Raw genomic sequence first — 461,373 nt, forward strand, 5'->3', positions numbered from 1 at the left:
GGCTTGGAAAAAATCGGTATATTTAATTTTCAGCTTGATAAGCATGGTGTAAAAGAGGCTGATTTTTTAGTCCGGTTCAAAAAACCCATCGGAATGAAATTTATTGACTTCACTGAATTTATTGAAAGCTTACTGAACGTTGACGGAGAATTTCTTACTGAAGAAGGTCTTGAAAGCCTTAACGATGAAGCATTCAAAAACGGAATAAAAAATAAGGTGCATAATGTTTGAGAAAGATGATAAAATAATTGTAAAAAATATTATGGATTCATTTGATAACATATTCAGTGAAACTGAAAAAATTTCCTATGAAGAATTTAAATCCGATTCTGCAAAAGTCCGTACAGTACTTTCAGAAATAGAATCCATAGGTGATAATTGCAAAAACATTACGGGAGAATTCCGGCTCTCTAATGAAGAAGTGAACTGGAACTACATAATAAAAACTCGCAGAAGATTATCGCACAAAATAATTTCTGCTGTAAATACTGATGTCCTCTGGGCATTGATAAAAGAAGATTATCCGGGAATAAGAGATAACATTTCCAAATTATTAACCACATAAATTTTTGATAAGTATATTAAAGTCAGATGTACAGCTTGCCAATGTTACTACAATAAAATTAGGCGGCACGGCAAAATATTTTGCTCAGTTCAATAATGTTTATGAATTAAGACAGCTCCTGCAATTTGCAAAAAAGGAGAATCTGAAAATTCAGGTTATAGGCGGAGGAAGCAATATAATTTTTCCTGATGAAGGATTTAAAGGTCTTGTTTTAAAAAATCATATTAAAGAACTGAACTACGCCATTAATGAGCATGATGTTTTTTTAAAAGCCGGCGGCGGAAATAACTGGGATGAACTTGTTTCATTCTGTGTAAATGAAGGCGCGCAGGGAATTGAATGTCTCTCCGGAATTCCGGGCAGCGTTGGCGCTACTCCCATGCAGAATGTAGGAGCATACGGACAGGAGGTCGCAGATACAATTGTACATGTTCAGGCATTGCGTCTGGAAGATCTGGCAATAGTTAATTTTAACAGAGATGAATGCGGCTTTGGTTACAGGACAAGTATATTCAAACAGGAACAGAAAGATAAATACATTATTACTGAAGTTACTTTTATGCTAAGGCTGAACAAAGAACCTGAACTAAAATATAAAGAGCTTAAAGATGAAGTTGAAAAATTTTATGATTACAGTAACTTTTCAAACCGTGATAAATTAAAATTTGTAAGAGATAAGGTTATAGAAATAAGAAGAAGGAAATCTATGGTGATTGATGCGAATGATTCCAATTCAGTTTCATGCGGTTCTTTTTTTATGAATCCCGTTCTGAACGGAGAAGAATATAAAAAATTTGAAGAGACTTTATTTCACTTCCCTATTAAACCGAAAGTATTTCAGACGGACGGCAAATATAAAATACCTGCAGCATGGCTTATTGAGAATGCGGGATTTCACAAAGGTATGAACAGGAACGGCGCGGCAATTTCTGAAAATCATTCACTTGCTTTGGTGAACAGAGGATGTACATCTGCGCAGTTATTAGAATTAGCAAATGATATTCAAAACAAAGTTAAACAGTTCTTTGGAATTAATTTGGTAATGGAACCGGTTATTGTAATTAATAATTAGTAATGAGTAATTAATAACAACTTTTATCTTTTTGCTATCTCTGTGTAATTTTTTGCGCACTTTGCGGTGAAGTTTTGTGTGCTTTGCGTTAATTTAACTATTTTACCCTTTAGACTCGTTACAATTTATTAGAGTGAATATTTTTTTGAAATGTTGTATTTTTATTTATAGATAAGCTTGTGGCTAACACTCCTCACGAAAATACCAAAAGAGATATAAATTTATTAAGACGCGTTTCCGCCGGAGATGAGTCGGCAATCGGCGAACTTTACGATTTTTATAATAAGTATTTATACACAACAATTTACTTCATTTTAAAGAATGAAGCCGAAGCAGAAGATGTACTGCAGGAAGTCTTTTTCTTAATATGGGATAAAATAGATACTTACGATGAACGTCTGGGAAATCCAATTTCATGGATGACTCGTATCTCAAGGAACAAGGCTATAGATAAGCTGCGTGCAAAAAAACAAAATACTGATATCGATGAAACAAATGAGACTCTGATAATTGATATCAACGAGGACTATAAAAAAAGTAACCCTGAGTTTATTGCAGTTGCAGGGGAGGAACAAAAAGAAGTACTTGAAGCTATAAAAGAATTAGACGAGGTGCAGAGACAGTTAATAGAGTATGCCTATTACCAGGGCTTCTCTCATTCCGAACTCTCCGCGCACTTCAAAATTCCTTTAGGAACAGTTAAAACAAAGATCAGGTCAGCGATGATGTTTCTAAGAGAACGTTTAAAACATTTAAACTAAGATAAGGGTAGTATAATGCAAGATGACATAATATTAAATTCGATTGGCGCGCTTAGTGAACCTGAAAAGGAAAAACTAATCTCATCCCTCAGAGAAGCGGGATTTGAAGAAGTGTTTCTCACTTCCGACGTAAACAACATTGTTGAAAAAATAAATAATGCCATATTCAATAATCCAAGCAGATTGAAATCACCTTCTGCAGGATTAAAAGATAAAATTATGGCAAGAATAAAAACATCACCACGAAAAGACGAACATAAAGATTTTGATTTCAAGTTTGCAGATTCCAAAGATGACTGGTTTGACCACCCGGTATTAAATGCTGTTAAGGTGAAGGTTCTTTCTATCAACAGAGAAAACAATTATGCAATGTTGATGATGAAAGTCCCTGCGGGAAATGAATATCCCGAGCATCATCATTCAGCTCCGGAAGAATGTTTAATTCTTGAAGGCGATTTTCAGGCAGAGGGCAGAGTACTTGGTCCGGGTGATTTCCATCATGCAGAGCCCGATACGGACCATGGCAAACTTTATACACGCACGGGAGTGACTTTATTGTTGGTTGTAAATCCCGCAGATTACGGTCTATAGTTCTTTATTATAGTAAATACATAAAACAATTTTTGTTTTGGGGTGCCGGTAACTTATTCCTAAATTACCTGCTGAGATTACACCCACGAACCTGATCCGGTTAGTACCGGCGTAGGAATAACATTCTATTCAACGCTTATATCACTCATATTTTTTCAGGTTCATGAGAGGCATAAGCGTTTTTTATTTTATACAAATTATATAAACATGAAACACTTTTTAATCCTTTGTTCTTTATTTTTTATTTTTACAAAAATTTCTTTCGCGCAGGATGATATTCAGCAGCCGCCTCCATTTCAGGAAGCAGATTCATCTTATTATAAAACTCAGACCATCGAAGTCGATGCGTTGAAAGGCATTGAAAGAAAAACTCCCGTAGCTTTTCAGGATATCAAGCGGGAGGAAATAGAGCAGAAATACTGGATGCAGGACCTGCCTATGTTTCTTAACGGAAAGACAAGTCTTAACTCTTATTCCGAGTCAGGCGCATCAATCGGCTATTCGTATTTATCTCTTCGCGGATTTGATCAGCGAAGAGTTTCCATTCTCATTAACGGCACTCCGCAGAACGATGCAGAGGACCAGCAGGTTTACTGGGTTGACTTATCCGATATAACTTCCTCAGTCGAGAACATTCAGATTCAAAGAGGTATCGGAACTGCGCTTTACGGAACATCTTCAATTGGCGGCGTAATAAATATTCAGACAATAGATTACACCAGAAGAAATTTTCTGAACGTAAGCGTAGGCAGAGGTGATTACAATTCAAACCGATATTTATTTGAATATTCATCGGGTCTTGCGCAGAACAATATGGGCTTTTATGCTAAGTTTTCCAAAACAACGACTGACGGCTACAGAGACCAGTCATGGTCAGACCACTGGTCATACTTCATAGGAGCAACTAAGATTTTCAAGAACTCTACTTTGAAGATGAACGTCTATGGAAGTCCTATAAAAAATCATCTTGCTTATCTTGGAGTAACAAAGGATTATCTTGACGGCACTGTAACGGGAAACCAGTTAGTAGATAGAAGATATAATCCGCTTACCTACAACGATGAGACCGATAACTATCATCAGCCGCATTATGAATTAATTTACAACTGGCAGCCATCAAAGAATGTTTATATTTCCAACACTGTAAATTACATAAGAGGCGAAGGATATTTTGTAACTTCTTATCCTGCTATCTGGGGATATGATTTTACTTATTTCAGATTGAATCCGTTCTTCACCTCTGATACCACAACCTTCAATTCGTTATACTACCAGCATAACCCTGACGGAACATTCTATCATGACCCTGTGAATGGTTATGTTGTGGATAAGAGTGATATCGTAACAAAATTATTTGTAAATAATAATGACTACGGCTGGTTCCCGAAGGTGCAGATTACACATAAGAAGGGAACGCTGCTTATCGGAGGTGAAATGCGTATTCATAAATCGGAGCATTACGGAGAAATTGAATTTGCAAACGCGCTTCCGCAGAATACTCCGCCTAACTACCAATACTACTATTATAACGGGAAGAAAAGAAGTCTCTCCATCTATGCAAATGAAGTTTATGACTTTAATAATTTCATAACCGGAATGGTTGGTCTTCAATATGCAAACCATAGATATTCGCTTGATTACGATAAGTTCAAGCCATACACATTTGATGTGAACTATGATTTCTTTACTCCGAGAATAGGATTGAATGTTATCGGACCATATAATCTAAGATTTTTCGGGAACGTTTCTTACGCAAAGCGGGAGCCGAGACTGAAAGATATTTACGATGCAGAAAGCCCTTACTCAGTTCCGAATTTCAGAGTAGTTGATACCGTTACCAAAACTTATTCTGACCCGCTGGTAAAGCCGGAAGAGATGCTTGATTATGAGTTTGGCATTAACTTCAAAACTCCGGCAACCAATGCAAGCCTTAATTTTTATTTAATGGATTTTACCAATGAAATTGTGAACAACGGCCAGCTTGATAACGTGGGTCAGCCAATCAACGGCAACGCAGGAAAATCAATTCACAGAGGCATTGAATTCGAATACTCATTCATTCCGTTTTATTTATTTAAGGGATGGAGTAACCTTTCACTGGAGTATAACTTAACTCTCTCCGATAATTATTTTAAAGAATATACGGAAATTTTAGGAAGAGATTCACTCGGTAATATTCTTTACGGAAATGATTACTCGGGAAATAAAATTTTATTAAATCCTTCAGTGCTGGGAAATCTCTCTTTGAATTATAATGATAAAAATACTTTCAGCGCCTATGTTACAATGCAGCATGTCGGCAGGCAGTATTTAGATAATTCAGAGAATGAAAGAAAAAATCCTGCCGCAACACAGGTAGCAGGATATGTTGATAAAGTTATCGAGCCGTATATAGTTTTCAACGGCGGAATTTCCTATAACTTTATGAATCTTATTTCGGATAAGTCATTAAGAAAATCAATCAGAAATTTTGATGTGGAGTTAAAGGTAAATAATATTTTTGATAAGCTTTATACTCCGACAGGAAGCGTTGACGGATATGGAACTCCTTACTGGATACCCGCAGCAACAAGAAATTTTTATGCAAATGTGAAGATAGGGTTTTAGTAGTAGAAAGTAACAAGTAAAAAGTATAAAGTAGAAATTACAAAGAAACCTGCTTGATGAATTTCAGGCAGGTTTTTTTATTTCAGTTTATCAAACAACTTCTGTTTGTTTTCTTCAAGCACCAATACCTGAAGCAAGTCCCCTTCTTCTAAATGAGTGTTACCGTTCGGAATGAAAATATTTCCGTCGCGGGCAATGAATACTATAAGAGTATCATCGGGAAGATTTAATTGAACAAGAGATTTATTCACAATTTTTGAATTGAACGGCACTATATAATCTATCATAATTCGCTCTGACTCACGAGTTATATCAATCTCAACCGGCATCTTGGTTTTCCTTTTATCCATACGATAAACCTTCAGAAATTTCGCAACTGCCGGTATAGTCCATCCCTGAAGTAATGACGAGGTCAGCACAACGAAAAATACAATATTAAAAATGTTATAAGAATTATCAACTTTGCCCGTAACTGCAAACGTTGCTAAGATAATCGGTACTGCGCCTCGAAGTCCTACCCATGAAATTGCAAACTTATCTCTCTTATCGAATTTAGAAAACAGAAGCGAAACGAATACACTTACAGGTCGCGCTATGAAAATTAAAATCCCTGAAATAATTAATCCTATTCCTGCAACGTTCATTAATTCTTTGGGAAAAACTAAAAGTCCGAGAGTTAAAAACATGATTATCTGCGAGAGCCAGGCAAGTCCGTCAAAAAATCTGTGAGTTGATTTTTTTTGAATTACGTTGCTGTTGCCTATTATTATTCCTCCTATGTAAACTGCTAAAAATCCGCTACCGCCAATGAGAACAGTTACGCTATAGAGTAAAATCGAAATGCAGACAGAAAGCACAGGATAAAGACCTTCATAATTTAATTTCAGTCTGTTTGATAAAATTACCATTGCTTTAGCAATTACATAAGCTGCAATTCCTCCTATGATAAATTCTTTCAGCAGATGAAATATAACTGAAAGTATATTCAGCTCACCTGAAACAATTACCGTGGTAAAAGTAAGGGCGAGAAAAATTGCCATGGGGTCGTTGCAGCCTGATTCAAATTCCAACAGCGCATTCAGATTTCCTTTAAGCTTAATATTTTTTGAACGGAGAACAGAAAAAACTGCAGCAGCATCAGTGGCGGAAACAATCGCTCCGACAAGAAGCCCCTGATATAATTCAAATCCTAAAAAATAATGTATAGAAAATCCGACGATGAGAGTTGTGATAATTACTCCAAGAGTTGCCAGGGAGAACGAACTTTTTAAGACAGGTTTTATGTCGGAAAATTTTGTGTCAAGTCCCCCTGAAAAAAGAATGAAGACGAGTGCAAGCGTTCCTATATGCTGAGATAATTTATAATCTTCAAAATTTATTTTTCCAATTCCTTCAGAGCCTGCAAGCATACCGATAATAATAAATAATATTAGCTCAGGCAGCCCCAGCGTATTAGAGAATCTTGTAATGATTATGCTGATTACAATAAGTAAAGCTATGGCAAATAATATGAACTCAAATCCCGGCATAAGTAGTAAAATTTTTGAGAATTGGTTGAGGTTTTAAAAGATAAGTGGAAAAACTAATTCAATCAATGAAGAGGAAATTTTTGCCGGATAAGCCAGGTTATTACATAGATAAATTATTTTATTTACAGTATTTTCAATCTATAAAAACTAAAAAGGATAGAAATTATGAGAAAAGTTTTTCTTCTTTTATTTATATTATTTTATGGAATTACATTTTCACAAAACGATAAATCCGAAGCACAGAATAAATTTGCTGAAGCTATAAAATTAGTTGATGCGGGAAAGTACAGTGAAGGATTAAAACTCTTTGAAGAAGTTCAGAAGCTTGACCCTTCCAGCAGCGCTCCGCAGTATGAAATAGCGCTGATTTATTACAAACAAAAAAAATATGAAAAGGTTATAGAGTTACTGGAAAAAATTAAGAATAAATCCGATGCTGAAGACAGATATTTTTCATTACTTGGAAATGCATATGATCTGACAGACGACAGGGACAAGGCATTTGAAATATACGAAGCAGGTATTAAGAAATTCCCGAAGTCAGGTCCTCTGTATCTTGAACTTGGAGTGACAAATATGATGGAGAAGGAGTATGATAAAGCACTTCAATATTTTGAAAAAGGAATTGAAGTAGCGCCAATGCACCCTTCCAATTATTACTGGGCATCAATGCTTTGGTCTACAACTCCAAATTCAGTTTGGAGTCTGATTTACGGTGAAATTTTTCTGAATCTTGAAAGGAATTCAAACCGTACAGAGCAGATCAGCAAACTTATGTTTGAAGTTTATAAAAAGGGATATACTTTTGAAGGCAACAGCATCAAAACAAGTTTTGCCAGCGGTAATATATATGTCAGCAAAGATGAAATAGGCAAAAGCATGATTGATAAATTATTAACAACATATTCGGCGCTTTCCATATTTGATGCTGGAATGGCATTAGCTGCTGCAGGTGAAAAAAAGATAGATATAAATTCACTTAACAGAATCCGCAAAAAATTTTTAGACACATATTTTGAAAAAAAGGATAACGAAAAATTTCCGAATGTAGTTTTTGACTATCAGAAAAAAGTAAAAGAAGCAGGTTACCTGGATGAATACAATTACTGGATTTTACTTGATGGTGATAAAGCAAATGAATCGGAATGGCAAAGTAAAAATGAAGAAAGATGGGATTCCTTTCTAAAATGGTTTGATAAAAATTCAATAGAAATTAATGAATCAAATAAATTTGTAAGGACAAAAATTAATAAATGAAACTTATCACATTTTTATTACTTGTATTATCTTTGAATAAATGTTTTGGGCAGGGAGATACAATAGTTTTCAACACAGGAAAAATATTTTCAATCGCATATCTGGACAGAGATAAGAACGGAATTTCTCTGACTGAATACTCCAGTTATAACTCAGTATTTATTGATACTCTTTCAAAAAATTTTCTGACAATTGAAAGAAAATACAATGACCTTAACAATCCGCTAAGAAATACAAAAGTAGAAAAAATTCCTCTGAGAAATATTAAGTCTCTCGGATATGTAGTCGGAAACCACGGGCCGATAGGAGCACTTATCGGAGCAGGTTCAGGGGCAGTTGCAGGATTTATTATCACTGCGTTATCTATTAATTCAAACACCGGGGAAAATAATGACAAGACTAATCCGAAGGGAATTGGAATTGTTTCAGGGTTATTCTTCGGCACTTTTCTGGGATTCTGGATTGGAGTAAATAATGAACGTTATGAAGACTTTGACTTAATGAAATACAACAATGATATCGGAAAGAAATACAACGAAATTATAAAAATTATACAAACCGGAATAAAACATTATAAATTAGACTAAGTCTTTTCTTCTTATTTACATGTGTAAACTTTATTCAAAATCTTTATGAAATATTACATACTATTGTTCACAATTTTTTTGTTGAATACATCTAATGCTCAAACAGATACCGTAGTTTTAAACACACCGAAAGTATTTTCAATTTCATATTATGATTCCACCAAAAGTGCAGTTACATTTACTTCTTATTCAAGTTTTCAGGAAATTTACATCGATACACTTACAAAAAAGTTTTTAACTATTGAAAGAAAATTCACTGACTTAAGCAATCCGTTAGTGAGCAGAAAAATTGAAAGAGTCCCACTGCAAAACATAAAATCTTTAGGATACATTTCCGGCACTAATGCCAACAAAGGATTATTAATCGGTATAGGAACCGGAGCAATTGCGGGATTAATACTTGGTTCTATTGCACAATCACAGGATGAACTTTTTGATTCCAATGTAAGAAAATCGGTAGGTATCAGTACAATTATCGGAATAGTAAGCGGAGCAAGTCTGGGATATTTACTGGGAGGAATGTTTAATGATTACACAGAATATGACTTAGAAAGGTACAATAATAATCCCGAAAAGTGTTACACTGAAATACTCAAAATTGCCCGTGACGGAGTAAAAAATTTTAAAAGAGATTAAATTTATATGAAATATTTTTTTGTTTTCGCTGCATTAATTATTGCAAATTTTTGTCATTCCCAAAGTGATAATCCGGTTTTAAATAATGAAGAATATTCAAACATTACAGTTCAGAACTCAAATAAAAATGATTCTGCGCTTAGTGGGATAATTTCCCTGAATACTCCTGCAGTTTTTTCCATTACATTTTATGACGGGAATAAAAAGGCGCTAATATCATCGAATAAATACACTTCATATGATGGAATATATCTGGATAAAATAGAAGGTGGTTATCTGTCATTTAGAAAAAAATATCCGTATAAAGATCATCCGAATGCAATAACAACGAACAGAAGAATTGCTTTGAAAGATATTAAATCGCTCGGTTACTCAACAGACTCTAAGGAAACCTTTGGAGCGGTGCTTGGAGCAGGAATAGGGTTTGCCGCGGGAACAATAATCGGCATACTCTCAAAAACTGTCGACGATAAGCAACTTGATCCTAAATTTTCACCGGGTACAATCAGTTCTATTGCGCATCCCATTCTGGCATTTGGCGGAACAGGCTTATTGCTTGGATATTTTATCGGAGGAAAAATGAACGGATATGAATCCTTTGATTTGAGTAAGTTCAACGATGATAACGATAAGAAAATATCCGAGATAAACAGAATTGTAAAAGAAGGTCTGAATTACAAAAGAAAAAAGTAAAACTTTAGTTTATTGAAGATAATGAATAGTTTGATTACTCACTGGGCTAAGATTACCTGAGTAATTCATCTTAAATTATACGATTTTTTCACTTATTTCAGCTAAATATAAGCTATTTTTCAATATTTGTAAATCCTTTAATAACTATTATCTTTAAAGTTTTGTTTAATTGTTATATGTTTATAGGTTACATTTAGAAATTAAAGAATTTAATTGGATACATCAGGTTCTGAATCCGGAACTCTTGAAAAAGATTCACACGGAAATACCGACTCGGACTACCACAGTAGTAATTCATCCCACGGTAAAACCAACTTAAAATACTTACTCACATTAAGTCTCGGCGCATTAGGTGTCGTCTATGGAGATATAGGCACAAGCCCTCTTTATGCTCTGCGCGAGTGTTTCAGCGGACATTATGGTCTAGCTCCGAATCACGATAACGTGCTGGGAGTATTATCACTGATTTTCTGGTCGCTCATTATAGTAGTAACCGTAAAATATCTTGTAGTAATTCTGCGCGCAGATAACGACGGCGAAGGCGGCATACTTGCTTTAATGGCGCTGGTAAAACCATCAGGCAAAACCAAAGCCGGAATGATAATTGTTTCGTTCGGTATATTCGGCGCTGCATTATTATATGGTGATGGTGTTATCACTCCTGCCATTTCAGTTCTATCTGCTGTTGAGGGTTTGAACGTAGCTACACCTTTTTTTGAACCGTATATCATACCGCTGACTGTAATTATTTTATTCGGGCTTTTTGCTGTTCAGAAGAAAGGTACAGGCAGCGTAGGAAAAATGTTCGGTCCCGTAATGATGCTATGGTTCTTCGCTATTGCAATCTTAGGGATAAAGGAAGTCTTTACAAATTTAGAAGTATTGAAGTCAATAAATCCTTATTACGCTGTTATGTTTTTTTCACATAATGGATTCGCGGGATTTATTGTTCTCGGCTCAGTCTTCCTTGTTATGACGGGCGGTGAAGCGTTGTATGCCGATATGGGTCACTTCGGAAGAAAGCCGATACGTATGGCGTGGTTCACAGTTGTACTCCCCTGTTTGTTTTTAAATTACCTCGGTCAAGGTGCTTTAGTATTAGGTAATCCGCAGGCAGCTGAAAATCCTTTCTATCTGCTTGCACCGCAATGGGCATTATACCCTATGGTAATACTTGCAACGTTTGCTACTGTAATTGCATCGCAGGCATTGATATCGGGAGCGTTTTCGTTGACATTCCAGGCAGTTTTATTAGGATATCTACCAAGATTAAAAACCATTCATACTTCTGAACACGAAAGAGGACAGATTTATATTCCTCAACTTAACTGGGCATTATTCTTTGCAACAATTGCATTGGTATTTGCATTTAAAACATCAAGCAACCTTGCGGCAGCATACGGTATAGCGGTGACTACAACTATGGTAATCACAACCATACTTGCGTATTTTGTAATGACGAAGCTATGGAAATGGTCTCAGACTACGGCAATACTTGTAACATTATTTTTCTTCTCAATTGATATTTCATACTTCGGAGCAAACTTACTGAAGTTCTTCCACGGAGGATATGTACCTATTGCCATGGGAGCAGTGATTTACATAATGATGATGACATGGAACAGCGGAAGAAGAAGACTGATGGATAAGATACAGAAGGAAACAGAATCACTGCAGAATTTCATTGAGGAATTTATGAGCACACGTATGACTTTTATTCCGGGAGCAGCAGTTTATATGTCAAGCAATATCAACGGAGCACCTCCGCCATTGATATTAAATATCAAACACAATAAATTATTACACAAGCTTATAGTAATTTTAACTATAAAAATTTCCAAAGTCCCGCGTATAAAAGATGATGAGAGAATAACTGTCGAAGAACATGCAGAAGGATTTTATAAAGTAATTGCCAACTACGGATTTATGGAAGCGCCGGATATTAACAAAATAATTGAGTTCTTAAAACCGAAAGGTATAACACTTAATGTAGATAAAACTACATTCTTCTTAGGAAGAGAAACATTAATTGTAAATGATAAGCCCGGACTTACAAGATTGAAAAATAAATTGTTCGTCCTTATGTCTAACAATGCTCAGAGAGCAACTGAATTCTTTAAACTCCCTGTTAGCAGGGTTTATGAAGTCGGCTCACAAGTCGAGATATAATTTCTATAAATATTTTTAAACATCCATAGGTAAAAATGTCGTTTAGTAAAAGTGAGGGGGAAGCCCGGCTTACTTTATTTGAAGAATTCAAAGCTTCATTAAAAACAGTCGAGGCAGAAGAGATATTTGACTTAATAATTTTCCGTCCTATTTCATTTGTATTCGTAAAACTGATTTATAACACCAATATTACTCCTAATCATATTTCAATTGTAGCTATGATTATCGGAGTAATTGCAGGTCTTACTTTTTCGGGAGCAACTCACGTTTACTTTATGATTGCTTCACTGTTATATTTTACTTCCAATACATTAGATTGCGCTGACGGTCAGCTTGCAAGATTAAAAAAGAACGGTACGCTGCTCGGCAGAGCTATAGACGGCTTCATAGATTACGTAGTATCTACTACAATTTATATATGCCTTGGTGTTGCAGTTGCAAAAATTTCAGGCAGCGGCTGGTATGGATTTTTTCTTTGTGTAGGCGGCGGAGTATCAGCAGCAGTGCAGGCATTCTATTTTGATTTCTACAGAAATTCGTTTCTTCAATATGTGCATGGAATGTCTTCAGATGTAAACGATGAGATAAGAGAGTTTTCAGAGGAGAAAGATAAGCTTAAAAATGTAAAAGGCAGAGGAATTGAAAAGCTTTTGATAAACGCTTACTTGTTTTATTCGCGCAGGCAGTCAGCAGTTGTAAGAAGCAAAACTACATTTACGGTAACACCTGAGCAATATTACAAAGATAACAGGTTACTCTTAAGATTATGGAGCTGGCTGGGTTCAACAACTCACATGGTAATGCTTGCTGTTTTCTCAGTTATGAACAGAATAGACTTGTATCTTATTTTCAATATTACAATCTGCAATTTATTATTTATAATATTTTTAGTCATGCAAAAAAATGTTCTTAAGAAATACGAGGTGGTAAAATAATGCAGGCGATAATTTTAGCAGCAGGTCTTGCAAAAAGATTAAGACCATTAACCGATACTACTCCGAAATGTTTATTAGAGGTGAACGGAAAAAACCTGCTTCACCGTACAATGGAAAATGTAATTGCAAACGGTATTACTGAATTCGTTTTTGTTACAGGTTACAGAGAAGATATGATTAAAAATTCTCTGAAGGAAAATTTTTCAAACTGCAAAATTCAGTTTCTTTCAAATTTAGATTTTGAAAACAACAATAATTCTTACTCTCTCTGGATGACTAAGAATTTTATTACAAAAGATATTATTTTACTGGATAGCGACATTCTATTTGATAAAGGTATTATAAAAGAGCTGCTGGATTCGGAACATAAAAACTGCCTTGCCGTAAACTTTGAAACAGAGCTGGATGAAGAACAGATAAAAGTTGTATTGGATGGAGACAAAAAAATTCTCGAGATAAGCAAAGTAACTGATTTAAAAAAATCTGCAGGGGAATCAATCGGGATTGAAAGATTCTCATTGGATTTTATGCAGGAGCTTTACAAAGTTCTTGATAGAAAAATAATCAATGAGAGAAATGTAAACGAGTTTTATGAAAAATCGTTTGAAGAAGTGATTCAGGCAGGAAATAAGAGGAACAGTATATACGCAATTGATGTTTCACATTATAAATGCATGGAAATCGATACCGTTGAAGACTACGAACGGGCAAAAAACATGAACATTTAGGATATTATCACATTTTAAAATTATTAACATACAAAAGATAAATTGAGTAACTATTACAGAAGACCGAGTTTCTTTGGGGGGTTCGGAATGTTTCCGCCCGTGATAAAGATGCTGCTGATTTCAAACATCGCAATTTTTACTGTTCAGTTCTTATTGCAGGGAAATATAGAGTTCAGCAATATACTTGCAAAATATTTTTACCTGTGGCCAATTAACTCGCCATACTTTATGCCATGGCAGATTTTCACTTACATGTTTCTGCACGGAGGCTTCATGCATCTGTTCTTTAACATGTTTGCATTATGGATGTTCGGAATGGATATTGAAAATATGTGGGGAACTAAAAAATTTCTTATATATTATTTCCTTTGCGGAGTAGGCGCAGGTGTTGCAAACTTATTTATCGCTCCGCTATTCGGGCAGGCTGCTCCAACGATAGGAGCATCAGGCGCCATCTACGGAATTTTAGTTGCCTTCGGATTTTTATTCCCCGATAGACCTATATATTTATACTTCTTCGTTCCTGTCAAAGCAAAGTATCTTGTAATAATTTACATGGTAATTGAGTTTATCTCCGCAAGCAACAGCTTTAATTCAGGTGTTGCTCATATTGCTCACTTAGGCGGCGGTATAGTAGGCTTCATTTATTTGCTGATAACTTACAAACGTTTGGGTAATTTTAATTTATCGGGCAAACCTAAAAATCCTTTCGGAAATGTTCCGGGTTCAGGATTCAAAGAGCCGACAAGAATTACTCCGCTTTATCCTAACGGTTCGGAGAGAGTAAAAAAAGCTGACTATGTAGATTTACCTGAAACAGATTTTAAATCTGAATCAGACGAAAGATTTAAACAGGCGCAGGAAAGAGTTGATGCAGTTCTGGATAAACTAAGCCAGGGCGGATATCAAAGTTTAACTGAAGAAGAGAAAAGAATTTTATTTACTGAAAGCAAAAAATTAAGATAGACTTTTTAATTATTCTATGGAAGTTCTCACTGAAAATAAAAAATACTGTAACAGCTTAACAAAGTATTCACGACTGAAAACACGCGAAGTTTTTATCGGAGACGTTCCGCTTGGCGGAGATAATCCTATAAGGATTCAATCGATGACTACAACTGATACGATGGATACAATTGCAACTGTTGAGCAGTCCATTAGAATAATAGAAGCCGGGGGCGATTACGTTCGCATCACTGCGCCGAGTATGAACGAAGCGAAGAATCTTGAAAACATAAAAAAAGAATTAAGAGCACGCGGATATAAAGCGCCGCTTATTGCAGATATTCATTTCACTCCAAACGCAGCAGAGCTTGCTGCAAGAATTGTAGAGAAGGTAAGAGTAAATCCGGGCAACTACGCCGATAAGAAAAAATTTCAGATATACAATTACACTGATGATTTATATAATCAGGAACTGGACCGTATAAGAGAAAAGTTTACGCCTCTTGTAAAAATCTGTAAAGAGTACGGAACTGCAATGAGAATCGGAACGAACCACGGTTCGCTCTCAGATAGAATAATGAGCCGTTACGGTGATACTCCGTTAGGTATGGTTGAATCCGCTCTGGAATTTTTACGCATCTGCGAAGATAACAACTACCATCAGATAGTTCTTTCAATGAAGGCCAGCAATCCGCAGGTTATGATTCAAGCATACCGTTTACTGATTATTAAAATGCATGAAGAAGGAATGAATTATCCTCTTCATCTTGGTGTAACGGAAGCCGGTGACGGTCTTGATGGAAGAATAAAATCTTCTGTCGGAATAGGAACATTACTTGAAGATGGAATAGGCGATACAGTAAGAGTTTCATTGACAGAAGAACCTGAGTTTGAAATTCCTGTTTGCAAAGAGCTTGTTGAAAGATATGTGAACAGAGGAAACTCAAAAGAAATCAAGCCGATTGAAGATGAAACTGTCTTACCATACAATCCTTTAGATTATTCAAGAAGAAAAACATTTGCAGTTGAAAAAACCGGCGACCATCATGTTCCCGTTGTAATACTTTCTCCCAATGCAGATATGATTGAGAACCCGGCGTATCTTATAGATGCCGGTTATGAATACAATGCCGAACTTGATAAATGGAACATTGCTGACATCGCTCCCGATTATATTTACTTAGGTGAACACGATATAAAGTACGAGCTTCCCGGCACTCTTCATAAAATTTTTGATTATTCATTCTGGGAAACACAAAAAAATAAAGAGAATACGTTCCCGCTGTTCAATATGCACGAATTTTTAGAGGCGGAAAACAAATCTAAAAGAATAAATTTTTTATCTCTTACAACTGATGATATTTATTTTGGTAATCTGGATTTCTTAAAGAATGAAAAAAAATGTGTTATCATTCTCACAAGCAGTAATGAAAATTATTTAGCAGATATAAGACGTTCGTTTATTGAGTTGATGAACAAAGGAATTGAAGTCCCTGTTATTATTAAAAGAAATTATCAGAATATTTCCGAGGATAACTTAATGCTTTACTCGGCAACTGACTTCGGCGGATTATTAATCGACGGTTTCGGTGACGGCGTTTGGCTTGAAGGCAGCGCAAATATTGGAACACAGAACCAGACTTCATTCGGAATTCTCCAGGCAACCCGTACAAGAATTTCAAAAACTGAATATATCTCCTGCCCTTCATGCGGAAGAACTTTGTTTGACCTTCAGGAAACCACTGCGAAAATCAGAAGCAGAACGAATCATCTGAAAGATGTTAAGATTGCAATCATGGGATGCATTGTTAACGGTCCTGGTGAGATGGCAGATGCAGATTACGGTTACGTAGGTAGCGGAGTCGGAAAAATTACTTTATACAAAGGGAAGGAAGTTGTAAAGCGAAGTATCGATACGGATATAGCAGTTGATGAACTGATTGACCTTATAAAAGAAAACGGCGACTGGAAAGAAGTAGAAAATTGACCGTAGAAAATTAAAATCCCTTCTGTTAACTTCACATAAGTTCGAAATAAAAACTTCTCAATCTAATCCTCATGCCTACAAATAAAATAGAACATGATCTTTCGGGAACAGCTTTTGTTGTAAACGTCTCCCGCTCTGAAAAAGTAATGATAAGCAAAGATATTTACGCTCATCTATGGATTACTGATGCTGCAAGGAAATATTATGATGAGTTAAATGAAAATGTTTATAAGTTCGATGATTTATTTATAAGCTTAAGGCACAGATTTTTTTACGAGAAGCAAAAAGAATTTATAAAGACCCATAACAATCCTGCTATAATAAATATCGGTTCGGGATTTACAAATTATCCGTTTCTTCTGGAAGGGAAATTTGAATACATTGAAGTTGACCTCGAAAATATAATCTACTACAAAAAAGAACGTATACAGAAATTCATTCAGGAAGCTATAATTCCTTTCCGTGATGTTTATTATTATCCGATTGATTTGCGAAACGTCATCGACAGAGAATATTTACGCTCCAAACTTAACGGCGCAATAGCTTCTTCAAACCGCTCAATGATTATTATGGAGGGACTGACATTTTTCTTAGATGAAAATACTCTCGATTATTTATTTAAAACGCTCGGATCTATACAGAAGAAAGGCTCTGAAATTGTTTTTGATTTCTGGAAGCCCGATGCAATGACCTACCCGGTGCTTCAAAAATTGAAGTCATATCTTGAAAATAATTTCGGATATACTATGAAAGATTATTTTTTATTTGATAAGGATTATATAGAATCAAAAAGAGATTTTGTAATAAGTGAAATAATGCCTATTCAGGAAATCGAAAAGCACTATGCAGGAACTAACATATTTGAAAACAAAGAAAACGTAATACCTGCAAATTTATGTACATTGGTGAAATTATAATTTTTAGTAAATTTTTTAATGCCGGATAATCTTACTACAGTTTCGTTTCCCTATAAAATAATAAAGTTCAGCAAAAGTTTTTTAAAGCAGCTCAGTTTCAAAAATACATTCTCCGCACTTACTCACAGAAATTTCAAACTCTGGTTTTACGGTCAGACTATTTCATTGATCGGCACATGGATGCAGATCACTGCGCAGTCGTTTCTTATTTTTGAACTCACACATTCTTCTTCTTATCTCGGTTACGTAGGTTTTGCTTCAGGTATTCCATCATGGTTCTTTATGTTCTACGGCGGAGTAGTTGTTGACCGCGTTTCACGAAGAACGGTTCTTATCATAACGCAGGTTGCGTTAATGGTGCTTTCTATCATACTCGCTTACCTTACCTTCTCAGGCAATATTGAACCCTGGCATATTTTAGTTTTATCCTTATTAACGGGAGTAGCCGTAGCATTTGATGCACCGGCAAGACAAACTTTTATAAATGAGCTTGTTCACCGCGAACATCTCACAAATGCAATTGCGCTCAACGCAACAATGTTTAATACTGCTTCGGCAGTTGGTCCCGCTTTCTCAGGAGTTGCATACGCTCTTGTAGGTCCGGCATGGTGTTTTACAATCAATGCGGTTTCATTCATTGCAGTTATCATAGGATTATTTATGATCAAACTTGATGTAAAAAAAGCGGTTAAGAAAACGACTTCAGTTATTTCGGATCTGAAAGAAGGTTTGAGTTATATAAAATCTCATAAACTTATAAGGACTTTTATTTTCTTCTCTGCTGCAGTCAGCCTTCTGGGAGTTTCATTCACAACCCTAATTCCTGCATGGGCTGTAAAAATATTGGGCGGAGATTCTACCACTAATGGTATGCTGCAATCGGCACGTGGAGTAGGGGCTTTGCTCAGTGCTCTCGTTGTAGCATCGCTCGGCGCGTTTAATTTTCGCGGTAAACTTTATACTCTCGGTGCAATTTCGCTACCAATTTTTATAATCTTCTTCGCAATATTTCATTTCACATTTGCAGCTTACGTAACATTATTCATCGTCGGGGCAAGCACTGTGCTTGTATATAATCTGACAAATGCTTTTCTTCAATCACTTGTAACTGATGAGCTCAGAGGCAGAGTTCTTGCAGTTTATACATTTACATTTTTTGGATTAATGCCGCTTGGTTCACTTTTAATCGGGAACACTGCAGAGTGGATTGGTGAAACATTCGGAATCATTCTTTTCGCTCTCTTACTTCTTGCCTGCGCCATGTATATCTATCTAAGGGTACCAAAAATCAGAGCTTTATAAAGCAACAATTTCTTGATTTTATGCGTAAAATAAATTGATTATCTTACATATAACTGAAATTTTTATACCTCTAAGACAGTTATAATCCAAACAAAGAACAACCCCGTATTTAATACATGAAAAAACTATCGTCCCTTTTATTCATCGCGCTATTCTTGTGCGCGAAAAGTTATTCAGCTGTTCCCTTCAATGTTGAAATAGAACAGATCAGCATACCAAATTCTCCCAGCTTACATTCATTTGCATTTGCACAGTATAACGGCAAGTGGCTTTTCATCGGCGGAAGAACAAACGGGCTGCATGGATTCAGCAATACGCTCCCTGCATTTCCCAGAGCTTATGCTAACAGATACATTTACGTTGTTGACCCTAACACAAATCAGGTCTGGTCAAAAAATATTTATACCGATTTAAACATAGCAGTTGCCGACCCGCTTAAAACTCACAACATGGAATATTATCAGAACGGCCAGACGCTTGTAATGATTGGCGGAATGGGATTAGATTCTCTCAGAGATTCTACGGTAACGTTCACTACAATTACTGCTATCAATGTTCCGGGAATTATAAACGCAGTTGTGAATAATCAGAATATAAGTTCGTATGTTACTCAGATAAGCGATTCAAGAATGCAGGTATGCGGAGGCGAGCTTAGCATGATAGGCAATGATTATTATTTAGTAGGAGGACATAATTTTTCGGGACAGTACCGAAGCCCGGCGAACGGAGAATTTTTTCAGAAGTACACCAACCAATACAAGAAGTTCAATTTAAATATATCCGGTACAATTACAGTTTCAAACTATGTTGCTTATACTGATTCAGTAAATCTTCATAGAAGAGATATGAACTTAGTGCCGATGATAAATCCTGACGGCTCACAATCGTTATCATTATACGGAGGTGTGTTTAAGTATGAAAAAGACTTGCCGTATCAGAATCCCGTTTATATAAACAGTTCAAATTATTCTGTAGATAATTCTTTCAGTCAGAGATTTCAGCAGTACAGTTCTGCATTTTTGAATATGTACGACTCAGTAAAAAAAGATATGCACACTGTTTTCTTCGGCGGAACATCTCTTTATTACTGTGACGGAATTACAGGACAGGTTAAGATGGATACTCTGGTTCCTTTTATAAAGGATATTACATCTTTGTCAAAGCTTCAGAACGGAACAACTGTTGAAACAATTCTACCAATAAAATTTACTGAGTATCTCGGAACAAATGCAAAGTTTATTCCTGTGCAGAATATTCAAGAATACTCAAACGGAGTTGTGAAGCTTAATCAGTATGCAACAAGAACTCTTGTCGGGTATATGTTCGGAGGCATTAAAGTCCCGCTTGCAAATTATACATCGGGAACTGCCAGCGACAGGATTTTTAAAATTTATCTTACGTATTCACCGGTAGGAATAAATCAGATAAGCTCTGAAGTTCCATCAACGTTCAGCTTAAGTCAGAATTATCCGAATCCGTTCAATCCCACCACTTCAATTAAATTCAATGTCAGCAAGGCGGGATTTGTGAAAGTTATTATTTACAATTCACTCGGAAGAGAAGTTGAGCAGCTTGTGAATAATAATTTATCAGCAGGTAAGTATGAAGTAAACTGGAATGCATCAAACCAGACCAGCGGAGTATATTTTTATAAATTAGTATCAGAAAACTTCAGTGAAGTAAAAAAGATGATGCTGGTAAAGTAAATTTTCATAAATAACTTTGTAATAACAAACAGCCCGATGAATTAAAAACTCACCGGGCTTTTTTTGTAATCGAAAATTATTTTCTCTTTTAAAATCCTACACTATTCTCCGGAGGAAGATTTGTTTCCTGAGTTCCTTCCGATGGAAGCGAGTGCGGTACATTACATTTCTTCGGCAGAAACTTTTTCAGCACAAGCTCTTTATGTGAAGGGCATGAACCGTTATCAAGCATTCCGCTTACGGAGCATATACTAGCCTCCTCTACACCATCCGGCATCTGGAAGTATGCAACAGGAAAATCAAAACTGTCATCGGCATACAGGTACTTCATAAAGCGTCCCCATATAGGAGCAGCAGCTTTACCGCCCTGACCGTAACCGCCTCCGAACTTCACACGAGGATCATCAAAACCAAGCCATACACCTGCTAAGAACTGCGGAGTAAATCCGATGAACCATGCATCTGTATAATCGTTAGTCGTTCCTGTTTTACCTGCAGCAGGCCGCGAAAAATATGAACGTATGCTTGTTGCAGTTCCTTCATCAATAACACCTTCCATCATATCCTGCATTATGTATGCAACATCTTCACTTAAAACTTCTTTCGAATCAGGTTTTATTTCTTCTATGATGTTTCCGTTTCTATCGCAGATTTTTGTAATGGCAACAGGCTCAACCCATATCCCTTCGTTTGCAATTGTTCCGAATGCATTCGTCATTTCAAGCGGAGTCACTTCTCCCGCGCCAAGTACCAATGAAAGAACATTCGGTAATTCAGACCTTACACCCATATCATGGGCAAGCTGAATTACTTTATCAAGCGGAGCAATTTCCATAGCAGTCCTTACAGCAATAACGTTAATTGATTTTGCAATAGCATCTCTGAGCGAAACACTTCCGCCTGTACCGCCGCCTTTTGGCGACCATATCTTTCCACCGACGTTTACATTAACAGGGTCGTTGGAAATCATGTATCCCGGGCTGTAGCCGTTTTGAATCGCTTCAGTATAAACAAAAACTTTGAATGTTGAACCCGGCTGTCTTTTTATCTGGGTAACGTGGTTCAAACCGTATTTGAACTGATTGTTAGGATTAGAGCCAACCATAGCTTTTATTTCACCGCTCTTTGGATTCATACAAACAAATCCCAACTGAACAGTTGTCTCAATAGCTTTTACAGAATCTACAAAGCTAGTACTCTTTCGGAGCTTCTCGGCAATCTTATTTCTTTCAGCGTCAGTCTTTCCTTTTTTATATTCTTCCGATTGTTTTATCTGTCTTTCAACAGCGTCGTTCAATACATCTTTATTATTCTTCCAGTTCCAGTAACCGTTAAATTCCTTCTGGAAAGTTTTCAGCTGTTCAGTTGCAGCATCCATTGCATGCTTCTGGAATCTAGTATCGAGTGTCGTGTAAATCTGCAAGCCGTCTCTGTATAAATCATATCCGTATTTTTCTGCTTTCTGTTCCAGCTGTTGCCTCACCATTTCAGTAAACTGAGGAGCCGGGGAATTAAATGTAGCAAAGTTTTTTTGCAGTGTAACTCTTATCGGGTCATCGGAAACTGTTCTGTATATTTCAGCATTGATATATCCTGCCTCAAGCATAGAGTTCAGAACAATATTTCTTCTCTTCTTGGATTCTTCGGGATTATCAACAGGGTCATACTTAGTCGGATTTTTCAATACACCAACCAGTATTGCGCATTCATCAATTCCCAGATCTTTAGCGCTTTTATTAAAGTATGTCTGCGCAGCTGCCTCAACTCCGTATGCGCCTTTACCGAAATAAACTGTGTTTAAGTAATAAGCTAAAATTTCCTGCTTAGTATAAGTTCTTTCTATCTGAATCGAAGTCATTGCTTCGCGAAGCTTTCTGTTAATAGAAACTTCACGGCCGATATCAGGATATAAATTTCTTGCAAGCTGCTGTGTGATTGTACTTGCACCTTCCTTTGTTCTGAAAGCAATAATATTCTTTACCAGCGCTTTTATAGTTCTATCTAAATCAAATCCCCAGTGATCGAAAAATTTTCTGTCCTCAGTTGCAACCAAAGCATTTATCATATCCTTAGGGATATTTTCAATGGTAACTTTAGTTCTGTTCTTTAAGAAAAATTTGTCTATTAACTCTCCGTCAGCGGAATAAACTTTAGTTGCTTCTTCCAGCTTAGGATTTTCTAATTCGGCAAGTGAGGGAAGCCCCTGTGAAAGGTAAACAAGATATCCTGCAAAGCAGATTATTCCTATTAAAATAAAAACTACTGCCGTACCCAGTACGTTATTTGCTTTCCTGTTTTTCTTGGATACGTTTTTTCTGTATTCCTTATCGTTAAGATATTTATCGAGTTCTTCTTCTTTATATTTATCTTTTTTAGCCAACCGCTTTTATTGTCTCCTGTTTATACTTATTTTCTTTTTTGTTATAGTAACTTATCAGTTCTATTTTTTTATCTTTATAAACTACATATGTAAAATTGTCAATCCAGTCCCCTGTATTGATGTATGTGCCTGAATCATAATCTACTCTTAAAGGACGGTGCCTGTGCCCCATTATAACTACATCAAATCCCTCTTTTATTTTCATCTCGCCGAAATCCCTGAGTCCGTCGTGCTTCGTATAATCTTTTTGTCCCGTATGCATTCGTGAAGAGTGCGAGCTTTTTTTCGCAAGCCCCAGTCCCCAGTCAGGGTGTAGTTTTGCATACATGAACTGCGCAAATCTGTTGCGCATTATTTTTTTTAATATCTTGTAACCTGTATCTTTGTAAGCCATTCCGTCGCCGTGATGAATGAAGAATTTCTTCCCGTCAATCTCACGGATTATCTCATCGAATACAATATCTATATCAAACTCTTCTTTGAAGTACGTTCCTCTCCAGAAATCATGGTTGCCTGCAAGGTAATTTATTTTTATTCCTTCGGAAACAAGCTCAGATATTTTTGCAAACAGTCTGTAATATCCTTTCGGAACTACGTGCTTGTATTCCATCCAGTAATCGAACAGATCACCTACGATGAATAATTCCTTAGCATCTGCTTTAATATAATCGAGGAAATGTAAAAGAACGTTTTCCTTTAATACGTTATCGTCTTTAGGTCCATAACCTAAATGAACATCTGAAATAAAATAGTATGCATTTTTCATTTTATATAGATGTCCTGATTTCTTTTAAAAACTTTTATAACCTTACTGATATTTATTAACTTTTATTATTTTACTTTGATCTTCGCCGTAAAATTCTTTGTTCCGATTTTACAAACACCGTCAGCCGAGTTGCAATATCCGAATTTTACTTTTCCTTTGATAGTAATCGTCGTTCCGCTTGCTGCGCCTGAAGGCACTGTGAAATTATATTTCACTGAAGCAGGGCTTGATAAATAATCATCTGAACCGCCTGCATAATCCTGCAAGCTTCCGGCATCAACTCCGTCTGTAATAGTTACTTCAATTTCGGGATCTTTAGGAATTTTAACATGGTCCCCTGTCTTGAATTTCAAAGTCAGTACGCCGCTTTCACCGGGTGAAAATGATTTTTTGTTTGTAGTAGCTGATACACTCGGAGCTTCCACTGCCATTGCGGAGGAAAAGCCCATTAAGCAAAATGAAGCGAACACAAAAAGTGCTAATAATGATTTAATTTTGGTCATTTTTTAAAGAATTTTTGGTGAATTATAAAAATATGCATTTTAAAATTTTATACAAAGACAAATAAAATATGCTAATTTTTCAACGAATTAAAACCTTTTTTGTTCCGCTGAACTTATAGAAGACAGAGAGATTTGAAAATAAATGAGCAGAGTTTTTCACACCCTGCTCAATATTTTTTTAATATCGGGAAATAATATATCCGTTAAGGGATTTATGGGATTCAATCAATGCGTATGCATTATGATTGTGAATGCTTTCGAAATTTTCCGCTTCAACACTATACCAGGTAATGTGAGGCATTTCTTTTAACTTCAGTACAACGTTTCTTACTAGGTCTTCAACGAATACAGGATTTTCATAAGCTCTCTCCGTTACAAATTTTTCGTCTTCTCTTTTTAATAAAGAATATAATTCAGAGCTTGCGCTTTGCTCAACAAGAGTAATTATATCTTCTATCCATACCATATCATTGAACCTTACTGAAACAGTCACCTCACCTCTTTGATTATGCGCGCCGTGTATTGAAATACTTTTTGAGCACGGACATAATGTTGTTACAGGTACAATAACTGTAAGAACAAAATCTTTCTGCTCATTATTTCTTGCTGCGTGAAACTTAGCTCTGTAATCCAGCAATGACTCCTTCTGTGTTACAGGCGCTTTTTTTGTTCTGAAGAAAGGAAACTCCATTTCAATATGTGAAGCTGTTGCATTGAGTTTCTTCTGCATCTCTTCCAGTACTTTATCAACTGCATCTACATGCATTTCTCTTTCTTTGCATTGCAAAATTTCTACAAACCTGCTCATGTGAGTTCCTTTAAATTCTTTCGGCAGATCAACTGTCATAGAAATTGTTGCCACTGTGTGCTGTATTGAATTCTCTTTATCTTTTACTATTATTGGGTACTTTACGTTCTTTACACCGACTTTATCGATTGCAAGATTACGGGGGTCTTGTAAATTCTGGGTGTCCGGCAATACCGATTTACCTGGGGTAGATATCTCTGACAACTTTAATCCTTTTTAATTTTTTGGAGTTACGTATAATAACAACTGAATGTTTTAAAAAATTCTATTTTAAAATGATTTCGGGATAGTTTGTGCAGTCCATATTGAGGAAAAAAACCTCGTTTTTACCTGTTTTTTTATTTTGCAGAATATTACTCCAGATGTACTTCTTATCAGTTTCCGGAATATTCGATGACATCAGGTCTGATTCAGGCACAAAGTGAAATTTACCTTCGTGAAATTCAGGCGGAACATCGTTAATTCTTTTTTTGAACTCGAAAAGAAAAACCATAATGTTTCCGATGTGAGGAAATTCCTTTTCCGTCATTATTCCAATGAGCTTCCAGTCTTCATTTTTTGATTCAATGCCGCACTCTTCATGCGCTTCGCGGACGGCGCACTCTATGGGAGATTCTGCAAGATGAACATCTAATTTTCCGCCGGGAGGAGAGAATAAACCCTTATTAGGATTTTTAATACGTTCTAACAAAAGATAATCACCGTTATCATTTTTTATGTACAGCAGTGTTGCAAGTTTCATTTAATTGTTATCTGTTTATCTATTTATCGTCACTGAATCCGAAACGAAGTTTTACTTTTTTAAACTGCGGCTCTTTAGGTTTTTGTGTTTCTTCATGTGAATCTGTATTTCTTATCACAGGTTTTTCTCTGACCGGTTCTTTCGGATTCTCATCTCTTCTTTCTTTTGTTTCAGCAGCAAGAGTTTCTTCTTCATCAAAAGAAATTTTCTTTGGAGAAAATTTCACACCTTCTTTTGTTAAAGGATGGGGAGTTATTTGTTCTTCTTCAATTGTTAAGAAATTAAAATCTGAATCATACGAATCTATATAGGATAACGAATTGACCGAACCCGGTAAAAATGAATTATCTATCGGCTGCAGTACATCATCGCTTTCTTTTTTTACTACTCTGAACTCTTCTCCGAATTCGACTAATAATTCTTTCTGTGTCTCTTCAAGTCCACCGCTTACATAGGGATTATCAAATATTTCTTCGTTAATATTTTCGTGTCTCTTAAAATGTTTCTGCTTCTCGGCATACTCGTGGTAATTACCTGCTTTATAAATCTCATTGCTGATCTCTGATGCAGTCTTTAACGGATTGAAATCTAATTTTAATTCTACATTATAATCTTTTACTTCGAAGTTTCCGTTAATAATTACGTCAGATATATTTTCAGAATTTAAATTCTCAATTATATACTCTGAAATTTTTTCCGAATCAATTTCAGGGAATGCAGCAAAGGAATTAAATTTATTTAAATCGAAAAATACAAAATTGGCCAGCTTATTCTTTTCAATTGAGCCTGTGAGATTAGATATACCCTGCGCATAAGCACCGTTAAGAGAAATCATTTTCAAAAGAGGCTCATAGTTTCTGATGTTCTTTGAGCATAGGGAAGAAATTAACTTTATCTCTGAGAATACATTTTTCCCTGTGAATCCCGTACCAATGCTTACATTTAAATCTGAATAAATAAAATTTCTGAAATCAAAATTCCTCGGGTAAAAATTCACAATATCAGATGGAGAGAGCACAACGTTCGTAGATGTTGAATTTAAAACATCGAACTCATTCTTACTCAGATAAATAGGATTGGAAAGTATAGTTGACTGTGTTAAAAGATTATAATCTTTCAGCACATATATCAGAGATTTTCTGAATAAATCCTTTATCTCAGTTAAATCTTTTTCACTCTGATAAACTTCTAAAAACAATTTTACATCGGCTGAGTTAGTCAGGTTCTTCAGATTATTTACCAGATACATATTAATTTGCTCATCTCCTCTTACTCCCGAAAAACTTTTTGCATCTATGGGGGCATTTGCTGATTTGTTGTTTTCATAATCAACAAGATTCACCGTCATGTTTGAACCGTTCAACGCGTCATCTAACTGTTCGTGATTTATATCACCTGATGATTCAATTACATTTACCTCTCCTGCGCAAATCGATTTTAAATAATTGACCTTAAAAATATTTTTTCTTTTCGGAACGTTTTCAACGAGATACAAATACTTATCAATCGTCTGCAAAGCAGGATTTTCTTTTAAACTTTCAAACGTACACTTCTTAAAAAATAATTTATTAAGTGAAAATGTTGAGTAGCAATTGGAGTTTATAAATCCGGGCACAATAATTTTATTCTGCGCATCTATAAGCTTAGTCTGCGGATACCTGTCAATAAATTTCCCTATTTCAAATCTGTTATCAAAATCAATCTCAACAATCTTATTATTTTTTATAACAATCGTATGTATGCCTGCTCTTCCCTGCCTGTCAAGAGTCAGCACTATTCCGTTCTTAATTATTATAAAGCTATCCATACTGTAAAATTATAAATCTTCTATTGTAAAATCTTCATCAAGATAATTTTGCGCCTGTATAAGCTGGTTACCTTTCTGATTATATACTGCATATTCAAATCCTTTTCTCACACTGTATGCGCCGTACTCGCCTTTTACGTTCAACGCAACAAATCCCACCTGAAAAATGTGGTCGCGGTTTTTACTCGAAAGCAAATTCAACTTCACAACTCTTTCGCATGCAATTTTGCACGCTTCCATAGGAGAAATTCCTAATCGCATATACTCCACAATTAAAAAAGAACCGCATGCCCTTATACATTCTTCCCCTCTGCCTGTTGATGCTGCCCCGCCAACTTCGCCGTCAACATAAAGTCCGCTTCCGGGAATAGGACTATCACCGACTCTGCCATGTAATTTCCACGCCATACCTGAAGTTGTGCATGATGCCGATATATGTCCGTCTTTATCAATTGCAACCATTCCGATTGTATCATGATTGCCGTCTTCATTTATCGAATCAGCTTTTCTTTTCAGTATGGAAAAATCATCGGTATGAATTTCTTCTGCGTTTTCACCACCCGATGCCTTCCATTCGTTAAATCTTCTTAATGAATTTTCCGTCAGAAGATTTTCAGCCTCATAACCGTTTTTTAAGGCAAACTCAAATGCGCCGTCTCCGGCTAAAATTGTATGCTCAGTATCTTCTAGAACTTTTCTTGCCAGTGAGATCGGATTCTTAATATTCTCTACACAAATCACTGCGCCTATGCGCGCTTTCCAATCCATAATAGCAGCATCAAGAGTCACTCTTCCCGCTGCATCGGGCAATCCGCCATAGCCGACGCTCAAAACAGTCGGGTCGTTTTCAGAAACTTTTACTCCTTCTTCAACTGCATCGAGAGAATTTCCTCCGTTCTTTAAAACCTGATAAGCGGCATCATTCGCTGCTAATCCGTGTTTCCATGTTGATATTACAAGTGGCTTCAAATTAATAAACTTTGTTTTAACTTTTCTTATGAATTTTTTATATGCTTGGAAATCATTTCAAATGTTCTGTCATATCTGAACTGAACATTAAAATGTCCTCCGTTAAATTCTTCGTGGTAATGTTTAATTCCATTCTTTGTTAATCGCTGCGAGAAAATCCTTGCGCCGACATTCAATGCAAACTCATCCGATTTTCCGGCATCAATGAATATTAACTTTAATTTTTTCAAATTAGTTTTATACTTACCGACTAAATTCACAGGGTCGTGCTTCAGCCATTTCTTAAAAATATCCTGCCTCACTTCTCCCGTGGTTAAGTCCATTGGCAAATCAAAGTTATAGCCTTTCGTTTTCATGTTAGCAGGATTAGGAGAGTAACAGCTTGCCATGCCTATCGTATTAATAATATTATGAAATGATTTTGGCTTAGGCTGTTTAAAATTAATTTCATTCTTTATAAAATTCGCAACGCCTTTATCGCCCTTGCCGTAACGTTCAATATCATTTATAAAAAATCCGAATTCATTTTTGTAGCAATACTCAAAGTACGCATCACCCGCAGTTGTGCACATAAGCCCGAAGACATTGGGATTTCTCATTGCAAGAATCATTGCACCGTATCCTCCTGAAGATTTCCCGCAGATAGCTCTTGAATGAGCATGCGGAATTGTTCTGAAATTATTATCTATAAACGGAACGAGTTCTTTCGTTATGTAATCTTCATATCGACCGGTTGCAGTAGAGTTTATATACTGGCTTCCGCCGTACTTCGTAATGCAGTCAGGCATTACAACAATCATTTCCTTCATCTTTCCTTCTTTGATAAGACGGTCTAATCTCTGCTGAATATTTTCATTGAGGAAACTGAAGTTCACATTGCTGAAACCAGTACCTGTAAATCCTGCAATTAAAAATACAACGGGATATTTTTTATCTGAAGTTTCATAGGAAGGCGGGAAATAAATAGGAAACTCCCTTTCATAAGGGTCACCCAATGGATTACCTTTTAAAACTTTGCTGACGTGGGAGTATATGTATAACTGACCTTTACTGTTTTTCATTAAAGCAAAAGTAATGATAAAAATTGTTAAAAATAATTGAGTTATTACAGGATTTTTTAACCACAGATTACACAGAGTTTTTCACAGAGAACGCAGAGCAATACTAAAATTTATTTATATTAATTTTCTCTGTGACCTTTGTGAGCATAATCTAAGTTCTCAGTGGTTACTTTTATAAGAACTTCATGTCCTCTTTAACCGTGATTTTGATATTAGTCTTTTCGCCCGGGATAATTTTCACGGGATACCCTGCAAATTCTACAACCGCTGCCTCATCCGTTCCGACAAAATTTTTCGCTACTGCCTTTGCCAAAGAATTTTTTATTATATCGCATCTGAATACCTGCGGAGTCTGAACTGTCCACAAATTTTCCCTCGAAAGAGTTTTTTGAATGAACTGCTTTTCATCCGTTCGCTTTACCGTATCGCTTATTTTTATACCGGGTATAACTCCGCCTGATTTATGACATTCATCTATCAAACTCACAATCAGCTTCTTTGATAAAAACGGCCTCACTGCATCATGAACCATAATTATATCATTCTTTTCACATTCGATAACATTCAGCGCATTAAACACCGACGCCTGTCTTGTCTCGCCCCCTTCAACAATGCTTTTTACTTTAGTAAAATTATTTTTTGAAATAATTTTTTTCAGCTTATCAAAGTTATCAGCCTGAGCAGCAATATATATCTCATCAATAATTTTTAACGAATGAAACCGCTCAATGGTATGAGCAATGATTTCTTTGCCGTCAATTTTTAAAAATTGTTTTGGGATTTTTGAGCCGAAGCGGATGCCCGAACCCGATGCCGGAATGATTAGGATATGTTTCATTTCAAAAATGAAAATAAAAAGGCGAAGTCTTACAATAAAACTCCGCCCTTAAAAAAAATTATTATACGATTAACATTGCATCGCCGTAAGCATAAAATCTGTATTTCTCTTTTATCGCTCTCTTATATGCCTTCATAATAAAATCTCTTCCTGCAAATGAACATACAAGCATAAGTAATGTGCTCTGCGGAAGCTGGAAATTTGTAATAAGCTTATCAACAACTCTTAATGTGTGCGGCGGATGAATAAATTTATCTGTCCAGCCTTTTCCGTATCTGATAGTTTTAGTCGTAACAATGTTTGCTTCAAGAACTCTAGCAACAGATGTTCCGACTGCAATCAGTTTTCCTTTTTTGGAAACTGCATTATTAATTATATCGGCATTCTCTTTCGTGATTTCAAAATATTCCGAGTCCATTCTGTGCTTCGATAAATCTTCTACCTCTACTAATCTGAATGTACCAAGACCCACGTGCAAAGTAATATATGCAAGCTTAACACCTTTATCTTTTAGTTTCTTTAAAAGCTCAGGTGTAAAATGAAGACCTGATGCCGGCGCAGCAACTGAACCTACGTTCTTTGCAAACACTGTCTGGTAATCAGCTTTATCTTTTTCAGTCGGCTCTCTTTTTATGTACGGAGGCAGCGGAGTCTTGCCCAGCTTATCAATCACTTTAGAAAAATCTTCAGTAACATTAAATCTTACAATTCTTCCTCTGGAAGTTGTATTATCGATAACTTCACAATAAAGATTTTTATTGAAAAATATTCTGTTCCCTATTCTTACCTTTCTTGCAGGGTCAACAACAACGTCCCATATATTTTCTTCTGCATTCAATTGTCTTAATAAAAAAACTTCAATCTTCGCTCTTGTTTTTTCCTTTGTTCCGAACATTCTCGCAGGGAAAACCTTAGAGTCGTTCATAACAATCACGTCACCTTCGTTAACGTAATCAACAATGCTTTTGAATTTTGAAGTAAGGATTGATTCATCTTCTCTGTTCAATACCATCATCTTAGCCATATCGCGTGGAGCTTTAGGGGCTTTTGCTATCAGGTTCTTTGGAATGGGGTACTTAAATTGTGAAAGTTTCATTTTGTATAATATATTTTAAAATATAAACGTCTCTCATAGTTGTATGAAAGACGTTTTCGTTAATTTCTTTTTATAATTTATAAATTGTAAAACGCTTTTATTCCAGGATACTGTGCGCTATAGCCAAGCTCTTCTTCTATTCTGATAAGCTGGTTATACTTAGCAACTCTGTCAGTTCTTGAAAGTGAACCTGTCTTTATCTGTCCCGCATTTGTAGCAACAGCAAGATCTGCAATTGTAGTGTCTTCAGTTTCACCGCTTCTGTGAGAGATAACGGCAGTGTAATTATTTATCTTTGCCATTTCAATTGCATCAAGAGTTTCAGTGAGCGTTCCTATCTGATTTACTTTGATAAGAATTGAGTTTGCAATTCCCTTCTCAATTCCTTTTGAGAAAATTGAAGTGTTTGTTACGAATAAATCGTCACCGACTAACTGTACTTTTCCTTTTAATGCATCGGTTAATTCTTTCCATCCGTCCCAGTCATTTTCAGCCATACCGTCTTCGATAGAAATGATAGGATATTCCTTTACAAGTTTTGCATAAAGGTCTACCATCTGTGAAGATGATTTTGTCGGGATATGTGATTTGTAGAATTCATATTTTCCTTTACCTCTCCACATTTCAGAGGAAGCAACGTCCAGTCCTAAATAAAAATCTTTTCCTGCATTATATCCTGCTTTTGAAATTGCATCAAGAATAACTTCGATAGCTTCTTCATTTGATTTTAAATTCGGAGCAAAGCCGCCTTCATCACCGACTGACGTGCTTGCATTTTGTTTATGCAGAACATTTTTCAGACTGTGAAAAACTTCTACGCAGCTCATTAAAGCATCTGAGAAAGTTTTTGCGCCTGTAGGAATGATCATGAACTCCTGAAAATCAACAGTGTTATCAGCATGCTTTCCGCCGTTGATGATATTGCACATAGGTACAGGAAGCGTTTTTGCATTCGCGCCGCCAATGTATTTATAAAGTGGAATGTTTAAATGATTTGCGCTTGCATGTGCGGCTGCCATGGAAACTCCGAGCAGTGCATTTGCGCCGAGCTTTGATTTATTTTCTGTGCCGTCTAATTCAATTAATATCTTATCAAGTCCTGTCTGGTCTAATGAATCGTATCCTAATAAATTATTAGCGATAGTTGTGTTAACATTTTTTACAGCTTTCAAAACACCTTTACCTAAATATTTTTTCTTATCACCGTCGCGTAATTCAACTGCTTCTCTTTCCCCTGTAGATGCTCCGGATGGAACTGCGGCCCTCCCTAAGGTTCCGTCTTCTAACACTACATCAACTTCTAAAGTGGGGTTACCACGTGAATCTAAAATTTGTCTTGAGTGAATATCTAAAATTGCGGGCATTTGTAAATAGAATGGTTTGTTTTGGAAAATATTAAAAATAACCTAATAATCAAGGGAAATCAATTCATAAAGAATGGTATAAATTCGAGTTAAACACTGCAATTACAGCATTTAATAGAATTTGAATTGTTATTTTGCAGATAAATTTTGAGGGCGAAAACTTAGTAAATTCCGCCCTGTCCGCCGTCAGAATACGAGGCTGATTCCGACTTCGCGGCCGTCTCTTTTACCATTATCTGAACCGATGTCTTCTTAAAATTTTCATCTTCGTATTCAACGGGAATTGAAAGATTATCGGACATCATAACTGTTCTTCCCGGCTCAGTCGTGAACTTAGAATACACAAACTTAATTCTTCCGAACAAACTTTTCTTCAATACTCCAAGATTTAATGAATACATATACGAAACATTGTACGATGAAAATGCGCTGAGGCAGATATCCTGCTCATCTCTATTATCAATTACCAGCGTGAAGCATTTTTTCTTCATTATCATTATCACAAAAAAGACAAGAATAAGAACGACGAGCGTTATTAATCCGATAAGAACAAATAACCTCCACGGACCGTACTTCATCTTTATCTCAAGCGGAATAGTCGTAACAATTTTTTTATCTTTTAAAGAAGGTTGAAAAATTTCAGGAATAGATTGTAGCGCGAATAAATCCTTAAAGCTGTTAATATAATTCTGGTCAAGCGCAATATCAGTCTGCGTTACCTCAAGCACAAGATTTCCCCCTATGGAAAAATCCTCTTTGAAAATTGTATTGAACGAAAAAGTCGGAGTTATTTCCGGAAGATTAAAAATTAAATTAAATCCCGTTACTTCTCCCTCGGGCGAAACATTGCTTACCGTAGAAGGCGTTATCTGCTGCGTTCCCAAAGATTTCACCGAGTAATCCGATGACTTAAAATCATCCAGATGAACATTCAGGTTAGCGCTCTTTATTATATATGGATATAAATTTGATTTCAGAGATAAGTCGTTGAACGTCTCTCTGACTTTCTCCCCTTCTTCAAATCCGAATCCCCTTAACGTCTTTCCGTCAAAAAATAATTTCCCTTCGGTAATTCTTCCTGTTGCTACACGCGGCTGTAGAACTATCGTTCCTATATCCTGCGGCTTTAATGTAATTGCTTTTTGTTTGATGCCTACATCTCTTATCTGCTTATCGAAGACTTCAAAATGCAGCTGAGTAAAATTTTCTTTTGAGTAAACTATTGCATAGGCAACATATCCCAGCGAAGAGTAACCTGCCTCTGTAACTTTTTCAGGGATAGGATACAACATGATTTTTTTTATGTTAGCATCGCTTCGCAGTCTTTGATAAAATGCCAGTGTGTTCTGATAAGACGAGTCGCCGCTTCCGCTGTTATCGTTTATGTTATCGGTAATGAGCCAGATAATCCCCGTATTACCGTCAAGACTTGCAATTCCCTTATCAAGCGCTTCTATTAAATCCGTTGTTCCGAAGTCACCGTCCTTACCGCGCATAAGATTAAAATCTTTTATCACTGCATCAGCATTAAATCCCGCCGAAGGTCCGCTGAACAAAACTTTCGGTGATTCTATTTTTCTTGAAGCGTCGGATTTCGTGAATAACATAACCGAAGCATTATCTCCGGGCTTTAAGGAATTTTTAATCAGCGCTTTTGCAAAGAGCTTGAATGCGCTGTTTGATTCTCTGTAATAACCTGACATGCTTCCCGAGTTATCGAACATGAACACAAAATTTCCGCCGTCCTTTGCAGATGCAGTCAGTGCACATAAAGCAAATATTACTATAAAAAACTTTTTCATTTTATTCATTTATTAGATATGAATATTAAGATTATCATCGGCGTAAAGCTCGATGACTCCGTCCTTTGTAAGTACAATTAAATTATTAAAACTTATTATCACCGAAACTATATCATCGCATTCATCTCTGCCTGCCGAAGAAACAGTTCTGCTCTCCGCCTCCTGAAATCTGTTAAGATTATGTATCACAAATTTATTTTTCTTAACAATCACAACAAGATTTTCATTGCAGCATTCGACTTTATTTTCATACTCGTCATCGAACGAATATACCATCAATCCGTTATTCTTGTAGCATTTCCATCCGTCAATTGTTCCTATAAAAAGATTCTCACCGTATCCCGCAATCGAGTTAATATAATTTAACTTTATTCCACTGTATTTGTATGCGCTTTCTTTAGAGGATGAGCTAACGTAGAAAAGTTCCTGCAAATCTTTTGCAAAGTATAATTTGTAATTCTGAAAAAGAAAATGTGATGTTGAAAATCCCGGAGTATCAACTTTTATCTCTCTGAAATCCATTGTCATCAGGTCGCATATTAAAATCTTATCATCGTTGAGAATATATGCCATGCCTTCACCAATGCAGATGCTATCTGAGAGAAAATCATTGGAAACAAATTCAAACTCAGTAATCGAAAAATGATTTGCCGTATCTATGATTTTCAACAAAGCTTTTTTTGACTCTGGATTGTATTCAAGAAATAAAATTAAATACTTATAACGGTTCAGATTACTCCATATAAAAAAATCCCGCTCGCTGGAGTAAATGGCGTCATAAAAAACTTCGTTATCTGCGCCTCCTTCATCTTTAAACTCAAAAATATTTTTAACTGAGTTTACAAAAATTCTGTTATCAACAACTAATCCTGTCTTTTCAAAAACGTTTTCCTCAATGAATATTTTATTTTTTACTGAGAAGTCAAACCTGTCTAAAAAATAAACATTGCCTGATGTTGAAGATAAAATAAAATATTTATTGTTCTCTAAAACCGAGTTTAAAAAACTATCTTTTATTTCGAGATGATGTTTTCTTCTGAAGCTCTTATCAATTCCCTCGGGAAATTTTAATTCACTTTTGAAAAATCCGTTGAGGTTCGAGCTGCCTTTATAAAATGAGTTTACTTTGGAATCTAAAATATTTTTCCTGTTATTCTCTTCGTGATTAATTCTTGGTTCGATAGCTTGAATGGATATTTCATCGTTAATATCTATCTCAAGTCTGTCACTCTTCTCACTATCCTCGGGAAATTCTATTATAATTCTTTCAGGCATCTTTTAATTTTTAAAACGTGCTTTTTCGAGTCTGTCGTTTATTGCAATACCGATTCCTTCATCTTTCACTTTCGCAGCGAGTATCATTTCAAATCCTTTTTCGTCAAGTCTTCTTAAATCAGAAAACAAATGTTTCGCAGCTTCTTTCAGATCTGAATATTTATTCAAGTCCAGTATTCCGTAATTCTTCCCTTCAAATCTGTCCAGGTCACTTAAGTGTTCAACAATTACCAATGGAGTATGCGGGGCGTAGTGATTCAAAAGCATTCCCGGTGAATTTATTTTCTCAGATATTCTCTGTCCGGTTTTTCCAATCACACTTTCAATTTCTTCTTCGCTGATATACCCGTGTCTTAATACTATAGGTAACTCAGCTGACAAGTCTACAACAGTTGATTCTATTCCCACGTCAGAGCTTCCGCCCTCCAGAACATACTTCAGCTTTCCATCCATTTCTTTCACAACATCTTCTGCGCTGGTGGGAGAAATTCTTCCGAAACGGTTTGCAGATGGCGCGGCAATCGGGACCTTCACAATTTCCAGCAGTTCTCTGAATACTTTATGTGACGGAAATCTTACAGCAACAGTTTCATTTCCCGCAGTTACAATATCTGAAATTAGTTTTTTCTTTTTTAAAACGTATGTTATCGGTCCCGGAGAAAATTTTACATACAATTTCAAAAAACTCTCCGGAATTTCTTCAACAAATTCATCAAGATTATCTTTATTTAATAGATGCACTATTAACGGATTGAATCTCGGTCTTTCCTTCGCCTCAAAAATTTTTATTACTGCATCGGTATCAAGCGCATTTGCGCCGAGACCATAAACGGTTTCGGTTGGAATGCCTACAATATTCCCTTTGAGAATATCAGCAGCAACTAAATTTATATCAGTGATTATTTGAGTTCTTTTCTGAGTCATTTCAGATATAAAAATACCTTTATTGGGTAAATTTTGATAGTGATAAATTTTTTAAAAAAATATTTCCCTATTAGTAGATATAGGGTGAAACATTTTCCGATTAAAAAATATTTTTAGTATTTTAGTTGTGGTGTTTTCATTCGGAGATATAGTAAGGTTAAGTTGAAACTCGTAATTTGTAACTTCTAACTGACACAAGAATCCGACTTTTTCCCGACATTTTTGCAATTAACAATTAGTAATTAACAATGAACATAAAATCCGACTTTTTCCCGACTAATTCTAAAATTAATAATGAATAGTGAAAACTCGTAATTCGTAATTTGGAATTCGTAACTGAAAAAAAATCCGACTTTTATTCGACTATTTTCAGATTATAAAATTTTCAGTATTGTAAAAACAATAACAGTTGAATCAAAACCCGACAAAAATCCGACATTTTTTAAAATTTAAAGAACGCTCTATCTATATAAAGTCCGTATAAATCCCAAATAATGGGCTTAAAGTTAACCTAATTTATGATGAAATTTACCTATGGCAAAAGATACAGAAGAAAATAAAGTTCATACCTGCGCAGAAATAATTGATAACGTCACTTCAAAAGAGCCCGGAATTTTACGCTCAAAATTTGATTATGTAAATGACAAACTAACGCTTGATTACGATCCCGAAAAACTCCACAACAATGATGTAAAAAAAATTGCGCAGGACTTATCCGATAAGCTGGTCACACATTATCAGACCTGCAATCTGCACCTTAACGGACGTGCATGTGAAGCATGCGGTATTGCTCTTGAAAAAAAGGCGCTGGCTATTGAAGGTGTTAAAAAAGCGAATGCAAGTTTCCTTACAAAATCTTTTATAGTAACTTTTGATAATCAGATAATTTCTCCTGAAGAATTAATTGCAAATTTTAAACGTGAAGGTCTGCGTGTTGAAGCTGCACATAATGAAGAAGCAAAAGATGACCGCTCATTCTTTACAAGATTTTTAGATTCGCCGAGAGTCGAGCTTATATTTACCATCGTAACTTTCATCTCAATGATGACTGCGTTTATTCTTGATAAGTTCGGAGCCGATAAAACTATTTGCAACTCTATTTACTTAATTGCATATCTTGCCGGAGGAACGTACGGAGTCCGGGCCGGAATTCAGTCCGTTAAAGAGCTTACTATCAATGTAGATATTTTAATGATACTCGCTGCGCTTGGCGCTGCTTACATTGGCGCTCCGTTTGAAGGAGCAATGCTACTATTCTTATTCTCTCTTTCCAATATGCTTCAGGCTTATGCCATCGGTAGAACACGTAAGGCAATTGATTCTCTTATGAAGCTCCGTCCTAAAGAAGCGTTGGTAAGAATAAAGAACGAGACTAAGATTCTCCCCATTGAAAACATTATAATTAATGATATTGTAATAATGCGCCCCGGCGAAAGAGTTCCGCTTGACGGAGTTATTATAGAGGGACATTCTTCATTAGATGAATCTTCTTTAACAGGAGAATCATTTCCTGTCTCAAAAAAATTCGGCGATAAAGTATTTGCAGGAACGATAAATCAATCGGGCGGACTTGAAATAAAAGTCACACGCCTTGCAGAAGATTCCACCATTGCAAAAATTATAAAGATGGTTGAAGAGGCACAGAATCAGAAAGCAAAAACTCAGCGCTTCCTCGATAAAGCCGAGCAGTATTATGCAATGGGAGTTATATTATTCACACTCTTAATGATTTTTATTCCATACTTTGTTTTCCACGGGAACTTCGATACTGTGTTTTATAAAGCGATGACATTAATGGTAGTTGCATCGCCCTGCGCTTTGATTATCAGCACTCCCGCTTCAATTCTTTCCGCAATCGGCAACGGTGCAAAGAAAGGTATTCTATATAAAGGCGGGGCATACCTTGAGCAGACTGCCGATATAAAAGTTGTTGCCTTCGATAAAACAGGTACGCTTACTTTCGGCAAGCCTGAAGTTACTGATGTAAAAGTTATTCCGCTTCCTGTTTCTGAATATGTTATATGGAGCGGTGAAGAGAACGAACTGCTATCAATAGCAGCAGCAGTTGAATCAAAATCTGAACATCCTCTTGCGCAGGCAATTGTAAAATCCGCCATAGCAAGAAAGATAGAAATACCTGAAGTGAAAAATTTCCAGTCAGTAACAGGTAAAGGTGTTATTGCCGATTTGAAAGATAACTCTGTATGTGTAGGAAGCTTGAACTTCTTCGACGATTATGATACACATCATCTTGACTCCGCATATAAAGTTGTTGAGCAGCATCAGAACGAAGGAAAGACTTCTGTACTGGTAGCAGTTATCAATGGAAGGAAAGCATTTATCATAGGTATAATTGCTATAGCTGATGTTATAAGACCTGATGCAGCAGATGTAATAAAGGAATTAAGAAAGGTCGGTGTGCAGAGAATTATTATGCTTACAGGTGATAATAAAAGAGTTGCAAAAGCCATTGCTACAAATCTGGGACTCGATGACTTTTATGCTGAGCTTCTTCCAGAAGATAAAGTTAAGATTGTAAAGGAGAATAAAAAGTTCGGAGTGATTGCTATGGTTGGCGACGGCGTTAACGATGCTCCTGCACTCTCCACAGCCGATATCGGTATTGCTATGGGAGGCGGCGGAACTGACGTTGCACTGGAAACAGCCGACGTTGTTCTTATGTCGGACGACTTAACAAAAATCCCTTATGCTATTGCATTAAGCAGACAGGCAAAGAAAGTTGTATATCAGAATCTTATCTTCTCACTTGCTGTTATTATTGTGCTTATAATTTCCGTATTAGGAATTCAGCTTCCGCTTCCACTCGGAGTTGTTGGTCACGAAGGAAGCACAGTGTTGGTATGTTTGAACGGATTGAGGTTACTTAATTTCAGACGTAAATAGAACATTAATTTAAGTAAAGTTTATATATACTTGCAATATTTATTACGATTTCGTAATTTTTATTATCGTAATAAATTAAAAAATCAAAATATGAAAACTGAATATTTAACTCTGCTTTCAATGGCAAATTTTACATTGAGCAGAAATCTTGAAAACATAACAAACGAAGAAAGTCTTAACCGGATCGGAGAAAATGGAAATTGCATTAACTGGCTGGCAGGACATATTTTATCGGTAAGAGATGCAGTATTTTCGAATTTTGGAATGGTAAAATTTCTTTCTGAAGAAGAGTGTAAACGTTATGAAAGAGGTTCAGCACCAATAGATGCATCAGAGAATCCGGTCAGCTTTCAAAAAATTAAGGAGGGACTTGCAACTACTTATTCACGCTGGACAGATATAATTAAATCAAAAGATGAAGATTTTTTTGATACTCCAATTCCTGCCGAAGGCTTACCGCTTCCTATTCCTGAACCCACAATCGGTAAACTATTATTTATATTAGCATATCATGAAGGTTATCATACAGGACAAATCGGGCTTGCTCAAAGAGCAATGGGAAAGGAATTCAGCCTTAAATTATGAATCCGAAACCTTTTTTAGTTTTATCTCCGATTCACAGGTCTATTAGAGCAATAGACAGATATCTTTCACGGATTTTTCAACCGAAAGGTTTTTCTGTAAAAGAAGCCCACTTGCTGGGATATCTTTTGTATTATTCTCCTTGTACTGTGAACAATTTAATAAATGTACTTGGAGTAAAGAACTCCACACTTACATCAATGATTACCAGATTAGAAGATAAAGAACTGCTGAAAAGGAAAATAAATTCAGAGGATAAAAGAAGTTTTGAGATAATACTTACTGCAAAAGGAAAAAGAGTTTCTGCCGATTTTCATAAATACGTGAGAGAATTGGAAGAGAAAATCCTAAAAAAATTATCAAATGAAGATGTAAACAGCCTGAAAAAAATTGTTGTAGAAATAGAAGAAGTATGCAAATAAAAAATCCGTTCCGGTTTTTAAACCGAAACGGATTGTATAAATATAAAATTGAGTTTGTTGTTTACATCTCTGCCATTACATGTACTTCTTCAGTCATAACTTTCTGGCCATCCGGAGTGACTTTAACTTCCTGTGATACAGGCTTTATTCCTCTTACAATTAGTATAGCTGCAAGAGTAAATGCCACTGCTCCGAAGCCTACTAAATTGTAGTGCTGTATTTCTCCTGCAGGAGATTGAGTTATAACAAGTCCCGATAAGAACGATGCAACACCTGAACCAAGCTGAAGCGCAGATGAGTTAACACTCATAAAGCTTCCTCTGTGCTGAGGAGTTACTGCAGATGTTATCAATGCCATAGAAGGAACCATTCTGCCGCTGATAAAAACAAAGAACAATGTACTGAAAGTTAAAACCACCCATACCGGAGCATGAGGCATATTTGTCGTTGTAAGCAATGGTATGATTGATAGCAATGCCATGATTGTAAATATCTTCGGCTTGCCGTATTTATCTGCAAGTCTTCCGATTAAAGGAGATGTAAAAATTGTTGCCGCTCCCCCAAGCAAATACATGTACGTTAAGTTCGATTCAGGAAATCCTACGTTAGCAACTAAGTAAGGACTTATATAGGGAATCACAGAGAACTGACCTAGCACAAGAACAAACATAAACATCAATGCGCGGACCTGCATAGTGCTGCCGAAGACATTTTTCAAAACTTGTATAGGAGAAGGTTTTTCTTTAGTCAAATGTGATTTAACACTCGGAACAATTTTATAAATTATACCGCTAACTATTAATCCCATAAAACCTATGAAGAAAAACGGCATGTGCCATCCGGCCCAGTTAGCAAGAAATAATCCGAACGGTACTCCGAAAATAGAAGCGACAGAGAACGATGCCATAACAATACCCATTGCAGTAGCTCTTCTGAACTCGGGGATAACATCGCCGACGATTGACATAACAAGCGCGCCCATAACTCCGCCGAATAAGCCCGTTACAATTCTTGCTGTAACTAAAAGTTCGTAGCTGGGAGCTAATGCGCAAAGGATTGTTCCTATAGAAAAGCCAATGTAGTTATAGAAGAGCGCAGTCTTTCTATCGAACCTGTCGATAAAAAAAGCGCCGACTATTCCTGTAAATCCGGCAGCGAAAGTATATGATGAAACGATAATACCGAACTGTGAAGGATTTACTTCAAATATTCTCATAAGCTGAGGACCAAGCGGCATCATAATCATAAAATCCATTATGACAGTAAACTGTATTGTCGCCAGTGTGTACAGCAAAAGTTTTTCTTTTCGTAGTGTCATGTATTAAATAATTTATCCTGTTTATCCAATTATTATTTAATAGAAATAAAAATAGGAACAAAGTTTATAAAATAAAAACGTTACGATGCAGTTTGCTTCGTAACGGGGAATTTGAAAATATCTTAAAGAAATAACTAATACGATTTATTAATATTTCTCTTGATTAGTACAACCAAATAAAATCAAAAAACCTCCCCGACTCGTTCTGCATTTTTCGTGCGAGAAAAAATGAGGAGGTTTGAAAACACTGTTACTTTTCTTACGGAATAAAGTGAGAAAAGTTATATAAAATCAGGCTTATTTCAGCGCATGAATCATTACTTCATCAAAGAATTGTTTAAAGCTTCTCGCTTTATGACCTGTAACTGTTTCTACATCATCGTTAACAAAGTTACCCCAGTTATCAGCATATGCAATTGAGTATTGTTTCATAAGTCTTGCAGTGAAATCATCGGCTCCCATTCCTTTTAATGAATCGTATACTGCATCGGGAGTAACCTGTACATAATTGACCTGTTTACCTAAACCGTCTGAAATGATTTTTGCCATATCTGTGAATGTGATTGACTCCGGACCGGTGGGAGTATAGATCTTATTTTCATGGCCGCCGTTTACAAGAACTTCAGCATAGCTGTCAGCAAGATCGCGGACGTCAACAAGTCCTAATTTTCCGTCGCCCATTCCCCAGTACATGTTTCCCTGTTCTTTTATAGTCTGTATTGCAAAAAACAAATTCTGCATAAAGAAGTGCGGGCGGAAAATTGTGTATGTAAGTCCTGATGCTTTGATATCTTCATCTGTTGCAAAGTGTAATTTACCGTTTTCTGTCGGAGCATCTGCTGCTGCGCCAATTGCAGAGTTTCTTACAATGTGTTTTACACCTGCGTGTTTAGCTGCCTTAGTTATTGCAATCCCCTGCTTATCTGCATTTGGATTTGCAATTGTAAGAGAGAACACTGCATCCATTCCTTCGGCGGCTTTATTGAGCGCATCCTGATTTTCAAAATCACCCTGTACTAATTCAATACCTAAGTCTTTCAAATTAGATGCTTTCTCAGGATTTCTTACATATGCTCTTAAACTTACATCTGCTTTTTTAGCAAGGATACTTTGTATTGTTAATCCTGCAACTGAACCGGTTGCTCCGGTTATTAATATTTTTTTTGACATGATAATTCTAAATATTTTGTTAAAATGTGTTAGTAGTTATTCTATAATTAAGCTGCTTTGCAGTCTAAATTTTTACCTCTGGTGATTGTATTAGCAAACCATAAATATTCATCAAGAAATACTTCGGCGCCTTTTGCGACATCATCTTTTAATACATTGAACTCATTATCAAATGCTTCGTGCACAGATGAAACAAGAAATTTCTTCGGCATTGGATAGGAGCCGATTGCGAGTATCAGCTTTTGTATTTCGTGCGAAGCATTTATTCCCCCAAACTTGCCGCCTGAGGTTGTTACAACTCCGATTGGTTTACGGGTAATTTCCTGTGTGTAATAATCAAGAAAATTTTTCAATACACCTGACATTCCGCCATGATATTCCGGAGATACTAGTATAATTGCATCTGCAGAATCTAAAATTGCGGCTGCTTCTTTTACTGCAGCGGGAGGATTATCGGTTCTGCCTAATCTTTCCTGAAGAATCGGTATTTCATATTTAATTAAGTCTATTACGTTTACGCTTACATCTTTTCTTTCATTTAATTTCTTTTCAAGAAAGTATGCTGCTTTGTGAGACTGTCTTCCGGTCCTTACGGAACCAATTACTATTGCTATGTTTAACATTTATGTGCGAGATAAATTTTAATTTCTGTTTAATTTTTATTTAATTCACTTAGTAAATCATCAAGGTCTAATGGCTCTGTTACCATTACAATCGAACCGTCAGAATTGCGCGGCCATTGTTCTTCAGGTTTATCCCAGTATAATTCAACTCCGTTTTCATCAGGGTCATTTAAGTAGATTGCTTCAGATACTCCGTGGTCACTTGCGCCTCTTAACGGATAACCTGCCTGTATCAGTCTGTCTAAAATCACTGCAAGGTCTTTTCTTGTAGGATATAATATTGCAGTATGGTATAAGCCTGCAGCGATTACAGGAGCAGGACCCATTCCTTTACTGTGCCATGTGTTCAAACCGATGTGATGATGATATCCTCCTGCAGAAATAAAAGCAGCCTGGCTGCCGTACATAGTAACGAGTTCAAATCCCAGCAAATCACGATAGAACTTTAATGAGCGCTCAAGGTCTGAAACCTTCAAGTGCACGTGTCCTATTCTTGTTTGCGCAGGAACAACATATTTTTCTGTAAGTATTTCTATTTTATTTTCTAAAACCTTTTCCATAGTTGTATTCTTAAAATATAATTTTAAAAAATCCTTCCCAATAGCTAATCAGGTTTATAAGCCTGACTCTTAGAGTTTGTACTGAGAAGGATGAGAAGGGAAATCCGTATCGGCCGGACTTCCGTATTACCCCCGACACTTCTAAGTTGCAATTACTACCGGACATCTTTTGCTATTTAACCAATCTTTTCCAAACTTTAAAAATGCCCGGAGTAATTTTTCCTCTTGTGCTAACTTATATATATATTAATTCATAGGTACATCTATGATCAATATTTTTGAATCTTTTGTAAATTTGAATTCCGCTGTATCTGTATCTGTTATTCCCATCGAATCTCTTCTTTCAAGTTTTTCACCGTTAACTTCAGCTTCACCTTCGATAACAAAAATCCATAATCCGTTATTTTTCAGTTTTCTTTCATACTTTACCGTTGTGTCTTTATCAAAGTCACCTAAGTTAAAATACACATACTGATTCAGCCATAAAGAGCCGTTATCTTTTTCAGGAGATGCGACTACCTGAAATTTATTTTTTCTTCCCTCTGCCGGAAATGCTTTCTGGTCGTATCTCGGCTCAATATCTCTTTCACGCGGGAATACCCATATCTGCATTAAGTTTACTTCCTTCTCTTTTGAGTGATTAAACTCGGAATGATAAAGCCCCGAACCGGCTGACATTACCTGTACTTCACCCTGTGTAATTACACCGTGATGCCCTTCGCTGTCTTTATGTTCAAGCTCGCCTTCAATCGGGATTGTCACAATTTCCATGTTGTCATGCGGATGCATTCCGAATCCCATTCCCGGAGCAACGATATCATCGTTGAATACGCGGAGTAAACCGAAATGAACACGCTCGGGATTATAATATCCGGCAAAACTGAACGTATGTTTTGCATTTAACCATCCGTGGTCGGCGCTTCCTCTTTCGTTTGCTTTTACAATAATGTTTGCCATATAGTTATTTTTCCTTTTTGTTTACGCTGTTATATCGGCTTTACTTTTTATCTCTTCAACTGTATTTACAGAATTATTTAAAGATGAAAAAGCTGCCTGTTTTATTTTTTTCATAATTTCTAACTGAGTCGTGTTCGTTTTATCTTCTGCATACCAAAGCTGAACCTGTTTTTTCATTTCGTCAAAGCTTAATGCTTGGGTTTCTTTATTCTCGATTACCATAGCCTGGGCCGGTCTCGGTCTTGGTCCCCAGTGCCATTCTTCTTTAAAGTTTTTATTTAAAGAAATCAGAATCGGAATTGAACGTCCGCCGTTAGTTAAATATTTATCCATCAGCTCAAGGTTCTCATCTCTTAATACAATCAGTAATTCGATGTTACTGTTTAGCTCTGCAAGTCTTCCGATTATTGGAACTATCTGAGCTGCGTCGCCGCACCATGCTTCAGTTATAAGTATCCAGTATTTTTTTTCATCGATTGACTGTATTGCTTCCTTCACATCATTTTTTATTACCATTGTCTTATCAACTCTTGCCATTCTGAAGTAATTCAGCTTTGTATATTCAATCAGATTTTCACTTTGTGAAGGACCTGTTGTTCTTTGCTGCTCGACTAATTCTTCCGATAAGTTCTTATATTCTTCATAAGTATACCGGTTCTTAATCTTCGATATATCAATTATATTTTTCATTTTATCTTATGCTTCCTTTATATTTTTATAATTTAGATTCCTGCTGTTACATTAAACTTCATTGTGAAATTATCTTTAATCATCTTATCGCCTAAGCCTTCAAAAAATTTTCCTGAACCGTATTTTAAACCGAACTCTGTTCTGTCTATATCAAATGTTGATGTACCTGTAACTTTGCTGTCTGTAACTGTTAATGTTGCTGGAAATGTTATGCTTTTTGTAACGCCTCTTATTGTTAAGTTAGCTTTTACTGTGTAGTTCGGCTGACCTGCAGCTGCATTTTGTATTGGAGTTACTTCCGTGATTTCAAGCTTTGATGTCGGGAATTTTGCAACATCAAAAAAATCTTCTGACTTTAAATGATTTACTAATTTTGTGTTTGATTCTGCATCTGTTAAATCTGTATTTGCAATTGTAGCTAAGTCTATATCAACTGTTCCGCCAACAATCTTTCCGTCTTTAACATTAATGACACCTTGTTTTACTTTTACTGTACCGTCATGTTTACCGACAACTTTTTCAGCATGCCATAAAACTTCACTTGCTGCAGCATCGACTTTTAATTCTTTTGAGCCGGCAACATTTTGTTTTGATGTTTCTGTAGTTGTAGTTTTTTCACCTGTTTTGGTGTTCGATTCTGTTTTTCCGCATCCTGCTATTATGAATGCTATCAATGGTAATACTAAAAGTGAAAGTGCGAGATTTTTCATTTTGTTTATTATTTATTTTTTAATTTTTAAAAATTTTATAATTAATGTTTATTTATAATTGTCGGATGTTTAATGGTGAATCAAACCACTCCCGTTACTTCTTTATTGCTTACTTTTATAACATCATCAGTTATCTCTGCATCTGAATCTTTTTGTCTTAACTTATCCAGAATTTCATTAACCGCTTTCATTTCTTCATCTTCAAGTTTCTGAAGTCTTTCATCAAAATGAAGAATTTCTTTATCAAGCTCTTTAAGGAGTGCGAGTCCTTTATCAGTTATTAATATATCAACTGCGCGTCTGTCGTTCGGACATTCGCGTCTATCGACCAGGCCTTTTGCTTTTAACTTATCAACAAGTCTTGAAGCGTTAGAGCTTTTATCCAACATTCTTTCTGTGATGCTGTTTACAGTTGCGGGACATCCCTTCTGCCCTCTCAATATTCTAAGTACATTATATTGAGGAAGAGATAAATCATAATGCTTCAATGCCTGCGAAAACTTCAGGTTCAGCCAATTGGCAGTGAATATTATATTAATGATTGTCTTTTGCATTGGTGAACTGAACTCCTTCTGTTGTATTTCATCTTCTATTTTCATTCTTATTGTTCCTTTGAATGTTTAAACCAATGTTGTTTCTTAAAAGTTGCAGATACATTTAATGTATCTACATTTAATTTCTATACAAATATTGTAAAAGTATTTTATATTGTCAAGTCATCTGACTTAAATTACTAATTTAATAAATGATTAATTGGGTAGCTAAAATTTGAGTACTCAAAAGAATTGAAAATAAAGAAGGGCAAAAGCGGAAATTGTCATTATTATAAATGTTATAATTCCCAAGGTGTTAGAGAGTTTTGTGTTCGTATAATTCTTCATTACTTTTTTGTTGTTGCAGATGTGCAGGATTACACCAATCATAACCGGAGCTGAAACTCCGTACAAAATTGCTGTTAGTATCAATGCCTTTATCGGACTTATTCCTAAAAAATCCATCGATAAACCCAAAAGTAATGATACAATAATTGTAATATAAAATCCTTTGGCTTCATGAAATTTTTTATCAAGCCCCTGTTCCCATCCGAATGTCTCAGCAAGAATATAAGAAAGCGTGCCGGCTAAAACCGGGATTGCAAGAAATCCCGTACCTATTACTCCGACTGTAAAAATTACGTAAGCAAGCTTCCCCGCGATCGGTTCAAGCGCTTTTGCAGCCTGCTCAACAGTATCTATCTGAGTAATACCCGCGCTGAATAATACTGTACCTGTTGTAAGAATAATAAAAAACATTACAACATTAGATGATAACATTCCGAAGTCAACATCAAACTTCATATCGTTAATTACTTTCTTGTTCACAACTAAATACTTTCCTTTCTTCGCTCTGTCTTCAACTTCCATTGAAGCCTGCCAGAAGAAAAGATAAGGAGAAATAGTAGTACCAAGTATTGCAGTGAGTATACTGAAAAATTCTTTATTAAGATGAATGGTCGGAATCACCGTGCTCTTTAATACTGCAAGCCAGTCAGTGTTAACTAAGAACGGAACGATGATATATAAGAACAAAGTTATGCAAAGCCATTTTAAAATTGCCGCAAGCTTTCTGTACGGGAATTTTATAATGCAAAACAAAATCACAGCTGTAATAATAATACTGAATGCAAACGTCGGCACTTTTGGAAGTAATAAATTTGCAACTGCACCCATGCCCTGTATATCTGCGCCTATGTTCAACACAATTGCAGGAAAGCTGAACACCATCATTAAATATAGAATCGGCTTTGGGTAATGCTTCTTAAGAGTGCCTGTCAATCCTTCGTTTGTTACAATTCCTATCCGGGCGCACATTTCCTGTATCGCTGCCATTAGCGGGAAAGTTATCAATGCAGTCCAGAGAGTTGCAAGACCGAAGCCGGCTCCTGCCTGTGAATACGTTGCAATACCTGAAGGATCGTCGTCGCTTGCTCCTGTTATAAGTCCGGGACCAAGAACACTGAGAATTTTTTTCAATCCTTTAGGTTCATCTATATTTTTTTTATTTTTTTTAGCTCTTTTTTGCACAAACTAAATTACGTTATCTGTTACTAAGATGTAATAGAAAATATTTATTCAAACAAATCATAGTTTTCACTTTTGATTTTTGTGTAATCCAGTTTACCGTTCACAATATTTGCTGCGGATGTATATGGATGCTCCTGTAGTTTTTCAATACTCATTATATGCATAACTTCCCATCCTCTGACTTTCAAATAATCTGAAACCAATGAACGATGGCAGCTCCACCAAACTGCTTCGGCACACATATAAGTAGTAACTTTCTTTTCCGCAATTTTTTGCAGAGCATCAATAGCCGATTTAAACTCTTTTGTTTCCATATAATCTGCATAACCTCTGAAAGTTTCACTTCGCCATGCAATATTCTTAGAATCCGGATTTGCCTTCCTTCTTCCCCCAAGCTCCTTAAAATGAACGTACTCAATATTATTTTTTGTAAGCGATAACTCAAGATTTTCTTTGTTAAAATGAGGATAGCGGCGTGAACCGGGAAAACTTCTTATATCGGCAAGAATTTCTACATCAAATGACTTCAGCATTAATATAAATTCATCTATTGAATGAGTTGAGTGGCCAATTGTATATATACGTTTTTCCATCGGTTTTATAACGAAGAATTAAAAAAGTGAGTTCCTTATTGCTATAACAAAATCTTCATTTCTTCCGTATTCACATACATACAGAAAAATAACTTTCAATTCTTACCAAATGAAAATAGTTTTAACATTAATTTTAATATCGATTTCCATGAACAGCTTTTCACAGGAAGTAAAGAAAAATAATCCCAAGTTTTTCCAATTTTATAATTATGCTTTGCAGGGAGATATTCCTAAAGCGCTAAGTACAGCTGAACAATTCCCTGATTCCGAGTTATCTGATGAACAGATTAAAATAAAACAAAAATTCGTTAACCGGTTCAAAAACTTTAATGATGAATTTACTTATAATACAAAAGAGCAGTCAGTTTTAGATTTAATAGAAATATACCGAGGATACTGGAACGAAGTTTTGCTTAAACAAACTGAACCGGATACAGCAGAAAAAAAATTACAGAAAAAGGTTTCAGATTACCTCTATAAAAATTACTTTGCAAACCTTAATGAAGATAAACAAAAAGTTCATGATGACTTCACTGATTATCTTCAAAAATTTCTGATGGACCACGGTATAAAATCAGCCTTAGGCAAAACTGCAGGCATTTACGATTTACTCCTATGGGCAAAAGAAGATCACAACGATTACAAAGTAACTCTGCCCGAAGGGAATGTTACAGTTAAAGTCGTCTTTATGAACGACGTAGTTACAATGGGCTGGGAAGATTATGCAACGCTCGGCAGATACTATCCCGGCGGATGGGCAACCGATAAAGAACTATTCTGTGTCGGTTCTGCTTACGATACTACCTCCGAAAATTTTAAGGTAAGCTATCTTCAGCATGAGGGACAGCATTTTTCAGACTACAAAACTTTCCCTAAACTCACAGGACCCGATTTAGAGTACCGCGCAAAACTTGTTGAGCTTACCTATGCGAAAGAATCAATCTACAATCTTATAAATTTCTTTATTCATAATTCCAACAACGACAGGAGCAATCCGCATGCATTCGGAAATTTTTGTGTAGTAAGAGATATCTCCAATATACTTTTCGAAGGTAAAACCGAAAGTGATATTGAGAAATGGAAAACTATACCCGCAGAAAAAATTAACAAGATTGCAAAAGAGTTATTAATTACCAATACAAAATTAATGAAAGAAGCTGGAGCAAACACCGTAAGTGAGTTTATGAAATAACCTTTTACAAACTCTTTTCCATGCAAATGCTGTCAGTCATTCCTATATAAGGACCGTAGTTTTCTGTTAAAGTATAACCTGAATTTTGGTATAAACCGATTGCTTCTATCTGTGCAGTTCCTGTTTCTAAAATTGTTTTAGCATAACCGTTTTCCTTCGCCCAGTTTTCAAGCTCAGTTAATATCATTCTTGATATCCCCTTTCCTCTGTGTAAAGGAGCAACGTACATTCTTTTTACTTCAGCTGAAGTCTCATTAAATTTTTTAAAGCATCCGCAGGCGACTGCATTATCCGAATCATAAGCAATAACAACTGTCGGAAGACTTTCTATAATATTATGTTTATCATAATGTCCCTGATTAGAATAATTCATCTTCCACAAATCCTTATCCAGCTCAGCAATTAATTTTCTAAAGTCAGGATTATCACTTGCAGTTCTTACAACTTTTATCACGGCAAATATTTTTAATTGTGAATTGTATTTATTTCACGAGGTTCATTTTTTTTACCTCTGAAAATCCTTCTGTCTCTATTCTATAATAATAAACTCCAGACGGTAAGTTCGTTCCGTCAAAAGTAACTTCATAACTGCCGGTAGTCTGATTTTCATTCACAAGTTGTGATAATTCTTTACCCATAACGTCATAAACTTTTATTGAAACAAATCCTGCCGTTCTTAACTCATAATTTATCTTTGTAACAGGATTAAAAGGGTTCGGATAATTTTGTTTCAATGAAAATCTATCCGGGACTTCAGTTGAAGTTTGTGTTACCGGAGTCATTACAACTCCGTCAATAACACAACTAATTAATTCTGACGAAGCTCCATCATCAAGACAATAATAATATCCTCCGTATCCAATTCCTTCAATGAGAGTGTATGAAATAATTGCAGGATAATGTGTAACATTATTAAATCTAACCATTCTTTGGGAGCCAAAAATCATTTGGCTTTGAAGAGCTCCGTATATACCCTGCTTCGCGGGAATCTCAAAGCGGCAAGATTTAAAAGTACTGTTAGTTGACCCCAACAGGCTATCAATAAGATATTCAGTTTGATTTGATGTTCTGTAGCCGTACACATTCATTGTTGCCGAATCAATTCTCTGAAATTTCCAAAAAGTTATAAAAGTGGTATCGAAATAAGTATTGGAAAATTCAAAATATTTTTTTCCGTTTGGCATGACTGTTTCACCTGTTATCGTTATTTGAGATGTACCAGTATTTAACTCATAACATGCTAACATATATATTTTGTTCTTAAAAGTATAACTGTTCCCAACCTTCAAAGGATAATACTTTGCTGCTGTTGTATCCCAGGCAAAAACGGAACCTGGTACGAATTGTGAAACTACTAAAATCGCTAACAATATTAATATTGTTTTTCTCATAGCGGTAGTTTTATTTTCGGAAGTATATGAAAATTATAGGAAAATTTAATTTAAGTAAATGGATTTAGTGTATATAAACAAAATACTTCACAAATTTCCGCATATTTTAAGCCCTTCAAAATTGCTATTTTTGTACAACAAACAAAACTCACCTTGGAACAAATAGCAATCGATTATAAGACTTCAGAAATGAAGTTCGATAGAAAAAACTACGATAACGAAACACTTTTACAATTATATAAAGCAATCCTTCTGCCAAGACTTATAGAAGAAAAGATGCTCATCAATCTGCGCCTCGGAAAAATCAGCAAATGGTTTTCCGGCATCGGGCAGGAAGCAATTTCTGTCGGAGTAACAGAGGCGCTTGATAAAGATGAATACATACTACCCATGCACAGAAACCTCGGCGTATTCACTTCACGAGGTCTGCCTCTGGATAAACTATTCATGCAGCTTCAGGGAAAACCTGACGGCTTCTCAAATGCGCGCGAACGTTCCTTTCACTTCGGAACAAATGACTATCATATAGTCGGAATGATTTCGCATCTCGGACCGCAGCTTGGAATTGCAGATGGTATCGCTTTAGCATGCAAACTTAATAAAGAACAAAAAGTCACAATAGCATTCTCCGGTGACGGAGGTACAAGCGAAGGCGATTTTCATGAATCGCTTAACGTTGCAGCAGTCTGGAATCTCCCTGTGATTTTCATAGTAGAAAATAACGGCTACGGACTTTCAACTCCAACCAACGAACAATACAAATGCAAACAGATTGCCGATAAGGCAATCGGGTACGGAATGGAAGGCTATACAATTGACGGCAATAATATTTTAGAGGTCTATGATACAATCGTCAATTTAAAAAAATGTATAGCTGAAAATCCAAGACCTGTACTCCTTGAATGCATGACTTTCAGAATGCGCGGCCATGAAGAAGCATCTGGTGTAAAATACGTACCTAAAGAACTATTTGAAGAATGGGCAAAGAAAGACCCTGTGCTTAACTATGAAAACTATCTGATAGAAGACGGAGTTCTTTCAGATGAAATGATTGAAGAAATAAGAACGGACTTCAAACAAAAAATTGAAGAAGCTCTTGAAGCCACATTCGCAGCACCGAGCGTTGTTCCCGTTACTGAGAAAGAAATGGAAGACGTTTACGCTCCCCATATTTTTAAGCAGACCTTCCCTGTATCAGAAAAGAAATCCAATAAGCGTTTAGTCGATGCAATCTCCGACGGACTTCGTCAGGGAATGGAAACTCATAAAGAACTCGTTATCATGGGTCAGGACGTTGCCGAGTACGGCGGCGTATTTAAAGTTACGCAGGGTTTCGTTGAGCAGTTCGGACACGACCGCGTGCGCAACACTCCCCTGTGTGAATCTGCAATCATCGGAGCGGGACTCGGACTCTCAATCAAAAAATATAAGTCAGTTGTTGAAATGCAGTTCGCAGATTTTGTTACCTGCGGCTTTAACCAAATAATAAACAACCTTGCAAAGATACATTACCGCTGGGGACAAAATGCTGATGTAGTTATCCGTATGCCCTGCGGTGCTGGTGTGGGAGCGGGACCGTTCCACTCACAATCCAATGAAGCATGGTTCTTCCATACACCGGGACTGAAGGTGTATTATCCTTCGAATCCTTATGATGCAAAGGGAATGATACTCGCTGCTCTTGAAGATCCTAACCCTGTAATGTTCTTCGAACACAAAGCTCTTTACAGAAGCATCGAGCAGGAAATACCGGATGACTATTATACAGTTGATGTTACCAAAGCAAGACTTGTTCAGCCGGGCGATGACCTGACCGTTATCACATACGGCATGGGAGTTCACTGGGCAGATACCGTTATACGCAAGCATCCGAAAATCTCTGCTGAAGTTATTGACCTCAGAACACTTTTACCATGGGATAAGGAGACTGTCCTTGAATCAGTTAAGAAAACCGGCAAGTGTATCATCCTCCATGAAGATACAATCACGGGAGGCATAGGCGCAGAGATAGCTGCTTATATAACAGAGAACGCTTTTCAGAATCTCGACGCTCCCGTTATGAGATGCGGCAGCTTAGATACGCCTGTTCCATTTGCAAGAGAGCTTGAAGAGAACTTCTTCCAGAAAGATGCTTTTGAGGCTAAATTGAAGGCTTTATATGAATACTAATTTTAAAAACCCGATAAACTATTGATTTTTAAGGGGCAAAACTTACGCCCCCTCGTAAGATTTCGTGTAATTTACTGTTTTTTCAATTTGTTAATTTGGGTTGCTGTGTGAGAGTATTGAAAAAATAGATATTTAAGTGATTTTACCCTATTAGTGGTCTATTTTGCTTATAAACAGAAAGATCGCAAAGGTTATAAGCAAGTCCGCAAAAAAATCTGCTTATTAATTATCTCTCTTTTTATTTCACCAGCATCATTTTTTTTGTCGATACAAAATCATTACTTCTGAGTACATAAAAATAAATTCCGCTTGATAAATTTTTTCCGTCGAAGTAAGCTTCATATTTTCCCGCAGCCTGATATTCATTTACAATCTCTGCTATCTCCTTACCGTTAATATTAAAAATTTTCACGGATACATTTCCTGACTCCGGCAAGTCATAGGAAATTTTTGTGGAAGGATTGAAAGGATTCGGATAATTCTGATGCAGCAAATAGCTCCGTGGAATATCTGAACTGATTAGCGTTACACCAATCAGATTTGCTACAGGTCTTTTTATAAGTCCGGAGTTTCCTATCGATACATAAAGATAATCGGAATTATTCCCCATGGTTTTAACAGGCTTATTTGGACGAGCCGTATATAAAAGAATCCATATATTTCCGTTATCAACAGATGTATAAATATAATTTGATGAGCAGATAACAAGAATATTATTAATATTCAGAATTTTAAAGAAAGCTGAATTATTAATTGTCTGAAAAACCCGTACCCAATTAATATTATTTTTATCAGACCTGTAAATTCCGTCAACGGCTGCGGCAAAAAGATTGTTTCCCATTAATGTAACATCGTAAATTTTATGAGCGGCAAGTCCGTTGTTAATTGTATCGTAGATAAAATTCTCAGGATCAACAGGGTCAGGTTTAAATCTTAGAATGCCGTTTGAATCGGAGCATGCAAGAAATCCGGATTCATAATTATAAGTTGAATGGACGGGGCTTCCGACACTATAAAATTGAACATCAAAAGTATCCTGCGGATTAAATGTATAAAGTCCGGCACCTGAAAAGACAACATTGTTGCCTACAAATGAGAGGTTATATGTTTCAGCCTGAAGACTTATCCACGTTGGCCGCCCCCAGCTGACTCCGTTATTAGTTGAACGCAGGAAAGACTCTCCGTAATCTTTACCCATGTACAGAGTGGATGCATTTTTTCTTCCGATGCAATAAATTTGAGTATTGTAATAAATTGATTGCTGATAATAAAAAATATTCCATTGGTTATCAGAAGGATATGCTCTGTAGACCATAAGATTATTTGTTACGCCGAATATTTCGTTCTGTGAGAAACTTAAATTCTGAAGAGTTAAATTACGAATACCATTATTCCTATAAGTCCAATTAATTGATTGTAATGATGTATGCAATATTCCTTTATCAGTCGTTACATAAAGATTATTATCTTTAGAATAAACTGAAGCAGGTACAAATCCTGCTGAGGGAGTAAGAGATAATATTACTGTTAAGGGTCCTCCGTTGTTTGCCTGATAAACTCTATTTTTTGTACAGACAAATATGTTATTTGAATCGGAACAAATATATGACGGATAGCTTCCCGATAGAGATAAATCATAATATCTTAGTGCCAAGCTGTCTACGTGTATCCGGTAAACACCCAGATTGCATACAGTATAAACGTAATTATCTTTTATGATAATGGAAGTATAACTGTTTGTATTAGAAGGATAAGAAACCTGAATCCAGTTTAATCCGCTATTGGTAGATTTATAAAGATATTGGGAACCCAGCGCAAAAAAATAATTTCCATCAGAAGTTAAATTGTTCGCTAGATTGGAAATAAATGGCATTTCAGTCCATTGATTATTAATCAGCTGAAATATTCCATTCACTGTAATTGCTGTAAGTATATTATTTAAGAGAGTAATTTTTGTAACAAATGGAGGAAGAAATCCTGAGTTTAAGTTAGTCCAGCTGACACCATAATCTGTAGATTTAAATACACCTCCCCCATAGGTTCCGCAATAAATATTATTTAAATCGGTTTCAACTGATTTAATCTGTAAATTTGTGATTCCGTTGTTACATTCTTCCCAGTTTAAACCGTTATCAGAGGAACGGTAAGTTCCTGCACCGTATGTGCCTGCAAACAAATAATTACCATATTTGCAAACTGCATTTACAGGTCCCCCATAGAGCCCCTCTACATTACTAAACTGTGAGTATAGATTGGATGAAATTAAAATTAAAAATATTATTAAAAGCTTTTTCATTTTTAAAATTTTATTTTAAGAGCATCATTTTTTTTGTAACTGAATTTCCTTCTGTAATTAATGAATAAAAATATACTCCGCTTGCAAGTGCCGGCTCATTAAAATCATAGGAATACTCCCCTGCCTGAAGAAAGTTTTTGTAAAGTAATTTTATCAGCCTTCCGTTGATATCATATAAATTCAGAGTAACGTACTGTGATTTCGGCAAATCAAAAAATATTTTAGTAGAAGGATTGAACGGATTAGGATAATTCTGATGAAGACTAAATTCGGCAGGAACTTCAATACCTAACTGATTGACACCTATCGTATAATTATTATTATAAAAATCTTTAAGGTATTGTGAGAATTGCTTCAGCTTTGTGACTGAGTTTCTATTGTTTGCTCCTCTTGACATAAGCTGGGCAAGAATGATTGAATTAGTTTCTCCCTTATGAAAATTATAATCATCCTGACCGAAAGACAAGTAATACGAATATATATATGCTATGGGCAGAGCACTTCCTGTATCCAATCCGCCGCAGTTTGTAATTCTTCCGTTGTAACAAGTCCATCCTTCAACCGTTTCCGGATTTCCGGGAAAACAAACTTTAGTGGGTTTGGGAGGAAAGTAAGTCGGGTCTAAATGGTTTGAACCGTCTCTTTTAACTCCGCGGAACATATTATATGTGGCAGCGGGAGTATTAGGATCATAATCACATACTGTGGGATATTTAAAATAAACATTAAAATTATATTTCAAAGGAAAGTTTGACTGGTCAACCGGAGATTTTAATGTTAATAATCCATAAGCGGGAGGGTTGACACCGTATGAATTTCCCGAACCGGTCCCGTCATTATTATCTGCATTATATCCGTATCCTAATCTTAATGTAGTATCGGTTCCGCAGTAATCATCATGGGGCTCGCCTAAATCTAAATCAGTAAAATATGAGAAGTAACATTTATTCCAGTCAGAATCATTTTTGTTAATAACGTCCCATTTAAAGAACTGAGCATCCTGAGTTTGTGTATAAGGATAAGTCCATGCCGTTAAGTGTATTTCAGCATTCATTGGCAAAGTGCCGCCGGGCAGTCCTTCGCTGTTAGTATGATTTCCCGGAAAGGCATCTGTCATACAAATGAAAACCGTCTGCAAAGCATTTTTCACACCGGGTGTATCTATAAGAGGTTCATAAATTCCGTTATTGTTTACATCAATATATGGCGCGCCGTAAGGAACCATTCTTCCCCAGTTCATCCAGTCATAATTGGTAAATGCATTATCACCTTTGATAATTTTATAATGACGGAATGTAGAATCGGTTCTAGGTTTAGGATGACCCGCAGAATCAATTACATACCCGGGGCAGTATTCGCCGTTATAAGATGCGCAGGCAGTGCGGATATTTCCGTTAACTAAACCTGCAATAGAGAGTCCGCAGGTAAAATTTGCAAACTTGCCGGAGTTTAAGGGCCATTCAAAACCCGGGGTATTATTAACTCTCATATCCTGATCGAACACGCCTGTATTCCAAATCCAGCAACGGGCATTGGGTGACTCCAGAGATACTTGCTTTTTGATTACCTGTGAAAAAATCTGAGAGGAAAATACAGAGGAGATTAAAAGTATAAATAAAAAAGATTTCATATAGTTTAAATGTTTAACACAAACTACATGAAATTTAGTATGCAAAGCAAAGATTATTTTAGGCAAAAACTCAAAAAATAATCTATTGATAATTATAAACTTATAAACATATTAGAAATAAAAACTGAGCTAAGGGTTTTCATAAAATTTTTATAATTATTAATTATTCATCATTAATTATTAATTATTAATTGAATTAAGGCCAGCATTGTGTTCCGCTATTAGTATAAACTCCGGTTTTTATGATTCCCGTTTTAATAGCGTTGCAAAAATTTGCATTAGACAAAGTTGCGTAGCTCAAATTTGCATAACTCAAATTTGCATAACTCAAATTTGCATGATAAAAATACACATTTCTTAAATCTGCATAACTTAAATTTGCATAACTTAAATTTGCATATTGGAAATTAGTCTCAGGTTGTTTATTTGTCAATGTTACGTAAGTCAAATTGGCATAACTCAAATTTGCATGACTGAAAATTGTATTAAATAACGAAACACCTGTTAAATTTGCGCCTCTTATATTTGCATAACCAAACTTTGTAGAAAATAATTCTGCCAAACTCAAATTTGCAGTATCCAAATTAGCATAACTCAAATCTGCATAACTCAAATCTGCATAATGCAAATTAGCTTTTTTCAAATTTGCATAACTCAAATTTGCATAACTCAAATTGCATGATACGCATGAATTGGTTGTGAGCAAAGTATGTACAGCGTTGGTATCAACATCAACCTGTTGATTGCCGCCGCCTCTGTTGAACGTAGCGTTCCTATCCGGCTGAAAGAAAATATTCTGATGCGAATCCGAACCGCCGGTGTACTCAACAAGCGACCTTACTTTTATAATATAGTCTCCTGCAGGCAGAGTAACTGTTTGCGTATTATTTACAGGGTCTACTGAGGTTACAATATTTCCCGTCACTTTATCCTTAATGGTTAATGTAAAGCGGCACGAATCGCCCAGCTTTATCGTATGCTCAACAGTATTTGCTAGTCTTACACGGACTACATCTGTGCCTGATGAATCAGTATCGGGATGAAGCGGGTCAGCGGGTGAATTACGGTCTTCAAGATAAAGCATTACCACCGAGCCCGGCACTGCGTAAAAATTTGTATCGAGAAAATCTCGTTCTGTTAACGCAGGGTAGGTCTGGGGAGCAGTTCCAGTTCCCGTACTTGTAACTGAATTACTGCAGCCTGTAAAGGTAAAGGTATATGCTATTACCGCTATTACAACAAATGAAAATAAAACTGAGCTAAGGGGTTTCATGCTAATAAGGTTTAGTTATAAACTGCCTGAAAATTACAGGCGAATAAATTATAGATAATTTTATTATAAAAAAAAAATTAAAAAATGAGAGGGATTTTCAGGGCTGTGTCCTAATTTGAAATGGAACTCGTTACGAAGCTCCAGCTTCGTAACGTTTGTTTCCCAAACAAGGGTTTGGGAAACAGTAATAGATCAAATCAGGTCACTACTATTTTCAAGGCTGTTTTTCCTTTAATAAAAACGCTGTGCCCTTCTTTGGGGAGTTTCGTGATCATATTCCTTTACACGCAGCTCACCATCCCTCAACATCAGTAAATTATAGATTGGCAGTTTGATTTACAAAAAGAAAATTTTTAAAAATCCCGTTTTTAAAGGAGAATTTTCACTTTATAACATTAATAAACAATAATTTACTGCGAAATGGTCTATGGGATGAATTTTGCTTCGAAGGGGGTATTTTGGCTGAAGAAGAATGGGGCGGGAGTATACAATTAGCAGTCAACAACGACAGAAACTTATTTGTTGACTGCTATTTTAAATGATATCACGGCCAGCATTGTGTTTGGCTATTCGAAACTGCATGAGTAATAATCCATCCCGTTTTAATAGTGCTGCAGAAATTTGCATTTTTAACATTTGCATTACTCAAATCTGCATTACTCAAATTTGCTCCATACAAATTTGCATAACTCAAATTTGCATTACTCAAATTTGCATTACTCAAATTTGCATAACCTAAACCTGCAAAACTCAGATTTGCAGAAGTTAATTTTGCATTACTCAAATTTGCATAACTCAAATTTGCCTGAAAAAATTGTGCATTACTCAAAATTGAATTACTTAAATTTGCGGAATCCAAATTTGAACCAGAAAAATTTGTCCCTCCCAAAAATGAATTACTCAAATTTGCACCCGACAAATTTGTATAACTAAAATATGGACTAAGTGAATTAACTAAAATAGCATGACTTAAATTTGTACCATATAAATTTGCACCCGACAAACCTGCAGTAGTCAAATTTGTGTAACTAAAATTTGCATCAGTCAAATTTGCACCACTTAATGCTGCACCGGTCAAATTTGCATGACTAAAATCTGCACGACTAAAATTTGTATTAAAAAAAATACTTCCATTTAAAGTAGCATAATGATAAACTAAATCACTCAAATCACAGTAAGGACATGAATTGGTATGAAACAGTGTGCCAGTATCGTACGGATCATAATCCACCTGCTTAGTGCCCCCGCCTCTGCTTAGCGCACTATCCCTATCAGGCTGAATGAATACATTCTGGTGCCTTACTGAATCACCTGTAAACTCCATGAGTGACCTGAGCACTATTAAATAATCTCCTGCAGGTATAGTATCTCTTATAAAATTATTCACCGGATTTAACTGGAACACAATAGTCCTTGTAGCTTTATTAATAAGTGTTATTTTAAAGTGAGAGGAATCGCCTATTCTATATGTATGCACTGCAGTTTCGGTAAATCTGTAGGGAATAATATCTATTCCCAATGAATCTGTATCATGATGTGTCGGATCAATTGGTGCAGGAAGATGCTCAAGATGCACTAATACGACAGCCCGCGGGTCTGCAACAAGATTTGTATCGTCGGCAAATTCTGCTTCAGTTCTTGCCTGATGCCTTTCGGGAACCGTTCCCGTGCTTGTAACTGAATTACTGCATCCTGTAAATGTAACGGCATAAGCTATTACAACAATTACCGTAAAAGATATTAAAACTGAGCTAAGGGTTTTCATTTCTAATAGGGTTTAGAGGTTTAAAAATTGTACTCAACACCTTACAAGAATAACTTATGCAGAAAGTATAATAAAATTTTTAACGGCAGAGATAAAACATAACAGATAAATTAGGACTGATAGATTAGAAATGTAAAAAATCGGCAGGAACAAGTTTATCCTACTTGACAAGTGGTCGTATTAGTTAAGTTAGATGTTTAAAAAATGAAAAGATATAGTTAAAGGGTACGGTTTAATTCTCACAAATTTTTTGGCAAGTACGGCTACAAAAAGTGGATAATTTGAATTTTTAAATTAAGGTTTATTTTTCAAGTATTTCTATCCCGTCATAAAACATTTATTATCAACAACTTCATTTATTTTGTTACTATGGTATTCACATGATGTGAGGTATTTTTTAATATTTTATGTAAGCATAAACAAGCCTCCTTTTATATCTTACTCATGTAATTATTTATTAATACCCCGCATAAAATATCCCTAATGAAAAAGTTTTTAAAATCGATTTTTGCTGTATTAATTTTCTTATCTTTTACAATTCCTGTAAGTATTTATGCGCAGGCATATTTCCCTGTCAGAACAGATTTTGGAACGGGCGACGCTCCTTATGCTATTGCAACGGGAGATATAAATGGTGACGGTAAGCAGGATATGGTCTCTGCAAATTTTTCCGGAATATCCATTTCAGTTTTTCTGAATACAACAGCAACAGGCTCACTTACTCCGACATTTGCTGCCCGAACAGATTTTGAGATAGGCGGCAATTCAATGTACTTAACTCTTGCCGATATAAACGGCGACGGAAAGCCTGATATAATAATTGCAAACTCCACGACGAGTAATGTATCTGTGATGATAAATCTTACTGTGACGGGAAGCTCAACTCCGGCATTTACTACTATAGCAGATTTTACAACGGGCGGTAAGCCTGTTTCAGTCTGCGTTAAAGATTTTAACTTAGACGGAAAACCGGATATTGCAGCAGGAGATCAGGACTCTGCCGTATGTATATTTATAAATAACACAATCACTGGAGATACTACTGCATCATTCTCTGCTCACTTTGATTTTAGCGGAGGGCTCGCAGTTTTTTTTGCGGCATCGGCGGATTTTAACGGAGACGGCGTACCGGATATCGTTACCGTAGATGGAAATGATACTGCATCTGTATTTATAAACACAACCACACCGGGAGCATCAACTCCTGCATTTACTCCGCGCACAGCATTTGCCACCCGGGACTTGGCGTACGGTGTATCAACAGGCGATATAAATTTAGACGGCAAGCCGGATTTTGCAGTTGCCAATTACGATACGATGTCAGTCTTTCTGAATACAACAACTCTAGGTTCATTAACTCCGAGTTTTTCTTCACGCTTTGATTTCCCGGTTGAAGACGGAAGTCCTGCCGCTGTTTTAATTACGGATATTAATTGCGACGGAAAACCGGATGTACTTACTGCTAACATTCAGACAAATACTCTTTCAGTTTTTATTAATACAACTACACCGGGAAGTTCAGTTCCTGTTTTTCTTAGCCGTTCAGATTTTACTACTATGTCAGTCCCTCAAAATCTTGCAGTTGCAGATCTTAACGGAGACGGTAAACCCGATATGCTTGCAGCTAATACGGGCTCAGACTCAGTTTCTGTTTTTATAAACAGGACAGGTGTAGGTACTTCACCTGCATCTTTTACTTACACTGATTTTTCAATGCAGGCAGGCAGCTCGCCGAAATCAATTATCTTGCAGGATTTTAACGGTGACGGCAAGCCCGACCTTGCATCAGGAGATTATAATAATAAGTCAGTATCGGTATTTATGAACACAACTTCTCCGGGTTCAACAACACCGGCATATTCTGCTCCGCAGAATTTTTCAACAGGCACAGGAAATCCTCCTGCGCTTGCCTCGGGTGATTTTAACTTAGACGGAAAATATGATTTGGCAGTTATTAACTCAGAGCCGGGCGGCGGATACATTGCAATATTTTTAAACACAACTACACCGGGCGCTTCTTCAGCATCTTTTTCTACGCATACAGATTTTGCAATGGGAAACGGACCGAGAGTAGTTGAAATTGGCGATGTAAACGGAGACGGCAAGCCGGATTTAATTACAACTAACGGACTTGATAATATAGCATCAATATTTTTAAATACTACAACTCCGGGCGCATCTACTCCGAGTTTTTCAGCAAGAACAGACTTTGCAACAGGCAATGAGCCGCAGGAAATTTGCCTTGCGGATTTTAACGGAGACGGAAAAATTGATTTTGCTACATCAAACGGAATATCAAATAACGTATCTGTATTTTTTAATACAACAGCCCCAGGCGCATCGGTTCCGACTTTTTCAGGACCGACGAATTTTGCGGGTATGGGAATCTGCTGGGCAATTACATCTGCGGATTTTAACGGAGACGGTAAACCCGATATTGCAGTTACATCGGTTGATGCAGATTCAATTGCAGTGATGCTTAACTCTACAACACCTGGAGCATCTGCTCCGACATTTTATCCCCGTAAAAGATTTTCAACTGGAACGACTCCGTATAAAGTTGCTTCAGGCGATGTGAACGGAGACGGCAAACCCGACCTGATAACGGCTAACTGGAATTCAAATAATTTATCTGTACTTTTAAATTCAACTACGCCGGGCACAACTATACCGGGCTTTTTGCCAAGGAGTGATTTTTCGGACGGCTTAACGAGCAAGCCTCTGGATGTTTTCATAGATGATTTAAATCTTGACGGCAAGCCTGACTTTGCGGCAGCGAACTCGGCAACGGATAATATTTCAGTGTTTATCAACAGAGCGGATTTTCCTTTGCCTGTAGAGCTGGTTTCGTTTACATCTTCTACTGATGGACCAAATGTAAAACTAAAATGGAGCACGGCAGAAGAGTTGAACAATAAAGGATTTGATATAGAGAGAAATTCATTCGGAGAAGGCTGGAAGAAAATAGGATTTGTACAAGGACATGGAACGGTGAACATCACAACTGAATATTCATTTACTGATAATGGATTGAATAAAGGAACTTACAGTTACAGACTAAAACAAATTGATTACAACGGAAATTATAATTACTACGCGCTTGCAAATGAAGTAGTGATAGGTGTGCCTGCAAAATTTAGTCTTGAGCAGAATTATCCTAACCCTTTCAACCCCTCTACAATTATAAATTATCAGTTACCGGTTAACGGCTTTGTTACCTTAAAAATATTTGATATGAGCGGAAGAGAAGTGATGCAGCTTGTAAACAATGTACAGGATGTGGGATATTACTCAGTGCAGTTTAACGGAATGAATCTATCAAGCGGAATATATTTTTACAGACTTACTTCAGATAACTTTACCGCTGTTAAAAAAATGGTTTTAGTAAAATAATTGTATTGTAACATATCTTCTTTCGGGCTCTCCTCTTAATTTTTTTATTTTATATTAAGAGGAGATTTTTTATTTCTGCTCTCTTAGATTTGTCATTTCCCTGTTTCCGTTCTTATACCAGTACCAGCACTCGATTGACTTAGTCCCTTTAGGAGGAAAAGTCATTATTGCATTCCCTGCCGAATCAGTTGTTACAGGAGCATTAATTTTATTTATTAAATCAATCGGAAGTTCTGCATCATATATTTTGAACTTCAGCATGGTTAGATTTTTTTCTTTGTATTTATCTACGTAAGCAGTTACCAATGCTGAGGCAGTTGTCGTATCTAAAGATTTCATGTAGATAGAAAAATCCTGCGAGTTGTTTTCAAGATTGTATTCTTCCTTCAGAATTTTATTCTCCGGCATAGGCGGAGTTTTCTGCCCGCAGGAAGAGAGAGCAATTCCTAAGAGAATAAGAATTATAGTCGTATAAATTTTTTGCATAATATTTTATTGGCGACCACCCCCAACCCCCTCCTTGATAAGGAGGGGGAAGTATGGCAAGTTTTGTCTTTTATTTAATACTTAATACTCACTACTAAATTCTCAAAACCTTTTGCTCTCCGGCATAAGCGGCACAACATTCTTAAAAATTCCCTCTTCAAATTTTCTTTTATTGGCTTCACGGTTTTTCTTAAGCTGCTCATCCGTCGGAACTTCTATGTTTTTCAACGTTTTTAATGCTGCTTCCAGATGATTATCTTTATTCATTAAAGAAAATAATCTTGCCGCAAGTTCATCCTTTTTCATTTTGCTGCCTGCAATCCATTCATCAGGAAAAGTATGTACAATTTCTGTAATATCACCTTTGCTTAATGTCCTGAATTTTTCCAGAAGCATTTCTGCATTCACATCTTCAGTGTAAAAAATATTTCGTTTGAGAAGTTTTTGTATCTCTGGATTTTTGCAATATGAAATTCCGTCAAAAATTTCTTTTATTAAAAAACATGCGCCGAAATCGACTGCGTAAATATTATTCTTTGAGTTGAATACATTGGGATTATCTTTAGTTCTGTCAATATTCACAAAAAAGGAATCAAACAGAAAAATTAAATCTTTTACTTCCTTTTTAAAATCAGGATGAGGTTTTGAAGTATTATACAGCTGCGCATCAGGAAAATATTTGAAGGCTAGATTTGCACCGTAGCTGCGTTTTACTAACTCAGATATCTCAGGATGCTTGTAATTTATAACAGTTGAGTCATCAATAATTATTATCTCCGGCTTCAGTATTGGAAGACCTATTCTATTTCCGATAGATGTAACAATCCAGTCAGCGATAAGTGAGGTCAGTCCGTCACCGGCTGCTTTTACTTTTACAAAATAAGAATTTCCGTTTTCATCGGCGGCAATTATGGGTACTGATGAACCTTTGCGTATAACGTTTTCTATTCTTGCGGCTTTCAGCATTTATAATTGACCTCTGAAATATGCAATAAGATTTCGCAATAATATACCTATACCCATACCCATTACAAGAAGCGTAACAACGTGAATTGCTCTTATGTTCTCAGTTCCTGAAAGCCGGGAATAATTTATTAACGTTAAAAGAATTACAAATACCGGCAGTATAAACGATACGTAATTTTTTCTTTTTGTTTTAAGTGTGCTCATAGTGTTTTTATTCGGATTGCACTATAATAATATTGGAAAAAAATATTTTACGAGCAAGAGCGATATTAAGCTGAAAGATTCTTATTATACCGCTGCCATTTTTCTTTTCTGTCCTTCTATAATCTGTTCCTCTATTACCAGCTCTTCAGGAGTTGAGTTAATTTCCACTGTTTTATTCTCAAGAACCTTTTCTTCCTCTCTTCTTATTTTATCTTTACGCAGATAAGGCAGAAAGAAAAACAAAATTACAAGAGCTGCAATACCTTCCGCTAAAATTGTATTTGGAGTTCCTATATATTGCGAAACCGAACCTACTATCAGTGCACCTATAGGCTGCATTCCGAAAAATGCCATTACAAAATAACTCAATACACGTCCCCGCATTTCGGGAGCAACTCGTGTTTGTATCAGAGTGTTACTGATAGTTGTCTGCGACATCATTCCGAATCCTGTTATAGCTGCAAAAAGCAACGCTAGAGGAAGATTTGTCATGTGAGAAAAAATTATAAGTCCTGCCCCAAAGATGACGGTATTAGTAATAAGAATTTTCTTCAGGTTACTTCCTGATTTTTGCGAAGCAAGGTAGATTGCTCCGGATATTGCGCCCAGACCGATAAAGCTGTTTAAAAATCCGAATGTTGATGCGCTCCCTGCAAAAATTACTTTAGCATAAACGGGTAACAATGTTGTGAACGGAAGCACAAGCAGACTCATGAACGCAAGCATAAGTATTACTATTGCAATTGAGGGTGTTTGCTTTAAATATTTAAAACCTTCGTTAAGGTCACGTGATATTTTTTTAGGATGTTCCTTTGCAACATACTTTGGAAGTCTCATCATTAATAAAGACACTATCACTGCAACAAAGCTAAATGCGTTTATACCGAAACAGAAACTCTCTCCGAACTTTTCAAGAACGATACCTGCAACTGCGGGACCGAGTAACCTTGCAAGATTTACCATAGATGAATTCAATGCAAGTGCATTAGGCAAGTCCTGCTTTCGTTCTATCATTTCATACACAAGCGATTGTCTTGCAGGCACATCGAATGCATTTATAATTCCAAGTACTACACTTATTACAAGAATTAACCAGACTGATGAAGGGTCAACAATTATTAAAACTGTAAGCAGCACTGCCTGAATGAGCGATGCAATTTGTGTTGTGAGTAAAACTTTGTAGCGGTTGTAGCGGTCTGATACGACTCCGCCCCAGAGTGATAATGCAAACGACGGAAACTGTGTTGCGAAGGCTGTAAGCCCGAGCATAAATGTTGAATGTGTCTGTGAGAATATTACCCAGTAAACTGCCGTGCGCTGCATCCATGTTCCGATGAGTGAAATTGATTGCCCGGCAAAATATAATCTGTAGTTACGGCTCTGGAAAGCGCGGAATGTGTTTAAGTTTTTTAAAAAGTTCATAGCCCCTTAAATCCTTTTTATCCTTTCAATAAATTTCTTTTAATTTTCTACTAATTTTTGTAATACGTCAAGTGATTTAGCCAATATTTCTTTTTCTTCAGTTGTGATTTTTACGTTGATAGAATTAGCCAGCCATTCTTCCCGTTCCTTCTTAATCCTCTCAACAATTTCTTTGCCCGCTGAAGTAAGAGTAACCAGAGTCTTTCTTTTATCCTGCTTTGAATCCGTCTTATTGATATAGCCAAGATTCAAAAGCTTGTTTATAATTTGCGACATTGACTGCGAAGTAACCTTCTCAATTGCGGCAAGTTCAGAAGGCAGAACGATAGTATTCTGATAGATAATAAACAGCGTGGAGCGCTCAGTTAAAGAGAGCCCTTCCTTGTTGGAAGTCTCTCTTCTGAGGACTTTATTAAGGCGGGAAATTACCGTCCTTAACTCCGATGCTATTTTAATATCGTCTAAATTATTCATAAAACGTATTTTTTAATAAAGATAACTTGTAAGTTTACTTTACTAGTTTACATAAATACACCAACACATAAAATACCATAAAAAATCCCCATTCAGCTAAGAATGAGGATAATTATATGATAAATGATACGATTATATGATACTAAAGTTACTTTACTATTGCTAATTTCTTTGTTTGTGTGAAATCATCGGTTTTTAAGGTGTAATAATACACTCCGCTGGAAAGGTTTAGACCATTTAGCTTATAGGTATTGTATCCGGCTTCGGAATACCCGTTAAACAGGTTCATTACGAGCCTTCCGGAAATATCATAAAGCGAGAGCTGAACAATGCCAGCCTGAGAAAGCTCAAATGAAATTGTGGTAGAAGGATTGAAGGGGTTAGGGAAATTTTGATTCAATCTTGATGTTGAAGGAACTCCGATTACCACATCTGTATTCAATTCATAATATCTGTAGTTACCGTTGAAGTCAATCTGCTTCAGTCTGTATTTATAAGCTCCCGAGTTTAGATTTTTATCAGTAAAAGAATATTGTTGAGAGTTGCCTGTAGTTCCGTGTCCCTGAACGAATCCGATTTTCTCCCAGCTGCTTTTATTCTTTCTTTCAATATCGAATCCTGAATTATTCTCTTCTGTATTAGTTGCCCAGCTCAGCTTCACTTCATTTTTATATACGGAAGAAACAAAGCTCAATAAATTTACAGGCAGCACATACTGCTCCTTAATAAAATTACCCGTAGTCATTAAAAGCGTCAGCATCTTTAAGCTTGAGTTATAATAATTATAATGCGGCTCAAAGACAGACACATTTTCTTTATAAATGCTGTCGCAGAAATTTTGCATCGTGATATCTGTAGCAAGTGAAGCAACACTGAACGGACCTATAAATGAATTACTGTGATAGCTTCCCGAAGGAGTTCCTGTAATGCTATACTCGTCCGTAATATTTGCAGCACCCTGGCTTTGCGCAAACATAGAAATTCTTTTACAATATAGATAAGCAAACGGCTCTCCGTTCCAGATGTAATCCATCGCAATTCTCATAGGAGTCCGGCAGGCATCATAGTAATAAGTGAATCTGCAGCTGTAAGGCGGAGGACATGGCGGCATTGGGTCTCCGTTAGGAAGACACCAGTCGGGTACTAATCCTGTAACTGCATCAGCGCGGAAATTTAAAAAGGCATAACATGCATTTCGAACTAAAGTCCAGCCGGGATTTCCTGTTATATATTCAAAAGCTCTGTAGTAGGCAGGAGCGAAGTAAGAGCAATTAACTCTGTAAATCCCGCCAGGCTCATTACCTGATTTTATTAAATGATAAGTTGAATCAATTTCATACTGATAAATTTTATTCACCTGTGTGACGGCTTCAGCCAGATAATTAATTGAACCCGAGCTTCCCCATTGGGCATTTGCAAGAATAAGAGCGTAAGCGGCATCCTGGTCGGCATCAGTTGCTCCGCCCGTTCCGATTGTAAATCCATTTATTACTAAAGGTCCGCCGGTAGAATCAAGAATCCATATCATAAATCCGTCGCCGTCTTTATGCGCATCATAATAATGCCATAAGTCATCGAATAAAGCTTTATCGTTCATGTTCACGGAGATAAGCATTCCGTAAGCAATGCCTTCGGAAACGGTTGCGTTGAGTGTATCCCAGATAACTCTGCGATATCCTCCTGCGCCCTGCGAGGTTACATGTTTATTTTTCCAATTAGTGTATGCCGAATCGACATCAACGTGATTCCGATTGGAAGGCATAATACCATAATTGTAAGTTACATTTTGCGGGAAAGGAAAATTTTGTGAGAAGCATGTTCCAAATAATCCAAATATCGCCAATAAAAGCGTAATAATTTTCATTATAAATTGAGAAAGATTAAATTTTAAATTTATTTACAAATAAATATTGGGGTGTATTATTTTAATGATATCATTAAAATAACGTTTTTTTATATGGAATAGATTTTGGGAGTTGTACTTAATTACAGAAAAAGAGAATAATTAGTTCCAATGAAATTCAATCCCTTCCCTATGGGGAAGGGATTAGTTATACAAAATTATATAATTATTTTATTAAAATCATTTTTTTTGTCTCAGTATAATTCGCGGTTTCAAGCTTATAGAAATATACTCCGCCTGAAAGATTTGAAGCATTAAAGTTAACTGAATAACTTCCTGCGCTTAGGTTTTCATTTACTAATAATTCAACTTCTTTACCGAGTGAATTATAAACTTTCAGCTTTACAAAAGTATTAGAAGGCACATTAAAATTAATTACAGTCGAGGGATTAAATGGATTCGGGTAATTCTGTTCTAATGAAAAATCTTTAACAATCGTTTTCGTATTTTCAACTGAAGTTATTGTAACGGTTCCTCTCTTCAAAAATAAATCTGATTGTACATCTCCGTTTCTTGCAGCAGTGGGATCAAAAGTAATCGCAACTTCACCGTTGCCTTTTGCTGCAACTGATGATGAGCCTCTGCCAATATAACTGCCTGTGCTGTCTTCGAATACAAGGATAGGATTTACAAAAGTATTTCCTATGCCGTGAACAAGAAAGAATCCTTTAGGGGCAGGTGCAGTACTGTTCTGATATGTAACATACAATCTTCCGTTAGCATCTGTGCTTATGCCGCGCCAGTAAGCAGGGTTACCGAGTCCCGATGGAGTAATTGCAAGCGGAGCATCAAAAGGATTTCCTGTTCCCGCAGTTCTTCTTAGAACATAAAGTCTATGGTCACTTGCAAAACGATAAACAATATTTACAACATTTGTATTTGAAATAGTAATATCGGGATACTCACCGTTAGCAGAAATGCCGGTATTAATTTCCGTAAGTGTGCCGCTTTCATTGGTGAAATACTTTAATGCGCCGCCATTAATGTTTACATTTGTACAGAACACTATGTGGATTTTATTGTTGTTATCAACTGCGACTTCAATATCATTTTCACTTCCCGTGCTTCCTGCACCGAGTAATACCTCAGGTCCCAAAACTTTTGTAATAAAATTATAACTTCTGTAATAAGCATTGTTATTGCCCGTTGCATAAGTATAATATACGAAGTGTGCAGTACTGTCTTTACCAACTGCCATGAACGGAGTTGCTTTATTAACGTTGCTTGTTGTGATCCATGTTGTATCAATGAAAGTACCGTTGCGGTTATTTGCATAAATCAGTTGAAAGTTATTTGATGCATCTCTTCGTTCCCAACCTATATGGACAAAGTTCTGAGCATCGAATCCTACAACAGCATAGTTATCATCAACGGAGTTATTTGTAATCTGAGTTGTTACAATATTTCCGGAAACATTAGTGCGGTAGAAAATTTCACGGGTTGCGCTGTTAGTGCTCAGTGAGCGCGTGTTCACCATGTGAATTTTCCCATTCGCATCATAACGGACTATGTTTCGGTAATTGTAATAATTATCTTTAACAAGTGTATCTATAGGGAAGTTAAGATAAGACTGAGCGTTAAGGGAAACGAATGAGAATATAAAAAGAATTGAAATAAGAATTTTATACATAATATAATCGTCAATTTAATTATATAAAAATTCAGAAATCCCGGAAAAATAAAAATGCAAATTGATGGGAGAAGTAATTAAGTGAATTATAATCTTCTATCTCGATTAATTGTCTTCAATAAGATATTCAGAAGATATTATTTTAGTTGTAAGAATTTTTAACTTATCTAATGTATAATGACTTTGTTTTATTTTAACAATTTCGTCGCTCATTTCAAGCCTCTCAGATTCTTTTTCAACCAATATATATTTAACATCATCTGGAGAAAAAAGTAATTTTGATTCATTAATTCGCAAAGCTAACTTGTTTTCTTGCGATAACTTTTTCTTTTGGTAATCTTCTTCAGTATAAGACTCTATAAATTTGGGATCAGGTACGAATCTCCATTCTCTTTCATCATAAAATCTAACTTTGCGGTCTCTCCTTTTTAGAAATCCTTCATAAGGCTTGACATAATTTAAAAAATAATAATAATTTTCAGTAGCAACTTTTATTTTTTCTAACTCCTTTGCGTTTTTTACTAAATCGCCAAAAATATTAATCATAGTTCTAACTGAGTTAGATTGTTTGTGCATATAGATAACTGGAGTAATACCATTTTTCATCCCCCATTCTTTTGTTAATCCGATACCATAAAAACCATAATCATAAAGATGCTTTTTTATCTTATTCAGTGAAAGATCACAAAAAGAGACCATAGGTACATAAGTTTTCGTATTAAACTCAATTTCTGGATTTTTTTCTATTAAAGGTTCAAAATCCTCTTCACAGTAATAAGGACAAAAATTATTAGTTAAAATATCAATAACATTCTCCCTTTTACCAGTAAGATGAAAAAGTGTGTTAGAAATGAAAGAATCATAAGGATGTTCTTCTATCGTTTTCTTTAAATCTATTACTTCTATATTCATATCAGAATAATTTTTTTTACGACGAAAAATTATATCCCCTTGCAAACTCAATTCTCTTTTCAAGTGAAGGATGTGAGTGGAATAAAAATTCTATTATTTTATTCGGCTGCTTTTCGGCAAGGTTCTGGTCAGCAAGTTTTTCCATAGCAGAAATAAATGCGTCTTTATCTTTGGTGATTTCAAGCGCGTATGTATCGGCTTCCCACTCAAATTTGCGGGATAAAATATTTGTGATTGGTGAAGTAATAAGACTGTATAGGCTTAGCCATAGAAACAATAACGGCAGAGCCGCCAGCTGATACACTGATGTAAATCCGAACATTCCCATAGTAAGCGAATACAATTTGGCAGTAATAAATAAACCTAAAAATGTCAGAATAGTAGAAACAAATGTAAGCTTCAAAATATGCTTTCGTGTGTAGTGACCCATTTCGTGAGCGAATACAGTTTCTATTTCATTTTCATTGAAGTTTTCAAGAAGTGTATCACCAAGAATAATTCTTTTTGATTTTCCCATTCCCGTAAAAGCGGCGTTAGCTTTTTTTGTATTCTTGCTCATGTTGAAAGCAAAAATTCCGTTGATAGTAACACCGGCTTTTTTCGCAAGGTTAAGAATTCTATCCTTCACGGCTTCATTTTCAAGAGGAGTGAACTTGTAAAATAACGGCATTATCAGAGTAGGCGCTAATCTTCCCATGATAACTGAGAAAACAAAAAGGAAAATCCCAAGCACCAGCCACCAGTTATCTCCGAAATTTTTTAAGATGTAGTAGAATGCGCAAAGCAGAGGACCGCCGAGGACAACTCCGAGAAGCAAACCTTTGAGCGACTCCATAAAGTATCCACTGATGGTCTGGTTGGATAACTCATACTTATGCTCCATTATGTAACCGGAGTAAAAATCCAGCGGGAAGAATATAACAGAAATACCTCCGAACAATATTACAGCAAAAAGCAGCAAGGCAAGATACTCATTTGAAAAATAACTGTAAGAAATATTTTCAAGAGTTTTTGAAAATCCCGTTAATAAAACCAGAACTATTATTGCAAAAGAACCTATGCTTTGTGTAAGCGATAATATCTGTTTGGTCTTTGCATATTTTTTTGCCCGCTGCTCTTTGATTAGTGTATCCATAATTATAAATTAAAACTCATTTTAAAAAACAAAAATTGACAAAGCCATCCAGATAAACCAAAGTCCGAATACCAAACTATAAGATTGTCCCATAGAAATTTTTCCGACTTTCGAAAGTCCGATAGCAAATACTATATGTTCCCAGATAGCAAATACATCAAGTGATGTAGCGAGCTTGTACATTTTCTCTCCGACATTCTCTTCTTTTAATACTAAACCAAGACCGACAGAAACAAAGTGTCCCATTACAACTGAAAGTACCATAGCAAGGAGACCGCCGATTGAGCTGATAAGCAATCCAAGACCTACTACATTCATCGCGTCTCCGAATCCCGCAGGTGACTTGAATATTTTAAGACCAACAAAGTACAGAAGAGAAACCAGAATAAAAATTATAACAATGCCCAGGGTTGCGCCGACATATGCCATCAGCTTAAAGAAAATTCCGTTTGGGTCCATGAATTTTTCAGAAGCTTCAATTTGCTTCTGCGCCTCTTCCTGAGATAGTTTTCCGGCTTTCACCTGCTCATCCATCTTCTCGTGCATTTTCTTTTTTTGTTTATCCATCATATCTCCGAACAGCTGTTTATCTGTCTGTCCGATAAATGCTGATATGAGTCCAAGTACTATACAGATCAGGACCGGATAAAGCCAGTAATAAACATCTTTAGTTCTTCCTATTGCTTCATAGGTATTTCCGGGCTCCGTAAATACTCCAACCATTGCATCTGTTTTTGAGATTGGCTCTACTTCGGGAACCTGCATATCATTTTGATTTTGTAAATTTTCTTCTTCCATTAATTTTGAGAGTTAGATTGAATATATAAAATTACTAAATTTATTCGTAAAAGTTGGGTTAAATTTTATAGAGATTATGAGTCCTGATATAGTCCTGAACGTCCTTATCTACGAGATATTTTATTGATTTGTTCTGGCTCATATATTCACGAATCATTGAAGAAGAAATTTCAAGCATCGGAACCGAAAGATACTTTACTCTTGCCGAAAAATCAGGATGAACATCCTGTACATATAAGTTAGGGCGGTTTAAAATTACTACTTCAGATAATAGGAATAATTTATTGGGGTCTTTCCATTTAGGAAATTCAATCAGAGTATCTATTCCAAGTATAAGATATAACTTTACAAAATCGTTTTTATATTTTTCTTTTAGCTTTATAAGTGTATCAACCGTATAGGATTTTTCTTTCCGGTTTGATATTTCAATGTCACTTACTTCAAAGTGCTCGTCTTTTTCAAATGCAATCTTCGCCATGTTATAACGGTGCATGGGGTCAATAGTTTCAATATTGTTTTTTAATGCATGGTTGCCGGTTGGAATAAAAATAATTTTATCAAGGTGCATTTGTTCGCGCACATCATCTGCTAATATAGAGTGCGCAATATGGGGAGGATTGAATGAGCCGCCGAAAATTCCGTATCGTTTCATTTATTTAAATTTAATTTACTTATTGATGCAGTAACTTCTTCAATTGTTATTGTTTTCATGCATTCAAGTGTCCCTGTGTGGCAGCGGAATACACCATTCTGCCAGTACTTCGGATTATCTCTTTGCGCTGCTGTTACGGGATTATAGCACGGACTGCAATAAGGTTTCTTCCAGATCAAAATATGTTCCGCGCTGCTGTTTACCGAAGTAAGCGGCTTAACAAAATCTGCATCGGACGGACCGAAGATAGCAACGGTTGAAATCCCGAATGCTGCAGCAATGTGAAGAGGACCGGTATCTCCGCAGACGAATACATTACATATGGAAATCAAATCTATATCAATAGTTTTTTTGATAACGTTTGAAGTAAATTTGATATCAGGATTTATTTTTTCAGCTGAATCTCTTCCTTCAAAAACTATAACTAAATTATCGCTGCTTTCATTTGCGGAGTTATTAATTACTGTAACAAAATTATTAAAGTCCAAGCGTTTAATGTCCATATCCGTTCCGGGATTTATTCCGCCGAAAGGAAAAATTCCGATTATTTTTTTGTCCGAAGGAATCCCCTGCTCTTTTTTTATTTCTTCTTTTGTTTTAACTCTCTTAAGTGATGTCCCGTTATTTTTCATAGGTAAACCAAGCGGTTCCAACATGCTGATATTTTTATCGGTAGTGTGGGTGTATTTATCAAAATCAACGGAGTGTGTAAGATGCTTAGTTCCGTTAAATCCTAACCTAATTTTTATTCCGGAAAGCTTTGCAAAAAGTCCATAGAAATTGTTTCTGTGACCAAGCACAGCTAAATCATATTTATTATTTCTTAAAGCAAAAATAGTTTTTATAGTATTGAAAACTTTTTTCAGTCCCGATGATTCATAAGGTCCTTCATAATATATAACTTCATCTATGAATTTCAAATATGGTATTAACGGCTTCAGCCAGTTTGCTGCAAGAAGTGTGATTTTTGCACCGGGATAATTAGTTCTCAGGTTTTCTATTACGGGTGTAAAGAAAACCACATCACCCAGACAGCAGAGCTTTATAATTAAAATATTTTTTATTTCCTGCTTAGGCATTAACTGCATTCTCCTTCAGCTGATAATTCTGCTTATCCAAACTATATATCACAAGACAGATTATTAAATAATATTTGAAGTAAGGAGCGTAGTTGGATAACGACGAAACAATAAGAATACAAAGCAAAAAAATCAGGGATAAATATTTCTTTTGCCTGACAAAATAATTCAGAAGGAAAATAAGTAAAGATAAAAATATTATTGCTCCTATAATACCCTGCTCAGAAAGGAAAACAAGAAATATATTGTGCGGATTGTATTGAGATTTTTCCAGCGTATCAAATTTTGCCTTATCCATAGTTCTGCTAATGTAATCTATACTCTTATTAAAAAAAACTCCGGGACCTAAGCCAATTACTTTATTCTCCTGAAACGCCAGCCATGCACCGCGCCATATCATTGACCTTCCGTAAGTTGCTTCTTCCTCCATTGCTTCTTTACTGAAAAACTGCTGAATCCTTGCAATCGTCTGCGGAGTAGCAAGCTGCACTACGAAAAATACTATCACAATTTGCAGGATAGTTTTATAATTAACCTTCTTAAATATTATAAACAAAATTCCGCTCAATAAAATTATAATCTGCGCGCTTCTGGAGCTCAGCATTCCGAATGCAAACCCGGAGCAGAGAATAAATACCCATATTAATATTTTATTTTTAAACTTACTATAATTGAGAATTACTAATACCAGAGATACTGCTATTGAGAATGCAGTGAGATTTGTATCACTTGTAAGTCCCGAAGGACGTAAAATCATCTCCCCATTCATTTTAAAAAATGAGTGTTTTAATTCATTGTGTCCGAAGTGATCAATGAGAAATTGATTGAACTGCTGAATATAAAAATCAAGAATGCAGCTAACTGCCAGTAAAAAATTTATTACAAGAAATGATTTTAAAATGAAATTCCCAGCTTGATTGAACTGCTTCAAATGTTTAAGAGTAATAAGCAGACAAACAAAATATGACAGGTAATTAAAGAGAGTTTTAAATGCTTTTTCTTTTTCAGTGCTCATTACAGATGATAATAGAGCGGAGAGGAAAATAAGAATCACAAATAAAACGAATTTTTTATAAATCTTATCAAACGCATCTGAAAATTTATAATCAGTAATTAAAAAGAACACTCCAATATAGATAAGTAGAACAGTTTTAGGAGTCTCTATATTAATATGAAAGAAGCCGAAGTTAAGATTGGTGAAAAGCATAGTATCGCAAAGCGTACCCACGCACAAAAGTATAAACGAAATTTTAAACAGTAAATATTTTGTATCGTAATTCTTTATCATAAATTACTTAATCAGACTTAATTTTTGTTTTACAGCTTCCGCTAATATTTCAGGAGTAATTGCAGCAAGACAGGGACGGGTTTCACACCCGACATCAAAACAAGGACTGCACCAGATTTTTTTGTAAATCACCTCATGCTTATACTCACCCTGACTTTGGATTATTCTTAAGTTGTTATCCCATTCTTTTACTAAACTGTAATCAGAAAATTCGTACGGCTTCCATAACTCCACTGCACCTGGTCCGAATATGACAAACGAAGGAATGTATTGGGAAAGAAAATGTGTCTGTCCCCCGTCATATGAAAGCATCAGTTTTGATTTCTGCACATCGGGAATAATTTCAGTTAAGCTTTTATAAATTTTAAACTGAATGTTTTCGTTGCCTTTAAAATATTCGCGTTCTTTTTTGAAGCTTTCGGTCTCATATGCATCAGTAATTATTAGTTTATAATCTTTAAGCGAATTTATTATTTCAATTTCTTTTTCTATCTCAAATTTTCTTATAGCGCCGGTTCCTAAATGAATAAAGATATCATTACTCTTCTCAGTAACCGTTTCGTTTTTAAAATAAGGCAGTTCTGTGTTTCTTAATTTAAATTTCAATCCCAGTGAATCTTCCAGTAAAAACCGAATCTTCCTGCTCATGAAATCGTTATCGCGGGGAGAGACCCAGTTTGTTTTCATATAATACGTATATAGCCACGAAAGAAAAAACAATCTGCTTCCCGCTGTAAACTTAGAAACCATTCTTCCCATAATCGCAATCCTTCTTCTGCCGATTAAATCAATGACTGCATCATAATTCTCATTCTTTAGACCGTCAATAAATTTTTTGAACTCCTCATCAAAGAAACGGGGGAACAAAAAATGAAATACAAACTGTAATGCTTTACCTGCAACAGGTAATTTATAAATGGAAGATAAATTTCCTTCATCCCAGTTTGCGGGACTATACACAATTAACTTATCAATGAACGGCAATCCTTCGAACACAAATTTGTTTTTATCCGAACATATAAAATGAATTTGTAAATCGGGATAATTAAGTTTTAAATCTCTCAGCACAGGTAATGTACACACTGCATCGCCTATTCTATCGTTTCGAAAAAACAAAATTTTCTTCGGAACACCGTTAAATCGTTTCGGCGGCTTAACAGCATTAATAACTTTATCAATAAAATAAAAAAAGTCCGAGTTTTTAAATCTGATTAATTTTAATTTCAGCGGTATTTTATGCCGTCTCTCCAATGCGTGATTTGATTTCTTTGTTTATTAAAATAAAGCATGCTATAAAAATTACCCACTCGCAAATACCCACCGATAACGCGCTGCCTTCAGCCCCATACTTCGGCACAATTAAAATTCCCAGAACAATATTCAAAACTAAAGCAGCAGATAACACAACTGCGTATTTTGTATTTTTGTCCAATGCAATCAGTCCCTGAGTTAAAAGATAATTTGGGAAAATTGCGATAAGCGCGAAGGTCATGTATCGCAGCAAAATATATGATTCTGAATAATCCTTACCAAGAAATTTAAAAACATATTCACCTCCGAACCAGCAGAACAATGAAGCGAGGACTCCAAGCCCGAATAAAATCGGCAGCACTTTCCTGAAATTATTTTTAAACGAAACAATATTTTCTTTTGATAGCTTCGCAAATCCCGGAAAGAGCACTATCATTAGTATGCCGGGGATATTGGTAAACACTTCAATCAGTTTATATGATGCTCCGTAAACTCCCACAGCAGACACTCCGTGATAATTTTCAAGAATGATCTGCGTAACACGGAAATATATTATTGAGAACACTTCAACAAGCGCGAGAGTAACAATATCTCTTACATAATCTTTAAGTACAATTTTATTTTCTTCTGCATCGACATATTTATTTTTTTCTTTCAGATATATCGCCTGAATGATAAGATATGACGCAACCATGCTTAATCCGAAAGCAGCCAATGCATTTGAAGCAAAGTTTCCGTAATTAAGGAGGAGAAAACACACTCCGATAAAAATAATTTTCTGGATAATTAAAACAACCGCTTCAAAGTTCATCCGTCTTACCCCTCTGAAAAAAGAAAAATAAAGGTTCATAAGAGAGCTGAATGCAATCCCTATAAGCGCATAAATTATATTTATAAAATTGTCACTGTAAAGATTAAAGGAGAGCAGAACTATAACCGTTACAATTATAGCTGTGAATATACTTATGAAACGGATATTAAGCGCATATTTAAAGCTCGAATAAAATCCGCGGGCAATGTGTTTGGTAAGAATCATGTTTCCGCCGAGCTCAAAAAACACTCCGACTAAATATCCTATAGAAAGCGAAAAATCATATCTGCCGTACTCAGCGCTTCCCAAAGTGCGCGCAAGATAAAAAGTAAAAATAAAAACCATTGCGCGCGGAATTATCTGCGCAGTTGTGGTGTAAATTATATTTTTATAATTCTCTTTTATCAATTGATGGTCAGTAAGGAAACAACACAGATTTTAACGAATGTCTGTTCTGCGGATTGAATGTTAACAACAACAAAATATATTTTACAATTAAAGCTGATCTTAAAAAAAATCTTGTTACAAATGAATTGTGCGACTTATAATATCTTAATCTTGCTTTCAGATACACAGGCAGTTCGGATTCGTATAATCTTAAATCTACAAGCTTGCAGAACGGATAAAAATAATTAACAAACTTTTTTTGAAGTAGTCTTTTGCATAACTCAGCATCGTCATAGTATCCAAGCAGATATTCATTAAATCCACCTGCCTCAAGCAAATTTTTTTTATTAATGAACATAGCTTCGCTTGAAACTCTTCCCACTGAAGCTATATCATGGTATTTATTTTCAAGCTCAAGAGACTTATGTGTATTACCCTCAAATATTTTTTTATTTATGGCTGCTTCCTCAGTTTCTTCTGAAAGTCCGACTTCTTTCCAGAAATTTATTTTAAAATGGTTCTTATAATCGTAAAGCTTTAATGCAACGGCTCCGTAGTTTCTGTTCTTAAACTTTTCGAAAAAATAAGTGAAAGGATTCACTTTTATAACAACACCTGATTTAATAAAAAGCAGATTATCTGAACTTGTTTTTGAAACGGCAAAGTTTTTTACTTTTGCAAGATTGTCAGTATCCAAATAGTAAACTTTAAGCTTCGGTCTTGACTCGTCTTCTGTTTTTATTTTCGTGTTTACAATTATAATTTCATAATCAGTATCTGTGATTTTTTCCTCAATGGAAAGAACGGTTTCCTGCAGATACTTTACAGAATCCAGATTGTTTATAATAATAATTGATATCACATTCAAAGATAATTATTTTGGATGTAATAAAATCTGTATATAACGTAGACTGAAATGAGGTTAATTATAATTAGGATTACATAAATTGCATGCAGAATTTTTCTGCTTAAGATGCTTTTTTTAAACAGATGGAAAAAATTTGACAGCCCGCCAATAATGCAGACAGATATTAACGATAGTACAGGAAACAAAAATCTTCCCTGATGCTGAGAGTATGAAAGATTGTAGTAAACTATTCCTGCAAGGCAGATTATCAGCGAACAAATTATAAATAATTTTACCGGAGTAATTTTAGTAAGTAGGAATTTTTTGGAAATACCTATTACTCCTGCCGCCGACAATATAAAGTAGAATACATATATGAAGAATGGAACTGCAAGATTCATCCAGCCGAATACTCCGAAGAAAGAACCGAACAATCCGGGGACAAAAGGATATATAAAATAAAACGAGAAAATTGATTTCGGGTCATAGTGCATTGGTACAGTAATTTTTTCAACATCTGTGAGTAGCGTGTCATTATATAAATAATGATTTCTGAAATAAAACCAGCCTGCGACCAATACAGTAAAGATAAATAATGAAGCGCTAAGCTTTATAAATATTTCTTTGGTAATTTTCCCTATGTGAAATGCGTAAGCGGTGGAAATAATGACTGAAGGAATGAGGAAAAACAAAGTCTTCTTGCACAACAGACACAACGAAAACACCAGACTGAAAACAACTATTTTTTTAACTGAACTATCCTTCAAAAAAACTAAGAACAAATATATTGCTGCCGAAGCCAATAAATTTGAAAGGCTGTCATTCGTAATAGTTGAGGAAGAATAAATTACCTGAGGTATTGAAGCTGTAAAAAAAAGACAGAGATATGCTATTTTATAATCAGCGAAAAAAAGTTTTGCTATTTTATAAATGAAAAATAAATTTACAACTCCGAACAAAGTTGAAATTAGTCTGAGGAAATAAAATTTTGTTCTGCTTTCATTATCGGAAAACGGATTATTGTTCACATGGTTGAAAACAGGAACCAGACTTTCCGGTCCTCCAGCCGAGAAATGTTTTTTATTATAAACTAAAGAAAAATTTACAGGTGAGTTTCCCCATATAAGCTTTACCATTGAAGCGCTTATCACATAATACAAAGGGAACTGATGCCCTTCGATATTAACTTTTTCTTTTTCGCTTAACTGGTTAGGTAAGGAAGAGTTTTTTACTACGAAATTTATATATTCCAGATGATTAGGTTCATCATTTGCCTCGAATGGGGGAATAAGAAAAACAAAAACAATACTGAACACAGTAAAATATGCCAGTATATAATAGTAAGTTTTCTTCAAAGTTTACTGCTGCTGCTTTGAGTAATAATTTACCGAAGCATTATAGAACATCATTTGTATGTTATATCTCAGAAGCGCTACTTCTTTTTCGTAGTCGCTCTTTCTTAATCCTCTTGAATTTTTATACTGATCTTTTCTCACAGCAAGAGTTATTGCCGTCTTAACATAATCTCTTTGGTTTACCCCCTGCGGACACCAGCCGTATTTACTTCTTCTTGTTACAAATGGAAGATAATTCAGATGTTCTGCAGGTATGATTCCGTTCTGTGATTCTTCGTGAAGCTCTAATTTTATTTTTTTGCCTTCGTAGTAGACAGCAATCTGGAAGATTGCAAAGAAAGCAATGAAGTACATTATTAAAAATAAAAATCCTAAAATAGAAGTTGATTCAAAGCTGACTGTTAAATTCCATGTAAAGTGAATGAATACCGCTGAAAGAAAACCTAAAGGTATGACTAATAACTTAACAGGTACTGATTTGAATTTTGCGTAACCGATGAATGCTCCGAACGTTGCCTGAGATAAGCAGTGCAGCACTGCTGAGAAAAGAGTTCGGATAATTACTAAGTATAACCATGATTCAGGTGTGTTGCCGTAATTAACGAAATATAAAAAGTTTTCCGTCATTCCGAATCCGAGACCGATTGCTCCGCCGTAAACAACTCCATCCACAACTCCATCGAATCGTTTATTATACGACATCATAAAAAGAAAAATACCTTTGGTAAATTCCTCTACTAATGGAGCAGTAATAATTGCTCCCGATAAGTCCATTAACTGCGCAGGATTATCACTGCTGAATTCCTGAATTACCTGATTTAACGGTATTTGAAAAATCAGGCTGCCGATTATTCCCAGAAAGATTGCCCCAGTTGCGCCCCAGAAAAAATTCAGGAAGACAAGCCAGAACGGTTCGCGGTCATTACGGTCGAGCCACCATATTAAAATTAAATAAGTGAACATCGGAACAACTGCCGCAATTAAAGAAGCAAAAGCTAAAAACATTTAGTGGTTATTACTTTAAATGAAGGTTAAATATAATAAATGTATCTATCAAATAATCTCAAATTTTTTATCTGCAAGTTTCCCGCCGTTAATGATTATTGAAAGAGTGTGGCTTCCTTTGAAGTGTTTTCTTACAGTAAGGTCTTTGAATGAATGTGACTTTTTAAATTCGTACATCTTTCCTTTTTCATAAACATTTTCAGTTATCTTGAAAATCTTTTTGCTGTTCTTTCCTGAGGAAGTTATAAAATCTATTATATACTCTAATCTGATTTTTTGTTCCCTATCGGTTTTCATCTTAAAGCTGAATGTAATTTTTTCTCCGACTTTAATTTTATTCTTATCAAATTTTAAATCGGATATTTTAATTCCTTCTGCACCTGTAAATCCAAATAATTTTAATGCTTCTACATTTCCTTTTTTCAGAAGTCCGCGAAGTCCGTGCTTTATTATCCAATCGGTCTTCGGACTTTTACCGAACCATTTCTTTGCAGTTTCAAATGCAATATCAGGATTATCTTTTGATATATCGTTAAGATTATTAGCAACGCTTTTTCTTACGTATTCAGATTCATCATTTTTTAAAATCTCAAGGATTTTTAAAACTTCAGAAGGATTTTTTTTAAACTCGGGCAGCCCCATTGCCCACGGAAGTCTGGGACGGCTTCCTTCACTCGCTAATCTTCGCACATGATAATTTTTATGTTTTGCCCATTTCAACATCTGAGGCATTAGTTTTTTAGAGTACCTTATTATGAACAGACGGATGGCAAACTCACTGCTGCCATACTGCGTAAATAATTCTAATGCAGATATAGAAGTATCATAATCTTCAAGACCGTAAACTTCTACATAGTCAGGAAAAGTCATTGCAAGAAAACCTCTGGAATGAACTACGGCTTTTCTTAATATATCAACGGATTTTTTATAATCGGAGGGAAGAACAGCGTGGAGGCATACCGAAATATGCCTCATTCTCTGTTTTAATTCTTTGTTATCCCAGTCATTATCAAAAACAAGATTTAAAAATTTTGCTTTATCAAACTTCGGATAAATTTTTACAAATACATCAGCAAAGTTATTGAGATATTCTTTGCTGAACATATTCTTTAAAGGTTCTGCCATTAATCAGTTAAAATTTACTCTAATACTACAAGTAATTCGTTTTTATTAACAGATTTCTTTTCTTCCACATTAATTTTTTTGATCTTGCAGTCCCTGATTGCTTTTATTTCGTTTTCCATTTTCATTGCTTCGAGTACAAGTATAACATCACCTTTCTTTACTTCATCGCCTTCTTTTACATTCATTTTCAAAATAACTCCGGGCATTGGAGAGATAATATCGTTCTTCTGCTTCTTATCTTTCTTTCCGCCGGCGATTTTATCAACAAGTATATCAAGTTCATTCTTGCAGACCATTGTAATTTTATGCGAGTCTATATTAAAAGTAAACTCATTGTTCTCTCTTTCATCTTCATTCAGTTCGTATTCAACAATATAATTTTTATCGTTGATGCGGAGAAGCAGAATGCTTTTATCAAGTATTTTATATTCAAACGTATAATTCTTATCATTGAATAAAAATTCGTTATTGCCGTTAAGAATTATTCCGTTTGTATCAGTTTGACCTGTTATATTAGTTTGGTAGTTGCTCATAAAATTTTATCTAAAGTTATCGAATTTACGGATTGCCCACTTGCTCTCTGATGTGTTTTTCAGAATTGCTTTGTGATTTGAGTTTCCGTTTGTAGATTTCAAAATAGTTGATGCAAGCGATGCTGCAAGAATCATATCTTTTGTAGCAGCAGTATCTTTCATTTCTTTCATAAAGGTCTTTTCAATATATTGTGTGTGATATTTTCCTGACATAAATGCATCTGATTCAAGCAGGCTGAGTAAGAAACTGATATTGGTTTTTACTCCGGCAATTTTATATCCCTTCAAAGCTCTTTTCATTTTTGCAATTGCTGTAGGTCTGTCCGGTCCGTAAGAAATTAATTTTGAAATCATTGAATCATAATAAACAGAAATTTCATCGCCCTGCTCAATACCGCTGTCTTCACGGATTCCGTTTCCGCCTTCTTTTGACATGTAATTTATTTTTCCTATTGAAGGCATAAAATTATTATCAGCATCTTCAGCGTTTATTCTGCACTCGATGGCTGCTCCATGAAGTTTAATATCTTCCTGTCTGAAAGATAGTTTTTCACCGTAAGCGATTTTCAACTGCTCTTTTACAAGGTCAAGTCCTGTTCGCATTTCTGTTATAGGATGCTCTACCTGCAATCTTGTATTAACTTCTAAGAAGTAAAATTTATTATCTGAGTCAACAATAAATTCAACTGTTCCTGCATTTGTGTAACCCGATTCTATCACAAGTCTCTTTGCGCATTCACCCATTTCTGTTCTTAAAGCTTCATCCATTATAACAGACGGAGTTTCTTCAATAACTTTCTGATGTCTTCTCTGCATTGAGCATTCTCTTTCACCAAGATGAACTGCATTACCATGTTCATCAGCAAGAATCTGGAACTCAACGTGTCTCGGGTCAAGGACATATTTTTCTATAAATACGCTGTCATCACCGAATGAGGAGCGCGCTTCATTCTGCGCCATTCTCATAAATGATTCCAGATCTTTCGGGTCGTTTACTACTCTCATTCCTTTCCCGCCGCCGCCTGCTGATGCTTTTATCAGTACAGGGTAGCCGATCTTATCGGCAACTTCTTTTGCTTCTTCAACTGACTTCAAAGCATAGTGAGTTCCGGGTACTGTTGGTACGTTTGCTTTTACAGCAATATCTTTTGCGTTAGTTTTGCTTCCGAGGAAATCGATAGCATGTTCGGTTGGTCCTATGAATTTTATTCCGTTATCTGCGCATAGTTTTGCGAAGTATCCTCTTTCAGAAAGGAATCCGTATCCGGGATGAATTGCTTCTGCTCCCGATTTTTTTGCAATCTCAATTAATTTATCTGCAAGCAGATAGCTCTGCGCTGCAGGTGATGCGCCTATATGAAAGGCTTCGTCGGCTTTACGTGCGAATAAAGAATACTTATCGAAATCAGAATAAACAGCAACTGTTTTAATTCCCATTTCCCTGGCAGTGTTAATGACTCTTACAGCGATTTCACCTCTGTTGGCAATCAGTATTTTCTTGAACATGATAATTAAGTTTTAATTTCAAATTGATCCGAAAGGAATTGAACCCCCTTCCGGAGCCATTTCAAATTAATAATTATCTAATACACCATCACCTTTCTTTCCGTCATCTCTTCAATTGCATACTTCACACCTTCTCTTGCATTGCCTGATTGTTTTACTCCGCCATACGGCATTGAATCCATTCTGTAAGTTGAAACATCGTTAATTATTACACCGCCTGTTTCAATGTTCTCATAGGCATACATTGCATTGGCAAAGTTATTTGTAAATACGCCTGCCTGCAAGCCTAAGTCGGAATCATTTACTTCTTCCACTGCTGTTTTAAAATCTACAAACTCTTTTATTGTAATAAGAGGCGCAAAGACCTCTTTGCTGTTTACGTTTAAATTTTTATTTGCGCCTTCAATAATAGTCGGCTGAACTACTGCATTATCTCTCGTTCCGCCCGTTAAAACTTTCGCGCTGGTTTCCTTTGCTTCTTCAATCCACTTTTCAACTCTCTTAGCCTCGCCTTCATTTATCATGGGACCAATCATTGTATCTTCTTCAAAAGGATTTCCGTATTTCATTTTTGCTGTTTCTTCCAGCATTATTTTTTTGAACTCTTCGTACCTGTTTTTATGTACGAAAACTCTCTGCACAGAGATACAGCTCTGGCCTGCCTGAGCAAATCCGCCGACTGCAATTTTTTGCGCAGCAAGTTTTATATCGGCAGTTTCATCTACTATTACTCCTGCATTTCCGCCGAGCTCAAGTGAAAGCTTTTGCATGTAAGTATGTTTCTTCAGTCCCCATCCGACTATCGGGCTGCCTGTGAAAGAAATTAATTTTACTCTGTCGTCTCCTAAAAATTCTTCAATGTCACTACCTGATGATGTTACAACATTTACGGGGCAATAATCTAATCCCATCTCTTCGCTTGCTTCCTTTACAATTTTGCTAAGCTCAATTCCGCAGCATAAAGATGCGCTTGCAGGCTTTAGCAAAACAACATTGCCCGAGGCGAGTGCAGGCGATAATTTATGCGCGACTAAATTGATCGGGAAATTCCATGGAGTAATAGCTAAAATAATTCCTATAGGAAATCTTCGTACAATTCCTTTCTTGCCTTCCGAGCCTTTTAATAAATCCAGAGATAACGTTTCGCCTTCAATTCTTTTTGCTTCTTCGCTTCCTAACTGAAAAGTAAGTACAGCTCTCTCTACTTCTATACGTGAAAATTTTATAGGCTTGCCTGTCTCTAGTGTTATTAACTGAGCAAGCTCTTCTTTTTTATCTGAAACTTTTTGTGAAATTTTTGCTAGTAGGCCGGATTTAGTATAAGTTGGAGTTGATTTATATTTCGGATAAATCGATGAAAGGTAATTTAGGGACTGATTAACGTGTTCCTTGCTGCTCTTGAAAACTCTCTTTACAACTTTGTTTGTGAAAGGATTTTTTACTTCAACAATTTCGTCGGAATCAGTATATGAATTCTTTATCAGGAATCTTTCCGTCTCCATGTATTAAATTTAACAATATTTAAACCTTTTGGTAAGTTAGAAATTCATTCCAAAATTCCGGACGAATTTTTATGAGAAAAATTTCGTATCGAACTTATACACATAAGAAATCAATAATTTAAATCCTGTAAGAAAATATATGAATTTTAATTTTTTAAGGCAGACTTATTTGTATAGTTTTGATGCAATATAATTTTACAGATATGAAAACACTCATCTTACTAATTCTGGCTTTATTGATTTTGCCTATAAAATCATTTTCACAGGTTGATGTTACTGCAACGTCAGGAACAACAGCAGCCACTTATTCTAACTTATCTTCTGCGTTCGTTGCTATCAACAACGCAACTCATCAGGGCGATATAGTAATAACTATAAATGCTAACACCACTAACTTTGGGATAATTCTTAATGCTTCCGGAACAGGAGGTGCCAGCTATTCTTCGCTTAAAATAAGACCGGGAATATTGGGACCGATAAATGTTGATAACAATATCGGGGGTTCAACTTTTTTATTTAATGGTGTTGATAATATGACTATCGACGGTACTTTGCCCGGCGGATATGGTCCTTTAACTTTCAGAAGCATTCAAAACTCTTTTAACTCGGTTATGCTTTATTTATATAATGATGCGCAAAATGATACTGTAAGAAATTGCTTTATTCAGTCTAACTCCGGTTATTGCATTAGTATTGCAAGTCCTGCAACTTCAAGCGGAAATAAAAATATAGTAATTGCGGGAAACGATATAGGAAACGTTTCCGGCTCGGCATTTCCTCAGTACGGAATTTATTCTTCATTCACTTCAGACAACATAACAGTTTCAGAAAACCGGATTCACGATGTGCTACTTCAGAATAATATCTGCGGGGGAATTTATGTAGCCGGCGGGGGCTCAGCTTCAAACTGGAAAATAAAAAATAATAGTATCTATTATTCAGTTCCATTCTCTCCAATAGGGTCAACACAGATTTATGGAATTTTTACTCAGGGCATTTCTAACACGTGCGAAATAACAGGAAACATAATAGGCTATACCGATACAACAAAGACATCACCGGCGACAATTTCTTCATCTGCTAATACTACCTTCACAGGTATAACATCAGTTGCCACTCAAACCGGAACAATTATAAGGAACAATGTTATAGACGGCTTTGATTTTACTACAGGAATTTTTTCAAACTCAGTAACGGGTTCATGGTGCGGGATTAACTTTACTACATTTTATGATTCTTACATTGATTCAAACAGAATAGGAAAAACAAGCGGCGCATCAAGTGTAAAGATTACTCACAACTCAGGGACGGCATTCGCGACAGGAATGTACTTTTCCAACTTTGGCGGAAATGTATATGTAAGAAATAATACATTCGGTTCAATTGAGGTGTCAGGTTCATTGAACACAGTTGTTTCTAAATTTTATGCAATAAATATACAGTCGTCAAGTACTTTTAATATTCAAAATAATATCATAGGAGATTCGTCATCTATTGCATCTCCGAACTCTATTTCAGTCGGGACGTTAACAACAACTGTAAACAGTATTTTTTCAGGATTAAATATTGAGCAGGGTGTGTTTCCGCCAATGAATTTTAGAAACAATATAATCAGAAATTGCCGGGCAAGAACTAACAGCGATTCGGCTGTATGCTATGGAATGAAAACAAACGGAAATGCCGGAACATTCAGTGTAACCGATAACACCATAAAAGATCTTGAAGCTCGTTCATCTTCAACGGGAAGCTCAAAGGTTTACGGAATTTACTATCTTAGTTCGAATGGTACTCCCTGTGAATACAGAAGAAATCAGGTTAACAGCCTGAGCTCGGTATGCGGCACAGGAGCAAGAAGCGGAGCAATGGGAATGTTTATTTCAACTCCAAACTTCGGCATTACATGTGATTCAAATATTGTTCATGATATTAATACTAACAGCTGCGCTGCAGGAATTACAGGAGGTGCTGTAGGTATTTATGCTTATGCAAATTGCACAAACAACAAAATTTATAATATTATTAATACCAATGCCACTGTAAACAACGTTTATGCCGTCGGATTATTTGCAGGAGGAGCTGATAACAGAAGAAATCTTGTTTATGATATAAAGACACAAACCTCAAATATATCTACAATCGAAGGGATTCGATTTACCGGTAATTATCTTGTTTGCAATGTTGTTTCGCTCGGTAGCGGTATTACAACTGATCCTGCAATTAAAGCTATAAATGATTCTAGTTTTCAGGCAAAGATAATTGTTTATAATAGTATTTACATAGGGGGAACACAGTCATCCAATGTAACAAACACGGCGGGTTATTATATAAATTTCGCAACGAATACCCAGTTATATAATAATATTTTTTATAATGCGCGGGCAAGCACCGGAGCTACTAATTATTTTACAGGAAGACATTATGGAATAAAGACAAACTTCTCCGGATTTTCCTCTTTAATTATCAGCTATAATAACATCACATCATTAAATAACGGCGGTATGTTTATTGGAAGCAGCAATACAGAAATTGCCAATGTTTCAGATTTTAAATCTTATACTAGCGGTAATGGTGCATTTTGTTTTTCATCTGACCCGCAGTATAATAATCCCGGAAGCTCACCGCCCGATTTAACTCTGCCTATGAATAACAAACAATCAAATGGCGGCTCAAGGCTGAATGCTTTTTTCAATACTGATTTCAATGGAAACAGCAGAGCACTGCCAAGCACAAACAGACCCGATATGGGAGCATTTGAAGCTGACTATGGTGACCCAACAATAGATTTGCAGGAGCCGTATATTTATTACGGTCAGCTTTCACAGGACTTGGTTACAAATAATTCAAGAACACTTACAAATTTTGTATGGATATCCGATAATAAATCTCCTTCTAATACAAACACGCCAAGAGTTTATTTTAAAAGAAGCGATGACCCAAATGCAAATTTACCTGTTGCTACGAACTCATCTTCTGACCCAATGGGCTGGAGATATAATTCAGGTACAACATCAGATGCCGGCTCAGAAAGATATTATTCATTTGTTATTGATTACTCTATTATGAATCCCTCCTCGACATTAACAGGAGACGCAACCAATATTCAGTATTTTGTCTCAGCAGAAGATGAAGCGGGAAATTTTAACTCGAATGGTTACGGAGCATATCCGGGAACTCCGCTGGTAAATGTAACTTCGCAGCCTTCAGGGTATATCTATAATTATCAATTAAGATTAGGAATACAAGGTACATATTATATAAAAGCGGGAGGATTTCCATTGTACAATTCTTTTGCGGAGTTCAGCAATTATTACAGTAATGGGATAATTACAGGAGACATAACTTTAATTTTAGGAGGAGATATTTCCGGCAACGATCAAATTGGACTAACTGACGGCAGCGGAAATCAAAATCCAAATAATTACAAAGTAACAATAAGACCTGACGGCAATACTGTAAGAACAATGGAAAACAATGATAACGCATTTGTATCTTACAACATAAATATGTATAACATAAAAAACTTAACTATCGATGGAAGAAGCCCGAATACCGGAACAGGAAAATATTTAAGGTTTGTAAACAATGTAAGTTCAACAGATCAATCCAAAGCTATTGTTTACTATGCAACAAATGCTCACAAAAATACAATACGTAACTGTATTTTCGAAAGCAATGCTACATCAGACCCTGTAGTTTTATACAGCAGTTTCACAGGAACAACAGGATGCGACAGCAACACAATAAGTAACTGCGACTTCAAGCCGTCTAACGCAACATATCCCGGAAGATATCGCACCGGAATTTATTTTGCCAATACTTTCGGAAATGATTCAGGATGCACTGCAACTAAAATTGACAGCTGCGACTTTGTGGACTTTTCAAGTTTCTGTATAAGTATGGATAAGGCTGCTTCGAATCAGAACGTAACTATTTCACATAATAAATTTCATCAGTCGGCAAATTACGGAGCATCAATTTTCCCGCTGAGATTTCAGGCTTATGGCACAAATCTCATTTCTGATAATGAAATATACGATACATATACGAATCAAACCGTTTACGGTATGTACATTCTGGAAGCGCAGAACACTACTATCACCAGAAACAAAATTAATATAGCACCCAACAGCTCTACAAACGGGTTATACGGAATTTATTTGCTTAGCGCAGGAACGTTCAATAGTATGAACATAACTAACAATCAAATCCGGATTCAGCCGACAGGCGGAGACAATCAGCCAATAGTGGGAATAAATGACCAGGGCTCAACAACTACTGTAAACATATTATACAACACAGTTTATATAGGAGGTCAATCTACGGGAACGGCTAATACATATTGCGCTTTCAGAGAAAATCCTTTCTTTAATTCTTCAACATGGGTGTGCCAAAATAATATTTTCTACAATGATAGAACTGCCTTCTCAGGTTCAGGACTTCACTTTGCTATGGGAAATAAAAATCTGGATTACGGCTTATTTAGCAATTATAATTTCTTTGTCGGAAGAGGTCAGTTTGATGCCTGGATTTTTGAAAATGCCGGCTCATCCATTTCGTTTTATAACTGGAGACTGGCAAGTTTTGGAAGAGACGCAAATTCGATATCAAGAATTGCAAACACAATTAATCCATCAAACTTCTTTCAGGATGCATTCAATTGTGATTTGAGAATTAAATCAAACTATGCTGAGTCATACTATGTAAAAGGTATGGGTTATCCGGCAACAACACCAAGTGTTGCCACAGATTATAACGGTACTCCGCGTTCAACATCATTAACAACAGGCGCAACAACAATTGGCGCATTTGAAGTTGCTCCGGGTGTTGAGCCCAATCCAATAATAATCAGCGGGCCTTTTGATATAGGTCAGGAATATCCTATTTATGATAATGAGAGATATTACGGAACCATAAAATTTAATTCCGCTGTTCAGCCTTCCGGCTTAGCTTTATATTATTACGGCGGAACAAATCCCCCGAATGCATCAGGTTCTTATGGTAACAGTTATTTTAAAATTATTCCCTCAGGAACCAATGCAGGATTGGATTATGATCTGAAACTTGCCTTCGATGAAAGAGAGCTTAATAATATCACTGCGCCTGCATCATCTAACTTAGGACTTGCAAAGAGTGAGGATAACGGAACAACATGGACTTTCATTCAGGGAAGTATGTATGATAATAACGGAAATTTCACAGGAGCAATTGCTCACAACCAGACATCATTTTCATTGTTTACTTTTACAGGACTTGACAATGCTCTTCCTGTTGAACTTTCTGCTTTTAATTCATCTGTGAACAGAAATGATGTTACTTTGAAATGGACTACTACATCGGAAAGAAATTCTGCAAACTTTGAAATAGAAAGAAAATTATCATCCACTGAAAACTGGAGCAAAGTTGGTTCATTAAGCGGAGCAGGAAATTCCAATACACCGAAGAGTTATACGTTTGATGACAGAAGATTACAGATTGGAAAATATAAATACAGATTGAAACAGATTGACTACAACGGGACATTCAAATATTATGACTTGCACAATGAAATAGAGGTCGGTTTGCCAAAGGATTTCAGAATGAGTCAGAATTATCCTAATCCGTTTAACCCGACATCGAAGATTGATTACGAGCTGCCGTTCGATTCAAAAGTTGAAATCAGAATATATGATATGACGGGAAGAGAAATGAATGTATTGGTAAATCAGCAGCAGACAGCCGGTTATTATACAATTCAGTTTAACGGAGCAGGATTTGCAAGCGGCACTTACTTCTATAGAATTGCAGCGAAATCTACTTCAGGAAAAGACTTCAGTAAAACTTTAAAAATGGTATTAGTGAAATAAAAAATATTTGTAGTATCTGTAAAATGAATGCCCGGTACGTGTAATGCGTCCGGGCATTTTTTTTATATTATAATTTCTGCCCGGAAGTACAAATATTTTGAAATTGTTGTAAAGTGATTTATTTATATCTTCACCTATTAGCAGTAATGTATAAGATATAATAGACTAATTGAATTAATCTTTGTAAATTGATTGATGATTTTCTTCGCTCTTTGTTTTATAAATGCTTATGAATTTGTAAAAAATTCATATTTGATAAAACACGAAATTAAAGGAAAACTTACGAGGGGGCGTAAGTTTCACTGTATGAAAAATCAATATTTAAGTCTGGAGTTTTCACGGCAAATAAAATTAAGAAAGTGGTTTACATTTTTCTTTTAAAGCGATTAAACTAATTTTGTTAATTATGATTACAAATTCTTTAAAAAAGTTACTCACGGGTTTAATAGATTACGCAGGACTTTTTCCGCCGGCTTCTCTTCCACTGAATGAAGCATATAAGCAGTTCACAGGATATATAAATGAAAATGACGAATGGATTTTATCAAAGTTCATTTGTCCTGCTAAGCAGTTATCTGCGCTTGCGGAGTTAATAAAAAAAGATGAGACGAACAAAAAATCATTTTCCGTTTCAGTCCTTGGCAGAAGCGGAGCAAATGTTGAAGAGTTTATAAAAGGTTCAAGCGAAGATTTAAATCTCATAATAAATTTTTTAAAAGAGACAGAAAATAAATTTTCAACTGATGCATTTGAAGTGAGACTTCCGGAAGATATAGTACTAGAAAATAATCCTGACGCTATGTATGAAATACTGAATAGCGTCTCAGCAATCTTTAAAGAAAATTTAATTTTACCTGTAAAGAAATTCTTTGAGCTGCCTTTGAAAGGTGACTGGAAATCATCGGTAGATAATTTCGCATCAGTTTTAAAAAGACATAATGATTTTTTCGGACAGGATGATAAATTTCCACGAAGCGGATTTAAGCTCCGCACAGGAGGAATAGAGGCATCTGCTTTCCCTACTCCGGAACAAATCGCTTATGTTATAAACTCATGCTATGAAAATCAGCTGCCTTTGAAATTCACAGCCGGACTTCATCACCCGATAAGACATTATAATGAATCAGTTCAAACAAAAATGCATGGCTTCCTGAATGTGTTTGGCGCAGGAGTTTTATTGTATGGAAACGATTTATTAGAGCAGGATTTGATTAATATACTATCAGATGAAGTTGCTGATAATTTTAAATTCGATGAAGATTATTTCAGATGGAAAGAGTTTAAGTCGCCAATAAAAGTGATAGAGAATGCAAGAAGAAACTTTGTAATATCATACGGCTCCTGCTCCTTCGATGAACCGAGAGAAGATTTATTAAACCTTAACTTAATGTGATGAATTAAACGCAAAGAGCGCTAAGAATTCGCAAAGAGCGCTAAGTAATAATTTCAAATTTATATTATATGAGTGAAAATGAATTAAGTAATTTTATAATTGGTTTGGCAATTGAAGTACATAAAAACTTAGGTCCAGGATTATTGGAATCTGCATATGAAGAATGTTTGTTTTACGAAATTCTCAGCAACAAATTATTCGTTGAACGTCAAAAGGCTATGCCTTTAATCTATAAAGATATATTGCTTGATTGCGGATACAGAACTGATTTAATTGTTGAAAATAAAATTATTATCGAAGTTAAAGCTTGTGAATCTCTGATGCCAGTACATGGTTCACAACTTTTAACATATTTAAAATTGTCAAATTTAAAACTAGGATTATTAATTAATTTCAATGTTAAACTTTTAAAAGAAGGAATAAAAAGAGTTGTAAATAATGACGGTAAAGAATTATTGTAATTCTTTGCGTGCTTAGCGAAAGCTTTGCGCTCTTTGCGTTAAAAGGTACTCTGTGGTAAAAAATTAAATTCTAAAATATAATATGAAATCTTTTATAAAATACTCAGCCGATTCTCATTTTCCTATTCAAAATCTTCCTTACGGAGTTTTTAAGCCAAAGCCGGATGGCAATGCACGTATTGGAGTTGCCATAGGAAAATTTATACTTGACTTATCCGTCCTTGAGGACAGAGGACTTTTAAAAAATTCTTCAGGTGAAAAAAATCTCTTCAACAAAAGTTCATTAAATCTCTTCATGTCACAGGATAAAAAAGTATGGAAAGAAATCAGAACGCAACTTCAGAGTTTATTAAGTGAAGATAATGCAGCGTTAAGAGATGATTCTGAATTAAGACAGGAAGCTTTTATTGAAATGGAAGATGCAATCATGTGTCTGCCTGTTGAGATTGGTGACTACACCGATTTTTATTCTTCACGTGAGCATGCTACAAACGTCGGTATTATGTTCCGCGGAAAAGAAAACGCTCTAATGCCTAACTGGCTTCATCTGCCCGTTGCATATCATGGAAGAGCTAGTTCTATTATAATAAGCGGAACAGATATAGTCCGTCCAAAAGGACAAACAAAACCTGCTGATGCAGAAACCCCTGTCTTCGGCGCAAGTAAACTTATGGACTTCGAACTCGAGATGGGATTTTTCATAGGCAAAGGAAATAAACTCGGTAGTTCAATCTCAGTCGAAGAAGCTGAAGATCATATATTTGGAATGGTGATTGTTAACGACTGGAGCGCAAGGGATATTCAGGCATGGGAATATGTGCCGCTCGGTCCTTTCCTTGCGAAAAATTTTGCGACATCAATTTCACCCTGGGTTGTTACACTTGATGCGCTTGAGCCTTTCAGATGCGCAAGTCCCAAACCTGAATTTGAACCGCTGCCTTATCTGCAAAGCAAAGGCGATAAAACTTTTGATATTCAGCTTCATGTTTTTATTCAGAATGATAAACTTGAAGAGCCGTTTCAGGTATGTCACTCAAATTTTAAATATTTATACTGGAATATGCCGCAGCAATTAGCGCATCACACAGTTAACGGATGCAATTTACAGACGGGTGATTTGCTTGCATCGGGAACTATCAGCGGCGAGACAAAGGAATCCAGAGGGAGCATGCTTGAACTTACATGGCGCGGAGCGGAGCCTATAACTCTTTCAAACGGTGAGGAAAGAAAATTTATCAATGACGGCGATACTGTTATAATGAGCGCTTACTGTGAAGGTGACGGATACAGAGTCGGATTTGGTGAAGTGAGCGGAAAGATTTTACCTGCGAAGTAATTACACTAAAATAAAAATTGCATAAAAAATAAGTCCGAGAGTTGAAACTACTCTATGATAAACCCCGCCTTTTTTTCCAAGTGGAAGTATTGCCATAAAGAGAAGAGAAAACAGAATAAGCATTTTTCCAAACAAGGAAAGATTTACAAGAATTAAAATCAGAATAAGATTTATTATTATTGCAGCGAAAAGAATTTGATGTGTGATTTTTTTCATCGTGATTATTTTCAGATACAAAAGCCATCCTACTAAATAATTCACAACGTAAAAAAATAAAGCGGAGTATGTGAGAATTTTTTCCAATAAATAAAATTACCCTTCCCAAACTAAATTGAAAAGGGTAATTATAAGAATCAATAAAAATTAAAATTACATCTGGCCTTCATCAGCAGAAGGACCGTAAGAAGATGGAAGCGGAACATCAAGAAGTCTTAAATAAACTCCAAGCTGTGCTCTGTGATGAATTAAGTGGCTGAGAACAAATCCTCTCATTACTCCTATTCTCGGCATAGTCATATAAACAGTTTCGCCGTTCCTTAAAGTCCACATTCCCATAAGGTTTTCATCTGTTGCATTTGTTTCAAGAGTCCTTAAAGCTGCTGCCTGTTTTTCGTCATAAAATTTTACAAGCTCTTCAGTTGTCTTTGGTTCGAATGGTTTGTATTCCATTTTAGAGAAATCCAGAACGTCCTGATTAATTGTAGGACCTGTCCAGTCAGCTATTTCAGCTACATGTGATGCAAGTCTTCCAAGAGACATTGATTTTTCGTGTGGTTTCCATGAGAATTTATCTGCAGGTACACGCTCAAGCATTTTTCTTGTAGCGATACCCTCATGTTTCATTTCACCGATTATTGCTTCGTTTAATGCCATGATCTTTTTTTATGTTGGTTAATAAATGTGAGAGTTGAAAACAACTTAATTATTTTACCCATTATAATAAAGGGTATTTTTTAATTTGCAGAAATTTTCAAAGTTGAAACTGCATCATCGCCGACTTTAACATCAGTAAGCTCAAAACCTAAAGATTTATAAAGCTTTATCGCATTATGGTTATTAGGATTATGCAATATATCTAAAACTTTCACTCCCATGTTTTTCAATTTTTCAATCATAAGCTGCAAAGCATATTTACCATAACCTTTGCCTTGATAATTTTCATCTATCATAAATCTGTTAATATAATATATTTTATCATCGGGGTCTAATGCATGCGTGATGAAACCAATAATTTTATTATCGAGATAAATTCCAAACGGATTTATTTCCGGATATACATAACACATTGCAAGGCTGTTCTCATTTGAGCCGACAAACTTTTTCTGCTCTTCAGTTACTTTCAGCTTTATACATTCGCGCCAGTTATCTTTATCTATCGGACGCAGTGATATATTCATTTCCATTTGTTTCTGAAACTGAGTTCTTCGGGTGATTTTCTTTGCGATGACTTCCAGTCAATCGTCGGACGCTTCATGTTTTTATCTACATATCCCATTCTGAATATTGCCATCATTTCAAAGCTATCCGGAATTTCAAGCATGTCAACTATCTTTGCCCAGTTCTCAGGAATTTCTCCCGGAGTGGAAATAAACTGCATACCCATTCCAAGCGCAGTGGTGGAAAGCCAAAGATTTTGTATCACTGCTCCCATGGAAATTACGGAATAAAATCCGGAAAGTTCTTCTTTCTTATATTCATCTTTTGTGAGAGCAATTACAAAAAGTATTGGTGAGCCGGCTACGAGCTTCTCTTCGTCGTTTCCTAAAATTCTTGATACTCTGAATTTTGAAATTATTTTTCCGCCTGCTTCACTGAAGATTTGTTTTGCGAACGGTTTTAAGAAAGCCGGCATATGGTCTATATGAATTCCGTCGCTGGTCTTATCCACTTCTTCGTCATCGAAGCGGAAATACTTTCTGTACTGCTTCCAGAATCTTCCGTCATCCATAAGCTGCACCATAGAGTCACCGGCAATTTTTGCAATTTTAGCTATGGTGTTTTTATCATCAACAATAATAAATCTCCATGGCTGCGAATTAAAATGGCTTGGAGCATATGAAGCCATTTTAACGAGAGTGTTCAAGTCTTCTTCTGAAACTTCTTTATTTATAAATGCACTGTTAGCAGTTCTGCGGTTTAAAATTGCATCAAAAACTTCCATGGTTTTCAGGCGTTAAATATTATTCGTTAACCGGAATAATTTGTTCAAAAATGTTACAATGATATTTATCTACCAAAGTCATCCTGAATTCTTCTGATATCGTCTTCATTGGAAGGATTTGAAGGGTCAGTATGCACCCAGATTTCTGCAACAACACCCCAATCATCTTCGCCTACAAGTCTGTGACGTGTACCCTGAGGCAGCGTTACAACTTCATCCTTAATATAAGATTTCGGGTCTTCCGGTTGTTCATCGGTAGGACTTTGATAAACAGCTATTGGTCCCCGAACAACTCTCCATACTTCAGAGCGTCTCTCGTGAACCTGCCATGAAAGTCTTTTCCAGGGTTCAACAACTAGAATTTTAGGGCTGGCATTCATTGTGCGGGCATACTCAGGAAGTTCTACTCCCTGATAATATATATCCAGAAATTTAGGAAGGTCAGAATCGGCTATTCTGTAAAATCCGCCCCATGGTCTTTCGAAATCTTTATCGACTATTGTTAAACCTTTTTCTTCGAGTGATTGTGCTACTTCTTTAGCAATTTCTTCTTTTGTAAGCATTGAATTTTAATTATTCGTGAAAAAAAATATTTTGATTATTCATTTCAATAAATCTATTGTTTTCAAATCCTTTAACTATTTGACTAATATTTTTATTGAATAATTCTAAAAGTTTGATGTTTATAATATTTCCGGTTGTAATCCAAAGAAGCTTGTTAGGAGAGTTTTTTAACAGACAGGTTTCTACAAAGTCTTCATCTTTTGTGATTAAAATTCTGTCTTGAGTATCTGCAATCTTGCGAAGATAATTATCAGTTGTAAATTCTTTATCAGGTAAATCTTCAGTATGAATTACATCATGTCCTTCAGCCTGCAAATGTTTTTTTAAAAGAGGAGGCAGCTGAGCATCGATTAAAAATTTCATGAAGAAACTCTGTTAATGCTTTTAACTTTAGTAAGTCGCGAAGCATATGCCAATGAAGCCATTATATCCTCTTTATTTAAAGAAGGATAATCTTTAATTATTTCCTCGTTAGTCATTCCCGCTGAAAGCAAATCCAATATTAACTCAACCGTATATCGCATATTCCTAATAGTAGGTTTTCCATGACAAACTTCCGGATTAATTGTTATTCTGCTTAATAAATTCTCTTCCATAATGAACAAAATATATATTTTGCTGTTTATAAAAAACAGAGATAAAAATGAAATTTTAATTAAATTCCTGCTTAAAACTTTGTATATACTCTACAAGTTCAGCATCTAACTTTTCTATTGATTCACCTGTTATTTTTTCAAGCTGTTTAATTCCTGTATGGTCATCTGAATAATTGTCACGGAAAGATTTATAATACTCTTCAAATAATCCCTTCTCCTGAAGTAGCATAAATAAGTAACAGCCCTGAGCATAATAGAACGAAGTCCTTGTACCGTAGAACTCATCGTCATTTGTATTCATCAAGTGTCTTAATGAAGTATAATTATTATCGTTAAACGCTCTTCTTAAAGCCAGTATTCTCCAGTTAAAATTACCTATGAATCTTCCGTTATTAAAGATTGCTTTCTCATGCATTGCAGCAAAACCTTCATTGAACCACGAAGGAATATTCGGAAAGTCATTCTGAAGCATTGCATGGGTGGCTTCGTGGGAAGTGCTCCCCTTCCAGTTTACGTATCTTATAAGAATTACGTTCCTTGAAATTTTATAAAACCCGTATGGAGATAAGTCAGTTTCATCAACTCCGAATTCTTTGATTGAAAAATCCTTGTAGCTCTGCATATCTTTAAAAAGAAATATAGGAGTTACTTCGTCGGGGCGTGTTTCAATATAATTGTTAAGCATCACATCGACTGTATTTCTGATATCGCTATCGATTAACTGATAAGTAACTTTATCATCAAGATTTGAAAATATTATAAAGTAACGAAAACGTATCGCTCTAAAGTCCTTTCCGAGAATTTTTGAGTAATCCGAAAGTGCATCATCGTAATTAAGATTATCATAAACATCTTCAAGTTCGGCAAAATTGTAGTTATCGTACTCAAATTCAGTGACAGATGCTCCGTCATTGGTGACGGGTTTGTCATACTTGACATTATTTTTTATTCCGCAGCCGGCTAAAAATACAAAAAAGATGTAAATAAACGTTTTTTTCATTACTTTCTATTTGTGTTACTGTATATTATCAACAATATCCACGCCGTAAAAGTTAATCCAATTTTGATGTTAGAATAGTGCATTTAATCCCATATTCAATTTAGCTATTTTATATGACACTCATAATTCAAGAAAATAATCAGCAAGAAAATAATTAGATTAACTAAATAATATCATGTCACAAAAATTTCAGAACTTAATAAACGGAGTCTGGAAAGACTCAGTATCAGGCAATACATTTGAAAACAGAAATCCGGCAAACTGGAACGACGATTTAATCGGAATATTTCCATCTTCTTCAGCAGAAGATGTGAACGAAGCAGTTGCAGCTGCAAAAGAAGCTTTCAAAAAATGGAGACTCGTACCTGCTCCTAAAAGAGGAGATGTTTTAAAAATCGTAGGCGATATGATGCTTGAGCGCAAAGATGAGATTGCACACGAAATGACACGCGAAATGGGAAAGGTATTTGCCGAAACAAAAGGTGATGTACAGGAAGGTATCGATACAGCTTATTATGCAGCATCTGAAGGAAGAAGACTTTTCGGAATGAACGCACCGAGCGAGCTTCCTAACAAAATGAATTTAAGTTTCAGAGTGCCGATTGGCGTTGGCGGATTTATAACTCCGTGGAATTTCCCAATGGCAATCCCAACATGGAAAATGTTTCCTGCTTTAGTCTGCGGTAATACATGTGTATTCAAACCGGCAGAACTTACTCCGAAGACAGCAGCTATCCTTGTTGAAATTATCGATGCAGCTATGAGACAGGAGCTTGGTAAAGATTATATTCCCGGCGTTATAAATATCGTTCACGGAAAAGGAAGAATAGTAGGTGAAGCAATTACAAATCATCCTGATATAGACTTGATTTCTTTTACAGGTTCAACTGCAGTCGGAAAAAGAATCAACGAAGTTGCAGGAAAAGAACTTAAAAGAGTTTCGTTAGAACTTGGCGGAAAGAATGCGCAGATCGTAATGGCAGATGCCAATATGGACTTAGCAATCGAAGCTGTTCTATGGGGAGCATTCGGCACAACCGGTCAAAGATGCACAGCTACTTCAAGATTAATACTTCACAAAGATATTCACGATGAATTTGTAAAAAGATTAGTAGAGAAGGCATCAAAGCTTAGACTTGGTTACGGTAACGATAAAGGTGTTGATGTCGGTCCATGCGTAAGTGAATCACAGAGAGAAACTGTAAACAACTATGTAAAGATTGCAAGAGATGAAGATAAGGCAACATTAGCTCTTGGCGGTGATTATGCAAAAGAAGGTGACCTTGCAAAAGGCTGGTTCTATAAGCCAACAATATTTACAGGTGTTACACCCGAAATGAGAATTGCAAAAGAAGAGGTTTTCGGTCCTGTACTCGCAGTATTGAAATGCGACTCACTTGAAAATGCAATCGATATCTTAAACAACACTCAATACGGATTATCATCAAGCATATTCACAAATAATGTTAACGATGCATTTACTGCGGTAAGAGATATTCAGGCAGGTATAACTTACATCAACGGAGCTACAATCGGAGCAGAAGCACATATGCCTTTCGGCGGAGTTAAAGCTACCGGCAACGGACACCGTGAAGGCGGCTGGACGGTGTATGATTTCTATACAGAATGGAAGGCAGTTTATATCGATTACTCAGGAAAATTACAGAGAGCGCAGATAGATAATTATTAGTAGAAAGTATAAAGTAAAAAGTATAAAGACTAAGAGAGGCGGTGATGAACCGCCTTTTCTTTATTCAATAATTATTCATGAATTACTCATTAATAACCACTTAAACTTTTAGAGTTATAATACGTATTTTTTGACAATCAAACATTCTATGAAATCATACAAAATATTTTACCCTTTACTGGCGTTGTTCGTCTTTGCTTCAATTTCAATTGCATCAGCGCAGCAGGCAGATCCGCTGCAGGTTAACAGAGATTTTTCTGTAAAGCCCGGAGTTGATTTTTTCCATTACGCAAACGGCACATGGTTTAAAAATAATCCTATCCCTGCCTCTGAAACAACGAACGGTTTATGGAGCTTAATTACAGATACTATCAATGCACAGATAAAAAGAATATGCGAACTCTCAGCCGAGGATTCCGACGCGCCGAAGGGAAGCAACAAGCAAAAGATTGGTGATTTCTATTTCAGCGGAATGGATACTGTGACCATCGAAAAGCTCGGACTTGAACCGCTTAGAGCAGACATTAATAAAATAGAAGGTATAACTGATGTAAAAAGCCTTCTGAGTGTTATGGCTTATCTGAGGAAAATCTCAGTTGACCCCGGATTTTCATTTTACATAGGACAAGATGAAAAGAACAGCGAGAAATATGTTATTAACTTCGGACAGGGAGGACTCGGATTAGGCGAGAGAGAGTATTACGTTTCAACCGATGAAGCAAACATTAAAATCAAGAATGAATATGTAAAACATCTTACAGCTATGTTCAAGCTGATGGGCTATGATGACAACACTGCTGCAAGTAACGCTGCAACTGTTATGAAGATGGAAACGGAATTTGCCAACAACAGCAGAAAGATGGAAGACCTTCGCGACCCCGAACACAACTATAACAAAATGTCCGTTGATAAATTCAATCAGCTGACTCCTTCAGTTTCATGGGCAGAAGTAATAGGATATCTTGGAATTCCCAATGCAGATACAGTTAATGTCGGACAGCCTGAATTTTTCACAGGCTTTGAAAAATCACTGAAGAACTTTTCTATAGAAGACTGGAAGACATATCTTAAATGGAATCTCGTGAACTCATATGCTGATTACCTCAGCACACCTTTTGTAAATCAGAACTTTGATTTCTATTACAGAATACTTGAAGGCGTTCCGGAAATGAGACCAAGATGGAAAAGAATTGTTGACCAGACGAACGGCTCACTTGGAGAATTGATAGGTCAGGTTTATGTTGCCGAATACACTCCTGCAGGAACAAAGGAAAAACTGCTTGAGATCGGCAATAACATCAAAGCTGTTTACGGTGAAAGAATAAAGAAGCTTGACTGGATGAGCGAAGCAACGAAGAAGAAAGCTCTGAATAAACTGAGCAAGGTATTTATGAAAGTTGGTTACCCGGATAAATGGAGAGATATGAGCGCGCTGCAAATCGATAGAAGCTCCTATGCAAATAATGTAAAGCGAGTAATTGAATGGTACTATAACTACAGAATAAACAAGTACGGCAAACCGGTTGACAGAACTGAATGGGGTATGACTCCTCAGACTTACAACGCTTATTACAGTCCCACCAATAACGAGATATGCGTGCCTGCATGCAACATAATGGTACCCGGATTTGAGGGCAGACTTCCCGATGACGCTGTGCTTTACGGAATTATCGGCGGCTCGACATTCGGACATGAGATAACTCACGGCTTCGATGACCAGGGCAGCAAATACGACGAGTTCGGAAACTTAAATGAATGGTGGACTAAGGAAGACAGGGAGAAGTTCACACAGAAGACTAAGAAGATAGTAGAGCAGTTCAATCAGTACAAAGTAGAAGAGCTTCATGTAAACGGCGAGAACACTCAGGGTGAAAACATTGCCGATCTTGGCGGAGTTGTTATGGGCTTAGAGGCATTCCATAAGACCAAGCAGTATAAGGATAACGTTAAGATTGCAGGTCTCACACCAACGCAGAGATACTTCCTTGCCTATGCATACGCATGGATGGTGAATAAAAGAGTTGAGGCTCAGAGACGCCAGATAATGACTAACGAGCATGCGCCGGAACAGTTCAGAGTACTTGGACCTCTAAGCAACATGGTCGAGTTCTATGAAGCTTTCAATATTAAAGATGGGCAGCCGATGTGGAGAGATGAAGATGAAAGGGTAGTTATTTGGTGAAATAGATAACTGATATAACAAATAATTATTAATATACGGCCGGTGAGATATTTATTTCATCGGCTTTTTTATTTCCAAAAAAAAATTTTGAAATGATGGATTTTTGACGGATTTTGAAAAATAAGTATTGATTTTACAATGCAGGGAATTTTCACTTTTCGTCATTACTGAATTTTGGAACACGAATGAATATGATAATTATAATGTCACTGATAGTAACATTATTGTCACATTTTATTGTTGGTCAGTTAACTAGCAACGGCGGTTTAAATAAAGTCGGGAAATAGTCGGGTTTTATTTATAACCACCCCCTTAATCCCCCTCCTTTTCAAGGAGGGGGAAACCGTATCCTATTAATACAAGTTTTAAAAATCTTTAGAAAGATTGTCACATTATTGTAACATTTTGTTTTGGTCAGTTAACTAGCAACGGCGGTTTAAATAAAGTCGGGAAATAGTCGGGTTTTATTTATAACCACCCCCTTAATCCCCCTCCTTGAAAAGGAGGGGGGGAAACCATATCCTATTAATACAAGTTCTAAAAATCTTTAAAAAGATTGTCACATTATTGTTACATTTAATTTGTTGTTGGTCAGGTGACCAACATCGGGGGTAATATGTAATTTAAATTCATTGTCGCATTATTGTCACATTTTCATTTTAACTTATTATCCGTTTAAAACTGAGACCAATCCGGGCTGCAACAGATTAATATATATAAAACGAATTTATAAAAAAAGAATATCATCCCTATTAGTAGGAATAGAATAAATTAATCCGCTATGAAACTTCCACTCTATATTTAATTTCTATTTTCAAATTAAAATGAGTATTTTTACTTATACATACATTCCGGATTCGCCAAAGAAATTTTTAAAAATAATTTTAACTTACCCTAAGAATAAAAATTATGAAAAAAATTCTCCTTCTTTCCCTATCAGTTTTTTTCTTTTTAGTTACAATTTGTAATGCGCAGGTTAACTCCGTTCAGGTAACTCCCGGCGGAACATTTTACAACAGCATTACAGATGCTTATACTGCCATACTTGGAGGGGCTCCGATATCGCAGGCATATATAATTGAACTTCAGTCTATTTACGATGGAAGCACAGAAATTTTTCCAATCAATTTAACGGCAGTCAGCGGCACAAGCTCGGCCAATACAATTACTATAAGACCGGCATCGGGTGTATCAAGTCTTCTTGTGGCAAGCACGCAGGTCGGATTCGGCACAATAGATATGAACGGAGCAGATTATATTGTTATCGACGGTAGAGCAGGCGGAACGGGCAGTTCAAGAAATCTTACTATAAGAAATTCATCCAACTCTACAACTATAGGAACATCTGCCATTCGCCTTGCGAATGATGCAGAGAACAATGTAGTAAAATACTGTGTGCTGCAGGGACTGGGAAAAGATGCTAACAGCGGAACAGGTGTAGTTCAGTTCACGACTACTACAGGCACTAACGGAAATTCAGGAAACTATGTAACAAGAAATCTGATTCAGGATGACCCGACAAACGTAACGGATTTACCAAACTACTGTGTGGCTTCAAACGGCAATACAAGTACGGGCTCAGGATTGAACTCAAACAACTCAATCACCAATAACGAACTTACAAATTTTTTTAACAGAGGTGTTTCATTGTTCGGGCTTAACGGCAACGGATGGCATATTGACAGCAACTTTGTTTACAGAAACAGCTATACAAAAGTTCCGGGAGCAACTAACTGCTTATCGGTTCTTGTAGCTATTACAGGGTTCACAATAAATAATAATACAATTGCAGGACCGACTCCCGCAGACACATTTTACATGGGTGTAACAAATCTGCAATGGACGGGAATAGTATCAACAAACGGAGGCGCAGGATTTGTTTCAAATAATACTATCTCTAAAATCAGAATGATTTCTACAACTGCAGGAACGGGAATAAACGTCGGCGGTACAGGAGGAAATTATACTGTAAGCGGTAACACAATTACGGATATAGTACAGAGAAATACAGGGGAGTTCAGAGGTATAGTTTCAAATTCTCCGGCAGTCACAATCAGTAATAACACACTTTCCAATATTCAGTGTACAAATGCTACGGGAACGAACAATAATATACGGGGAATATTTCACTCAGGAGCTTCTACTACTGCAATTATAACTGACAACACGCTTAGCAATTTTATTACCTCGGGAATAAGCACTACGTTTAACTCCACGAACGCAAATCCGCTTAACGGAATATTTGTAGGCACGGCAGACTCCTGCGCTATTTACAATAACAGTGTAAGCGGACTGAGCATGACAAGCACCACTGCAATTAATACAGCTGCCTTTGGTATCGGCGCAACAGCATGCGCAAAGACTTTCATAGGCAATAACTACATTGCAGATATAAATAATCTTAATACAGGTGCAACATCAAGAACAGGAGGAATTTTAATTTTCAATGCATCATCAAGACAATGGATATGGAATAATTTAATAAGCCTCGGTTATAATACAAACAACTCATTAAATGTTTATGGAATTGTTCACTATAATACTGCTGCTCAAACGGGTCCTTTATATATTTACGATAACAGTGTTTATTTATCGGGGACTGCAAGCGGAACGGCGGCGAGTTATGCATTCCAGAGAGTGAGAGAAACTCCGATAGAATTAAAAGGAAATATTTTATCGAATATAAGAAGCGGAGGAACGGGGGGACAATTTGCGATATCGGTTATTAATTCAACCACTAACTGGACGGCAGGCAATATAAACAACAACGATATTTATTCTGCTAACTCTTCTACCATAGGGCAATGGCTGACAAATTCCTATGACTTCCCAAACTGGAAAACAAATTCCGGAGCTGATGCAAATTCTATTTCATCTGACCCGTTATATCACAGTATAATAAATTTGAGATTGCTGCCTAACTCGCCGTGCTACAATGCAGGAGTTCCGGTTTCATATGTTCCCGTTGATTATTATGGAACTACGAGGTCTTTAACCACTCCTACAATCGGCGCAGTAGAAATGACAAGCACTCAGTCACCCACAAGCCAGAATACAATAACGTCTCCTACTACAAGTACTGATAACGTAGTTTTATCATTGGCGGCAGCGGGAGGATTATCTGTTAATCCGGCTACATTATCACCTGCATCCGGCAGTCATTTTACAGGACAATATTATTCATCGGGAAGCACAGGAAATCACCCCGGCGCAACAAATATTTCCGGCTACTACTGGACTGTTTCCACAGATGCATCTTCATTCACCGGCTCGGTGAGATTTTATTTCAATAATATTCCTGCTAACGGAGTTTTGGTTCCGGGCACGCTTAAGTTATTAAAGCGAAACGGTCCCGGATTAGACTGGGCTGTATGGCCGACTACAACTAATACTGCTACTTATATAGAGGCAACGGGACTAACAGGATTTTCTGAGTTTGCACTGGGAGGCGATGTAGATAATCCGCTGCCTGTAGAGCTTACAAGTTTTTCAGCGGTTATAAATAACAGAGATGTAAATCTTAACTGGAAGACAACAACTGAAACCAATAACTCGGGATTTGATATTGAAAGAAAAACAATTGACGGCAGCTGGACGAAAATAGGTTTTGTTAATGGAAGTGGAAATTCAAATCATGAAAATTCTTATTCTTACTCAGACAGGAATCTGAGTAAAGGAAATTATAATTACAGACTTAAGCAGATAGATTTTAACGGAGCATACAAATATTATACTCTTGCGGGAAATGTAAGTGTTGGCGTTCCGGTAAAATTTGAGCTTTCGCAGAATTATCCAAATCCGTTCAACCCCGCTACTAAAATAAATTTCTCTTTGCCAAAGGATGCAAAAGTAACTTTGACTGTATTTGATATTTCCGGAAGGGAGATTGCAAGATTGCTTAACGATGAATTTAAGCAGGCAGATTTTTATACGGTGCAGTTCAACGGATTAAATCTGGCATCAGGTGTTTACTTTTATAAAATTGAGGCAGGAGAATTTATTCAGACAAAAAAAATGATGCTGGTAAAATAAAATTTGCTTTAAAACATTAATCGGATACGGGGCGAAAGCCCCGTTTTTATTTTTACAATATTGGGCTTAGTTGAATTTTCATCTTATTTGTTTTAATTTTAAGTGAACATAATTTTCACTGAAATGAATTCAAACCTGTCCTGGCCTGAGCTGGATTACAATGAGTGGTCAGAAACTCTCGAAACTCTTCATATGAAAATGCAGATAGCAGGTAAAATAAAACTTGCTCTGAATCCCTTTCTCAATCAGTGGTGGAACGTTGCGCTTTATATAAACACATCAGGAATAGGTACCGGTGTTATTCCGTACAAAGATGATTCGAAGGATATAATATTTGAAATCAATTTTGATTTTGTAAATCACCACGTCTGTGTCCGTTCCAGCGATACACGCACAAAAATAATTCCGCTGGAAAACTCAGTGGCGGAATTTTATTCTGAGCTTATGAAGGCGCTGAACGAACTTGGAATATCTGTAACGATTAGCACGCTTCCATGTGAAGTCCCCAATCCTGTGCATTGCAATGAAGATGAACGCAAGGCGCATGACAGGGATTATATAGAAAGATGGTGGAAGGTAATGATAAGCTCGCAGAAAGTTTTCGAAAAATTCAGAAGCGGATTTTGCGGTAAAAGCAGTCCGATTCATTTTTTCTGGGGCTCGTTTGACTTATCTGGAACGCGATTTAACGGAGGAAGATGCACGCCTCCTATGCCGGGCATAATAATGAAATACGCCGAGAACGAAGAGAACTTTGCATTTGGCTTCTGGCCCGGAAATAAAAATTATCCGATAGCCGCCTATTATTCTTATATGTATCCCTCCAATGAAAAAATACCCGGGCTAAAAATAAACGGACCCGGTTTTTATAGCAAAGAACTGGGGGAATTTATTCTTAACTATGAAGATGTTCGAAAATCTGATAACGCCGAAGAAACAATTACAGAGTTTTTAAATGAGACATACAATAAAACAACTGAAGCAAAGGGCTGGGACGTAAAATCGTTTGAAGGTCCGGTGCCGGAAAAGTAATTTTATTAATAACCACCCCCTGCCCCCTCCTTATTAAGGAGGGGGACAAACTGACATATTACACTAACACTAAGAAATTTAAAAAAATAAGGAGAATGAAATGAGTGCAGCTTGCGAACACATAAAAAATGCAAATGAAAACGTAAAACCAAGAACACCGGAAGGATGTGAAGAGTGTCTGAAGATGGGAGACGACTGGGTTCATTTACGGCTCTGTCTTGAGTGCGGGCATGTCGGCTGCTGTGATAACTCAAAGAACAAGCACGCTACAAAGCACTATCATGCAACACATCACCCTGTAATAAAATCATTTGAGCCCGGTGAGGACTGGAAGTGGTGTTATGTTGATGAAGTTTATTCGGAATAAAAATTGAATCAGCAAAAATAAAAACGGGACATATAGTCCCGTTCGAATTTGTAATCTGAATGATTTCACCTATGAAAATCACCGGATTACACACACCTTTTTGACTTACAACACAAATTCAATTACATTACGTTTTTAATGGGTTTGGTATTTTTTCCTTATGATATCTCATTTTTACATGAATTAAATTAAAGGAGAACATATGAGAACTAAAATGTTTTTTCCACTCGCTTTATTATTTTTATTTTTTTCATCTGCTATATATTCACAGCAAGGCTGGGGAAACAAATACAACAAAATTTACGATGTAAATACCGTTGAAACTGTTTCCGGCCAGGTTATAAGCATAGATAAAACTTCTCCCGATCAAAACGGAATTCACTTAGTACTGAAAGCTGATAATAATGAAATAACAGTGCATCTTGGACCGGGCTGGTATATTGAACAACAAAATGTTCAAATTAATGTAAATGATAATATTACTTTGACCGGCTCCAAAGTTACCTATGAGGGAAGTAAATTTATTATTGCAAAAGAAGTAAAAAAGGGAGACCTGATTTTAAAGCTGCGTGATGATAATGGAGCTCCTTTATGGGCAGGATGGAAAAACAAATAATATTGTTTTAACTGCTGATGAACAGGTTTTCCTTAAGCGGGAAACCTGTTTTTTTTTATATGTTTAATACAGAAAGGCTTAAATTCCGATAATCCCTTGCTATTTGACTTACAAAACATTCTTCTATAAATTAATTTGAAGTCAGGTTTGGGAAATATTTCTGTTCTTTATTTTTAATAAATAAGGAGAGTATGTCATGGATACCAAACCAATTGATGTAAAGAAAAAAGACTTAGCAGGACCCGGAATCGGAAACTACGATGAACTCAGAAACGTTCTGCCAAACAACTACAAATCACTTCTCACTCCAAGAGAAACACAGCTTGCAATCACTGAATTAAAAAGATTTATCGAAGACGGACTTTCAAAAGAGTTAAATCTTATGAAGGTTGAAGTGCCTTTAATCGTCGATGACGAAAGCGGCTTCAATGATAATCTGGATAGAGACGGTTCAAGAACTCCTATAGAGTTTCACATCAACAACGATTATAATAAAAATCCCGTAAATGCCCAGGTAGTACAGGCAGCAACTAAGTGGAAAAGATTTTCATTAAAAGAATTTGATATGCAGCCCGGCGAAGGTATCATTACCGATATGCGGGCGGTAAGAAAAGATTATTTCTTAGACCACGACCACAGCGCATACGTTGACCAGTGGGACTGGGAAAAAGTCATACGTCCGGAAGATAGAACTCTCGACTATCTGACCGACACAGTAAAGAAAATCTGGCGCGTAATAAAAGTAGCGGAAATGTACATTCAGGAAAAATTCCCGCAGCTGAAAACAGATAAGTATCCGAATCTTCCAGAAGATCTGGTATTCATCCATGCTGAGGACTTGCTTGAAATGTATCCTAACCTTCCAAGGAAACAAAGGGAAACAGCCATACTGCAAAAATATCCTGCAGTATTTATTTATGGAATCGGCTGGACGCTAAAAGACGGGTATCCCCATGAACTAAGAGCAGCAGACTACGATGACTGGGTAACTGAGACAGTATCGAAAGACGGAAGACCAATGCACGGACTTAACGGTGATATACTTGTTTGGAACCCTGTAACACAAAGAAGACATGAGTTATCTTCGATGGGTATAAGAGTAAATCCCGAAACATTAAAGCTTCAGCTTGAAATGACTGACCAGCTTGATTTCTTAAACTTCCCTTATCACAAAATGATAATGAACAATGAAATTCCATTGAGCATCGGCGGAGGAATAGGACAGTCAAGAACCGTAATGCATCTGCTAAAGAAAGCGCATTTAGGAGAAGTAAGCGTAACGGTATGGCCGAAGGTATTAAAAGATATCTGTAAAGAAAAAAATATTTTTGTACTCGAATAGAGAGCTCTATTGTAACATAACACAAAGCGTGATTAACGCGATCATCAAGGCGGCGACGAGCCGCCTTTTTTATTTTCAATCCTACTAAACTAATCCATTGGGATTAATTCCTAATTCAATCCAAAGATTAATTGTACTCTTACTGCAAATAGTATAAGTTTAATCAACCACAAGTCTCAATATGAAATTTCAACATTTTCATAAAACTTAACATTCTCGTTATGTCTAAGATATATGGAACTTACGCCAGAACCACTCTGCAAGATCTTTGGCACAGCAGAAAAGATTGTTCTCAATATCCGGATGCAGCAGATGCGGAATTTATGGTATCTACAAAACCTATTCCGGTAAATGAAATTTGCCCGGAATGTCTGGAACTGGATATAAAAACTGCGAAAATAGTTTCTTTAGATACATTAAATGAGAAACTGTCCAATTTTAAGTTATTTCTTTGATTATAATACAATTTTATGCCTGTCCTCGCTGTAAATATCCGCATTTTAAAGCCCTCGTTACAGAGCTCTTTTTATTTCTTTAAGAAAGAGCTCCTTTCTTTTCTATGAAAAATAAGCGGACATTACACTTACAACTCTCCGTAATTTTACTTACATTCTTATACTTACAGTTCCTTACGTATGGAATATGAAGTTGACCCCGGATGAATATTAAACAAATGAAGGATGTATTATGAAAGCAACAAAAAAAATTAATAAAACAAGTATTGTAATAATCGAAGACAACCGTCTGCTTCGCGAAGGAATTACAAGCTTAATAAACGAACAGCCCGAATTAAAAGTAGTCGGAGCGTTCAGCGAAAGAGAAAATGCCCTAACAAAAATATTTGAACTAAAACCTGATATAGTATTAATTGATTTAGGATTAAGAAGTCAGAACAGTCTGCGAGTTGTAAAATCTATCAAGCAGCGTTCGGAAAAAATAAAAATTATTGTGATGGACTTGATGCCGATAGAAAATGACATACTTGATTTTGTAAAAGCAGGCGCATCAGGGTTTATACTTAAAGATGCCAAAGTCCATGAGTTCATCAAAACAATAAATGCAGTTGCTGCCGGAGAAAAAATCCTGCCAACTCATATGACAGGTTCTCTTTTTAATCAGATAATAGACAGAGCTGTAAACGGAACGACAACTTCAGATTTAGAGCAGGCAGTAAAAATGACAAAACGCGAGCGCCAGGTAATTGAGCTTATTGCCGACGGACTTGCAAATAAAGAGATTGGCAAGCTGCTTAATTTATCTCCGTTTACAGTAAAAAGCCATGTGCATAATATTCTGGAAAAAATGGCACTGCACTCACGAGTACAGATTGCAACATATGCTCACACCAGTAAAGAGTTCAAAGAGACAAACCCCAAAGCCTCTGAAAATAATTCTTAGTCAATTTATAGTCTAAGCGGACTAATTCTTTTTCCAATCCAAAGGACTCTTGCTCAATAAAAACAATCTTCATAGTTTATAAGATATAATGATTTCCTGATTCAGGGATCTTTGACTTCTAGTTTTACAGATGAATTTTTGAAACACATAGGAGAGGTTTTAAAGTACAATGATTCTCCGTTGTGGTAAGCAGCGCAGATAAACAATTAACTGATACTATGTATATAGAAAAAAAAATACACGAATATGTAGAAGCAGGGGTTAATGGATTCATCCTGAAAGATTGCAAGATAGAGGATTTTATTAATGCCATTGCCTCAGTAGCTGCAGGTAAGGAAGTTATTCCATGCCAACGTGAGGAAATAAGAATATTTAAAACAAAACAAAGCACTGAAGTGACAGAAAATTCAGAAGAAATGAAACCGGTTAAACTGACTAAGCGCGAACGCCTGGTAATCGGACTGATAGCAAACGGAACAGATAATAAAGAAATCAAAAGGCTTCTTCATATATCAGCTTTTAAGCTGAAGAACCATGTTCACGATATTTTCAAAAAAGTTGCGCTGCACTCCGAGATGCAGAGTTAGTAAGATTTAACACTCACAAACTCTCCTTCACTTAAAATCAGCGTCTCAAGAGAAGACGGTTATTCCCCTTACTCTTTGCTGTGTGATTGCCGACCTTATAAAAGAAGGAACCTTACGAGTTAAATTGCGTTTGATGCAGATGGATTATCATCTGTATTACTATGTTTTAATTATAAGAAATAGATGTAAATGAATCAGATAACAAAAATAAACGTAATGATTATTGAAGATAACCGCCTGCTAAGGGAGGGAATAACTTCAATGATAAACGAACGCGCAGATATGAAAGTTGTAGGCTCATTCGGAGATACAGATAAATCACTTTCAAAAATAGAAGAGCTTAACCCTGATATAGTATTAATTGACCTTGGTCTCAGAAGCAGAAACAGTCTTCACGCAGTAAAACTCATCAGACACAAATCATCAGACGTAAAAATAATTGTAATGGACTTAATGCCAGTAGAAGATGACATCATCGACTATGTAAAGGCAGGCGCATCGGGATTTATACTTAAGGATGCAAAAGTCCGCGAGTTTCTAAAAACAATTCACGCAGTAGCAGCAGGCAAAAAAGTTCTGCCTCCTAATATGACTGATACACTTTTTAATCAGATTATTGAAAGAGCTATCAGTACAATTAAAAGTCCCACCCTTAAACATCTTATCAAAATGACTAAGCGCGAACGTCAGGTAGTTGAGCTTATTGCAGACGGTCTCTCAAATAAAGAAATAGGCAAAGCGCTTCACCTCTCCCCGTTCACAATCAAAAGCCACGTCCATAATATACTGGAAAAGATGGCGTTGCGCTCCCGGGTACAGATAGCCGCACACGCTCATAAAATTAAAGAGCATCATTAAATCTTTTAAAAAGTCTTTCAAAAAAACTTCCAGACAACTTTCGGAAATACAAATTAATTTTTTATAGTCCATTGGGTGTAGTTCCTTTTTCAGCCGTTTGCCCGATAGGTGTTCACATGTTAATTGCGTAGTTTATATGCGTAACCACTTTTGGTTACAAAACGAAAGGAATAACAAAATGTTTACAAAAATTTACAAAATCATGTTTGCCTTAATAATGTTAGCGATAATCACGTCTAATGTATCACAAGCACAAACAGTTAAAAAAACTATGATAGCGCAGTATCCTGCGTTCTCAATCGCACCTTTTGCAGGTGTCAGCTTTCCAATTGGAGACCTTGGTAATTATTATAAATCAAGTTTCAATGCAGGTATCGACTTTAATTTAAAAGTTAACAGAGAAGTATCATTCTTCTTAAACGTTGGATATTATGATATGCCGTCAAAACCTGATGTAGCCGCACCCGGTGCATCGTTTATAAGTATTACTGCAGGACCAAGATATGTTCTTTCAAGCGCTAATGTAAAAGCTAAGTTCTTTATGGAAGCCGGTTTAGGAGCTTATATTTTTGGTGTAAAAGAATACACAACAACTACAGCGCCTATAGTTACAACACCAAGCACTTCAACAGTTAACTTTGGTGTTAATACAGGTCCCGGAGTTATACTTCCTTTAAGTGATTCAATGGACTTAATGCTGAAAACAAAACTTCATTACGTTTTCAATAAAAACGGATCAAGCACATTCTTAAGTGCATTAATCGGGCTTGATTTCAAATTGTAATTCCAATCGATGAGATGTAAGATATATCGTCAACAAAAGGTCTCCTGTTCATTCGGGAGACCTTTTTTAAATTAAATATGTAAGTAAATATAGTATTATTTAAATATATGAAATATTGGCACATGTATTGCAAGAGAAGATTGTAACTTAGTAAATCCGGTTTCTATGTAATACATCTTTTAAATTAAGACCGAATGGTCTGCAATTGATCGTTGAACAACATACACTGAAGAGGCGCTAAAGTTGTGTTAATTTTTAACACTTCTAATTTATGATTTTCAAATAGAAAACAATGAATAGTAACTCTACAATCCTAAAGAAATTTACAAGCAGTATAGGGCTGCTTATGATTTTAGTTTTAACAGTAATTTTCACCATGCCCGTATCTGTTTTTTCACAGGAAGGTGTTGTCAGCAATGCAGTTAATAACCAGATAAACCCTGCATCAACTACAGATAGCAGCGGCGGTACAATTGTAACATGGCAGGATTATAGAAACGGTAAATACGAGATTTACGCTCAAAGAATTAATGCATCAGGACTTGCAGTATGGACACCAAACGGTGTACCAATTTGTTTACAGGATAGCAATTATAATCCTGCAATTACTTACGACGGTATAGGCGGAGCTATTATAACATGGCAGTCTTACAGAAACAGCGCTACTGCAGATATATATGCACAGCGCATTGACTCTAATGGAGTTGTACAATGGACTGCTAACGGAGTTGCTTTATGCGTTGTAGTATTCGACCAGAATACAATTACAATGGTTAACGATGACAACGGTGGAGCAATTTTAACATGGAGAGATTACAGAAGCAATATCGGTCTTGCCGATATTTATGCGCAGAGAGTAAGTCCTACAGGTGCAATGCTTTGGGTAGCAAATGGTGTAAGCATTTGTAATCAGGCAGCAGAGCAGGGCGCACCAAAACTAATCAGCGACGGCACAGGCGGAGCATTTATTACGTGGTCAGATAACAGAGCCGGAGATTACGATATTTATACACAAAGAATAAGCGCAGGCGGCGCGCCGCAATGGACTACTAACGGCGTAGCAACATGTACTTCAGCGTCAGACCAGTTAACTCCCTCAATTTGCAGCGATGGAGCAGCGGGTGTAATTATTACATGGTCAGATTTCAGAAGCACAACAGATTTTAATATTTACGCGCAAAGACAAGGACCTGCAGGAGGAATTGTATGGACAGTTGATGGTATTGTTATGAATAACAATGTTGCTTACGCTCAGACAGAACCGCAAATTATCAGTGATGAACTTGGCGGAGCAATAATAACATGGACAGATTACAGAACGGGAGTTCTTGCCGATATATATGCACAGCGTGTAAGCTCCACAGGAGCAGTTCAATGGACTGCAACCGGTGTGACTATTTGTACAGCAGCAAACGACCAGATAAAATCACAGCTTGTAAGTGATGGTAATCACGGCGCATACATAGCATGGGAAGACCATCGTAATGCAGGCAACTCAGATATCTACGTACAAAGAATAGCGTCCGATGCATCATTGAACTGGTCAGCAAATGGTGTTGCTGTTTGCGATGCAAATTATGACCAGTTAAATCCTTCTATTGTGAGCAACGGCAATAACGGAGCTTTAGTAGTATGGCAGGATTTCAGAGGCGGCAATGATTTCGATATAGTTACATACGGATTCAATACTGCGCTTCCGGTGGAACTTGCATCACTGACATCAATTGTAAACAACAGAGACGTAAATCTGAAATGGACAACAGTTTCAGAAATAAATAATTCAGGATTCGAAATTGAAAGGAAAAATTACTCAGCCACAAATGATAACTGGGTAAATGCAGGATTTGTTGCGGGAAATGGAACAGTAAACACTTTATCGGAGTATAACTTCCAGGACCAAAACTTACAGACCGGTAAATACAATTACAGATTAAAACAAATTGATTATAACGGTAACTATGAGTATCACAATCTAAGCAGTTTCGTTCAAATCGGAACTCCTTCCAAATTTAATCTCTCTCAGAATTATCCTAATCCGTTTAATCCTGTTACAAAGATAAATTTTGAAATACCCATTGATGCTATGGTTAATATAACCGTATTTGATATGGCAGGACGTGAAGTAAAAACACTTGTAAATGAAACTAAATCAGCAGGATTTTACACAGTGCAATTTGATGCTTCAGGAATTTCCAGCGGTTTATATTTCTATAGAATTATGACGGATGGCAATGATAAATTTATCATGACTAAAAAACTCATAGTGATAAAATAAGTACTGAAGGAAATTTTGTAACATGGTAATGCATAATTGAATTAATAACGGGTCTTCAATTAAATCAGGAAGACCTGTTATCTTTCTAAAATTGATTTGAAGTTTATTTTTCCCAAGCAATTTAAAGTTTAAAAATTCATAAAATGAAAACACATTTAACTAAATTGATTAATTTTGTAATTCGAGAGACAGGCTTATACAGTTTTATACTCGCAGCAATTCTAATAATACCTATTACAACTTTTTCACAGACAACAGGACCTGTAAGCACAGCATCAAATAACCAGATAAATCCTGCAATGGCAACTGACGGTGCCGGTGGTACTATAGTAGCTTTTCAGGATAAACACAACGGCAAATACGAAATTTATGCGCAAAGAATGAACGCATCAGGAAATCCTTTATGGACAACAAACGGAATTGCAATCTGCACGCAGGATAGTAATTACAATCCTATTGTAGTAAGCGATGGCGTAGGCGGCGCAATTATTTCATGGCAGTCTTACCGCGGAAGCGCAACAGCAGATATCTATGCACAAAAAATTAATTCTTCAGGCACGGTTCTCTGGGCATTAAACGGAGTTCCCGTATGCGCAGTAGTTTTTGACCAGAATACAATTTCAATGATTGAAGACGGAGTTGGCGGAGCAATTTTAACATGGCAGGACTACAGAAGCAATAACGGCTTTGCCGATATTTATGCGCAGAGAGTTAACAGCTTAGGAGCTATGCTCTGGGTAGCTAACGGTGTAAGCGTTTGTAATCAGGCAGCAGAACAAAACGGTCCCGCAGTTGTAAACGACGGCTTAGGCGGAGCTTTTATAACATGGGCAGATAACAGAGCCGGTAACTATGATATTTATACACAAAGAATAAGCGCAGGCGGCGCACCGCAATGGACAACTAACGGCGTTGCAACTTGTACTATGGCATCAGACCAGCGCAAGCCTGACCTTTGCACCGATGGCGCAGCAGGCGTAATAGTTACATGGTATGATTTCAGAAGCACAACAGATTATAATATTTATGCACAGAGAATGGGACCAGCAGGCGGTATTGTATGGGCAGTTGACGGAGTTGTAATGAACAACAATGTTGCATACGACCAGATAGACCCTATGATTGTCAGCGACGGTCTTGGCGGCGCAATCATTTCATGGAGCGATAAACGCACAGGTATAACATCAGATATTTATGCACAGAGAGTTAACTCAACAGGTGCAGTTCAATGGACTGCTACCGGAGTAATTATCTGCACAGCCTCTGGCGACCAGATAAAATCTCAGCTTGTAAGCGACGGTAACAACGGCGCATACATTGTATGGGAAGATCATCGCAACGCGGGTAACTCAGATATCTATGCACAGAGAATTGCATCCAATGCAGCATTGAACTGGGCAGCAACAGGATTTGAAATCTGCGCAGTCGGCAACGACCAGTTGAATCCAAGAATTGTCAGCAACGGAAATCAGGGAGCAATAGTTGTATGGCAGGATTTCAGAAGCGGCACAAACTTCGATGTTTACAATACAGGATTTAACACACAAGGTTTAGTCGGAATTCATAACGGCGGAATAACAAATCCGGTTAATTATACATTGGAGCAGAACTTTCCTAATCCGTTCAATCCTTCTACCAAAATAAATTACACACTTCCGCAAAGCAGTAATGTGAAGCTTAGTATTTACGATGCTCTGGGGCATGTAGTAAGTACGCTTGTTAATGAATCACAAAATGCAGGAAGTTATAATATTGAATGGAATGCAGCATCTTTTGCTACAGGTGTTTACTTCTACAAATTAGAAGCAGGCAGCTTTAGCTCAACAAAGCAAATGATATTAGTAAAGTAATCATCTGTAAGAAACATTCAGTATCTGACGGAGGTCTCCTCTCCGTCAGATTTTTTTTTACACAATTCTACATTAGCATCAAAACAGCATGCTAATCGTTTTTGGTTTCGGCAGCATGACTTGTTTTACAGGGGTTATGTCGCAACCATTATCGAAATTCTATTCACAGATCGCACTAAAACTTACAGAAAAAATTATGAAGATGTTAGAGAACAAAGTCGCATTGGTAACCGGCGCGGGCTCCGGTATTGGTAAAGCTATTGCATTATTGTATGCAGCACAGGGTGCAAAAGTTATTGTATCTGATATAAATGAAAAGTCGGGTAAAGAAGTTACAGAAGAAATTATTTCTAAAGAAGGAACGGCAGTTTTTTTCAACGCTGATACCTCAAATCCTAAAGACCAGGAAAATCTTGTAAAGGAAGCTATGAAGCAATTTGGCGCGTTGCATATTGCATGTAACAATGCTGGCATTGGCGGCGACTTACTCCCTACAGCAGATTATCCTATTGAAAGCTGGAATAAAATAATCGGAATTAATTTATCGGGAGTATTTTACGGAATGCATTTTCAAATCCCTGCTATGTTAGCAAGCGGAGGCGGAAGCATTGTAAATATCTCTTCCATATTGGGACAGGTGGGTACTAAAGGTCTTTCAGGATATGTATCTGCAAAGCACGGAGTGGTCGGGCTTACTAAGACGGCAGGTATTGAATATGCAGAGCAAAACATTCGTGTAAATGCAGTGGGACCCGGTTATATTGAGACTCCTTTGCTCACCGATACTCTCGATGAAAAAACAATTGCAGCATTAGCTGGCTTGCATCCTATGAACAGATTAGGAAATGCAGATGAAGTTGCAGAGTTAGTTTTATGGCTGAGTTGTTCAAAAGCATCATTTGTGACAGGTTCTTATTACGCGGTAGATGGGGGTTATCTGGCGCAGTAATTTGTGTAACAGTGATGTTTTCTCCTAAGGCGGTGATATGAACCGCCTTTTTTATTTTGTATAAATTGTAAACGGAATTTTCTATTTTTTGCAAACTAATATGGATAGAAAATTTAATCTGTTTGCAATCATCGGAAGCGCAAGCAGTAACTCCGCTAATCAAAGACTTGTTGAACGTTTTGCAGATTTAACAAAGGATGTTTTTGATGTAACGATTTTTAACGATTTAAAAACACTCCCTCATTTTGATCCCGAACTTTCATCCGAAAATCCCCCCGTCGAAATAGTAAAATTCAGAAACAGTATAGCAGAAGCTGACGGAATAATTATCTGCACTCCCGAATATGTTTTCAGTATTCCAAGCGGATTAAAAAATGCAATTGAGTGGTGTGTTGCCACAACGGTTTTTTCAGATAAACCCACAGGCATAATAACTGCATCTGCGCACGGAGCAAAAGGACATGAAGAGCTTAAACTCATTATGAAAACTATCATGGCGCAATTCAATGAAGATACAACTTTATTGATTCATGGGATAAAAGGAAAAATAAATGAGAGTGGTGAAATAACAGATGAAAAGACAAAAAATGATTTTGAAAAATTCATTGAAGCTTACAAGGTACTTATTCGCAACAAAATTTAATCTTAGCAGTAATTATAGAATAACTATGGACAACAAAATATTTGAAGACGTAGATAAGTATATTGAAGAACTTCTCATTCCGCAGGACGAGGCTTTATTAAAAGCAGAAGAATCTTTAGTAACAGAAAATATTCCTCAGATAAGTGTTTCACCCAATCAGGGCAAGCTTCTGCAAATCCTTGCAATGAGCTGTAATGCAAAAAGAATTTTGGAAGTTGGTACACTTGCAGGCTACAGCACAATCTGGCTGGCACGGGCATTACCTGATGACGGAAAGCTCATAACAATTGAGTTTGAACCGCATCATGCAGAAGTCGCAATGAAAAACATAACAAGAGCCGGACTTGAAGATAAAGTTGAAATAAGAAACGGTAAAGCAATGGAAGTTTTGCAAAATCTGATAGAAGAAAAAATTGAACCATTCGATTTTATTTTCATTGATGCTGATAAGCCGCCTTATACAGAATATTTTCAGTTAGCATTAAAGCTCTCACATAAAGGCACGATGATTATTGCAGATAACGTTATCCGCAATGGAGATATACTGAATGAAAACAGTGCGGATGAAAAAGTGTTGGGAGTGCAGAGGTTCAATAAATTTTTATCTGAGTGCAAAGAAGTTAATGTAACAATAATCCAGACCGTCGGAGTAAAAGAGTACGACGGAATGGCAATAGCGGTAGTGAAATAAAAAATAATACAAACATGTCTGGATTTCAAATAAAAACAAACGACGGAGTAACAATCCATTTTAAATATTACTCCGAAGCACCGGAAACATCAAAAGCATTTGATGCATCGCTGCCGTTCACAAAAACATTCTTTCATGCAAAAGTATCGGGAGAGGAAATCTGGACTGATAACGCACCAGAACTGGATATTATACAGGAGAATTCCTCTGTGTTTATTCATCCCGGCGAAGTTGTAATTGGTCCTTTAAATCCCTCACGTAACAAAGTTGTAAAGTGCATGGGAGTAATGTACGGAGAGGGTAAGCTGCTTGACTGCGGTAATATTTTTGCCAAGGTGTATGATGAAGATTTACCTAAACTTGTCAACTTGGGTCTTAAACATTGGAGAGAAGGATTTCAGGAATTGACTTTTGAAAAACTGAATTAATATTATGTATTATTACAGAGAAATGACTCTCTCAGACCATGAAAAATCCATTGAGCTTTGGAAACAAACTGAAGGCATGGGATTTTTGGAAAGCGATACGGAGGATGCATTAATAATGTACCTTGAAAGAAATCCAGGAATGAGTTTTGTTTGTTACTATAAAGACAATCTTATCGGAACAATTCTCGGCGGGCACGATGGAAGACGCGGATATATTTATCATCTTGCAGTCAATAAAAATTACAGAGGAAAATCAATCGGCAAAACGCTTACAAATCTTTCACTGGAAAAAATAAAGTCAGCAGGTATTAAGCGCTGTATCATAATGCTGAAATCGGATAATAAAGCTAATGGTGAGTTCTGGCTTAAAAGCGGATTTGAAAGAAGAGAAGATTTAAATATGTTTTCAAAAGATTTGTAAACATTTCCTGTCACAAGATTCATTTCGAAACATCTAACCTTATAAGACGTAAAATTAGCAACTCCCCTCTCTAAACATCCAATTTTATGAAAAAACTTATCCTATTTGTTGCATTATTTTTTTTATCAGTCTCACTTCGCGCGCAAACTGATTTTGTGAACGACAATATTTTATATCACAATCTATATCCTGCAGAGCTTGTTGAGTTTTTAAAAGCAAATCCTGATGCATTATTAATTGATGTGCGCAGTCCCGGGGAATTTGCTGATACCAGTTCTAAGCAAAGTCTTAACATAGGTCATCTTAAAGGAGCAATAAATATTAACATTGAAACTTTTGAAGACAGAGTTAATGAAATAAAAGATCATACCGATAAACCGGTAGTGCTGTACTGCTCACACAGCCAGCGCAGCCGGAGAGTCAGTAAATATTTATCTGAGCAGGGATTCAAAAAAATATATAATCTGAACGGCGGAATGTCTTTGATGAATCAGCTAAGCGAATCTGAATTTCCGGGTAAAAAAGATATGATAGTTTTTAATCCCCCTTTTAAAAATCTCTCTGTGGAAGAAGCAGGTAATTTAATTTCAGCGAACCGTGATATATTAATTATTGATTTGCGTCCCTCTACTCAATATGCAGGAAATGATACAAACACTTCATATAACCTTGGGAAAATAAAAGGAGCTATTAATATTCCTTACACTGAATTCAGCGATAATCTTTCACGGCTAGAACAATACAAAAACAATACAGTTTTAATTTATGATATCAACGGAGCAGGGAATGCCTCTGCTAATTTGTTAACGCAAAACGGATTTACAAAAGTCCATCATCTTATAGGAGGATTAGCTGCTTTTCACAGGGAAGGTAAATCTAACGCAAAGAAAATTTATCTTGAAAATCTTCCCACATATAATATTCTTAACGTTTACGAAACTCTTAACCTGATTAAATCAAAATCTGATTTAATAATCTTAGATGTCAGACCGGCTGATGATTTTAATAATAAGGCATCAATGAGCCACATGAACGTAGGGCGATTAAAACACTCACTGAATTTGCCTCCGGATAAATTCGCAAGTGAAGTCACGAAGACAGTAAAAGATAAAAAAGCAGCAATATTAATTTACGGAAGCGGCGATGACCCTGCAAGATGCGCAAAGCTTTTGAAAGAGCTTGGTTATGAAAATGTAAATTTGCTTTACGGGGGATTGTGGTCGATGGTATCAGTTTATGCAAATGTGAAAGGATACTCATTCATAAAAGACTACATGGAAAATTACGAAGGAATGTATTAACATTCTTTTTTTAAATTTTCATAAAAATCTATGTCTAAAAATCCTGAGATAAGTAAAGATGCTCACAGAAAAATTGGAATTGACGCATTCAATGGTACGTGGAAAATTATGGAAAAAGATAATCCGACCGAGGATGATATTTGTGAAGCAATAAGACTGGCGCATATCTCTACATGGCATTGGAAATTTGCCGGAACAGAACTAAATCAGCAAAGGGGCGAATGGATTTGCTCACGTGTGCATGCCCATTTTGGTTTCGGAAAAGAAGCGCTTTATTATGCAAAAAGATGTTACGACTTAACCATGAAACATGGCTTCACAGATTTTGATTTGGGCTATGGATATGAATGTATCGCAAGAGCATACATGGTTCTGAAAAAGAAAAAAGAAAAAGAGAAATATTTAAAGTTAGCAGAAGAATCAGCAGCTCAGATAAAAAAGAAAGAAGACAGAGACTGGTTCATGAAAGATTTAAGTACAATAAAATAAAAAAGGCGGTGATGAACCGCCTTTTGTTTACATTAAAATTATAAAATGTCATTCCAGATACTTTTATCTTTCAGCATTATTTCCCTGAGTAACGGTATAGGTGGCATTCCGTACTTCAACATCTCGTCATGAAATTTCATCAGTGAATAATTACTTCCCTCTTGTCTTGCATAGTCATCTCTTAATTTATATATCATAAGTTTTCCCAGTGTATAATTCAGATAGCCGGGGTCGTTTGTTCCGCGCATAGCTTCTGAACGCGACGGCTGTTTTTCGTAGTAGCAGTTATCCATAAAGAACTGTGTCCCTTCATCCACTGTCATTCCCTGCGTATGCATTTTTATTGAGACACAAAGTCGGCAATAACGGAGCAGCGATTCATCTAATTGCGCAAGATGATATTTTAATGCAGCCATATCACCTTTATCTTTTCCGAAGCCCTCTTCAATCATCATCTGCTCAGTATAATGCGCCCATCCCTCAGTGAATGCATAACTTCCGAAAATCTTCTGCAGCTTAGTCGCATCGCTTGCATTCAGATGCAGGAACTGAACGTAATGTCCGGGATATGCTTCATGAATTGAAACAACATCAGTTGTATAATAATTGAATGCCGTAAGCCACTCATCTTTTTGCTTATCACTCCAGTTACTTTCAACAGGAGTTACATAATAATATGCCTGAGTTGATTTCTCAAACGGTCCCGGAGTATCCATTGATGCAAAGCTTGTTGCACGCGCATACTGCGGAGTTTCTTTCACAAGTGCTTTCACATCGGATGGCATTGAGATTATTTTTTTATCTATAAGATATTGTCTGATTGCATCAAGGTTTTTCTTTGTATCGGGAATAAGATTTTCTGCCGTGGGATGCTCTACCTGAATTTCTTTAAATACATCTATAGCTTTTTTAGTGGGGTCAATTTTCTTTGCGACTTCTTCAAACTTCTGCTGCTCTTCTTTTAGTTTTTTTAATCCTATTTCTAAAATCTGCTCGGGTGTATATGAAACCATTTCTCCTGCCAGCATCTTCTGATACAACTCCTTTCCTATCGCATAATTATTATCTGCCTTAGGGAGTTTTTCTTTTTCAAGATAATCAGCATAGTCTTTTAATTCTTTTATTGCCCTGTCATTAGCATCGTTGAACTCTTTCATAAGAGCTTCGTTCTTTACATCTTTTAATGCGACTTTCAGATCGCTTCCGAGAAAATCTGCTGAACCTTTTGCTATTGAAATTGCAAGCTCAACATAGGGCTTAGGCAGAACCGGCTTAAGGTTTTGTCTTGCTGCTGCAAAAACATTGGGAGCATTTTTTTCTATCTTAATTATAGATTTTACTCTCTCTTCTATAGGAGCGAAGTCACGAGAGATGTAAATGTTCACGTCAACTGCCCCCGCATAAGTCATTGGGTTCTTTCTGAAAAACTCCCTGTCCTCTAAACCAAACAATTGCTTATTAACTTCATTCGATAAAAGCCTGTAGTTGAAATAATTTTTTTGATTTAAAGAGAAAGGATTGATAAGTTCAAGCTTTGACTTATAATTTTTCAGCCAGTCAATTTGCTTTATAAATCCCTGAAGAGAATAATCTGATGTCTTTCCGTCGTATTGGTGAAGACCGAGTCCAACAGCAGACTCAGGGTTTATCTCCAGATATTCATTTACAAAATTATCCGAGAGTGTTTCGAAGTCGGAATTGGCATCTGATACAGAGGGTAAAGATTGAAATCCCGTTGAGAAAAAAATCAGAACGAGAGCAAGAAATATGTAAAGTGATTTCATATCAATTTAATGGATGTGCATTAAATTAATTAATATGAATCTATTTACAAATAACTTTATTGATGACAATTATAATTTATAACTGTTCAGAACCTTCATATAGTTTGCGCGCTCAAATGCAGCAGGTTCCTTAACAGATTTCTGACTCATGCTTCCCTTCATCTGAGTAATCGAATCGTATTCTCTTTCCTGCATCCAGCTAATAATGTCGCTGAGAATTTCAGTGATGCGAACGGGTCCATGACGAAGTAAATCAGAACACACCATTGCAACATCACCGCCTGCCATCATAATTTTTATTACATCTTCTGCACTGTGTATTCCGCTTGTGGCAGCCATACTTGCATGAATCTTCCTATAGAGAATTGCAATCCATCTTAAGGGCATTCTCATTTCCCAGTTGCTTGAGAGCAGTAAGTGAGGAACAATTTCAAGATTTTCCAGATCGAAGTCAGGCTGATAAAATCTGTTGAACATTACAAGCGCATCTGCGCCTGCATCATCCAGCCTCTTTGCCATATTTGCAAAGGAAGAAAAGTAAGGACTTAATTTTATTGCCACAGGAATGTTCACGCTGTCTTTCACTGCTTTCAAAACGTTTACATACATATTTTCAACTTCGTATCCGGGTAAGTTTATATCGGTAGGAATGTAATATACATTTAATTCAATTGCATCTGCTCCTGCCTGCTCTATTAGCTTTGCATACTTAGTCCAGCCGCCGACACTGACTCCGTTGAGACTTCCTATAACAGGAATGTGAACGCTTTCTTTCATTCGTGTTATGTGCCTTAAATATTCATCAGGTCCAAGATTATAATCTTCCACATCGGGAAAATATGTTAAGGCTTCGGCGTAAGATTCAGTTCCGTGTGTTAAAAAATAATCAAGCTCGCCTGCATCGTGAGTGATTTGCTCTTCGAATAAAGAGTAACATACAATTGCAGAAGCGCCGGCGTCTTCAAGCTGCTTTACTGAGTCAAGATTTTTTGACAAGGGAGAAGCCGATGGAACTATAGGGTTTTTTAATTTTAAACCCATGTATTTTGTTGAAAGGTCCATAATTTTATATTAAACGAAGCCGCGCTTCGGGTTTCAAAATTTTAATTTAAAGTTTTTAAGTAAGCCAGCAAATCATTCCTATCTTTTTCTGACATCTTCCATACAACTCCTGTGCTTGCAGGTGAACCATCACTCTTTAATTCTTTATCTAAAAATCTGAAGAACAGTTCATCCGTATAAGGCACTTTATGCAAATTCGCATCCGATAAATCCTTGAACTTAATAGAACCAGTCGGTCCCATTCTTCTATGAGGTTTTCCTTCGGCAGATTCACCGTGGCAGTGCGCGCAAGAGTGCTGCATTCCGCTCATTTCAGATTTTTCCATATCCTGCAATACTTCTCCCGATAAGTTTTTTCCTGTCTTAAAAATCGTTTCGCCATTTTTCAAGTCCACATCACTTTTGTTTACATGAAACAGCGGAGTTAGAAATCCTGCAGATATTAAGAATAATATTTTAATCATAAAAATATTTGCTTTTTATTTTTTAGGTTCAGGCGCATGTTCTTTTTCAATCTTTTCGTATTGTTTCCATTTTTTATTAACTTCTTCCTGCGCAAGTTTTAATAAGTGCTTTGCATGTTCCGGATGAGATTTTGTGAGCATCTTGTAACGTGTTTCCCTGTAAGCATAATCTTCAAATTTTATTTTCGGAGGTTTGGAATCCAGCTTAAACGGATTTTCTCCTTCTTTCAATAAATCAGGATTGTATCTGAACAGCTGCCAGTAACCGCTATCAACTGCGCCCTTCTGGCTGTCTAATGCTTTCTCCATATTTATTCCGTGCGCTATACAATGGGAGTAAGCAATTATAAGTGATGGTCCGTCATAAGCTTCAGCTTCAAGGAACGCTTTAAGGGTCTGCAAGTCATTCGCTCCCATTGCAACACGCGCAACATAAACGTTGCCATAACTCATTGCAAGCAGTCCAAGATCTTTTTTAGGAGACGCTTTTCCGTTTGATGCAAATTTTGCAACTGCACCGATACCTGTTGACTTAGACATCTGTCCTCCTGTATTGGAGTAAACTTCAGTATCAAGCACAAGAAGATTTACATTTTTACCGGAGGCAAGAACGTGGTCAAGTCCGCCATAGCCGATATCATATGCCCATCCGTCCCCGCCGATAATCCAAACAGATTTTCTTACAAGATAATCAGCAACACTTAAAAGCATTTCGGAGTTATGTGATTTTATATTTTTTAACTTCTCTTTGAGCAGAGCAATTCTTTCTCTCTGTTTTGCAATATCGATCTCTTCTTTTTGCGGTGAGTGGAGAATTTCGCTTACAAAAACTTCTCCTAAATCATAGCTCATGGAAATCAAAAGTTCAGCTGCATAATCAAAATGTTTATCAATAGATAATCTCATACCAAGACCGAACTCAGCATTATCTTCAAACAAAGAATTATTCCATGCCGGACCTTTGCCATCGATATTAATTGTATAAGGAGTCGTTGGTAAATTTCCGCCATAAATAGAGGAGCATCCTGTAGCGTTTGCAATTATCATTCTATCACCAAAGAGCTGTGTTGCAAGTTTTATATAGGGAGTTTCACCGCAGCCCGAGCATGCTCCTGAAAATTCAAACAGGGGCTGCAAAATCTGGCTGTCTTTTATAGAGTGAATATTAAGTTTACTTCTGTCGTATTCGGGAAGCTCTTTGAAGAAATTCCAGTTAGCTCTTTCTTTTTCTCTTACAGGTAATTGAGGTATCATATTAAGAGCTTTAAGTCTTACTTCACTTTTATTTTTTACAGGACAAATTTCATAGCATAGTGTACATCCTGTGCAGTCTTCTGCAGCAACCTGAATTGTGTACAATGTATCTTCACCGAATTCTTTTCCTTTTGCCTTCATGTATTTAAATCCGGCAGGAGCAGTTTCCAAATATTTCTTATCGTAAGTTTTTATTCTTATAGTCGCATGGGGACAAATCATTGCGCACTTGCCGCATTGAATGCAGATACTCTCATCCCACTCAGGAACCTGCAATGCGATATTTCTTTTTTCCCACTGAGATGTTCCCGATGCAAATGTTCCGTCGATAGGCATTTCACTGACTGATACTTCATCGCCGTTTCCGGAAATCATTTTGGATAGAACATTCTTTACGTAGTTAGGAGCATCATTAGGAACTATAGGAGGAAGTTCAATATTACCGGTAGCTTTTGCAGGAACATCAACTTTAAATAAGTTCTCAAGAGTTTTATCAACGGCATTGAAATTTTTATTTACAATTTCATCGCCCTTTGCTCCGTATGTTTTTTGTATTGAGTATTTTATCTTTCCTATAGCTTCGTCGCTTGGCAGTACTCCCGATATTGCAAAGAAACATGTTTGCAGAATTGTATTCATGCGTGAACCCATTCCCGTTTCCTTAGCAACCTTATAAGCGTCTATAGCATAGAAATTAATTTTCTTTTCAATTATATCTTCCTGAACTAATCTCGGGAGCTTATCCCAAATTTCAGCTTTTCCATAGGGAGAGTTCAATAAAAATGTTCCGCCATCCACAATGTTTCTGAGCATATCAAATTTTTCAAGGAAGTTAAACTGATGACAGCCAATGAAATTTGATGAGCCGATTAAGTAAGATGATTTAATCGGATGAGGACCGAATCTTAAATGCGAGATTGTAGTCGAGCCTGACTTTTTTGAATCGTAAACAAAGTATCCCTGGCAATAGTTATCAGTTTCTTCTCCAATGATTTTAATTGTGTTTTTATTCGCTCCGACTGTACCATCTGCGCCAAGTCCGTAAAACATTGCGCGGAATACACTATCATTTTCCTTTAAGAAATTTTTATCGTACTTAAGACTTGTGAAAGTTACATCATCGTTTATTCCGATTGTAAAATGATTCTTTGGATTATCTTTTTTAAGCTCTTCATAAATTCCCATCACCATTGCAGGAGTGAATTCCTTCGATGAAAGTCCGTATCTTCCGCCGGTTACATGGGGAAATTTTTCAAACGGAGGATTATCTGAAGTCATTGCTTCGCTTATTGCAGCAACAATATCTTTATACATCGGTTCACCGTTTGAGCCGGGTTCTTTTGTTCTATCGAGAACTGCTATTTTCTTAACAGATTTAGGAAGCTTATCTATAAAATGTTTTATTGAGAAAGGTCTGAACAGGCGTACCTTTAACACTCCGATTTTTTCTTCGCCTGATTGTTTTAAATAATCAATTGTCTCTTCAACTGTTTCTGCGCCTGAGCCCATCATAATAATAATTCTCTCTGCATTCGGGTCTCCGTAGTAATCAAATAAATTATATCTTCTTCCTGTCAGTTCAAACAATTTATCCATGTACTTCTGAACAATACCCGGGCATTCATCATAATATTTATTAACGGTTTCTCTTCCCTGAAAATAAACATCAGGATTTTGAGCTGTTCCTCTTATAAAAGGATTATCCGGTGAAAGCGCGCGTTTGCGGTGTTCATAAATAAACTTCTCATCAATCATTTGCTTAATGACTTCTTCAGGTATTAATTCAATCTTGGCAACTTCATGCGATGTTCTGAATCCGTCGAAGAAATGTATGAACGGAATTCTTGATTCAAGCGTAGCTGCGTGGGCTATCAAAGCAGTATCCATAATTTCCTGTACTGAGTTTGAACATAGCATTGCAAATCCTGTTTGTCTTACTGCCATTACGTCACTGTGGTCTCCGAAGATTGAAAGTGCCTGTGCGGAAAGTGCTCTTGCGCTTACATGGAATACAGTTGAAGTAAGTTCACCTGCAATTTTATACATGTTTGGAATCATCAGTAATAATCCCTGTGATGCAGTGAAAGTTGTTGTAAGCGAACCGGTTTGTAATGCGCCGTGAACTGCGCCTGCAGCTCCGCCTTCGCTCTGCATTTCCTGAACTACGGGTACGCTGCCCCAGATATTGGGCTTGCGCAAGGAAGACCAGACGTCGGAAAGTTCACCCATTCCCGAAGAAGGTGTTATAGGATATATTGCGATAACTTCGTTTAATTTGTAAGCTATGTAAGCGGCAGCTTCATTGCCATCAATAGTTGAGAATTTGGAGGAATTCATTGAACAATAGTTAAAATTGAAGAAAGAACTTTAATTCGAGCACTCATTTTAATAAGAAATTTTAATTAAAATCAAATACCTTGTATTGTAAAAATGGTATATTTTTTTCAGATTTAATATGATTTAGGTCAGTTTTTATGCTAAAAATTCTTAATTGTTAATTGCCCCCCCTTAATTTATATTTGTTTTTCAAATTTTTTCAACCCCACTTTATTTCTTCATGAAGTTTTCAGATTTTAAGTATTCCCGCCCTGACCTTGATAATATCGGACGTGAAATACAAAGTGATTTAACAGAATTTAATAATGCCGAGTCAGCAGATATTCAGTGCCGCGTTATTGAAAAAATTAACGTTGTAAGAAAGAATTTTTCAACGATGTTTAACATAGCTTCGGTTAACTATTCTATCGATACAAACAACAAGTTTTACGAAGAAGAAAAAAAATTCTTCGATGACAACTCCCCTATCTTCTCAGGATATATTTCAAATTATTATAAAGCACTTGTTCATTCAAAATTCAAGGATGAACTTGAGAAAAAATTTGGCAAGCTTTTATTCGATGTTGCCGAGTGTTACATAAAAACTTACGACCCAGTCATCAACGATGACCTTGTAAGAGAAAATGAACTCTGCACAGAGTACAATAAGCTTATCGCCACTGCAAAAATTTTCTACGACGGCGAAGAAAGAAACATTGCCGGCATGGAACCGTTTATGCTTTCAACGGACAGAGCAAAACGCAAAGAAGCCAATGAAGCAAAATGGAAATACTATGCAGATAACGCTGAAGAGCTTGACAGAATTTTCGATGACTTAGTAAAAGTAAGACATAAAATCGCAACAAAGCTTGGTTTCAAAAATTTTGTAGAGCTCGGTTATTACAGAATGAGCCGTACAGATTACAATGCTGAAGACGTAAAAAAATTCAGAAGCTACGTTAAAAAATACGCAGTGCCGATTGCAGCAAAGCTGAAACAAAGACAGGCAAATCGCTTGGGACTTGAAACATTAGAGTACTTCGACGGCGCGCTGGATTTTAACTCGGGCAATGCTACTCCCAAAGGAACTCCCGAATGGATTTTAGAGAACGCAAAAAAAATGTATGAAGAACTCTCCAATGAAACGGGTGAGTTTTTCAACTTCATGGTTGATAACGAGCTGATGGACCTTGTTAACAAAAAAGGGAAAGAAGCCGGCGGATATTGTACCTTCATCGAAGATTACAAAGCGCCTTTTATCTTTTCTAACTTCAACGGAACATCGCATGATATTGTCGTTCTTACCCATGAAGCAGGCCATGCATTTCAGGCATATTGCAGCAGGAATTTTAACATCGTTGAGTATCACAATCCTACTATGGAAGCATGTGAAATCCACTCAATGAGTATGGAGCTTCTTACATGGCCGTGGATGCATTCATTCTTTAAAGAAGATACGGAGAAGTTCAAGTTTTCTGCTATCAACGGCTGCATGATTTTTATTCCTTACGGAACTGCCGTAGATGAGTTCCAGCATTACGTTTATGAAAATCCTGATGCTACTCCTGAAGAGCGCAAAGCCTGCTGGAGACACACTGAGAAAAAATATCTGCCATTACTTGACTACATTGATAACGACTATCTGGAGAATGGCGGAAGATGGCAGGCACAGAGACATATTTATGAAAGCCCTTTCTATTATATAGATTACTGCTTAGCACAAATAAGCGCTTTTGAATTCTGGAGAAAGTTCAACGAGAACCGCGATACTGCCATGGTTGATTACATCAAGCTTTGCAAAGAAGGCGGCAGCAGATCTTATACTGAGTTACTGAAAGTACCAAAGCTCGGCTCACCATTTGTTGAAGAGTGCTTTGAGCAGAACGTAAGTTATGTCGAACACTGGTTAGACAAAGTAGATGACATGGCGTTATAAATTTATCGGCGGCTTGAATTTTTTTGAGCCGCCAATTTTTTCCCTACTAATAGGTAAAAATTTCTTATGCAAATAGAACACGAATTTACCTGCCCTTACTGTTTTGAGAAAATCTCAATTCTTATAGACCCCACTGAAGATCCTCAGGCTTATGTAGAGGACTGCGAAGTCTGCTGCAATCCCATTGCCATCGCATGTGAAGTCAAAGACGGAGAAGTTATTGACTTTGAAGCGTTTCAAATCGATTAGTTGTCAGTTGCCGGTTATTAGTTGTCAAAAAAAAGTCGCATTATTGTCGCATTCCGGAACACTGATGTTTATGATTATTATGATGTCACTGATGAATAGTAAATTGTTATTCGCCTTGGCGAATCACATTCTTTAATTCCTTTCTGTTTTTAAACAATTCAACTTCTTAATATTTTTCTAAATTGATGAATTTTTGACGGATTCTTCTGCAAAATAAATTGCATCGAGTTGCAGGGGGCGCTCGCACGAACCGAAGGTTCGTTTGCTCAAACTAAAAAATTGAGGAACTCAATTTTTTAGTTTGAGCAAGTCCCGACTTCGTCGGGACGCGAGCGCCCCCGAATTGCTGCTTACAATATATCAATTTTTATTTTCCGTTCTGAAGTACTTTTACCTATTCCTGCTAATAGGGAAAATAATTTTTAATCGCTTGACACAATTTCCTGATAGAAATCATAAGGCTCTACTACATCTTCAAATCAGGAAAGTATCCAAATAAGTTAAGAATTATATTTATGCACTTAACCACCCCCTCAGTCCCCCTCCTTGTAAAGGAGGGGGAAGTAATGTACTTTTTGCATTAAATTTTTTTACCGTTATTATTATTTTCCGAATATGAAAAGAAATGTACGACCTTATAGAATCCTGCTTTACTACCTCTATACGAAGATCGAAAATTCAGAAGCATATGCAGAGCTTCATTTAAAATTCTGCAAATCCTTGGGAGTGCTTGGGCGAATTATAATTGCACACGAAGGTATTAACGGAACAATTTCAGGAACCATCGACCAGACTAACGCATACATTGCTGCAATGCGTATGGACCCGCGTTTTGAAAAAATGGAGTTCAAAATTGATGAAGCCGATGAACATGCTTTTAAAAAAATGTTTGTAAGACACAGAAGTGAAATCGTTACTATGAACCTTGATGAAGATATAGATCCCAATGAAATAAGCGGTAAGAAACTTAAACCGAAAGATTTTTATGAAGCATTACAAAGAGATGATGTTGTTATTGTGGACGGAAGAAATGATTACGAGTATGACTTAGGACACTTTCCCAATGCAATAAGACCTGAGGTAAGAGTCTTTAAAGAATTCCCGGATTGGATAAGAAAAAACCGCGAGATGTTCGAAGGCAAAAAAATCCTCGCCTACTGCACAGGCGGAATAAGATGCGAGAAGCTGACGGGATTATTTTTAAAAGAAGGATTTGAAGATGTAAATCATTTACACGGTGGAATAATAAACTACGGAAAAGATAAAGAAGTTAAAGGCAAAGGATGGCTTGGCAAATGCTACGTATTCGATGAAAGAATTTCAGTTGATATAAATTCAGCAGAGCCGCATCAGATCGTTTCAAAGTGTTATCACTGCGGCGAGCCATGTGAAAGATATGTAAACTGCGCTCAGCTTGAGTGCCATGCGCAATTTTTATGCTGCGAAGAGTGCGATGTAAAAACAAAACGCTCCTGCTGCGAAGAGCATAAAAATTCAGAGCGCAACGAGTATAACATAAAAGAACGTGAAGCCGCACTTTCGTGAGGCTTCACAATATATTTTTCTTTACTTTTTTATTTTAATAAGAACATTACCTGCAATTGAGTTTATCATAGGTGTCTTGCCTTTGAAGTAACCTCCCATGCTTTCCAGATTGAAGTTCAGTTTTATTTTATTGTTATCAATTATAAAGTTTCCTTTATCAGCCGGCAGCTTTTTATATAGATCTTCTGCTTTTAAACTGTCAATCAGCGGATTAAAGTTATACACAGATATCTCTGCTCCGTTAAGGTCGACCCGCATCATTGCAGGCTCTCTCAGTAGTGTAATTCCTATTTTGTTTGAATCTATTTTAATTACATAGGTGGAATCAGGTAGAAAATCTTTTTCTTCGTTTTGTCTGTAAACACTTAGAGGAGAATAATAATCGTAATCAGAAATTTTAGTCACTGTGCTTCTATCGAAATAATAATTGAAATAATTTTTCTTTTCAGAGTTATAGTTTTCCCTGAAGTAAGATTTATATTGCAGTCCCATTAGTTTCATTACATCTCCCGGTTGTGAATAAGAATTTTTACTGTTAATTGAATCCAGGCTGGAATCAAACCATTTTTGCAGGACATCAATTGATTTTCTTTCTGCAAAGAAATGAACTATTGAACTGATATTGCCCTCATCATTATCGCTTATGTTCTGATGAGCAGTTTTATCCATCGGCTTAATTTTTCCGTCAACTAATATTTTATTGTCTGTTAATAGTTTTTCAAGTCTGCTCATCTGGCTGCGCTGAGATACTGAGAAAGCTCCCCACGGACCGAATGATGTGATAAAGCAAAGCAGGCAGAGTGTTATAGGAATTAATTTTATATTTTTCTTTTTGCTGAACAAAAAATAAAGTGATATAAATGTAAGCCAGCATGCTAGCACAAATACGAAATATCTTTTTTCTGTAATTCCATATTCAAACAGCCTTGTTAATATTGCGATAAAAAGCAAAACTATTAAAGGAAGGAGTGCAATATAAAATGATTTTGAGAAAACCTTTATCCACTTGTTCTCTTCATAATTTCTTATAGGGTATATAAGAAGCAGCGAAAAAATTCCCGCTATTGAGAAACATAATATCAAATATGATACCCATCCCACAGGAAGATTCCACAGAATGATAATTTTTCCCATGTACAGATACAGTATCACAAGGTAAATTGTAACCAGCGGAAGCAGAACAAACTGTGTAAAGAGCTTTAATGCTTTTGGGTAAACTTCTTCCTGATAAAAATCATTTAAGTTTTCCGGAATGCCTGCAAGAAAGAACCATGTATTAAAAACACCGAGTATTAAAAAGAAAAGCTGAGCATAAATTTTTCCCTTAATGTGCATCTCGAAAAGCTCGTTAAAAGAAAGAATAGCAACTGATAGCCCTGCATATAAAACGCCAGAGAACAGAACCGATGTAAGTATTCGCAGGAAAAATAATTTATTGAACCTCCAGAATGCATCAATGTTCTGTTGATGTTCAACATCAGAATTCATGAATGCCGTGAAAGAAACCAGCAGATGAAAACCTAAAGCAAAAAGAAGAAATCTTGTAATTTCAATTAAGCCGAGGTCGGCAGGAAGTGTAAAATAATAAACAGCAAGCAAAATTATACCTGCTCCCTGAATGAGATAATTTTTTCCTGTTGGCAGCTTGAAAACTTCATTGCGTAATGTAAGTGAAAGCAGAAATGAAATTCCCAGTCCGCAGCACATAACTACATTGTATAAACGCTGATAGTCTCTTCCCGGCTCCGCTTCAATTTCTATAAGATACATCATAAGAATTGAACCGAGAATTGACACTAAAATTACAAATGGAAATCTTTGCAGTGTTTCCATTGCATCTTCATAAAGCAGGGTAAGGGAAGGAATTTTCATATCAGATGTTTATAATTTAATTTTAACGATACACAAAACTAAAATTTTAAAAAGCACTTTGTACTACAAAGTTACTTAAGATTAGAATAGATTGCAAGTGCTTTCTTATTTGGGTTCGTATGCTTCAAAATCAGTTTATTTATTATACACCGGAAAAGCAAAAATGTTGCCTACGGCTCACGCCAGTCATATTTTTTCAATAAGTCCCATATTTCCGTCAATTTAAGCCGGACTGCAAGTGTGTAAAGAATTGAGTAGGGAGCCGATACGGAATAAATGCTGTTCTTATTTCCTTCCTGAATTTTATCGCAGGTAGTTTTAAGCTGATATAAATACTTATTAATAAAGTCCGCTTTCTTTATAATGGGAAAATCTTCCTGCATCTTGAAAGCCAGTGTAATCGCATCGTAGAGGTTGAAATCTATTGCAAGATTTCTTGTCTTCATCATTCTGTGAAGCTTTCCTTTTATAACTTCAGCATATTGAATATCAATATCTCCCTTCTTCAAAAAAATTATTAATAAAAAAGTGATGTAAATATTACTTAATGTATTAGGTGAAATACTTTCCCTCATGCTTATAATAATATTACTCAGGACCTTCTGAAAATTATCAAGGATATCATTTTCCGGAGCAAGAAACTCAGGCATAGTATTTCTATCGTTTTCAAATCTCAGAATCTTTGCAAAGTGTTTTTCATTCTCAATCTGATAGTATGTAAGAAATACGAAAGCTTTATTTGAAGAGAGCACTGCATTTGCAAGTGCATGATTCATTAATGCATCGCTGCTTCTCGAATCAATGTCATATGACATAATATGAACATAATACTTTATAAGAAGAAATGTATGTGCGCTGTACGGAGCAATTCGTGAGCAGATTTCGTAATACTCTTTTATTTTGCTTTCTACTTCTACACGTTTGTTTTTATCGTCATTAAATTCCAGCAGCGCCAGATATGAATTAGCAACAGCCGCTTCAGATTCCCTTCCTTCTTTATCAGCCTTTTCAGCAATTTCATTGCAGATTATTCTTAGTTTTTCGTTGTTACTCAGCCGGAATTGAATCAGCGCAATTAAAAGCGGAATACCATATCTGTAAACCTCCAGATCAAACTCTTTTATAATTTCATATGCAGCATAAAGATTATTTAACGCAGATAAATAATTTTTATCACTGATTAATTTAAAAACATGCTTGTATGAACGCGTAAGAAACAGCCTTACATTTACGGTTGCTTCTTCAGCCTCTGAAATGGAATACTTATTTTTTGTTTTGTAAAGTTTTTCAAGTCTGTTATAAAATGCCAGGAATTGCGGATAATTTTTCTGTACATAATAATAATGCCCAAGGGTTTCAACACTTTCATATTCATATAGAAATACCTGCGCCGCTGTGAGATTATAATTTTTGGCAAACTCTTTCCTGTCTTTATCTATCTGCCCGATTATATTCAGATGGAAAGTCTTCATCTCCTTCTTCATTCCTATTGTATTCATTCTCTTCGCTTTGAGAAAATCAAATTCCAGGTCAGTTCCTTTAAAGTTTTCCCTTAGCTCCTTTTCAATTTTTTCCCAGTTGAATACATACTCCCGGAAATCAGCAAGCAGCCGTGACTTGAGCGTATCAAGCTCACCGCTTTTAATTCCAAGCTCTTTGCAGACGGCGGCTGAATTCCAGTAGTTTATTTTATCCGCATCAACGTATCCATAAATAATTTTAAGCAGCTTCACGTTCTTTTGTCCGGACGCATTCTTTCTGTTAAGAAGCTTATTGAGATATTCTTCCCGCTTTTGAGAATCAATTACGGAAAATTCGAGAAGGTAATTTAATGAAGCTTTATTCATCTAGAGTATAAGAATCTCAGATAAAAAATTTGTAAAATGGATGTATCCGGAAAAGTTATTCGAAAATAAACGATTTTTTATAGATTTTCTAATCCATTTAATTAAACCTCTATATTCGCTAATTTTAGCCATTAATTTAATTCAATCTCATTAGTAATGGAAAGAGTATACATAAACAAAATATCGGAACATGTAGATAAAGAAGTCACGATTAAAGGCTGGCTTTACAACATCCGTTCATCAGGAAAATTAATGTTTCCCGAGTTCAGAGACGGCTCAGGATTAATCCAGGGAGTTGTATCTAAAAAAGAAGTTTCAGAAAAGATCTGGGAAGACTTCGGCAAACTGACTCAGGAATCTTCCGTAATAGTCAAAGGTAAAGTAAGCAAGCATCCGAAAAAAGAAAATGTATATGAACTTCAGGTTACTGATCTTGAAATAGTTCAGATTGCAGAAGAATATCCTATCACTCCGAAGGAACATGGAATTGAATTCTTAATGGATAGACGTCACTTATGGCTGCGCTCACAAAGACAGGTTGCAATTATGAAGGTAAGAAATGAGATTGTCCAATCCATCAGAGATTATTTTTACAAAGAAGGTTTCGTTTTATTCGATACACCTATATTCACACCAAACGCAGTAGAAGGAACAAGCACATTGTTCTCAACCGATTACTTTGATTTAGGCAAAGCTTATTTATCGCAGTCGGGACAGCTTTACGCAGAGTCCGGCGCAATGGCACTAGGGAAAGTTTATACGTTCGGTCCTACTTTCAGAGCAGAGAACTCGATGACTAGAAGACATATTACTGAGTTCTGGATGATGGAACCTGAGATGGCTTACTATGATATAGATGACGATATGGATTTAATCGAAGACTTCCTTGAATACGTTGTGCAGAGAGTTATTAAAAACTGTAAGACTGAACTTGAAACTCTTGAAAGAGATGTAACTAAGCTTGAGAAAGTAAAAAAACCTTTCCCGCGCGTAACTTACGATGAGGCAATTGAAATTTTAAGAAAGAAAGATATTCCGCTTATAAGAAAAACAGCAAACGGCGAAGAGCAGATAAGACCTTTCCCATGGGGGGAGGACTTCGGGGCTCCGCATGAAGAAGCAATTGTTGAAGACTACGATAAACCTGTAATGGTTCACCGCTGGCCTGCAGAAGCAAAGGCATTTTATATGAAGCGTGACCCGAACGATCCGAAGATAGCTCTTGGAGTTGACGTACTTGCTCCCGAAGGATTCGGAGAAATTATCGGCGGCTCACAAAGAGAAGATAACCTCGATTTACTTGTTGAAAGAATTCATGAGCACAAACTTCCTATGGAAGTATTTGAGTGGTATCTGGATTTAAGAAGATTCGGAAGCGTTCCTCACTCAGGTTTCGGTATGGGACTTGAAAGAATGGTAAGCTGGATCTGCAATCTTGAACATATCCGTGAAGCAATTCCGTTTGCAAGAAGGCCGAACAGAATTCGTCCTTAAACTTTTATTTTAAATATGGCCGGCGATTATGCGTTTATATTGTTTATTATTGCATCTGTGCTGATAGGGCTGGCTGTTTATTATTATAAGGACGTTTATAAAAGAAGAGTTTTAACAAATCAGCTTCTTGGTGCAGATGCAGGTACCGGTAAAAAATACGAGTACAAGCATCTTCCCGAAAAATACACGAACTATGAACTGAAAGGTTATGTTAAGAAATATGAGTGGAAGCTGCAGGAAGTTTTTAACCGCGAGAATGACAGATACACTGAGAATAAGCATTACGATTATATAAAATTTTCTGCCGACCTGAATAAAAATCCCAACACGATTTTTATTCACAGGAAGACAAATATAATTTCTAAGCCCGAGCTTTTTAATCATATACAAAGTGTTTTCTTTGACGGCAAGATTTTAAATCCGGATGTTGATGCACAGGTAAAAGAAATGAACATAGTCCCCTGCGGAAGCACGGGAGATTTTATTAGAAATTTTTACGTCTTTGCAAAGAATAAAAACTCCGTAAAAAGAGTTTTAACCGAGTTAGTTGAAGATGCAATTGTTCATGATTTTAACTGGTGCAAAGAGAACTCATTTCAGGTAATGATTTTAAGAGATAAGCTTGTGATTAAAACTCATACTTCGATTAATTCAGGTGAAATAAAATCAATTATAAGATTAGGCGAGAAAATATTAGACTATATTTAGAATAACATGAATACAATTATCATAGACGGCAATAATCTTTTACATAAAATTCCTTCTTTTAAGAAGAGCTTCAGCGCAAGTCCCGATAACACGCGGCGTACATTAGTCGAAGCAGTTAAAGGAAGAGTAAAAATTAAAGCAAAGATAATTTTTGTTTTTGACGGTCACAGCGATGATAAAGTTCACAACGTAATTTACTCAGGCGCAAAAACGGCAGATGAAATTATAAGAAAGTTTATAGAAGAGAATTACAATAAGAATTCGATTAAAGTAGTAAGCTCCGATAACGAAATAACTGCGCTGGCAAAAGTCTGCGGATGCGAAGTGAGCAGCAGTGAAAAATTCTGGGAAGAGATAAATCATTCTTCCCCTACAAAAGGAAAAAATATCAACCAGTTATATATTTACGATAAAGCTGAAAAAGAAAAACCGAACGGAATGAGCAGGAAAGATTTTAACGAATACTTAAAACATTTCACATAGTCTTTTATTTTACCGGTAAAAATGACTTCAACAGAATTACTCCATCAGTACATTAAAAACGAAAATCTCCGTAAGCACTGCTATGCAGTAGATGCATGCATGAGATATTATGCAAAACAGCTTGGCGAAGATGAAAACAAATGGGGAGATGCAGGACTGCTCCATGATCTCGACTGGGAAATGTACCCTGATACACATCCGAATACTGCAGTACCAATCCTTGAAGAACACGGTTATGATAAAGAGTTTATAGATGCAGTTTTAGGGCATGCATACCCCGATAGAACTAATGTTCCCAGAGAAACTAACCTTGCAAAATATCTCTTTGCATGTGATGAGATAACAGGATTTGTAACTGCGTACTCATTAATGAAACCGGACGGAATGAATAGCGTAGAAGCAAAGAGCATCATTAAGAAGATGAAGGATAAAGCTTTTGCAAGAAACGTAAGCCGCGATGATATAAAGCTTGCCGCAGAAGAAATAGGTATTCCTCTTGAAGAGCATATTACAAATGTTATAAGTATTTTAAAAAGTGACAGCAGATTAAATTAATTACAATCTAACTAATGGAAGTAATTTCAACAAAGAATTTAAGAAAAGAGTATCAGGGTAGCGGATTTAGCAAAGATAAAATCACTGCTCTGAAAAATTTTTCTTTCAATGTTCAGGAAGGCGATATATTCGGTCTGCTTGGTCCCAACGGCGCAGGAAAGACAACGCTTGTAAAAGTCCTGCTCGGAATTGTTTACCCGACTGAAGGAGAAGTTTCCATCTTCGGCGAGAGCATTAAGAATGAAAAGTATAAAAAAAGAGTCGGTTACCTTCCCGAGAATCACAAGTTCCCGAATTATCTTACGGGCGAACAGGTTCTGCATTACTTCGGAATGTTAAGCGGACTTACAAAGTCTGAGGTGAAATCACGCAGCGATGAATATCTGAGAATAGTCGATATGGAAAAATGGAAGAAGACAAAGATAAAAAAATATTCAAAAGGAATGATGCAGCGCCTCGGCATTGCTCAGGCAATGATAAATGAACCCGATTTGATTTTCCTTGATGAACCTACTGACGGAGTTGATCCGATTGGAAGAAAAGAGATTAGAGATATATTAATCGGACTGAAAGAAAAAAGAAAAACTATTTTTCTTAACTCGCATTTATTAAGCGAAATTGAATTAGTCTGCAACAAAGTTGCTATTCTCAACAAAGGCGAGCTGATAAAAGAAGGCACCATTGATGAAATTACTTCAAGCGGCAATCAGCATACATTTGCCACTTCGGATTTATCAGATGCAGTAATAAATATTTTACTGAGCCAGCACTTTGCAACTCTTCACGGCAAAAATGAATTTTTAGTGAATTCAGATTCACCTGAAGTGCTCAATTCAATTATAGATATGCTAAGAAAGAACAATGTGAACATTTTAACCTTAACGAAAGAAAAGAATTCACTTGAAAATATGTTCATTAACTTAATCGGTCAGCAAAATTAAAAAAACAACTGTGATTTTTAAAACACTTATATCAGGAGTTCTCAGAGAAGCCATCGCAAAGAAAATTTTTCTCGGCTTCTTTATAATATCCACACTTATACTTCTCGGCTTTCTTGTATTTTTAAATACAGAGTCAGTCACGGGAGTAGCCGCAATGGCAGGTAACGATATCAATGAATTTGTAATCGGCTCGGAAACATTTATACTCAGTGTTTCTTACCTATTACTTATTACTTTCTGCCTTATCGGAGTTTCTTCTATTATTCCGTCGATGCTTGAAAAAGGAAACATTGATTTATTGTTATCCAAACCTGTATCAAGGTCAACAATCATTTTAGGCAAATTCACAGGCGGTTTGATTTTAATATTCGGAAGTCTTGTGTATCTTCTCGGAGGTGTATGGCTTATGGTTTCGCTGAAGTTCGGCTACTGGAACGCATCGTTCCTTTCATCAATCTTCATGCTTACATTTTCATTCGCAGTTATATACTCACTAGTTATTTTCATAGGTATAATTTCGCAAAGTTCGATACTTTCAATTTTAATAAATATATTTTTAATATTTTTAATCTGTCCCTTCTTAGCTTCACGTGAGACATTTTTATTTCAGTTCGTTACAAACAATGTCGGGCAGTTCATAATTAATTTCTTCTATTATATTTTGCCGAAGCCCGGAGATCTTCAGGTTATTACAGCAAATATAATAAAGAAGGAAAAGATAGAATCGTGGCAGCCAGTAGTAACTTCAGCTCTATTTCTGATAACTTTTTTATCTGCATCAATTTATCTTTTTAAAAAGAAAGATTATTAAAAAATATTAATGCTTTATCGTTTCTCTCATATAACAGTATTAATATGTTTAAGCTTATTATTCTTCTCGTGCTCAAATAATGCTCCGAAGATTGAGCAGCTTCCTCTATCCGTAAAAAATAATTTCAATCTGCTTCAGAAAGACCCGCAGTTTGTGCTTTATATAAATTTTAAAAGCATGAACAAAACTCCTTTCTGGAAGGCAAACGTTTCAGATTCCCTACTCAACGCCGAAAGAACTTTCGGAAGCTTACTGAATACTTTCAAAGTTGCAACCGGCGCATCTATTTCAGAAGGACTTGATGAACTGTATTATTCAAATTCATGGATGGGAGAGAATTCAATTGTACTTAAAGGAATTTTTGACAGAAAGAAACTTAACGATTACCTCGCTAACGATTCAAATTTTTCAAAAGCTGCTGCAAAAGACGGAACTCCCGTTTATATGAAAAATGATAACCGTCTTTATTTTTTCTTTAAAGATAATTTCTCAATCTGCGCAAGCAACTATATGACAATTATTGACGGAATGACTGCAGTGAAAGATACTTCAAAGACGGGATTGCTCGAAAATCCTGAAATGATATCTGCAATTGAAAAAATTTACAACAAGGAAAATTTGTGGATGATCTCCAAAGAGCAGATGTTCATCAGAGGAATATTTATGAATTTTCTTGAATCAAAAATTGAAGCTGATGGAAAGAATGAGCAGAAAGAAATTGATTCAAATAAAATCAGCATAGAAAATATTTACGATAAAATTTCTTCCGTATCTTTTTCTGCAAAGATGGAAAACGACCTGAATTTTTATATACAAACGGAGTTTAAAAACGGCGAGACTGCAAACTTCTTTAAGACTTATATAACGGGATTGCTTTCACTCTCAAAACTTGCTTCTACAGTAAAAGGGAATCAAAAATCACCTGCTGATAAAATTCTTGAATATACTAAAGTAGAGAATTACGATAATACAGTACTTATAATAATGAACATCAATAACTCCAACATCAACGACTTCCGCAAAGGCTCAATTATAAATAAGCCAAATTAATTTTAATAATTAAGACAATTTAATCGTTCTCTTTCAAAAACTTTTCTGCTAACAGTACATCTTCTTCACTTCCGATAAACAACGGAACTCTCTGATGCAGCGCCTGAGGAACAACCTCTAATATTCTTTCTTTGCCTGTAGATGCTCTGCCGCCTGCCTGCTCAACAATAAATGCAAGCGGATTCGCTTCATACATCAGTCTTAATTTTCCGTTCTTGTTTTTCTTATCGGCAGGATAAATAAAAATTCCGCCGTATAATAAATTACGATGGAAGTCTGCAACAAGCGAGCCGACGTATCTTGACGAGTAAGGTCTGTTAGTTTCTTTATCTTCTTCTTTCAGGTAATTTATATATTTTTTCATTCCTTCCGACCACTTGCAATAATTTCCTTCGTTAGTAGAATACGTTTTCGATTTTTTAGGAATCTGCATATTTTCATAGCTCAGTAAAAATTCACCGACTGTAGGGTCAAGCGTAAATCCATGCACCCCTTTACCTGCTGTATAAACTAAAAACGTACTTGAGCCGTAAACAACATATCCTGCCGCAACCTGTTCAGTGCCTCTTTGCAGGCAGTCAGCTTCCGTGCCGGGACCGCTTTCAGAAATTCTTTTATAGATTGAAAAAATTGTTCCTATGGAAATATTTGCTTCTATATTCGATGAGCCGTCAAGCGGATCGAAGTGACAAATATATTTATTGCTGATTGTGTTGTTCAGGATATATTTATCTTCAAGCGGGATAAACTCCTCTTCTTCCTCCGAACACACTGCACAGATATGCCCGCCTGCCTTCATTGTATTTGTCAGCATATCGTTTGCATACACATCAAGTTTTTTTACAGCTTCACCCTGAACATTTTCATCGCCTGTAAACCCAAGTATATCTATTAAGCCCGCCCTGTTTACTTCCAGTGAAATTATTTTACATGCTAATGCAATATCGGCAAGCAAATCGGAAAGTTGTCCTGTTGCATCAGGAATATTTCTTTCCTGGTCAATTATATGTCTGTAAAAGGTTTTGCTTATCATTTATAGAGGGAATTAATTTTTTAAATTTCTTTCTATGTAATCTATTAAAGTATGAATGACTTTAATGTGAATTTCCTGAACTCTGTCCGAATACTTCGATTGCGGCGAACGTATCTCAACATCGCAGACCGTTGCCATCTTACCCCCGTCTTTGCCTGTCAAGCCGACCACTTTCATTCCTCTTTCTCTAGCAGCATCAACTGCATTAAGGATATTTTTTGAGTTACCGCTAGTGCTAATGGCAAGCAATACATCACCTTCTCTTCCCAGACCTTCAACATATCGCGAAAAAATTCTGTCGAATCCGTAATCGTTACCAACACATGTTAAATGTGATGCATCCGATATTGAAACAGCGCCGATTGCTCTCCTGTCATCTCTGAATCTTCCAGTGAGCTCTTCCGCAAAGTGCATTGCATCGCACATTGAGCCGCCGTTACCGCACGAAATAATTTTTCCTCCTTTGTTCAAAGCATCAACCATTAAATCACCTGCCGATTTTATCTTTTCAAAATTAGCATCGTCTGAAAGAAATTTTTCCAGAACTTTCTGAGCTTCAATAAAATTTTCTTTTATTTGGTCCATGAAACTTTTAGTTTTTTTAACTTAATTTTTAAAACAACTTATCGAGCGCATCTTTTATCTTTTCCACTCCAATAATTTCAAAATCCTTCTTCGTATTATAACCTTTAAGATTACTCTTCGGAACAATAATTCTTTTGAAGCCCAGCTTTGCCGCTTCGTTAACTCTTTTATCTAAATATGAAATCGTCCTCACTTCACCCGATAATCCTATTTCTCCCAGAATAACTGTCTCAGAGTCTATCGGAATATCTTTATAACTCGAACATATACTCATTGCAACAGCTAAATCAATTGCCGTCTCATCTATCTTCACACCCCCTGCAATATTTAAAAACACGTCGGCTTTGTTTAAATGAAAGCCAAGTTTCTTCTCAAGCACCGCAAGCATAATGTTCAGTCTCTTGTAATCAAATCCCATCGAAGTCCTCTGCGGAATTCCATAACTCGTAGCTGATACCAGCGCCTGTACTTCAATCAAAATCGGACGGGTTCCTTCAATTGCAGAAGAGATACTGCAGCCCGATGCTCCGTAATTTCTTTGCGATAAAAAAACTTCACTGGGATTTTTAACTTCATTTAATCCCATTTCCGTCATTTCAAAAATACCTATTTCATTCGTTGAACCGAAACGGTTTTTTATCCCACGCAAAATTCTGTAAGCATGGGTTCGTTCTCCTTCAAACTGTAGCACAACGTCTACCATATGCTCAAGAATTTTCGGTCCGGCAATCATACCGTCTTTAGTAATGTGCCCGACTACAAATATAGGGATGTTTTTTGTTTTTGCAATATTAATAAGAAGGGCTGTAGATTCCCGCAGCTGCGATACCGTCCCCGGCGCGCTTTCAATATCGTTGCGGTGAACCGTCTGTATCGAATCAATTACAATCAGCTCAGGCTCTTCGCTGTCAATAACGGCTTGTATTATTTCAAGATTTGTCTCAGATAGAATATAAAAATTTTCCAGATGAAAATTCAGTCTGTCGCTTCGCATTTTTATCTGCAGTGCAGATTCTTCACCGCTCACATATAAAATTCTTTTGTCTTTTATCTTATCGGCAATCTGTAGCATCAGAGTTGACTTCCCTATACCGGGATCTCCACCTATGAGAATTACTGAGCCTCCGACAATTCCGCCTCCTAAAACTCTGTCAAGCTCTTCAATGCCTGTCTGAATTCTGTTCTCTCCAAAGGTCTCAATTTCCGTAATTAATTTTATGTTTGCGCTCTGGCTTTTAAGTTCAACTTTGCGCGCAAGTTTTTCCGTATGAGTATCAATAATTTCTTCGACAAGCGTGTTCCATAATCCGCACTCGGGGCATTTACCGCTCCAGCGGGGACTTGCATAGCCGCAGTTCTGACAGACGTATTTACTTTTTAATTTTGACAGGAGGATTTTATATTAATTGTTTATTGTGAGAAGTTCTTCTTTGGTGCCTTCGAAAGTTTTTTCTAGTTCTTTTATTAAATACATAAGGCCGGGTGTATCTACTTCTTTTATCTTCGTTTCAATTTGTCTGCACAGCTCGGCAATATCTCTTGCGCCAAGATTTAAGCTTGAGCCTTTAAGACTGTGTGTATCAAGGAACACTCTGTCAAAATTACTCTTTGCAGAATTTTCTCTTATACTATCTATTAATTCAACTGACTGGTCAATATATAATTTTACCATGTCATCAACAAACCCTTTATCTCCTATTTCTTTTAATCCGTTCACAACATCCATATCCAGAAAAGTTTTGCTGAAACGCATCTTGCGCATTTCTCTTTCAGCGCGTATTTCCTTACCCCACTTTATTAATGCTTTCTGTACTTCCTCTATGAGAATAGGTTTGCCTATGTAATCATTCATTCCTGCTTCAAGACATATTTCTCTATCGCCCTGCATAACGTTTGCTGTCATTGCAATAATTTTCGGGCGAAGTTCAAGTTTTCTGTTTTTTAAAATATGTTTGGTCGCTTCAAGCCCGTCCATCTCCGGCATTTGTATATCCATAAACACAATTTCATAATGCTGGCGGTTCAAGGCTTCAAGAACTTCCAGTCCGTTGCTTGCAACATCTGCTGAGTAACCCATCTGCTGCAGCAACCTAACTGCGAGCTTCTGGTTTATTAAATTATCTTCAGCTACTAAAATTTTCAGAGGGAGTTTTTCTGCAAGCTTTTTATCAAGCTTGTTTTCAGTCTGCTCTCTTCCGAATGAAATTGCAGAGTTAGTCAACACTTTTACAAGCACATTGAATAACTCGTTCTTTTTAATCGGCTTGGAAATATACTCGGCAAAAATATTGTTGGCAGGTTCTTTATACTCTTTTAAATTCCCAACAGATGTAAGCATAATCATAGGTAAAGCTTCGCGTCCCGAAATTTGTTTTATCTTCTGTCCCAGTTCAAGTCCGTCCATGTCGGGCATAAGCATATCAAGAATTGCGAGATCAAAAATTTTATCTGTCTTCAGTACTTCTAAAACCTCTGCGCCTGTTTCATAAGCTTCGGCAGCCATTCCCCATGACTTCGCCTGCTGTACAAGAATATTTCTGTTCGTTTTATTATCGTCAACAATTAGAATTTTCTTATTTCTGATTTCAGGAATATGTCCGCTCTGATATAATTTTGTTATCTGCTGCTTTGATGCCTGTACATTAATTGTAAAATGGAATGTTGCGCCTTTGCCGAACTCACTCTCTACCCATATTTCACCCTTCATCATTTCAACAAGCTTGCTGCTGATTGCAAGTCCTAAGCCTGTTCCGCCGTATCTGCGGGTTGTTGATGAATCTGCCTGGGAGAACGCTTCAAAAATTTTCTTCTTCTTTTCTTCGTGAATTCCGATTCCAGTGTCTTTCACAGAGAATGAAAGCAATAAATCATCACCGTCACGTTTAACTAAATCTACAGATGTAAACACTTCACCAAAATCTGTAAACTTAATTGCGTTAGAAACTAAGTTACCGAGAATTTGTCTTAAGCGTGTAACATCACCTACTATAATATGCGGGATTTGTGAGTCTATCTGATACAGTAAATCCAGTCTCTTTGCCAATGCGCGAGGCCCCATTAAATCATAAACATCTTCTACGCATGAGCTGAGCTCGAACGGCTGCTCTTCAAGTGTTAATCTTTCAGATTCTATTTTTGAGAAATCAAGAATGTCATTGATAATTGTAAGCAGATGGTCTCCGCTTAATCTTATAGTATCAGCAAACTCTCTCTGCTCTTCTGTTAACTCTGTTTCCATTAATAAACCTGACATACCTATTACTGCATTCATAGGTGTTCGGATTTCATGGCTCATCGTTGCAAGGAACTCTGCCTTTGTCTTCAAGGCATTCTCAGCTTCTTTGCGGGCATTAATAATTTCTTCTTCTGTTTTCTTTCTCTCAGATATGTCCGTCAATGTCCCAAGGAATCTGTAAGCTTTTCCCTTGTCATCTCTGAAGCATTTACCTTTTGACTCTACCCATATCCACTCACCGTTTTTATGTTTTATCCTGTGAAGATTTGTAAATACATCTGTCTTTCCGTCAATATGATCATGCAGAGCATTATATAATGTTTCTTTGTCATCAGGATGAACTGCGTCTTCCCAGAATTTTCTGAAATCCGGTATTTCTCCTTTTGTATATCCTATTATATCAAGAAATGCTTTTGAAAGGAATATATCATCTATATTTAAATCCCAGTCCCATATACCGTCTTTGATTGCAGTTATTGCTAAATTATATCTCTCCTGTGTTTTTCTGTATTCCTCTTCTTTTTTTCTGATATCTGTGACATCAATGCATAACTGATTGATGCACTGAACACCTCCGTTATCATTGTACTCTGCATAAAGAAATGTATCGAGCCATACAATTTGTCCGGATTTGTTTTTAATCCTGTAATCAACACGCAGATTGGTTTTATAATCTTCATCTTTCCATTTTCTATACTCTTCCAAAACCTTTTCTGCATCTTCGGGATAAATTATATCCCGGAGCTGTTCGGGACTAAGACTATCAAATTCTTCTCTGCTGTAACCTGTTTGACGAACAAATTCTTTATTTACGAACTCGTATTTATTGCTCTCAATATTAAAACGTGTAACTGCTATAGGCTGGTTTTCTGCAAGGTTGCGGTATTTATCTTCGCTCTTCTTTAATGCTTCTGCGAATATTTTATGCTCATTAATATCTTCAAAAGTAATAACTAATCCGTTTTCAATTTTACCTGCCCTTAATCTGAACCAGGTTGAGAATCCCTCGTGATTATAGAAGTGTTCGATATCCAGCGGTACTCCGGTCTCAGCAACTTTCACAAGTTTTTCAAAAATGCCGTCTTCTTTTATTCCGGGATATTCTTCACCAATTCTTTTACCAAGCAGTTCTTCTTTTGTGCGTCCGGACATTTTTTCAGTCGCGGAGTTTACGATGATCTTTTCAAAATCAACTATCTCCCCTTTTTTACCATAGACATATTTATAAACACCAATACCAATAGACAAGCTCTCAAGAAGAGCAGGTAGTATGGATTTAGCATCAATAATTTCTGTATTGTTGGAGTTTTTGGACATATAATTTTTGAGATACAGGTAAAGGCGGTCCTATCCGCCGTCATATCCTAGGGGAGAATAATGATATTATCCTATTAAATTAAATAAATATTATTTCACAAAACATTCATAATATAATCTATTGAGTTTTTCCATAGGAGCATTCATCTCTAATCTCTCTTCTAAGTTAGAAAAATCAATTTCGTCAAGCTTCTGCTCCTGGCATTCGCAGGAATAAACAAATTTTTCTTTGCCTGTTTCAGGGTCAACATTTCTCAGCAGACATCGCGCGCAGACCGCTTTCATCATACATTGCATAGGTGAATTAATATTTGCAACTGCTTCGTGTCCGTTAAGATATTCTTTTAAAAATGTTTTTCGCGCATCACGGATTCCCTGCATCATTTCAGGACTTCCTGCCGTAATAATTTTATTTATATGTTTCAGATCTTTATCGTTACTAACGTAATTTTTAATTCCTTCGATGATAGTGCCTTTGAAAAATGTATCTTGTTCTCTTGCAGGATTTATATCTCCTTCTTCCGAGCACCATATAACTTTATCGCTGGAGCTTTCTATTATTTCCCTGTCAAAAACCTCATCATTTTTTCTGTATCCTGCAAAGTACAAAACGTTATTATTTTGCTTTTTTAATTCCTGCGCAACTGAAAGCAGCACTGCATTACCTGAACCGCCTCCTGCAATAAGGACATTTTGTCCCGTGGAAATCTTAGGCGTATTACCTGTCGGTCCCATCAAGAAAACTTTTTCGCCTTCTTTTAAATTCTTAATGAGTGAGGTTGAAACTCCGCGCTCAATAACAACAAATTTAAGCAGACCGTTTTCTTTATCTGCGCTTACACCTGCAAGAGCAACACCTTCAAATGCTGTCGAGATTCCGTTCTTCTTTTCAGTCAGCACTTCATAGTTCTGTAATTTAAAGAACTGTCCCGCGCTAAATTTATCAGCGCCGGATTTGCTTTTTATAATAAGCTCAATTGTTCTGTCGTTCAGTCTCTTTACAGAATGAACTCTTGCAACAAATTTTTCATCAGTAATTTCAAAAAATTCTTTTGAAGTTTTAAACTTACCTTCTTCATTTTTTAAAATATCTACAACATCCCATGAGCCTTTCTTCGCAGATGCCATTGCCTTCACAACGCTTCCGACATACTTCGGATGAATATCTCCGTAGAAGGAAATGAACTTTCCGTTCTTATTGTATGATGTAAAGAAACCGTCTTCTTTAGTGCTTACTGCTTCCAGTGAATACTTACCGTCATCACCTTTTACAGGTTTGAACGTTTTGAAATACTGCCACTTGGCATCCATCTCAAAAGTCTCTGGATTTTCGAATTCATACATTGAGTTCGGCGATGTTCCCGCGGCTACCTGAACAGTCTTTGCAGGCATTTCAATAAACTCACCGCTGCTTCTGTATTTTATTTTTCCGTCCTCAGTTTTTTCTACTGTCTGTTTTTCAAAAATTACTTTCTCTGCCCTTCCGTATTTGTCTTTAACAATTTCAGTCGGAGATAAGTTTTCAACAAAATAAACTCCCTGCTCAAGCGCTTCTTTTATTTCTTCGTGGTTCAGTCTGTATGCCGGTGAATCCTGCATTCTCTTTCGATATACCAGTGAAACTCCGCCGAACTTTCTGACTAAATCTATATAATTTGTTTTTCTGTTCTCAACTTTTGCAAGCTCTTCTTCTGCTCTTACTTCTTTTCCGTGAGCAATAAAAGTTTTTATTATCTCTTTATCTTCCTCATTGAATGTGCTCCAGAAATAATCTTCACCCTTCTCTGCCGTTATCTTTTCGTATCTGTCTAAAACTCTTTTTACCTGAACAGGATAATATGCTGCCGTTTCCGTTGTAGTATCAATTGCAGTCAATCCCCCGCCGATAACTACTGCCGGAAGCTGAATCATCGTGCTTGTAAGATTATCATCCTTGCTTGCGCCTGATAACTGCAGTGACATTAAATAATCAGTCGACTTTCTTACACCTTTTGCAAGATTATTTTTCATATCAACTATCGTCGGCATTCCTGCTCCCGCTGCAATGGCAATGTGGTCAAATCCCATTTCCCATGCGTCATCAATTTTTATTGAGCTGCCGAATCTCACTCCGTCATATAATCTGAAATTATTTCTTCTCGCAAGATTTACATAAATCATCGATAAGAAATTTTTATCCCAGCGGACGGTAATACCGTACTCTGTAACTCCGCCGAAGCCTTGCATAATTCTCTTATCCAGCTCCTGCTCAATTTCTTTTGAAAAATCTTTTATTGCTTTCGGTTCACTTCTTTCATTCGTTAAAGGATTTATTCCTGTATATTCACCAAACAACGGCTCAATTTTCAACGCATCTGTTCCCGTTACACCAAATCCCGCATTTAATAAATGATGTGAAAGGGTGTAACCAGCAGGTCCCATACCGACAACCAATACATTTTTGCCATTGTATTCTTCAGCGTAAGGACGTTTTATATTAATAGGATTCCATCGTGTGAGAAGCGTGTAGATTTCAAATCCATATGGGAGATTTACTACATCTCTTAGCGTATTTGTCTCAACCTGAGGTATATTTACGGGTTCCTGTTTCTGGTAAATACATCCTTTCATACAGTCATTACAAATTCTATGCCCTGTTCCGGGACACATTGGGTTATCAATTGCTACAATTGCAAGCGCAGAGAGCGGTCTTCCACTTTTTCTGAGCAAATGCGCTTCGGAAATTTTTTCATTTAACGGGCAGCCCGTGAGTTCTATTCCAAGTGGATTAGCTTTTAAAGCGCCGAATCTGTCCGTTAGTCCTTTTGAGCATGAATCCTTTTCCCTGTCATGGCAATACATGCAATAATCAACCTGATTCAGAATCTGCCTTTCGCTCATTCTGTGGTCGTGAAGCTCAAATCCGTTTCTCTGTATAAAATGTTTTTCTTCGCCTTCAAGTTTTTCAGGAAAGTTTGGTTCGGGAGTTTCAGTGTGAACAAGATGGTCAAAGTCTAATTTCTCAGGCTCGAAGTATGAAACCCATTTTGCAGCGTCTTTATCATATTGACGTTTTGCAAAAACCCACTGCATAATTTTTTCCATAAGGAATTTAATATTATCGTATTCCTTTTCATCTTCAGTAATTCCGCTTGCTGTTTTTATTTCAGGGATTAACTTTGCCGCGCAGGCTTTATAATTATCGGGAATCTGGAAATTCTCGGGAGCGAATTTATCGCCTTCATAAAACCATCTGTAATTTTTTTCAAGCTCGGCAAGCTCGTTTACAAATCTTGCAGTGAATTTTTCTTCATCAACATCAAAATCTAATTTATCTGCAAAGCATAATTTTATTTTTGTTACAAAAGCATCCAGTTCCGGCCAGTTTATATTTTCAAGGTCGGCAGGTTTAAATCTTCTGAATACTTTTCTCTGAACAAATTCTTTTTTAAATAAAAATATATCTTCATTGTACTGTGCCTCATCAAGATATTTTGAAAGATGTTCCTGTACATTAAAAAGTTCTCCGAGGAAATCGGAAAGGTAAACGCTGGAATTCATTATTACTTCAGATGCCTGAATATAAGTATAGCCCTCGCCCAGGGAATCGCGGTATTTCTTAAATTCTTCAAATTTTTCAGAATTCGCGCTTTCAAAATACTTATAAAAATCCTCAGAGAGATTTCTGAGTTTTTCGCTGACAAACAAATCTGCAAATGTGTACCCGAATTTGGGGTTTAGAATATTTTCGTTCATGCGTAAAAATGATTATTACTAAATATAATTCTAATATTATTAAATAAGAATTTACTAATTTTTTGCACTTATTTTGCAGAGCGTCAATGCTTTAAAAAAGTATTTAATTATCCGAAATTTTTCGTTATACTCAATATTCAACTAAAAACACCAACTTTTTAAAACATTATGGAAAAGATTAAATATTCCGAAGTAAAGAATTTTATTGACGGAAAGTTCACTTCTAACGGGCAGGCAAGAATGGACGTACTTTCACCGATTGACGGTAAAGTTATCTCAAAAGTTCTCCTTTCAAAGAAAAATGATTTAGACGCAGCAGTAGAATCCGCTAAAAAAGCGTTTCCTGCCTGGTCAGCAACTCCTATAAAAGAAAGAGTACAGATTTTCTATCGCTACAGAACTCTGATGGAAAAGCACATGGACGAGCTTTCTTACATTACACACTTAGAAAACGGCAAAACAATAGACGAAGCAAGAGCTGAAGTTGAAAAAAGCATAGAACTTACAGAATTTGCATGTTCATTACCGCAGTTAATCGGCGGTGAAATTCTTGAAGTAAGCAAAGGTGTTGAGTGCAGAATTGACCACGCTCCTTTAGGCGTAGTTGCTTCCATCGCTCCTTTCAACTTCCCGCACATGGTTCCTCACTGGACAATTCCGAATGCGCTTGCCCTCGGAAACTGTATGATAATGAAACCATCTGAGCAGGTACCTATTACATCAAGCTACATTGCAGATATGCTTAAAGAAGCAGGACTTCCTGACGGAGTGTTCAATGTTGTAAACGGAGACAGAGATATAGTAGAAGCAATCTGCGACCATCCGGGAATTGCAGCAGTTTCGTTCGTCGGCTCAACAAAAGTTGCAAAGATTGTTTATATACGTTCAACAGGCACATTAAAAAGATGTGTTGCGCTTGGTGGAGCAAAGAACCACTTAATAGTATTACCTGATGCTAACGTTGCAATGACTGCATCAAACGTTGCTGCTTCAATGTCAGGCTGCGCAGGTCAGAGATGTATGGCTGCATCTGCAATGGTAGGCGTAGGACCGATTGACCACATTGTAGAAAAATTAGTAGAGGAATCAAAGAAAATCGTTCCGGGAAAAAATCTCGGTTCAGTTATTTCAAAAGAAGCAAAAGAAAGAATCGAAAGATATATCACTGAAGCAGAAAAGCTCGGCGCAAAAGTACTTGTTGACGGAAGAAATGCAACAGTGCCTGACCATGAAGGCGGATTTTATGTAGGACCTACGGTTATTGACTATGTAACTCCCGATATGGCAATTGCAAAAGAAGAAGTATTCGGACCTGTAATCGCAATTTTAAGAACAGATTCACTTGAAGAAGCAATTAAAATTGAAAACAGCTCGAACTACGGAAACGCAGCATCTGTATTCACACAAAACGGAAGTTTTGCAAGATACGTAATGGAACATGCATCTGCAGGAATGATTGGCGTAAACATCGGAGTTCCTGTTCCGCGTGAACCGTTCTCCTTCGGCGGTTGGAACGAATCGAAATTCGGAACAAGCGATATTACAGGTAAGAGCTCAATAGAATTCTGGACACAATTAAAGAAGACAAGCATTAAATGGAATGCTGAAGCGAAGACGAATTGGATGAGCTAAGCTTCGTTGATGGTTGTTCGTTTATTGTTATTCGAAATGATGCAATATTTTTTTGTTACGATTTAACTATTTAAAACCTAACTTTTTAACTTTTTGAAATGTATCAAATCACACAAAACAGAGATGAAGTAATAGATAATAGTCTTCTTTACACTCTGACTTCATGGTCGAAGCAAAAGGGACTAAAGCCAATGCCGATAAAAAGCGGCAAAGGTATTTTTATATACGATTACGACGGGAAAAGATATTTTGATTTCTCCTCGCAGCTTATCTGTATTAACATAGGGCACGGGCATCCGAAAGTTGCAGAGGCAGTTGCAAAGCAAATGAGCGAAATCAGTTACGTCTACCCCGGAATGGTAACGGCAGCAAGAGGTGACCTTGGAAAAAAACTAGCAGAGATAGCTCCCGGAGATATGAACAAAGCGTTCTTTACTCTCGGCGGAGCAGAAGCAATTGAAAATGCAATTAAGCTCGCACGTGTTTACACAGGCAGACATAAAATAGTTTCTTTTTATCAGTCATATCATGGAGCAACATATGCCTCTGCAACAGCAGGAGGCGACCCGAGAAAGCATGCAATAGATTCTCAGCAGCCGGGAAATTTTGTCCACGTTGAAAATCCTTACTTCTACAGATGTCCGTGGAACAGCAAGACTCCGGAAGAATGTTCGGAAATGGCAGCTGCTCACATGGAAAGAGTAATTCAATACGAAGGACCCCAGACAGTTGCTGCAATTTTAATGGAAGGCGAATCAGGTTCATCAGGATGCATAAAATATCCTGCCGGCTACTGGAAAAAAATTGAAGCGATTGCAAAAAGATACGGAATACTTTTGATCTGCGACGAAGTAATGAGCGGATTCGGACGCACGGGAAAATGGTTCGGTGTTGACCATCACGGAGTTGTACCTGACATCATGACAATGGCAAAAGGTCTTACATCAGCTTATCTCCCTATGGGAGGAGTAATGGTAAGAGACGAGATTGCTCATGCATTTGATGAGAAACCATTGCCGCTCGGACTTACATACTCGGCTCACGCAGTTACATGCGCTGCAGCAAATGCAGTAATAGATATTTATAAAGAAGAGAATTTAATTGAGAACGCTGCCAACATGGGAAAATACATGGATGAGCAGGTTGCAAAGTTAATGGATAAACATCCTTCAATCGGCGACTTCAGAAATACTGGTCTGCTTGGCTGTCTTGAATTAGTAAAGAACAGAGATACAAAAGAGCCTATGGCAAGATGGAACGCTCCGCCGAATGAAATGGAAGTAATGAATAAAGTTATGGCAAAAATTTCCGAGCTTGGTATGTACACAATGGGAAGATGGAACATGATTTTCATCGCTCCACCGCTTTGCATTACCAAAGAACAGATTGATGAAGGTCTTGATATAATTTCAAAAGCTTTAACAATAGCTGACGAACATTGTAGTTAATACAATAAAGAGAAAGTAACTCAGATAAATAAATTTAATCCTTAAACTAACTAAGAATCCATTGGATAGTGATTCACAGGATTTAGTTTTAAAGAACGATATTACATCTTCACCGCTTTACAGTGAAGACTTAGCCCCTGTCTCTCAATCCCACAGAACATGGGGCACATGGAACTACGCGGCGCTATGGATAAGCATGAGCTTATGCATTCCGACGTATATGCTTGCAAGCTCTTTAATAGAGGGCGGAATGAACTGGTGGCAGTCAATCTTAACGATTTTCATTGCCAATACAGTTGTGCTTATTCCCATGATATTGAACGGCAGAGCAGGCGCGAAATACGGAATACCGTTCCCTGTTTTTGTGCGCGCAAGCTTTGGTGTTAAGGGCGCAAACATTCCTGCAGTCCTTCGTGCAATTGTTGCGTGCGGATGGTTCGGCATACAGACATGGATAGGCGGATTTTCAATCTACCAGATGATTCATGTATGGTACCCCGGCATTGCAAATTTGCCGCATATTTTTCCTGCATGGATGGGACTCGAAACAGGTCCTGCAATAACGTTCTTACTTTTCTGGTTACTCAATATGTACGTTGTTTACCTTGGTGTAGACAGCATAAAAAAACTTTTAGTTTTCAAAGCGTTCTTTTTACCTGCAGCAGCAGTAGCTCTTTTGTTCTGGGCAATCAATGCAGGCAACGGACTTGGACCTATACTTGCAACTCCGTCTAAGTTTACTACAAGCGGCGAGTTCTGGAATTTCTTCTTCCCTGCCTTAACAGGCATGGTCGGATTCTGGGCAACACTTTCATTGAATATTCCTGACTTCACGCGATACGCAAAAAGCCAGAAGGCGCAGATTGTCGGACAGGCAATCGGCTTGCCGCCTTCAATGACTTTATTTGCTTTTATCGGAGTAGTGGTTACATCGGCAACAACGATTATTTACGGAACGACAATTTGGGACCCCGTCGTATTAGCAGGAAAATTTGAAAATAAATTAGTAGTAAGTATTGCAATGATTTGCGTTGCTATATCTACATTAGCTACTAACATTGCAGCAAATATTGTGAGTCCCGCAAATGATTTTGCACAGCTGGCTCCATCAAAAATTGATTTCAGAAAAGGCGGATACATTACGGGAGTTATCGGAATTTTAATTCTCCCATGGAAATTAATTGCAGACCCTAACGGATATATTTTTATGTGGCTCGTAGCTTATTCAAGTCTGCTTGGTCCTGTTGGCGGAATTATGATAATTGATTATTTCTTCGTTCGCAAACAAAGATTGCATCTGAATGAATTGTACGATGTTAAGGGAGAGTATTCCTACTCAGGCGGATATAACAAAGCTGCATTGATTGCTTTACTGCTGGGTATATTACCTAATGTTCCGGGATTTTTACTGAATGTAAATCTTGTCGGGAAAGATATGTTCCCTCTGTGGTTATCAAATTTATATCACTATGCGTGGTTCATAGGATTTGCAATATCAGGACTCTTGTATTATGTGTTTATGAAAAACCGTGTTCCTGCCGCTGACACACAAACACTTTAATTCACAAAAAATTTTCGTGAGTTGTTGTTAAGATTTTTGCGGCTGTTTATTTTTTAAAAATTGAAATAAAATATTATGTCAATACTCATTAAGAACGGAAGAGTTGTAACAGCTTCCGAAGATTACATTGCAGATGTTTTTATCGAAGGAGAAAAAATTTCTCGGATCGGAAAAAACCTCGACGTTAAAGCCGATGAAATAATTGATGCTTCGGGCAAGCTCGTTATTCCCGGCGGAATTGACCCTCATGTTCATTTAGATATGCCTTTCATGGGTACGTTCTCATCTGACAGCTATGAAACAGGAACCCGCGCAGCTTTGCACGGCGGAACGACAACTGTAATTGATTTCATTCTGCAGACACAGGGAAAATCATTGCAGTCAGCTTATGATGAATGGAGCGGCAGAGCTAACGGCACTACATACGGAGATTATTCTTTCCATATGGCAGTAACTGATTTCAACGAAGATACAAAAAAAGAGATCGCTCACTTTGTAAATGACTTAGGTATTACATCATTCAAAACATTCATGGCTTATAAAGGCGCATTGATGATTGATGACAGGCAGATGATTGGCCTGATGAATGAAGTCCGTGACCAAGGCGGAATGGTAACAGTTCACGCAACTAACGGAGACATGATTGACTTCTTAATTGCAAAACACAGAGCAGAAGGAAAGCTTGAACCGCTGTATCATTATCTTTCACAGCCGGAAGTTACTGAAGCAGAGGCATCGGGAAGATTTGCCGACATGGCAAGATATACAGGCGTTCCCGGATACATTGTTCACATGACTTGCGAAGGCGCGCTGAATGCAATAAGAAGAGAGATGACAAAAAATTACAGAGTTTATGCTGAGACATGTATTCAATATTTAATTCTGGATGCATCTTTATACGAAAAGAATTTCGAAGGAGCTAAGTGGGTTATGAGTCCGCCTTTGAGAGAGAAAAAAGACCAGGCAGCTTTATGGGGCGGAATAAATCAGGGAAGCATTCAAGTTGTTGCGACTGACCACTGTCCTTTTATGTGGGTGCAGAAGGAAATGGGCAAAGATGATTTCTCAAAAATCCCTAACGGTCATCCCGCAATTGAAAACAGAATGGAATTACTTTTCAGCGAAGGCGTGAACAAAGGAAAAATTTCTTTGAATAAATTTGTGGAGGTAAGCTCAACTAATGCAGCAAAGATATTCGGAATGTTCCCGCATAAAGGAACCATCGGAATCGGAGCAGATGCAGATATAGTAATTTTTGATCCTAACGAAGAGCACACACTTTCAGCAAAAACTCATCATATGAACGTTGACTACAGCGGTTACGAAGGATGGAAGTTAAAAGGAAAAGTGAAGCAGACAATTTTAAGAGGAACACTGGCAATTGATAACGGTGAAGTGAAGATAAAGAAGGGATACGGAAAGTTTATTAAGAGAAAGAAAGTTTCGAATTTAATATAATTTTTACAAATGGAACAGAAATTAAAAGACAAAATCTTAAAAGAAGTTAAAGAATCTGAGGATGAAGATTTATTAGTCACCTTGCAAAGTGTAATCGATACATTTAAAGATAAAGAAGAAATTTATGTATTAACTAAAGAACAAGAGGAAGCTATAGAGAAAAGTGAAAAAGATTTTGAGGAAGGCAGAGTAGTTCCTCACGAAGAGGTTGTAAAAAAAATTAAAAAGATGTTTGAGTGAAAATTATCTGGTCCTCTTCAGCTGAGAAAACTCTTGATGATATTTCTGTTTACTATTTAAACTCTTATGGTGTTAATTATGGGAAGAAATTAATCAATAGAATTATTGATGCAGTAGAAATAATAAAAGACAATGTTCAGATAGGTAAACGTACATCACGGGCTAATGTTAGATTTATCATCAGAGGAAATTACTCAATTTATTATAGAGTAAGTAAATCAGATATTTTAATACTCACTATCTGGGATAACAGAAGAAATCCAAAACAATTTAAAATTTAACCATATAATATATTATGCCAAGAATAATTAAATCCGGTCTAATTCAGATGTCATTGCCTATGACCGAAGGCGAAGGAAGCATTCATCAGATTGTTGATGCAATGGTAGCGAAACACGTTCCATACATTGAAGAAGCAGGTAAACAAGGCGTTCAGATATTATGCTTACAGGAAATTTTTAATACTCCGTACTTTTGTCCCGGGCAGGATAAAGCATGGTACGAATCCGCCGAACATATGCCGGGACCAACGGTCGAGCTTATGCAGCAGTATGCAAAAAAATATTCGATGGTAATTATAGTTCCAATCTACGAAAAAGAGCAGGCAGGATTTTTATACAACTCCGCTGCAGTTATTGATGCAGACGGAACTTACCTCGGTAAATACAGAAAAAATCATATTCCTCATACATCAGGTTTCTGGGAAAAATTCTTCTTCAAACCGGGTAATTTAGGATATCCTGTTTTCCAGACAAAGTATTGTAAAGTCGGTGTGTACATCTGCTATGACAGACATTTCCCGGAAGGCGCAAGAATCTTAGGTCTTAACGGTGCAGAGATTGTTTACAATCCTTCTGCAACTGTTGCAGGTTTATCACAATACTTATGGAAACTCGAACAGCCTGCACACGCAGCAGCTAACGGATACTTCATGGGATGTATTAACAGAGTCGGTGTAGAAAAACCATGGAACCTCGGTAAATTCTACGGCTCATCTTATTTCGTTGATCCGCGCGGACAAATATTTGCATGCGCATCTGAAGATAACGATGAATTATTAGTTGCAGAATTTGATTTAGACATGATTGAAGAAGTCCGCTCCACATGGCAGTTCTTCAGAGACAGAAGACCAGAAACATACGGTAAGATGACTGAACTTTGATAAGTATCGAGTAGAAGGTAGAAAGTATAAAGTATTTATTTTATGCATGACTATAAAAAGCTCAATGTCTGGAAAGAATCGATTGAGCTGATAACTGAAGTTTATAAAACAACAAGTGAATTTCCTTCTACTGAGAAATTTGGATTAATAAGTCAGATAAACCGTTGCGCTGTTTCGATTGCATCTAATATTGCGGAAGGAGCAGGAAGAAATACGGACGGAGAGTTCAGGCAGTTTTTAGGAACTTCTAAAGGCTCAAGTTACGAATTAGAAACTCAATTAATTGTTTCAAATAATTTAGGATATATTTCAATTGAAGAGTTAAACATTTTGATTGAAAAGTTAGAATATGATCAAAAGATGATACACAATTTAATTAAAAGCTTGAAGTAGTTACTTTATACTTTCTACTTTCTACTTAATACTAAATACTAACAAATGGCTGAATACACAACCCCTACAAACGAACAAGAGTTCGAAGCAAACTTTGCGCAGATAAAACCTTTAATGAATAAGACCGAGGCTTACTATGAAAGCTCGCGATGTCTTTTCTGCTACGATGCTCCATGCGTTGAAGCATGTCCCACACACATTGATATTCCTTTGTTCATAAGACAAATAAATACAAATAATATTACCGGGGCTGCAAGAACGATTTACGATTCAAATTATTTCGGCAATGCATGCGGAAAAGTCTGTCCCACTGAAGTTTTATGCGAAGGCGCCTGCGTATATAATCATCAGGATGTTAAGCCGATTGAAATCGGACGCTTGCAAAACTATGCAACATCACAGGCAATTGCAGATGATATAAAATTTTATACTCCTGCAAAAGCTAACGGAAAGAAAGCTGCCATTATCGGTTCAGGTCCTGCAGGAATTGCATGCGCATGTGAACTTAGAAAAGCAGGTGTGCACGTTGATATCTACGAAGCAAAATCTAATCCGACAGGATTAACAGTTAACGGTATTGCTCCATATAAAATTACCAACGACGAAGTTTTAGCGGAGCTTGCATATCTTCAGACTCAATTCGGATTTAACATTATTTATAATTCTCCCATTATGTCGAAGGATGATGTAGATAAACTTGAAAAAAATTACGATGCAATTTTTATAGGGGTAGGTAACGGCGCGACATCTTCACTCGGAATTCCCGGTGAAGATAAGGCAAACGTTCACGGCGCTGTTGAAATAATTGAGCATCTTAGAAAAGACCATTACAATGTTGCATTCGGAAAAAAAGTAATTGTTCTTGGCGGCGGTAATACTGCTATGGATGCTGCTTCTGAATCTGCACGCATGGGATGCCCCGATGTTACTCTTGCTTACAGACGTTCGAAAGAAGAGATGGGCGCTTATCATTTTGAATACGCTCTTGCAAAGGATGTCGGAGTAAAAGGTATGTTTAACGCTGCTCCTCTGGAAATTATCGGAAACGGAAAAGTTACTGCGGTTAAATTTATTAAAACAAAAACCGAAAACGGTAAAGTTGTAAATATTCCCGGAAGTGAATTTGTTCTTGAGTGCGATATGGTCATTATGGCCACAGGGCAAAAAGGACATGATTATCTCTTCGATAACATCTCTAACTTGGAAGTTAACGGAACAAAAGTTAAAGCAAACAACTATCAGACAACAAATCCGAAATATTTTGTCGGTGGTGACTGCCTTAACGGCGGAGCTGAAGTTGTAAACGCTGCTTATGACGGCAAGCATGCGGCTCTCGCTATGCTTGAGTTCCTAGTTGTCAGTTAACAGTTGTCAGAAAGAACTATGAAAAGTGATTACTATGAATTAGATGTTTGGAAAAAATGTAGAGAATTGGTTAACCAAGTTTATGAGTTAACTAAGAAATTCCCTAAAGAAGAGATTTATGGTCTGACGAATCAAATCAGAAGATGTGCAGTTTCAGTTCCTTCAAACATAGCTGAAGGCTGTGGAAGACAGCACACAAACGATTCGATACAATTTTTCTACATTGCAAGAGGTTCTTTGTATGAGCTTGAAACTCAGATATTTTTAAGTAAAGATCAAAATTATATCACTGAAGAAGATTTAAAGAAAATTATGGAATTAATTCTTGAATGCAAAAAACTCTTGAATGGATTTATAAAATATTATAAAAGTTTAAAATTTTAATTTTTAGATAATGGAAAAACAAAAACCGGCAACTGGCAACGGAAGACTGGCAACTAATTTTGCGGGAATAAAATCTCCCAACCCATTTTGGTTAGCATCGGCACCGCCGACAAACTCAGGCTACCAGATAATGAAAGCCTTCGATAAAGGATGGGGCGGAGCAGTATGGAAAACTCTGGGCGTACCTGTTGTTAACGTATCAAGCAGATACGGCTCGGTAAACTACCGCGATACCAGAATGATGGGCTTCAACAATATTGAGCTTATTTCAGACAGACCTTTATCAGATAACTTACGAGAAATAGAAGAAGTAAAAAAATATTTTCCGAACAATGCAGTGATAGCATCTCTGATGGTGGAGTCTCGCGAGCAGTGGCATCAGATTGTTAAAGATGTTGAAAACGCAGGTGCAGACGGAATCGAATTAAACTTCGGATGCCCTCACGGAATGTGCGAGCGAGGCATGGGCTCGGCTGTAGGTCAGGATCCAAAAATTCTTGAGCTTATCGTCGGATGGGTAATGGAAGTTGCAAAGATTCCTGTGATAGTAAAACTCACTCCGAATATTTCTCACATTGAAGATCCCGCACTTGCTGCAAAGGCAGGCGGTGGAAATGCCGTATCACTTATCAATACTATTCAAAGTATTGTTGGACTCGATATAGATAATTTCAATGCATACCCGAACGTTGACGGTAACAGCACTAACGGCGGCTACTGCGGACCTGCAGTGAAACCGATTGCATTAAACATGGTGAAGAACGTTGCAAAGATTCCGAACTTCAATCTTCCTATATCAGGAATCGGCGGAGTAGAGAACTGGAGAGATGCAGTTGAGTTTGTATTGCTCGGAGCAGGAACAGTTCAGGTCTGCACTGCAGTTATGCATTATGGTTTTGGAATTATCAGAGAAATCGTTTCGGGATTTGAACAGTACATGGTTGATAAAGGATTCAATACGGTCGATGAAATGATAGGCAGAGCGTTACCAAATGTAAAGACATGGGAAAATTTAAATCTCAAATACAAAATTGTTGCAGATATTGATAAGTCAAAATGTATCGGCTGCCAGCTTTGTTACATCGCCTGCGAAGACGGTGCGCATCAGGCAATAGGACTTGCAGACGACCTTGCCGACAGAAAGCCGCACATCATTGAAGAGAATTGCGTTGGATGTAATTTATGTTCGCTTGTATGTCCCGTAGAAAACTGTATTACAATGGTTCGCAAAGATAGCGGTAAAGAACATATCACATGGAAAGAAAGAACTGTTAACGATGATATTCCTACAACATTTGACGACCAAAGAGGCGGCGGCGTAGGACATTATATTCCCGAGCCGAAAGAGGCAATAGCATACAGACTAAAATAAACCAGACATCGAATGACATTTTGGGATGTAATAAAAAAAACACTTGAAAAAGTAGGACTTCCATTGACTCCTAAAGAAATTTGGGATAAAGCAAATGAATTGGGAACAATAGGAAGTTTTAAAACTTCAGGAAAGACCCCATGGGCTACAATAGGAGCTTATTGTTATACAGATATAATTAATAAAGGAGATAAATCACTCGTAATTCAAGTTAGTGAAAGACCTGCAAAGTTTTTTTTAAGAGATAAATTCACATCTTTAAAATTTGAACAACTTTCAAAAGAAATAGATTTACAAAAATCACCAGAAACAAAATTTAAAGAAAGAGACCTTCATCCTTTACTTGCAACCTTTGCATTTTCAGATACACATTTTAAAGCAAATCTGAAAACCATCTTCCACGAAAATTCTAAGAGAAAACAAAAGGGTGAGAATGAATGGTTACATCCAGATGTTGTTGGGGTTTATTTTCCCTCTAAGGATTTTAAACCTGAAACTCTTGAAATGCAAAAACACTTATCAATTAATGCTATAAAGATTTTTTCTTTTGAAGTAAAAGTAAATGTTAACTTTAATAATTTAAGAGAATATTATTTTCAAGCTGTTTCAAATTCAAGTTGGGCAAATGAAGGTTATTTAGTTGCATATAAAGTTGATGATGAGCCTTCACTCAGAGATGAATTAAGAAGATTAAACAATGCTTTTGGTATTGGGATTATTGAACTTAACGCAGAAAATGTAGCAGAATCGGAAATTATTTTTCCTGCAAAATTTAAAATTGAGTTAGATTGGAGTACAATTGATAGATTGGTCAGTGAAAATAAAAACTTTAAAAGCTTTTTAGAAATAATAAGTGCAGATAGAAGAGTAAAGCAAGTAGAAAGTGAATTTGATAAAGTTTTAGATTTTGAAGAAATAAAGAAGCATTTAAAAGAAAAGTCCATTCTAAAATAAAATATGACACACAAGGAAAATCTCTTCAATGTAATTGAGAAAGAGATTAGTGTAATAAAAACCCTCAGTTCAAAAGTTACTAAAAATATTCTTGACTATGCACCTATGGAAGGTATGCGTACAACTGAACAGGTTATGCGTTACCTTACATGGTGCGGTTCTTCCACCGTTACTTTTTTCCTCTTAGATGACCCTTCTAAAGCAAAAGAAAATTATCAGAAGTTTCAGGAAGATGCAAATTCTGTTACGCTTGAAAATTTTAAGGAAAGAATGGATGCGCAGCTTACAATTATAAAAGATTGCTTTGAAAAATTTACGGATGAAGACTTGCTTACTAAAGAAGTTTTATTGCCATGGAAAGAGCCGATGCTGTTCGGTCAGGCAATTATGGAAACGACTGTGAAATGGCTTACAGGTTACAAAATGCAGATGTATCTTTACATGAAACAAAACGGAATTAAACTGGATACCGGCGATTGCTGGATATATACCGAAGAAGAATAAATTAAGGAAAGTAAACTATGCTTGAACAATTATCAAAACTCGAGGACAGCGTAAGCTCATCCTCAATGGACAAAGAAAAAAAAGCTGAGATATTAGCTGAGATAGATGCGTTAAGACTGGAGTTTATTTCGTCGAATGAAATATCACATCCGTTCAGAAAAGCATTTAATAAACTAAGAAAAACTATTTTTGAATTTGAAAAGGACCATCCTTTTCTTGTAAAAAATATAAACGAAATTTCTTCCATGCTTTCAAACATGGGAATATAACTACCATTTCTTTTTGTTTGTCTTACTCCAGTCCTCAAAAATTTTGCCGGACTCTTCTCGAAGAACAACTTCTGATTTTATTTCTCTTTGCTCAAGTGGCTGGCAGACTAAGTCATAAGGTCTCATATCAACAACTCCCCACTGAGTCATATCTTCCTTCGTTGCTCCGAAATAAATATGTCTTATATTTGCAAAGAAGCACGCTGCAAAACACATCGGGCAGGGTTCACCGTTTGTGTATAGCTCACATCCTTCAAGCCAGTTAGTCCCGAGATTTTTACATGCATCTCTTATTGCATTTATCTCTCCATGCGCCGTTGCATCGTTGGTTGAATGTGAATTGTTATATCCTTTTCCGACAACAATTCCGTTTTTTACAACTACAGCTCCGAACGGATAATTACCTTCATTAACTGCAGTCTTAGCAAGCTCAATTGCCATCTTCATATAGCTCTCGTTCTCTTCAATTGAATTTTCTTTCGAATTCTCTTTAGTCTGCGCATTAATCTGAAATGAACATAGAAGAATAAACAAAAATATTAAAGCAGATGTTTTCATGGGAGATTTTTGTTTAATTTTTTAAATAAAGAATTTTGTTATCTCGTCAGATAACTTTTTCACATTCATTTTTTCAATCGGATGCTCTGTTTCAGAGAATATAAAAAGCTTTCCGTTTTTTAATTTGCCCGCTGCGTTTGCAGTCTCTTCAATAGTTACCATTGTATCTTTATCACCAACGCTGACTAATACATCATTCTCAATTTTTTCTAAAACATCATTTGTTAGCACCGGTTTCTTTCCGAGCTCAATCATCATATCTGCAGTTTTATTCAGAACAACTTTCCAGTCGCCTGGTGCATGTCTTTTCTCTAATGACTTTGCAAATGCAGGAATTTTCTCCTCAATCTTTGCCGGATTCAGCATCTTCGATTCCTTCACTGAACTTTCTTCATTCCAGTCAAATTTAGTAGCTGTTGTAAAAATTCTGTTCAATTTGTTTTTAAACTTACTTGCTATATACAAAGCAACATATCCGCCCATGCTGTAACCGAAGACATCCATATTATCTAAATTATTTTTCTCAAGAAATTTTATAACATCATCAGCGAAAAGTTCGATGGAAAACTTTTCCGGCATCGCTTCACCACCGTGTCCCGAAAAGTTCATTGAATAAATTTCAAATTTATCTTTTAACTCTTCTTTTAATTTATCAAACTGGCTCGCCGCACCGATTGCACCGTGCAACAATAAAAGCTTCTTCATTACTGTGCTGTATCTAATTTAAATTCAGAATTGAAATAAAATTTTATATCGGGATTTCTTTCAATCGTCAGCTTCAGCACCCACTCAGAATCAGCAAAGTAAACCAAATGCCCGTCCTTATCCTTTGCTATATTATTTTTATATTTTATAAACTCTGCTAATTTGCTTTCATCTTCTGCCATCATCCATAAAGCTTTGTAATAATTCAGATGCTCAAAGCGGCACGATGCACCGTATTCATTCAGCAATCTGTATTGTATTACATCAAACTGCAGTTCACCTACCGTCCCTACAATTTTTCTTCTGCCGTCATCCTGTGTGAACAGCTGCGCAACACCTTCTTCCGTCAGCTGCTGAATTCCTTTATCAAGCTGCTTGGATTTCATCGGGTCAGTATTTCTCAGTTCTTTAAATATTTCCGGTGAAAAACTCGGAATTCCTTTGAACATAAAATTTTCGCCCTCAGTCAGTGTATCTCCGATTTTAAAATTACCAGTATCATAAAGTCCCACTACGTCGCCGGGATATGCTTCGTCTACAATACTTTTCGCAGATGCCATGAATGAATACGGAGTAGAAAATCTCAGATCTTTATCCAATCTCACATGATGAAAAAATTTATTCCTCTCAAATTTCCCCGATGTAATTCTTAAAAATGCCAGTCTGTCTCTATGCCTCGGGTCAATGTTTGCATGTATCTTAAAAACAAATCCACTGAACTTCTGCTCGTCTGATTTTACTTCACGTACATCCGATTCTCTTCCCTTTGGTTCGGGAGAGATTGCTATAAATCCATCCAGCAATTCCTGCACTCCAAAATTATTCACAGCGCTGCCGAAAAACACGGGAGCTAAATGTCCCTCAAGATATTGCTGCTTATCAAACTCATGATACACACCTTCAATCATTTCAACATCGTGTCTTAGTCTCTCTGCATCGCTACCTAAATATGTATCAAGTTTTGGGTCATCAAGTCCCTTCATCTCAATTATATCTGTTTCTTTCTCTGTCTTATTCGGCTTGAATAAATTTAAATGATTCTGATATAAATCATATACTCCTTTGAAGAGTGAACCTTTTCCTATAGGAAAACTAAGAGGACGCACATGTATACTTAATTTATTTTCTACTTCATCAAGCAATTCAAACGGCTCTCTTCCTTCCCGGTCAAGCTTATTTATAAATACAATCACGGGAGTATTTCTCATTCGGCATACTTCCATAAGTTTCTCTGTCTGCTCTTCCACACCCTTCACGCTATCGATTACAATTATTACGCTGTCCACAGCAGTCAATGTTCTGTAAGTATCTTCGGCAAAGTCTTTGTGGCCGGGTGTATCAAGTAAATTTATTATCAGTCCTTTGTATTCAAACGTCATTACGGATGTAGCAACGGAGATACCTCTCTGCTTTTCGATTTCCATAAAGTCAGATGTTGCCGTCTTCTTAATCTTGTTTGACTTCACCGCTCCCGCTGTCTGAATCGCACCGCCAAATAAAAGCAGCTTTTCCGTAAGCGTAGTTTTACCCGCGTCCGGGTGAGATATGATTGCAAACGTCCTGCGTTTTTTTATTTCTTCTTTTAACTCTTCCTGTAAACCCATTTTATTTAAAACTTTTTAATATAAACAAAAACCCTGTCAGGCATACCCGACAGGGTAATTATAATTTACTTAATTTTATTTTCAGTTTTAATCCCAAAAACTTAGGAATGGACCTGACAGGTTCGAAGATCCTGTCAGGTCAAACATGTCTCATTTTCAAGGAAGAGTAATTATCAAAAAATAAAATGACCTGTCAGGATTAAAAACCTGACAGGTCTATATAATCTACTTTACGAAACTGAAGTTTAGTAACAGGAAGAAATTTATTTCTGCCCGTTCACTTTCTGCAGATACTTCATAATCAGAATTTCATAATCATCAGTATATCCTTCCTTCTGTAACTTCAATATATCTTCCTTCAATGCATTGTAAGAGTTCGGTCCCGAAAGAACAATTTCCGGAGGAGACTGTCTTACCATATTATTTCCCGGTTTTGATTCCCTCTTCGGTTCAAAATCTTTTTCTCTCTGTGAGAGCTGCGCATCAAGCATTCTTGAAACAATCCTGTTCTGCTTTTCAATTGTTTTATCTGTTACATTGTTCTGCTGCATATCTTTTACAACTTCCTGCATTTCCTTTTGCACCTGGTTCAAGTCGCCAAGAACTTTTTCTCCGCTTCTTTCCTGTTCTTTCTTCAGTTCCTCATTAAGCTGTTCCAGCGATTTGCCAATTTGCTCCTGCTCCATCTGCAGCCTTTGCATATCTGCTTTCTGCTGGTCGCTAAGTCCGTTTTCATCACCTTCACCTTCCTCCCCGTCCTTACCTTCTTTTCCATCTTTGCCGTTCTTGCCTTTTCCAAGCTTACCCATCTGTCCGTTTACTCCCTGCTGCTGCTGAATCATCTGCGCAAGCTGCTGCATAAGCTCGCCCATTCTTCCCTGTCCGCCTTTGCCGCTCTTGCCGTCTTTTCCGTCCTTGCCGTCTTTTCCCTGCTGTCCCATTTTTTTCATCATGTCGCCCATCATTTGTCCTGCTTTATCCAATGAATTTTTTGCATCGCCCTGGTCATTAGCTGCACCGTCCTTATTTTGCTGGCCAAGTTCCTGCCCCGCCTTATCCATTTTATTGAAAGCATTTCCAAGCTCTTTACCCATTTCAGGAGTTATCTGCACTCCTGCTTTTGATAAATTCATTACATCATTGATTGTCTTCGCCAAGTCATTCTGAAGGTTTCCCTGCTCTTTTTTATTTTTATCAAATTCCTGCTTCTGATTTTTTTCTAAATCCTCAGTTTTATCTTTCAGTTCCTTCTGTCTCTTGCTTAGTTCTTCCAGATCTTTTTTTATGTTAGCCATCTTCTCCATCATTTTTTTCTGCTGGCTTTGTGAGTCCATCATGCTCTGCAACGCATCCTGCATCTGCTCATTCATTTCATAGAGGTCCTGTGAAATTTCCTCCTGAGTATCTTCCGATGAATTTTTATCATTCTTCTGAAGTTGGTCGGAGGATTTATTCATCTTGTTCTCCAGCTGTTTCTTTTCCATCTGCTTGCGGATTTTATCCAGATCTTCCGCGCTCATTTCCTTTTGTTTCTTCAGCTCTTCAATTAATTTTTTCAGTTCTTCCTGAAATTCTTTTGTCTGTTCTTTAATATCCTTCTGCTTATCGGATAACTGATTTAGTTTATTCTGGTCATTCTTATCTGCGTTCTTTGTTTCATTTTTTAATTCGTCCTGCTTCTTTGTAATTTCATCCAGCTTTTGTGTAAGCTCGCCGAACTTCTGCATGTTCTCAATCTTCTTCATAAGGTCCATTACCTTTTCAAGATATTTTTTGAAAGCTTCTTCATCAAATTTAAAATTCTTAAGCGCGTCTTTCATCTCATCGGAATTATTTTTCTTCATCGCCTCCTGAAGTTTCTTCAGCATTTCCTGCAGCTCGGGAGTATTTATTTTATTGTACATCTTCTGAAGCTCCATGTACTGCTCCAGAGTCTTCTCCGAGAGTTCATTCTTCTTCTGCATTTCGTTTATTGACTGGTCAAGCTTCTGCTGAGTTTCATTAAGATTTTTTTGTAAATCGTTAAGCTTGTTTTCAAGCTCCTGCTTTTTGTTTTGTTCATTCAGTCCTAAATCTTCATTTCTCTGTGCATCTTTTTTCAGCTCCTGTAATTCTTTCTGTACGTCGTTTAAATTCTGCAGGGAATTATTTACATCAGTCTTTAATTCTTTATTTAACGCTTCAGTATTTTTTAAAGCATCGGATAAAGATTTATATGTGATGGTTCGTGTATCTGATTTTACTGAGTGTCCCGTGTTATCTGTCACTTCAAGAAAATACTCAAGAGTTTGTCCAGATGACATTCCCGGTAAATTCCATATGTATGGGATTTCCAGTGAACGTGCATTCAGATTTTGAATCGGAATATTTATAAAGCTGAAGTTACCCGCTGCCGAAGAAAGATTTCCGCCTGTGACTTTTTTGTATCCGAGTTTTAATGATGAAAAACCATAGTCATCTGAAATACGTGAGCGGATTAAAATATCTCTTTGACCTGTTAAAATAAAATTGGATTCATTCGGCTCTATAATTGTAATCGATGGCGGCTCATCGGGAATAACTTTTAGAGTGTATGATATTGCGTTTTTATTTACAGCGCCGTTTTTATCTTTAAGATAAAATTTGTATGTGCAGTTTGTATTAGCTGTAATAGTCCCTGAAGCATTATCATCGTTTACATTAAAGTTAATAAGCTTTCCTTCCAGAATAATTCCGGCTTCTGATAAAGGCTTATTTGATTTAATATCGAAATAAACACTGCTTCCCTGCATGCAAAAAATCTCGCCTTCGTTATCGTTTAAGATTTTCGGAGGAAGAGAGGTAAATGCAGGAGGAGTTATTGTAATTTTAAAATTCTTAACTAAAGGATTGTTGTTTGATTTAATTCTGAATTCATCTGAACGAACACCTTCGTACTCGGCATAATAAATAATATCGTTGTTAATATTTTCAAGGACTGTGTTGAAAGATTTATCTGCAGAGATTTTAATATCCTTCTTATCTGATAAAATTTCAGAGCCGTCCTTCGTGATTTCTTTTTTTACAAGGGTAATTTCGTTTATATCAACCGGCTTAGTCGAGCTTATTAAAACTTTTACATTTACATTTTCACCTTTTGAAACTTCAGTATTTCCGGGAGTTACAATGAATGCAATTCCTAAATCATTTAATAAAAAATTATAATTATAATTTACGAGACGGTTTATCGAGCCGAACATCGTCTGCGGAAAAATTGCAAGTGAAAGAGCCCATATAAAAATTGCCGATAAAAAAATTATGATTGGCTTCTTTAATGTTGTGAATGAAACGTAATTTGTAAAATCAATTCTTTCGGAAGTTGAATAAACTTCTTCTATGTTAGCTGAGATTAATTCATTTGAAAAATTTGTACCCTGATTGTTTTCAACAAGGAATAACGAATTCGATAATCTGTCTTTGACTTCCGGAAATTTCTCGCCGACTTTTTTTGAATAAGGAATAACATCAAGCGGCTTAACTAATCCGAGCTTATGAAAAATATAACTGACTGTGATGTAAATGAATGTAGTGACGGAGGTGGAAATAAATCCCCAGTAAAAAATTTTGCGGACTGTAATACCGAAATGAAAAACAGATTCTAAAATAACAATAAAAAATGCGAGTGATAAAAAGAAAATAGCAGAGTAAAGCATGCCTTTTGTGAAATTAAAAAGGAGCTCTTTGCTGTAAACTTTTTGAATTCGCTGCTCGAGGGAATTGACGATGCGTAAAACGGCTGATGACATATTTGTTATAACTATTTATAATTATAAATGTTTCAATTACGAGGTGCAATTGAAAATTTTGTGAGAGAGTTGGAAAAGTAGTGCTGCAATTTGAATGGATTGGGTATAAGAAATTTCAGGGTTTGGTGTATACATTGTACTTTCTAATTTATTTATAATTCTGCTCAATTTCCGTTCAAATATTTTACTGTTAAAATAAGCAGATAAAATCAACTTTACATAATCTGGAAATAAATATATTGTAAAACATTAATTTATTTTCTAGTTTTAAATTTTCGCGAAACTTTTGAAAAAAATTCATTTATAGGTTAAATTTAAGATTTAAATTGAGTATTTTTGAATCAATCTTAAAACAAAATTTCAAAATAATATATGTCTGCTGAAACAATGGCTCCGCCAAAAGGAGCAAAACTTTGGCTCATGGCTTCACGCGCCTATTCATTTCCGGCTTCTATAATTCCGGTTCTGTTTGGCTCAACCCTTGCGCTGATATTTGACCCTGCTATAAAATTCAACTGGGTAGTTTTTGCATTAGCGCTTGTAGGTTCTGTACTCGCTCAGGTTGGAGCAAATCTGATAAATGACATTTATGATTACAAAATCGGAATTGATAAAGAAGATAAGAAAAACGGAATTCCGCACGGCGGTTCAATGGTTCTTTCAATGAACTTCATGACCGTTGACCAGATGAAAATGGGCGCAACAGTTGCATTGGCTGTCGGCGCATTGATAGGATTTTATTTGTACCTGCTTGCCGGTCCATGGATAATTTATCTGACCGTGTTCGGTGTGCTTTCATCGGTAATTTACACTGCAACTCCCGCAGCATTCAAATATAAAGCGCTGGGTGATATTCAGGTGTTTGTTTCGTTCGGATGTGTGATTACATTGGGTGCTTACATGGTGCAGACTCATGAATTCTCATGGATGCCTGTACTTCTTTCATTGCCATTAGGATTTTTAATCGATGCAATTCTTCACACAAATAACATAAGAGATATTAGCTTTGACGGAAAATTCAAAGTTAAGACTCTGCCGCTTTTAATAGGTGAAAGCGCTTCAATCAAATTTTATTATTTTTTAATCTTCGGCGCATATGCACTGGTAGCTGTTTTTGTCGCTTTAAAACTTTTACCCTATACAGCATTGTTGTGTTTGATAACTCTTCCGATTGGCATAAAGCTTTGCAAAATGGCAAATCATTTTCCAAAGGATCCGCATGAAAGATATGAGTACGGTGTAAAACACATTATGATGACTGCAAAGTTAAATATGCAGTTCGGATTAGCAATGATAGTAGGAATTTTAGTTTATTATTTTTTCTTGATGAATAAGTAATACTAAAAAATATTTTGATATTAAAAGAAAAGCCGGTGCAAGCCGGCTTTTTAATTTAGTTTTAAATCTTTCGGGTTACGTCTAGTATCAAATATTGTTAAGATTTCAATAAGCACATCTGACTCCTTGTAAAAGAGTTTATACTTGTTGGATAAATAATAACGAATTTCTTTCCGCTTTGTTTTTTCCCTATATGATTAAAATCAGAAATAATCTTAGCAGCATGGGTAAATTCACTACCTAATTTTCTTGAGTAACGTTTATTGCCATTACACCTAAACCAATATTCTAATATTTCTCTTCTTTCTTTTTGAGCTTTAGATGACCAAATTACTTTTTTAGCCATTCCTGTTCTTGCTTTATAAGATCCTCGTTTGTAATATATCTTCCTTCTTCAATGTCTTTCAAACCCTCATTTATAGCTGCCTCTTCTTCTTCGGATAAAATATAAATTTCATCTTTATCTTTGACTAGCTGGTTTAATCCTTTAAGGTACTCGATATCTTCTATATTATTTATCGAGTTTATTAACTCTGCTTTTAAGCTTTGAATATCCATAATATAATTTTATTAAAATTACCAATATTATTTTAATCTTTTCAATCCATAATCTCGCGATAAATTTTCCATTTACCACCCGTTTCATTCCCCTTGAATAGCCGCAGCGTTTTTTGTCCGCTCTCTTCAAATTTATCCGATACATAGCTTTGTTTAAAAGTAACTTTCAAATCGTTCGATGAAGTGGAATCCCTGTGAATTTTAAAATCGGAAAAATTTAACTTTATATATTTATATTTATCAAATGTACTTTTGATATCTGAAATTCTCTCTGAATAATTTTTCGTCTTTCCGTCTTTGCCGTAGTATTCGTAATCAGCCTGCAAAAAAAATGTTTTGTATTTATTGATATCTTTATCTTCCCATGCTTCCTTCCATTCATCAACCATTGATTTTATCTGGTAATCATCTGAGTTGTAATAATCCGATATCCTTGAATAAGCAAAATAAATTGTAGTAACTAAAAACAGAAAAAGAAATATTATACTCGCTGAACGAAGTATAAAAGTGTTGCGTGATATTTTTTTCTTCTCTTCATATTTACGCTTGAACTCATCCTCAAAATTTTCATCATTTGAATTTTCTTCATCAAATTTCCCTTCAACTACATTGTATCCGCAGTACTTGCAATAGTTCGAGTTCTCCTCTATTTCCTTCCTGCAATTAGGACACTCAATTAACTTACTCTGATTAACAAGATTCTGAACTGCCGGCACTGTTAATCCGCCTACATCAATTCCATCTCTGCGTCTTTCTTCTTTTACTGTAGTTGGATTATTACCGCAGCCGTATGTCGTGCAACCGCCGTTCTCTTCATAACACTCCCTGTGATGCGGTGTGCCGCATAACGAGCATACGATTACATCAAGATCATCTTTTATCTTCGACTGGCAATACGGACATGTTTTATTTTTAAACGAATGCATTACTGTTTAAATACCTCTACACTATTAAACTGCAAATGAACTTCTTTCATTCCCTTTCTCAGCGTAATTATATCATTAGCAGGGATTTTCAATTCAGTTAATTTTTTGTTTTCTAATTTAACTATAAGCTCTGAATCAGAATTCAGCCTGTGAAAGCTTTTCATCTTTAAAATATTCTCATTATCTTTAATATCTTTTACTGAAAGCTGATTCATGTTTGCAAAAAATTCTTTTTCAGTATTATTCTTTTCATCATATAATGAATATACAACTTCATTGTTAAACTCTATTTCGAACTCCTCACTTTCAAAATATTTTTTCCCAAAACCTATTACATCATTCATAGTAGCTTCATCAAAAATTTTTTCAATTGATAAAATATTTTCAAACAAATAATGCGAAGGGCAATCAGGATTGGAATTATACTCAACTATATACGAGTCATTCGCCGCGCCGTTAAAAACAAATCCTTTTCCCAGCAGCAGATCCTTTTGTCCGTGCAGATATTTCACTGCTTCCTGCACCTGTATTCCTGCTATGATAGATGAAATCGTCGGCGTAGTCGGTATCTTTCCCTGATCAATTTCATCTACACCCAGCATCAGGCATGATTTTCTTTTATTGAGCAATTTATAATCCAGTTCCGTCATCGTGCATTCATAACAAATTTCAGTCGAAGGAATGAACATCCGCGCAACTCCGCTAAGCACTTCTATCGCTCCGTCTATCCATGGCTTATTAACTTTATAGCATGACTGGTTCACAAAAAGCCTCGCCTCCCTGTTATCAAGTCCGCATATAACAATATCCATCTCCTTAAAAACACCAAGCCCCAGATTAAAAATATTTCCTACGTAATATTTTATCTTCACATCGGGATTTATCTCCATCGCTCTCTTAGCAGCAACTTCTGCCTTCGGTTTACCTTCATCTTCCATCCGGAACAAGACACTTCGCGTGAGATTGCTCCGCTCAACATTATCCATATCGATAACGAAAATATTCCCCACGCCGAGCATCGTAAGATTTTTTATTATCTCATTTCCCAATGCTCCGCAACCGACAACCAGCACTTTTGCTTTTTTCAGCACGGACTGGTCCCACCACGATATCAGCTCAAGCCGTGAATATTTATTTTCGTTTATATCTTCTAAGTTCAGCATACAATATCTATCTAAAGAAAAAACCTGACCCTGCATGCAGCGGGATCAGGTTTGAATATTAATATCAGTCAAAAATCAGCCTGCCGTTATTTCAGGGTGCAGCCGCAGAACGTCGCCGTCTTTTACTCCGGCCTCTGCAAGCGTCTGATTTTCCGTCAGCTGTTTTCCGCTAGCCTTATGATGAAATTTATATGAGAGCGGCTCGCCGTCAGGTCCCGTTAAAGGCATCTTCATCTTCGGCAGAAGTGCTTCCATTATGCGCTTTATCTGTGCATCGTCAGGGAGCGTTGCTTCCTGCTGCTTGTTACCCGTTGCATCTATTATTGTTACGTTTATTCGTGCCATTTTTAAAAATACAGATTTTCTTTTGTATACTAAATATATTTAACTCTCCCTTTAGTTTTTGGTTCACGCGAGGTTTTAAACCATTGGAAAAACTTATACCGAAACTTACGCCCCCTCGTAAGTTTTGCTCTAACATCCTGATTTTTTAATAAAGCTGATTTTTAATTTCTTCTCCGTTATAAAAACAATTTTCTCCTATGAAAAAAATTAACATCTTTTAAAAATAAACAGAATATAATTTTAATCAAAGCAATCTGACCCTATTAATAGGTACATAAAAAAAATTTGTTCACTAATAGGTAATATTTTTAATATTATATTGCGCTTTCTCTTTTTGACCTGTAACTCTCACGGCATTTTCGGATATTCTCCCATGAATGAATTAAATGAACTGAACACAACTAACACCGATACTAAATGCGGAATCGTTACCATCTTCGGTAAGCCCAACGCCGGAAAATCTACCCTGACAAATAAGCTCCTTCGCTATGACTTATCAATCGTAAACCATAAAGCGCAGACAACGCGCAATAAAATTCTCGGAGTCCTCACTGAAGAAAACTACCAGATAATTTTCACCGATACACCCGGAATACTCGAGCCTAAGTACGAGCTGCAGCAATATATGCTGAAGGAAATATCCTTCTCACTTAAAGATGCCGACATCCTGCTCCACCTCATTGATATAAACCGTTTTAACATCAACGACCTTGAGACTATTCACAGCAATTACGGCAAGCAGATGGAAGGCAAGCCCAAGCTATTAGTCTTCAATAAAAATGATATTGTCCGCGATAACATGGGACCTGAAGTGATAAGGAGCCTCGAGAAATTCGGCTACGATGAAATTATTTTTATCTCTGCCTTAAAGGAAAAAAATATTGCCGATGTGAAAGATGCCATTGTAAAATATCTTCCTGCCGGACCGTTTTTGTATGAGTCGGATTATCTCACTGACCGACCCGAGAAATTTTTTGTCTCCGAAATTATCCGCGAGAAAATTTTATCTCTCTACTCCGATGAAATTCCCTACAGCACTTTTGTAAATGTAGTAGAGTTCAAAGAGCGCGATAACGGCAAGACGTACATCAACGCAGAAATTATAATCGAGCGCGAAACGCAGAAGATGATTATCATAGGAAGAAACGGCGACGGAATAAAGAAGCTCGGTCTGCAGTCACGGAAGGAAATAGAAAAGTTTTTAGAGCGACCCGTTTACCTTGAGCTCTTTGTGAAAATCCGCAAAGGCTGGCGCGATAGCGAAGGCTTTATTAAAGGGAATATGGAGTAGGTTTTCAGAACCCCCTCCTGCGAAGGAGGGGACAGGGGGAGGTTTTTTGCAAATTTATTTTAATATATCATAATAAAGAATCTGTCCTCCCCTTACTAAGGGGGAGTTAGAGGGGGTTTAATGTAAGCCATGTTTTCATATTCTGCATTAAACCACCCCTAACCCCTCCTTGGTAAGGAGGGGAACAACGCAAGTCGCAAAGGCTGGCGCGATAGCGAATGATTTATTAAAGGGAATATGGAGTAAATTTAATTACGGCTATTAAAATTCTCCTGTCTCTTAACAAGATAAACACCGGCTTTTCTTTCTCTCTTTAACTGGATTTCATCTTTGCTAAGATATCTGAAAGGACTGAAAACAAAAGTATATTTTAAAGCTATAATGAAGGCGCGGTGAAAATCACTTTTTGCTATATCGTTAATATACCTTCCGTCATCTGCAGATATAAGTATTAAAGGAGGAGTTTTCCCTCCGAACGGAGATGAGTGTTTTATAATATTATACATTTGATTAGCCGCAATAGAGAGGAAGCATAAAACAAATGCAATCAAATATGTAAAACTATTTCCCGTATAAATATACCAGAAAAACATTAAAAGACAAAATATAACAATCGCCGGAAAGAACATGTATTCAAGATTATAGCTTATTGACCTTCTATCATTGTTGTCGGCGAGCACATGTCCGAATACAATTTTCCTTTCATAATCAGTTTTATCTTCAGGATTATTTTCAATTATGTGCAGCAGATCAGTAAAATTTTTTGCGTCTTCCCAGTCATTCCTTCCCTTTCTGCAAAGCTGAGTTCCAGGTTTTATATGGAATTTTTTTAACTCGTTTGCATCATATGGCCCCGCAATTTCACCTTTCAGATGAATAAAATACTTTTTCATTTTTTTAAGCTACCTATACAAAATAAATTATTCAAGACTCGTATGAAGTTTACTATCTGTTAACAAAATTTTAAAATTAGAACTTAAGCAGGGTTATTCCCTCTTCCCTCATATTTAACAAGATATACCCGGGCAATTCTTTCAGGGAAGGTCTGGATTTTTTTAGGGTCGGTATAATCACCGAAATCAGGCAGGAAGGTATATTTAAGTGTAATGTTTAATGCGTGGTTAAAATCTTTTTTTGCAATTTCATGTATAAGCTTTCCGTCAACTGCAGAAATTAATTTAAGTTTTGAACTTTCCCCGCCATAGGCAGAGGAATATTTCATTATAGAATACATTGTGAATGAGGAATATAAAATTAAACCTGATAATAAAAATAGGTATAAATCAAAAACATCTTTTTTAGGTTCTAAGCGCAGAACAAAAAATAATGCAACAATCAAAATAGAAAATGGAAGGAACAATATTTTTCTTCTGAAATGACCTGATCTTCTATCGGAATAATTTGCGAGTTTGTATCCGAAAACCCTGTCCTTTTCATAATCAAACTTCTTTACAGGATTCTCTTCCAGGATGTGAAGCAGCTCAGGAAAATCTTCTGCGTTGTACCAGTCTGCAACTTCAGTCGTGCAGATTGGAGTTGTTGGTTTTATCCCTATATCCTTAAGTCCATAAACATCATAAGGACCCTGTTTTTTCCCGTCTTCCAGAAGAAAATATTTTTTCATTTCCCAAACTACGAATACAAAATAAATTATTCAAGACTTACAATAAGATGTAAATCATTGTTCTGCAAAAGCCGGAATTGTGTCAAGTGTATTATAAAAAAATCTCCCTATTAGTAGTAATGAGGTAAAATTTATTTTTTATTTAAACAGGAATTTTTAGATTGCAAGGAAACTTCAAATGGTGAATTGATGAATTGGTGAATTGGCGAAAAACAAAATGTTATTCGCCAAGGCGAATTACAATCTGAAATTTGAAATCTCAAATCTGAAATTGAGAAGAATCCGATTTTTTTCCGACTTTTTTCAAAAGTAAAAAAGTTAGGGATAAATAGTGTAGAATTATTCCACAGAATTCGTCAAAAACCCGACAAATTTTGAAAAAAAAATGAGGTGGATAGAAAATAAAAGAATTGAAAAATATCCCGCTAAAGACGGGACTGAGTTTCACTCAGAAACCCGACTTTTTTCCGACTATTTTCAAATAGTGAAATGGCGAGTGTGTATTAGAATGGTTCAGTACGATTCCCTCCCCTTACTAAGGGGAGGGGCAGGGAGGGGTTAATGGTTATTAGTAAACAAGGATTACTTGTAAACTCCTACCTCCCCCTATCCCCCTCCTTGGTAAGGAGGGGGACATAGCGGGTATTAACAAAACTTTTCGTAATCGACGGTAAGCTCTTCATCGGCGGCGATATCTCTCAATGCAAAGTACTCGTAATCTTCGTTGCAGTAAATATTGGGAGTATCGGAGTGATTTAAGTACCAGCCGATTGACATACGGTGAAAGCTTTTAGGACCTGAGTAGCCCTCATCACCCATGATGGAATACTTCTCTATAATTTTTTCAGGAAATTTGGAGTTGGGCACGTGCTCGAACGGAATGAAGTTATCATCTTCGGGTTCGAACAATTCAAGCGGTGTATCTTTTTTAATATCAATAACGGCAAAGACCCCTACGCCGTGTATAGTCGAAGGTCGTAATTCAAATACCATGAATGTAGTTTTGTTAAGGGGATAATTTATATAATTATAATTTTATTTTATAGATAATAGTATTCCCCCGTACAGAAAAAATCACCACTGAGTTTTGAAAGTGTAAGTCTTTGAATAAGATATTGCCTGATAGCTGTACTCGTTATTGAACTGCGTAGGCTTCACCATGTTATCCGGCGTAAAGTAAGGAATATATTTGGAGACGTTCCATGTGAAGTTGGCATCCTTAGGAATTCCGCCCTGAGAAATCCCGGGCATATACATTTCGCGTGCGTTGGTTACAACGTAAACGTTGCTCTCAGGATATATGCAGTGAAAGTTAACCACGTAAGTCCCCGCTCCGCTGCCTTCGGTGAAACTGAAGACGGTTTTATTGGTAACGCTTTTGAAATCATTGGATGGCGATGCGATTTCAGGAGGAGTTTCATAGTTAAGATTTACAACTGAGCCGGGATAAGTGTAAGTGTAATTTACGAAGCCGTCTCCTTTGCCGTTGAAGCACTCGGCTCGGACTTTAAGCTTAAAGCTAAGCGGAAGCATTGACGGAACATAGGTATCAGCAGAGATGTTTGTATAGCTCTCGGATATAATTTTAGTTTCTGAGTTTCTATCGTAGCCGAGAAAGTCAGCCCAGATTGTAAATCCTTTTGAAGCATAATTGGCAGCAGGAAGATAAACAGTCAGTGCAGAGGAATTAAAATCGTATGAGTTAAAACCGTTGATTTTTACATCCTGCGGGAAGTACTCGTTGTACAAAGTTACATTCCGCTGGGCAAATCTTGTATAGCTCGTTCCGTTTTTTTCGATGTAAATAATTGAGCCGTTAATGCTGCGCTCGCCTTCAGGCCATTTGACGGAGATTTGTTTTCGTCCTTCTCCTGAAGTGATTTCTTCTTCTTTGCAATAGTTAGTGTACTGAGATATAAATTTTATAATGCCGCGTGAAGATGGAGGAATGGAGTCGATAAGAATATTTACATAGGCAGTATTTGCATTTTTTCCGATAGGTCTTCCGAAGATAATGAGGTTCGGATTTGTGATACTCAGAGCATCGTATATGACTGTGATATTTGTCGAAGCATCAGTAACTGTTGCGCGGTAAGGCGCTTCAGCATCGGTAACTGTAAACTTTCCGTTCTTATCTGTTCTGGCAGTGGTTCCGCCGATTGTAACATTTATGCCTGAGACGGGGAAGTATTTTTCATCAATCACTCTTCCGGATACAGTCATTTTACCCGATGCAAAAATATTTGAACCCAAGCCAAAGAACAAAATACAAAATACTACAACGGAAAAGTTTTTAGTCATATAAAATTAAGTTTGATATTTACTTGTTATGTTTCAAGTCTGGTAATTTCATCGCGGAGCTCTGCTGCTCTTTCAAATTCCAGATCCTTTGCTGCGTTCACCATTTCTTTTCGCAGCTGGTCAATGAGTTCTTTACGCTGTTCTTTATTAATTTTATTCTGTACGGGGTCAGTTATAATGCTGAGCGAAGATTTTTTTCTTTCAGGGGCTTTCTTTCCTTTGCGTTCATCGTACTTGGTTTTATTATCTGCAACAATAGTTGCCGACATGATTTCCTCGTATGATTTTAAAATGGTAGTCGGTTCAATTCCGTGTTTCTCGTTATACTCGGTTTGTATTATTCTTCTTCGGGTCGTTTCTTTTATAACTTTGTCCATGGAGTCGGTGATTTTATCAGCGTACATTATCACAAGTCCGTTTGAGTTTCTTGCCGTTCTTCCTGCAGTCTGCATAAGCGATTTTTCCGAGCGGAGAAATCCTTCTTTATCTGCATCAAGAATTGCAACAAGGGAAACTTCGGGTAAATCCAAGCCCTCTCTGAGAAGGTTTACTCCGATGAGTGCATCGTATTCACCAAGGCGCAAACTTCTGAGCAAGGTTATTCTTTCAAGTGAATCAACTTCAGAGTGCATGTATTTTACACGTATACCTATACCGATTAAATAATCAGTAAGGTCTTCACTCATTCTTTTTGTAAGAGTGGTTACAAGCGTTCTTTCTTTTTTAGCTGCGCGGACCCTTATTTCGTTTATAAGGTCATCAATCTGATTTTTTACAGGGCGTACTTCAATCTGCGGATCAAGTAATCCCGTCGGTCTGATAATCTGTTCAACAACCACGCCTTCGCTCTTGGTTAATTCATAATCTCCGGGAGTAGCGCTTACGTAAATTGCCTGGTTGACCATTGATTCCCATTCGGCAAAAGTCATAGGTCTGTTATCCAGCGCTGAAGGAAGACGGAAGCCGTAATCGACAAGAGTTGTCTTTCGCATTCTGTCGCCGTTGTACATTCCTCCTATTTGAGGAATAGTAACGTGTGACTCATCGACAACAAGTAAAAAATCTTTAGGGAAGTAATCGAATAAGCAAGAAGGACGCGAGCCTGCAGGTCTGCCATCGAGATGACGTGAATAGTTTTCTATTCCATTGCAGTAGCCGATTTCCTGAATCATTTCGATATCGAAATTAGTACGCTGCTCTATACGCTGGGCTTCAATAAATTTTCCCTGCTGTTTGAAGAATTCTATCTGCTGTTCAAGCTCAGCTCTTATATTTACAATTGAGTTCTCAAGTTTTTCTTTATTGGTAACGAAGTACTTTGCAGGATATAAAACGCAGCTTTCATCAACGCCGATAACTTTGCCGTCAGCGCGGTTTATATATGAGATTTTTTCGATTCGGTCATCGAACATCTCGACACGGATTCCTGTTTCGTCTTCGTATGCGGCAATGATTTCTACAGTATCTCCGCGGACTCTGAATGTGCCGCGTTTGAAATCTATATCGTTGCGGACATAGTGAATATCAATTAAGTTAGATAGCAATTGTTTGCGAGTAATTTTCTGGCCTCTTTTAAGAACAATCATTTGCTCAGCATATTCTTCCGGAGCGCCGATACCGTAAATACATGATACCGATGAAACAACGATGACATCTTTTCTTCCTTCAAGAATGGAAGCAGTTGCTCTTAATCTGAGCCTGTCTATTTCCTCGTTGATGGATAAATCTTTTTGTATGTAAGTATCCGATGAAGGAATATAAGCTTCCGGCTGAAAGTAATCGTAGTATGATATAAAAAACTCTACGCGATTATTAGGAAAGAATTTTTTGAACTCTCCGTAAAGCTGCGCAGCAAGAGTTTTATTATGCGACATGACCAACACAGGCCTGCCGATATTCTGAATGACATTTGAGATTGAAAACGTTTTCCCGGAGCCCGTGACTCCCAGAAAAGTCTGATGCTTATCACCGCGTCTTACGCCTTCTGTTAATTCTTTAATTGCCTGAGGCTGGTCACCTTTCGGTTTATATGATGATTCTAACTGGTATTTCATTTAATGATGTATAAAAAGTTTAAAATATTACTTACAAATAGCTGTAATTTCAAGATAATCTGCTATCTTAACAAAACCTAATTTTTCGTAACAATGTATAGCTGTGGAGTTTTCCGAATGGACGTTTAATCCTATAACTTCAACATTTTTAAATAGTTCCTTGCACAAACATGCAGTTACTTTAGTCGCATAACCTTTGCCGCGGGAGTTTGGGTGAGTTGTAATGCTCCCAAGAGCAGCGACTTTATATTCCGGAGAGTAAACATGAATGCCTGCAACGGCTTCAATTTTACCCTCTTCACGAATGCCGTAGAACATTCCTGTTTCGAGCATGCGCTCGATGAAACTGTTTCCCGGATATGCATCTTCGTAAAAAGCATTAAGTTCTTCTTTGTTAACAATTGTAAACTGTTCAACATTCGTAATATCAATGTTATCAAGTTTTGAAGAATCAGTCAGACTCATTTTTAAATATTTCCCTTCATGATTTAATGTATAATTTTCTTCAAGAACATTTTCGATACCGGTTGAAATATGAAAATAGATTTTATCGGGAAGAATATCTGACATTTGAGAAATAGCTTTCTTTAAATTTTCTATATTGTTTTCATTGGAGAGTGCAATAACAACGTTGGGGTTTGCTTCCCTGTAAATCATAACGACGGATTTCAATTCATCGTTATCATAGTATCCATAGAACTCTGTATGCGGCCAGTAAAATTCATCAAGGTCGCCCAGCTGATAAATATTCAGTGCTGTATTTTTGCGGAAGAATTTCTCTAAGACTGTTTTATCTTTTATTAATTGGATGCTCATAGTTTTGATTTTTGAGAAGTGATGAATTGCTTTTGCACGGGGCGCCTCGTGCCGAATTTATCGGCACACATTCAAATAGATAAATTGAATTTTCAATTTATCTATTTGAATGCCTGAACCTCCGGTTCAGGAGGCGCCCCCACGTACAGCCGGTTGAAAATTATACTATTTCGGTAATTAGATTTATTTCTTTGAGGACGGAATTGATCTGATTTAGCTCTTCCATCTCACCGGATTTTACTACTGCTTTGCCTTTTGTGTGCGCAATGATTGCAATCTGTTCACACTGAATTATATCGTAACCCGTTGCCTTCTGCAGCTGCGTTATTACATCATCGTAAAAATGATTTGAATTGTACAGTATAAGTCTGCGCATTTCATCCGTATCATCAAAATGAATTTCTTTCTCTAATTCTTTTATTCCCATTACTAATGACATAACATCTTTTTTACTTTCTTGAAAACTGACATATCGCTTCACAGATATAATCCTGTTTATCGCGGGGACCCGTACTGCTTCCTCCAAAACCGTTCATTGCGATAAAGAATATCAAAAGTTCTGAATCTCTCGAGACAGCATATCCTGATAAAGTGCTTACTGAATTAATTGTACCTGTTTTAGCGTGAATATTTCCTTCGGCTTCTGTACCTATCATGCGCTTAGAAAGCGTTCCGTCTTTCCCTGCTATAGGAAGCGTTCGATAGAAGAAGTCAAATATCTTTTCATCGTCATACATGTACTTAAGCATTCTGATATATAGATCCGATGTGACTGCGTTATAACGTGTGAGACCTGAACCTTCAAGAATTTCAAATGAACTTCTTGAGTTTCCCATACCGACTAAAAAATCGTTAACTGCTTCCTGCCCTTTTTCCAGTGTACCCGGAGCGCCTTTATATTTAGCGCCAATAACTTTGAACATTGTTATTGCAGAATGATTGTCGCTGGTTTTGTTCATGTATGTCATCACATCGAAGATAGAGTGTGAAACATCAGTAATCTGTTTTGCTCCCGTGGGAGTAACACCTGCTACTATAATTCCGCCTAACTGAACATTACCAGACTGAAGCTCTGTCTGCAATAACGATGCAGCTGATGATGCAGGATTATAACCTCCCGAATTTTTATCAAGAGCTAAGGCATTTACATAAGGCCAGTACTGTTTCTTTGTATCGTTTGAGTAGTAATTTGCCAATCCGTAATAAGTATCGTCCAAAAATGATTCATCGTAAATAATATTACCTGTAATTGATGTTATATTTTTTGCTAAAATATTTTTTGCAAGATATCGTATATCGTTAGAATTTAAATCAGGGTCGCCATAACCTTTAATATATAAGTTTCCGTTTATAACTCCGTCAGCAATATTGTTGTCATCGGTATAAATTATGGTTTTAAATTCATAACCCGGTCCCAGATAATTTATCGCTGCTATAGAAGTCACTACTTTTGAAATAGATGCAGGAATCATTTTCTTTTGCGGATTGTACGAGTAAAGCACATCGTATTTATCTGCGCTTACAATCTGCACAGATACACTGTAGTTAACCGAGTTAACTATAGAATCAATTCTGCTTTGTAAAGCTTCAAGCTTGGTAACAGCATGAAGATTTGAAAAAACAAAAAAAAGAAAAACAAGGATGCTAAGCTTTCTTTTCATTTTTAAATTCATATATAAATTTATAAGCTTTATTAATTAAAATTATTGTTTCAGAGTGAACTAAAAAAGCGAAAGACTCTTCTAAGGTGCACCATTTATACGCTGAGATTTCCTCTCCGTCAACTTTTACGAAATCATTATTAACTTCTGCTATATAATAATAAACAGTTTTGTGAATCAGTTCCCCTTTGTGTCCCGAAAATTTATATCTATCTTCAAGTAAAATTTTATCAGAAATTAATTCGATATCATCTATTCCTGTCTCTTCTAAAAGTTCTCTTCGCGCTGTCTGAATTTCTGTTTCATGTTTATCCGGGTGCCCTTTCGGAAAAGCCCAGTGACCGCCGGAATGCCTTATCAATAAAAAATAAACCTGGTTATCTTTATAAAGAAAAACAATTATTCCGATGGATTTATCGTTAACAATTTTCGCGCTCACTTTTTCTTTTTTATTTGATTCCATCTTTCATCCATTTCTTCCAATGTAAGAGCATGAATATCCCTGCCTTCATCTATAAATCCTTTTTCCATTTCTCGGAATCTTGAAGAAAATTTTTCTATAGTTCTTCTTAAAGCATCTTCGGGATTCACATTTATAAATCTTGCATAGTTTACAATTGAAAACAACACATCTCCGAACTCATCTTCGATATCTTCATGCGGCTTCCCTGCTTCAATATTTTCTTTCAGCTCGTTTACTTCTTCAAGAATTTTATTATACACGGGTTCTTTCTCTTTCCAGTCGAAACCAATCTTCGATGCCTTCTCCTGCATTCTGTACGCTTTGAATAGTGCTGGAAGTTCTGCAGGAATTCCATCTATAACTGAATTCCTTCCTTCTTTCATCTTCAGCTTTTCCCAGTTTTGTTTTACCTGAGTACTATTAATATCGCTTTTTTCGCCAAATACATGCGGGTGGCGGTAAATAAGTTTTGCTGTTTCACCTTCCAGAACTTCTTTTAATGTAAAGTCACCTGTTTCCTCTCCCAGTATTGAGTGAAATATCACCTGAAGAATTAAATCACCAAGCTCTTTCTTTAATTCAAGTTTATCATTTTTATCGATGGCTTCAAGGACTTCATAGCTCTCTTCAAGAAGGCATCTTCTCAAAGACTGATGTGTCTGCTCTTTATCCCATGGACATTCTTTTCTCAATCTATAAACTACATCAACAAACTCTTTAAATTTTTCCAGAGTTTCTTTATCTGTTTTGTTGTAATCCTTTTTATCCTGTTCTGCCATAAGAACTAAAATAATTATTTTGAGTTAGTAAGTCAGTGCCATTCTTTAATTATTTACTCGTTTAATTTTAAAGTTAAAATAGTGATATTTGCATAACCCTATAAAACTGCAATGATAGAGACCAATATTAGCTCTTTAAATGAAAGAGAAGAAAAATTTGCTTACAGGATGTCAGAAAGAATTCTGGATGAGTTCAAAGAATTCTACGTCGAGTATTCGAAGGAAAGTGATAAAGCAGCAGTAATAATGGGCATAGAAAAACTGGATAACCTACTTTTTCAGATTCTGAATAAAATCCTTATCCCGAATCCCAGCCAGAAAGATGATTTATTCGATACCGATATGCCGCTTTCTACATTCAGCTCAAAAATAAATCTTTGTTACAGATTAGGAATAGTTGATAACCTTACAACAAAAAGTCTGAACCTGATGAAAAAAATTAAGTCTGACATGATAAATGAAAAAGCTAACGCAAGCTTAACTGCCGGCGCAGCAGCTGACAGAGTAAGAGAGTTACTTTCTAATTTAAATTACAATCAGGAATTGATAGAGTTTGTGCAGGTGTTTGAAGTTGACAGCGATGACCCCGGTGTGCGTTACAGACTCCTTTTAGTTTTCTTTATCACAAAGCTTACGATTATAAGAGATACAATCTCTCCTTTATATTATAAAGAACCGAAATTTAATTTATCGTATTAACCTTATTAAATGAGTGACGAAAAGATAAATTCTTCCAAAGCTCCTGAACCCGTAGGTTTATATCCGCATGCAAGAAGAGTCGGTAATTTATTGTTTCTCTCGGGAGTAGGTCCACGTGAAAGAGGCTCGAAGAAAATTCCCGGAGTTAAGCTTGACGAAAAAGGAAACATTACTTCATACGATATAGAAACTCAATGTCATTCTGTTTTTAAAAATGTAAGATATATACTTGAAGATGCGGGTTCTTCATGGGATAAATTAGTAGATGTAACAGTTTTTCTTACCAACATGAAGGACGACTTCGCTACCTATAATAAAATTTATGCTGAGTATTTCAAGGATAACCAGCCCTGCCGGACAACAATTGAAATAAAATCACTTCCTACTCCGATAGCAATCGAACTCAAATGCATTGCTGTTATTGATTAACAACCATTAATTTTCAAATTTTTCAGCTGACGAAACAAATTCTCTTGACATCCATTTATTTACTTACTAACTTTGTAATACAAAGTGCTTTTTAAAAACAAAAACGTTATGGTTATTAAAGAAGATAAAAAAGAAGAGCAGCTGAATAATCTGCAGGATATAAGAAAATTAATGGACCGCTCAAGCAGGTTCAGTGCATTATCCGGTATTTCCAGTATAACTGCCGGTATAATTGCAATCTTCGGATGTTTGTATGTTGCTTTTCAGCTTGACTTCCCGATTTACGCTCAGGCGCAAAATATAATGCACTGGAATAATACTCCGTCAGAAAAAATCACAATAAAATTTCTCATAACAACAGGATTTGCAGTTGCATTCCTATCCTTTTTTGCATTTTTGCTGTTCGCAAATCAGAAAGCAAAAAAATATAATATAAAGTTATTTAACAGCACGGGAAAAAAATTCATTTTCAATCATGTACTGTTTTTATTGTGCGGTGGATTGTTTGCAGCAATTCTTTTTTATTACAGCACTTATTTACTTATTGTCCCGGCTCTGCTGATATTTTATGGTCTTGCTCTGATAAACATCAGTAAATTTTCTTATGATACAATCAGAAATCTGGGTATCATTGAAATAATTTTAGGATTTATTCTTTGCCTTATTCCTGTATATTCTTTTTTATTTTTCTTCATAGGCTTCGGCGTCTTACATATAATTTATGGTTTGATACTGCACTTTAAATATGATAATCAGTCAGAATGAACAACATTATAAACGGTCTCGATAAATTACTTGAAAGTAGGGTGCGGCTAGGCGTAATGTCAATTCTTTCTGTCAATGAATCTATGGATTTTAACGCGTTAAAAGAAATGATGAATTTGACAGATGGAAATCTTGCCAGCCATGTTAACGCTCTTGAAAAGGAAAAGTATATTAAAGTAAAAAAAGGGTTCATAGGAAAGAAAACAAAAACTTCTTATTCTTTGACCGATAAAGGAAAAAAAGCTTTTGAGGAACACTTAAATGCTCTGGAAAAATTAATAAAAGAATCTTTCTAAATTTATTGAACTGTGAATCAAAAAGAATCCATAAAAGAATTAATGCAAATCCCAAGTGTTGGTGTTTCCATAGCAAATGATTTATACGGAATTGGAATAAAAAAAATTAAGGATTTAGAGAATAAAAATCCTCGAAGGCTTTACGAAAAGCTGAACAAAACAACCGGAGCTACTCACGATGTATGTGTTTTATACGCTTTCCGCTGCGCAGTCTATTTTGCATCAAATAAAAAACATGATAAAGAAAAGCTGAAATGGTGGAACTGGAAAAACCTAACTATCAATGAAAATAAAAATTATGAACATTAACTGGTTTAAAAAAGTTGGAATTATTTTTATTCCGACTTCAATCGTCGGAGTAATTTTATACCTTCTCACATTGGTTTTTTGTGCGACTGTTTTCACTGCCATTGACAGGCATTCTCACTCAAATTCAGATACATTATATGGGATATTTCCATTCTTTGTCTCTGCGTTCACAATTTTATACTGGATAGCAGCTAATACAAGCGGGAAGAAATCTGCACAGGAATAATTACTGAAATACTTTTGGTTTTATTTCAAAAATGTGATCATCTGCAACAGCAAACACTCTGTCGTTTTCGGCTGGTCTGATTTTATATGTCCCTGTAAAATCTCCGAAAGCAGGAAGTACTGCATATTTCTCAGTGAAGTAAAAACAATGGGCTTTTAATGAGCTTCCTCCTTTACCATAAAGATGGATACTGGGATGAATGTGCCCGCAAAGAACATACCCGTCATTTGATTTTTCCGGCTCATGCTTTAATACAAAGGGGGATAAGTCAAATGGTTCATCATAACATTTAATATCTAATTCTTCACACGGATCACCTGCATGATAATCATGGTTGCCCCTAATCAGATTCATTTCTATTTCCTTATGATTCTCTCTCCAATTAATAACAGCATCAAGAACACTGGGAGTTTTTCCCATACGTGAATGGAATAAATCTCCAAGAAAATAAATTTTCTCTGCCTTAGTTTTATTTAAAAGTGAAGTGATTTTTTTTAGATCTTCATTAAGTCCGCCGGCGGGGACAGGAATTCCCTGAATTCTGAAGGTTGAAGTTTTTCCGAAATGAGTATCAGATATAAATAAAATTCTTTCCTTCTCCCAGTATATTGCTTTCTCAGGAAAGAGTTCTAATTTTTCATCTGCAATTATTATGACCATGTTTCAGTTTAACTTCCTTAATTTAATTCTCTTTATCGTATTGCTCAATTAACTTTCTTATCCTGTCACTGAACTGCTCAGTCGACATTTTCTCTCTGAATATCTCTGCCAGCAGAGGGAAACATAAAGGAGTTGGCCGCTCGGGATTTGTAATTGTTATCTTACTTTTATTAAATCTTTTTAGTGTCTGCACTAATCTTGTTTGCTCCAGTTGATTTTCTAAAACTTCCCTGTGTGTCTGATGCAGCAATAAATTTTCAGGGTCGTACTTTGTGAATATATCATAAAATAATCCAGTCGATGCCTGGATCTGTCTTACTGATTTATTACTTCCAGGATAACCCTGAAATATTAATCCTGCAATTCTTGCAATTTGTCTGAACTGCCTTTTAGATAGCTCAGATGTATTCAGACTTTGCTGTATATCATCCAGTAAATTATCTGTTGAAAATAATCCGTTCTGAATTGCTTCTTCAATAGGAATTTCTTCACTGCTTAACAGCTCAAGTCCGTAATCACTTGAAGCCATAGAGAAAGTCATGGATTTAATTTTAGATATTCTATATCCGAATAAAGCATTAAATCCTTCGTTAACTAATTTACCCTCGAATGTATAAATGAAAACATGAAAGCCTTCTCTTGTTTTTATTTTTTCAATTAATATTTCATTGAATGCAGGCAGAGCAGAAAGTTCATCCTGAAATTCTAGTAATGATTGTACTGCCTGCATCTCACGTGATTTATAAATCCCGTGTTTTGCGCTTGTAATATTTTTTCTGATTCCTTCACTAAGCATTCCTGATAAAGGCAATCTTCCTCCGTCCCATCTTGGAACGATTCCGTTTTTCCGGTTGGACTTTTTTACATAGGCAGTCATATCTTTCGCCTTAATGAACTCCAATGACCTACCTGAAAAAACAAAAACATCACCGGGATTTAATCTGGATATAAAAGATTCTTCAATGCTTCCAAGCCTGCTTCCTCCCATGAACTGCACAATCATAGACGACTCACTTACAATTGTTCCTATGGACATTCTGTGTCTTTGTGCAATCCTTCTGTTTTCTACTATATATTTATCATCTTCCTTCACAACTTTATGAAATTCGGGATAAGCTTCAAGTGTTGAGCCACCTTTTGTTACAAAATCCAGCGCCCACAAAAATTCAGCTTCAGTTAAATTTCTATAAGAGTAAGTTGTTTTCACTTCCTTATAAACTTTATCAAGCTCATAACCGTCTCCCAGCGCAAGAGTTACTAAATGCTGCGAAAGTAAATCAAGCGGTTTTTCAATAGGAATTCTATCCTCCACTTTATTTTCCAGCGCTGCATCCCGAACAGCGGAAATTTCAATAAGCTCAAATGCATTTGTAGGCACGCAGGTAACTCTGCTTACTCCTCCCGGCTGGTGACCGCTTCTGCCTGCTCTTTGCAGTAAACGGGCAACTCCTTTTGGGCTGCCGACTTGGAGAACTCTTTCAACGGGAGAAAAGTCCACACCTAAATCTAATGAAGAAGTGCTTACTACGCATTTCATTTTTCCTTCACGCAGTTCATTCTCAACAAACTCACGTACTTCTCTACCTATAGAGCCGTGATGTAAGGCGATTCTTCCAGCCCAGTCAGGCCGTTCATTTAATATTGCCTGAAACCAAATTTCAGTCTGCGAACGAGTGTTGGTAAAAACAATTACACTTCTCCACTTATCAATTTCTTCAACAACTTTTGGAAGTAATTGTAATCCGATGTGGCCAGCCCATGGAAATCTTTCAATCTTATCGGGCATTATGGAATCGATAATTATTTCCTTACTTTGTATTCCCTCAACAATTTTTGTTTTTATATTTTTTTTGTTTCCAACTAAAACCTGAAGAGCTGTTTTTAAATTTCCTATTGTAGCTGATACTCCCCACACTTTCAATTTTTTATTCCACATTCTTAATCGCGCAAGTGCAAGCTCTGTCATTACTCCGCGCTTGGAAGAAAGAAGCTCGTGCCATTCATCAATTACAATACATCTTAAATCACTGAACATTTTTTTACTGTCTTTCTGAGAGATGAGTAACGTCAGACTTTCAGGGGTGGTAACTAAAACATCGGGCATGGATTTCATCTGCCTAGCCCTTTGCGTCGTTGTAGTATCACCTGTTCTTGATTCAATCGTCCAGTCAATTCCCATATCATTGATAGGCAGCTTAAGTGATTTCACAATATCATTTGCCAGCGCGCGCATAGGAGTAATCCATACGACTTTCAGCGAAGACTTTTTTGTTTTATTTTTTTTAGACTGGTCTTCGTTAAGATATTCTATAACTGAACCAAGGAAAGCGGAATATGTTTTTCCTGTGCCGGTTGCTGAGTGAATTAAACCTGAATATCCCTTAGAATATAAATCCCATACTTCTTCCTGAAATTCAAAAGATTTCCATCCTTTGAAAGTAAACCAAGATTGTATTTTTTCCTGTCCTGTGTTCAATAAAATTATAACTAAATAAAAAAGGTTTCCGGAAAAACCGGAAACCTTTCAATGTAATAAATTAAATTTTAACTTATAATTAACTGCGTAATTCTTTTCTTCTTCTGAAAATTGAAATTACGAATCCTAATACAAGCACTCCCGTGCCAATCCATAAAACATTTATGAACGGCTTAATGGATGCAGTAAGAACTAACGTTTCTTCCGTTACTCCGTCCTTTGATGGATTCTTTTTATCAACAACTGCAATCATAGCAACTGCTCCGTCTTTTCCCTGTGCATTCATCTTTGTAAAGTAGAATTCATAGTTATCGTTTCCTGTCATTGAAGCTGGAGTATATTCAGGATTGCCTTCTGTATATTTTATCTTCGGAGATACTGTTTCCGTGAATTTGCTGTCAGTGACTTTCAAAGTTGCGCCAATCATAAAATTACCCGATTGCATTTCTTTTCCGCCCTGCTCTATTCCGCCGAAATCAAAATCAACAAACTGGATTTTCATATCACCGACTTTTATTTCATCGCCTTTCTTCATTTCATGGATATCCTTTTCTGAGAATTGTGACGGTTGCTCAAGTCCCATTGGCGAAAGATATAAATCCTTCGTCGGGAAGTTCGCTATGTCAGGATTTTTCATTACTCCGTTTGAGAACTGACTGAAGTACATTATCGGCTGCATTGTCATTTCCTTGCCGTCTTTTTCAACTATAACATTAAAGTGATACTTCGTATCTGTTTTGTTGTTAGGATCCTCAAATGGTTCTGCACCTACGTATGTAAATGTATAACCGAGAGCTTGTTTCGGTTTATTCAGTTCCAAAGAAATATTTTCTTCTTTGCTGTATTTTGATGAACCGATTATTCCAAGAAATACCAATGCCAAACCAACGTGAGCGATGTAAGCTCCTGCCTGGCTTCTGGTCTTTCTTATTATATTTACTGCTATTTCTATATTAATAAAGAATGTGAATAATGCTGCTAAAGCAAATAATGCGATTAGGAAATCCTGAACACCGATGTAAACTAATCCTAATGTAACTGCTAACGCTAAAATCAATGGGAACATTAACCCTTTGAAGAATTGTTTTTCAGGAGTGTTCTTCCATTTCAATAATAAACTGATACCGTTTATGAATGCAATCATGATTGCAATCGGGAGGTTCATTTTATTATAAAATGCTCCGTCAACAGAACCCTTAGAAATAATCGGCCAGCTTGTTCCTGCCGTAATAACAAGGGCTGCTGCGCATAAAGTAATCGTTCCTAAGAATAAAGAAGACTCTCTTGATAAAAGTTTGTTAGGATGAAGATTGAGTGCTTTCAGTTCTTTTGTTCTGTAAATCAATGCAACGATTGCAATCAGAATAAAAAGTCCTATGAATGCAACCAGCGCTATGTAAACTTCATGTCCCGGGTCAACAAAAGAGTGAACTGAAGAATCACCAAGTATTCCGCTTCTCGTTAAGAAGGTAGAGTACAGAACAAGTAAAAACGAAAGTATGCAAAGAATTAAATTTGTTTTTTTATAACCGCCTGTTCTTTTCTGCGCAATCATTGTGTGAATGGCTGCAACAGTAACTAACCATGGAATGAAAGAAGAATTTTCTACTGGATCCCATGCCCAGTAACCGCCCCATCCAAGTACGCCATAAGCCCAGTAACCGCCCATCATAATTCCGAGTCCTAATACACCGCCTGAAAATAACAACCACGGCATTGAAAATCTTACCCAGTCATCGTATTTGTTTTTCATCAGTGTTGCAATTGCAAAGCAAAACGGAACTGCTAACGATGCAAAACCTATAAACAATGTAGGTGGATGAATTGACATCCAGAAATTTTGTAATAATGGATTTAAACCTTTTCCTTTATCAGGAATAAAACCGACTTCAACATCGCCCGGCCATTTATCCCAGACATAAAGGAACGGTGATTTTAAAATTAAAATCAATGCAAGGAAGGCAAGTATAAGAGCATACACTGACATCACCTGCGGCTCAAGCCTGTCACCTTTCGAAACGTAATTTAATAAGAACACTCCTAAAACTGCCGTCATGAAAGTCCAGAGCATAAAGCTGCCTTCCTGCCCTGCGTAGAATGTAGAGATTAACAGGGGAAGCTGGAGCTCGCTGTTACTGTGTTCCCATATATAAGCAAACTCATAGTGATGAGTCAGAATGAGGTACATCATGTAAATTGCTGCGGAGATTACACTGATTGTTGTAACGTGAAAAAACAATCTTCCGAACTTTAAATATTTTTCTTTTCCGAGATGAACGAGAAAAAACGTTATCACGGAGATAATAGATGCAAAAAATGCAGCGTATACTAGAATTTTTCCTGCCATAATAATATTAAATAAATTACAAATTAACGGATTTCATTCCTGCTTCAGAATACCTGGTGCCGGAAATGGAATCCATTATTGATTTGAGTGTACTGATTTCTTCCTGAGTGAGCTGGATGTTTATGGCTTCAATATTCTCAAGAAGGTTTTTAATTTTTGTTGTTCCCGGGATGGGGAAAATATCCACACCCTGATTTAACAGCCATGCAAGAGCAAGCTGTGACGCTTTTATTTTTCTTTCATGCGCCATTTCTTCAACTTTTTTTACAAGCTGAAGATTTTTATCGAAGTTTTCTCCCATGAAACGGGGATTAACTCTTCTAAAATCGTTTTCTTCTAAATCTTCGTATTTTTTTATTTGACCTGTTAAAAATCCTCTGCCTAAAGGACTGTAAGCAACCAAAGCAATTCCAAGTTCTCTCATTACAGGCAACGGACCACTTTCGATATCTGTACTCCATAATGAATACTCACTCTGAACTGCCGTTAAAGGATGAACTGAATTTGCTTTACGGATTGTATCGCCTGATGCCTCTGATAACCCTATATATCTTACTTTGCCTTCTTTAATAAGCTCTGACATTGCACCAACAGTATCTTCTATCGGAGTCTTTGGATCAACTCTATGAAGAGAGAAGAGGTCAATGCTCTCCCGACCTAATCTTTTTAAGCTGGCTTCGCACGCTTTCTTAACATATTCAGGACTTCCGTTTACACCGCCTCTTGTGCCGTCTTCCTTTAATTCAACTCCGAATTTAGTAGAAAGAACAACTTTATTCCATCTATCATGGAAAGCTTTTTGAAGAAGTTCTTCATTTTTTCCGATGCCGTACATATCTGCCGTATCAATAAAATTAACTCCGTGCTCAACTGCAGCATGTAAAGTTTTTATCGATTCGTTGTCATCCGCCTTGCCGTAAAATTCAGACATTCCCATTGCGCCTAAGCCAATCGGAAATACTTCTAAATCACTGTTACCTATTTTTCTTTTTATCATTTTATCTGCTGAATCAAATCAGTTCTTAACGTCAGTTCCTTTTGCTTCGTATTTAGAAGGACATTTTGTTAAAATATCTTTTGCGTGGAAGTAGCCGTCTTTTACTTTTCCTTTTACTACAACTGCTTCTGCAACTTCAAAGTTATTCGGCTTTGCGCCGTCAAAAACAACTTTCATTTCGTTAGCGTTATCATCTTTCATGAAGAAAGTAAACTGGTTTGTATTGGCATCGAATTTAGAATCTTTATCCTTTACCCACTGGCCTTTTACTTCAACTGTACGCTGGCGGCTTTGCGCCTCCTGGAAATTCACATATTCAATTTTACTATCCATGAAGGACATAAAACCCACGACAAGGAATACCAAAACAATGATAACTCCTACTATTATTCTTGCCTGCTTAGACATAATTTTTAAAATTTAATTTTTTAATGTATTTATATTAATCCGGTTCTTCTAATTTTTGAACTTTTTTATCGAGCTTCCACAAGTAGCTGAAAATTCCTATCCATATTATCAATACTACAAGCATCACCAGCACTCTGGAATTATCCAGTAAAAATTTTACAATTGAATCCATTAAACTGCTATTCTCCTTAACTTTTTAATTGTTAATTTTTCTATCCTGACTCTTAAATTATAAATCCATACGTACAACATTACAAATCCTATTGACGAAGTATAAAATATAACTCTCATAGAAGAGTTCATTTCGTTTTTTACTACGGGTCCGCCGCCTGGACTTTGTGAGTCATCTGCAGAGCCGGGATGTAATCCCGGAAATACTCTCGGCATAATGAAAATAAAGAACGGAACGGTTAAAAAAGCTATGATTAAATACACAGCGGAAAGTCTTGCCTTTTTTTCTTCTTCATCTATTGAAGAACGGAGAATTAAATATGCAGCGTAGATTAACATCAGTAATAATATTGACATCATGCGCGGCTCATCTATTTTAAAGAATGTGCCCCAGTCAACTCTTGCCCAGATAGTGCCTGTTACATATCCAAGTACACAAAAGACTAAACCTATTTCAGCGGCGCAATGGGCTTTAAGATCGAAGTCCATATTTTTCGTAGTCAGATACCTGATTGAAAAATACATAGACATTAAAAAAGCTACTGATGCAACCCAGCTCATAGGCACGTGAAAGAAAATGTTTCTTGCGCGCTCGCCCAATCCCGGGATAAAATCAATCGGTGCCATTATGCCTGCAATACAAACTCCGCTGATAATAAAAAATACTAATATTTTATAATAAGTTTTCAATTTCTGAATTATTGAGGAATAGGTAATCCCATTTGATTATAAATTTCTTCTATCTTGTCTTTATTTGCGATTGCTTCCTGATTTTTAGGATCAAGCGCTAAAACTTTTCTGTAATATTTTAATGCGGGACGATATTTTTCTTTTGGAGGAACGTTAGCTTCAAACATCATGTAATTTCCTGCAGAAAGATTTTTTTCTATTGCAGCTTTTTTGTTTGCATCGGATTTATCTTTTTCATATTTAGCATCGGCATCTTCAGCTTCTTTTTTTACTTTATCAACTGTCTGGTCTTTGCCCGATTCTGTTTGTCCGTCTGTTTTGTTTTTATCTCCTATAGGAGGATGGTTAGGCGGTAATTCACCTGAAGGAGGAATTTGATTTTGTCCCGATGGTGGTGTTTGAGTAGTAGGAGTTTTTTTCTCCTCCATTTTAGCGCATCCTGCGATTACAAATAGTATAAGAATTAGTAAAGAAAAATATTTTTTCATTATTATTTTTAGTGTGTTAATTTTTTAAATTTTGATTTTTTTTGCCTAGTCTTCCCAGATATATTTAAACAATATGAACGAAGTAATAGTTACAACAACGGTATAGGAAAAAAGGAATAAAAATTCCGAATATAACCTGCCTGTTTCTACTCCGGCTGCCGATAATTTCCCTGCTTCTATTAAACTCAGAAGCAATGGCAGCAGCACAGGAAAAGCAAGAACCGGATACAGCGTTCCTTTTGAATTTGCTTTGGAAATTATTGCTGCAATTATAGTAGATGCAGAAACTAAGCCGAGATTACCAAGAAAAAAAGTAATCGTAAAACCGGCAAAGTTTTTTATAACAATTCCCGTAGCTCCTATGAAAAAAACAAATATTACAACGTTTATTAAAAAAGATAAAGCAAAATTAAAGAACAACTTACCTGCGAGCACTTCCGGATGAGAAGTGGAGAGTTTTAAAGCAACGGATGTTTCTTTTTCTTCTTCCTTAATGAAAACCCGCGAGAGTCCGCTGGAAGCGCTGAAAAATACTACAATCCAGAACAATCCCGATAAAATTTCGTTATCGGTTTTTTCATCGCCTAATGAAAATTTTATTATGGCGATTGTAACTATTACAAACATCAGGAGCGAATTGAAAGCATATCGAGTTCTCAATTCAGACTTAAAATCTTTCCTGAATATCTCTACCGAACTTTTAAACAAAATGACCTTTTACTATAAAAATACTACTGTTTTTATTGAAATTAAAGCTATTAATAAGCTGCTATAAAGTGCTTTTTCCAGCACTTTATAGCGCTTTTTCACTTATTTTACAAATTCTTTTAATTTCTTCTTCTTTTCAGAAAGCATAGAACTTATCAAATCATAATTATGAACATAAATAGACGGATACGGATTAATCTGATTATAAACCTTCTTTGCCTCAGTAACTTCATGTTTCTGGTCCTCATTTAAATCCATTCCCTGAGCTTTGTTAATTAAAACATTAAGCTCGCTCTTCAGACTTGCTACATCTTTCTTCCAGTCATCCATCGCTTCATCCATTCCTGCATCGTGACATTTCAAGCAAATCTTTTTATCCGGTTTCACAACTTTGTCACTTGCTACGTGGCAGTCATTACAGCCTACGCCTGCAGCTTTCATTATATCAGGATGATTTTTGCCTGAATAACTTCCGTTGAATACCTGTCCCTGGAAGCTGTGACACGTTACGCATTTATCATTTGTCTTACTTTGCGAGTGGTGGCAATTATTACAGCTTTCTTTGCTTATTATTAATTCACCATGCTTCTGTTCATTCGAGTGACAGTTATTGCATGCAATTTTGTTTTTTGCAATGTGATCGTTGTGAGAAAAATTCATTCCGAATTTCTTTACAGAAATTTCCTGAATTCCTGAGTGGCAGTTATAACATTCATTCGGAACGTATTCTGTACCCGATTGGAAATTAGGCAGTCCCGCCGATGAACCTATAACAGTCAGTGACTTCTTCATCAGATTATATGCTGCAACCAATAGCTTATCTGCAAACGCAACATTATGAACGCTCTTACCAACTTCAACTATAGAAATATTATGTTTTGCTTCTTCAAGGACCTGTTCAGCTTCTTTCTGCTTCTCTGCTTTTGAATTCTTTACCTGCCGCTCGACTGTATTATAAATTACTTTAATGGTTTTCAGACGGCTGATAGAAGCAGCTTCCCATTGTTTGGTCAGCTTATCATATCCTGCTCCGTGACATTTTTCACAGGAAGAAGAACCGGCTTTTGAAGTACCTATCAATTTTTTATCAACTTCATGGAATACGTGACATCCCTTGCAGTTTATTCCGTTCATGAACATTGCGCTCGGAGTTTTCTCAGTTTCAAATCCTCCTTCACCTGTATATAATTTCACCTGTGAAGTATGGGCATTAGAGTGGCAGCTGTTACAATCAGCAGGAGCATTCGGATCCATCTTCTGAATCTTATGCGAAATCGCCGAGTGACAATTCGTGCATCGCATGCTGTGCTGCTTTATATGTGTATCGTGTATTAAAGTTAAATCATTATATTTCTCAAGCCGTTCAGTTTCAAAGTGACACTGGAAGCACCTCTCCTTTCCTACTTCACCGTTACCTGCAACTACGTTATTGTGACAGCTCTTACAATCAATCTCATTTTTTACAACAAGGGTATGATTATATCTGTAACTTGCCATCTGTTCGGGAGATTTATCCTTCCATGAGTGGCACGTGGTACAGTTTGAAAGCTTATCATATTTATGGCTGTCATCATCCGATTTTTTGAAGTGACAGTTATAACACGTTGTGGCAGTAACTTCAATGTGGCTTCCCTGTACAATTTGTCCGTGACAGCTTGTACATTTTAGAGATTTGCCTCTTCTTTGTTCCTGAAGATGATTTTTATGACTGAAATTTATTCCTTTAAAATTGTAAGTGGAATCTTTCAAAGCTTGTTTATCATGACATCCTGAACGCGCGCAAGTGTTATCGGGAATTTCTGCCCATGGTTTTCTCTTTTTATAAGACATCGAAACATAGTTCACAATCTGAACAAGCCCGTTCAGTTTACCTCTGACAGTACCGGAAATTCCCGGTTCAAAATGACACTCAACACAGTCAACTTTATTGTGAGCGGAAGTTCTCCAGCTCTGATAAAATGTTTCCATGTAGTGGCATGTAGGACAAAAAGCCGGCCGCGAAGTATATTCAGCAGCAGTTGCTGTAAGAATTAAGAATATCAGGATATATATAGCGCCGAATAAAAGAAATCTTTTAAAGCCTCTGACTTTTTTAAAGAAGTGCCTTCTTTTTTTAACGATAATTATATCATCATGTGATTCTTCGTTTCCGGTTTTTTCTTCAGTATCCATATATTACAATATAAAGGGGTTTAATGTTACTGTATAATTATTTTGCTTTGTTGTGTTTTATTTTATCCCAGTATGTTGCATAATCAAAGCCTTTGAATGTTGGGCTTTCTGCGTTGTGGCATTGTGTGCAGAATGCTTCTTTCTCTGTATGAATTATCAATCCGTTATCCATAGCTTTCTGTTTGTCTTTCATAATAGAAATTGATTTATATTCTGAACCTGCTCCGTGACATGTTTCGCACTGAACTCCGTCCTGAATATTAAATGTTTCTGTAAATGCTGAAGCATCTGCCTGAACTGTATGGCATTTTAAACATGCAGGTGTTTCTTTTGCTGCAGTTGTGAAACCTTTATCTTTTGCAATTTTATCTGCTTCAGGTGTATCAAGATTCTTGAATGCGCTTGCATGCTTTGAACCTTTCCAGATCTCAAGCTGGTTACCTTGTGATTCTGTTTTGTGGCATGCGCCTGCGCATTTTTCTGCGCCTACATATTTTGGTGTATCCTGCGGCTGTTCATAATTCATAAATGAATATGAAATGAATCCTGAAAGAAACACGATGAAGAAAATCGCGTAAATGTAATTTCTCGTTTTCATAATGGTTGTGTTTTTGTTTACTGATTAATAAAAATTATATAAAGAAATTTTAAAAAAAATTAAAGTGTAGGTGATGCTTTATCTTTTAACTCTTCTTCTTTTAGTTTGTTCTCTTCTTCCTCTGAAATAACTATTTCATTTACTTCATCTATCTTCTGCTCTTCTAAAAGTTTTTTATGCTCTGCAAGTTTTTCAAGTTCAAGCGGATGTTCTTTTTCCATCTCTTCGTGATCAAGATAGCCGTAAAGCCATGCCTTGTTCATAGGTACAACATCGGGATTAAAAAATACAAAATAAAAATGCCACACTATAATAGCCAGTGTTGCAAGTATTGCTTCGTAGAAATGAATTGCTGTCGCCAGGTTCATTCCTGATGTATGAATCACAGGTAAAAATTTATTCTGGAACCAAAGCACCATTCCTGTTGCTCCCATAATAACCGTTCCCCATACAACTGCCCAGTACTCTGCCTTTTCAACATAACTGAATCTTCCGAACCTTGGCTTTTCAACAGTGTTTGAAAAATAATATTTCACAACATGTATGACATCAGTTAAATCTCTCTTTGCAGGGAGCACATCTTTCAGAAAATGTCTTCCTCTGAAAGTAAAAGCGATATAATACAAATGATAAATACATCCTGCAACCATAAGTACAGATGCAGTCCTGTGAATAACTCCTCTTAACTCGAATGCAGATTTTCCGATTAAAAAAGTTATCCACTTTACCCAGAATGCTTCAGGGTATTTTAACCAGAAACCTGTAATTACCAGAGTGATAAAAGTAGAGAGCAGAATAAAATGCTGAATCCGCTCGCTGCGGTTCATTCTTAAATATCTTCCGTCTCCCAGTTCAACTACTACATTAGTTTTTTCCATTGTCTTCCTTATTATCAGTATTGTCAATAGAATTTTTTTCAGAATTTTCCTGAGAATTTATTTCCTGCTGTTTCGCAATTTTTCTCAGTTGTGTTTTTTTTCTGTAATCTAAAATATTATGTAATGTCATAACACCGATTGTTCCTATAATAATCACTATATAAAAATTTGTTATCCAGAATAACCAGGGTGATTCAATCTTTGGATTTACTATATGAATATTACTTTCAAATATTGTCTTGTCCTGATTCTTGTGGCACTGACCGCAAGTCTTTGCAAGATTTCCTTTAAATGTTGATGACAAAGAATCTTCAGGACTTCTTACGTTGTGATATCCATGGCAGCTTTCACAATTTGCCGCATCACCTGAACCGCCTCTTACTGCTAATCCATGGAAACTGTCATCGAATGTCCTTGTAACATCCTTAAGCTCGTTTCTCTGAATTATTCCTGCAGATGAGTGGCAATCTGAACAAAGCTTAACTACACTCTTTGATGCAATGTTTTTATCAATATCTTTATCGCGTTTTGCAATCTGATGGTTGCCGTGACAGTTTATACAAGTCGGAGCGTCTTTATTATCTTTACTTGTTGCAACCTGATGAATGCTGCCTGTATATTGTCCCGCTTGTTTAGGATGGCAATCAGTCGTTCCGCATGTTGCCGCAATATTCTTCTTATTCGTTTTAGCCGTCGGATCAGTTGATGGTTTCATTTCGTGAGCGCCGTGGCAATCAGCACATGAAGCCGAATTCGTGTTTCCGTTCTTCAATGCAACATAGTGCGTACTTAAATGATAATTGGCTGCAAGTGAATCAGAATTATTCTTCGCATCCTTTGTAAGCTTGCCGCCTTTATGACAGCTTAAGCATAAATCAGTTGTGTTTATCTTAGAGAATTTTTCAGTTGATGCAACTGAAGATATATTATGCTCGCCATGACACTTTGTACATGAAGGAGCATCTTTGTTATCTCCGCTTAAGTATGCTTTTCCATGGGCAGAATTCTTAAACTTAGCAATTTCATCTGCGTGACACTTACCGCATGTCTCCATCAGATTTGCTTTCATCTTTGAATTGCCGGGATTCTTCGGATCATCCAACTCATGATTACCGTGACAATCAATACATGTTGCTGCCTGCTTGTTATCTTTTCCCAGTACCATTCCGTGCACACTTGTCTTATACTCAGCTGTAAACTTTGCAGAACCTTTTTCTTCACCGGGGAATTTCTTTGCATCAAGATGGCATTTCAAACAAGCCTGAGTTTGAATATCAATCTTGCTTGCATATATTTTATGTGAGCCGTGACAATCAGTGCAAACGGGAGCGTTGGCGCTTCCGTTTTTCATCATGGATTTATTTAATACATTATCAAGTTTAGCATGAGCATCTTTATGGCATTTGTTACAGGTCTTGGCAACATCACTCTTTGAAATTCCGACTACTCCGTGACCTGTTTTGTGACAATCATTGCACTGAACATTTTTCTGTGCATGAATATTTGTTTTGAATACTGTTACGTTCTTCTGATTGTGGCACTTTGTGCAAAATTCAGTCTGATTATTCTTTATCTCTTTTACAGGTGAAGAATAATGCGGATTGTGACAGCTTTCACATTTTACTTTTGCGTGAACATTGTGGTCTTCGGTTTTTAAATCACTATGGCATGATTTACAATCAACATCAACTTTTTTAGTTGTGTGAGGTAAATCGTCTGCCTTATAATTTACATGGCAGTCCTTACAATCAGAACCGCCATGTACACCTTTTTCAAATTTACTTTTATCAACATATAAAGAAACTTTTTTTTCCTTTATCTCCATTGATAAATCTTTATCTTCGTGACAGCTTAAGCACTCATCGTTTGCCTTTGTGGATAGTAGTGATGTGTGAATATCCGCAAAGAAAATTACCCATGCCATTCCGGTAACAATCAGAGAAAATAAAATCAGTTTTTTTGCAAAATCTAAACGCATAGTATATACAGGATTAGGTCTTATTTTATTAAGACCATGGATTTTGTTTCAGTAAATTCTTTTGTGTTTAATGTATAGTAATAAACTCCGCTAGCCAAAGAGCTTGCGTCGAAATCAACTTTGTATTCTCCCTTGTTCTGATTAGCATTAACTAACTCAGATACAACTCTTCCTTTTGAATCATAAACCTTCAGGTTTACTTTTCCGGAGTTCTTTATGGAGTAAACAATAGTTGTTGACGGATTAAACGGATTAGGGAAATTTTGTTTTAATGAATATTTATCAGGAACAATGTTTGAATTTGGCTCAACACCTGAAACAACATAAACTTTTACGCGCTTTTCAAACCAGTTCCATGAACCATTTTGACCACCTGCTGATGCAAGGCCAATTGAATATAATGTATCAACAACAGGTGATGAAGGAGCAACGTAATTAAACGTGAAGCTTGCAGCGCCGCTTGTAAAGCTTTTACCCGTTGACTGAACAAGCTCTCCGCTTAAAAGCTTCGTGCCTGATTGATTCGTAGCTAGTGTTCCGTTTCTTACTGCAACATCTAAACCTGCTTTGGAGCCCGTTGCGCTTGTAACTGTTAAAGTAAATGAAGTTGTGCTGCCTGCAACAACGCTGTCCGGTCCGCTGATTACTACAGGCAATCCTGTATTAACACTTCCGTTATGACAGCTGCATCCGCTTGTTGTTGATTTTCTTGTCCTGCCGGAAACCCCGTTAGCATAAGAGTATAAAATCTCCGTAGCGGCAAAAAGTATTGTGATGGTAATGATTGAAAATAATAATTTTGTTTTCATAAGACAAGCATTGATATCGTATAATATATATTATATTAATCAATATGCGTGCCGAAATAGTGCAATTAAAACATTGTTATTACAGGTTGTTGAATGGCGGGTTTTTATGGTTAAATCCGGTTTGTGTGGAATTTCTCTACTATTGGGGAGATATGGGACAAAATTTTAAATCTTATTCTTCGTCCAGTTTATACTCGGAAATTTTGTTATATAAAGTCTTTCTGTCGATACCTAAAGCCTTCGACGCCTTCACTTTATTGCCTCCGCAATCATCAAGAGTTTTTTTGATATACTCTTTTTCCATTTCTTTCAGCTTTATATTTTTTGAGGCAAAGCCGTTGAGGTTGGATTTTGATGAAGTGTTCTGCAAATAAAACTTGAAAGAACTTTCTTTGAGCACTGAACTGTTCGATGTAATAATTGCCCGCTCAAGAGTGTTTTCAAGTTCACGAATATTTCCGTGCCACTCAAGCTGCATAAGAATTTTTAATGCGCCGGGAGTAATGGTAATCTCCCTGTCAAATTTTTTTGAAAGTCTTGAAAGAAAATGATCTGTAAGCAGAGGAATATCTTCAAGTCTTTCTCTTAACGGTGGAATAATAATATTGAACGTTGCTATTCTGTAATAAAGATCTTCCCTGAATTTTTTCTGATGAACAAGTTCTTTTAAATTCTGATTCGAAGCAGAAATTAATTTCACATCTATCTTTTTTATCTTGTCGCTTCCTATAGCTTTTACTTCCCAGTTTTCTAAAACACGTAGTAATTTTGACTGTAAACTATAGGGCATTTCGGAAATTTCATCGAGGAAAAGTGTACCGCCGTTGGCAGTTTCAAAAACACCTTTTTGAATTTCTGTCGCTCCTGTAAAAGCACCCTTGGTATGACCAAAAAGTTCACTCTCTAAAAGTGTTTCAGGAATGGCTGCGCAATTGATTGCGATGAATGGTTTATTTTTTCTGTGGCTGTTAAAGTGAATAGCTTTCGATACAAGCTCTTTACCTGTTCCGCTTTCACCTTCTACATGGACGTTCACATCTACATTCGAAACACGTTTAATCAGGTCATAAACTTCCTGCATCTTCTTGCTTTTACCTATGATATTACCGAATGAAAAATTCTGTTCAACCTGCGAGCGGAGCTCAGTAATATCTCTTTTCAGTCTTATTTTTTCCGCAGCGTTTTCAACCTTCATCAGAAGCTCTTCAAGCTTAAGAGGCTTCATAAGATAATCATATGCTCCAAGCCTCATAGCTTCAACTGCTGATTCAATGGATGCATATCCGGTGACCAAAATAAAAATGCTTTCTTCAGATTTTTTCTTAAGGACATCGATACCGGAAAATCCCGGCATCTGTAAATCTGAAATAACAATATCGAAAAAATTATTTTCAATTAAATTAATGGCTTCCTTGCTGTCGCTCATTTGTGTCACATTATAGCCTTTTTCGCTTAATACCTTTCCGTATAAGTTTGTGGTTTTAGGCTCGTCGTCTATTAATAAAATCTTAATTTCCATGCTGTAAAATAGAAAATTTATTAGTTTTAAAAAACTGTTGAATTTTTCCACACTCCACACATCCAATGTATCAAATAGCTGCGTTTAAAGCTTATTTTCGCAGTTATTATTTGGCACGGTCTATGACATATAATAAGATATAATTATTATAAAGTTTCTACTCTATTATAATGAAAAAAATATTTACAATATTTAACTTTTTAGGAGAAAAACCATGAAACTGCTTAGTACAATTTTAATTATTCTTGTTTTATGTTTTGAGACAACGTATGCCGCTCCAAGGATTAAAATAGTAAGTGAATATGTAACCCCAAACATGTACGCTGCAAATTCAGCATTTACTGCTGATTCAACTGTAGCAACAGGTTTGAGAACTACAGCAAAAGGCACTTATGTTTACCTCAGAGCATGGAATTTCGGAGATGCAGGAACAATCACAAGCACCAGCTGGTCATTTGTTTCAAAGCCAAGCGGCTCTGCATCAGTTCTTGCCGGAATTACAGGATTAACTGCCTGGCAAAAATTTAAAACAGATTTAGCCGGACTTTATCAGGTATCCGTATCTGTTGTAACATCAACAGGAACAAAGGATACAACAATTTCAATTTATGCCGCAAGTTTTGTAGGAACAGGCGGATTTGATAGCGTTGCAGCAGCTTTCCCAAACTGTATGAGCTGCCACGGTTCAACACCAAAATTCCAAAATATATTCAATAGCTGGAAAACAACAGACCACGCTACAAAGTTTAAAACAATGATTACTGCAGGACCATCATCCTACGGAATCAATCAGTTCAGAGTTCACACACAAGGTTATGACCATTATTTAGCAGCCGATAATAACGGCTTTGATGATGTTGCAAGAACAGCAGGATGGAACTGGACTGCTTATGCACCTCCTAAAGCTTCTAACTGGGATTCTTTAAAAAGAAAATTCCCTAATCTTGTTGCTTTCTCAAATGTAGGATGTGAAAGCTGTCACGGACCGGGAAGCGAACACGTTTACAACGGCGGTGATACAACAAGAATAATGAAAAGCGTTGACGAAGGTTCATGCGGAAAATGCCACGACTCACAATACTTAGGACCGGAATTCGCACAATGGAAGAATGCAAGACACTCAAATGTAGTATGGTCTTCATCATTTGCACAGAATAATTATGCCACACCTAATGATTTAGGAAACTGTATAAGATGCCACGACGGACAAGGTTATGTAAACTTTACAAAAGGTAAATCTACTTATACAAACGGTATGACACAGGCAAACCATGAAATGGTAGCTTGCGCATCATGCCACGATCCACATGGAAGCACAAATCCTTATCAGGTAAGAACAAGACCTGTAAACAGTGACTCATTAGCAAACGGATTCCATTACACAGGTGTTGGAACAGGCGTTGTATGTCTTGATTGCCATAAAGCAAGAAAGAGTGCAGACAGCTATCCTCAAACAACAAGAGTAACCAGCTCAACCTGGGGACCACACCATAACAGCCAGGGTGACTTATTCTTAGGAAAAAATCTTGCTACATTTGGCGGAACACCATACAGACAAACACAGCACTTTGCATTTTTACCTAATGGATGCGTAACATGTCACATGGCACCAACAGATACTACTGCAGCAAATAAAGATAAAGTCGGCGGACACGCCTTATATCTGCACAACGATGCAACAGATTACGATCACTTGAAAGCTTGTCAAAACTGCCACTTTGGAAAAACAAGATTTGACCAGTTTATTGCAGACAGAGACTATGACGGCAACGGAACAATCGAAGCATGGAGAAAAGAAGTTGATGGTACATTAAGAAAATTAAGAATTGCATTGCCACCGGTTGGCGTTGACTCAGTTGCATGGCAATTAATTGCAGCAGACTCTAACAACGTTACATTAAGAAAAGCATACTTCAATTACCTCTCAATTGCTGAAGGTTCTGAACGCGGTATGCACAATGCAAAATATACCATTGATGCTTTAGTAGCTTCAATAAACGTATTAACAGGTATAGTACCTACATCAACAGAAATTCCGATGAAATATGAAATGTCACAAAACTATCCAAACCCATTTAATCCTTCAACAAAGATAAATGTATCTTTAACGAAGACATCAAATGTAAGAATAATAGTTTATGACATTACAGGTAAACAAGTTGCTGAGCTTGCAAACACAGTAATGAATGCAGGTAAATATACAATTGACTGGAACGCAACAACAGCCGGACAATTAAGCAGCGGAGTTTACTTCTATAGAATCAATGCAGGTGACTTTGTTGATGTAAAGAAAATGATGCTTCTGAAATAATCAGTTCAATATAATTCAAACAGTTCTTTTTTCATGGTTGATAAAGTGGGTATGACGTAAGTCATACCTGCTTTTCAGCTTCAAACGGGGTAAGTAACAATGGTAGTTTCATTCAAATAGGTAAAATTATGAAATATACTCTTCTAATTCTAATTACATTTCTTTTTTATTTCAATACAGCGAATTCACAGTCATTAAATTTCAGAGTTAATAATTATTTTTACGGTTGGGAAAGAATAGACAGTCTATCGGATAACTCTACTGCTAAAACTATGCATCTTAGAGGATATCAGAATTATCTTTTAGATGTGAATTCAGGCAAATGGACTTTCAATACACTTGCCCAGACAGAAGAAGATGTAATGAACGGAACAGATAAAGGATTTAATTACAGATTTTATAATCTGTATCTGAAAGGTTCAAATCTTTTTAATCTTGTAGATGTAAAGCTCGGAAGACAAAGTTTGTTTGCCGGTGCAGGTACAGGAACATTTGACGGCCTTCATTTGAAAGTCAAAGCAGGACAGTTTAAAGAATATCAGTTAGCAGTTTACGGCGGTATTCCTACTCCTTATTCGTATGAGATAGATACATATTCCAATCTCAGCAGCAATTATCAGTTCGGCGGACAGTTTACTTATTACGGCGTAAAAGATCTTTCAGCTTCGGTAAGTTACATAAATAAAAAACGAAATCCTGAATCTTACACAACAATAAGATTAGACAGCGCATACAACACAACAACGAGAGAGATAACATTTGACGCTCCTGCAGAACAGATTGCAGGAATAGATTTAAATTATACTTATCTTGGAAAAAATAATTTTTTCAGCAAAGCTTATTACGATTTCCAGCAAAAGAAATTATACAAAGCAGAAATCAACGCAAGAGTTTCGGTAAATGATAACTTAAGAGTTTTTGGTGAATATGATTACAGAGAACCTCACTTTACTTACAACAGTATATTCTGGGTATTCCAATATTCAAAATATCAGGAAGTATCAGGGGGAGCAGATTATATGTTAGATAACGGAATTGATATCTACGGTAAAGTAGGCGCAGTCCTCTATGAAAATGATAATTCAATAAAAGTTGATGCAGGATTTACTCATCCTAATTTCGGACTGACCTACGTAAGATATTTCGGATACGCCGGTGAATCAGACGGAGCAACTGCTTATTATCAAAGAAGTTTTCAGGATAACTTATTTTCTACATCAGCCTCTGTAAGCTATTCAAGATACAGACTTGGAAATGTTTACGATACAGAAAAAATAAATTCACTCAGCGGAATGCTGGGATTTACGTACAGACCTACTCCTCAGTTTTCTGTTGATGTACAGGGACAGTTATTAGTGAACAGAATTTATTCCTCTGATGCAAGATTTTTAGTCGGTGCCAGCTACTGGTTGTTTAAAAAGTTTTAATATAAAAAGTATGAAAATTGCAAAACTTTATTTACTTGTACTTTCAGGTTTAATTATCTTCTTAGCTTCTACAGCATATCTTTCAAAAGATATGGCTATGATAAAAAAGCAGGGTAAAGTTTACTCAACGGAAAAGACAGATAACAGCGCGATTATCAAGTTCAACCATAAGCTTCACGTTGTAGATGCTGAAGTAAAATGCGAAGACTGCCATACAGGAGCAGGTAAATCGGTTTCCAGCAAAGATAATCTGAACCCTAAGAAAGAAATGTGCGCAACGTGTCACGATGTAAAAGATACGAAGACATGTAATCTTTGCCATTATGACGGAGTCTATAAAAAACTTGAACACAAAAACACGGAGTTAATTTTTTCTCATAAGCAGCATATAGATACACAAAAGAAAAAATGTACAGATTGCCATCAGGGACTTGATAAGGTGAAATTCTCAAAAGAAAGCGCTGCGGGATTTCCAAGTATGGAAACATGCAACACTTGCCACGATAATAAAGCAGCAAGCAATAATTGCGAAAGCTGTCACTCAAATCTGACAAATCTTCATCCGAAAAATCACAAGAGCCCGAATTTCTTAAATGAACATAAGGTTAGCTCAGATGCATCTTTAGATAAAAATAATTGTGCAATGTGCCACAGTGATAACTTCTGCCAGACATGCCACTCACCGGCAGGATTTAAAGGCAATAACACAAAGAAAGATTTCTTTGCACCTTATTATACTAAAGAAAACGGAGTAAGAACTGACAGAGCAGCTTTACAAAAACTTACAACAGCTCACACTTTAAATTATAAATTTACACATGGACTCGATGCAAACCAAAAGAGCTTTGAATGTAAAACATGCCATACCGAGCAGCAGTTCTGCGTATCCTGCCATCAAAACGGAGGTGAAACAGTTACAGGTATTGCTCCAACCAGCCACTCAATGGCAAACTTTACAACGTTCGGAGTAAATACAGGCGGCGGATTACATTCAGACCTTGCAAGAAGAGATATAGAAGCATGTGCTTCATGCCACAATGTTGAAGGCAGCGACCCTGCATGCGTAAAATGTCACTTTGATAATACAGGAGTAAAAGGAACACATCCAAAGACACATGAATCAGGATTTATGAGAGACGAGAAAGGTATATGGCACGATACACAAGGAGCAGTTTGCTATACATGTCACACTGATGCTAACGCTAAGCCAAACGGAATAGCAGGTGTCGGATTTTGCGGATATTGTCACGGACAAAAATCAAGATAACTTCAAATAAATATTTACAATAATGAAAAAGATTTTTCTATTCTACGGTTTGTTTTTTACTTTACTAATTTCAGCACTCGTTTATCAGGGATGCGCTAAGCTGGATACGACTGTATCCTCTGCACCGGAGATTGATACTCACCCTAACGGATGGGCAAATCCATCTTCTGCAAAATTTCACGGTAAATATATTACAGATAACAAATTATGGAATCTGAGCCAATGTAAAACATGTCACGGAGCAGATTATAAAGGCGGCACAGCAGGTTCGGATTGTACCGGATGCCATACTGCAAGCGGCGGACCTGAAAACTGCAGATTATGCCATGGCAACAGCGACCATTCAAATCCACCTAAAGGATTGTTAGGTGATACAGCAACAAGTTTCATAGGAGTGGGAGCTCACGTTACTCACGTGAACACACCTAACTTCTCAGCTTCATTGCATTGCACTGACTGTCACGCATTCGGCGGTTTCTCAGATCCTAATCATATAGGAAATAATCCTGACGGCATTGCAGAGATAACTTTTGGTGAACTTGCGCACGATACATTAGGCGGCGGAATAGTTCCTGACCCAACCTGGAACAGAGGAACAGCAACATGCTCAAATGTATATTGTCACGGAACATTCAAAGGCGGTAACACAAGCGCTTCAGGAATCTGGACTGATAAGACAAGTGTAAGATGCGGAACATGCCATGGAGACCCTGATACAGGAAATCCTACTCCGAAAATTAACGGAGTTGTAACTGCACCGCACTTCCCGTTCATGACTGTAAAAACTTGTTACATATGTCACGGAACAGTTATCGGGCCTACAGGTGCAATGGTTGATAAGAGCAAACATATAAATGGAGAAATAAATTATTAGTAAGTTTATAAAACCGTCATTGGTAAGTTTGACGGTCACGCAAAAAAGATAATGGTATTAGTAAGATAGTACCATTTTACAACTTGCCCTATGGATGAAAAACCTCTGCGTCCTGCAGAGGTTTTTTTTTATTAAAAATTCTTACCTTTAAATATTTACTTTTCTGCTTTAATTTAATACTTAATGAAAAAATCGTCTTTAGTTTGTACAAACCTTACGAAATATTATTCGCACAGACTGATATTTGGTAATCTGGCTTTATCTTTGAATGAATGTAATTCTATAGGGATTATAGGTAACAACGGTTCAGGAAAATCTACTCTCGTAAAAGCGATTGTCGGAATAATTACACCTTCAAAAGGTGATGTAGTCATGACAATTGAGAATGAAAAAATACCAAGAGAGCAGCATTTCAAACATATAGGATTGATGTCTCCCTATTTAAGTTTGTATGATGAACTTTCGGGATATGAAAATCTTGAATTCTTTATGAACATTAAATGCCCCGATAAGCCATCAGATGAGAAAGAAGAAAAAATAAATTTTCTTTTAGAGAGCGTTGGTCTTTTTAAAAGAAAAAAAGATCTTTACAAAAATTATTCTTCAGGGATGAAGCAGAGATTAAAACTCGCATTTGCTCTGCTCAACGAACCGCAGCTGCTTTTACTTGATGAGCCATGCGCTAACCTGGATAAGGAAGGTATAGAAGTTGTTTACAAATTTGCAGAAGAGCAAAGACAGCGCGGAATGCTTATAATTGCTACAAACGAAGAATCAGATTTAAAACTTTGCGATACATTAATTAATATCGAAGACTACAAAAAAGGATAACAGTACTATGGAAAAAATGGTAACGAAGGAGTTCGGAGTTTATTTGGATGAGATTAAAAGTATTCTCAAAGAGAACTCTGTCAGCGAAAAAGATGAAACGAAAATAATGAACATTGTTTCAGGCAGCATGAGCAAGCTGATTGAATTAATGAGAGAGGGAAAATCCGCCCATGAAAAATTCTTTTCGGACATAATTTTAAATTCCGTTGATGCCATTATAGGATACGATAACAACTACAAAATATTTTTATGGAACAGAGGGGCTGAGGATATTTTCGGATACAAGCTGGAAGAAATCACCGGAAAAGATTTTTCGTTTCTTATACCCGAGTATTTAATTAATGAAGGTGAAAGAGAATTTCTTATAAAAATAATAAGCGAAAAGAATTTTTTAAAGAACTACGAGACTGAGCGTATAACCAAAAAAGGCGATATAATAACAGTAAGCATTTCCCGCTTTGCAATATTTAACACGAAGCATGAAATAATCGGAAGTGTTGGAATTGTAAGAGATATCACAAAACAAAAAGAACTTGAAAAAGAATTACGGGAAAAGGAAAATCTTGCTTTAGTAGGGCAAGTAGTTTCATCTATAGCGCACTCGCTTGCAAATCCTTTAAATTTAATTTCAGGCAATACTGAATATCTTCTGATGAATAAGAAAAAAGGAGATAAAGATTATGACGAACTGAAAATGATAATGGAGGAAACAAATTCTATTTCAGAGCTTATAAGGAGCATTATGGATTTCTCAAGGCCCCTTAAATTAAAAAAGGAAAATCTTGATCTGGAAGAACTTCTTAAGGAAGTTTTAGAGAAGATAAAATATTCCTACGAAGGAAAAGATATTACAATTAAAAAAGAAATAATAGGTTCCGGATTTACAATAATGGGAGATAGATTCCAGCTCAAAGATGCCTTCACTAATTTATTTGTAAATGCCATTCAATCTGTTAAAGATAAAGGGGAAGTAAAAGCTCTTCTTGAAAAAAACCGTACAGAGATAAAATTTACAATCTCTGATAATGGTTCGGGAATTGCCGAAAAAGACTTATCCAATATTTTTAAACCATTCTACTCTACCAAAGATTACGGAAAAGGTACAGGACTCGGACTGGCCATAACAAACAAAGTTGTTAAAGAGCACAGCGGCAGTATTTCTGTTCAATCAAAAATTAATAAAGGCACTTCTTTCACACTGCAGTTCCCAATTTGATATTTACACCTTTTGTTAACCGGGGGTAAATTAATTTAACCTGGATGACGGCCTGTTTTTACATTTCTTAAAACGTACCATTTAATTTAAAAACGTTTAGTAAACCTATACTAATTTTATACCTTTTGGCATTCAAATATATTTTCAATATTGTATTAGATTCAATCTAATACAATATTTCCCCTGACCGAAAAACTTAAATATTTGGGTTTTACTGATTATGAAGCAAAGGTTTTCATTGCACTTCTTAGGGGAAGTTTAATGGCTGCTTCAGAGATTGCCGACGATGCTAAAATCCGACGAACTGATGTTTATAATGTTTTAAAAACCTTTGTCGGGCTGGGTTATTGCAACGAGATTGAAACAAACTCCATCCATAAATACGAACTTATCGATCCTGACATAATCCTGGATAAGCTTCAGCGTAAAATAAATTCTCAAAGACAGAAAGAACTCGATACACTAAAAGAAACTTTTGAAGAACTCAAACCGCTCCATAGAACTAAAGAGGCGGAATCCGTTAAACGAGTTAACATTGAACTTGTTCGGGGTTACAATCAGCACCGTGAGTCAAAATTTCTTGAGCTTCTCAAAAATGCCAAAAAAGAAATTTTGTTTATGGTAAAACTTGAGCACGCTGTACTAAATGAAGTTGATGCAAATGCTAAGAAGTTCATGAAAAAAGGAGGAGTTATAAAATCGCTCTATCAGATCAGCGAAAATTTCAGAATTAAAAAAGACAATAAGTGGACTAAGGGAACACTAAGCGATTTAATAAAAGCATGTGAGTATTATGAAAAGTCAGGTGAGTTATTGAAACTCAGCAATAACCCTGTTCCTAATATGACTATCTTCGACGGTGAAATTGTTTTTCTTAATATAACGGATAAGACTCTCCCTAAACATAATGAAGCAGATGTTATTATTAAAAATAAAGAGTTTGCTGAAAACATGATAATAGTGTTTGAATCTCTATGGGATAAAGCAGAGGAATTAAAGAATTTTAAATTAAAACTGTAAATGGAATAATCCCGTTTTATGAAAAAGCTAATTATACTTATAATATTAATTTCGGGACTGTGCTATTCGCAGACTACTTTTATTCCTACGGGCGGCACTACTATATATGATTTACAATCAACCGGAACTGCTAAACATATTGCACAGGATAAAAATAATCCCAATAATATTCATGCTGTATATACTTCATCGCCTTATTCGGATTCTTCTACCTATGCTCAGAGAACAGTGAATTATTATTTCAGTTCCGATAAAGGAAATACATGGAGCTTTATTTCCTCTTTCCCGCAGATTTACAAAACGGGTTTTCCTTCAGTTTCGGTTTTAAGTAATGGATGCGCTATAATAACTATGCACGGCGGAGTTTTGAAAAAAACTTATACGTTTGCCGATGCCTTTCCCGGACTTGGTTCTTTTTCAGATTTAGGTTCGGCATTATGTTTCGATATGCTTCCGCAAATTGCCGCTTCTAATAACATAAATGAGCAGAGAAAATTCCACATAATTAATCAGGCAGGTTTTACTTCGGGATTATCATTAACATCTGAATCCTATGCACCTTGTATGAGTATTCCGGGGATGAGTTCTGATGCTTATTCAATTGCTATCGGCACTGATGGAAGAATAGGTATAGCCTATGTTGTAGATGTAGCACAGTTAACAGGAAACTCAGGTGATGTTTTCTTTATGGAGTCCTTCGATAACGGTGAAACATTTACTGCACCCTTAAAAATATTCAATGCTGTTATAAATGCGGACAATACTTTTTATGGAGCATTCAGAGGCATAAGTTTAGTTTATAATAACAATAGACCTAATCTGGTATTTGAAGTCTGTAAACAACATTTATCAGGAAATTATTTTCCGGATTTGCCGGGAGGTATAATGTACTGGTCTCCCGCACTTACGGGCAGCGACCCGAACAGATGTAAATACATTGCAAGAAATGATTCAGCAAATTTTTATCCTTCTTATATTCCGTTTTACAAATCATATGGGAATTATGACATTACATCGATTTGTAGACCTTCAATTGGCACATTCAGTGACAGCAATTATATGGCTGTTGTCTTTATGTCATCAACTCCAAAATTAAAAGTAACAGGCTTAGATACAGCCGGTTTCAACTCGCTATATCTGACTTATACATATAATAAAGGAATCATCTGGACAAGACCTAAAAGAATTACACCCGATGAACGCATGGACTGGACATTTCCGTCAATATCCGTTTTTAATTTAGCCGGTTCATTTCCTTACAAAGCAAATATTACAGCAACCAAGGATAGCGTTCCGGGAAGTTATGTATTAAACAATCCATTTACTAAATCTCTTGCGCAGCAATTTTATATAAGAACCGATGTAGGATATCTTACAGAACCGGGTAACGCCACAATAACTTCCGGAATAGTAAAATACGACGATAATAATCAGCCTGTAACAACTGGAACTGTAAGAGCCCTGCAATTTAACGAATCAACAGGGCAATCAATTGTTATAGCCAGCTCACCTATTGATGCAAACGGAAATTACTCTTTAAATTTTAACGCTCCTTTTAATGATTATTATATAGTTGCATATCCTAATTCTGAAAAGGAATCAGATTATATTCAAACTTATTATCCTCAATCAATTTACTGGTTAGATGCTTCTACAATAAATTCTTCAAACAATAATTATGAAATCAATATAGATGTATATAGAAAGACTTCGTTAGAGGGATTTAGCTCTGTAAGAGGTGTTGTCAATTCAGTAAAAGAAAATCACTCATCGGTTCTTCCTGAGGCAGATTTATATTTAAAGCTTGATAACAAATTCGTTGGATATTCGGAATCTAACTCAAGCGGCAGATACAGTTTTTCTAATATACCTCCCGGCACATATGAAATAATTGCAACTAAACTTGGCTATACAACTCTATCTGAACAAATTACAATTCAGGGGTCACAGATGGATTCAATAAATTTTGCGTTGACCCGCGTTCCTATTGGAAGTCATCAAGGTTCCCTTGTTCCGGATAAGTTTTATTTATATCAGAATTTCCCGAATCCCTTTAATCCTGTAACCAGCATTAAATATGATATCTCCGCAGATAGATTCGTGTCATTAAAAATTTACAATATATTAGGAAAAGTAGCAGCTGTTCCGGTTAATGAGTTTAAGCAGGCTGGAAGTTATACAATAAATTTTGATGCAGGCAAACTGCCGTCAGGTATTTATTTTTACAAATTGGAAACAGAAAGTTTTTCTCAGACGAGAAGAATGGTAATTTTAAAATAGAACTACTCTTGCGCTATAGGCTTTATATTTATTTCGCCGTAAATATAAAGCCTCCCTCCTAAAAGCGGAGGTCAAACGATTCTCTTGTGCTGCGGGTTTTATACTTTACTTTCGCCGGTAAGTGTAGAACCCGCTTTTTTTTTCAAGAATAAATTTAAGTTTAATTTGATAAAAAAATCCGTTATTTTAAATATAATAAATAAAAACAAAGATAATTATGAAAAAATTATTTTTTTTGTTTATTATCTTATTCTCATCACAACCTGCTTTTTCTCAAAGTGGCTGGTATTGGCAACACCCACTTCCCCAAGGAAATAACTTAAATTCAGTAAAGTTTATTGACAACTCTACTTTAATAGCTGTTGGAGATCAAGGGGTTATTATAAGATCAACTGACAAAGGTGTAACTTGGTCTTTAGAACCTTCTTTTTCACAAAAAACATTTACTAGTGTTTATGCCTTAGATCAAAATATTATTTTTATTTGTGGGGACCAGGGTATTATTTTAAAGTCATCAAACGCAGGTATCAGTTGGTCATATATCGGTGTAAATACCCTGCAAAAACTTAATAAGATTATATTTATCAATTCAACAATTGGATTTACGATTGGGAATAATGGTGTAATATTTAGAACTACCAACCTTGGACAAACATGGGTACAACTTAATTCTGGTACTACCTCAGCATTACAGAGCATATATTTTATGAACGCAAGTACCGGATTTATTTCGGGAGGCGGGTATTTATTAAAGACAATAAATTCAGGAGATAACTGGAGTGTTTTTGCCCCGGGAGGATTTAATGACTTTCAGTTCTTGAACGAATTAACGGGATATAGTGTCAGCAGTTATTTCTCATTTCCTTCATATTATGGTGTTACTTACAAAACAACAAATGGAGGAATAAACTGGAATGCACTTAACGGAAGCTGCTACAGCAGTTGTCTTTCATTACTTTTCTTAGATGCAAATACAGGATTTGTTTCATCTTCTAATGGTATTTCATACACTTCTAACGCAGGACAGAACTGGACATGCTCTTATCTTAATGTATGCAACTCCATAGATAATAAATCTAATATATACATTACAGTTGGACAAGGTGGGAGTATATTCCGGTCATCCGATAACGGTGTTAACTGGACTAATAAATCTTATTCCTATTCGTCTATTTCTCTTTGGGATATTTTCTTTATAAATGAAAATACAGGCTACATATCTGCAACGGAAGGAAATTCTGATAGCACATTCGTAAAAACTACAAATGGAGGGAATAATTGGCTTAAACTTAAAGCACCTTCAACCGCTATTTTTTCTATTTATTTTACAAATGAAAATACAGGCTATGCAGGAAATGGTGTCGCCCTTTATAAAACTACAAATGGTGGAATTAATTGGAACATCTCACGAAATGGTTCGTCTTCTATTGTGTGTTTTACAGATGCTAATACTGGTTTTGTTGCCGGAAGTAATTCTGAAATTTATAAAACAACAAATGCCGGGTTAAACTGGGAGATGAAATTTTCAGATGCAGCTGGGAACATAAAATCAATTTCTTTTCCTTCTCTCAGTGTGGGTTATGCCTGTAATGCCAGATTTGATATTCTTAAAACTGAAAATGGAGGTAATTCCTGGTACTATCTTCCTCCAATTAATGGTATTGTTGGTCAGGAAAAAATAATTTTCATTAACGAAAATACGGGATTTATTTCTACTTCTTATCAGGGAAAGTCAATATTTAGAACAATCGATGGAGGTAATTCCTGGCAGCCTGTCTTAATAATAAATGACAATCAAAGTATTATATCAGACATTGATATTTCAGAAAGCGGCACTGGCTATGCTACATGCTGGACAGGAAGGATTTTTAAAACAACAAATTTTGGAACCTCATGGTTTGAACTCTTAAGTAATACTAACAACAGACTTTATTCTGTTTGTAAAGTAAGTGATTCAATTGTTTTTGCTGCGGGAACCAATTCTACAATAATAAAAACCATAAATGGTGGTACTGCATTAACCAGTATTAATAACTTTACAAATATTATTCCATCTGAATTTTATCTTCATCAAAACTATCCGAATCCGTTTAATCCAATTACAATTATCAAATTTGATATTCCCAAAACTTCATTTGTAAAAATTAAGATCTATGACGTACTTGGAAAACAAATTGCAACACTGTTAAATGAAATTAAGCAAGCAGGCAGCTATTCAATCGATTTCAATGCTTCTCAATTATCTTCAGGAATATTTTTCTACAGGTTAGAAACAGAAGGCTTTACCGAAACAAAAAAAATGGTTGTACAAAAATAAGTTTTATTATACTTCCATTCCGAAATCTTCTTTGACCACAATTTTCAATCCCTCTTCAAAGCTTCTGGGATTGTAATCCGGCATTAATGATTTTAGAAATGTAATGTCTGTTCTTTTTTCAAACGTGCCATCGGGCTTTGATGTATCCCATGTAATCTCGTCATTATTTTTAAAAACTCTCTCTGCTATTTCAATATACTCCTTTATTGAATGGTCATATCCAGTTCCGATATTAACAATCTCAGGTTCGTTATAATTTTGCATGAGGTAAATGCAGGCATCGGCGCAGTCATCCACATAAAGCGCCTCACGTCTTGGAGTTCCTGTGCCCCAGAACTGAAGCGGAGTTCCGTTCTTTTTTGCATTCACAAATTTTACTATCATTGCAGCAATGAAATGGCTGTTCTCTAAATCATAATTATCATGAACGCCGTATAAATTAGTAGGCATTGCTGCAATAGCATTAATGCCGTATTGCTTTCGGTATAACTGGCATCCTATTATTCCCATACCTTTTGCAACTGCATAGCCTTTATTAGTATCTTCAAGCGGACCCATCATGAATCTGTTTTCATTGATTGGCTGAGGATTTTCCTTAGGATAAATACAGGTTGAACCCGTATATAATATTTTTGTATGTGGTGAATAATTTTTAATGGCTTCAAGCACATTCAGTATCATTATTGAATTCTGATAAAGAAAATCTGCCTGACGTTTATTGTTTGCCTGAATACCGCCGACTAACCCGGCAACCATAAAAGCGTAATCGGGTTTATATACTTCAAAGTAATTATCAACTTTTTCTTTAGAGAGTAAATCAAATCCTTCTTTGCGTGAAGGTGCATTTACATTGGTAAAACCTTTTTTGTTAAGCTGTCTTACAATTGCGGAGCCAAGCATTCCCGTTCCGCCGAAGACTGTAATTTTTGAATCCTTATTCATTAAACATTAAATTTTAACTTCCTTGTTTTCTTCCGGTGTTTCTTTTTTGTTTTTAAATACACCGACTAACCCAACAACTAAAATTAATCCCACTAAAATATTTGATACAAGTGTAATCGTTTTTCCTTTGTAATAAGTTTCAGGCTGGAATTTTATTTCTACTTTATGTTTTCCTGTCGGAACTACAATTGATCTGAACAGGTAATCAGTTTTATAGATTTCAGTTTCAGTTCCGTCAATATATGCCTTCCATCCTGCGGGATAATAAATATCACTCATGAACATTAAATTATTTCCTGTTGCATTTACCTCGTATTCATAAGATTCAGTTGTTGCCTTTATTAATTTAATAGAAGCTGTTGAATCAGCCTTATCAATTTTCTTATTAATATCAGTTTCAAAGAAAGCAGTCTGGCGCGGATTGAAGTTCATCTGCTTAATATTGTTCAGAATATTTATTCCGGGAGCAACTTTGTATTCGTTTACAAAGAAAGCTCTCGGCAAAAACATCTTATTTTCTGAAACTGTTTTGCTGCCTTTCATCACAGGAGCAAACGAAGAATCTGATGCAGGGTCTTTAGGATCTGTAATAATGTATTTTACGTTTGCCAGTCCAAGCAGCATAGGATTTCCACCCCCTACAACATCCAGCGCATCCTGGTAAATTCTCATCTTAGCGCCCTGATAACCGTTGAAAGCCTGTAATCTGTAATATGCAAAAGTATTTGTTGTAGTAGGTTCACCCTGACGTAATTCAACAACTCTGTATTGATAAGTATCCGGGCTTTGTTTCAGCATATAGCTTGTGTAGTCAGTTTCATTGAATGCATTTTCAGAGTCCGACTTATTATCCCAGTGAATTGTTTTATTATTCACGTTCCAGAGGTCAAACATTCCTATAAGAATAACTCCAAACATGAATAATTTATAGTTTACCATTCTTTTTGAGTACAATAATCCTAGTCCCATTACAAGCAGAATTAAAAATGAGTGAAGCTGTAAATCGCTTGTAATATTATCATAAGCAACGTCTGCGCGCTGTCCAAGCTGCTGGTTTATTTGCTGCGGAGTGGCGCCCATCTTTTTATATTCCTGAGCCTTTGGTCCGTTCAGCACGGAGTTCCTATAACTGTCCTTGAATCCGACAATTGAAACGATGAAAATTAATCCTGCAATTCCCATTACAACAAAAGAAACTTTCTTGAACTTATCCGCTTCAATCTGATTTCTTATTGAACCTACCATAGAAAGTAAACCGTACCCCGCAAGTATTGCAAGACCTGCATCCATAAAATTATGAATCATCACAGGAGCCCGGAAACTACTGAAGAACGGGAAGTAATAGAAGAAGATATCAAATAAAAACCCTCCGTTCCTTCCGAAAGAGAGAAGTAAAAATGCAAATACTATAAGGGTTAACGCCTGAACGTAAATATCCCGCCGGAAATTATAGTATATCCCAATAAGCGCAAGCGCAAGAACTATTACGCCAAAGTAAACCGGTGCTGTTGTGAATGGCATCTGCCCCCAGTATAGATTAACTTTCTGTCCCTGATACTCAACATCTCCGAATCCGAAATAATATGGAGCATAGAATGTAAGCACTTCACCAGGACTGAATGACCATCTTGTTGCATAGTCATAATCTAACGGCTGAGCATTATCAACTTTTTTATCTGTTGGCTGCTGTATAGCAGGAACACCACGCATAGAATATTTATTGTACTCTTTAACTGACATTATAACATCTGCGTTCATTGCAACAGAAAGTCCTGCTCCTATAAGAACAAATACTCCTGCCATTAAAGCAGTTCGGTAATTTTCTTTTTTAACTAATCTGGCAATAAAAATATAAAGCACATAAATACCTATAAACAAATATGAATAGAATATCATCTGCATATGGTTCGATGTAAGCTGAATGTGGAACATAATAGTCAGCAGAGCAACATCAACAATCTTACTGAAGATATTTTTATAGTTGTAATCAATAAGTCTTTCAATCACCAATAAGATCAGCGGGAAAAGCATTATAGCGAAAACTTTTGTGTTGTGACCTGTAACCATTCTTTGAATCAAATCAGTCGCAAAGACTGCCATCAGAGAAGTAAATAATGCAACGAGCTTATTTTTGAATTTATAATTTGCATAGAGATAAAATCCTACTGCAAAAATTATATAGTAAATGACAATAGAAAAGATGGGACTTGATTCAGGGCTGCCGAATAAATTCAGTATCGTTCCGAATCCGTGACCGAATAAATCATAGACTCTTGGCGAGAAGCCAATAAGTCCTGCAAAGTTAGGCATTCCCATGAAGATGTAGGGAGTCCATAGCGCAAATATACCGTCCTTCTTAGCATCATCAAAAAATGTTTTGAAGCTGTCAAATGCAATATGGTCACCCGATGCAAATACTTTCCCGCCGAAAATCCCTTCACGGAAGAAAATAAAAAGGGCGAGAATAATAACGCCAATATAGATATAATTATCAAATTTGCCGAAGTTTAAATCGGAATCTTTCAGCTCGGAAGCCTGTCTGGATTTCGTTGAAGCAGTTAACTGCGTCTTGGTTTTAGCCATCTGAATTTCAGTTGTTTTAAAATGTAAAGAATTAAAATACTCTTAATAATGAAAAGTATAAATGGAAGTTTTTAGGTCTATATTAGGGCTGTAAATGAAGGATTATCTCAGATAATTGCTTGCTTTCAGTGTGGCGGGAAAAGTTTTGATAATAGTTATCAGTTGAAGGTATATCAAGGTTTGGATTCTGTTTCCATTTGTTAGTTAAGTCTTGCAAATAAGTTGTCAATTCCGCTTTCATATTTCTTTCAAACGTCTCGCCTGCATTTGCCTCCTTTATAATTCTTGCAAGGTCAGATGATTTTTTTGTAATGTTTATGACCGGCTTTTTAGCAGCAAGGTATTCATAAATCTTTCCCGGAATAACCATATCTTCATTGGAGACAACAGGGTTTATTAACAGAAGTACAGTTGAATCCATAAGATATTTTATCGAGTCATCATGGGAAACATAACCAACATCATTTAATATATCCGATAATCCAAGTTCGTTAATTTTTTGCTTTATTCCTTCTGAAAGTATTCCTACGAATCTCAATTTATATCTTACATCAGGATTTTTTTCTTTTACTTCTTTTAACGCTTCAAGAAAAACATCAGGGTCATAATAATCCGCAATTGTTCCAGTGTAAGTGATTACAAATTCACCTTTGGGCGGATTGGAAGAAATATCAAAACACCTCTCATCATAACCCATTGTAATTATTTCAATCTTATCGGGATTTATCTTATCAGATTTTGAAAGTAGCTTTTCCTTATATCCCCTGCCCACTGTCAGAACTTTATCAGCAGTTTCAAGAACTTCCCTCTCATATCCCGCATCTTTTTTCTTAGCCCACTTTGTATGGTAAAATTTATCGTAGTAAATAACATCGGTCCACACGTCGTGGAAATCAGCAATCCATTTTATTGATGGAAAGTACTTCTTAAGTTTTAATCCTATTAAGTGTGTTGAGTGCGGCGGCCCGGCGGTAACTATAACTTTAATATCAAACTTCTCTATCAGCTCTTTGGTTTTTTCAATAGCATATTTATTCCAGCCTGCACGAGGGTCAGGTATAAATAAATTACCTCTTACAAATCTCGCAAGCTTCTGCATAAAAGTCGGATTGCTTTCATTTGCAAAAGCTGCGGCAGGAACGTTTCCTTTTCCGACGGTTCCTTTATACAGCCAGAATAATTCAGCCGTATCTGTCTTAAAAATTTTTAAATCCTTAGGAATATCTTCAAGCAGAGATTTATCTATAGAAGGATATGTTGCCTTAGTATCATCCACGGTTAAAACCATTGGAGTAATTCCGTACTCAGGAAGAAAACGGCAGAACGAAAGCCATCGCTGAACTACAGAACCTCCGCTAGGCGGCCAGTAATAATTTATGATCAGAATATTCACTGTACAAATATCCGTTTTATAGATTATAAAAGTAATTCCAAAAATATTTTTTACGCTAAAAAACACAAATTTTTTCGTTATTTTCCTTTCTATGTCAGATCAATTTAAATTTAAAAGCTTAAAGATTTACGGCGAGGATGAGTGGCTTTTCGGAAGCCAGAAAAAATACCGCCGCGTTCTTGAAGAAATAGAGATAACATACATCTATGTTGAGCTAGCTCTCTTCAATAAACTATTCGATGAATCGGACTGGAGCACGAAAGTGAACTTCAAGGCATACGATTCCAAAAGGGCCATACTTTGTAACGAAACAAATGACGTACAGGTAAAAAAAGAAGAGAACATTGCATATATTCGTACAAGCTGGGGTGTAAAAACTCCCGGCGGCTATTGGAAAAAAGGAAGTTACAGATGGGAAGCATGGATTGACGGAACATTGATCAGAACAGAATATTTTTATATTGAGAATCAGGGAGTAGTAACAGAAGAATCCAACAACTATTTCAATCTAACTTCGGTAAAATTGTTTGAAGGACCGGTTGATGAAGTCCCTGCCGCTGAACGAAGATATATGAAGGCATTTGATTTTAAAAATACACGATATGTGTGGTTTGAAATGAATGCAGAATCATTGGTAAAAGATGACTGGACATGCGAACTCTTCTTCAGCTTTAAAAACGAAGCGGGTGAAACGAAGGGAGTTGATAATCAGTACAGGTTCATGAAGAAGCACGACGAGTACTTTACATTTACCGGCGGCTGGGGTAATGAATCCAAAACTTCCTGGTATCCGGGAAAATACTACCTCGAAATTTCTTTTATGGACTGTATGATTGCGCGCATTCCGTTCTATGTAAAAGACGTTGAAGAAGAAGCCGATGTGCAAAATTTATTGCTGACTACTCCTGCACACACCAACATAGTTTCAAAGATAAAAGGAAAAACCAAAGAAGAAACTGCAGAGGAAATTTTAGCAGAGCTGAACGGATTGATAGGACTTACAGAAATAAAAGATTCGATAAGACAATATTCTGATTACATAAAGTTCTTAAAGATACGTCAGGAGAAAGGATTAGATAAAGATGTTAAGATAGGTTTGCACTCTGTGTTCACCGGAAATCCCGGCACAGGAAAAACAACAGTTGCAAATTTACTGGGTAAGATTTATAAATCACTTGGTCTGCTTTCAAAGGGACATGTGTACGAAGTTGATAGAGCAGATTTAGTAGGTGAGTATATAGGACACACAGCTCCCAAAGTTAAAGCCGCTATTGAAAAAGCGCGCGGCGGTATTTTATTTATAGATGAAGCGTACTCACTTGCCAGAAGCGGTGAAGACAGCAAAGATTACGGTAAAGAGGTAATCGAAATTCTGATTAAGGAAATGTCCGACGGTCCCGGAGACATTGCTATGATTGTTGCAGGCTATCCGAAGGAAATGAAAGTGTTTATAGATTCAAACCCGGGATTGAAATCACGCTTCAATATGTATTATAACTTTCCTGATTATGTTCCTCAGGAACTTATTAAAATTGCAGAGTACGCAACGGCAAAAAAGAACGTTCACATTGAACCCGCTGCTATGAATTATCTCTACGAAGCACTGGTAGAAGGATACAGAAACCGCGACAGTTCATTTGGTAATGCACGATATGTGAATTCAATCATTGAAGAAGCAAAGATGAATATGGGATTACGATTAATTCAATCAGGCAAGCTTGAGAATTGCTCGGAAGAAGATTTAAGTACTATACGAATTGAAGACTTCCAGAAAATATTCAAAGATAAAAAAGGAATCAAAGCGGATATACCTATTGATGAAGAACTTTTAAAGACGGCTATGTACAAGCTGCAAAGCATGATAGGAATAGAAAATGTTAAGAGCGAAATAAACGAAATAGTAAAGCTTGTAAGATACTTTAAAGAGATTGGCAAAGATGTTAATGAAAGCCTCTCACTTCACTCAGTTTTCATGGGTAATCCGGGTACAGGTAAAACAACTGTTGCAAGAATTCTTTCCGATATTTATAAAGCGCTTGGCCTGCTTGAGAAAGGACATCTTGTAGAGTGCGACAGAGAGTCACTCGTCGGCGGATACGTCGGACAGACTGCTATCAAGACCGGTGCAATGGTTGATGCTGCAATGGGCGGTGTCTTATTTGTTGATGAAGCTTACTCGCTAACATCTGGCGGCAACGACTTCGGCTCAGAAGCAATTGAAATTATTCTTAAGCGCATGGAAGATTTCAGAGGGAAGTTCGTTGTTATAGTTGCCGGATACACGGGCAAAATGAATATCTTCCTTGAATCAAATCCGGGACTTAAGTCACGCTTCGATAAAACATTTACATTTGAAGACTACAATGAAAAAGAACTCTATTGGATTGCATTAAAGCTACTTGCCGATAGACACGTTACCCCGGATGAAGATGCAAAGAATTACTTATACCAATACTGCATTGAAATGTTCAAGAACAAAGACGGCTACTTCGGCAACGGCAGAGAAGTCCGCAAGATAGTTGAAGAAGCCGTTAGAAATCAGAACCTCCGACTTGCAGATGTTCCTAGAGAGAAACGTACTCCTGAAATGATTGCAACACTTACTACAAAAGATCTTGAGGAATTCAAGATTGATTCATTAAAAAAAGAAAAGAAAATTTTTGGATTTGATACCGGGAAGGAATAACTCCTTCCCGAATGTAATTCTATTTTGCTTCTTCCAATTTTAATGTTTCCTTTTCTAACTTATCAAGCATATCAAGCCAGCTTGGGTAAGCGCCTGTTTGTTTTGCAAGCTCTTCTGAAACTGTCTGATGTAATGTAAGCTTTGTCTTACCTTCGAAATCTTCGAACGTAACCGTTACAATTGTTTCATCAGGCCATGAGTGCTTATCGGTCTGCGATGAGCTGATAAAATTTCCGTCATCATCACAGAATCCCAGCTTATAACTGATTTTTTCATTTTCAATTATATCTATATATTCACCTTTGCATTTACATGGTGTACCGTCTGGTGAGTTGATGCTATGCTGAAAAACTCCGCCGGGCTTGAACTCTAACTTATAAATTGTAATTGAGCATGTCCCCGGAAAATACCAGTTTCTAAGATGTCCCGCACTTGTCCATGCTTTATAAACAAGCTCACGGGGCGCATCAAATATTCTTACTATATTTACTTCTTTATCTTTGTTGTTTGCTGCATCCATAATTATTATTTATTTAGTATGGGAAATTAATTTTGCTTTATAGATTCTTCTAAGTTGTCAAGTATTTCAAGCCAGCCGTTATAAGAACCTTCATTCTTCGCAAATTCTTCTGAGATTGTCTGGTGCAATGTCAGCTTTGTCTTTTTCTCAGAATCTTCAAATGTTATCGTAACAGTTGTTTCATCGGGTCCTTTCATCTGTGCATCAGAAGCAGAAATTATTTTACCGTTCTCATCGCAGAAGCGAAGGACATATACAATTTTTTCTTTCTCAATAATTTCCAGAAATTCTCCCATGAATATACAACCGCCATGAGTGCTTCTCACTTCATGGTGAAAGATTCCGCCCGGCTTAAATTCAAATTTATATATTGTTGTCTTACACGTTTGAGGAGCGTACCAGTTTTTTAAATGCTCCGGATTAGTCCATGCTTTGAAAACTAACTCGCGCGGTGCATCAAAAATCCTGACTATGTTTACTTCTTTATCTGCATTGGAATCCATAATCATTATTTATTTTTTTCAAGATATTGTTCAAGCTTTTCAAATGTTCCTGCAAAGCCTTGCTGCATTGATTTTCTGTTGCTTTCAAATGCTGCCAGCTCTTCAGCGTTCGCATTTACCGGTCCACCTTTTAATGTAAGAGTTGTCTTACCATTATTTTCTGATAAAGTCATCACATTAAGAATTTCAAGAGGCCATTTGCCGTCGAAGAAAGGCGCGCGTGTTATCTCCCCTTTTTCATTGGAGAATGAATTTATGAAGACAAGTTTTTCAGGCGCATTGATTTCTTTATAAGTAAAAAGTCCCCACATTTCAAATCCGTTATGTGCTTTCATATTATAATGAAACTGACCTCCGGGTTTGAATTCCAGTTTATGTACAGTGATATCAAAACCCTTCGGTCCCCACCACTGAGCAAGAGCTTCAGCATCTGTCCATGCTTTCCAGACAAGGTCACGCGGTGCATCAAGCTCGCGGGTGATTACTAATTCATTTTCCTGATTTTCTTTTTGTTCTGACATTTTTCCCTCCGGTTTTTTCAGATTTATTTACAGGTTTATTTTTTGATTGAATTTTTTTCAGATACTCATCGAGTGAATCAAGCTGTGAAGTCCAGTACTTTCTATACTGCTCAACCCAGTCGGAAACTTCAGTAAGCTTTTCAAGTTTTACTTCGCAGAATTTCTCAGTCCCTACCTGAGTTGAAACAACAAGCCCGCATTCAGTAAGGATTTTTATATGCTTCGATACTGCAGGTCTGCTGACTTCAAAGTTCAAAGCGACTTCATTTATAGTGAGCTTCTTTCCCGCAAGCAGTGATATAATTGCCCTGCGGTTGGGGTCGGCTATTGCCTGAAAAACATCTCTTCTTAAATTATCCATTTTGGGTAATTTTTATATTTTAATGAATGTAACCATTCAATTACAAATATAAGCGAAACCGTTCGGTTACGCAAGTCTTTTTTTAGACCTCCCCCATCCCCTCCTTAGCAAGGAGGGGGGCAGATGATGAAAATTTATTTAAACTATTTTATAATATCGAAATTGGTGTACTTCTGAAGGCATTCAGGTACATTTATGGAACCGTCTGCATTTTGATTTGCTTCAAGCAATGCGACCATAAGGCGTGAGGTCGCAAGTCCGGAACCGTTCAGCATGTGAACAAGCTCAGTTTTTGTTTTTCCGTTTTCAAGAACTTTTTTATATCTTATCTGCGCGCGGCGTGACTGGAAGTCAGTGCAGTTGCTGACCGAAGATGCTTCAAGCCATTTATCTTCAGCGTATGACCAGACTTCAATATCGTAGCACTTGCTTGCCGAGTATCCCATATCTCCCGTGCAGAGCTCAATCACTCTGTAATAAACTCCTAGTTTCTCAAGCAATCCGCATGCATGTCCCAGCATTGTTTCAAGCTCCTGATATGAAGTTTCAGGTGTGCAGAAATTGAAGAGTTCGACTTTATTGAACTGATGCACTCGCAAAAATCCTTTTGTATCTTTTCCGTAGCTGCCCGCTTCCCTTCTGAAGCAGTTTGTAAATCCGCAGTATTTTATTGGAAGCTCATCCTGTTTTAAAATTTCATCGCGGTGTATATTTAATATAGGAACTTCAGCGGTAGGAATTGCATACAAATCGTCAGCCGTTACATGATACATATCTTCTTCAAACTTCGGAATTTTTTCCGCTGCTTCCATAGATGCTTTGTTAACTAATACGGGCACCATAACTTCGCTGTAGCCGTTCTGCTGAGTATGTGTATCGAGCATAAAATTTATCAGCGCTCTTTCAAGCGTTGCGCCCTTACCTTTATAAAGAGGAAAGCCACTGCCGGAAATTTTTGTGCCGCGTTCAAAATCAAGTATGTCAAGTTTTTTAGCAAGCTGCACATGGTCTTTCACTTCAAAATCAAAATTCTTTTTTTCGCCCCAGACTTTCACTTCAACATTTTCAGATGCATCTTTTCCTTCCGGCACTCCGTCTGCCGGCAATGCAGGAATGTAGTATAATATTGATTCTATTTTTGATTCTATTGAACGCAGCTCGTCATCATAGCCTTTTATTTCGTCACCGACTTTTTTCATCTCGGCAATTTTTTCTTCTGCATCAATTTTCTCTTTCTTCATCTTTGCAATTTCAGCGGAGACTTTGTTGCGTGTTTCCTTCATCACTTCGACTTTATGAAGAATTTCCAGACGTGACTTATCCAGCTCAAGAATTTCATCTATGTTTTTCGTGTCTTCATTTCGTAAGACAAGTTTGGCTTTTACCAGATCGGCATTTTCGCGTATTAATTTTATATCGAGCATTGCTTTGTATAAATTATTATGAATTCCTTAAAATACCTTATTTTGTGTGGAAATTCGAGTTACAAAAAAGAACACAGATTTATATGATTTAGTATGATGACACAGATATTGTAGCATTATTGTAACATTTTGCTAGTTAGACCTGACAGTCCGCCAAGGCGGATTAATCCTGTCAGGTCAAAATCAATATTCTCTAGAATATTTTTTCAATCTTGATGAATTTTTGACGGGTTTTGTGAATGTCATTGTTGTTTTTACAATACTGATGATTTTTAAAATTCGTCAGTTGATACCGCTCCGCCGCGGCGGACTTTCAGCCCCTCTGTCCCCTCCCGCTTTTGGCGGGACAGGCCTCCTTGTAAAGGAGGGGGAAACTTATGAAAATATTTTTTAAATTTTGAGGGTTTTTGACGGATTATTATGTAAAGTTGAATTATTCATCCGTATAAATAAATTTCTTCTCTTTTTCGCTATATCTTAAATAATAAAATCCCAGAAAGTCCTCATGTAACGTTAAAGAATACTTATCTTCAAAATGTGGCTTTTTAAAAATATTGTACCTTGCAATGTGTTTTGCCAATTCTGTATCGGAAGAATTCAGGCATGAACTTAAGAAACTTAAACTATCCGGTAAAGCATTTTTCTCATTCTTATAATTTTCGATGCAGCTTACAACTCTTAAACCAAAAGCTTTCAATTCGATCATTCTTTCACCGTTCTTATAAGAATTTACAATAAAAAGTGAAAGCAGTGTACATAAAATTACAGCGATAAGTACCGTCGTCCAATGAAATTTGAATGCGTACTTAAAAACGAAAAACACCAAAGCAATAAATACTGCTGCAATTAAATATGTGTAATATATACTTCCTAATATGTGTACGAGACTTTCTCCCCAGGTATTAAACAATGTTTCTATTATACAAATCTGAAGCTTCATAAATTTTTATTCTATAAAGAATATATTAATAAAAATTATCTAAAAAAAAGAAAATTACTTATTACTACTAATAGGGAAAATTATTTTTGTTTTACTTGACAAGAAGTGAGAATTATAGGTGGTGGTCGGAGGCTAACAATGGCAGATGTGGTAATGTACTAATTATGGTAAATGCAGACTTCTAATTCTTCATTCATAATTCTGAATTCATAATTCTTAAGTTCCGAGTTGTGTTTTTAAAAGTCTTATCGCTTCAAGCGAGTCAATTAAATTAATTCCTAATTGAGAAGAGGCTTTCAGTACTACAAGTCCTGAGTTCAGCGGGCGCGGAGCGGGCTGGTTTAAATCGGCGGTTTTTATTTTGCTGACTAATGCTTTGTTGAATCCGAAGACGTCGCAAATCTTCAATGCGAAATCATATCGTGAAAGTATATCGCTTCCGGCAATGTTGAAAATTCCTGTAAGATTTTTTTCTGCAAGCTTCAAAATTCCCCATGCAAGGTCATCTACCATTGTTGCATTACCGACCTGGTCATCTACAATATTTATTTTATCGCCTGCCTTTAGTTTATCTATCATCCATAGCGCGAAGTTAGGCTTTATGTTAATGCCTATTCCGAAAAGCACCATAGTTCTCACTATAGCATGTTTTACATCGCTTGTAGTAAGCGCGTTTTCCGCCGCAAGCTTTGAGCGTCCGTAAAATGAAATAGGGTTCGGTGTATCGTCTTCTGTGTAGGGACCGTTTTTTCCATCGAAGACGTAGTCGGTGGAGATATGAATAATTCTGCAGTCTTCTTTCTTTGCAGCGATGATAAGGTTTTTTACTCCGTCAACATTCAGCCGCCAGCAGAGTTCTCGTTCTGTTTCGCATGCATCAACGTTTGTAAATGCTGCGCAGTTAATTATTATGTCAGGTCTGTGAAGGTTTATAACGCGCTTAACTTCTTCTTTATTTGTGATGTCAAGCTTCTCGTATTTATTGCCGTAGTCGAGGAAGGATTTCTCTTCGATTGATGAGCATATTAATTCCCATCCTGTTTCTCTTGTAAAAATTGATGTGACTGCCTGCCCTAAAAGTCCGTTTGCTCCCGTAATAAATACTTTCATCTTGCTCATATTAATCGCGCTTTTAATTTCTTATTTTAACTTTATCAGTTCGTCTATGCCGTCAAGTGAAGATTTGAACGATGCTTTTCTGTTAGCAAAGTGAACTGCCTTTTCAAAATCTTTTGAGTGAGAATAGTCTATAGTAAACGATGCTGCAAATACATCTCCGCAGCCGGTGGAATCTTTGAAGTGAGGATTTTCTATTGAGCTTAAATCGTGCTTATCAACATCAAGAAATTTTTCTTCGCCGTATTGTTTTTCTTTTTTTACGAAACCGGAAACACCCATCTTTCCTCTTGTAATCACAAATCCTTTTACGGTGCTATCAGTCTTTAATAAAATTTCTTCAGCTATAGAGTATTCATTCTTTTTATCTTCGGTAAGTGTTGCCGCTTCAAACTCATTCATTTGCACGGTATCTGAGTGCGAGCACCAGTCTTTCCAGTCAGGAATAGAGCGGTGTGACCTGTGTCCTTCGGCATCCATTTCCATTACGATGTTATGAATATCAATGTGAATAAATCCTTTGAACTCAGCTCTCACTTTTTTCAATGTGTCCAGTGAAATATCTACTCCTGAAATCATATTTATCAGAATTGCATCTGCTTTCGGTAGGAAATTTTTAATCCAGTCGTAAGTAATTTCATAAGTCGGTTCGGTGGATTGCTCTAGACGTGCCTTTTTATCTGAATTATAAAGATTGTAATAAAGGATTACCTTGCGTGTAGGATGCGAACATTTTTGTATTCCCGATAAATCGATGTTAGGATATTTTTTTAAAATGTTCGTGATGTTTTCGTATTCATCTTCGCCCAGATTCATCACAGGAATAATTTTGTCATCCTTTTTTGCAAGCACTGCCATAGTTATTAAGGAATACAGTATTCCTCCGTAGCTGTGCAGGATTTCATTATTTAGTTTATGTATAACGTCAACGCAGGGTTCGCCTATTACAAGATAATTCATTTATGGATTAAGTTCATTTAGGTTTATAAAACAGAAGGATATCGACAAAATTATGAGGTTTGGAATCCGCCGGGATTTATTAACTCATTTAAAGCAATTATGAAACTTTTTCAGATAATTTTGCTTTAAATATAGTAATATATTTCAGCGATTTTAATTAACTAATAAGTGAATTGATTATTGTTTACTATACTATAAATTTAACCAAAAAATACTATAATAAATAGTTAGGAGAAAATGGCTAAAAGACTCAAATATTTGATGTTTTTGATTGTATGTTTTATGCTCATTGGCAAAAGCGCCCAATCGCAGGATTTAAAAGTAAACGTCACAATGGATGCCAGCACCCTCTCGCCCGATGTAAGAGACAGATTGAAAAATTTTGTTCAGCAGGTGCAGGATTATTTAAACAAAAATAAATTTCAGCCAAGCACCAAAGTGCTTGAACCGGATTATACTGTAGAAGCAGATTTTAATTTCTTTTTCCGTACAGGAAGTTCGGATAATTACGATGTCCAGCTCTTTGTTTCCAGCAGAAGAAAGATAGATGATGCCTCGCTCAGAACAAACACTCCGAAGTACTCTCCAATGTTCAGGTTTTTAGATGAACGTGTCAGTTTTTTTTATAACAACTCATTAAGGTTTGAAAGAAACGATTCACGCTTTGAGCCGCTTGTTAGTTTACTGGATTATTATGCTTACATGATACTCGGTTACGATGAAGATTCATACTTCGTAAAAGGAGGCACTTCTTTATTTCAGAAGGCGCTGGATATATGTAACAAACCGATGACAGATAAAAAAGGATGGACTGAATCAGGCGGGGGTTCTAAGCCGACAAGATTGCAGATTGTACAGGAATTGCTTAGTGTGCGTTTCGATAATTACAGAAAAGGAATTTTTGAATATATGTGGATGGGAATTGATTCAATGAGTGTAAACAAACGTGATGCTTATAAAAATGTTCTTAGCTCGCTTGAAAGAATTGACCAGGTAAGAAAAAATGAGATCAAGTCTTACAATATTGATATCTTTTACGATGCAAAAAATAAGGAGATTGCAGACTTGTTTACAGATTATGGTGACAGAACAGTTTACGATAAGCTGATAAAGTTTGATCCGTCGCACAGAAGTGTGTACGAAGATGCACAGCGGAAAGCGCGGTAACGTTCTGCTCAATTAATAATTAATAGTTAATAATGAATAATTTTAATTCTTTTATACTATTAATTATTCTTTATTCATTACTAATTATTAATTACAAAAAATGTTCATCATTCTAATAAACTACACAAAACCGGTAGAAGAAGTTAACGCTGTTTTGGCTGACCATCGCGCTTATTTAGATACTTTATATGCACAAAATAAACTGATTTGCTCAGGAAGGAAGAATCCGCTTACAGGGGGAGTGTTACTTTCAAATGCAAAAAGCAGAGTGGAAATTGATGAGATAATAAAAAATGACCCGTATAATATAAAAGGTGTTGCAGATTATGAAGTGATTGAGTTCACTCCCGGCAAGTATCATGAAAAGTTTAAAGAGTTTGTAGAATAAAGATTTTAATTAAAGTTTATTGTTAACCACCCCCAACCCCCTCCTTGAAAAGGAGGGGGCTTGTGGTGTATAGGTAATATTCAAAATAAAATTCAATAAGTATCTAAAAGAAGTTAAGAATTAAAATTTTACGCAAGTTCCCCCTCCTTTTCAAGGAGGGGGATTAAGGGGGTGGTTAAAGTTAAAAAGATATTTTAATCACCCCAAAAAGACTTCCTTATAATTCACTAATCCCAACAAATACACAATATCAGCGTATAACTATCCCATAAACTAAATAATAATGAAAAAAATATTTCTTCTGTTAATAATCGCTCTTTATATACCCTACGGCTACGGGCAAAATAAAGAGAACCCGATTAAGTTTACCTTAGACCTCACTAACATTAAAGATGATATGCTCATGGTTGAAATGACGGCTCCGAAGTTTTCATCAAATGAAATTACTTACAGGCTGCCGAAGATGGTCCCCGGAACATATTCTATTTATGATTTCGGAAGATTCGTTCATGACTTAAAGGCATTCGATAAAAATGATAACGAGCTTGAAGTTGAGCGGGAGGATATTAACAGCTGGAAAATTGCTAATGCAAAAAAATTAAAAAAAGTAACTTATTGGGTTGAAGATACATTCGATTCCAAAGATACAGGTAAATTTATTTTTGAACCTGCAGGCACGAACATTTCAAAAGATAATTTCGTAATCAATACACACGGTTTCTTCGGCTACTTCGATGATATGAAAGATAATCAGTATATAATTGATATCATTAAACCGGAAGGGTTTTACGGTTCAACTCCGTTAGTAGCAGACTTCAGCGATGCAACAAGGGATGAGTTTAAAGTGAATTCATATTTCACACTGGTAGATTCACCTATGATGTATAACATTCCCGATACTACAATTATAAATGTCGGCGGTGCAGAAGTACTGATTTCCGTTTACTCGCCTAATAAAATGGTGAAATCAAAATTTGTAGCAGAAAACACAAAAGCATTGCTTGAAGCATCAACAGAATACTTAGGAGGAAAACTTCCTGTCAGCAAGTATGCTTTCATTTATTATTTCTTCAGCGGGATGGCAGGTTCCGGGGCAGCAGGTGCACTAGAGCATAACAACTCTTCATTTTATTCACTTGGTGAAGGTCCTCCCGGAAGCATTGCAGGACAGGTAAAGCATACAGCAGCGCATGAGTTTTTTCATATTATAACACCGCTGGGAATTCACTCAGAGGAGATTGGGAATTTTGATTACAATGTTCCTAAAATGTCAAAGCACTTATGGTTATATGAAGGAGTAACTGAATACAATTCTATGATTGCGCTTGTAAGGGGAGGAGTTTATACTCCTGCTGAGTTTGCGCGGGAAATAGAAAAAAGAATGGCAGTATCAAAATTTTTCAACGATACACTTCCGTTTACTGAAATGAGCTTATACGCTCTTGGAAAATATGAAAAACAATATCAGAACGTATATGAAAAAGGCGCTTTGATAGGAATGTGTCTTGATATAAAATTAAGGCAGCTTTCAGGCGGAAGCTATGGATTAATAGATTTACTCCATGACCTTGCAAAAAAATACGGAGCGGACAGGTCATTTAAAGATGAAGAATTATTCGATGAAATAACTGCTATGACTTATCCTGAAATAAGAGATTTTTTCAGATTGTATGTTGAAGGCAGCAACAGAATTCCTTATAAAGAATTTTTATCAATAGTGGGAATGGATTACGGCGGCGGAGTAAAAGAGAAAGAATTCAGTCTTGGAGCCGGCGATATTAATTTTGATATGAAGACAAAAAGAATTTTTGTGGAATCTGATAACATTGATGAGTTTGGAAAAAGCATGGGCTTAAAAAAGGGCGACCAGTTCACGAAAATAAATAAGCAGGTACTTGAAATGGGTAAAATCCAAAGCATACTGCAAACACTCGTATCAAATGCTAAAGAAGGCGACGATATCGAATACGAAGTAGCAAGGAAAGATGCTGACGGGAATGAAAAGTTAGTAACACTTAAAGGAAAAATAAAAAAGGTTGAAGGCGAGAGCAAAGCTGAAGTTAAGGTCGGTAAAAATCCCACTGATGAACAGCTAAGACTCAGAAAAGCCTGGATGGGTTCTTAATAAATATTGCTCGCTACGAAACTCCTGTTTCGTAGCGTTGTTTCTCGTTACGAAGCTCCGCCTTCGTAATAATAACTACTTTCCAAACGATTTCAAAAAGAAATCCGTGACTCTTGTAAATACATGAAGTCGTGTTTTACCTCCGTAAATTCCATGATTTTTATCGGGGTAAAGTTCGGAATCGTATTTAATATTGTTCTTCACCATTTCCGCAATCATCTCAGTCGTATTTTGCAAATGAACATTGTCATCTGCCATTCCGTGTATGATTAAAAAATCACCCTTAATATTTTTAGCATTAAGCAGCGGAGATAAATTATCATAGTTATCGCCGTTCTCCTGCGGAGTTCTCATAAATCTTTCAACATAGATGTCATCGTAAAATCTCCAGTTTGTCACGGGAGCGACTGCAACAGCAGTTTTAAAATAATCCGCCGCCTGTGTGATGCACATTGCCGCCATGTATCCTCCGTAGCTCCAGCCGTAAACTCCGATATTTTTTTTATCGATGTATGGCAGCGTTCTTAAATATTTCACTGCTGAAATCATATCTTCAGTTTCATATTTTCCAAGCTGAAGATAAGTAGATTTCTCAAATGCCTCTCCGCGTCCCGTTGTTCCGCGGTTATCTATTACAACGGTTATGATTCCTCTTTCTGCAAGATACTCATACCAGAAATATGATTCGCCTATCCACTCATCCTTAACGCTTTGTGAGCCCGGACCTCCGTAATTAAAAAACATCACTGAATATTTTTTAGTCGAATCAAAATCTTTCGGCTTAATCATGTAACCGTTCAGATAATCAATATCAGTCCCCTCTACAGCAGATGGTATTTTATAAGTAAAAAAGTTTGGTTTGGAAAGATTTAAGCTGGTAATCTTTTTTTGTAATTCAGCATTTGATTCAAGGACTCTTACTTCGTTACCTGTTTCACTATTAACTGTGATAAACTCGGGTGTAGTGATATTTGAATAAGTATTTACATAGAAAGAAAAATCAGAAGAGAATTCTGCTCTATTCCAGCCTGTTTTCTTTGAAATTTTTTGCCTGTCTGTGCCGTCCAAGTTCACAGAAAAAATACAGCGTGTCATGGGAGATTCAATTGAAGAAGAATAATAAACCCTGTTAGTTTTTTCGTTATAACCTAAAAATTTATCTTCATCATTTTTGCCTGATGAAATGTTGTTCAGAAGATTTCCGTTTAAATCATAATGATAAAGATTGTTGTTTTCATCCCAGATAAATCCTGTATTACCTGTGAAAGTAAGGTTGTTGTTTATATCCAGAAAATATTTATTTGTATGAGAGAAAATTAGTTTTGAATTTCCTGTTGATGCATCGGCAAAATATAAATCGAGTTTATTTTGCTGACGGTTTAATATCTGAAATGAAAGCGTATTGTTATCATTAGTCCATTTTATTCTTGGAATATAAATATCGTTTTCATCAGTAGTATTTATCTGCTTATTCTCCCCCGTTTTCAAATCATACAGATATACTTTTACTTTTGAATTTTCTTCGCCTGCTTTTGGATATTTATATTTGTATTCTTTGGGATAAAGACCTTCGTAGTAAGTTAAAGAAAATTCTTTTACGTTTGATTCATCAAATTTATAGTAGGCAATTTTATCACCTGAGGGAGACCAGAAAAATCCGCGGTTGATAGCAAACTCTTCTTCGTAAACCCAGTCAGTCATTCCGTTAATAATCTTTTCCTTTACTCCGTCAGTTGTAATTTGCTTTTCTGTGAAGGTCTCAAGCTCAACCAGATATATATTGTTATCGCGGACGTATGCAATATTTTTGCCGTCGGGAGAAAAATCAGCATACATTCCATAACCTGAAAACTGTTTCGTTGTTTTAGTTTTTATATCATAAAGATAATAGTTATTGATGGTGGAATGTCTGTAAAGTCTGTCTTTCAAAACAGCGAAAAGGATTTTTGATTCATCGGGACTGAATGAATAAGTGAACGAAGGAATTTTTTTTCCTGCGGAGAACTCGACTTTATCTAAATTTACAAATGTCTCAAGTATTGCTCCTGTCTCGTAGCTTGTGCGGACAATTTTTGCTCCGTCGCTCTCCACGATTAAAGATGAATAACTTTTGCCGTCATTTAATGAATTAATTTCATTAATACCTTCAGAAGAAAAGCTGTGTTTATAAAAAATATTTTCAAGCGTGAGTGACTGGGCTAAAATACTGTGGACAAAAAATAAAATAAAGAAGACTGAGAAACAGGAGGTTAGTCTGAGAGATTTCAATTTAGTTATTTATATTCCGATGAGTTTTTAAAAGTGAATATTTTTTTATAAGTTCGAGAATTTTATTAAGATCGATCATATCAATACATTCAAGATTATAAGGGCAGCTTTTTTTCCAGCATGGATGGCATGCCAGTCCCTGAGGAATTAATTTTTCTCCCCTTCCATACAATTCTATTTCAGGAGGGCATGAAACTCCGAACCAGACTATAACAGTTTTCTTCTGTGCAATGGCAAGGTGCATCCCGAAGCTGTCACCTGTAACGACTAAGTCGCACAGACTTACAAATGCAGCTCCCTGTCGAAGCCCTAAGTTAGTCGGAGTATATAAAATTTTCTTTTTCTCTTCCTGAGTGAATGCATCATAGATTTTCAAATTTCTCTCCGTATCTTCCTTACCGCCGAGCAGAACGATTTTTATGTTATCGAACTTAAGCAGTTCCGATATCAAAAATATATGCTGGTCCGTTGTCATCTTTTTATTGGGGAAAAGATTTGAACAGCCTGTATTAAATCCCACATAAAATTTATCAGGCTCATATTTATGATGCTCCTTAAACTGCTCGATAAATTCTTTTTCTTCTATGGTGAAAGTGAAAACATATTCGTCACGCTGATATTCAAGTTCGAACGTTTCGTGAAGAATATCTATACCGCTTCTTTCGTTTTTTCTGAACTTCAACTCATCATCTATTCCAAGATTGTATGAATACATAGCTCCTTTATTAGCGGGAATAATTTTTCCGTCGTTATTCAAAAGAAATCCGAACTTATCCTTTGCATTAACTTCGTTGGCAAAAGCGCATGCGTAGTCTGATTTATCTCCGTTATAAACTATATCAAATTCAATATTTCTCAGAATCATTCTGTTCTCATCAGTCCACGTAAAAACCCTGTCAACAAAATTATTATTGAAGAGAATTTTTTCTGCGTTAGGCATTGTTATCCAGTATATAGTGCTTTCCTTGAGTTTTCTTTTTATAGCGCGGAGTATAGGAGTGTTATATAAAACATTCCCCATTGCATCGAGTGAGATGATTAAAATTTTTTTACCGATTCGCGTCATGCTGCTATCGAGCTTGCAGCCGTCTTTCAGGCAGTTCTCGTATGATATGCACGGTTTGTAGCCGGAAAAATTTTTACAGCGCGGAATATTTAACTCGTCAGGATTCATTACAATAAAGTATGCAGAGAAAGGATAAAATTAAATGAAAAAAGGGAAATAAAAAAAGCCCTGCTCCGTTTGAAGCAAGGCTTTGTTTTGTAATTATGTTTCAAAATTTATTTTACAAGCATCATTTTTTTCGTTTCGGTAAACTCATTTGTTTTCAGAGTGTAGAAATATACTCCGCTATTGAGTTCACTTGCATTGAAGTTTATTTCATAACTGCCTGCAGAAATATTTTCATTCACCAGGGTTTTTACTTCTTTACCTGTCATATCAAAAATTTTCAAAGATGCGAAAGTTGAATTCTTTACATCAAAACTAATTTTTGTTTCAGGGTTGAAAGGATTGGGGTAATTTTGTTTTAATGAAAATTTATCCGGTACTGATGAGGAAATCTGATTTACTGATAACAATGCACCGTTTGTTGTAGAGGAAATTATTGAATTTCCGGAAACCCAGCCGGAATTGCTATTAATAAAACTTATATCATAATAAACATTATTAAGTTCGGTTTTTTGTACAACCCAGGTTTCTCCGCCATTTATTGTACGGCAGATAACAGCGTTTGAACCGCTGGCACCGACACACCATCCCATACTCGGAGTATAAAACTTTAAGGCATAAGGAAAAGTCATAGGGATTGCATAATTTATCCAGGTGTCACCGCCATCAGTTGTTTTTCTGATTGAGTTTGTTCCTGTTATCCAGCCTGTCTGCTGATTTATAAATGTCATTGCCTGGTTTACGCCGTCATACAATGTTCGTGTCCAATTTAATCCGCCGTCAATTGATTTGGCAAAATAACTTGGAGCAACTACATATCCCGTCATTTCATTGAAAAACTGAATTTGCCCATAAGCGAATGATGAGCTGTTTATTAAATTCCAGCTTAACCCGCCGTTAGTTGTTTTATGAATTTTATTATCGTGGCTGGTAATGTAACCTGTCTGATCATTTAAGAAGAAGAAATCAGCAGAGAAATCATTAGTGAGAATTGGGGCAGAATACCATGAAACTCCGCCGTTTGTTGTTTTCTTTACAACAGCATCTTCAGAACCTATCCAACCCGTATTTTCATCAATGAAATAAATACATGTTAAAAATGAAGTGGTGCCATTACTTACGACGGACCAGTTATTACCGCCATTTGTTGTTTTAATTAAAGTACCATTTCCTCCGCATGCCCAACCTGTAAGTGAATTTACAAACTGCACTCTTCTCAAATAATTTCCTCCAATGTTATTCAAATACTGTGTTGTCCAAACTGACTGGGAAAAAGAAACACTCTGAATAAAAAGAAATGAACAAAATAAAAAAATTCCGAAGGCAAATATTTTTGTTTTCATAACAGTAAAATTTACATTATTAAAAAGCAGGGAGATTTTTACTTATACTACTTAAAATTATTTTACTAGGATCATTTTTTTTGTTTCTATAAATTCATTTGTTTGCAGAGTATAAAAATATACTCCGCTGTTGAGTTCGCCTGCATTGAAATCTATTTCATAACTTCCCGCTGAAATATTTTCATCTATAAGAGTTTTAACTTCTCTTCCTGTCATATCAAAAATTTTCAACGAAGCATATGTAGGATTTGTTACATCAAAACTGATTCTTGTAGTTGGGTTGAACGGATTTGGAAAATTCTGCTTCAGAGAATATTTATCAGGTAAGAGTGAAGAAGTCTGAAGGACTGCTGTCATACCCCCGCTTCCGTTTACTGTTGAAGAAATTATGGCATTACCACACGCCCACCCTTGATTTTGATTTATAAAACTAAGGTCATAAAACTTGTTTCCATTTTCAGTTTTCTGTACTACCCAGTTCATACCTCCATCAATTGTACGGCAGATAATCCCTTTTGTATTATCATATCCTACACACCATCCAAGATTTTGATTCAAAAATACTACAGACATAGGAATAGGCAAAGGAACATTTAATATTGCCCAGTTATCACCGCCATTAGTTGTTTTTGCTATTCCGTTTGGAATTGTTGCCCAGCCTGTAGATTGATTGAGGAAATAATAATCCTGAAAATATCCTAATTGATTGTTAGTGTTGTGTAAAATTGAAGACCATGAATTTCCTCCGTCACTGGTTCTATAAAGGTCATAATCTGAAAGTATCCATCCGTTATTTTCATCAATAAATTGAACTTCTCCCCATGCCTGAGAGGACGGAGCGATATTTTGCCAGTTACTTCCGCCGTTTGTAGTTTTTAAAATCTGTCCGCTGTGTGCTGATGCATATCCGATCATGCTGTTCACAAACCAGATATCTGCCACATAATCCGTAGTAGGAATAGAAAATCCGCTCCAGGTTACACCGCCGTCAGTTGTTTTTTTCATCTCAGGAATGGTAGAACCAACCCAACCTGTATACTGGTTTATAAAAAATAATGATGAAATAAATCCTGAGCTGCCGGTATTAAGTATAGCCCAGTTATCTCCTCCATTAGTAGTTTTTACAAATGTTCCGTTTCCGCCACCCGAATATCCTATATTGGGAGTAAGAAATTTTACCTTACGAAGATAGTTTCCTCCTATATTATTAATAAAATTTGTCGACCAAACTGATTGCGAGAAAGATACAGTTTGAGTAAAGAGAAAAACCAAGAGGAAAAAAATCCCGAACGAAACAATTTTAGATTTCATTTTGAATATATTTTTATAGTATACGGAGAAAAACTCAACAAAAAATAATTACCTTAATATAAAAGTAATAAAAACTAAAAAAAGCTGAAAATAAAATTACTTAATTAATGTCATTTTTTTGGTTTCTGTAAACTCATTTGTTTTCAAAGTATAAAAATATATTCCACTGTTGAGTTCGCCGGCATTAAAATTAATTTCATAAGTTCCGGCAGAAATATTTTCATTAACAAGGGCTTTTACTTCCCTTCCGTTCATATCAAATACTTTTAACGAAACAAAAGTTGAATTTTTTACCAAAAAACCAATTTTTGTTGTTGGGTTGAATGGATTTGGAAAATTTTGTTTTAATGAAAATGCGTCAGGCGATTGACTGGATGTCTGAATTATAGATACCAATCCTCCATTTGTTGTAGAAGAAACTATAGCATCACCAGTGGCCCATCCCATATTTACATTTGCAAAACTAATATCCCAGTACTCATTGCCCGGTTCTACTTTTTGTGTAACCCAGTTAGCGCCACCATTTACAGTACCTAATATATAACCCGTTGAGTTGTTAGTATGTCCTGCACACCAACCCACATTTTCATTTAAAAATTGAATTGCCATTGGTGAAGCCATTTGAATAGTTTTAAATGACCATGAATCTCCGCCGTTAGTTGTCTTTGCAATACCGCTTGGAATTGTTGCCCATCCGGTCAATGCATTAATGAAATGAAAATCCTGAAAATATCCCAACTGCATTCCTGCATTATGGAAAATAGAAGTCCAAGTGGTACCAGCATTAGTAGTTCTGTATAAATCGTAATCTGAAAGTATCCATCCTGTATTTATATCTAAAAATTTCACTTCACCCCAATGTATATTTAACGGAGCGATATTTATCCAGTTTGTACCCCCGTTAGAGGTCTTAAATATCTGACCTCCGTTTCCGGCTAAAAAACCAGTCTGGCTGTTATTGAAGTAAATATCAGCTATGTAACTGCTTGTGCTTAAAGGCTGACTGGACCATGTAATTCCGCCGTCCGTGGTTTTTTTAACAAGCGGCTCTGTTGAACCAACCCAACCCGTATTTTCATTAATAAAATATATTGCAGTTATATACCCTGTAAGTCCTGTATTCAAAACGTTCCAGCTATCTCCTGCATCTGTAGTTTTTACAAATTTACCATTGCCTCCTCCTGTATATCCGACCGTTGTGCTTACAAATTGAACTTTACGAAGCTGATTTCCTTCAATAGTCTGAAATTGTCTTGTATTCCATACTGATTGAGAAAAAGAAACTGACTGAATTGCCAAAACTAATACCATGGCAAAAATTAAAGATTTAAACTTTCTCATAGTAATATACTTTAAATTATAAAAAACTTCTTATTTAAGAAAAAATTAGGCAAAATAATTTATAAAATCAAGCAATTATTTTACTGTAAATTTTGGGAAGCAGAAATAGTAGATAGATTTTACAGTAAATATAAAATATCTTTGTAAATATAATATTCAGTTAAATTTAATGAAAAAACTAATAACAAATTTTTTAAGAAAAAAAGGCTTTGAGCTTATAAAAAAACCGAAATATAATGGTTTATCAGATTTTTCAATCGATGGTTTATACTATGATTTAAATATTCCAAATGCTAATTATAGCCCGTGGAAAGGTGACAAGAAATTTTTAGACATCTTTGAAAAAATAAAAAATAATACTCTTGTAGATATATTCAGATGTTATGAACTATGGCAGTTAATTGAACAGACTCAAAAAATTAATGCAAGTGCAGGAGTAATAGAAATAGGTGTGTGGAGAGGCGGCACTGCCGCTGTAATGGCTCAAAAACTTTCCGAATTAAAAAGTACTGCGAATTTATATCTGGCAGATACGTTTGAAGGTGTAGTTAAAACTTCAGACAAAGATAAATATTATACCGGCGGAGAACATAAAGATACTTCTCTTGAGATTGTGGAAGATCTAATGAAAAACACTGCAAAATATAAAAATTATAAAATACTTAAAGGCATATTCCCCGATGATACCCATCAGGAAATACCCTCTGATGAAATTTTCAGCCTGTGTCATATTGATGTTGACGTGTATCAGTCAGCAAAGGATATAATTTCATGGATTTGGGGTAAACTTATTATCGGAGGCTTAATAGTTTTTGATGACTATGGATTTCACACATGCACCGGAATAACCAAGCTTGTAAATGAGCAAAGAGAATTAGATGACAGAATTGTAATTCACAATTTAAATGGCCACGCAATTATGGTAAAAATAAGATAAAAATTATTCTATCTTCCTTGAAAAAATCCTACCTTAAAAGATTTATCAATAATCTTCGTGAAGATATACCAATTCAAATTGTAAACCTGATGGTATATCTTCTTGATTTCTTTTATAAAATCCCGCCTCCGGCTAAAAATTCTGAAAAATATATTTTACTTGTCCGTACCGATTTACTGGGCGATTTTATTATCTGGCTGAAAGCTTTAATATACATTTCTCAGAAATATAAAAACGAAAATTATAAAGTCATTCTACTGGGCAATGAAATCTGGACATCTCTTGCACAAAAAACAAAAATATTCGATGTAGTTTTACCCGTTAACAGAAAAAAGTACTTTAAGGATTTTAATTACCGGAAAAATATTTTAAACGAACTTAATAAATACAATATCGAATATTTATTCCAAACTGCCCTCTCAAGAGATTTTGCAGTAGCTGATTCAATCTCAAGAAATGTAAGAGCAAAAAACAAAATTGCATTCAGAAGAAAACCGGAAGCGGAATATTCTATCTGGAATTTATTAAGCAACAATTGGTATTCAAAATTAATAACCACAAATTCTAAAGAACAGTTTGAGTTTTACAGAGTGAAGGAATTTCTTGGTGAAATAAGTATTCCATTGGAAAAATATACAACCGATATCTCTGAATATTTTGAAAAAAAATCACCTTCAAAAAAATACTTTGTTGTGCTTCCGGGAGCAAACGCTGCGCGCAGATGCCTTGAACCCGAAAAATTTGCAAATATAATTTCTGATATAAAAAATAAAACAGGCTGGGAATGTTATCTGTGTGGCAGCAAAAGCGAAACAAAACTCGGAGAAGAAATACATTCTCATCTTAAATTCAAATGTAACAATTTAATAGGTAAGACTTCCTTAATTGAACTTGGCGATATATTTATAGACTCTGAACTTGTTTTAGGGAATGAAACGGGAACATTACATTACGCTACAGCTCTAAATAAAAATGCTGTTTGCATTTTAGGAGGAGGTCACTTCGGAAGATTTATGCCTTACGAGAAAAGTATATCTGAAAATTCAGTTTTGCCAACTGCTGTATATAAAAAAATGGAATGTTTCAATTGTCACTGGAGATGTATCTATACCGATAAAAAAAATGAAATCGTACCCTGTGTCTCGCAGATTACTTCCGATTATGTTTTGAAAGAAATAAATCCGCTTCTTCATTTACTCACTTAACTTGCCAATGCCTTTAACTCAAAAGTAAATATCTGCGGACTTGGTCTGTGATACGAGCTTGCAGTAATTTTATTCCAGAAATTTTTTCTGAATTTATAAATCTTCAATAAAATTTTTACAACAGGTTTTTTTAGAGAAGATACTCCGTCTAATCCGTCGGGATCAATAAAATCTATTTTTGTAAAACCCGCAGCCCTTAATACATACTGCAGACTTCCACTTGTAAACAAATAATGATGGGTAAAATCTTCAAATCTCCAGTAAGAACCCGTATTCGATTGCGCATTCGGAACCATTACGCAATACTTTCCTTTTTCACTTAAAAGGCTTTTTATCGCTCGTAAATTATCAATCATTTTTTCCTTTTCGATATGCTCAAGTACATGGCTCATAATGATGAAGTCATATTTTTTATCTGTTGAATTAGAGTACGAAATTATATCTTCAACTTTTGTAACATCCAGATTTATTTTTTTACACTGAGCAATTGATTCATCGTTTATATCGATACCTTTTAAATTTGTATAGCCTTTATCTCTTAATGCTTTTAATGTCTGACCGAAGCCGCAGCCGATATCAAGAATATTTTTATCTTTATTTATTGGTAAAACTTTCATAAGATAATTGGGAATATCATAGCTGCTGTAATACTCCGCGCCGATATTTCTGAAATTAAAATAATTTTCTTCCTGAACTTTTTCTTCAGTATTCATGTAGCTAAAAGTTTATTTTCAAATTAATTTTTGAAGGGTCAAATCCTACCCTTATCTTATCACTTACATCAAAGTCATAAAGATGCGCATCTACATATGCATCCACTAAGTTTACCACGTAAAAAATCCCGAAGTAAAAAATAAATTTATCACGCTGGTCTTTATAAAAATTTCTGGTAGTTAAGATTTGCTGATCTCCCGCAGGGTTCCCGGGAGTCTGGGATGCAATATACCGGTCCCTGTAATCTAAAAATTTATTGTTCTGGTCAATTATTGTATATCCGAAATATCCGCCGACTAAAGCGACTAACGGAATCTTCCAGTATGATTCGTTATAATATTGTCCCAGCCCGGGCAAGACTGCTGAAAGCAGAACTGCCTTTAAAGGCGACTTCTTCATTACAAATGGTTTCGGTCCGCTTTTCTTTTTTATTGTATCTTTCAACGTTTCTTTCTGCAGGGAATTTGATTCGTTGAGCAAGTCCAGCTCCTTAAAACTTTTTATTTTAATCTCCTGAGCATTAAGCGCATTTATGCCGGCAAGAAAAAAAATCGATATCAGAATTATTTTAATACTGTCCATTTGTAATACTAACAATCTTAAACAAAAAAAGCATCTCTAAAATTTTTAGAGATGCTTTTTTTAAAATTTTTTGAAGTAAAATTATTTTGCCGGAGCGTCAGTCGGAGGCGTACCTGATGGTCCGTTTTGCTGTGTGCCGGGGCTGTTTTGCTGAGTAGGCGGAGGAGTCTGCACAGGCGGAGGTGCTTGCTGCTGTGGTTGATTTCCTGCATTTCTCTGAATTATGCTTTCAGCATCTGTTGAGCTTCCTTTATTAATAAAGATGTTCAATATCAATGAGCCGAGCAAAAATATAACTGCTAATATAGTAGTTGACTTAGTTAAGAAATCCGATGTTCTGCGAACGCCGAATGATGTTGCTATTCCTGAGCCGCCGAAGCTGCCGGAAAGCCCTGTTCCTTTTGAAGATTGCAAAAGCACAACTGCCATGAGCAAAATTGCAACTATAACCAATAATATGATTGAAAATAATACCATTTTGGATGTTTTTTAAGTAATCTTAAATTTATGGGTTTTAAACGTTTTTCTCAAGTCATTTCTATCAGCTCTTTAAGTGGTGTTTTAATTGCTGAAAAAACTAACGGCAAAACTTACGCCCCCTCGTAAGTTTTCTTATAAAATTATAATTTATCAAATATTTATAAATTGATACCTATATGTAGTAATACGTACAAATTTAACTTGTAAGTAGAAAGCATACAGACTGGTTTTTAAAGCAATCGGTAAAAATAAAAAACGCCCTTACTGAAATTCAGCGGGCGTAATATGGTGCAAAAAAAATCGAGACGGGTGTGTTAAAATTTCTAAGTGATATTTCTTCCCTGAATTAAGCGGATAATTATCACTATAACTGCTACTACCAATAAAATGTGGATGAAGCCGCCCATTGTGTATGAGCTTACAAATCCCAATAACCATAAGATTATTAGTATTACGGCGATAGTCCAAAGCATTTTAACCTCCCGGTTTTTAAATTTTTATATAAAAATTATTTCAAACTGGGGTTCCCTGTAATTTAGTTTAAAAGAACGGGTTTAGCAATGGTGTTTGGGAGGAAAAACGAATCACTTCCCGCTAAAGCGGGATGTGATTAAGATTCTCCATCTTCTCTAAAATATATTGCCTCTGATAAAAACTTCTGCCGTCATTTGCTTCATTATATAAAAACTCATCTATCTTTTTATTTTCTTCCGAGGACTTAATTATCTCTGTAAAATATTTTAATGCGTCAGGTATCAGCACATATTTTATTTTCGGGATTTCTTCATTGTCCTTATAAAACTGCCTGAAGGCATGCAGCGCCGAGCGCGCGCTTTCGTATGCGCCGAGCTCTATGTAATTCATTATGTAATAAAAACGGACGTTAATATTTACCAGAACTTTTGCCGGCTTTACCTTGCTGAAAAAACCGAGTGAGCTTTCATATCTTCCTCTTATAAAATTCAATACGCCGCTGCAATAATTTAACTCTTCTTCCTGTAATTCTTTAATTAGGTAATGACTGTACTCGTTAACAAATTTTTCTGCCCAGTCATATTCTTTTAAATTCAAAACCGATGTAAATACATCTCTGAAAAATCCTGCATGAAGCGGATAGTGCGCATGATCCGGAAAAATTTTCAGTTCAGTAAAAAGCTTACCTGTTTCCATTATTTCATTGGTAAAACTGCTATCCACCGGTATCATTTTAAAATTTATTATTTCATTTAACCGTAACAGAATATTATACGCTTCCCATTTTTCTATACTATGTATATTCTCAAATATCAGTTTCTTTAACTCATAAAATTGTTCGCGGTTGATATCGTACACCGTATGATAAAAAAGCAGATAGAAAATTTTCAGATAAGAATAATATTTACTGTTCATGGCTTTCAGATAATCTAAAAATTTATCTGTATCTAAAGAAAGGAGCAGACCGGCATTCATATTTTTTTTAGGTTCATTTCCGTAAATATCGTTTCTTAAATATTCGGCATTTCCTCCGGCATAAAGGTCCCTTAAAAAATTTACAATTTTTGCTTCGGTAATCTCTTCTATAATTTTAAGAATAGATGCAAAATGCTCTCTTCCCATTCCGCTTAAGTTCAGTCCCTTCTGCGCCTTCATTCTGTTGCGGTATTCAAATCTTTTATCATCTGTAAGATAGCCGTTATCATTCTGCTCAAGACTTTTATTTATAAATTTATTTCCGTCGTCAAGCAATCCTTTATTTGATAATCCTTCAGCAATGAAGATATCCATTTCATGAGATTTTTTTATAAGCTCTTCCTGCCCTAAAAATTTTCTCAGCAGATTTCCGAAATCAGCATAAAGATTTTTTACCCGCTTTTCTTTTATCTCTCCCTTGCCGAAAATTTTCTTAGACATTTTTTCAAATGAAAAAATCTGCGCATCAAAGTCGGGATAGGATTTTGACACAACGTCATAAATAATTTCCAGCGCAGCTATGGAATTAAAGTAAGGCGATTTCACAAAATCACCGAATCGTTTCAATTCGGCAGGGTTTAACTTTTTTAATATTTCAACTGTGGAAAGGGGCAGCATAATTTGGGATTAAATTTTAATTGAAATTTTACTCTTCGTCCCAAACCCCTGTTTGGGACGAAAGTATGCCACCCCAAACAGGGTTTGGGTGGCAGTAAAATCAAAGTCGGGATACGATTTTGATACAGCTTCATAAATTATTTCGAGCGCAGATATGGAATTAAAGTAAGGCGATTTCACAAAATCACCGAATCGTTTCAATTCGGCAGGGTTTAACTTTTTTAGTATTTCAACTGTAGGAAGGGGCAGCATAATTTGGGATTAAATTGTAATTGATATTTTTCTCTCCGTCCCAAACCCCTGTTTGGGACGAAAGTATGCCACCCAAACAGGGGTTTGGGTGGCAGTAAGTTTATTTGATTTGTATAGTTATTCACGGAATAAATAATATAGCATAATCTGGGATTAAAAATTGATTTTAAATTATAGTTTTATCATAAAATAGCAAACTAAAAACTATATGGAAATTTGGGATTTTAGCACTATTTCTGTTTGATGTGAAAATATAAAAAATTTAATTTTGATGAAATTTATAATTAAAACTTAAAAAAGTAATAATCCCTATGAAATCCCTATTAAACTACAGGAATCCTGCCGGATTCCCTGCATCTCTCTTTATTTTCACAATTGCATTTCTATTAATTTTCTCTGCAGCTTTCAGCCAGCCGATGGTTCCTAATACAGAAATGTGTGTACCAAACGGCTTAATCAATACAGTGGTTGTGGACGGAAACTATACGTATATAGGCGGCAGTTTCAGCTATATCGGTCCGAGTAACGGCAGCGGCGTAAAAGTTACTACAACAAATACTAATTACAATCAGGACTTCCCGAGAGTAAACGGCTCAATTAATATTTGCATTCCGGACGGTTCAGGCGGTTGGTATATTGGCGGCTCATTTACTCAGGTAGGAATATACACGAGAAACCGCATCGCTCACATCCTTTCAAACAGCGCTGTTGATGCTTTATGGGACCCTAATGCAAACGATATAGTCAGAACATTAGCAATAAGCGGAAGCGATATTTATGCAGGAGGCGCGTTCACAACAATAGGCGGGCTGACAAGAAACAAAATAGCCAAATTAAACAACACAAACGGAAACGCTGATGCGTCGTGGAATCCAAACCCGGACAATTCTATAAACACTATAGCATTAAGCGGCAGCGATATATATGCGGGCGGAATATTTACGACAATCGGCGGGCAGGCAAGAAACTGTATCGCCAAACTAAACAATTCTGACGGAACTGCCGATGCTTTATGGGATGCGAATTCCGCAAACACAGTCAGCACAATAGCTATAAGCGGAAGCGATATTTATGCAGGCGGTTCTTTCACAATTATAGGCGGCCTGGCAAGAAACAGAATTGCCAAGCTGAACAACACAACAGGTGCAGCAGATGCAGCGTGGAATGCAAACTCAAGCGGTCAGATAAACACAATAGCTATAAGCGGCAGCGATATTTATGCAGGCGGAATGTTCACAACAATCGGCGGACAATCAAGAACTGCAATTGCAAAATTAAATAATACTAACGGAAATGCCGATGCCGCCTGGAATGCAGCACCAAACAACCAGGTTTATACAATCACCGTAAATGGAAGTGATGTTTATGCAGGCGGAAGCTTTACAACAATAGGCGGACAAAGCAGAGCAAGAATTGCAAAACTAAATAATACAAACGGAAATGCCGACGGCTCATGGATTGCTGTAGCCGGCAATGTAGTTAATACCATAGCCATTAGCGGAACTGATATGTATCTGGGCGGAACTTTTACATCTTTCGGGGGACTACTGAGAAATTCATGCGCAAAGATAAATAATATAACGGGCGCAGTTGACCCGGACTGGAATCCCTCTGCAAACAGTAACATCTATGCTATAGCAATAAGCGGAAGTGACATATATATAGGCGGTGATTTTACTACAATCGGCGGTCAGTCAAGAAGCAAAATTGCCAAACTGAACAACACAACGGGCGCAGCAGATGCGACATGGAATGCTGCTGGCAATTCAGCAGTAAATGCAATAGCAATAAGCGGAAGCGATATATATGCCGGCGGAAATTTCACAACAATTGGGGGACAAACAAGAACCCGTATTGCCAAGCTGAACAATACAACCGGAGAAGCAGATGCAAACTGGAATCAAAGCGCAGATGCCGCAGTCAATGCCGTATTAATAAACGGAAGCGATATATATATAGGCGGCGCGTTTACAACAGTCGGCGGCCAGGAAAGAAGAAACGTTGCGAAATTAAATAACACCACCGGCGCATACGATGGTTCATTTTATGCTAATATGGGCGGTACGGTTTTTACAATGGGATTAAGCGGAAGTTATTTGTATCTAGGCGGGTCGTTCAACTCTATCAATAGCACGATAACAGGCAGGATTGCAAGGCTGAATTTATTAACTGCAGCTCTTGATGCTACATGGAGTCCAAATGCAGGCGCCCCCGTTTATGCATTAGCCATTAGCGGCAGCGATATTTATGCCGGAGGTGATTTTACCTCTATCGGCGGACAGACAAGAAACAGACTTGCCAAGCTGAACAATACAACAGGAGATGCTGATGCCGTGTGGAATCCTAATGCCGGCGGCAGAGTTATGGCAATAGCCATAAGCGGCAGCGATATTTATATAGGCGGCTTATTTACAACCATGGGCGGAAATGCGCAGCAAGCTCTGGCTCTTTTTACTACAAGATTTTTACCCGTTGAGCTTTCATCGTTCACTTCAACAGTAACTAATCAAAACGTAACTCTCAACTGGTCAACAACTCAGGAAGAAAATAACAGGGGATTTGATATTGAAAGAAAATCAACCGGCACAACATGGAAAACCATCGGCTGCATTCAAGGACACGGCACAACAAACCAAATAAATAATTACTCATTTACAGAACACGGGATGGCATCGGGTCATTACAATTACCGCCTTAAGCAAATCGATTACAATGGGAACTACAAGTACTACGACTTATCCAATGAAGTTATTATAGGGATTCCTTCAAGGTATAGTCTGAGTCAAAACTACCCCAACCCGTTCAATCCTGTGTCTGTGATTGGGTACCAAATACCTGCAAGAGTTTTTGTATCGCTGAAAGTATTTGATATCAGCGGAAGGGAAGTAGTAAGCTTAGTCAATGAAGTAAAAGATGCGGGATATTATTCTGTTAAGTTCGATGCAAAGAACTTATCAAGCGGAACGTATTTTTATAAACTCTCCACTGATAAATTTAATGATGTTAAGAAGATGGTAGTGATTAAGTAAAAGGTTTGTAAAGTTCAAAGTTTATAAAGTAACTCTGTCCCCCTCCTATAACAGTTTGGTGCAGGAGTGGTTTCACACAAAGTATGTAATCTCTCAAAAGCTCTGAGACTTAAATTTCAGGGCTTTTTTTATTTTATCCCAGGTTACTCTGTACTATTTGTTAGGATTTTGTTAGGATAGAAATTATATTAGTATATAATGAGATTTTTATACTAATTTAATTTTCCCCCCATGAAAAAATTATTTGCATATCTGTTAGTTACCATACCCTTGATATGTTCCGGTAACTTATGTTTTTCACAAATTTTCACAGAGACTTTCAATTATACAGCGGACCCGGTTAACGGCTTAGCGACTCAAAGCGGCGGGCTATGGACTAAACTAAATTCCGGGGATTCCATTTTAGTAACAAGCGGAAATTTAAATTTTCCCGGGCTTACAACTTCAACAGGAAATAATGTAAGCTATGGCGGGTCAGGAACGGATTATTACAGAGCTTTTACCAATCAGACAAGCGGCACCGTTTACGCATCATTCATTTTAAGAATTACAGACATTTCCCTGCAGACTACTAACGGCGGATATACCATTGGATTTATGGAGAACGGCTCAACAACTGTTTTCGGCGCAACTTTATGGATAAGAAATAATACAGCATCAGGCACAACTCAGTTCAATCTTGGAATCAATCCAAGAACCACTGCAGGCAACACCGTATGGTCACCCAGTGTTTTAGACGAAGGCACTCCGTATTTAATTGTCATTGCATATCAGATAGTGCCCGGCGCAACTAACGACAGCGTAAAGCTGTGGATAAATCCGACATCATTTAACGGAGCAGAACCTTACCCGACCTTAATGGCAGCAAATACACTTACTGATTTAACAACAGGAGTTCAGAAAATATTTATGAGGCAGGATGCTTCGGGTACAACTCCCACATTAACAATAGATGAAATGCGTGTAGGTACTACATGGGCAGATGTTACTCCTTCAGTAATTACAGGCGAGACTATTACAGTAGCAGGAGGTTCATTTAATAATATTACGATTGATAACTCGGCAGTAACTCTTGGCGGAAATGATACCATTACAGGAACAATGACTTTACAAAACGGAGGATTGATATCAACTACTACAAATTATACTTTGTTCTTTACGCCAACTTCAACAAATCCTGCTGAAGATGCAGCTAACAGAATAATAGGCACGGCAATAATGCAGTACAGACCCGTAGGTACGGGGGCGCTTAACTTTCTGAGTGTTGGTATGCTCGCGGGAGCCGATGATTTAGGAGATGTAACTATACAAAGAATATCAGGCCCTGACGGAACTCTGGGTCCCGGTATAAACTGCAACTGGCAGATTTTCAGAACTAATAATCCTTCGGGAAGGGATTTTACTTTGTCTTTCCCCTCGATATATGATAATGGAAGAGATATGACTCACGCTGCTGTATTTGAATTTGGGGGACCGATTTCTACATGGTATCAGACGGGTCCGACCGTTGATATATCTGCACTTAATCCCCGTGTTGTAACTGTTACGTTAGGACCGGGTTCGGGTTTCTGGTGGTCAGTATCCGACGAAAATCATAAAGTACCTGTTGAGATGGCATCGTTTACATCTCTTGTAAACGGCAACGATGTAAATTTACAATGGAGTACGGTCTATGAATTAAACAACTCAGGGTTCGATGTAGAAAGAAAATTTTCAAACAGCGACTGGATTAAAATCGGCAACGTAAAAGGAAACGGAACTTCATACTCGTCTCACGATTATTCCTATAAAGATTATTCTTTAGCTTCAGGAAGATATAAATACAGATTAAAGCAAATAGATTACAACGGGAATTACAAATATTATGATTTGATGAATGAAGTTGTGATTGGAGTTCCGAATAAATTTGTTCTGATGCAGAATTATCCGAACCCGTTCAATCCTGTTACACAGATTAATTACGAATTACCAATTACAAATTACGTTTCACTAAAAATATTTGATATGGCAGGTAAAGAAGTTGCTTCATTGGTAAACGGAGTTAAGGATGCCGGATATTACAGCGTTACATTCGATGCTAAAAATTTTTCAAGCGGAACGTATTTTTATAAGCTGACAACGGATAACTTCAGCGCTGTTAAGAAAATGGTAGTAGTGAAATAGTTACTTGATTTTTAGTTATCAGTTTATAATTGTAAAAGTATGACCCCCTCATTTAATGAGGGATTAAGTGGTCAATGTAAAATTAGCGTAGTTGTTGGTCGGGAGACCAACAACGGCGTGAAATTAGATTAGTTAATTTCTTTTCAGACATTACTTTTGTATTGACAAAGAATATTAAATTAATGAAATTTATTTTGTTCTTTTTAAATCCTCTAGAAAGAAAAAGTATCTGACTTACCTTCCTCAAACACTGGCATCTTATTTTATCAAAGCATTTTTGTTTAGCAACAAATCCTTTATAAAAAAATAATGCTGTTCACTTTGCCAGAAATTTATTTATTTCAACTTTTTTAAATTTGATTGTACTTTATTTTTTAATCCTCTTAGAAAAAAAGTAACTCAAACCATCTGTAAAAATTTAGTTATCTCACCGGCTTAATTTGATTATACTTTATTTTTTTAAACCTCTTAGAAAAAAAGTAACTCAAAACATCTGTAAAAATTTAGTTTATCTCACCGGCTTAATTTGATTGTACTTTATTTTTTAAACCTCTTAGAAAAAAAAGTAACTCAAAACATCTGTAAAAATTTAGTTTTCTCACCGGCTTAATTTGATTGTACTTTATTTTTTAAACCTCTTAGAAAAAAAGTAACTCAAAACATCTGTAAAAATTTAGTTTATCTCACCGGCTTAATTTGATTGTACTTTATTTTTAAACTCTTAAAAAAAGTAACTCAACTGTCCATATATTTTTTCATAATCAAAAAATTGCAGTAGGTTTTATTTAGGTATCATAAGATAATTTTTAGCTCAAAGAAGTAATATCTTGAGCATAGTTACTATAAAGTGTTTTACAAAAACTAATTAAAGGAGAAAAACGAAAAATGAAGAACAAATTACTGCTCTTTATTATTTTACCGGTCGTAGCTTTAGGTATTACAGTTTACGGTTTTGTATCGGGAGACATTCTGACTCAAAAAACGTATCCGCAAAGTCAGCCGGGAGAGATTGCCACTTATGGTCCGGCTTTAGACCATTCAGTACAGGCAATCAATGAATCATTTGAAGGTACAACTTTTCCGCCGGCAGGCTGGACAAAGTTATCTCCATTAAGTAACCCGGGATGGACAAGAACAACAGTAGGCACAACTCCATTCCCGGGATTCGGTACAGGTTCAGTTGTTACAGGATGTCCGGGCGGCGGTTCAGCTCTGGCATTAGTTTCATATGTATCGACTCAAAATAACGAGTGGTTAATCACACCGCAAATCACCAATGTTCAACCTGATGATTCATTAACTTTCTGGTTGAGATTCTGGCCGACAATTTATCCTGATTCGTTCAGAGTAAAAATTTCTACAACTACACCAACTATTCCTGCAATGACTGCCGGAACACTAATGTCAAGAAGGTTCAGCGGAGATGCAGACTCAGGCTGGGTTCAGTATAAATACAGAATCGGAAACACAGTTCCCGCAGGTTCAAATATTTATATCGGCTTCCAGGAGTCATTCATTGATGGCTCTGCATTCTGTTTGGATTTAGTTTCATATATCCCTGCAGCAGCTCCTCCTCCACCTCCGACAACATGGTTTGAACAAACAACACCTATTTCAGCTACATTATCGTCTATTTCAGCTGCAACAGATAACGTTGTATGGGCAGTTGGATATACTTCTAACACATCAGGACCTCCTTTTGTAATTAGAACAACAAACGGCGGTACATGGACAACTGCTTTAGGAACAGGTATCGGTACAGGAGTACCTCTTTTCAATGTATGGGCAATAGATGCTAACACTGCTCTTGCAACAGGTTCTACCACTACTTCTTATATCTATAAAACTACAGATGGCGGAGTTACATGGGCTACAGTATTTACTCAGGCAGGCGGCTTTGTGGATGGTATAGTTATGAAAGATGCTAATAACGGTATCATGTACGGTGATCCGGTCGGCGGAAGATGGACAATATTCAAAACAACTAATGCCGGTTCCACATGGGATTCAACCGGATGCTACTTACCACAAGCTGCATCAGAAGCAGGCTGGAATAATGACATGTGCATTATCGGTAACAATGTCTGGTTCGGTACAAACAATTCAAGAGCATATTATTCATCAAACTACGGTGCGAACTGGACTGCGCAAACAACAGGTGAAGCAGGCGCTTCAGGGTCTGATGTATTCTTTAATAACGCAACAACAGGTTTATACGGCGGTGCTGCATTAAAACTTTCTACAAACGGCGGAACAACATGGGCTGCTAACGCAGGCACAGGAACAGGCAACTACAGCGGTATAACCGGTGACGGAAACTCAAGCTTCTGGACAGTAAGATTCAGCGCTGCTATCGGTTACTCAAGCAATAACGGAACAACATGGTCAACTGCATACACAACAACAGCAGGAACAGTTAACGATATTACAAGATCAAGAACGGGATTATTAATCTACGGTTGTAAATCAAACGGACAGATTGTAAAATACGGCGTTACAACAGGTGTTACACCGGTTAATAACGAACTGGTTTCAGATTATTCTTTAAAACAGAATTATCCAAACCCATTCAATCCGTCAACAAACATCAGCTTTGCAATTCCGCAAAACGGATTTGTATCTCTTAAAGTTTACAACATGCTTGGTAAGGAAGTTGCCACATTAGTAAACGGTAATTTGAATAGCGGTACTTACAATTACAATTTCAATGCTTCAAACTTAGCCAGCGGAATGTACTTCTACAAACTTGAAGCCGGCAATTTCACTGAAACAAAGAAAATGATATTAGTTAAATAAATTTTGCACATTAGCAGCCTCTTTATTAATCCTTTTTCCTTAAAGTAAATAAATGGTCGCTGTTTGTGTATCAATGGAGTATGCCTGATGAAAGTCAGGCATGCTTCTTATTTTAAAATAGTAAAAGTATTTTATTAATGATAGTCCTGCAATATTTATTTATTGCGGGACTTTTTTTTGTCAATTTTTTGAACAATAAACCATTGGAAAAACTTATAGCGAAACTTACGCCCCCTCGTAAGTTTTGATGTAAGCTGCTGATAAAATAATTTTTCATTTCTTTTAAAATTACACCTCATAAATTCTCCTCACAAACTAAAACAACAGGTAATTTACCTATAAGAATTTTCTTTTAAAATCCGGTTCATCTCATTAGCAGTAATAGGGAAATAAATTTTTTTAGGTGTTGACAGGTTCTGTCAATTAGTAATTAATAATTAATAAAGAATAATTTTTATGCTGTGAAACCCCGCAGTTCTTTTGCGGGAGGGGTAGTTTAACACGACGCTTGTCATCCCGCACCCCGTATCAAGTACGGGGCAAGCTTACTGATGCGGGATCCAATCATCTTTATAAAACTTCGTTTTATCGTTCTTTTTTTCTTGATAAAAAAAGAACTCCCGCGTCTAGCGCGGGACAGGCGCCAAAATCAAGCCGCCATGGCGGAATATAAATTTGCATTAAGTTCCCAACGAGGACGTTGGGAACGAGGGGAGCAGGTGCGCTCGAAGTAAACTCGCTTCGCTCAGACATACTTCTCGCTAGCGATTGTTCTCGTGATTTTCTTAATGGAAAATTTATAAGGCCGGATTATAGGGAAATGTAAATCTGTTCCCCTCCTTACTAAGGAGGGGTTAGGGGTGGTTTAATGTAAGATCGTGATTATAAGTTAATCTCCCGTACTTTGCCAAAATTGTTCAATTTCAATCAATAAGTACTTATTATTTATTAACTCCTTTATTCCCAAAATTACTTTTTTATAATCATTATAGGTTTTAATATCAACCATTTTTTCAAATTTACCAATTTTTTCATAAAAAATTTCTTTTCCAACTTCTTTCTTTAGAACCTTTAATAATTCACTATCGATTGGAGGATGAATAAATTCAATTAGTTTAGAATTCCCTAATCCTCCCAAATATACAGCAGTTTTTAAATAAATATTTATAATCTTTGCAGCCCATATTAAAGGTAATCCCGATTTCTTTTTACGAATTTTTTTCTTTACTAAAGATTTTACATTTTTTTCATGCCATTCATTAAATTCTTCCTCTTCAATTTTTGTAGTATCGGATAAAATTCGATCAAAACGCTTTTCTAATAACGAATAAATATCTTTTCTTGCTTTTATTGGGCATCCTGAACGCGTAGAAGAAAGTGCAGTCCACATTGCGAAATTTTGTATGATGTCTTTTCTGATTTTATTGTGCTTCATAATTAGATTTTTATCGAATTAGTTTTAACAATTTTTCAATTTCTTCTTCGATTTTTTTTAAAACTACTTTTTGATTATCTTTATCCATTACATCACAAATATGACTGCATAGTTTAGTTTTATCTAATTCTCTTATTAAACTTTCCGCGCCGTAATCATCAACTTTAATTCTTTCTTTGTAAAAATCATTTTGACTAAAGTTAGATGGCAAAAACAATAAATTTTCAATTCCTTTTTTATAAAGAGTGTTGACCTCGTTTTTTTCCATTCGTCTTACAAATAAATTTCCTAAATCTTCTTCAAATTTATTAGTATCACTATCATAAAGAAGTATTGTTTTATTTTTCAACATTGAAGGATTTGAGGTATAGTGATTTTTAGCGTTATCCAAAGCCTTTACACCAGTATATTCAGGATTCCCTTTTCCGTTTAATTTTCCAATCCATCTAAATTCCAAACCTATACCTCTTTTTTCAAAAACCTCAAGAGCTTTATTGAAATATTTTTCATCTGTTTCTCCCTCAAGAAGTATTATAGTTTTATCTGAATTTATATGATAATTAACATTGAATGCCTCTTGAACAATTTTCTCATTTGTCCATCCATAAAATTCAGGTTCATTTGAAACAACAATTTTACCCTTATCATCTTTTTTGAGAACTACGACCTTGTCGTTTTCTCTATTAGAATTATGTATTACAAACGGAGAGTGAGTTGTAACAATTAATTGAGATGTTTGAAGTCCATCATTATCTGTAAATAATTTTTTAAAGAAAGTAAGTATTTTCAATTGCCATGTAGGGTGCATACTTATTTCTGGTTCATCTATGAGCACTAAAGCTCCTCTAGTTGTCTCTTTATTTTTTAGCAAGAAGCTACCTCTAAATACAATTTGTTTTTCTCCTGAACTTAATTCATTGATACCCATTTCTCTACCATTTTCTTCAAATATTACCTGTTTTACATTATTTTTCGTTTTAATAGTTTTATATTTCTTCTCAGGAAAAATAAATTTGAACGCATTTGCAAATCTATTTATTCTTATATCTATTTTATCTCTATTTACAGGCAAACCTTCGTTTTCTCTTCCCCATTCTGCAAATTCAGTTGCATCAATAGTTTGAATGTCGACAAAAAGTTGAGTGATTTCTGAAGCTAAATTACTGTTTGAGCGTTCACTTTCTTCGACAATGTTATCTATATTTAATGCTGTAATATTATAAATCTCGTTAGACGAGAAATTAATTTCTGCACTAGAAAAAATAGCCATAAATATTCTACGGGTTTCATCCACAGCTAAGGCCTCCCCTGCATATGTGTCCGAACCATTGACAACTCTCATTCTATTCCAAATATTAGAAATACTAAAATCTATCTGAATTTGTAGAATATTATTTTTTTCTAAATTTTTAAAAAGCCCACTTCTAGTTCCGTTTTTACTTAAAGTTCCGATTTCTATTTGTGATAATTCAATTTCTGTATATAATTTTTCATTTTTCTCTAACGCCGAAAAGGTTGAGAATTTATATAAAACTTCTAATAATAAGGATTTTCCGACGCCATTTTCTCCTGCTATAATTATAGTATCTACTGTATCTCCATTTTTGTTTGTAAAATCTAAGGATAGATTCCCAAAGAGAAAATGATTTTCAAAAGTAATTTTTCTTATTTTCATTAATTCTATTATGCTATTTTTATTAAAGTAAATATTTTTACAATAAGATTGTGTGAAATTTAAAATCACTAAATTGAATTTTCTATTACTGGATTCCCGCCTTCGCGGGGAATGACCCCGCTATAGCGGGGCAGGCATACAGATGTTAAACCACCCCTAGCCCCTCCTTGGTAAGGAGGGGAACAGTACTTGTCTGAATGTTAGTATCCCCCACAACTCCCAATTCAAATCCCCCGTTTCTTCATTGAAATTCGCCCTTAATTTTGGTATTTTTAGGTCTGTTTTTTAATTTTTTTTCTAATTTTACAATCCTTATTTTACCCTCGCGGCACATCTAAGTAATGAATAAATAAGGATTATTACGCGCATTTGTATTCACCGAAAAAATTGCTTTAAAAATATTTTTCCTTAATTTTACTCTTAGGAAAAGGAATACCTGCATTTTATAAATTCAGGCACATATAAAGTTATATCACAAATACATATTCTTATACGTTACGAAGCCGGAGCATCGTAACGAGTGGTTACTTGAAAGTTTAAATAAAATAAATCAATAATATAAAAGGAGAAACAAATTTAATGAAAAAAATCGGCATACTGTTCGGACAGGAAAAGACATTTCCTCAGGCATTTGTGGATAGAGTTAACTCGAAAAACGTTGACGGAATCACAGCAGAGTTTGTAAACATCGATAAAGTTGTGCAGGGCGCGCCTTGCGGTTATGATGTTATCATCGATAGAATTTCACAGGACGTTCCTTTCTACCGCGGCTTTTTAAAAAACGCTGCTATAAGCGGAACTGCCGTGCTGAACAATCCTTTCTGGTGGAGCGCCGATGAAAAGTTTTTCAATAACGCACTTGCTACAAAAATCGGAGTGCCGGTGCCGAAGACCGTTCTCCTTCCTTCGAACGAATTACCTCCTGATACAGCAAACGAGTCATTCAAAAATCTTGCATTCCCTCTTGACTGGGAAGGTATGTTTGATTACATCGGCTTCCCTGCTTATTTCAAACCTTTTGCAGGCGGCGGATGGAAAAACGTTTATCAGATCACCGATATGGAATCATTCTTCAAAGCATACAACGAAACCAAACAATTGGTCATGATGCTTCAGGAAGAAATTAAATTTGATTCATACTTCAGATGCTACTGCATAGACAGACAGGATATAAAAATTATGCACTACGAACCGCGCAATCCTCACCACTTAAGATACGTTGCAAACTTCGATGTAAGCCAGGAGCTTCTCGATACAATTAAAGATTATGTATTAAGAATTAACAACGGACTCGGGTACGATTTCAACACAGTTGAATTTGCAGTAAGAGACGGAATTCCGATTGCGATTGACTTCTGCAATCCTGCGCCTGATGCCGATAAAGCTTCAGTCGGTGAAGAAAATTTTGAGTGGGTAGTTGAAGCTGCTGCTAACATGGCAATAAGAAGAGCACAGAACCATAAAGACGGACAGAACAATTTAACATGGGGGACATTTGTAAAGAACTTCGCTAACGACGGAGCAGTAAGCGCAGAGAACGTTCACGGCGGACAAGAAGGCCACGGTAAAAAAAAAGCTAAATCAGTAAAGAAGAAATAGTACTGAGTAGAAAGTAGTAAGTATAAAGTATTTGTAGAGACGCAAAATATTGCGTCTCTGCGAAATAAAGAATAGCAATACGTGTTTAGAATTCTAAATTCATAATTCTGAATTTTGAATTCCCGATGTTTTTCTTATCTTAGCAGATAAGAATTTTTAAAATAAAAAATAACCCCGTATGAAAAGCAAGCTTTTCACCTTAGGAATAGAAGAAGAGTTTCAGGTAATTGATCCCGTTACGCGCGAGCTGAAGTCACACATGAATCAGATAGTGACGACAGGGCAGTCGAAACTCGCTGATCAGATAAAACCTGAAATGCACCAGGCAGTTGTTGAAGTCGGTACGATAATATGTAGTGATATACACATGGCACGAGAGGAAGTTTCAAAGCTAAGAAAAGATATATCTGAAGTTGCTAAGGAATCGGGACTGCGAATTGCAGCTGCGGGAACGCATCCGTTCTCCCACTGGAAAGACCAGGAAATTACTGACCATCCGCGCTATCACGAAATATTAAATGAGATGCAGGAGACTGCAAGAGCAAATTTAATTTTCGGTCTGCATGTTCACGTCGGTATTGATAACAGGGAAACAGGTCTGCAGCTAATGAATGCCGCAAGATATTTTCTTCCGCACATTTTTGCCCTGAGCACAAACTCACCGTTCTGGCTGGGAAGAAATACAGGTTTTCATTCTTACAGAACGAAAGTGTTTGATAAATTCCCTCGCACAGGTATTCCTGATTTCTTTTCAAGTCTTGCCGAATACGAAAGCTATGTAAACGTCCTTATAAAAACAAAGTGCATAGATAACGCAAAAAAGATATGGTGGGATATAAGATTGCATCCGTTCTTTGATACGCTTGAGTTCAGAATATGCGATGTGCCGATGACGGTAGATGAAACAATCTCTCTTGCAGCAATTATGCAGGCAGTGATTGCAAAGCTTTACAAACTGTTAAGAGCTAACTTAGGTTTCAGAATTTACAGAAGAGCTCTCATCATGGAAAATAAATGGAGAGCTGCAAGATACGGAATACACGGCAAGATGATTGACTTCGGAAAAGTTGAAGAGGTGGATTATAAATTTTTAATGCATGAGCTTGTGGGATTTGTAGATGACGTGCTTGGAGACTTGGATTCACGCGAAGAAGTTTATAATATTTTTAAGATAATGGAAAACGGAACAGGCGCTGACAGACAGCTGAAAGTTTACGAAGAAACAAAAGACCTGAAGAAGGTTGTAGATTATATCATGGATGAAACCGTGAAAGGATTGTAATCAGATTTTCCCCCTCCTCACTCGAGGAGGGGGATTAAGGGGGTGGTGGACAATTTAACCACCCCCCTGCCCCCTCCTTGAAAAGGAGGGGGTGAACATTTTTAAAAAACTAAAACAATAACTGACAAAATTATACATGAGTCAAATGGAAATTAACACGGAAGTTGACGCAGACCTTTTACCGGGGGCTTATAATGCTATTAACGTTTGCTTAAGACTTAAACCTGAAGAAAGAATTACAATTATTGCAGATAACGACGCTGCCGATATAGCAAGGGCTATGGAACACGAAATAAAAAAAGTCGGAGCTGAATTTTCTACATTCATAATCGAAGATTATACACCAAGACCAATACCGGGTGACTTACCGCAGGTTATTCTTGATGACCTTGCAAAATCACAGGTGAGCATTTTTGCCGCCACACCGAAGATGGGTGAGCTTCGCTCACGCGCATCTATGACTTACGTTGTTGACGCCCATAAAATAAGACACGGCCACATGGTTAACATCAACAAGCAGATAATGATGGAAGGCATGAGAGCAGATTTTATTAAAGTAGATAAAATAAGCCAGCGCTTAATTGATATTGCAAGCAAAGCAAAAATTATAAAACACACATCCGATAGCGGTACGGATATAACTGCAGAGTTCGTTCCTGAATTAAAATGGCTGAAAACATCCGGAATAATTTCTCCCGATAAATGGGGCAATCTTCCAGGAGGAGAAATCTTCACATCACCATGGAATGTAAACGGAACGTTTGTCGTGGACGGAGTAGTAGGTGATTACCTCTGCCAGAAATACGGCGACTTATTAAACACACCGTTAACGATTGAAATAAAAGATTCACGCATATCAAAAATGACATGTGATAATAAAGAGTTACTAGAAGAGTTCACAGCTTATACAATGACAGATGAGAACAGCAACAGAGTAGGCGAGTTTGCAATCGGAACTAACATAGCATGTAAGCATGTAATCGGAAATATTTTACAGGATGAAAAGCTGCCTACGATACACATGGCATTCGGACATCCTTACTCTGCGCATACAGGCGCAAAGTGGAGCTCAACAACACACATTGACTGCGTAAGCATTAAGAACAGCATATGGTGCGATGAAATTCAGGTTATGGATAAAGGTGTGTTTATGCCGGTAATCTCGGAAGGTATTTTATAAATTAATTTTAATCTTATTACTACTCATGAAAAAATTACTTTCAATACTTATTGTTTTTACGTTCGCTGTTATAATTGTAAGCGGATGCTCTAAAAGTGATGATACAACTATTACCAATACCGGCGGCAACCAGTTACCAACATCACCTTCAAGCCCTATTCCTTCCAATGGAGCAGTAGGTGTTACCGGCTTTGTAACAGCAACATGGTCATGCTCAGACCCCGATGTAAATGATACTTTACGATATGATGTTTACATAGGTTCAACTACTAACCCAAGTACCGTTGTTACTACAGGAACTCTGAACAAAGCAGCTGACTTAGGAATTGCAGGACCCAATACTCTTGTTTACTGGAAGGTAGTTGCAAAAGATAATCACGGCGGAGTAACAAACGGGCCGGTATGGAGCTACAGAACTGCACCTTAACTTGCTTGTTTAATTTCATCAAGAACAAATCATGATAAAAGAGCTCAGAGAGAAATACATAAAAGAATTTACTCAAGAAAAATATGAGGAATTCATTAAGGATATAAACTCTGCTTACAAACCCATTGAATTCAAAATTTCGGAAACTCCGGTTTTTATTCCGGCAGAGCTTCGTGATGAGCTTTCAAATGCCTGTGTGGATATTCTGAATTTTTTAAAATCTGATAATTTTAAAGAGCTCTCTACAAACGCTATTCCTCCCGGACTTGAAGTCCCAAACCAGGGAGAACATGCCGAACTTCTTGCAATTGATTTTGCCGTTACAAAAGATGGGGAGGGAAATTATCTCCCGCAATTGATTGAGCTTCAGGGCTTTGCCTCTTTATTTTGCTATCAGGAATTATTAGATATGAAGATGCGCGCGCACTTTGATATTCCTGAAAATTACACTCACCGCTTCCGCGGACTTACACATGAAACATACCTTGAGAAATTAAAGAAGACTTTAATTGGTGATGAAAATCCTGAGAACGTAATTTTACTTGAGATAGAACCTGATAACCAGAAGACTGCAATTGATTTCTGGGCAACACAGGACTGGCTTGGAATAACTCCCGTTCATATAGGAGATATTACAAAAGAAGGAAAGAAATTGTACTACATGAAGGACGGCAACAAAACACAGATAAAAAGAATTTACAACAGAGTAATTTACGATGAATTAAAAAACAGAAAAGACCTAAAGTATAATTTTAAGATAAGCGAAGACCTTGATGTAAAATGGATTGCGCATCCTAACTGGTTCTTTAAAATCAGCAAATACATTCTGCCATTTATAAAAAGTAAGTATGCACCTGAATGTATTTTCTTAAGTGAGTTGAAAGAAATCCCAGCTGATCTAGAAAATTATGTATTGAAACCGTTATTCTCATTTGCAGGTGTGGGAGTAATTTTTGATGTGAAGAAAGAGGATATAGAAAACATTAAAGAAGCAGACAGAGAAAACTTTGTTCTTCAGAAGAAAATAGTTTATGCTCCCGTAGTTGAAACACTTGACGACCCGGCCAAAGTTGAAATAAGAATTTTATTTTTATGGAATGAGGGTGAAGAGCCTGTGCCGGTAATTAATTTGGTAAGAATGGGTAAAGGAAAAATGATGGGTGTGGATTTTAATAAAGGTAAAACATGGGTAGGTTCGAGTATAGGGTATTTTCCGAAGGGGTAGAATTGATTCAAGAATTTCTGCTTCCCAACGTCCTCGTTGGGAAGCAAAAGAAACAAATTTTGTTTTTATGATTGGATTCCCGCCTTCGCGGGAATGACATACGTGTTACTCCCACTTAAACGTTTTGGCAGCGAGAAGATAAATCACAACTCCCCAGCCGACTAAAATCAAAATATCATTTCCCACCTGAAATAAACTTGCACCTTCAAAAGCAATTTTTCGCAACGCTTCATTCAGATATGTTAAGGGCAATACCTTAGCTACAGGCTGCAGCCAGTTTGGAAAATTTGATATCGGGAAAAATGTGCCTGACAATAAAAACTGCGGAAGCGTAATTAAGTTTGCAATAGGCGGCACTGCATGTTCATTTTTTGCAATACCCGATACTAAAAATCCGAAGCCTAGAAATACTATCAATGCTATTACCGAAAGAACTATCATATTCAGAAAAGTCACGAAACCGTTAACAAGAGTGAATCCGAAGACTAAATTACCTATGACAATAATAATAACAGCGCTGACTATAGAAAAAACTAACCTTGCAAATGACTCGCCGAGTATAATATAAATTCTCTTTATAGGTGTTGCAAAAAATCTTTTCAATACAAATGTCTGGCGAAGATTTATAAAGACGAATGCAGTTCCGAAAATCCCTGCGCTAAGCAATGAGAAACCCAACTGTCCCGGTAAAATAAAATCTATCGTTTTATATTTTCTTCCTTCTACAACCTGTTCATTAAGTCTAGCAAGAGGAACATCCATGTTAAACTTTGCAAGATTTATTTTATCAATAACATCGTTCAGAATCATTTTAATCACACTGCCTCTATCCATGGATGCAGAAGATGTTTTCAATGTAATATTATATGAAGGTTTATTATCAACTAATCCTTTTGAAATACTTATTACGCCGTCTATCTGACCTTTTTCAAGTTTTGTTTTAAGTTCTTCATCGGGAATATCTTTTTCAAGTTTTATGGTTTTTATATTCTGGACTGCCTGTATAATGGGATTATCCATATCGGAATTTTTTTCAACGGCTAGATCAACTGAAAATCCGCCGCCGCCGATAAATCCGAATACGACAATAAATATCAACGGGAACAAAAGATTGAAAACTATTGCCGATGGATTTCTTGTCATTACTTTTAAGCTTGCCGTGGATATTGCAAGCATTGCTCTAATCTGACTATACTTTTTTTCCATTACTCTTCTCTGAGCTCCTTTCCTGTTAAATCTAAAAATACATCTTCAAGTGTAGCTTCTTTTACTTTCTTCTCCCTCTTAAAGCCTTTTTTAATGAGAGTATCTATTAAATTATTAGGAGTATCAATTGTAATTATTTTTCCGTTATCAATTATTCCAACACGCTCACATAAAACTTCAGCTTCATCCATATAATGAGTTGTCAGCATAACTGTGGTACCTTTGTTTTTTATATCGGTGATAAGGTCCCATAGATTTCTTCGTGCCTGCGGGTCAAGTCCAGTAGTCGGTTCATCAAGGAAGATTACTTTGGGTGAATTTATAAGAGTTGTTGCAATGGAAAACCTCTGCTTCTGTCCTCCGGAAAGTTCTTTGAATTTTGCTTTTGCTTTTTCTTTCAGGTCAACAAGGTTAAGCATATCCATTGTGTTTACATTCACGTTATACAGCCCTGCAAATAAATTAAGCAATTCTGTTAACGTTAGGTTGGGATAATATCCTGCTGCCTGAAGCTGCACACCGATAACATTTTTAATTTCATTGGGAGATTTATCCAGTGAATACCCGCAGACAGTAATTTCACCCGAGGTTTTTTCACGGAGAGTTTCCATTATTTCAAGCGTAGTTGTTTTGCCTGCTCCGTTAGGACCAAGCAGTCCGAAAATTTCACCTTCCTTCACTTCAAATGAAATTCCGTCAACGGCAACTAATTCATCATATTTTTTAACGAGGTTTTTTACCTCTATTATATTACTCAAGTTTTTTGTTGTTAATATTGATTCGGGGTTTGGCTAAAATACGGTATAAAACAAAAAAGGTTAAGAGAAATATCTTAACCTAATTTATAAATCTGTAAATATAGTCATGCAAACCCCCGAGTTGAGTTCGGGCTAATTTGCGTTTATATTTTAACCACCCCCTCAGTCCCCCTCCTTGAAAAGGAGGGGGAAACTGATGAATGAATTTTACTCTAACATAGTTTTCAGCATCCAGATAGTTGTCTCGTGATAATCAATTCTTTGAATCAGTAAATCCTGTGTAGGTTCATCGTCTGCGGCTTCTGCTGCTTTGAATGCTTCCTTTGCAGTCTTCACTGCCTTTGCATGGTCTTCCGCAAGAATTTTTACCATGTCCATTGCTTTCGGGATTTTTTTATCTTCTTTTATAGAAGCAAGAGCGGAGTACTCTGCGAATGTTCCCGGCGCATCTGCATCGAGCGAGCGGATTCTTTCTGCAATCATATCTGTCGAAGTCCATAAAGCGTTATATTGTTCTTCAAACATAAGGTGAAGAGTTCTGAATAACGGACCTCTTACGTTCCAGTGATAAAAATGTGTTTTTAAATAAAGCACGAATGTATCGGCTAACAAATTTGATAAGCCTTCAGCTACCTTCTTGCTGTTGTCCGGGGTTTTTAACTTTGCCATAATTTTGTTTTATGAATTTTTAAAAAATTAGTATTTGAAATTAAAGTCATCGTCGTACTCGCCGTAGCCTTTTTCCTGCGTGAACATGCTTCCCACCATATCTTTATAAGATACGACTGAGTCCATATCATCTTTTGCAATTTTAGAGCTTTGATGCAAGCCGTCTAAAACAAATTCCATCAGCGAGGCAAGTTCGTATTCAGTTTCATAATACTGTGAATATTTCTTTACAAATTTTTCCAGTCCGTCAACTTTTTTCAGTTCTTTAAAGTAATCCTTAAAGCTCATATCATCTTTTATGTTCACCCTTCCGCCGTTCTGGAACCATTCAATCATTTCAGCATAGACATCTTCCTGCGGCTTGTCGGTTTTCTTTCTTTTCTGAAGCGGGTCAGGGAAATATTTTTTATAAATTTCTCTCACTGCTTTTGATAGCAATGCCTTCGATACTTTTATTGCTCCCTCCTGCTCGCCTTCAAAAACAAGCTCCATCTTTCCTGTCATACCGGGAAGCACTGCATTTATATCGCAGACTCTCAGGTAAATATCTTCTTCATTATTTACAATAGCCCTGCGCTCTGCATTGCTGATAAGATTTTCCATAGAGGAAATTGTAAGCCTTGCGCTTACGCCTGACTTCTGATCAACGAACTCGCTCACTCTTGCCTGCATTGCAGTCATCTCTATTATTTCTTTGAAGTAATGAGGAATAGTTACTTTGCCGTCAGTTCTTTTTATCCATGAATACGTGTCTGTAATTTCTATTCCGTCTTCTAAATTTTTCGGGTAATGAGTAATTATCTGCGAGTCAATTCTGTCTTTCAGCGGAGTAATAATATTTCCTCTGTTTGTATAATCTTCGGGATTAGCAGTGAAGACCATCAGAACATCAAGCGGAATCCTGATATTAAATCCTCGTATCTGAATATCTTTCTCCTGCATAATATTCAGCAAACCGACCTGTATTCTCGGCTGTAAATCGGGAAGCTCATTAATCACAAAAATTCCTCTGTTAGTTCTCGGAATGATTCCAAAGTGAATAGCTCCTTCGTGGGAATAATGCAGCCGCTGGTTTGCAGCTTTGATAGGGTCAATATCTCCGATTAAATCGGCGATGTTTACATCGGGAGTAGCAAGCTTTTCACTGTATCTTTGCTCGCGGCTTATCCATTCAATTTCCGTTTCATCTCCCATTTCATTTATCATATCAACTGCATGCTTTGAGATGGGGTGAAAAGGATTATCGTTTATCTCCGAGCCTTTTACAATTGGAATATATTCATCAAGCAGACTCGTAAGCATTCTTGCCATTTTTGTTTTTGCCTGGCCGCGAAGACCGAGCAAAATAATATCGTGCCTTGCAAGAAGCGAGTTCATAACTGAAGGAACAACGGTGTTTTCATAGCCGATTATTCCGTCAAAAATTGTTTCTTTATTTTTAATTTTTGTGATAAGATTATTTCTTATCTCATCTTTTACAGTATGTGTTTTGTACCCGGCTTGTTTAAGTCCGCCGAGAGTTTTTATGTCGGTTAATTTCATTAAAGTAAAAAGTTTTTAAAGGGTTCAAAATTGACAACCGCCATAAGAATAAAAGAGTTTCGTTTCTGCTTTATTTTGCAGCAATTTAACCGTTAAACTGAATGTATGAGTTCAGCATTTCAATCTTCTCTTCTTTTTCCTGCATATCGTGATACATAATATCTCTGATAGAGAGAATTCCGATCAAATCGCTTCCTTCTCTTATAGGAATGTGGCGGATGTTTTCCTGCTTCATAATCTGCAGGCAGTAATCGGGTGTATCATGCGCTTCTACTAAAATAACTCCTTTAGTCATTACTTCATCTATCAGAGTTGTTTTTAAATCAAGCTCTTTAGCGGCGCAGCGGCGGAGCAGATCTCTTTCGGAAAAAATTCCGACAAGCTTGTTGCCCTCTGCAAGAACAGGCACTGCTCCGACGTTGTGCATATCCATAAATCTTGCAACGTCAAAGACGGTCATTCCGGTTTTTACAAAGTGAAGGCGTTCAGTTTTGATTAGATCTTTTACGTTTGCCATTTTTGACCTCCCGTATTTTTTAATTATAAAAAAAACTTATTGCTAAATATTATTAAAGAATATTTAAAAGAATATTTTGCAGGGGGAAGAAATTTATTTTTTCTAAGAAAGGTCTGTTCAAATGAAGATTAAAGAATATATTTGAAATATGCTAAGCAAAATTTTGGGAGAAAAGTTAAATTTATTTTTTAATTCCAATTAAAAAAGTTGATACATCAGTACTGAGTCCGTCTTGTACGACTAAATATACATTATTACTTATACTATATATGGTCGGATAAGACAGTGATACTTGTTTGTATTCTTCGCTCCATTTCTCACCATTCCAATTAAATAAAGAGTATTTATTTCCATAAGGTCTTTCTCGTTGGTAACCACCAACAAGAATATTGTTTCTGGAATACCCATTAACACCATAATTAAAAATGAAATCAAAAGGAGTCAGGAATAAGTTGAAATTTTCATTATTGTAAATATACAGTTTTGTTTCGTTCTTGTTTAAAACAAAACCATTAATATATCCGGGCCTAGTATAGCTCCCGACAATATTTGAAAATTCAGCGACTTTATTCCATTTATTTCCATCAAATTCATAAATGTAATAAAGTAATGCAGAATTTTTAGGAGGATGAATTTCTGTAAGCAGTACAAATCTTAACTTTTGTGAGATAGAGTCGTAATAAATTTTCTCCACATCAAAGTTTGTAAAACCATTGGTATTAAATTGATAATGAGTTAAACTGGTACCATCAAACTTATCAATTTTATTATCATAGCCTGCAACCCAGATTTCATTTGGTTTGTAATAAAGACATCTGTTTATCCGGATAGAATGATTGTTGTTCACAGATACATCCTGAAAAGAATTTCCATTCCAGCTTTTTATTCTGCAAATTGAAGAATCTTCTCCTCTGTTATACCCAAATATATAAGCATTATCTTTATCATAACCGACTAATTGGATAGGTACAAAATCAGGGTAAGAAATATTTGTAATAATTTCATTCTGAATACGAGTAATAAAACCAAAGAAATTATTAACTATAAAAACATCATTAGTATCTCTTAACCAGGCTCCCGCGTTCAAGTATCCGTAATTTCCTACTTGGTATGTCTTCCATCGAAACCTGGCAGAGTCTAATGTTGAGTCTTGAGTAATCGGAACAATCGGATTATCTTCTTTGCTGCACGAGAAAAAACTGATACACAAAAGAGAAATAAGAGCTATCGGTAATATTAACTTAGCAAAGTTCATTTAAAGCATTAGTAAATTATTTTTAACAGATTAAATAAATATTCCAAAATAATCTAATCATAATTTAAACCTCATGGATTTAATGCAATTATTTAAAGATTTATTTGTTGTTCAGATATAATTCAGGCAATTGCGTAAGGGTAATAAATCCCTTTAAATTCAATATTTGGGGCGTTATTTTTCGCAAAACTAAAAAACTCTCAATCAACAGATGAAAAATCTTTTCACTCTCATCGCTCTTATTTTAATTTTCACGGGTACTGCGTTTTCGCAAGGCAATGATGAAAATCTGAAATCTGTAGTTAAAGTCCCGGCGGGATACAATTTTAATCAGTTTGACGCTTTCAGCAGCGTTGTTCAGACTGTAAACGGCTACGATAATTTTTTCTTAGGAAATGATTTCGGTGAGCCGCACATAACAACAAATCCCAGAAACCCATTGAACAGCATTTGCGCTTTCAATACAAACTCAGTCTATTATACACTTGACGGCTACAACTGGACAAAAGTTTTCGTAAGTTTTCCGGGCTTTGCATCATCTGAAATTTTGGGAGACCCTGTTTTAGCATTCGACAGCTTAGGCAATATAACTTATGAACAGCTTTACCAGCAGGGAAGCACTTACGGAGTAGTAGTCACCCGTTCAACAGACGGTGGACAAACATTTTCCGGTGCTTACAGAGTAACTTCTACTACAGTTGGTTTATCAGATAAAGAATGGATTTGCGCAGACCAGACTGCAGGTCCTTATTCAAATTATTTATATACCGGATGGAGACAGTTCGGTTCTTCAGGAATGAGATTTTCCAGAAGCACAAACGGCGGTGTTAACTGGTCAAGTCCTATAACATTAGTCGGAGATCAGGGTGCATATGTTGCTGTGGGACCTAACGGCTTAGTGCAAGGCGGAAGCGTATACATGGCAAATACAAACGGCGGAACAATTTTAGTCGCACGTTCCACAGATGGCGGCGCAACAATGGGCTCACAGGTATCGGCTGTTTCATTTTCAGGTTCAGGTACAATATGCTCAGGAAGACAGACAGTAAAAGGATGCATAAGAACAAATTCTTTTCCGAAGATTGCCGCAGACGGAAGCTACGGAGCATACAGAGGTAATGTTTATGTAGTTTACGAAGCAAATCCATTAGGACCTGATGTAGCAGATGTTTTTGTTGTCCGTTCAACAGATTACGGCGCAACATGGGGAACTCCGGTAAGAGTAAATGATGATGCAACAACTGCAGACCAATGGATTCCTGCTATCAGCGTTGATAATACAAACGGAAGAGTTTATGTAAGCTGGATGGATTCAAGAGAAGACCCTACTTCAAATCTTATGACAAGAATGTACGGAACATATTCAACAGACGGCGGACAAACTTTTGCTCCAAACGGACCTGTTGGAACAACCTTGTTTAATCCTGATAATATGAAAGTGAGTCAGGGTTCAGGCCAGGCATTTTATATAGGTGATTATCTAGGAGTATCTGCTATAGGTAAAACAGGAATAACAGTATGGATGGATGGACGTTCAAATGCATTAGGAAGTTATGTAGGATATTATCCTGATTATGCTATGACTGCATCTGCAACCAGCGTAAGCATGGGAAACAATGACAGTTCTTTTGTAACTGTTGCAATTCCAAGTGTAAAAGGACCTTATAACGACAGAGTAAAATTTACTGCTGCAGTTGATACTGTGCCAACAACAGGTTCTATCAGTTTAAGTTTTGTAAACGGTAAAGATTCCGTTACTACTTATCCTGATTCAGTAAGATTGAGAATCAAAACTGTCGGAAACGTAACTCAGCGATTATACAAAGTAACAGTCACAGGAAGAGGAACAAACGGTACACCAGTTCACAAAAGAACAATTGATTTGCTTGCAAATTCTTCATACGTAAATGTTACAACTAACAGACCAACAGTAACTGAATTTAAAGTAAACGGCATTACATATAATAATGCCCAGTCAATTGTTTTCCCGAACGGTTCAAGCGTAACACTGGAAGCAGTAACACCTTCAGCCGGTTCACAGACAAGATACAGATTTAATAACTGGTCTAACGGAGGTTCAAATCCGCAGACGATAATAGTCAATAATACAATATCCGTCACAGCAAACTTCACTCCTCAGTATAAAATTACGGGAATTTCAAGTTATGCTTCTACATTCGGAACAAACCAGTTCTATGACTCAGCGCAGGTATTTTCATTTGGTGTAACATCCAGAAGAGTAAACTCAGGCGGAACAAATTATTATTTCCACGCTTGGATTGGCGCAGGTAGCGGTTCATACACCAGCCCTGATAGTTCGGGACATGATTCATTGGTAGTCTGGAAACTCACAGGTCCTGTAGTGGAATCAGCATTATGGAGTGATGTTCCAATTGGAATAAAGAATTTAACCACTGAAATTCCGAAAGAATTCAGCCTTGAACAGAATTATCCGAATCCGTTTAATCCCGTAACAAACATCAAGTTTGATATAGCGAAAAGCGGTCCCGTAAAAATTTTAATTTACGATTTATTGGGTAAAGAGGTAAGTGTAGTACTGAACAGGCAGCTTTCACCCGGAAGATATGTAATAGATTTTAATGCGCAAAATTTATCCAGCGGTATTTATTTTTATAAACTTATTACCGATGAATTCGTAAGCATTAAGAAAATGACTTTGCTTAAATAAAATTTACAAATCAGGCAGTGTAAAAGCTGCCTGATTTTTGATTTTTTCCCTCACATTCTACTCTAAGAAAATATTTCAAATATCATATTAAATTAGTTTCATTAATACTATATAATTTTTATTTTATAACAATAATTTAAAAAACTAAACCCAAACAAATGAAGGAAAAACTACTTAAAATTTTACCCCTTTTTATTTTAAGTTTGTTTAGCGGTTTTGCATTTTCTCAGGATAATCCAAACTTAGACCAGCTGCCAAGACATTTTTATGATTTTGGCGTAGGAAGTCCGGCACCAATGCCGTTCGTGGTAACAGGTGCAGATTATTTTGACAACTTCGATATCGGAGTAGATTTTGCAGAAGCTCATTTAGTCGTAAACCCGACAAATGCCCTAAACTCTTTTGTAATTTACAACAACACATCAACTGCCACAGGCGTTACTCCTCACGTAACTTTTGATGGAGTTAACTGGTCAACGATTAATCCTACATGGGGAGCACCTATGAGAGGGGATCCCGTTGCAGCATTTGACAGTCTTGGAAATCTTTATGCAGATAACATGTATGGGGACCCTAACATTTTAGGAACAAGAACTGCAAAGTCAACAAACGGCGGTCTTACCTGGGTTAGCGTTGCGAACAATAACGTTGGTAATGATAAAAACTGGATTGCAGCCGATCAGACAGGCGGACCTTACGCAAATTATGTTTACGGTGTAATGACTCCCGGAAACGTAACAAGAAGTACAGATAAAGGCGCAACATTTAACGTTATGTTTTCTTCAACAAACACATTACCTGGTATGATGGTATGTGTTGGACCGAATAAAACCGGCGGCAATATTCCCGGTGGCTGCGTTTATGTTGTGACAAACACAGGAAGTTCATTTGCTGCTCAATGGACATTCTTCCGCTCAACAAACGGAGGCGCTTCATTCCAGCAGGTTTCATCTGTTCAGTATGCTAACTACGTTGGTACAAACGTCGGCGGCAGAAACTCCGTAGAGAACTTCAGAACAAGACCTTACCCGATGATTACATGTGATAACAGCTACGGACCTAACAGAGGAAGATTATATTTAGTATATGCTTCCAACTTCCCGGTTGGTGATGGAAACAAACCTGATATCTGGATAAGATATTCAGATGACCAGGGTGTTACATGGTCAGCTCAAACAAGAGTTAATGACGATGTAAATCCTGAAGCGCATCATCAATGGCATCCATCTACATGGTGCGATAAAAATACAGGAAGATTATTTATAAAATGGCTGGATACAAGAGATTGCCCGACAAGCGATAGCTGCTTAGTCTATGCAACATACTCAGATAACGGCGGTGTTACTTTTGCCGCTAACCAACAGGTTTCAAACAAGAAATTCAGAATCAATTGTACAACTTGCGGAGGCGGCGGAACACCTGCTTACTTAGGTGATTACGATGCTATTAACTCAAACGGAAGAAATTCCATTATGGCATGGACTGACTTCAGAAACGGAAGCTTCGGAAGTTATACTGCTTACTTCCCTGATTACGCTATGAAAACCAGTGTTACAAACACATCTGTTGCAAGCAACGATTCAACATTTGTAACTGTATCTGTACCGTCAGTAAAACTTTATAGTGATAGAGTTAAATTTACAGCGGTGCTGGATTCAAACCCAACATCAGGCTCTTTACAATTATCTTTTGTAAACGGCAAAGACTCAATTACATCGTTCCCTGATTCAGTAAGACTAAGAATCAAAGCTGTGGGTACGGTTAATTCAAGATTATTTAAAATTACTGTTAAAGGCTCAGGTCCCGGTGGAGTACCCGTTCACACAAGAAATGTAGATTTACTTGTTAACTCTTCATTCCTTACAGTCGGCTCCAACAGAAACGGATTTGCAACAATTAATATAAACGGAACTCCTTATACTTCCACACAGGTTCTTACAGTTACAAACGGTTCAAGTGTAAATCTTCAGGCAGTAACTCCAACTTCAGGTTCGCAGACAAGATACGCTTTTGTAAACTGGTCTAACGGCGGAAGCAATCCTCAGACAGTTGTTGTAAACAACAGCCAGACTATAACCGCCAACTACAAAGCTCAGTATAAATTGACAGGCGTAACACCATATTCTTCTGTGGTGGGAACAGGCAACTATTTTGATTCAGCTGCTCCAATGCAGTTTGCAATCGCATCAAGAAGAATAAACAGCGGCGGAACAAATTTCTATTTCCATGCATGGTACGGAATAGGAACCGGAGCATATACCAGCCCTGATAGCTCAGGTCATGACTCATTAGTTACATGGCAGCTAACAGGTCCTGTAGTTGAGCAGGCAATCTGGAGCGACGTTCCAATCGGAATACACAGCACTTCAGTTGAAGTTCCGGTTGAATATGCTTTAATGCAGAACTATCCGAATCCTTTCAACCCGACAACGAACATCAGATTTGATCTGCCAACAAGCGGATATGTAACTCTGAAGGTTTATAACATGCTCGGTAAGGAAGTGGCAGTTCTCTTAGAAAAGAATTTACAGGCGGCAAGGTACATGGTAGATTTTAATGCCTCGGAACTGCCAAGCGGAATTTACTTCTATAAGCTTCAGGCAGGTGACTACACCAGCATTAAGAAAATGACTTTAATAAAGTAATTTCAGCTTATTTTTAATGTTTTTAAAGCCGTTAGGGAGAAATCTTTAACGGCTTTTTTTATGGGCAAAAAGTTAAATTTCGGCTCATAATCACAAAAGTTTCGCGAAAATTTAAAACATGAAAATAAGACGCTGTTTATAGTTTACTTATTTCCAGATTATGTAAAGTTGATTTTATTCTAATGTTTTAACATATAATAATTTGAACGGAATCTGGGTGTTTTTTGAAGAAATTTATAATATTGGGTACAGAATCGTGAGTAATGAGATTTTGCACATCAGCTGGGATGAGTTCAAATAAAAAACGGGGCGTTAGCCCCCGCTTTTAGCGGAAGGGCGTCCCCGTATTTAGTACATTTTATAGATACTTATAGAAACTTACTTTACAAGCATCATCCTTTTAGTCTGTACAAACTCTCCAGCATTTATTCTGTAAAAGTATATTCCGCTGGATAAATTCGCTCCGTTAAACTTTACTTCATAATTTCCGGCTGTTTTATTTTCATTTACAAGATTCATAACTTCCTTACCTGAAATATCATAAACTTTAATCTGAACTAATCCGTCATTAGGGATACTATATTTTATTGTTGTTGTCGGATTAAACGGATTAGGATAATTCTGAGCTAAGCTGTATGAAGCAGGTTTTACACTAAGAACATTAGCAGGATTTCTGCCGTGACCAAAATCTACAAATATTCCATTAGTAGGGTCTATACGTCCGCTTCTATCTGCGACTTCACTCTCTCCCTGATACACACCTACATAATTATATTTCGCTCCGTTTCCGCTGACATCTTCTACCGTAATTTGAAGATATACATTACCATCTTCAGGAATCAAATCACTGAATACATATCCTCTGTAGTACTCCGTCATTTCTTCATCCTCTATGTGAATTGTATCTGAAAAAAGATTTTTTACTACTTCCTGAGTATTAGCATTCATTAAATTAACCGTATATTTCAATGGATAGAAAGTCTGTTTATCCACTGCAATATAGTTTGCAGTAGCGCCGATTATTAATGTATCTCCATTGGCTAAACTAAAAGGCTCAGAGCGTAAGTACTCATTAAATTCAATTCCCGATACAGGATTTACTTCATTGAGCGCGTCATCAAAAAGAGGTATATCAACCTGTGGACCTTTTGCTACAAATATCGGTCCCATATTGAAAACGTAATCTATATCATTCATATTAACCACACCTTTGATATTTCCATACACTCCATCCTGAACCTGGCTATTTACATTTGTAATTGCAACATCTTGTTTTCCTAAACTGTAAAGCGGGCTTTCATTGGTCAATGTAGTCAGCAAAGCCCCCCCTGTAGGAGTATTATAGCTTCCCCTTACCAGCTTTGCATCAGTTCCTAAAAATGCAGGAGGGTCGCAATGATAGTTCTGTAAATTAGTATATTGGTAATATCCCGAATTTCCTTTTCGGAAGCTTAATATATAACCATTTCCGGTTGAGCATCCTTCTATGTTTGGGTCTGATTGAACTATCGTACCGCTCGAAGGCTGCGCTGATGGATTGCTCCAGTTTCCGGATCCGTCGGGTTTCATATATGTAACCATTATTGGATACTGAGTGAATTGAACTGTATGTGTCTGAGATAATCCCGGAGAAGGAGAAGCGCTGACTTCATCAAGGCTATATACTCTTGTTAATGGAGCAACACCCTGATAGGTAACTATAGGGAATCCGTTTCTTAAAGAAATGTCGGGAGAAAACCTTGAAGTGTTTAAATCTCCTTCTGATAATATTTTATTGTCACTTGTATTGAATGAAGTTGAATCAACATGCAATAAACCAGCACCATAATCGAAACCAACATAACATTTTTTATAATAAATCTTTTCATTCTTTTTGTAGGCAAAATATAAATCATAATAGTTTGGCTGAGAGGAATTTACTTTTCCTGTGACAGAATATTCAGTTATATTTCCGGAAGAAATTACAAAATCAGCGGTTTGGTGATAAGCACCCATACCTGCTGCGGAAACAATTATTTTAGTTTCTGAACCACTTGGTTCAAGGTGCGGTACTAGTAATAAAAAATTATTGGGATCATTTATTAAATTCGGATTGACGGATGCAAAAATTGAAGGTTTAGAATCGTAGCTAAAACTAGATGGAAATTCCCTAAGAATACCGCTCTTTTGATATGGCGATGTACCATATTTAATCCAATCAATAGGAGCTAATGCGAAGTCATTTCTCATAGAAACCTTTATTTCTGTTTTTCCAGTTTCTACATTAAACCTTTCCCATACTGCTGCTATATTTCCGTTAGGATTAGTTTGAGATATAGGCGTTCCGTAACCTAAATTTTTTATCTCACACAAAGATGGATTTTTATTGTTATCTGCGGTAGATGCGTTTGGGTAGTCAATTAAATATGTGTTTCCTGAGTTTACAATTTCTTCTCGTGAAAAAGAACTTCCATTATCAGTCGAACGTGAGTAAAAAATTCCACCTATTGAACTATGAACTCTATTTATAGTACCATTTGCATCTTTTAGAGTCTTAGTTTGATTTGAGTTAGAAATTGCGTTGCTTATATTGGAAATATTTTTTGTTTTATAGTTATTTGATACTGAATTGTCATAATCAAAATAAGTGCTCCCAGAAATACCAAGTCTATTTCCAAAGGAATAAAAGATTGCTTCATTGCTTTGGTTTTGGTTAATAAAAGCATTAGATTGATAAAGCAAATTTCCTCCGAAAATTGACGAGGATGTTGGTGTTGAAATAGACGTGTATGAACCTGCGGCAGGATTATCCTTTATTGATATATTGTAATTGAATGATACACCGTCTAATGTTGAACTTAAATTTAAACCTAATTTTTTTACAACACACTGTCCATTTGCACTCAATGCACATACTATTTCATTAAAAACATTAATATTGTGTGCCCCAGTTGTAGTGGATGGAGTTGTAAAAGAATAATCAACAGACCAATTAACTCCAGCATTAGTTGTTTTATATATTTTGTCATTAAAAAATATATACCCTGTATTAATATCTTTAAAAGTTATACCGGACCCTGCTTCTATTGCGCCATTAGAGATTAAATCTGCAAATTTATACTTTTGTACAAAAGATGTTCCATTGTATTTGGCATAATACATTCCATTATCTGATGCGCCAAGTTTAAATTGACCCATTAAAATTCTATAATCCTGATCAGTGTTATTAATTAGTGAGATAGAATTGAAGCTATTATGTTGATTTGATACAGAATTGTCTTCAGAATAAATCCAATTCGAGCCTCCGTCTGTTGTTTTATAAATAAAACCCGCATCCGCAACAGAAAATTGTGTTTTTCCGATTAAGGCTACCTTCTGAGCATTTTGAGGATCAATTACAATATCATGGAAGTAAAAAGACCTGTATTGTTGATAAAAGTAGCCACTACTCCATGTACTCCCTCCATTCGTTGTTTTATACCAATAGGCTGGATTTGAAGCATCCTGACTGGACGGAGCAAAAGCATAATAACCTGTACTAGCGTTGATAAATTTCACAACAGACTGGCGTGAATTTCCAGAAAAAGATCTTATTGATGACCAACTATTTCCACCATTTGTTGTTTTAAAAATTGAATTAACCGTCATTACATACCCCACATTTTCATCTACAAAACTAGAACTTACGTATGCATCGGAAGAAATTGTATGTGATTCCCAGTTTATACCTTTATTTGTTGTTTTAGAGCAAGAGATACCTCCTGATTCAATATTTTCGGTATTATTATAAACAATTGAAAAACCTGTTGAAGGATTCAGTAATTGAATGCTTGCAGGTGAGGAAATTGTGGAACTAATCGTATATTGAGAATATAACTTTATAGTTATGATAAACAAAAATGATATTATAAATATTATTTTTTTCATGTTATTTTAAGCTTTATTTTTTTGTTCCAATCACTATTGAACTCGGATTTCCGGAATTATCAGTTGCGACATAAAAATCTGAATTAATAGCGTATATTTGAGCTTGTAAGAGTGGAAATCCAATATATTCTTTACTCCATTTACTTCCGTTCCAGTGAAATAAGTGATACGGATTAAGAGGCTCCTCGGGCATCAAAGATCCACTAACCATCAGATTATTTTTAGAATATCCTCCGCCGCCATGATTTAACGTAAAACCATGGAGAGTTTGAAACTGAGTGAAAAATGTATTGTTAAGAATATTGATATTTCTTCCATTTTCATTGAACATGTAGCCATTAATAAAAAAGTTCGTGACATTAAGATCGGTATAGGTAAATTCATTTATCTTGTTCCAAGCGCTTCCATTGAACTCAAATAAATAAAATGTTCTTACACTGTTACCTGTGAACTCACTAGTTACAAGATATGACATTCTTACTTTTTGAGCGGTTGAATCAAAGTAGATATTTTGGACCCAACCACTATCGTTTTGAGCAATGAAACTGTATCTTTGTAATCCTGTACCGTCAAATCGATTTATGTATCCATTGTTTTCAGCAATCCAAATTTCATTCGGTTTATGAAAAAAACATTTGCTCGGATCAATCCCATATGTGTTTTTCAAAGCAAAGTCCTGAAAGGAACTCCCGTTCCATTTTTTAACTCTTAATATTTTAGCTGTATCGCCGTTTATAATTCCTAAAAGATAACCTGTATTATTATCAAAACCCCCAAGTCCGAAAGGGTTTAAAGGAAAATATTTTGTAATATTTAATGTGTTATCTTTTATTCTGGCTGTATAACTATAGAACATATTAAGAACAAGAATATCATTTGTATCCCGCGCCCAGATTCCATTAAAAAATCCTTCATCATAAACATAAAATGTTTTCCAGTTAAAACGAGGAGAATCTAATGTTGTATCTATAAGATTAGGAGTAATAGGATTATCATCTTTGCCGCAAGAAAAAAAACTTATGCAGAGAAGGGATATCAACACTAACGGAAATATGAATTTCATAAGTCGCATATTGGAATTAAATTATAGAGTAATCCGCCGCGGCGGATTATTTTTAGTTTTTGCGTGAGAAGATTTTACTCTTTCCGTCATACTAAAAATAGTATCAATATTTTGGATTGGATAGGATAATTCTTAAATCAATATCTTTTTTTAGCAGGGCCGCAATTCTGCACATGGGATATGATTTATAATTTCTTATCCAATTCTTTTTAAGGGGCATGTACCATAATGGAATATTTATGAAAAGAAGTGTAGTATATATAAAATAAGATTGGAATAGATTCCGAAGAATGGTTGGTGCTAACAATTGAAAAATCAACAGGCATGGCAGTAGGATTAATTTTCCGTCAGCCACTCCTGGAATGCAGTAAATTAGTATGTATAACTACTGTATTGTAATAACTTAAATAAAATAATTAGTAATTTTAAATTTTTATATCCCAAAATTTTGGCATTAATCAAAAAAGGGCATCCGCTTATCGCAGACGCCCTTTCTTTTATGTACAAATTATTTTTTCTATCAACTAATAACTGAGAACAAGCAACTATCCTAACGCTTCATTCACGTCTGTGTAATCAAACTTGAATGCATCGGCAACGCCTTTGTATGTTATTTTTCCGTCAATCATATTAAGACCTAACTTAATTTCTTCGTTCTCTTTGCAAGCTCTTAAGTATCCTTTGTTTGCAATTTCAACTGCATAAGGAAGCGTTGCATTTGTAAGCGCCAATGTAGATGTGAACGGCACTGCGCCCGGCATATTTGCTACGCAATAGTGAACTATTCCGTCAACTACGTATGTAGGATTTTCATGCGTGGTTGGTTTGCATGTTTCTATACATCCGCCTTGGTCAACTGATACGTCAACTACAACTGCGCCCGGCTTCATAATCTTTAACATGTCTCTTGTAACTAAGTGCGGAGCTTTTGCGCCGGCGATAAGTACTGCGCCGATAACAAGGTCAGCTCTTCTTACGCACTCGCGGATGTTACCGACGTTGCTCATCATTGTTGTAATGTTCTTAGGCATTACATCATCAAGGTATCTTAATCTTGAAAGATTGTTATCAAGGATTGTAACTCTTGCGCCGAAACCTGCAGCAATTTTTGCAGCGTTTGTTCCCACAATACCGCCGCCGAGGACTACTACATATCCGGGTTCAACACCGGGTACGCCGCCGAGTAAAACACCGCGTCCGCCCATTGTTCTTTCAAGATATTTTGCGCCTTCCTGCGATGCCATTCTTCCGGCAACTTCACTCATCGGAATTAAAAGAGGCAGTGAGTTATCTTCTTTCTGAACTGTTTCGTATGCGATGGCAATACATTTTGATTTCATCATTGCAACGGTAAGCTCTTTTGAAGATGCAAAGTGAAAATATGTAAATACTGTTTGTCCTTTTCTTATTAAGTTGTACTCAGGTTTAATCGGCTCTTTTACTTTCATAATCATATCAGCTGTATCGTAAACCTGCTTAGGAGTATTGAGAATTGTAGCTCCTGCTTTTTTGTATTCTGCATCGGTAAATCCGCTGCCCATACCTGCGTTTTTTTCAATAAATACTTTGTGACCGTTTTTCTTTAAGACTTCCGCTCCGGTAGGTGTAAGCGCAACTCTGTTCTCATTGGTCTTTATCTCTTTTGGAACTCCGATTTTCATATAAGTGTGAGTTTAAATTTAAATGTAGTTTATTAAAATACTTTAAATAGAGAAGTTATTCAATGAAGAAGGGGAGGGAGGTTCAGGCTTTATTTTTTGTTTTTATTGAGTTCTTCTAATTTAAAAAGAATCCATTCTTTGTTGACCATTTTCATTTTCTTGGTTTCCAATTCAATATCATTTAAATTCCCTTTCTGAGATACTTTATACTCAAAAAGTGAATTAAGAATGTTCAGAAAATTTTTATTGAAAGTTTTTACATTTTCACTTACTGCAGTATTCCGGTATAAAAGATGTCTGTATGAATCCAGCGTATATTTAAAAGCATCAGGTTCATTCAGCTCGTAATAACATCTTATCTGAAGCTCTTTAATTGACAGCTTATTTTTTTCAATTTTAGGTTGAATATTGGCCGAATACTCAAGCGCTTTATTGAAATTTCGAATGGCAAAACTGGAATAAGCGTGATAAAAATTTTCGATATTGTCTTTATCTTCAATAATAGTTTTATCAATGTAAGCTGTGTAAAATTTCAGAGCGGTCTTTTTATCTTTGGCTTCAAATAAATATTTTACTGCTGTGCAAAAAAGATTAAAATTAATTTTTGACTCAGTATTTCCTATATCTAAACCCCGCTTCAATATGAATTTATAATATTCAGCTGTTTCTTTTACTGCCCCGAAAATTCCACTATCTGTCCTGATATGTAAGATATTATGAAGCGTGTGTAAGACATATTCCTGTTCAAACTCATGAAGAATATCAACGGAATTAAAAATCAAATTTTTTAAAGCTAAAAAATAATCTTCATTTTCAGGTTCATTACGGCAAAGATATATGTGGTAATAAAGATTTACGACCTGAAAATCTTTCGGGTTCTTTTTTTTGATGCTTCCCATAAGTTTCTTTATATCGAGAGCATTTAAAAAATTCTCCATTAAATTATCTTTCAGAATATAATTCTGCCGGTTCTTTAAAACGCTAATGTTGTGGTGAACCTGAAAAAAATGAATTAGGAAAAAATATATTAACGACTCGCCCTGCTTAAAAATATTATAGTTTAATTTATCGTTCAGTCCTCCAAAACTTGAGCCAAGTCTCATTATCAAATACCTGAACAGATAATGCAAATCAACGCCTTCCTTTACATCATTATAGTCCTTCATGATTTTTGTAAACTTCCGGTTGAAAAGTTCGGGGTAATACTTAACAATACAATAAACGAGCGAATTATAATCATTCTGAAATTTATCATCTTCGTGAAACTTCAGCTCAAGAAACCGCTCCAGAAGAGTTGTAAAAGAATGCATCAAGTTTTTCATAGTTCCATAATTGTATTCTTTTTTCCTGAAAACAATTCTGAACAAATTTTCTTTTTTTAAATCCGGGTTATCATATAGAGGCGCATACTGTTTTATCACATCCCAAAGCTTTATAACCGTACCTGATTTATTAAAATAAGGTGAGTTCAGGAAATCGTTAAAATCATTTATTTCCTCCGGATTAAATGATTTTAGAATTTTTATGGAAACCGATTCTATCATTAGCAGAAATAATGAGTAAATTGAATATTAGGAAATGTGTATAAACATCTCAATTGCAAAATGGAAGCAGTTTAAGAAAAAGTGAAAACTTTGAAAAAGTGTCGTTGGAGATTTTATTAAAACATTTTAAATTATGTCTGTATTACATAAATATTTTTAATAATAAAAATAAATATTCAAAATAACCCTATAGCAAACTAAATATGCAATTCCGAACTATATTATTTGTTGCAGCAGTAATGTATTTCCTCTCATACGGTTATTCAACTGCTCAAATTGCAAACAACTATACCCGAGATGTGAATATAGAAGCAGATTCCAATGTTATTTTTGTTGAGATGTTTGAGCAGACTCTGCTTTCAGATATGCTTACCGGGTGGACTAACAGGTCTCCCATTATTAATAATATAGCATTTAGTTCATCTGTACCGTCGGGCAGCTCCGGAAATCAATCTTTACAATTAACTACAATAGGAGGAAATATCGGCACAGAAGATACCTATATTTTCAAACGATTTCCGGCGGGGTTCAGTGATTCAATTTTTGTCCGGTATTATGTTAAATTTAATACAGGCAGTAGATTTCATCATTCAGGGGTTTGGATGGGTGGAAATAACCCCTCGGTAAATTATCCTTCAAATCATGCCGGGTACAAACCTGCAGGAGATTCCGCTTTCCATATAGGTTCTGAAGTTAGAGGAGCTAATATGAATCCCCAAAGTTTTGCGAACTTTGGATTTTATAATTACTGGACAGGGATGCATCAATCCAACGACACAAATCCTTCAACGGGAACCGGGTATTACTGGGGCAATAGTTTTCCCAGTTCAAATCCTATAGCTAATATTGACATGTCTCAATGGAACTGCATAGAGGTAATGGTAAAACTAAATAACCCCGTTACAGGAAGTACGGGAGAGCTTGCGCTTTGGATAAACGGTGTTAAGATTTCATACTTCGGGTATCAATTTCCGGATGGAAACTGGAACTGGTCGAATTTTACCGAAGGAACGGGAACTCCGTTTGAGGGTTTTCAATGGAGAAACAATTCAGCGCTTAAATTCAATTATATTTGGGTAAAGAATTATGATACAGATGATTCAACAGGACATGTGAACAGCATTAATTTTGACCATATAGTTGTTGCGAAAAAATATATCGGTCCTATTAATAACTCTCCTCTTCCTGTTGAGCTATCATTGTTTAATGCCACAGTAAAAAGAAATATTGTAGAGTTGATGTGGACTACAGATTTTGAGCAAAACAATTCAGGTTTTGAAATTGAAAGAAAAAATGCAGCAGGCACGGAGTGGACAAATGCAGGGTACGTTAAAGGTAGCGGAAATTCAGTGCAGACAATTAAATATTACTTCTCTGAAAAGATTCAAGGTAAAGGAAATTATAATTACAGGCTAAAGCAGATTGATAATAACGGCAATTACAAATATTATGAACTTTCATCGTCAGTGGAAATAGGAGAACCCGAGAAATTTAATCTATCGCAAAACTATCCTAATCCTTTTAATCCAACAACTAAAATAGATTTAGATATTCCTAAGGATGTAATAGTTCATTTGAAAATTTATGATATTGCCGGAAGAGAAATAGCTGTATTAATAAACGGAGAGAAAATGACAGCAGGATATTATACAAAAGTTTTCAATGGAATAGCTCTTTCAAGCGGTACATATTTTTATGTAGTGCAGACTGACGGTCAGATGATTTCAAAACGTATGGTATTAGTTAAATAATAAATAAGCACTTTTAAAACAGTAGAAATATTTTATCTTTATATAGATAAGTTATTCAATTCAGAATGGGAGGAAAGAGCAATAGCTCAAATAGAATATCTATTTAAAATATTAATGGGTATATATTAATATACGGATTTAAAAGGTAAGAGTTTAAATTCGTTGAATTAATGGAGTTGGTGAAATAAAATCAGGCATTGAATTTATTTTAATCTATTATTATGAATACCCCAAACCCATCCGCAAGCCGGTCAGGAAACTCACATCAAAATGACGGCGCAGAAGATATTCTCGTCCAAACCAAAAAGGTCAACATCATAATTGAAAGTATGACTGACCCGTTTTTTGTCCTCGGTAAAAACCTTGAAGTACTTTTAATAAACAAAGCCGCTCTTAAACTTGCAAAGCTTGAGCATGAAGAAATAATCGGAAAAGATTTTCACAATATTAATTTAAGTGAAGACCGTAAACCGATGTTAGATCTTTTCAGGAAAGCTATTAACGAACAAAAAACTCACCACGAGGAATTTGAAATTCAAGGTAAATGGGTTGAAGTTTCTTTGTATCCCTCTGAAATAGGATTAGCTGTTTATGCAAAAGATATCTCCGAAAAAAAAGCTCTCGAAAAAGATGTAGAGCACAATACTAAATTCATAAAAGAAATAAGTGATTCAACTGCCGGTTTTATCTTCCAGATTGAATATAATATAAAGGGAATCCCAAAACTAAATTACTCAAGTAAAAAAGCGTTTGATTACTGGGGAATACCTATAAAAGAAGTTATGGAAGACAGCACAAAATTGTTTGAGTCCGTTCACGCTGATGATTTGGAGTATGTAAATAATAAGTTCTCGGAAATGGTTACAGATCTTTTTCATCTTAACATAAAGTTCAGGTATCTGAACAACATTACGGATGAAATAAAAAAAGTAAAAGTAACGGCAATACCAACAAGACTTTCCAATGGAAACACTCTCATTAACGGTATCGCGCTTGATATCACTGAAATAGAAAACAGCTATGTAAAACTGGAAGATGCAAACAGAAGGTACGAGTACCTATCGAAGGCGACTCTTGAAACTATATGGGAAAAAGATATTGAAAGCGGCGAAATTATTTTAGGCGGAGGCTATAAAGAAATGTTCGGGTGCGATTTTCCCAACGATAAAATATCATTTGATGATTGGAAAAAATTTGTTCATCCCGAAGACATGAACAGAATGCTTGGTTATATTCAAACCCGTTCAGTCGACCCATCCGAATCGTATTTTGAATTTTCTTACAGATTTATTCAAAAGAGCGGGAAAATTCTGGAAGTATTTGAGAGGGCTTATGTAATATTCGATGAGAAAAGAAATAAGCTTGTAAAAATTATTGGCACCACACAGGATATTACTCCGCTGGGTATTGCACAGGCAGAAAAGGATAAAATGATTGATGACTTGCTCAACAGAAATAAAGCCATGGAACAATTTACTTATATGGTATCGCATAACTTAAGAGCACCGATTGCAAACATTATAGGTGTCAGCACAATACTTGAAGATACTACACTTGATGAAGATACGAAGCGGGAAATGAATGACAACATAAAAAAAGCTGCTGTTCATCTCGATAGCGTAATAAGGGATATGAATGAAATATTAAGTATTAAAAATAATTTGGATGAAAGCAAATATGAAATAGAATTTAAAAATATACTTGATGAAATAATCGAAGCGGAAAAAATTCAAATTTATAAAGCAAAATTGAAAATTCTTTCTAACTTTCAAAAATCATCTTCAATTTATTCAATAAAAAGCTTCATACACAGTATCTTTCTGAATATGATAACAAACGGCATAAAATATAAAAAAGAAACAGGCTCCTATATAAAAATAACTTCAGATGAAGATCCTGAATATATTTATCTGACTTTTGAAGATAACGGTATTGGAATAGATTTGAAAAAATACGGCAGGGAAATATTCGGTATGTATAAAAGATTTCATCTTGATAAAGAAGGAAAGGGTATGGGACTTTTTATGATAAAAAGTCAGGTGGAAAGCCTTAACGGAGAAATAACTGTTGTAAGCGAAGTTAATATAGGTACAAAATTTTTAATTAAATTCAAAAGATGAAAACGAATAAAAAATTAACTTTGCTTATTGACGATGATTCAATGTGTAACTCAATAAGCAAAATACTTTTAAAAAAAAGTTATCATTTTAATTCAGAAAGCGAGTTCGAAATAATTTCCTTCAGTAAACCTCTTGAAGGTCTGGAATTTCTTAAAGTCTCATTGCAACAGCATAAATTTCAGAAAATACTCATTCTGCTTGATATAAATATGCCTCTCATGTCCGGATGGGAATTTCTCAAGGAATACGAAGATTTATTTAAAAACCAGACAGAAGTCAAAATTTATATACTCACTTCCAGCGTGAGCAAAACAGATATCGACAAAGCTGCAAATAATGGGAATATACAAGATCTTATTTCTAAACCGCTTACTTCTGAAATCATTGAAAAGCTATACACTGCTATGCTCTGAAGAAATTTATAGTAAAAAGTCTCATAATACATCTATTCTTCCTTTTCCCTCTTGCTTTTGAAACTTAATAATTTTAACTTCGTAAAGAACTTTAAAAAACAAAGTGCTTTATGGAAGACACTCAGGTTCAGTCAGAACTCAGCTATATAAAATCGGTAATGGAAAAATCCCGCCCGGCAATTGTGATTAACGGCCGGCATTTTATTATGTGGGGAATACTTACCTTCTTCGGACTTCTTAATACTTACTTTGCTATTCTTTCCGGCGCGGGGGCGCAAATTTATTATGCATGGATGATAATTGTCGCCTTCGGGTGGATTTGCTCAATCGGATTAACATGGTATGAAAAGAAAAAAGGAATAACAAAGGCGGCAAAAGCAATCGATGAAAATCTTGTTCATCGTATTTCAACTTCCTGCGGCATTGCAATGATAATACTTGGCTTTGTCGGTCCTTTAAGCGGCGTGTTTTCACCTTATGCAATTGGTCCGTCGATGTCGGCAATACTCGGAGTAATGTATTTTATGATTGGCAGCATTGTGAAAAACAGAATGATTACAAATCTGGGTTATGCCTGGTGGATTGGTTCGGCAGGACTTTTTGCAATGACAATTGATAAAAGCCTTCGTCCGGAGTCATTACTTGTATATGCAATATTAATTGTATGCCTTCAGGTCATTCCGGGATTTATTTTAAATAAAAAATTTCAGCTCGCAAAGGCAAACTAAGTTTTATAAATAATTTTATAAAAAAAACATGGATACAAATTTAGAATCGGAAATTCTGTTCATCAAAAAAATAATGCAGGATAGCAGAAGGTCTGCGCTGGATAGCGGCAAGTATTATATTTTATGGGGAGTGCTTATCGGCTTTGCATGTATTACAAACTATGCGCTTTATAAAATCGGCTCTGAAATTTCTCCAAACTATTTCTGGTTTTCTTTTATAATTATTGGGTGGGGATTTTCAATTTACTGGGGATACAAAGACAGCCGTAAAAGAAAAAACACATCGCTCGGTAAAAAAGTAATTTCAGCAGTGTGGACTGCCTGCGGAATCTCTGCAATAGTAATTACCATTGCAGGACAGGTTTCAGGTTCAATAAGCGGAGCATCCATCTGCGCTTTAATCACGACAATTTTCGGAGTAGGGTATTTTGTTGCAGGCGCAGTTTACTCAGATAAAATGCTTGTTACACTTTCATTTGTCTGGTGGGCTGCAGCATCGTGGATGTTTTTTATTAAAGGAATAGAAGTTCTGCTTGTGTACGGATTATTTCTTCTGCTCTTCCAGGTCATTCCGGGATTTATTTTAAACAACAAATGGAAAAAAGATTTAGAAATGAACGTTGAAAATGCGTAATAAAAACTAATGAGCAATTTTGATTACCAGCAAATAGATGATGTACTACACTCGCGCATCCGCACTGCAATTATGGCTGTGCTTGTGACGGTTGAAGAAGCTGAGTTTACTTTCTTAAAGGAAAAAGTAAATGCAACTGACGGAAACCTGAGCGTTCACCTGCGCAAGCTTGAAGAGGCGGGCTATATTAATGTGAAAAAGAGTTTTATGGAAAGAAAGCCGGTATCAAGATATAAAATCACAGCAAAAGGACATAAAGCCTTTGAAGCTTACATAGAAAATTTAGAAAAATTATTAAATAACAGTAAACAGCAAAAAAATGGAAAAACTGACTAAAAACGAAATATCTGAAAGCCTGAAAAAGCTGAAAGACTGGAAACTTAAAGGAAGTTCAATCGTAAAGATGTTTAAAACCAAAGGATTCCCTCAAACTATGGGCTTAGCTTCTGCAATTGGCGCTCTGTGCCAGGCGCATGACCACCATCCCGATTATCTTACAATGAAGTATGATTCTATTGAGGTTTCTTTTTCGTCCCATGATGTAAAAGGATTATCATCACGTGATATAAAAATCGCAAAAGAAATAGATAAATTAAAATTTTAAAAATATATAATATGAACAAACCTGAAATTTGTATTCCCGGCAGTTCTAATGTAAAGCAGACAACTGCAAATATTTTTAAAGGAATATTCACTTTACACTCAAAAGTGTTTTATTATTTCGGTTTGTTCGTTGCAAGTATTTTCAGATACACAAAATAATTTTTTAATAATTAATCATCGCATGAAATATTTATTTACTCTTTTAACTGTCTTAATTTTCTGTGCAAAAAGTTTCGCTGCAGATTCAACAACTGCAGGGGTAATAAAAATATCCGGCACTGTAACTAACGAAGAAAAGAAACCTGTAAGCGGAGCTAACTTAGTTCTTGAAGGAACTATAGACGGCGCTACATCTGACGAAAAAGGTTTGTTTGAATTCGAAACAGAAAAAACCGGAACGTATAAATTAATCGTAACCGCAGTTGATTTTTCTACACAGGTTCAGGAGTTAAATCTTGAAGCCGGTATGAATATGACACTGGATATAAGACTGAAAAAAAATGTAACGACTACTGAGCAGATACTTGTAACAGCAAGCTCATTTACCTCGGGAGAAAATTCAAAAGTTACTTTAACTCCTCTGGAAATTGTAAGAATTCCGGGAGCAAATGCTGACTTGTACCGCGCGCTTACAACATTCCCCGGTTCAAACCAGGTTGATGAAGGCAGCCGTATTACGGTACGAGGCGGCGACCCTGATGAAGTTATTACAATTTTAGACCAGGCAACTTTATATAATCCTTTTATCTTCGATGACTCTTATAATACTTCATCGTTCTCCACTGTAAATCCATGGAGCTTAAAGGGAATTAACTTCACAAGCGGCGGCTTTTCTGCAAAATTTGGCAATGCGCTCTCTGCCGTGCTTGATTTAAAATCCTATGATATGCCAACAACAACAGGAATGTTTGCAGTACTGGGTATTGGTTCGGGAGGATTATCAGGTGTATATCTTTCAAAGAATTCAAAATTCGGCGCAACGTTTTCAGTAAGCCAAAGTTATTTAAAGCCCTTCTTCGATTTAAACGGAATCTCTGCCGATTACAGCAAAGTCCCTGAAGCAAACGGCGCAGGCGGTACGCTTGCATATAAATTCGGAACAACAGGCAACATGAAGTTGTATGCAAATTACTCCGGTGATAAAATCGGAATAAGAAACAATAGTCCTTCCTATGACGGATTTTTTAATTCCCAGTCAGATAATTATTTTGCCAATTATAAAATTTCATTTGCACCATCAAGTTCTTCTATGTTAAGCGCAAGTACATCGTTAAGCTTGTACAATAGAAAACTTGGCTACGGAGTTTTAGATACGCGTTCAAAAGATTACTACGGTAAAGGAAGAATTGATTACACAATGCCTTTAAGCCAGAAAACAAATCTGAATGCAGGTGTAGAGTACGAATATCTTGAAAATCAGACATCGGGTACCGTTCCGAAAAATTCATACAATTTAAGACCTGATGCGCCTTCACTTAAAATTGATACAAGCGCAAACTCGGGAAGAATAGGGGCGTTTGTGGAAACAGAGATGAGAATCAGCGATAAATTTTTTGTGATTCCGGGTGTAAGAACTGACTATCATACACTATCTAAGAAAATAAGTTTTGATCCGCGTCTCTCTATGGGATATCAGGTTGCAAAATATAATGTGATAAGAGGCGCAATAGGAATGTATCATCAGTATGTTTCTCCGCAAAATTATTTGCAGTCATACAATAATGATTTAACAGCTGAAGATGCAATCCACTATATACTTGGCTATGAGTACAACAAAGAAGGTGATATAGTTTTCAGAGTGGAAGGATATTATAAAGATTATAAAGATTTAGCCGGTTACGACCCGAACAGTTTTTATTTAAAATCAGGCGGAAGCGGATTTGCAAGAGGTGTTGATGTGTTCTTAAAATATAAATACGAAAATAAATTCACAGGATGGTTATCATATGCATACTCTGATTCAAAAAGAAAACAATACGATGGGGGTTCGCAGAATTCATCTGACTATGATATTACGCATAACATGAGCTTTACAGGAAGTTATAATTTAACTGATGCAATCAACGTAGGTATAACATACAGAATTTCCACAGGCAAGCCTTATACTCCTGTAACAAGCGCAAGCTATGACCCAATACAAAATGTTTACGTTCCTGCTTACGCTGATAAAAACAGCGACAGGTTCCCGACATACACAAGAGTCGATGCAAGCTTTCAGTACATAACTGCATTGTTCCATAAGTTCTGTGTAGTGTTCGTTGCATTCAACAATATTTTCGATACAAAAAATCTTTATCAGTACAATTATAATTTCAATTATACCGATAAGATAGACGTACCTTCGCTGAACAAAAGAATTGTTTACTTCGGCATCGGGCTGCAGTTGTAATTAATATTTAGTAATGAATAATTAATAATTTTAAAAACAGAATTAAAAAATATTTTAATAAATAAATCACAACAAAATTCAAATATGAAAAAAATATTATTATTAGTATTGCTGCTTATCACCTTCGGTCTGAATACTACATTAAAAGCCGATGATGATTTTACAAAGGCAATCGTAAAGGCAAAGAAGAATTTCAAAAATGCCATGGATAAGTATGATGAAAAAGAAATGATAAAGTCACGCGGCGAGTTTGAAAGAATTCTTCAGTTAAAGAAAAATGTCTGGCTGGTAAATTATTACTTAGCTCTTGTTGATTACAATATTGCAACAACGGGTATGCTCTCAAAAGATAACGACAAAGTAAAAAAATACACACAGTCAGGTTTTGACTTTCTTGAAAAATCCATGTTGGAAAGAGATAACTTTGCGGACGCTTATGTTTTAAAATTATCACTTGAGTATAACCGATTCCAGTATGAAATGGATAAAATGCAGAGTATCATTGCAGATGTACAGACAGCAGAAGAAACAGCAAAGAAGCTTGACCCGACCAATCCGAGATTTTATTTAGTGAAGGGTATTGCTACATTTTACACTCCTGCAGCTTTCGGCGGCGGAACAGATTTAGCACAGCCGTTGTTTGAAAAATCAATTGAGCTTTTCAGTCTTATAAAAAATTCTGATGAAACTCTTCCTGACTGGGGTAATGATGCAGCTTATGGTTACTTAGCATTGTGCCAGATTGATGCAGGCAAGCTGCCTGAAGCAAAGGCAAGCATGGATAAAGGTCTTGTGATAAATCCAACTTCAGGATTTCTCACAGGTTACGTAAAGAAAGCTTATGATGAAAAAGATAAATAGTATTTTATTCAGTATTGAGTAGTTAGTACTACGTATTGAGTATAAACCCTTTGTGAAGAAATTTGCAAAGGGTTTTTTAATTTCTATCTTTTTATTTTTTGATATAGTGTATAACTTGAACAATGTTAGATGATAAAACGAAGAAAAAAATACTTTCCTTTATTGAAGGCAAAGATTACGATAAATTAATTTCCTATCTTGATTCACTCAAAACAAAACACGCCGGAACGCCTAAGACAGATATAAAAGTATTTACAATAAAATCATTAGTAAAAGGTCTTTCCACCGAGAACAAGAAAAAAAACGAAAAGAGTTTTTTTGAATTAGGAAAAAAATATTGCTCAATGAATGAACCCGTTGCACAGGAAATCGGCATACACATAATATGGCGCGGATATGCGCACAACAAAAAAGAAACGAAAGATATACTTCTGAAAATTGCTGATAGCGATAACTGGGAAGTCCGTGAGTATGCCGCAGGAGCATTTTATAATGTCCTTAATGAAAATCCTGAGTTATATAGTACAATGCTCAAATGGGCAAAACACAAATCGGAAAATGTAAGAAGGGCAGTCGTGTTTTCCGCTCTTGCATACTCTAAAAAAGGGGAAGCACCCGATACGGAAAAAGCATTCACAATTCTTGAACCCCTGATGTCTGATGCTTCTGTTTACGTAAAGAAAAATCTTGGACCATTCATACTGGGTTCTCACCTTGGAAATTCATTTCCGGAAGAAGTTTTTGCGCAGTTAAAAAAATGGCTTAAGTCTGATAACGAGCATGTGAGATGGAACATCGCAATGACGTTCAATAACAGTTTTGGCAACAGGTATCCTGCTAAGGCTTTAGAAATTCTGAAAAAGTTATTACCTGAGGAAAGCAAAGTGGTTTCAAGGGCTGTCATTTCTACTCTGAGGCATCTCAATAAAAGACATTCAAACTTAGTTCAGCCGTTCATCAAAAAGGAAGGAATAGAAATTTGACGCTCTGGGAATTATTCAAATATTATTTATATGTAGGCTCAACTGCGTTCGGCGGTCCTCTTGCAATTATTAATACAATCAGGGTTGACCTTGTTGAAAAACGCGGCTGGCTTGAGAAGGAAGAATTTGAGTATTACTTCGGCTATGCTCAGATTGCTCCGGGTCCCTTAGCGTTTCAGGTCGGAGTATATAATGGATTTTTTAAATTCGGTATCATTGGCGCAGCGCTGTGCGGATTTGGATTAGTTCTTCCGTCATATATTCTCGTTTTAGTCTTTTCGATTTTTTATCAGAAGTATAACGATATAAGTTATATTCAATATGCGCTGTATGGAGTAAGCCCTGCGATAATTGCAATCATTCTTCATTCAGGAATAAAACTAAGTAAAAATGTTTTAAAGAAAGATATTTTTCTCTTTGTTGTTTTCTTCTTATCGATAGCGCTGACAATATTTCTGAAAGTCCCGATTTTATATTTGATAGTTTCATCCGGAATATTTGCTTTATTTTATTATTCAATTACAACTAAACAAACTGAAAAATTAAATTTCCTTCCGTTATTAATTGCATCGCCGTTTGCATTCATTGCACAAACTACGCAAACATTGGGAAGCAAACTTCTTGATTTAGCCTTGGTGTTTTTAAAAACGGGCAGCTTAACTTACGGCAGCGGATTTGTTATCATCGGAGTTCTGCAGCAGGATGTAGTTGTAAATTATCACTGGCTCAGCCAGGCTGATTTTCTTGCAGGGATTTCATTCGGAAACATTACTCCGGGTCCCGTTGTAATTACTTCCACTTTTATAGGTTATTTAACAGCAGGAATGTGGGGCTCAGTAGTCAGCACGTTCTGTATTTTCTTCCCAACATTCTGCTTTGTGCTTATACTTGCGCACAGTATTGGAAAGTTTAAGGATAACTTTTATCTGAAGTCATTTATCAAAGGAGCTAATGCCGCAGCCATAGGAGCTATTCTTTCAACTGCTTACAATCTTTCGTGGAGCTCGCTTATAGATATTCCCACTATAATTATTTTTATAGTAACACTAATTATACTTTTCAGAGTGAAAGTGAATACACTTTATCTTATAATAGCTGCGGCAGCAGTAGGAATAATTGTGAGAATGATAATCTGAGTTTACAACCATTCCCAACCGGGAGGTTGGGAATGAGAAAGTTTAAATTAGTATTCTGTCTTCTCTTCGTTAGCAGTCCATGCTTTAAACACTTCAAGCGCTTCATCAGAGTGGTAATGAATCATCGGAATTTTTCTGTGCTCGTGGGCTAAATCAAGTTCATCATAAATAAACTTATCATCGAAACCTATTTCGGCAGCGTGATGTTTATCATTGGCATAATAAATTTTATCAAGTCTTGCCCAGTAGATTGCAGCAAGGCACATAGGACAGGGCTCACAGCTTGTATAAATTTCACATCCGCTTAAATTAAACGTATTTAAATTTTTACAGGCTTCTCTTATTGTTTCCACTTCTGCATGGGCAGTCGGGTCATTTTTAGTTGTGACTTTATTGCTGCCTTTTGCAATTATTTTTCCGTCTTTTACTATTACTGCTCCGAAAGGACCACCGGCTGCATTTTCTACATTCTCTTTGGACATTCGCACTGCTTCGTCCATGAATTCTTTGTTAAATTCGTGCATATTTTTTTACATAAAAAAACCTGACAGCGCGAAGCTATCAGGTTTGAAATAAATTATTGAATAAAATTATTTGTTGCCTGCGCCGTATACTTTATCTTTTGTTTTATTGTAAGTTTTATTGTCAGACCATAATACCAATGCTTTATCGATTGATTTTCGCGCCTTCTTCATATCACCGAGTTTATAATAAACATCTGCCATTACATTGTATGAACTGGCTTCAAAGATACCGCCTTTAAAATAAGGAATACTTTTATTTATATTTTTTATGGCTTCCTTATAATCTGCAGTAGTTGCCAAAGTATCGGAATTAATTTTTCTTGCCTTTGCCAGATAATACTGTCCCATATAAAACCTTACCATATCATCTTTAGGATATTTCTTTATAAGACTTTTATATGTTTTAAAAGCATCCTCATCATTTTTTGCTTCTGTATACTTATCGGCTAAAAATATCTTTGCATCTTTTTGAAGATTTGATTTCGGGTATTTTACCAGAAGAGCATTTATATCGTTTATATATGCTTCAGGTGTTTTATCTTTCACATTCATCATTGCAAGTGTAAACTCGGCATCATCTGTATATCCGGATGAGTTCGAAGGGTCCTGTGCTATAATATAATTTAGATATTGTTTTGCGTCATCTGCCTTATCCTGTTCAACTAACTTTGTTGCAAGCTCCATGTTTGCTTTTAAATCAGTCTTATTGTTATTATAATAATTCTGAAAATAAGCTAAAGTGCTTCTTCGTTCGTTAATTTTCTTAATGTTTTCAAGAAATTCGGGAGCAGGAAAAAATCCCACTATTTTATCTATTTCATTTCCATCAGAATCAACAAATACCAGAGTGGGGTAGCCTGTTACACCATATTTCTTTGCAAGGTCTTTACCCTCTTTTTCAGCATCTGTTTTCCAGTTAATCTGGTGCTCTTCAGCATAACGAACAACTTTTTTATTGTTGTAAACTCTCATATCGATATGCTTACACCATATACACCAGTCAGTAATAAAATCTATCATTACAATTTTATTCTGTTGTTTTGCTTTGGCAAGGACTTCGTTGAAAGTGCCATTTTCAAATGCGATTTCATCTGCAGTTGCTGCTTTAAATCCCATTAAGAGGGCGATTACAAGAAATAAAGCGATTTTATAGTTCGTTTTCATATAATTGGTATTTTAATAAATTAATTATACGCAAATCTATCTTCAATGTTTAATTTTACCCTTTTTATAAAAAGTACAGGTAGAAATTAAGCATAACCGCAATGATAGATGCAATGAGGTTGCCGCATATCAGAACACGGAAGAACGAAGAATAATGTTCCTTATAATTTATGTAGTGATTAAAAAACGAGAAAATTGCAAATAGCAATACTACAAAAATTAAAATAGAAATAACAAATCCGGGGAAGAGATCAAACTCAATGTGGAATTTTTCAAGAAGTCTTACCAGTCTTGTCTTATCAGCGCCACCTTTTACCATAAGAGCGAACTGCCCTGCATTTGCAAGGGTAAACAAAACAGCTAAAATTTTGACAGGGGCCATAAGTGACTGAATATAAGAAGATTAATCGCATAAAAAAAAGTAAATTGAAATTACTTTTATCTGTAAGTAACTTAAAAAATGGCTAAAAATAAGAAGGCAGAAAACAAGAAAACTGCAGTTGAAAAGGTAAATATAGAAATACCTTTCGAACCAAACAAAAATCAGACTTACTTAATATATAGTTGCATCGCGGTTTTATCCGTCCTCCTTGCCGTTGTTTATTTGATTTCGGCAAACTCAGTTAATGGATATAACGGATTTCCCCTTGATGACCCGTGGATACACTTAACATTTGCAAAAAATCTTGCTGAGTACGGCAGCTTCTCATATTTCAAAAATGAGATGTCAACGGCGGGCTCAACCTCACCTATTTATACTGTGATTCTTGCAGTAGGATTCCTCATTACCAAAAATGAAATGGTACTGAGTTATACTCTCGGAATTATATTTTTAGTTTTATCCGGAATATGGTTTTACAGGTTAAGTTCGTTTGAATTTGCCAAAGAAAATATATTTGCAATTTTCTGCACGGCAATTTTTGCTGCCGATAAATGGATGAACTTCATTGCCGATTCGGGAATGGAAACCACTCTTTTTATCTTCTTAATAATACTAACAGCTTACTCATATAAAAAACGCCAGGCTGTAGCTACTGCAGTATTTGCTGCTTTACTATTATGGACTCGCCCGGATTCAACTGCATTTCTGGGAGCTTTAGTTTTAGATTATTTGTGGTGTGTGTACCTCTCTAAAAAAGATAAGAACATACAATTATTCACAAAGCAGGAACTGATGAAGATGGGCGGAATATTCGCAGTAATAGTTCTTGCTTACTTCGGAATGAACTTAAAATTATCCGGTTCAATTCTTCCTAATACTTATAATGCAAAGCTGACATATTATTCGCCTGAATTCAGAAGCCGTTCGGAATTTTTAAAGGGAGAAGTCTGGGATTATTTTACTTCGGGTGCATACGGAATAATGATGTTCGGATTTATAATTTCTGTTCTTAAGCTTGTTGTTGATACAGCAAAGAAAAAATATAATCCAAATTTTCTTTATATAGTTTTTTCATTCGCTCTTGTGTTTGTTTACTGGTATAAACTTCCATATGCTCACAGGTTCGGAAGATATCTTATGCCAATTATACCATTCCTGATTTTAGTATCAATGACAGGATTCAGAGAAACGGCTAAATACATAGGAAATTATTTTAAGAGTAAGCAAATCGCTAACGGATTTAATTTTGTAATAGTTTTACTCGTTTTGCTCTTCAGCTTTCAGGCTTATATTGCCAATAAAGCTTCATTCGCTTATGAATGTAAATATATAAACGACAGACAGGTAGTTGCTGCAAAGTGGATTAGGGATAACACAAAAGAAACCGATATTATAGGAACTCACGACGTAGGAGCAATAGCTTTTTACAGCCAGAGAAAAATTGTTGACGTGGCAGGACTTGTAACTCCCGAGCTTATAAATAAACTTCATGATGAAAATTACGTTGAATATATGAAAGATTATTTAAAAAAGAGCAATGTAACTTATCTTGCTTTTTTAAGAGAGTGGTACAGAGTAGTAAATCAGACTCCGTTATTTTTAAGTCCGGAAAACACTGCACAGGAAGTAATGGAAGTTTATAAATTTAATCCGGACTCAACCCATATTCTTTCAAAAAGAGTTAACAGCGGAATTGAATACGTGGGACAATTTATAAACCAGAAGGGTATGCAAAACCAGGCGCTGAATGTTCTGAACCAGCTTTTACAGATGGATAACAAATCATCACTGACTTACTTCTTAATGGCAAGTGTTTACGGCGGAGTTAACGATGGTAAAAATTACGAGAAGAATTTGTTGAAAGCCGTAGAACTTTATCCTGATTTTAAAGAAGCACTATCTGCGCTTGGCGGATATTATAAAAGCATAAATAATAAACCGGAAGCAAAAAAATATCTTGAGAGATACGTTGCTTTAAATCCTAAAGATTTGAAAGCAATGGATATGCTTAAAAGCGTAAGTGATACAACAAGTGCAAAATAGTTTTTTTAATTAATATTAAAGTAAGAGGGCGGAGCAATCACTCCGCCTTTTAGTTTTATAAAAAATGTTAAACAATCTTTTACATAATCCCGCAGTACTGAATATTGTCAAAAAGTTTTCTTCCGGTGAGCCGAAGAAAAACTTCGTGAAATATTTTATTGTTCTGGGAGCGTTTAATATTTTTTTATGCGGATTTATAACACAGCAAAGCCTTTACTCAAAATATAACTGGAAAGACGGCAAAGATAAGGAGTTCGATATTAAGCCCGGTGAAAATTTTTCGGAGATTGTAAAAGACCTGAAAGATAAAGATATTATTCCCAGCGCATTTGTTCTGAAAGTAATAGGTAAACTGACGGGAAAAGATGAAAAAATAATTTCACGCAGGTACATTTTTAAAAATGGAATGACTAACCTTGATGTGCTGAATATTATTACCGATGCAAGCTTATCCCAGTCAATTAAGTTTACTGTAAACGAAGGTCTCACAATAAAACAAATCGGAAAGTATGCCGAAAAATACCTAGGCCTTTCAAGAAATAAATTTGTAGAAGAGACAAAGAATGATTCCTTGATAAGTTTGCTTGGATTAAAAGATTCCGTAAAATCACTGGAAGGATTTTTGTATCCCGATACTTATGATGTTCCATTAGATATAACGGAAAAAGGATTAGTGAAAATTTTATTTAATGAGTTCAGAAAAAGAGTGTTTAACAATGCCGAAATTATGGATTCGATTAATGCTAAGAAGATGGACTTCTATGAAGTTATGAAAATGGCTTCGATTGTTGAAGGGGAAACAAGAAAAGAAGACGAGAAGCCCCGTATAGCAGGTGTGTATTACAACAGGATAAGAAAAAATATGAAACTTGAAGCAGACCCGACCGTTCAATATGCATTACCTGAATTTAAAAAACGACTTACATACGATGACTTGCACGTGAAATCTCCTTACAATACATATATAATAAAAGGTTTGCCTCCGGGACCGATAAACAACCCGTCGATTTCTTCTATAAAAGCGGCCATAAATCCCGAAAAGCATAATTACATTTTCTTTGTGGCAACGGGCGAAGGCGGACATACATTCACGGAAAATTATGCAGACCATCTGAAAGCAGTTGATGTTTACCGAAAAAAAATGGCTGAGCAGAAAAAATGAAACAGTTCAAAGAGCTATTCAGATTATTCATAAGTCTTGATTTCCGCGATAAGGAAAAAGCCGGAAGAAAAAAAATTATCGGGCTTTTAACTACTTATCTTCTGACAAACGGAATTCTTTCGTTCAATAATTTCAACGGTTTTAATGAGTTTAGCTTCGCCGCTCTTTCTTTTTCGATAAATATTTTCTTCATAGCATTCGTTGTTCTTAACGATTTTGATAATCTCTTCCTTGCAAAAAATTATTTTGAGGGATTAGTAAACCTTCCTGTGCAGCAGAAAAATTTTTTCGCGGCAAAATTTGCATCAGCATCACTGATGATTTTTTTCTATTTTGCAGTTTCCTCGGTATCTCAGCTGATTTTTTTCTATCTCTATACCGGTGATTTAATAAAAGTTATTCTTTTTCTTACATGCTCACTGCTTTTCAATTTTACCTTCATGGGGGTTCTCTTATTTCTTTATGTAATGATACTGAATAAGTTTGCGGGAAAATCGAACGCCTTTGTGTATGTTCTTCAGATGATATTTTTCGCGTTCATTTTATTTTCATCAACAACTTCATCAAAGGCAATTAAACTAGGCAAGAAAGATATTCTTGAGTTAGAGCTGGTCCGATATCTACCACAGGTGTTTTTTGCAAAGGCGATTTATAATCCCGTACTTATTCCTTTGATATTGCTTGTAACTGTCCTTGTTTACTTTGGATTGTATAAATTTATGTCGGCAAGATTTTTTGAGCTACATGCAAAGATTTCAAAGATAGAAAAGAAGCAAAGAAAGAAAGCCCGATTTACTTTCTGGAACGAATTTATACATAAGCATTTGCTGAGAAATAATATTCAGACAGCTTCCTATGATTTGCTTGGCAGCCAGCTGCGAAATTCAAAATTCCTTCGTACAAAATATTTTCCGATGCTTCTGTTCCCTGTAATTTTTTGTCTTCTGGGAATTTTTATAGGACCTGAATTTCTTGCAGTGAAAGGTTCAAGTTTTTCTGCACGTGTAACATCCGCTATTTTGCTTTTAAGTCCTTCAATTACAATGATGACGGTACTTAGTGTAAGAATGTTATATTCAAACACACGAATTGCTGACGAGCACTCACAAAATTCAGAAATGATTTTCAAAATGCTGCCCATTGATGACCCGCAGCATTTAAATCTTGGAATTCTTAAGTTTATTTATTTCAATCTTTACTTCCCTCTGATAATAGTAATGAGTCTGCTGCTTATTATAAAGCTTGATCCGCTCACTATAACTATAAATCTTGTTTACATCACGTCGGCTATTTATCTGTTAAACACAATTTTTCTTACGATCGATAAACGGCTGCCGTTTACATTGGAAAGCTCAAAGTTCAGCTCAGCTACAAAGTTTGCAGAAGTGATGTTTAATATGCTGCTCGGCGCGTTAATTTTTATTATTCAGATTTTTGTTTTTCAAAATGTTATTTTTGTAATTGGAGCCGTAATTGTATTCATCGGCGTATCTTTTTTAATCAACAGGAATTAAGTTATGGCACAGGCAGAAACAAAAACAGAAACGAAAACCTTAATAAAAAATGTTAACGGTAACGGAAAGAATGTGATACTCGGCATCACAGGTACCAGCGGAGCTATTTACAGTTTACGCATGCTTCGCGCCCTGCTGATAAACGAATTTAACGTTGATATAATTGTAAGTGAGTACGGTCAATATACTTTAATGAATGAGTGCGGAATAGATATAACTAAGTGTAACCTGAATTCTCTTTTCCCTGATGTACTTCTACTGAAATCCACAGTAAAGTTTCATAACAACTTAGATTTAAAATCGGAAATTTTTTCCACGGGATATGACTGTTTCGGAATGATTGTCTGCCCCTGCGCAATGAATTATGTTTCAGGTATTGCCTGCGGCGACTGTAAAAATCTTATAGAGAAATCCGCTGACTTTGCATTCTCGTATTCAAAACCGCTCATCATTGTCCCGAGAGAAACACCTATCAATAAATTGCATCTCGATAACATGCGCAAAATAATGGATGCGGGAGGAAAAATTGTTCCTGCAATGCCAAGCTTTGAATATAATCCTAAGGATTTCAACGACCTCGCAGATTATATTGCAGGTCGCGTAATGGATTTTATGTGCAGCGGTCTTGATACAATTTAAAATCTGAAATCAAAAATCCCAGCCGAAGTAAAACTGCTGATATAATCCCGACTGCAATTTAGAAAAATTCTTTTCTATTCTTTTACCTATATCGTATCTTAAACCGATAAGTCCGAACAGATTCATTCTTAAACCGCCTCCAATACTTCCTTTAGTTTCACCGTATGTATCAAAGTTATCCCATGTATTCCCTGCATCTACGTATAATGCTCCGCGAATACCGGGGAATCCGAGATTAATTCCGAGAGGAAATCTTAACATCAGAGTATTAATAAAAGGGAAGCGAAGTTCTAAATTTGTTTGCCAAAGTTTGCTTCCCCGTAATGAGTTTCTGTCCCATCCGCGCAATGACCAGCTTCCGCCCATGAAAAATCTTCTGGGGTCCTTGCCTTCGTTCATGAAATATTGTCCCCTGAATGCAAGAGCAACTGTTGTAGATAATCTGAAGTATTTTCTGTAATCCATAAGTACGCTGACATAATTCGTATTGGAGTTATCTATATCTGAAGTATATCCAAGCGTAAAATTGAATCGTTCACCGTCTATCGGTCCTGTGTAAGTCCACAAAGTATTATCGTGAACATAGCTAATAGAGTTTGAAAGCAGAAGTGAACGTGTGTTATCAAGAAAATCTATATTTTTATTCGACTCGGCTAAATTTGTTGATGTTTCAATTCTTTTGAAGAATGATAATGGATAAGAGAAGCTTAAATATCCTCCATAAATTCTTTCATAATATGAAATATCGTTTTCGCTTAAGTCATATCTTTTACCTGATAAGTGATAAATACCGTAAGCATAATTTAATCTTTTCTCCAATGAAACTTTGGAAATTGCCACATTAAAACTCTTCCAGAATTCGGATTCACCGTCTGAATTATTAAACAACAGAATGTAATATTTTTCATTGCTGAGAATATCGCTTAGCGAAATAATTCCGCCTGCATTTGTTCCGAATACAGGATCAGTTGAAAGCGAAGATGTTGCCACATCAAGAGAGTAATCTTTTGAATATTTTAACTGATTACGCTTTGGGTTAGATTCGATTTTTGCAAAATCCCAGTTCTGTCCTTTCGTAGAGTAATCTATTTTTTTACTTACTTTAGATGTATCATAAATCTGTGATACGTTATCAAGCATTCTTACCGTTATTGAACCGTATTCATAGGAAGAAAAAATAATTTTATCATCGCCTGCAAAATCGGGATCGTATGCAGCGGTAATAAAATTTGTAAGGCGCTTCATTTCAATGTTTTCAGGAAGATTATTCCAGAGATAACTTTCTCCCGGCTTTCCTGAACCCGTTGTCGGAGTTTTATTTAAATCAATCATCCAGATATTCTGCTCGCCTGTTGCTGTAGATGTAAACACAACTTTTGCGCCGTCGGGAGAAAACCTGGGATTGTAATCTATTTGATCTCCAATCGTTAAATACGAAATTCCGTTTGTAGTTAAATCATATAAGAACAAATTATATTTATTCATTCCGAAAGTAGTTCTGTCAGAAGAGAAAACTAAATATTTTCCGTCAGGAGAAAAGTCAGGGTCACGTTCATCATAATAATCATTAGTCAGTCTTGTTAATACTTCCGTATCCGTATTCAATAAATACAAATCACTTCGTCCGCCCATATCGGTTGCAGGGAATGCAATCAGCTTTCCGTCTTTGCTCCAGGTAGGTGAGCCGATATTTACAATGTTATCAAATGAAAAATCGGATATTAATTTTTCTTTAACCACATCATAAAAATGGATAGCGTCCCTGTCACCTTTTTGCGTTATGAATGCTAACATCCCTTTTGACGATACATCAAGTCCTGTTCTGAAAAAATGAAACTGTTCAAACTGGTCGGATGATTCTCCTTTTACAACAAGCTCACCATCACCTCTTTTTGATAAATTTGTTTTATAGATGCTTGTGTAGCCTGTTTTATTTCCTATGTAATAAATTTCTTTTTTGTTGTTGAAGTCGCTGTATGTAGGCTTGTGCGCAAAGCCGGCTGAAAAAATATTTTTTGAGACCTGTGAAGGATTATCGTGGTCGGCATAATCCGGCAGATACATTTTTTTCAGATAATATAAAAAATCCCTGTCGAATGCTTTGTAATCTTTGCCGATTGTTTTTTCCATCACTGTAGAAAAACTTTCGTCCATCCAGAAGTTTTCCTGAAGCTGAAGAACTTTATCCTCGCCGTAATTTGCTGCTATATATTCAATAACTTTCTGTCCGAGCTTATACATTAAATATGTACCGTAGAAATTTTCCCAGTCATCAAGTCCCACTATATAATTATTTATAACGGCATCTTTTAGAACCATTTCTGCCTGAGTGTCCCATTTGGTTGACCAGTATTCTGCTAGTCCTTCAGTAAACCACAATGGCGGCATGCGTTCAGAAACCTGTCCATGAATTTTTAACTGAGAAAGAATTTTTGAGGTCATAAAAACGTGAACAAGCTCATGTGCAATTACGTGCTGAAACTGTCCGATTGAGCCTTCAAACGGAATTACAACTCTTCCCTTTACAAATTCAAAAAATCCACCGACTCCGTCGGGAATAAATCCGGGGGAAGTATTAGTCTGCTTAAAATGTGTTGGTGAGGCGTAAAATATTATAGGGACTGTATCATACAGGGAATGATTGAACTTCTGAACGAGGTTTTTATATTGCTCTTCCGCAAAATATGCTCCCTGCTCTGCAAGTTCTTTGGCTTCCTTGTAATAATAGATTTTGAAATGCTCGGTAGACATTGTATACCATTCAAAATCGGAATATTGAACTTTGTTTCTGCCGAAGTCGACAAATTGAGCAGATGAGGGAAGATATAATGAGAGGAAGAAAAGTATTATAAGTAGTTTCTTCACAGAGATAAATTAAAAAACGCCGAAGGCATAATCAAGAATAAATTTATTAATTACATCGTTTTATCGGTTATGGTATAGAGCTCGCCTTTGTCAATAATAAATTTTACTTCGAATGGAAATTTCTGTGATGGGATTTGTGTAGGGTACCAGTTGCGATTATTTACTGCAACAATGAAAAGTCCGTTATCATCTCCCATTGCAGAAAATGTATCGGAGTTTACACTCTTTACAAAATCTGAGACTTTGTAATCATTAATTAATTTTTCTTTTAGAGCAGGAACATTATCAGTTACTATTCCAATTTCACTAACATTTAAAATTTGAGATGAATCAAATGGCTCACTGGTTTTATTATCTAAATCAAACCTGGAAATTAGTTCTACAATGTTTCCTGCAGGATCAAAAAAATAAACCGACTTTGCTTTCCAGTTAACAAAATCCACTATATGATTGTTTTCGGAAATCTGCATTAAATCCACTTTACCCTTCATCCAATCTTTAGCTTCTTCAATCTTATTTGAAGGAATGTTGAATGCGAAATGATAGAATGGATTCTTGCTTTCTGAATCCAGTTTAAAATTAACCTGAGTGCTGCCTGACTGAAAAGATATAATGTCTGAATTTTCTGATATGATTTTTAATGATAGTACACTGCCGTAAAAATCTTTTACGGCAGTAATACTATTGGTATGAAGAGTAAGCTCTTTTATCTGCACTGTATATTTTTTTCACAAAAATAGTTATCATGAAAATTAATACCTGTGCAAAATTATTTCATAAGAAGCATTTTGATTGACTCGGTAAAATTTGCCGTAATCAACTTGCAGTAATAAACTCCGCTTGAATAATTTCCTGCATTCCACTGGGTTTCATATTTACCTGCGGGAAGTATTTCGTTTACAAGTGTTTCTAGTTCTTTACCTGTATTATCAAATATTTTTATTTCAACATTACCGCCGTTAGCAGGTACATCGTATTTAATCTTAGTTGACGGATTAAACGGGTTCGGATAATTCTGATGCAGACGGAAGTCATTCGGAACTCCGTTTGTTTGTTCGTTAATTCCAATAGGATCAACAACTTTAAAATTGAGCATCATGCCGTCATCTTCATGTTCAAGATTATGACAGTGCCACAAATATAGTCCCTTATATTGAGTAAATTTTACTAGTACTGCAACCTGTTCATAAGGATTTACAAGCACTGTTTCTTTCCAGCCTTTATCGTTCGGCGCTAATGTTGTATTTCCGTTTCTTGAATAAACCTGAAACAGTATACCATGGCTGTGCATCGGATGAAAGTCACCCGTTGCATTTGTTATCTGCCATTTCTCAAGTCCGTTTTGCGGGACTTCAAAATCAATTCTATCCATCTGGAATGTGAGTCCGTTTATTCTGTGCATACCTGTCATTCCGCCCGATGTGACATGTGATAGTGTAAAATTTCTTGTCCTTACAACGTCAGCATTATTATAATAAGTAATCGGTGTTAAAGCTGCAGGCACTACTCCGCCTGAAGATGTATTCGATGTTATGTCAAATCTTAACAAATTCATTTCTGTACCCTGCTGGTATGTAGTTCCGCCTGTACCTGCGAAAGGAAGAGATTTCAGAGTAACACTTTGACCGATTGTATAAGGTGAAAAATCAAAAAGAATTTCTACGCGCTCACCGGGAGATAAATAGAATGAAGTTGCTGCAACAGGAGCATCTTTCAATCCTCCGTCAGTTCCAATTATGTAAAAGCTTCTGCTATCGGAAAATGCAATTTTATAAACCCGCGCATTTGAACCGTTAAGTAATCTGAATCTGTACAAAGTTTTGCTTACCTGAAAATATGCATCCGGCGTTCCGTTAATGAGCGGTATATCTCCAAGCATTCCATACATTTTATCATCGGCATTTGGATTATAATTGAATTGCGGAATGTCAACGCTGCGCCTATCCTGTATGCATAATGGAATATCAAAATTTCCGCTTGGTAGATTTAAAGAAGCTTCATCGGGATCAGTTACAATAAAAAATCCTGCAAGCCCCTTGAATGCCTGCGAAGCCGTAAGCATATCTGCATGCGGATGATACCAGTAAGTACCTGCACGCTGCACAATCGGAAACGTATAATTATAAGTTTGTCCGGGATGAACAGGATATTTAGGATGTCCGTCCATAATTTCCGGCGCAAGTATTCCGTGCCAGTGAAGGACACTATCTTCCGTTAAATTATTAGTGAAGTTTACATTTAGAGTAGAACCCTTCTGAATAATAATTGTAGGTCCGGGATATGAATTATTTATAGTAACTAATGGAGTGGTTTGACCGGGCCAGACAGTTTGATTCGTTACCGAAGCTGTCATAGTATTTCCGGATAGAACAGGAGGAAACCGTAAAGCATTTCCTGTAACTTGGTTCGATAGAGGTTTTAGAAGAAAATCATTTCTTTCGCTCGCGTAAAGTTCTTTTTGAATTAAACTTCCCGGAACAGAAATTAAAGCACCCAAGCCCAATGCTTTTTTAATCATTTCGCGGCGTTTCATACGCTAGAATTTTGTAGATTAAAAAATCCTGGAACTGTATGAAACGTAAGAAATACTAAATAAAAGTTAAGGTCAGAAATTAAAGTATTACAAAATCAATGACCGCCGATTTTACAGCAGTCTTCCAGCTTTTCGTAGGCAGCTTCATTTTTTTTCTTTCCGTTCGCATCGTAACCTATTAAAGTAATTTCGTTCTCTATCTTATCCTGATTGGTTTTATTTTTGTCGTAATCAATTGTTGCTATTTTATCTTTAACGCTAACATTGATAGAGTTTACTCCATCAACTTTTTTCATAGCCGTTTCAATAGTTTTCTTACATGTAGCGCATTGCATTGTCGGGAGATTAATTTTTACTACTTCGCCTACAGCTTTTGTATCAGGCGATTTATTTTCTGCTGTGCTGTCGTTTTTTGCTTTATTGCATCCTGCTAAAAAAGCTACGGCAAGTAAAACAAATAAAATATTTTTAATGTGAGGCATCTTTTAAATTTTGGTTATTAGTAAGATAGAATTATTAGTTAATTTATGCAACAAATGTAATTATCTAAAAATTTCATTGGCATAAAATTATTTTTTGGCTTTTATTGAAAAAAGCATAGGAAGTTTTTCTCCGAACTTTCTCATCCGCCAGTAGCCGTCGGCTTCCTGATACATATCCGGAAAAATATTGTATGGCGAATATGGGAATTCGTGAACGAATTCGATTTTCAAATCTGCCAGTATTAACCCGTTTAATGTTTCGGAGATTGCATGGTTCCAGCTATATTCAATTACGCCCTGCAGTTTTTCTGTGCTGCTTGCATAAGTTGTTGTGGAAGATATTTCTATTGGTTTCTTTGTTGTAAAATAAGAATACTCAAATCTTTCAAAGTTGTCATCGAACATCCATACCATGGGATGAAATTCTATTATATAGAATGTACCGCCGGGCTTCAGGAAATGGTTTATTATATTTCCCCATTCGTTAAGGTCCGGCAGCCAGCCGATGACTCCGTATGATGTAAAAATAATATCGAATTTTTTATCCATATGATTTTTTAAATCATATACATTGCAGTTAATGAATTCAGCCTCAAGACCAAGCTTGTCATTCATCTCTCTTGCATTTTTGATAGCTTCATCGGAGAAATCAACTCCCGTAGCCTTTGCTCCCATTCTTGCAAATGAAAGTGTATCCTGGCCGAAATGGCATTGCAGATGGAGAACAGATTTTCCTTTAACGTCTCCTATCTCATCAATCTCAATTTTATTTAATGAGTTTTTTCCTGCAAGAAAAGATTCGTTATCGTAAAAATCGGATTTTACATGAATAGAAGTTCTCTCATTCCAGAGTTTTTTATTCCCTTCAAAGTATTTATTTATTTCTTCCTGTTCCATTATAATTATTTCTTAATAAAGATATTTGTTGTGCTGAATATATTTTTAAAGTAATTCTTTCGCCATGCCGGTTTATATTTATTCAGAATCAAACCTTCAATTGCTCCGAAAGAATAAACACAGTTTCTTTGATTTTCTTTAAGAGTTATCTTGTCGATTTCTTCATCAAGTCTTTTTAATCTTTTCTGATAATTATCATAAAGTGTTTCATAGTCGCTTAGTGATTTGAAATCTTGCGAAAACTGATAGTCATTTTTTAAAAGATAATTTAAAACTTCGTACTCTGTATATCTTGCAATTCCTTCCTGCCATAGCTGAAATTCAAAATACTTAGAATCCTTTTCACTTACAATTTTTTTAAATCTTTGCTTTTCTTTTAAATATCCTGCAGTTTTTTTCCTGAATGACTTTGTATTGATACTCTGATAAGCCGATATAAGTTTTGATTTTAAATTATTGAAAGAACTGTTCACAACGGAATCTTCATATGGAAATTTATAATTCAATATCCACATTCCCGATTCATCTCCGTCTTTCAAATCAAGTTTGTTTAGTGCATCCTGATATTTTTTGTATGAATACTGATACTGATGAAAATGTTCGTGTAATAAAGTTATGACCCAGTTTATACTGCTCTTTTTTGTGTTTTCAGGTGTGCCGACTACAATTGTTGATACTCCTTTAACTGCAGGAAAAGTTGCGAGAAAATTATTCTGAAATACTTTTTTTCTTATAAAAACTTTTGTATTGAGATAAGTATCAAAGTACGATTGAGTAAAATCTTCTGAAGGGTTTGGATGATTAATAAGATACTCGAGGGAATCCGTTACAAATAAAATCACAAAATCATTTTTGCTCCAGCCTTTCCATATATTATCTGACACAAACTCAGAGATTTTCATTGCTTCACCAATGCGGATTTTATCCTCGCGGCGTAGTTCAGATTGTGATACGGACTGAGAGAAAGAAACAAATGGACATAAGAATAGAACAAGCAGTATAATTTTCTTCATATAAATTTTTTCAAAAATATACGAAGCAAAAAGAGAAATGTTTTTAGATATGATTATTTCTTACGGTCGTAGATTCCGTTTTTTGAAGCCAGACGCTGGTCTCTTCTTTGAAGTGCCTGTTCAAAACGTTTTATTTCCTCTTCTGTTTCAGGAATAATTTCCGGAACAGGAATTGGTTTCATTGTGACAGGGTCAAGATTTACAAAAGTTAAGTAAGCGCTGTTAGATAAATATAATTCACCGGATTTAATAGATTCTACCTCTACTCTTACACCAACTTCCATTGAGCTTCTGAACGCCCTGTTAACAGATGCCTTTAAGCGGACAATGTTGCCGAGCTTGATAGGCATATGAAAATTAAGATTATCGACAGAGGCTGTGACTGCTACATTATTGCAATGCCTTGATGCAGCAAGAGCTGCAGCAATATCCATCCAGTGCATTAATCTTCCTCCCAAAAGATTTCCGAGAATATTAGTATCATTTGGCAGAACAAGCTCAACCATTTGAACCTGTGAATCTTTAACTTTTTTAGGAAGAAGCAAACTCATTATGATGGAAGATTATTTTTAATATTTACAACTTTTTGAAGTAGGTCGCTGCTTTTAAATTTACTTTCAAATCTCTCTATTTCTTTTTTCGCATCGGAATATTTTTTCTTGGCAATTAATGCCTGAATTTTTCCGTAAAGAGCATCATCGGCTAAATCAGTTTCGAAATATTCATCAAGCAAAGCATCGTAATAAATAATCGCTGATTTGTAATTACCGAGAATCATGTACTGCTCAGCTGACTTATATTCTTTTAATGCGAGTTTATTTTTCAGTTCAGTAATTCTTTTTTCACAATCGGAAACCAAAGCATCTTTGGGATATAAGTCCATGAAATTCTTGAACTCCTGAATAGCGTATTTTGTATACGTCTGATCCAGATTATATGCAGGTGATAAACCATAGTAACATAAAGCCAGCTGGTATCTTGCTTTCATAGCCAGTTCTGAACCGGAATAATTTTTTAGCAGGTACTCAAATTCATATGCAGCAAGTACGTATTCTTTTCTGGCGTAATAACTCATGCCAAGATAAAAAATAGCTTTATCTATAACTTTAGTTCCGGAGTATCTTAGTTTTATCAAACCAAAATCTTCAATGGCATCATAGTAGTCCCCGCTCTGATATTTTTTATATGCTATATCGTATGCTTTTTCAGGATCGTCGTTTATTTCCCTGTCACTTTTACTTGAACTTCCGCAGGATGAAAATATTGCTGCTGAAAAACAGAGGGCAAAAATAATACAAATAGACTTTAGATATGAATGTGAGCTTTTTCCTAATTTCAAATTGCTGTTTTTAAGTTTAAAATTTAGTTCTGTTTATTCCTGTTACTTATTTCTTACGGTAAAAAATAATATTACTGCTGCTGCAGATGCCAATATTACTATTGATGGAACTAAGTATTTTGAAAAAAAACTTTGCGAGGGAAGAATACCCTGCGCAAAGAAAAATTTATCGTTTTCAACCGAGCTTAAATTATCAAGCTCAAAATCGTCTGTGTAACTCTGATTAAATCTGTAACCCTGAACATCCTGTCCCTCAAAATAACATCTGTATTTTACTATGGAAAGACGCTTTATATATTTATCTCCGAGTAAATCTTTTTCAAAAAGCTTCTGATACTTTGTATCTAATACTAAGCTGTCAATTATAATCTTTACATCACTTCCAAGATTTGCATCTGAAATAATTTTGTAATCAGGGAACCTGTTTTTTATTCTACTCCGAAAATAACTTTCGGTTTCATAATCGGAATGATTTATTTGCATTAAATAAACCTTATCCTTATTCAAAATCAGCCTGTCACCTAAAAGGTCAAAACTTGATTCCAAAAGAACGTTTATGTTCTCAAGATTTGTTTTAAGCTTTTGTGTGTTACTTTGAGGAAAAGCATTTTGAATAAGAGCTAAAAATAATAACGCCGTATAAAACAGTTTGCCGTAAGTAAAATTCAAAGACCTGCTCTTGCTTAAGTATCTATATAAAATAAAAAAATTCCGTCCCGAGAGAATTCGGGACGAAATTTTATGATAATTAATTATTTTAAAAGATTAACCGTAGATTCCTCTTAGTTTCAGAACCTGGGCAACCTTATCAATTGCGTAAACATATGCACCTAAACGAAGTGTGGTGTCATATTTTATAGCTGTATTGTAAACGTTTTCAAATGCTTCTCTCATCATTCTGTTCAGTCTGTTGTTAACATCATCTTCTTCCCAGAAGTAACCAATTCTATCCTGTACCCATTCGAAGTATGAAACTATAACTCCGCCTGAGTTTGCAAGAATGTCAGGGATAACCATTACTTTGTTTTCTCTTAGGATCTGATCAGCATCGGCTGATGTAGGACCGTTAGCACCTTCAACAATTAATTTTGCTTTGATGTTTCCTGCATTGTGTGCAGAGATCTGGTCTTCTTTTGCAGCAGGTACAAGTATATCACATGGAAGCTCGAGTAATTCTTCGTTTGACACTTTCTCTCCGAAGTTTCCGCCCGCAAGTGATCTGTTCTTAGCAACGTAATCAATTGCTTCCTGAACATTAATACCTGTTGGATTATAATATCCGCCTGATACATCACTGATAGCAACGATTCTTACACCTTGTTTGTGTAATAAATCTGCGCTGACAGAACCTACGTTTCCGAAGCCCTGTACTACGCATGTTGTATCTTCAGGATTGATTTCCATTTTCTTTAAAGCAGAAAGAGTTGCAATCATAACTCCTCGTCCTGTTGCTTCTCTTCTTCCGAGTGAACCGCCGATAACAATCGGCTTACCTGTTACAACACCTGTTACAGTATTTCTTTTGTGCATGCTGTATGTATCCATTATCCATGCCATTACCTGTTCATCTGTGTTCATATCCGGAGCAGGAATATCTGTGTCAGGTCCGAACACATCAAGCATATTTGCTGTATATCTTCTTGTGATTTTTTCTAATTCTGTTTTTGATAATTTTGAAGGATCGCATTTAACGCCGCCCTTAGCGCCTCCGTAAGGAATATTTGCAATCGCGCATTTCCATGTCATCCATGATGCAAGCGCTTTTACTTCGTCAAGATCAACATCGGGAGCATAACGAATTCCGCCCTTTGATGGTCCTAAAATGTTATCATGAATTACTCTGTAGCCTTCAAACACTTCAAGCTTACCGCTGTCCATCGCTACCGGTATAGAAACAATAACTTGTTTTACCGGATATTTTAAATAATTATATAATCCTTCATCTAGTTTGCATAATTCTGCTGCCTTGTCAAATCGTACCATCATGCTTTCGAACGGATTTGCTTCGCCTCTTTTATAAGGAGCGGGCTCTTTATACTTAGTTTCAGTCGACATTTAAGTAGTTTTTAAGAAATTAATTAATAGTTGTTAGAGAAATGAATTCCGTAATTAAAATTAAGATAATGCTTTTCGATATTCAAGGTAAATACCTTTGAAAAATAACCACAATTATGGATTTTAAAGAAGCAAATTTATAAATATATTACATACTTTCGGGATAGTATAATCTGGAATTTTTACCATCCCGAATAAATCGGGATGTAGCGCAGCTCGGTAGCGCACTTCGTTCGGGACGAAGGGGTCGCTGGTTCGAATCCAGTCATCCCGACAAAAGTTGTTCAAGCAATAAAACTCTAAGAAATAAATTTACCCTAATCTCGCTTAAATAAACCGGTTTTCAAATTAGCTTTTCTGGCGAAGGCGATTCCTGAAACTTCTCAATTACTTAAACAGTTTAAATAATTGAGACATTTAAAAACTGTGTGATTTAAAAAGACAAAATTCTTTTAAATCCGTCAAGCCAAAGGTAAAATGTACTACACATATATTTTAAAATCTTCTTCTACCGGTAAAATATATATAGGGCATACCGATAACTTAGAGAACAGATTAAAAGAGCATAATGCCAAGGGCAAGTCTCTTTACACAAGTAAAAAAGGTCCCTGGAAAATTATCTGGAGCAAAGAGTTTCCTGATAGAGGCGGGGCAATGAATTTTGAAAATAATCTGAAAAGGTTAAAGAACAAGAAGGAATACATTACTCAGTTACTTGAAAGTTAATTCCTGTCTTGGAAATTAATAACTGAATTTTTACTTTAGACTATAAATTATTTTAAAGCAGCGATTATACTTAAGGGAGATTTCTCCCTTTTTTAATTTTAATATTCAAATGATAAAAAAAATATTTAACACTTCTTTACTTATTCTTTTATTTGCAAGCTCGGTTTCCTTTTCACAAGAGAGCGACAATATAAAGGACGTTACAATTCTCCACTGGAATGATTTTCATGCAAGAAACCTTCCCTACAGAGTAACTAAGAAAAACAATGATACCGGAACTGATTCAACCTATTACGTTGGCGGCACAGCGTCTATGCTTGGCTATCTGAACAAATACAGAACAGCAAACAGTCTTATCCTTAACGGCGGCGATGATTTTCAGGGAACTCCTATTTCTTCACTTACCCGAGGCAAATCACAAATAGAATTGTTAAATCTTTACAGTCTCGATGCATTCGTTGTCGGTAATCATGAATTTGATTATGGTGAACTTCACCTTGATTCTGTTTTAAAAGAGGCAAACTTCGATGTGCTATCTGCAAATGTTTTTCTTAAAACCCCAAACAGAACCATTGGAAAACCTTGGGTAACAAAAACTATTAATGGAGTTAAGTTCGGAATAATCGGATTAACAGCATTGGATTTAATGACTCTCACAGTTCCTAAAAATGTTACGGATGTTCAGATGTTAAATACAGATTCGTTGATTAACGAAGGAATTAAATTCTGCAAAGATGAAAAGTGTAACGTGATAGTTTTATTAACTCACATCGGTTTAGATAACGATAAAAAATTAGCAGATAAATTTTACAAAGATGTTGATATAATCGTTGGCGCTCACTCGCATACGGCTCTTTTCAAGCCAACAATAAAAAACAATGTATTCATAGTTCAGGCAGGTTCGTATGCCAGATACCTTGGTAAACTTGACCTTAAAGTTGACGTATCAAAAGATACAGTTCTCTCCGGATACGGCAAGTTAATTGAAACGGTTCTCGATTCTACTTCATTTGATATTCCTGCAGCTAAAAAAGTTGAAAACATGGTTGCAAGCATACAGGGAGATTTATTAAAGGTAATCGGAAAACTGAATAAAGACTGGTTCTCTTCGTATAAAATGGAATCCAATTTAGGTCAGTGGCAGGCTGATGCAATGAGAAAAAGATTTAATACTGACTTGGCTGTTCTTAATGCAGGAGGAATAAGAAAAAGTCTCCCTAAGGGTGAAATTACGGTGAACGATATGTGGGAAATAAATCCATTTGGCAATACAGTTGTGATTATAAAGCTTACAGGAAAAGCTGTAAAGCAGATGTTCAAAAATAATCTTCAGACTTATGTTAAAGAAATGGATGAGCTTGGTTCCAGCGACTTATCTATTGTATCCGGATTAAAAGTAGAGTACGACGGAAAAAAAGTTTTAGCAGGTGATGATAACTTTATAGTTTCAATAAAAACTGCTGACGGAAAAGATATAGATGATAATAAAATTTATACTATTTCAACAAACAATTATCTCGGCGGGCAGTTCAAAAAATATTACGGTGATGTTGGCGAAGAAATAATTCTCAACGATACAAATGTAATCGACAGAGATGTTATGATTGATGCAGTTATTGAACAAAAAGTTATTGAAGGCACTGTTGAAAACAGATTAATTGATATTTCAAAAAACAAATAAAAATTTTAAACGTATATGGCTGAAGAGCGAATAGTACACTGTATAAAACTGGGAAAAGATTTACCCGGGCTGACTAAGCCGCCAATTTTAGGCGAAACCGGTCAAAGAGTTTACGATAATGTTTCAAAAGAAGCTTTCAAAATGTTTCTTGAACATTTTAAAATGGTTGTGAATGAGTACCGTCTCGATTTATCATCTCCGTCAACCGATAAAATATTCGAAGACCAGATGCAGGATTATTTCTTCGGAGCAGGAATGCAGCTCCCTGAAGAATATGTTCCGCCTACAGAAGAGTAAAATTTATATTCTAATCTAATAAGCGCCGGTATTTTCCGGCGCACTCTACAAAATATTTCTATTGGACTCTATATTTGATATAGATAAATATCTTACTTTACCCAAAGAGAAGTCTTATCAGTATTCTTTAGATTCTTCCAACATGAAGCTTCTAAAAGGAATGATGGTAGGCGTTATAATCTTTTTTGCTATCTCTTTTACTGTTTCTTTAGCTGAAAATGGGTTTAGCTGGGGGGCTATGATTTTGCTTGCAGACCTCATAATCCTTGTAAGCAGTCTTATTATTTATAAAAAGATATTTAACACCGGAAATATACGAAAATACGTTTACTATTTTTTTATTCTTCACGTCATAATACTCATAGGAATTGGACTGGTTAACGGTAATATTACAAACTCGAAGAAGAACACCAATAAAAATAAGAAAAAAACCGAGCAAGTTGCCAAGGATACCGTCGTTAAAATCCATTCTGATAGCACCGGTTCAACAAATATAAAAATAGGAACATCTGACGACAATAGTTCCGATATCTCACCGTTTATATTTTTCTTTTCAATAGCACTATTAGTATTCAGATTAAACCGCAACGATATTTTACGTTTGAATTTTATTTTCTTTATTCCCCCAATACTGGTTGATATTTTTATTTTAAAAAATGATGCCTTATCCAATTTTCTTCCGAGCACTATAACCGCTGCTATGTTCATGGGGCTTGCTCTGTTTATTGAACACAGGAGAAAAAGAAAGTTCTTCAAAGAGTACGATCTGATGTATAAGAAGAATTACGATAACATCAGAATGAAAAAAGAGCTTGAGTATGCCCAGGCTATGCAGCTCTCAATGCTGCCGGAAAGATTTGCAGTAATTAACGGATTAGAAATTTCGGCGATATCAATTCCCGCGACAGAAGTCGGAGGAGATTATTATGATTACTTTAAATTATCCGAGGATAAAATAGGAATATTTATTTGCGATGTATCAGGTCACGGAGTTGCAAGCGCACTACTGCTTTCAGGGATTAGAAGCTGTATGCATTTGATATTGGAAGAAACTAACGACCCAAAAATAATTTTCACAAAACTGAACAGGGTTATACGAAAGACGCAGAGCAGGAAAATGTTCGTTACGGCAATTTTTGCAGTGATAGATATGAAAGAAAATAAATGCACTCTATATAATGCAGGTCATCTGCCGCCTTATAAAATTTCAGGAGACTCAAACGAGATTTACAAACTGAAAAAGCATGGTATTACTCTCGGAGCAACTGATAACATCTATGCTGACGAATCAAAAGAAGTGGTTATTGATTTCAAAAAGAGTGACAAACTGATTTTATACACTGACGGAGTTAATGAAGCACAGAATGAAAAGAGAGATGAGTACGGCATAGATAAAATTGAAGAGTTTTTAAATTCTAATTCCGATAAAAAGACAACTCAGATTATAGATGAGCTTGTTGCTGATGTAAATAAATTTACTCAAAATAAAATTCAATCAGACGATTTAACTATAATTGCAATTGAAAGGATAAATTAAAATTTTATGACAGACCAGGAATACACAACACTCGTTACAGATGAAATGAAAAGGATTTATGACTATATAAGTGAAACTTACGGAGAGGATTTAGATTTGGAATTAGGCGACGGCATTTTAAAAATTACATTGGTTGATGACAGCAAATTAATTGTAAGCCGTCAGGCTCCCGTAAAACAATTATGGCTTGCAGCAAGACACGGAGGATTTCATTTCAATTATAAAGATAACCAATGGCTTGATTCAAAATCAGGCGAGGAAATTTTAACAATGATGTCAAGATTTATTGACACATCATTTGAAGAGTAACTGAAGAAAATTTTTAAGCTATGAAGAAAAGCAAAGCTGTAGTAGGAATTATTATGGGTTCAGACTCTGATCTTCCCGTAATGAAACAGGCCGCGGAAATTTTAGATGAATTCAAAATTCCCTATGAAATTTTAATCACTTCGGCTCACCGCACACCTGACTTAATGGCAAGTTATTCCCGGAATGCATACAAAAGAGGAATAAAAGTAATAATTGCGGGAGCAGGAGGAGCAGCGCATTTACCCGGTATGTCAGCAGCATATTCCCCTATCCCTGTTATAGGTGTTCCAATAGAAACAAAAGCATTAAAGGGATTGGACTCGCTTCTTTCCATAGCTCAAATGCCATATGGAGTTCCCGTTGCAACGGTTGCAATAAATAATGCTAAGAATGCGGCTTTACTTGCAGTGCAAATTCTTGGATCCTCTGATAAAAAAATTCTTGCTAAAGTTATAGCGTTCAAAAATAAAATTAAATCAGAATCAAAGAACAAAAACAAGAAACTACAGAAATGAAAAAAATTACCTTTCTCTTAATACTTTTATTTGCTGTGTCCATTAACTCTTTTGCGAAACCGAAACCAAAGAGTGAATTATTAAAGCTTGCCTCTTATATGGAAGGTTCGTTCTCCAGTCAGAAACAATCCGAAAAAGATACAAACTATTTTGATATAAGACTTCATATGAAAAGAATCTGGAAAGACAGAACAGACGGCATATGGCTTTACGTTGAGCAAGCAGTTGCATCTGCACAGCAAAAACCTTACAGACAGAGAGTTTACCATGTAACACAAATCGGAAAAAACAAATTTGAGAGCGCAGTTTACACACTGGAAAATCCATTGAGATTTGCAGGCGATTATAAAAAAGATAACGCTTTATCGGGATTAACACTTGACTCATTAAAATCAAGAGACGGCTGCTCAGTGTTTCTCACAAAAAATACTAAAGGTTATTATAAAGGTGCTACAAAAGGAAAGGATTGCCCGAGTGATTTACGCGGTGCTAAGTATGCAACATCAGAAGTAAAACTTTATAGAAACAAAATTGTAAGCTGGGATAGAGGATGGGGAGAAAAAGATGAACAAATCTGGGGAGCAACAAATGGCGGCTACATTTTTAATAAACTGAAAGAGTAAAAAACAAATATAAAATAAAAAGGCGAAGCATTGCTTCGCCTTTTTTGTTTAAAAAAATATTAAAATTTATTTATCAGTTTTAGGTTCTTTCTTTTCAAATTTTTTCCAGACTTTTTTCGGTACAATCTTATCCATAAGATCAAACAGTTTATCTTCTTCCTTGGATGATAAGCTCGATTTTCGCATTGTTACAGTTCTTACCGGCTGGTCTAAATTCGGATTAGGATTACCGTAAGTAACAGTTATGCTATATTCGGGTCCGCCAATTTTCCCGTCACCTGAATTATTCGGAGAAACTCCATCATATATTCCAATTTTCTTGATAGCGTTTGTAAGCTTTTTATGATTTGTTTTGCTGATTGTAAATGACTCTACCTGAGGAGCCATTTTATCTATTCCCTGATGATAACTTACTGAAGCGCTTCTATCGTAGTTTACCGTAACTGCATACGTTTTTTGATATTGCGGTGATACAGGTCCGCTGAAGTAATTGTAAGTGATTGTGAACCACTGAGTGTCCTGCGCAAAAGAAACCTGCGAGGCCAGAAGAAAAACTGCTAATAATAAAAGAATTTTTTTCATATAAATTTGGTTATTTGAGTTATATCCAAAATAATTTAATTTTTTTACAATTAATATTTACAATTTCAACTTTTAAAAACTGACTTTGTTCCAATATTAATTAATTACTAACCCCAAAATCTAATTCTTGTCATTTACTTACGATTTTATCATTATTGGCGCAGGTCTCGGTGGATTGTCAACAGGACTACTTCTTCAGCAAAAAGGCGCAAAAGTTTTAATTCTTGAATCTCACACTGTAAGCGGCGGATGCGCTTCATACTTCAGACGAATATCAAAATCGGAGCCCATTGGAAATTTTAACTTCGATGTCGGCGCAACAACTCTGAGCGGATTCCGGGAAGACCAGCCTTTATACAAATTTATTAAAGATACAGGAATCGAAGAAGAGGTCAGAAAAAATTTGCACAAGCAAAGTACAGGAATTGTAATTCATAATTTACTGAACGAAAAAATTTACCGATACGCAGATGAAAATTTATGGGTAAATGAATGTATTAATAAATTTGGTGATGTAGACGGTATGAAAAAATTCTGGCAATTAATTTTTAAGCTTGAAAGAAAAGCCTATAAGTTAATTCCTTCACTCAAGAATTTTCCGCCGACAAATTTAATGGATTATTTATCTCTTCCTAAAAATCCGAAGAATTTAAATCTGCTTTATTATCTCACTCAAACAGTTGATGATGTATTAAAGAAATTTGGCTTAGATAAAAATCTGACATTCAAAAAATTTCTCAACGAGCAGCTTATGATAACTGCGCAGGCGCACACTGATAAAGTCCCGTTTTTACCTGCTTGTCTTGCATTGAATTATCCCGCCGAAACTTATTATATAAACGGCGGAATGTACTCATTTTCCAAAATTATGCAGGATAAGTTTACACAGTTAGGCGGAGAATTTTTTTTTAAAAACAGAGCAGAAAAAATTACAAAAGAAAACTCCTTTTATGAAGTTATTACTAATAAAGGAAAATACAGAGCAAAAAAAATTATTTCAAATGCTCCGATATGGAATAACGAAAATTTATTTGAAAATAAAGCTGCAAAAAAGTATTTTAACATTCTTTCCGAAAAAAACTCAGAAGCTTGGGGAGCATTTACTTTGTACTTTGCAGTAGAAGACAACTTCAGTGATTACGGTTCGCTTTATCATCAGATACATTTCAAGAGCAGCATAGCAGCATCATGTTCTATTTTCGTTTCAATATCAAGAAACGGAGACGGGCAAAAAGCTCCTGCCGGGTGGAGAACGATTACCGTTTCAACGCATATATCAAATCCCGAAGAATGGAAGAATTACTCCGATGAAGTTTACGATGAGAAGAAAAAAATTCTGACTGAAGAAATAATGAAATCTATAGAAGAAAACTTTGATAACATCAAAAACTGCAAGAAAAAATATATTCTGTCAGGGAGTCCAAAGTCATTTGAGTTTTATACAAATAGAAAAAATGGTTATGTCGGCGGAATGCCCATTACAATTGAGCGCAATTTTTTCAGACAAATTCCGTCTAAAACTCCAATAGAAGATTTTTATTTAGTCGGAGATACAGTTTTTCCCGGACAAGGCGCTCCTGCTGTAATTTTAGGAGCAATGATGTTGAGTTCAAGAATATGATTTCATAAAATGGAATTGAAAACAAATATTAAAACTCGTAGGTTGTAATTCGATGAGAAGCAATCTTGCTAAAATATTCACCTGCTTCATGCTGGTAATTTTCTTCCTTAATACAAATTATGTGATGCTGTATTACGGAGTGTTCAAACTGAACCAGTCTGATCTTGCTGCTACCGTCTGCGAGAAGAAAAAAGAAGGTTGTAATGCATGCTGCTACCTTAATAAAAAAATTGAGCAGGAAAGCGACGAATCAAAAGCGACAGCAGAGAATGTAAATATAAAACTTAAACTCTCCGAGTTTACAGTATATTATTTTTATTTACCCGAAACAAGCAATTCAACTTCAATACAATTTACAGATAAGTCTTTAAATCCTTCTGAGGGATTTTATTCCCTTCCCGGCAAACCTCCGCAATTCGCATAAATTAATATTGTCCCCGTTAAGATTCACAGGTGAAGTGTGTTCATTTCGCCCCTGGATTATTAACTTTTTTTAAAAACTAATAACTTGACAAATTTTTTATGCAAAAAACAAAATTTAATATTTTAGCAATATTTTTATTATTTATTTCTATTTCTTTTTTACAAGGATGCAAAGATGATACCGTTACAAACGCTCCCGGCGGACCGGATGTATCAGGTTTAATAAAACTGAATACTGTCAGCGCAATTGGCGCAAGAGCAAACGTAACATTATACTTAGAGGATTCTTTACATACAGGTTACAATAAAGTTTACGCCGTACTTTATGATTCACTTACAAATGTTCTTATTGAAGATGCGCATGTAATACCGATGCTAACAGACCATGCAACTGCAGGCCCTGTAGAGGAAGCCCCTAAAACTGCAGTAAACGGAAAGTTCCCGTTTGCATTAGTTTTTCTTTCGCCGCAGGCATTGGATAATGTAATGCACTGGAATATAAAAATCGGAGTTCATAATCACGGTGCAACAGGTGAGCCATACGGAGTTGCTACATTTGGCGGACTTCATATAAAAGATAATGTCGGCAAATATCAGGAAAAAAGTTTGCCCGGCGGAACGACTCTTTATTTATCCTATATAAATCCTAAAACTCCAACAGCAGGATTAAACAACTTTGAATTTTTAATTAACAGCAGTTCAGATACAGTAAACTTTGCAACTGAAACATCTTATTCAATTGCCGTTAAACCTGTGCTGCTTTCAAACGGCACTGTAAGTTCATCAAATGTAAATCCTACCCCATCAGGTGACTTAGGTCATTATTTTGGCAGAGTAAATTTACCGACCGCAGGAACATGGAGAATAAATATGTACATGACTAAAACAGGCTATTCTGATTCAACTTACTTTGATGTCGGATTTTAAAATTTAGATTATACAAAAATGAAAAACATACTAACATCTCTGGCAATCATTATACTTATCTCATCATTTAATAATTCTAAAGCAGATGAAAAAGATAAATTTCTTTTAAAGAAGATAAAATCTCTCGGAGATATTCATAGCGTTCAAAACACAGAATGTGATCTCTGCGGATGTTATTTCGGAATTGAGCCTAACTATAGTTTAAACTCAGTTGGTTTAAGATATTCCTATTTTAAATTTGCGTCTGATCCCGTTGCTGTGGCTAATCCGAACGTTGACCACGAAACTTCTCCGACAGGCGATAATGAAATCTACTCGAAGATTGAGCTGGTTGCAAAGTATAATGTAAACCAGAAATTAAGACTAATCCTGACCGTTCCTTATAAACTCAATGATATTAACGGAAGCAGGATAAGAGACATTGGGGACGTTTTGCTTATGGGACAATATCTTGTGTACTCAACTGAGATGAGCTTAAAGAATGAGTCAAAGTACAGACAGAGAGTTTATCTCGGAGGTGGAGTGAAAGCCCCTACGGGAGCATTCAATAAACAGCTTGTTTACGGAGTAACTGAGCCGCACTTTCAGCCCGGAACGGGAGCATTTGATTTTCTTGTAAGCGGAACTTACTTTGGGAAGTATAAAGATTTCGGCTTTAACGCCGATGCTTCATACTCAATGGCAACTACCAATAAAAATGAATACAGATTTGCGAACAGATTAAATATGGCTGCCGCAATATTTTATCAGATTCCTGTAGGGGAAACAGGAGTACTTCCTCACACAGGAGTATATTACGAAAGCGCCGGAATGGATAAGCAGGGAGATTTGGAAGTTGATGACTCGGGCGGTAATGTTTTGTTTTTAACAGGGGGACTCGATATTTATTTTTCAAGTTTTGCATTTAATTTAGATTATCAATATCCCTTGAATAATAAATTAAATGGAGACCAGACTGAAAATAAATTCAGAGTAATAACAGGGCTTTCTTATTACTTTGGAATGTAACAATCAGTGTAAATTAAATTAAAGCGATGAAATCAAATAAAATTATTACATTAATGTTGTTATCAATTTTTTTGATAACAGGCTTGGGCAGCAAAACATATGCAGAAAATAAAATTATGACAGAAAACGAACAAACACTTTTGAAAGAAACAATAAAAGAAGTTCAATTCAGATGCAAAGGCATCGGCTGCTCGGGATGCACAAATACAATTACTGAAGCAGTAAAAAAACTTGAGGGTATAAAAGAAGTAACCTCTGATGTAAAAAGTAAAATAGTGAAAGTAAGTTTCGATTCAAAAATAGTTTCAGTAAAAGAAATTGAGAAAGCTATAAATGACTCCGGATATGAAACCGAAGTTGTAAATTAATTTATCAGAAATATTATAAAATTAAAGCCGTCAGAATAATATCTGACGGCTTTATTTTTTTATTTTACAGAATTTTTTACCTCTCCTAAAACTTTTCTTTCTCGCCTTCGCTTTATATATGTTTTTATGCAAGTTACAAAGGTTTTAAACCCTACTTACTTCATTGAAAATACTCGATAAATTAGTTATTTTTCCAATTATTTATCTCATAACACTTACCGTATACCATAAATGAAATTTACAGTCGCAGCAGACCAGTTCGTTAATTCATTAAATAAATTAAGTTCGATAGTTCCAACGAAATCTCCGCTTCCGATATTAGGAAATGTATTGTTAATACTCGAAGGAAATAATCTTGAAATGTTGGCTTCCGATCTCGAAACATTTATCAGAACAAAGACATCAGTAAAAGGAAAAGAAGACGGAAGAGTAACTGTTCCGTATAAAAAACTTTCAGACCTGTCTAAATCGCTTTCATCTAGCTTTTCAAATGTAAACTTAACTGAGAAGTTAAAAAAATCTGTTTACGATGATTTAAGAAATGAAGCAAAACTTACCGATGTATTTGCAGATAGATTCAAATATGATTCTTCAAGTGAATCATTGGTTTATGTTGGTGTACTGACTGCAATCGATAAGGAAAAGATTGATACGCTCATAGATGAAAATCAAAAGTTTATTGACTCTGACGAAAACTTAAAACACTTAGGCGACTCAAACGCAAAGCTTAAAGAAGTTGTAGAATTACTTTATAAAAAATCCGAATCATTCCTTGCGAAGAAAACTCTTGAAATCACAGTTGACGGAAAGAGCAGAATGACTTTAAAAACACAGAACAATAAAAAATATAATTTATCGGGTGAGCCGGCAGATGACTTCCCGCTCCCTGAAGAAAATAATCATTTGAGTTCGCTGAAAATAAACAGCGGAGTATTAAAAAGATTAATAGGAAAAGTTTTCCATGCAGCTAATAAAGACGAGATAAGAAGAAATATGTCAGGCGTATTGCTTGAAGCAAAAGAAGAGGAAATCCGTTCTGTAGCAACTGACGGATACAGACTTGCAAAGCTGATTTACAAAACGACTCATAAAGGAATTGCAGACAGCAAAATTGTTATTCCTGTAAAGACCTGTAATTTAATTCAAAGATTAAGCAGTGAAGCCGGAACAGTAGAAATTCAGTTCGATGAAAATGATTTAAGAATATTCTTCCCGGATGCGGAAATATATTCAAAATTAATTGATGAGACATTCCCGAATTACGAATCAGTTATCCCTAATGACGGTAACAAGACTTTAAGAATAGTAAAGAAAGAATTACAGGACTCATTGCACAGAGCATTGATCTGCGCAGATGTGATTACCAAAAGAGTTAAGATGGAGATTAAAAATAATTCAGTTACAATTACATCTGAAAATCCTGAAACAGGAACAGAAGCAGAAGAAACTCTGCCGTGTAATTTTACAGCTATGAGCGGAGATGCTGACTTTGATGCAACACCATTTACAACTGCTTTCAATACAGGATTTTTACTCGACGCAGTAAATCAAATAGAGACGAATGAAATTATTTTTAAGATGAATCAGCCTTCGAAGGCATCGATTGCATACCCGACTGAGCAGCCTGATAACGAAGATTTTATAGAATTAATTATGCCTGTAAGAGTAAGTTGATTTTAAAAGAGATTACGCTGAATAATTTCAGGAATTACGAAGAGCAGAAAATTGATTTTAATGAGAAGTTCAATTTTATTTACGGAGAGAACGGACAGGGTAAGACAAACATACTTGAAGCCGTTTCCTTTACATGCTTAACAAAAAGTTTTCTCGGAGCGTCCGAATCAGATTGTTTACGGTTCGACTCCGAAGGTTTTTCAATAGAGAGCACATATACAAACGATAACGGCAACGATGAAAAGATTGGAGTTGCGTATGATAAGCCTTCGGCAAAGAAAGCGATACATTTAAATAAAAACAAAGTTAGCAGCTACTCTTCTGAAATATTCGGAAGAATTCCGGCTGTGTTTTTATCGCCGCAGGATCTGGAAATTACCTATGGCAATCCTTCCGAAAGAAGAAAATTTTTCGATATTCTGATTTCACAAACAAGTCCGCTGTATCTTAATAATCTTAAAGATATGGTGAAGCTTGTTAAACAGAAGAACGCTTTATTCAGAAGCTATCATCAGCATCAGAGAATTTCTTCGGGAGAGTTAAAGGATTTACTTCAAAGCTATAACGAAAAATTTATAGAGGTTTCCGGTGAGATAATTGTAAAACGCATTGAGTTTTTAAAAGAGTTCTTAAATTATTTCTCAAAGAATTTTTCTTATCTGATAAATAAAAATCAGACGCCTTATATAAGCTACGAATCGGATGCTATTGGAACAATCGGTATAGATGAATATGAAACTGTAACGAAAGAAACAATAAAGTCAGGATATGAAAAGCTTTCCGAAAAAAGATTTGATGATGAAATTGCGAGGGGTACGTCGTTATTCGGCCCGCAGAGAGATGATTACATTTTCAGCCTGCAAAAAACTGCAGGTACAAATTTTTTTGATTTAAAAAATCACGCATCGCAGGGAGAACATAAAACCTTCCTTGTTGCACTGAAGCTTTCAGAATATGATTTTTTAAAAGATAAGAAAGAAACGAATCCTGTGCTGCTTTTAGATGACGTTCTTTCAGAGCTTGATGAAAATAGAGTGTCGATGATAATTTCTCATCTGAAGGAATTCGGGCAGATTTTTTTGACAACGACTAATAAAGGATATGCAGAAAATCTCAGCAAGTTTTATAATCCTTCAGAGATGAAAATTTTCAAAGTTATAAACGGAAAAGTTTTTACCGATAATTAATGCTTCACAATATGTTTCAGGAAAAGAAAGATGGGCGATTAGGCAAGGTGATTAACCTTCGCAACGAGCTTGATGAGTTTATGGAGTACATCGGCTTAAGCGAAAAGATGCAGGAGATGAAAATCCTGAAGGTATGGAATGAATGTGTGGGAGATACAATTTCACAATTCTCAAAACCTGTAGACATAAAAAAGAATAAGCTGTATGTAAGTGTTGAAAACGCAGTATGGAGATATGAACTCTCCGCTCGCAAGGAAGAGATACTGAACAGAGTGAATGAAATTTTAAAAAACAAAAAAGTAAAAGATATTATTTTCGTATAAGAATTAATTAAGTTTTAAAAAAGAAAAATATAAATGGCAAAAGACAAACAGAAAAAAGAAGGCGATTATTCAGCCAGTGATATTCAGGTTCTGAAAGGAATGGAGCACGTCCGCAAGAGACCTGCTATGTATATCGGAGACGTTTCATCACGCGGTCTCCATCACTTAGTTTATGAAGTAGTGGATAACGCTATCGATGAAGCGCTTGCAGGATTTTGTGACAAGATTATTTTAACTATCGGTAAAGACGGAACAATTACAGTTGAAGATAACGGCCGCGGTATTCCAACAGATATGCATCCGACCGAAGGAAAGTCTGCACTTGAAGTTGTTATGACTCAGCTTAATGCCGGCGGTAAATTCAACCGCGATACTTACAAAGTTTCCGGCGGTCTTCACGGAGTAGGTGTTTCTGTAGTAAACGCTCTTAGTGAATGGCTTGAAGTTACAGTATACAGAGACGGGAAAATTTTCTATCAGAAATATAAAAGAGGCGAAGCTGTTGCCCCTGTAAAAGAAACCGGAAAAGTAAAAGAGAAGACAGGAACGAAAGTTACATTCTTAGCTGATAATGAAATATTCAAAGTAACGACTTTCAAATTTGAAACTCTTGAATCAAGATTAAGAGAGCTTGCTTACCTTAATAAAGATCTTACAATCATCATCAGAGATGAAAGAAGCGGCAAGGAAGAGGAGTTTAAATACAAAGGCGGTATAGTTGACTTCGTTAAATATTTGGATGAAGATGAAAAATCAATCACCAATAAACCGATTTACGTAAATGGTGACAGAGAAAATATTATTATGGAAGTTGCCTTCTCATACAATGAATCTTACAACGATAACATTTACACCTTCGTTAACAACATTAACACACATGAAGGCGGAACGCACTTAGAAGGATTCAAGGCAGCGTTAACACGAACTCTGAACAACTTTGCTTCAAAAAATAATTTAATTAAAAGCGATAAGATTACTTTAACAGGTGATGACTTCAGAGAAGGATTAACATGCGTAGTGAGTGTAAAAGTGCCTGAGCCGCAGTTTGAAGGTCAGACAAAAACGAAGCTCGGTAACAGTGAAGTAAAAGGTATAGTTCAGTCTTTAGTGGGTGAGCAGCTTGGAAATTTCTTAGAGGAGAATCCTGCCATTGGTAAACGCATCATTGAAAAATGTTTACGCGCTGCCGAAGCAAGAGAAGCTGCAAGAAAAGCAAGGGAGCTTACAAGAAGAAAAAATGCGCTTGATATAGGCGGACTTCCCGGTAAGCTTGCTGATTGTTCAATCAGCGACCCTGCTCAATGCGAAATATATCTTGTTGAGGGTGACTCTGCGGGCGGTTCTGCAAAGCAGGGAAGAGACAGAAGATTTCAGGCAATACTTCCATTAAAAGGAAAGATTCTAAATGTAGAGAAAGCAAGAATAAATAAAATTCTTGAGAACGAACAGATAAGAGATATTATAACAGCACTTGGAGCAGGTATAGGAAACTCAGACAGCTTCGATACAAATAAAGTGAGATACGGAAAAATTATTCTTATGTGCGACGCCGACATTGACGGTTCGCATATCAGAACACTGCTTCTCACATTTTTCTACAGACATATGAAAGAGGTAATTGATACAGGAATGTTATTTATTGCGCAGCCGCCTCTTTACAAAGTTAAAAAAGGCAAACAGGAATTCTACGCATACGATGACGCTGAAAGAGACAGCATATTGAAATCATTGAAAGTTGATAAGAGCGAAGTTTTAATTGAGACTGAAGAGACAAGCGGAACTGCAAGTCCTAAAGGCGTTGCAATCTCGCGCTTCAAAGGTCTTGGTGAAATGAATCCTGAGCAGCTTTGGGCAACAACAATGAATCCCGAAACAAGAACTATCTTACAGGTCAACAATGAAAACGCATCTGCAGCTGATAAAATGTTCAGAGTGCTGATGGGTGAAGAAGTTGAGCCCAGAAGAAGATTTATTGAAGAGAATGCCAAGTATGCAAATCTTGATGTGTAGTTTATAAAAATATTTTATCTTAATTTTTTTAGCAAAGGGATGGCAGTTGTCATCCCTTTAATTTTAATATAGAAAATTAATGGAAGGTATTATACACGCCATAGTATTAGGAATTATACAGGGACTTACAGAGTTTATCCCGGTAAGCAGTTCAGCCCACTTAAGGGTCATCCCTGCTTTACTCGGATGGAAAGATGAAGGAGCAGCGTTTACAGCCGTAATTCAAATCGGAACACTTATAGCTACATTCATTTATTTCAGACAGGATATTGCAAATCTGATTCAGGGTTTTTTCAGAGCTTTGAAAACAAAAAACTTTTTCGGCGATGCTGAGTCAAGAGTTTTTATGTTAATCATTCTCGGCACAATTCCAATTTCAGTTTTCGGATTAGTGTTCAAAAAATTTATTGTAGGTGATGCGCGCGGACTATATGTAGTTGCAAGTATGCTTATTATACTTGCCGTATTTCTTTTTATAGCTGAAAAAATCAGTTCGAAGAAAAAAGATATGCAGCACGTTACGGTGAAGGACGGAATCATCATAGGTTTTGCTCAGGCACTGGCGCTTATACCCGGAAGCTCACGAAGCGGTGTAACAATAACTGCGGGGTTATTCTGCGGACTTAAAAGAGAAACTGCAGCAAGATACTCGTTCTTACTAAGTATTCCCGCCATCACATTAAGCGGACTTTATGAACTGTATTCCGAAAGGGCAGAACTGTTGGCAGAAAATAAAATCAATTTAATAATTGCCACGGTTGTATCCGGAGTTGTCGGATATATGTCTATTGCATTTCTTATCAGTTACCTGAAAACAAAAACGAATTTTATCTTTATTGTTTACCGGATTGTTTTCGGTTTAATAATTTTATTCCTGCTTTCGCAGGGAATCATTTCGAATCTTCAAGGGGCTAAATAAAGCCCCTTTGTTTACCATTTTAAGCCCTTCTTCCCTTTATTTTCAAGAATAATTTACTATTTTTATTGTATTAAGAACATGAAACTTATTGCAAATTTCATTGTTTAATATCTAACCTGAACAGAAAGGGTAAATATGAAAAAAACATTTAGAATATCAGTTTTAGTTTCGTTTTTAACACTAGTGTTTCTTGTAGGCAATTCATTTGCTCAAATGTCTTTAGCTGATGGATTAGCTGCGGCAAAAAATTCAAATAAAAAAATTGTTTTATTTATAGGTTCATCTTCAGATGCATGGACTAAAAAAATGCAGAGTGAGGTATATACAAATGCAGCTGTTCAATCTGCTCTTGCTAACTTTGTTTATGTAAATCTTGATGCAGATAATAAAACACCTGTAACATATGACGGCAAGAGCATAACTATTGCCGACCTTGCAAAACATTTTAATACAACAGGATATCCGAGCCACGTATTTTTAAATCCGGACGGTAGCGTTATCAAGTTTAAATATAACGGCGAGGAAGTTATGAACTTTGCAGGATATGTGGAAGCAGCAGAGTTTCAAAAGATGCTTACGTTCTTCAGTTCAGATCAGTATAAGACAACTGACCTTAGTAAAGTATTGTAATAAAATTTTTATATAGTATTAAAGCAAAAAAGCGGGTTGAAGCCCGCTTTTTTTATGTCATTTATTTTTTTTAAACTTCTCTTTTAATTTCTTAAAAACATAATCCGGTACAAACTGTTTTACATCTGCATGATATGAGGCAAGCTCACGTACCAGAGATGAATTCAGAAAGCTGTATTTCTCACTTGGCATTAAAAAAATCGTGTTAACTTCGGGTACAAGTTTTCTGTTGGTAAGCGCTATCTGAAACTCGTAATCAAAATCAGAAATTGCGCGAAGACCTCTTATTATAACTGAAGCTTTTTTCTTCTTAGCGTAACTTACAAGCAAGCCGTCGAATACATCTACAGAAACATTTTTAAACTTCTTCGTAACATTTTTTATCATGTCCATTCTTTCATCTTTTGTGAACAGCGGCTTCTTGCTTGAGTTGACTGCAATTGTGATTATAACTTTATCGAACAGCTTGGAGGCTCTTTCAATAATATCAAGATGACCGTTTGTGACAGGGTCGAAAGTTCCGGGATATATAGCTGTAATTTTTTTCAAAATATTTTTAAGTGTATTAAACTTCCGAAGGTCTTCTGAAATCAAAGAAAGAAAAAAATGTAACACCAACTTCCTTTTGCCTGGTCATAAATGGTTTAAACTCATCTGCAACAACATAATTTCTTGAGTGTTCAAGAATAAAATATGTGCTTAGCTTTGATACTTTTTCTAACAGTTTGTTATAAAATATATAATCGTATGGCGGGTCAGCGAAAATTAAATCTATATCCATAGATTCGTCACGCAAAAACATTAATGCATCTCCTCTTATAATTTCCGTTGAATCTTCAAGTTTTAAAAGCCTTACATTTTCTTCTGCCAGCTTTACATCTTTATCAACAAATATTGCAAACTCAGCTCCGCGGGAAATACATTCGATTCCGAAACTTCCTGTGCCGCAGAACAAATCTGCAACCTTAGCATTTTCAAAATCAAAAAAATTATTTAAGATATTAAAGAGTGTTTCTCTGGCTCTGTCAGTTGTAGGTCTTATGCCTTCTTTTTTTCCGGGAGTTTTTAAGCTCCTGCTTCTGTATTCTCCAGCAATTATTCTCATAGCTTCTGTCCATTAATTCATTTTAGATGCAAGTCCGCAAAGAGGGGTGTATCTGTGTAGATTTCTATCGCCGGATTTTTCGGACAACAGTTCCCTTGAAAGCTTTACTTTAAAGAACGGGTCAACAACTGTGGTGGAAACATTTTTAAAAATTTCAGAAAATCTTTCGTCAATACTGCCGGAAAAATCTCCTCCATAAATAAAAATTTCTTTCAGATTTAAATCGGGAATTGTAATTAAAAGATTTTTTAAAGCATTTGCAAATCTTTCGTGATGTTCGTTATCGTCTTTATTTACATATTCGTAATACCTTATTTTGCCGTTTGAAACTACACTCATATCAATTCTGCCGGCTTTGTATCCTATAAGCAGCACATTCTTTCCAGCAATTTTATCTTTGTAGTTATCTGTAAGAATTTTTTCAGCTGCAAAGTGATCTATTTCAACAGTTTTTAGATTGAGCTTAAGCTCGCAGCACACCCTTCGGCAAAAATCTATTTTGAATTTATCTATGGCAATTAAAAGAGCATCATCGATGTTCTCGGTATATTTATGATTGTTGAGCTTAAGATATTTTATATTGAAATCGTTGTAAGTTTCAGGAAAGTAATTAGATATTTCCCACATGATTTGAGAATTTATTGTCTTCTCATCATCGTTATTATCTATGGGAATAATGTTTAGAAAAGCCTGGGCAGAGTCGAGTGTAACTCCCACTTTTTTTATTTTAGAAATATCTGTATTCAGTATTGAATGAATCATTTGTGATGTTTCACTCAATACTGTAGTATTATTTTTGTAATATGAAATATCTTTTCCGAAATCTACAATGGAAGAAACTTCTTCCATAAGAATAATTTCATTCAGATCGTTTACACCTATAGCTCTGATATATTCATCAGAGAAACTTAAAATCAGTTTTTCCAAGTTTTGTATTTATTCGATATTTATTTCATATGTCTTCCCAATTTTGACTAAAGACTCTTATGGCCAGCAAAGTGTCTGTGGATTGTAAATAATTCCGTTTGAAATCATACCTGTTTTATTTGAACCGCAAAGGTCTGCAAAGCTGATATCGGAATTGGTGAAATCAGCATAACTTAAATTACAATTGTTAAGATTTGCGTAAGTCAGGTTTGTCCCAATTACTGATGCCGAAGTCAAATCGGATTGATAAAAAACTGCGCTAATTAACGAAGAGCCTATCATATGAGCATTCCATAGATACGAATATCGAATATCTGCACTTCTTAATTTTGCCCCATCTAAGTTTGCGCTTGCTAAATTTGTATAGTTAAGATTTGCAAACTCCATATTTGCTTCACCAAAATATACTGAGCTTAAATTTAATTTAAGCAAATTTGCATGGCTCAAATTACACTTACCACAATCATAAGATGTAAAATATGTATTTAACTGGCTGGGTTCATAGTGTCCGTTTACGCGTACCTGAGCTGCTGTGTTGGGTCGGATAAATATTGTTTGATGCGGTGTATTGTTTGTATCATTATTCACTGTGGAGCGAATATGAAAATAATAGTCTCCGGCAGGAATTATCATAGTGACAACAGGAATTGCAGGTGAGAGTTCATAAATAAATTCTCCAAACTCAGCTCCATAAAGACTTACTGTAAATCTTGGATAATCCTGAATTCTTACTGTATGCTCTGCATTTTCTGTATATCTAATTGGTATTATATCTTCACCCAGAGTATATGTGTCCGGCAGTGTATCTAAGTTAGCGCCATTTGGTTCAAGATCTGTAATAATTACTCCACCGGGTTCAGCCCTCAAATTACCATTTCTTATAAAGTCTCTTTCTGAATAAGCCTGATACGTCGGTATATTTTCTGATTCTACATTGTTTTTACAGCCTGTGAAATTGGAGATACTTATAATTACAATTGCTATCAGAGCGGTAATTGATAACAAGGAGGTTAGGGTTTTCATTTTGTTGTTTTGTTTTTTAGTTTTTACTTTAATTTTTAATTCCCCGAATAAAATTTTAATGGTGAATAGATTATTTATTCTATTATTAAATACTCTTTTATTTTTTCAAATTTCTTTTCGCCTATTCCTTTAACATTCATAATTTCCTGAATTTTTTTAAATTTTCCTTTTTTGTTTCTGTACTCTATTATTTTTTCCGCCGTACTTTCGCCTATTCCAGGTAAGGAAATAAGCTCATCTGTTCCCGCAGTGTTTAAATTAATGCTTTTTTCCCTTAACTTTAATTCTTTTTTTGAAATCTTTGGTTCTTTTTCAATTGACTCCAGACTGTCCTGTTCCCGAAGCATTTCTTCAGAAAACTTTTTTTCGCTATCACCGGTTATGGTATCGTTTTTAATTGCATCGAATTGTTTTCTTCGTGCTTCCTCTGTCAGCTTTCTGAACTCATCGTCACTTTTTGAATAATCGTAACTAGTTTTATCTTGGGCAAAAAAATATTTATAATACTTTATACCGGCACCTACAATTAATACTGCGATAATCAGCAGAACAACGCGTGTTTCATTTTTTGTAAATCCTATATTACTGAAGAATGATTTCAACAAACCGGCTTAGAATACAAAATAACAAATATAGTTTTTTATTCTAAGCGATTTTTTCATGGCACACTTTAAACATAAGAATCAAATCTGTTTGGTATAACTCACATTTTTATGCATAAAGTTGAAAATTAATTAATTTATTCATGATAGATAAACGGTTTGTTATATTCTATATCCTTTATTTCCAGCTTTAACCATGTGAAGTCACCTTCTTTAAGTCCCCAGGTAACTTCACAGTTATTACCTATTCTTATTCCGTCAAATTCTTTGTACGAAGTATTGATAACACACCATTTTTCTTTTGAGTATTTACCGTCAAACTCTCCGTACCTCTCTGCTTCTATTTTTTTAACATCACCTTCATTGGTAAAAGTAAAAATGGCTGATTCCGTAATACCTGAATAAGTCATAGTTCCTTTTGCAGTATGCTCGTCAATCTCTTCCCATTTCAAATAATCACTAAAAACTGCTGATGGAAACCATAATGTTTCACTGTGGAATCGAATTAACGTTCCACGGTTTATTTCTTCTCCTTTAGAATCTCCTATTGTATACAGGCCCATCATTTTTATAAGCATATTACCATTGCCGCTTTCATATTTATCCATCCCAGTCATTATTAACGAAGGTGCCGCATTTACTTTTATTTTGTAAACAAATGCAGGTTCATTAACACGAAAATACTGAACAGCTTCTACATCCATCCAATTTCCATCCGGTTTTGCTCGCATTATAGCTTTTTGTTTAAGCCTTACCGAATTTACAAATGGTCTTCCAATAATCCCCGAGCGCTCCATAAACTTCTGAACTATCGGAGGCAGTACAGATACCATTTCTTTTGTTACAATTCTTTTATCTACATTGGTTAGTTTAGAAAACATCAACTCCACATTTTCATTTATCTTCTTATCAAAACTATAAATCCCGAACGCTGCAATTGCAGTAATAAAGATAATCGAATTTGCAATTGTACCTGCCTTTGCATCTTTCCAATAAATTATAATAAGAAGTTGAGAAATGATTATTGCAACAATTCCAATAACAGACCACCAATCTTTTCCAAAAGAAAATCCGGTCGCAGCTATTACAAATAATAGAGCTGTAATAAGCCATACAATTCCTAAAATTTTTGAAAGGGATTCCGAGACAGGAAAGAGAGTAACGCCGGTAAACTGACTGATTTTTTTAATATTCCATTGATTCACAAAGCCCATTAAATGAATCAAGCCGTGAATGAGAACAATAACAGCAAAGATTATCCGCACCATGATTTTTTATTAACTTTTATAAACCAAACAATTCTATCCTATATTCAAAAATACATTTTTATTTATTTGTAAAATATGATGCGTATCAATATTTAAATCAGTTAAATTGAGTTATTTTGAATTGTTTTTACTGCTCTGTACGGCTAATTTTCAAAACTATATCTCAATCTTATGCAAAGAACAAAAACTATTCTTATCACGCTTATTCTTGTATCAGGCATTATATTTTATGCAAAATACGCGCAAAAAAACATCACAGCAACTACTGATTCAAACTTAATTAATACAGAATCTGAAAAAGAAAATGAATCCGGACCTTCCGGCGCATACGAATCTATGCAGTTCATAAACCAGATGCGTTCATATCCGGATAATGATATTCCGCAGGATAAATTCTACAAAGCTTTTGAATACTCAAGAGACCATGTTCAGGATTTCAATAATGTACACGATGCTGCAACTTTCTGGCAATCAATGGGACCGAACAATATCGGCGGGCGCAGTCTCGCTCTTGCCGTCAACCCAATAGATACAAGCATTATTTACATAGGGTCTGCTTCAGGTGGTTTATGGAAATCAACTACGGGTGGTGTTGGCGCAGCAGCATGGGCTCAGATAAATACCGGATATCCTTCTTTAGCAGTAAGTACTATTGCAATCAATAATTCAAATCCAAATGAAATTTATATAGGAACAGGTGAAAACTATGGATATCAGTCTTCGACAAACGGACTTGATAACAGGTTAACAAGAGGTATGTATGGAATCGGAATTCTTAAAACCACTGACGGAGGCAGCACATGGACAAAATCTTTGGACTGGACCTACAACAGCCAGAGAGGTGTATGGAGAGTTCAATACAATCCCTTCAATTCAAATATTTTATACTCGGCAACAAGCGAAGGTGTTTATAAATATAACGGCTCCTCATGGGTAAAATCGCTCGATGTAAAAATGGTAATGGATTTAGAAGTAAATCCACTGGACTCAAATATCATTTACGCATCAGTTGGAAATCTTACAAACATTTCTCCATTGACTGATATAGGAATTTATAAAACAACAAATGCAGGTGCTAACTGGGTAAAACTTTCCGGTGGACTGCCTGCAACATGGACAGGTAAAGCAACCATTGAACTTTACAAAACTGACCCGACAATACTCACTGCAAGCATTGCTAACGATTTATCATATGTCGGCTTTTACAGAAGTACAAACTCAGGTGCAAACTGGACAGCATTAAGTACATCGGTTCCAATTGGAAATCAAGGATGGTACAACAACGGACAATTAATGAAGTCAGATAATTCTAATTCAATTTTGGTAGGAACACTTAATATAGAAAAGTCAACAAATGGTGGAACAAGCTTCACAACAAAATCTGACTGGTCTGCATGGAATACGGGTGCAGTGCCTCCCGGTCAACCGGAGGGTCCTTCAAATTTTGTTCATGCCGATGTTCACTATATAACTTCAAATCCTAAAGATGCAAATAAAGTTTATATTATTGCAGATGGAGGTTTATACCGTTCAAACGATTTTGGTGAAACATTTTACTCGTGTAATGGAGGATTTGTAACATCACAATTTTATAACAGCTTTTCGAATTCTTTTCAGGATTCCACTTGGTGTCTCGGCGGATTACAGGATAACAGAGCTGCATTTAGCCAGGGAACAACGGCCTGGTATAAAACATTTGTTGGGGACGGATTCTGGACTGCAGTAAATTCCACTAACGATAATATATGTTACGTTGAGTACAGCTATGGTGATATAAATAAATCCAATAACAGGGGACAAAGCTGGACAGATATAGCTCCACCCGGTACCGGGAACGCTGCAAACTACTGCTTCTCTGCTCCATACATTTCAGTAAAATCAAATCCGAGCATAATGTATGTCGGCGGTACTGGTGTATATAAATCAACAACAGGCGGAGGTAACTGGCAGGGACCATACGGCGCATCTGTATTCGGCGGCAACAGACTTTTATCTATGGCTGTATCATATACAAATCAGGATACACTTTATGTAGGTTCTGCCCCAAGTGTAACATCTGCAGGAGTTTTCCGAAGCTATAACGGAGGATTGAACTGGACTAACGTTACAGGCAACTTGCCAAACAGATTTGTGACTGACTTAACTGTAAACCCGAATAATTCAAAAGAAGTTATTGCTGTATTCGGCGGTTTCGGAACTCTCGCTCCGGGACATGTATTCCGCTCAATAAATAACGGCGATACATGGACAGATATTTCAGGAAATCTGCCTGATGTTCCACATGCTTCGGTTGTAATGGATCCTCTTTATACTCAAAACATTTATGTCGGAAATGATCTCGGAACTTACGTAACAACTAACGGCGGAACTAACTGGTATGAATTCAGAACAGGTATGCCTTATGCATTGGTGTTTGATTTATCAATTTCATATACAAACAGAAAGCTGCGCGCAGCAACATACGGCAACGGAATATGGCAGAGAGATTTAGTTCAAAATCCTGTAAGCGTTGGTAACTCAAATACAATTATTAAAGATTTTAAATTATACCAGAATTATCCGAATCCTTTTAATCCTTCAACAAAAATAAAATTTGATCTGAGTAAACCCGCATTTGTTGATATAAAAGTTTATGATTTAAAAGGCAGTGAAATAAAAAATATTTACAGCAGATACGAGGGGACAGGCAGCCATGAAACACAATTCGATGCATCTTCACTTACAAGCGGAGTTTATTTTTATTCGATATTTGTAAATGGAATCCGAACGGATTCAAAGAAAATGTTGTTAGTAAAGTAAATCTTTTATAATCTATAATTTTTTAATGGAATTTTTTTCGCTCTTTTCACAGACTGATACATACATCAGTTTAGTAACACTTACTTTTATGGAAATTATATTGGGCATTGATAATATAATTTTCATTTCAATTATTACAGGCAAGCTCCCTGAACACGAGCAGGGAAAGGCAAGACGTTTAGGTCTTTCACTCGCGCTTGTTTTCAGAATACTTTTATTACTCAGTATTTCATGGATTGCCGGGCTCGTTCATCCGTTATTTACAGTTTTCAATTTTGATGTTACGGGAAGAGGATTAATTTTAATTCTTGGCGGACTGTTTTTGATATACAAGAGCACTACCGAAATTCATGAAAAACTTGAAGGGAAAGAGGAAGAATCGAAAGATGTTGTTAAAAAAGGAATGTCTGCTTTACTGACACAGATAGTTTTACTTGACATAGTTTTTTCGTTTGACTCCGTTATTACTGCAGTAGGACTTGTAAAGCATGTATCAATAATGATTATAGCAATTATTTTATCAATGATTGTTATGCTTCTCTTTGCAAAAAGTGTAAGTGATTTCATACACAAGCATCCAACAATTAAAATGCTGGCGTTATCTTTTTTATTAATGATTGGATTGTTGTTATTCCTGGAAGGACTTCATATAGATGTACCGAAAGGATATGTTTACTTTGCCATGGCCTTCTCTTTCTTAGTTGAAATGCTTAACATAAAATTGAGAAAGAAAGTAGCACCGGTAGAACTGAAAGATAAATTTAAAGATTAAATTAAAATTGAATGCAGAATTGTGAAAAATACTTTTCATAATTCTGCATTCTAAAATATAACTAATAAAAAGCTCCTGCCATAAGCCCGCCGTCTGCGGCTATACACTGACCTGTAATAAATGATGCTTTTTTCATGCAAAGGAATGCAGCAAGTCCTGCAATTTCTTCGGGATTTCCAACCCTTTTCATAGGAGTCCAATCAATTATTTTAGCCCAACGCTTTTTATCACTCATAACTTCTTTTACCAATGGAGTTTTTATATACCACGGGGCAATTGCATTCACTCTTATTTTATCCGATGCCCATTCCACTGCTAAATACTTTGTCATTTGAATCATAGCAGCTTTAGTCATCGCATAGACAACACCTGAAGAAGTGCTTTCAAGTCCGCTGACCGAAGCAATGTTTACAACTGAACCATCTTTTGATTTTTTTAAATAAGAATGTAAATTTTTTGTAAGTTCAAATGCGGCTTTTAGATTTGTATTCATAATCTTATCGTATTCATCCGGAGTATACTCAGTTGATTTTTTTCTTATATTTGTCCCAACGTTGTTTACAAGAAAATCTAACTTCTTTGCACGTGTTTTTATTATATGGTAAATCTTTTCTCTTCCTTCTTCTGTGCTTACATCTGAAATTACACCGTGAAGATTACTCTCTTTATTTGCATTTATAATTTTCAAAACATCATTCTGCGTTCTTGCAACAAAAAAAACTTCTGCGCCAAGGGATAGAAACTCCTGAACTATGGCAAGCCCTATACCTTTACTACCGCCTGTAATCAGAGCAACTTTTCCGTCAAGATTCCAATTATTCATTATTCTTTATTAATTATTAATTAGAAATAACCGCGTCAGCTGATATTTCAACAAGCATATCGGGATGTACAAATCCGCTGACTTCAACCATTGTGTTTGCAGGTCTTATATCTTTAAAATATTCGCCCGTTGCTTTGCCGACTTCCATTCCCTGAGATATATCGGTGACATACATTGTCAGCCTCACCACATCTTTCAATGAAGAACCCGCCTGCTCAAGTACTTTTTCTATTTTTTTTATTATTTGCATTGTCTGCTTATATGCGTCTCCGGGAAACATTACATTACTGTTTTCATCCGTAGCAGTTGTTCCTGCAACAAAAATCATATTGCCTGCTTTTACTGCACGTGAGTATCCGAATTTCTCTTCCCAGATTGAACCCGAGGAAAATAGTTTTCTATCCATTTTATTTATTATAAAAATTATGAACGGTTAATTCTTGCAAAAGAAATTAATCCCATATCTTTGCAGTCTTCAAACCCCATTGCTTTATAAAAACCAACGGTCTCTTCTTTATTATCCGTAAGCAAAACAGTCTGGCGTACACTCTTAAAGTGCTCAATTGTTTTAGTTAAAAGCTTCGTGCCGATTTTTCTTCTCTTATATTTTTTCTTCACAAGTATATCCTGTATATAAGAAATAGTAACGCCGTCTCCGACAACTCTCATCATGCCTATAAGATGGTCACCGTCCCACGCAGTCAAAACGTAGTAAGAGTTTTTTACAGCCTGCGCTAAGTTTACAGAATCATGCGTGTAAGCCCCCCAACCCGCATCATCATACAACGACATTAGTTCGTCCGATGAAATATTTTTGTCTTCTTTATAAGTTATTGTACTCAGAAAATTATAATTAAAATTTTAAAATTGTTTAATTTCTTTTTACCGATTCATAAGTTTTATTGGCATCTACGTACTCTGTATATTTAGATTTCCAGTCAGCAAGAAATATTTTCTTTAAAGCCGCATTAACCTTCTTGTTATCTATTTCTAATGTTGCATTGCGTGAGCCGTAGAAATAACCGCGCTCCCAGTTAGCCGAGCTTACCCAGCTGATGTTATTATCAGCAATAAAGTATTTGCAATGCTCTACTCTGGCGTAAGAAATAAATCCGCTTGAGTGTTCCGGTATTGCAGAAAATTTTACTTCTATATTTGGGACTTTAGTTAGCTCCTGAATGACTTCCGTAGAGCCCTTTCTTATTGCCCAGTTGGAAAAAATAATTTTTATTTTCACACCGCGCTCTGCCGCATTTCTTAAAGCTTTATCTATTTCCGTAAATTCGTCTCTTGTATTATAAGAGTACATCTGAATATGCAGGCTGTATTTCACATTATTAATAATATTTACAAGTTCATCTCGTTCATTGCTGAATCCCTCCGGCACTTTTGCTATAGGAGAAAAGCAGGGAAACAGCGTCATGCTCCCGTAATTTTTTGTCTGTATTGAAAGTTCATTGTATGAATTCAGAATCTCATCGAACGAAATATTTTCTTTAATTGTATTTCTTCCGATATCAGAGTTGTTCCAGTCGTAATTAAAAATTGCTTCAAAGTTTTTTGCAAGCTTTCTGTTTTTTACTCTGATGCCAAGCTCATGAATGTGGTCAAGAGCGCGCCAGTCCATATTTGCGCTGCCTGTATATAAATCCCTTCCATCTGCAATCATATATTTTGCATGCATTATTCCGCCGCCTGAATTTTTAAAAGATATCTTTGCAATGGTAATGTTATTTATTCCGCTAAGTTCATCAGCAGATTTTTCAGAACCTGAATAGAAGCTAGAATCTATTAAAACTCTTACCTTTACTCCTCTTGACGCCGCATTTTTAATAGCATCAAGAACCGGCTCAAGCGCTTCACCTTTTTTATTGGCAATGTAGAACATTCCGATATCAAGCGTGCTCTTAGCATTGTTAATCATGTTTAACCAAACTTGCTGAGTGCGCGGAAGATGAGAACGTTCCATAGAAGTCTCTTTCGGAACACTTTCAACAATCTGAAAAAAAGTTGTCTGTCCGAAAGTAACTGAAGCAAGTAATAGAAATATTAATATAAGCTTTTTCATTTTTGTTTTATTGGTTTGTTACTCACCCCATAAAGTGATTACAATTTTTCTTCTTCCTCCGTGATTTCTATGCTCGCATAAATAAATTCCCTGCCAGGTGCCAAGGTTTAGTTCACCATGTGTTACAGGGATATTAAGTGAGCAGCCGAGCAAGGCTGACTTCAGATGCGCCGGCGTATCATCGCTGCCTTCATAATCGTGCTGATAATAAGGCATATCTTCAGGCACCATTTTATTAAAGTGAGATTCAAAATCCTTGCGTACAGTCGGGTCGGCGTTTTCATTTATTGTAAGTCCCGCTGATGTGTGCTGAATGAAAACATTACACATTCCAATTTTTATATCCCGGATTTCAGGGATACAGGAAAGTATTTTCATTGTGATTAAATGAAAGCCGCGTTTGTACTCTTTTAGGGTGATTTCTTTTTGGAAGAAGTGCATTTACTAAAATAACTAAAATGGATTTAATGGTATATGTAAATCAAATTTCTTTTTATAATTGTAAATCAGGAAAATTCAATATTGTTATCTTTTTTTCCTCTTACATTTCTATTAATTTACATTATGCCAACTCCAAGCAAAAAATTTTATGCTCCGCTTATAATTTTATTTTTCATCGGACTTATCTGGTCTGCCATAAATCCCAAAGAGTATTTTACCTGGTTCCTTGAAGTCTTTCCTGCAATAATCGGATTTATCATTCTCGCTCTTACTTATAAACGATTTACGTTTACAAAACTTGTTTATGTTTTTATTTTAATTCACTGCTGGATATTATTTATAGGCGGACATTATACTTATGCCGAAGTGCCTTTATTCAATTGGATACGAGATGTATTCCATCAGTCAAGAAATAATTACGATAAAGTTGGCCATTTCACACAGGGATTTGTCCCTGCATTAATCATCCGAGAGATATTCCTACGCAAAGAGATTATTAAAAAAGGCTGGAGAGCTTTTACAGTCGTTTGCATCTGCCTTGCCATCAGCGCATTCTATGAATTGATTGAGTGGTGGACCTCTCTCTTATCGGGCAGCGCAGGTGATGCATTCCTGGGCACGCAGGGAGATGTTTTCGATACACAAAGCGATATGTTCTTTGCTCTTATAGGAGCATCAACGGCATTGCTGTTATTCAGTAAGATTCAGGATAAGCAGATTAAAAGTTTAAGTTAATAATTTAAATTAGTATGGTTGAGTTTATATTATACGTTGCAAATCAGGAAAAGAGTAAAGAGTTTTATAAAACGTTATTGAATAAAGAACCATCACTTGATGTCCCGGGAATGACGGAATTTTTACTCGAGGAAAACTGCAAGCTGGGATTAATGCCAAATGATGGAATTGTAAAAATACTTGATAAGAAAATCAGGCATCCATCCGAAGGGGTTGGAATTCCCAGATGCGAGTTGTATCTATCTTTTGAAAATTCCGTAGAAGTTTTTCAAAGAGCTATTATTGCCGGTGCAAAAGAAATTTCTCCTATAGAAAACCGTAACTGGGGAGATACCGTCGGTTACTTATCCGATGCAGACGGACATATAATAGCAATAGTTCAGAAATAAAATTTACATTCATAATGGTTGAATACAGAAAAATATTACCATCCGATAATAAAGAACTTGCAGAAATAATAACTTCTATTATGAAGGAATTTAAAGAAGATCCCAAAGGTACAATTGTTGAAGACCCCACTTTACATACAATGTACGAAAATTATACAAAGGGTAATGGAGTATATTTTGTTGCGATTGAAAATGGAAATATACTCGGAGGCTCGGGTATAAATCAGCTCGACGGCACAAAAGAAAATGTGTGTGAACTGCAAAGAATGTTTTTGACACCTGAAGCCAGAGGTAAGGGAATTGGACAAAAATTAATGGATATGTGCATTCAGTCTGCAAAAGACTTGGGATATGAAAAAATCTATCTAGAAACACTTGATAATATGAGTGAAGCAAGGAAGCTGTACTTAAAATCAGGATTTAAATTTATTGATAGACCGCTTGGCAATACCGGGCACTGCGGATGTAATACATGGATGGAGAGAACATTATGAGAGAGATAAAAATAAGGAGAGCAGTTCCTGAGGACTTGAAAGAGCTCCGGCAATTATATATTGACACAGTAACGAATATAAACTCCAAAGATTATTCTGCGGATCAGATTCAAGCATGGATAAAACCATGGTATGAACCTGATACAGCAACTCGTGATGGTCGAACTTTTGCCGATAAAATTATTGAGCAGTATTTTATAGTCGCAGTAATTGATAATGTTATTGCAGGATTTGCATCGCTTGAAGATGACGGCTATCTGGATTTTATGTATGTGCATAAAGATTTTCAGAGAGCAGGAGTTGCCAAAACTTTGCTGACTGAACTTGAAAGATATGCCAAAGAAAAAAATATTGAAGAGCTTAACGCAATCGTGAGCCATACTGCAAAAGGATTTTTCGAAAAGCACGGCTGGATAAAAATAAGAGAGGAAGAGGTGGAAGTGAGAAGAGCAGTATTTATAGATAATATTATGATAAAGAAATTATCATAGGAAATAAAAACCTCCCCACTTCCAACGTACAACATAGCAGGGAGGCGTTTTATTGGGAAACAATGAATTTAGAGATTAACTAGCTCTATACCTTCTCTATATAGAGTAAGCTCCCAATATTAACGCAATTGCTATGCCTAAAACTAAATTTATTTTTAACTTAAAATTTACCTGTTCTTTTGAATTTTATACACCGTTGCAAGAACCAATTTCCTTGGCATTAAGCGGGTTGCAAAGGCAAGAAGTTTATTCATAAATCCTTCGATAGCTACATATTTTCCTTTCATCATTGCATTGTATCCGCATAAAGCAACTTCGTAGGAAGTAGCATTCACACCTTTAGCTAGTTTGGATTCTGTAATGTTAGCGGCTTTCTGAAAATTTGATTTAGTCGGACCCGGGCATAAACAAGTAACCGATACATTTGTATCTTTGAGCTCATAAGCCATTGCTTCGGAGAGCGATAGCACGAATGCCTTGGTGGCATAGTAAACACTCATAAGCGGACCCGGCTGGAAAGCCGCAGTTGAAGCAACGTTCAGAATCCTCCCGCTGTTTCGTTTAACCATTGGTCGAACAAATAATTTAGTAAGCTCGGCCAGAGCAAGAACATTCACCTGAATCATTTCCTCTTCTTTTTTCCAGTCGGTCTCGTAATAATTTCCGTAGCCGCCAAAACCTGCATTATTGATTAAAAATTCAACTTCCATCCCTTCTTTTAGGAGCTCAGAAAAGATTTCTTTAGGAGCATTTTTATCCGCTAAATCTTTTGTCAAAACTTTAACCTTGATTCCATAATCTTTTTCAAGCTCCCGGGCTAATTTTTTTAGCTTATCTTCCGAACGGGCAAGAAGCACTAAATCTGAGCCATTTTTTGCGAAAATTCTTGCAAACTCAAGTCCTATTCCTGATGATGCGCCTGTTATTAATGTTGTTTTCATTTATTTGAAATATTTATCAAAGTCTAATTTTAGCTCAAAATCGCAAAAGTTTCGCGAAAATTTTTTGTATGAAAATAATTCGTTGTTATTTTATTGACTTATTCCGAGATTACGTAAAGTTGAAAATATATCTATGATTTAACATATAAATATTTGCACAAAATCTTAGTCTTTTTCGTTGCGAAGCCGGAGCATCGCAACGAGAGGTCTATTTTAATACCTCCTCACAATTTTTCGCAAACTAAAATCAATCGCCTTGAGCCGAGCTCAAACTTCTCGCCTTTTATCGAACCGTATCCTTTAAATTTGCCGAAACCGTTTTTGGCAAGCATAGTGGTAAGCTCTTTGTAAGAATACAATCTTATGCTGCTGTGCTGCGATTCCTTCCCGAGCGTCCACTTCACATTTATTCTGCTCGTCTCCAGATCCAGCACGCGCTCTTCCTTCATAGGAACATTTCCATATCGCATATCAGATTTCGGTTCAAAGATTTTAATTATCGTCTCAAGTGTATGTGTCTCTACTAAAAACTTGCCTCCTTTTTTTAAACTCTTCGCCGCTGCTTTCACAAATTTTTCATTATCATCATCGGAGAAATATCCGAAGCTTCCGAACCAGCAGATGACTGCATCAAATTTATTTCTATAGGAGAAATTCCTCATATCTCCTTCAACATAATTAATTTTAAGCTTATCCTGTTCTGCTTTCTTAATTCCGGATTCAAGAACATATTTATTGAACTCTATCCCTGTTACATTCATTCCCTTTTGAGCGAGTAGATTAGCTATGCGTCCGAATCCGCAGGGAACATCAAGTACAAACATTTCTTTTTTAAGCTTCATTACTTTACAGATGAAGTCAGTCTGCTCCTTATCCTGCTCCGGAGTGTAAACGCCGAACTGAACCTTCTGCCAGAACTTGAAAAATTTTTTATGCCAGTCTTTCATGAAACGGATTTTGAATTTATGGGAAATTTGAGTCAGTAAAATAATACCACTTATCATCTATTTTTTTGATAGATGATAAGTCTCCATATAAAGGAGGATTTGATGATTCAGATGTTGTATAAACAAGCCCGGATCTTGGCTTTAGGGAAAATATTGTGTTATCTTTATTCATCCAAATTCCATTATAATTGTTTTCTTTCAAAAATGATTTTAATTTTTTAAATTTATCATAGGGTATTTTATGCTTTATTAAAAAATCCTCAAGAAAATCACCATTGGTATTTTTAATTTTTGAAAACTCTTGTTTCCAAAATAAATCTTCTTCAGAATAATATTCTTTGCCTACATCTATTGTAAAATCATAAAATTCATCGTTTTCTTTAATTGTTATATAGTAGTGAAGAATCTTGAGTTTATTGCATAATAAAATTCCTCCCATATTTTCCTTATATCTAGATATTTTCCATAAATTGGGCATTTCTCTAAATATCTTATCTATTTCATAAAATTTATCTTTATTTTTCAAATATTCACTTTCTGTTTCGCTAAACGAATCTTCAAAGGAACAGCTATTAAAAAATATTAAAATAAAAATTACAGCAATAAGAACTTTTAAATTATATTTTAGTTGAAATCTCATATTAAAAATAAATGTAGCAAAAGTTCTGTAAGAAAAAATGATAGCAGAATTTTAATTTAGACCTCCCCCTGCCCCCCTCCTTATAAAGGAGGGGGAAGCATTGTGGTCGTTGGTCTGAAGACCAACGACGGCGGTAAATCTGATGTCACAGATATATTCTTATGGTTGTTGGTCAGGAGACCAACAACGGCATAAATTCCGGAAACAGACAACTAGCAACTAACTCATATATTCTCTATGAAAATTTTATCCTCAGGCACACCGGAATTTACCAGCACCTTTATTGCTTCACTCAGCATCATGGGCGGACCTGTAACAAAAAAAACGTGCCTATAAATTTCCTTCACATATTTTTTGAAAATCTCCTCTGAAAAATATCCTCTTTCAGTTTTTATAGTTTCACTACCTTCTTCTAAGATCGGAATGAAAGTGAAATTGTTTTTCTCTTTATCAAGATTTTCAAATTCACTTAAAAATACCGAAGTCTCTACCGAGCGGTTTGCATAGAAAAGAATAAGCTCTTTATCTATTTCCCTTTCATTAAAATCACGCAGTATGCTTCTTACGGGAGTTATACCCGTGCCCCCTGCAATAAATACAGGGATAAAATTGCTTTCATAAATTTTTTTACTGTGAATTTCTCCCCGCGGCTCATCAAATAATAGCTGAGCACCAATGGGAAGATTTAAGATCGCATTTGAAAAATCAGAGCCTGATTTTCTTATAATGATTTCAATTTGCTTTTCACCCGGAGCATTGGCAATTGAAAAATGCCTTTCATTTCCTTTGCCGTCAGTAGCATTCAAATCAGGAATTGTAACAGTAAAAAACTGTCCTGCCAGAAACTTTATACCTGAATCATTTTTATCAAAATATAATCCGTACGTATCTTTGAGTATTTCTTCTTTTCTTTCGAGCTTTAACTTATATGCCATTTAGTGTATTATAAATTCAAGATAATAAATTTAAAAGTAAGAATAAGTTCTTAGTTTAAAGGGAATTATTTTGCAGAAATGCCCGTTTTCCTTAAAAATATCAGAATTGTATTTCATAAGGCTTACTCGTATTTTTAAAATTAAATTACACTATATATGACTAAAAAATTCCATTATATAATTTTCATTTTTATTATAGGCATCTTCTCTGCTAATTTTTACGGATGCGGATATAACTCACTTGTGCAGCAGGAAGAAAAAGTAAACGGCGCATGGTCGCAGGTTGAGAACCAGTATCAGCGCAGAGCTGACCTTATTCCTAATTTAGTAAATACTGTAAAAGGTTATGCAGATTTTGAAAAAGATGTGTTAACAGAAGTTACAGATGCAAGAAGCAAAGTCGGTTCAGTCCAGCTTAAAGCGGAAGATTTAAACGACCCTGAAAAATTCCAGCAGTTCCAGGCAGCTCAGGATAAATTATCATCCGCGCTTTCAAGATTACTTGTAGTATCTGAAAATTATCCTAACCTAAAAGCGAACGAAAACTTTTTACAGCTTCAGTCACAGCTTGAAGGAACGGAAAACAGAATAGCAGTCGAAAGAAAAAAATTCAACGATGCAGTGCAGGAATATAATACATCAATAAGAACTTTCCCGACTGTTATTTCAGCAAAGATATTCGGATTCAAAGATAAAGCATACTTCAAATCAGTAGCAGGCAGCGAAAAAGCTCCGGACGTGAAGTTTGACTTTAACAAAAAAGAAGGCGACAAAAAATAATTCCTCTAATTATTAATTGACATAATGCAAGCTATTGTGATGGCGGGAGGGTTTGGCACACGCTTAAGACCTCTCACAAATAACATTCCGAAACCGATTGTACCGATTGCTAACAGACCGATACTTGAACATCTTATGGACTTATTGAAGATGCATAAGATCGACGATGTTACCGTGCTGCTTTACTATCAGGCTGAGCATATAAAGAATTTACTCGGCGACGGTTCAAAGTACGGAATGAATATCCGTTACGTAAAGCCTGAGCAGGATTTCGGGACAGCCGGCGCAGTAAAACTTGCAGAAGAATTTATTACAGATGATTTTCTTGTTATAAGCGGAGACGTACTTACTGATTTTAATTTATCCGATATACATAATTTCCACGTTGAAAGAAATTCTACAGCAACACTTTCTTTATTCAGCGCAGAGAACCCATTGCAGTTCGGAATTGTTCTGACAGACGGAGAAGGAAAGATTGTAAGATTTTTAGAGAAGCCTTCTTCATCTGAAGTTTTCTCGGATACTATCAATACCGGAATTTATTATTTCAAAAAAGAAATTTTCGATTACATACCTGCAGGAGAGAACTTTGATTTTTCAAAAGACCTCTTCCCGTACCTTTTACAAAACAATATTCCTTTATACGGATTTAAAAGCACAGGCTACTGGCGTGATGTCGGTAACCTTGAAGAATATATTTACGCAAACTTAGAAGCGCTACGCGGAGACCTTGCTTATATAAAAGTAAAAGATGTAAAGGGTAACTGTATCGATGAGACAGCAAATATTTCCCCGACTGCTTTTATAGAGAACAGTATCATTGGTAAAAATGTAACAGTAGAAGCAGGCGCAAACATTAAGAATTCTATAATCTGGGATAACGTAAGCGTAAAATCCAAAGCAAGAATTCTGTTCGATGTTATTGGTAAGAATTGTAAGATTGGCGAAAATGCAAGAGTGAACGATTTTGTTTTTATGGGAGATAATTGTGAAGTCGGTAAGAACGCCTTCATTAGCTCAAGCATAAAAATATGGGATAAGAAAAAAATTGATAACAATGCAAAGGTTACTCGAAGCTTAATATACGAAGATACATTCTTTAATGAGCTGTTTACGGATTCAAGAATTTCGGGACTCTCGAACTTGCAGGTAAATCCTGAGTTCGCCTCGAAGCTTGGTTCTGTTTACGGCGCTTTCATAGGAGAAAATAAAAAAGTTGTGCTTGCGCGTGATATAGATGATATATCGAATATGATCAAGCGTTCAATTTCATCCGGAGTTATGTCCACAGGATTGACTGTGAAAGATTTGCAGATGTCTTCTATTCCGTTACTAAGACAGGAATTAAAGGGCGGCGCAGGTGCAGGAGGTATTTTCGTAAGAAAGTCACCGTTCGATAAAGCAACGACCGACATCATCTTCTTCGATAAAGACGGTAAGGATTTATCTTCAAGCAAAACAAAAGGAATAGAAAAATTATATTTCAGTGAAGAGTATCAGCGCGCTGATTTCTTCATGGTAGGCTCTATTAAATATCCTGAAAGAACGATTGAAAAATATAAAGAGCACTTCTTACGCAATCTTGATGTTGAAGCTATTAGAAAGAGAAGATTTAAAATTGTACTTGATTACAGTCACGGTATAACCGCAGAGTTATTCCCCGATATACTTGGGGAGTTTAACATTGAAACGGTTTCGCTCTCTGCTCATTTGGATAAGGATAAAATTACTAGAACTCAGGAAGAGTTTGATGTTGCATTCAAGCAGTTCTCGTATGTAGTGCGCTCACTGAATTACAACTTCGGATTCATGATTGATTCCGGAGGCGAAAAGATATGGATAATGAACAACGAAGGCGATAGAATTGACGGCGACAGGTTCTTAGTATTGGTAACGAAGATGTTCTTAATGGTAAATCCGGAAACGAAAAAAATCGCAGTGCCAATACAGGCAACCAGAGAAATAGATTTAGTTGCAGAAGAGTTCGGAACTGAAGTTGTAAGAGTAAAAGACAGCCACTATGCAATGATGACTGCATGCGATGACAAAGAAGTTAAGTTTGTCGGCGGAACAAAGGGAGGGTTTATTTTCCCTGAGTTCTTATACGCTACAGACGGTATGTTTGCCATAGCGAAAATCCTTGAGCTTTTTGCTAAGACAAAATCAAACGTTCACGATATACTTGATGAGACGAAGAAATTATTTATGATGAAAGAAAACATTGATTGTACAAAAGAAGATAAAGGTAAGGTGATAAGGAAGTTCATGGAAGATAATACTCAGTATGACCAGATTTTAATTGACGGTGTGCTGCTGACATTAAGTAAGACCGATACAATTTTATGTATTCCTGATAAAAGCAGAGATATAATCCATTTGAATATTGAAACAGATTCACAGGGCAAGACTGAAAGCTTAATAAAAGAATTCAAGAAAAAAATAAAAAGTTATTTATCCGAATAATTGGAGTAGTTCGTAACTGAAAGAAATAATTTATAAATTTAATTCTCAGATGTAAAATGAAAATCAGTGAAATTTTAGCGGAAAACATTATATCAGTTGATTTAGAGGTTGCAGATAAGAATGATGCAATAAACAAAATAATTGATCTTGCAAATAATTCAGGAAAGATAGTTGATCTTGAAAAAGTAAGAAGCGCAGTTCTTGAAAGAGAAAAACTGGTTTCTACGGGAGTTGGGAAAGGTTTTGCAATTCCTCACGGTAAAACTGATGCAATAACGGATATCACTGCAGCTTTTGCAGTATTAAAAAATCCAATAGATTTTGAATCAATAGATTTAGAACCGGTGAGGTTTATTTTTCTTTTAGTAGGAAAAGAAAATTTATTGAATGCGCATATAAAACTGCTTAGCAGGATTTCAAGATTAATGAATAAAGATGATTTCAGAAGAAGACTTGCAGAAGCAAAAACAAGCAAGGAAGCTCTGGATATTTTCAAAGAAGAAGAACAAAATTTTCTGGATATATAATATACAGTACCACTTTAGTATAACTCAAATTTAGCCACTTGTCACACGCTATCAACTACGCCATCTCGTTCACCAATCCGGCATCACATTATTGCGAGATTGAAATTCAAATTAATAATATTAAGTCCGATGCTGTTACGTTATTCCTTCCGGTATGGACTCCCGGCTCATACATGATCCGTGAATTTGCAAGACAAGTTCAGAATACGGAAGCATTCTCTTCAGCAGGAAAAAAATTAGATATTCATAAAACACGAAAGAACCATTGGGAAGTAAACACAAAGGGTGAAAGTTCTTTCATAGTTAAATATAAAGTTTATTGCAACGAGCTTACCGTACGCACAAGCGAGATAACGGATGAGCATGCTTTTATAAACTGCTCAAATGTTTTCATGTCGGCAAAGGGAATGGAGAATGATAAGTGCTCCATTAAAATAAATCCTCATGCTTCTTGGAAAACAATTTCAACAGGATTGGAAAAGATCGGGGATAACTTATACGAAGCAGAAAATTACGATGTACTAGCAGATTCTCCAATAGAGATCGGAAATCAAAAAGTTCTGGAGTTTGAAATTCAGAACATAAAGCATTACATAGCTTTAACGGGAAGATCGAATTATAATGATGATACTTTAATAAAAGATTTTAAAAGAATTGCAGAAGCGCAGATAAATTTCTTCGGCGATATTCCTTACAAGCATTACACATACATCTGTCACTTAGTCGCAAACGGCGGCGGCGGTCTTGAGCATTTGAATTCGTTTGCAGTGCAGTTCCCGCGCTGGGCATTTACCGATGAAAAATTATATAAACAGTTTCTGGGATTAGTATCTCATGAGTTTTTCCATTTATGGAATGTAAAAAGAATAAGACCTGCGGAGCTCGGTCCGTTTGATTACGATAACGAAAACCATACTACCGGACTCTGGGTTGCAGAGGGATGGACAAGCATTTACGATAACATTTTCATAAGAAGATGCGGAGTGCTGGATAACAAAGAGTATTATGAATTTATAGAGAAAGAAGTTAATGATATAATGCGCTTCCAGGGAAGATTCAATCAGTCGTTGTTTGAATCCAGTTATGATACATGGATAAAATTTTACAGACAGGATGAGAATTCAAAAAACTCACAGGTATCATATTATACTAAAGGCGCTCTTGTTGCGCTTATGCTGAATATAGAAATAATTACATCGAGCAATTGTGAAAAGTCCTTAGACGATGCGCTTAAAGCTTTTTGGGAAGACTACAAGAAAAATCCTTCAAGAGGATTTACCAATGAAAGAGTAAAAGAAATTTGTGAATCACTTGCAGGAAAAGATCTGACTGACTTCTGGAATAAATATTTACTGGGACTTGATGAGCTGCCTCTATTCGATTACTTCAAAAAAGCAGGACTTGAAGCGAAAAATGTAAATGAAGATTTAGTTACATTTGATATTGAAACAAGCCAGGCAAACGGCAAAGTGCTTATCACAAAAGTATATGCAGGCGGCTGCGGATACACGGGCTGCTTAAATACGGGTGATGAAATAATTGCTATTAATGATATACGTATAGAAAAAGATTACGAGAAGATTCTGAAAGAATATAAACACGATGATGAAGTAAAAGTCCTTGTAAACAGAAAAGGATTCATAAAAGAATTTTTTATAAAGCTTACACCTGCAATACCGAAATACGAAATTTCCGAAATTGAAAATATGACTGACCACCAGAGAAAAGTTCTGAACAAATGGCTTCTGGGTTAATATAATTTACTGCTCGAAATTTACACTCCGTTCTTTAAAGTTTAAGAAAAAAATCCAACAACACTAAACCAATATATTATGCCGCAAAAATACGTTTACTTCTTTGGCGGGGGCAAAGCCGAAGGCGACGCGAAAATGAAAGAACTCCTTGGGGGCAAGGGAGCCAATCTTGCAGAAATGGTAAATATAAAATTACCTGTACCAGCGGGATTCACAATCACTACTGAAGTCTGCACATATTATTATGCACATAAAAAGAAATTTCCGCCTGAGTTAAAAGCACAGGTTCTGGATTCGCTTAGAAAGACTGAGAAGGTGATGGGATGTAAGTTCGGAGATGTAAAAAATCCGCTACTTGTTTCAGTACGTTCAGGCGCGCGCGCTTCAATGCCGGGAATGATGGATACAATTTTAAACTTAGGATTGAATGATAAGACCGTTGCAGGATTAATAAAGAAAACAAATAATCCAAGATTTGTTTATGACTCCTACAGAAGATTTGTTCAGATGTACGGAGACGTTGTACTCGATTTAAAACCTACCAATAAACACCAGATAGATCCATTCGAAGAAATAATAGAACACAAGAAAAAAAACAAAGGTATTACAAACGATTTAGATTTCACAGCTGATGATTTGCGTGACCTGGCAATTGAATTTAAAGCTGCTATCAAGAAAGGAACAGGTGAAGATTTCCCTGATGACCCAATGGAACAACTATGGGGAGCAGTAGGTGCAGTGTTCAGATCATGGATGAATGACAGAGCTATTGTTTACAGAAAGCTGAATAAAATCCCTGTTGAGTGGGGAACTGCCGTTAACGTGCAGGCAATGGTATTCGGTAACATGGGTGATACATCAGGTACAGGTGTTGCGTTCACACGTAATCCTTCCACAGGAGAAAATGAATTCTACGGTGAGTTCCTTATGAATGCGCAGGGTGAAGACGTTGTGGCAGGTATTAGAACTCCGCTGCCGATAAGCGATTTAAAAAGAGAGAATAAAAAATTATATGACCAGCTTGAAAAAGTAAGAAAAACTCTTGAGCAGCATTACCATGATATGATGGATATTGAGTTTACAATTCAGGAAGAAGTTCTTTATATGCTTCAGTGCAGAGCAGGAAAAAGAACGGGTCTTGCAGCAATTAAAATTGCAGTGGATATGGTAAGGGAAAAGCTTATCAATACAAAAGAAGCAATTATGAGAGTTGAGCCGATGCAATTGAATCAGCTGCTCAGACCTATATTTGATTTGAAAGAAAAAGAACTCGCAATCAGGAGCGGTAAGCTTTTGACAAAAGGACTGAATGCAGGTCCCGGCGCTGCAAGCGGCAGAGTATATTTTAATTCATATGATGCTGTTAACGCAAAAGCCCGCGGTGAAAAAGTTATCCTTGTAAGAATTGAAACCTCTCCGGAAGATATCAGAGGTATGAATGCTTCTGAAGGTATTTTGACATCTAAAGGCGGAATGACTTCTCATGCTGCTCTTGTTGCAAGACAGATGGGTAAGGTGTGCGTTGCCGGCGCGGGAAATCTTGATATAGATTACCTGTTAAAGACTGCAAGAGTAAAAGGTAAAACGATGGAAGTAAGAGAAGGTGATTATATTTCTATAGACGGTTCTACAGGTGAAGTCATAATCGGAATGCTTGAAACAAAACCATCGGAAGTTCTTCAGGTATTAATTGATAAAACTATGAAGCCTGCCGATTCAAGAATATACCGCTACTATGATAAGTTTATGGGATGGGTTGATAAGAACAGAGAAATGGAAGTAAGAACAAATGCAGACCAGCCTGACCAGTCAGAAAACGCTGTCGCATTCGGAGCAGAAGGTATCGGACTTTGCAGAACTGAGCATATGTTCTTTGGCGGCGACAGAATTGATGCTGTGCGTGAAATGATTCTTGCCTACAGAGAAGAAGGAAGACGAAAGGCATTGGATAAACTGCTACCTTATCAGAGATTAGACTTCGTTGAAATCTTCAGAGTAATGAAGCAAAGACCTGTAACGATTCGCTTGCTCGATCCGCCGCTTCATGAATTCCTGCCGCATACAGAAATTGAAATCCGTAAGCTTGCAGTTATGATAGGTACTCACGTAGATGAAATTAAGTATAAGATTGACTCGCTATCTGAATTTAATCCTATGCTTGGTCACAGAGGATGCAGACTTGGAATTTCATTTCCTGAAATTACTGAAATGCAGACGAGAGCAATTTTTGAAGCAGCAGTTGTTGTGCATAAAGAAGGATTGAAAGTTGTGCCTGAAATTATGGTACCTCTTATAGGCCATGAAAATGAATTCAAATCACAGGAAGAAGTTATACGCAGAGTTGCAGAGCAAGTCATGACAGAGAAAGGCGTTAAGATAAATTACAAAGTCGGTACGATGATTGAAATCCCGAGAGCAGCGCTTGCTGCAGGGAAAATTGCCCAGTCAGCAGAGTTCTTCTCATTCGGAACGAACGATTTAACTCAGATGACATTCGGACTTTCAAGAGATGATGCAGGTTCATTCCTACCTTATTATGTTGAATCCGGAATTATAAAGAGCGACCCCTTTGAATCGATTGATATCGACGGCGTTGGCGTACTTATGGAATTTGCAGTAAGAAAAGGCAGAGAAGTTAAGCCCGACCTGAAAATCGGAATCTGCGGAGAGCACGGCGGAGAGCCTGCTTCAGTTGAGTTCTGCCACAGCCTGGGACTTGATTACGTAAGCTGCTCGCCTTTCAGAGTCCCGATTGCAAGATTGGCTGCTGCAAGAGCAAATCTGAAAGCACATGTTAAATAATTGAAATATAATCGATATAAAAGCAAAAAGGCTCAGAGCAATCTGAGCCTTTTTTGTTTGAACTTTTATTTGAAATTCTTAATAGAGCTGTAGGGGAAGGACTTGAACCTTCATGGAGTAGTTAGCCCTCTTACCCGTAGGGAAGAAAATTTTTCCTAGAACCTCCGCCGCCGAGACCGGACGGTGTGTCTGCCAGTTTCACCACCCTACAAGGTGTCTACAAAAATAGACAATTTAGGGTAAAATTTCAACTGATTTATATATTAAAATTGTTGTTTTATTCTAAGTTATTATTATTATTGCTTTTATTTAGAAACAGCAGTTCCTTCAAATTCCAGCCTTTTGTCGTAAATATTAACAAACTCTCCCAGTTCATAAACATTCCTGTAACCGTAGCCATAGAGATTTGTATAAGTCGGAATATTCAGCGCAAGTGTTATGGGCTTTAATGCAATAACTTCGACTCCCGGCTGAATATTATTTTCCTTGGTCGGATCGACGATACTAACATTTTGAGATTCACCTTTTTGTTTTTGCAGCAGAATATTCTGTGTGTTCAAAACTTCCGGCATTACCATTTTGGTAGGGAAAAACTGTCTGTCGTCTTCAAAGTTATTATTGCAGTAAATTAGAATCTTTGTATCATAAGAAGGGATTACCTTAGCAAGCGCTTCCTGAGTGAAATCAGAAAAGTTCAGATGAATTGCGCCTTTAATATGCTTTGCATTATACATTGCATCGGAGCGCGCATCAAGGATTATCACTCCCGGCTTTTTTGCCTCAGCGTTAAATTCATCAAGAGTGAGCAGTCTTGTTTTTCTGTGCTCTTTGACTTCAGCAATTAATTTTTCATAATCGTCAAAACTGACTTTTGAAGGTTTGGTAATCTGCGCCTGAACGGTAAGGGAGTAAAAAAAGAGGGCGATTAAAACTAAGTAGAATTTTTTCATATAACTGGGTTTATATTAAAATTTAGTACTGTTTATAACGCTGAAAATTTAATTTTGTTCAAAAGTCGGGTTATGGTCGGATTTTGAAACACTGATTAATATGATTTTTAAGATGACACAGAAAAAAGTCGCAAAATAGTCGCATTTTCAGAAACTCGTTCTTGTAAAAACAACACCGGTAATTTTCAAATTCTTTTTGATGAATTTTTGATGGATTATTATGTAAAGTTGAATCCATCTTAACCACAGGGGCGCCCTCCACGAACCGGAGGTTCGTACGTCCAAAGCGAAGAATTGAAACTTCGATTCTTCGCTTTGCGCGTGTCCCGATTTTTAATCGGGACGGAGGGCACCCCCGAAATAACTGGATAAACACCTTAATAATATAAAAAGAACTTTGACCAAAATAAACCGAATCTTACCTATTAGCAGGTATGGGGAAATTAAAATGCTTGCAACGTCTGCTCAATTTTCTTCATCGCATCTTCAACCTTACCCGGCGGAGCGTTGGTTTCCCACGATAGTTCATATTCACCGTCCCTTGCAATTATTTCCGCATCTACATGGAATTTAACGATGAATCTTTTTTCAGCATGGACCTTATATCCGTCCGTGATCTTCGTTACCTCAACGTCGTTGCCTGATATTTCGTATTTGAATTTTTCTTTCAATTTTTCGAGTGAATCTAAAAGCTCCTGTTTAGTCTTTCCCGGCTTTTCAATAATTTTTTTCATTTATAACCTTATATTAAGTTTAGTTGGAGGGGCTATAAATTTCAACACGTGCATTAATTTTTTAATTCCGTATTCATCCGGCTTTTTAAAATTTCATCGTCTTTCTTTTTGTAAAAAAACTTGTACAACACTTTATACACTACCGTTCCGACTACAAAGGCGAGAAATAATGGTAACAGAATTTCGATAGATATAATAGAATCCCTGAACGAGATATAGAAGAGAGTAAAATCAGTCATGAATAGAACTGCAGCGAGTCCCGCCGGAATAGAAGCCAGAAATTTTTTGTAATTTATAAGCGCTCCGCCCGCAACTCCGAGTATAACATTTATAATCCAAAGTGTTTCTAAATTAGGAATAAGAACTACTTTTATTTCATTCTGCGGCTGAGTTGTGAATCCCGAATATGTTATAACCAGTACGCACGAAGTTATAAAGCACAATGCACCTATAATGGCAAAAAATTTTTCAAGAGGATTTTTCTCTAAATAGAATTTTTCGGTTGGGGTGTGTTGCGGTTTTGTATTATTCATTTAAAAATTAATTTCTGAATTTAATTTCTCACCAAATCCACTACGTTCTCTATGTGATATGTATGCGGGAACATATCAACGGGCTGAACGATATTTATTTTATATTTTCCTTTGCCGCAGATTATCTGCAGGTCGCGCGCCTGCGTAACGGGATTGCAGCTTACGTAAACAATTTTTTCAAAATCGGTTTCGGCAAGTATCTCGCATATCTTCGGATGAAGCCCTGCCCTCGGCGGGTCAAGAATAACTTTATTATACTTATGCAGCTCCTGCACATCTTTTGAGAGCAGGAAATCTTTTATATCGCCTAATTCAAAATCCACATTTGAAATATTATTCAGCTCCTTGTTTTGGAATGCATTCTTAATGGAATCCTCGACAAGCTCAACACCTTTCACCTCAGCAACTTCATCTGAAACAAAAATTGAAATAGAACCGGTACCGCAGTATAAATCCAGAATTTTATCCGTCTTCTTAAAGTCACCTGCCTTAGCAGCTATGTTATATAATCTCTCACCCTGTTTTGTATTAGTCTGAAAAAATGAGTTTGCGGAAATTTTAAATTTGAATTTCGCGCCGTTATCCTTATTCAATTCTTCTTCGATATATCCCTTGCCGAAGATAACTTTCTCTTCATCACCGAATGCAACCTGCGCTTTTTTATTTGAGACTGCATTTATAAATGTTGTGACTTCGGGAGCGATTTTCTTCAGTCCTTCCGAATATTCATTTATCAATTCTTCGTTGTAATCATAGGTGATGAGCGAGACCATTAAGTCATTTGTATTCTTGCACTCCCGCACAATTAAAAATCTTAAAAATCCCGAGTGAGTGTTCACAGTATAAACGCTTACACCTCTGCTTTTAAAAAAATCGCGGGTATAATTTAAAATTCTGTTAGATGCATCCGATTGCAGCCAGCATTTGTGAACATCAACTATCTTCGAGTGAAATCTCGGCACATGCAAGCCCAGCGCAAAATCTTTCGGGGTTCCTAACTCCACATCTTCCTTCGTGAGCCATCTGTCATCGGAAAAAGAGAATTCCATTTTATTTCTGTAAAAGAAAATATCATTGCTTGCAAGAGCTTTGGGAATTTCAAGGTTTTCAAATCCTCCGATTCTTTTAAATGCGTTTCTTACAGCTTCTGTTTTAAAATCAAGCTGCTTATCATATTCATAATTCTGAATTTTACATCCACCGCATGTTCCGAAATAAATACAGGGCGGCTCAATTCTGTATTGAGACGGCTTTACTAATTCAAGCAGCCTGCCTTCGCCGTAATTTGATTTCTTCTTCTTTAATTGAATACGCACTGTATCACCCGGAAGCACCTTATCCGTAAAAATTACAAAACCCTCTTCGGTTTTACACACGCCTTTACCTTCGGAGTTCAGTTCCAGCACATCCAGCGTAAGCTCATCGCCTTTTTTCATCTGCTATTGAGTTAAATTGTATTAAAATTAATGATATTTTTTTAAACCTGTATTATAGCTAATTTCTTAAAATTAATTCGGATTTTTAAGTCAGATTTATTATTTAACAGAAATAACTTCAGAACACATTGTCTAAAAAAGATTCAGCGAAAGATATTATAAAGAACGCTAAGAAGGTCGTCTGCATTGAAAAAAAAGAAATCGCTTCACTAGAAAGAAGATTTAACGATAAAACATTTGCATATAATTTTGCTTCCGCAGTTGAACTGATTTATAAATGCAAAGGCAAAGTTGTTGTGACGGGTGTCGGGAAGTCCGGCATCATTGCTCAAAAAATTGTTGCAACTTTTAACTCAACAGGCACATATTCTATTTTTTTGCACTCGGCAGATAGCGTTCATGGCGACCTTGGTATTTTGCGGGATGATGACGTTGTCATAGCTATTTCAAAAAGCGGCGACTCAACCGATGTTACTCAAATACTTCCACTAATCAAAACTCTTAAAGTAAAAATTATAGGTCTTGTCGGTAACGTTAATTCCGAAATAGCGAAGGTATCAAACATCGTTCTTGATGCTTCTGTAAAAGAAGAAGCCTGTCCTCATAATCTTGCGCCTACATCTTCATCTACAACAGCGCTTGTCTTGGGAGATGCCCTTGCAATTGCGCTTCTTCAAAAAAGAGATTTTTCCAGAGAAGATTTTGCAAGATTTCATCCGGGAGGAATTTTAGGCAAGAAGCTTTTGCTTAAAGTCAGTGATTTATTACAGGAAGAAAATAAAATTCCGATAGTAAACTTCGATGCAAACCTGAAAGATATTATATATATGATTTCCTCAAAACGCCTCGGCTGTACGTGCGTTGTGAAAAAAGGCAAAGTTGTGGGGATAATTACCGACGGAGATATAAGAAGATTTCTAGAAAAAAATATTGAACGGATTTCTACTACTAAGGCAAAAGATATTATGAATCCCGTCCCCAAAATAATTCCGCCGAACACCCTTGCAAGAACAGCTTTGGAAATCATGGAAGAAAATAAAATTACTCAGTTAATTATTGCCGATAAGAAAAGAAAAGTTCTGGGAGTGCTGCATATGCACAGATTGATTGAAGAAGGGCTCTAAACTTGCAAAAATTAATTTACATATCTCTTTTTTTTATTTCACTGGTGTTTGTTTCCTGTGAAGATAAATTCGAACCGCCGAAATCCGACCTTTCATCCGAGAATATTCCCGTGCAGGAAAGCTGGAACTCAAGTGTAACTTTTTCCGATTCAGGCTTTGTAAAAGCGATTTTGAAAGCAGGACATATTTCTGCCTTCAGCGATAAAGGTTATACTATTATAGATAGCGGCGCAGTAGTGGATTTTTATAAGAACGGAGAAATTGTATCTACCTTAACAGGAAGAAGAGGAAAGGTTGAAGATAATACAAAAGATATTGAAATATACGATAGTGTACGTGTAGTAAATAAGTCTGGCAGCGAATTGAAAACTTCCAAGCTGCTCTGGAAAAATAAAACACAAAAAGTTTATTCAGATGTATTTGTCAGTATAAAAACTCCAAAGGAAAGAATTGAAGGCGTGGGATTCGAGTCAGACCAGAATTTAACAAACTATAAAATCTATCAGGTTAGCGGAGTCTTTGATAAATAGAATAACATATAAATATTGTTTGATAATCCTGTTCATTTTATTTTCTGCAAATATTTTTGCTCAGGATAAAGTTGAACTGATACATGCTGACTCTCTCACCGGCAAAAATGAAAACGGAGTGCTGGTAAGGGAAGCCCAGGGAAATGTGCAGTTCAAACAGGGTAACATTACTGTGTTTTGCAATTCCGCTACTCAATATCCTGACCAGAACAAAGTTGATCTGCGCGGTAACGTAAAAATATATCAGGATACACTTTCGCTCTTCACATCAAAAGGAATTTATTATGGGAATGAAAAACGTGCAACAGGTGAAGGCGGAGTTACGTTAAAAGACCCAAACGCAACTCTCCGGGCTAACAGCGGAGTCTATTTTTTTGATCAGGCAAAAGCAGATTTTCATGGAGATGTGATTATTATCAATCCTCAATATAAAATTACTTCGACTGATTTAACTTATCTTCGTAATACGGAAGACTCATTTGCAAAAGGTAATGTAATTGTTACAACAGATTCTGCCATTATTAAAGCAGAGAACATAAATTTTTACAAGAGGCAGTTCAAAACTTTTGCATGGGAAAAAGTTGTGATAGACAGCGACTCGACACTGATATATTCAGATACGCTCACACATTACTCAGATAAAAAAGAATCTTATGCAGCAGGTAATGTAAAGGTGAATAGTCTTAACAATAACACAATCCTTTACGGAAATATTCTTGAAAATTACGAATTAAAAAATTATACAAAGCTTGCAGGAAAGTCTAAGTTAGTCCAGATAGATAAAACAACTCCGGACACCCTCTATATATACAGTTCCTACATGGAGGCGTTCAGGACGAAACCGGAATACTACATTGCAACAGACAGCGTGGAAATAATACGAACGAACTTTTATTCCAAATGCGGACGTGGAATTTATTTTAAGGATTCTTCTAAAGTCGCTATGGAAAAAGAACCCATTGTATGGCAGGATAACATGCAGATAACGGGAGATTCCATCTATGCCGAGCTTCCCGGTAACAAACTTCAAAGCATTTTTGTAAAAAAATTAAACATACCAAATACAAAACCTTCGTTCATGATTTCGCAGGGAGATTCAAGCTTTGCCGACAGGTTTGACCAGATACGTTCGCGTGATATATCCGTTTATATTCAGGATGACAAAGTTGATTCAATAAAAGCGATAAGCAATGCCTCAAGCATTTATTTTATATATGAGGAAAAGAAAGCTAACGGAGTAAATAATTCAGAGGGAGATAATATTTATATTTACTTCGACAGGACTGAAAACACAGTTTCCAAAATCAGAATTGAAAAAGGTGTGAAAGGAGTGTATTCGCCTGAGACAGACATCGGCAAAGTTACATTAACTCTACCGGGATTTATTCCAAGAAATGACAAACCAATCAGAAGATAATTTATCTTTTATTCTTTTTATTTTTCTTCATCAGATCCTCGAGCTTTTCCTGCGCCCATTTTACTGATTGCGGCACCATTGTCTTCATCTCTTCTTTAAATTTTGCAGCTTCATAATCATCGTATTTCATTTTCAGCTTAGTAATTTTCTCAATAGATTTAATATGCTGCGAGTAAATTCTCTTTGCATCTTTTGAAATATTTTTATTCTGCTTTAAGAATAATTTGTAATTTGTAATTAGATAAAGCGCCTGCTCGTACATGTCCAGTTCATAAAAACATTTCAGCAGTAAGTTTTTTACATCGTATCTGAAATAGAAAAATTCATATTTAACCTTGCTGATAAACTCAAGCGCTTTAGGATAATTCTGTTTATCGTATTCAAGCAATGCGTAGCTGAAGTCCCGCATATTATCACGAGATTCCTTCGGAATTTTATCAAGATTTCTCTCTAAGAACGATATCAGCCAGTCATAATCTTTCTCTTCTTTTGCAATAAGCACAATGTTCCTGAATCCGAGCAAAGTAATTACCTGCGGTTTATCCGGCTCAGAGAAGAGCTGATACGTATCCATCTTCTTATATACATCGAGTAGATTTTTATTGAACTCAAATTTACCGAGATGAATATAATCTATGCAGAGAGATGCAAAAGCATGGAGCATCTCAGACTGCTCTCTTAAACTGAACTTATCAATATTATTTGAGAAAATTTTCTCTGCAGAAAAATAATAATCCGTTTTTGAAAAATCAGTCTGCGCAACATAAAAATAATAATGCACTGCAAGTACGGGATATTCATCGGGATGACTTTTTTTTATGTATTCAAGCAGCGCTTCAAGATTTATATTCTCAAATGCAGCGTTCAGCAAACCTGCATCGGGCTTTATATTAAAGTTATGTTCATTGGTATACAAAAGAATTTTCAGCTTCAGCATCTTCAGAAGGAAGAAGAAAACAAGATTTTCTCCGCGCTTAGTTGTTGTCTCCACTCCTTTATCTTCTTTGCTTCTCCTGAAATAAAAATCGTACTTTAAATCTTCAAGCTTTTTTCTGAATAAATACACTTCATCGGGGTCATGCTTTTTAATATCAATTGATTCGTATGCTTCATTGATTTTTTTGGTAAAAAGTGTATCAAGCATTCTTATGCTTAATGCTTCAAGAGTGGAAGTGCTTTCCACAAAAGGATTGCTTCGGGTGAATTTAATTGTTATGAAATCCTGGCCATGCCGCAGCAGGTCGGAGAGTATATTTCTTACACGTGAATCATTATAAGGTTTGCCGGGGTATAAAGCTTTGAAGAAATTTTCTTTTGTAAACTTCGGATTGTTAAACTCAGGGTAATACTTTTTGAAAAATCTATAGCTTTGTGATATAGTTTTATCCCTGTTGAAAAAAGGAGAGTCGATGAATCTTTCAAACTCCTTTATTTCATCATGACTGAAGGTTGCGAGAAGATCTATAAATTTTGATTTGAACAAATCTTTAATTTGTAATCTTTACTTGAGAAGTGCTCTTTAATATAATCTGCGGCTTGCCGTTGTACTCTGAAATTATTCCGCTTACTTCAACATTTTTATTTTTAAAACGGTTTACATCTCCGAACTTTGCAAAATCATCTTTGAAAATTACTGCAGCGCATGTGTTCTTCGGAAACTTTCCGTCAAAGTTAAGATAAGCAACTTTTTCGTTTTTATATACATCTGCTATGTAACCTGTAACAACTGCATTTTTCCCAATATATTTTGCAGTCTGTTTTGCTTTTAGTGATACGGTTTCCTGCTTCTGCTGAGTCTGCGGTACCTGCTTATCCTGCTGAATCTGTTCCTCAGCTTTTGCATCGGTTTTGTTTTCGTTCTTTACTTCTTCTTTTGCTGTTTCTCTCGGTGTTTCTTTAGGAGTAGGATTTTGCTGTTCAATTTTTATATCGCTCGAAGGATTTTTATTTTCCTTAGAGCAACCTGTGAAGAGAAAAGCAATTAACAATATGTAAAGAAAAACCTTATTCATTTATTTTTTTAAATTTGCTTTTGCCTGGTCTAAATACTGCTTTATCCCGCTCTCCATATTTGGGTCAAAGCTCAATCCTTTTTCCATATACTCAACTGCTTCTTTATATTTTTTCTGTAATAGATAAACAATTCCTTTTCTTGCAAGCGCTTCTGCATCGTTTGGATTTATCACCAGCGCTTTATCGTAATCAGTCATTGCTAAATCCAGCTTACCGATATCTTTATATAATGCCCCGCGTGTTGTGTACATTTTAGGATTTTGCGGAGCAGTTTCAATTGCTTTATCTAAAGTCGAAATTGCTTTGGCAGTATCATTCATATAAAAATACAAAGTACCTTTAATCCTGTAATTTTCTCCGTCAGATGAATTTATACTTATTGATTTATCAATCACCGTCATTGCTAAATCATATTTTGATTCAGCCGTATAAATACTTGCAAGGGTCTGGTATGACATTAAAGATTCCGGGTCCAGCTCAATTGATTTATTCATATCTTCAATTGCTTCTTTTGTATTTCCTATAAAAAAGTATGTTGTGCCTCTTCCTGCATATGCACGGGCAGAGTTAGGGTCAAGATAAAGAGCCATTTTAAAATCAACAAGCGCAGATTTAAAATCGTGAAGTAAAACATAAGCATTTCCCCTTGCCGTATAGCCTCGGGCGCTATCTTTATAAGTATTGATGTATTGCGAGTAGTACTCTGCTGCTTTTTTAGGATTGCCGTTTGCGAAATATTGATTGCCCATATCCATCATTTCTTCGGGGGTGTTTTGCCCAAACACTTTTAACGATACAAACAGAAAAAATATGATTAACCTTTTCATAACAAATCTTATTTCCTTATTTCCTTATTTCAATAAAGAAGTTTTATTTTGTGAGTCGAGCATTTCGTAATACTTGTTCAGAATTAAAATGCTTTCAGGAGATAGTTTTTTCGAGTACATATTATTTTTCAGACGGAAAATAATATTTGAACATTCAGGCATTGAATTGAATTCAGATGTAAGTAAAGATTTTCCCGCCTTAAAATATTCCATTGAGCCTGTGTAGCCGCACTTATTTTCACCTGCATTCTCTTCTGTAATAGCTGCAAGAAGTTTATTGATGATATCTTTATCCTGAATGGTTACAATATCATTTTTATTGGTAAGCTTACCTGTCTTATCATAAAAATACAGCTTTATCATATCTGTACCTTCTGTTTGCTTATCCAGTGATTTTTTTATCGAATCATCACATGAACAAAAAACAAATACTAACAAAACTAATAAAATTGAAAATAAATTTTTCATTTAATTTGTCCAGACCTTCTTTTTAGTGCCGCTTGGTATTGAAACATAAAAACTTAAGTTCATTTGGTTAGTTGAATATTTTTCAAAGGTTAATGTTACGTACTCGCCTTTCTTCGGATTGCTTGCCTGAATAGTTTTAGCATGCCACCCGTCACCGCTGCTCACAATGTTAGAAAAATTTATAGCGGAAATTATATCCCCTTTAAGGTTAGTGTATTCACATTTATTTACAACATAAGTAGATTTATCTACGTAATATTTTCTGTTTATGATTATTCCTTTGTCGCTGGTTGTAGTAAATATAAGAGTATAATATAAACCTGATTCGGATAGTGCCATCACATCGTTTTTAAATTTAACAATCTTCATTGTACCCGTGAATGCATTCATTAAATCATCATAATAAACTTTCATTCGGACAACTGCGCTGATGTTTGCCTGGTTCGTCGGTCCCGTAATGGAATAATCATTGAGTGCATTGAGATAAGTAAAATTGTTTCTTCCGAAATAACCTGTTGCAACATCTACACCCAGAGGACCATCTATCTTAAACCACAGATCATTTTTCTTTCTTGCTCTTACTTCAATTGAAGCAGACTCATCCATTCCCGGAGCTTTGATTTTTACTTCACCTTCGGAAAGAATATTGTCGGTCAAATCACTTCTTCGGTTCACTTCTTTCATAATATCAAGTATCTGATTTTCTGCTTCCGTTGTTCCGGTGTAAAACTCGTCAATTTCCTGCGCAAAAACAGGAAGGGAAAACGCGATGAAAAAAATTATAAGTAGATATTTCTTCATGAGAGGATTTAATTTATTATTCAATATATTTTCATTTATTAATTAATTCAAGAAAGTATGAGGTGCATTAAAATGTAGATAAATCTGCGTTTTTAAACAATTTATGAAACACATACAGTATGCGAACGTAGAATTAAAGCACATCTATGGAAAATTACATAATTGAAACAAAAGATATCAATAAATCTTACGGGCGGGAGCAGATTTTATTTGATGTGAATCTTAAAATCCCCGAAGGTTCCATATTCGGCTTTCTTGGGAAAAACGGAGCGGGCAAAACAACTACGCTTAAGATTATAACAGGCTTAATAAAACAGAGTTCAGGTGAGTGTCTTGTGTTTGGAAAAAATATCAAAAATGAGCGAGTAGAAATTTTAAAAAGCACAGGAGCAATAATAGAGTCACCGGGATTTTATTCAAATCTTACTGCAAAAGAAAATCTACTGTTGTTCCAGTCATATTATGGAAATAAAGACGCAGGTAGAGTAAACGAATGCCTTGATATAGTTGAGCTTCACAGCGAAAACAAGACCTATGAAAAATTTTCACTTGGAATGAAGCAGAGACTTGGAATCGCTTTCGCATTATTGAACAAGCCCAGGTTGTTAATTCTGGATGAACCTACTAACGGACTTGACCCTGAAGGAATAATAAAAATAAGAGAGCTTATAAAAAGATTTTCAAAGGAATTCGGAATAACTATACTTATCTCAAGTCATATATTAACTGAAGTTCAGCAGATTGCAACACATATAGGAATTATTGATAAAGGAAAGCTGATACAGCAGGGAAGAGTGGAAGATATGTTCAATGACGATGTAAGAGAATACACAATAAGTGTTTCAGACTTACTGAATATGAAGAGTTTAATTCCATTGGCAGAAATAAACGAAGAGAAGAATGAACTTAGAATAAAATGTTCAAAGCAGGAAGCTAGCAGGATTTTAAAAACAATACTTGAGAACAATATTGAAATTTACTCGATGACATATAATAATAATCTTGAAGATCTATTTTTTAATTTAACCGCCGGGAAATAGCCAGAGGAATAGCCAAAGGAAAAAAATGATATCAATATTAAAAAATGAACTGACGAAAATTAAGCGGGAAAAAATAAATTATCTTATAATTTTTATTTCGCTTTTTATTCCTCTGTTAAATTTTTTGCTTACAGTAAATTTGCGCGCACGGGCAAAAGATCCTTCAATATTTACAATTGATTATTACTTTAATAATAATGTAACATATTTATCTATTATATTCGGACCGATGCTAATAGCGTTTGTCGGGATTTATTTGTTTTTGAAAGAGTATAAAGACGATACTTTAAAAATGCTGCTGCTGACTCCGTTAACAAAAAACAAAATATTCTGGGGGAAATTGTTATTTACACTTTTATTCGGAATGTGTGTTGTGATGATTTCATTTTTATTTTCCATTCCACTTGCAATGATTGGTGGTTTTCAGGGAATGAGCGGAGAGATTATATGGGTATATTTCATAAAGCATTTTAAAGCGGGGTTTTTACTGGTCTCATTTATTCCGTTCACATTTTTTATAACGCTGCTGTTCAGAAATATTTTGTTCGCCTTGTTCGTTTCGCTGATGTGCATGATTTCGGGATTTCTTATAGTAGGCAGCAAATATACACCTTATTATCCATGGTCTGCATCTGTATTGTTAAATGCTCAGCAAACCGAAATTAATTTATTAATACCAATAGCAACGCTGACTTTAAATTTTGTTTTATTTGCAATACTTTCGTATATAAAATTTACAAAACAGGAAGTTTAATTATAAAAAATAAAATGATCACAGATAACATAAAAAATGCCGCGCAGTATTTTTCTTACGGGAACAGATTTCAGAAAGCCCTGGAGTATTTACAGGTAACGGATTTCGGATTAATAGAAAACGGCACCCATGAACTTGACGGTAAAAATATTTTTGCAATAGTAAGTGAGTACGATACAAAACCAATGGAAGAAGGAAAGTGGGAATCACACAAGAAATATTATGACGTGCAGTTCGTCGCAAGCGGCGAAGAGAAGATAGGATATGTTTACAAAGAAAAAGTAAAAATATTACAGGAATATGATGAAGAAAATGATTACATGCTTTGGGACGGCGAAGGGGATTTTTTGACTGCAAAGGCAGGGGATTTTTTAATCCTCGGTCCCGATGACGTGCACATGCCTTCAATTCAGATAAACGGACCCTCAAAAGTAAAAAAAGTTGTGGTAAAAGTTTTAATATAAAAATATGTTCGAGCAGTTAATTGAAACGTTTGATATTAACAACAGAATTAATATCTATCTTTTAAGTTCACTCAAAGAAGAACATTTCAAAGACCAGGACGGAGGCAAAGGAAGAACTGTTGGTGAGCAGTTTGCGCATATCCATAATGTGCGGCTGATGTGGCTGAAAGTTTCTGCGACTGAACTTATGCAGGGATTGAATAAGGTTGAAAAAGAAAATCCCATTACTATAAAACTTCTCGAAAAAGAATTAAAGGCATCAGGTGAAGCAGTAAAAAAGTTAATTGAGCTGAGCTATAAAGAGAAGGACGGAAAGATTAAAGGATTCAAACCGCATTACGCTGCTTTTGTCGGATATTTAATTTCACATGATTCTCATCACCGAGGACAGATTATGCTGGCGCTAAAACAATCAGGACATCCCGTTGATAAAAAAATTCAGTTTGGGTTATGGGAATGGGGAGTAAGATAAGTATTTTTTTTGTTAATTAATAAAAATACTTTATAATTTATAATACTATGCAAAGAGTAACAGTAAATCCAGAAATTTGTAACGGCAAACCTACAATCAGAGGTTTAAGAATTACCGTTAAGACAATTCTTGAATATCTTGCTGCAGGTGATTCAGTTGAAAATATTCTTAAGGCATATCCTGTTCTGGAAGCTGAGGATATAAAAGCTGCATTGGATTTTGCTGCGAAGTCAATGGATAGAGAGCTCACTTCTTTCAAAACAGTTGCGTAAAGCAAATGAAATTTCTTGTAGATGTAAACCTTCCTAAATATTTTGCTTTCTTCAATTCTCCTGATTTTGTACATCTTATGGATATAAATCCCCAAATGTCAGATACAAATGTTTGGAACTATGCTAAGAAAAATAGTCTTATTATCTTAACCAAGGATTCAGATTTTTATTATAAATCAATTTCTGAAGAAAAATCTGTTAAAGTAATTTACTTCAGATTAGGAAATCAGAAACTCTCAGAACTGCATTCATACTTTACAAAAAATTGGGACTTAATAAAAAATCAAATTGAACATAACTGGCTAATATTGGCTTCTAATGACGAAATTGAAATAATTTTATAATATACTTTGAACGAATTCCCTACAGAACTAATATCAAAAAAAGATTTCACTCAATTTCTTAATCTTCAGGACAGCAAACTAAAATTTCTTGTTCCGGGAATTATGAAATTATTAAAGCTCGATAAGCTGAATGATTTCTATGGACCCGTCTCGCAACTGCATGGAAATGAATTCATCGAAAAAGGATTTGAACGGCTGGGAATAAAATATGAAATAAGCCAAAGCGATTTAGATAAAATTCCGAAAGAAGGTCCGTTCATTGTTACATCAAATCACCCGCTCGGAGTAATAGACGGCTTCACAATGATTAACGTGTTTACCAAAATCCGCCCCGATTTTAAAGTTGTAGCAGATAAGCTATTTCTCGGAGTGCCGCAGATTGTTCCTCACTTAATTATCGTCGATGCCTTCAGCGATAATAAAATCGCTTCAAATTCTTCCACTATAAAAGATTTACTTACCTACGTAAAAAACGGCGGAAGCATCGGACTTTTTCCTGCGGGAGATGTGTCTCACTTTCAGACAAAAAATTTTAAAGTTGAAGATAAAGCCTGGAGTCCCGTACTGGGAAAAATTATTTCAAGGTTAAAAGCTCCTGTACTCCCTATGTACTGCTCGGGAAGGAACAGCATTATGTATCAGTTCTATGCAATGCTTCAGGATAATATCAGGCTTGCAAAGCTGCCATCAGAAATGCTGAACAAAAAAGGTACGATTACAAAAATAAAATTAGGGGAGATTATGCAGCCGGAAGAGCTTGGGAAGTTTACGTCTAATGAAGAGCTTATTAATTTTCTGAGAGAAAAAACTTACGCTTTAGAGAATACTTAAATCTACTTAACTTCAACAACCATTTTAACTCCGTACTTTGGTCTAAGTGTAAGAGAAGATGAAAGTTTTATCTTATGTCCTTTCTTTAAAGTCATCTTAAACTCCCTGCTTATTAAAGATAGTATTACTGCTCCGTGCAGCATTGCAAATCCTTCGCCTATACAAACTCTCTGTCCCGCACCGAACGGAATAAAGCTGAATTTTTTTATACTTTTCTTTCTTTCCGGATTAAATCTTTCGGGGTCAAACCTCTCGGGATTTTCAAAGTACTTCGGATTTCTTTGCAGTAAATACGGAGTGATAAAAATCGAGCTGTCTTTATGAATAAGATAATCATCTAAATAAAAATCTTTCTCTGCAGTCCTTGGAAGCAGCCATACAGGCGGATACATTCTCATTGTTTCATTCAGAACAAGTCTCGTAAAAGTCAGTTTTTCAAAATCTTCAAATTCAATATCTCTTTTACCTATGACATCATCTACTTCTTTAAGAAATTTTCCGGCATCATTTTTATTCTGATCAAGTAAATAAAATCCCCACGTCATTACCTTTGCGCTGGTATCAGTTCCTGCCATATACACTGTGAATATTTCATCGTAAAGTTGCTCGCGCGACATCGGCTTTCCTTCTTCATCGCGGGCATCGAGCATTATTCCAAGTATATCATCACGTTTTATATTTTCCTTTTGACGCTTATCAATAATTTTATAAATTTCGTTATCTAACTCTTCCTTTGCTTTCTTAATTCTGTTAATAGAAGGGAAAGGAAGTTTCAAAGCCTTATGCGGATCTAATAAATAAATAGGATTCAGTTTATGAAAAAGATCTCCGAATTTCTTCGCGCAGTCACAGAGCCTTTTATTTTTATCTTCTGAAAAAGTCGTTGAGAAAATAATTTCGACAAATAAGTTCAGCATTTCTTCATGCATCTCAAGAACATTTTCCTTTTTTATCCGTTCCTTCCAGTCTGCAATTAAATTATGAACACACTTTCGTACGATGCTGAAATACAGCTCCCATCTTGAACGGTGAAAGGCGGGATTTATCATCTTCCTTTGTGAATGATGAAACGGTCCCTCGCTTGTCAGAATTCCGTTACCGAGAATTATGCGTCCGCGCTGAAAGCCGACTCCTTTTGTGAAATTTTCAGGGTCTCTTACTAAGATATGGTCAATGTATTTTAAATCGGCAATGAGATAAATTCTGTGGCCTGATGCCTTAAGCATTACAATATCACCGAATTCTTTGTGAAGTTTTGTAAGGAAACTTAAGCCGTCCGTAAGGAATGAGAGGTAAGCATTTGCCCCAAGAAATTTATGCTTCGGTCCCGGCGGTTCGAGAATATTTTTGGGTTTACTATCCAAGGTTTGTAAAACAAACTTAAGCCATCAGTTTTTGAGATAAAAGGAAGAATAAAGTACGGATTTTTTTTATTTTTCTGTATTTTTCCCTCTCATTACTTTTTGATTTTACGTATTTTTGTTAAAATTTCGCTCAAGACTTGAAAAAATTTCTTTCCGGAGTTTACGGATATCTTATATTAATCATCGTTGCAGGAGTAACTCTCTTCTTTTTATTCAGCAATCTCACAAAAAAATCTTTTTATCCTGAAACAGGGAATTTCAAAGTTAAAGGAATTTCCAAAACTGTTACTGTGTACAAAGATGATTTTGGTGTATCGCATGTAAGCGCTGAGAACGAAGCAGATATGTATTACACAATGGGATATATGCATGCGCAGGACAGGCTTTGGCAGATGGATATATCACGAAGAGTTGCAGAGGGAAAGCTCTCCGAAATTTTTGGCAAAGACGCTCTTGAATATGACAAGCTTTTCAGAACAATCGGTATTAACCGAATTGTAAAGCAGTTGTATGCGCAGATATCTCCTAAGTCAAAAGAAATTTTGCAGCAATATGCCAACGGAGTAAATTATTTTATCGGCACTCACTCACAAAAGCTTCCGCTTGAGTTCGATATTTTAAACTACAAACCTTACGAATGGAAACCTGAGCATTCATTAATGATTGTAAGATTAATGGGCTGGGAGCTGAACATTTCGTGGTACACAGATTTTCTTTTCGGTGAGATTGTAAAGAAATTCGGATATGAGAAAGCAAAAGAGTTTTTTCCAAATTATCCTGAAGATAAACCATTTATAATTTCCGATAACAAAGATAAGGCGGGGGAAAAAATTGACACATTAAATATTAAGAAGACTCCACCAAAAACTCAGCCTGTTGAGAAAACCAAGCCAAAGAAAAAGACAGCTGATGCTTCAATTGAAGACGGATACAAAAACCTTGTTGATTTAGGAAGTGACTTTTACAAAACAACAATTGATGCAAAAACTTTTTTGGGAATTGAAGGCACTCACATCGGAAGTAATTCGTGGGTAGTCGGCGGCAAAAAAACTGAAAGCAAAAAACCGATATTAGCAAACGACCCGCACTTATCTTTATCTACTCCTGCGAAGTGGTACGAAATTCATTTATACAATAAGCAAAACAATTCAAATGTAAGCGGCTTCTCTTTACCGGGATGTCCTTTAATTGTCATAGGACATAATGATGTTATAAGCTGGGGCATTACGAACTTAATGAACGACGATTCTGATTTTTATATTCTTAACAGAGATTCATCTGATAATAAAAAATATGTTTACAATAACACTTCTCTGCCAATTGATTCTTTAAATGAGAGTATTAAGATTAAAGATATTAACGATGAGTATGATCTGACGGTTTTTGAAACAAAGCTCGGACCTGTAATTTCAAATTTAAGTTCGGCGGGATTTTCGTCAAAGCTGAAATTCACAAGCGCTTCAAACCAGATTGTAACTTTCAGATGGACAGGGTTTGAAATGTCAGATGAAATTCAGAGTTTTTACGATCTGAACTCATCAAAAAATTTCGACCAGTTTAAAAATTCTTTCAGGACTTATAATCTTCCTGCTTTGAATTTCACTTATGCAGATACAAACGGAAATATAGGATATCAGGCAGCGGGGAAAGTCCCAATAAGAAAAAATCTCACCGATGAAAACATGGCATTCTATCCGTCCAACGGTGAAATAGAGTGGACGGGATTTATTCCGTATAATGAGCTGCCGAATTCATACAATCCGAAAGAAGATTACATTATAACTGCAAACAACAAGCCTGAGAAGAATTACAAATATTATATTTCAAATCTGTACGAACCGTATTACAGAGCGCAGAGGATAGAAGACTTACTTAACCAAAGAAACAATTTCACAGCTGAAGAAATAAAACTAATTCAGAGAGATGTTTACTCGCTTCAGGCAAAAGAGTTTTGTAAATATTTATTCGATGCATATGCCAATGTGAAGACAGTAGATAAGCAGGAACTGTACTTTCTTGATCAGTTAAAGAAATGGGATTATGAATTGAAATATGTTTCTCCGCTTGCTTCTGTTTACTCGCAATTTGAAATTGAGCTCTACAGAAACATATACAAAGAAAAACTTGGCGATAATTTATTCAGAGATTATTTATTTGTAAAAAATATTCCGGTTAGAAACACAAGCAAGCTGCTTGCGGAAAATAAATCATGGCTGTTTGAAAGTCTTTCACGGGATTTTCTGCTCAGAAAAAGTTTTGTTGATGCTATTAATGCTTTGAAGAAAAAATTCGGTACCGACGATATGAGCAAATGGGCATGGGGAAATATACATGAAGTTTTGTTAAAGCATCCATTAGGAAGCGTACCAGCATTGAGCAATGTTTTGAATATTGGACCATTTGAAATCGGAGGAAGCGGAACTACTATAGCATGCGCAGAGTACAGTTTCAGCAGCGCATTGGAGAAAGGTACGTATGATGTATTTCTCGGTTCATCTATGAGAATGATTGTGGACCTGGGAGATCAAAAAAAATATTTTACGATTATTCCGACCGGACAATCAGGCCAACCGCTGCATGAAAACTTCAGTGACCAGGCAAGAAGATGGCTAAACGGCGATTACAAAATTGTGATAACTGATTTTAACAAAATGAAAGAAGCGGGATATAAAACTATCACGCTTATACCGGAATAAAAATGAAAGAGCTTAGAGAATTTAATGTTGAGTTAAAAAGAGAACTTACGAATGCATCGGATAAGTTTCAAAAATACCGTCCGAAAAAATTTTTAGGGCAGAATTTTCTGGTAGATGAAAATATAGCTAAGAAAATTGTTGCTTCGCTTGATATTCAGAAAGATGATTACTTAATTGAGATCGGTCCAGGACAGTCATCTCTTACTAAATATCTTATCACTCTCACAGATAGTTTTGTAGCCGTTGAGCTTGATAAACATATTGTAGAAAAGCTTAGAGCAGAAGGCAAAATTGATGTAATTCACAAAGACTTCCTTGACCTGGATTTTGACAAGGACATTCCGAAGTTTATCGATAAAACAAAGAAGCTTAAAATAATCGGCAACATTCCGTATAACATAACTTCCCAGATTTTATTTATGCTGTTTGACAACGCCGAGAGAGTAGATTCTGCCTTACTGATGATGCAGAAGGAAGTTGCGAAGAGACTGACTGCCGTACCCAATACAAAAGATTACGGAATACTTGCTATACAAACGCAGGTTTTTACCAATCCAAAATTATTATTCAACGTTCCGCCGACTGCATTTTTTCCAAAGCCGAAGATAGATTCAACAGTAGTAAAATTTGAGTTTCATAAAGTGAAACATAAAATTGAAAATTATCCTTTGTTTAAGAGTCTTGTGAAGGCAAGTTTTGGCCAGCGAAGAAAGACAATGCGAAACTCATTAAAGAAATTTTTTGAAGATAATAAACTCAGCTTTGATAATTTTGATTTTGATTTCAGCAGAAGAGCTGAAAGTGTTTCGATAGATGAGTATATAAAATTAAATGAAGCAATAAATAAGCAGTTTGTTTAACGCTTCATAGCTTTTCTCCATCCTTTTTTGAATTTTAATCCTGAATTAATTGCCATAATTTGTTGTTCATATATTTTAGATGAATATTTCCCGCATAAAAGAAAAATTATACAATTCCGAAAAGTTCAAATCACTTTTACAGCTTAAAGATACTAGGAAAACTTCTCTTACGGGAGTTAACGGTTCTTTAATCTCGTTCATTGTTTCATATTTATTTGAGAATAAAAATAAAAAAATATTTTTAATTTCATATGACAGCGAAAGAGTAAATAAGATAAAAGAGGACTTGGATGTTTTTATTGATAGCGACTGCATTTCTATTTTTTCAACCAAGGCAAGCACTAATGATGAAGCGGTTTCGAAAACGCTCTCCGATATTACAAATGACAAAGAATATTTAATTCTTTCACATCACAGCGAACTTGTTTCTTCTATAATTTCCAAAGAAGTTTTTCAGGATTCGTTAATTGAGCTAAAGAAGAATGAAGATTACAGCTTTGAAGAGCTGATTTCAAAGCTGAATAAATATCAGTACAATCAGAATGATTTCGTGCAGGAAATCGGTGAGTATTCCGTCCGCGGGGGAATAGTAGATATTTTTCCTGAGAATTATGAAACTCCAATCCGTATAGAGTTTTTCGGAGATACAATTGAATCGATAAGAGAGTTTGACATTTCCAACCAGCGCTCAATAAAAGAAATTGAAAGTATAAAGCTGGGAATAAATCTTACATCAACAGAAGAAGATGAAAATTTATACCAGCCTGATAAACCTCAATACAAAGAAGAAACAATTTTAGATTACCTGCCCGATGATGTATTAATAATTTTTGATGAAGAAAGTGTTTTGCAGCAGGAGATAAAAGACACTTCAATTTTCAATAAGCTGCAAAGATTTAACTCAATTTCAATCTCTGCTCTCGGCACAAATGATAACGAGAACTTTATAGATTTTGAGTCGAAGCCTCAGCCGGAATTTTATTCCAATATAAGATTGCTTCACACAAATCTTGCTGAATATAATGCACAGGGATTTGATGAAAATATTTTATGTTCGGATGAATATCAGTGTAAGAGAATTAAATCATTAATAGAGGATTTTGATGACGACAATGTAACTTCGAAAGACGGCAGTATTCATAAAAGAACAGATGATACAGAGCATTTTGTCCCTGTAGGAAAAATAAAAGATAAATTTGAAGTTATTCCTGAATCTTTCCAGCTGGGATTTATTTTTCCCGATGCGAAAATTTTAGTTTACACTGAGCATCAGATATTCGGGCGTTATTTTAAAGTAATAAAAAAGAAGAAGGCAAAGTTTAAAGGTCTTACTTTTGAAGAGCTGAAAGAAATAAAGCTCGGTGATTATATTGTTCACAGGGATTTCGGAGTCGGTATCTATTCGGGACTTAAAAAAATAAATGTAGGTAATAATACGCAGGAAGTTGTACAGCTTTCATACAAAGGCGGTGACGTGCTGTTTGTAAATCTTAATTACGTTCACTTAATAAAAAAATATTCGGGCTCCGGGGAAACTGCTCCGGATATTACCCGACTTGGCGGCGGTGAGTGGGATAAGATAAAACAGAAAACAAAGAAGCGCGTAAAAGATATTGCACGCGATTTAATTTTGCTTTACGCAAAAAGAAAATCAGAGAAAGGGTTTGCATTCTCTCCCGATACTCACTGGCAGAAGGAACTTGAGGCAAGCTTTATGTATGAAGATACGCCTGACCAGTACAGAGCAACGGAAGAAGTAAAAGCAGATATGGAAATTGAAAATCCTATGGACAGGCTTGTATGCGGTGATGTGGGATTCGGGAAGACAGAAGTTGCCGTCCGCGCTGCATTCAAAGCAGTTATGGATGGAAAACAGGTTGCTGTTCTTGTGCCGACAACTATCTTGGCGGCTCAGCATTATAATACTTTCAGGGACAGGCTGCATCCGTTTGCTGTTGATGTTGATTTTATTTCAAGATTAAAAACAAAGAAGGAACAGACAGAAACGATTAAGAAGCTTGAAGAGGGAAAGATAAATATTTTAATAGGTACGCACAGGATTTTATCTAAAGATATTAAGTTTAAAGATATAGGATTGATGATAATTGATGAAGAGCAGAGATTCGGTGTTGCTGCAAAAGAAAAAATAAAAGCCCTGAAGCCGAATATAGATACATTAACTTTGACAGCTACTCCTATTCCAAGAACGCTGAATTTTTCTTTGCTGGGTGCACGGGATTTATCTATTATCAACACTCCACCCAAAAACAGAAAGCCGATCAACACTGAAATAATGAAGCTTGACTGGAACAAACTTGGCGATGTTATCAAGTATGAGTTTAATCGCGGCGGCCAGGTTTATTTTGTGAATGAAAAAATTTCTAATCTTAATCTATTAGCGGATACAATAAAAGAATATGTTCCCTCTGCAAAAATCGGAATTGCTCACGGGCAGATGCAGCCAAGCGAACTTGAAGATGTTGTAATTAATTTTATTGAAAAGAAATTAAATATACTTCTCTGTACAAAAATTATTGAGTCTGGTTTAGATATCTCCAATGTAAATACTATCATTATTAATAATGCTAATATGTACGGGCTTGCAGAGTTGTATCAGTTACGCGGAAGAGTAGGAAGGAGCGACCAGCAGGCATTTGCTTATTTTGTCTCTCCAAAAAACGGAAAACTCACACGGAATGCATTGAGACGACTACAGGCAATTGAAGAGCTGACTGACTTGGGTTCCGGATTTAATTTAGCTATGCGCGATATGGAAATCCGCGGAGTTGGAAATTTACTTGGTAAAGAGCAAAGCGGATTTATAAATCAGGTCGGCTTCGATTTATTCATTACAATTATAGACGAAGCAGTAAGTGAACTGAAGGAAACAGAATTTAAAGAATTGTTTAAAGAAGAAAGAGAAAAGAAAGAAAAGACCGGTGAAGTTAAGAAGGATACGTTGTTTGAAAAATTAAAAATAGCAACCAAAGTTGAAAGTACGATTGTAGAAAATGATATCAATGCTTTAATACCAAAAGATTATATAAAAAATGATACTGAGAGGCTAAATATCTACAGAAGATTATTTGAAACCCAGACAAATGAAGAACTTGACCTCATTAAAAAAGAATTAAGGGACAGGTTCGGAGAGTATCTTGAGGATGTAGAAAATTTATTGAAGATTGTTGCGCTTAAAATAAAGGCCACTGAAATTGGTTTGGAAAAAATCACAATCAGAGGAAAAGGCGCTTCATTATTTTTCCCTGCAAACAAAGAGCACCCTATATTTACATCGGAATTTTTTACAAATCTGATTGCCAAAATTTCATCTGATAAAACACGAAAGTTTAATATAAGTTCTAATAAAGAACAGCTGGAAATTGAAGTAAGGCTGGATTCAACCGATGATGAAAAGCGTTTAGAAGATATGAATAAAGTTTTAAGCATTTGGGAGAAAGTATAATCCTCCCATAGAAACTTCCGTTAATACATATTTTTAAGGTTTAGTTTAATTTTTTATTCATTAATTTCCCTTGTACCAAAAAAACTAAACCTCAAAATGAAAAGTACTCTACTCGTCGTCCTCGCGTGCATATTTATGTACAACGCGGGATACTCACAGCAAAGGATGAATGCAAAACCTGAAGGTTTTGATCCATCAAAAATCAAAGTCGAACCCGAAAGATACGTTCCCGTTAGCACGGAAAAAAGAACCTTCACAAGCGTGAACGGTACCTATATGGTTGACCCAAACATCAGAATTTTACCTACATCAGGAAACCAGACGGAGCTTTCAGCATCTATCTGGACACAAAATTCTAATTATGTTTTTGTAGGCGCAAACAGTGACCCCGGGCAGGGTTATTACTTCACAACAAACGGCGGTGCAACATGGCAGGGCGGTGATTTACTTCCTAACTCAGTTGCTATCTCATCAGATCCTGCTTGTGTGTTCACAAGAACAGGAACAATGTTATTCAATTATTTTGACAACATCATTGTAACAGACCGCTCTTCAAACGGTGGCGCTAACTGGCAGGGAAGAATTACAGTTCCTTCATCAGGTTCATTCGATAAAAATCACATGGCAGTTGATGACAATCCTACCAGCCCTTACTACGGTAGAATTTATGTAGTATGGACACAGTTTGTTTCACCAAACCCAACAGTGTTATCTTACTCAACAAACGGCGGTGCAACATATTCTGCACAGCAGCAAATCGGTTCACCATTAGCCAGTCACTATGAACAAGGATGTAATATTCAGGTTGGTCCTGACGGAACAGTATATTGTATCTGGGCTTGTCCCAATACAGGTTCAGGTAACGTTGAAGATTTAATCGGATTCACAAAATCAACAAACGGCGGTGTTACATGGACAACACCTACAACTCCTTTAACAATTAAAGGAATAAGAGGAAACTTAATGACTACCAATATCCGCGTTAACTCATTTCCTTCAATGGCAATTGACAGAAGCGGCGGACCAAGAAATGGTTACATCTATGTAACTTGGACACAAAGAAACCTTGCACCTGCAGGTTCAGATGCTGACATTTGTTTTGCTTACTCTTCAAATGGCGGCGCATCATGGAGCTCTCAGTCAAGAGTTAACAACGATGCATTGAATAACGGAAAAAATCAGTTCTTTCCTTGGATGACAATTGACCAGACAAACGGAAGAATTGCAATAGTATTTTATGACCAGAGAGATTGCACGAATAACGACTCATGTAATACATACATTGCTGTATCAAATAACGGCGGCGGCGCATGGGATAATATAAGAGTTTCTGACCGCGCACAAAGACCTGCACCACTTTCAGGTTATGCAACAGGTTACTACGGAGATTATATTTCTGTAGCAGCACACAATAATATTATCTGGCCTTTCTGGATGGATAACAGAAGCGGACCTGCACAAATTTATACTGTAAAGGTTCAGTCAGCAGTTTATCCTTTAAGCGCATTTAACTTACAAAATCCTTCGGCAGGATCAAGAATTGTCACAGTACCAGGAAGTACAACTCCTGTGACTTTAACATGGGATACTTCTGCAACAGGCGCAACATATAAATGGGTATTTGGTAATCCAACTGTTACAACAAGAAGATTAACAATGCCTGCTAATACAAACAGCATTACAACTACATTAGGTGCATTAGATGCAATGCTTGCTTCTGCAGGATTTACAAATAACGGAACTGCAACAGACTCTGCTGTTGGTCAATACACTGTTTGGGCATTCAAAGCTCCGGGCGCAGGCGGTGTGGATTCCTTATCCGCTGCTAACGGACCAAGAGCAATTACATTCAGAAGACAAGCTGTAACTTTAACACCATTCAGCTTAGTCTCACCAACTTCACCAACGACTATTACAACAAGCGGAAACGGTTCAAACAATATAGTATTTAACTGGACAAAATCAGGCGTTGGTTCAACATACAGATTCGTTTACAAAACAGGAACATTCGGTGACCCTGTAACAATCAGAATGTTGGCAGATAACTCAGGATTAGACTCCACGATGATAATGACTTCAGCACAATGGGATGCAGTTATTGCAGGACTTGGAGTTGTAGCAGGTGATTCTATCACTGGTCAATGGGCAGTAAGAGCATACAGCTCTACAGACTCATTAATTTCAACTGCTCCTGTAAGAAACATTACTTTCAGACGTTCACCACTGAACGGCTTAAATCAGAATTTTGAAGCCGCAGCATTCCCGCCTGACCAATGGGCACTGGACGGAACAGGAACACAATACTGGACAAGAGCAACTGTCGGCGGTTACGGAACCGGAACAGCATCTGCAAAGTATGACTTCTGGACAGCTACAGCTACAACAGGTCCTCAGGGACTGACATCAAATCAGTTTCCGCCATTGGTAGCAGGACAAAATTATTTAAGATTCAATCTTGCCGGCGCTTATTACTCAGCAACTGCAATTGATTCTTTAGTGATTGAAACTTCTACAAACAATGGAACAAGTTGGACGAGATTAGTCGGTATGTATCAATCAACAGCATTGACATCAGGAACTAACAGCACACCTGTTATGTCGACAGTATCTTCTACATCACAGTTTACTCCGACAGCAGGACAATGGGCAACTAAGATATATCAGATGCCTGTTGGAACTAACAAAGTTAAGTTCACAGCAAAATCAGCTTACGGAAATAATATTTACGTTGATGATATCACATCAGGCGGACCGACAGGCGTTGGAACTCCGATATCAATGACACCTGATAAATATGAACTGATGCAAAATTACCCGAACCCATTCAACCCGACAACAAAGATTAACTTCAGTCTGCCAAAGCAGGGATTTGTAACCTTGAAGGTCTATGACGTTCTTGGAAAGCAAGTTGCTGAATTGCTCAGCGAAGTTAAAGCAGCCGGAAATTATACCGTAGATTTCAATGCAGGCAAGCTTGCCAGCGGAATTTACTTCTATACTTTAGAATCTGCAGGATTTGTTGATACGAAGAGAATGATTCTTGTAAAATAAGCTGTTTTTAATATTCATAATTAGAAAGCCCGGCTGGAGCAATCCTACCGGGCTTTTTTTATGCCCGTAAGTTGCTGATTATTTATAGGGCAAAACTTACGCCCCCTCGTAAGTTTTCGATTAATATATTGTTTTACATTGATTTAAGGGCGGGTGAAAATTAATCTTTAGAGATTTACCTATTAGTAGGAATGGGTAAAAAAAACGGGGTAAATTTATTTTAATAAAATCATCTTCCTTGTCTGTTTTACCTCGCCATCAATTGAAAATAAATAGTAATATATTCCGCTTGATAAATTATACTCACCTGAGTTAAAATTTATTGAATAACTGCCTTCGTTTTGTTTTTGATTTATTAAAGAAACAATCTCCTTCCCAATACTATTATAAATTTTTATCTGAACGTAATTCGTATTTCGTAATTCGTAATTTATCCGCGTAAGCGGATTAAAGGGATTTGGATAATTCTGATGTAAAATAAAGTCACCCGGTAATGAAGTTGTATTTGTAAATACCAGTGTCTGCCCTCCTGTAGTTGTGCCCATTATTCTGCCGTTACCTACCAGCCAGCCCGTATTATTATTATAGAAGTAAATAGAACGAATATATCCGGTAAAACTTGTTGTATTTTCTAAACGCCAGTTATGTCCACCGTTAGTAGTTTTAAAAAATTTTCCGAAAGTTCCTCCTGCATAGCCAGTATCGTTACTCGGAAAATTTGAACAATATATCTGTTCATTAGGATTATTAACGAAGCCTACGCTGTCCCATGTTAGTCCATAATCCGGGGAGCGAAAAACCTTATTTTCACTGCCGACTAAATATACTATAGTATCTTTTACTACTGACATTCTGTAAAAATTATTTCCATCATAGGATGGTATCGGAATTCGTGTCCAGTTACTTCCTCCATTTGTTGTTCTAAAAAAAGTTAAAACTTCTCCGCAGACTATGCCTTCATTTGCATTGCGAAAATGAATATCGTATAAATAAGCTGGGATGCGAATAGAATCAAAACTTTTAGCCCCATCTATTGTTTTTAAAACAAACTGATTGCCGCATAGCCAGCCTGTATTAATATTTAAAAAATAAAGACCCTCAAATACATTATCTCCTACTCCTCCATTGCGAACAGTTATCCAGTTCTCTCCACCGTTTGTTGTCTTTAATATTTTCTGGAACCAGCCGTCGGCATAAACTACCATTGAATCGACTGGATGAATCTGCTGAATAAGCCAGTCTGTATCTGTGAATTGAATATCCCAGTTCGTTCCGGCATTGGTTGTTTTGTATATTATATTATCGCCGCATGCCCAACCGATTTTAGAATTTATAAACTGAACATCACGGATGGCACTCTGAGTAGTATACTGCTGAACCCATTGAGCATTAGCTAGGGAACTTATAAGGAGAATTAAAGCTAAAATTGTTTTTTTCATAAAGAATTAATATAGTAATAGAAGTATAAATTATTTACAATAAAAAACTACTTATCGTAAATACTCTTACCTAGTATTTAAGAAGTGCTTAGGGGTATTTTGATTTTGGTGTGCCGCTCAGTCTAAACCTAAAAAGAAAAACTTAAAATAACAATGACTAATATAAAATAACTCACATAATGCGATAAATTTCATATTTTTAAATGTGCCTCTCGGATTTTTTTATAAATTTAATTTTCTGCCTGCGCAGATTAATTTTATAACTATTGTTCATCTAATTTTTTGACAAAATGAAAAACGTCCGCTTCATTGTTTTACTACTGATGGTTTTTACTTCAGCAAAATCTTTTTCGCAATACAGGCTTAACCAGTCCTTTACAAATCTTTCATTTCCTTTTGTTACTGAGCTGCAATCTTCACCTGATAACACAAACAGGCTGTTCGTAACTACTCAGAACGGAAAAATTTTTGTTTTTCCAAATTCTCAAAATGCAGCTTCTGCAAAGATGTTTATGAATCTGCAGTCGCGTGTAAATTTTTCGGGAGAGATGGGATTAATCGGTATGGCTTTCCATCCCGACTTTCAGAGCAACGGATATTTTTATATCACATATAATACTATCAAGCCTGTATCAACAATTATTTCAAGATTTAAAGTAAGCGCCGCAAATCCGGACTCTGCAGATATTTCCAGTGAAGTAATTTTGCTTGATATTCCTGCATCAACCAGTGTACATAAAGGGGGAAAGCTTATGTTCGGCAGCGACGGATATTTGTATATAGGCATTGGTGACGGTGGCGGACAGGGAGACCCGAATAATAATGCGCAGAACCTCACAAGACTTTATGGAAAAATTTTAAGAATAGATGTTAACAATAATTCCGGCGGTTTAAATTATTCTATCCCCGCTGATAATCCTTTTGCAAATAACACTCAGGGATACAGGAAAGAAATTTATGCATACGGCTTGCGAAATCCGTGGAAGTTTTCACAGGATGCAATAACAAATAAAATCTGGTGCGGAGATGTAGGTAACAATGTTGCTGAAGAAATTGACATCATCGAAAGCAGCATTAACTACGGATGGAAAATAATGGAAGGGTTTGAATGTTTTGACCCTGCGCAAAATTGTGATACAACGGGACTGAGAAAACCGGTATTGCAATATCTTCATTCGGAAGGTGAGGCAAGCTCAATCATAGGAGGATTTATTTACAGAGGCAGCAAGCTTCCGCAGCTATACGGAAAATATATTTTCAGTGATTTTGTTTCGGGAGAGATATGGAAATTAAATTATGACGGAGTAACTCCCGCAACAAAAACTCTGCTCTGGAATACAAACTTTTCAGTTTCAAATATCGGACAAGATAAAAACAACGAGCTTTATTTCTGCAATTATACAAGCGGAAAAATTTATCAGCTGGTTGATACAACCGTCGGGATAAATCTTAACAGCAATATAATCCCTGAATCGACTCAGCTTTTTCAGAATTATCCTAATCCCTTTAATCCCGTTACAAAAATAAATTTTGCTTTAGCAAAAAATTCGTTTGTGAAATTATCGGTTTATGATTTACGGGGAAAAGAAGTTCAGAATCTTATCAGTGAAAACATTTCTGCCGGAGATTATTCTTATTCATTCAATGGAATGAACTTAACCTCCGGAATTTATTTTTACAGATTGGAAACCGAAGGAAGGAGTTTTACGAAGAGAATGGTATTGGTGAAGTAGGAAATTTATGATTTTACAAATATTATGTTAGTTTCTGACTAACTGTTAGTCTCTCCTCCAACTATTTTTACAAACTTCCGTAAGATAACATAGGGCTTATTATGAAAGAAGTAAAAGAAGTTGTAATTGTAGGCGCAGGATTCGGAGGTTTGCAGGCTGTAAAAAAACTTGCAAAACACAATGAACTGAATATAACACTTATTGACCGCGCCAATCACCACCTTTTCCAGCCGCTGCTTTACCAGGTAGCAACTGCCGTTTTATCTCCCGCAGATATAGCAATTCCATCAAGATCATTAATCGACGGTTACGAAAACGTTACAGTAATAATGTCTAACGTAACGCACATTGATAAAGAGAAACGCATTATCTTTTTCAATGACCGCGCACTTAAGTATGACTATCTCATTCTTGCAATGGGAGCGAAGACAAGTTACTTCGGGCACAATGACTGGGAAAAATATACAGTCGGATTAAAAAATCTTACTGATGCGCTGAAGGTAAGAAAAAAAATTCTCTTCTCGTTTGAAGATGCAGAGAACTATCCCGAGAACGCCGAGAAGCTTTTGAAATATATTATTATCGGCGGCGGACCTACGGGTGTAGAGCTCGCCGGCTCGATTGCTGAACTCTCTCACAACATCATAAAAAAAGATTTCAGAAAAATTGATACATCGAAAGCGGAAGTCACTCTGATAGAAGGCGGACCTCGGCTGCTTGCATCGTTCGATGCGGGTCTCTCTGAATATGCCAGAAAAAGTCTTGAAGAGCGCGGAGTGAAAGTTTATCTGAATACACGTGTAAATAATATAGAAGAAGGAAAAGTTTTTACCGAAGGCAAAGAGTTTGATGCAGGCACAATCATCTGGGCTGCAGGTGTAGAGGCAGTGCCATTTACAAAAACGCTTGGAGTGCCGATTGACAGAGCAGGAAGAGTAATTGTAAATCAGTATTGCTCGCTTGATGAATATCCTGAAATTTTTGTTATAGGTGATATGGCTGCTTATACTCAGGCAGGTCATCTTCTTCCGGGAGTATCTCCCGTTGCAATGCAGCAGGGAAGATACGTTGCCAAGACAATTGTTAACGATATAAATAAAAAAGAAAGAAAACCATTTCATTACATTGATAAAGGTTCGATGGCAACTATAGGAAGAAAGGATGCTGTTGCTGAAATTGGCAAGCTGCGATATAAAGGATTTTTCGGATGGCTCTCATGGCTTGGGCTGCACATATTTTATCTTGTAGGATTTAAAAATAAAATATCTATTCTGCTTACGTGGATGTGGAGCTACCTTACATTCGGCGCAGGGGCACGTGTAATACAATCTCCGATAGATGTAAAAGATAATGAAGTATATTGATAAGTATATCAGCAAGTAAAAAGATTCCCTTAACCCCGGCGAAAGGGTTAAGGGCATAGGAGAAATTAGATGGCTGGGTGAATTTGTTTTTTTATGTCTTTTATAAGCTGAGTTCTGTTTCCGCTGTTATTTTCATAGCGGACAAGATATTTCAGGTTTTTTACATTACTCTTTTTCAGAAAATTTCTCTTCTTTTCTGTTTTAAACACTTCTTTAACGTTGGAAGTATCGCCTGCATTTAAAACTCTAAAAGGAGTCATTCCGAATGCATCACAAACTACCAGATACACACCCGGTTTACTTTCCAATTCATCAAAATTTAAAAATGGACCTTGAAATTTTTTGTTTAGAATAATTGGTTCCATAGCTTTTTATTTTAATTTACCTCGTTGATACAAATTGCTAAAAAAATCTTATACACAAAAAGAAATTTTTTCGAGAAAATTGTTTGAGTATTTGACGAAGAATTAAAAAAAACATGTAAAAAACAGAGATTTCAATAAATATTTCAACTTTTTTAAAAAAAGAAATTTTTACTAAAATTGTATTATATGATTTATTATTTTAGTGTTAATTAATGTATGAATAAGGGAGAAATTAAATGTTTGATAATAAACAAGATAATTTTTAAATTTCATTAGCTTTTTCCCTTAACGGCTATGAAAAATTACCGGGCTTATTCATTAATATCAGTTTTTACACCTGATGAACTTAATCTTTTCGAAAGTTTTCTGAAAAGCCCGTACCTTAATACACGCCAGAAACCACTGCAGCTTTTCCAGATAATCTCAAAAAACATTTCAAAATCGGAAACTCCTTTAACAAAGCAAAAAGTGTTTGAGATTCTCTATAAGGATAAGAAGTTCAATTCTAATACTTTCAATGATTTAATGTCGCAGCTTCACAAGCTTGTGGAAGATTTTTTATACATTAACGGCATAAGGAACGATAAACGGAAAAAAGAAATATTTCTTCTAAAAAAATATCTTCAGAACGGATATCATTTTCATTTTGAAAATAAACATAAGCAGCTTGAAAAGCTTTCGGAGAGTGATAAAATTTTTGAACCTTCCTTTTTTCAGGACCTTGTACAGATAGCTACCACTGATCTAACCTTTTTTTTCTTCCACAATACTTTCAAAAAAGTTGATGATTTTTTTGAAGTTCAAAAAAAGCTTATGAATATAACAGTGCAGAGAACTACAGGGTATATGATGGAGCTGGCAACGGAGTATCTCAACACTGTTGCAATGAACACCTCTTTGGATAAAAAGATAGAAAACGACTACAAAAAAATAATACGGCACATTTTTAATTCTAACCTGATGGAGCCGCTAAAATCCTACAGCAAGTACAACCACATTATTGATATATACGGAAAAATGATAAAAGCCTATATGCATCCCGATAATTATAATCACTATTTTAAGTATAAGGCAGCTTTACAAAAAAACAAAAGTAAATTAACCTTTATTGAAATACTGGACCACTACGGGAAGTTAGTTGTCTTTTGCACGTTACGCATAAACCTGAATAAGTACGATGAGAAAATGCGTGAGGAGCTTAAGCAGCTGACACTGGAAATAATACAGGATAAATATTATAAAAGACCCGATATTAATCTTTTCCCTTTTAACATGTACAGAATTTTTTTGAATAATCTTTTTACGCTAAAAGACGAACAATCCATACGGTATATGATAGCAGAATGTGTCCCTTCTCTCGAAGAAAAGTACCAGCCTTCTTTAAAAAATTTATCAGAGGCTTATAGTTATTTTCTTGAAAAAGATTATCTGAGTGCATTATCTCACCTTGAGAAGGTTAATCGTGAATCTTTCCAGATGAATTCGGAAATGAAAACGCTTTATATTAAAATTCATTATTATCTGAAAAATACGGAGCAGATTTTAAGTCTCGCGGAAACTCATACAAAGTTTCTGATGGCTAATAAAATTATTCTGAAAGATGCCCGCGCTATGGAACTGGCTTTTTTGAAATCAATACGTCACATTGTAATTGCAGAAAATCAGGGAAGAAAGAAAAGAATTATGGAAATAAATGAATCACTTCAGAAAAATTTCGACATTACAAACAGAGACTGGCTGCTGGAAATAACAGAGGAGTATCTGAATAAATAAAGTGATTAAAAATTTTGCATACAAAAAATCCCGCTGCTCAAAATTCGAACAGCGGGATTTTCTTTTTTCATCTTTATAACGGAGGTGAATTATTACAACTTGTTCCGCTCCTTTTTTCTTAGTCCCAAACCCCTGTTTGGGACTAAGAGCTTTCCCAAACAAGGGTTTGGGAAAGAGAATATCTTTTTTTATTTTACAAGAAGCATTTTATTTGTAATTACACTGCCTGAAGTTCTTAACGAATAATAATAAACTCCCGAAGATAAATTCGCTGCATTGAACTTCACACTATAAGAACCCGTTCCCATTTTTTCATTTACTAAATTCGCAACTTCTCTTCCCTGCATATCATAAACTTTCAATGATACAAAATCCGATTTTGAAATATCAAACTTAATATTTGTTTCCGGGTTAAACGGATTCGGATAATTCTGATACAAATTAAAATGCACCGGCTCGCCAAGATTGTTAATTCCTGTCGGAGTATATTGCGTAACGGGTTCGCTGATAGTTACATGTCCGCCGCCGGGACCTGTATTGCCTGCTGTAACAACTCCGTAATATGTGCTGCCTATTAAGTATGGATACTCAGGATTTCCAAGCGAATCAATTGTTAAGTAGTAAGCATAAATTCCAGAAGGGTATTCGGGTGTGACTGAAAATCTTCCGTTGTGAACATCAAGGTCGCCGCCTGTGTATGGTTCCCAGTCCTCATAAAAACATCCCAGTGGATATGTTGAGTTGATTGCAGGTCCGTATTGTGCAGCTGTTAAAACTGTTCCGTCAGGTAATGTTGTTCTTGTTGTTATGTTTCTTTTTCTGTAACCGCTTTTCATTCTGCGTATTCCGCCTGTGCCGTTTACATTTGAGTAAGCATATGAACCGTAGATTGGGTAACCGTCAAACATATATCCTACTAATGGTGAGTGCTGGCTTGAGTTGCCCGAGTAAAGTCTTGTCATGTTTATATGATAATGATATGCACCGCCGGGTGCAGGGTGTCCGCCCGATGTATCGAATCCTGTGCCTTCAAAGTAATATGCGTTTCTGTGCCAGATGTTTAAATTGTTATAGGACATTGCGTCACCTGCATTGAATGCAACTACTCCGTTTTTGAATACTCCGATCTGTCCGCCGCCAACAGTTGTAAGTGTGCCTGTATTTGGAACCGGGAATCTTGTAATTTTAAATGACCAGCTTTGATTGGTCGGTACATTAGGATTCATTGCCCAGGGACCGATTGTATAAGACGGTATTCCCGAGGCTTTCACATAAACATAATTGGCTGAGTAAAAAACCTGCTGCACATCTGCAGGAAGATTGTTGTAGCCGACTGCTCCTGTAGTGTTTTGCTTCCATGTTGAAAGCTCCGGCTGCGGGTAAGCAACTGAAACTATCAGAAATAAAAGAGCTAAAATTGTTTTCTTCATAGATTTGGGATTAATGGACTTTCCGCGAAGCGGAAGGTCCCGGTTCTCATTACGAATCCGCCGCGGCGGACTGCTTCGTAATGTTAGATGATATTTTCATAAAAAACTTGCGTGAAAATTATTGCTTCTTAAAACTTTCTAAAAACTTCGCATTTTCTTCATTAAGAGTAACAGCTACAAGTTTACTGTTGTATGTATAGGCAATATGTCTCAGCTCGGGTTCTGTATTGAATGCAAAGCTGTATATAAGCGTGCTGTCTTTATAAAAATTCATAGCGCCTGATGATGCGCAGTAAATATATGGGAACGGCTCTGAGTTCAGCAGTGCCTTCAGCTGCAGCATCTTGTTCATATCTTTTATAGGAACCGTTTTGATTATCATTTTTGAAGTCGAATCAAAATCCATCTTGAACATAATATTCATGTTGTTCGCCTGCGAGAGATCGGGAATAGATGCATTCTCTTTTTTACTTCCGCATGAGCAAAAAAATATGGCTATAAATAAGAGATATATTATTTGTTTTATTCTCATTATATCTTTAGGCTTAAATCTTTAGACGCAAAAAAGTTGAATTTCTTGTTGTCTCAATTTGAATTAAATTCTATTAATTAAATAAACTATAAAAAGCCCCATTTAATGAAAAAATTTTACTTATTAATTCTGGCAGCATCGTTTACAATATTTCTTAGTTCATGCGGGAAAAAAGATGACGTAAAACCAACAACCGAAACCAAGAAAGAAGAACAAACAAAGAATACAACTAAAGAACCCGAAACAAAAAACGAAAAAGCTCCCGAGGCTAACGGACAAAATACAGGTAAGATTGAAATCTTAAAATTCGATAAGAAAGATATCCCTTCAGGCGCAAAATACCAGGGTAAAGTTGTCGGCGGCGCACGATGGAAAGATTCTAACGGTGAAAACCTACTTATCATCACTGAATCAGAAATTCAGAACTCAAAAACAAAAGACGGTGAAGCTGTTATAACTAAAGACTTGTTCGCTTACAATTATATTATAAAAGCAGGAGAGAGCCCGATACTCTGGCAGATAAATGATTTTGTAAAGGACTGTCCGCTTGACCTGGCTTTAAATTACAATCCGAACTCATTAACTGTTACAGATATAGATGAGAACGCAATTGCAGAAACAACTTTTTTATATAGATTATCCTGCAAGGGCGATGTTAGTCCCGACGATTTAAAGCTCATTATGCATCAGGGAAAAGATAAATATGCATTAAGAGGCACAACGGAAATAAAATACAAAGCTAACGGCAAAGTTACTAAAGAAGGCGGTGATTATAAAGTCGATGCATCATTTGATAAAGCTCCGAAAGAATTTCTTGATTACGCAAAGAAACAATGGGAGAAATTTAAAACTCAGGAATTGAATTAAACTGAATTTAATTATTCAATGTGAAAAAAATATTTACAATAATATTTTTTGTTTACTCTCTGAGCTTATTTGCGCAAGTAAGTCCGGATAACGGCGTAAATATTTTTCCGCGGATTTCTGATATTGAAAAAAGAAATTTTCGTTTACATAATAATGATAATGTCTTAGTCGATTATAAAGGCGATACGACCATCAATGTAATTTATTATAAGCTTGATTTAGCTGTGCAAACTGCGCCGAATTTATTAATTGGAAAAGTTACCATTAATAGCACAGTTGCAAATCCAACTATCAATTCTTTATTTTACGATTTAAGCAATGTTCTCGCCGTTGATTCAATTTCATCAACGGCAGGGACTATCAGTTATACACATACCAATGATGTAATTAACATAAATCTTCCCCGAATATTTAATCATAATGAATTAATTTCTGCAACTATTTATTATCACGGAGTTCCTGATCCCAGCGGATTCGGAAGTTTCGTATTCAGCACACATAGCGGCACGGATATTATATGGTCGCTAAGTGAGCCCTTCGGCGCAGCTGACTGGTTTCCCTGTAAAAATGTTCCCTCGGATAAAGCTGACTCCAGCGACGTATGGCTTACCTGCTCTGAAAATTTTACTGCAGTATCCAACGGACTATTAAAGCAGACAATAAATAACGGAAACGGAACAAAGACTTTTAAATGGCATAACTCATATCCGATATCCAATTATTTAATTTCTCTTGCCATCACAAATTACTCTCAGTACGATTTATACTTTAAATATTCCCCGACGGACTCAATGCCGTTTAATAATTTTATTTATCCTCAGCATCTTGCTACACTAAAACCGCAGCTTGATAAAACTATCGGTATGCTCGAATTTTATTCTGCTACTTACGGACTGTATCCTTTCATAAAAGAAAAATACGGACATGCAGAATTCGGAGAGCTTGGCGGCATGGAACATCAGACTTGTACATCAATGGGATACTGGAGCGATGACATTATTGCTCACGAACTTACTCATCAGTGGTTCGGAGATAAAATAACCTGCAAAGACTGGCATCACATCTGGCTTAACGAAGGCTTTGCAACTTACGGAGAAGCCCTATATGAAGAGCACACAAGCGGAAAACTCGGCTACAACAGTTTTATGTTAACTACTATGAACAATGCGAAGCTGGCGCAGGGAAGTATTTATGTGCAGAACGTTGAAAGCGTTCCGGAAATTTTCAGCGCTAACAGAACATATGCTAAAGGCGGCGCAGTTCTTCACATGCTAAGAAATATCATAGGAGATTCATTATATTTTACAGGAATAAAAAGATATGTTGCAGATACATTACTCGCTTATAAAAATGCTGTCACTGAAGATTTCCAGAGAAATATGGAAGCAGCGAGCGGACGGAATCTATCCTATTTTTTCAGTGAGTGGATTTACGGTGAGAATTATCCTCACTACAATGTCAGCATGAATTCATCAGACGCAGGAAACGGATTTTATAATACAACTGTAAAGATAGAGCAGACTGTGAATACTAATCCTGCTTTCTTTACAATGCCGGTTGATATAAAATTATTTTTTGATGAAGGTGATACAACCTTCACGGTACTAAATAATGCGCAGGTACAGAACTATACATTTGCCACAAAAAAGAAAACAAGCACTTTTAAAATAGACCCTGACAGAAAAATTTTATGCAGAATAACGGGTGATGAGCCGGTGATTCCTGTAAATTATTCGCTTTCCCAGAACTATCCGAATCCTTTCAATCCATCCACTACAATTGTATATCAGATTTACAGAACATCTGATGTTCAGCTAACAGTTTATAACATACTCGGACAGGAAATAAAAAATTATTCTTTCACAAATCAAAAAGACGGCAAATATAAAATCGTTTTTGATTCCTTCGGTCTATCCTCAGGAACATATTTTTATAAACTGGTTGCATCAGATATACAATCAGGTGAAGTTTTGTTTACAGATTCCAAAGCTATGCAACTTGTGAAATAATTAATTCACGGCAACATACAAATCACATTCTGAATCATCGGCATCACCTTTAAATCTTTCATCATATAATTCAAAATCAGGAGCATCGAATTTTTTCTTATTGTCAGGATCTTTAACCCATTTTCCATAAACAAAAGCTACCGTCTGCGGGAAGTTTGCAATAGACCCTTTGTGAGTGAAAACTGCATATTTATTATCGGGAATTTCAACAGTATCAAATCCTTCAGGAAGATTATCGAAATCGCTGACCGCTACTCCGGCTATATAATAAATATTTCCTTCTGCATCCATATCATAGCATACTCCGTATGTTTCATTGGGATTAATTCTGTTTTGTGGTTCATTCATTCTTGGCACAAATTTATCCCAGAGATTGCCGATATCCGGCTGAGGATTTTTACCGACATATTTTAATCCTGCGACTTTAAATCCTTTTTTCTCGGTGAATTTTGGTTCCATGGCTTTAAATTTTTAATTTTGGATTATTTGTTTTATTGTTTCTATTTTGCTCTGAAGCTTTTTATCTATTATGGAGCTTTGGATTAAATTGTATTCATCAGGATAAAATATTTTCTCAATCTTTTTGTCGTTCAAGTATTGTATTTCATCACAAATTCCCGTGAGGGTTTCAAGTATGTGCGAAGTTAAAATAACAATTTTTCCTTTTTCTTTTAATTGCTTTATTACGTTGTTGAGCACCTGATTCGTTTCCATATCAAGATTATTGAACGGCTCGTCTAATAACAGCAGAGGGCGCTCAAGCCCGAAAACTCCCATAGCGGCAAGTTTCTTTTTCATTCCCGAAGAATACGTTTCTATAAGTTCATCCAATGGAAGTTCAAAAATACTGTTCCATTTTTCAATATCGAAATTAGAATGTTTCCATTTTATAATATTCAGATATTCCTTTGCCGTTATCTTTGAGTAAAAATAATTTGCTGTTTCAAGATATCCGATATCGCTCAGCTTTATTTCTCTCCCTGTAAATTCTATTGTACCGGCATCAAGCGGAATAATTCCGCATATTGCTTTTATTAAAGTAGTCTTACCCGAGCCATTCAATCCCATTAATCCATATATCTTTCCTTCCTGTGCATCGAAGGAAAAATTTTCAAGAACAGTGTGTTCGCCGTATTTTACATTTATATCTGAAATTTTTAACATGTATCTAAATTAATTCTTTTCGTATAATATATATAGAATAAAAAATGAGAACTGAATTTTACATACTGAAACTGCGGATACTCTCAGCTTTACGATGGATAGCAGAGCTGGGTTTCATAAGGATTATTTTTATTATAGTTCTTGCTGCTGCAGGCTTCAAAATGTTTTTAGATATTAATAATTCCCCTACGGGAATAGCTGCAACAATATTTCTGAATGCAAGTGTTATTTATTCCGTTCACTTCTCAAGAAAAGATGAATTTTTTCTTTCCTCTCTGGATATAAATAAAAAACTTCTTTTTGTATTCGAATATCTTTTATACTCACTACCATTCTTGGTTTTAATTTTAATCTCAAATTATTTTTACATATGTGTTTATGTATTTGTATTACTTGCAATAATTGCAAACACAAAGAGCGGAAATAAAATTAAGATAAATTTTTCATCGGGGAAATCTTTATTCCCGCCTTATGCTTTTGAGTGGATTTCAGGATTACGCACAAACATAATTCCTATTTTTATTATTTATTTACTTGGAATAGTTTTCTGCTTTCAGATAGCCGGCGGAGTTCTTGCAATAATTTTGCTTACATTTATCTTCTCTTCCTTCTTTATTGAAAATGAGCCGCTGATGTATATCGAAGCATATAAAATACATGAGAAAAAATTTCTAAGAGCTAAAATTTTACAATCGGCAAAAATATTTCTGATAGTTATATCTCCAATTGCTTTGCTTCACTTAATATTCTTTTATGAACGATGGTATTTAATAACAGGTGTAATTTTCATCTGTCTTATTATAATTGTTTCATCAGTGCTCACAAAGTATGCTTTTTATTCAGAAGATATTGCAAGTTCAAAGATGAATTACATAATCAACGGAGTTGTGATGTTCTCATTTGTCTCTGCTTTTTATATGACGGGTCCCTTTCTTTTCCCTCTCCCTTTTATAATGATAATTTATTTATATAAAAAAGCCTCACAAAACCTTCAAAATATACGGTTTTTAGCATATTAAAATGTATGCAGGAGCAATTATGTGTATTTATTTGTTGGTTTTAATAGATTACATTAGTGGTCAATTAAATAAAACTTTTTTATAAAAAAACTATATCCCTAAAAAACTAAAATGAAAACGAAATATTTTTTACTGATTCTTTTGCTTGCATGCATAGGGGGCAGCAATGTAAAAGCTCAGTATGTTTTACAGGATGCGTTTCCGACTCTCAGCTATAACTCTATAACTGAATGTCAGACAGCGCCTGATGCTGCAAACAGATTGTTTGTCGTCAGCCAGAAAGGAATTATTTATGTTTTAAACATGAATACTAATCCTCCGACTCAAAAAACTTTTCTTGATATTTCCAGCAGAGTTTCACCTTCCTCTTCCGGAAGTGAAGTTGGATTGCTCGGACTTGCATTTCACCCAAGCTATGTAACAAACAGATATTTCTATGTTGATTTCACCAATACTCCTTCAGGCGGTTCACTTACATCTTATATTGCAAGATACGAAGTAAGTCCGACAAATCCTGACTCAGCATTAAGAAGCACTGAAACAATATTTTTAACACAGACTCAGCCATACTCAAATCATAACGGCGGAAAAGTCGCTTTCGGTCCTGACGGATATTTATATATTGCATTCGGTGACGGCGGTTCTGGCGGTGATCCAAATGGAAACGGTCAGAATAAAAGTGTCTTGCTCGGAAAAATTCTCAGAATAGATGTTAACTCAGCATCCGGCGGAAATCAATATTCAATTCCTCCGACCAATCCTTTCTTCGGAAGTACTCAATTCAAACAGGAAATATTTTCTTATGGAATGAGAAATCCATGGAGATTTGCCTTTGACGTTCCGACAGGAAGATTATACTGCGCAGATGTTGGTCAGAGCGCAAGAGAAGAAGTTGACTTAATCGTCAGCGGTGGGAATTACGGATGGAATGTAATGGAAGGATTTATATGTTATAGTCCTTCATCGGGATGTGATACATCGGGAAAAATAAAACCGATAATTGATTTCACAAGAACAGATGCCGGCTCAATCACAGGCGGATACGTTGTAAGAAGCAGTCCGCAATTACCATTGCTTGAAGGACAATATCTTGTAGGCGATTATGTAACAAAAAAATTATTTGCAATTAATTATACAGGTGTAGGAACTCCTTCTGCAACTTCCACTTTACTTCTTACTTCAACAACTGCTATTTCTACTTTCGGTGTTGATAAGAGTAAAAACATTTATGCCTGCACTTATGCTACTGCAGGTAAACTTATGAAGCTTGTAGATACAAGAGTTGCAGTTACAAATTACAGCTCAGAGACACCTGACCAGTATTATTTGCTTCAGAACTATCCGAATCCATTCAACCCGACAACTAAAATTACTTTTGCAATTCCTCAGGCAGGAAATGCAAGCTTAGTTATCTATGATAATATGGGCAGAATAGTTGAAACTCTTGTTAATAATGAAAACTTAAATACAGGTTTCTATACAAGGGAGTTCAATGCATCAAATTTATCAAGCGGAGTTTATTATTATAAATTCACAACAAGCGGCTTCAGCGATACAAAGAAAATGCTTTTAGTGAAATAAACTTTTCTAAAATAGTTTTTAAAAAGAAAACCCTTTGTGAGATTTCCTCGCAAAGGGTTTTTTGTTTCGCCGGGTTTATAATTTAAAAATTTCTATTTTATTAAAATCATTTTTTTAGTTTCTTTTATACCATCGGTCAGAAGCATATAGAAATAAACTCCCGCTGCATAGCGAGATGCATTCCAGCTGACTTCATGAACTCCCGCAGTTAAATTTTCATCAAGCAACGTTTCAAGTTTCCTTCCAAGAATATCGAAGATAATTATCTTCACAGGAATATTATTTTGATTTCCATTCTGCGGCAAATCGAATTTAATTTTTGTTGAAGGGTTAAATGGGTTTGGGTAATTTTGGTAGAGTGAAAATGATTTCGCAACGGATTCATTTGTATTAATAAACGTTGATGCGCCTCCATCTGTGGTTTTGGCAATCATACCGTAATCACCAACTGCATAACCTGTTTCTGCATTCAGAAAATTCATTCCATATACATGACTATCAGGAGCTTTAATTTGAAACCAGCTATCTCCCGCATCAGTAGTTTTATACATATACTCCAAGCCGTCATACACATATCCGGTTTTTGAATTTGGAAATCTGAGAGGACCGTGCATTTGATTAGATGATGTATTAAGGTAATGGGGCATCCAAGTAACACCACTATTTGTTGATTTCCAGATTGCAGGTATTTCACCAAATCCTGAAGCATCGAGAGATTTTCCCGAGACAACAATTGTATCTCTGCTTAAAAATTTTACATCCCATGCGCGGTAAATTATGCTTTCAGGAATAGTATCAAAGGTAGCTCCGCCGTTTGTAGTTTTTCTCAACTTCCATTCTCCCCCTACATAACCTGTATTTTCATCTATAAAATTTACATTCCAGTTCTGGCTTCCAATTGAGTAGTTTATATACCAGTTTAAGCCTCCGTTAGTTGTTTTGAAAAATGCATTATATTTGCAGACACCGAATCCGGTGTTTTCATTAATAAATTGCATTGCTGTTATCTGATGAAAACCGGGATTGCTTACGCTCCAGTTAAGTCCGTCATTAGTTGTTTTATACATCAGGTCATTAAAAAAGTCACCTGCATACCAGGTATTTCCTCCCGCGTAAGCCATTGCTCCGAAATATGTTGCAGTACTGCCTACCATATATTTTGTCCAATTCGTTCCTGCATTAGTAGTCTTATAAATATTGGGCGACCAGCCCATTGCAAAGCCTGTATTATTATTTTTGAAAATTACATCATCTAATTCATCTGAAGTAAATGAGCTGTTATTGTTCATCCAGGTCGTACCATTATCTGTTGTTCTTAAGTTTAATCCAAAAGTTCCGATACAAAATCCTGTACTTTGATTTATAAAGTATACTTGTGTTGGTTGTGGAGCATAGAAACCTATTGTGCTGTTTCTGATTTTAGAGATTGTCCAGTTAGCACCTGAGTTTGTTGTTCTACCTAAAATTGTATCGTTTGCAAGAAAGTAACCAGTATTTGCGTTTGAGAATTTTAAATCAATCAGGCTGTACTTTACTGTATCCTGCCAGTTTATGCCGCCATTAGTTGTTCTTAATAATCCTGTATTAGAACAAATAAAACCCAGATTCTCATTTAAAAACATTACGCGGTAAAGCGAAAGCTTCAGTGTATTAGGGATTGAATCCCAGGTAATACCGGAGTTTGTAGTTTTTAATATCTTCGAATGTTCGCTGGGATTCTGCCATGGGTAACCGACAGCAAAACCCACGTTTGATGAAACAAAACTTAAGTCATTCAGACTAATATTTGATTCAGAATAAGTTTCATTCCAGCTTACTCCGCCATCTGTTGTTCTATAAATTTTACCTATGTAATTTTCAAATTTAAGAGCATAACCAACACTTTCAGAAATAAATTTAATTTTGGTGTAGTATAAATAAAGTTGAGAGACAAAATTCCAGTTCTTTCCTCCGTTTGTTGTTTTTAATAATCTTCCCGATGTCATATACGCATACCCTTTAGAACTATCTGCCATTGATAAATTTTTTACAGATAAATCACTGTTGCTGAAATTATACTCTATCCAATTCAAGCCGCCGTTGTAGGTCCTGAATATTGAATTTGTACTGCGGCATATTCCCGAGCTTTCTGTGAACATAGTTAAATCAAACATACTTGCGGCAGTTGGTGTGGGATTCAGATAAACCCATCCCTCCTGCGCAAAAATTGAGGGCGGTAATATAATAAAGAATACAATTAGTAATTTTCTCATTTTAAAATCTTATACAAACAATCTATGGATTTATTGCATTCAAACAAAAGATTTTTTTTAAGGAATATTAGAAAATTAAAGAGTTGATAATTAGAGTTTTATGGTGAGTTTTAGCAAAAAGAAATTAATGGCAGATAACCTGTTCGGTTATTTTTTGTAACGGTTCAAGTTTTGGGCTGAGATATGGAATACCGAGATTCAATCCGCGAAGGATAAAAATTAATGCGAAGAGCAGTGCAATAGCGGGTGAGAGTTTATTTATTTTTCTTCTGATGTTAACGCTTACAAAATTTTTCGACATTGAAATACCAAGCATCATAGGAAGTGTTCCTATTCCGAAAAAAGCCATGAAGAGCGCACCACCAGCTGGGGTTCTCAGCGCAACGGCGCCCGTCAAGGCTATATAAACAAATCCGCACGGAAGAAATCCGTTCAGAACTCCGATTCCAAACAGCGAAGCTTTGGAATTTTTTGAATAAAATTTAGCAAAAATGTTCTTAAAAACAGATAGTTTACTTTTCCCGCTTTCTATGATAAAAACATTTTTGCTTTTATTAATATAGGGTCTTATAAGATAAAAAATTATTACAATACCAATGGCTACTGAGATTATCTGCTGAAATCCTGCCATGAAGATTCTTTCACCGAAGAATCCGAATATCGTTCCGAAAAAAGTATAAGTTACAACTCTTCCGATATTGTAAGAAAATCTTTCAAGAAGAAAATTCAATTTGGTTTTATTAGAGGATGGCAGGGATAAAGCTATAGGTCCGCACATCACTGCGCAGTGAAAGCTGCCTAAAAGTCCCAGTAAAAATCCCGCTAATACTTCCATCTTAGTTTATAAAAATATCTGATTGAGTGAAATACTCTTTATCGTTTACTTTCCACAATACTTCTACTTTCCAGTTTCCTTTATCTAATTTATCAGTTGGAATAATTTGTAAACCGTTTTCATCTTTGTTTATATCAACACTGAAATCTTTTTTCTTATCCATGGCTCTGTAGAAACTTATCTTTCCTGTTATGTTATCCTTCGAGAAAATGCCGGGGAATTTTATTTTTATCGAATTGGAGGTATTATCAAAAATTATTTTTTCTGTCAGAGAATTAGTACGGTTAATCATATCAATTCTATCCTGATATTTCAATTCTCTTTCATAATAATTTTCGGAGACGAGGTCTATATTTTTTGTCATTGAAATGCCGACCATTGTGCCGATTCCTATGGCAAAAACGACAAATGAAATTATTATTTTTATTCCCCAGCTTATTTTCATAATTGTAATTTAAAAATTATTTATTATTTGTTACCGGTCCGTTGAATGAAGACTCAAGCTCATTCAGCAATTTATCCCCTGCAAAAACCTGAATTGTAAAAGGCGTATTCATCATTTTTATTTTATCCCGAGATATATACACAATAAACTTTCCTTCTATTATTCCTGCCGGAGCAAGATTAAAATCGTTTCCTATCATTTTTACTTCGCCGTCAATTCCTTTTAACTTCAGGGTAATCGGTGTTTCTTTAAGAGTTTTATTCGCTAAGTTAATATTATACAAATTTGTAATTCTTCCGTCAGGCTGCTCCTGGAATAAAAGTCCGGGGGTTCTTAATATCGTTGCATCAATTTCTTTTCTGTTTGAAAAAAGTACAACCTGCAGTGCTATCAATACCAGCAGTACTATTGAATATCCTATTTCTCTCGGAGTAACTTTGAATTTTTTTCCTGTTTCTATACCTACAGCTGAATCGTATCTTATCAATCCTTTTGGCTTTCCGATTCTTTCCATCACATGGTTACATGAGTCTATACATGCAGTGCAGTTCACACATTCCAGCTGCGTACCGTTTCTAATATCAATTCCTGTCGGGCATACATCAACACACATCTTACAATCGATGCAATCGCCTGAATTTCTTTCTTCGTTCTTTCTTATTTTGCCTCTGGGTTCGCCGCGCTTATAATCGTATGCAATAACTATAGAATGTTTATCAAGCAATACACCCTGTAATCTGCCATAAGGGCAAACATAAATGCAGGCATACTCTCTGAAATATGCAAACACAAAATAAAATGCGCTTGAGAACAATAAAATTAAAAATAATCCCGTCAAATGATTTTTGGGGTCATCTCTTATTATGTGGAACAATTCATCCGTACCAATTATATACGCCAAAAAAGTGTTTCCTATAACAAAAGATAAGGCATAGAATATTCCCCACTTGGAGAATTTCTTTACTATCTTGCTTCCGGTCCACGGGTCGGAGTTTAATTTTCTTTGCTTTCCTGCATCACCTTCAATCCAGTACTCAATTTTCCTGAAAACCATTTCAAGAAAAACAGTTTGCGGACATGCCCATCCGCAGAATAATCTTCCGAATATTACTGTGAAGAGTATTACAAAAACTATAATTGAAATCATTGCAAGCCCGAACAGGTAAAAATCCTGCGGTACAAATGCAAAGCCGAATAAGATAAATTTTCTTTCAACAAAGTTGAAAAGAAATAAAGGGTGTCCGTCGTATTTTATTAATGGGGTTCCAAACAGGATTGCAAGCAGAAGAACGCTGAACCAAGTTCTTAAATTGTATAACTTACCGTTTGGCTTGCGAGGGTGAATCCATTTTCGTTTACCTTCTTTACTTACTATAGAAATTTTATCTCTGTATATCTGTTTAGTCTCGTTATCTTCTGTCATTTGATACATCATAATTTTTTGCCCCTTTTAAAAAAATTAACCACGCTATACCTCCCCACATCGCGCCGAGGCGCGAAGGGGCTTGGGCTAGGGGAAGTTATAACGTGGCGTAGTTCATAAGATCTATTTTTTAATTTGTGTTGAGTCAGTTTTCACTGAATCAATTTTAACTGCTGTGCTATCGGTATAAATTGTTCCTTCAGGCTGTTTTCCGTTTGCGGGATTTGTACCCTTCAGCGATAAAACATAATTCGCTACTGCCTGAATCTGTTTCGGGTTCAGCTGGTTCTGCCAGCTAATCATACCCTTAATCGGAACACCATATTTCACAGTTTTAAATACATTTACAATACCGCCGCCGTGAATCCAGTAATCATCCGTCAGGTTAGGACCGATAAGTCCGCCGCCTGCAGGTCCGTGGCATACTGTACAGTTAGTTGTAAAAATTGTTTTTCCTTCGTTAAGTGTTGCATCATCTTTCATAAGCTTCACTGTGTTCTCATTTATAAATGCTCCTGTTCGTATCAGTTCATCTCTCTGCATTGCAGCAACTTTCATTTCATCATTATATTCTTCTGCTGAAAGTCCGCTCATTTTAAAAACGTGATAGTTCAGCATGTATAAGAATGCAATCACTATTGTTCCGTAGAATAAAATATTGAACCATGGCGGAATAGTGTTATCCAGTTCGCGAATTCCATCGAACTCGTGGTCCATCATAATGTCTTTTTCTTTTTCAATCGGTACTGAACGTGTAAGCATTTGTCTCAATGAAGCCCATGCTTTTGCACGCTTCGGAGCTCCCACTGTTATTCCCTCTATATTGCCGAAGTAAATCACCATGAAGAGCATGAATGCAATTCCGATTAGTGTGCCTGCAGCAATGTAGTTCTGGTCTAATGCCGGTCCGGTTGCAGTTGGTGTAGTTGTTGCTGTCTGTGCAAAAGCTGACACCGAAAACATCATCAAGGCAAATACTGTAAATAAAATTGTTTTAAGTTTCATTTTTATATTTCTTCAAAATTTATTTTTCAAATGGAATTTCACTCATCTTTTCTAAATATTTCTTATCCGCTTTCAGAACCCAGACCGTTAATCCCAAAAAGAACAGGAAGAAAATCACCAGGGAAAATATAGGGTAGATTGCTATTCCTTCTATTGATGTTAAAATATTGTCAAACATATTTTATAATTAAAATTTTCTGATTTATTTTACTGTTGTTGTATCGCCTTTAATATCTGTTCCCATTCTTTGGAGATACGCAATAAGAGCAATAATTTCTTTGTTGCTTTGTGCCGGCGCTCCGTTCTTTTGCAAGTCCGCTGCTAATTCTTCTGCCTGTTTGGTTAAATCCTGCAGCGCCTGTTTTTCATATCCCGGTGCATAAGGAACACCCAGTGTCCTCATTGCATTTATCTTGCTCTCTAAAGTAGAGTTATCAAGATTTTGCTTCAGCAGCCAGTCATAGTTCGGCATAATAGAACCCGGCGAAACGTTACGCGGATTTTCCATATGATTATAGTGCCATAGGTTCGGATATTTCTTTCCTATTCTCATTAAGTCGGGACCAATTCTCTTCGAACCCCACTGGAAAGGATGGTCATAAACGAACTCTCCTGCTTTTGAATATTCACCGTATCTTTCTGTTTCAGATCTGAATGGCCTTATCATTTGTGAGTGGCATGTGTAACATCCTTCTCTTACATAAATATCTCTGCCTTGTAATTCTAACGGAGTGTATGGTTTTACACTCGGTATAGTAGGGATATTAGCTTTTATCATGAACGTCGGAATCATTTCAATTGCACCGCCGATTATTATAGCAATAGTAGCAAGAAGTGCAAATTTTCCGGGACGTGTTTCAAGCCATCTGTGCTTAGTCGATTTATCAACGTAATCTTTTTCAAGAGCCGGTGCTTCAGCAGGTTCATTTGCTTCAAGTACTCCGGACTTTGCAGTCTTTATAAGATTGACTACCATTACTACCACACCCGTAAGATATAATGCTCCGCCAAATGCTCTTATCATATACATCGGGATAATCTGAATAACTGTTTCTAAGAAGTTTGGATACTGAAGAATGCCTAATGGAGTGAACTGTTTCCACATCAATGACTGTGTTATCCCTGCCCAATAAAGTGAAGCGGCATAAAATACAATTCCGAGTGTGCCAACCCAGAAGTGGAAGGCAGCCATTTTTTTAGAATATAAACTTGTTTTGTAAATCCTTGGAATAAGCCAGTATAAAATTCCGAATGTTAAAAATCCGTTCCATCCTAATGCGCCGATGTGTACGTGAGCAACGATCCAATCTGTAAAGTGAGCAATTGCATTAACATTTTTTAATGAAAGCATAGGTCCTTCAAACGTAGCCATACCATAGCATGTAACTGCAACGACCATAAATTTCAGAGTAACATCGTCTCTTACTTTATCCCATGCGCCTCGTAATGTCAAAAGTCCGTTAATCATACCACCCCACGACGGGGCAATAAGCATAATTGAAAATACTACTCCGAGCGATTGCGCCCAGTCAGGCAGCGCAGAATATAATAAGTGATGCGGACCTGCCCATATGTAAATAAAAATTAAAGACCAGAAGTGAACGATAGAAAGCTTATAAGAATAAACCGGACGACCTGCCATTTTTGGAAGGAAGTAATACATCATACCCAGATAAGGAGTTGTTAAAAAGAATGCTACTGCATTATGACCATACCACCACTGAACTAACGCATCCTGAACACCTGCGTAAACAGGATAACTTTTGAAAAATGATACCGGTATTTCAACAGAGTTTACTATATGGAGAACAGCGACTGTTACAACTGTTGCAATATAAAACCAAACTGCTACATAGATATGTTTTTCTCTTCTTTTGAATATCGTTCCGAACATGTTAATAGCGAACACAACCCACACAAGAGCAATCATTATATCGATAGGCCATTCAAGCTCAGCATATTCTTTGCCGGATGTAAGACCCAAGGGTAATGTAATTGCAGCTAAAACTATAATCAGCTGCCATCCCCAGAAATGAATTCTGCTCAGCAAATCACTGAACATTCTTGCCTTACAAACTCTCTGCAAAGAGTAATAAAGACCCATAAATATTGCATTACCCACAAAAGCAAAAATTACCGCGTTTGTATGCAAAGGTCTTATTCTTCCGAAAGTTGTATATTGTGTGCCTAAATTGTGAACAGGGGCAAATAGCTGAAGCGCAGCCAGTAGCCCTACTAACATTCCAACGACTCCAAATACAATAGACGCAATCGCAAAATCCCTCACTATCTTATTATCATAACTGAATTTTTCAACAGTCATTATTATTTTTCTCCTTGGTTATTATATATTATTTAAAACTTTTTTTAACCGCTCACCAATTTCATAGGCAAGGACTTTTAGCTTTATGTTATCGATACCTGCCATTGTTTCCAGCGGATTAATTACTGAAACTTCTGTGACGCCGTCTTCCTGTTCCTGCACAATAAGATTACATGGAAGAAGCGTTCCGATTTTATCTTCCAGTAAAATTGCTTTATGAGCAAAACAAGGATTACAAGCTCCGAAGATTTTATAATTTCTGAAGTCCACGTCAATTTTTTTCTTGAATGTATCTTTCACGTCAATTTCAGAAATTATTCCAAACCCCTCTTCGGTGAGGGCTGATGTCATTTTATTTATGGCATCATCAAAATTAAGATTGGTTTTTCTGGTTAAATAGTAGTTCATAATTTTTTATTTTCTGTTTCGCTTTGAATATTTTCGTCAAATAATATTCTTACAGACGGAGTATATCTGTCATCGTACTGTCCCGATTTTACTGCCCACATGAAGGCAAACAAAAAGGTTATTGCTACTGTAATACTCGCTCCTATAAGAATAAACATCACATCCATTGTTGTATATTTTGCTTAAATTAATTTTTGTCTCTTTGCAAAAAAATCTGTCAGAAATATTGCAAAGAGAACTACTGAAATTGAACTGACCGGCATTAATATTGCCGCTACTATTGGTGATAACGCTCCTTGTACAGCATAGTAAAGACCTACGAAATTATAAAGCATAGAGAATGCAAAACTTGCTTTAATTACATTCATCGTAGTCTTTGAAAATATTAAATATTTATTAAGCTCTCTGAATTTTTCAGAGCTAAGTATGGCATCGCATGAAGGGGAAAAACATGTTACGCTTTCTGTCACGGCAATCCCTGCATCGCTTTGCTTTAATGCGCCGGCATCATTTAAGCCGTCGCCTATCATTAATACTTTTTTGTTTTTATCCTGAAGAGTTTGTATATAGCTGAGTTTATCTTCGGGTTTCTGGTAAAATTTCATATCTGCCTGCGTGCCGAATATCTCCTGTAAGTTTTGTCTCTCGTTATCATTATCACCTGATAAAAGTGAAAGCTCTTTATCTTCTTTTAATTCATTAACAAGCTCGCTTAATCCTTTTCTGAAGTAATTCAGAATTAAAAAATATCCTTTAAGTTTTCCGTTCTTGCTTACATAAACTTTCGAAGCTTTGTTTTCAGCATCTTCTTTGCTATCGCCTGCCATTACAAATTCAAGCATCCCTATTTTATATTCATTCTCTCCTACAATTCCTTTAATTCCTTTACCGGGAAATTCTTTATAATTGGCGATTGCAAATTCACCGTCACATTTTATCGAGCCATAAATTTTCTGGCTGAGAGGATGAGTTGAATTTTTAACAAGAGATTTTATTTCGGAAAGTTCGTAATTGCTTAAGAGACTTCCGTAATAATTTAATTCAGCATTTTTTACCTGTGTAATTGTTCCTGTCTTATCAAATACAATCGAATCAATTTGTGAAAGTTTTTCAATCACGCCGGTATTTTTGAGATAAAATTTATTTTTACCGAAAATCCTCATTGAGTTTGAAAGCGCGAATGGCCCGGCCAGGGCTAACGCGCAGGGGCAAGCTATTACCAAAACGGCTGTGAAAACGTTCACAGCTATTTTTACATCTTTATTTAACCAAAAGGCCCCTGCGGTTAATGCTACAGCTATAGTTATATATGTAAAATATTTTGCTATTACATCATTTAATTTTGTTTTTATTACATCGGTCTTTTTAAATGCATCGTTGTTCCATAACTGAGTAAGATAGCTCTGAGAAACGTCTCTTACTACTTCAAGCTCGAGAACATCTCCTTCCTGCCGTCCCCCTGCATAAACTATTTCGCCAAATACTTTTTCGATTGGGGTCGATTCACCTGTTACAAAACTATAATCTATCTTGGCGTTACCTTTGAATAAAATGGAATCGGCAGGAATAAGCTCACCGTTTCTTATAACGATACGGTCTCCCTTTTGCAGCTTATTTATAGGAGTTGTAGTCTCGTTCTTATCTTTTAAAATTGTGACTGATATCGGAAAATATGATTTATAATTTCTTTCGAAGTTCAAAAAGTCAAATGTCTTTGTCTGAATTAATTTTCCTATTAGTAAAAAGAAAATTAAACCTGTCAGCGAATCAAAATATCCTGCGCCGAAACCTGAAATAACTTCGAATACACTTCTGAAAAATATTACCGCTATACCCAATGAAATCGGGACATCAAGATTAATATATTTTTGTTTGAGCCCTATGAAAGCAGATTTGAAGTAATCTGATGCGCAGTAAAAAAATACGGGGACGGATAGTAAGATATTTAGATATCCGAATAAATGTTTGTAGTACATATCTAGATTTCCCAATGAAAGATACTCGGGAAAACTGAACAGCATAATGTTTCCAAAACAGAAGCCGGCAATTCCGATTTTATAATATAGTTTTTTTAATACTTTCGGTTTGTCATTTTCAGCTAAATCATCAATATTTATCGCCGGCTCATAACCAATACTGTATAAAAGTTCTGCTATTTTCCTTAAGGAAGTTTCACCTGTTTTATAGGTAATAAAAACTTTCTTTTGAGTGAAATCTGTTTTAGAATTTACAACTGCGTGATCTATCTTGTAGAGGTGCTCTAAAAGATAAATACAGGATGAACAATGGATTGAGGGGATGTAGAATGTAACTTTTGTAATTTCGTCGTTTGAGAATTCAATTATCTGTTTTTGAATTTCTGCTTCATCAAGATAGTTGAATTTTATGCCTGAACCGGATTCTTTTAAATTTATTCCGGGGTGATTTTCTAATGTATAATAACTGCAGAGATTGCTCTGGAATAATAATTCATAAACTGCCTTGCAGCCGGCGCAGCAGAAACTCTTATCATCGTATAAAATTTCATCGATGCATTCGTCTCCGCAGTGGTAGCAGATGTGTTTAGTTAATATGTCCGGTTGTTGTGGCATTGAATAAATTTTTCATTACAAAAATAGAAAGATTTACCCGCCTGCCAAATGATATCAGTCAGATTTAAATATGATATACATCATATTTTTAAATTGATGTTTTTTAGGTTGTTAAGGTGTAAAATGGGTGGTGAGGGGAAAATTTTTGGTATAAAATTACTTCATATCGAAGCTGAGTTTTACCAATGCGCTGTTCTCTACCATGGAATTTCTGTTGCCTGTCATTGTGCCTGCTGCTCTGAAATTCACAAAGTCTCCTGTGCCTGCAGTTACATAAGTGTTTGCCTGAAACAAAGGATTTCCGCCGTTCGGACCTGAACCTTGTGCAATACCCTGAGCCTGAACAGTAAATGATGAGCCGTTATTGAATGTGAAAACGTAATAGTCGGTGAAAGTACCGTTGCCATCAACATAATCATATATAAAATATGATTTTACGGGAACGGATAAGCTGTCATTGAAAAGCGCTACTCCGGTTCCGATAGCTGTTCCGAGTCTGTGATTGGGAATATCGGGAATTTCAATGAAGCTGCTTTGCGTGATCTGATATTTTAAAGAAAACTTGAGATTAAGTACCTGGTAGTTGTTTTGTTGTGAGTATGAATTTGAAATAAAAATAAATAAAAAAACAGTAAGTATATATTTAAGTATAATGCTCTTCTATTCCCCCTATCTCTCTGAGTTTATTTTCATTTAATATTCTTATTTTCTTTCCGTCAAGCTCGATGAGTTTTTCGTTTTTGAAATCGGAAAGAGTTCTTATAACTGTTTCAGTTGTAGTTCCTACAATGTTTGCAATATCTTCTCGCGGTAGCACAATTTCAATTTTACTCTCATCCTGTTCTTTGCCTTTGAAAGTATCCTTAAGATAAAATAAAGTCTCTGCTAATCTTTCTCTCACGCTTTTTTGTGAAAGCGATTGAATCTTCTCCATAGCAATTCCGAGCTCTTTGCATAAGCTCACCATCATCTGTTTGGAGATGTAAGAATTCTTCTGAAGCATAGTTAAGAAATCTTCTTTTCTTATTAAACATACGACAGTATCTTCAAGAGCAGTTGCGGAATTTGCATAACCTTCTTCAGCAATAATTGCTCTGTATCCAAGGAAGTCACCGGGAATACCAAAGCCGGTTATTTGCTCTTTGCCGTCTTTGCCTGTTCTGTATAATTTTACTTTGCCTTTATTGATGCAGTATAAACCGGGAGGAGTGTTTCCCTCGTAAAAAATTGTCTGGCCTTTTTTGAAGTGGTTACAGATCTTATTGCAGTTAATAACTTCTAAATCATCCTCAAATGAAAAGTTCATTAAAGAATCAGCTTTTGCGTCACAGTCTTCACAGTCTATTTTCTTTACTATCATATTAATAAATTAACTTATAGAGATTAAACTTTCCAATTATTAATTAATACTATTTTTGCTTATTGTGCAGCGGAATTTATAAGCTCTTTTGCGCTTGTAATTCCTGAATCGGTTACTTTATCGCCGCTGAGTAACTTTGCAATTTCCAGTACTTTCTCTTCTCCGGATAACTGTTTTATTTCGGCAATAGTTTCCTTATTTAAATCCTTCTTACTCACAAAATAATGAGAATCGCTCTGAGATGCAATTTGCGGAAGGTGAGTAATTGAAATAATCTGATGCGATTTTGAGAGCTTTTTGAGTACTTTTCCCACTTTATCGGCAGTTTTTCCACTGATTCCAGCATCAATTTCATCAAAAACGAGAATTTCTATTTCATCGGAATCCGATAAAACTGACTTAATTGCAAGCATTACGCGTGAAATTTCCCCGCCTGAAGCTGATTTTTTCAACGGTGAAAAATCCGAACCTTTATTCGTTTTTATGAAAAACTCGATATCGTCAAATCCTGTTGAAGCGAGCAAAACATTATTCTCCGAAAATAAACTTTCTTCGGAAGTTTTATATATTTCAAAATTAACTTTAAACTCTGCTGATTCCAGTCCTACTTCTTTTAAAATACCCGTTACATTTTTTTCAAGCTCTTTTGATTTCTTTTTTCTTATATCTGAAATTTCTTTAGCTATCTTATAAACATTTTTTCTTTTCTCCGATATTTTTTTCTCAGCCTGTTCTGTTTCATAATCAAAATTTTCAGCTATATTTAATTCTTTAGCAACTTCTTTCGCCTTTTCTATAATTTCATTTACAGAAAGTCTGTATTTCTTTTTTAAAAAATTAAGGCTGCCTAGACGCTCTCTTATCTGCTCAATTCTTTCTGCATCAAAATTTATATTTTCATTGTATGATATTAACGACGTTGAAACTTCCTGAACGTTTACAAGACTCTCTTCAAGGATTTTTATATTCTCTTCAAGTGAGTTGTCAAACTTTAAAATCTTTTTTAATTCCTTTATTGATGAAGAAAGCTCTTTTATAACATTTAAATCAGATTCATATAAATGGTCTATAGATGAATTTAACGCAGTGGAAATCTCCTCAGAGTTTTCCATTTTATTAAGTTCAGTATGCAGCTCCTCATCTTCATTTTCAACAGGATTTATATCATTTATTTCTTTCAGCTGAAATTCCAGAAACTCTTTTCTTTCAGCTAATTCATCTTTTTTGCTGATCAGATTTTCGTAGTCTTTAATACTATCTTTTAGTTCTCCGTAGCTGATTCTATATTTTTCAAGCAGCCCTTCATTTTTTATATACTGGTCAAGAATACCTATGTGAGTTTCTTTATTTAATAAAGACTGATGTTCGTTTTGCGAGTGAATATCTATTATAATATTACCCAGGTCCTTTAAATCAGAAATATTTACCGGAACATCGTTTATAAAATTCCTGCTAATCCCCTTTTTTAGCAAGTCCCTGCGGATAATTATATATCCGTTCTCGTTCTCTATTTCAAGGCTTTTTAATAATGCTTTAACTTTTTTATTATCCTTAAAATCAAAGTATCCTTCAATAATCATTTTATCGGAATCTTTTCTGATAAGAGAATAATCTGCCCGCTCACCGAGTATCATTCCGAGCGCATCGAGGATTATTGATTTACCTGCTCCCGTTTCTCCTGTTAATATATTAAGACCGGATGAAAAATTAATTTCAGCCTCTTTTATTATCAGATAATTTTTTATAAAAAGTTTTTCTATCATTCAGTAAAGTACAATCAAAAAGTTTTAACAACCGAACACTTATTACATTATATTATTTATTTAAAAGAAGTAGTAATAGTAGTAATGATGTTAGTATTGTCAGTAAAGTATTAAAATCTATTTTTTGTATCAATTTTAAAAGAAGTAAGTCTAATAAGATTGTGAGTAAGTACAGGTGTTACAAACATTGTTAACATTCATTTTTTTAAAAAATTTAAAATCATCTTTTATTACTAATAACTATCATCAACTAAAAAATTATGAATAAGTTATGAACAATTTTTATCACAAAATGAGAATAAAATAAAAAGAGGATGCAAAATTAATTACATCCTCTAAAATTATTCATTATTAATTATCAATTATTAATTGATCACTGCTGTCTTATTCTTTCTCTCAGTTCATTTATATCGCTGAGAGTTTTGTTGTTAGTCTTGCACTGTTCGGAAATCATGTTATATGCATAAAGCACTGTAGCGTGGTCCTTGCCGCCGAAGTTAAGTCCTATCGACTGCAATGTATACGTCGTCAGTTCTTTTGCCAGGAACATAGCTGTCTGCCTTGCATACGCTACTTCCTTAGTTCTCTTCTTCGATAATATCTGATTCTCTGAAATATTAAAATATGCTGCTGCAGTAGAAATTATGGATTCAATTGTAATGTTCTTTACTCTCTTTGCACTGCCAACAACTCTGTGTATAACCTTCTCTGCAATATCTAATGTTATCTCGCCCTTTTTGCTGAATACACTTTCGCTGGTAATGCCGACTATACATCCTTCAATCGTTCTTATGCTGTCCTTTACATTTGTTGCAATGTAATGAATCACATCTTCCGGAGCGAACATCTGGTACTCATCAAGTTTCTTTTTAATGATGGCGACTCTCATTTCCCAGCTTGGCGGCTGAATATCGATTGTAAGTCCCCACTGGAATCTTGATATCAGTCTTTCTTCAATTCCCTGAATCTGATTTATCGGCTTATCGCTTGAAAAAATAATATGCTTTCCTTCAGAGAAAAGAGAATTAAAAATCTGATACATAAAATCCTGCGTCTTATCTTTTCCGCTGAGATTTTGTATGTCATCGATTATTAATACATCAAGAGATTTATAAAATGAATCAAGCTGCGAAGGGCTTCCTGCATTCTGAGAAATGCCTGCGCGGTTCTTGCTGATGCTGTCTATAAATCTGTTTGTGAAGTCAGGTGTAGTTGTGTAGAATATTTTTTTAGTCGGATCTTTTCTTACTATTTCATTTCCGATTGCATGAATGAGGTGAGTTTTACCTAATCCCACTCCCCCGTAAACAAAGAACGGATTATATGCTTTGCCGGGATTGTTTGTAATTGCGTAAGCAATTTCAACGGCAAGCTCATTGCTCTCGCCTTTTACAAGATGCTCGAAAGTATATTTTGGATTTAGATTGTGCTCGTACTGTTCACTTTGCTGTACCGGCTGAGGAATATCGTGCCTGTAAAGATTCTGACGGATATTGTAAACATTATTATCGGGCGCAGGCTCTTCTTTTTTAATTTCCGGAGCTGCTTCCTGAATAGAATTTTTTATTTCGTACTGAAGTTTGCCGTTTTCGCCAAGCAGTCCGCTTGAGATAATATTTGAGATGAACTTGTTGTATCTTTTTTCAATGATGCCGTAGTAATCTTCGCTCGGGACTGTGATAGTCAGTATACTGTTTTCAAAACTTTTCGGTTTTAAAATTGAGAACCACGTTCTTATTTCGTTTTCCGGAATGTTATGTTTGAGTAAATCTAAAAAATTATTCCAAATCTCTTCGTGTTCAGCTAAAAAATCTTTTCTTGTCTCTGTATTATTCTGTAAATCTTTCTGTTTTTCTTGAACTAAAAGTGGGGTAGAGGAAGTATGCATTTAAATCTGTTTTTAAAAAATTATTAACAATTGAAAAATGGTTCAAAAATTACTTTAAGTCCTTTCTCCGGATTGCTCTGGAAAATCCCCTAAATCTTAAAAGCTGTGAACAGCCTTTATTCCCTGCAAAGTATTGATTTTAGCAGGTTAAAACAAACAATAAAAAGTTATTAACAAACATTGTTAACAATTATATATCCGTAATACTGATTTCAGAAAATGTTTGGTGTGATGAAAAAGTTATTAACAAAGTTCTAACAGAAGAGTGTGTTTAAATTTTTCATACTAATATTACCAAAACCTTTTTATACTGTCAAGAAAAAATTATAAGTTTTGCAAAATAATTTTTTTCTCCTATGAAACCTCTGCAAAATATTTTAAAAATATTTTTTTATAAATGTAAAAATTTTTATTGCTTTCCCTTACAGTCAGCAAAATATAAAAATTAATCAATTCTTTTTAATTTTTACTTTAAGTAAGTTTGCTAACATATGGGTAAGAAAAGCATGCAGGTTTTAATCAATGATTCGTATGCGGAAATTGATTTAAAAGCTCTCAAAAATAACTTCTTTATTGTTAAAAAGCTATTTTCAAAAAGCTCTGATAAAAAAAATATTAACAATAAATTCATCTGTTCAATAGTAAAAGCTGATGCTTACGGGCACGGAATGCTAAGATGCGCCGAAGAGCTCGCTTTGGCAGGAACAGATTTCCTCGGAACTGCCGATTATTCGGAATCTCTTCGACTTTCAGCATATTTAAAGACAAAAAAGATAAATACTACAGTTTTTTGCATGGGAACGCTTCCCGTTTCAAAAACATATCTTGAGGTAATTGTAAACGAAAATTACCATTATACAATAGTTGATGTAAATGATGCAAAAAGACTGAATTCCGTCGCAAAGTCGTTAAATAAGAAGCTGAATGTTCAGATTCAGGTAGATTCCGGTATGAACAGAGTCGGTTTTCCGATAGATACGGCTCATGAAGCAATTGAAGAAATCCTGAAACTGAAAAATTTAGATGTAGTAGGTATTTATTCTCATTTTGCAACAAGTGAAGTTCCCCACCATAAATTTGCCGTAAGGCAGGTGAACGCTTTTAAGCATTTTATTTCTGAAGCCGAAGCAAATCTTCATAAGTTTAAATACAAACATATTTCCAATACGGGCGGAGTGTTTAATTACAACGAAGATATTTTTAATTTAATAAGACCCGGCATTTCTTTGTATGGCTACTATCCCGATGACGAGTATTATGATATCAAAACAGGTTTAAAGCCCGTTATGAATTTTAAGTCAAAGGTCAGGTTTATTAAGAAAGTCCCGAAAGGCAAGAGCATCTCTTACGGCAGAAGGTATTTTACTGATAAAGATACTTACATTGCATCAATTCCTGTGGGATACGGAGACGGTTATCCGCGCTCGCTTACAAATAAAGGTGAAGTGATTATCAATAAGAAAAAATATGAAATTGTGGGAACGGTTTGTATGGACTGGGTTATGATAGACATCGGACCAGAGCCGGAGGTAAAAATAAACGATGAAGTAATTTTGTTCGGAGCGGAATATCCCGTTTACGAAGTTGCAAAACACAGCGGTACAATTCCTTACGAAATCACCAGCAACATCACGCAAAGAATTCCGAGAATTTATATTAACAAAAGCAGATAATTTTACTATTTTATAGACGGCTCTTTGTATACGAACAATGAAGAATAAAGAATACCTCAATATCGTTTTTAATAAACTCTACCTTTTACTGAAGTCATACGACCTCGCCGCAAAAGATTTACATCTCGTTAATAATACTTTCAAATTCATTTTAAACTCAGATAATATTTTAAGGGACCTGTTCGTGCTTTCATCGGTGAACAAGCTCGATGCATTTGTGAACTATGTGCTTTTTATATTAAAGAAAGTTGAAGAGGAAAAAATAAATTATAATAATCTTTCCTATAATATAGATGCCGATTCGAAATATCTTGAGAAGGAAATAATAAATTATTTCTCAGTTGAGCCGAAGAAGATAGCAGAGAAGGAAATAAAGAAACCGGAAGTAACAAAGCCGCTCACTAAAGATATTGAAGTTGTTGATGAGTATATAGATGAAACAATAGCTGATTTTTATAATAACGCCGATGACGATACAGATAATATTATTACCGATGAGAATTTTATTTCGAAAAGAAATAATCTTGAGCTTGTTGAAGTAGAAAGAAACGATGAAGATCTTAATGCAGTATTTAATCTGCCGGAATCAAATTCTATAGATGAGTCATTAGTTGAAAATGAAATAGCGGAGACAGTTCAGGAAAATTACACCAATGAAAACGATGTAAATGATTTCAGCAGCTACGATGAAAATATAATTAACGAAAATGAGTTTAAGTCAGAGGCTGAAAAGTTTACGGAAGAAGTTACGACAGCGGATTATGACTCAAGCGTTATTTCAGAGGAGAAAGAATCGCTTACCACAACTGATAATTCTTACTGGGATGTAATAGAAGATGAAGTATTAGAAGAAAAGTCAGATGAAATTTATGACGAAGAAACAGAAGAGATTACCGAGGAAAAACCTGTTATTGAAAATGTAAATGACAAAACTATCGAAGCCGCTGAACAAAAAACTGAAATAACTGCAGAAGAAAAATTAAGAGAAGAATTAAAAGGCTCCGGGACAGAAATAGTAACAGAAGAAACAAAAGAAGATTTAACAGAAGAAAAGAAACCTGAGACGAAAGAAATAATTTTAGAAAAGGCAGAATCAAATCAGGAAGAAATTCTGTTTGATGCTCCCGAGTTAAACGAAAGCGATTTCAAGCAAAGTATTGAATTACCCGACGAACAAATAGCGGCGTCATTAGAGACTGAAAAAATTGAAGATGAGAAAAAAGAAATAGGTGATTTCTTTGAAGAAAAAATTCCGGATGAAAAAACTGATGAAAAAATAAATGAAAAGATTAAAGAGCAGAAAGAAGAGAACATTGAGCAGGCGAACGAGGAGTTCATTCAATATGAAAATTACGTACTCCGCACCAACGATGAGCTGAAGTTTGATTTTGAGCGCATGATGGAATTCGCTAAGCGGCTGAACAAAAATTACGATGAAAGAAATCTTATAATAAAAGATGTAATAGATAAAACTTCATTCCTTGAAAACTGTTCACGAGAATTATCTCTGGAAGTCATTACAAATATCTACGAAACCTTTAAGCTTTCATTCGAGAAAATTTCCGACGGCAAGTATGATTTATCAGAGGAAACTCTTACAATATTCATTGACAGTCTTTCGTTAATAGAAAGCTTACTAAAAGGTGATGACTATCTTGCTTATGATTCCTTAATAAAATCTTTGGATAAACTCCGTAAGAGTTTGCTAAAAGAAAAGAAACAAAAAGTTCAGGCAGAGCAAAAGCAGAACGAAGAAAAATCCGCAGAGAGCCTGCTCTCCAATTTATATCCTGACGAGCATAAGTTATTCATAGCAAACAACATAAGAAGAAAAATATCCGATATCGAAAAAATATTTAACTCCCTGAACGACATCGAAAGTAATTATGTTCAAATAGAAGCGTTGAATATTTTAATATCAAACCTGAACAACTTTAAGGAGCTTGTCGGCTACGCAAACACAATTCAGCTGGCATCTCTTGCAAAAGTTGCTGAAGGCGGATATATATTAATAAAATATTTACAGAACTACCGCAAAGACCCCACGGAAGAAATCTGGAAGGAAACGTTCAAATACATAATCTATGTAATGCGTCTTCTCATAATTAATAAGCCAGTCGAAGATCTTGACCTGTTTATTTCTTATCTGAATGAACCAATAAAAATCTATCTCTCTAAAGAAAGCAAATAATTTTAAACTAATTCTTTAAACTCAATACATGAACAATTACGCTGTTATTATGGCAGGAGGCGCCGGAACAAGATTCTGGCCAAAGGGCACAAGCAAACTGCCAAAACAATTTCTAAACGTCTCACACGAAATTGATACGATGGTGCAGCAAACGTATAAACGTCTCACCGAATTCATCCCTGCTCAGAATATTTTCGTAGTTACAAACGCAGCTCATAAAAATGAAGTCCGCAAGCAGCTTCCGCATTTGCCCGAGCACAATATTATTGCCGAGCCAATAGGAAGAAACACCGCGCCATGCATCGGACTTGCGAGTTTATTCATTCAGCAGTTCGATCCCAAAGCAAACGTGCTTGTAGTTCCCTCTGACCATTTAATAAAAGATACAAAAGAGTTTAAAAGAATTATGACTGCCGGCTTAAAATTTGTAAATGAGCACGGCGGAATTATTACACTGGGAATAACTCCCACACATCCTGAAACAGGTTACGGATATATTCAGTTTAATCCCGATGAATCTATTGATGAGCCGGACGGTCCCGAAAAAATTTATAAAGTAAAAACTTTTGCTGAGAAACCAAACCTTGAAGTTGCAAAGTCATTTCTTGCAAGCGGTGACTTTTTATGGAACAGCGGCATGTTCATATTCAGAGCAGATACAATGATGGATGAAATGAAAGTTTCACTGGCAGATGTATATACTTCTTTAATGAAGCTTGTTCCTGTGCTTCGTTCCAAAGATTTTGATAAGACACTTGAAATGGTTTACTCGCAGATAAAAAGTATTTCGATTGACTACGGCATCATGGAAAAATCAGGAAGTGTTTACACTATCAAGAGTGATTTCGGCTGGAATGATGTAGGCTCATGGGATGAAATTTATAATATCTCAGAAAAAGATTCTGAAGGCAACGTGAAGAAAGGAAGAACAGTTACAATTAATTCTAAAAATAATTTAATTATTAACGACCAGAAAATTGCTGCGTTAATCGGTGTTGAAGATTTGCTTGTTATAGATACAGATAACGGACTGCTTATCTGTAAACGCGGAGATTCACAGTCAGTAAAGGAAGTTGTTGAGTACTTAAGAAGAAAAAACCTTGACCAATTTTTATGATGTGATTAAATTTAGTTGTTGATATTACAATTTTATTTCTGCACTTTTTGTGTAAACGAGGAGGGCAAAATGAAACCAATTTTTAAAAACCAGATAGCTGCTTTATTTGTTATTTGGTTTCTTTTTTTATGTTCGGATTTTTCATTTGCTGCTGATACAGTTTCAGCAAAATATTTTCCATTGGTTGTGGGCAACTCTTATACATATCGCAATACATTTTATTTCGCTCCTGAAACAAGAACCCGTGCTACGATTACTAAAGATACAATGATAGATGGGAAAAAATATTTTTATTGTAAAGGGTTTCCTTTAATCGGCACCGGTTGGGTAAGGTATGATTCTACCAGATCAAATCTTCTTATTCGTTCGGCTTTTACGCCAAGCTGTTCCGGTTATTCCAATGATAAACTTATTGATAGTCTGGGAATGTCTGCAAATAATTCTATTACTTGCCCTTATGGTTCTTTTCTGTGTACGAGTGTTGGTACGTCTGTAATTTTCGGGCAAACCAAAGAATCGAAAACTTTTAAGAATGACGGATTAGTTCAAAGATTTTTAACTTATACAAAAGATATTGGCTTATCGGGTGGCTGTGAAGGTGAGCCCCCACCATGTGAAGCTTTCTACACTTTAATTGGCTGTGTATTAAATGGAACTGTAATGGGCGATACACTTTTAACGGATGTTGTAAATACAAACACAACTATACCTGACAAATTTTTCCTCGCCCAAAATTATCCTAATCCTTTTAACCCGGAAACAAACATCTCGTTTTCTGTTCCTGAAAACTCCTATGTAATAATTAAAGTATATGATGTTTTAGGGAAAGAAATTGAAGAGCTTGTTAGTCAAAACTTTTCTGCAGGAAATTATAATGTAAAATGGAATGCCGGAAATTTCTCATCCGGAATTTATTATTATAAAATTACTGCCGGAGATTTTTCCTTTACACGCAGAATGATACTTGCCAAATAATTCACTTATATTATTGCAGAGACGTATGTGTTTCGCCTCTGCAATATTCACTTCTTATTTCATTTTTTCTCAAATTCTTTCCTGTTAATTTTGTGTAGCAGGCAAAATAATTGCCGATTAAAAAGGATAGAATATGAAAATCGATCATTTGGGCATAGCTGTTAAATCTCTGGAACAATCCGTTCCTGTTTTTGAAAAAATATTCGGAGTACACGCTTCTCCTATGGAACATGTTGCAGACCAAAAAGTAAATGTAAGGAAACTGCATTTAACAAATTGTGATCTTGAACTGCTCGAAGGCACAGCGCCGGATTCTCCAATTTCAAAATTCATTGAAAAAAAGGGCGAGGGGATTCATCACTGTTCGTTCGGAGTAAATGATATAATTGACAAATTATATCACCTGGATAACGCAGGAATAAATTTAATTGATAAGACTCCCAAGACGGGAGCGGATGATATGCTTATAGCATTTCTTCACCCGAAATCCACTGCAGGAATCCTGATGGAACTTTCGCAAAAGAAATCTGCTTAAGAATTATTTAAAAATCTGATTGCGAAATCTTATTGCAGAAAAACTGTTTACAGGTAATACAACCGGATGGAAGAAATAAAAATAAATACAGAACTTTCCACTAAACTTGAAAATCTTCCTTCCACACCCGGAGTGTATCAGTTTAAGGATGAAAAAGGTAAGCTGCTATATGTAGGCAAGGCGAAGATTTTAAAAAACCGTGTCAGGCAATATTTCCAGTCACGTCCGCAGACAGGCCGTCTTTACACAATGATTTCAAAGATCCGTGACGTTGAAATTATAACAACCGATACGGAAGTTGAAGCATTGATACTTGAGCTCAATTTAATAAACGAGTTGAAGCCGAGGTATAATGTAAATTTCAAAGACGATAAGTCTTACCCCTATATTGTAATCACAAACGAACCCTACCCGAGAGTATTTCCGACAAGAAAAAAACGTTCAGACGGCTCAAGATATTTCGGACCGTACACCGATGTGAAGAATATGCGATTTGCGCTGAAGTCAATCCGTGATATTTTTATGATACGTTCATGCAGTCTGAATTTAACCGATGAAAATATTGCTAAAGGAAAATTCAAAGTCTGTCTGGATTATCATATAAAGAAATGCGAAGGTCCCTGTGAAGGACTGGTTTCGAGAGAAGATTATAATTTAATGATAGATGAAGTTGCAAAGCTTCTGAATGGAAAAACATCATCGCTATTAAAAGAGATGAATCAGCGGATGAATTTTTATGCATCTGAAATGCTATTTGAAAAAGCTGCAAAGCTGCGGGATAGAATAAATGCAGTAGATGTTTATTCATCTAAACAAAAGATGGTAGATGATGAAATTATAGATAAAGATATTTTTGCATTTGAAAGACAGGATAACGACGGCTGCGGAATGGTTTTAAAAATCAGGGACGGTAAGGTAATAGGCAAGACGCATTTCTATATGAACAACATGCTGGAAAAAAACGATGAAGAGATAATTGAAAATTTGCTGATGGAGTATTACAATAAAACTGATTTTGTCCCCGATGAAATTTATTTACAGAACGAACTTGAAAATCCCGATACTGTCAAAGACTGGCTTGAGAAAAGAAAAGGAAGCAGAGTAGATTTTGTAATTCCGAAAATAGGAGAGAAGTATAAGCTTGTCTTCATGGTGAAAAAGAATGCGAGACTGATGCTTGATGAACTGATACTGACAAAGATGAAAAGAGATTTTACTCCGCCATCACTTGATGCATTGAAAAGAGATTTGAAGCTGACGAAACTACCTAGGAGAATCGAATGTTATGATATATCACATATACAGGGTACGGATACTGTTGCCTCGATGGTAGTATTTTTTGACGGCAAGCCGAAGAAGTCGGATTACAGGAAGTTCAAAATACAGTCAGTCTCCAATGAAACGGGACAGCCCGATGATTTTCTTTCGATGAGAGAAGTTATATTCAGAAGATTTAAAAGATATGTTGAGCAGGAAGAAAAGAAAACAAAAGAAAATCCGGAAGAGGAAAAAAATTCTGATGAATCATTTTCAAGCATTCCTGACTTAGTAATAATTGACGGAGGCAAAGGCCAGCTTTCATCTGCAGTACAGGTGCTTGATGATTTAGGAATAAAAAATTTGAACATAATAGGATTAGCGAAAAGATTAGAGGAAGTTTTTTTACCGGGAGATACAGATCCGCAGTCAATTCCGAAAACTTCAAGCGGATTAAAATTGTTACAAAGAGTAAGAGATGAAGCTCACAGGTTTGCGGTAACGTTCCATAAAAGCTTAAGAGATAAAAGAACTTTATCATCAGAATTAACATCAATTCCGGGAATAGGAGATAAAGTTGCTAAGAAGTTGTTAACTCAATTCGGCTCAGTTGAAATGATTAAAGAAAAAATAAACAATGATTTTGAAACATTTGAAAAAACCATAGGGAAGAAGCTAAGTTTTTCGTTAAAAAATTATTTTTTTCCTGTTACGTAAAATATATTCTATTTATATTTTTTGATAAAATTCACCAATAAAAATAAAAAAAATTTGAGCAAGAAAACAACATCGGACACAAAAGAAAAAGCAGAAAAGACAGAAAAAAAAGAAATCAATTTTGAGTTCAGCCCTTACATAGCTCTTCAAGTCAGAGATTTTGACAAGGCTGTAGAGTTCTATAAAAACATTCTCGGTTTCGACTTGATAAAGAAGTACCAGAAAGAGGCGCATTTCAAAAAAGGAAAAACAAATTTCTTTGTTGAAAAACAAAAACCGGGCAGAGTAATTTTAGAATTTAAAGTTGCAGAGTTTGACGAAGCAAAAGAACTGCTTGAAAGTCAGGGCTGCACAATTGTAATGTTGTACAATAAGAAGAGCGCGCTTTTCTTAGACCCTTATGGCGTAACATTTCACATCTTCCAGGAACTGGAATAAAACCACATACCAATAATGAAATTCGAATTCAGCCCTTTTGTAGCAGTTGAAGTTAATGATTATGAAAGGGCATGTGATTACTATGAGAAAATTCTGGGTATGGAGCTTGTTAAGAAGCATCCGGTTGAATCTCATTTTAAAAGCGGCGAAATGAATTTTTTTGTATCGGGCACTGAGAAGAAAGAAATTTTTTTCGAGTTCAGAGTTGAAGATGCTGCAGAAGCAAAAAAACTGCTTGAGAAGAACGGATGCAAGGTTACAAATGTTTACAGCGAGAAAAGTTTTTTAGTGAGTGACCCCTTCGGTTTAAATTATCACATCTTTCAGGAATAACAAGATTAAGTCATAATCCGTTTATTACCTGCATCACAACATCAAATGCATGCGTAGTTATTTTATCGCTTCCCGAAAATGGATGGTCAAGATCATATATCAAAAATAACAGAAGCGCATTTACCGAGCATAGAGTACCGACAAGAGTATAGTGCACTGCTGCGTTTTTCATTCCGAAAAAATAAGTGAAACCTACCGATACAACACCTCCGATTATCAGAACAATCCATATTATAATAGGAACATTATTGGTTGCAGCTAAAATTCTTAATCTTCTTAATTCACTCAGTTGATTTAATCTGTCGATTGATTCCTCGTAGAATTTTGAATTCAAAGCAAACTGCTTATCTACTTTAGCATACAAATCAAAAAGCTTTGTCACAACCTTTGTTGCGCGGAAATCAAATTCACCTGCGGGAAGTTTCTGCCACTCGGCATTAACAACGATATCGATATATTCCTTTACGGCATTTTTTATTTCTGTTCCGGATGGTTCAGGGAATTCCTGTGCATTAAAATATAACAGGTAAGTTTGTGTTGCTTCCATTTCTATATCTCGGGTTGAGGAATCAAATTCAGTCCAGGTTACGAATACTACAAAAGCAATGAGCACGGCATAGAGTAAACCAAAGGCATTAAAAAAGAATCCCCCGACTTCATGATTATCTTTCAAATAATCTTCGGTATATCTTTTTCTTACAAACTTCAATCCCAGGGTGGAAAGTAATACTGACATTATAATTATAAGGGGAACGGCTAGATATAAAGGAAGGTCTAGTAAAAATTTCATGCGTTCGTATTTTTTGAAATATATCAAATTTCTTTTTAAAAATTGGTGCGTATAAATTCCTATTAATTCAAGGGGCAAAACTTACGCCCCCTCGTAAGTTTTCACGTAAATTTATGATATTACAAATACAATTTTAGTAATGTAAATATGTAAAGCACTTAATACTTGTTACCACCTATTACCACTAATAGGTAATATTTCTTATTAGATATATTCCATGGGTAAAAATACTTAATTTATAATAATAGCATTTTCTAAATTAATTCTTTTAATTATGAAAATCGGATTCTTTCAGTTTCAGCCCACACAAAACGACGTTAAAGCAAACGCCGAAAAAATTTACGACTCTCTCATAGATAAAGATTTTGATTTAATAGTTCTGCCGGAGCTTGCCAACTCAGGCTATATGTTTTCAAGCGCAGATGAACTTGACCACGCTTCAGAAAATATTCCCAGCGGAGTTTTCTCACAAACCATGCTTGAGCTTGCCAAAAAGAAAAATGCTTATATAGTCTCGGGAATCTGTGAAAAATTTATTTTTGAATATTTCAATTCTTCAATTTTATATTGTCCTGACGGTACATATAAAATCTATCGCAAGCTTCATTTGTTTGATTCAGAAAAAAAATGGTTCACTCCCGGTAATATGCCGCTTGAGGCATACGAAATTCATCTTACAAAAATTGGAATGATGGTATGCTTCGACTGGATTTTTCCCGAGACTGCGCGAACACTTGCTCTCAAAGGAGCAAAGATAATCTGTCATCCGTCTAACCTTGTTATGCCTTACTGCCAGCAGGCAATGTTCACAAGAGCTTTAGAAAACCATGTCTTCACAATTACCGCTAACAGAATCGGCAGCGATAAAGACAGCAGCGGCAATGAATTATTTTTTACGGGTGAGAGTGTTATTGTTTCTCCTAAAGGAGAATATCTTGCAAGGGCATCAAAGGATAAAGAGGAATGTATTATAGTAGATATAAATATTTCTGAAGCGGACGATAAAAATATAAACGAAAATAATAACTTATTCGGTGACAGGAGAATGGGATTTTATGAGCTGTGAAATCTAATCACTGATTACACTGATTTTCCATGATTGAAATGATTTTGAATCGTTTTAAAATTTAATTGCCTAAAATCATTTGTACCCATAAATATTTTCTTTAAAATCATTTTACATCTGTGTAATCAATGATTCTAATTTTCATTCCCACTCTTTGCACATTGAATAATAAGTTTTAGATTCGCCTGTTATTCTTCCGAAAGATATTATATAGTGAGTGGAATCTTTCAGGTCGTAAAAGACGGGACTTGATTCATCGTAATTTTTGAATACCTCTGATAAGCTGGACGGGTAACGGTGGTGTTTTTCTTTGAAAGCTTCTATCTGTTCAATATATTTCTCAGCGCTTTTTCTGAACCGGGATTCTTTTGCGGGAAAATCTATAAAAGAAGCTACCGATAAGAAAAACCAAAATGCAAAAACGATCAGATATATTTCACTTCTTGTAATCATATCTTCACACATAAAATTAAACTGAACACCTTTTAAAAAAGTGCCCAAAGGTTAAAACTTTAATGTGTAATTCCAATCGTATTACAAGGTAGTGAGAAAGAACGCTAATAACAACTTGAATCACTGATTACACAGATACAGTATCACTCGAATGATAAGTGAACATCTTTTAAATATTAATTATATCCATCATTTCCAATCAGTGTAATCAGCGGTTAAAGATTTACTTTATTAAAACCATCTTCTTTGTCTCTGTAAACCCATCTGTTTTCAGAGTGTAAAAATAAATTCCGCTTGGCAGATTAAATTCTGTTGAATTAAAATCCATAGCATAGCTTCCCGCATTTTGTTTTTCGTTAACAAGTGTAGCAACTTCTTTCCCGAGTAAATCATAAACTTTCAGCGATACAAATCCTGAAGATTTTATTTCGTAATTTATTTTTGTAGTAGGATTGAACGGATTGGGATAATTTTGGTGAAGTAGAAATTGTTCAGGTATTTGTGATGAAATCTGAGAAGCGAATATACTACCGCCGGTAGTGGTTTTAATTATTACTCCCCCGGAACCGACGATCCAACCGGTGTTATCATTTACAAAATTAATTGAATTTAATTGAGTTCCCGATAGATTACTTACATCAAACCAGGTTTCGCCCGTGTTAGTTGTTTTTATAATTTTTCCATCGTCACCAACGCACCAACCTGTCAATTCGTTTGTGAATTTAATATCGTTCAGCCAATCAGAAGAATGAACGGTCCGCCAATTCATACCCCCATTAGTTGATTTCATTATTTTATTGCTAAGTATAAAGCCTGTGGTTGAGTTGATAAAGTTAACATGAAAACTCACTTCAGGAATTACAGCAGATGCCCAAGATGCTCCCCCATTATTTGTTATTTGAATTTTAGGGTTTTGATAATTCTCATGTGAAAGAACCCATCCCGTTGAAGTGTTTTTAAATTGGATATCTGTCAGATAATAACTTCCGGGTGAATTGACTGAAGTCCACGATGCTCCGCCATTTATAGTGCTTCTTATTCTTCCAATATCATCACAAACCCATCCGGTAGAATTATTTAAAAAAAACAAAGAATTAATTCTTACACCTCCTGATGCAAGAACTTCTGTCCAGCTCTGTCCAGCATTTGTGGATCTCAATATAAATGAAAAATAAGGAGGTATTCCACCGGGCGAATCAAGTAGATTTAGTAAAATATTTTCCGTAGAAAGAAATATTATTTTATCTGAATAAGCGGCTGAATATGAACCATACGAACTTTGTATCCAGTCTTCACCTCCAGTGCTGGTTTTTAAAATAAGATTATTCCATCCAACACAGATACCGGTTAAATCATTAATAAAATTTACACCGGAAAGAGTATTAAAAGCAGAAGTGTTTAAATGCGTTACATTCCAATTAATTCCCATATCAGTTGTTTTTAAAACAGAATTACTTTTAGACGAAGCGAACAAAGTTAATGAATCTATTACATAAAGTGATGTGAGGTATAGTGAACTATTGGCATAATATGAAATCCAGCTTTCCCCGCTATTTGTAGTTTTAAAAATTTTCCCTTCGCTTCCGCAGGTGTAACCTGTTTTATCATTTAAAAAATACAATGAAGTTAATACTCCTGCAGGTATATAATTTTGCTGAACAATCCAATTTATCCCCATATTAGTAGTTTTTAAAACCCTTGTTCCTTGCGCGCCCCAGCCCAACGAATCATTTATGAAAAACACTTGCCTCATATCACCAATAGTTGATATTGTTTCTATCCATGATACCCCGCCATCAGTTGTTTTGTAGTAATCGTTCGTTCCTGTAATTATACCTACATTGTCATTAAAAAAATTTATATCTGTCAGAGAACTCGATGTAGATTGTTGTCTTTGCACAAACCAATTTATACCGCCATTTGTTGTTTTTAAAATAGATAGACCATAACCGCATACAAATCCCGTTTGCGAATTAATAAATTTTATAGAACTTAAATTTGAAGAGAATAAGCTGTTTTGTAATATCCAATTTTGTCCACCGTTAATGGTTTTCAGAATTTTACCTGAACTTCCTGCAGCCCAACCTGTCAGTTCATTTAAAAAATAAAATTTGTTTACAGAAAATTCTAAGTTATTATATTGAAGTATCCAGTTTGATCCTTTGTCTATAGTTTTTAAAATTGTTCCGTTGTTACCACCTAACCAACCTGTATTTGAATTTATAAATGTTATACAGTTGAAGCTAGAACCGAAAGGATGCGGATTTTGTACAATCCACCCGCTTTGCCCAAATAAATTTCCCGTAGTTAAAAAAAAGACTAAACATAGAAATAACTTTTGCTTTTTCATAGCATTGTTATTTTAAATTTGAAGTGTATGAAAATGTAATGAAGAAAAGAAAAAATAGCAACTTAAATAATTAGTGCGTAAATAATTCGCAAAATTACAGAGAGGGATATATACTAAAATCCCTGATTACATTATCTTCATCAAAGCAATCAGGGATCTTTAAAATTTATTTTATTAAAACCATCTTCTTTGTATCAACAAACCCATCCGTACTCAATGTATAATAATAAATTCCGCTTGGCAGATTAAATTCTGTTGAATTAAAATCCATAGCATAGCTTCCCGCATTTTGTTTTTCGTTAACAAGTGTAGCAACTTCTTTCCCGAGTAAATCATAAACTTTCAGCGATACAAATCCTGAAGATTTTATTTCATAATTTATTTTCGTTGTAGGATTGAACGGATTGGGGTAGTTTTGGGAGAGGGAAATATTATCGGGTATAATATTCCCTATAGACCGAATAAAGGAAGTTCCTCCGCTGGTAGATCTGAGAATTATTCCTCCAGTTCCGCATATCCACCCGGTGTTTATATCGATGAAATGAAGACTGTAGAGCTGTTCATGAGTTCCGGTATCATATTTTTTCCAGTTAGCTCCTCCGTTTGTAGTTCGTACCAAAGCACCATTATCTCCGCAAGCCCATCCATAATTTTCATTCAGAAAATAAATCGTCCATAGAGGATCAATTGTAGCTCCATCTTGTGTAAACCAGTTTACTCCCCCGTTAGTAGTCTTATACACACCTCCAAAATATTTTGTAAGCCAGCCAGTAGTTTCGTTTACAAATGATATTGAATTTATCTGCCTTACTATCCCTCCCGGAGGAACATTATAATGTTCCCAATTAGATCCGCCGTTAGTGGTTTTTAAAATTTCAGAATTAGCATCACACATAAATCCCGTATTGGAATTTATAAATTGCAGCTGAAACGGACTCAAGCTTCCTGATGAACAAATTGTATCCCAATTAACGCCTCCGTCAGAAGATTTGTAAATTTTCCCATAATCTGTGCTGAACCAGCCGAGAGATTTATTTATAAAAAAAACAGGACGAATCTCGTCATAGCGGGTAAGGACAGATTTAATCCATGTAATTCCGCCGTCTTTTGTTCTCAGGATAAATGAACTATCGCTTATTGAATTATATCCTGCTATCCATCCATTTAATGAGTCAAGAAAGCACCCACTTTTAAAACTTAAATCTTCGTGAGTGCCGCTGTTCAGCGGGAGCCAGTTCACTCCGCTGTTGGTGGTTTTATAAATATTACCACCTCCGCCTGCAGCCCACCCTGTAGTATTATTTATAAAATTTATTGAAGCAAGATAATCACCTGTACCATTTGATTTTATCTGCCAGTGTTTTCCCGAATCCGATGTAAAAATTATTTTACCTCCATAGCCGACTGCCCATCCGACTACTCCGAAAAAATTTATAGAATATAATTCATCATAGATTTGCGTATTCTGCAGTATCCAGTTTACTCCGCTGTTAGTGGTATGTAATACCATTCCATTTTGACCGCAGATAAATACATTAAGTGAGTCCTGAATGAAAATAGAATTCAGTCTTCCTGTAACACCGCTTTGATGCATCTGCCAGGTGCTTCCGAAGTCAGTTGTTTTATAAATTCGTCCGGTATCACCTGAAGCCCACCCTGAGCCGTTCTGCATTAACTTAACTGAATAAAGTGCTGCGGGATTGCTGAGGACGGTTTGCCAGTTAATTCCACCGTTTGTGGTTTTTCCAATTACGCCAATATAGCTGCAAGCGACTCCGAGATTTTCATTATTAAAATGGAGAGAAGTAACTGCCGGAACGGATGCACCTGAGAGCCAGTTATTACCTCCGTTAGTTGTTCTGTAAATTCCGTTATCTCCTATCCATCCTGTGTTTTCATTAGCGAAAAAAATTGTACGGGGAAACTGTGAATAGCTTGGCAGCGAAAGAGGGAACCAGGAATTTCCTGAATCGGTGGTTTTGTATAATTTTCCGTTATATCCCACAACCCATCCTGTAGATGAATTCAAAAAATATAATGCAGACATGGTTTCATTTATTCCGACAACAAATGGAGTCCAGTTAATACCTGCGTTAGATGTTTTTAAAACTAATCCGGATTGGCCTGCTGCTAAAAAAGTCTGACTATTAATTATTGCTGAACCGTAGAGGTCTGAATTAGTCGGATAGGGTGATTGCTGAATCCATTGAGTGTATCCGAAATTTGAGATACACAATAAAATAATTACTAAAAGAATCTTTTTCATAAGATAAATTTCTCAAAGCTATTAATTTAACAGGTAAGAACAAAAGATTTTTTAAGCGAAAAACACAGAAAATAAACTGCTGTTAAATATGAAATAAACCCTAAAACTATAGCCTGTATTATAATTATTATTTCACCAGCACCATCTTTTTTGTCTCAGTAAATCCATCCGTTTTAAGAGTGTAAAAATAAATTCCGCTTGGCAGATTAAATTCTGTTGAATTAAAATCCATAGCATAGCTTCCAGCATTTTGTTTTTCGTTAACAAGTGTAGCAACTTCTTTCCCGAGTAAATCATAAACTTTCAGCGATACAAATCCTGATGATTTTATTTCGTAGTTTATTTTCGTTGAAGGATTGAACGGGTTTGGATAGTTTTGAAAAAGTGAAAAATTATCTGGAATGTTTGTGCTTACCTGCTTAACTCCGCTTGTTCCCCCTGTAGTAGTTTTAAACAATACTCCGTTTGTACCCCCAAGCCATCCGGTCATTTCATTAATGAAATAAAGAGAGTAAAAATTTCTTTTACTTAATATGTTTTCATAATTCCATGTAGTTCCGCCATCAATGGATTTGATTATTTTTCCCTGAACATCGTAACAAAACCCCGTGAGACTATTAATGAATTTAATTTCAGGCATAAATAATTTTATTCCAAATGAACTTAATTCGATGGTTGTCCAGTTACTCCCTCTATTAGTTGTTTTAAAGACCTGATTGGAATTGCAAACCCATCCTGTTTGTGGATTGATAAAGCTTACACTGTTGCTTATCATCAATGGAATGGAAGGTGTAATTGCTTGAAATGAAATTCCTCCATCAATTGTTATGTAGGTGTTGAATGTTCCTGCCATAAAACCAGTCGACGCATTTAAAAATTGTAACTTTGAAGTTGCATTTTGATATCCTTGAAACCAGTTTTCACCTCCATTTGTAGTCTTATATAATACACCGGATGTATTTACCATAGCCCATCCCGTCTGCTGATTTATGAAATATATATAATTGAAATCCGAGTTTATTCCAAAATTTAGTGTAAGCCAGTTTTGCCCTCCATTTGTTGTTTTATAGAGTGCACCTTGCGGACCTGAAGCCCAGCCGGTATTTACATCTGCAAAAGATAAACTGTAAATATTTGATGAACCCAGTGGAATGTTTACATTCCAAGTATTCCCTCCATCTGTGGATTTTAAAACTTCGTTAGGATAATTTCTGGCATATCCTGTTAATGAATTTAAAAACTGAACATTATAAAAAGATTTTGAAGTATTTAAAGAAAAATACGGAATCCAGTTTTCTCCCGCATTAGTTGTTTTGAAAATTGAGCCAAGCTCTCCTATACAAAACCCTGTACTTGAGTTAATAAAATTTATAAATTTTAAATTTATATTTTCATTATGAATATTTATATATTCCCAGTTGCTTCCACTGTTTGTGGTTTTCATCAAATAAGTATTGCCAATAAAAGAAAACGTTCCTACTGCATAGCCTGTTTGGGAATTTATAAATGAGCTTGAATAGGGAGTTATCCAGTATCCGGCCCCATTACCTAGCTCTGTCCAATTTACTCCGCCATTTGTAGATTTATAAAAATAATATCCGCTCGGTGCCCATGCATTTTGATTATCAAGAAAGTTTACATGATTTACAAAACCAATTGGTGTAGGACCGTTTGTCCAAGTCTGGCCCATATCTGTAGTACGAAGTTGTTGATTTTGACTAAAAATTACTACAGTGTTATTAGGCAGCTTATTCATGGTTTTCAGATTTGTGCTTCCGGAAAAAAGTAAAGTCCAGTTTAAACCTCCATTTGTAGTCTTAAGAACGTTTGCAGTATCACCGCAGATCAATCCGTTCATTTCATCCCAGAAAATTACACCATTGAGATCTTGATTGCTGACGCTTGATATTGAGACCCAGCTATCACCTCCATTTGTTGTTCTCAGTATTTTTCCTTTTGTGCCGACTGCAACTCCTGTTAGCACATTGACAAAGTAAACTGAATTTAAGTTGTAAGAGCCGTTAATTTCTTTTACGTTCCAATAAGCACCTCCTTCTTCAGTTTTCATAATTAAGCCCGAATTTCCCACAATCCACCCTGTGTAATTATCGATAAAGAAAATATCATTGTATTCGCCTCCAATAGGTGATGCATTCGGAGACTGCCATCCGCTTTGCCCGAAAACAATTTGTCCCCAGATAAAAAATAAAGTAATTATTATAAACTTTTTCACAGTAAAAATTTATTTTATTAAAATCATTTTTCTTGTCTCATTAAACTTCCCTGCATTCAAAGTATAAAAATAAATTCCGCTTGGCAGATTAAAGTCAGTTGAATTAAAATCTACAGCATAATTTCCTGCATTTTGCTTTTCGTTTACTAAAGTCGCAACTTCCTGCCCGAGCAAATCAAAAACCTTCAGGCTAACGAAATTCGTAATTTTTAATTCGTAATTAATCTTAGTAGTAGGGTTGAATGGGTTTGGGAAATTCTGATATAACTTATATGAAACAGTAGAAGATGTGTTCGGAATTTCCGTCAAATATTCTGTCATAGAGGAACCCATCAGGGCAATCCTGCCGTTTACATTTTGCTCCCATACAGCTCTGAATTTGTATGAGGGACCGATTATTCCGCTGCTGGGCAGTGTTTCACTTAAATCAACTTTTGAGTTTACGCTTGCATTGCCGATGTATTTTTTTCGGATTGTTGAACTGTTTTTTGAGCTATCACATTGTCCTATAAGTGTGATAAAGGTTGAATCAGCAGTTTTTGTAACACAGCCGAAACCATTAAAATGAAAATTATTACCGGCGGCGTTATTTGAAAAAATATATGGAAATATTACTCCTTTGCCGCCTGAATGACTTCCTGCTAAATTATTTGTAAAATTGTAAACGGAGGGGTTTGGAGCGGAATATGTGCCGCGGCAAGATTGTGTTGATACCCCGTAGTCAAACCCGATGTAATAGCCCCCAAATATGTCTCTGTTGTATCTCGGATTTTTTTGTGTTTCGGATAAATTTGATTCAAACAATGACTGCCATGTAATATCTGCTGTAGTAATATTAAAATTAAATGCCCTGTAATTCAACTTTGATAATGAAGGAGAGACTTCTTTTACAAAAGAAAATACATATAAAGTGCTTGCGCTGATAATCAAAGGTGAGGAACAGTTTTCGCTGATGCCGTCTGTAAGATTCTGTTCAGTGCCTATCCATGTTGAAGTTTCTGATTTATATCTTCTGAGAAACAAATCATTGCCTCTTTTAAAAATCAGAAAAGAAAAATTATATTGTAAAGGTGAAGTGTTGTTGTTCAGATATGCCGGAGTTGTTTCATCTTCATTTGTGCAGCCGGGGTATATTACAGGCGCTGACCAGCCTGCTCCGTTGTAAGTTGAATAATATATATCCCAGTTACCGTTTTTATTTGATTGCCATACAACCGTATTAATGCTGAATACAGGATTTATATTAAGCTCACCCTGGCTATTTGTTACAGGAACTTCCTGGCTGTAGCCTGTATAACTTGCTGTTCTGAACATTATATCCGATGAGCTGCCATTATGTCTCTCATAAAATAAATTTGCAGTTGGAGAGCTTAAATATTCATTTGCGAAAGTTGGATTTTTATAATCATAAGAAGGAGAAGATACTAAGGTATCGGCCTCCATAAAATAAACAGGAGACTGAGCCTTACAGTTATTTAGAGAGATATAAAGAAAGAGTGTAATAAAAGCAAAGAGAGTAAATGTGTTTTTCATAACCGCTCCTTTGAATTTAATTTTTAAAATTTGTTTTGTTTCCCAATATTGTTTATTGAGCAGTTCTAAATTTAATTATTTTACCAAAACCATTTTTCTTGTTTCATTAAACTCCCCCGCGTTCAGAGTATAAAAATAAATTCCGCTGGTTAAACCATATTTACCTGCATCAAATGAAGCCTCATAAACTCCTGCATTTTGAATTCCATTTATTAGTGTGGCAATTTCTCTTCCGGTAATATCAAATACAGAAATCTTTGCAAAAGTTTTTTGGTTCAGCTCATAAGTAAATTTTGTTGACGGATTAAACGGATTCGGATAATTTTGCGAGAGTGAAAAATTCTTCGGAATCTCAGATGAAATACTTCTAATATCATCTCCCCATCCCTGAACATAAACACCTGAATCTCCGCCGTAAAAGCAGCTGAATCCTCCCCATGCAAGAGAATATGCGCTTGTATCTTTAACATATTGAGTTGTATTTAATGAACTCCATTCTGGAGAGATAAGGCTTCCGTTAAAGATTAAAATTCCTCTGTAATTATTATTACCGGGATATTTTCCGGTGGCAAAAATTACTTCATAAGGTGAGTGCAAAACTCCTTCATTCTTTATTATATCATAATAATTAAGATTATCTGAAGCAATGCCGCTGTTTACTTTTACCCAATTATTGCCTTCATTTGTTGAATAGAATACTCCGCTTCCACTTGTACCTGCATAGATTCCGTTCCCCAATCCAATGCTTAAAATATTAGAGCCCGTCAGACCGTTATTTGCTTCTACCCAACTGCTTCCATTATTGGTAGATTTGTAAACACCGTGGTTATCGGTTCCAAGATAAATTGTACCTGAAATTACCTCCAATGTATTGATATGTGCACCTGCAGGATAACCGTTAATCAGAGTTTCCCAGTTTGTGCCTTCGTTAGTTGTTCTGTAAACTCCGCCGCCGTAAACATAAATTACTCCGTTAGATATTTTTACTCCTGTTACACTCGGAGTTGGTGAACCTAATTGAGTAAAGTTAGTTCCTGAATTTGTAGATTTGTATATATTTGAATTTAATAGTATATATAAATTACTTCCTGATAAAGTTAAGTCACTAACAGTTGATGGCAATGTTACCGGCAGCTGTATAAAATTCCATGAATCTCCTCTTGTTGTTGAGTTGTATAGTTGTCCGTTCGCTATTGCATATATGTTGGGTACGTTAATTTCAAGTTTTGAAACTTTTGAACCTATTGGGATTCCTTTAATTTCTCGCGACCAGTTTTGTCCAAGGTTTGTAGTTTTCCATAATCCCGGGTATCCTGATGTTGCTATGAATGACCCTTGTAGAGAATATAAATTATTATAATTAATCCCTGAGGAATTTTGCAGTGTAGTATTCCACGTTGCGCCGCCATCAGAAGAAACTGCTATGTAGTTAGATGTTCCTGAAATTGTAATATAGTTGAATGTTCCTATGTAAGAGTTGAATTGCGTATTTATTATTGAATGGGGATTTTGCGAGCATACAAATCTGAATGAATCTAAACCATTATTTGATTTATATAAACCGTATGTTGGAATTCCCCCCGCATATGACGCGCCCGATGCAAAAACATTTCCGACAGAGTTAATATATATTAAAGAGTAAGTTTCGTATGAAGGCATTCCTTCTGCTTTTTGCCAGCTTACACCTGCGTTTGTAGAACGGTATAGTCCCCGGTTAACGGAAATATTTGTATAACCTGAAGTGAAATACAAAATATTGTTTTCATCTATTTGTAAGTTTATACAATCAGTTTGCGGAGGAACGCCGTTATTTCTTGCGCTCCATGTAGATCCATTATCTGTTGAACAGTAAATTCCTTTGCTGGTAGATGCAAAGATGCTTCCGGGGACATTCTTAACAAATCCACTTATCGCAATTGTATCGGGCAGGCCTGAAGTTATTTTTGACCAGTTACTTAAATTTGTTTCTCGGTAGATTCCGTTAGCTGTTCCAACTAAGTAAACATTGTTTCCTGCATAAAATAAAATTGATGGAGAATCAGCAAAATGACCGCTCTCTATTTTTTCCCAGCTGTAAAACAATCCGTTACTTCTGTATAAGTCATTATTATAAAACATAAAGTAATCACCATTGTAACTGGTAAATAAATTATGTAATGGATAAGAAGTATTTGTTCTTGTCCAGGGACCGTAGGAATCAATCTGACAGTAAATAAAATTTGCGCAAAGCAAAATGAGTGTTAATATAATCTTTTTCATAAGGTGAGATGTAAAATTATTTAAATCTTTGATAAAACTTATTCAATCATTAAGATTTTATCAAGATAATTTATAATCCCTGTTCTTCTCCGGGGCGATTATTCTTTTCCCGGGATATTTTTTTACTGTGTCGTTTCCGAGCGAATTAATTGCATTTTCATCTCCGTGTACAATTATAATGGTATCAGGGTTTAAATGCTCAATCATTTTTTCCAGCTCTTCTTTTCTTGAGTGAGAAGAAAACCGGAAGTTTCCTATTTCGCATTTTACATCTATCGGACTTTCAAAACTATTTAAATAAAGCAGCTCATTATATCTGGCGTTCTTAATTAAATAGCCGGGAGTATCAGGGTCGCAGTAGCCGCAAACTGCAATTCCAAAATTTGCTCTTGGAAGAAATTGTTTTGCAATTGTGTAAGATGCAGTGCGCGGCATCATCATTCCGCTTGTAGCTATAACAATAGAAGGGTGCTTGTAAAAATCCCCTCTTACAGAATCTCTTCTGCCTAATAGCGTAAAGTCAATTTCCGAAAGTTTAAATCCTTTCTTTACTCTATTAATAGAGTAAATGTAGTCATCATAAACATCATTGATTGCTTTGGACATCGGACTGTAATAAACCGGCACGTGCGGAATTATATTCTTCTTCATTAATGTGTGCACACGCATAAGAATCTCCTGTGACTTCCCAAGCGCAAAAGAAGGGATGAGCACAGAGCCTCCTTTATTAATTATTCTATTAATAAAAGCGCCAAGTCTTTTCTCTTCATCTTTATAATCAGGATAATTTTCTGAAGCACAGTTTGTTGCTTCAGTGATGAGAATATCAATTTTATTTTTTGGTAATTCTGCTTTTGGAATGAGAGACTGATTTCTTAAATTAATATCTCCCGTGTAAAATATTTTTTTCCCGGCGGCATTAATTAATACAGATGCAGAGCCAAGAATGTGCCCCGCATCAAAGAATTTAAAACTAATTTTTTCGTTACCGGAATCATTAAGATGAATTTTCTCCTCGTAATCATAACGTTTCATTATCATAGGGATAATATCAAGTGTTTCTTCTTTATAATTACTTATCATGCTTTTATCAAATTCCAGTTCAAACTCTTCCCGAAGTATTCTGGTAGTATTGCTCAGCATAACTTCTGCCAGGGAAAGAGTGGCTTTAGTAGAATAAATTTTTGCATACGGAAAAAATTTTAGAAAATAGGGAAGCGAGCCGATGTGATCTGTATGAGCGTGAGTTATTATCAGATGGTCAATTTTTTCATTTTTTATAGATTCATAGTTGGGAAATGCTGAAGAGCCTTTTTTTCTTGGATGCAATCCTGAATCTAATACTATGTTAATCTCGTTTAAACTAAGTAAAAAGGAATTTGCGCCGATTTCGTTTCCACCGCCTAGTACATTAAAATTAATCTTCATTTTGTCAAAATAATTTATTATATAGTATGAATTAAGTCATTTATAGTTCAAGCACTTCTCAACTATGCAGTACTCTCTAATACTCTTTGGCGGGAGATTAAAATTATCGATAAATTAGGCACAATATCTGCAAATAAATAATTCGTTCTTTGGCATAGGTGTTGCTCTTATAGTGTTGTAGGAAACTTCTACAATAAATTCTGCAATTTAATTTTGTCTCTTGACTTTGTTTTTTAATATTGCGAATTTTGTTGTACAAGATATATACTACACTTTCGCGCATGACTGAAAATTTACTTAAGTTAGGATTCACCGAAAAAGAAGCCAAGGTTTTTCTTGTTCTTTTACGGGGAGATTTGATGGCAGCATCAGATGTTGCCAAAGAGGCAAATATAAGAAGAACAGATGTCTATGATATCCTAAACCAGTTTGTAAAATTAGGTTATATCAATGAAATAGATACGAACCGTATCACAATGTTTCAGATGATTGATCCTAGAATAATCGGTGATAAAGTTCAGGATGACACAATTAGAAAGGCGAATCTACAGGCTCAGAACGCAAAATCTGTTTTTGATAATCTTTTTCCACTATATAAATCAAAATTATCTTCAGATCAGGACTTTATTAATATAGAGCTTGTACGAGGACACAACAAACACAGAGATGCTAAGTTTGCTGAATATACAAAGCAATCAAAAAATGAAATTCTCTTAATGGTTAAGCTTGAAAACGATGGTATGATTTCAGATGATACGGATAAAATGATTAGTTCTTTCATAAAAAAAGGCGGAATATATAAATGTATCTACCAGCCATCAGAATATTTGAAATTCGTCGAGCAAAACAAGCTGGTAACTCTATCTTTTAAAGAGTCGTTAGAGATTTTTAAAAAATATGAAAAAAATGGTGAGCAGATAAAGTTTACAACAGAATCAATTTCTAATATCGCAATTTTTGACAGATATACCGTATATTTTAATATATTTGAACCTGTTTTACCGAAACACAAGCGTTCAGATATAGTAGTAAAAAACAAAGAACTTGCAACATTTTTAGCTAATACTTTCGAGTTTTATTGGGGGAATTCGAAAAAAATAAATGAATTAATTTAATAATATATTTATGAAAAACCAAATACTTACAAGCAAAGTTTTGAAGTTCAAGGTGATGTTTCTTATCTTCTCGTTGGTGATGATTATATCAATATTTCATCCCAATACATCCTCGGGCCAAACGACTACACTGAAGGGAACTGTATACATTTACACCGCAGAAGATGATACTCTCTCGGTAATTGCCACAAACGGAGTAATTAAGTTTTATTCCATTGATAATCAGGGTAACACGGTGCTTAAAGCCACTGCGACCTTAGACGCAAGTGGTAATTATGTAGCAACCGTTACAGGAACTCAAGACTTATATGGTGTCATTTTTCCAAATGACATAACAGAAGAAGATTATGTAGCATCATATTATCCGGGATGGTTAGATTTTGAAAGTGCTGATGCAATTTCAACTAACGAAGCTGTTAACGGAGTTATTGATTACGACTGGGGTGCTGTAGGAAAAGAGATTGTAGAAAGACCTTCAGGTGCAGAAACATATTCAGTATCAGGAAAGATAAACGCATTAACACCTTTATCACAGGATTTAATTCCAATGGTTTATTTAATGAGCGGCGAAAATGTAATTGCCAGCGCACCTGTTGGAACTGACGGAAGATATACTTTAAGCACATTTGCAAAAGGCAATTATGAAGTATTTACTTCAATCCCTGGATTTGCCAGCCAAACTAAAAATGTAGATTTAGGCACAACCAGAGGCGATATTAACTTTAATCTAGATGTTTACAGGGGGGAATCTGTTACATCACCGGTAAATTCAATTGCCGATAAGTTCACTTTAAATCAAAATTATCCTAATCCTTTTAACCCAACAACCAACATTAACTTTACAATTCCTACAACCGGAATAGTTAAACTGACAGTTTATAACTCACTTGGTAAAGAGGTTTCAAAATTAGTAAACGATTTAATGGAGCCGGGAACTTATGATATTCAGTTCAATGCTCAGAACTTAGCAAGCGGAATTTATTATTACACACTACAAGTTGGAAACAATGTAGTAACTAAAAAGATGAACCTCATCAAATAAAGTTTAAAAAATTGTAGTTCATAGGGGGAAGCCGGTGTGAGATTTATCTCGCATCGGCTTTGTTATTTTAAGGAAGTTGTTTATAGTTTGTTGTTCTGCATTTTTTCTCTCATCAAAGTTTATTAAATTTGTATTACAGATAATGTTTCACGTGAAACAACTTGGGTTTTGTTTCACGTGAAACATTTCTCATTATAAATAGATATGGAAAAATATTTCGACGTATTAGTAGTTGGTGCCGGTCATGCCGGTGTGGAGGCTTCGATAGCGTGTGCCAAAATGGGTCTCACGGTAGGACTTGTAACGATGGATTTAAATGCCATTGGACGCATGAGCTGCAATCCGGCTATTGGCGGTACTGCAAAAGGACACCTGGTTCGAGAAATAGATGCCCTGGGAGGCGTTATGGGTGAGCTTGCAGATAAGACAGGTATTCAGTTCAAGATGCTTAACAAGTCCAAAGGACCTGCAGTATGGTCACCCAGATGCCAGTCAGATAAGGATTTGTATTCCTTAGCGGCTGCCGAAATGGTGAAGTCGTTTTCCAATATTACGCTTGTTCAGGATACTGTAAAAGAACTGAAAGTAAAGAAATCAGATGGATTATACAAATATATAATACAAGGAGTTAAGACTGAGCTGGGTTACGAAATTAACTGTAAAGCAGTGGTCATTACATCCGGAACCTTCCTTAATGCCATTATGCATACGGGTACTACACAGATTGAAGGCGGGAGAATAGGAGAAAAGTCTGCTAAGGGTCTCTCCGACAATATGCTGGAAATGGGATTTACCACCGGACGCCTTAAAACAGGAACGCCTCCGCGATTAGATATTAACACAATAGATTTTTCCAAAACGGAAATTCAAGGCGGAGATGCTTTTCCAAAGCCATTTTCATTCAGAACGAAACCCCTCGATTTTCCGGCACAGCCTCAAATTGATTGCTTCCTTACATATACAAATGAACATACTCATGAAATCCTGAGAACGGGCTTTGAGGATTCGCCGATGTTTACCGGCAGAATAAAAGGAGTAGGACCAAGGTACTGTCCTTCGATAGAAGATAAGATTTCCAGGTTTTCTGAGAAGCCAAGGCATCAAATCTTTTTAGAGCCGGAGACATTGAACAGCGAAACGATTTACATGAACGGGTTCTCTACAAGCCTTCCAATTGATGTCCAGGAAAAGGCAGCGAGAACAATTGTTGGATTGGAAGATGTAAAGATAGTTAAAAAAGGGTACGCCGTTGAATACGACTTTTTCCCGACATATCAAACAAACCTGACCTTAGAAACTAAGTTGGTTGCAGGTCTTTATGTTGCCGGGCAAATAAACGGAACATCAGGTTATGAAGAAGCTGCAGCTCAGGGATTGATGGCAGGCATAAATGCTGCTCTTAAAATCCAAAAGAAAGAACCATTCATTCTTAAAAGAAGCGAAGCATACATTGGAGTTTTGATTGACGACTTAATTAATAAATGTCCCGAAGAGCCGTACAGGATGTTCACATCCTGCGCTGAGTACAGATTAATTCTGAGACAGGATAACGCTGATACAAGATTAATGAAGTACGGTTATGAACTTGGTCTTTTAGATTCTGAAACCTATTCAGCAATGGAAGCTAAGAAAGGATTAATAAAGGATGTAATAAGTTATTTCTCAACCAATACGCTCACTCCAAAAGATATTAATGAGTTCTTAAGAGCAAATAATTCATCGGAATTATCGCAAGGTGAATTTATTGCGAATCTTGTGCGAAGAAATGAAATTAAACTCACCAAATTAATTGATAAAACAATACTTAAGGAAAATAATTTGGTTCAGTCTGTTCTTTTAAATCAGGATGCACTTGAGCAGGTTGAAATTGAACTAAAATACAAAGGTTATATTGAAAGACAGATAGAACAGGTAAGCAATTTTAATAAGAATGAAGAAATAAAAATCCCTGAAGATTTTAAATACGAAAAGCTCCGTTCGCTTTCTGCGGAAGCGCGTGAAAAGCTTTCCACAATAAGACCCCATAATCTTGGACAGGCGATGCGAATCGCCGGAGTGCGCCCTTCTGATATCTCTGCTCTCCTTGTTTACATGAGAGGGTAACCATATACTTTATGTAAGAAACGATATATATTTTTATTTTGAGTAATAAGAGAATAGTTTTATTTTTGGGGTAACTCAAGAATAAAACTATTCAATGCCTTCGGATAAAAATATTATTTTCTGTGAATACATAGATTCCAAAAACACTCCAATCAATTCAGCAAAAACTTTTGAGCTTGGTCCTGCCGGAGTTAATATCAAATTTTTCCTTCCTGAAATACATAAATTATTTACAAACGGAAGTAAGAAATTCATTTACGAAATATTTAAAGTTAATACTGACTTAACGGAAGAATACGAAGATACCGTCTTCGCCGAAGTACACCCATCAAAAAAAATTCAGGCAGACTTCACCTTTTACAAAACCGGTAAATTCAAAATAAAAATATACGATTCTAAGAAGCAAAACCTCCTTAATTCTGGTACAATTTTAATAAAAAATCCTTTAATATAAGCCTCATATCTCGTTATAGCCAGGCACCACAAAAACTGCAAACATAAGCCAAAATCTAAATAAATTACCCTAAATCACCTCCAAAATTTCTTATAATTCTTGTTATAAATGCCATAAAATCTCTTTGAAGAGCGGGGTACAAATTGAGTAATTTTGTAACCGATAGCGTAAGTAACAAAAATTTATTCAAATGAAATTTTCACACAACTCCCAAACAACAAATAAGCTTTTCCTCAACCTGAAACAGGAAGAGGATTCTGCACACAGTAGGGTAGATCTTTTGCCTTACGCTATCAAAAAATGAGATGCGTCTCTGAAATTCAGGGACGTGTTCTCTAATCACAAAAATTACAAAGTAAAATAGGGGAAACAAAATTGAAATCACAAATTACAATTCAAACAAGTTTATACAGCTGGGTTAAAGAAACCTCAGGCGTAATAGCAGATTAATAATTTTTCAAAAAATAATTACAAATTAAATAAACCTTATCCCATGATTAAAAAATTTATTATTTCCTTCTTAGTGATAGGATTTTTAGCAACAGTATATGAAGTAGCGTATGATTACTCCGGGGGTGCTGTTTCATGTACTCAGAAGCCGGGCAGCACCTATGTAGGGTGTTCATGCCACGGTTCACAAAACGCAGGATTATCAAACAGTATTACTCCCAATACTGATATTCCTGTTGGTACTACTCAAAACATGACTTACACAATTTCTCCGGGAGGTTCAGGTCAGGCAGGATTTGACTTAACCGTTCAGGATGGACACGGATTCTTTTTACCGGTAAGCTCAGGTACAACAGTAAGCAGTGTAGAAGCAAATCATTCAACTCCAAAAGCATTAAGCGGAGGCTCTGCTTCATGGACAGTTAAATTTGTGCCGACTGCAATTTCACCTGAGACAGTTACATTTTATGCAGCAGGTAAATCTAACAATGTTTCTCCGCAATGGAACTTTGCTCAGTCAACAGTTAATATCACCGGTACTTTTCCAAACGGAACAGTTGTAGCTCCGCCGAATAATAATTACAACACAACAGATAACTTTCCTTTAAATCAAAGCAATGCCTATGACAGATTTGCAACTATCTATCCTCAAAGCTATATCGGCGAAGCCGGAACAATTACAAAGCTTGGATTTTTTATTGCAAAAGAATCTAACACATTCGGAAATATAAAAATCTATCTTCGCAGCACAGTTCAGCAGACATACAATTTTTTATATACAGTAAACGACAGAATAGGATTTGCAACTCTAGTTTACAGCGGAACACCTTATACTTCTTATCAGGCAGGATGGGCAATGATAGACCTTGATACACCTTTCAATTATAACGGAACAGATAACCTTGAGGTAATAATATTTAATGACAGAGGCGGCGCAGCAACAAGTGATACCAAACAAGTGCTTGCAAAAAACTGGAATCCGGTTAATTTGAGCATGTACTGGTCAAATACCAATAACAACAATTTAAACGGAACACAATATTCAATACAGCCAAACATAAGATTATACAAAACATCTCCTCCTCCTGCACCGACAAATGTTTCTTTAACGGGAATTACAAAAAGTTCAATGACTGTTAACTGGACTCCATCAGCAGGAAGCACAGACGGATACAGAGTTGTATTTAAACAAGGAAACACAGCACCTGCAAATGAAACAGACGGCGGATATGCCACTGTTGCTGGCACATCTACATCAAGCTATACCATAACAGGGTTACAGGCAGGAACACAATATACGGCAGCAGTATTTTCAACTGCAGGTACATTCTTTTCACCTACGGCTCCGTCAGGTACATCAACTACAACGGCAATAACAAATCAATATACTTTTACAAACGGGCAAAACGCTTCATTAATTTTAGGGCAACCTACAACTGAAACACAAGGCACTGCAAACTATGGCGGACTTTCCGGTTCATCAATGGCAGGTCCTTCAGGTGTACTGGTAACAGGAATGGATGCAGATAAAAAAGTTTATGTTTGTGATAAAGGAAATAACAGAGTTTTAGTTTTTAATACAACTCCGACTTCAAACAATGCTATAGCGGATTATTGTTTAGGGCAGCCGAATTTTACAGATAATACGGCAGGGACCATTGCAAGCAAGCTTAGCGGACCTGCAAACTGCGTGATAATAGGAGACAGAATTTTTGTAGCTGATGCTAATAACCATAGAATAATGGTCTGGGAAGGATTGAACTCTTTAGCCAGCGGAGTCTCTGCAAACTATGTTTTAGGTCAGCCGAATTTCACGTCAGGCAGTGTAAATCATGGATTGGGTTTCAGTAACTGCGATAACAAAAGCCTTTATCTCACCGATGGTTTTGAACAGACAAACGGAATGGCAACTGACGGCAGAAAATTAATCGTATGCGACGGATTCAATAACAGAGTTCTTATCTGGAACGATGTAACTTATATTTATAATAATCAGCCAGCAGATGTTGTAATAGGGCAGACAGATTTTACAACCAGAACTTCTCCGTTTACCGATGCTTCTACAGCAGCAACATTGTATCATCCTACGGGAGTAGCAGTAACCAAAGACGGAAAGTTAGTTGTATCTTCCACAGAAGAAAACAGAATTTTAATTTATAATACAATCCCTGTTACAAACGGAGCATCTGCAGATGTTGTACTGGGACAAACTGACTTTACTCACAATCAGGCAAACTATACACCGGATGCAAACGAAACATATCATCCGCTTTCAATTTCATTATCACCAAATTCAAATAAGCTTGCAGTATCGAGCGACTATGCAGCAAGAGTAACAATCTGGGACGTATTCCCGACAACAAACAATGCGCCTGCAACAAGAGTTCTTAACAGAGCAAACTTAACTGCAAATACAGCATCAACATTTTCAAATGAGAATGGAGGCAATGCATGCAATATGTATCCTTACAGTGTTTCATGGTCTCCATCGGGAAGTTTATATGTCGGAGATCTTTTCAGAAATGCAGTATTAAGATTTGACGGTGGAGATACAGCAGCCAGAGGTCCGCAGTCTTTATCCGCAGCAACTTCTACAGAATACAAAATTCCTTTATCAATAAACGGAACAAGCTTTACTCAATTTGCAATTGCATATAAGTACGGCTCAACACCTCCGACCGATTTAAATGACCCGACAGCAGAAATAATGCATGGAGTTACCGGTACATCTTATGACTTCAGTCCTGTATATGGAAATGCAACATACAGCTTCAGAGTTTATGCAGAGAAAAGTCCCTCATACGGAGTTTATGAATACTCGGACGGAAGCGCTACAGGAACATTTACATCAGGGGCTCCTGCCAATTGCCAGAATGCTCCGATTGTTACAGGCAACGGTACAATATGGAGTGTAGTTCCTTCTATCACAGGTGATACAACATTCCTTGGCGGAAGCTTCACGGGATTTGTTTCAAAAGACGGCGCATCTACTTACAGCCGATTAGGAATGGCAGCTATAGATACAAAGACAGGTAATATGTTAAACTGGACTTGCGATTTAAATGCAGGCGGAACAGTAAAAGGAATCCTTTTAGATAAAAAAGGAAACGCTTTGTATCTTGGCGGTGAATTTACAGATGTAAACGGAGTAGCAAAATCACGTCTTGCAAAAATAAATACAGACGGCTCTGTTGTGACAGGATTCACAACTCCGAATATAAATGCTTCTGTCGGAGACCAGGGCGGAACATGCATGGCTTTAAGCAATACAGGCGATACATTATTCATCGAAGGTAATTTCAGCGATATCAACGGAAGCGCAAGAAAAAATCTTGCATCAGTTTTATCATCAGACGGAACGTTAACAGATTTCACACCACAGGATTTTTATTTATCAGCGGCAACATGCAGATTTATTTTAGTATCGAAAGACGGTAAGTCAGTTTATCTCGGTTCAAACTCATTCGGACTTAATTTTAAATCTGTAAACATTGCAACAGGTTCAGATGTTGGTGAATTTGATTTTCAGGTAGCAGGCGGACTTGTAGCATGCGGTGTGATTCAGGGAAATTATTTATATCTCGGCGGCGCATTCACAGAAATTATGGGAAATACAAATATTCAAAGACTTGCAAAGATTGATATCTCCGGACCTACACCTGTATTAGTAACAACATTCAATAACGGTACAGGAAACAGACCGAGCGGCAACGTAAGAAGAATTTTCGCTACCTCAACAGCACTATATCTTACAGGAGAATTTACAAGCATTGGAGGAACAGCAAGAAATAAATACGGAGCAGTCAGCACTACTGACGGCGCAGTACAATCATGGGACCCTGCATATCCGGTGGGACAGATTTCACATACGATTGCAAGTACAATTGTGGGAACTTATGCCTCAGGAAAAATTTACATGGTAGGAACAGGTAACAATAACTTCAATAAATTTACAGCAGTATCATTTACACCTCCTGCAACTAATGTTGACGGTACAGCAACATCTACAATAAGTTCAAACTCTACAACAATATTTTCTAACAGCGCAGGTATTATGGCAAAGCTTACAACAGGCGGCTCATCAAATATGGGAAGCACCAGTGTAATAGTTGCAGGCGCTGGCGGAGATACGGCAACAGTGAACGGATTTGTAGTACTTGAAAGATACTTACAGGTAAATCCAACAACTCAGCCGGGCTCAAATGTGACTGTACAGTTTTATGTATCAAAATCTGAAATGGATGCTTTTGCAGCATTGAGACCTTCATTCGGAAACGCAGGTAATAATTACTCAGGCTGCAGAATACACAGAACAAATAATGCAGGAACATACATTGAAACATTTATTCCTTCGATTACTATAGACGGCGAGACAGTAATTATTTCATTCTCTACATCCGGCTTTTCGAAATTCTATATAAATGATACTCCTGTGTTACCTGTTGAACTTTCATCGTTCACATCTGCTGTAAATAAAAATAACGTTGACTTGAAATGGTCAACAGTTTCAGAACAAAACAATAAAGGATTTGAAATTGAAAGAAAGAAAAGTGTTGAAGGCGGTGAGTGGCAGACAGTTTCTTTTGTTGAGGGCAAAGGCACAACCAACCAACAGCAAAACTATACTTATGCTGATAGAAATCTGCAAACAGGCAAATATAATTATAGACTGAAGCAAATAGATTATAACGGCAACTATCAGTATTACGAATTGAACGGAACAATTGAAGTCGGTATTCCGAAAGTCTTTGACTTATCACAGAATTACCCGAATCCGTTCAACCCGTCAACAAAAATTAATTATCAGCTTCCTAAAGATGCTTATGTAAAGATAAATGTATATGACATGACAGGAAGATTAGTTTATACATTAGTAAACGCGCAGCAAACTGCGGGATATTATACAGCTGAATTTAATTCGGGTATGATGAGCGGTTTTGCAAGCGGAATATATTTCTACAGAATTGAAGCAGCTGATTTCGTTTCCACAAAACGAATGGTACTTGTAAAATAAAAGTGGGATAACACGGAACAAATATCCTCTCGGGAATAGTGTCCTCTTCCATAACAGGAAGAGGACTGAGAGGATGTAAACGAAACTTCAAAACAATTTTCTTTTAAAATTACTAACTATGAAAAAAAATATTTTTACATCAATTATATTAAGCTTGTTTGTTTTTGCTTTTATGGCTTTTGCATCAGGCAGTTTACAAGCGCAGCCGCCGGCGCCGACTGATTTTACTGTAGGTTCTGTGGGAGTCGGAACAGTAACTTTAAACTGGACACCTTCTGCAGGCGGTACAGATGCATATAGAATCTGCTGGCAGTGGGGAAATACTGTTCCATCGAATCCTTACAGTACGGGTTATCATAATATTACTGATCCTATGCAAAGCTCATACACTGTTACGGGATTGCAGGCAGGGCAGTTGTTTTCATTTGTTATTTATTCAAGAGCCTCAGGTGTTTACAGTGTAACTGCGCCTAGTTTAACAGCTACGACATCGCAAGTAAACACAACTACATTTACAAATGAACAGCCATATTCTTTAATTATAGGTCAGCGGATTCCGGAAGGTGATTGTAACTCAAATGACGGAGGACTCTCAGGTCACTCTATGGCTTATCCTTATGACGTATTCAGTCTTCCGAGCGCATCAGGAGGAGACGGGAAATTTTTTGTTTGTGATACATATAACAACAGAGTTTTAATTTACAATACAATGCCGACTTCAAATAATCAGGATGCAGATGTTGTGTTAGGTCAGGCTAATTTTACATCAAACGGTTCAGGAGCAAATGCAAATCAACTAAGTCTTCCAAGCGGAGTATGTTCAGACGGAACAAGATTATTTGTTGTTGACCAGGGAAATAACAGAATACTTATTTGGAATACAATTCCTACTTCAAACCAGACTCCTGCGGATTTTGTGTTAGGGCAAACAGGATTTGGAGCAGGACACACTGCGCCAAATAACGGCGGCAGAAGCGCCAGCACATTATATTGCTCTGACGCAATCTACGGGAATGGAATAGCTACTTATGATTTAGGTTATGCAGTTCAGTTAATAGTTTGTGACGGAGCAAATGACAGAGTGTTAATCTGGGATGATATATCGAGTGGTCTTACCAATGGAAAAGCAGCAAACCATGTAATAGGTCAGACAAATTTTACAGCTCACACATTTCCAACACAGGGAAGCAATAATTCAACCGCTGCAACTTTATTGGCTCCGGTTGATTTAGGTGTTACATCTGATGGAAAACTAATAATTCTTTCTCAGAACGAGAACCGCGCTTTAATTTACAATACAATACCATCAACAAACGGAGCATCGGCAAACTTAGTAATCGGCCAGACGAATTTTTCTGCTAACGGTGGTCATTTTGCAAATACGGCAACAAGTCTTTATTCACCTGCAGGTTTATCCGTCAGCAAATATAACAACAAACTTGCAATTGCAACCAGCGGGTACAGAGTTCTGGTGTGGAATACTTTCCCGACCACTAACAATGCTTCAGCCGATAATGTTCTAGCATTCCCAACCCTTACATCGGATGTACAGACACAATTTTCTAACGAATATCTGGATGGAAACAATGCGTGTGCTTTCAGACATATTTATGGAATGGCATGGACAGATGGAGGAAATCTTGCATTTGCGGATGGCAGCAGAAACTCTATAGTTGTATTTAACGGCGGTGATGATTATTTACATTCGCCGGCATCTGTTTCAGTTGGTTCTGAAACAAGTAATAGTGTTACACTTAACTGGTCAGGCGGCAGCGCAGATAATTATTATATTTTTTACAGGTACGGGTCAACTCCACCTGTTTCTGCAACAGACCCTCTTTGCGCAAATTTGCAAGCACCTATTATTGTAGCGGGAAATTCATCTTCTACAACAATTAATGATTTACCGTGCGGCACTGATTTTAGTTTTGCAGTTATTGCTGAAAAGAATTACGGTAAATATGCTGCAGCGGGCGGAACAACAAATGCGTCAACTTCTTCATCTGCTTCTTGTCTTAATTATCCTATTTTTGGCGATGGCGGTTTTGCAAGACAAATTGTTTCATCTATTACAGGTGATACAATTTTTGCTGCAGGATTTTTTACCAAAGTGTATTCAAAAACAGGAACATCTTACCCGAGAAATTATATTGCTGCTTTTGATGCAGCTACAGGAAATGTTCTGGATTGGAATGCCAGTACAAATGCTCAGGTGAACGGAATTTGTATAAGTAAATCTACGGGAAAAATTTATATAGGCGGACAGTTTACAACAGTAAATGGCACGGCAAGAAGTTATGTAGCCAGCCTGAATTCCGACGGTACATTGAATACATCATTTGTCCCTCCAACTCTTAACGATGGTATTGGCGGCGGCGGCGGAACATGTATGACATTAAATAAAACAGAAGACACTTTATATTTCTGGGGGCAGTTTACTAATTTCACAGATGCTGGCAATGTTACTCATAACAGACATCATATTGTTGCCCTTGTTGCTGCAGACGGAACGCCATCTGATTTTGACACTCCGACAGACTACATTTCAACAGGAACCTGTAGATTTTTTGTGCTTTCTCCAAACGGAAGATCGTTGTTAACAGGATGCAATACCGGCGGACAGAATTTAAATTCAATCGATCTTGCAACAGGAACTTTGGATTTTGATTTCCAAGTAAGCGGGGGATTGGTTGCCAGCGGATGGTATGACGGTTCAAAATATATGTACTTCGGCGGCGGATTCAGTCAGTTCATGGGTAATACCTCGGTGCAGAAACTCGCTAAGGTTGATATGTCAGGTCCGACTCCCGTACTAGTCAGTTCATTTAATAATTCCGCTGCAACGTATCCGGGCTCTACAGTACGATGTATGTGGGGAAATTCAACATCTCTTTATCTGCTTGGTGATTTTTTTGCATTAGGCGGCACAGCAAGGCAGCACCTTGCAGCTGTAAGTACAACAGACTGCTCACTTCAATCATGGAATCCGGGACTCTCTGCTGATTACAGCAACGGTACCCCCGGAAATATGTTTATCGTTCCTAAAACAGGAGTATCATATATTTCATTTGCATCTGCTCCAAATAATACAAATTTCTTTGCGTATCCGTTTCCTGTTTCACCTTCCAATCTGAACGGTTCGACATCTAATAATGTTGGCGCAGGAGCAACAGTGAACTTCAGTAATTCAGGCGGTGCAATTGCCCTGCTCATTACAACCGGTTCAAACCTGGGGAATACCACTGTAACAGTTTCAGGCGCAAACGGAGATACAACTATCGTTAACGGATTTACGGTGATGGATAGAATTGTAACTATCACTCCTACCACTCAGCCGACGGATAATGTAACGGTTCATATCTATGCAACAAAAGCTGAGATGGATTTCTTTGCATCAATTCATCCTTCATTCGGTAACTCAGGTAATAATTACAACGGATGTAAAGTGCACAGACTTGGTGCAGGCAATGCATACGTTCAGACATTTACACCGGTAATTACAATTAACGGAGATATTGTAGATATTTCATTCGATACTCCCGGCTTTTCATCTTTTGCAATGAGTGATGACGGAGTGCTTCCCGTAGAGCTGGCAGCGTTTACTTCATCGGTAAATAAAAACGATGTAACTCTTAACTGGAGAACAACATCGGAACTGAATAATTCGGGATTTGAGATCGAACGAAAAAAATCAAATGAAACTGTATGGAACAGAGTTGGAAACGTAACAGGAAAAGGAACATCTAACGTTGAGAACACTTATAAATTTGAAGATAAAAATATTCCTTCAGCGAGCTATAATTACAGATTGAAGCAGATTGATTTCAACGGTAATTATCAGTACTACGATTTGGTGAATGCTGTTACAGTAGGTGTACCGACTAAATGGAATTTATCACAGAACTATCCAAACCCGTTCAATCCTACTACAAAGATAAACTTTGATATTCCGAAAGAATCGTTTGTGAAAATAAATGTATATGATATATCGGGAAGGTTAGTAGCAAATCTTGTGAACGAGAAAAAAGATGCAGGATATTTTACGGTAGAGTTTAACGCTTCTTCACTTGCAAGCAGTGTTTATTTCTACAGGATAGAAACTGAAGCATTTACCATGACTAAAAAAATGATGGTAGTAAAATAATAAAAGTTATTTTTTCATAGTAGTATTATCATAAGGAAAAAAGTGACCTGTCTGTTTTGGCGAATCGGCAGGTCCTTTTTATTTATTTTAATTTATTGAAGAAAATTACTTTATCGGATTAGGGTTATTAATATAATGAACTTCAACAGCTTTTTTTTCTGCAGGTAAAATTGCGGCGACAATCATAATAAGAAAACTAATCATCCATAAATATAGTCCCGGTCCGAAAGATACATCCTGCATATTTCCGCCTTCATCTTTCATAATCTGAGATACACCAAATGCTCCGAACGATAAAAACAAACTTACTATAGAAAGCATCGTAGTTGCAATCCGCATCCATGTCTTTTTTCCTGTAAGTACCAGCACCACATTTATAAAATACGGGAAGTTTGCAAGCCAGGCTACGAACGCAGCAAATCCCGATGTAAAAGATAACCATCCGAATAAAAGACAAATTATTCCAAGCAAACCGCCATCGGCAATCTTGTCGTTATATGCATTTATACAGCATGCAACAACGTAGAATAACATAGAAACGATAACTAAAATCTTTTTGATTGCAGGCATATTATTTTTAAAAAATTATTATATAGGATTTGGATTATTAATGTAATTCACATTTGCTTTCTTTTTCTCTCCCGGCAATGCGGCAGCAACTACCATTATAAGGATACTAAAGAACCATAAATATAATCCTAATCCATAAGCCGCAAGCTCGGTATGCCCTCCTTCATCTCTCATTAGTTCGGTTACATCAAAAGCGCCTAATGCAAGAGAAACAGTAACAACGGCTATTATAGATGTTACTACTCGGGACCAGGT

The 461,373-nt window shown here is 36.0% G+C and carries 394 protein-coding genes, 1 tRNA gene, 1 pseudogene and 1 riboswitch (2 of these 397 cut by a window edge); of the genes and pseudogenes, 188 read left to right on the plus strand and 208 right to left on the minus strand.

The window, feature by feature from the left end; genetic code table 11:
• The 6 genes from JST55_05915 to JST55_05940 form a co-directional block, all read left to right on the plus strand.
• Positions 1-231, plus strand: partial view of a hypothetical protein gene (locus tag JST55_05915; protein ID MBS1493022.1) — the 3' portion only. 69 nt of this gene lie to the left of the window's left edge; only the last 231 of its 300 coding nucleotides appear in the window; its start codon lies beyond the left edge, outside the window; it ends in the stop codon at positions 229-231.
• Entirely contained in the window at positions 224-565 is a 342-nt protein-coding gene (locus tag JST55_05920; GenBank protein MBS1493023.1) for a DUF86 domain-containing protein, read from the plus strand. The genes JST55_05915 and JST55_05920 overlap by 8 nt, the downstream gene beginning before the upstream one ends.
• Positions 566-569: 4 nt before the next feature.
• A complete protein-coding gene (locus tag JST55_05925; protein MBS1493024.1) occupies positions 570-1,637 on the plus strand; it encodes a UDP-N-acetylmuramate dehydrogenase in 1,068 nt (355 codons plus the stop codon).
• Positions 1,638-1,816: 179 nt separating this feature from the next.
• Positions 1,817-2,398: a sigma-70 family RNA polymerase sigma factor gene (locus JST55_05930; GenBank protein ID MBS1493025.1), complete on the plus strand. Its 582-nt coding sequence runs from the start codon at positions 1,817-1,819 to the stop codon at positions 2,396-2,398.
• Between the two features lie 15 nt (positions 2,399-2,413).
• Positions 2,414-2,989 carry a cupin domain-containing protein gene (locus JST55_05935; protein ID MBS1493026.1) on the plus strand — a complete coding sequence of 192 codons (576 nt, stop codon included), beginning with the start codon at positions 2,414-2,416 and terminating at the stop codon, positions 2,987-2,989.
• Between the two features lie 28 nt (positions 2,990-3,017).
• Positions 3,018-3,124: riboswitch (TPP riboswitch) on the plus strand.
• A gap of 72 nt (positions 3,125-3,196) precedes the next feature.
• Complete coding sequence (locus JST55_05940) at positions 3,197-5,596, plus strand: TonB-dependent receptor (GenBank protein ID MBS1493027.1); 2,400 nt, start codon at positions 3,197-3,199, stop codon at positions 5,594-5,596.
• Positions 5,597-5,673: 77 nt separating this feature from the next.
• Here JST55_05940 and JST55_05945 read toward each other — a convergent pair whose 3' ends face one another.
• Positions 5,674-7,125, minus strand: coding sequence for a potassium/proton antiporter (locus tag JST55_05945; GenBank protein MBS1493028.1), 1,452 nt, complete (start codon positions 7,123-7,125; stop codon positions 5,674-5,676).
• Between the two features lie 165 nt (positions 7,126-7,290).
• Between JST55_05945 and JST55_05950 the strand changes: the two genes are divergently transcribed.
• From JST55_05950 to JST55_06005, 12 genes are all read left to right on the plus strand, one after another.
• Positions 7,291-8,382, plus strand: a complete 1,092-nt coding sequence (locus JST55_05950; GenBank protein MBS1493029.1) for a tetratricopeptide repeat protein — start codon at positions 7,291-7,293, stop codon at positions 8,380-8,382.
• A complete protein-coding gene (locus tag JST55_05955; protein ID MBS1493030.1) occupies positions 8,379-8,969 on the plus strand; it encodes a glycine zipper family protein in 591 nt (196 codons plus the stop codon). The genes JST55_05950 and JST55_05955 overlap by 4 nt, the downstream gene beginning before the upstream one ends.
• Before the next feature lie 45 nt (positions 8,970-9,014).
• Positions 9,015-9,605 carry a hypothetical protein gene (locus JST55_05960; protein MBS1493031.1) on the plus strand — a complete coding sequence of 197 codons (591 nt, stop codon included), beginning with the start codon at positions 9,015-9,017 and terminating at the stop codon, positions 9,603-9,605.
• Positions 9,606-9,611: 6 nt separating this feature from the next.
• Positions 9,612-10,298, plus strand: a complete 687-nt coding sequence (locus JST55_05965; GenBank protein ID MBS1493032.1) for a hypothetical protein — start codon at positions 9,612-9,614, stop codon at positions 10,296-10,298.
• Between the two features lie 213 nt (positions 10,299-10,511).
• Positions 10,512-12,467 (plus strand): potassium transporter Kup, encoded by a 1,956-nt coding sequence (locus JST55_05970; GenBank protein ID MBS1493033.1) that lies wholly within the window; start codon positions 10,512-10,514, stop codon positions 12,465-12,467.
• A 35-nt stretch (positions 12,468-12,502) separates the two neighbouring features.
• Positions 12,503-13,402 carry a CDP-alcohol phosphatidyltransferase family protein gene (locus tag JST55_05975; protein ID MBS1493034.1) on the plus strand — a complete coding sequence of 300 codons (900 nt, stop codon included), beginning with the start codon at positions 12,503-12,505 and terminating at the stop codon, positions 13,400-13,402.
• On the plus strand, positions 13,402-14,130 hold the full coding sequence (locus JST55_05980; protein MBS1493035.1) for a phosphocholine cytidylyltransferase family protein: 729 nt from the start codon (positions 13,402-13,404) through the stop codon (positions 14,128-14,130). The genes JST55_05975 and JST55_05980 overlap by 1 nt, the downstream gene beginning before the upstream one ends.
• Before the next feature lie 87 nt (positions 14,131-14,217).
• Positions 14,218-15,096, plus strand: a complete 879-nt coding sequence (locus JST55_05985; GenBank protein MBS1493036.1) for a rhomboid family intramembrane serine protease — start codon at positions 14,218-14,220, stop codon at positions 15,094-15,096.
• A 16-nt stretch (positions 15,097-15,112) separates the two neighbouring features.
• On the plus strand, positions 15,113-17,062 hold the full coding sequence (ispG, locus tag JST55_05990) for a (E)-4-hydroxy-3-methylbut-2-enyl-diphosphate synthase (protein ID MBS1493037.1): 1,950 nt from the start codon (positions 15,113-15,115) through the stop codon (positions 17,060-17,062).
• A 71-nt stretch (positions 17,063-17,133) separates the two neighbouring features.
• Entirely contained in the window at positions 17,134-17,979 is an 846-nt protein-coding gene (locus JST55_05995; GenBank protein ID MBS1493038.1) for a class I SAM-dependent methyltransferase, read from the plus strand.
• Positions 17,980-17,997: 18 nt separating this feature from the next.
• The gene (locus JST55_06000) at positions 17,998-19,281 is read left to right on the plus strand and encodes an MFS transporter (GenBank protein ID MBS1493039.1); all 1,284 of its coding nucleotides are present in this window, start codon (positions 17,998-18,000) and stop codon (positions 19,279-19,281) included.
• A 116-nt stretch (positions 19,282-19,397) separates the two neighbouring features.
• Positions 19,398-20,987 carry a T9SS type A sorting domain-containing protein gene (locus JST55_06005; GenBank protein MBS1493040.1) on the plus strand — a complete coding sequence of 530 codons (1,590 nt, stop codon included), beginning with the start codon at positions 19,398-19,400 and terminating at the stop codon, positions 20,985-20,987.
• A gap of 88 nt (positions 20,988-21,075) precedes the next feature.
• Here JST55_06005 and JST55_06010 read toward each other — a convergent pair whose 3' ends face one another.
• The 14 genes from JST55_06010 to JST55_06075 form a co-directional block, all read right to left on the minus strand.
• Positions 21,076-23,367, minus strand: a complete 2,292-nt coding sequence (locus JST55_06010) for a PBP1A family penicillin-binding protein (protein ID MBS1493041.1) — start codon at positions 23,365-23,367, stop codon at positions 21,076-21,078.
• Positions 23,360-24,133, minus strand: coding sequence for a UDP-2,3-diacylglucosamine diphosphatase (locus JST55_06015; protein MBS1493042.1), 774 nt, complete (start codon positions 24,131-24,133; stop codon positions 23,360-23,362). The genes JST55_06010 and JST55_06015 overlap by 8 nt, the downstream gene beginning before the upstream one ends.
• A gap of 65 nt (positions 24,134-24,198) precedes the next feature.
• Positions 24,199-24,636 carry a hypothetical protein gene (locus tag JST55_06020; GenBank protein ID MBS1493043.1) on the minus strand — a complete coding sequence of 146 codons (438 nt, stop codon included), beginning with the start codon at positions 24,634-24,636 and terminating at the stop codon, positions 24,199-24,201.
• A 178-nt stretch (positions 24,637-24,814) separates the two neighbouring features.
• A complete protein-coding gene (locus JST55_06025; GenBank protein MBS1493044.1) occupies positions 24,815-25,648 on the minus strand; it encodes a GTP cyclohydrolase I FolE2 in 834 nt (277 codons plus the stop codon).
• Between the two features lie 61 nt (positions 25,649-25,709).
• The gene (locus JST55_06030) at positions 25,710-26,186 is read right to left on the minus strand and encodes an NUDIX domain-containing protein (GenBank protein MBS1493045.1); all 477 of its coding nucleotides are present in this window, start codon (positions 26,184-26,186) and stop codon (positions 25,710-25,712) included.
• Positions 26,187-26,205: 19 nt separating this feature from the next.
• Complete coding sequence (locus JST55_06035; protein ID MBS1493046.1) at positions 26,206-27,993, minus strand: amidohydrolase family protein; 1,788 nt, start codon at positions 27,991-27,993, stop codon at positions 26,206-26,208.
• Positions 27,994-28,002: 9 nt separating this feature from the next.
• Positions 28,003-28,962, minus strand: a complete 960-nt coding sequence (locus JST55_06040; GenBank protein ID MBS1493047.1) for a N(4)-(beta-N-acetylglucosaminyl)-L-asparaginase — start codon at positions 28,960-28,962, stop codon at positions 28,003-28,005.
• 26 nt (positions 28,963-28,988) lie between these two features.
• Positions 28,989-30,023, minus strand: a complete 1,035-nt coding sequence (locus tag JST55_06045) for an esterase (GenBank protein MBS1493048.1) — start codon at positions 30,021-30,023, stop codon at positions 28,989-28,991.
• A gap of 172 nt (positions 30,024-30,195) precedes the next feature.
• Positions 30,196-30,861 (minus strand): 2-C-methyl-D-erythritol 4-phosphate cytidylyltransferase, encoded by a 666-nt coding sequence (gene ispD / locus JST55_06050; protein ID MBS1493049.1) that lies wholly within the window; start codon positions 30,859-30,861, stop codon positions 30,196-30,198.
• Between the two features lie 61 nt (positions 30,862-30,922).
• The gene (gene queA / locus JST55_06055; protein MBS1493050.1) at positions 30,923-31,957 is read right to left on the minus strand and encodes a tRNA preQ1(34) S-adenosylmethionine ribosyltransferase-isomerase QueA; all 1,035 of its coding nucleotides are present in this window, start codon (positions 31,955-31,957) and stop codon (positions 30,923-30,925) included.
• Positions 31,958-32,034: 77 nt separating this feature from the next.
• Complete coding sequence (gene eno, locus JST55_06060) at positions 32,035-33,321, minus strand: phosphopyruvate hydratase (GenBank protein ID MBS1493051.1); 1,287 nt, start codon at positions 33,319-33,321, stop codon at positions 32,035-32,037.
• A 161-nt stretch (positions 33,322-33,482) separates the two neighbouring features.
• The gene (locus tag JST55_06065) at positions 33,483-35,123 is read right to left on the minus strand and encodes a VWA domain-containing protein (GenBank protein MBS1493052.1); all 1,641 of its coding nucleotides are present in this window, start codon (positions 35,121-35,123) and stop codon (positions 33,483-33,485) included.
• Between the two features lie 12 nt (positions 35,124-35,135).
• Positions 35,136-36,398 (minus strand): hypothetical protein, encoded by a 1,263-nt coding sequence (locus JST55_06070; protein MBS1493053.1) that lies wholly within the window; start codon positions 36,396-36,398, stop codon positions 35,136-35,138.
• 3 nt (positions 36,399-36,401) lie between these two features.
• Entirely contained in the window at positions 36,402-37,322 is a 921-nt protein-coding gene (locus tag JST55_06075) for a threonylcarbamoyl-AMP synthase (protein MBS1493054.1), read from the minus strand.
• Positions 37,323-37,856: 534 nt separating this feature from the next.
• On the opposite strand from JST55_06075, the gene cadA reads away from it, so the two are divergent.
• The 3 genes from cadA to JST55_06090 all read left to right on the plus strand — a co-directional run bounded on the left by cadA (position 37,857) and on the right by JST55_06090 (position 41,230).
• Positions 37,857-40,226: a cadmium-translocating P-type ATPase gene (gene cadA, locus JST55_06080; GenBank protein ID MBS1493055.1), complete on the plus strand. Its 2,370-nt coding sequence runs from the start codon at positions 37,857-37,859 to the stop codon at positions 40,224-40,226.
• Between the two features lie 90 nt (positions 40,227-40,316).
• Positions 40,317-40,811, plus strand: a complete 495-nt coding sequence (locus JST55_06085) for a DinB family protein (protein MBS1493056.1) — start codon at positions 40,317-40,319, stop codon at positions 40,809-40,811.
• On the plus strand, positions 40,808-41,230 hold the full coding sequence (locus tag JST55_06090) for a MarR family transcriptional regulator (GenBank protein MBS1493057.1): 423 nt from the start codon (positions 40,808-40,810) through the stop codon (positions 41,228-41,230). The genes JST55_06085 and JST55_06090 overlap by 4 nt, the downstream gene beginning before the upstream one ends.
• 61 nt (positions 41,231-41,291) lie before the next feature.
• Here the strand turns inward: JST55_06090 and JST55_06095 are convergent, their stop codons facing one another.
• The 10 genes from JST55_06095 to JST55_06140 all read right to left on the minus strand — a co-directional run bounded on the left by JST55_06095 (position 41,292) and on the right by JST55_06140 (position 49,914).
• Positions 41,292-42,548 (minus strand): MFS transporter, encoded by a 1,257-nt coding sequence (locus JST55_06095; protein MBS1493058.1) that lies wholly within the window; start codon positions 42,546-42,548, stop codon positions 41,292-41,294.
• A 297-nt stretch (positions 42,549-42,845) separates the two neighbouring features.
• Positions 42,846-43,718, minus strand: a complete 873-nt coding sequence (locus tag JST55_06100; GenBank protein MBS1493059.1) for an SDR family oxidoreductase — start codon at positions 43,716-43,718, stop codon at positions 42,846-42,848.
• Between the two features lie 47 nt (positions 43,719-43,765).
• Positions 43,766-44,341, minus strand: a complete 576-nt coding sequence (locus JST55_06105; GenBank protein ID MBS1493060.1) for an NAD(P)H-dependent oxidoreductase — start codon at positions 44,339-44,341, stop codon at positions 43,766-43,768.
• Between the two features lie 29 nt (positions 44,342-44,370).
• On the minus strand, positions 44,371-44,901 hold the full coding sequence (locus JST55_06110) for a VOC family protein (GenBank protein ID MBS1493061.1): 531 nt from the start codon (positions 44,899-44,901) through the stop codon (positions 44,371-44,373).
• Positions 44,902-45,147: 246 nt separating this feature from the next.
• Complete coding sequence (locus tag JST55_06115) at positions 45,148-45,858, minus strand: pirin family protein (protein ID MBS1493062.1); 711 nt, start codon at positions 45,856-45,858, stop codon at positions 45,148-45,150.
• 21 nt (positions 45,859-45,879) lie between these two features.
• A complete protein-coding gene (locus JST55_06120; GenBank protein ID MBS1493063.1) occupies positions 45,880-46,548 on the minus strand; it encodes a thioredoxin family protein in 669 nt (222 codons plus the stop codon).
• A 32-nt stretch (positions 46,549-46,580) separates the two neighbouring features.
• Positions 46,581-47,258 carry a YceI family protein gene (locus JST55_06125; GenBank protein ID MBS1493064.1) on the minus strand — a complete coding sequence of 226 codons (678 nt, stop codon included), beginning with the start codon at positions 47,256-47,258 and terminating at the stop codon, positions 46,581-46,583.
• Positions 47,259-47,338: 80 nt separating this feature from the next.
• The gene (locus tag JST55_06130; protein ID MBS1493065.1) at positions 47,339-47,857 is read right to left on the minus strand and encodes a MarR family transcriptional regulator; all 519 of its coding nucleotides are present in this window, start codon (positions 47,855-47,857) and stop codon (positions 47,339-47,341) included.
• 177 nt (positions 47,858-48,034) lie between these two features.
• Positions 48,035-49,288: a divalent metal cation transporter gene (locus JST55_06135; protein MBS1493066.1), complete on the minus strand. Its 1,254-nt coding sequence runs from the start codon at positions 49,286-49,288 to the stop codon at positions 48,035-48,037.
• Positions 49,289-49,365: 77 nt separating this feature from the next.
• The gene (locus JST55_06140) at positions 49,366-49,914 is read right to left on the minus strand and encodes a DUF488 domain-containing protein (GenBank protein ID MBS1493067.1); all 549 of its coding nucleotides are present in this window, start codon (positions 49,912-49,914) and stop codon (positions 49,366-49,368) included.
• A gap of 109 nt (positions 49,915-50,023) precedes the next feature.
• Between JST55_06140 and JST55_06145 the strand changes: the two genes are divergently transcribed.
• The gene (locus JST55_06145) at positions 50,024-51,106 is read left to right on the plus strand and encodes a hypothetical protein (GenBank protein ID MBS1493068.1); all 1,083 of its coding nucleotides are present in this window, start codon (positions 50,024-50,026) and stop codon (positions 51,104-51,106) included.
• Between the two features lie 4 nt (positions 51,107-51,110).
• On the opposite strand, the gene JST55_06150 is transcribed toward JST55_06145, so the two are convergent.
• Together JST55_06150 and JST55_06155 are read right to left on the minus strand one after the other, a co-directional pair.
• Positions 51,111-51,560, minus strand: a complete 450-nt coding sequence (locus JST55_06150; GenBank protein ID MBS1493069.1) for a GNAT family N-acetyltransferase — start codon at positions 51,558-51,560, stop codon at positions 51,111-51,113.
• Positions 51,561-51,588: 28 nt separating this feature from the next.
• Positions 51,589-52,497 (minus strand): T9SS type A sorting domain-containing protein, encoded by a 909-nt coding sequence (locus tag JST55_06155; protein MBS1493070.1) that lies wholly within the window; start codon positions 52,495-52,497, stop codon positions 51,589-51,591.
• Positions 52,498-52,686: 189 nt separating this feature from the next.
• Here JST55_06155 and JST55_06160 point away from each other — a divergent pair, with 189 nt between their 5' ends.
• Positions 52,687-54,666 carry a dehydrogenase E1 component subunit alpha/beta gene (locus JST55_06160; protein MBS1493071.1) on the plus strand — a complete coding sequence of 660 codons (1,980 nt, stop codon included), beginning with the start codon at positions 52,687-52,689 and terminating at the stop codon, positions 54,664-54,666.
• 238 nt (positions 54,667-54,904) lie between these two features.
• On the opposite strand, the gene JST55_06165 is transcribed toward JST55_06160, so the two are convergent.
• The 4 genes from JST55_06165 to JST55_06180 all read right to left on the minus strand — a co-directional run bounded on the left by JST55_06165 (position 54,905) and on the right by JST55_06180 (position 61,630).
• Positions 54,905-56,962 carry a T9SS type A sorting domain-containing protein gene (locus JST55_06165; GenBank protein ID MBS1493072.1) on the minus strand — a complete coding sequence of 686 codons (2,058 nt, stop codon included), beginning with the start codon at positions 56,960-56,962 and terminating at the stop codon, positions 54,905-54,907.
• 10 nt (positions 56,963-56,972) lie between these two features.
• Positions 56,973-58,592 (minus strand): T9SS type A sorting domain-containing protein, encoded by a 1,620-nt coding sequence (locus tag JST55_06170; GenBank protein ID MBS1493073.1) that lies wholly within the window; start codon positions 58,590-58,592, stop codon positions 56,973-56,975.
• 196 nt (positions 58,593-58,788) lie between these two features.
• On the minus strand, positions 58,789-59,865 hold the full coding sequence (locus JST55_06175) for a pentapeptide repeat-containing protein (GenBank protein ID MBS1493074.1): 1,077 nt from the start codon (positions 59,863-59,865) through the stop codon (positions 58,789-58,791).
• 544 nt (positions 59,866-60,409) lie between these two features.
• Complete coding sequence (locus tag JST55_06180) at positions 60,410-61,630, minus strand: pentapeptide repeat-containing protein (GenBank protein ID MBS1493075.1); 1,221 nt, start codon at positions 61,628-61,630, stop codon at positions 60,410-60,412.
• A gap of 483 nt (positions 61,631-62,113) precedes the next feature.
• On the opposite strand from JST55_06180, the gene JST55_06185 reads away from it, so the two are divergent.
• A complete protein-coding gene (locus JST55_06185; protein ID MBS1493076.1) occupies positions 62,114-65,023 on the plus strand; it encodes a T9SS type A sorting domain-containing protein in 2,910 nt (969 codons plus the stop codon).
• A 69-nt stretch (positions 65,024-65,092) separates the two neighbouring features.
• Here the strand turns inward: JST55_06185 and JST55_06190 are convergent, their stop codons facing one another.
• From JST55_06190 to JST55_06295, 22 genes are all read right to left on the minus strand, one after another.
• Entirely contained in the window at positions 65,093-65,509 is a 417-nt protein-coding gene (locus tag JST55_06190) for a hypothetical protein (GenBank protein ID MBS1493077.1), read from the minus strand.
• 102 nt (positions 65,510-65,611) lie between these two features.
• Entirely contained in the window at positions 65,612-66,475 is an 864-nt protein-coding gene (locus tag JST55_06195; protein ID MBS1493078.1) for a hypothetical protein, read from the minus strand.
• Positions 66,476-66,679, minus strand: coding sequence for a hypothetical protein (locus JST55_06200; protein MBS1493079.1), 204 nt, complete (start codon positions 66,677-66,679; stop codon positions 66,476-66,478).
• Positions 66,680-66,763: 84 nt separating this feature from the next.
• The gene (locus JST55_06205) at positions 66,764-68,101 is read right to left on the minus strand and encodes an MFS transporter (protein ID MBS1493080.1); all 1,338 of its coding nucleotides are present in this window, start codon (positions 68,099-68,101) and stop codon (positions 66,764-66,766) included.
• Positions 68,102-68,140: 39 nt separating this feature from the next.
• Positions 68,141-68,575, minus strand: a complete 435-nt coding sequence (locus JST55_06210) for a MarR family transcriptional regulator (protein ID MBS1493081.1) — start codon at positions 68,573-68,575, stop codon at positions 68,141-68,143.
• 148 nt (positions 68,576-68,723) lie between these two features.
• Positions 68,724-70,439, minus strand: coding sequence for a T9SS type A sorting domain-containing protein (locus JST55_06215; protein ID MBS1493082.1), 1,716 nt, complete (start codon positions 70,437-70,439; stop codon positions 68,724-68,726).
• A 205-nt stretch (positions 70,440-70,644) separates the two neighbouring features.
• Positions 70,645-72,108 (minus strand): T9SS type A sorting domain-containing protein, encoded by a 1,464-nt coding sequence (locus JST55_06220; GenBank protein MBS1493083.1) that lies wholly within the window; start codon positions 72,106-72,108, stop codon positions 70,645-70,647.
• Between the two features lie 105 nt (positions 72,109-72,213).
• Entirely contained in the window at positions 72,214-73,020 is an 807-nt protein-coding gene (locus tag JST55_06225) for a hypothetical protein (GenBank protein MBS1493084.1), read from the minus strand.
• A 16-nt stretch (positions 73,021-73,036) separates the two neighbouring features.
• Positions 73,037-74,155, minus strand: a complete 1,119-nt coding sequence (locus JST55_06230; protein MBS1493085.1) for a M48 family metallopeptidase — start codon at positions 74,153-74,155, stop codon at positions 73,037-73,039.
• 21 nt (positions 74,156-74,176) lie between these two features.
• Positions 74,177-74,953, minus strand: coding sequence for a YIP1 family protein (locus tag JST55_06235; GenBank protein MBS1493086.1), 777 nt, complete (start codon positions 74,951-74,953; stop codon positions 74,177-74,179).
• A gap of 58 nt (positions 74,954-75,011) precedes the next feature.
• Positions 75,012-75,605, minus strand: a complete 594-nt coding sequence (nadD, locus tag JST55_06240) for a nicotinate (nicotinamide) nucleotide adenylyltransferase (protein ID MBS1493087.1) — start codon at positions 75,603-75,605, stop codon at positions 75,012-75,014.
• On the minus strand, positions 75,602-76,684 hold the full coding sequence (locus tag JST55_06245) for a glycosyltransferase family 9 protein (GenBank protein MBS1493088.1): 1,083 nt from the start codon (positions 76,682-76,684) through the stop codon (positions 75,602-75,604). The genes nadD and JST55_06245 overlap by 4 nt, the downstream gene beginning before the upstream one ends.
• A complete protein-coding gene (locus tag JST55_06250) occupies positions 76,677-77,972 on the minus strand; it encodes an O-antigen ligase family protein (GenBank protein MBS1493089.1) in 1,296 nt (431 codons plus the stop codon). The genes JST55_06245 and JST55_06250 overlap by 8 nt, the downstream gene beginning before the upstream one ends.
• 3 nt (positions 77,973-77,975) lie before the next feature.
• The gene (locus JST55_06255) at positions 77,976-79,223 is read right to left on the minus strand and encodes a hypothetical protein (protein ID MBS1493090.1); all 1,248 of its coding nucleotides are present in this window, start codon (positions 79,221-79,223) and stop codon (positions 77,976-77,978) included.
• Positions 79,207-80,442 carry a flippase gene (locus tag JST55_06260; protein ID MBS1493091.1) on the minus strand — a complete coding sequence of 412 codons (1,236 nt, stop codon included), beginning with the start codon at positions 80,440-80,442 and terminating at the stop codon, positions 79,207-79,209. The genes JST55_06255 and JST55_06260 overlap by 17 nt, the downstream gene beginning before the upstream one ends.
• Positions 80,443-80,449: 7 nt before the next feature.
• Positions 80,450-81,283 carry a hypothetical protein gene (locus JST55_06265; protein ID MBS1493092.1) on the minus strand — a complete coding sequence of 278 codons (834 nt, stop codon included), beginning with the start codon at positions 81,281-81,283 and terminating at the stop codon, positions 80,450-80,452.
• Between the two features lie 2 nt (positions 81,284-81,285).
• Positions 81,286-82,623, minus strand: a complete 1,338-nt coding sequence (locus JST55_06270) for a DUF2142 domain-containing protein (protein MBS1493093.1) — start codon at positions 82,621-82,623, stop codon at positions 81,286-81,288.
• Positions 82,624-82,626: 3 nt separating this feature from the next.
• Complete coding sequence (locus JST55_06275) at positions 82,627-83,628, minus strand: PrsW family intramembrane metalloprotease (protein MBS1493094.1); 1,002 nt, start codon at positions 83,626-83,628, stop codon at positions 82,627-82,629.
• A 48-nt stretch (positions 83,629-83,676) separates the two neighbouring features.
• Positions 83,677-84,753, minus strand: a complete 1,077-nt coding sequence (locus JST55_06280) for a DNA alkylation repair protein (GenBank protein ID MBS1493095.1) — start codon at positions 84,751-84,753, stop codon at positions 83,677-83,679.
• A 14-nt stretch (positions 84,754-84,767) separates the two neighbouring features.
• Positions 84,768-85,286, minus strand: coding sequence for a biotin/lipoyl-binding protein (locus tag JST55_06285; protein ID MBS1493096.1), 519 nt, complete (start codon positions 85,284-85,286; stop codon positions 84,768-84,770).
• A 6-nt stretch (positions 85,287-85,292) separates the two neighbouring features.
• Entirely contained in the window at positions 85,293-86,798 is a 1,506-nt protein-coding gene (locus JST55_06290) for an acetyl-CoA carboxylase biotin carboxylase subunit (GenBank protein ID MBS1493097.1), read from the minus strand.
• A gap of 71 nt (positions 86,799-86,869) precedes the next feature.
• Complete coding sequence (locus tag JST55_06295; GenBank protein ID MBS1493098.1) at positions 86,870-88,294, minus strand: aldehyde dehydrogenase family protein; 1,425 nt, start codon at positions 88,292-88,294, stop codon at positions 86,870-86,872.
• A gap of 203 nt (positions 88,295-88,497) precedes the next feature.
• Between JST55_06295 and JST55_06300 the strand changes: the two genes are divergently transcribed.
• The 4 genes from JST55_06300 (at position 88,498) to fahA (ending at position 97,327) form a co-directional block, all read left to right on the plus strand.
• Positions 88,498-94,137 carry a T9SS type A sorting domain-containing protein gene (locus JST55_06300; GenBank protein ID MBS1493099.1) on the plus strand — a complete coding sequence of 1,880 codons (5,640 nt, stop codon included), beginning with the start codon at positions 88,498-88,500 and terminating at the stop codon, positions 94,135-94,137.
• Positions 94,138-94,543: 406 nt separating this feature from the next.
• Positions 94,544-95,530 (plus strand): hypothetical protein, encoded by a 987-nt coding sequence (locus JST55_06305; protein MBS1493100.1) that lies wholly within the window; start codon positions 94,544-94,546, stop codon positions 95,528-95,530.
• Positions 95,531-95,598: 68 nt separating this feature from the next.
• Positions 95,599-95,991, plus strand: a complete 393-nt coding sequence (locus tag JST55_06310) for a GxxExxY protein (GenBank protein ID MBS1493101.1) — start codon at positions 95,599-95,601, stop codon at positions 95,989-95,991.
• An 82-nt stretch (positions 95,992-96,073) separates the two neighbouring features.
• Positions 96,074-97,327 carry a fumarylacetoacetase gene (gene fahA / locus JST55_06315; GenBank protein MBS1493102.1) on the plus strand — a complete coding sequence of 418 codons (1,254 nt, stop codon included), beginning with the start codon at positions 96,074-96,076 and terminating at the stop codon, positions 97,325-97,327.
• On the opposite strand, the gene JST55_06320 is transcribed toward fahA, so the two are convergent.
• From JST55_06320 to JST55_06355, 8 genes are all read right to left on the minus strand, one after another.
• Positions 97,328-97,630, minus strand: a complete 303-nt coding sequence (locus JST55_06320) for a hypothetical protein (protein ID MBS1493103.1) — start codon at positions 97,628-97,630, stop codon at positions 97,328-97,330. It lies immediately after the preceding gene.
• A 66-nt stretch (positions 97,631-97,696) separates the two neighbouring features.
• A complete protein-coding gene (locus JST55_06325; GenBank protein ID MBS1493104.1) occupies positions 97,697-98,170 on the minus strand; it encodes a DinB family protein in 474 nt (157 codons plus the stop codon).
• Positions 98,171-98,280: 110 nt separating this feature from the next.
• Positions 98,281-98,730 carry a GNAT family N-acetyltransferase gene (locus tag JST55_06330; protein MBS1493105.1) on the minus strand — a complete coding sequence of 150 codons (450 nt, stop codon included), beginning with the start codon at positions 98,728-98,730 and terminating at the stop codon, positions 98,281-98,283.
• Positions 98,721-99,488, minus strand: a complete 768-nt coding sequence (locus JST55_06335) for a nitroreductase family protein (GenBank protein ID MBS1493106.1) — start codon at positions 99,486-99,488, stop codon at positions 98,721-98,723. The genes JST55_06330 and JST55_06335 overlap by 10 nt, the downstream gene beginning before the upstream one ends.
• 65 nt (positions 99,489-99,553) lie before the next feature.
• Positions 99,554-100,051, minus strand: coding sequence for a phosphoheptose isomerase (locus tag JST55_06340; protein MBS1493107.1), 498 nt, complete (start codon positions 100,049-100,051; stop codon positions 99,554-99,556).
• A 10-nt stretch (positions 100,052-100,061) separates the two neighbouring features.
• Positions 100,062-100,415 carry a DUF5615 family PIN-like protein gene (locus JST55_06345; GenBank protein MBS1493108.1) on the minus strand — a complete coding sequence of 118 codons (354 nt, stop codon included), beginning with the start codon at positions 100,413-100,415 and terminating at the stop codon, positions 100,062-100,064.
• Positions 100,412-100,648: a DUF433 domain-containing protein gene (locus JST55_06350; protein ID MBS1493109.1), complete on the minus strand. Its 237-nt coding sequence runs from the start codon at positions 100,646-100,648 to the stop codon at positions 100,412-100,414. The genes JST55_06345 and JST55_06350 overlap by 4 nt, the downstream gene beginning before the upstream one ends.
• A gap of 55 nt (positions 100,649-100,703) precedes the next feature.
• Complete coding sequence (locus tag JST55_06355; protein MBS1493110.1) at positions 100,704-101,648, minus strand: hypothetical protein; 945 nt, start codon at positions 101,646-101,648, stop codon at positions 100,704-100,706.
• Between the two features lie 175 nt (positions 101,649-101,823).
• Here JST55_06355 and JST55_06360 point away from each other — a divergent pair, with 175 nt between their 5' ends.
• From JST55_06360 to JST55_06460, 21 genes are all read left to right on the plus strand, one after another.
• Positions 101,824-103,338: an aldehyde dehydrogenase family protein gene (locus JST55_06360; GenBank protein MBS1493111.1), complete on the plus strand. Its 1,515-nt coding sequence runs from the start codon at positions 101,824-101,826 to the stop codon at positions 103,336-103,338.
• 148 nt (positions 103,339-103,486) lie between these two features.
• Positions 103,487-105,520, plus strand: a complete 2,034-nt coding sequence (locus JST55_06365; GenBank protein ID MBS1493112.1) for a M13 family metallopeptidase — start codon at positions 103,487-103,489, stop codon at positions 105,518-105,520.
• A 909-nt stretch (positions 105,521-106,429) separates the two neighbouring features.
• Positions 106,430-109,552, plus strand: coding sequence for a T9SS type A sorting domain-containing protein (locus JST55_06370; GenBank protein ID MBS1493113.1), 3,123 nt, complete (start codon positions 106,430-106,432; stop codon positions 109,550-109,552).
• Between the two features lie 123 nt (positions 109,553-109,675).
• Positions 109,676-110,584: a hypothetical protein gene (locus tag JST55_06375; GenBank protein ID MBS1493114.1), complete on the plus strand. Its 909-nt coding sequence runs from the start codon at positions 109,676-109,678 to the stop codon at positions 110,582-110,584.
• A gap of 100 nt (positions 110,585-110,684) precedes the next feature.
• Positions 110,685-110,951: a UBP-type zinc finger domain-containing protein gene (locus JST55_06380; protein ID MBS1493115.1), complete on the plus strand. Its 267-nt coding sequence runs from the start codon at positions 110,685-110,687 to the stop codon at positions 110,949-110,951.
• Between the two features lie 202 nt (positions 110,952-111,153).
• Positions 111,154-111,567: a DNA-binding protein gene (locus tag JST55_06385; protein ID MBS1493116.1), complete on the plus strand. Its 414-nt coding sequence runs from the start codon at positions 111,154-111,156 to the stop codon at positions 111,565-111,567.
• Positions 111,568-111,763: 196 nt separating this feature from the next.
• Positions 111,764-112,909, plus strand: a complete 1,146-nt coding sequence (locus JST55_06390; protein ID MBS1493117.1) for an aspartate--ammonia ligase — start codon at positions 111,764-111,766, stop codon at positions 112,907-112,909.
• A 221-nt stretch (positions 112,910-113,130) separates the two neighbouring features.
• Positions 113,131-113,364, plus strand: a complete 234-nt coding sequence (locus tag JST55_06395; protein MBS1493118.1) for a hypothetical protein — start codon at positions 113,131-113,133, stop codon at positions 113,362-113,364.
• A 232-nt stretch (positions 113,365-113,596) separates the two neighbouring features.
• The gene (locus tag JST55_06400) at positions 113,597-114,307 is read left to right on the plus strand and encodes a response regulator transcription factor (GenBank protein ID MBS1493119.1); all 711 of its coding nucleotides are present in this window, start codon (positions 113,597-113,599) and stop codon (positions 114,305-114,307) included.
• 218 nt (positions 114,308-114,525) lie between these two features.
• Complete coding sequence (locus JST55_06405) at positions 114,526-114,894, plus strand: response regulator transcription factor (protein ID MBS1493120.1); 369 nt, start codon at positions 114,526-114,528, stop codon at positions 114,892-114,894.
• Positions 114,895-115,083: 189 nt separating this feature from the next.
• A complete protein-coding gene (locus tag JST55_06410; protein MBS1493121.1) occupies positions 115,084-115,752 on the plus strand; it encodes a response regulator transcription factor in 669 nt (222 codons plus the stop codon).
• A gap of 217 nt (positions 115,753-115,969) precedes the next feature.
• Positions 115,970-116,536 (plus strand): hypothetical protein, encoded by a 567-nt coding sequence (locus JST55_06415; protein MBS1493122.1) that lies wholly within the window; start codon positions 115,970-115,972, stop codon positions 116,534-116,536.
• Between the two features lie 292 nt (positions 116,537-116,828).
• Positions 116,829-118,811, plus strand: a complete 1,983-nt coding sequence (locus JST55_06420) for a T9SS type A sorting domain-containing protein (GenBank protein ID MBS1493123.1) — start codon at positions 116,829-116,831, stop codon at positions 118,809-118,811.
• Positions 118,812-118,954: 143 nt separating this feature from the next.
• Entirely contained in the window at positions 118,955-120,661 is a 1,707-nt protein-coding gene (locus JST55_06425; GenBank protein MBS1493124.1) for a T9SS type A sorting domain-containing protein, read from the plus strand.
• 196 nt (positions 120,662-120,857) lie between these two features.
• A complete protein-coding gene (locus JST55_06430) occupies positions 120,858-121,610 on the plus strand; it encodes a glucose 1-dehydrogenase (protein MBS1493125.1) in 753 nt (250 codons plus the stop codon).
• Positions 121,611-121,710: 100 nt separating this feature from the next.
• Positions 121,711-122,253: an NAD(P)H-dependent oxidoreductase gene (locus tag JST55_06435; protein MBS1493126.1), complete on the plus strand. Its 543-nt coding sequence runs from the start codon at positions 121,711-121,713 to the stop codon at positions 122,251-122,253.
• Positions 122,254-122,278: 25 nt separating this feature from the next.
• Positions 122,279-122,944 (plus strand): O-methyltransferase, encoded by a 666-nt coding sequence (locus JST55_06440; protein MBS1493127.1) that lies wholly within the window; start codon positions 122,279-122,281, stop codon positions 122,942-122,944.
• A 14-nt stretch (positions 122,945-122,958) separates the two neighbouring features.
• On the plus strand, positions 122,959-123,372 hold the full coding sequence (locus JST55_06445; GenBank protein ID MBS1493128.1) for a DUF3830 family protein: 414 nt from the start codon (positions 122,959-122,961) through the stop codon (positions 123,370-123,372).
• 4 nt (positions 123,373-123,376) lie between these two features.
• Positions 123,377-123,793, plus strand: a complete 417-nt coding sequence (locus JST55_06450; protein MBS1493129.1) for a GNAT family N-acetyltransferase — start codon at positions 123,377-123,379, stop codon at positions 123,791-123,793.
• Between the two features lie 86 nt (positions 123,794-123,879).
• Entirely contained in the window at positions 123,880-125,094 is a 1,215-nt protein-coding gene (locus tag JST55_06455; protein ID MBS1493130.1) for a rhodanese-like domain-containing protein, read from the plus strand.
• A 30-nt stretch (positions 125,095-125,124) separates the two neighbouring features.
• Complete coding sequence (locus tag JST55_06460; GenBank protein ID MBS1493131.1) at positions 125,125-125,583, plus strand: hypothetical protein; 459 nt, start codon at positions 125,125-125,127, stop codon at positions 125,581-125,583.
• A 38-nt stretch (positions 125,584-125,621) separates the two neighbouring features.
• Here JST55_06460 and JST55_06465 read toward each other — a convergent pair whose 3' ends face one another.
• The 4 genes from JST55_06465 to nifJ form a co-directional block, all read right to left on the minus strand.
• Positions 125,622-127,367, minus strand: coding sequence for a DUF885 domain-containing protein (locus JST55_06465; protein MBS1493132.1), 1,746 nt, complete (start codon positions 127,365-127,367; stop codon positions 125,622-125,624).
• 69 nt (positions 127,368-127,436) lie between these two features.
• On the minus strand, positions 127,437-128,429 hold the full coding sequence (locus tag JST55_06470) for a dihydroorotate dehydrogenase-like protein (protein ID MBS1493133.1): 993 nt from the start codon (positions 128,427-128,429) through the stop codon (positions 127,437-127,439).
• A gap of 41 nt (positions 128,430-128,470) precedes the next feature.
• Entirely contained in the window at positions 128,471-128,893 is a 423-nt protein-coding gene (locus JST55_06475) for a c-type cytochrome (GenBank protein ID MBS1493134.1), read from the minus strand.
• Positions 128,894-128,908: 15 nt separating this feature from the next.
• The gene (nifJ, locus tag JST55_06480) at positions 128,909-132,484 is read right to left on the minus strand and encodes a pyruvate:ferredoxin (flavodoxin) oxidoreductase (protein MBS1493135.1); all 3,576 of its coding nucleotides are present in this window, start codon (positions 132,482-132,484) and stop codon (positions 128,909-128,911) included.
• A 220-nt stretch (positions 132,485-132,704) separates the two neighbouring features.
• On the opposite strand from nifJ, the gene JST55_06485 reads away from it, so the two are divergent.
• From JST55_06485 to JST55_06495, 3 genes are all read left to right on the plus strand, one after another.
• Complete coding sequence (locus JST55_06485; protein MBS1493136.1) at positions 132,705-134,399, plus strand: M3 family oligoendopeptidase; 1,695 nt, start codon at positions 132,705-132,707, stop codon at positions 134,397-134,399.
• Positions 134,400-134,465: 66 nt separating this feature from the next.
• Positions 134,466-134,648, plus strand: a complete 183-nt coding sequence (locus JST55_06490; protein ID MBS1493137.1) for a CPXCG motif-containing cysteine-rich protein — start codon at positions 134,466-134,468, stop codon at positions 134,646-134,648.
• Positions 134,649-135,263: 615 nt separating this feature from the next.
• Positions 135,264-136,193 carry a rhodanese-related sulfurtransferase gene (locus tag JST55_06495; GenBank protein MBS1493138.1) on the plus strand — a complete coding sequence of 310 codons (930 nt, stop codon included), beginning with the start codon at positions 135,264-135,266 and terminating at the stop codon, positions 136,191-136,193.
• A 21-nt stretch (positions 136,194-136,214) separates the two neighbouring features.
• Here JST55_06495 and JST55_06500 read toward each other — a convergent pair whose 3' ends face one another.
• Together JST55_06500 and JST55_06505 are read right to left on the minus strand one after the other, a co-directional pair.
• Positions 136,215-138,065, minus strand: a complete 1,851-nt coding sequence (locus JST55_06500; GenBank protein MBS1493139.1) for a DUF4153 domain-containing protein — start codon at positions 138,063-138,065, stop codon at positions 136,215-136,217.
• Between the two features lie 170 nt (positions 138,066-138,235).
• Positions 138,236-139,912, minus strand: coding sequence for a hypothetical protein (locus tag JST55_06505; GenBank protein MBS1493140.1), 1,677 nt, complete (start codon positions 139,910-139,912; stop codon positions 138,236-138,238).
• A gap of 156 nt (positions 139,913-140,068) precedes the next feature.
• Between JST55_06505 and asnS the strand changes: the two genes are divergently transcribed.
• Genes asnS through JST55_06540 form a run of 7 tightly spaced genes read left to right on the plus strand, consistent with a single transcriptional unit; the run spans position 140,069 to position 145,954 of the window.
• Positions 140,069-141,406: an asparagine--tRNA ligase gene (gene asnS, locus JST55_06510; GenBank protein MBS1493141.1), complete on the plus strand. Its 1,338-nt coding sequence runs from the start codon at positions 140,069-140,071 to the stop codon at positions 141,404-141,406.
• A gap of 15 nt (positions 141,407-141,421) precedes the next feature.
• Positions 141,422-142,114, plus strand: coding sequence for a hypothetical protein (locus JST55_06515; GenBank protein MBS1493142.1), 693 nt, complete (start codon positions 141,422-141,424; stop codon positions 142,112-142,114).
• 6 nt (positions 142,115-142,120) lie between these two features.
• Positions 142,121-142,597, plus strand: a complete 477-nt coding sequence (locus JST55_06520; GenBank protein ID MBS1493143.1) for an NYN domain-containing protein — start codon at positions 142,121-142,123, stop codon at positions 142,595-142,597.
• 21 nt (positions 142,598-142,618) lie between these two features.
• Positions 142,619-143,152, plus strand: coding sequence for an HDIG domain-containing protein (locus JST55_06525; GenBank protein MBS1493144.1), 534 nt, complete (start codon positions 142,619-142,621; stop codon positions 143,150-143,152).
• A gap of 14 nt (positions 143,153-143,166) precedes the next feature.
• The gene (locus JST55_06530) at positions 143,167-144,093 is read left to right on the plus strand and encodes an ABC transporter ATP-binding protein (GenBank protein MBS1493145.1); all 927 of its coding nucleotides are present in this window, start codon (positions 143,167-143,169) and stop codon (positions 144,091-144,093) included.
• 10 nt (positions 144,094-144,103) lie between these two features.
• A complete protein-coding gene (locus tag JST55_06535; GenBank protein MBS1493146.1) occupies positions 144,104-144,904 on the plus strand; it encodes an ABC transporter permease in 801 nt (266 codons plus the stop codon).
• Positions 144,905-144,913: 9 nt separating this feature from the next.
• Positions 144,914-145,954, plus strand: coding sequence for a hypothetical protein (locus JST55_06540; protein MBS1493147.1), 1,041 nt, complete (start codon positions 144,914-144,916; stop codon positions 145,952-145,954).
• 19 nt (positions 145,955-145,973) lie between these two features.
• Here JST55_06540 and fbp read toward each other — a convergent pair whose 3' ends face one another.
• From fbp to JST55_06565, 5 genes are all read right to left on the minus strand, one after another.
• Positions 145,974-146,987 carry a class 1 fructose-bisphosphatase gene (gene fbp / locus JST55_06545; protein MBS1493148.1) on the minus strand — a complete coding sequence of 338 codons (1,014 nt, stop codon included), beginning with the start codon at positions 146,985-146,987 and terminating at the stop codon, positions 145,974-145,976.
• Positions 146,988-146,999: 12 nt separating this feature from the next.
• Positions 147,000-147,572 (minus strand): D-sedoheptulose 7-phosphate isomerase, encoded by a 573-nt coding sequence (gene lpcA / locus JST55_06550; protein MBS1493149.1) that lies wholly within the window; start codon positions 147,570-147,572, stop codon positions 147,000-147,002.
• Positions 147,573-147,600: 28 nt separating this feature from the next.
• Positions 147,601-148,962, minus strand: a complete 1,362-nt coding sequence (gene radA, locus JST55_06555; protein MBS1493150.1) for a DNA repair protein RadA — start codon at positions 148,960-148,962, stop codon at positions 147,601-147,603.
• A 12-nt stretch (positions 148,963-148,974) separates the two neighbouring features.
• On the minus strand, positions 148,975-152,124 hold the full coding sequence (locus JST55_06560; protein MBS1493151.1) for a response regulator: 3,150 nt from the start codon (positions 152,122-152,124) through the stop codon (positions 148,975-148,977).
• 90 nt (positions 152,125-152,214) lie between these two features.
• The gene (locus JST55_06565) at positions 152,215-155,859 is read right to left on the minus strand and encodes an FAD-dependent oxidoreductase (protein ID MBS1493152.1); all 3,645 of its coding nucleotides are present in this window, start codon (positions 155,857-155,859) and stop codon (positions 152,215-152,217) included.
• Between the two features lie 177 nt (positions 155,860-156,036).
• Here JST55_06565 and JST55_06570 point away from each other — a divergent pair, with 177 nt between their 5' ends.
• The 14 genes from JST55_06570 (at position 156,037) to JST55_06635 (ending at position 168,601) form a co-directional block, all read left to right on the plus strand.
• Entirely contained in the window at positions 156,037-157,491 is a 1,455-nt protein-coding gene (locus JST55_06570; protein MBS1493153.1) for a CoA-acylating methylmalonate-semialdehyde dehydrogenase, read from the plus strand.
• Between the two features lie 98 nt (positions 157,492-157,589).
• Entirely contained in the window at positions 157,590-158,939 is a 1,350-nt protein-coding gene (locus JST55_06575; GenBank protein ID MBS1493154.1) for an aminotransferase class III-fold pyridoxal phosphate-dependent enzyme, read from the plus strand.
• Positions 158,940-159,000: 61 nt separating this feature from the next.
• Positions 159,001-160,500 (plus strand): NCS1 family nucleobase:cation symporter-1, encoded by a 1,500-nt coding sequence (locus JST55_06580; protein ID MBS1493155.1) that lies wholly within the window; start codon positions 159,001-159,003, stop codon positions 160,498-160,500.
• Between the two features lie 75 nt (positions 160,501-160,575).
• On the plus strand, positions 160,576-161,958 hold the full coding sequence (gene hydA / locus JST55_06585) for a dihydropyrimidinase (GenBank protein ID MBS1493156.1): 1,383 nt from the start codon (positions 160,576-160,578) through the stop codon (positions 161,956-161,958).
• Between the two features lie 9 nt (positions 161,959-161,967).
• The gene (locus tag JST55_06590; protein ID MBS1493157.1) at positions 161,968-162,198 is read left to right on the plus strand and encodes a hypothetical protein; all 231 of its coding nucleotides are present in this window, start codon (positions 161,968-161,970) and stop codon (positions 162,196-162,198) included.
• The gene (locus JST55_06595; GenBank protein MBS1493158.1) at positions 162,195-162,479 is read left to right on the plus strand and encodes a type II toxin-antitoxin system RelE/ParE family toxin; all 285 of its coding nucleotides are present in this window, start codon (positions 162,195-162,197) and stop codon (positions 162,477-162,479) included. Before JST55_06590 ends, JST55_06595 begins: the two co-directional genes overlap by 4 nt.
• A 14-nt stretch (positions 162,480-162,493) precedes the next feature.
• A complete protein-coding gene (locus JST55_06600) occupies positions 162,494-163,360 on the plus strand; it encodes an acyltransferase (protein ID MBS1493159.1) in 867 nt (288 codons plus the stop codon).
• A gap of 42 nt (positions 163,361-163,402) precedes the next feature.
• Positions 163,403-163,753 (plus strand): four helix bundle protein, encoded by a 351-nt coding sequence (locus JST55_06605; protein ID MBS1493160.1) that lies wholly within the window; start codon positions 163,403-163,405, stop codon positions 163,751-163,753.
• Between the two features lie 45 nt (positions 163,754-163,798).
• On the plus strand, positions 163,799-165,118 hold the full coding sequence (locus JST55_06610) for an NAD(P)-dependent oxidoreductase (protein MBS1493161.1): 1,320 nt from the start codon (positions 163,799-163,801) through the stop codon (positions 165,116-165,118).
• Positions 165,119-165,136: 18 nt separating this feature from the next.
• Positions 165,137-165,502, plus strand: a complete 366-nt coding sequence (locus JST55_06615) for a four helix bundle protein (protein ID MBS1493162.1) — start codon at positions 165,137-165,139, stop codon at positions 165,500-165,502.
• Between the two features lie 10 nt (positions 165,503-165,512).
• On the plus strand, positions 165,513-166,874 hold the full coding sequence (gene preA / locus JST55_06620; GenBank protein MBS1493163.1) for an NAD-dependent dihydropyrimidine dehydrogenase subunit PreA: 1,362 nt from the start codon (positions 165,513-165,515) through the stop codon (positions 166,872-166,874).
• Between the two features lie 12 nt (positions 166,875-166,886).
• Positions 166,887-167,828, plus strand: coding sequence for an HrgA protein (locus JST55_06625; GenBank protein MBS1493164.1), 942 nt, complete (start codon positions 166,887-166,889; stop codon positions 167,826-167,828).
• A 3-nt stretch (positions 167,829-167,831) separates the two neighbouring features.
• Entirely contained in the window at positions 167,832-168,332 is a 501-nt protein-coding gene (locus tag JST55_06630) for a hypothetical protein (GenBank protein MBS1493165.1), read from the plus strand.
• A gap of 17 nt (positions 168,333-168,349) precedes the next feature.
• On the plus strand, positions 168,350-168,601 hold the full coding sequence (locus tag JST55_06635; protein ID MBS1493166.1) for a DUF4404 family protein: 252 nt from the start codon (positions 168,350-168,352) through the stop codon (positions 168,599-168,601).
• Here JST55_06635 and JST55_06640 read toward each other — a convergent pair whose 3' ends face one another.
• The 4 genes from JST55_06640 to JST55_06655 form a co-directional block, all read right to left on the minus strand.
• Positions 168,602-169,159, minus strand: a complete 558-nt coding sequence (locus JST55_06640; GenBank protein ID MBS1493167.1) for a nucleoside deaminase — start codon at positions 169,157-169,159, stop codon at positions 168,602-168,604.
• A gap of 21 nt (positions 169,160-169,180) precedes the next feature.
• On the minus strand, positions 169,181-169,864 hold the full coding sequence (locus JST55_06645; GenBank protein ID MBS1493168.1) for an alpha/beta fold hydrolase: 684 nt from the start codon (positions 169,862-169,864) through the stop codon (positions 169,181-169,183).
• Entirely contained in the window at positions 169,864-171,468 is a 1,605-nt protein-coding gene (locus JST55_06650; GenBank protein MBS1493169.1) for a peptide chain release factor 3, read from the minus strand. Before JST55_06650 ends, JST55_06645 begins: the two co-directional genes overlap by 1 nt.
• Before the next feature lie 263 nt (positions 171,469-171,731).
• On the minus strand, positions 171,732-175,232 hold the full coding sequence (locus tag JST55_06655; GenBank protein MBS1493170.1) for a hypothetical protein: 3,501 nt from the start codon (positions 175,230-175,232) through the stop codon (positions 171,732-171,734).
• Positions 175,233-175,604: 372 nt separating this feature from the next.
• Here JST55_06655 and menA point away from each other — a divergent pair, with 372 nt between their 5' ends.
• A complete protein-coding gene (gene menA, locus JST55_06660; GenBank protein ID MBS1493171.1) occupies positions 175,605-176,570 on the plus strand; it encodes a 1,4-dihydroxy-2-naphthoate octaprenyltransferase in 966 nt (321 codons plus the stop codon).
• A 97-nt stretch (positions 176,571-176,667) separates the two neighbouring features.
• Here menA and JST55_06665 read toward each other — a convergent pair whose 3' ends face one another.
• The 5 genes from JST55_06665 to JST55_06685 form a co-directional block, all read right to left on the minus strand.
• Positions 176,668-176,916, minus strand: coding sequence for a hypothetical protein (locus JST55_06665; protein MBS1493172.1), 249 nt, complete (start codon positions 176,914-176,916; stop codon positions 176,668-176,670).
• Positions 176,901-177,128, minus strand: coding sequence for a hypothetical protein (locus JST55_06670; GenBank protein ID MBS1493173.1), 228 nt, complete (start codon positions 177,126-177,128; stop codon positions 176,901-176,903). The genes JST55_06665 and JST55_06670 overlap by 16 nt, the downstream gene beginning before the upstream one ends.
• Positions 177,129-177,169: 41 nt before the next feature.
• Positions 177,170-178,054, minus strand: a complete 885-nt coding sequence (locus JST55_06675) for a zinc-ribbon domain-containing protein (protein MBS1493174.1) — start codon at positions 178,052-178,054, stop codon at positions 177,170-177,172.
• Complete coding sequence (locus JST55_06680) at positions 178,054-179,217, minus strand: ThiF family adenylyltransferase (protein ID MBS1493175.1); 1,164 nt, start codon at positions 179,215-179,217, stop codon at positions 178,054-178,056. Before JST55_06680 ends, JST55_06675 begins: the two co-directional genes overlap by 1 nt.
• A gap of 75 nt (positions 179,218-179,292) precedes the next feature.
• On the minus strand, positions 179,293-179,562 hold the full coding sequence (locus JST55_06685; protein ID MBS1493176.1) for an EsaB/YukD family protein: 270 nt from the start codon (positions 179,560-179,562) through the stop codon (positions 179,293-179,295).
• Positions 179,563-179,935: 373 nt separating this feature from the next.
• On the opposite strand from JST55_06685, the gene era reads away from it, so the two are divergent.
• Complete coding sequence (gene era, locus JST55_06690) at positions 179,936-180,853, plus strand: GTPase Era (GenBank protein ID MBS1493177.1); 918 nt, start codon at positions 179,936-179,938, stop codon at positions 180,851-180,853.
• Positions 180,854-181,101: 248 nt separating this feature from the next.
• Here the strand turns inward: era and JST55_06695 are convergent, their stop codons facing one another.
• The 10 genes from JST55_06695 to mazG form a co-directional block, all read right to left on the minus strand.
• A complete protein-coding gene (locus JST55_06695) occupies positions 181,102-181,746 on the minus strand; it encodes a DUF4339 domain-containing protein (protein ID MBS1493178.1) in 645 nt (214 codons plus the stop codon).
• Between the two features lie 83 nt (positions 181,747-181,829).
• Complete coding sequence (locus JST55_06700) at positions 181,830-182,477, minus strand: DUF4339 domain-containing protein (GenBank protein MBS1493179.1); 648 nt, start codon at positions 182,475-182,477, stop codon at positions 181,830-181,832.
• Between the two features lie 645 nt (positions 182,478-183,122).
• Complete coding sequence (locus tag JST55_06705) at positions 183,123-183,470, minus strand: SET domain-containing protein-lysine N-methyltransferase (protein MBS1493180.1); 348 nt, start codon at positions 183,468-183,470, stop codon at positions 183,123-183,125.
• An 81-nt stretch (positions 183,471-183,551) separates the two neighbouring features.
• Entirely contained in the window at positions 183,552-184,778 is a 1,227-nt protein-coding gene (locus JST55_06710; GenBank protein ID MBS1493181.1) for a carboxypeptidase regulatory-like domain-containing protein, read from the minus strand.
• 26 nt (positions 184,779-184,804) lie between these two features.
• Positions 184,805-186,832: an excinuclease ABC subunit UvrB gene (uvrB, locus tag JST55_06715; GenBank protein MBS1493182.1), complete on the minus strand. Its 2,028-nt coding sequence runs from the start codon at positions 186,830-186,832 to the stop codon at positions 184,805-184,807.
• 27 nt (positions 186,833-186,859) lie between these two features.
• A complete protein-coding gene (locus tag JST55_06720) occupies positions 186,860-187,648 on the minus strand; it encodes a GNAT family N-acetyltransferase (GenBank protein ID MBS1493183.1) in 789 nt (262 codons plus the stop codon).
• Between the two features lie 160 nt (positions 187,649-187,808).
• Positions 187,809-188,087 (minus strand): ATP-dependent Clp protease adaptor ClpS, encoded by a 279-nt coding sequence (locus JST55_06725; protein ID MBS1493184.1) that lies wholly within the window; start codon positions 188,085-188,087, stop codon positions 187,809-187,811.
• Between the two features lie 10 nt (positions 188,088-188,097).
• Positions 188,098-189,309: a D-alanyl-D-alanine carboxypeptidase/D-alanyl-D-alanine-endopeptidase gene (dacB, locus tag JST55_06730; GenBank protein MBS1493185.1), complete on the minus strand. Its 1,212-nt coding sequence runs from the start codon at positions 189,307-189,309 to the stop codon at positions 188,098-188,100.
• Complete coding sequence (locus JST55_06735; GenBank protein ID MBS1493186.1) at positions 189,293-189,772, minus strand: NUDIX domain-containing protein; 480 nt, start codon at positions 189,770-189,772, stop codon at positions 189,293-189,295. Before JST55_06735 ends, dacB begins: the two co-directional genes overlap by 17 nt.
• Positions 189,745-190,551: a nucleoside triphosphate pyrophosphohydrolase gene (gene mazG, locus JST55_06740; protein MBS1493187.1), complete on the minus strand. Its 807-nt coding sequence runs from the start codon at positions 190,549-190,551 to the stop codon at positions 189,745-189,747. Before mazG ends, JST55_06735 begins: the two co-directional genes overlap by 28 nt.
• A gap of 111 nt (positions 190,552-190,662) precedes the next feature.
• Between mazG and JST55_06745 the strand changes: the two genes are divergently transcribed.
• The 6 genes from JST55_06745 (at position 190,663) to JST55_06770 (ending at position 193,275) form a co-directional block, all read left to right on the plus strand.
• The gene (locus JST55_06745) at positions 190,663-191,250 is read left to right on the plus strand and encodes a hypothetical protein (GenBank protein MBS1493188.1); all 588 of its coding nucleotides are present in this window, start codon (positions 190,663-190,665) and stop codon (positions 191,248-191,250) included.
• A gap of 9 nt (positions 191,251-191,259) precedes the next feature.
• Positions 191,260-191,679, plus strand: coding sequence for a RidA family protein (locus tag JST55_06750; GenBank protein MBS1493189.1), 420 nt, complete (start codon positions 191,260-191,262; stop codon positions 191,677-191,679).
• A gap of 108 nt (positions 191,680-191,787) precedes the next feature.
• The gene (locus JST55_06755) at positions 191,788-192,444 is read left to right on the plus strand and encodes a hypothetical protein (protein ID MBS1493190.1); all 657 of its coding nucleotides are present in this window, start codon (positions 191,788-191,790) and stop codon (positions 192,442-192,444) included.
• On the plus strand, positions 192,441-192,740 hold the full coding sequence (locus JST55_06760) for a transcriptional regulator (protein ID MBS1493191.1): 300 nt from the start codon (positions 192,441-192,443) through the stop codon (positions 192,738-192,740). Before JST55_06755 ends, JST55_06760 begins: the two co-directional genes overlap by 4 nt.
• A gap of 12 nt (positions 192,741-192,752) precedes the next feature.
• Positions 192,753-193,049, plus strand: coding sequence for a TfoX/Sxy family DNA transformation protein (locus JST55_06765; protein ID MBS1493192.1), 297 nt, complete (start codon positions 192,753-192,755; stop codon positions 193,047-193,049).
• Positions 193,024-193,275, plus strand: a complete 252-nt coding sequence (locus tag JST55_06770; GenBank protein ID MBS1493193.1) for a hypothetical protein — start codon at positions 193,024-193,026, stop codon at positions 193,273-193,275. Before JST55_06765 ends, JST55_06770 begins: the two co-directional genes overlap by 26 nt.
• Here JST55_06770 and pdeM read toward each other — a convergent pair whose 3' ends face one another.
• The 15 genes from pdeM to JST55_06845 all read right to left on the minus strand — a co-directional run bounded on the left by pdeM (position 193,276) and on the right by JST55_06845 (position 210,174).
• Positions 193,276-193,935 (minus strand): ligase-associated DNA damage response endonuclease PdeM, encoded by a 660-nt coding sequence (pdeM, locus tag JST55_06775; protein MBS1493194.1) that lies wholly within the window; start codon positions 193,933-193,935, stop codon positions 193,276-193,278. It lies immediately after the preceding gene.
• 22 nt (positions 193,936-193,957) lie between these two features.
• Positions 193,958-196,411, minus strand: coding sequence for a ligase-associated DNA damage response DEXH box helicase (locus tag JST55_06780; protein ID MBS1493195.1), 2,454 nt, complete (start codon positions 196,409-196,411; stop codon positions 193,958-193,960).
• 79 nt (positions 196,412-196,490) lie between these two features.
• Positions 196,491-198,758 carry a cytochrome c biogenesis protein CcsA gene (gene ccsA / locus JST55_06785; GenBank protein ID MBS1493196.1) on the minus strand — a complete coding sequence of 756 codons (2,268 nt, stop codon included), beginning with the start codon at positions 198,756-198,758 and terminating at the stop codon, positions 196,491-196,493.
• A 16-nt stretch (positions 198,759-198,774) separates the two neighbouring features.
• Entirely contained in the window at positions 198,775-199,755 is a 981-nt protein-coding gene (locus JST55_06790) for an aldo/keto reductase (GenBank protein ID MBS1493197.1), read from the minus strand.
• Positions 199,756-199,773: 18 nt separating this feature from the next.
• Complete coding sequence (locus JST55_06795; GenBank protein MBS1493198.1) at positions 199,774-200,163, minus strand: cytochrome c maturation protein CcmE; 390 nt, start codon at positions 200,161-200,163, stop codon at positions 199,774-199,776.
• Positions 200,164-200,197: 34 nt separating this feature from the next.
• Complete coding sequence (locus JST55_06800) at positions 200,198-200,335, minus strand: CcmD family protein (GenBank protein MBS1493199.1); 138 nt, start codon at positions 200,333-200,335, stop codon at positions 200,198-200,200.
• Positions 200,335-200,961, minus strand: a complete 627-nt coding sequence (ccsA, locus tag JST55_06805) for a cytochrome c biogenesis protein CcsA (protein MBS1493200.1) — start codon at positions 200,959-200,961, stop codon at positions 200,335-200,337. The genes JST55_06800 and ccsA (JST55_06805) overlap by 1 nt, the downstream gene beginning before the upstream one ends.
• A gap of 71 nt (positions 200,962-201,032) precedes the next feature.
• The gene (locus JST55_06810; protein ID MBS1493201.1) at positions 201,033-201,512 is read right to left on the minus strand and encodes a hypothetical protein; all 480 of its coding nucleotides are present in this window, start codon (positions 201,510-201,512) and stop codon (positions 201,033-201,035) included.
• Between the two features lie 45 nt (positions 201,513-201,557).
• Complete coding sequence (locus JST55_06815) at positions 201,558-202,220, minus strand: heme exporter protein CcmB (protein MBS1493202.1); 663 nt, start codon at positions 202,218-202,220, stop codon at positions 201,558-201,560.
• Between the two features lie 102 nt (positions 202,221-202,322).
• Positions 202,323-204,392, minus strand: a complete 2,070-nt coding sequence (locus JST55_06820) for a cytochrome c3 family protein (GenBank protein MBS1493203.1) — start codon at positions 204,390-204,392, stop codon at positions 202,323-202,325.
• 37 nt (positions 204,393-204,429) lie between these two features.
• On the minus strand, positions 204,430-204,990 hold the full coding sequence (locus JST55_06825) for a cytochrome C554 (GenBank protein ID MBS1493204.1): 561 nt from the start codon (positions 204,988-204,990) through the stop codon (positions 204,430-204,432).
• 59 nt (positions 204,991-205,049) lie between these two features.
• Positions 205,050-205,868 carry a cytochrome b/b6 domain-containing protein gene (locus tag JST55_06830; GenBank protein ID MBS1493205.1) on the minus strand — a complete coding sequence of 273 codons (819 nt, stop codon included), beginning with the start codon at positions 205,866-205,868 and terminating at the stop codon, positions 205,050-205,052.
• Positions 205,855-207,846, minus strand: coding sequence for a cytochrome c3 family protein (locus JST55_06835; GenBank protein ID MBS1493206.1), 1,992 nt, complete (start codon positions 207,844-207,846; stop codon positions 205,855-205,857). The genes JST55_06830 and JST55_06835 overlap by 14 nt, the downstream gene beginning before the upstream one ends.
• A 20-nt stretch (positions 207,847-207,866) precedes the next feature.
• Positions 207,867-208,655 carry a T9SS type A sorting domain-containing protein gene (locus JST55_06840; GenBank protein ID MBS1493207.1) on the minus strand — a complete coding sequence of 263 codons (789 nt, stop codon included), beginning with the start codon at positions 208,653-208,655 and terminating at the stop codon, positions 207,867-207,869.
• 172 nt (positions 208,656-208,827) lie between these two features.
• Positions 208,828-210,174 carry a sigma-54-dependent Fis family transcriptional regulator gene (locus tag JST55_06845; protein ID MBS1493208.1) on the minus strand — a complete coding sequence of 449 codons (1,347 nt, stop codon included), beginning with the start codon at positions 210,172-210,174 and terminating at the stop codon, positions 208,828-208,830.
• Positions 210,175-210,388: 214 nt separating this feature from the next.
• Here JST55_06845 and JST55_06850 point away from each other — a divergent pair, with 214 nt between their 5' ends.
• From JST55_06850 to JST55_06890, 9 genes are all read left to right on the plus strand, one after another.
• Complete coding sequence (locus JST55_06850) at positions 210,389-212,485, plus strand: T9SS type A sorting domain-containing protein (protein MBS1493209.1); 2,097 nt, start codon at positions 210,389-210,391, stop codon at positions 212,483-212,485.
• A gap of 128 nt (positions 212,486-212,613) precedes the next feature.
• On the plus strand, positions 212,614-213,912 hold the full coding sequence (locus JST55_06855) for a hypothetical protein (GenBank protein ID MBS1493210.1): 1,299 nt from the start codon (positions 212,614-212,616) through the stop codon (positions 213,910-213,912).
• Between the two features lie 10 nt (positions 213,913-213,922).
• On the plus strand, positions 213,923-215,179 hold the full coding sequence (locus JST55_06860; GenBank protein ID MBS1493211.1) for a cytochrome C: 1,257 nt from the start codon (positions 213,923-213,925) through the stop codon (positions 215,177-215,179).
• A 22-nt stretch (positions 215,180-215,201) separates the two neighbouring features.
• Positions 215,202-216,053 (plus strand): CxxxxCH/CxxCH domain-containing protein, encoded by an 852-nt coding sequence (locus tag JST55_06865; protein MBS1493212.1) that lies wholly within the window; start codon positions 215,202-215,204, stop codon positions 216,051-216,053.
• Between the two features lie 183 nt (positions 216,054-216,236).
• The gene (locus JST55_06870) at positions 216,237-216,884 is read left to right on the plus strand and encodes an ABC transporter ATP-binding protein (protein MBS1493213.1); all 648 of its coding nucleotides are present in this window, start codon (positions 216,237-216,239) and stop codon (positions 216,882-216,884) included.
• A 7-nt stretch (positions 216,885-216,891) separates the two neighbouring features.
• A complete protein-coding gene (locus JST55_06875) occupies positions 216,892-218,100 on the plus strand; it encodes a PAS domain S-box protein (protein ID MBS1493214.1) in 1,209 nt (402 codons plus the stop codon).
• Positions 218,101-218,304: 204 nt separating this feature from the next.
• Positions 218,305-219,120: a hypothetical protein gene (locus tag JST55_06880; GenBank protein ID MBS1493215.1), complete on the plus strand. Its 816-nt coding sequence runs from the start codon at positions 218,305-218,307 to the stop codon at positions 219,118-219,120.
• 18 nt (positions 219,121-219,138) lie between these two features.
• Positions 219,139-221,400: a carboxypeptidase regulatory-like domain-containing protein gene (locus JST55_06885; GenBank protein MBS1493216.1), complete on the plus strand. Its 2,262-nt coding sequence runs from the start codon at positions 219,139-219,141 to the stop codon at positions 221,398-221,400.
• A gap of 217 nt (positions 221,401-221,617) precedes the next feature.
• A complete protein-coding gene (locus JST55_06890) occupies positions 221,618-223,717 on the plus strand; it encodes a T9SS type A sorting domain-containing protein (protein MBS1493217.1) in 2,100 nt (699 codons plus the stop codon).
• A 6-nt stretch (positions 223,718-223,723) separates the two neighbouring features.
• Here the strand turns inward: JST55_06890 and JST55_06895 are convergent, their stop codons facing one another.
• The 3 genes from JST55_06895 to JST55_06905 form a co-directional block, all read right to left on the minus strand.
• Positions 223,724-224,659, minus strand: a complete 936-nt coding sequence (locus JST55_06895; GenBank protein MBS1493218.1) for a GDP-L-fucose synthase — start codon at positions 224,657-224,659, stop codon at positions 223,724-223,726.
• A 6-nt stretch (positions 224,660-224,665) separates the two neighbouring features.
• Entirely contained in the window at positions 224,666-227,242 is a 2,577-nt protein-coding gene (locus JST55_06900) for a YfhO family protein (protein MBS1493219.1), read from the minus strand.
• Between the two features lie 82 nt (positions 227,243-227,324).
• Complete coding sequence (locus tag JST55_06905; GenBank protein MBS1493220.1) at positions 227,325-228,635, minus strand: glycosyltransferase; 1,311 nt, start codon at positions 228,633-228,635, stop codon at positions 227,325-227,327.
• Positions 228,636-228,726: 91 nt separating this feature from the next.
• Between JST55_06905 and JST55_06910 the strand changes: the two genes are divergently transcribed.
• On the plus strand, positions 228,727-231,321 hold the full coding sequence (locus JST55_06910; protein MBS1493221.1) for an AAA family ATPase: 2,595 nt from the start codon (positions 228,727-228,729) through the stop codon (positions 231,319-231,321).
• 19 nt (positions 231,322-231,340) lie between these two features.
• Here JST55_06910 and JST55_06915 read toward each other — a convergent pair whose 3' ends face one another.
• The 8 genes from JST55_06915 to JST55_06950 all read right to left on the minus strand — a co-directional run bounded on the left by JST55_06915 (position 231,341) and on the right by JST55_06950 (position 237,666).
• Positions 231,341-231,841 (minus strand): SRPBCC domain-containing protein, encoded by a 501-nt coding sequence (locus JST55_06915; protein MBS1493222.1) that lies wholly within the window; start codon positions 231,839-231,841, stop codon positions 231,341-231,343.
• 26 nt (positions 231,842-231,867) lie between these two features.
• On the minus strand, positions 231,868-232,344 hold the full coding sequence (locus tag JST55_06920) for an SRPBCC domain-containing protein (protein ID MBS1493223.1): 477 nt from the start codon (positions 232,342-232,344) through the stop codon (positions 231,868-231,870).
• A gap of 5 nt (positions 232,345-232,349) precedes the next feature.
• Positions 232,350-232,865 (minus strand): SRPBCC domain-containing protein, encoded by a 516-nt coding sequence (locus JST55_06925; protein ID MBS1493224.1) that lies wholly within the window; start codon positions 232,863-232,865, stop codon positions 232,350-232,352.
• Positions 232,834-233,226, minus strand: coding sequence for a winged helix-turn-helix transcriptional regulator (locus tag JST55_06930; protein ID MBS1493225.1), 393 nt, complete (start codon positions 233,224-233,226; stop codon positions 232,834-232,836). The genes JST55_06925 and JST55_06930 overlap by 32 nt, the downstream gene beginning before the upstream one ends.
• A gap of 143 nt (positions 233,227-233,369) precedes the next feature.
• Positions 233,370-234,650 (minus strand): serine--tRNA ligase, encoded by a 1,281-nt coding sequence (gene serS / locus JST55_06935; GenBank protein MBS1493226.1) that lies wholly within the window; start codon positions 234,648-234,650, stop codon positions 233,370-233,372.
• A 433-nt stretch (positions 234,651-235,083) separates the two neighbouring features.
• Positions 235,084-235,590: a hypothetical protein gene (locus tag JST55_06940; GenBank protein ID MBS1493227.1), complete on the minus strand. Its 507-nt coding sequence runs from the start codon at positions 235,588-235,590 to the stop codon at positions 235,084-235,086.
• A gap of 216 nt (positions 235,591-235,806) precedes the next feature.
• Entirely contained in the window at positions 235,807-236,700 is an 894-nt protein-coding gene (gene rfbD / locus JST55_06945; protein ID MBS1493228.1) for a dTDP-4-dehydrorhamnose reductase, read from the minus strand.
• 30 nt (positions 236,701-236,730) lie between these two features.
• Positions 236,731-237,666, minus strand: a complete 936-nt coding sequence (locus tag JST55_06950; protein MBS1493229.1) for a carbohydrate kinase family protein — start codon at positions 237,664-237,666, stop codon at positions 236,731-236,733.
• A gap of 237 nt (positions 237,667-237,903) precedes the next feature.
• Here JST55_06950 and JST55_06955 point away from each other — a divergent pair, with 237 nt between their 5' ends.
• The 3 genes from JST55_06955 (at position 237,904) to JST55_06965 (ending at position 241,346) form a co-directional block, all read left to right on the plus strand.
• Positions 237,904-238,833, plus strand: coding sequence for a DUF4835 family protein (locus tag JST55_06955; GenBank protein MBS1493230.1), 930 nt, complete (start codon positions 237,904-237,906; stop codon positions 238,831-238,833).
• A gap of 100 nt (positions 238,834-238,933) precedes the next feature.
• The gene (locus JST55_06960) at positions 238,934-239,221 is read left to right on the plus strand and encodes a GTP cyclohydrolase (GenBank protein MBS1493231.1); all 288 of its coding nucleotides are present in this window, start codon (positions 238,934-238,936) and stop codon (positions 239,219-239,221) included.
• Positions 239,222-239,504: 283 nt separating this feature from the next.
• Positions 239,505-241,346: a peptidase M61 gene (locus JST55_06965; protein MBS1493232.1), complete on the plus strand. Its 1,842-nt coding sequence runs from the start codon at positions 239,505-239,507 to the stop codon at positions 241,344-241,346.
• 75 nt (positions 241,347-241,421) lie between these two features.
• On the opposite strand, the gene JST55_06970 is transcribed toward JST55_06965, so the two are convergent.
• The 5 genes from JST55_06970 to JST55_06990 all read right to left on the minus strand — a co-directional run bounded on the left by JST55_06970 (position 241,422) and on the right by JST55_06990 (position 248,780).
• Positions 241,422-243,614, minus strand: a complete 2,193-nt coding sequence (locus tag JST55_06970) for a S9 family peptidase (protein MBS1493233.1) — start codon at positions 243,612-243,614, stop codon at positions 241,422-241,424.
• A gap of 1 nt (position 243,615) precedes the next feature.
• The gene (locus JST55_06975) at positions 243,616-244,788 is read right to left on the minus strand and encodes a glycosyltransferase family 9 protein (protein ID MBS1493234.1); all 1,173 of its coding nucleotides are present in this window, start codon (positions 244,786-244,788) and stop codon (positions 243,616-243,618) included.
• Positions 244,789-244,895: 107 nt separating this feature from the next.
• On the minus strand, positions 244,896-246,128 hold the full coding sequence (locus tag JST55_06980; GenBank protein MBS1493235.1) for a T9SS type A sorting domain-containing protein: 1,233 nt from the start codon (positions 246,126-246,128) through the stop codon (positions 244,896-244,898).
• A 57-nt stretch (positions 246,129-246,185) separates the two neighbouring features.
• On the minus strand, positions 246,186-247,439 hold the full coding sequence (locus JST55_06985) for a T9SS type A sorting domain-containing protein (protein ID MBS1493236.1): 1,254 nt from the start codon (positions 247,437-247,439) through the stop codon (positions 246,186-246,188).
• Positions 247,440-247,535: 96 nt separating this feature from the next.
• Positions 247,536-248,780 (minus strand): T9SS type A sorting domain-containing protein, encoded by a 1,245-nt coding sequence (locus JST55_06990; protein MBS1493237.1) that lies wholly within the window; start codon positions 248,778-248,780, stop codon positions 247,536-247,538.
• Positions 248,781-248,949: 169 nt separating this feature from the next.
• Between JST55_06990 and JST55_06995 the strand changes: the two genes are divergently transcribed.
• Together JST55_06995 and JST55_07000 are read left to right on the plus strand one after the other, a co-directional pair.
• Positions 248,950-249,717, plus strand: coding sequence for a class I SAM-dependent methyltransferase (locus JST55_06995; protein MBS1493238.1), 768 nt, complete (start codon positions 248,950-248,952; stop codon positions 249,715-249,717).
• Between the two features lie 17 nt (positions 249,718-249,734).
• On the plus strand, positions 249,735-250,922 hold the full coding sequence (locus JST55_07000) for a glycosyltransferase family 9 protein (protein MBS1493239.1): 1,188 nt from the start codon (positions 249,735-249,737) through the stop codon (positions 250,920-250,922).
• Here the strand turns inward: JST55_07000 and JST55_07005 are convergent.
• The 5 genes from JST55_07005 to JST55_07025 form a co-directional block, all read right to left on the minus strand.
• Positions 250,919-251,539, minus strand: a complete 621-nt coding sequence (locus JST55_07005; protein MBS1493240.1) for a class I SAM-dependent methyltransferase — start codon at positions 251,537-251,539, stop codon at positions 250,919-250,921. The two genes, JST55_07000 and JST55_07005, sit on opposite strands and share 4 nt — an antisense overlap.
• Positions 251,540-251,639: 100 nt before the next feature.
• Positions 251,640-252,218, minus strand: coding sequence for a hypothetical protein (locus JST55_07010; GenBank protein ID MBS1493241.1), 579 nt, complete (start codon positions 252,216-252,218; stop codon positions 251,640-251,642).
• An 81-nt stretch (positions 252,219-252,299) separates the two neighbouring features.
• Entirely contained in the window at positions 252,300-252,695 is a 396-nt protein-coding gene (gene secG, locus JST55_07015; GenBank protein ID MBS1493242.1) for a preprotein translocase subunit SecG, read from the minus strand.
• 326 nt (positions 252,696-253,021) lie between these two features.
• Positions 253,022-253,171: a lmo0937 family membrane protein gene (locus tag JST55_07020; GenBank protein ID MBS1493243.1), complete on the minus strand. Its 150-nt coding sequence runs from the start codon at positions 253,169-253,171 to the stop codon at positions 253,022-253,024.
• Between the two features lie 121 nt (positions 253,172-253,292).
• Positions 253,293-254,765: a hypothetical protein gene (locus tag JST55_07025; GenBank protein MBS1493244.1), complete on the minus strand. Its 1,473-nt coding sequence runs from the start codon at positions 254,763-254,765 to the stop codon at positions 253,293-253,295.
• Positions 254,766-255,328: 563 nt separating this feature from the next.
• Between JST55_07025 and JST55_07030 the strand changes: the two genes are divergently transcribed.
• From JST55_07030 to JST55_07040, 3 genes are all read left to right on the plus strand, one after another.
• A complete protein-coding gene (locus tag JST55_07030) occupies positions 255,329-258,046 on the plus strand; it encodes a T9SS type A sorting domain-containing protein (GenBank protein ID MBS1493245.1) in 2,718 nt (905 codons plus the stop codon).
• Between the two features lie 231 nt (positions 258,047-258,277).
• Positions 258,278-260,209, plus strand: coding sequence for a T9SS type A sorting domain-containing protein (locus JST55_07035; GenBank protein MBS1493246.1), 1,932 nt, complete (start codon positions 258,278-258,280; stop codon positions 260,207-260,209).
• Between the two features lie 1,914 nt (positions 260,210-262,123).
• The gene (locus JST55_07040; GenBank protein MBS1493247.1) at positions 262,124-263,005 is read left to right on the plus strand and encodes a T9SS type A sorting domain-containing protein; all 882 of its coding nucleotides are present in this window, start codon (positions 262,124-262,126) and stop codon (positions 263,003-263,005) included.
• Between the two features lie 889 nt (positions 263,006-263,894).
• Here JST55_07040 and JST55_07045 read toward each other — a convergent pair.
• Both JST55_07045 and JST55_07050 read right to left on the minus strand, forming a co-directional pair.
• Positions 263,895-264,440 carry a hypothetical protein gene (locus JST55_07045; protein ID MBS1493248.1) on the minus strand — a complete coding sequence of 182 codons (546 nt, stop codon included), beginning with the start codon at positions 264,438-264,440 and terminating at the stop codon, positions 263,895-263,897.
• A 10-nt stretch (positions 264,441-264,450) separates the two neighbouring features.
• Positions 264,451-266,115 (minus strand): ATP-binding protein, encoded by a 1,665-nt coding sequence (locus JST55_07050; GenBank protein ID MBS1493249.1) that lies wholly within the window; start codon positions 266,113-266,115, stop codon positions 264,451-264,453.
• A 579-nt stretch (positions 266,116-266,694) separates the two neighbouring features.
• On the opposite strand from JST55_07050, the pseudogene JST55_07055 reads away from it, so the two are divergent.
• The 5 genes and pseudogenes from JST55_07055 (at position 266,695) to JST55_07075 (ending at position 271,828) form a co-directional block, all read left to right on the plus strand.
• Positions 266,695-267,618, plus strand: a pseudogene (locus JST55_07055) (hypothetical protein).
• 274 nt (positions 267,619-267,892) lie between these two features.
• Positions 267,893-268,996, plus strand: coding sequence for a carboxylate-amine ligase (locus JST55_07060; GenBank protein MBS1493250.1), 1,104 nt, complete (start codon positions 267,893-267,895; stop codon positions 268,994-268,996).
• Positions 268,997-269,132: 136 nt separating this feature from the next.
• Positions 269,133-270,176, plus strand: a complete 1,044-nt coding sequence (locus JST55_07065) for an aminopeptidase (GenBank protein ID MBS1493251.1) — start codon at positions 269,133-269,135, stop codon at positions 270,174-270,176.
• 25 nt (positions 270,177-270,201) lie between these two features.
• On the plus strand, positions 270,202-270,603 hold the full coding sequence (locus tag JST55_07070; GenBank protein MBS1493252.1) for a hypothetical protein: 402 nt from the start codon (positions 270,202-270,204) through the stop codon (positions 270,601-270,603).
• Between the two features lie 31 nt (positions 270,604-270,634).
• Positions 270,635-271,828, plus strand: a complete 1,194-nt coding sequence (locus JST55_07075) for a hypothetical protein (GenBank protein MBS1493253.1) — start codon at positions 270,635-270,637, stop codon at positions 271,826-271,828.
• 105 nt (positions 271,829-271,933) lie between these two features.
• On the opposite strand, the gene JST55_07080 is transcribed toward JST55_07075, so the two are convergent.
• The 6 genes from JST55_07080 to JST55_07105 form a co-directional block, all read right to left on the minus strand.
• Positions 271,934-273,034, minus strand: a complete 1,101-nt coding sequence (locus tag JST55_07080; GenBank protein MBS1493254.1) for an ABC transporter permease — start codon at positions 273,032-273,034, stop codon at positions 271,934-271,936.
• Positions 273,034-273,792 carry an ATP-binding cassette domain-containing protein gene (locus JST55_07085; protein MBS1493255.1) on the minus strand — a complete coding sequence of 253 codons (759 nt, stop codon included), beginning with the start codon at positions 273,790-273,792 and terminating at the stop codon, positions 273,034-273,036. The genes JST55_07080 and JST55_07085 overlap by 1 nt, the downstream gene beginning before the upstream one ends.
• A 207-nt stretch (positions 273,793-273,999) precedes the next feature.
• On the minus strand, positions 274,000-274,461 hold the full coding sequence (locus tag JST55_07090) for a DNA starvation/stationary phase protection protein (GenBank protein MBS1493256.1): 462 nt from the start codon (positions 274,459-274,461) through the stop codon (positions 274,000-274,002).
• 27 nt (positions 274,462-274,488) lie between these two features.
• A complete protein-coding gene (locus JST55_07095) occupies positions 274,489-276,003 on the minus strand; it encodes a sigma 54-interacting transcriptional regulator (protein ID MBS1493257.1) in 1,515 nt (504 codons plus the stop codon).
• Positions 276,004-276,088: 85 nt separating this feature from the next.
• Positions 276,089-276,520, minus strand: coding sequence for a CBS domain-containing protein (locus JST55_07100; GenBank protein MBS1493258.1), 432 nt, complete (start codon positions 276,518-276,520; stop codon positions 276,089-276,091).
• Between the two features lie 181 nt (positions 276,521-276,701).
• Entirely contained in the window at positions 276,702-277,775 is a 1,074-nt protein-coding gene (locus JST55_07105; protein MBS1493259.1) for a hypothetical protein, read from the minus strand.
• 211 nt (positions 277,776-277,986) lie between these two features.
• On the opposite strand from JST55_07105, the gene JST55_07110 reads away from it, so the two are divergent.
• Both JST55_07110 and JST55_07115 read left to right on the plus strand, forming a co-directional pair.
• A complete protein-coding gene (locus JST55_07110; GenBank protein MBS1493260.1) occupies positions 277,987-280,464 on the plus strand; it encodes a T9SS type A sorting domain-containing protein in 2,478 nt (825 codons plus the stop codon).
• A 158-nt stretch (positions 280,465-280,622) separates the two neighbouring features.
• Entirely contained in the window at positions 280,623-283,109 is a 2,487-nt protein-coding gene (locus JST55_07115) for a T9SS type A sorting domain-containing protein (GenBank protein MBS1493261.1), read from the plus strand.
• 378 nt (positions 283,110-283,487) lie between these two features.
• On the opposite strand, the gene JST55_07120 is transcribed toward JST55_07115, so the two are convergent.
• From JST55_07120 to JST55_07135, 4 genes are all read right to left on the minus strand, one after another.
• On the minus strand, positions 283,488-284,057 hold the full coding sequence (locus tag JST55_07120; GenBank protein MBS1493262.1) for a T9SS type A sorting domain-containing protein: 570 nt from the start codon (positions 284,055-284,057) through the stop codon (positions 283,488-283,490).
• Positions 284,058-287,028: 2,971 nt separating this feature from the next.
• Positions 287,029-288,078 (minus strand): hypothetical protein, encoded by a 1,050-nt coding sequence (locus tag JST55_07125; GenBank protein MBS1493263.1) that lies wholly within the window; start codon positions 288,076-288,078, stop codon positions 287,029-287,031.
• Positions 288,079-288,623: 545 nt separating this feature from the next.
• Positions 288,624-289,739, minus strand: coding sequence for an alanine dehydrogenase (gene ald, locus JST55_07130; GenBank protein MBS1493264.1), 1,116 nt, complete (start codon positions 289,737-289,739; stop codon positions 288,624-288,626).
• 89 nt (positions 289,740-289,828) lie between these two features.
• Positions 289,829-291,283 carry a hypothetical protein gene (locus JST55_07135; GenBank protein MBS1493265.1) on the minus strand — a complete coding sequence of 485 codons (1,455 nt, stop codon included), beginning with the start codon at positions 291,281-291,283 and terminating at the stop codon, positions 289,829-289,831.
• Positions 291,284-291,486: 203 nt separating this feature from the next.
• On the opposite strand from JST55_07135, the gene JST55_07140 reads away from it, so the two are divergent.
• The 12 genes from JST55_07140 (at position 291,487) to chrA (ending at position 302,901) form a co-directional block, all read left to right on the plus strand.
• A complete protein-coding gene (locus JST55_07140; GenBank protein ID MBS1493266.1) occupies positions 291,487-293,034 on the plus strand; it encodes a T9SS type A sorting domain-containing protein in 1,548 nt (515 codons plus the stop codon).
• A gap of 221 nt (positions 293,035-293,255) precedes the next feature.
• Positions 293,256-295,154 carry a PAS domain-containing protein gene (locus tag JST55_07145; protein MBS1493267.1) on the plus strand — a complete coding sequence of 633 codons (1,899 nt, stop codon included), beginning with the start codon at positions 293,256-293,258 and terminating at the stop codon, positions 295,152-295,154.
• On the plus strand, positions 295,151-295,567 hold the full coding sequence (locus JST55_07150; protein ID MBS1493268.1) for a response regulator: 417 nt from the start codon (positions 295,151-295,153) through the stop codon (positions 295,565-295,567). Before JST55_07145 ends, JST55_07150 begins: the two co-directional genes overlap by 4 nt.
• A gap of 110 nt (positions 295,568-295,677) precedes the next feature.
• Positions 295,678-296,295: a hypothetical protein gene (locus tag JST55_07155; GenBank protein MBS1493269.1), complete on the plus strand. Its 618-nt coding sequence runs from the start codon at positions 295,678-295,680 to the stop codon at positions 296,293-296,295.
• Between the two features lie 28 nt (positions 296,296-296,323).
• Positions 296,324-296,929 carry a hypothetical protein gene (locus tag JST55_07160; protein ID MBS1493270.1) on the plus strand — a complete coding sequence of 202 codons (606 nt, stop codon included), beginning with the start codon at positions 296,324-296,326 and terminating at the stop codon, positions 296,927-296,929.
• 9 nt (positions 296,930-296,938) lie between these two features.
• Positions 296,939-297,265 (plus strand): transcriptional regulator, encoded by a 327-nt coding sequence (locus JST55_07165; GenBank protein MBS1493271.1) that lies wholly within the window; start codon positions 296,939-296,941, stop codon positions 297,263-297,265.
• The gene (locus JST55_07170; GenBank protein ID MBS1493272.1) at positions 297,249-297,533 is read left to right on the plus strand and encodes a 4a-hydroxytetrahydrobiopterin dehydratase; all 285 of its coding nucleotides are present in this window, start codon (positions 297,249-297,251) and stop codon (positions 297,531-297,533) included. Before JST55_07165 ends, JST55_07170 begins: the two co-directional genes overlap by 17 nt.
• 11 nt (positions 297,534-297,544) lie before the next feature.
• A complete protein-coding gene (locus JST55_07175) occupies positions 297,545-297,691 on the plus strand; it encodes a hypothetical protein (protein ID MBS1493273.1) in 147 nt (48 codons plus the stop codon).
• Between the two features lie 22 nt (positions 297,692-297,713).
• Positions 297,714-299,921: a TonB-dependent receptor gene (locus JST55_07180; GenBank protein MBS1493274.1), complete on the plus strand. Its 2,208-nt coding sequence runs from the start codon at positions 297,714-297,716 to the stop codon at positions 299,919-299,921.
• Between the two features lie 84 nt (positions 299,922-300,005).
• Positions 300,006-300,782 carry a hypothetical protein gene (locus JST55_07185; GenBank protein ID MBS1493275.1) on the plus strand — a complete coding sequence of 259 codons (777 nt, stop codon included), beginning with the start codon at positions 300,006-300,008 and terminating at the stop codon, positions 300,780-300,782.
• Positions 300,783-300,904: 122 nt separating this feature from the next.
• Positions 300,905-301,765, plus strand: coding sequence for a DNA alkylation repair protein (locus JST55_07190; GenBank protein MBS1493276.1), 861 nt, complete (start codon positions 300,905-300,907; stop codon positions 301,763-301,765).
• Positions 301,762-302,901, plus strand: a complete 1,140-nt coding sequence (chrA, locus tag JST55_07195) for a chromate efflux transporter (GenBank protein ID MBS1493277.1) — start codon at positions 301,762-301,764, stop codon at positions 302,899-302,901. The genes JST55_07190 and chrA overlap by 4 nt, the downstream gene beginning before the upstream one ends.
• A 47-nt stretch (positions 302,902-302,948) precedes the next feature.
• Here chrA and JST55_07200 read toward each other — a convergent pair whose 3' ends face one another.
• From JST55_07200 to JST55_07210, 3 genes are all read right to left on the minus strand, one after another.
• Positions 302,949-303,401 (minus strand): nucleoside deaminase, encoded by a 453-nt coding sequence (locus JST55_07200; protein ID MBS1493278.1) that lies wholly within the window; start codon positions 303,399-303,401, stop codon positions 302,949-302,951.
• A 90-nt stretch (positions 303,402-303,491) separates the two neighbouring features.
• A complete protein-coding gene (locus JST55_07205) occupies positions 303,492-304,589 on the minus strand; it encodes a thioredoxin fold domain-containing protein (GenBank protein ID MBS1493279.1) in 1,098 nt (365 codons plus the stop codon).
• A 64-nt stretch (positions 304,590-304,653) separates the two neighbouring features.
• Entirely contained in the window at positions 304,654-304,971 is a 318-nt protein-coding gene (locus JST55_07210; GenBank protein ID MBS1493280.1) for a hypothetical protein, read from the minus strand.
• Positions 304,972-305,049: 78 nt separating this feature from the next.
• Here JST55_07210 and JST55_07215 point away from each other — a divergent pair, with 78 nt between their 5' ends.
• The 4 genes from JST55_07215 (at position 305,050) to JST55_07230 (ending at position 310,329) form a co-directional block, all read left to right on the plus strand.
• Positions 305,050-307,014 carry a hypothetical protein gene (locus tag JST55_07215; protein MBS1493281.1) on the plus strand — a complete coding sequence of 655 codons (1,965 nt, stop codon included), beginning with the start codon at positions 305,050-305,052 and terminating at the stop codon, positions 307,012-307,014.
• Positions 307,015-307,078: 64 nt separating this feature from the next.
• The gene (gene mltG / locus JST55_07220; protein MBS1493282.1) at positions 307,079-308,176 is read left to right on the plus strand and encodes an endolytic transglycosylase MltG; all 1,098 of its coding nucleotides are present in this window, start codon (positions 307,079-307,081) and stop codon (positions 308,174-308,176) included.
• On the plus strand, positions 308,173-309,690 hold the full coding sequence (locus JST55_07225; GenBank protein MBS1493283.1) for a hypothetical protein: 1,518 nt from the start codon (positions 308,173-308,175) through the stop codon (positions 309,688-309,690). Before mltG ends, JST55_07225 begins: the two co-directional genes overlap by 4 nt.
• A 3-nt stretch (positions 309,691-309,693) precedes the next feature.
• Positions 309,694-310,329: a UbiX family flavin prenyltransferase gene (locus tag JST55_07230; protein ID MBS1493284.1), complete on the plus strand. Its 636-nt coding sequence runs from the start codon at positions 309,694-309,696 to the stop codon at positions 310,327-310,329.
• A gap of 9 nt (positions 310,330-310,338) precedes the next feature.
• On the opposite strand, the gene JST55_07235 is transcribed toward JST55_07230, so the two are convergent.
• The 10 genes from JST55_07235 to JST55_07280 form a co-directional block, all read right to left on the minus strand.
• A complete protein-coding gene (locus JST55_07235; GenBank protein ID MBS1493285.1) occupies positions 310,339-313,194 on the minus strand; it encodes a PD40 domain-containing protein in 2,856 nt (951 codons plus the stop codon).
• 50 nt (positions 313,195-313,244) lie between these two features.
• Positions 313,245-313,910, minus strand: a complete 666-nt coding sequence (locus tag JST55_07240; protein MBS1493286.1) for a glyoxalase — start codon at positions 313,908-313,910, stop codon at positions 313,245-313,247.
• A 53-nt stretch (positions 313,911-313,963) separates the two neighbouring features.
• Complete coding sequence (locus tag JST55_07245) at positions 313,964-315,712, minus strand: multicopper oxidase domain-containing protein (GenBank protein MBS1493287.1); 1,749 nt, start codon at positions 315,710-315,712, stop codon at positions 313,964-313,966.
• Positions 315,713-315,822: 110 nt separating this feature from the next.
• Positions 315,823-316,209 (minus strand): cation transporter, encoded by a 387-nt coding sequence (locus tag JST55_07250; protein MBS1493288.1) that lies wholly within the window; start codon positions 316,207-316,209, stop codon positions 315,823-315,825.
• Between the two features lie 87 nt (positions 316,210-316,296).
• Positions 316,297-317,106, minus strand: coding sequence for a class I SAM-dependent methyltransferase (locus tag JST55_07255; GenBank protein MBS1493289.1), 810 nt, complete (start codon positions 317,104-317,106; stop codon positions 316,297-316,299).
• A gap of 5 nt (positions 317,107-317,111) precedes the next feature.
• On the minus strand, positions 317,112-318,119 hold the full coding sequence (locus JST55_07260) for a hypothetical protein (GenBank protein MBS1493290.1): 1,008 nt from the start codon (positions 318,117-318,119) through the stop codon (positions 317,112-317,114).
• A gap of 53 nt (positions 318,120-318,172) precedes the next feature.
• A complete protein-coding gene (locus JST55_07265; GenBank protein MBS1493291.1) occupies positions 318,173-318,670 on the minus strand; it encodes an acyl-CoA thioesterase in 498 nt (165 codons plus the stop codon).
• Complete coding sequence (gene bamD, locus JST55_07270; GenBank protein MBS1493292.1) at positions 318,670-319,458, minus strand: outer membrane protein assembly factor BamD; 789 nt, start codon at positions 319,456-319,458, stop codon at positions 318,670-318,672. The genes JST55_07265 and bamD overlap by 1 nt, the downstream gene beginning before the upstream one ends.
• Positions 319,459-319,500: 42 nt before the next feature.
• Positions 319,501-320,127: a hypothetical protein gene (locus tag JST55_07275; protein ID MBS1493293.1), complete on the minus strand. Its 627-nt coding sequence runs from the start codon at positions 320,125-320,127 to the stop codon at positions 319,501-319,503.
• Between the two features lie 96 nt (positions 320,128-320,223).
• Positions 320,224-321,513 (minus strand): Glu/Leu/Phe/Val dehydrogenase, encoded by a 1,290-nt coding sequence (locus JST55_07280; protein ID MBS1493294.1) that lies wholly within the window; start codon positions 321,511-321,513, stop codon positions 320,224-320,226.
• Positions 321,514-321,713: 200 nt separating this feature from the next.
• Here JST55_07280 and JST55_07285 point away from each other — a divergent pair.
• The 8 genes from JST55_07285 (at position 321,714) to JST55_07320 (ending at position 327,201) form a co-directional block, all read left to right on the plus strand.
• Positions 321,714-321,787, plus strand: a tRNA-Pro gene (locus tag JST55_07285).
• A gap of 203 nt (positions 321,788-321,990) precedes the next feature.
• Positions 321,991-322,239 carry a GIY-YIG nuclease family protein gene (locus JST55_07290; GenBank protein MBS1493295.1) on the plus strand — a complete coding sequence of 83 codons (249 nt, stop codon included), beginning with the start codon at positions 321,991-321,993 and terminating at the stop codon, positions 322,237-322,239.
• Positions 322,240-322,348: 109 nt separating this feature from the next.
• Positions 322,349-323,920, plus strand: coding sequence for a 5'-nucleotidase C-terminal domain-containing protein (locus tag JST55_07295; GenBank protein MBS1493296.1), 1,572 nt, complete (start codon positions 322,349-322,351; stop codon positions 323,918-323,920).
• 15 nt (positions 323,921-323,935) lie between these two features.
• Positions 323,936-324,217, plus strand: coding sequence for an oxidative damage protection protein (locus JST55_07300; protein MBS1493297.1), 282 nt, complete (start codon positions 323,936-323,938; stop codon positions 324,215-324,217).
• A 61-nt stretch (positions 324,218-324,278) separates the two neighbouring features.
• Positions 324,279-325,754, plus strand: a complete 1,476-nt coding sequence (locus JST55_07305; protein ID MBS1493298.1) for a PP2C family protein-serine/threonine phosphatase — start codon at positions 324,279-324,281, stop codon at positions 325,752-325,754.
• A gap of 6 nt (positions 325,755-325,760) precedes the next feature.
• Positions 325,761-326,063: an iron donor protein CyaY gene (cyaY, locus tag JST55_07310; GenBank protein MBS1493299.1), complete on the plus strand. Its 303-nt coding sequence runs from the start codon at positions 325,761-325,763 to the stop codon at positions 326,061-326,063.
• Between the two features lie 20 nt (positions 326,064-326,083).
• Positions 326,084-326,578 carry a 5-(carboxyamino)imidazole ribonucleotide mutase gene (gene purE / locus JST55_07315; GenBank protein ID MBS1493300.1) on the plus strand — a complete coding sequence of 165 codons (495 nt, stop codon included), beginning with the start codon at positions 326,084-326,086 and terminating at the stop codon, positions 326,576-326,578.
• On the plus strand, positions 326,575-327,201 hold the full coding sequence (locus JST55_07320) for a chromophore lyase CpcT/CpeT (protein ID MBS1493301.1): 627 nt from the start codon (positions 326,575-326,577) through the stop codon (positions 327,199-327,201). Before purE ends, JST55_07320 begins: the two co-directional genes overlap by 4 nt.
• A 66-nt stretch (positions 327,202-327,267) precedes the next feature.
• On the opposite strand, the gene JST55_07325 is transcribed toward JST55_07320, so the two are convergent.
• Positions 327,268-327,783 carry a hypothetical protein gene (locus JST55_07325; GenBank protein MBS1493302.1) on the minus strand — a complete coding sequence of 172 codons (516 nt, stop codon included), beginning with the start codon at positions 327,781-327,783 and terminating at the stop codon, positions 327,268-327,270.
• A 127-nt stretch (positions 327,784-327,910) separates the two neighbouring features.
• On the opposite strand from JST55_07325, the gene JST55_07330 reads away from it, so the two are divergent.
• The 11 genes from JST55_07330 to JST55_07380 all read left to right on the plus strand — a co-directional run bounded on the left by JST55_07330 (position 327,911) and on the right by JST55_07380 (position 338,873).
• Positions 327,911-329,404: an FAD-dependent oxidoreductase gene (locus JST55_07330; GenBank protein ID MBS1493303.1), complete on the plus strand. Its 1,494-nt coding sequence runs from the start codon at positions 327,911-327,913 to the stop codon at positions 329,402-329,404.
• A gap of 52 nt (positions 329,405-329,456) precedes the next feature.
• Entirely contained in the window at positions 329,457-329,828 is a 372-nt protein-coding gene (locus JST55_07335; GenBank protein MBS1493304.1) for a hypothetical protein, read from the plus strand.
• A 98-nt stretch (positions 329,829-329,926) separates the two neighbouring features.
• Positions 329,927-330,754, plus strand: coding sequence for a hypothetical protein (locus JST55_07340; protein ID MBS1493305.1), 828 nt, complete (start codon positions 329,927-329,929; stop codon positions 330,752-330,754).
• Positions 330,755-330,772: 18 nt separating this feature from the next.
• Positions 330,773-331,762 (plus strand): hypothetical protein, encoded by a 990-nt coding sequence (locus tag JST55_07345; protein ID MBS1493306.1) that lies wholly within the window; start codon positions 330,773-330,775, stop codon positions 331,760-331,762.
• Positions 331,763-331,788: 26 nt separating this feature from the next.
• Entirely contained in the window at positions 331,789-332,130 is a 342-nt protein-coding gene (locus JST55_07350) for a heavy-metal-associated domain-containing protein (GenBank protein ID MBS1493307.1), read from the plus strand.
• Positions 332,131-332,361: 231 nt separating this feature from the next.
• A complete protein-coding gene (gene dnaN, locus JST55_07355) occupies positions 332,362-333,804 on the plus strand; it encodes a DNA polymerase III subunit beta (GenBank protein MBS1493308.1) in 1,443 nt (480 codons plus the stop codon).
• Positions 333,801-334,991, plus strand: a complete 1,191-nt coding sequence (locus tag JST55_07360) for a DNA replication/repair protein RecF (GenBank protein ID MBS1493309.1) — start codon at positions 333,801-333,803, stop codon at positions 334,989-334,991. Before dnaN ends, JST55_07360 begins: the two co-directional genes overlap by 4 nt.
• Positions 334,991-335,314, plus strand: a complete 324-nt coding sequence (locus JST55_07365; GenBank protein ID MBS1493310.1) for a DUF721 domain-containing protein — start codon at positions 334,991-334,993, stop codon at positions 335,312-335,314. The genes JST55_07360 and JST55_07365 overlap by 1 nt, the downstream gene beginning before the upstream one ends.
• Positions 335,315-335,347: 33 nt before the next feature.
• Positions 335,348-337,324, plus strand: a complete 1,977-nt coding sequence (gyrB, locus tag JST55_07370; GenBank protein MBS1493311.1) for a DNA topoisomerase (ATP-hydrolyzing) subunit B — start codon at positions 335,348-335,350, stop codon at positions 337,322-337,324.
• Between the two features lie 79 nt (positions 337,325-337,403).
• Complete coding sequence (locus JST55_07375) at positions 337,404-338,243, plus strand: undecaprenyl-diphosphate phosphatase (GenBank protein MBS1493312.1); 840 nt, start codon at positions 337,404-337,406, stop codon at positions 338,241-338,243.
• 135 nt (positions 338,244-338,378) lie between these two features.
• Positions 338,379-338,873 carry a DUF255 domain-containing protein gene (locus JST55_07380; GenBank protein MBS1493313.1) on the plus strand — a complete coding sequence of 165 codons (495 nt, stop codon included), beginning with the start codon at positions 338,379-338,381 and terminating at the stop codon, positions 338,871-338,873.
• Between the two features lie 57 nt (positions 338,874-338,930).
• Here JST55_07380 and coaD read toward each other — a convergent pair whose 3' ends face one another.
• From coaD to JST55_07410, 6 genes are all read right to left on the minus strand, one after another.
• Positions 338,931-339,413 carry a pantetheine-phosphate adenylyltransferase gene (coaD, locus tag JST55_07385; protein ID MBS1493314.1) on the minus strand — a complete coding sequence of 161 codons (483 nt, stop codon included), beginning with the start codon at positions 339,411-339,413 and terminating at the stop codon, positions 338,931-338,933.
• Positions 339,414-339,438: 25 nt separating this feature from the next.
• Positions 339,439-339,978: an RsmD family RNA methyltransferase gene (locus JST55_07390; protein ID MBS1493315.1), complete on the minus strand. Its 540-nt coding sequence runs from the start codon at positions 339,976-339,978 to the stop codon at positions 339,439-339,441.
• 12 nt (positions 339,979-339,990) lie between these two features.
• Positions 339,991-340,905 carry a pilus assembly protein PilM gene (pilM, locus tag JST55_07395; GenBank protein MBS1493316.1) on the minus strand — a complete coding sequence of 305 codons (915 nt, stop codon included), beginning with the start codon at positions 340,903-340,905 and terminating at the stop codon, positions 339,991-339,993.
• A 57-nt stretch (positions 340,906-340,962) separates the two neighbouring features.
• Positions 340,963-341,928: a pentapeptide repeat-containing protein gene (locus tag JST55_07400; protein ID MBS1493317.1), complete on the minus strand. Its 966-nt coding sequence runs from the start codon at positions 341,926-341,928 to the stop codon at positions 340,963-340,965.
• A 74-nt stretch (positions 341,929-342,002) separates the two neighbouring features.
• The gene (locus JST55_07405; GenBank protein ID MBS1493318.1) at positions 342,003-342,275 is read right to left on the minus strand and encodes a helix-hairpin-helix domain-containing protein; all 273 of its coding nucleotides are present in this window, start codon (positions 342,273-342,275) and stop codon (positions 342,003-342,005) included.
• Between the two features lie 392 nt (positions 342,276-342,667).
• Positions 342,668-343,798 carry a hypothetical protein gene (locus JST55_07410; GenBank protein ID MBS1493319.1) on the minus strand — a complete coding sequence of 377 codons (1,131 nt, stop codon included), beginning with the start codon at positions 343,796-343,798 and terminating at the stop codon, positions 342,668-342,670.
• 171 nt (positions 343,799-343,969) lie between these two features.
• Here JST55_07410 and JST55_07415 point away from each other — a divergent pair, with 171 nt between their 5' ends.
• Both JST55_07415 and JST55_07420 read left to right on the plus strand, forming a co-directional pair.
• Positions 343,970-346,597: a T9SS type A sorting domain-containing protein gene (locus JST55_07415; protein MBS1493320.1), complete on the plus strand. Its 2,628-nt coding sequence runs from the start codon at positions 343,970-343,972 to the stop codon at positions 346,595-346,597.
• 25 nt (positions 346,598-346,622) lie between these two features.
• A complete protein-coding gene (locus JST55_07420) occupies positions 346,623-347,369 on the plus strand; it encodes a TerC family protein (protein ID MBS1493321.1) in 747 nt (248 codons plus the stop codon).
• Between the two features lie 61 nt (positions 347,370-347,430).
• Here the strand turns inward: JST55_07420 and JST55_07425 are convergent, their stop codons facing one another.
• From JST55_07425 to JST55_07445, 5 genes are all read right to left on the minus strand, one after another.
• Positions 347,431-348,192 carry an SDR family oxidoreductase gene (locus JST55_07425; protein MBS1493322.1) on the minus strand — a complete coding sequence of 254 codons (762 nt, stop codon included), beginning with the start codon at positions 348,190-348,192 and terminating at the stop codon, positions 347,431-347,433.
• Between the two features lie 16 nt (positions 348,193-348,208).
• Positions 348,209-348,598 (minus strand): RidA family protein, encoded by a 390-nt coding sequence (locus JST55_07430; protein MBS1493323.1) that lies wholly within the window; start codon positions 348,596-348,598, stop codon positions 348,209-348,211.
• Between the two features lie 17 nt (positions 348,599-348,615).
• On the minus strand, positions 348,616-348,984 hold the full coding sequence (locus tag JST55_07435; GenBank protein ID MBS1493324.1) for a GNAT family N-acetyltransferase: 369 nt from the start codon (positions 348,982-348,984) through the stop codon (positions 348,616-348,618).
• Between the two features lie 79 nt (positions 348,985-349,063).
• On the minus strand, positions 349,064-350,260 hold the full coding sequence (locus tag JST55_07440; protein MBS1493325.1) for a hypothetical protein: 1,197 nt from the start codon (positions 350,258-350,260) through the stop codon (positions 349,064-349,066).
• Positions 350,261-350,278: 18 nt separating this feature from the next.
• Positions 350,279-350,701, minus strand: a complete 423-nt coding sequence (locus tag JST55_07445; GenBank protein MBS1493326.1) for a YjbQ family protein — start codon at positions 350,699-350,701, stop codon at positions 350,279-350,281.
• A 123-nt stretch (positions 350,702-350,824) separates the two neighbouring features.
• On the opposite strand from JST55_07445, the gene JST55_07450 reads away from it, so the two are divergent.
• Genes JST55_07450 through JST55_07465 form a run of 4 tightly spaced genes read left to right on the plus strand, consistent with a single transcriptional unit; the run spans position 350,825 to position 352,810 of the window.
• Positions 350,825-351,436, plus strand: coding sequence for a DUF2238 domain-containing protein (locus JST55_07450; protein MBS1493327.1), 612 nt, complete (start codon positions 350,825-350,827; stop codon positions 351,434-351,436).
• A gap of 14 nt (positions 351,437-351,450) precedes the next feature.
• Complete coding sequence (locus JST55_07455; GenBank protein MBS1493328.1) at positions 351,451-351,825, plus strand: lactoylglutathione lyase; 375 nt, start codon at positions 351,451-351,453, stop codon at positions 351,823-351,825.
• 14 nt (positions 351,826-351,839) lie between these two features.
• On the plus strand, positions 351,840-352,319 hold the full coding sequence (locus JST55_07460; GenBank protein MBS1493329.1) for a GNAT family N-acetyltransferase: 480 nt from the start codon (positions 351,840-351,842) through the stop codon (positions 352,317-352,319).
• Positions 352,316-352,810, plus strand: a complete 495-nt coding sequence (locus JST55_07465) for a GNAT family N-acetyltransferase (GenBank protein ID MBS1493330.1) — start codon at positions 352,316-352,318, stop codon at positions 352,808-352,810. The genes JST55_07460 and JST55_07465 overlap by 4 nt, the downstream gene beginning before the upstream one ends.
• A 167-nt stretch (positions 352,811-352,977) precedes the next feature.
• Here the strand turns inward: JST55_07465 and JST55_07470 are convergent, their stop codons facing one another.
• From JST55_07470 to JST55_07485, 4 genes are all read right to left on the minus strand, one after another.
• Positions 352,978-353,751, minus strand: coding sequence for an SDR family oxidoreductase (locus JST55_07470; GenBank protein MBS1493331.1), 774 nt, complete (start codon positions 353,749-353,751; stop codon positions 352,978-352,980).
• Between the two features lie 224 nt (positions 353,752-353,975).
• Positions 353,976-354,698 (minus strand): class I SAM-dependent methyltransferase, encoded by a 723-nt coding sequence (locus JST55_07475; protein ID MBS1493332.1) that lies wholly within the window; start codon positions 354,696-354,698, stop codon positions 353,976-353,978.
• A gap of 16 nt (positions 354,699-354,714) precedes the next feature.
• Positions 354,715-355,224: a hypothetical protein gene (locus tag JST55_07480; GenBank protein ID MBS1493333.1), complete on the minus strand. Its 510-nt coding sequence runs from the start codon at positions 355,222-355,224 to the stop codon at positions 354,715-354,717.
• A 338-nt stretch (positions 355,225-355,562) separates the two neighbouring features.
• Complete coding sequence (locus JST55_07485) at positions 355,563-356,273, minus strand: FAD-dependent oxidoreductase (GenBank protein ID MBS1493334.1); 711 nt, start codon at positions 356,271-356,273, stop codon at positions 355,563-355,565.
• A 156-nt stretch (positions 356,274-356,429) separates the two neighbouring features.
• On the opposite strand from JST55_07485, the gene JST55_07490 reads away from it, so the two are divergent.
• From JST55_07490 to JST55_07510, 5 genes are all read left to right on the plus strand, one after another.
• Positions 356,430-357,053, plus strand: a complete 624-nt coding sequence (locus tag JST55_07490; protein MBS1493335.1) for a LemA family protein — start codon at positions 356,430-356,432, stop codon at positions 357,051-357,053.
• A gap of 24 nt (positions 357,054-357,077) precedes the next feature.
• On the plus strand, positions 357,078-359,516 hold the full coding sequence (locus tag JST55_07495) for an NTP transferase domain-containing protein (GenBank protein MBS1493336.1): 2,439 nt from the start codon (positions 357,078-357,080) through the stop codon (positions 359,514-359,516).
• 56 nt (positions 359,517-359,572) lie between these two features.
• Positions 359,573-360,043 (plus strand): PTS sugar transporter subunit IIA, encoded by a 471-nt coding sequence (locus JST55_07500; protein MBS1493337.1) that lies wholly within the window; start codon positions 359,573-359,575, stop codon positions 360,041-360,043.
• A 38-nt stretch (positions 360,044-360,081) separates the two neighbouring features.
• Positions 360,082-361,797 (plus strand): M61 family metallopeptidase, encoded by a 1,716-nt coding sequence (locus JST55_07505; GenBank protein ID MBS1493338.1) that lies wholly within the window; start codon positions 360,082-360,084, stop codon positions 361,795-361,797.
• A 78-nt stretch (positions 361,798-361,875) separates the two neighbouring features.
• The gene (locus JST55_07510) at positions 361,876-364,599 is read left to right on the plus strand and encodes a pyruvate, phosphate dikinase (GenBank protein ID MBS1493339.1); all 2,724 of its coding nucleotides are present in this window, start codon (positions 361,876-361,878) and stop codon (positions 364,597-364,599) included.
• 305 nt (positions 364,600-364,904) lie between these two features.
• On the opposite strand, the gene JST55_07515 is transcribed toward JST55_07510, so the two are convergent.
• The 4 genes from JST55_07515 to rlmD all read right to left on the minus strand — a co-directional run bounded on the left by JST55_07515 (position 364,905) and on the right by rlmD (position 368,252).
• The gene (locus JST55_07515) at positions 364,905-365,549 is read right to left on the minus strand and encodes a rhodanese-like domain-containing protein (protein MBS1493340.1); all 645 of its coding nucleotides are present in this window, start codon (positions 365,547-365,549) and stop codon (positions 364,905-364,907) included.
• Between the two features lie 443 nt (positions 365,550-365,992).
• A complete protein-coding gene (locus JST55_07520) occupies positions 365,993-366,283 on the minus strand; it encodes a hypothetical protein (protein ID MBS1493341.1) in 291 nt (96 codons plus the stop codon).
• A gap of 53 nt (positions 366,284-366,336) precedes the next feature.
• Positions 366,337-366,816: a hypothetical protein gene (locus JST55_07525; GenBank protein MBS1493342.1), complete on the minus strand. Its 480-nt coding sequence runs from the start codon at positions 366,814-366,816 to the stop codon at positions 366,337-366,339.
• 20 nt (positions 366,817-366,836) lie between these two features.
• Entirely contained in the window at positions 366,837-368,252 is a 1,416-nt protein-coding gene (rlmD, locus tag JST55_07530; GenBank protein ID MBS1493343.1) for a 23S rRNA (uracil(1939)-C(5))-methyltransferase RlmD, read from the minus strand.
• Positions 368,253-368,380: 128 nt separating this feature from the next.
• Here rlmD and JST55_07535 point away from each other — a divergent pair, with 128 nt between their 5' ends.
• From JST55_07535 to lptC (JST55_07545), 3 genes are read left to right on the plus strand one after another with little or no spacing between them, the layout of a single operon-like run.
• On the plus strand, positions 368,381-369,376 hold the full coding sequence (locus JST55_07535) for a KpsF/GutQ family sugar-phosphate isomerase (GenBank protein ID MBS1493344.1): 996 nt from the start codon (positions 368,381-368,383) through the stop codon (positions 369,374-369,376).
• 2 nt (positions 369,377-369,378) lie between these two features.
• On the plus strand, positions 369,379-369,906 hold the full coding sequence (gene lptC, locus JST55_07540; protein MBS1493345.1) for an LPS export ABC transporter periplasmic protein LptC: 528 nt from the start codon (positions 369,379-369,381) through the stop codon (positions 369,904-369,906).
• A gap of 19 nt (positions 369,907-369,925) precedes the next feature.
• On the plus strand, positions 369,926-371,323 hold the full coding sequence (gene lptC, locus JST55_07545; protein MBS1493346.1) for an LPS export ABC transporter periplasmic protein LptC: 1,398 nt from the start codon (positions 369,926-369,928) through the stop codon (positions 371,321-371,323).
• Between the two features lies 1 nt (position 371,324).
• On the opposite strand, the gene JST55_07550 is transcribed toward lptC (JST55_07545), so the two are convergent.
• Genes JST55_07550 through JST55_07570 form a run of 5 tightly spaced genes read right to left on the minus strand, consistent with a single transcriptional unit; the run spans position 371,325 to position 375,432 of the window.
• Positions 371,325-372,806 (minus strand): hypothetical protein, encoded by a 1,482-nt coding sequence (locus JST55_07550; GenBank protein ID MBS1493347.1) that lies wholly within the window; start codon positions 372,804-372,806, stop codon positions 371,325-371,327.
• Between the two features lie 4 nt (positions 372,807-372,810).
• Complete coding sequence (locus tag JST55_07555; GenBank protein MBS1493348.1) at positions 372,811-373,335, minus strand: hypothetical protein; 525 nt, start codon at positions 373,333-373,335, stop codon at positions 372,811-372,813.
• Positions 373,336-374,163: a tetratricopeptide repeat protein gene (locus JST55_07560; protein ID MBS1493349.1), complete on the minus strand. Its 828-nt coding sequence runs from the start codon at positions 374,161-374,163 to the stop codon at positions 373,336-373,338.
• Between the two features lie 24 nt (positions 374,164-374,187).
• Entirely contained in the window at positions 374,188-374,631 is a 444-nt protein-coding gene (locus tag JST55_07565) for a hypothetical protein (protein ID MBS1493350.1), read from the minus strand.
• On the minus strand, positions 374,632-375,432 hold the full coding sequence (locus JST55_07570; GenBank protein MBS1493351.1) for a DUF4292 domain-containing protein: 801 nt from the start codon (positions 375,430-375,432) through the stop codon (positions 374,632-374,634).
• 146 nt (positions 375,433-375,578) lie between these two features.
• Here JST55_07570 and JST55_07575 point away from each other — a divergent pair, with 146 nt between their 5' ends.
• From JST55_07575 to JST55_07605, 7 genes are read left to right on the plus strand one after another with little or no spacing between them, the layout of a single operon-like run.
• On the plus strand, positions 375,579-376,472 hold the full coding sequence (locus JST55_07575) for an ATP-binding cassette domain-containing protein (GenBank protein ID MBS1493352.1): 894 nt from the start codon (positions 375,579-375,581) through the stop codon (positions 376,470-376,472).
• A gap of 25 nt (positions 376,473-376,497) precedes the next feature.
• The gene (locus JST55_07580; GenBank protein MBS1493353.1) at positions 376,498-377,226 is read left to right on the plus strand and encodes an ABC transporter permease; all 729 of its coding nucleotides are present in this window, start codon (positions 376,498-376,500) and stop codon (positions 377,224-377,226) included.
• Between the two features lie 14 nt (positions 377,227-377,240).
• On the plus strand, positions 377,241-377,690 hold the full coding sequence (locus tag JST55_07585; GenBank protein ID MBS1493354.1) for a YhcH/YjgK/YiaL family protein: 450 nt from the start codon (positions 377,241-377,243) through the stop codon (positions 377,688-377,690).
• Positions 377,691-377,694: 4 nt separating this feature from the next.
• Positions 377,695-378,162 (plus strand): hypothetical protein, encoded by a 468-nt coding sequence (locus JST55_07590; protein ID MBS1493355.1) that lies wholly within the window; start codon positions 377,695-377,697, stop codon positions 378,160-378,162.
• Between the two features lie 47 nt (positions 378,163-378,209).
• Positions 378,210-378,434, plus strand: coding sequence for a DUF433 domain-containing protein (locus JST55_07595; GenBank protein MBS1493356.1), 225 nt, complete (start codon positions 378,210-378,212; stop codon positions 378,432-378,434).
• A 5-nt stretch (positions 378,435-378,439) separates the two neighbouring features.
• A complete protein-coding gene (locus JST55_07600; GenBank protein ID MBS1493357.1) occupies positions 378,440-378,778 on the plus strand; it encodes a DUF5615 family PIN-like protein in 339 nt (112 codons plus the stop codon).
• Between the two features lie 6 nt (positions 378,779-378,784).
• Positions 378,785-379,609, plus strand: coding sequence for a lysophospholipid acyltransferase family protein (locus JST55_07605; protein ID MBS1493358.1), 825 nt, complete (start codon positions 378,785-378,787; stop codon positions 379,607-379,609).
• 2 nt (positions 379,610-379,611) lie between these two features.
• Here the strand turns inward: JST55_07605 and JST55_07610 are convergent, their stop codons facing one another.
• Positions 379,612-380,973 carry a cytochrome P450 gene (locus JST55_07610; protein MBS1493359.1) on the minus strand — a complete coding sequence of 454 codons (1,362 nt, stop codon included), beginning with the start codon at positions 380,971-380,973 and terminating at the stop codon, positions 379,612-379,614.
• Between the two features lie 137 nt (positions 380,974-381,110).
• Between JST55_07610 and JST55_07615 the strand changes: the two genes are divergently transcribed.
• The 4 genes from JST55_07615 to JST55_07630 all read left to right on the plus strand — a co-directional run bounded on the left by JST55_07615 (position 381,111) and on the right by JST55_07630 (position 391,043).
• The gene (locus tag JST55_07615; GenBank protein ID MBS1493360.1) at positions 381,111-383,669 is read left to right on the plus strand and encodes a penicillin acylase family protein; all 2,559 of its coding nucleotides are present in this window, start codon (positions 381,111-381,113) and stop codon (positions 383,667-383,669) included.
• 2 nt (positions 383,670-383,671) lie between these two features.
• Positions 383,672-384,529 carry a 16S rRNA (adenine(1518)-N(6)/adenine(1519)-N(6))-dimethyltransferase RsmA gene (rsmA, locus tag JST55_07620; GenBank protein MBS1493361.1) on the plus strand — a complete coding sequence of 286 codons (858 nt, stop codon included), beginning with the start codon at positions 383,672-383,674 and terminating at the stop codon, positions 384,527-384,529.
• A gap of 79 nt (positions 384,530-384,608) precedes the next feature.
• Positions 384,609-387,992, plus strand: coding sequence for a transcription-repair coupling factor (gene mfd / locus JST55_07625; protein MBS1493362.1), 3,384 nt, complete (start codon positions 384,609-384,611; stop codon positions 387,990-387,992).
• 2,547 nt (positions 387,993-390,539) lie between these two features.
• Positions 390,540-391,043, plus strand: coding sequence for a T9SS type A sorting domain-containing protein (locus JST55_07630; GenBank protein MBS1493363.1), 504 nt, complete (start codon positions 390,540-390,542; stop codon positions 391,041-391,043).
• A gap of 215 nt (positions 391,044-391,258) precedes the next feature.
• Here the strand turns inward: JST55_07630 and JST55_07635 are convergent, their stop codons facing one another.
• Positions 391,259-392,482, minus strand: a complete 1,224-nt coding sequence (locus tag JST55_07635) for a T9SS type A sorting domain-containing protein (protein ID MBS1493364.1) — start codon at positions 392,480-392,482, stop codon at positions 391,259-391,261.
• Between the two features lie 290 nt (positions 392,483-392,772).
• Here JST55_07635 and JST55_07640 point away from each other — a divergent pair, with 290 nt between their 5' ends.
• Positions 392,773-394,215: a PQQ-dependent sugar dehydrogenase gene (locus JST55_07640; GenBank protein ID MBS1493365.1), complete on the plus strand. Its 1,443-nt coding sequence runs from the start codon at positions 392,773-392,775 to the stop codon at positions 394,213-394,215.
• A 101-nt stretch (positions 394,216-394,316) separates the two neighbouring features.
• Positions 394,317-395,579, plus strand: coding sequence for an NAD(P)/FAD-dependent oxidoreductase (locus JST55_07645; GenBank protein MBS1493366.1), 1,263 nt, complete (start codon positions 394,317-394,319; stop codon positions 395,577-395,579).
• A gap of 65 nt (positions 395,580-395,644) precedes the next feature.
• Here the strand turns inward: JST55_07645 and JST55_07650 are convergent, their stop codons facing one another.
• Positions 395,645-395,944 carry a hypothetical protein gene (locus JST55_07650; protein ID MBS1493367.1) on the minus strand — a complete coding sequence of 100 codons (300 nt, stop codon included), beginning with the start codon at positions 395,942-395,944 and terminating at the stop codon, positions 395,645-395,647.
• A gap of 294 nt (positions 395,945-396,238) precedes the next feature.
• Between JST55_07650 and JST55_07655 the strand changes: the two genes are divergently transcribed.
• Positions 396,239-397,717, plus strand: a complete 1,479-nt coding sequence (locus JST55_07655) for a hypothetical protein (protein MBS1493368.1) — start codon at positions 396,239-396,241, stop codon at positions 397,715-397,717.
• 188 nt (positions 397,718-397,905) lie between these two features.
• Here the strand turns inward: JST55_07655 and JST55_07660 are convergent, their stop codons facing one another.
• Together JST55_07660 and JST55_07665 are read right to left on the minus strand one after the other, a co-directional pair.
• The gene (locus tag JST55_07660) at positions 397,906-399,147 is read right to left on the minus strand and encodes a YHYH protein (GenBank protein MBS1493369.1); all 1,242 of its coding nucleotides are present in this window, start codon (positions 399,145-399,147) and stop codon (positions 397,906-397,908) included.
• 118 nt (positions 399,148-399,265) lie between these two features.
• Complete coding sequence (locus tag JST55_07665) at positions 399,266-399,679, minus strand: hypothetical protein (GenBank protein ID MBS1493370.1); 414 nt, start codon at positions 399,677-399,679, stop codon at positions 399,266-399,268.
• Positions 399,680-399,784: 105 nt separating this feature from the next.
• On the opposite strand from JST55_07665, the gene JST55_07670 reads away from it, so the two are divergent.
• Together JST55_07670 and JST55_07675 are read left to right on the plus strand one after the other, a co-directional pair.
• The gene (locus tag JST55_07670; protein MBS1493371.1) at positions 399,785-400,546 is read left to right on the plus strand and encodes a hypothetical protein; all 762 of its coding nucleotides are present in this window, start codon (positions 399,785-399,787) and stop codon (positions 400,544-400,546) included.
• 20 nt (positions 400,547-400,566) lie between these two features.
• Positions 400,567-402,555: a T9SS type A sorting domain-containing protein gene (locus tag JST55_07675; GenBank protein ID MBS1493372.1), complete on the plus strand. Its 1,989-nt coding sequence runs from the start codon at positions 400,567-400,569 to the stop codon at positions 402,553-402,555.
• Here the strand turns inward: JST55_07675 and JST55_07680 are convergent, their stop codons facing one another.
• Together JST55_07680 and JST55_07685 are read right to left on the minus strand one after the other, a co-directional pair.
• Positions 402,556-403,014, minus strand: a complete 459-nt coding sequence (locus JST55_07680) for an AraC family transcriptional regulator (GenBank protein ID MBS1493373.1) — start codon at positions 403,012-403,014, stop codon at positions 402,556-402,558. It lies immediately after the preceding gene.
• A 12-nt stretch (positions 403,015-403,026) separates the two neighbouring features.
• On the minus strand, positions 403,027-403,719 hold the full coding sequence (locus tag JST55_07685; GenBank protein ID MBS1493374.1) for an ATP-binding cassette domain-containing protein: 693 nt from the start codon (positions 403,717-403,719) through the stop codon (positions 403,027-403,029).
• A 44-nt stretch (positions 403,720-403,763) separates the two neighbouring features.
• Between JST55_07685 and JST55_07690 the strand changes: the two genes are divergently transcribed.
• Both JST55_07690 and JST55_07695 read left to right on the plus strand, forming a co-directional pair.
• Positions 403,764-404,738, plus strand: coding sequence for a hypothetical protein (locus JST55_07690; GenBank protein MBS1493375.1), 975 nt, complete (start codon positions 403,764-403,766; stop codon positions 404,736-404,738).
• 111 nt (positions 404,739-404,849) lie between these two features.
• A complete protein-coding gene (locus JST55_07695; GenBank protein MBS1493376.1) occupies positions 404,850-406,319 on the plus strand; it encodes a PQQ-dependent sugar dehydrogenase in 1,470 nt (489 codons plus the stop codon).
• A gap of 92 nt (positions 406,320-406,411) precedes the next feature.
• On the opposite strand, the gene JST55_07700 is transcribed toward JST55_07695, so the two are convergent.
• The 14 genes from JST55_07700 to dnaA all read right to left on the minus strand — a co-directional run bounded on the left by JST55_07700 (position 406,412) and on the right by dnaA (position 422,612).
• Positions 406,412-408,571 carry a T9SS type A sorting domain-containing protein gene (locus JST55_07700; protein MBS1493377.1) on the minus strand — a complete coding sequence of 720 codons (2,160 nt, stop codon included), beginning with the start codon at positions 408,569-408,571 and terminating at the stop codon, positions 406,412-406,414.
• A 124-nt stretch (positions 408,572-408,695) separates the two neighbouring features.
• The gene (locus JST55_07705) at positions 408,696-409,406 is read right to left on the minus strand and encodes a sulfite exporter TauE/SafE family protein (protein ID MBS1493378.1); all 711 of its coding nucleotides are present in this window, start codon (positions 409,404-409,406) and stop codon (positions 408,696-408,698) included.
• Position 409,407: 1 nt separating this feature from the next.
• Positions 409,408-409,851, minus strand: coding sequence for a FixH family protein (locus JST55_07710; protein ID MBS1493379.1), 444 nt, complete (start codon positions 409,849-409,851; stop codon positions 409,408-409,410).
• A 16-nt stretch (positions 409,852-409,867) separates the two neighbouring features.
• Entirely contained in the window at positions 409,868-411,274 is a 1,407-nt protein-coding gene (ccoG, locus tag JST55_07715; GenBank protein ID MBS1493380.1) for a cytochrome c oxidase accessory protein CcoG, read from the minus strand.
• Positions 411,275-411,397: 123 nt separating this feature from the next.
• Entirely contained in the window at positions 411,398-412,240 is an 843-nt protein-coding gene (locus JST55_07720) for a c-type cytochrome (protein MBS1493381.1), read from the minus strand.
• Between the two features lie 58 nt (positions 412,241-412,298).
• The gene (locus JST55_07725; GenBank protein MBS1493382.1) at positions 412,299-412,457 is read right to left on the minus strand and encodes a CcoQ/FixQ family Cbb3-type cytochrome c oxidase assembly chaperone; all 159 of its coding nucleotides are present in this window, start codon (positions 412,455-412,457) and stop codon (positions 412,299-412,301) included.
• A 24-nt stretch (positions 412,458-412,481) separates the two neighbouring features.
• Positions 412,482-414,602, minus strand: a complete 2,121-nt coding sequence (ccoN, locus tag JST55_07730) for a cytochrome-c oxidase, cbb3-type subunit I (protein ID MBS1493383.1) — start codon at positions 414,600-414,602, stop codon at positions 412,482-412,484.
• 21 nt (positions 414,603-414,623) lie between these two features.
• Positions 414,624-415,010: a DUF302 domain-containing protein gene (locus JST55_07735; protein MBS1493384.1), complete on the minus strand. Its 387-nt coding sequence runs from the start codon at positions 415,008-415,010 to the stop codon at positions 414,624-414,626.
• Positions 415,007-415,177, minus strand: a complete 171-nt coding sequence (gene ccoS / locus JST55_07740; protein MBS1493385.1) for a cbb3-type cytochrome oxidase assembly protein CcoS — start codon at positions 415,175-415,177, stop codon at positions 415,007-415,009. The genes JST55_07735 and ccoS overlap by 4 nt, the downstream gene beginning before the upstream one ends.
• A 15-nt stretch (positions 415,178-415,192) precedes the next feature.
• Positions 415,193-417,601 (minus strand): heavy metal translocating P-type ATPase metal-binding domain-containing protein, encoded by a 2,409-nt coding sequence (locus tag JST55_07745; GenBank protein ID MBS1493386.1) that lies wholly within the window; start codon positions 417,599-417,601, stop codon positions 415,193-415,195.
• Positions 417,602-417,757: 156 nt separating this feature from the next.
• Positions 417,758-417,895 (minus strand): hypothetical protein, encoded by a 138-nt coding sequence (locus JST55_07750; GenBank protein ID MBS1493387.1) that lies wholly within the window; start codon positions 417,893-417,895, stop codon positions 417,758-417,760.
• 349 nt (positions 417,896-418,244) lie between these two features.
• Positions 418,245-418,907, minus strand: a complete 663-nt coding sequence (locus tag JST55_07755; GenBank protein ID MBS1493388.1) for a Crp/Fnr family transcriptional regulator — start codon at positions 418,905-418,907, stop codon at positions 418,245-418,247.
• Positions 418,908-419,020: 113 nt separating this feature from the next.
• On the minus strand, positions 419,021-420,724 hold the full coding sequence (recN, locus tag JST55_07760; GenBank protein ID MBS1493389.1) for a DNA repair protein RecN: 1,704 nt from the start codon (positions 420,722-420,724) through the stop codon (positions 419,021-419,023).
• Between the two features lie 373 nt (positions 420,725-421,097).
• On the minus strand, positions 421,098-422,612 hold the full coding sequence (gene dnaA, locus JST55_07765; protein ID MBS1493390.1) for a chromosomal replication initiator protein DnaA: 1,515 nt from the start codon (positions 422,610-422,612) through the stop codon (positions 421,098-421,100).
• 491 nt (positions 422,613-423,103) lie between these two features.
• Between dnaA and alr the strand changes: the two genes are divergently transcribed.
• From alr to JST55_07805, 8 genes are all read left to right on the plus strand, one after another.
• A complete protein-coding gene (gene alr / locus JST55_07770; protein ID MBS1493391.1) occupies positions 423,104-424,285 on the plus strand; it encodes an alanine racemase in 1,182 nt (393 codons plus the stop codon).
• A gap of 37 nt (positions 424,286-424,322) precedes the next feature.
• The gene (locus JST55_07775; GenBank protein MBS1493392.1) at positions 424,323-426,476 is read left to right on the plus strand and encodes a hypothetical protein; all 2,154 of its coding nucleotides are present in this window, start codon (positions 424,323-424,325) and stop codon (positions 426,474-426,476) included.
• A gap of 28 nt (positions 426,477-426,504) precedes the next feature.
• Positions 426,505-427,593, plus strand: a complete 1,089-nt coding sequence (locus JST55_07780) for a mannose-1-phosphate guanylyltransferase (GenBank protein MBS1493393.1) — start codon at positions 426,505-426,507, stop codon at positions 427,591-427,593.
• 69 nt (positions 427,594-427,662) lie between these two features.
• Positions 427,663-428,568, plus strand: coding sequence for a T9SS type A sorting domain-containing protein (locus JST55_07785; GenBank protein ID MBS1493394.1), 906 nt, complete (start codon positions 427,663-427,665; stop codon positions 428,566-428,568).
• Positions 428,569-428,701: 133 nt separating this feature from the next.
• Positions 428,702-429,103, plus strand: coding sequence for a methylmalonyl-CoA epimerase (gene mce, locus JST55_07790; GenBank protein MBS1493395.1), 402 nt, complete (start codon positions 428,702-428,704; stop codon positions 429,101-429,103).
• A gap of 66 nt (positions 429,104-429,169) precedes the next feature.
• Positions 429,170-431,077, plus strand: coding sequence for an excinuclease ABC subunit C (locus JST55_07795; protein ID MBS1493396.1), 1,908 nt, complete (start codon positions 429,170-429,172; stop codon positions 431,075-431,077).
• A 54-nt stretch (positions 431,078-431,131) separates the two neighbouring features.
• Complete coding sequence (locus JST55_07800) at positions 431,132-431,515, plus strand: VOC family protein (protein MBS1493397.1); 384 nt, start codon at positions 431,132-431,134, stop codon at positions 431,513-431,515.
• 15 nt (positions 431,516-431,530) lie between these two features.
• Positions 431,531-431,848, plus strand: coding sequence for a VOC family protein (locus JST55_07805; GenBank protein ID MBS1493398.1), 318 nt, complete (start codon positions 431,531-431,533; stop codon positions 431,846-431,848).
• Positions 431,849-431,858: 10 nt separating this feature from the next.
• Here the strand turns inward: JST55_07805 and JST55_07810 are convergent, their stop codons facing one another.
• The gene (locus JST55_07810; GenBank protein MBS1493399.1) at positions 431,859-432,584 is read right to left on the minus strand and encodes a DUF4239 domain-containing protein; all 726 of its coding nucleotides are present in this window, start codon (positions 432,582-432,584) and stop codon (positions 431,859-431,861) included.
• Positions 432,585-432,912: 328 nt separating this feature from the next.
• Between JST55_07810 and JST55_07815 the strand changes: the two genes are divergently transcribed.
• Positions 432,913-433,704: an acyltransferase gene (locus tag JST55_07815; GenBank protein MBS1493400.1), complete on the plus strand. Its 792-nt coding sequence runs from the start codon at positions 432,913-432,915 to the stop codon at positions 433,702-433,704.
• A gap of 141 nt (positions 433,705-433,845) precedes the next feature.
• On the opposite strand, the gene JST55_07820 is transcribed toward JST55_07815, so the two are convergent.
• The 7 genes from JST55_07820 to JST55_07850 all read right to left on the minus strand — a co-directional run bounded on the left by JST55_07820 (position 433,846) and on the right by JST55_07850 (position 446,226).
• Positions 433,846-434,205, minus strand: a complete 360-nt coding sequence (locus JST55_07820; GenBank protein ID MBS1493401.1) for a hypothetical protein — start codon at positions 434,203-434,205, stop codon at positions 433,846-433,848.
• A gap of 175 nt (positions 434,206-434,380) precedes the next feature.
• Positions 434,381-436,507, minus strand: coding sequence for a T9SS type A sorting domain-containing protein (locus JST55_07825; protein ID MBS1493402.1), 2,127 nt, complete (start codon positions 436,505-436,507; stop codon positions 434,381-434,383).
• 166 nt (positions 436,508-436,673) lie between these two features.
• The gene (locus tag JST55_07830; GenBank protein MBS1493403.1) at positions 436,674-438,773 is read right to left on the minus strand and encodes a T9SS type A sorting domain-containing protein; all 2,100 of its coding nucleotides are present in this window, start codon (positions 438,771-438,773) and stop codon (positions 436,674-436,676) included.
• Between the two features lie 127 nt (positions 438,774-438,900).
• Positions 438,901-441,006, minus strand: coding sequence for a T9SS type A sorting domain-containing protein (locus JST55_07835; GenBank protein ID MBS1493404.1), 2,106 nt, complete (start codon positions 441,004-441,006; stop codon positions 438,901-438,903).
• 9 nt (positions 441,007-441,015) lie between these two features.
• On the minus strand, positions 441,016-442,539 hold the full coding sequence (locus tag JST55_07840) for a T9SS type A sorting domain-containing protein (protein MBS1493405.1): 1,524 nt from the start codon (positions 442,537-442,539) through the stop codon (positions 441,016-441,018).
• A gap of 75 nt (positions 442,540-442,614) precedes the next feature.
• Entirely contained in the window at positions 442,615-444,798 is a 2,184-nt protein-coding gene (locus tag JST55_07845) for a T9SS type A sorting domain-containing protein (protein ID MBS1493406.1), read from the minus strand.
• Between the two features lie 60 nt (positions 444,799-444,858).
• Positions 444,859-446,226, minus strand: a complete 1,368-nt coding sequence (locus JST55_07850; protein ID MBS1493407.1) for an MBL fold metallo-hydrolase — start codon at positions 446,224-446,226, stop codon at positions 444,859-444,861.
• Positions 446,227-446,507: 281 nt separating this feature from the next.
• Here JST55_07850 and JST55_07855 point away from each other — a divergent pair, with 281 nt between their 5' ends.
• From JST55_07855 to JST55_07880, 6 genes are all read left to right on the plus strand, one after another.
• Entirely contained in the window at positions 446,508-447,341 is an 834-nt protein-coding gene (locus JST55_07855) for a hypothetical protein (GenBank protein MBS1493408.1), read from the plus strand.
• Between the two features lie 10 nt (positions 447,342-447,351).
• Positions 447,352-448,383: a T9SS type A sorting domain-containing protein gene (locus JST55_07860; protein MBS1493409.1), complete on the plus strand. Its 1,032-nt coding sequence runs from the start codon at positions 447,352-447,354 to the stop codon at positions 448,381-448,383.
• Positions 448,384-448,587: 204 nt separating this feature from the next.
• Positions 448,588-450,486, plus strand: a complete 1,899-nt coding sequence (mnmG, locus tag JST55_07865) for a tRNA uridine-5-carboxymethylaminomethyl(34) synthesis enzyme MnmG (protein MBS1493410.1) — start codon at positions 448,588-448,590, stop codon at positions 450,484-450,486.
• Positions 450,487-450,580: 94 nt separating this feature from the next.
• Entirely contained in the window at positions 450,581-450,940 is a 360-nt protein-coding gene (locus JST55_07870; protein MBS1493411.1) for a hypothetical protein, read from the plus strand.
• Positions 450,941-451,433: 493 nt separating this feature from the next.
• Entirely contained in the window at positions 451,434-456,404 is a 4,971-nt protein-coding gene (locus JST55_07875; protein ID MBS1493412.1) for a fibronectin type III domain-containing protein, read from the plus strand.
• 118 nt (positions 456,405-456,522) lie between these two features.
• Positions 456,523-460,548 carry a fibronectin type III domain-containing protein gene (locus JST55_07880; protein ID MBS1493413.1) on the plus strand — a complete coding sequence of 1,342 codons (4,026 nt, stop codon included), beginning with the start codon at positions 456,523-456,525 and terminating at the stop codon, positions 460,546-460,548.
• Between the two features lie 105 nt (positions 460,549-460,653).
• On the opposite strand, the gene JST55_07885 is transcribed toward JST55_07880, so the two are convergent.
• Complete coding sequence (locus JST55_07885; GenBank protein ID MBS1493414.1) at positions 460,654-461,118, minus strand: hypothetical protein; 465 nt, start codon at positions 461,116-461,118, stop codon at positions 460,654-460,656.
• A gap of 18 nt (positions 461,119-461,136) precedes the next feature.
• Positions 461,137-461,373, minus strand: partial view of a hypothetical protein gene (locus JST55_07890; protein MBS1493415.1) — the 3' portion only. 225 nt of this gene lie beyond the right edge of the window; the window shows 237 of its 462 coding nt (coding positions 226-462); the start codon falls outside the window, past its right edge; it ends in the stop codon at positions 461,137-461,139.

This window comes from Bacteroidota bacterium (genome assembly GCA_018266835.1).
Lineage (GTDB): Bacteria > Bacteroidota > Ignavibacteria > Tepidaquicellales > Tepidaquicellaceae > JAFDZO01.

Coding starts and splice junctions, on each gene's coding strand:
- JST55_06340 (MBS1493107.1), bottom strand. CDS start 100,051: ATGCTTACAAAAGAAGAAATTGCTAAAGAAGTAGCACAATCACTCGAA.
- JST55_06035 (MBS1493046.1), bottom strand. CDS start 27,993: ATGGATAGCTTTATAATAATTAAGAACGGAATAGTGCTGACTCTTGAC.
- JST55_06995 (MBS1493238.1), top strand. CDS start 248,950: ATGAAAAAACTAATAACAAATTTTTTAAGAAAAAAAGGCTTTGAGCTT.
- JST55_06520 (MBS1493143.1), top strand. CDS start 142,121: ATGAATACAATTATCATAGACGGCAATAATCTTTTACATAAAATTCCT.
- mce (MBS1493395.1), top strand. CDS start 428,702: ATGAAAATCGATCATTTGGGCATAGCTGTTAAATCTCTGGAACAATCC.
- JST55_06540 (MBS1493147.1), top strand. CDS start 144,914: ATGCTTTATCGTTTCTCTCATATAACAGTATTAATATGTTTAAGCTTA.
- JST55_07200 (MBS1493278.1), bottom strand. CDS start 303,401: ATGGACGAAGCAGTGCGAATGTCCAAAGAGAATGTAGAAAATGCAGCC.
- JST55_06205 (MBS1493080.1), bottom strand. CDS start 68,101: ATGAACTTTTTAAAAAACTTAAACACATTCCGCGCTTTCCAGAGCCGT.
- menA (MBS1493171.1), top strand. CDS start 175,605: ATGTCTGCTGAAACAATGGCTCCGCCAAAAGGAGCAAAACTTTGGCTC.
- JST55_06165 (MBS1493072.1), bottom strand. CDS start 56,962: ATGAAAAAGCTTTTAATAATATTTTTAATTTTAATTTCATCCAATCTA.
- asnS (MBS1493141.1), top strand. CDS start 140,069: ATGGAAAGAGTATACATAAACAAAATATCGGAACATGTAGATAAAGAA.
- nadD (MBS1493087.1), bottom strand. CDS start 75,605: ATGAAACGATACGGAATTTTCGGCGGCTCATTCAATCCTCCCCATATT.
- gyrB (MBS1493311.1), top strand. CDS start 335,348: ATGGCAAAAGACAAACAGAAAAAAGAAGGCGATTATTCAGCCAGTGAT.
- lpcA (MBS1493149.1), bottom strand. CDS start 147,572: ATGGACCAAATAAAAGAAAATTTTATTGAAGCTCAGAAAGTTCTGGAA.
- ccsA (MBS1493196.1), bottom strand. CDS start 198,758: ATGGCAGGAAAAATTCTAGTATACGCTGCATTTTTTGCATCTATTATC.
- JST55_06790 (MBS1493197.1), bottom strand. CDS start 199,755: ATGATAAAAAGAAAAATAGGTAACAGTGATTTAGAAGTATTTCCGATT.
- JST55_07050 (MBS1493249.1), bottom strand. CDS start 266,115: ATGAAAATAAGAAAAATTACTTTTGAAAATCATTTTCTCTTTGGGAAT.
- JST55_07150 (MBS1493268.1), top strand. CDS start 295,151: ATGAAAACGAATAAAAAATTAACTTTGCTTATTGACGATGATTCAATG.
- JST55_07460 (MBS1493329.1), top strand. CDS start 351,840: ATGGTTGAATACAGAAAAATATTACCATCCGATAATAAAGAACTTGCA.
- rlmD (MBS1493343.1), bottom strand. CDS start 368,252: ATGAAAAAAGGCGATGAGCTTACGCTGGATGTGCTGGAACTGAACTCC.
- JST55_06705 (MBS1493180.1), bottom strand. CDS start 183,470: ATGGTATTTGAATTACGACCTTCGACTATACACGGCGTAGGGGTCTTT.
- JST55_06685 (MBS1493176.1), bottom strand. CDS start 179,562: ATGGCACGAATAAACGTAACAATAATAGATGCAACGGGTAACAAGCAG.
- JST55_07775 (MBS1493392.1), top strand. CDS start 424,323: ATGAAGAATAAAGAATACCTCAATATCGTTTTTAATAAACTCTACCTT.
- JST55_07405 (MBS1493318.1), bottom strand. CDS start 342,275: ATGCTTCGGGAACAGGACAGTCTGGAGTCAATTGAAAAAGAACCAAAG.
- JST55_07260 (MBS1493290.1), bottom strand. CDS start 318,119: ATGAAGAAAATTATACTGCTTGTTCTATTCTTATGTCCATTTGTTTCT.
- hydA (MBS1493156.1), top strand. CDS start 160,576: ATGTCAATACTCATTAAGAACGGAAGAGTTGTAACAGCTTCCGAAGAT.
- JST55_06850 (MBS1493209.1), top strand. CDS start 210,389: ATGAAACTGCTTAGTACAATTTTAATTATTCTTGTTTTATGTTTTGAG.
- JST55_07695 (MBS1493376.1), top strand. CDS start 404,850: ATGAAAACGAAATATTTTTTACTGATTCTTTTGCTTGCATGCATAGGG.
- JST55_06445 (MBS1493128.1), top strand. CDS start 122,959: ATGTCTGGATTTCAAATAAAAACAAACGACGGAGTAACAATCCATTTT.
- JST55_05975 (MBS1493034.1), top strand. CDS start 12,503: ATGTCGTTTAGTAAAAGTGAGGGGGAAGCCCGGCTTACTTTATTTGAA.
- dacB (MBS1493185.1), bottom strand. CDS start 189,309: ATGAAAAGAAAGCTTAGCATCCTTGTTTTTCTTTTTTTTGTTTTTTCA.
- JST55_07065 (MBS1493251.1), top strand. CDS start 269,133: ATGAGTCAAATGGAAATTAACACGGAAGTTGACGCAGACCTTTTACCG.
- JST55_07495 (MBS1493336.1), top strand. CDS start 357,078: ATGCAAGCTATTGTGATGGCGGGAGGGTTTGGCACACGCTTAAGACCT.
- JST55_06370 (MBS1493113.1), top strand. CDS start 106,430: ATGAAAAAAATTCTCCTTCTTTCCCTATCAGTTTTTTTCTTTTTAGTT.
- JST55_05950 (MBS1493029.1), top strand. CDS start 7,291: ATGAGAAAAGTTTTTCTTCTTTTATTTATATTATTTTATGGAATTACA.
- JST55_06485 (MBS1493136.1), top strand. CDS start 132,705: ATGAAGTTTTCAGATTTTAAGTATTCCCGCCCTGACCTTGATAATATC.
- JST55_06180 (MBS1493075.1), bottom strand. CDS start 61,630: ATGAAAACCCTTAGCTCAGTTTTAATATCTTTTACGGTAATTGTTGTA.
- JST55_05965 (MBS1493032.1), top strand. CDS start 9,612: ATGAAATATTTTTTTGTTTTCGCTGCATTAATTATTGCAAATTTTTGT.
- JST55_07595 (MBS1493356.1), top strand. CDS start 378,210: ATGCAAAGAGTAACAGTAAATCCAGAAATTTGTAACGGCAAACCTACA.
- JST55_06470 (MBS1493133.1), bottom strand. CDS start 128,429: ATGGACCTTTCAACAAAATACATGGGTTTAAAATTAAAAAACCCTATA.
- JST55_06830 (MBS1493205.1), bottom strand. CDS start 205,868: ATGGAAAAAACTAATGTAGTAGTTGAACTGGGAGACGGAAGATATTTA.
- JST55_07410 (MBS1493319.1), bottom strand. CDS start 343,798: ATGGTGCGGATAATCTTTGCTGTTATTGTTCTCATTCACGGCTTGATT.
- ccoN (MBS1493383.1), bottom strand. CDS start 414,602: ATGACTGTTGAAAAATTCAGTTATGATAATAAGATAGTGAGGGATTTT.
- JST55_07230 (MBS1493284.1), top strand. CDS start 309,694: ATGGCACAGGCAGAAACAAAAACAGAAACGAAAACCTTAATAAAAAAT.
- JST55_07335 (MBS1493304.1), top strand. CDS start 329,457: ATGAGAAGCAATCTTGCTAAAATATTCACCTGCTTCATGCTGGTAATT.
- JST55_06650 (MBS1493169.1), bottom strand. CDS start 171,468: ATGGGTTTACAGGAAGAGTTAAAAGAAGAAATAAAAAAACGCAGGACG.
- JST55_07585 (MBS1493354.1), top strand. CDS start 377,241: ATGATCACAGATAACATAAAAAATGCCGCGCAGTATTTTTCTTACGGG.
- JST55_07490 (MBS1493335.1), top strand. CDS start 356,430: ATGACTAAAAAATTCCATTATATAATTTTCATTTTTATTATAGGCATC.
- recN (MBS1493389.1), bottom strand. CDS start 420,724: ATGATAGAAAAACTTTTTATAAAAAATTATCTGATAATAAAAGAGGCT.
- JST55_05945 (MBS1493028.1), bottom strand. CDS start 7,125: ATGCCGGGATTTGAGTTCATATTATTTGCCATAGCTTTACTTATTGTA.
- JST55_06860 (MBS1493211.1), top strand. CDS start 213,923: ATGAAAATTGCAAAACTTTATTTACTTGTACTTTCAGGTTTAATTATC.
- JST55_06895 (MBS1493218.1), bottom strand. CDS start 224,659: ATGAATAAGGATTCAAAAATTACAGTCTTCGGCGGAACGGGAATGCTT.
- JST55_07175 (MBS1493273.1), top strand. CDS start 297,545: ATGAACAAACCTGAAATTTGTATTCCCGGCAGTTCTAATGTAAAGCAG.
- JST55_06020 (MBS1493043.1), bottom strand. CDS start 24,636: ATGACCAAAATTAAATCATTATTAGCACTTTTTGTGTTCGCTTCATTT.
- JST55_07415 (MBS1493320.1), top strand. CDS start 343,970: ATGCAAAGAACAAAAACTATTCTTATCACGCTTATTCTTGTATCAGGC.
- JST55_06195 (MBS1493078.1), bottom strand. CDS start 66,475: ATGCTGAAAGCCGCAAGAATAGAAAACGTTATACGCAAAGGTTCATCA.
- JST55_06045 (MBS1493048.1), bottom strand. CDS start 30,023: ATGAAAAACAGTAAAGGTCAGTTATACATATACTCCCACGTCAGCAAA.
- purE (MBS1493300.1), top strand. CDS start 326,084: ATGAAGAAAAGCAAAGCTGTAGTAGGAATTATTATGGGTTCAGACTCT.
- JST55_06415 (MBS1493122.1), top strand. CDS start 115,970: ATGTTAGCGATAATCACGTCTAATGTATCACAAGCACAAACAGTTAAA.
- JST55_07300 (MBS1493297.1), top strand. CDS start 323,936: ATGGCTGAAGAGCGAATAGTACACTGTATAAAACTGGGAAAAGATTTA.
- JST55_05940 (MBS1493027.1), top strand. CDS start 3,197: ATGAAACACTTTTTAATCCTTTGTTCTTTATTTTTTATTTTTACAAAA.
- JST55_06525 (MBS1493144.1), top strand. CDS start 142,619: ATGACTTCAACAGAATTACTCCATCAGTACATTAAAAACGAAAATCTC.
- JST55_07575 (MBS1493352.1), top strand. CDS start 375,579: ATGGAAAATTACATAATTGAAACAAAAGATATCAATAAATCTTACGGG.
- JST55_06365 (MBS1493112.1), top strand. CDS start 103,487: ATGAAATCATACAAAATATTTTACCCTTTACTGGCGTTGTTCGTCTTT.
- JST55_06720 (MBS1493183.1), bottom strand. CDS start 187,648: ATGAGCATCCAATTAATAAAAGATAAAACAGTCTTAGAGAAATTCTTC.
- JST55_06985 (MBS1493236.1), bottom strand. CDS start 247,439: ATGAAATCTAAAATTGTTTCGTTCGGGATTTTTTTCCTCTTGGTTTTT.
- JST55_07115 (MBS1493261.1), top strand. CDS start 280,623: ATGAAGGAAAAACTACTTAAAATTTTACCCCTTTTTATTTTAAGTTTG.
- JST55_07340 (MBS1493305.1), top strand. CDS start 329,927: ATGCAAAAAACAAAATTTAATATTTTAGCAATATTTTTATTATTTATT.
- JST55_06990 (MBS1493237.1), bottom strand. CDS start 248,780: ATGAGAAAGTTTAAATCTTTAATTTTTGCCATGGTATTAGTTTTGGCA.
- JST55_06100 (MBS1493059.1), bottom strand. CDS start 43,718: ATGTCAAAAAAAATATTAATAACCGGAGCAACCGGTTCAGTTGCAGGA.
- JST55_07860 (MBS1493409.1), top strand. CDS start 447,352: ATGAAAAACCAAATACTTACAAGCAAAGTTTTGAAGTTCAAGGTGATG.
- JST55_06005 (MBS1493040.1), top strand. CDS start 19,398: ATGAAAAAACTATCGTCCCTTTTATTCATCGCGCTATTCTTGTGCGCG.
- JST55_06915 (MBS1493222.1), bottom strand. CDS start 231,841: ATGGATGCAGCAAACAACAAAGATAAAGAAGTAAATATAGTAAGAATA.
- JST55_06325 (MBS1493104.1), bottom strand. CDS start 98,170: ATGAAACATGAGGGTATCGCTACAAGAAAAATGCTTGAGCGTGTACCT.
- JST55_06530 (MBS1493145.1), top strand. CDS start 143,167: ATGGAAGTAATTTCAACAAAGAATTTAAGAAAAGAGTATCAGGGTAGC.
- JST55_06350 (MBS1493109.1), bottom strand. CDS start 100,648: ATGGAAGAGAATTTATTAAGCAGAATAACAATTAATCCGGAAGTTTGT.
- JST55_07685 (MBS1493374.1), bottom strand. CDS start 403,719: ATGTTAAAAATTTCAGATATAAATGTAAAATACGGCGAACACACTGTT.
- JST55_06330 (MBS1493105.1), bottom strand. CDS start 98,730: ATGGAAATGAATATATCACTGCGTCCGATAGATAAAGATAACTGGCGC.
- JST55_06630 (MBS1493165.1), top strand. CDS start 167,832: ATGACACACAAGGAAAATCTCTTCAATGTAATTGAGAAAGAGATTAGT.
- JST55_07380 (MBS1493313.1), top strand. CDS start 338,379: ATGAAAAAAACATTTAGAATATCAGTTTTAGTTTCGTTTTTAACACTA.
- JST55_06820 (MBS1493203.1), bottom strand. CDS start 204,392: ATGGATACTGAAGAAAAAACCGGAAACGAAGAATCACATGATGATATA.
- JST55_07070 (MBS1493252.1), top strand. CDS start 270,202: ATGAAAAAATTACTTTCAATACTTATTGTTTTTACGTTCGCTGTTATA.
- JST55_07475 (MBS1493332.1), bottom strand. CDS start 354,698: ATGAAAGACTGGCATAAAAAATTTTTCAAGTTCTGGCAGAAGGTTCAG.
- JST55_05935 (MBS1493026.1), top strand. CDS start 2,414: ATGCAAGATGACATAATATTAAATTCGATTGGCGCGCTTAGTGAACCT.
- JST55_07805 (MBS1493398.1), top strand. CDS start 431,531: ATGAAATTCGAATTCAGCCCTTTTGTAGCAGTTGAAGTTAATGATTAT.
- ispG (MBS1493037.1), top strand. CDS start 15,113: ATGGAAGTTCTCACTGAAAATAAAAAATACTGTAACAGCTTAACAAAG.
- JST55_06410 (MBS1493121.1), top strand. CDS start 115,084: ATGAATCAGATAACAAAAATAAACGTAATGATTATTGAAGATAACCGC.
- JST55_06810 (MBS1493201.1), bottom strand. CDS start 201,512: ATGAAAAAATATTTTTCTTTACTAATTCTTATACTATTTGTAATCGCA.
- JST55_07680 (MBS1493373.1), bottom strand. CDS start 403,014: ATGGAACCAAAATTCACCGAGAAAAAAGGATTTAAAGTCGCAGGATTA.
- JST55_06390 (MBS1493117.1), top strand. CDS start 111,764: ATGGATACCAAACCAATTGATGTAAAGAAAAAAGACTTAGCAGGACCC.
- JST55_06845 (MBS1493208.1), bottom strand. CDS start 210,174: ATGGAAATTAAGATTTTATTAATAGACGACGAGCCTAAAACCACAAAC.
- JST55_07705 (MBS1493378.1), bottom strand. CDS start 409,406: ATGGAAGTATTAGCGGGATTTTTACTGGGACTTTTAGGCAGCTTTCAC.
- JST55_07710 (MBS1493379.1), bottom strand. CDS start 409,851: ATGAAAATAAGCTGGGGAATAAAAATAATAATTTCATTTGTCGTTTTT.
- JST55_07570 (MBS1493351.1), bottom strand. CDS start 375,432: ATGAAGAAATATCTACTTATAATTTTTTTCATCGCGTTTTCCCTTCCT.
- JST55_06965 (MBS1493232.1), top strand. CDS start 239,505: ATGAAAAAAATATTTCTTCTGTTAATAATCGCTCTTTATATACCCTAC.
- JST55_06770 (MBS1493193.1), top strand. CDS start 193,024: ATGAAAATAAAAATTATGAACATTAACTGGTTTAAAAAAGTTGGAATT.
- JST55_06145 (MBS1493068.1), top strand. CDS start 50,024: ATGAAAATAGTTTTAACATTAATTTTAATATCGATTTCCATGAACAGC.
- mnmG (MBS1493410.1), top strand. CDS start 448,588: ATGGAAAAATATTTCGACGTATTAGTAGTTGGTGCCGGTCATGCCGGT.
- JST55_06435 (MBS1493126.1), top strand. CDS start 121,711: ATGGATAGAAAATTTAATCTGTTTGCAATCATCGGAAGCGCAAGCAGT.
- fbp (MBS1493148.1), bottom strand. CDS start 146,987: ATGATAAGCAAAACCTTTTACAGACATATAATTGACCAGGAAAGAAAT.
- JST55_07450 (MBS1493327.1), top strand. CDS start 350,825: ATGCCAACTCCAAGCAAAAAATTTTATGCTCCGCTTATAATTTTATTT.
- JST55_06420 (MBS1493123.1), top strand. CDS start 116,829: ATGAATAGTAACTCTACAATCCTAAAGAAATTTACAAGCAGTATAGGG.
- JST55_06930 (MBS1493225.1), bottom strand. CDS start 233,226: ATGGATAATTTAAGAAGAGATGTTTTTCAGGCAATAGCCGACCCCAAC.
- JST55_07735 (MBS1493384.1), bottom strand. CDS start 415,010: ATGAACTACTATTTAACCAGAAAAACCAATCTTAATTTTGATGATGCC.
- JST55_06305 (MBS1493100.1), top strand. CDS start 94,544: ATGATTACAAATTCTTTAAAAAAGTTACTCACGGGTTTAATAGATTAC.
- JST55_06160 (MBS1493071.1), top strand. CDS start 52,687: ATGAAGTTCGATAGAAAAAACTACGATAACGAAACACTTTTACAATTA.
- JST55_06075 (MBS1493054.1), bottom strand. CDS start 37,322: ATGACTCAGAAAAGAACTCAAATAATCACTGATATAAATTTAGTTGCT.
- JST55_06210 (MBS1493081.1), bottom strand. CDS start 68,575: ATGAATAATTTAGACGATATTAAAATAGCATCGGAGTTAAGGACGGTA.
- JST55_06170 (MBS1493073.1), bottom strand. CDS start 58,592: ATGAAATCTTTTTTATTTATACTTTTAATCTCCTCTGTATTTTCCTCT.
- JST55_06030 (MBS1493045.1), bottom strand. CDS start 26,186: ATGAAACTTGCAACACTGCTGTACATAAAAAATGATAACGGTGATTAT.
- JST55_06590 (MBS1493157.1), top strand. CDS start 161,968: ATGGAACAGAAATTAAAAGACAAAATCTTAAAAGAAGTTAAAGAATCT.
- JST55_06245 (MBS1493088.1), bottom strand. CDS start 76,684: ATGCCTAAGCAGGAAATAAAAAATATTTTAATTATAAAGCTCTGCTGT.
- JST55_06710 (MBS1493181.1), bottom strand. CDS start 184,778: ATGACTAAAAACTTTTCCGTTGTAGTATTTTGTATTTTGTTCTTTGGC.
- JST55_06865 (MBS1493212.1), top strand. CDS start 215,202: ATGAAAAAGATTTTTCTATTCTACGGTTTGTTTTTTACTTTACTAATT.
- JST55_07515 (MBS1493340.1), bottom strand. CDS start 365,549: ATGAAAAAATTCTACTTAGTTTTAATCGCCCTCTTTTTTTACTCCCTT.
- JST55_07840 (MBS1493405.1), bottom strand. CDS start 442,539: ATGAAAAACACATTTACTCTCTTTGCTTTTATTACACTCTTTCTTTAT.
- JST55_07485 (MBS1493334.1), bottom strand. CDS start 356,273: ATGGCATATAAGTTAAAGCTCGAAAGAAAAGAAGAAATACTCAAAGAT.
- cadA (MBS1493055.1), top strand. CDS start 37,857: ATGGCAAAAGATACAGAAGAAAATAAAGTTCATACCTGCGCAGAAATA.
- JST55_07580 (MBS1493353.1), top strand. CDS start 376,498: ATGATATCAATATTAAAAAATGAACTGACGAAAATTAAGCGGGAAAAA.
- JST55_07445 (MBS1493326.1), bottom strand. CDS start 350,701: ATGCACTTCTTCCAAAAAGAAATCACCCTAAAAGAGTACAAACGCGGC.
- JST55_05955 (MBS1493030.1), top strand. CDS start 8,379: ATGAAACTTATCACATTTTTATTACTTGTATTATCTTTGAATAAATGT.
- JST55_07520 (MBS1493341.1), bottom strand. CDS start 366,283: ATGAAAAAAATTATTGAAAAGCCGGGAAAGACTAAACAGGAGCTTTTA.
- JST55_06920 (MBS1493223.1), bottom strand. CDS start 232,344: ATGGATTCCAATGCAGATAAAGAAGTAAACATAGTCAGGATTTTTGAT.
- JST55_07500 (MBS1493337.1), top strand. CDS start 359,573: ATGAAAATCAGTGAAATTTTAGCGGAAAACATTATATCAGTTGATTTA.
- JST55_07005 (MBS1493240.1), bottom strand. CDS start 251,539: ATGAAAGTTTTACCAATAAATAAAGATAAAAATATTCTTGATATCGGC.
- JST55_06175 (MBS1493074.1), bottom strand. CDS start 59,865: ATGAAACCCCTTAGCTCAGTTTTATTTTCATTTGTTGTAATAGCGGTA.
- JST55_06955 (MBS1493230.1), top strand. CDS start 237,904: ATGGCTAAAAGACTCAAATATTTGATGTTTTTGATTGTATGTTTTATG.
- ald (MBS1493264.1), bottom strand. CDS start 289,739: ATGAAAATCGGAGTTCCAAAAGAGATAAAGACCAATGAGAACAGAGTT.
- JST55_06605 (MBS1493160.1), top strand. CDS start 163,403: ATGCATGACTATAAAAAGCTCAATGTCTGGAAAGAATCGATTGAGCTG.
- JST55_07690 (MBS1493375.1), top strand. CDS start 403,764: ATGAGAACTGAATTTTACATACTGAAACTGCGGATACTCTCAGCTTTA.
- JST55_05920 (MBS1493023.1), top strand. CDS start 224: ATGTTTGAGAAAGATGATAAAATAATTGTAAAAAATATTATGGATTCA.
- JST55_06250 (MBS1493089.1), bottom strand. CDS start 77,972: ATGATAAAGAATTACGATACAAAATATTTACTGTTTAAAATTTCGTTT.
- JST55_06130 (MBS1493065.1), bottom strand. CDS start 47,857: ATGAAAATAGAAGATGAAATACAACAGAAGGAGTTCAGTTCACCAATG.
- JST55_07855 (MBS1493408.1), top strand. CDS start 446,508: ATGACTGAAAATTTACTTAAGTTAGGATTCACCGAAAAAGAAGCCAAG.
- JST55_06280 (MBS1493095.1), bottom strand. CDS start 84,753: ATGGCAGAACCTTTAAAGAATATGTTCAGCAAAGAATATCTCAATAAC.
- JST55_07125 (MBS1493263.1), bottom strand. CDS start 288,078: ATGAAATTCATATTTCCGTTAGTGTTGATATCCCTTCTCTGCATAAGT.
- uvrB (MBS1493182.1), bottom strand. CDS start 186,832: ATGAAATACCAGTTAGAATCATCATATAAACCGAAAGGTGACCAGCCT.
- JST55_06960 (MBS1493231.1), top strand. CDS start 238,934: ATGTTCATCATTCTAATAAACTACACAAAACCGGTAGAAGAAGTTAAC.
- JST55_07145 (MBS1493267.1), top strand. CDS start 293,256: ATGAATACCCCAAACCCATCCGCAAGCCGGTCAGGAAACTCACATCAA.
- JST55_07435 (MBS1493324.1), bottom strand. CDS start 348,984: ATGTCGTTGTATGATGATGCGGGTTGGGGGGCTTACACGCATGATTCT.
- JST55_07080 (MBS1493254.1), bottom strand. CDS start 273,034: ATGGAAAAAAAGTATAGTCAGATTAGAGCAATGCTTGCAATATCCACG.
- JST55_06680 (MBS1493175.1), bottom strand. CDS start 179,217: ATGCTGAACTTAGAAGATATAAACGAAAATAAATATTCACGGCTTGAG.
- queA (MBS1493050.1), bottom strand. CDS start 31,957: ATGAAACTTTCACAATTTAAGTACCCCATTCCAAAGAACCTGATAGCA.
- JST55_07880 (MBS1493413.1), top strand. CDS start 456,523: ATGAAAAAAAATATTTTTACATCAATTATATTAAGCTTGTTTGTTTTT.
- JST55_07560 (MBS1493349.1), bottom strand. CDS start 374,163: ATGAAAAGGTTAATCATATTTTTTCTGTTTGTATCGTTAAAAGTGTTT.
- JST55_07290 (MBS1493295.1), top strand. CDS start 321,991: ATGTACTACACATATATTTTAAAATCTTCTTCTACCGGTAAAATATAT.
- JST55_06890 (MBS1493217.1), top strand. CDS start 221,618: ATGAAAAAATTATTTTTTTTGTTTATTATCTTATTCTCATCACAACCT.
- JST55_07030 (MBS1493245.1), top strand. CDS start 255,329: ATGAAATCCCTATTAAACTACAGGAATCCTGCCGGATTCCCTGCATCT.
- JST55_06355 (MBS1493110.1), bottom strand. CDS start 101,648: ATGAAAAAAACGTTTATTTACATCTTTTTTGTATTTTTAGCCGGCTGC.
- JST55_06600 (MBS1493159.1), top strand. CDS start 162,494: ATGCCAAGAATAATTAAATCCGGTCTAATTCAGATGTCATTGCCTATG.
- JST55_05985 (MBS1493036.1), top strand. CDS start 14,218: ATGTTTCCGCCCGTGATAAAGATGCTGCTGATTTCAAACATCGCAATT.
- JST55_06230 (MBS1493085.1), bottom strand. CDS start 74,155: ATGGATACACTAATCAAAGAGCAGCGGGCAAAAAAATATGCAAAGACC.
- JST55_07825 (MBS1493402.1), bottom strand. CDS start 436,507: ATGAAAAAGCAAAAGTTATTTCTATGTTTAGTCTTTTTTTTAACTACG.
- JST55_06185 (MBS1493076.1), top strand. CDS start 62,114: ATGAAAAAGTTTTTAAAATCGATTTTTGCTGTATTAATTTTCTTATCT.
- JST55_07590 (MBS1493355.1), top strand. CDS start 377,695: ATGTTCGAGCAGTTAATTGAAACGTTTGATATTAACAACAGAATTAAT.
- JST55_06575 (MBS1493154.1), top strand. CDS start 157,590: ATGTATCAAATCACACAAAACAGAGATGAAGTAATAGATAATAGTCTT.
- JST55_07095 (MBS1493257.1), bottom strand. CDS start 276,003: ATGAAATTAACCGACATAAAAACTCTCGGCGGACTTAAACAAGCCGGG.
- JST55_07365 (MBS1493310.1), top strand. CDS start 334,991: ATGCTTCACAATATGTTTCAGGAAAAGAAAGATGGGCGATTAGGCAAG.
- nifJ (MBS1493135.1), bottom strand. CDS start 132,484: ATGAATTCCTCCAAATTCTCAACTATTGATGGCAATGAAGCTGCCGCT.
- JST55_06460 (MBS1493131.1), top strand. CDS start 125,125: ATGTCTAAAAATCCTGAGATAAGTAAAGATGCTCACAGAAAAATTGGA.
- ccsA (MBS1493200.1), bottom strand. CDS start 200,961: ATGGCACCGATTGATTTTATCCCGGGATTGGGCGAGCGCGCAAGAAAC.
- JST55_06980 (MBS1493235.1), bottom strand. CDS start 246,128: ATGAAAACAAAAATATTTGCCTTCGGAATTTTTTTATTTTGTTCATTT.
- JST55_06425 (MBS1493124.1), top strand. CDS start 118,955: ATGAAAACACATTTAACTAAATTGATTAATTTTGTAATTCGAGAGACA.
- JST55_07420 (MBS1493321.1), top strand. CDS start 346,623: ATGGAATTTTTTTCGCTCTTTTCACAGACTGATACATACATCAGTTTA.
- JST55_07815 (MBS1493400.1), top strand. CDS start 432,913: ATGAAAATCGGATTCTTTCAGTTTCAGCCCACACAAAACGACGTTAAA.
- JST55_06940 (MBS1493227.1), bottom strand. CDS start 235,590: ATGAAGCTTCAGATTTGTATAATAGAAACATTGTTTAATACCTGGGGA.
- JST55_07215 (MBS1493281.1), top strand. CDS start 305,050: ATGGCTAAAAATAAGAAGGCAGAAAACAAGAAAACTGCAGTTGAAAAG.
- JST55_06800 (MBS1493199.1), bottom strand. CDS start 200,335: ATGGATTCAATTGTAAAATTTTTACTGGATAATTCCAGAGTGCTGGTG.
- JST55_07210 (MBS1493280.1), bottom strand. CDS start 304,971: ATGGCCCCTGTCAAAATTTTAGCTGTTTTGTTTACCCTTGCAAATGCA.
- JST55_07670 (MBS1493371.1), top strand. CDS start 399,785: ATGAAAAAATTTTACTTATTAATTCTGGCAGCATCGTTTACAATATTT.
- secG (MBS1493242.1), bottom strand. CDS start 252,695: ATGGTATTATTTTCAATCATATTATTGGTTATAGTTGCAATTTTGCTC.
- ispD (MBS1493049.1), bottom strand. CDS start 30,861: ATGAAACATATCCTAATCATTCCGGCATCGGGTTCGGGCATCCGCTTC.
- JST55_06825 (MBS1493204.1), bottom strand. CDS start 204,990: ATGAAAACGAGAAATTACATTTACGCGATTTTCTTCATCGTGTTTCTT.
- JST55_07045 (MBS1493248.1), bottom strand. CDS start 264,440: ATGAAGCACAATAAAATCAGAAAAGACATCATACAAAATTTCGCAATG.
- JST55_06200 (MBS1493079.1), bottom strand. CDS start 66,679: ATGAGCACACTTAAAACAAAAAGAAAAAATTACGTATCGTTTATACTG.
- JST55_07265 (MBS1493291.1), bottom strand. CDS start 318,670: ATGAGTTTGCTTCTTCCTAAAAAAGTTAAAGATTCACAGGTTCAAATG.
- JST55_06925 (MBS1493224.1), bottom strand. CDS start 232,865: ATGTCAGAACAAAAAGAAAATCAGGAAAATGAATTAGTAATCACCCGC.
- JST55_07425 (MBS1493322.1), bottom strand. CDS start 348,192: ATGAATAATTGGAATCTTGACGGAAAAGTTGCTCTGATTACAGGCGGT.
- JST55_07180 (MBS1493274.1), top strand. CDS start 297,714: ATGAAATATTTATTTACTCTTTTAACTGTCTTAATTTTCTGTGCAAAA.
- JST55_07555 (MBS1493348.1), bottom strand. CDS start 373,335: ATGAATAAGGTTTTTCTTTACATATTGTTAATTGCTTTTCTCTTCACA.
- JST55_06695 (MBS1493178.1), bottom strand. CDS start 181,746: ATGAAAAAGTATTTTATTCATCTGAAAGGTGAAATTGCGGGGCCATAT.
- JST55_06295 (MBS1493098.1), bottom strand. CDS start 88,294: ATGGAGACGGAAAGATTCCTGATAAAGAATTCATATACTGATTCCGAC.
- JST55_07140 (MBS1493266.1), top strand. CDS start 291,487: ATGCAATTCCGAACTATATTATTTGTTGCAGCAGTAATGTATTTCCTC.
- JST55_07455 (MBS1493328.1), top strand. CDS start 351,451: ATGGTTGAGTTTATATTATACGTTGCAAATCAGGAAAAGAGTAAAGAG.
- JST55_07795 (MBS1493396.1), top strand. CDS start 429,170: ATGGAAGAAATAAAAATAAATACAGAACTTTCCACTAAACTTGAAAAT.
- JST55_06870 (MBS1493213.1), top strand. CDS start 216,237: ATGAAAAAATCGTCTTTAGTTTGTACAAACCTTACGAAATATTATTCG.
- JST55_06795 (MBS1493198.1), bottom strand. CDS start 200,163: ATGTCTAAGCAGGCAAGAATAATAGTAGGAGTTATCATTGTTTTGGTA.
- JST55_06490 (MBS1493137.1), top strand. CDS start 134,466: ATGCAAATAGAACACGAATTTACCTGCCCTTACTGTTTTGAGAAAATC.
- JST55_07110 (MBS1493260.1), top strand. CDS start 277,987: ATGAAAAATCTTTTCACTCTCATCGCTCTTATTTTAATTTTCACGGGT.
- JST55_06380 (MBS1493115.1), top strand. CDS start 110,685: ATGAGTGCAGCTTGCGAACACATAAAAAATGCAAATGAAAACGTAAAA.
- JST55_06505 (MBS1493140.1), bottom strand. CDS start 139,912: ATGAATAAAGCTTCATTAAATTACCTTCTCGAATTTTCCGTAATTGAT.
- JST55_06335 (MBS1493106.1), bottom strand. CDS start 99,488: ATGGAAGTTTTTGATGCAATTTTAAACCGCAGAACTGCTAACAGTGCA.
- JST55_07430 (MBS1493323.1), bottom strand. CDS start 348,598: ATGGATAGAAAACTATTTTCCTCGGGTTCAATCTGGGAAGAGAAATTC.
- JST55_06300 (MBS1493099.1), top strand. CDS start 88,498: ATGAAAACACTCATCTTACTAATTCTGGCTTTATTGATTTTGCCTATA.
- JST55_07440 (MBS1493325.1), bottom strand. CDS start 350,260: ATGAAAAAGCTTATATTAATATTTCTATTACTTGCTTCAGTTACTTTC.
- pdeM (MBS1493194.1), bottom strand. CDS start 193,935: ATGGTCATAATAATTGCAGATGAAAAATTAGAACTCTTTCCTGAGAAA.
- JST55_06835 (MBS1493206.1), bottom strand. CDS start 207,846: ATGCGTTTAGATTTTGCAAAAAAACTGATTTTATTTTCTCTGATTGTT.
- JST55_06455 (MBS1493130.1), top strand. CDS start 123,880: ATGAAAAAACTTATCCTATTTGTTGCATTATTTTTTTTATCAGTCTCA.
- JST55_07655 (MBS1493368.1), top strand. CDS start 396,239: ATGAAAAATTACCGGGCTTATTCATTAATATCAGTTTTTACACCTGAT.
- mazG (MBS1493187.1), bottom strand. CDS start 190,551: ATGGCAGAACAGGATAAAAAGGATTACAACAAAACAGATAAAGAAACT.
- JST55_07870 (MBS1493411.1), top strand. CDS start 450,581: ATGCCTTCGGATAAAAATATTATTTTCTGTGAATACATAGATTCCAAA.
- JST55_07255 (MBS1493289.1), bottom strand. CDS start 317,106: ATGGAACAGGAAGAAATAAATAAATACTTTGAAGGGAATAAAAAACTC.
- JST55_07025 (MBS1493244.1), bottom strand. CDS start 254,765: ATGCTGCCCCTTTCCACAGTTGAAATATTAAAAAAGTTAAACCCTGCC.
- JST55_07135 (MBS1493265.1), bottom strand. CDS start 291,283: ATGATAGAATCGGTTTCCATAAAAATTCTAAAATCATTTAATCCGGAG.
- JST55_06950 (MBS1493229.1), bottom strand. CDS start 237,666: ATGAATTATCTTGTAATAGGCGAACCCTGCGTTGACGTTATACATAAA.
- JST55_06755 (MBS1493190.1), top strand. CDS start 191,788: ATGGTTATTAAAGAAGATAAAAAAGAAGAGCAGCTGAATAATCTGCAG.
- JST55_05980 (MBS1493035.1), top strand. CDS start 13,402: ATGCAGGCGATAATTTTAGCAGCAGGTCTTGCAAAAAGATTAAGACCA.
- JST55_06760 (MBS1493191.1), top strand. CDS start 192,441: ATGAACAACATTATAAACGGTCTCGATAAATTACTTGAAAGTAGGGTG.
- JST55_06735 (MBS1493186.1), bottom strand. CDS start 189,772: ATGGAATCAAATAAAAAAGAAAAAGTGAGCGCGAAAATTGTTAACGAT.
- JST55_07165 (MBS1493271.1), top strand. CDS start 296,939: ATGAGCAATTTTGATTACCAGCAAATAGATGATGTACTACACTCGCGC.
- JST55_07630 (MBS1493363.1), top strand. CDS start 390,540: ATGTATCAATCAACAGCATTGACATCAGGAACTAACAGCACACCTGTT.
- JST55_07245 (MBS1493287.1), bottom strand. CDS start 315,712: ATGATTAAAAAAGCATTGGGCTTGGGTGCTTTAATTTCTGTTCCGGGA.
- JST55_07390 (MBS1493315.1), bottom strand. CDS start 339,978: ATGAGAATAATTGCTGGAGAATACAGAAGCAGGAGCTTAAAAACTCCC.
- JST55_07350 (MBS1493307.1), top strand. CDS start 331,789: ATGAAATCAAATAAAATTATTACATTAATGTTGTTATCAATTTTTTTG.
- JST55_07120 (MBS1493262.1), bottom strand. CDS start 284,057: ATGAATGCTAATACTCAGGAAGTAGTAAAAAATCTTTTTTCAGATACA.
- alr (MBS1493391.1), top strand. CDS start 423,104: ATGGGTAAGAAAAGCATGCAGGTTTTAATCAATGATTCGTATGCGGAA.
- JST55_06465 (MBS1493132.1), bottom strand. CDS start 127,367: ATGAAATCACTTTACATATTTCTTGCTCTCGTTCTGATTTTTTTCTCA.
- JST55_06110 (MBS1493061.1), bottom strand. CDS start 44,901: ATGGAAAAGGTTTTAGAAAATAAAATAGAAATACTTACAGAAAAATAT.
- JST55_07720 (MBS1493381.1), bottom strand. CDS start 412,240: ATGATGTTTTCGGTGTCAGCTTTTGCACAGACAGCAACAACTACACCA.
- JST55_06095 (MBS1493058.1), bottom strand. CDS start 42,548: ATGACACTACGAAAAGAAAAACTTTTGCTGTACACACTGGCGACAATA.
- JST55_06645 (MBS1493168.1), bottom strand. CDS start 169,864: ATGAAGAAGCTTTTATTGTTGCACGGTGCAATCGGTGCGGCGAGCCAG.
- JST55_05960 (MBS1493031.1), top strand. CDS start 9,015: ATGAAATATTACATACTATTGTTCACAATTTTTTTGTTGAATACATCT.
- JST55_06615 (MBS1493162.1), top strand. CDS start 165,137: ATGAAAAGTGATTACTATGAATTAGATGTTTGGAAAAAATGTAGAGAA.
- JST55_06375 (MBS1493114.1), top strand. CDS start 109,676: ATGAATTCAAACCTGTCCTGGCCTGAGCTGGATTACAATGAGTGGTCA.
- JST55_07250 (MBS1493288.1), bottom strand. CDS start 316,209: ATGCCTCACATTAAAAATATTTTATTTGTTTTACTTGCCGTAGCTTTT.
- JST55_07170 (MBS1493272.1), top strand. CDS start 297,249: ATGGAAAAACTGACTAAAAACGAAATATCTGAAAGCCTGAAAAAGCTG.
- JST55_07075 (MBS1493253.1), top strand. CDS start 270,635: ATGATAAAAGAGCTCAGAGAGAAATACATAAAAGAATTTACTCAAGAA.
- JST55_07105 (MBS1493259.1), bottom strand. CDS start 277,775: ATGAACTTTGCTAAGTTAATATTACCGATAGCTCTTATTTCTCTTTTG.
- JST55_06085 (MBS1493056.1), top strand. CDS start 40,317: ATGAAAACTGAATATTTAACTCTGCTTTCAATGGCAAATTTTACATTG.
- fahA (MBS1493102.1), top strand. CDS start 96,074: ATGAAATCTTTTATAAAATACTCAGCCGATTCTCATTTTCCTATTCAA.
- JST55_06885 (MBS1493216.1), top strand. CDS start 219,139: ATGAAAAAGCTAATTATACTTATAATATTAATTTCGGGACTGTGCTAT.
- JST55_06560 (MBS1493151.1), bottom strand. CDS start 152,124: ATGTCCAAAAACTCCAACAATACAGAAATTATTGATGCTAAATCCATA.
- era (MBS1493177.1), top strand. CDS start 179,936: ATGAATGAATTAAATGAACTGAACACAACTAACACCGATACTAAATGC.
- ccoS (MBS1493385.1), bottom strand. CDS start 415,177: ATGGATGTGATGTTTATTCTTATAGGAGCGAGTATTACAGTAGCAATA.
- JST55_07700 (MBS1493377.1), bottom strand. CDS start 408,571: ATGAGAAAATTACTAATTGTATTCTTTATTATATTACCGCCCTCAATT.
- JST55_05995 (MBS1493038.1), top strand. CDS start 17,134: ATGCCTACAAATAAAATAGAACATGATCTTTCGGGAACAGCTTTTGTT.
- JST55_07020 (MBS1493243.1), bottom strand. CDS start 253,171: ATGCTTTGGACTATCGCCGTAATACTAATAATCTTATGGTTATTGGGA.
- JST55_06065 (MBS1493052.1), bottom strand. CDS start 35,123: ATGAAAAAGTTTTTTATAGTAATATTTGCTTTATGTGCACTGACTGCA.
- JST55_07400 (MBS1493317.1), bottom strand. CDS start 341,928: ATGAAAACCCTAACCTCCTTGTTATCAATTACCGCTCTGATAGCAATT.
- JST55_07510 (MBS1493339.1), top strand. CDS start 361,876: ATGCCGCAAAAATACGTTTACTTCTTTGGCGGGGGCAAAGCCGAAGGC.
- JST55_07225 (MBS1493283.1), top strand. CDS start 308,173: ATGAAACAGTTCAAAGAGCTATTCAGATTATTCATAAGTCTTGATTTC.
- dnaN (MBS1493308.1), top strand. CDS start 332,362: ATGAAATTTACAGTCGCAGCAGACCAGTTCGTTAATTCATTAAATAAA.
- JST55_06405 (MBS1493120.1), top strand. CDS start 114,526: ATGTATATAGAAAAAAAAATACACGAATATGTAGAAGCAGGGGTTAAT.
- JST55_06345 (MBS1493108.1), bottom strand. CDS start 100,415: ATGAAATTTTTAATCGATGCTCAGCTGCCTCCTCTTTTAAAAAAACAT.
- JST55_06565 (MBS1493152.1), bottom strand. CDS start 155,859: ATGAACGAAAATATTCTAAACCCCAAATTCGGGTACACATTTGCAGAT.
- JST55_06750 (MBS1493189.1), top strand. CDS start 191,260: ATGAGTGACGAAAAGATAAATTCTTCCAAAGCTCCTGAACCCGTAGGT.
- JST55_06700 (MBS1493179.1), bottom strand. CDS start 182,477: ATGAAAAAATATTTTCTTCTGGAAGACGGGAAAAAACAGGGTCCTTAT.
- JST55_07830 (MBS1493403.1), bottom strand. CDS start 438,773: ATGAAAAAGATTCTTTTAGTAATTATTTTATTGTGTATCTCAAATTTC.
- JST55_06745 (MBS1493188.1), top strand. CDS start 190,663: ATGATAGAGACCAATATTAGCTCTTTAAATGAAAGAGAAGAAAAATTT.
- JST55_07345 (MBS1493306.1), top strand. CDS start 330,773: ATGAAAAACATACTAACATCTCTGGCAATCATTATACTTATCTCATCA.
- JST55_06090 (MBS1493057.1), top strand. CDS start 40,808: ATGAATCCGAAACCTTTTTTAGTTTTATCTCCGATTCACAGGTCTATT.
- JST55_07155 (MBS1493269.1), top strand. CDS start 295,678: ATGGAAGACACTCAGGTTCAGTCAGAACTCAGCTATATAAAATCGGTA.
- JST55_07565 (MBS1493350.1), bottom strand. CDS start 374,631: ATGAAAAATTTATTTTCAATTTTATTAGTTTTGTTAGTATTTGTTTTT.
- JST55_07190 (MBS1493276.1), top strand. CDS start 300,905: ATGTTAGATGATAAAACGAAGAAAAAAATACTTTCCTTTATTGAAGGC.
- JST55_06385 (MBS1493116.1), top strand. CDS start 111,154: ATGAGAACTAAAATGTTTTTTCCACTCGCTTTATTATTTTTATTTTTT.
- JST55_06635 (MBS1493166.1), top strand. CDS start 168,350: ATGCTTGAACAATTATCAAAACTCGAGGACAGCGTAAGCTCATCCTCA.
- JST55_06235 (MBS1493086.1), bottom strand. CDS start 74,953: ATGGAAGAAGAAAATTTACAAAATCAAAATGATATGCAGGTTCCCGAA.
- JST55_07525 (MBS1493342.1), bottom strand. CDS start 366,816: ATGAATAATACAAAACCGCAACACACCCCAACCGAAAAATTCTATTTA.
- JST55_06155 (MBS1493070.1), bottom strand. CDS start 52,497: ATGAGAAAAACAATATTAATATTGTTAGCGATTTTAGTAGTTTCACAA.
- JST55_06875 (MBS1493214.1), top strand. CDS start 216,892: ATGGAAAAAATGGTAACGAAGGAGTTCGGAGTTTATTTGGATGAGATT.
- JST55_07650 (MBS1493367.1), bottom strand. CDS start 395,944: ATGGAACCAATTATTCTAAACAAAAAATTTCAAGGTCCATTTTTAAAT.
- JST55_07280 (MBS1493294.1), bottom strand. CDS start 321,513: ATGTCGACTGAAACTAAGTATAAAGAGCCCGCTCCTTATAAAAGAGGC.
- JST55_07640 (MBS1493365.1), top strand. CDS start 392,773: ATGAAAAACGTCCGCTTCATTGTTTTACTACTGATGGTTTTTACTTCA.
- JST55_06275 (MBS1493094.1), bottom strand. CDS start 83,628: ATGTTTTTAGCTTTTGCTTCTTTAATTGCGGCAGTTGTTCCGATGTTC.
- JST55_07205 (MBS1493279.1), bottom strand. CDS start 304,589: ATGAAAACGAACTATAAAATCGCTTTATTTCTTGTAATCGCCCTCTTA.
- JST55_07885 (MBS1493414.1), bottom strand. CDS start 461,118: ATGCCTGCAATCAAAAAGATTTTAGTTATCGTTTCTATGTTATTCTAC.
- JST55_07875 (MBS1493412.1), top strand. CDS start 451,434: ATGATTAAAAAATTTATTATTTCCTTCTTAGTGATAGGATTTTTAGCA.
- JST55_07010 (MBS1493241.1), bottom strand. CDS start 252,218: ATGGACAGTATTAAAATAATTCTGATATCGATTTTTTTTCTTGCCGGC.
- JST55_06000 (MBS1493039.1), top strand. CDS start 17,998: ATGCCGGATAATCTTACTACAGTTTCGTTTCCCTATAAAATAATAAAG.
- JST55_07090 (MBS1493256.1), bottom strand. CDS start 274,461: ATGGCAAAGTTAAAAACCCCGGACAACAGCAAGAAGGTAGCTGAAGGC.
- JST55_07320 (MBS1493301.1), top strand. CDS start 326,575: ATGAAAAAAATTACCTTTCTCTTAATACTTTTATTTGCTGTGTCCATT.
- JST55_06430 (MBS1493125.1), top strand. CDS start 120,858: ATGAAGATGTTAGAGAACAAAGTCGCATTGGTAACCGGCGCGGGCTCC.
- rsmA (MBS1493361.1), top strand. CDS start 383,672: ATGAAAGAGCTTAGAGAATTTAATGTTGAGTTAAAAAGAGAACTTACG.
- JST55_06215 (MBS1493082.1), bottom strand. CDS start 70,439: ATGAAAATTATTACGCTTTTATTGGCGATATTTGGATTATTTGGAACA.
- JST55_06640 (MBS1493167.1), bottom strand. CDS start 169,159: ATGAAAACATCTGCTTTAATATTTTTGTTTATTCTTCTATGTTCATTT.
- JST55_06190 (MBS1493077.1), bottom strand. CDS start 65,509: ATGCAAAAAATTTATACGACTATAATTCTTATTCTCTTAGGAATTGCT.
- JST55_06840 (MBS1493207.1), bottom strand. CDS start 208,655: ATGAAAACAAAATTATTATTTTCAATCATTACCATCACAATACTTTTT.
- JST55_07100 (MBS1493258.1), bottom strand. CDS start 276,520: ATGGCAAACGTAAAAGATCTAATCAAAACTGAACGCCTTCACTTTGTA.
- JST55_07755 (MBS1493388.1), bottom strand. CDS start 418,907: ATGAACTTTTCATTTGAGGATGATTTAGAAGTTATTAACTGCAATAAG.
- JST55_07375 (MBS1493312.1), top strand. CDS start 337,404: ATGGAAGGTATTATACACGCCATAGTATTAGGAATTATACAGGGACTT.
- serS (MBS1493226.1), bottom strand. CDS start 234,650: ATGCTCGATATAAAATTAATACGCGAAAATGCCGATCTGGTAAAAGCC.
- ccoG (MBS1493380.1), bottom strand. CDS start 411,274: ATGACAGAAGATAACGAGACTAAACAGATATACAGAGATAAAATTTCT.
- JST55_07745 (MBS1493386.1), bottom strand. CDS start 417,601: ATGCCACAACAACCGGACATATTAACTAAACACATCTGCTACCACTGC.
- JST55_06310 (MBS1493101.1), top strand. CDS start 95,599: ATGAGTGAAAATGAATTAAGTAATTTTATAATTGGTTTGGCAATTGAA.
- JST55_06495 (MBS1493138.1), top strand. CDS start 135,264: ATGAAAAGAAATGTACGACCTTATAGAATCCTGCTTTACTACCTCTAT.
- JST55_06285 (MBS1493096.1), bottom strand. CDS start 85,286: ATGAGCAACTACCAAACTAATATAACAGGTCAAACTGATACAAACGGA.
- JST55_07785 (MBS1493394.1), top strand. CDS start 427,663: ATGAAACCAATTTTTAAAAACCAGATAGCTGCTTTATTTGTTATTTGG.
- JST55_07160 (MBS1493270.1), top strand. CDS start 296,324: ATGGATACAAATTTAGAATCGGAAATTCTGTTCATCAAAAAAATAATG.
- eno (MBS1493051.1), bottom strand. CDS start 33,321: ATGCCCGCAATTTTAGATATTCACTCAAGACAAATTTTAGATTCACGT.
- JST55_07035 (MBS1493246.1), top strand. CDS start 258,278: ATGAAAAAATTATTTGCATATCTGTTAGTTACCATACCCTTGATATGT.
- JST55_07665 (MBS1493370.1), bottom strand. CDS start 399,679: ATGAGAATAAAACAAATAATATATCTCTTATTTATAGCCATATTTTTT.
- cyaY (MBS1493299.1), top strand. CDS start 325,761: ATGACAGACCAGGAATACACAACACTCGTTACAGATGAAATGAAAAGG.
- JST55_06015 (MBS1493042.1), bottom strand. CDS start 24,133: ATGAAAAATGCATACTATTTTATTTCAGATGTTCATTTAGGTTATGGA.
- JST55_07295 (MBS1493296.1), top strand. CDS start 322,349: ATGATAAAAAAAATATTTAACACTTCTTTACTTATTCTTTTATTTGCA.
- JST55_06900 (MBS1493219.1), bottom strand. CDS start 227,242: ATGGCTAAAACCAAGACGCAGTTAACTGCTTCAACGAAATCCAGACAG.
- JST55_06610 (MBS1493161.1), top strand. CDS start 163,799: ATGGCTGAATACACAACCCCTACAAACGAACAAGAGTTCGAAGCAAAC.
- JST55_06475 (MBS1493134.1), bottom strand. CDS start 128,893: ATGATTAAAATATTATTCTTAATATCTGCAGGATTTCTAACTCCGCTG.
- JST55_06725 (MBS1493184.1), bottom strand. CDS start 188,087: ATGTCATTAGTAATGGGAATAAAAGAATTAGAGAAAGAAATTCATTTT.
- JST55_06670 (MBS1493173.1), bottom strand. CDS start 177,128: ATGGATATTCAAAGCTTAAAAGCAGAGTTAATAAACTCGATAAATAAT.
- JST55_07600 (MBS1493357.1), top strand. CDS start 378,440: ATGAAATTTCTTGTAGATGTAAACCTTCCTAAATATTTTGCTTTCTTC.
- JST55_07470 (MBS1493331.1), bottom strand. CDS start 353,751: ATGAAAACAACATTAATAACAGGCGCATCATCAGGAATAGGACTTGAG.
- JST55_07725 (MBS1493382.1), bottom strand. CDS start 412,457: ATGTTTGACAATATTTTAACATCAATAGAAGGAATAGCAATCTACCCT.
- JST55_07850 (MBS1493407.1), bottom strand. CDS start 446,226: ATGAAGATTAATTTTAATGTACTAGGCGGTGGAAACGAAATCGGCGCA.
- JST55_06500 (MBS1493139.1), bottom strand. CDS start 138,065: ATGAAAATTCCTTCCCTTACCCTGCTTTATGAAGATGCAATGGAAACA.
- JST55_06400 (MBS1493119.1), top strand. CDS start 113,597: ATGAAAGCAACAAAAAAAATTAATAAAACAAGTATTGTAATAATCGAA.
- JST55_06120 (MBS1493063.1), bottom strand. CDS start 46,548: ATGAAAAATATAATTGATATATCGAAGATTAAGAACCGGTATACTTAT.
- JST55_06395 (MBS1493118.1), top strand. CDS start 113,131: ATGTCTAAGATATATGGAACTTACGCCAGAACCACTCTGCAAGATCTT.
- JST55_06220 (MBS1493083.1), bottom strand. CDS start 72,108: ATGTATAAAATTCTTATTTCAATTCTTTTTATATTCTCATTCGTTTCC.
- JST55_06675 (MBS1493174.1), bottom strand. CDS start 178,054: ATGCATTCGTTTAAAAATAAAACATGTCCGTATTGCCAGTCGAAGATA.
- JST55_06450 (MBS1493129.1), top strand. CDS start 123,377: ATGTATTATTACAGAGAAATGACTCTCTCAGACCATGAAAAATCCATT.
- JST55_06105 (MBS1493060.1), bottom strand. CDS start 44,341: ATGTTAAACATAGCAATAGTAATTGGTTCCGTAAGGACCGGAAGACAG.
- JST55_07845 (MBS1493406.1), bottom strand. CDS start 444,798: ATGAAAAAGATTATATTAACACTCATTTTGCTTTGCGCAAATTTTATT.
- JST55_07465 (MBS1493330.1), top strand. CDS start 352,316: ATGAGAGAGATAAAAATAAGGAGAGCAGTTCCTGAGGACTTGAAAGAG.
- mfd (MBS1493362.1), top strand. CDS start 384,609: ATGAATATTTCCCGCATAAAAGAAAAATTATACAATTCCGAAAAGTTC.
- JST55_06125 (MBS1493064.1), bottom strand. CDS start 47,258: ATGAAAAATCTCGCACTTTCACTTTTAGTATTACCATTGATAGCATTC.
- JST55_06975 (MBS1493234.1), bottom strand. CDS start 244,788: ATGAATCCTGACGAGTTAAATATTCCGCGCTGTAAAAATTTTTCCGGC.
- dnaA (MBS1493390.1), bottom strand. CDS start 422,612: ATGCATACTTCCTCTACCCCACTTTTAGTTCAAGAAAAACAGAAAGAT.
- JST55_07660 (MBS1493369.1), bottom strand. CDS start 399,147: ATGAAGAAAACAATTTTAGCTCTTTTATTTCTGATAGTTTCAGTTGCT.
- JST55_06655 (MBS1493170.1), bottom strand. CDS start 175,232: ATGTCATCAGCCGTTTTACGCATCGTCAATTCCCTCGAGCAGCGAATT.
- JST55_06140 (MBS1493067.1), bottom strand. CDS start 49,914: ATGGAAAAACGTATATATACAATTGGCCACTCAACTCATTCAATAGAT.
- mltG (MBS1493282.1), top strand. CDS start 307,079: ATGTTAAACAATCTTTTACATAATCCCGCAGTACTGAATATTGTCAAA.
- JST55_06855 (MBS1493210.1), top strand. CDS start 212,614: ATGAAATATACTCTTCTAATTCTAATTACATTTCTTTTTTATTTCAAT.
- JST55_06515 (MBS1493142.1), top strand. CDS start 141,422: ATGGCCGGCGATTATGCGTTTATATTGTTTATTATTGCATCTGTGCTG.
- JST55_06115 (MBS1493062.1), bottom strand. CDS start 45,858: ATGGCAAACATTATTGTAAAAGCAAACGAAAGAGGAAGCGCCGACCAC.
- JST55_07185 (MBS1493275.1), top strand. CDS start 300,006: ATGAAAAAAATATTATTATTAGTATTGCTGCTTATCACCTTCGGTCTG.
- JST55_07040 (MBS1493247.1), top strand. CDS start 262,124: ATGAAAGATGCTAATAACGGTATCATGTACGGTGATCCGGTCGGCGGA.
- JST55_06665 (MBS1493172.1), bottom strand. CDS start 176,916: ATGGCTAAAAAAGTAATTTGGTCATCTAAAGCTCAAAAAGAAAGAAGA.
- rfbD (MBS1493228.1), bottom strand. CDS start 236,700: ATGAAAGTATTTATTACGGGAGCAAACGGACTTTTAGGGCAGGCAGTC.
- JST55_07635 (MBS1493364.1), bottom strand. CDS start 392,482: ATGAAAAAAACAATTTTAGCTTTAATTCTCCTTATAAGTTCCCTAGCT.
- JST55_06225 (MBS1493084.1), bottom strand. CDS start 73,020: ATGAATATAGAAGTAATAGATTTAAAGAAAACGATAGAAGAACATCCT.
- JST55_07810 (MBS1493399.1), bottom strand. CDS start 432,584: ATGTCAGTATTACTTTCCACCCTGGGATTGAAGTTTGTAAGAAAAAGA.
- JST55_07060 (MBS1493250.1), top strand. CDS start 267,893: ATGAAAAGCAAGCTTTTCACCTTAGGAATAGAAGAAGAGTTTCAGGTA.
- JST55_07645 (MBS1493366.1), top strand. CDS start 394,317: ATGAAAGAAGTAAAAGAAGTTGTAATTGTAGGCGCAGGATTCGGAGGT.
- JST55_07325 (MBS1493302.1), bottom strand. CDS start 327,783: ATGAAAAAAATTCTTTTATTATTAGCAGTTTTTCTTCTGGCCTCGCAG.
- JST55_06910 (MBS1493221.1), top strand. CDS start 228,727: ATGTCAGATCAATTTAAATTTAAAAGCTTAAAGATTTACGGCGAGGAT.
- preA (MBS1493163.1), top strand. CDS start 165,513: ATGGAAAAACAAAAACCGGCAACTGGCAACGGAAGACTGGCAACTAAT.
- JST55_06360 (MBS1493111.1), top strand. CDS start 101,824: ATGTCACAAAAATTTCAGAACTTAATAAACGGAGTCTGGAAAGACTCA.
- JST55_06440 (MBS1493127.1), top strand. CDS start 122,279: ATGGACAACAAAATATTTGAAGACGTAGATAAGTATATTGAAGAACTT.
- JST55_06625 (MBS1493164.1), top strand. CDS start 166,887: ATGACATTTTGGGATGTAATAAAAAAAACACTTGAAAAAGTAGGACTT.
- JST55_07780 (MBS1493393.1), top strand. CDS start 426,505: ATGAACAATTACGCTGTTATTATGGCAGGAGGCGCCGGAACAAGATTC.
- JST55_06070 (MBS1493053.1), bottom strand. CDS start 36,398: ATGCCTGAAAGAATTATAATAGAATTTCCCGAGGATAGTGAGAAGAGT.